This window comes from Methanolinea sp. (assembly GCA_030055515.1).
In the GTDB taxonomy this organism is placed as follows: Archaea; Halobacteriota; Methanomicrobia; order Methanomicrobiales; family Methanospirillaceae; genus Methanolinea_A.
Genome location: JASFYI010000001.1, coordinates 56,562 through 502,855, shown reverse-complemented (window position 1 = coordinate 502,855; position 446,294 = coordinate 56,562). Strand labels below are relative to the sequence as shown.

The following is a 446,294-nucleotide window of genomic DNA, read 5'->3' as shown; positions in this document are numbered from 1 at the left end:
CGTCGACCGTCACGAACGCACCCGAGGGCTCGGAGGTGACCTGCAGGACACTCGTATTCCCCGCGCCGTCCCGGGGCGCGAGCACTGCGTGTACCCTTGTCGTCTCACCGGGCCTCACCTGTACATCCACGGTGTAATCCGCGTACCTGTCGAGCGTGAGTTTCAGCGAGTGATTCCCCGGCGATATTCCCGTCAGATCGAGGAGATCACCGGGCTGCGTCGTGCCCCGGTACAGGCCGTCGAGGTACACGGATGCCCCGGGGGGAACCGAGTCGACGGTGACAAAACCGCTCTCCGCACCCGGGGAAGGCTCGAGTGCGAGGTCGAGGGAGGTAACCTCCCCTTTTTTCACCTCGACGAGGCCTGTCCAGTCGCGGTAGCCTGCCGCCCTCAGGAGGACGAAGTGCGTCCCTGCCGCGAGGTTCCCGACCGTGGCGGCCGTCGACCCGCGGTAGATACCGTCCACGTAGATGTCCGCGCCTCCGGGAGAGCTCTTCACCTGTATGGTGCCCACCTCAGAGAGGGGCGCGAGCGTCGCCTCGACGACGACGGTCCCCCCGTCGGGAACGTCGACGACCCCTATGTAGGGGCGGTAGCCGGAGAGGTACGCCTGCACGAGGTGGCCCCCTGCCCTCACGTCGCTGTACGTCCACGGTGCCTGCTGTCCCTTCCCGCCGTCGACCATGGTGAGGGCACCGGGCGGGCGGGACTTCACCACGATGGTCCCAAGAGATTCCGTCGGGGCGAGTTCCGCGAAGATGTAATCTCCCCTGCCCTGCGACGATCCCGGCGTGTACGTCGTCGAGAAGGAATGGTGCCCGGTCGCGGAGACCGTGACTGCGAGGGGGCCGGAGACCCCGGCGGGGAGAGGGTACACCACGGGGGTCATCCCGATGAACATGCCGTCGACGGTGACGAGCGCCCCCGCGGGTCTCGACTCGATGCGGAGGAATTCCGGTCGTGGACCTGCAGGGTCGGGTGCCCCACCCGCGGGGACGAAAAGGGCCACCGCGAGGAGGACGCTAGCGAGGAGGAGGGATGCAGCACGCATACACGGAAAGACCATGTCCTTTCCCCCACAAATAGCTGCTGCTACCCGGCGGGGAGACGAAAGGGCCAGGGCGACGTGTCGATTGGTTGCCGGAAGGTTTTTTGCCAGTAAAAAGAGCATACTAATCAGGATTTGCCCTTGGAGGCACCTATCCCCGGAGAAAAAGTGCGGGGGTCACGCGCCGCATGATAAGGAGACTGAACGAATTCGAGAAGTGGGTGTACTACGCCCTCCTCGTCCTCCTCTCGTTCGTCGTCCTCTTCTCCATCATCGAGCTCTTCTGGGAGATCGTGAAGGGCATCCTCCTCGAGACCGTGTACAGGCTCGACAACCACGAGATACTCACGATATTTGGGTTCTTCCTCCTCGTTCTGATAGGCATCGAACTCCTCGACACGATCAAGGCATACATCATCAGGAGGGAGATCCACGTCGAGATAATCGTCCTGCTTGCCATCATCGCGGTCGCGCGGAAGATAATCCTCGTCGACCCATACGGGGACGTCCACATCTCCGACCTCACGCTCTGGGGCCTCGGGGTGGTCGTCATATGCCTCGCGGGAGCATACTACCTCATCAAGAGGGCAGGGATCACCGCGAATTGAGGGGATGAGTACCGCGCCCCCGCGCCCGCACGCATGGAAGGTTATTTGCGTGCCGCCACACACACCCCTTCTCGAATGGAAGCTCGCGTGGAGATGGAGAGAATGCCCTTGAATTACGTGCACCGCCTCGTCCTCGTGCTCGCGGCGGTATCCCTCCTGTGTGTCGCACCCGTGCCCGCGCTCGTGCAGGAGACGACTTACATGGGGAAGGTGACCGCGCTCGATCCCCTCTCGCTCACCCTCACGATACGTGCCGAGTCGCAGTACGGGTGCACGTACCAGGGGAACGCGCCGGCGTGCGGGTTTGCCCCCGTCACGCCCATGCAGGTCGTCGGCGCCGTTCCCGACGAGGGTGTCTACAATACCTTCAGGCTGGACGACACGGTCGTCGCGACAATACTCGGCGGGAGCGGCGGGAGGTGGGCGGGCATCGCGCTCGTGGTCACCCCGCCGGGGAGCAGTACGCCCGTCGCGAAGGACATATTCGGCGACCCTAGGACGGTTCCCGTCCCGCTCGGCGGTGATTACAGGTTCGAGTACGCGGTGAGACCCGACTGCGGGCAGTGCACGGGCACTGTCTGCAGGGCACTCGGGGCCCAGGTGAAGCTGTGGAGCGGGGACCTCCCCGTCCTCGAGAGGTACCTCAACAGCGGGCAGTCCGCGGTCTACTCGGGGAGGAACGACGGGTCCAGGGTGAGCATCCTCTACCTCTCGGGGGAGGCAGCGGCAGACCAGTGCCCGGGAGTGTCTCCCGCGGCGGGAGTCCAACCCGTGTCCAACTTCGTCATCCACGTCACGCCCCCGCTGGGGGGATTCTCTGCGCCGAAGCAGACCGTTGCACCGGGGGTGACGGGAGAGGGCCCGGCAGGCACGGCCACTCCCGCGACCCCTGCGCAGGAGAGCACGCGGGCTGCGGGGTTCACCGTGGCGGCGGCAACGCTGGCGGCAGGGCTCGCCGCGGCCTTCCTCTTTTGGAAGGGCAGGTGAGGAGCGGTTCCGGCAGGCATGGGCAGGGGAGATTGCGGGACGATCGAGGATATCCGGCGCTCGTGTCGCAGGATATCGGCGGCAGTGACCCGCGGGGAAGCGGGAATCCTCATGGCACGCGAGATATCCTCTTTCTCGCTCTTCGACCTGCAGGTGATCATGGGGAGGGTCAGGTACGAAATCCACCGACTCCCCCGTCACTACAGGACAGTCGCCGCCCCCTACCTCCTCGGCCAGGTCGTGGATGCGCACCACCGGCTCCTCTCGATGTGCACGGCCGGCGCGTTCTCCCGGATGGGGGAACCCATCAGGGACAAGGCGGCGTTCGATGCCTACTTCGCGATGGTCCCGGAAGGCTGCCTCGCGGGCACCCCCTCGCGTGAATACCTCCCCCAGTTTCACTCCCCCCGCCACCGCCTCTTTTACTATATCCTCGCGGGGTTCACGATGTTCGTCCTCGGAGAGCCGGGCCACCCCGTGGGAACACCGTTCCCGGGCGGTCTCTCGGTCACGGAACGGGACGGGAAGTTCTACTGTCCCGTCCGGGAAAAGCACAGGGACGTCCCGTTCGCCATCTGTAACTTCTGCCCGGCGATACAGGACGGGTGACCACCCTCCACCGGTATCCCCCCGGGGGCAGCACCATTTTAAGCGCGGCATTGCCATAACGAGGTACAGTGACTGTCATGCTCAACATCGAAGGCCTGTCGTCGGAGGCCAAGGTGGGCAAGATCCTCATCCTCGTCTCCCTCGTCGTGGGTATCCTCGTTTTCCTCGTCCTCGCGGTGATCGGGGCTGCCATGTACACGGCGGGTGTCTTCTCCGCGCTAGGTGTATCGCTCCACGTGCCGCTCGCCGTCGTCGGTGTCCTCGCGGCGGTGCGGATCATCGGTCTCTTCGTGGGATTCCTCGCCCTCCTCGCCACGGAGAGGAAGGACTTCTCGCGCGCGGGGATATTCGCGATCATCGCGTGCGTCCTTCCCCCCCTCGACATCGTGATGCTCATTGGCGGCATCTTCTGCCTCGTCTCGCGCGAGGCAAACAGGGGGCGGGGCGAGGGACCGGCGGGGAGCCAGGGCATCACGGAGATCTGATTCGCGGACCGCCGGGTCGACGGCCCGGCAGCCGAGAACCCTTTTCCCTGCGCCTATTCCCGCGAGGAGGACCCCTGCCACGCATAGGGCCGCGCTCCCGAAGAGTACCTTTTGGACCGAGGAGGTGACCTGCGGGGAGAGGAGTGCAGAGTGGATAAGGGAAACGCCGTCCTTTCCCGCGGCGTCGAGGGAGAGGAGGAGCGCGGAGGACGAGACCCCCGCGATCGTGCCGAGGTTCTTCATGGTGGCGCTCACGCTCGAGGCGAGCGACGCCCTCCGCGGAGGCAGGGACCGCATGATCTCGGATGAGTTCGGGGCGAGGAAGAGGGAGATCCCGAGCGCGAGCAGGGCGAGGAGGGCAACGATCACGCGGACGTCCCTCCCCGCGACCGCGAGCCCGAGGAGGAAAAACGAAATCCCGGCGACAGCAATCCCCCACGCGGGCAGGCACCTCGCGTTCCACCTGTCGTAGACGAGTCCCGCGGCAGGCGCACCAAAAGTGATGACGGTCGGGACGACGAGGAACACGAGGCCGACCCCGAGGGGGTCCAGCCCTACTGCCCCTTCAAGGTAGAACGGCCCGACGAGGTAGAGCATGGAGAACGCCATGGAGACGCAGAACAGCTGGAGATTCGGGACGAGGAATCCCGTCTCCCTGAAAAGGGAGAGGGTGACGAGGGGGGCGGGGCTCCTCCTCTGCGCGATGCAAAGGCTGACGAGGGAGGCGAGGGAGAGGCACAGGAGGATGATTGCGGCGGGCGAAAGGGAACGCTGCACTGAGATATCGGCGAGGGCGAGACTGAAGAACGCGATCGACGCGATAATCCCGGCCGCACCCCCCCAGTCCATCGCGACAGTCCCCCGGGGTACCTTTTCCCGCCGGACGAGGAAGAGGGCGAGAACGGTGCCCGCCGTTCCTATCGGGACATTGATCAGGAAGATGTACTGCCAGCCAAGGCAGCTCGTCACGAGTCCCGCGAGCACGGGTGCCACGATCGCTGCCGCGGCGGTCGTCGTCCCGACGAGTCCCATCACCCTGCCCTCCTTCCCCGGCTCGGAGGTCCCGTAGAGGATCGCGGCGGAGACCGAGAAGATCATCGCCGAGCCGGATGCCTGGAGGACGCGGGAGAAGACGAGTTCCCAGAGGTTCGCGGAGAGCCCGCACGCGAGCGAGGAGACCGTGAAGAGGAGGAGGCCCGAGAAAAAGAGCCTCCCCTTCCCCGTGAATTCCGATACCCTCCCGAAGACGAGGAGGAGGCTCGTCTCGGTGACGAGGTACGCGGAGAAGACCCACTGCGAGAGGGCGACGTCCACGGAGAATGCCCTCGTCATGGTCGGCAGGGCTATCCCGACCGCGATACCGTCGATCGCGGCCATCGCCACTGCAGCCATGACGACGGCGCGGATCAGTGCACGGCGGGCCAGCTGGATACTCCCCCCGGATCCTGTCCCCCCTTTCGTGACCGGTTGCGGGGGGTAATCCCCGGGGTTGTCGCAGAGTCCTATTTCCCCCACGTTCCCACACGACCCGGCGCCGAGAAACCCCCGGGGTCCCGGGGGCCCGCAGCGAGGGATTGTATCAGTCCGGGTGTCGCTTCTGCCCGGGCTTGACGACCATTGTCGTCACGGGGCAGTGCGTGACCACGAAGGACGAGACACTCCCGGATATCATCCGCTTTATCTGGCTCTTTCCCACGGACCCGAGGATGACGAGCTCGGCGCCGATGTCGATCGCGCAATCCACGATCTTGTCACCCGGGTGGCCGACGAGCAGGTGGGCGACGGCCTCGACGCCACGGGCTTCCACCTCTGCCTTCACCGAGGAGAGGAGCGTGGCCGCCTCCTCCTCCTCGTCGCTCACCGAGATGTCAGCAGCAGGATCGGTGTCTCCCCACTCCCTCTGGACCACGTGCACGATGTGCAGTTCTGCCTTCCTGCAGAGGGCCTCCTCGATCGCGGCGTGGATGACGCTGTAGGTGAGGATCGACCCGTCGACGGCAGCAAGGATCCTGCGTGTCACAGCCCCTCCCTCCCCCGGAAAGCGGGCAAACGATCCGGGCGTTTCCGGCCGGTCCATGCACGTCTGAGTAAGAACCAAGGGGAGATAGTTCTTTGGGAGAACCCCCGCGGCGGGGGGATTGCGGGTGATGGGCCTTCACCCGATCCCGAGTGCCCTGAGCGCCTCTCGCGCGGCGTTCTGGGTCGCTTCCATCTTCGAGCGTCCCGTCCCCTGGCCAAGGGGAGTACCATCGAGGAGGACCCTGTAGGTGAAGACCGGCGCGTGGTCCGGCCCCTCTTTTTTCACGAGCTCGTACACGGGAAGCTTGCGGTACGTTTTCTGGAGGTGCTCCTGCAGCCTCTTCTTGTAGTTTGCGAAGGGAGTGAAGGTATCGAGCGTGTCGCCGAGCAGGCCGAGGAGGAGAGCCCGCGTCTCCTCGAATCCCGCCGCGAGGAAGTACGCGCCGAGGAACGCCTCGAACGCGGATGCAACGATACTCCCCGTCAGCTCCTGGTTCGGGCCGAGCCTCACGAGATGCGGGAACTCGTCGCCGAGTGCCGCGACGACGGCAGAGAGGTGGGCATTCTTCACGAACTCCATCCTCTCCGCCATCTCGCCCACGGACCCGGCGGAATTACGGAATATCCGCTCGGCCACGACGAGGTTGAGGACCCTGTCCCCGAGGAACTCGAGTGCCTCGTAGTCATCGGTCCCCCGATCGCCGGGCGGCCGGCCCTTCGCAAACGACCGGTGCGTGAACGCGGCGACGAACCGGGCCATCTCGCCCGGTGACCGGCCGGCGGGATCGATCCCGTGGCGCAGGAGGAATTGTTTCAGCCTCTCCTCGTAGTCAGCCGTGGTCTCTCCCAATGCCATCCCCCCCGGGATCCCCCCGGGGGCTGCCCCCGGTGGGATTGTCCACGACCATGTCCCGCGGGATCCTGCCCCCGATCCCCGCCTTTCCCAGACTGAAATCTCTCCCCCGCATGATCTTTCCTCCATCCTCTCCGCGCAACGCATGGATGTTCCATCTCTCTTCGCTCGCACGTGCGAAAAGGATACGTTCCCAGAGATTATTTTTCAGGGAACCGGTAGGAACCCTGCGGGATGACGAGCTCGAAGACCGCCCCTTTCCCCGGCGTCCCGGTCTCCCTTATCCGTATGCCCGTGATCGCGAGAATCTCGCGGGACAAAAACAGGCCGAAGCCCGAGTGCTGGTAGTACTCCCTGTTGAATATCGCGGTCTTCTTGTCCTCCGGGACACCCCTGCCATCGTCGCAGCACCGGACGACGAGGTCATTTCCTACCCTCTCGGCGGAAAACCAGATCCTCGTCACGTTCCCCCCGTGCCGCAGGGAGTTTTCCACGAGGTTGTAGAAGACCTTCTCGATGAGGGGATCGGCGTAGACCTGGATGTCCGGGAGGTTGGCCTCGACCCTCACGCCCTTCTGCTCGGCGTGCGCCCTCTGCTTCCCGATGAGGTCGTGGAGCGAGAACCAGCCGGGAGACCGGACGCCCACGTCCTGGTAATCGCGCGTGAATTCCACCTGCCGCCTTATCATCAACGCGGCCCTCGTCGCGGAATCGATGTAACCCTCCGTTTCCCTGCCTGTCGCCGTCTCCCTCGCGAGTTCGAGGTACCCGAGCAGCGCGGTCAGGGTGTTGAGGATGTCGTGCCGGGTGATGCTGTTGAGGAGGTTGAGCTTCCTGTTCGCGAGGGAGATAGCCTCTTCTGCGCGCTTCTTCTCGGTAATGTCCTGGAATGTGACCATCCCCGAGCGCGCGTCGATGGATCCCGCGGAGAGCGAGACGATCCGTGTCGTCCCGTCCGCGTGCCGGACTTCCGTCTCCCGGTGGTGGATCAACTCTCCCTTCCCGGAGAGGATGGCATCCGTGATACCAGGGTCCGGGAACACGTCCGGGATACCCATGCGGGAGAGTTCACCGAGGGGATACCCGAGGATCCTCGATGCCTCGGGGTTTGCCTCCACGATCGACCCGCCCGGCTTTTCCCAGACGAGGATTCCCGACTCCGAGTTGTAAAAGATCCCCTGGTACCTCGCCTTCTCCCTCGTGATCTTCTCGGAGAGGAAAGTGACGATTGCCGCGATCAGGAGGAAGAAGAGGACCCTGACAATTCCCGGGTACAGGGCCTCCAGCGTGGGAAAGAACGAGACGAGGGCCGCGAGGTACACCGCGGAGAGGCCGAGCGAGAAGACGAGCCCCCTCCTCTGGTAGTAGTAGCAAGAGAGGATGATGGGGATGTAGTAGGCGTTCTGGAATATCGCCGTGAACCCGAGGGAGAGGGAGAGGAGGGTGAACGCGAACACGAGTACCGAGGAGAGGGCGACGAGGAGGAGGGGAAACACCGGGATCTTGCCGGGGAGATGCTGAAATGGCCGCGGAAGATGCATGGGACTGAATCGTCTCCTCCATTACGTCTCACGGATGCTGTATATATCTTTTGCGTGCGAATCTCTCACGATAAGAGTCATTTTGCGGAAAGAATGGATAATAATCCGCGGGAGGGAGTGCAATCACAAGACGCCGTTTCCGGGAGGTCCGGTTGCATCCTGCGACCACCCGATGGGATAGCACGCGGGAAAACCCGATGGAGAAGCATTTTGGACACGCGAAATTGCGCGTGCGAATCCCGATGCTGCTATGGGGATTTGAACCCCAGTCGCCGGCGTGAAAGGCCGGCATGATTGGCCGGACTACACCATAGCAGCAATCGACCCTAGATTATTCGCACCACAGATAAAAAAGGGTTATGGAGAGGGAATCGGCCGCGCGTGGCAGGATTTCAATAGACGGGTGTCCCTTCCCTCTCCGTGGCAGCGCGGAAAGCCGCCATCAGCTGGCGGGTCACGGGCCCGGGACGGCCCGACCCGATGTCACGGCCGTCCACGTGGACGATGGGCGCGACCTCCGCGGCGGTGCCCGTCACGAAGACTTCGTCGGCGGTGTAGAGGTCGTAGTGGCCGAGGGGCGTCTCGACGACGGGAATCCCGAGGCCCCTCGCGAGCTCGAGCACGACGAGGCGCGTTATCCCGCGGAGGTTGTTCAGCGTCGGGGGGGTGTAAATCGTCCCGTTCTTCACGACGAATATGTTGTCCCCGGATCCCTCGGAGATGTGTCCCTCCATGTCGAACATGATCGCCTCGTCGCCGCCCTTGCAGTTCGCTTCAATTTTCGCGAGGATGTTGTTGAGGTAGTTGAGGGACTTGATATTTGGCGGGAGGCTGCAGACCGGGTTCCTCCGGACGGACACGGTGACTGCACGCAGGCCCTTCTCGTAGAGGTCGCCGTACATCGCGCCCCACTCCGTCGCGATGATGATAACGGTCGGCCGCGGGCACTTCGTCGGGCAGAGCCCGAGATCGCCAACCCCCCGCGTGACGATCGGTCGGATGTACGCGTCCTTCAGGTTGTTCTTCCTCACGGTCTCGATGATGGCTGCGGTCATCTCCTCCTTCGTCATCGGGATCCGGAGGTCGATCGCCTTCGCCGAGTCGTACAGCCTGTCGATGTGCTCGGGGAGCCGGAAAATGCGCCCGTTGTACATGCGGATCCCCTCGAAGACACCATCGCCGTAGAGGAGACCGTGGTCGAAGACGGAGATCTTCGCCTCCTCCTTGGGGTACATCCTGCCGTCAATGTACACGAACATGCAAGCATAGAATGTTCCCTCATAGTATTTTTTAGCTGCTGATTGGATCAGGCGTCCCCGCCGTTCCTGCAGGCCGCGACGAACCTGCGGAACATGGACCGGCTCGCGACGGGGTGGAGGTGCGTGTAGCTCCCGATGGTCCGCCCGCAGACTGCCCCGTCGAGACCGTCGCGGATCCCCCGGCCACGCGAGAGCCTGTAGGCGTAACGTGTGCCTTCCGGGAGAACCACCTCGGAGTAGTGGAACTCGTGCCCCCTGAACCGGGCGGTTCCCATGGGGTTTTCCCCGTTGCTCTCCCCCTCGACGTACGAGACGACACGCCGGGATGGCATGAGGGTCTTTCCGGGAAAGACACCGCAGAGCGGATACCTCGTCTCTTCCCCATGGCCCTCCCACCCCTTCGCGATCACGAGCTCGCGGGTCAGGTACATGAGCCCGCCGCACTCGGCGTAGATGGGAACCCCCTCCCGAGCAGCGTGCCGGAGGGATTCGCGCACCGCATCGTTGCCGGAGAGTGCGGCCGCGTGCAACTCGGGGTATCCACCCCCGATGATGTAGCCGTCCGCGTCGGGGAGGATACCCCCGGCGGGGGAGAAGAACCTCACTTCTGCACCCATCGCCGCGAGGACGTCAAAGAGGTCCGCGTAGTAGAAGTTGAAGACGTGGTCGTACGCGACGCCGATTCTCACGTCGCGGTCCGCCGCGGGGGAGAAGCACGACGTGTCCGCGGGAGGTGGCGTAATATCGCGCGCCGCGGAGACGACCGCCGCGAGGTCCACGGAACGCCCGATCTCTTCCGTGATCCTCCCGATCCTCTCCCGGAATTCCCGGGTGTCCCCGCACTCCCTGAAGGGGACGAGCCCGAGGTGGCGCATGCCGAGGGAGAGTTCCGGGAGACGCGGCACCGTCCCGAGCACCGGCACCCCGCAGTAGTGCTCGATCGCGCTGCAGGCCTTCTCCGCGTGCGACTCTCCCGAGACGTTGTTCAGGATGACCCCCGCGATCGCGATCTCCGGGTCGAAGGACTGGAACCCCTTCACGAGGGCTGCAGCGCTCCGCGTGATGCTCCGCGCGTTCACCACGAGGACGACGGGGAGACCGAGGATACGCGCGACAGACGCGCTGCTCCCCGCGTCGCCGAGGGACTCGGCACCCTCGAAGAGGCCCCGCACGCCCTCGACGATGGCGATGTCGGCACCGCGGCAGCCGTTCGCGTAGACGGAGAGGATCTGGCCGCGCGTCATCACGAACGAGTCGAGGTTACGGCACGGCCGTCCCGTCGCAGCGGAGAGGTACGAGGGATCGATGTAGTCCATCCCGACCTTGAATGCCTGGACGGCCATCGTGCGGGAGAGGATCGACGCGATGGCGAGCGTGATGCTGGTCTTCCCGCTCCCGGAGCGATCGCCCGCGATCATCAGCGCCTTCATGCGAGGCTCCTTACCACGGCGCCGAACTCGCTCTCCACAATCCTCCTCGCGCCGAGTGTCCGCGGGTGGAGGTCGATCTCGACCACGACGAACCGGTGACCCTGTTTCCGGAGGGGCTCGACCTGCCGGGGGCCGTTCGTGACCGAGATGCACTCGATGCCCTCGAGGGCCTCCGGCGGGATCGCGTGCGGGACCCCGACGATCAGCGCGAAGTCCGGGGAGACTGCCCGTATCTTCTCCCCGAGGAGATCCCCCAGCGCACCGTACTCGTCGAGCGCGCCGGTGGGGGTGAGTTCAAGTCCCCTCTCCTCGAGTTCGGTCCTGATCCGGCGGGCATCCTCCCGCACCTTGGGCAGCCCCCTCTCCTCGAGGTTCGCGATGTACGTGATGTCCGCGCCGGGCCGTGACTCGTGGAGGGCGAGCAGCATGTCCGCGAACATGTAGGCAGTCTCCTTCTTCGCGTTCATGACGGCAACCCCCCGCTTCCCGGATCCCGCGAGCGAGAGGAGCCTTTCCGCGGCGAGGTGCTTGAGGTCACCCCTCGAAGGCTCTATGTAGGGTTTCGATGCCGCACCCCTCAGCCGCTCGACCTCGTTTGCCTTCGCGAGCAGGGCCTTCTGCCGCTCGAGCTCCTCGCGGGTGATCCACCCTATCTCCGCGGCAGGCTCGAGCGTCGCGATCACCCCGGAGATGTTCTCCGGGAAGCCGGCGTGGATCTCGACGGGTATCGTCGGGGTCGAGATACCCGAGTTCCTTATTGCGGCCTCGAGGTCCTCGCCGATGATCATGGAGACGCACGTCCCGATCACTGCCATCCGGCGCGGGGCAAACGTCTCCTCGGCGTGCACGAGGACCGCCTCGAGGGACTGCTGGCCGCCGAATATGAATTCCTGATCGGAGAGCGAGGTCGTGAGGACCCTCATCCCGTCCTCCTCGAGCAGCCTCGCGTGCTTGAAAGAGCAGCCCGATGGGCCGTGGAGGATCGAGACATCGACACCGAGGTCCCGCGCCGTGTAGAGCGCGGCAACGATGGAGCTCGGTCTCGGCTGCACGTACCTTGGGAACTTCACCGCCATGTCTTCACCGCGAGGACGACGATGCTCCCGGCCGGTGACTGCATCGCGATCTCCCTCCCCTCCGCGAGCGTCCCTGCCACCCGTACGCCTCCCCTCGCGTGGAGAGCGACGGTGGACGGGTCGTAGTCACCGACGAGGACGATCCTGTCGGGCGATTCTTCCCGCGCGACCGAGGCGATCTCGCCGGGGGGGAACCCCTCGCAGATCGCGCCCCTCTCCTTTCCTATTACGAGGGTGAGGGGGGCATCCTTCCCGCCTATCGCCCGCGCGATCGAGATCGCGTCCCTCGCGGTCTTCCCGCACGTCCCGGAGTTGGAGTCGTCCACCACGAGGAGATCCCCTTCCCGGGAGACGACTTTCCTCCCCTCGAGGGGAGAAAAATCCGAGAGGGGCGAGGGATCGATCCCGAGGATGCAGGCCGCGGCGGTCGCGAGGAGGAGGGGTTCGCAGTAGGCCCCGGTCCCGAGGAGGGGGTTCTCGTACGACCCCTCTATTCCCTCCCACGAGTAGCGACACGTTCGTCCACTGGCGGTCGCGATCCTGTTCGCGGGGACACGGTTCCAGGCCTCCCCGGTTCCCGGTGGCGTCACGACGGCGGGGAGCGCGTCACCCGACCTCAGCTTCTCGGTGAGCGCGTCCCTCTTGCCGCCGGCAAACCGGTATGTCTCTCCAGACGTGAGGATGCCGAGCCTCCCTAGGCCGATGAACCCTAGCGAGATCTCGGCGACGAGCCACCTGTCCTGCGAGCGCGCGAGGAGGGCAGGCCCGATCAGGGCTGCCGGCGTGATTCCCCCCCGCCCAACCACCTGTCCTTCCGGGAGGAGGACTGTCCCGCGGGACGTGTGGAGGATCCCGGGACCTCGGAGGACGTGCGCGAGCGCGCACGCGGTCGTCGTCTTCCCCCGCGCACCCGTCACCTCGACGAGCAGGGGCGGGGCATCCTTCCCGAGGATCCACCTCACGGCCTGGTGGTGGGAGATGACGGGGGCGTGGAGATCCCGCAGGAGGGGGTGCGACGGGTCGAGGTGGACGGGTGCGACGACGAGGTCGTATTCCCCGCGCAGGGCAATGGAGGGACTTATGCCCTCCTGTCCCCTGTAGACGTCCACCATGTCGACGGCATGCCCCCTCTCCGCGAGGGCTTGCGCGATCTCCTTTCCGCCGTGGATGGTGTCGAGGACGAGGACGCGCATGGGACGACGTCAGAGGGTCGAGAGCGCCCTCTCGGCGTTCCTGATCATCAGGTCCGCGAGGAGGGGGTCGCTCCCGATGGGCTCGGCGTACACGAGGGGGATGGTCTTCCCGTTCAGGGCGAACTCCCCCCTTGATTGGCCTTTCTTTAGCCCGAGCTCGGCGGGGATATCCTCAAGGATGTGCACCCCCCTCGCGAGGAAGAGCGGGACCACCACGAGGGCATCGATCTCGTCGTGCCGGAACTCCTCGAGGGCGTCCTTTATCGTCGGGGTATCGATATTCATGAACCCGCACCTCGTGATGTAGTCCGGTCGCCTCTCCCTTATCAGGCGGGCCGTTGCCTCCACGAGCTCCTTGTTGTAGGGGAGCTTACTCCCGTGCCCGACCAGTAAAAGTCCTTTTTTACCCATGTACCGTAGTGTATTACAACCATCGGTAAAATTGTTGCCGATTTAAGACAACGGATCCCCGGGAGTAACACTTGGGCCCGGCCCGCCTCCGTGTCCGGGGGGTGGGAACGTGTCCCGCACGGAGTGGCGCACGCGTGCACGGGGGAGACTCCCGATAGTCCACCTTTATATGGGAGGAGATCGAATTTATAAGAACTTCGTGTACAGCACGGTTCCCGTGACGGACGGCCTCCCGATGGATTCCACGCGCAGTCACCAAAGGTACGACCTCCTCGTCAATGGACGGGCGATCAAGTCCCCCCTCGCGCTCTCCGCGATGGCCGGCACCGTGAACGCCGAGTATGCCCTCGCCCGGGCGTCCCACGTCGGGCTCGCGTTCCTCGGGGGATTCTCCATCGACGGTCCCACGATGGCGGCGAGCAGGGAGATGGAACGCACGGGCAGGAAGGAATTCCTGTACGATGACCCCGTCGAGGAACTCTCGCGCCAGGTACGGCAGATGGAGGGCTCGGACGTCGTGTGCGGCCTGAACCTCCGCGGGAGCACCCCCGGGGCCTTCGCGGAGGTGGCGTCGCAGATCGGTGACGGGGTCGTGTACGAGATCGATGCCCACTGCAGGCAGGGACCCATGGTGGAGGCACGCTCGGGGGAGTACCTCCTCCTGCACCCCGACCTCCTCGAAGAGGAGATACGCGCGCTGAAGCGGGAGGACGTCTGCGTCTCCGTGAAGATACGGGCGGGCGTGAGCGCGGACGACCGCCTCCTCGCGCGGAAGATATGGCGGGCCGGGGCCGACATCATCCACGTCGACCTGATGGACTTTGGCTACCAGAAGATCCGGCAGATCCGGAATTCGTGCCCCCTCGTCCTCATCGCGAACAATTCCATGCACACCTTCGACCGGGTGAGGGAGATGTTCTCCCACGGCGCCGATCTCGTCTCGCTCGCGAGGAAGGCGGACATCCGGACACTCGCGGGGCTCGATGCCGCGATCGCCCGCCACGCGGACGAGCACGGGTGGTACAACGCGCCCAAGCAGCTCTGCCGCGGCGGGGATGTCCGGGCCCTCACGTTCTGCTGCATGCCGGTCAAGAACTGTCCCCTCCTGCCCATGCTCGAGAAGATCGGCCTCTCGCGGGAGGAGTACATGTCATTCAAGATGGAAGCGGTCGCGGGGACTCCCCTCGAGCCCGGGGCGCAGACATGTTTTGGGAGTCTCGCGTGGTGCTGCAAGGACTCTTCACCGTGCATGTTCCGCGACATGACCCTCTCCCAGTGCGGGCTCTCGCGCCAGGAGTACATGAGGCTGAAGAAACAGCTCGCTGATAAGATCCTGCACTACCTATTCTTCCAACATGGGGAACCTCACACGCGCTGAACGGGCTCAGCTCGCGATGGTCCTCGAGGTCGCCGCGTTCCCTAAGCCGGGCAACGTGGACCGCTGCCACGACTTCCCCGGGACCCGGCTCGAACACTTCCTCGCCTCTGCCATCATGTCGGGACCGGTGTTCCGGGCCGCGGAGACAGGGGGGAGGGGAATCGGGAGCCTCATCCACGAGGCCGTGGAGCGGACCGGCGGGCACTCCGGGGGGAACACGCACTTTGGTGCATTCATCCTCCTCGTCCCTCTCGTGGCGGGGGACGGGATAGAGGGTGCGCGGAGACTCGTCCGGGAAACGACGGTCGAGGACGCCGTGGAATTCTACAGGGCATTCGGGAAGACGTCCGTCCGCGTCATCCCTGGGCACGAGCTCGACGTGAACGACCCCTCGTCCATCCTCGAGATCCAGAGGAGGCGCATGACCCTCTACGACCTGATGCTCTTCTCCGCGCCCCGGGACATGGTCGCCCGGGAGTGGGTCTCCGGTTTCCAGGTGACGAGGAGGGGGGCGGACCTCCTCCACTCCGCGGGGTGCGGGAGGCAGGGGATCGTCAGTGCCTACCTCTCCCTCCTCGCGCTCGAGCCCGACACTTTCGTCATCAAGAAGCACGGGAGGGAAGTCGCCGCGCGGGTCATGGAGATGGCGCGCCAGGTCCTCGAGGGCACGCGGGACCTCCAGTCATTCGACCAGGAGTGCATCGAGAAGGGGATCAATCCCGGCTCGACGGCGGACATCGTCATCGCGTCGATCTACACCGCGCTCGGGGAAGGGTGGGAATGGGACTGCTAGGGGAGGGCATCAACGAGGTCATCGCGACGACGAGGGACAATGCCGCGCCGATGGGGATCATCCTGCGCGGCGGCAGGTACTCGATGGTCGTGTACCGCGGGAGCCATACCCACGACAACCTGGGCCGGCACCGGTGGATCGTCGCGAACATCGTCCACGACCCTGTCCTTTACGTCCGGACGGCGTTCTCGGACCCGCAACCCGGGGAACTCTGCGAGGAGAAGGCGGGAGACACGGTCGTCCAGAGACTCCGCGCGGCGGAGGCTTGGGTCGCGTTCCGCGTTTCCGAGGCGAGGGAGACGGCCGACGCGCTCGTCGCCGTCCTCGAGCCCATGAGGGAGGAGGTCGTCACGCCCCGCGTCCACCCCGTGAACAGGGGTTTTTCGAGCGTCATCGAGGCGACGATCCATGCGACGCGCTACGTCCGGCAGAAAGACGAGGAGATCGCGCGGCTCATCGTGCACCACGCGGGAATCGTGCACAAGTGTGGCGGCCCGAGGGAGGAGGAAGCGCTCTCGCTCCTGCGACACTACCTCCTCGAGAAGACGGGGTTCCCGGTACCTTAGCAGACCTAGCAGACGCGGGGGACGGGATCCCCCATCGGGGGCTCGATGAAGCGTTCCCCGCCGACCCCCGTGCGGAGAATGACCCCCGATCCCTCGACGACCTCCCCGACGATAGCGGCGTCCCTGCCGTACGGGTGGGACTTTATCGCGTCGAGGACGGCCTCCGCGTCTCCCGCGGCGACCCCCATCACCACCTTCCCCTCGTTTGCGACCTCGAGCGGGTCTATCCCGAGCAGCTCCGAGAGGCTCCGCACGCTCCTCTTCACGGGGATGTCCTCCTCCCTGACAATGACCCCTACGCCGCTCTTGCGCGCCATCTCATTGATGGCGCTCGCAAACCCGCCCCTCGTGGGATCCTTCATCGCGTGGATGTCGCCTGCCGCAAGAGCCTTCTCCACGACCCCCCAGATCGGCGCGACGTCCGACGACAGCTGCGACCCGAGCGCGAGCCCGGCGCGCTCCGCCATTATCGTCATCCCGTGGTCGCCGAGGGTCCCGCTCACGATGATCGCGTCGCCCGGGCGCAGGGTGCAGTCCCTGACAACCCGCTCCGCGATCCCTATCCCCGCCGTGTTCACGACGATCCCGTCGAGGGCACCCTTCTCGAGGACCTTCGTGTCCCCGGTCACGATGCTCGCCCCGCATTCCCCGAGGGCCTCGTCCATCGACCTCACGATCCTCTCGAGGTCCGCGGAGTCGAACCCTTCCTCGATGACCATGCTGCAGGAGAGGGCGACTGGTCTAGCTCCCATCACCGCGAGGTCGTTTACCGTCCCGCAGACCGCGAGCCTCCCGATATCGCCGCCGGGGAAGAACACGGGGCGGACGACGTGCGAGTCCGTGGTGAAGACCACGTTCTGCCCCCCGAGGGGAATGACCGCACCGTCGTCGAGCGCCTCGAGCCCGATGCCCCCCGCGTTCCGGTGCTCGAACCGCGTCAGTACCGCGAGGAGTTCGCCCATGACCTCTCCCCCCGCGCCGTGCATGAGCGTGACCTTCATTCCTCGTCCACCTCTATCTCCATGTGGGTCACGACGACCTCCCGCCCCTTCACGAGCTCGGGGAACTTCCCGCAGCGGGGACAGACGAACCGCTCAGTCCCCTCGTACCCGCAGCCGCACCGGGTCACGGCAGGGACGACCGACCACGTGAGCCGGGAAGATTTCATGAGGGGGTCATCCTCGACGAGGGTGTTGTAGAGGAACGATACCTGCTCGGGGTTGACCATCGCGAGCTCCCCGAACTCCACGTGGACCGTCCGGACGTCCCTTGCATCCCGCTCGAGGGCTGCCCTCCGGGCCGTCGCGTAGATGTCGTAGGCAATGCCGAATTCGTGCATGGGGAACGCACCATTCCCGCGGGGGATTCCCTCCGGGATTCCAGTCATACCTGTATGACCCCGCGCGGGAAAAAACATTCCGAAGTTCCCCTTTTCCCCGCGGCAGGGAAGGGACGCCCGGTTTTCACTCCTCCTGCACCGTGATCTCGAGGCCCCTGTTGTCCACGGCCGTCCTCACGGCGATGGAGAGACCGAGGTCCCCGACGATCTCCTCCACTTCCCGCTCCGGTCTCCCCGTGACGATCGCGATCGAGGGGCCGACCGAGCTCATCCCCACGAACTCGAGGCCCGCTGCCCGGAGCCTGTGCATGTAGTGGTAGATCTCGAAGCTGTGGTGTTCCACTTCCGCCCTCTTGGACCCGCGGAAATCGAATTCCCATATGATCTCGCCCATCCTCCGGAGATCCCCCCTCTCGAGGGCGGGGATGAAATCCATCATGATGAGGTAGGCCTTGAGCTCCCTGTCCCGGTAGTCGAGGGTCCGCGCCCTGTTCATGAGGAGGTCGAACTCCTTCGTGCCCGCCGAGGACGTGTCGCTCGGGGGAATCACGACGTAGACTTTCATCCCTTCCGCGAACGGGTGGTGGTAGACCAGGGTGAGGTCGTCGCCCATGATCGCCATCCCGCCGTGGGTGGAGACTGCCGGCCCGACACCCGTCTCGAACCCGAACGCGACGTTCCCCTCGACGGTCTCCTCGACGTAGTTGTACCCGACCATCTTCCGGAGCTGGTCAGGCGAGAAGGGCGAGCCGACAGCGCGGTTGAGCGCGTGGGCAAGCGCAATCATCACGGTGCTCGTGGAGCCTAAGCCCACGTGCTGGTACTGGTGGTCCCTCGCCACGACGGTAAAACCCCCGCTGTACCCGGAGACCTTCCTGAACACCTCGATGAAATGGCGGATGAGCGCGGGCCGGCTGTAATCGATATTTACCTCTCCCCCCGTGCAGGAGACCGTGACGGTGCAGTACAGCTGTATCGCGAAACCGACGCCACCGCCGCCGGGGCGGGACGGGGAGAAGCGGTTCATGTCGAGGACGGTCAGGTGTATCCGGGCGGGAGCCTTCGCGGTGACGGTACCGGGAAACGGGACGGGTGGCTTTTCGCACGCGATCCCGGCGGTCTTCACGATCTCCCCGGGCCGGAAAGTGACAAACTCGTACTCGACGAGGTCGAGGTCGCCCCCCCGTATCTTCATTATCGTCATGCGTGGAATCGTCCTCCTCTCACGTCGGGGCGCGGACCAAAAAAGCGTTTTGATGAATTGCTCCCGGTTTTCGTTCCCGCAGGAAAACAATTAAGCCTGCCCGTCCTCCACGATCTAATGCCTGATTCCGAGAATAAAGGCAGGATTTGAGGAATGGATTCGTACATATGCACGATATGCGGGCACGAGTACAGCCCGGAGAGGGGGGAACCCGACATGGGGATCCCGCCGGGAGTCGAATTTTCACGGTTACCTGAGGGTTGGCGGTGCCCCGTCTGCAAGGCAGCGCCGTCCCTGTTCCGGCGGAAGTGAGGAGGGGTCCGTGTGGCAGTTCGCGAGATCGTTCCGGGTATCCTCGCGGTAGGCGTACAGGATTTCGACCGGAGACTCTTTGATGCACTCATCCCCCTCCCCCACGGGACGAGCTACAACTCGTACATCGTGAAGGGGTCAAAAAAGACCGCACTCATCGACACAGTGGATCCCACAAAGGAGCTCGAGCTCGTCACGAACCTCGTCAAGGCAAGGGTCGAGAACCTCGACTACATCGTCGTCAACCACGCCGAGCAGGACCACTCGGGGTCCCTCCCGATGATCGCGGAACTCTTCCCGCGCGCGCAGATCGTCGTGAACGAAAAATGCAGGGACCTCGTCGTTCACCTCCTCGAGGTGGACCCGGCGCGGTGCCTCGTCGTCGGCGACGGGGAGAAGCTCGACCTCGGGGGAAAGACGCTCCAGTTCTTCATGACCCCGTGGGTCCACTGGCCCGAGACGATGGTCACCTACGCCGTCGAGGACCGCGTCCTCTTCTCCTGCGACCTGTTCGGGACTCACCACGCGGAGAGCGACCTCTTCATGGGCGACGAGCGGCTGTTCCACACATCCGCGAAGAGGTACTACGCCGAGATCATGATGCCCTTCCGCAAGAACATCCAGGAGCACATGGAGAAACTGAAGGGTATCCCGATCTCCATCATCGCCCCCAGCCACGGGCCGGTCCATTCCCGCCCAGAGGTCATCCTCGCCGCGTACCGGGACTGGATATCCGACAGCGTCAGGGACGAGGTCGTCGTCTGCTACGTGAGCATGCACGGGAGCACCGAGAAGATGGTCCGCGTCCTCTGCGACGCGCTCGTGGAGAGGGGGATCCGCGTCCTCCCCTTCAACCTCGTCGCCACCGACACCGGCGAACTCGCGATGGCCCTCGTGGACGCTGCGACGGTCGTCATCGGCACACCGACGGTCCTCTTCGGCCCCCATCCCCTCGCAGTCCACGCGACTTTCCTCTTCAACATGCTCAGGCCAAAGACGAGGTTCGTCTCGATCATCGGGTCGTACGGGTGGGCCGGGAACACCGTCGAGGCGCTCAAGGGGATGCTCACCCGCACGAAGCCAGAGCTGATCGAGCCCGTGTACATCAAGGGGACTCCCCGCGCAGAGGACCACAGGAAACTCGAGGAGCTCGCCGCCAAGATCGAGGAGAAACACCGTGAAATCGGGATACACGGGTAAGCACCTGCCACGAAGACGCGGCCGGGAGGGACGGGGGGCGACGGTGACTTGCCACGCGTGAATGATGGGGACGCCCGCGGAACGGGCGGGGGTTCCCCCCTCCGCGCGGCCCTCGATGCACGGGGCACCACGTACATCGTCGGTATCGCGGGGGACAGCGGTTCGGGCAAGTCGATGTGCGCAGCGGCGATACGGCACATCCTCGGGGACGATCTCGTCTCGGTCATCTCCCTCGACGATTACCACATCTACGGGAGGGAGGAGAGGAAGGCACTCGGGATAACCCCCCTCTCCCCGCGCGCAAATGACCTCGCGCGCCTCGAGCGCGACGTCGCGCGGCTCAGGGAGGGCCTGCCGGTCGAGAAGATGGTGTACGACCACGCGACGGGTCGCATCGTGGGACCGTTCCCGTTCTCGCCCAGGAAAATCCTCATCCTCGAGGGACTGCACGCGTTCTCCACCGAGAAACTCCGCGAGTATTGCGATTTCACGCTCTTCATCGATCCCGATCCCGACGTGAAGAGGGAATGGAAGCTGAAGCGCGACACAAAGAGCCGGGGTTACACCGACAGGGAAGTGAGGGATGAACTTGCCCAGAGGGCGAGGGACTACGCCGCCTACGTCGCGCCCCAGCGGCCCCTCGCGACCGTGGTCGCGGGGATATCGTTCTCCCGCTTCGGGAGGAACCTCGGGTGGGAAGAAAACGTCTACCGCGTCTCCCTCGGGTTCTCCCGCTGGGATTCCTACCCCGCGGGGGTATCCCTCTCCCTTGACATCCGCGGTCTCTTCCTCTCCCACGGGAGACCTTTCCTCCTCTCCTTCAGCCCTCCCCGCGAGGTGGCCGGGTCGGCTACCCTCGAACTGGACGGGTTCCTCCCGCAGGGGAGCGGGGGTACCCTCCTCTCGTTCCTCGAGGAAATTACGGGGAGGAACCCTTCCGCGGACGCAGGGGACGGCATGTTTCTCACGCCGACCACGTTCATGTACATCTTCCTGTCCGCGTGCATCGCGTCGCACATCGTGGGATTTTCCCGCGGCGACATTCCTTCCCAAGCGTGATAGGGAAAAGGGAATTCCCGCCGGGAAAACTTACATTACCCGGGAAGGGCCAAAGGATCCATCATCGATGGGCAGTATCCGTTATTTTTCGATCGTCCTCGGCGAGCTCGGTGAAATGCTCGTCTTCATGAGCCCCCTCACGCTCTTTCCCCTCCTCGTCGCCCTCCTCTGGGGAGAGTGGGAGATGTTCTTCCCCCTTGGACTCGTTCCCCTCATTTTCTTCGCGACGGGGTCCATCCTGAACGCGATCCCGCGGCAGGCCGAGGAGGTGAGGTTCTCTGCAGCCCTCAGTTCTGTCGCCCTCGTGTGGTTCATGTTCGCCCTCTTCTCGTGCATCCCGTTCATGGTAGTCCTCGATATTTCGTTCACGGACGCCCTCTTCGAGGCGATGGCGGGCTGGACGGGTACCGGCTTTTCCCTCCTCCCCGACTTGGACTCCGTGCCGCACAGCCTCCTCTTCTGGAGGACGTACATGCAGTGGCTCGGCGGACTTGCCATCATCTCCCTCTCGCTGTCCGTCGCGTTCCGGTCCAGCCTCGAGAACCTGCCGCTCATTAGGCCCGAGAGCAGGATGGAGCGGGTCATCCCGGCAATCGTCGCGAACGGGAAGGAGATATGGGCGGTGTACATCCTTCTCACCGTGGTCTCCGTGGGAATCATCACGATCGCGAGGGTGCCGCTCTGGGACGCGGTGCACCTCGCCCTCTCCGGGATATCCACCGGCGGTTTCCTGCCTGTCGAGGGGGGCATCTCCCACTACCACAACGCAGCCCTCGAGTTCCTCCTCATCCCCGTGATGATCATGGGATCCATCCCGTTCTCCCTCTTCTACATGACCTACAGGAACAGGAAAGTCTCCTTCTTCTCGGACGAGCAGGTGAGGATCCTCTTCTCTTTCCTCGCCTTCGCGTACCTCATCGTCATATCCGACCTCTTCTTCATCGCGAAGTACGCGCCCGCGGACGCCGTGAGGCAGGGTCTCTTCATGGCCACCGCCGTCATCAGCACGACGGGGTTCCAGAATGCAAACCCCGCCCTCTACCCCAGCGTGACGCTCGTCTTCCTCACGATGTTCATGTTCGTGGGGGGGTCGAGCGGGAGCACGTCGGGCGGTGTCCACCTCTCGCGCATCGCGCTCGGTTACAGAGGCATCGTGTGGTGGTTCAGGAAAGCGTTCGTGCGCAGCACCGTCCTCGTCCCGTTCCGGTACCAGGGGAGGAACATCCCCATCGAGGTCGCCGAACCCGAGCTCTCCAAGGGGATGCTCGTGATCATCCTCTCCGTCATCACCGTATTCGTCGCGACGATGGTCATCCTGCAGGTCCACATCATCTCGGTCGACGTCACGGTCCTCATCTTCGACATCGTCTCGGCACTGAGCTCCTGCGGCGTTTCCGCGGGGTACGTGAACCACTCGATGCCGCTCGTCTCGAAGTGGGTCTTCATCTTCGTGATGTGGCTGGGCCGGCTCGACGTCATCCCCGTCATCGTCCTCTTCACCGGCATCCTGAAGGGCGGGGAGCGGTGATCGCAATTCAAGTTTCCTGTTATTAATTTCAGAATACATAATTACGCGCCGTGCCCAACTGGTACCGGATGAAACAGATCGCCCTGTACGGGAAGGGGGGTATCGGGAAGTCGACGACGGCGGCGAACATTTCCGCGGCACTCGCCCTCCGGGGCCTCGACGTCCTGCAGATCGGGTGCGATCCCAAGAGGGACAGCACGAGGATGCTCGTGCAGGGGCGGCTGATCCCCACCGTGATGGACCTTGTTCGGGAGAGGGGGGATGCCGGGATATCGCGGGAGGACGTCGTTTACACCGGCTTTGCGGGCGTGAAGTGCGTCGAGGCGGGGGGACCGGAGCCCGGCGTCGGGTGCGCGGGAAGGGGGATCATCGCCACGTTCCAGGTCCTCGAGAGGCTCGGCGCACTCTGCGCGGACGTCGTCGTCTACGACGTGCTCGGCGACGTCGTCTGCGGCGGATTCGCGATGCCGATGCGCGAAGGGTACGCGCAGGAGGTCTACCTCGTCACGTCCGGCGAACTCATGTCGCTCTACGCGGCAAACAACATCTGCAAGGCGATCGCGCGCCTCTCTTCCCGGACGAGGGGGACCTGCAGGCTCGCGGGGGTCATCTGCAATGCAAGGGACGTCCGCGGGGAGGAAGAACTCGTCGGGGAGTTCGCCCGGAGGATAGGGAGCACGCTCGTCGGTTTCATCCCCCGCGACCCGGTCGTCCAGCAGGCAGAACTGAACAGGAAGACCGTCGTGGAATTCGCGCCGGAGAGCAGGCAGGCAGCGATTTACCGGGACCTCGCGGCAAGGATCCTCGAGAACCGGCGGATGGACATCCCCGTCCCGCTCGGGATGGAAGAGCTCGAGACCCTCGCGTATGAATTCACCCCTTGAGGGAGGGTGCACGCTCACGGGTGCGCTCTCCGTGACGACGGAGATCGAAGGCGCGGTCACCGTCATCCACGGCCCCGCCGGCTGCGCGCACCACAATTTCTCCCTCTTCCACGCGCTCTGCGCCGGGAGGGACGACCCGGTGCTCCCGGCGATCGTCTCCACTGACCTTTCCGAGAGCGACATCATCTTCGGGGGGGAGGAGTCCCTCGAAAGAACCATTAGGGAGGTCGCCGCGGCAGGGAACTGTTCCCTCGTCTGCGTCCTCCAGACGTGCGTTTCCGGCGCGATCGGGGACGACGTCGATTCCGTCTGCGGGGAGGATTACGGCGTTCCCGTGGTCCCGATCCCCACGGCGGGTTTCCTCGGCGGCGGGTTCCACGATGGCCACGTCCGGGCCCTCCTCTCCCTTGTTCCGCCCGCGCGCGGGGGAAAAAAGACAATCTCCGCGAACATTGTCGGCGAAAAAACGCTCGAATTCGAGAGGGAGGCCCACTACGGCGAGGTCTCCCGCCTCCTCTCGGCGATCGGTGTCCCCGTCTGCACCCGGTTTGTCTGCAGGTCGAGCGTCGAGGGGATCTCGCGCCTCCCGCAGGGCGCGGTCAACATCCTCAGGGACCCCTCGATGGTCGCGGTGGGGGAGCACCTCGAGGCGGAGTTCGGAACACCTTACGTGAGCTCGTTTCCCCTCGGCCCGTCGGGGACGATATGCTTCCTCGAGGAGCTGGGCGAGATCCTCTCCCTCGACGTCTCGACCGCCGTCGCGGGAGAAGAAGCCCGGCAGGAACGGATCTTTTGGGAGTTCCGCCACCTACGGGGGGAGAGGATACGGTTCGGCGAAGCGTCCGGGCACGCCGACTCCCTTGGAGCGTGCAGGGAGATCGCGGAGGCTGCAGGGATGGCAATCCACCCTTCGGGGAGACAAGTCCCCGTGCCGGACCCTTTCCCCGTCGGCACGGGCGGGATACGGAAGGTCCTCTCGCTCTGGAGGCGTGCCTGCCGTGCACGTGTGTGACGGTTCCCTCTGGCCCTGCGCGCTCACGGGGGCCGCGGCCGCCCTCGCGGAGACGGGGGGAGTGGGGGTTGTCGTCCACGGCTCGCTCGGATGCTACTACTACCCCGCTTCGGTGCTCCACGCCTCCCTGCACTGCACCTCCCTCTCCGAAAAGGACATCGTCCTTGGGACCCGCGATGCCCTCGCGAGGACGATCGACGCGATCGCCCACAGGTACGAGATGATTGCCGTCCTGTGCACGTGCGTGCCCGCGGTCACGGGCGAGGAGATCAGGGAGATCCTCGAGGAGAGGTACGGCGAAAGGCCGAGGTTCAGCGTCATCGAGACCCCCGGTTTCTCGGGCGGGTACGAGGAAGGGTACCGGAGGGCCACCGCGGCGCTCTGCGCCGGTCTCCGGGCGGATGGCGAGGGCGTGAACATCGTCGGCCTCTCGCCGTACGACCTCTCCTCGGCGGGAGATCTCCGGGAGGCACGGAGGATCCTTTCCGCGTGCGGAATCCCGGCGGGCGCGATCCCCGCAACCCGGCACTACGCGTACGGCCGGCCGCTCTCGCGGCTCAGGGTCTCGACGAATCCCGACCTCGACGTCCCGCTGGGAGAGGGGGCTGGCACCATCCTCGGCCTCTCCAACCTCGCACGTGCCCTCGAGAGGCTCGACCCGGAGAGCGAGTCTACCGCGGAGATACTCGACGACGAGATCCCGGAGGCAGAAGAGAAGGTGATCGCGGCCTGCGACCGGTTCCTGAGGCGATTCGATCCCCCCCGCGTCGCACTCTTCGGGCAGTGTCTCTCCATGCGCGAGATTGGCACCATGCTCGAGCGGTACCTCGATGCAGACATCCTCGTGGTCGGCTCGCGGAATGAACCCGTCCCGGGGAGGTTCCGCGTCGAGCCGGCGAGGAATTACGCATCGGTGCGCGATATCCTCTCGAGTGAATCCCCTGACCTCGTCCTAGGGTCCTCGTTCGAGAGGCACGCGTGCCCAAACGCCGCGTTCGTGGGGGTAACGCCGCCCCTCCGCGGCGTATTCAGGCTCACTCCAAGGCCCCTCGCGGGAATAGAGGGGACGCTCTCCCTCTTTGAATCGGTGCTGAACGCCTGTGCCGACCGTGCCGCGAGGAGTACCCGAGGGGGAACGTGACGGGGACGGCCCCGCGGGCGCGCACACTTTCACACCGCGCCCATCGAGGGTTTATATACCCCCCTCGCCAGAAGGTGGATCAGGATGACAAATACCATGAGACGGGCGGGATACCTCTGCAGGAACGGGTACAGGGTCCTCGACGGCGAGGGTGTCCCGAGGGAGGTCGCCCTCCTCTACATCCACGGTGCACGGCTCTGCATTCCCGTCGACGACCTCTCGGCGATCCTCGAGCAGGGGGCGACCGTAACAGTGTGGAAGGTCAAGCAGAACTGGATGGAGTACCTCGGGGGAGAGGCGGGCAAGGCCGCGCCTTCGCGCTCGGGAAAGGCCCTCAACATTACCCTCGGAAACGGCGACCGTTTCACGGTCTCCCTCGAGTCCCTGCGGGACGTCCTCTCCTCGAGGGAGAGGGTTGCACCCGTGGTGGAGCTCCCCGAGGAGCGGGGGATCGGCCAGCCGAGGAACCACGTCCTCTGGGACTTCGCGAAGGTCCCCTCGCCGTGCCCCGCGTGAGGAACGCGGGCATCACCCCCTCGTTTTCCTACATCCTCCGCACGAGGGCAGCGACGTAGTCCCCGACGTCCGATGTCCGGGCCGACCCGCCCATGTCCCTCGTCACGATCCCGTCCCTTATCGACTGGGCGACCGCGGAGAGGACGGCCTCGGCCGCCTCCCGCTCGCCGAGGTGGTCGAGGAGCATCGAACCTGCCCAGATCGTCGCCATTGGATTGGCCTCGTTTCTCCCCTTGTACTTCGGTGCAGACCCGTGGATAGGCTCGAACATGGATGTCCCCTCGGGGTTGATGTTCCCGCCGGCGGCAAGGCCGAGGCCACCCTGGATCATTGCCCCGAGGTCCGTGATGATGTCCCCGAACATGTTCGGCGTCACCACGACGTCGAAAGACTCGGGATTCTTGACGAACCACATCGTCACCGCGTCGACGTATGTAAACTCGGTCTCGAGGCCGGGGTGCGCCGCGGTCACCTCGGAGAAAACCTCCCTCCAGAGACCGTACACCTCGGTGAGGACGTTTGCCTTGTCGACAGACGTCAGTTTCTTCCTCCGCCTCTCCGCGAGGTCCGCCGCGTACGATATCACCCTCCTTGCCCCCTCGCGGGTGATGACCCCGATCTGGTACGCGACCTCGTCCGCGTCGCTCTCGCAGTCGAGCCCGAACTTTATGTTGTAGAGCGCCCTATGGACCTCGTGGAGGGCCCGGTCCCTGCCGCGGAACCTCCCGCCGACTCCCACGTAGAAATCCTCCGTGTTCTCCCTGACGACCACGAAGTCGATGTCCTGTGGTCTCTTTCCCGCGAGCGGTGATCTTGCGCCCTCGAGGAGCCGGACGGGCCTCAAGTTGACGTACTGGTCGAAGTAAAACCGCAGGGAGAGGAGGATGCCCTTCTCGAGGATCCCCGGTCGCACCCGCTCGTCTCCCACCGCGCCGAAGTATATTGCTCTGAACCGGGAGAGCTCGGAGAGGTCGTCCTCGGTGAGGAGCTCGCCGGTTTTCAGGTACCGCTCCGCGCCGATATCGAACTCCTCCCACTGGATCTCGAAGGAGAACCGTTCCGCGGCCGCGTCGAGGACTTTCCTTCCCTCGGCGACGATCTCGGGGCCTATCCCGTCTCCCCCGATCACTGCGACCCTGTACATGTCTCCACCCTCTCGAGTCTCCGCGCGTACTCGACGAGCCCTCCCGCGTCGATGATCTCCTTGAGGAACCCCGGCACCGGTTCGACCGGGAACTTCCTGCCACCCGACTCGACGTACCCGGAATCGAGGTGGAGGACGATCTCCGCGCCGTCCTCTATCTCGTCGGCACCGGGGCAGACGACGGGGAGTATCCCGACGTTGATCGCGTTCCTGTAGAATATCCGCGCGAAAGACCGGGCGATGATCACCCTCACGCCCGCGCCGAGGAGGGCGAGGGGAGCGTGCTCGCGCGACGACCCGCACCCAAAGTTCCTCCCGGCGACGATGACGTCCCCTTCCCTCGCATCGCGCGCAAACTCGTCCCTCGTCCCCTCGAAGGCGTGGGTGGCGAGGACCGCCGGTTCGTACTCGACGAGGTACCTCCCGGGTATGATCGCGTCCGTGTCGACGTTATCGCCGAACTTCCAGACCCTCACGCCTCACACCTCCCTTGGGTCCGTGATCTCCCCGGTGATCGCACTCGCCGCTGCCGTTGCCGGTGAACAGAGGTACACGGAGGCTTCCGTGCTCCCCTGCCGTCCCCGGAAGTTCCTGTTCGAGGTGGAGAGGGAGACCTCGCCCCGGGCAAGGAGCCCAAACGCCCCTCCCATGCACGGCCCGCAGCAGGGTGCCTCGACGAGTGCCCCCGCAGAGACGAACTTCTCTATTAGCCCCGCCCTCAGCGCCTTCAGGTACTCGGTCCTCGAGGCGGGGACGACGATGACCCTCACGTCGGGGTGGAATGCCCTCTCCCCGAGGACGTCGGCTGCCTCCTTGAGATCCTCGAACCTCCCGTTCGTGCAGGACCCGATGAAGACCTGGTCGATGCGTGTCCCCGCGACCTTGGAGACGTCGACCACCTGGTCGACGTTGTGCGGGACGGCGACACGCGGCCCAAGCCGTGAGACGTCGACCGTGTACTCCGCGCTGAATGGTGCCCCCCCGTCGCTTTCGAGCGGGAACGGCGCGATGTCCCTCTTCCCCGCGAGGTACTCCCACGTGACGTCGTCCGGCGGGACTATCCCCGCCTTTGCGCCCATCTCCACTGCCATATTGCAGCAGGTCATCCGTCCTGCCATCCCCATCTTCCTGAAGGTCTCCCCCGAGAACTCGATGGCCTGGTACGTCGCGCCGTCGGCCCCGACCCTCCGCACGATCTCGAGGATGAGGTCCTTTGGCCCGACCCTCCACGGGAATTCTCCCTCGGCCGTGACCTTCACGGTCTGCGGAACGCGGAAGTAGAGGGCGCCGAACTTCAGGACGAATCCCATGTCCGTCGACCCGATACCTGTCGCGAACGCGCCCGCCGCGCCGTACATGCAGGTGTGCGAGTCCGCGCCGACGATCACCTCGCCGGGAGCGGCGCGCCCCCGCTCCATCACGACCTGGTGGCATATACCCTCCCTCCCGTCGAGGTTCTCGATACCCTGTTCTCTCGCGAACTGTCTCAGGAAAGCGTGGTTTTCTGCCGCCGGGATGGAATCCGCAGGCACCTGGTGGTCGAAGAGGAGGAATACCCGGCGGGGATCGAATACCTTTTCCCCACCCATTTCACGGAATTTCTGGACGGCGAGGGGCCCGGTGATGTCGTGGATCATCGCGAGGTCGACAGGCACCATGACGACGTCACCTGCCTTCACGTCCCGCGAACACTTCCTTGAGAATATCTTCTCGACCAGCGTTGAGGCCATAAGGGAACGATCGAATATGTACGCCCTCTCCCTTCATGTAGCTTGGGACGGCGGGACGGGGCCAGAGACACAGGGGGGTTTCCACGAGCACGTATAACTGCGAACATTTTCGAAGTTTAGGAAAGATATTTGAATTTTACGGTGGATAACGGAGACCATGGAACCGAAACCACGTGCAATGCGGGTTGCCCTCGCCGGGCTCCTCGTCCTCCTCGTCGGGGCGGTGCTCGCGGGAACGGCAGCGGCACAGGGGGGCGACGAGAAGACCCTCGCGACGTCGGGCAGGGCCGAGACCATGGTCACGCCCGATCGCGCCGTCGTCACGGTCTCCGTGGTCACGGAGAACGCCGACGTGAAGGCCGCCCAGGGCGAGAACGCGCGGACAATGGACGGCGTGAAGGCCGCGATCGAGGGGCTCGGAATTCCGAGGAGGGACCTGAAAACAGTCGGGTACTCGGTCGTCCCCGTCTACGACGATTCAAAGGGCCTGTTCCGGCCGAAGGTGAAGTACTACCAGGTCACGAACAGCCTCCAGGTGACACTGAGGGACGTCACGCGGACCGGCGAGGTCATCGACGCCGCGGTCACGGCGGGTGCGAACCAGGTGGGATCGATCGGGTTCTTCGTGAGCGACGAGCTCGAGCAGTCCGTCCGGAACGAGCTGCTCGCGCAGGCCGTCAACAGGGCGTACAGCGAGGCCTCCGCGGTCGCGAACGCGGCGGGTGTCAAAATCACCGGCGTGAAGCAGATCACGGTGTCGGGGTACTATCCCCCGCGGATCTACGCGAGCAACATCGCGATGATGAGGGCAGAAACGGGGCTCGACGGTGTGCCGACGCCCATAGAGGCCGGCGAGGTGAAGGTCACCGCAGAGGTCAGCGTGGTCTACCTCATCGGGTAGCCTGGCCGGCGAGTCGCGGTGCGGTCACCTGCCCCCGCCGGGGGAGTCCCGCCGGACGGATTCCAAAGCCCCCCCCTCTTTTGCCGCCCGACGGTGGAAAAATCCACTCGTTCCCCGGCAACGTTCCCCGGCAAATGGTTTTAATCCCTCGTGCCGGGAACATATATACGGAAAACTCGATGGAGCGAACGATCGGATTCAAGGAAAGGCGATATATCGAGGAACTGCGGATACTCACGAAGGCAACTGCAATAGACTGTGTCATCGACGAGAAATACGGGCGCGTCATCTACGTCATCAAGCCCGGGGACATGGGCCTCGCGATCGGCAAGAAGGGCGAGAATATCCGCCGACTCCAGAAGGTGCTCGGCAAGAAGGTCGAGATGGTCGAATACTCCGATGACCTATTCCAGTTCATCGCGCACATGTTCAAGCCCGCGACGGTGACCGCGACGAGGCAATCCGCGGTCCCGGGCACGATCGACATCGTCGTGAAGCAGAAGGCAGACCTCGGCCTCGCGATAGGCAAGGGGGGAATCACCATCGAGAAGGCGCGGATCCTCTCGAGGAGGTTCGGGGGACCGGAGATCGGCGAGGTCCTCGTCGAGGAGGGAACGGGTGGCGCCCAGTGAGGGAACCCTCACCGCCCTCTTCGAGGTGATACGGGACCGCGTCGATCACCCGCGGCAGGGTTCGTACGTCGCGTCGCTCGTCTCGGACCCCAAGGGAATCGACAGGGTGCTCGAGAAGGTGGGCGAAGAGGCCACGGAGTTCATCCTCGCCGTCAAGAACGGGAAGAAAGAGGCGATCGTGGGCGAGGCGGCAGACCTCGTCTTCCACCTCATGATCGGTCTCCGGGCGGCGGGAACGGAGTGGGACGACGTGGTCGGCGAGCTCGAGGCCCGGCGAAAAGGCACTAGCTCCCAAGGAACGCGTCGAGATCCTGCAGGCCGGTGAGTTCCGAGAACCGGACCGACGAATCCGCGACGACCTCGTCGTCCACGAAGAGATCCGCGTTGCACCGGAGGGAGAGCGCGATGCCGTCGCTCGGCCGGCAGTCCATGCTCGTGCGCTGGTTGTCGTGGATGAATATCACGCGCGCGTAGTAGACGCCGTCCTCGAGCGAATCGATGATCATCTCCCGGAGTTCGATCCCGAACGCCTTCATGAACTCGACGAAGAGGTCGTGCGTGAGCGGCCGCGGGGGGATCTCCCCCTTCAGCGCGTTGCGGATGGAGATTGCCTCCCACAACCCGATGTAGATCGGGATGCACATGTCTTCGCCCGGGAGGGAGATGACGACTGCAGGTGATGCCCCGAGCGGGCCGATTGCCATGTAGACACCTTTCACGCTGCAGCGGATCGCTTCCATACCTGTGAGAGGATTGCTCCTGTCGTTACATTAAGGTTTATCGGCGCCGCTGCCCCGTGCCTCCCGGCGGACGATGGCGAGGGACCCGAGGAGCCCGAGCAGGATGTTGGAATAGTAGAGGATGCTGCGCCACAGCACGACGACTATCCCGATGAGGGCGTGGGGGATGTAGAGGCCGTACATCGTCGAGAAGAGGATCTCCGCGATGCCCGAGCCCCCGGGAGTGAGCGGGATCATCATGATGATGGCGATGATGAGCTGGATGATCATGGACTCGACGAGGATCGGGGGCTGGGAGAGTCCCACGAGGATGACAGAGACGATGATCGCCTCGAGGAACCAGAAGACCGCGGTGAAGACGAGCCCGAGGAGGAGACCCCTCTTCCCCTGCCTGATGAAGAGGACGAGTGTCGAGTGGAAGTTGTCGACCTCCCTGTCGATGCGGCGGGCATAGTACTCGGCCTTCTCCTTCCCCCGGAACCGCGCGACGTGCCGGGTGATTCCCCCGAGGAACCGCTTGAGGATATACGGTTTCTTCACGGAGTAGAGGAACATGGCGACGAGTGCCGTGATGAATATCCACGAGAGGTAGAGGAAGTAGCTGTAGATCGACCCGACCGTCTGCCAGATACTCCCGAGGACGAACATGAAGAAGGCCCCGCCCACGCCGAGCACGATCCCGTCGAGGATCCGCTCCGTGATGACGATCGCGGTCGCGTCCCCGACCTTCACCCCCGCGCGGTAGAGCTCGTGGACCCGCACGGGCTCTCCCCCCGCCTGCGACGGCGTGATGGCCGCGACGAGGAGATTTGCGTAGACGAGGTTCACGCAGTGGAGGAGCGGGACGCTGTACCCGAGGCCACGGCTCATGCACCATATCCGGAGGGACCAGAAGAAGAGCGCGAGGAGGTGGATGCAGAGCGCGAGGACGATGAAGAGGGGGTTCATCCGCTCGAGGAGCGTGAAGGTCGACGAGTCGACCGTGAAGAAGAGGATGAGCGCGAGCACGACGAGCGAGAACCCAAGCGACACCCACAACCAGCGTCTCTCGCTCTTCTCCATGGTCCTCACGCCGCCGGTATCGCGGGTTCAAGAAGCGTGATAGTTGGAGCTTCCCGAGCGCATAAAAGTTTACGATTAATCCGCGGAAACATTACGAGACCCCTCACACCGCGAAGAGCACGCGGTTGCCGGTGATCCTGAAGAGCCCCGCCCGGACCCCCGCGTCGAGCCACCCGTGGCCGTAGCTGTACGCGCCGAGCGCATTTCCGGCCATGCCCCGTGATGCAAAGGTGTCCCCGAATTCCAGGAGGACCGTGCAGGCGCAAAAGATGCGGTCGCAGGATGCACGCACCCGCGTGCCTTCTTCCGGGGCGGGGACCGTGCACCCGAGCGCCGCGCGCAGCATCTTCCCGTAACGGCCCGCCTTCTCCACCAGCCTGTCGCGCTCCTCCCCGGGGACCGCGACGGGTGCAAAGAGCCACCCGCACGAGTGATCCCCCGGCGAGAGGAGGCCGAGGGAGACCGCGGTGTCGAGCCACCCGAGCGCGTACGAGAAGGCCGCGAGCGCATTGACATGGTCTCCCCGCGAGAGGAAGAAGTCGCCGTCAGCGAGGTAGGACCTCGCCATCGCCTCCATCTCCCCCGCGAGGGCATGGTAAACGGTTCCCCGGGGCGGGTGGACTGCCGCACCATCCAGTCTCCGGGCGACAGCCTCCCTCCACGCCGCGATCGTCATAATCCCCCGAACACCTCGAGGTACTCCCTCTCCACGACGTGGAGGGAGCCCGGGACGACCAGAACGTGGAGGGGTGGACCGAAGTCGTGGGCGAATATCTCCTCCGCGGTCCCGGCAAAGACGTCAGGGTGCGGGGATCCCGCCCTCGCGATCCCCACGTAGAGGGGGATGGAAAAACCGCATCTCCGGGACATCTCCTCGAGAAGCCTGACACCTTCGTGGACCGTCATGCACCTGTCCCCGGCGATATCGAGGTACACGAGGGTGTGGAGATCACGCGCGAGATTCGCCGAGATGACCTCCGCGGGCGTCAGGGGAAACCAGTTCTCCCGCGGGAACGGGACCGAACACGACTTGCCGAAGCGGTAGTTCTGGAGGCCTGACAGACCGCACACGGCACTCGCGATGGAGGCCCCGTGGATGATCGCGGTCTTTATCCCCCTCCTGTGTGCCCTGATGCGGAGGTCGGCGTGGGTCGTCGAGACCATGGGATCGCCGCCTGTCAGGAGGACGACGTCCTGGTTTTCCGCCGCTTCGAGGATCACATCGGGAACCTCCTCTATCTCTCTCCTCCCCACGCACCTGATCTCCCTCCCAAAGTACTCCTCCATCTCCAGGATGGTTGTCCCCGCCAGCCGGGAGGTGTACTCCTCGAAGAAGACTATTCCGGCACGGCGGATCGCTTCAAGGCCCTTCACCGAGACGTCGCGGTGGTCGTACAGGCCCAGGCCAACGAACGTGAGCATTCCCACGCCTTTCCCCGACTCACGCCGAGTGGCGCGTGATGCGGTCGAGCATCGACTCGAGCACGGAATGGACATCCGAGCGGCGGAGCGAGCTTATGAAGAACACGGGAACGTCGTCTTTCAGTTTAAGACTCTCCCTGACCATCCTCTCGTCCATCCTGTGGGGGAGGTCGACCTTGTTGACGGCGACCACGAAGGGGATCCTCGCCGAGAATACGAGAGTGAGGAGGTCCCTTGCCCGGGGGAGCGTTTCCGGCCGGGTCGCGTCTATCATCATGATGGCCCCCATCGCGTTTCGCACGATCCTCGGGATGATCGGGTCGAACCTCGGCTGGCCGGGGGTCCCGAACAGCGTGATGTCGAAACCCTTCAGGTGGAGCCACCCGAGGTCCATCGCGACCGTCGTCCTGAAGCCATCGAGGTCCCCCCGGTCCGCGCTGAGGCCGGTGTCGGACGCGTTCGCGACAAACGTGGTCTTCCCGCACGAGGGTGGCCCGGTCACGATGATCTTCGGGATGTAGAGCCTGACGACACCCTCGCTCACCTCGTAGGGAACGGAGCGCCGGGGCATCCTGCTCCACGAGACGTACTCGACCGTGAAGAAGTGGAAGAAGGGGACGGAGCTCAGCGCAGAGTGGACAGAGATGATGAGGTCGAAGTAACCACCGGACGCGAAGTGCGTAATAAGGCTGTCTCCCTCGAGGTTGAGGTGCTCGACGATCGTCGTGAGTTTCCGCGCCTCCTTGCCGCCGGGGAGGAGGGAGAGCGCGGGCTCAAGGCCGAAGTCCTCGTAGAGGAGGTCGAAGTAGACGAAGACGACGTGGATCCCCTCGCGCGCGATCGTCTCGTGGATTGCCCTCTGCCATTCCGCGAGGCGGGCACGCGTGCCCTTCACCCTCGCGTTTATCCCGTCGCGCACGGCGCTGTCGAGGATGGCAACCTTCCCCCGCTCTCCCTCAAGGCGCGTCCCCATCGCCTGGGAAAAGTCCGCGGCAAACGCGCCGCGGGTGGAGTGCGGGGCGATGACGAGCGCGTTCTTCCCCGACGAGAGGACAGACTGGAGGATCCTGTACATGAAGGGACGCCCGTCAACCCCCGGCTCAAGGGAGAATATCGCCCTCGTCCCGGCCGGGATACCCGAGCCGAGCATCTCGTCGATCCCGAGTATCCCCGTGCGGATCACACGATCACCTCCAGGCCCTCCTCCGATATCTGGAACGCGACCCACTCCGGGGATACGCCGGGTATCCCCCTCACCCGCAGGAAGTCTCCGTGCTGGTCGTTCTTCACTTCGATCACGAGGTTCATGAGCTGCTTGATGAGGGACTGTGTCTTCTCGTCGAACGATTCGGAGTTGAGAGCGTATATCCCAATGGCTTCCATCTTCTTCAGCTTGGCGGTGATGACATGGAGGAACTGGTAGATGACCTCCAGTCTCCGGTACATGAGGAGCGTGGTGAGCGAGTCGATATAAAACCGGATGGGCGGGGGGAAGAGCGCGTCGCCGGATTCGGGAAATTCCCCGTTGAATATGCTCTCCACCATCGCCGAGAACTTGATCCCTATCCCCGTGAGGTCGCTTGGACTCGAGACGTACCGCACCTTCGTCGAGTCCGCGATGTCGGGCGTGGAGAGCTTACTGACGGCGTCGATGATCCCGATCCGGGTGTGGTCGACCCGCGCCGCGGCGAAGAACTCGAGGAGGTCGACCGAGCGCATGACCGTCGAGAGGATGAGGGCATACTCGCCGGGGAGGGGCCTTGCGATCGAGTACCCCAGTTGTTCACCCCGGCTCAGCGAGGGAGCGAGAATGAGTATATTCGATCCCGGGGAAAGCCCATCTTTCTTCTCGTCGATGAGTCGTATCCCGGTCTTATAAGTATACATCCCCAGATATCATCTCGCAAGAAGGTTTATAAGCGCTCCGATGCACAGGCCGAGTCCGAGCGTGTACGCCGAGACGGCGAGGGTTACGCGTTTTCCCACGACCCTCGAGAGGACACCGATCGTCGAGACGCAGGGGATGAAGAGGACACTCACGATGGCAAAGACATAGATCTGGACGGCCGTGAGGACCGAGGGGAGGTCCGGTGTCCCCGCGAGGACGACGAGCGTCTCGAGTGCCATCTCCCTGCGCAGGATCCCAAAGACGAGGGCACTCGCCGCGTAGCCGGGCAGCCCGAGGACGGCCTCCGAGAACGGCGCGACGACCTCCGAGAAGAGTTCGAAGAATCCCGCGTACTGGAGGATGCCGAGCACCACGCTCGCGGCGACGAGGAGCGGCATCGCGACGAGGAGGAATTCGCGTATCCGGGTCCACGACTTGGCGATGACGTTGCCGGGCCTCGGTACCCGGAGCGGCGAGAGCTCGAGGATCATGCCGTACCGCTCGCCGGGCGTGACGCGGGAGAGCACGATGCCGGTGAGGCCGATCAGGACAAGCGAGACGAGGTAGATGCTCATCGCTGCCCAGAACCCGACGAAGACCGCGACCATCCCCGCGACGATCACGGTCCTCGCCGAGCAGGGGACCATGCTCACGAGGAACGATGCGATGATCCGCTCCCTCCGGGTCCGGAGGAGGCGCAGTCCCATGATGGCCGGGACGTTGCAGCCGAACCCGAGGATGAGGGGGATTATCCCCTGCCCGTGCATGCCGAGCCTGTGCATGAGGCTGTCCGCAATGAAAGCCGCCCGCGTGAGGTACCCGGAGTCCTCGAGGATGGAGATGAAGACGTAGAACGTGAAGATGAAGGGGAAGGCTATCCCGAGGCCAGCCTGGAAGGCGAGGAGCACCGCGTGCCCTACCTGCCTTGGGAAAGGCGGGATGCCGAGCGAGAGGAACGGCTGTACCAGGAACGAATCGAAGGACCCGACGAGGAGTTCCTCGAGGAAAGACCCGACGAAAAAGACGCAGGAGAGGATGGACACGAGGACAGCGGCGAGGATGACAGCCCCCCACGTCCGGGATGTGAGGGCGGCCTCGAGGGATCCCGCCATGACACCCTCCCGCGCCGCTTCCTGCACCTTCACGACCCGGCGCGCGATCGCGCGCGCGCAGTGGTGGCGGTTCCCCGCGATGATCTGCGAGACCGCCATCCTGTGCATCTCCTCGATCTCCGACGCGAGCGCCGCCGCGGATTCCGCGAGGTCACCCGGCGCGGCCATTCCCTGGAGGGCCAGGAGCGCCGTGATCCTGTCGACGCCGTGGACGGAGCAGAGGCTCTTTATTGCAGCCTCGACGTGGAGGTCGTAGGGGACCGTGATCCGGGGGACCCTCGACCGTTCGAGGGAGGCGGGGATTATCTCCTGTACATTCTTCCCCTGTATCGCGGCAGCCTCGATCACCTCGACGCCGAGGATGGAAGAGAGTTCCCGCGTGTCGATCGCGATCCCGTTCTTCTCTGCCTCGTCCATCATGTTCAGGACGACGACGAGGGGCTTTCGGTACTCCGCGACCTGCAGGAGGAGGTAGAGGTTCCTCTCGAGGTGCGTCGCGTCGAGGACTGCAACGAGCCTCTCGACCTCCCCGCTCGCGATGAATCTCCTCGCGATCTCCTCTTCCGGCGATTTCCCCTCGAGGGAATAGACACCCGGGAGGTCGACGAGCTCGAGACGCTCCCTGCCGTAGCAGAGGCTGCCCGAGAAGAGGTCCACTGTTGTACCGGGATAATTGCTGACCTCCACTCCGAGTCCCGTCAGCTGGTGGAAGATGAGGGACTTGCCGACGTTCGGGTTCCCGACGAGGCCTATCTTCATGGGACCTTCTCCACGAGGATGGAGGAGGCGATCTCAGGGCTCAGGGCGATATCGCACCCCTTCACCCTCACGACGACGGCCTTGTGGTTGAGGACGTGGACAACGCGCAGGGTCTCCCCGGGGAGGATCCCGAGGTCACCGAGCCGCTCGCACCCGCATATGGGACGGATTGCGATGACCCTCAGCTCTGAACCCTCGCGGAAATCTGCGAGGGACTGGAGTCTCCTCCTGCCCCTCCGGAAGCGGTACCCCCCCGGTCCCGGGCGGGAGATGAATCCCTCGAGCCGGTCGAGGGTCTCGTCCGAGATCCCGTGCTCGAGGATACAGGCCTCCTCGGACGCTGCGGACCGCTCCATCCCGAGGACCTCGGAGAGGAAGCACTCGAGGACCCTGTGTTTCTTCTCTACCCGTGCTCCCGTCTCCTTCCCCTTGTCGGAGAGCTCGAGGATCTCTCCCTCGCGGAGAGAGACGTAGCCCTCCGCCGCGAGGTCCCGGGCCTCTTCGCGGACGGTCCCCTCCTCCTTTGCGAGCCGCGCTGCAACCTCCCGTACAGTCGGCATTCTCCCGTTCGCCACCCAGAGGGTATACGCGGCCTCGAGGATGTCCTCCCCCGCGGAGCTCTTCATCGGAGGTTCGGTTGGACCAGAAATTATTTGACGATTTGGATGATGCGCAGTGAGAAAATTACGTGAAAGGTTGCCTCGCAGCGCCGCGCGGATCCGCCGCGGCAGAGGAACCGCATTGCAACAGTAATCATCGGTTTTAATTTTCACTTGTGATGATTAAATCCAATGAATTAATATACCCCTTCTTTTACACTATCTTGAAATGATGACAGGAATGGCGGGGAATACTCTCGCGGATATCCGGGAAGCCCTCCGGAAGGGGATTTCCCTCAATGGTTTCCGGATCGACCCCGGGAAGGTCGATCCTGCCTGCCGGGAGTTCGCGGAGACCATCAACGAGCTCCTCAGGGTTGCCGCGGACTTGCGTACCAGGAACCAGATCACGTTCAACGAGAATCCGTTCCCCATCCTGATATTCGACAGGGACTGGACCATCATCGCGGCGAACGAGTCGTACAGCAAGCTCTCGGGGATCGAGCAAAAGAAGCTCAGGGGCATGAGCGTGAAGAACTTCAAGGTCCTCGACCAGAAGGGCGAGGGACTCAAGGTCGCGATCACCGAGAGGAAGAGGTCTTACGGGGTGGTGACGGTGGAGATGCCGTCAGGGGTGAAGATCCTCGAGCAATACGGTATCCCCATCCTCGACGAGCGGGGCGAGGTAAAGACGGTATTTGCGTTGTACAACGATATCACGGAGAAGAGGAAACTCGAGGACCGCCTCGCGGGGAGCATGCGGGAGATAGGAGAGACCCTCTCCCGGCTCGCGAACGGCGATCTCACGATGAAGGTCGTCGTCCACGAGAACGATCCCCTCGCGTCTGTCAAGGACGACCTCAACGCGACCATCGACCGCCTCAATGCCCTCGTCTCCAACCTCGCCCGGACAATCGAGTACCTCGATGGCGCGGTGGGAGACATCCTCACGGGGACGGACGAGATTGCCCGCGCATCCCAGAACGTCGCGCTCACCGCCCAGAAGAACTCGGAGGATGCGAAGAACCAGCTCTCCCAGCTCGAGAAGGTGACGAGGCAGATCGTCGCGCTGAACGAGGACGTGGAGAGGATCGCAAGGACGACCCACCAGATGGCAGAAACATCAAGGAATGTTCTCCACGCGGGGGACAACGCGGGGAGGCTCGGGAAGGAGGCCTCGCTCAAGATGAACCTCGTCCAGGACCTCTCCCAGCGCGTCATGGACGAGATGGTGGCCCTGAACGCTAAGACACAGGAGATCAGCAAGATCGTCCGGATGATCACCGATATCGCGAACCAGACCAACCTCCTCGCGCTGAACGCCGCGATAGAAGCCGCGAGGGCCGGCGAACACGGGAGGGGATTCGCGGTCGTCGCGGAGGAGGTAAGGAACCTCGCCGGGGGGTCGAAGAATGCGACGAAGAGCATCGACACGGTGATAAGGGACATCTCCCACTCGAGCAGCCAGACCGTCGACTCGATGCGGAAGGCCTACGAGGAGATCATGACCGGGATAAAGAGCGTGGAAGTGACGATCCAGGCCCTGAACCAGATGTCCGAAGGGATACGGACAACGGCCGAAGCGATTAACCAGATCTCGAAGGCAACCGAGAACCAGGCTGCCGCGAGCGAAAACCTGATGCATGACATCGAGCTCATCCACAACATAGTCGTCGCGAACGAGAAGAACACCGAGAATCTCGCCGCACTCGCGGAGGAGAGCAGCGCGTCGATCGAGGAGATCGCGAGCGCGACGAGCGAGATCCGGCAGAAGATGGCCGAGGCACGGAGAATAGTGGAGTCATTCAAGGTGAGAACCTGAACACGAGAAGGGATAGTGTCGGATGCCCGAGATCCTGATATTCGGCCTTGATGGAAACCTGTACGCGATAGATATCAGGTACACGAGGGAGATAGTGGAGGCTCTCCCCGTCACACCCATCCCGAGGGCTCCCCCCTACATCGCGGGGATGACGAATATCCGTGGCGAGATCACGACCCTCATCTCGCTTTCCATGGTCGTCGGGCAGGACACGGGGTCTCTCTCGCGTGACCAGAAATTCATCATCATCGTGCCCGAGGCAGCGAGGGGGGACAAGGTAGGATTCATCGTGGACCACGTCTCCAGTGTCTGTTCCGTTCCCGAGGAAAATATCGACATGCGGAAGGCAGACCCGCAGGCACCCGGGAGATCGTTCATCAAGGGGATCATAAAGCTGGAGGAGGAGAAGGCTATCCTCGGCGAGCGGAAGGCCGAACAAAAGCTCGTTTTATATCTCGACACCGAGAAGATATTATCCCACCTCTTCGAGCTCGCGAGGCGGTAGGGACTCAACCGAGCATATGGACGATTTCCAGAGCCTCCTCCAGACGATCCAGCGCCTCTTCAACATCCAGTGCGGCAGTTACAAGGAGGACTACATCAAGCGCCGGATCGCCTCCCGGATGAACGCGCGGCGCATCGCGACTTATAAGGAGTACCGTGAGTTCCTCCTCTCGCACCCCGAGGAGCACGAACTCCTGAAGAATGCCCTCACCATCAACGTGACGAAATTCTTCCGAGACCCCCAGGTCTTCGAGTGTATCAGGGACGAGATCCTCACCCCGCTCCTCCGCCGGCAGAACCGGGTCAGGATATGGAGCGCAGGGTGCTCCTCGGGGGAGGAACCGTACTCGTATGCCATGCTCCTCTACGACCTGACCCTGATCCGCAAGGACGTGGACTGGCTTATCATCGCGACCGACATCGACGAGGCGATCCTCCGGAAGGCAAAGGAAGGAATCTACGAGAAATCCACGCTCGAATATGTCTCCGAGAGGCAGCTGCACCGCCACTTCACGGCGAGGCCTGACGGGAAATTCGAGATCAAGCCACACATCCGGCAGCACGTGATGTTCCAGCACCACGACCTGATGTCCGGGGTGCCGGTCCAGCGGAATCTCGACCTCGTCTCCTGCAGGAACGTCACTATCTACTTCTCCGATAAACAGAAGAACGACCTCGTCCGGATGATCCACCAGGGACTCCGGCCCGGCGGATACTACGTCATGGGGATGTCCGAGTTCCTCGGGAGGGAAGTCGAGCACCTCTTTTCCCCGTACAAGCCTCTCCTCAAGATTTTCGTGAGGAATGACTAGGAGAGATTAGAGCGCGGGTTCTCGGGAATGACGCGGTACTTCCCCGGCGGGATGAGGATTTCGAAGCGCGCTCCCCTCGTGAATTCGCCGGTCTCCCTGATGGATATTCCCGTCGCGTCGAGGACCTGCCGGCAGAGGAAGAGCGAGTGGGCCCTCCTCTCCCCATGCCCCCACTCAAAGAGCGTCGCTTTCTCCTCGGCCGGGATGCCCATGCCATCGTCCTCGTACACCACGAGGAGTCCCTCGGGCGTCTCCCGGGCCGCGACCCTGATCGACGTCACCTTCCTGCCGTGGACGGCCGAGTTCTCGAGGAGCGCCTGGAAGACGCGGGGGATGCTCTTCTCGGCGCAGACCTCTACGCCCCTGATGTCGGAAAAGAACTTGATATGCGAGAGCTGCACGAGCGAGAGTGCCTCGCCGACGACGTCCTCGAGGGAATGCCACTTCACTTCGGGGAGCGTATCCCCGAGGAACTCGTCGAAGTTCCCCACCTCGGCGAGGAGGGAGTCGAGGATCTCTTCCTGTTCCCTCGAGAGTTCCCTCATGCGGGAGAGGTCCCAGATCTCGGCGATCCTCCTCCCGATCTCGAGTGCCCGGACAAGCTGGTTCTTCGCGTACCGCCGGACGAGGGCATCGAGCTGGAAGAAACGGGCATAGAGTTCCCGCCGGGATTTTTCAGGGGCATCGGCCGTTGATAGCTTCTCGGCTGGCTCCTTCAAGAACCGGCAGACGATGCAGAACCCCGTCGTCCCCGACTCGAATCGGACCGGGAAGAGCCTTTTTTCGACCGCGACCTCCCCGCCACTGATGCCGATGGATCCTCGTAGGGTGATCCCCGTGGCAGGGATGGAATCGCCGATGGAACGGAGGGTGTCCCGGTCGAAGAGGGGAGCGAGGGGGGTGTGGGTCGCGTTCTCGCCGAGGTAAGCGTCCCTCTCGACTCCAAGCAGGGAGGCGAGTCTCCCGTTGAGGTAATGGATTGCGAGGGACTCGTTCACGATCACGATGCCCTCGTCGACGAGGTCCATGAGGTTGTGGACCGGTACCCTTTCCTGCAGGTAGAAGAGCTTCGCAGGTCCCAGCTTCCTGATCGTCGCCGAGCCGGACGAGACGAGGAGGTTCAGGTACTTCGATGCGGTGCTCCTGTTGATCCCAAGTTCCCGCGAGACCTCGTCGATGGTGAGACCCTTCCGGTGCCGGGCGAGGAGCTCCCTGATCTGGTCGATGTCCCCCCTCTCTGCCATGGTTCCCACTATTGTTCTTAAGGATGCACGATATCTACGGTTCAGATAATACCAGCATGAATGTATAACTATATTAACCATTGCATTTGATGTTCATTATGAGATAATTTTATATAATATCAGCTTGAAAGTTCGTGTAGTCCGTGGGGCATCCCTCCGAATTTTCCGGCTGGAACGTATCGAGCCGGAATTATCGGAGCTCCCGGGATGGACAATACCACACGATGCGGGGTAGTACACCTATGGGCAGAATGGCTGGATTCTCACAGATGAAGATCGGGACGAAGATCCTCGTCCTCTGTCTTGTCCTGGTGGCCGTTCCAACGCTGTTGCTCGGAATCGTCGCCTACACAAGTTCCACAGGAGCTATCCAGGAACAGATTGACGAACTCCTCTCCACCGAGATCAGCGACATCCATAAGATGACCTCGAACAATTACCAGCTCGCGCAGATGAAGCTGAACGGTGACTTAAGCGTCCTGCACAACACCTTCTACGGGTACGGGACGCCCGAGATCTCGGGGGGGAAACTCGTCCTCAAGGGCAAGGGCGGGCAGAGTTACGTCGTCAACGACAACTTCGAGATCGTCGACCAGATCGAGAAGATGACGGGATCGAAGGCGACGATCTTCCAGAAGACCGATGGCCAGGCGATCCGGATCTCGACGAACGTCGTCGGTGCTGATGGGCGGCGGGCACTCGGGACGCCGGTCTCGGACGCCGTGTACGATGCCGTCATCCGCAAGGGCGAGACGTACTATGGGGTTGCCGACGTCGTGGGCAAGACGTACATCACCGCGTACGAGCCCATCAGGAATGCGAACGGCGAGATCATCGGGATCCTCTTCGTCGGCGTCCCCGAGGAGACGGTCTACGGTGCCCTGAAGAAGGAGATCCTCTCGACGAAGCTCGGCCAGAGCGGATACGTATTCGTGATGGACAGCAAGGGGACGCTCCTCGTCCACCCCTCGCTCCAGGGCCAGAACATGGCGGGCGAGAAGTTCATCCAGGAGATGATCGCGACCAAGGACAAGGTCAGGGACAAGCCCGGGAAGATCTCGTACGTATGGGAGGGGAAAGAGGTCGATGCATACTACATGTACTTCCCTGCCCTCGACTGGATCATCGGGTCGAGGGTAAATCCCGCCGAGTACATGGGCCCCGTCGATAACATTCGCAACGCGATCATCATCATCCTCGTCGCGAGCATCGCCATCGGTGCACTCGTCTCCATCATGTTCGGGAGGTCCATCGCCCGCAGGATGGGTGACCTCGTCGCGCTCGGGAACCGCGTGATGGAGGGGGACCTCGGCGGTGCCTCGAAATCCCTCGAGAGCGGGCTTGAGTCTGCAGCAGGCGGGGACGAGATCGCGGAGGTCTCAAAGGCCTTTGCAAACGTCGTGAAGACCATCCAGAACTTCTCCGACGAGATCGCGAAGGTCAGCGTGGCAGCTTCTGAAGGGCAGCTCTCGGTCCGCGGCGAGCCGTCGAAATTCAAGGGGGACTACGCGAGTCTCATCAAGGGACTGAACGAGACACTCGATGCCATCGTCAACCCGCTCCGGATGACTGCACGCTACATCGAGCGCATCGGGAAGGGCGAGGTACCGGAGAAGATCACCGAGACGTACCGCGGCGAGTTCAACGACGTCAAGAACAGCATCAACAGCTGCGTCGACGGACTCCAGGGCCTCGTCGAGTGCGACCACATCCTCCACAGGCTCGCGGTCAATGACCACACGCGTGGTGTCGAGGGCAAGTACCAGGGGATCTTCGGCACGATGGCCGATTCCACCAACCAGGTGAGGGAGAGGCTCCTTGCCGTCACCAAGCAGATAAACGAGATCGCGGTCGGCGACACGCGCGAGCTAGCAGAACTGAAGAAGATCGGCAAGCGGAGCGAGCAGGACCACCTCCTCCCGGCTATCGTCAACTGCCTCGAGACCGTCGACAGGCTCCTTGCGGACACGAAGATGCTCGCGAGGGCCGCCGTCGAGGGACGGCTCGATGTCCGTGCCGATGCGAGCAGGCACGAGGGCGAGTACAGGACGCTCGTCGAGGGCATCAACGCGACCCTCGATGCCATGGTCAAGCCCCTCAACGAGGCGATGAAAGTCTGCGAGGCGTACGCGGCAGGGGACTTCACGCGGCGGTTCGATAAAAACCTCAGCGTGGCGGGCGACTTCCAGAAGTTCAGGGAGGCCCTCGACAACATCGGCATCCAGGTGAGCAAGGCGCTCGCCGTCGTGAACCAGCAGGTCACGGAGCTTGGCGCGAGCGCAGAGGAGGCGAACGCGAGCATCGAGGAGGTCTCGGCCGGCTCTGCCCAAGTCGCGAAGAACGCGGCGGCGGTGAGCTCGAACGCCGAGCAGAGCAGCCAGGGCATCGCCGAGGTCCTCAAGGCGATGGAAGACCTCTCCAAGACCATCCAGCAGGTCGCCGCGAAGGCCGAGTCAGTCTCCCAGCTCGTCCAGCAGACCAACGACTACTCGCGCAAGGGCATCGAGCTTGCCAAGAAGACCGAGAAGGGCATGGACGGCATCACCCGGTCCTCGAACGAGGTCAACACGATCATCCTCGAGATCAAGTCCCAGATGGACAAGATCGGCGAGATCGTGAACCTGATCACGGATCTCGCGAACCAGACGAACCTGCTCGCACTGAACGCGGCGATCGAGGCCGCGCGCGCGGGCGACGCGGGGAGAGGGTTCGCGGTCGTCGCGACCGAGGTCAAGTCGCTGGCCGAGGAGTCGAGGGTCTCTGCCGAGAAGATCGCCGAGATGATCGGAAACCTCCAGAAGCAGACGCAGATGGCCGCGGAGACCGTCGCGGTCTCGAACACCGAGGTCAGGGAAGGCAGTGTCGCCCTCAAGGAGACGCTCGAGAACTTCAACAAGATCGTGGAGGCAATCGACCAGATTAGCCGCGCGATGACCGAGGTCGCGGCCGCGTCAGAAGAGCAGGCAGCATCCGTAGAGGAGGTCACCGCGAGCATGAACGAGGTGAACAACCTCGTCCGGAACACCGCGAAGGAGGCGACCGACTCTGCCGCGGTGAGCGAGGAGACTGCAGCGGCAATCGACCAGATCTCGAAGGTCATCGCCAACGTCAACAACATCGTGGTGAAGGTCTCGACCGAGGTCTCGAAGTTCAAGATCTGACGCCCCCGGGAGGCCGAGAGAGACATGACAGCGAGAGAGAGCGGGGAAATGCAGGAGAGGGCGGCGGGAACCGCGGGGAAGAAAGCCCCCTCCGGCGGAGGGGGCTCCGGCACCCTCCAGGTCGTCGAGTTCCTCCTCGGGAAGGAACACTTCGCGATAGACCTCTTCGACGTGAAAGAGGTCGTCGAGTACACGACGATCACGAAGCTCCCCAACACCCCCTCCTACGTGAAGGGGATCATCGACCTCCGCGGGGAGATCACGACGATCATCGACCTCAAGCAGAGGCTGCACATCACGGAAGAGTCGGGCCAGCCGGAGGAGAACTGCCGGATCATCGTGCTCGACGAGAAGAACACGAAGTCGAAGATAGGGATCATGGTCGACGATGTCCTCTCGGTCTCCACGTTCGACATGAAGGACGTCGACACGAAGTCCGCGTCCGAGATCGGCGAGGACACGGCGATCCTCGGCATCATCAAGAAATCCGTGAAGGAGAAGGACAAGGACAGGGAGGTCAACGAGCTGATCATCTGGATCGACATCAAGCAGCTCCTGAAGGACATCGACCAGCACATCTGACCTCCCCCCCCCTCTTTTTTTTCGTGCCCGGATTGCTTGCGAGGGATTTTCCCCAAGTACCCCATGACGGGTGGGACCGATGAATTGCCGAACCCTCGCGGAAGGCCGCTCCCCCGGAGGGGAATGCATATGAGGCTCCCGGATCACCACTCATGAGGGGAGACGGGAGGGGATTTTCACGATGGAGGGTCCCAACAGGGTCGTCTACGAGAGGCTCAACCTCATGGCCGAGATCCTCGAGATCCTCGGGGACAACCCCTTCAAGGTGCGGGCCTACAGGCGGGCAGCCGAGAGCGTCGCCCGCCTCGCGGTGCCCGTGGACACGCTCTCCGCCGGCGAACTGGAAGCCGTGCCCGGTATCGGCGCAGCCATCGCAAAGAAGATCAGGGAGATCGTCGAGACCGGGACATTCCACGAGCTCGAGACCGTGAGGACGCAGATACCCCCCTCCGTCCTCGAGATGCTCTCCCTCGAGGGCGTCGGCCCGAAGACCGTGAGCACTCTCTGGAAAAAGATGAACATCCTCTCGATCGACGAGCTCGAGCGCGCGGCGAGGGGTCACCGCATAAGGGCACTCAAGGGTTTCGGGCCGAAGAAAGAGGAGGCAATCCTCCGGGCAATCGCGCACCGGAAGGCACCGCAGGGGCGGATGACACTCCTCGAGGCGGAACGTATCGTCGGGAACATCAGGGTGGCATTCCCGGAAGGAAGGTTCGTCGTCGCGGGGAGTTTCCGGAGGAGGAAGAGCACTATCGGCGACATCGACATCGTCACGACCGAGAACCCGTCTGCCGTGAACCCGCGGGTGAGGGAGATCGCGGGCGAGGTCCTCGACGAGGGAACGAAGAAGACCTCGTTCCGCTACGGGCAGACGCGCGTGGACGTGAGGTTCGTCTCCCCGGGACAGTGCGGGGCAATGCTCCTCTACCTCACCGGCTCGAAGAACTTCAACATTAAACTGCGGGAGTTTGCCCTCTCTAAGGGGCTCAAGCTGAACGAGTACGGCATCGAGGACGTGCAGAGGGGCGAACTCCACGCCTTCGCGAGGGAAGGAGACGTGTTCTCCTTCCTCGGGATGGATTTCATCGTCCCCGAGCTCCGCGAGGACTGGGGGGAAGTGGAAGCGGCCCTCTCGCATACCCTCCCGAATCTCGTCGAGGAACGGGAGGTAAGGGGCGATCTCCACGTCCACTCCTCTTGGAGCGACGGCCACATGGATATCAGGGATCTCGCGGAATTCGGGGCACGCAGGGGTTACGAGTTCATCGCGTGCACGGACCATTCCTCCACGCTCGGGATCGCCCACGGCCTCGACGAGCAGGCGATCGCAAAGCAGGCCCACGAGATCGAGGTCGTGAACCGGTCATCCCCGTGCAGGGTCCTCCACGGGATCGAGGTGGACATCCTCGCCGACGGGAAGCCTGGCCTGCCCGCGCGGGTCCTCTCCGACCTCGATATCGTGGTAGGGTCCGTCCACTCGGGCTTCTCGCAGGACCAAGACGTGCTGACCCGCAGGGTGGTCTCGGCCATAGAGAACGAGCACATCGACATCATCGGTCATCCCACGGGGCGGATCATCGGAGAGAGGGAGCCCTACGGGGTAGACATGCACAGGGTGATCGAGGCCGCCGCGGAGCACGGGAAAGCCCTCGAGTGCAATGCCTCGCCGTTCAGGATGGACATCGATGACATCTACATCAGGGAGGCAGTCAAATCGGGGGTGAAGGTCGCTGTCGGGACCGACGCCCACGCTCCCGGGGACCTCGACTGGATCCGCTATGGCGTGGGCCTGTGCAGGCGGGGATGGGCGACTCCCGCGGACGTGCTGAATACCATGGACGCGCGTTCCATACTGGAGTGGGCTTCGTGATACGCTGGCTCTACGAGAGGCACCTCCTCTCCGGCCTCCAGATCCTCCCTTCCCGTATCTGCTTCATGATAACCGGGCAGGAGCAGAGGGAGGCACCGGGAAAGATCCTCGAGGTCACGCGGTGGTGCATCGAGGTCTCGGATCTCCTCCGCGAGCGGCAGGGGAAGGGCGCGGTGACGGGGAGAGACGCGGGCATACAGGGCGTCACGTTCCACGTCAGCACGCGGAATCCGGGGGAGATCCTCCCCCTCCTCCCGGGCATCAGGGAACTCTCGCGGTTCGCCCGGCTCTCGCTCCACTGGGAGGGCGGGACCGAGGTCGCGGGCGAGGGCATGGACGTCCACGTCGCGATAGGGAAGAGCGGGAGGGAGGAGATCGCCGAGTGCATCCGCCGGATTGCAGCCGAGGGAATACCCTCGGAGGAGGTGACCGAACAGACGATCGAGGATCACCTCACCTACCCCTACGCGCCGGACCTCGTCATCAAGACGGGGGGAAGCCACCTCACGGATTTCCTCATATGGCAGTCCGTCTATTCAGAGCTCTTCTTCTCCGACGTGAACTGGCCCCTCTTCCGGAAGACAGACTTCCTCCGGGCTCTCCGGGACTACCAGTCGAGGGTCCGGAGGTTCGGGAGGTAACCCGCGGGATCGCGCGGCGTCCCGTGGAATTCAGGGGAATGGTTGCAGCCCGGCGAGGGGACTTTCCGTCCCCGGAGCGCTTCAACCGGCGCGGCCCCTCTCCATTGCGTCCACGCGCTGTGAATAGGTCCTTATCGCGCGGAGGAAATCTATCTTCCTGAAACGCGGCCAGTAGGGTGCGCAGAAGTAGACCGCGCACTCGTGGCCGTTCGCGAGCCACGGCAGGAAGTTGGAGGTCCGGTACTCGTTCCCCGTGCGGATCACGAGGTCGACGGGCGGGATCTCCTGGCCGTCGTGGAGGTGGGACTCGACGAGGGCGGGGGTGATGTCAGAGACCCTGTACCTCCCCTCGGCGACCCCCTTGAGGATCCTCCTCGCCGCCCGGACTATCTCGTTCCTCCCCCCGTACGCGAGCGCGACGTTGAGGAAGTAACCCTCGTAGTGCTTCGTCGCCTCTTCGGCCCTCTCTATCGCCTCCCTCAGGTCTTCCGGGAGGAGTTCCCTTGCCCCCACCACGCGGACGCGGATCTTCTCGCAGTGGACCCGGGGGTCCTCGACCACCCTGCAGAGCTTCTCCTTGAAGAGCCGGAAGAGGTCCTCGACCTCCTGCGAGTCGCGCCTGAAGTTCTCCGTCGAGAAGGAGTACAGCGTGAGGTGTTTCACGCCGAGTTCGCGCGCCCACGAGAGGACCTCCTCCGTCCTGTTCGCCCCCGCGCGGTGTCCCTCGGACCGCGGGATCTTCCTCGTCCTCGCGAACCTCCTGTTCCCGTCCTGGATGATGGCGATGTGCCGGGGGATGTGCCGGCACTGCATCCGGAGCACCCTCTCGTACACCGAGAGGACCGCGTCCTCGATCACGGGACCGGGGTCACCTCCACGACGATGCCCCTGTCAGGGTACCTCTCGACGATGCACTTCTCGCCGGGGATCTCGCGCGCGTGCTCCGCGACGATCCACCAGAGGGTCTCGATTCCCTCCTCCCCCACCTCGTACATCTCCCGGTCGAGGCGTGTGAGGACTTCGGGGAACGAGGGGGGATTCCTGATGAGACCGTAGATTATGGTCCCGTCCCGGGTGACGAGGTCGAAGGGGCGCGCGGTGTTCCTCGCGACGCGGAGGAGTCTCTTGCGCAGCTGGTGAGAGTCCTTGTACGCGGAGGAGCACCAGTGCACCTTCGGGTGGCCGAAGAGGGGGACAGCCCACGAGCGCGCACCCGCAACCGCATTGTGGAGGCTGTCCTCGGGTTCAAGCCCCCTCTCCCGCATCGCCTCGGCATTCGTCTCCCCCCACTCGAGCTCGTTGATATTGAGGAAGTCGAGGTACGGGAGGGCAGCGAGAAGGCACTCCACCTCGGGGAGGGCCGGCACCTCGAATCCCGCGGAGTACCCGAGATTCCTCGCCCGCGCGACCGCATCGATGTAGGGGCTTTCGATGATATTCTCCCACTCTTCCCGCGGGGGGTGCAACCGAATCTCGTCGACGAGCCCAGAGAGTGCGCGGAGGTCTTCCTCGCGGGGGACAAGCCCGGTGTAGAGGTGGACGTGGTGGGCCCTGCCGAACGATTCCTTCAGTGCCCTGCAGTACTCGGCGACCCTCCCGACGACGAGCAAGGGTTCCCCGCCCGTCACGCCGGTTCCGAGCGCGTCCATCGTGCGCGCGACCGCGATCGCCTCTGCCGGGGAGCGGACCAGTTTCTCGTTCGCGTAGACGTCATCCTTCCCCTTCCGCGAGGCAGAGAGGGGACAGTACCAGCAGGTGCGGTGACACTTTCCCGTGACGAAGAGGACCATCGTTGCCCCCTTCCGGCAGATCGCACAGCCCCTCGCAAGAAGCCGGTACCTCCCCACCTATTATCTCCCCTTTACCCTGTCCATCTTTTTCCCTCGTCTGTTATTAGGGTGATCATCGGGAACTTCCCCCGCGCGAGGGAGAGAACGAAGTGCACGCGCGTGCCGAGGGAATCGACGAAAAGTGCGTCCCGCCGGCCCGCGCGGTTCCCCTTCGTCAACGGACGCGCACCGCGGGGGCGCGCGGGGCAAGGCTAATTCCCGTGGGAATTCCGGCATTGCCCTTCTTGAGTGACGTTGCCGCGGTCCCCGCAGCATTCTTCGGGAGAGAGAGGTCCTTTAGTCCGGAGAGATCAACTGCAGTGTCGTCCCGCGTTCCTATCCGACCCGGCGCGATACCTGGGGCCGAGATGCCGGCGGCGGGACGCGGAAGAGTAATTGCTGTCGCATTTTTCCTCGGGAAATCGACCACCGCCTTTCCCCCGGCGTGCACGGGGAGAGCCACCGTGTTTCCCGCCCTGACCACGACCGTGCGCGAGGCCGAGGCAGAGTTCCCCGCCGTGTCCACCGCCGTGACGCGGAAGGTCACTCTCCCGTGGCAGTCGTCGGGAACCTTCCACGCGCACGTCCCCTGCGTCCCCGCCGGGGAACAGAGGGCCTTCCACGACGAACCACCGTCGAGGGAGTACTCGAGGGTGACGGAAGCGATCCCCCCGCTGTCCCTCGCGGTCCACGCGACGTGGACGGTCTCGCCCGGCGAGAACGACGCGGCCGGCCCGGGGGACGTGATGGCCACCGAGGGGGGAGTCCTGTCCCCGCGCGCGGGGACGAATGGCGTTGCGAACGGCTGCAGCGTCCACGCCGGGGTTGGCAAGGGGGTCACCGCCGGGGTCTTCCGCGCGACGGAAAAGGCCTTGATGCACGCGTTTGCGTTCGGGATGGCCTTCGTGAGGTCAATCCACGTCGTTCCATCCGAGCTTATGTAGCTTTCGCCCGCATGGGCCACCGCCCTGCCCGAGTACCCTTCCAGCGGGTACTCCACGGCGAGAGGGAACCCGTACCCCGGGGTCGAGAGCTTCAGGATCACGGAGAATTTCTCCCCCTTCGCGAGGGAAACGGGCGTGTCGAGCGGCACGGTGTGGTACCCCGCGCACGTGATGGTTCCCGCGGCGACGGTTCGCGAGGAGGCGCCGCGGGGCCCGTTCGAGGGGTCGAGGCTCACCTCGACCTGGTAGGACGTTCCCCGCACGGGGGTGTAGAAGCTGACGGCACGGAGCTCCTCGTTCCCCGCGGCGGTAAAGACGTTCGCGGCATAGAGCGTCTCCCCGCCGGTACCGAGAGCAGTCACCCAACCGAGCGGGTCGTAGCTGTAGATCCTGTCGTAGTTGGACGTGTCATCCCCGAAGAACTGGACCAGTTCCCTGCCTATCACGGTGTCGTAGTAGGAGACGTAGAAATACCCTCCGTCCCCCCACTCCGCGCCCCAGCTGTTCCGGACGATGAATGCACCGTCCCCAGGGGGCGTGACCGCGAAGTTCTCGCGGTGGTAATCGTCGTCCCAGCCGACGATGACGACCGCGTGGTTCTGGATGGAAGATCCGGGGTAGTAATAGGAGCACTTCTCGGGGGAGTAGTAGGACCTCTCCCAACGGATAGACGAGTACACCGCGCCATTCTGCAGGATGGCTGCCTTGAGGCGGCCGTTGTCAAGCGGCCCGGCGCGTGACGGCATGAACGTGATCTCCTGCACGTGCTGCCGGACGGGTGGATTCACGGCCTTCTTCCTGGCCGACTCGGAGTAGGGGTCATCAGCCTCGTTCACGGGTCCAGCCCACCGCGCGAGGTACGCGGCGGCCATGAGGTAATTCCCCCCCTGGCAGGGGGAGAGATCGAACCCGTGGTTATTCTTCATGTGGTTCTCCGAGAAATCCCATTCCTGCAGGGGGAGTTCCGTTGACTCGAGCGAACCGAGGGAGGAAAAGGCCCAGCACGCGCCGCACTGGCCCTGCGCGCGGACGGGAGTGAGCTTGCCCGTCGACCGGAGGTCGTACCTCGCGGGGAGCGTCGCCGCCCACGAAACCCCGTAGGCCGCGGGATCCCTTTCCCCGCCGGCACCAACCGTGGCAGAAACACCCGCCGTGCCCACGGAGGCGAGGAAGACGATGTCGATGGGTGACGGGATCAGCCCGAGCGGCTCCTCGCCCTCGGGATGGGAGGATTGTCCTCCATCCTGGAGCGACTTCAACCGATCTATCGCCTCCCTGAAGTCACGGCTCGGCGGGGCGATCCTGTACCGCGCGACGAGATCCCTGATGTCCTCCATCTTTTCGAGCTCGGTCTTGGGAGGAGAGAGAAAAGATGCCTTCTCCCGCGCGCCGGCGCTCGCATTCTCCGCGCCTGCGAATGGAAAGGATGGGATCGAGGAGAAATTGACGGTGGACCAGGATACCTTTGGTGATTTCAGGGATAATTCCACCGGCCCCCGGGTCACACCGCGGAGTGTGTCGGCGCTTGTGCCCGCGGTGAGGGGGGGCGACCAGTTTGCCTCGAGTCCGCCGCCAACTGTATCCCCCACGCAGCACGGGACGAGAATGGGAGCGAGAATGCAGAGCGCGACGATGCCCACGATTCCCGGCCACCCGCGTGGTTTCCTATCCTGTCTCCCCATGGTATCCACCGGAAGCGCTCGCGCGGGGAAAACCGGGTGTACCTCTCCACGGGAGGGTACCTCCCCGGTTTTCCGGACGTGAATACCAGAAGACCCCCTTCCCACATAAATGTGTGGGATGGTGCCGGTTCACCGCTCGGTCAGCCTTCCCCCGATCCCTCCTCCTCGTTCTCACCGCCCGGCTCTCCCCCACCTTTTGTCACCCTCTCCCTCTCGGCCCTCCTCCCGAGAACGAATGCAGCACCGCCAAGCACGGCGAGGATGACCGCGAGGACGACCAAGACAGTGGACGAGGGCTTGCCGGGCACTTGGCCGGGAGAGGTTCCATGCGAGGCAGAAACGGGAGATCCTCCCGCGCCCCTGAAGTCAGGGTCAGGGGTGACGGGGACGGAAACGCGGAGGTCGAGCGCTGTCACCTCGCCGGGAGAATAGGGGTACCCGGCCATCCACTCTCCCCCCTGCCCCGCGGGTCTCACTTCGGCCCTCACACCGCCCACGAGGAAAGCGAGTTCTGTGCCCGGCTCCATCGTGCCCTGTACCTCGAGCCGCTGCGCGAACGGGTCCGGAGACCCGTATTTTCCTTCGCACGTGTAGACGGGATTCCCGGGGACACCACCGCGCACGCCGGGGCCTGTGGCCTCGATCCGTACACCATCGGGAACGGGAGAGCCTGCCGCCGAGACACTCCCGTAGAAGGAATGGGGGAGGAGGGGGTAGGCCGTCCCCGGGCCTTCCGCGCTCGAACCATTGGGTCCGGGGGGTGCTTCCGCTGCCCACGCGTTGCCGGCGATCGCGCCGACGATGAGGAGGCAGGTGACGATGATTGACGACTTCATGGGATAACAGACACCTGTATTACCCGTGGTGGGCTTCGCATCCCATTAAAGGCTTCTTCCGGAATCCGGCTTTTATCCCCCGTTCCTTGCTGCCTTCGCCGCCGCGAGCCTCTCTATCGCAGCCGTCTCGACAGGCGGGCCCCTCTCGATTCTTTCGTGGGCAACCGCCTCGTCAACGAATACCTGTCCCGCGATCGTCCTCACGACGAGGGTCGTGTACCCCGGGGGGCTCCCCACCGCGCCCGCCGAGATGTCCGCGCAGACTGCCGTGAAATCCGTGCAGGAGTGACAGCCGGGGCGAATCGCGCTCTCGAGTTCCAAGAGGGGGAGCGTGAGCTTTTCTCCATTCCTCTTCGTCACCTCGAGCTTCCCGCGCACGTCCAGGCGCGCGATCTCCTCCCTCCTGATACCGTGCTCTTTCCCGAGGATCTCCTCGACGAGGACCCTGTAGTCGAAGATCTCCGTGCAGAACAGGCCGACGGAGAGCCGTATCCGTGACCCGTACGGAACGAGCAGGTCGTTTTCACTCTCCCGGATGAGAGATACCGCCCTCGCGACGCAGGGGACACCCACGATGGCGATGTTCCGGAGCTTCATCCCGATGACCGCCGTCTTGAGCGCGGAGACGAGGGGGACCCACCAGCTGTACCTGCTCCCCGCGGTCGCGAGCACGGCGTCCCCCGACGTGAGGACCACCGACCGAGGGGCGAGGGTCAGCCTGTCCGCCGTCACGGTCACGACACCGTCAATCAACCCCTGCTCGAGCGCCGTCGCGAGGATCGCGGTGACGGCTCCTCCCGCCTGCCTGCGCGGGATGTCGAAGGTCGCGCGGGCCGAGAGGATCTCCCTGTACGCCCCGAGACCCGTAGATCCCTGCCCTCCTGCCCTCGGGCACGCGTCGTAGCAGGCACCGCAGGGGACGCCGTCGTTCTCCATCTTGCAGTACCCTATGTTCTTCGGCCTGACGGCGCCACCAGGCTCGTCGAAACAGATCGCGTCGGCCGGGCAGACCGCGACGCACGCGCCGCACCCCGAGCACGTCCCCTTGTCCCACACCCTTTCCTTCAATCCCGTGTAACTCCGCCTCTCCATCCCTGCACTCACTCCCACGTGTACTTGTTCGCAAACGGCCTCGCGCTCGAGGGGACGACCTCGACGTACTCGTCGGAGAGGAACGGCGCGGGATCGAGCCCGAACCAGCAGGCGTACTCGCGGATGATAGGTGCTATCCTCTCGTATCCCTCGTCCGGGAGGGGTCTTGCGAGGGCACCGACGCCAAGGCACCTCCTGTCGAGCGAGTCACCCCTTAAGACGATCCTCCCCCCGTGGATCCCCGAGCCGATCCCCCTCTCCTTCCCTGTCCTCCGCGCGGGATCGCCGAGTGCGAGGATGAGGCCCCCCGCCATGTACTCCCCGAGGAAAGAACGGAACGATCCGCCGACGACGAGCACCGGGCACCTCTCCCTGTACTCCTTCATGTGGATTCCCCCGCGGTACCCGATGTTGTCTCTCACGAATATACTGCCGCCCCTCATCGAGTGTGCAACGGCATCCCCGGCACTCCCGTGGATCACGATCTTCCCCCCGTCCATCGTGTTCCCGGGCGCGTGGTCGCAGTTTCCATGGACGATACATGTCGGACCGCTCATGAACATGCCGAGATCCCCTCCGGGAACGCCGTGGATGATGATTGTCACGTCCCCGCGGAGGCCGTCCGCAATGAATCTCTGCCCCATGACGTTCACGATCTCGATCTCGTCGGCTCCCGACGCGACGGCCTCGCGGATTCGCCTGTTGAGCGGGGTGTAGTGCATCCCCGCCGCATCTATCGTGACTCTCGCCATTCTTCTGTCAGGCCCCCACGGGTTTGACGTCGAGGACGCGCATGGTCGACTCGTCGAGGAGGTACCCGCGCAGCCTGTCCCTGTTGCCCCGCAGGCTCTCGATGCTGTTGATGCCGGCGGCACCCATCAGCTCGGAGAGCTCGAGTGTCCACGCGTGGATGAGGTTTGCAACCTGCTTCGACGCGACCTCCGGGTCGAGCCTCGCGACGAGGTCGGGCCTCTGCGTGGCGATCCCCCACGGGCAGAGCCCGCGGTAGCACGTCCCGCAGACCCTGCACCCCATCGCGACGAGGGCTGCTGTCCCTATGTAGACGGCGTCCGCGCCGAGTGCGATGATCTTCGCGACGTCCGCGCTCTCCCTGATCCCGCCGCTCGCGATGATCGAGACCTCGTTGCGGATTCCCTGCGACCGGAGCTTCGCGTCCACGCTCGCGACCGCCGCCTCGACGGGGATGCCCACGTGGTCGCGGAAGACGCGGGGTGCGGCCCCCGTGCCGCCCCTGAACCCGTCGATGACAACGGCATCTGCCGACGACCGGGCGATACCGGCCGCGATTGCAGCCGAGTTGTGCACGGCGGCTATCTTCACGAAGACGGGTTTCTGCCAACTTGTTGCCTCTTTCAGGCTCCGGACGAGCTGCTTTAAATCCTCGATGCTATAGATGTCGTGGTGTGGCGCCGGGCTGATGGCATCGCTGCCCACCGGGATCATCCGCGTGCAGGAGACGTCCTCGCACACCTTCTCGCCCGGCAGGTGCCCGCCGATGCCCGGCTTTGCACCCTGGCCGATCTTTATCTCGATCGCTGCCCCCCTCTCGAGGTAGTCGATGTTCACGCCGAACCTCCCGGAAGCGACCTGGACGATCATCCTGTCCTGGTAGGGGTAGAGCGAGGGGTGGAGCCCCCCCTCCCCCGTCCCCATGAATGTCCCTGTCTCCTTGACCGCCATCGCGATACTCTTCTGGGCATTGAGGCTTATCGCGCCGTAGCTCATGTGGCCGACCATGATGGGGGTCGCGAGTTCGAGGTTTGGCGAGAGCGTCGTCTCGAGTGAAATGTCGCCATTGTCGTACCTGAACTCGAGTTTCTTGGGTTTCTTCCCGATGTACGTGCGCAGCTCCATGGGCTCGCGGAGGGGATCGATGCTCGGGTTCGTCACCTGGCAGGCGTCGAGCACGAGCCTATCGAAGATGACAGGGTATGGCTTTGCATTCCCCATCCCGGCGAGGATGATCTTGCCTGTCCGGGCCTGGTTGTAGATCGCCTCGCGCACTTCCTCCGTCCAGACGGGGTGGTCCCTGTAGTCGACCGGCCGCTGCCTGATGCTTATCGCATCACGCGGGCACATCGCGACGCACCTGTGGCAGGCCACGCACTTTCGCGAGTTCACGTGGATGGTATCCTCGTCCCTGCGGAAGACGTCGTAGGGACAGTTCTCCACGCAGCGCCCGCAGAGCATGCACCGCGCCCGGTCAATCGTGATCCCGAACCTGACCGGGACGCTCCCGATCGTCATACGCACAACCTCCCGATCACGGGCTCCCCGGCCGCGGGCATGGTGACACTCTCGAGCTCCGGCTCCATCACCCTGATCGCTGCCTCCTCGCTCGAGATGTAGAGGCGCATCCCCGCAGTACCGCAGACGAGCGGTCGGAGCTTGATGCGGTCAGTGAATCCCACGATCCCGTCGGGTTTCGCGACAACGATGGCGAACGGGCCGTTCATCATCGCGGACCCGTACGTGAGGCGGATCGCCTTGCACAGTGTCCTCTCCCGCTCTTCCATGCAGTCGATTTCATCCCAGAATGGGGGGGCGAGAGCCTTCACGGCAAGCTCGGGGGTCAGCCCGTGGCGGCGGACGAGGAGATCGAAGAGGTACGCGACAACCTCGGTGTCTGTAAACATCGTGCACCTGTACCCGAAGCTCTCGATGTACCTCCTGTTCGTCCCGTACGACGTGATCTCGCCGTTGTGCACGACACTCCACCCGAGGAGGTTGAACGGGTGCGCCCCGCCCCACCAGCCGGGAGTGTTCGTCGGGTACCGGTTATGCCCCAGCCAGATGTACCCCTCGTAGTCCTGTATCCTGTAAAAATCGGCAACATCTTCCGGCCACCCTGACGCCTTGAATATCGCGATGTTCTTCCCGGAGGAGTAAACGAGCGCTCCCGGGATGGTCGTGTTGATCTTCATCGCGAGGTGCATCACGATGTCGTCTTCGGGCGTCGTGCTCCGCGGCATCAGCGCGGGATCCGGCTTGAAAAAGTACCTCCAAGGGGTGTGCACTTTCCGGATCCTCCTGTTCTCGTACGTCGGGATCTCCTCGTCGTGCACGATAGTCCCCCACTTCTCAAGCTCCCTGTCGACTGCTGCCTTCGTTTCGTGGACCGCGTCGAAGAAGACGTGGATCGCGTAGGAATCGGAGAATTCGGGGAAAGCACCGTACACCGCGTATCCCGCCCCCTCTCCGCTCCCCCTCTCGTCCATCATGGAGAGCGCGGCGCGGATTCCCGTTCCATCCATCCGCCTGCCGGCCCGGTCGATCACGGCGATTATTCCACACATCGTAATCACAATTTCTTTCCTATAGAGAAGGATTCTCCTGCGTTGTTCATCTTTCCCTCAGAGTGGATTCTCGTAAGTTAAATATATATCCGATAAGGTAGAAGTTTGTTTCCATATGTCGAGAGACACCGTGTCACAGATGCTGGAGCGGATAGAGAGGGACAACGTCAAGTTCATTCGGCTCCAGTTCACCGACATCCAGGGAATGCCAAAGAACGTCGCGATACCCGTCCAGCAGGCCGAAAAGGCACTGACGGAGGGGATATGGTTCGACGGCTCCTCGATAGAAGGATTCGCGCGGATCGAGGAATCCGACATGCTCCTGAAGCCCGATCCCGCGACCTACTCGATACTCCCGTGGAGGCCGGCGGAGACGAGGGTTGCACGCTTCATCTGCGACGTGTACACCTACGGGAACAAGCCGTTCGAGGGGGACCCAAGGTACATCCTGAAGACCCAGATCGAGGAAGCAAAGAAGATGGGTTTCGTCTTCAACACGGGCCCAGAGCTCGAGTTCTTCCTCTTCAAGATGGTCGACGGGAGACCCTCGACGACGTACCAGGACTTCGGGGGGTACTTCGACCTCGCACCCACGGACGCCGCCGAGGACGTGAGGAGGGACATCGTCCTCGCACTCACCCAGATGGGCTTCGAGATCGAGGCGTCCCACCACGAGGTCGCGGAGAGCCAGCACGAGATCGACTTCAAGTACAGCAATGCACTGGACACGGCTGACAAGGTGATCACATTCAAGTTCGCCACGAAATCGATCGCCCTCCAGAGGAACCTCCACGCTACCTTCATGGCAAAGCCGATCGCGGGGATCAACGGGAGCGGGATGCACACGCACGGTTCTCTCTCACGGGACGGGAAGAACGCATTCTATGATCCGAATGCAAAGGACGGGCTCTCGGACATCGCGCTGTACTACATAGGGGGACTTCTCGCCCACGCAAAGGCGATCACGAGGGTCGCAAACCCGACCATCAACTCGTACAAGAGGCTCGTCCCCGGATACGAGGCGCCCGTGTACATCACGTGGAGCGCGACGAACAGGTCCGCACTCGTGAGGGTCCCCGCGGCGAGGGGCAACAGCACCCGTGCGGAGTTCCGGAGCCCCGACCCGATGTGCAACCCGTACCTCTGTTTCGCCGCAATGCTCGCGGCGGCCCTCGACGGGATTAAGAAGAAGATCATGCCACCGGAGAGCACCGACGTCAACATCTACCACCTCTCCGAGGCAGAGAGGAAGAAGAGGGGAATCGAGATGCTCCCCGGCAGCCTGATGGAGGCAAACATCGAGCTCAACAAGGACCCTGTCATCTCTGAAGCGATGGGGCCGCACATCATGGAGGGTCTGAACAACATCGCACAGCTCGAGACCGACCTCTACCGCCTCACCGTCCATCCCTGGGAGCACGAGAGGTACCTCGCCATCTACTAGGGAAAATCGCATGGGAAAAGCCAAGGCCCGGGACATGCCTGTCCCGCGCCTCCTTTCCTGCTTTTTTGGTGCGCGCGGAAATCCACGATAACCGCCTTCTCTCCGCCCTCCGTCGTCACGCGTTAGCTATTCATTGCCGGTGACACCTCAAGGCAAGTCCAGTGTCACCTTATCCACTCCCGTCCACGCGCGCAGGGGTTCGAAATGTCCCCCCTCCCCTCGCGGGGAGTATGGTTCACCGATCCCCGTCCCACCATGCCCGTGCGCGCGTCCCGCACCATTTGCCCTTTCCCGGAAAGAGCTCACTCCCTCTATTCGCCCTCCCTATAACAAAATTTATTAGGAGTGGAACAGAGCTTCTTATGTCAAGCGCGGGTCGCGGGATCGCGCACGCTCCTCGACTGCCGTTTGACTCCGATAGGGATTGGAGTAGAGAAAATGGCACTTGATTCAGGAACGACTGCATGGCTCCTTGTATCGACTGCCCTCGTCATGCTGATGACGCCGGCTGTCGGTTTCTTCTACGGCGGGCTCGTGAGGAAGAAGAACCTCATATCGATGATAGCCCTTTCCTTCGTTGTCTTTGCACTCGTGAGTATCCAGTGGATCATCATAGGGTATACGCTCGCGTTCGGGGACGACGTGGGGGGCATCATCGGGAGCCTGGACCACATCGGCCTCTCGGGCATTGGGGTCGAATCAGGCGATGCACCGTACCCGCCCCTCCTCTTTGTCGCGTTCCAGCTGGTCTTCGCAACGGTGACGATGGCAATCGTGACGTCAGGGTTCGCGGAGAGGGTCCGGTTATCCGCATTCGTCCTCTTCGCACTGCTCTGGACGACGCTCGTCTACGATCCCCTCGCCCACTGGGCATGGGGTGGGGGGTGGGCGATGGTATTCGGGTCGCTCGACTTTGCCGGGGGGACGGTCGTCCACATCAGTTCAGGTTTTGCAGCGCTCGCCATCGCACTCGTCATCGGCAAACGCATCGGATTCGGCGAGTACACGATGGAACCCTGTAACATCCCGATGACGCTCCTTGGCGCCGGGCTCCTCTGGTTCGGGTGGTTCGGCTTCAACGCGGGGTCCGCCCTCGCTGCGAACGGGCTTGCTGCCTCGGCCTTCATCGTGACGAACACCTCGGCTGCCGCCGGTGCACTCGCGTGGCTCTTCGCGAGCTGGGTCCACGGGAAACCGAGCTCGCTCGGGATGGTGAGCGGGGCGATCGCGGGGCTCGTCGCAATCACTCCCGCCGCGGGGTACGTCACTGTTCCCGCGTCGTTGGTGATCGGGCTGGTCGCAGGGGTCCTGTGCTACGCGTGCATGCTCTGGCGGATCAGGAAGGGCCTCGACGAGAGCCTCGACGCGTGGTCGATCCACGGCATGGGTGGCCTCTGGGGTGCAATCGCGACGGGCATATTTGCCGCGGCCGCGGTCAACGGGTACTCGGGTCTCATAGAGGGGAATGTCCAGCAGTTCGTCGCGAACGCCGTCGGTGCCCTCTCTGCCCTCGTGTACGCGTTCGTCGTCACGTACATCCTCGCGCTCGTCATCGACAGGACCGTAGGACTGCGCGTCTCGGAGGAGGAGGAGTACGTGGGGCTCGACATCTCCCAGCACGGGGAGAGGGTGTGAAGGGGTGATTCCAGATGATGATGGTGAGTGCAATTATCCGTCCTGAAAGGCTCGAATCTGTCAAGAAGGCGCTCGAGGAGGCAGGGATATTCGGGATGACGGTCACCGAGGTCCAAGGCCGCGGAGACCAGAAGGGGATCCAGCTCCAGTACCGGGGGAGGACGATGAACGTGGACCTCATCCCGAAGACAAAGGTCGACATCGTCGTTCCCGACGACAAGGTCAGGGAGACGGTCGCAATCGTATCGAACGCCGCCCGTACCGGGAAGGTCGGTGACGGGAGGATATTCGTTCTGCCGGTCGCGAGCTCTTTCAGGATCCGCACGGGAGAAGAGATCCCCTGACCTTTTTTTCCTCGCGCGGACGAACCATCGCACCCCGGGACGTGCAAGCCCGGAAAGGCCTTGACCCTGAAACGAGGGTTTACCACTGCCGTTTCTTCCCGTCGGGTTTCAACGCGGGAACCCGGCCCGGGCAGGGGAAACGCACCAACGGCTGAGATAAAATCGCTATTCTTATCTAAAATTTACAAGAAATTCCACATGCTTGACGCCGGGAAAGGATCCCGAGAGGGGTGGCTCCCACCCGCTTGCGACCATTCTCCTCGTCGCGATTACCATTCTCCTTGCCCTCCTCGTCCTCCTCCTCGTTCCAAGCCTCCAGTTCGAGTTCCCTGACCCGGTGAAGCCCCCCTCTTTCATCGAGATCCGCTCCGTGCTCCACGCGAACGAGAGGGGTATCCTCAATTATGATTCGAGGGTGGTCCTCTACCACAACGGGACGCAGTCCTATCCGAACGGGAACCTCAGCGCGACGTTCTACCGGAACGGTACAAGGCTCCCCTGCGTGATCTCGACCCTCAACGGCTACCAGTTCATAAAGACGCACCACTTCGGCGTCCAGAAGATCGAGGGACTCGGGTGCCGCGACGAGAAATGGAACCCGCACGAGAAGATCGTCGTGGATTTCACCGACGGGACGTTCCATCCCGGTGACACGGTCACCGTCGAGGTATACCTCGAGCCCAAGAAGATCCTCCTCTCGAGGTACACGAGCATCGCGTGAGGGGCAGGGGAGGGCCGGTTTCCCGTCAGGCATCGCCATCCCCGGGAACTCCACCGCGCGGGAGGGCAATATTCTTCACGCGCAGTGTCCATGGGCACTGTATGGACACGGAGACGATCCACGACCGGGAGGCAATCCTCCGCATCACGTCGAAGGCAATCGACATCCTCAACAGGAGGTTTCACAGTGCGCAGGGGACCGAGATCGTTGCACTTGCAGAACAGCTCAGGGAGATGGCGCGGCTCCACGTGGAACTTTGGGAGTCGGAGAGGGATGCAGGATAAAAAAAGGGGATTGCGCCGGAATTCGAACCGTATTCCCGAAATCTTAAAGGGGATGCGATAAGATTTCTATTCTTCCATTATTTTGATTTCCCCGCAAATCGAAGCCTGATTTGCGAACGGAAAAAGAGATTTTAAATTAATGAATGCATGCATAAACATGCCCAAGATTGCATCTCCTGACTGTCCACATCCCGAGTCCCACATGGCATCGTCTCACCGGAGGTCACGTTTATCGCGGTGAGGAAAGACACCAATCGCGCGGTTGAGGAATCGGTGATCGTCGCAAATTTTCTCCCGTCCGGGTGGTGGGGTATATTTCCTGCCAGAAATACTGTATCTTGAGTATAACATCCCTCGCGGGATCTCCACCTGGTGCGCACTATCGGCAATCTTGTCCAGCAGGTTACCGATATACCCACTCTCTGAACCTGAGGCACGGGGAGGAGAAATTCCAGTCTCCGCACAACGGATATATGGTGCGATAGTCCACGTACTCCTGTGGAATGCATCGGGAACACCAGATCCAATCGTGCCTGAAATGATTATGATTCTCGAAGGGGAAGCGCGATGATACCAGAGCAGTTGGACATCCACCTGCTTTTTTTGGAATTTTCCGGGCAGGAGCAACGAGGTCATACCTGGTAAAAGGGAACATGCGGGAAAAAGATGGGGCATATTGGAGGAGCATGTCAAAGGGAAATCATGTCCCTCCCTCCCTGTCGGCCGAAGGGAATACCACGTGTATTCCGGCTGAAACCGGCTGAAATGATCCTCTCTCTCCTTTCCTTTGGTGCACGATGGTCGTCGCTGAAATAAAGATTATCAAGCCGGGAACCCTCGCGCTCGACTGGTTCGAACCGGCGAGTTCGCCCATCTTTGCGATGAAGTATCTCTGCGGGATCGGGGGTGGATCGACTGTGACATTCCTCAGGTCCGATGCAACGATCCTGGTCGATACCGGGTTTGACAAGGAATCGGATATGAGCGCTGACAATATCAGGTCAAACCAGAAAAGGCTCATCCATGCCCTGAAAGAAGCGGGACTTGCTTCAAAGGATATCGATATCCTCTTCATCACACACTGGCATGCGGATCACTTCATGAACCAGCGTATCTTCGATGATTCCGAGGTTATCATGCTGAAGGATGCAGTTGAACGGCACCACCTTGATTGCAGGGGCATAGGCCCTGGGCAAAAGATTGCTGCAGGGGTGGTGGTCATTCCCACGCCGGGCCATACCGTTGACCATGCATCCCTCCTTGTGAAGACCGAAAACCTCCGATACACCTGTCGAACGATCGGGGGAGGAAGAATCATGGGCATTGGGAGCGTGAACGTGGTCGTTGCAGGTGATGCCGTGGTATCGCCATCCTGCTACACAAGCGGAACCATATGGCACTATAATCCGGATTTCTATTCAGAAGAGGAGGCTTTGGCCAGCGTGAAAAAAATTCGGGAGATTGCTGATTTCATCATCCCCGGGCACGGGGGAATGTTCTGGAATGATAAGGGTCAGGCGCGAGCAAGAACGTGATGAGGAGGTCTCATCGTCCGGTTAATTATGGGGGGGCGAGATTACCTGTCATTTCCTGAAGAATTGACCCAATGCTGACAATCTTCTGTGGTGCAAGGCAAGCCCCCAGGCACGGCCGGAAAAAATAGGATGGGGAGCGTGGAGGATCCACCCCTGACCTTTAGTGAGGGACGGGATGTGGATCGTACGGATCTCCGAAATATTGGTATGTTCGGGAGAATGGCCAGCTTATTCTTGGATACCGATTCTCCCTCGAGTACCTTTAGGAGAAATGGAGGAATACCGTTTGTCATCTCGTTCATCCTTTGAGTTCTCCTCCCCGCAGGGGGAGAGAGTACGGTGTAAGGGATGTGAAAAGGACTGCCGGTCAATTCATGGAAACAGGTTGGCCCGCTCCGGACATCGCCTTCACAGTGACTCTCTCTTTTAAAAAAAATTGTTCGAGCTTTCGACTTCGAACAGGATAAGTGGCACCCCTATGAGGTTTTTCCGGGTAGCACTCACACCCCACCAGAACAGAGAAGAGCATTGAACGGCGTCGCGATGAAAGTTGGGATGTGCCGTGAATCTCGTTGAAAAATCAACGAAAGATCGCGGTTTTCTCCTGTGATGCGTTTTTCCGCGATTGCTTTTTGAAGCGCACTTTCAGAATACTTGGCGTGTTATTTTGCGCTTCCATGAAAACACGATTCCATTGCTGGTTTAATGTGCCATTTATAAATAGAGTCCGTGTGAGAATTGAACTTTTACCAAGCCTTTGGGGGGAATCGAACCCCCGACCTACACCTTACCAAGGTGTCGCTCTACCGACTGAGCCACAAAGGCAGTTGTGGGAACAATAATCGACGTGAACCGTTTAAAAGATTGCGGAGGGTGCACCGCGCGGGTAACCGCGAGCCTTCGCGGGGAAATCATCCGCGCTTTTCTCACAGGTGCCCCTGCATCTTGGCGAGTGCACGGATGCTCTCGTCCGTCCCCTCGAGCGAGGCTACCTCGAGCACGGGCACGGCGGCATCCCTCCGGATTGCCCGCAGGACAGGGTGGAAATCGATGGTGCCCCTGCCCACGGCGAGGTGCGCGTCCTCCTTCCCGTCGTTGTCGTGGAGGTGGACGTGTGATATCCTTGCCTCGAGGAAGCCGGGGAGACAACGGTTGAGGTGGGCATGCCCCACGTCGAGGGCGAGGCCTATGCCATCGAGGAGCTCGAGTTCCGACGGTTCGCGCAGGAAGAAGTAGTCCCAATTCCCCATGTTCTCGACGAAAAACGCGATGCTCCTCTCCGACGCGCGGACAGAGAGCTCGCGGAGCGACCGTTTCATCTGCGAGAGTGCGCGTTCCCTCTCCTGTTTCCACGCGAAGTAACCGGGGTGGACGACCACGTTCGCCCCGACCTCCGACGCGATGTCGAACGCGTTCCCGATCACCTCGACGCTCGCCTTCCTGATGGGCTCGTGGATGCTCGCGATGTTGATGCTCCGGCACGGCGCGTGGAACATGTAGCGGAATGGGAAAGACTCGAGTAATTCCGCGGACTCGAGGCGGTGGAGCCCGTCGTCCATTATCTCCACGAGGCCGGTCCGCGACGAGAGCTCCTCGAGGGCAGACTCGAGCGGTCTATCGTGGAGGCAGAACGTCGAGATCCCTATCATACACACCTCCTCCGCGGGGGCGACGAAATAGGTTGTGTTCGCGGCCTTCCCCTTTCAGCCGCCCCGGTCCCTGACGCGGACGTCCAGCTGCGGGAACGGGATCTCGATCCCTTCCCTCGCGAACCGGTCCGCGATGAGCATGTTCAGGGCATCCTTCGTCTCGAACGCGAGGGAAAAATCGTTGATCCAGACGACGAGCTGGAAGTTCAGGCTCGACTCCCCGAACTCGAGGAAGTAGGCGACGGGTGCCGGTTCGGCGAGGATGAACGGGTAAGTCTCCGCGGCCTCCCTCGCGATCGCAGTGAGCGTCTCCTTGACCTTCCTCACGTCAGAACCGTACGCCACGCCGACAGGGATCCTGACCTTCATCCGGGGCTCGGGCATGGCGTAATTCACGATGTAATTGTTCACGAGCTTCGAGTTCGGTATCGTGACGATCTGGTTGTCGAGGGTCCTGATGCGCGTGCTCCTCGGGCCCACGTGGATCACGTCCCCAGAGAACTGGTCGATCTGGATGCGGTCGTTCAGGCGGAACGGCTTGTCGACCGCGATGACCGCGCCCCCGAAGAAGTTGGAGAATATGTCCTGCGCCGCGAGGGCGACCGCGAGTGTCACGATACCCGCGCCCGCGAGCAGCGGCGTGATATCGACTTCAAGGATGTGGAGGATGAGGAGGAGCGCCGCGAACCATATGATGTACTTCACCACGATGAGCCCGAGAGCGACCATCCTGTCGTCGATGTCCGTCGCGGTGACGGAGGCGATCCGGTGTCCGTACGTGCTGATGAAGTTGTATGCGAAGCTCGAGACCGCCCACGCGCCGAGGATGATGTACACCGCGTTGAAGTACTTGCTGTCTACCAGCCAGTCGAGCGAGGGGGGGAGGTCCGCGAACCTGAGTGCGAGGTAGATCGAGACGATGAACGTCGCGATGACCGCCGGGGTACCGATGGCCGCAAGGACGATATCGTCGATCTGGGAGGCCGTCCTGTCTGCCTTCTTCTGCAGCCAGCCAACGCAAAAGAAGAGCACTACCGCGATGACGGCACCGGACAGGAGGATAAAGACCGAGAGGACGTTCCCGTGGAGGGCGGGGATCCACGGCATGCCAGGCGAAAACGAGTTTTCCGGGCTCCATTGACCGACCATGGGAGTATCATTATCAGTCAGGATACAAAATATAACTGGAAATGGCTTCCGTGGGAAGGGAAATATCGGAAAAACTCGGGGAACTCGTCGACAGGGACATCACCATCATGCACATCTGCGGGACGCACGAGGCCTCGATCTCGCGTTCTGGGCTCCGGCGGATGCTCCCCCCGGGATTGAAGGTCGTGATGGGTCCCGGCTGCCCTGTCTGCATCACGCCGCAGGGGGAGATCGATGCCGCGCTCGAACTCGCGGGCAGGGGGTATACCATCGCGACGTACGGCGATCTCCTCAGGGTCCCGGGGAGCAGCGGATCGCTCGAGTCCTCCGGCGGGGACGTGAGGGTCGTGCAGGGGATCCACAGGGCGGTCGAGATCGCGCGGAATACGAGGAAGGAGGTTGTCTTCATCTCCGTCGGTTTCGAGACCACCGCACCCACGGTCGCCGCGACCATCCTCTCAAGGCCCCCCGAGAACTTCAGCATCCTCTCCTGCCACCGGCTCGTCCCCCCCGCGATGAAGTGGCTCCTCGAGCAAGGGGAGGCGCACCTCCACGGGTTCATCCTCCCGGGGCACGTGTGCACCGTCGCGGGGTACAGGGACTACGAGCAGTTCCCTGTCCCCCAGGTCGTCGCGGGATTCGAACCGGAGGACATCCTCCTCGGTCTCCTCATGCTCGTGAAGCAGATAAGGAACGGGGAAGCACGCGTGGAGAATGCGTACCCCCGGGCGGTCACGAGGGAGGGGAACAGGAGGGCAATGGAGATGATGTACGAGGTCTTTGCGCCCGTGGACGCCGAGTGGCGCGGCTTTCCCGTCATCCCCGCATCAGGCCTCAAGCTCCGGCCGGAATTCGAACAGTACGACGCCGAGAAGAAGTTCGACCTTTCCATCCGCCACGTGGAGAAACATACCGCGTGCATCTGTGACAGGGTACTCCGGGGGATCGCGTCGCCGACGGACTGCAGGCTCTACGGGACCGCATGCACGCCCCGAAAGCCTGTTGGACCCTGCATGGTGAGCCACGAGGGGGCGTGCAGGATATGGTATACATACAGGTCGCATGGAGCATGATGGGAGAGTCGATCCTGCAATCCTTTCCGGCAGGAGACTAATTCCATATCCTCTGGGAATTTCGGAAAATATTTTTACGGGAGGAGGGGCCAATTACTAAAGACCTTTTTGCCCCGGTAGGGTAGTGGACATCCTGGGAGCCTCCGGAGCTTCCGACCCGGGTTCAAATCCCGGCTGGGGCGTTCAGACTGTTTTTTCCGTGGAAAATGGCGGAGCTATCATGAGATTCTTCTCATATGCAGAACGTGTGAATAGCAACTGTCCCTCATCCGCAAAGTATCCCCTGCAGTGACCTGTCCTGCCGGGACGGAGATGACATTCTTGGGACGACTTAATGTTCATGTGAATTGAAAATAGAAGGGACCGTTTACACCGCAAGGGAGAGCATGCAGGAGACGGAGAGGGTCTTGAAAGTGTACGGGGATTTCGCCCGCGAAGTGTTCTGCACCATCGAGAGGATGGAGCCGGAGATCGATCGCCTCGCGGGGGAGATTGATTCTGCCCGCGCGATTCACTTGTACGGATTCGGGCGGAGCGGCAGTGCCGCGCTCGCGATGGCGATACGACTCCGGCACTTCCTCGCGCCGGAAAAACAGGTCTTCTGGCTCGGGGACCAGGTCCGGGACCCGGTGAGGAAGGATGACCTCGCGATCTTCTTCTCGAGGTCCGGCAAGAGGGACGAAGTCCTCTCGCACTTCCGCAATGCCACGCGGAAAGGAGCGTGCTGCATTGCCGTGACGGGTTCGTCCTCCTCGGTCCTCGCGAGGGAATCGCACCAGTCGATAATCCTGCCATCGCTCGAGGGGGGGATCCCGTACGGCGGGGGCGATTTCGAGCTCGCCGCCTGGATCTTCCAGGAGATCTTCCTGACCGCGTACGGGAGGTCGAGGGGTATCCCAGATTGGAAGGTCACCGCGAACCATGTCTGATGGCAGGAGACGCGGGTTACCCGAACCTCATGAAGTAACAGCCCCCCCATTCGAGCCTCCCCCCGGGTTCAAGGTCGCGGAGACGGGGGTCGGCATGGTCCTCGCAGACCCGGTAACCGCAGCACCCCATCACCTGGAGCCCGATCGCCGGCCTCCCGCAGAGATCGCATTTTTCCCTTTCATCCTGTCGTTTTTCTCTTTCCCCGTCCATATCCCGCGATTTCCCGCGGGGCGATGCCCCCGCTAACCCCCGCGTCACTTTGCAAGGGTCATAATCTTTATTAGTCACGCACGCCATAAGACCCATGCTAGACAGGTGACATGCACACTCTCGCGGTCACCTATTTATTGTCTGGCACCCTCCATGTGGACGGAATGCAGCCCTCCACACCTTGAATGGCCTGGTCACCCGGTATCAACTCCCCAGATGACCGCAAACGGGTACCTCGCGGTCGATACCGGGGTGACCGCTGGCTTTCCGCGGGGAAACTGTTCTTGGAAAATCGAATGGATCACCGTGCATGCCGCGCGGACCGGCAGCACGGGACGTCGTGCCATTTCCCTTGACTGCCGGATCCCGGACTTGTGCGCGGCGAATACTCCCGCAAGGACCGGAATCGGAAACTGCGACACGGTATTTCCGCAGCGAGGGTGGGAGGGATACCCCTCGCTATCACACCACGCCCCCGAGGGAACCTCCCGGACCCTCACCCGCGATGATCGCGTGCAGCCCAAGGGACTGGATGATGGACAGGACGAGGATGCTTACGCACTGCATGACGAGCGACTGGAGTGCGAGGGGAGCAATCCAGTCCCAGTAACCCTTCGCGATCGCAAGGAGCCCCGCGAGAGGGTAGCATGCACCGAGTCCGAGCGCGGATCCTCCCAGCCACTCTCCCCTCCCGGTGAGGATCCTCGCGAGGAACCCGGAGAGCGTTCCCCCGATCGTGTAGAAAAGGAGCATGACGGAGATATCCGGCCCTCCGAGTCCCGCGAGGAACCCGGAGAGGCCGCCCCCGGCCGGCCCCGCGAGAGCCGCGGCAGAGACAACGAGCAAGTCCCTCGGATCGAACACCGTGGCGTTCCCTATCGCGATTCCAATCGAGAAATACCCGCAGAGAAAGGCAGGGATCCCGAGGATCAGTGCAACCGTGCCCCTCCCAAGGAGAATCTTCACGCCCGCTTCGCGCATCTCTCCCATCCCACCGGTACTTGCCGCGTCTTAATATCTGCGGGCGAGGATATTGCCCCTCCGGTTCCCACCGGTCCCCGCCCGGTTGCCAAAAGTGGTGGTCCGCGCCGGATTCCCGGAAATGTGCGCCGTCCGGCTTGCAGTCCTGCAAACGGTCTCCCGGGGCAAAAAGTTCCCCGGATTTCACGGAATGCCAATACCCATAAGTGAAATGCGGGTTTACCACTCCTTACCGGATGACTTCCCGCGTGCCGGTCCCGGAACTGATGTACACGGAGAGACTGCTGCTGCGGCCATTTCACCGCGGCGATGCCGCGGCCCTCCGCGGGGCCCTCGACGACCCCGCGATCGCGGCAGGGGTACTCGGCGATTCCTGCCCCTCGACCCCGGAGGATGCACTCGACTGGATACTCCGTCAGGAGGAGGGGAGGAGAAAGGGGACTTCATTTGTCTACGCGGTGTGCGAGAGGGATACCGGCATCCTCGCCGGGGCTGCGGGTCTTAGGGTCAACGCGGAGCACGCGCACGCGGAACTCGGGTACTGGATCTGCAGGCCCTTTCGGGGGAGGGGATACGCGAGGGAGGCTGTATCAGCCCTCCTGGAACTCGGTTTCTTCGGCCTCGGCCTCCACCGCGTCTACGCGCGGCACCTCGCGTGGAACGCTCCATCCGCCCGCGTCCTCTCGGCTACCGGGTTCAGGCACGAGGGGACACTCGCGGGGCACGCCCTTTGGTGGGGGACCTTCCACGACGTCGAGGTATACGGTATCTGTGTCGCCGACTACCTCAGGGACTACGTCTCCCGGAGCGGGACGGGATGGAGAGACGGGAGGGATGACGGGTGAAAAAGAGGCTCCCGATCCTCGTCTCAATCCCGCACTGCGGGGTCCGCGTCCCGCGAGAGGTGCGGTCCCGGGTATCCCTTTCCGATCGCGCACTCTCCTACTACAGCGATCCCGCGTCAGACCTCCTCTACGACATGGGGGACAGCGTCATTTCCTGCCTCCGCTCCGAGATCTCGCGCGTGGTCGTCGACCTCAACAGGCCGCCGTACCACCTTCCCCCCCGCTACCCCGACGGTGTCGTCAAGACGAGGACATCCCTCGGGCAGCCCGTGTGGAAGGACGGGTGGCAGCCGGATCTCCCCTGCATCCACAGGCTCCTGCTCTCCCACTACTTCCCGTACCACGCCGAGATCGACCGCGTTCTCCTCGCCCACAAACCATCCCGGAGGATCCTCGCGGGCCTCGACTGCCACACGATGGTCCCCGTGGGACTCCCGGGGCAGCCCGACGAGGGGAAGAAGAGACCCCTCTTCTGCCTCTCCAACAACGGTGATGGCACCGGCAATGCGCGGCCCGGTGCCCTCCCGACATGCCCCGCGGGGTGGATACTGGCGCTGAGGGACTCGATCCGCGAGCATTTCGCGGGCAAGGGGGGAGTCGAGATCAACCACCCGTTCCACGGCGGCTTCATCGTGAATGCACACTACTGGCACACGGGTGTCCCCTGGATCCAGGTCGAGATGAACCGCGCCGTCTACGAGTCTGCCCGGTCTTCCCCCGATACAGGGAGCATCGTCGACGGGGAGAGGGTGGAAGAGACGAGGGAGACCCTCCGTGAAGTCCTCGCGGAATGGGTCAGGGTCCTGCGCGCATGCACCCCGTGAACCCGTGGTCATGCACCCGCGGGCAGGCCACCATCCGCGGGCGCGGGGACGTGGCGTGGAATTCGATTCAGAGGCCGAGGAACCGTTCCCACCATCTTATCGTCGCCCCGTGGAAGATCCGCGACTCCCCGCTCCCCGGCCTCACGTCATCCACCCTGTAGATGAGGTAATCGTATCCAGTGCCGAGGGGAGAGAGGAGTTCCCGGAGGTGCGCGCGGGGAACGACCATGTAGAGGACGGCAACGGGTGACGCGCGGTTACCCCCTTCCATCGAGGCGCGTGATGCCAAAACCCATTTCGCCGCACTTCTCCACGAAGGGGAGTAGGGTCTCCCGGGTGGAACACCCTGACGATGACACTCCCGAGACTTATCCTCTCCTCGATCCGCATCCCGATGACCGTCCCGATGGCATAACCGGCTACGTACGCGGTGATCCCGAGGACGTCCCGGAGATTCGAGAAGACGAGCCCCGTCGAGAAGAGCCATATCGCGACCTTGACCACCCCAATCCTCGTGGCGAGGTTCGAGTGGCCGCGGTTGATGTAGTTCGTCCTTATCGTCTCGAGGCTCGTCCCGATGACCCGGGCCACGAGGATGACGAGGGGATCGAGCAGGGCCGGCTCCCACATGCGATCCCGTGCAGGAGAATGCAGCAACCGACTGCATCAAGGTATCCGTTATATTCCGGCGGTTCCCGCGCGGAGAGGGAAATGAAAAGCGAAATAGGGGAAATCCGGAGAGCCGCCAGAGGGATTTGAACCCCCGACCTGCTGATTACGAATCAGCCGCTATACCACTAAGCCATGGCGGCACGATTGTCCATTAGATTCGACGTCCTGAAATATGAAGGTTGGGAAAGGTTTCGCCATTGGCCGCGCTTTTCCCGCAATCGTCCTTGCGCGACGCGTGACCTTTCATGAATAGCCGCGGATCGTCGTCACGCTCTCTCCTTCCTGCTTTCCCCCCGTCGATTCGACCTTCCCGAACTTCGCCTCGTAATCGGCCATGGTCTTTGAAAAGACGGCGAGGAGAGTCTTTGCGTGCTGCGGGGTAATGCTCACGATCGCCTTCGCACGCGCCTGGTTCACCCCCGGGATCTGGTGGAGGAAGATAAAGGTGAATTCATCTTCCTTGTACGCGATCTGGATCATGTTACTGTAGACAGGGTCCAGGGTGTTGGGGATATTGACGGCGATCTCGTGGGAAGTCATGGGTGTACTCTTCTCCGCGCGAGTGCAAAACCCTTTCCCGGCCGAAAATGGCAGGGACACCGCGCGGGATCTCGGTATTTGGGCTCGGAACGCGAGGAGAAGGGAAGGACCCCGCGGTGGCAGGGTGGCGACCCGTGGACTCTCGCGGTGAGGATGGGAGCACCGTGATGGTGCCGGTATCGGCCGTCGTGACGGCCGCCTTCTGCCCGATGCGCTTGTACCTCGAGAGGAGAACGGGGACGCCCAGGGGACCGGGACCGAGATACGTGCTCTGCAGGCAAGTTGCATCCCACCTCGGCAGGGAACTCGACCCGGAGAGGATCTGGGACGAGGCCCTCGCGATCGATCCCGGGATAGATCCCTCGCTCCGGGAGTTCCTCGGTGAATGCATCGAGAGGTGCGCACGGGGAGGTCCATGGCCCCTCCCGCGGGAATCGGACCTCCCCCTCGCGTCGCGCAGGTTCGGCCTCGTGGGAAACGTCGACAAGGTCTTTGACGCGGTCCCGCACTTTGCCGTCGTTCGCGCGGTCCACGCCCCGCCATCCGGCACTCACGCCTCCGACCGGCTGCGCGTCTTCGGCTACATGCTCCTCCTCTCCGATGCCGCGGGGAGGGACGTGCCGCACGGTTCTATCGAGTACATCCCTTCAGGCGTGTCGAGGAGTTGCACGCCGAACCCTGTCGACAAGCGGCGGTTTCTCCGTGCCCTCGAGAGCGCGCGCGAGGTCATCTCCGGGAAGGTTCCCGCGAGGGTGACAGGCCCGCGCTGCAGGTCGTGCCCGTTCCACGCGGAATGCCTCCCGATGGGCAGGAGGCTCTCCGACATCCTCGGGTGAGAGGACCACCGCGTGCCGGTTTCCCGGACCGCTGTCCGCGCGGGTCGATCTCCCTCCCCTTTCAGACCTCGCCGAGGAGTGAGAGCGAGCGGATGTACTCCCCCCTCGCCTCGCGCGTCGTCCCCACGACGAGGCAGAGACCGTCGGCGTGTTCCTCGAGGACACCCCGCGCCTCGATGACCTCTCCCTCCCGTGCCTGGCCGCTGTAGGTGTGGGTGAAGGAGAGGACCGTCCCGACCTCCTCGTGGTCCACCCGGTATATTGCCGGGCTGTCGTGGGCGAAACGCGCGTCGGTGACCCTCGCCTCGATGGTCTTCCTCCCGAGCGCCCGCCCCTTCACGTGGGGCGTTTCGAGGAGTTCGCCGTACTCCCGGGTGTAGAGGATGTCGAAGTACGTCCCGCCGATCATCCCGCGGTTCCATTTCCGCACCTCGTGCGCGAGGAACTCCTCGAAGCCTATCTCCGGCCTCCTCTTCTCGTATATCCTCCTCCACGTCTCCCCGTCCACGGGGTCGATGAGCCCCTTCTCGACGGCGAGCCTGAGCCGCCGGATGGCGTGGAAGTAGTAATCCCCGTAGACCACGAGGTCGATGTCAGAAGAGTCGTCCGCGAGCCCGCAGAGGTGCGAGCCGGTGCACCCCATCGCCCCCGGCGGGAGGGAGAAAACGGAGAGGAGCCTCTCCACCCGCGCGTCCCGGCGGGAAATCCGGCCTATCTCGACCTCGGGCTTGAATACGCGGCGGACGTCGCGGGAAGGGACCCTGTGGAAGATGTCGTGGTACCCGGGCCTCTCGCGGGAGACGAGCGCGTATGCCTCTTCGAACCCGACCTTCCGGTACCGGGTCCCGTCCGGCGCGACCCGGTCGCCTCTCTCGTCGGGGATGTACCGGAGGAGGCACCCTACCCTCTCCCTGTTATCGTACGCAGCGACCGCGTAGAGCCAGCCACCCGTGTCCTCGACGAAGTCGCGCAGCCTTATGGGCTTGTCCCCCGTCATTCCTCCTCCAGCCGGCGGAGGAAGGCAGCAACTTCCGCTTCCTGCGCCCCCTTCCGGACGATGCACCTGTTCTTGAGGTCGACGACGGTGCTCGGCGTCCCGGAGAGCCTGCCCCCGTCGAGGAGGAGGTCGTGTGGCACGTGGCACTCGTCGGGGGTCACGGGGTCGCGGGCACCGTGGATGTTCGCGCTGGTCGCGGTTATGGGCGAATCGACGAGTGATACCAGCCTGAGTGCGACGGGGTGGTTCGGGATGCGTATCCCGATCATCCCCGTCCCCCCCGTGAGGGACGACGGGATGGAGGAGCGTGCGGGGATGACCACCGTGACCGGTCCTGGGAGGAACTCCTCGATGAACCGGAGGGCATCCGCGTCGACGCGGGCGATCCCGAAGATCATCTCGATGTCCGCCACCGCGACGGATATGGGCTGGGAGAACGGCCTCCTCTTCGCCTCGAAGACCTTCCTTATCGCCTCGTCGGAGAATGCGTCCGCGCCGAGGCCGTATATCGTGTCCGTCGGGTAAACGACGAGGCCGTCCTGCCTGATGATCCGGGCGGCCTCTTTTAGCCTGTCCATCCCTAGAATTCCTTGCCCCTGACCCTGTTGATGTCGAACACTGCCTTGCTGCTGACGTGCATCACGGCGAATACGCCGGCCTGGATGGGGTCCGTGACGACCATGTCCGCGTGCTTTGGCACGCTCCCGGCCATCTTCAGGGCGATGACGGGGATCCCTGCCTCCCTCACCTTGTCCACCGCCCGCGAGATCTCGCCCCCCATGAGGGACCCGGCGAGCACGAGGATCGCGGCCCGGGGGAGCCTCGCGACTGCCTCGACGGCCTGCGCGACGGTCTTTTCCCCGACGAGGGGTATCGTGTCGACCGAGATGCGTTCTCCCCTTATGTTGTGGCGGTCCGCCTCGTTGACCGCGCCCATTGCCACCTGGGCAACCTGCGCCCCGCCCCCGATGATGATGACGCGGGTCCCGTATATATGGCTGAAAGGCTCGACGACCTTCACTTCCCTGACGTGGGGGAGCGAGACGAGGTGGCTTGCCAGTTCCTCGGCATTGGCACACCCGTCAAACTCCATGTAGATCTCGGCCATACCCTTCCACGGCCCGGAGTCGAAGATCTCCTGGTGGATCATGAGGATGTTGCCGTCGTGGCCGGCAACGACCGTCGCGATGTCCCTGAGAACTCCCTTCTGGTTCTCTGCGATGATGCGGAGGGCAGAGAGATCCTTTTCCACTACATCCATCGGAGAAATGCGATAGCCGGGGATCGAACCCGGGTTAGAGGCTTGGGAAGCCCCTGTCCTGCCGCTAGACTACTATCGCACGAGAAATCCTGTATGTATATCTCGCGTGCTCCGGAGATAAAGATTATTTTGCGGGTGCAAACCGCGGGCATTCCCCTCGCGTCTGCGCGCTCACTTCTCTCTCTGCCTCCCCCCGCGGATCTCCGCGAGGACCTCGCGGTGCATCGCGAGCATCATGTCGGAGAACACCCCGAACATGAATATCTGGAATCCCACGATGATGAGGAGGACGGTCAGGATCGTGAGGGGGAGGTGCTCGACCTGTCTCAACCACTCGATCACGATGTAGATACCGATGAGGAACCCCGCGGCCATGATGGCAAGGCCCATCAGCCCAAAGTAAAAGAGGGGGTTGCTCATCTTCGCGAGCCTGTAGATAGTGGCAGTGATCTTCAGCCCATCGTGGAAGGGAGAGAGCTTCGTGGGCGTCCCACTCCGTTTCCTGTACCCGACGGGGACCACGGCGATCTTCTGGCCCCTCCTCACCGCCTCCGCGGAGATCTCGGTCTCTATCCCGAAACCCACCTCTTTTAACCTCAACTGGAGGACCGACTCGCGGGTGAAGGCCCTGTACCCCGAGAGGATGTCGGAGAGGAAGACCGAGTGGGCTGTCTTGAAGAGGCGGTTGAGGACGTAATTCCCGAAGAGATTCAGTCGCGAGAAGGCATCCCTGTTCTCCTCGGTCAGCCGGTCTCCAATGACGTGGTCGTAACCCCGCTCGAGGGGCGCGAGGAGCTTCTCTGCGTCGGCGGGGTCGTAGGTCCCGTCGCCGTCGATCATCAGGATGTAGGGCTGCTCAACGAGGGAGAACGCCTCCACGAGCGCCTGGCCCTTCCCTTTCCCGGACTGGACCTCCACGCGGGCACCCTCGCGCGCGGCGATCTCGCGGGTCCGGTCGCTGCTGTGCCCGTCCATCACGAGGACGTGGGGAAAACCCATCTCCCTGAACTGGCGGACGATCCCGCCGATGGTGGGGGCCTCGTTGAGGGTGGGGATGAGCACGCAGACCTGGTCTCTCGCGATGGCCATCCGGGTAATACTTTTTTCCATCACCGTTCATAAGGACTTGCATGCACGTCGCGAAGAAGGGGCTGCGGGTCCTCGGCATCGCGGAGAGCTTCTCGTCCCGCACCACTTCCGTCCTTTGCGGCATCGTGATGAGGAAGGACCTGAGGGTCGACGGTGTCGCGTTCGCGGGGATAACCGTGGGGGGGATGGATGCGACGGAGGGCGTCATGAGGATATACCGTGCACTCGGGAGGCGCGACATCAACTGCATCTTCCTCGGCGGCTGCATCATCGCGTGGTACAATATCATTGACCCCGCGGAGGTGCACAGGGTGACCGGGCTCCCCGTCGTCGTCGTCACCTACCGGCACTCCGAGGGGATACGCGACAAGATCGAAGCCCTCTTCCCCGGGGACACCGCGCGCCTCTCCGCCTACGATGCACTCGGGAGGCCGTGCCCCGTCACGCTCCCCTCGGGCCACGTGGTGCACCTCCGGCCTTTCGGCCTCGATCTCCCCGACGCGACGAGGCTCTGCAGGGACTTCACCCTCGACGGGCGACTCCCAGAGCCTGTGAGAGTGGCACGTCTCGCCGCGAGGGCCACGATGCGCATGCGACACGCCGATGTGCGGGAACCTGCCGCGGCAGGCGGGTAAAAAACCCTTTCCAAAATACGCGACTCGCGGGGGTGTGGAGTGTTCGGGACGCAGGACGACTGCCCGTGCTGCACGCGCCGGTAAGCCCGGTCCCGGTTATTTTCCCGGTATCCTCCCCGGTGCAGGCGGCGCGTCCGTCCCTGCGGCACGAGTCAATGTTCCCATTTCAGGTGCGACCGTGGAGTACCGCCCAAGCTTTCGAAACCCCCGCGTCTTCCCGCGCACGCGCGATTCCGGTGCAGTTGCGAATCACGCGGTGCCCGTGGACGCATTCCCTACGGGTATCGCACCTTCCCGAAGTGGGAGAGCGAGATTCCCCCAGTGATGGCCTCGAACTTCTTCCTGAACGATTCGTCCTGCACTATCCCGGGGGACACGCCGGGAGACCGCGCAATGACATGGAGGACGAAATTGCCCGCAATCTCCCCGGGCTCCCACGGCCGGCGGTACACCGCGGAGATCTCTCCCTCCCCCGTCCTCTTCACGACGAAGTGCCACGTGCGGGTTCCCGGTGCCCCGAGGAGGCGCGAGTCCGGTGGCCTGTACGAACTCCTGACGAGCTCGACGACTCCCGAGACGTCGAGGTCCCACCGGTATCCCGTCGAGGGGTTCTCGGGAAGCGACAGGAATAGGCTGTCGCCGGGGAAAGCGTGCACGGTCCTGCCGCTGTCAGCAATACCGAGGTAGAAACATCCCGCTTCCGCGCACCCGCAGAGCGCTCCAAGCACGAGGACGGACAGGACGATGGGTCGCGCGAGGGTTTTCACAGCAAAATCACCATCCACCCCTTTTGAACCTGATCGCATGAATTCTTTTCCCCCGCCGAGATCCCCCGGGGCACACACGTATTCAAACTGCCGGAAATTGTACCGGAAAAGGTTTACTTGCCGCCTCTAAGCGAAGGGATGAGGATCTCGAAGATGAGTGTCGCGACGATGAAGAACACGGACGCGATCCCCATCGCGAGGATGAAGAGGATGACCGGGCCGAGAAAATCCGGGAGTTTGCCGATGTCGACGAGGAGGAGGATCGCGAGCGAGGCGAAAAAGACGGCGAGCGCGTAGCCCGTCGTCGCGAGAATGATGTTCTTCACGCGCGCTGTCCTGCTGATGAGGACGAGTACCGTCGAGAACGCGACGAGCCCGGCACAAAATCCGATGATCGAGAACATGTACGTGAGGATGCCCCTGTAGAAATTGCATATCCATATCGTGAGCGCGACAAGGAGCGTCACGAGGGGGACCACGAGGAGGAGCCTCTTGAATGCCTCGATCCCGATGAAGTAATAGAATATCGGGCGTCCCGCGGGTTTCTCGAATGCCGTCCAGAGGACTGCGAGTGCTCCCAGGTACGTGATGAGGAGGGATGCACCCATGCTGACTACCCGCAGGTCGAAGAGCGCCCCGGCGTACGAGAACGTGACCGGGATCTCCGTGCTGATGGAGTAAGATATCGCGAGGAACACGGTGAGTGCCGAGAAGAGCGAGACGAAGACGAAGAGGTACCAGTATGCCCTGAGGAAGGCGTGGAGACGGAACTCGCCCTCCTCGACCTCGATGACCGGCACGGGAACCATCAGATGGCAAGATGTACGTGGGACTCCCATATATACTTCTCCTGCAGGTTTCCCCCGCAGGTCACTTCCCGTGCCGTTCCCGCGGGATCCGTCTCATTTAAATAAGTGTACCGTCCACTTTCCTCCTTGCAGCGAGTGGCTGTACTCCAAGGGGTGACGATGATCTCCATTCTTCTCGTGGACGACGAGGTGCAATTTCTCGAGGTCACGAAGATGTTCCTCGAGAAGGGACGTGGAATACGTGTCACCACCGCGACGTCGGGGGACGAGGCCCTCGAGATCCTGAAAAACCAGAAGTTCGACGCGATCATCTCCGACTACGCGATGCCGGGCATGAACGGCATCGAGTTCATGAAGCGCGTCAAGGCCCTCGGCGACGATACCCCCTTCATCATATTCACGGGCAAGGGGCGCGAGGATGTCGTGATCGATGCCCTCAACTTCGGCGCCGACCTCTACCTCGAGAAGAGCCCGGATGTCCGCGGACAGGTCGCGGACGTCGTGAAGAAGGTCAGGAACCTGATCTCCGCGAGGTCGGAGGACCGCGAGGAGAAGGAACGCTGCCGGTACCTGCACATCCTCCTGGAGAAGCTCCCCTGCGCGCTGTTCTGGCAGAAGGAAGGGGATGCAGAAGCCTCCGTTCTCGCGGGGGATGCCGCCTCGACGTTCCTGCCCGCATCCCTCTGCCGTGGAAAGGTCCAGAAGCACGACATCCTCGGGTGGGTCCACCCGGAAGACAGGGAGAAGGTCAGACACGCACGGTCAGAGGCATTCCGGAAGGCAAAGGAATACGAGGTCAGGTACGTCCTGCAGCGCAGGCCGGCGGAAGAGAGGCGGGTCATGGAGAGGGGGTTCCCCACGCTCCGTCCCGATGGGTACTTCATCGAGGGCTACATCCTCGACCTCGACTTCCGCTAGGGAAACCAACCCTCTCCCTATCCCGCCTTCTGCCCCCGTTCCTCTCCGGGGACGTCCGCGGCACCGGTTTCCGCGCCCGTGCCAGAGATGCGGAAGTGCCCATCGGGTACCCTTATCTCGAAGCGTGCCCCTTTCCCGAAGATCCCCGTCTCCTTGATGGAAAGTCCTGTGCTCTCGAGGATCTCCCGCGCGAGGAAGAGGCCGTAGCCGGTGTTCTTCCCGTAACCCCTCCGGAAAATGTCTTCCTTCTCGCGGGGGGGGATGCCCTGCCCGTTGTCCTCGTACACGATCTTCAGTCCCGCGTCGTCCTGGAGGGCAGAGATCCATATCGACGTGACGCCGCCGCCGTGCCTGAGTGAATTGTCAAAGAGGTTGTGGATCACGTGCTCGAGGAGGGGGTCGGCGTAGACCTCGATGTTCCCCGTATCGATGGAGACGGCGACACCCGAGCCCGAGAGCGCATTTTTCTCCCGCTCGAGGATCGGTCCGATCGCCTGCCACTGGGGCTTTCCCACCCCGATGTCCTGGTAGATCTTCGTGAATTCCACCTGCCGCTTGATGGTCTGGGCGAGGATCTCGATCTTCGCGAGGGTCTCCTTCTGGGATGCATCCAGCACGCCCTCCTTGAGGAGCTCGATGTAGAGGAGGAGCGCGGTGACGGTGTTGAGGATGTCGTGGCGCGTGATGATGTTGAGGAGTGTGAGCTTCGCGTTCGCGCGGCGAAGCGACTCTTCCGCGATGTGCCTCCCCGTCACGTCGTGGGCAGATCCGAGGACGAGTGTCTGCCCCTTCACCTTCACGGGCTGGTTCCTCACCTCGGCCACGACGAGGCTCCCGTCCTTGCGCACGAGCGTGAACTCCTCCGGGCCCGTCGCCTCGCCCTTGACGTGTTTCGCGAGGAGGGCGATCGCCCGCGGGATGTCTTCCTGGCAGAGGAGGCCCGCCTCGAGGAAATTCTTCCCCGCGAGCTCCTTCCTAGGGTAACCGACGAAGATCTCGGCCGCGTGGTTCCCGTCGAGGAAAGTCCCCCGGAGGTCCATGATGTAATAGGGGAACGGGGCGTACTCGAAGAAAACCTTCAGCCTCTCCTCCGACTCGGCCTTCTCCTCCTCTATCCGCTCCCTCTCCGTGATGTCCTCTCCCAGGCACGAGAGCCCGACGGGATTCCCGCTTGTGTCCCGGAGCGGCGTGTTATTCAGGGCGATCCGCCTCTCCTCCCCCTCCGCCGTCAGGATGCTGCACGTGAAGTACGTGGTATCGGGATCGCCCCGCAGCGCTGCGTGGAAGAGCTGGGACACTTTCGGCCTGTCCCTCGGGGGAACGCACGCCTCTGGGAAAGGCCTTCCGAGGAGGTCGTCCCTGCCGTACTTTGTGACCCCGAGGAAGTAATCGTTGCAGAAGGTGATCTTCTGGTCCGCGTCGAGCTGGAAAGCGATCAGGTGGGCGTTCTCGAGCGACTCGCGGAACCTCCGCTCGCTCTCCCGCAGGGCGAGCCTCGCCTCGTGCCTCCTTGCGGCTTCGCGGACCATGTAGAAGAGCTCGAGGAAGTTGATCTTCGGGTCCCCCTTCTTCTGGAGGTAGTAGTCGGCACCGTAGTTGAGGGCCTTTATCGCGACTTCCTCCCTGCTCCTGCCCGTGAAGATGACAACCGGGATCTCGTCGCCCTGCCGCCTTATCATCTGGAGGAGGTCGATCCCGCTCATGCCGGGCAGCTCGTAATCTATCACGACCGCGTCGAACCGGGAACGGGAGAGCCGCTCGAGCGCCTCGGAACCCGTCCCCGCGGCCTCGACCTCCACGTCCTCGTCCTCGAGGAACCTCTGGACGAGATCCGGGAGCAAAGGATCATCGTCGACGAGCAATACCCGCATCGCGGTCCACTCCCCACCTCGGCATGATAGATAGAGGTGTAGTGTCGCACATATTCGTATCGCCGGGTGGAAACACCGCGCAGGGTTGCACCCCGCGGAACTCCCCGGCGCAAAAATGGGTGAAAAAGGGGTCCCGCGGGAAGGCCATTTCACGGCAGCGCTTCCCTTCGCACCGGGCACGAGACGCACGATTTTCCGGTGCGATTCCCGCCGCGGGGATGCACGTCACCCGCGTTCCCCCTGTATTCCCGGACCGGGACGGCATTCCTCTCCCTCTGCAGGAGGGCTGCCACGTGCCTCGTCCCGATGCAGAAGAGCCTGTCGTCGACGAGGACCATGAGCTCGCGTTTCCTTGCCGCGAGGACCGGGGAGAGCCACGCGTACCCTTCCCCCTCCCCCTGCCCGTTGACGACCGCCGCGTTCCCGCCCGACGCGAGGTGCGCGAGCTCTTCCTCTGTCACGTAAAAAGTGCCTGCCTCGAGGACGAGGGCGATTCCCCTGCCCGATCGCCGGGCCTTGCCGGCCCTGACGAGGGTCGGTCCCGCACCGCGTGCCATGATGCCACCGCATTACCTATGGTCCACCCGGGGATGTAAAGGTGGCGTCAGACGCAGCATCGGGCCCCGATACAAAAAAAGATTGCAATTTTTGCTCCTTCTGTCCCCGGTCTCCACGCGCGCGAATCCCGCGGGGAAACTCCGGCACCGCCCACTGCTTCCCCGTGCCTCGCGTTCCGGCCGGGTCGTGGACGGGAGGACGTGTGGGGAGAAGCAGCGGGCCTTCCTCCCCGTGCGGACCCTGCGCGGGGAGGGGGGCCCTCGCCCGGGAATGCCGCTCCCCGGGGGGAATCCATTAAAACGGGGAAAGGCGATGGTCATGTGGTGATGGCGATTGAACGCGAGTGCCAGGGTTTTCGTGGTCTTCTTCGTCGCGTGCCTCTCCCTCGCACCGTTCTTTGCAGGCGCGGAATCCCCTGCCGGGGAAGAACAGGCATGGTATGCCGTCCACTGCAACGTCGACGGCGCGAAGGTCTACTTCGACGGGGACTATAAGGGCGAGATACGGGGCGGCGTCCTCGTGGTTCCGGTCCACACGGCCGGTACACCCTCCAGGATGTACTCGGTGCAGGCCGAGGGATACACGGCTTTCACCGCGATTGTCCCCGGTGTCCCCGGGAAGGGCGAGACGTACGACCTCCAAGTGACGCTGGTTCCCGCGCCGCAGACGAGGCCGCCACTCGTGGGCGGGGACATGGGGTGGATCACGGTCCACTGCAACGTCGACGGCGCGGCAGTATCATTCGACGGGACCCACGTGGGGTACATCGCGAACGGTATCCTCACCGTGCCTGTATACACCACCGCGACGCCGTACAGGACGTACACGGTTACTATGAAAGGGTACCTCCCCTTCACCGGGACGATCGACCGGTATCCCGCGAAGGGAGAGACGATAGACCTGCAGGCAACCCTCGAGCCCGCGCCGCCAACGTCCCCGGCGAGGTCTCCCCTCGCGGTCCTGCCGGTGCTCCTCTCGTCTGCCGCGGCTGCCCTCCTCGCCGCACGGGGGAAGGGTTGAAGCGTGGGGCACGCGCGAGGCATGGGAGAGGGCACGGGACATCCCTCGGTCGCTTTTTTCCCGGGTGCACGCCGCCGCAACTCCTCCCCGCGTGCACCTCTCCCTTTTTCCCCTGACGCGTGGGACCGGCGTTCAGGGCGGTTTAGTGTACTCGGCGGGGGGCATCGACCATTTTTATACCATTCGCGCCCGAAGTACAGGATGATGGACGAAGAAAGGATTCGGGATGCATTCGAGAAAGAGGGGATTGGAAAGGAGATCAGGTGTCCCGAGGCATTCGCCCTCTCGGAGAAGTACGGGATCCCGAGGATGGACATCGGGAAGTACTGTAACGCCCACGGCATCAAGATCCGTGCCTGCCAGCTCGGCTGCTTCAAATGAGCCTCTTTCTCCGGACAGTTCCCGTCGCCGAGGCGGTACGCGTCGCGCGCGGGATCGCGGTCCCCCCTCCCCCCGAAGAGGTCCCGCTAGGGGAGGCACTCGGGAGGGTGCTCGCGCGGGATGTCTTCCCTGACATGGATATCCCGGCGTTTCACCGCTCCACCGTGGACGGGTACGCGGTGCTCGCCTCTGATACCGCCGGGGCGGGGGACGCGGTTCCCTCCCTCCTCGCACTCGTGGGGACGGTGAGGATGGGGGAAGAACCCCGGATTCACGTGCGGGAGGGGACGTGCGCGTACGTTCCCACGGGGGGAGCGATCCCGGCGGGCGCGGACGCGGTCGTGATGGTCGAGGACTGCGAGGCCATCGGGGACCAGGTCCTCGTGAAGAGACCCGTGGGGCGAGGGGAGAACATCGTGCGGAGGGGAGAGGATTTCTCCCGCGATAGACCGGCACTGCGGGCGGGACGGAGGATCCGGCCGGCGGACTGCGGTGTTCTCGCCGCCGTGGGCTGCACTTCGGTCCCCGTCTTCCGCGTCCCGCGCGTGGGGGTGATATCCACCGGGAACGAGCTCGTGGATGCCCGAGAAATTCCCGCGCCGGGCTGGGTGAGGGACAGCAACGGGCCGATGATCGCCGCGTACCTCGCGCAGGCAGGGTGCGCGGCGAGGACGTACGGGATCGTCCCGGATGAGAGGGAGAGACTCCGGTACGCCCTTGACAAGGCACTCGGCGAGAACGACGCGGTCATCCTCTCAGGCGGGAGCAGCAAGGACGAGAGGGACCACACCGCAGCCCTCATCGGGGAAATGGGCGAGGTTCTCGTCCACGGGATCGCGATCTCACCGGGGAAACCCACGATCATCGGGAGGTGCCGGGGGAAACCCGTCGTGGGGCTCCCCGGTCACCCGGCATCGGCACTCGTCGTGCTCGACCGCGTCGCAAGGCCGCTCCTCTGCGCGCTCGCGGGAGAGACCGCCCGCATCGAACGGACCGCGACGGCAGTCCTCGGGGAACACGTCCCCTCCGCGCGGGGCCGCGAGGACTACGTGAGGGTCCGGCTCGAAGGGGGCAGGGCATACCCCGTTTTCGGAAAATCGGGTCTCCTGAATACACTCGCGGAGTCGGACGGCATCGTGCGCATCCCCGCGGAGCGGGAGGGATTGGAGTCGGGGGAGGTCGTCGAGGTGATCCTGTGGTAAAGAGATTCCTCTCGGTGGTCTCGCTCGGCGACGCGAGGAGGGCACTGTCGGGAGTGCCTGTCAGGTGGAGGGAGACGCTCGTTCCCCTCGGGGAGGCAGTCGGCCTCGTGACGGCCCGGCCCCTCTTTGCCGCCTACTCGGTACCGGGCGAACACCTCGCGGCTATGGACGGGATCTGCGTCAGGAGTGCCGACACTGCCGGGGCGTCCGAGCAGTCACCCGTGGTTCTCATGGATGCCGTGCCGGTCAACACGGGGAATGTCATTCCGCCGGGGTACGACGCGGTCATCATGGTCGAGGAAGTCTGGAGGGAAGGGGACGCTTACCTCGTCAGGAGACCGGCGAGCCCGTGGCAGAACATCCGTCCCCCGGGGGAGGACATCGCGGAGTCCGAGATGATCCTCCCCTCCGGGCACAGGGTCCGGCCACAGGACGTCGGCGCCCTCGCCACCTACGGCATCACCCACGTCCCGGTGAGGTCGTTCCGGGCGGGTCTCATCCCGACGGGGAACGAACTCGTCCAGCCCGGGACGAGGCCGGGGCCGGGACAGGTCGTGGAGAGTAACACGCGCCTCGCGGAGGCGTTCCTCTCGGCGCACGGCGGGGTCTGCACGCGGTATCCCCCGGTGAGGGACGACCCGGCCCTCATCCGCGAAGCCCTCGCGCGAGCCGCGGGAGAAAACGACCTCGTCATCGTCTCCGCCGGTTCCTCGGCGGGAACGCGGGACTTCACGGCGGAAGTCATCTCCGAGCTCGGGGAGGTCATCGTCCACGGCGTCGCGATGAAACCGGGAAAGCCGGTCATCGTCGGGGCTGTCGGGCAGGTCCCCGTCATCGGTCTCCCGGGGTACCCCCTCTCTGCCCTCACGGTCCTAAGGGAGATCGTGGCCCACCTCCTCACGGTCTCTGGGATCCCGGTCTTTGGGCACTCGACAGTCGAGGCGAGGCTCGCTTCCACGCTGCCCTCCGAGGCGGGCGTGGACGAGTTCGTCCTCGTCGCGTGCGGGAACGTCCGGGGGGAATGGGTCGCGATTCCCCTCCCCCGGGGATCGGGGATCCAGATGAGTGCCGTCCGGTCGAATGGGCACGTCTGCATCCCCGCCTCTGTCGAGGGGTACCGGGCGGGAGAGAAGGTCGACGTGCACCTGGCCACGGGGACGGACGAGGCGCGCGCGGCGCTCGTCGTCACGGGGAGCCACGACCCCGCGCTCGACTGGCTCGCGGACATGCTCGCGTGCCGGGGGACGAGGGTATTCTCGGCGCATGCCGGGAGCATGGGGGGACTCCTCGCCCTCCGGGGAGGATACTGCCACGCCGCGCCGGTGCACCTCCTCTCCGAGTCGGGGGAGTACAATGTCCCCTTCATCGAGAAGTACCTCCCGGGAATGGAGGTCGAACTCGTCTGCGTCGCGGAGAGGGAGCAGGGCATCATCTCGCGGACAGGGCTCTCCCTCGACGAGATTCCCGGGAAAACCTTCGTGAACAGGCAGAAGGGCTCGGGCACGCGAATCCTGCTTGATTTCGAGCTCGCGAGGAGGGGGATATCTCCCCGGGACATTCCCGGCTACGGGAGGGAAGTGACGACGCACACGGCCGTTGCCCTCGCCGTGAAGAACGGCCAGGCGGACGCGGCGATGGGAATCCGGTCGGCTGCGCGGGCTTTTGGCCTCTCGTTCGTTCCTGTCGCCCACGAGAGGTACGAACTCGCCGTCCCGGCGGACATGCTCGGTGACCCGAGGGTCGAGGCCCTCCTCGGCGCCGTCGCCTCGGCGGAATTCCGCGCAGTGCTGGAAAGGATGGGGGGTTACAGGACGGACCTCACGGGGACGCGGCGGAGAGTGCGCGCAGGCACGCCTCCTCCGGACTCTCGCAGGCAGTGACGCCGGGGATTTCCCACGTCCGATACCCGTACACGGGCTTTCCCGTCTTGAGGGCAAAGGCAATCTCGGAGAGGGTCCCGTACCCCTTCCCTATCGCGACGACCGCGTCGGCACTCTCCACGACGATGAAGTTCCTCGCGTGCGACATCCCGGTCCTCACGCGCACCGAGAGATGGGCGTTCCCTTCCCCTCCCCACGGGAGGATTCCGATCGCGATTCCCCCCGCGTCCCTCGCACCGCGGCACGATGCCTCCATGACGCCTGACATCCCGCCGGAGACGAGGATTGCCCCCCTCTCCGCGAGGATCCTCCCCGCGATTTCCGCAGCGCGTGCCTCCCCTGGCGTGCAGTCCGAAGGCCCGATCACCGCGACCTGCCACGGCCGGGGCGCGCCGGCCCCCTGCCCGGTCACCCCGCACCACCTCCGTGGCAGGGGCTGAGGGCGAGGAGCCGGAGCGTGGTCATCTCCTCTATCGCGTACCTCGGCCCCTCGCGCCCGAGGCCCGATGCCTTCTCCCCGCCGTAGGGCATGTGGTCGGCCCGGAATGTCGGGACGTCATTGACGACGATCCCGCCGAATTCCCCTTTCGCGAACGCTTCCACGATCCTGCCGATATCGCGCGTGAAGATGCCCATCTGGAGGCCGTAGCGGGTCCGGTTCGCGAGGGAGAGTGCCTCTGCAAAGTCGCTGTAGCTGCACAGGCCAATGACCGGTGCGAAGACCTCCTCGTCGAAAAGGCGCATGCCGGGCCTGATGCCCGCAACGACCGTGGGGACCATCGTCGCGCCCTCCGCGTGCCCGCCCGCCGCGATCCTCGCTCCCCGCACGACGGCGTCCCGTACCATTGCAAGGGCCCTCTCTGCCGCGTCCGCCGAGATCATCGGGCCGACGTCGGTCCTCTCGTCCCGGGGATCCCCCACCGCGAGGTCCCCCGCGAGCCGGCAGACCGCGCGGCACGTCTCCGCGTAGACTGCCTCATGGACGAGGACCCGCTGCACCGAGATGCACACCTGCCCCGCGTCGCCGAATCCCCCCTGCACGACGCGGGCCGCTGCGTGCCCGACGTCCGCGTCATCGTGGACTATCACGGGGGCGCTCCCCCCGAGTTCCAGCAGGACCCGTTTCTGGCCCGCCTTCCCGCGGAGGGCCCACCCGACTTCCGGGCTCCCCGTGAAGGAGAGGACCGAGATGCGGGGGTCCTCGACGAGCCGCTGGGCACGCTCTCCGGGGCAGGGAACGACGTTCAGCGCGTCGGGGGGGAACCATGCGTCGACGAGCATCCTCCCGAGGACCACCCCGAGGGGCATCCGACGCGTGATCGCAAACCTCCCCTCGTTCCCCGGAGTCCAGTCGAGCGGGATGACCTCGCCTCCGATCCTCTTTGCCTCCTCGGCTGATGTCCGGAGGGTCTCGGCCGCCCGCCGGACCTCCGTGCGTGCAGACGCGATGGTCTTTCCGCCCTCCATCACGAGGACGCGGGCGAGTGCATCGGAATCCCGCAGGACCCTCGCGGAGACGTCCGAGAGGACACGGTACCTCTCCGACGCCGAGAGTTCCCGGGTCTCGGAGAACCCGCGTGATGCGAGAAAAACCGCGTCCCCGAGGTCAGCCCCCGTGGCCTCGTGGACACGCGCGAATGTTTCCCCCGTGTAGGGGAACCGGACCGCATGCACCTCCCCCGAAAACCGCTCCGTCCCGCCGACGATGCACCCGTGCTCGGGAACGTCAAAACCGCTTGCGTGACCCCTGTCCACCATGGGAGATCGGTTGCGAACGGTTTCCCATGAAGCTCCCCCGGGGAACTGGATCCCTTCCCGCATCACGGCCCGGAGGGGCAGGGAAACACCGGGGGGATTTTTATATGCACAAACCCCATGTACATCTTCGTGGTGGAATAACTCCATGACGGATTGTTTTATTCCCTGATGCGCGCCGAAAACGGCGTTGGCCAGGAGAATCGTGGCCTGGCACGGGGGACCACCGCGCGGGGGAGGACGGGAGGAATTTGCGTGCACGTCCGGTGCATCCCCGCACGCTGCCGAGGATTTTACGGGTGTCTTGAGCGATGAAGGAAGAGAAGAGTAGTTTCCACGCGGGCGAGATCGAGGAGGAAGTCCAGGCATTCTGGAAGGAGAACAACATCTTCCGGCGTGTCGAGGAGATGCGCAGGGGAGGCAAGGAATTTTTCTTCGTGGACGGACCTCCCTACACGACGGGGCACATTCACCTCGGGACCGCGTGGAACAAGATCATAAAGGATTGCATCCTGCGGTACCGCAGGATGTGCGGCTGGAACGTGATCGCGCGGGCCGGGTACGACATGCACGGGTTGCCCATCGAGGTGAGGGTCGAGCAGAAACTCGGTTTCTCCTCGAAAAAAGACATCGAGCGTTTCGGGATCGGCCCCTTCATCCAGCACTGCAGGGAATTTGCCGCGGCGAACAAGGACATCATGAGCAGGCAGTTCATGCGGCTGGGCGCGTGGCTCGACTTCGACGACCCGTACCAGACGATGCACCCCGGCTACATCGAGGCCGCGTGGTGGACGCTCAAGAGGGCAGACGAGGAAGGGATGCTCGAGCGCGGGTACAGGGTCGTGAACTGGTGCCCGCGGTGCGCGACGGCGATCGCGGATGCGGAGGTCGAGTACTGGGACGAGTCTGACCCTTCCATCTTCGTGAAATTCCCGGTCGAGGGGCGGGGCTGCGAGTACATCGTCATATGGACGACGACGCCGTGGACGCTCCCCGCGAACGTCGCGGTCGCGGTCAACCCGGGACTGTCGTACGCGAGGGTCGAAGCGGAAAAAGACGGGCAGAGGGAGGTCCTCTGGATCGGGGAGGGACTCGTCGAGAGCGTGCTCAAGAAGGGCAGGTACCAAAGGTACTCTGTCCTCGAGACGCGGCCGGGAACGGCAATGGGGGACCTCTCTTATTCCTCCCCCCTCGGGGATCAGGTCCCCGCCCAGAAGGGGATAGCCCACAGGGTGGTCACGGCCGATTTCGTCGCCCCCGAGAACACGGGTATCGTCCACATCGCGCCGGGGCACGGGTGGGACGACTACGTCCTCGGGTGCAGGGAAGGCCTCCCCATCCTCTGCCCCGTGGACGCCCACGGGAAGTTCACCGAGGAGGGGGGAAAGTACGCGGCGCTCTTCGTGAAGGAGGCGGATCCCGTCATCATGGCCGACCTCGGCCATAACCTCCTCGCGCGCGAGAAGGTCACCCACCGGTACGGGCACTGCTGGCGGTGCAAGACCCCCATCATCTTCAGGGCGACGGAACAGTGGTTCCTGAAGGCATCGGAGATCAGGGACAAGATGCTCGACGAGGTCGCGCGGGTGACCTGGTACCCCGAGTGGGCAGGGAGCGCGAGGTTCCACGACTGGATCAAGGAGGCGAGGGACTGGTGCATCTCGCGCCAGCGGTACTGGGGCATTCCCATCCCGATATGGACGTGCGGGTCGTGCGGGAAGTACCGCGTGGTCGGGACCTTCCGGGAGCTCGAGGAGGCGAGCGGGACCCCCATTTCCGACCCGCACCGCCCGTGGGTGGACGAGGTGGTGATCCCGTGCGCGTGCGGCGGCACGATGCGCCGCGTCGAGGACATCTTCGACGTGTGGTTCGACTCGGCCGTGGCCTCGTGGGCAACGCTCGGATTCCCCGCGAGGAGGGAAGATTTCGAGCGCCTCTGGCCAGCCGATTTCATCACCGAAGGGCAGGACCAGACGCGCGGCTGGTTCTACAGTCAGCTGGGCGCGAGCGTGATCGCGTTCGGCCGGGCCCCGTACCGGAGCGTCCTCATGCACGGCTTCGCGCTGGATGCCGAGGGGCGGAAGATGAGCAAGAGCCTCGGGAACGTCGTCACCCCCGAGGAGGTGATAAAGGCGTACGGGGCGGACGTCCTGCGCCTCTACGTCCTCTCGCAGAACGCGCCGTGGGAAGACCTCAGGTTCAACTGGGAGGGCGTGAAGAACACCGCGCGGGCCATCAACATCTTCTGGAACGTCTACCGGTTCCCCCTCCCCTACATGATCCTCGACGGGTTCTCGCCGGCCGCGCCGGCGGGTGCTTACGACGGGCACTACGTGAGGGAGAATTTCACGTCGATGGCTCCCCTCGACAGGTGGATCGTCTCGAGGGTCAATTCCCTCGCGTCGCAGGTCACGGCGGGAATCACCTCCTGCGAACTCCACCGGGCATCGCGCGCACTCGTCCAGTTCATCCTCGAGGATCTCTCGCGCTGGTACATCCAGCTCGTGAGGGAGAGGATGTGGGCGGAAGGAACGTCACGCGAGAAGACCGACGCGTACGAGACGGTGTACTACGTGATGCGCGCCCTCCTCTCCCTCTCCGCGCCCTTCATCCCCCACGTCGCGGAGGCGATGTACCGGAACCTGCGGCTCCCGGGGGATCCCGAGAGCGTCCACATGCTCGACTGGACCGGCGGGGACCCCGCGCTCGTCGACGGGGAACTCGAGGAGATGATGGAGGTCGCCCGGTCATTTGACGACGCGTGTGCGAACGCGCGGCAGGCGGGGAAGAGGAAGCTCCGCTGGCCCGTGCGCGAGTGCGTCGTCGCGACCGAGAACGAGCGGGTGGCCACCGCGATCGAGGCGCTCCTGCCAATCTGCCGGGAGAGGGCGAATGCACGCGCAGTCAGGGTCGTGAGGGGGAGGTGGGACAGGGTCGGGTGGAAGGCAGAACCCGTCATGAAGGCACTGGGACCGGCGTTCGGGAAGAATGCGCCGCGCGTGCGCGACGCGATCGCCGCGGCAGACGGGAACGTCCTGAAGGCAGAACTCGAGGCGAGGGGCACGGCGGTCGTCTCCGCCGGCGGGGAGACCTTCGAGGTGCATCCCGGGCAGGTCACGTTCACCGAGGTCCTGCCGCCGGGCGTCTACCCGGCCCCCATGGAGGGGGGGACCGTGTATGTCGACACGACGCTCTCCGAGGATCTCGAGGCCGAGGGGTACGCCCGCGAGATAATCAGGAGGTACCAGGAGATGCGCCGGCAGCTCAACCTCGCCGTGGAGGAATACGTCCACGCGCGTGCCCTCATCGCCGACGAGAGGATCTGCAGGCTGGTCGCGGCCACGTGGAAGAAGGGCATCATGGACGAGGTCAGGGCCGCGTCGCTCGAGATCTCGTGCGGGGTGCACGACGTCGCCTCAGGGATGGACCTGTGCACGGACTGGGACGTCGAGGGGGTAAAGATGACCCTCGCCCTCTCACGGGCCCGGCAGGATCGAGGCGAGGAGCGCGCGCCCCTCCGCGGATGAGAAGACCGGCAGGTCCCTCTCGGTGACCACCTCGCTCCGGTAGCTCTCCACGACCCTCCCCTCCCTCGGGTTGAACCCTTCCACCCTCCTTGCCCTCTTCATGACGAGAATCCCCCTCCGCTGCCACGCGGGTGTCGCGGCGAGGTTCAGTCCCCTCGAGAATGCGAGCTCGTGCATCTCGGGTGCGGCCTTGCCCTTGAGGAATGACGCGGCTTCCTTCCTCGTCATCCCCTCCTCCACGAGGATGTGCTGGCAGTAGGCGTTCATGTGGTTCCTCCACGCCTCGGCCTGCCTCTGGATGAGGTATTCCTGCGCAATCGCCGGCGTGACGTGGACGATGCGGGCATCGAACGAGACGGGCTGCCGGCTCCCCATCTCTATCGTGAGGGCACTCGCGGCAAAGGACGCGGTGACCGAGTCGATCTTCTCGACGCGCCCGCTGTAGGGGAGGTGGGAGAAGTAGAGGTTGATCTCGTCGGAGAAGATGTAGGCGAGCTCCGGGGATAGCCCGCTCTGCGAAACGAGGAGCTCCCCCACCCTCGCCATCGCGTTGCCGAACCGCTCGTCGAAGGGACGCTGGAGACCCCACGTCTCCGCGAGCCTGTGGAAGGCGCGGCCGTCGAGCCTGACGAAGACCGGGGGGACGGCGACGAGGTTCGAGTAGAGTTCCCTCTGCCGCATGAAAAACGAGGATGGCAGGGGCGCAGTTTCCCAGGAGACGGCCTGCCGCGGGGATTTCACCGCGGCGCTTCGGCCGGCGCCTCGCCCTTCTTGAATGCCCCGGGGAGGTGGCGGATGATGACGATGTCCCCTATGCTCCTGATCATCCGGAACGGTATCTTGATGCCCTTGTAGTTCTTGATGTCCAGGAGGTCCTGGTTGAGCTTGCCCACGAGGAGCGAATCCATCTTCTTCCCCTCTATGTCGATGAGGACATCCTCTACCTCCCCCACGAAGACGCTCTTTTCCGTGTAGATATTCAGGCCGAATAAATCGGTGATCTGGGTTCTCATCCTAATCATGGAAGATATATACTATGATGGTTAAAAAGATACTCTTTTCATGGACGGGTCGTTCAAAATCGGGTCCATTTTTGGTATTCCGATCCAGATCCACTGGACTTTCCTCGTCATCATCCCCGTTTTTGCATGGATAATCGGGAACCAGATAGTACCCACGGTCGGAATCCTCTCGTCTGTATTCGGCGTCTCGATTGACACGACCTACCTCGTGGCCGGATACAACCCGTACATCATCGGGCTCCTCCTCGCGCTCGGGCTCTTTGGAGGCGTCCTCCTCCACGAGATCGCGCACTGCATCGTCGCGATGAGGAGGGGCGTCCCCATCCACAGCATCACCCTCCTCGTCTTCGGGGGCGTCGCTTCCATGGAGGAGAGCTCGCCCGAGCCGGGCGTCGAGCTCCCCATGGCGCTCGTCGGCCCCCTCACGAGCCTCGGCATCGGCATCTCGTTCATCGCCGCGGTGTACCTCGTCGATGCAACCCTCGCGGGTGGCCCGGTCTTGGGCCTGCTCACCTTCACCTTCTCCTACCTCGGCCTGCTGAACGTCTTCCTCTGCCTCTTCAACCTCCTCCCCGCGTTCCCCATGGACGGCGGCCGGGTGCTCAGGGCGTACCTCGCGTCGCGCATGCCGCTCCCGGAGGCGACGCGGATCGCGGCGGACGTGGGGAAGGCGTTCGCGGTGATCTTCGGCATCGTGGGGGTCCTCCTCTTCTCCCCCCTCCTCATCCTGATCGCGCTCTTCATCTACATCGGGGCGACGCAGGAATTCCACGCGATAAAGTACACGTTCCTCTTAAGGGACGTCTCGGTGGGGGACATCATGTCGAGCCCCGTGATCTCGGTCACCCCCGAAACCCCCATTCGCGAGGTGATCGACCTCATGTACGTGACGAAGCACCTCGGGTTCCCCGTGACGGACAGGGGGTACCTCGTGGGGATGGTCACGCTCGCCGACATCCACCGCGTCTCGCCCATCGACCGCGAGGCGATGCAGGTCAGGGACGTGATGACGCGCGACGTGGTCACGCTCCCCCCGGAGGCCCCGGTCATCGACGCATTGAAGACGATGACCGCGAGGAACATCGGGCGCCTCCCCGTCATGGCAGGCGACCGCCTCGTCGGGATCGTGACGAAGACGGATATCCTGAAGGTCATCGAGCTTCGCGAGATATAGGAGAACTAGGAGAGGGCGACGAGGTGCTCGAGGGGGAGGGCGCCCGCGACCGCCCTCAGCGCCTCGAGGTCGCGGAACGGTCTCTTGGCGGCGATCCGGGCGGCCAGCTGTTTCCCTACGCCGGGGATCCACGTGAGCGCCCTCCGGGGTAGCGCGTTTACCTCTATGGGGACGGGGAGGGCCGAGACGGACCGCATGCCGTGGTCGACGACGACCGCGTCGACGACGGAATTGACCCCGAGGCGCAGGGGGAACCCGACGAGGATGGGGTAAGAACCCATCTGCCTGCCGAACGAGAGGGAATCCCCCTCCTCCTCGATGAAGACCTTCCGGAGGACGGTTCCCACGGGGAAGACGCGCCTGAGCATGGGGAGGTCGAAGCGCTCGCGCACGTGCGCCTTGAACGAGGAGAAGAGTTCCCTGTGGAGACCGAGGGTATTCTGCGCGTAGGCCCTCGTCCCCCCAAACGGCATCAGCTGCCTGATGTTGACCCTCCGGACGAGGAGGCCGGAACGGAGGACGCGGTCGAGGAACGCGATGTTCTCCCTGTAGGTCTGCGCCGTCTCGCCCGCGAGGCCGCAGACGAAGTTCAGGCCGGGGAGGAGGTGGGGGATCCCGTTTTCGCGGTGCCCCCCGACCTCGTTCACGATCCGGATGGCCTCGAGGACCTCCTCCGGCCGCGCCTTGAGATTGTTCTGCTCGATGACGGCCGGGTCGGCGGTCTCCATGCCGAACGCGGCGACGTCCCCGGGCGTGTGGTGGGAGACGATCACCTCGAGTGCCGCGCGGCTCGCGTCCGGGTGGCGCGCGATCGTCGCGGGGTTCACGTTGTCGATGTGGAGGGTCTCGAGGGCAGGGGCGGACTCGCGGACGAGCGTGAAGAGCTCCTCCAGTCTCTCCGGGACGGGGGACGGGTACTCCTCGGAGGGGGATGACCCGTACACGAGGATGTCGGGCTGCCGCCCGAGCCGGAAGTGCCGGGCACCCGTCCGGGAGAGGCTCTCGACCTCGCGTGCAATCCCCTCCACGGGACGGAAGACGGGCGGGCCGTAGAGGGGTTCCGTGCAGAACGAGCACCCGCCCGAGTGGGACCTCGGGCACCCCCGCGCCGTCTCGACCTCGCACATCACCCACGGGAACCTCGGGTGCTGGGCGACGACCCACGCGCCGCGCACGCTCCACGGGTCTTCCCTACGGTAGTCGAAGTCCCCCCGCGGTTCCCTGCCCGAGAGGTAATTGTCGAGGGCGGATGCCGGAGACCCGCGGAGGACGACGTCGAACCCGGGGAAAGTATTCTTCTCCGCCTTCTTTCCCCCGCCCGGCGAGTATCCAAAGACGATGGGTCCCGAGAGGATGGCGAGGGGATCCTTCAGGGCCGCCCCGATCTGGAGTATCTCGGCGAGGGTTGCCGGGGTCCCGCCCATGTACTTCCCCGGGACGGTCACTCCCGCGACCACGACGACGAGCGACGCGGCCTGCATCGCGCGGATCAACCCGGGATCCCTCCTCGCCTGGTCGATCGTCGCGTAGGAGACGGTGTACTCGTGTTCCCCGAGGACCCCCGCGAGTGTCCTCACGTAGGGCGAGATGTAGGGGGGAACACCGAGGCACGCGGGCTCGTCCACGTAGCCGTCGAGGATGAATGCCCTCTTCTCCCTCATGGGTAGACCATCGCGAGCAGGCGCTTTGCCCAGCGGAGTTTCGCCTTCTTCACCCTGTCCACCCGCGGGTCGTCGAGGTCGAACCCGGCGAGGGTGACGCGCGCAGCGCCGAGTGCCTTCGCGGCGAAGACGGCGCGGTCCCCGTCCGTGAATCCCCCGAAGTTGTGCACGCGGGGGAGCGGCCTTGCCTGTGTCGTCCCCACGACGGGCCCGCGGAACCTCGGGACCCAGAGCCTGATGAGGGGGATGTTGTCGCCGTGGGCATGGACCACGATGACCGTTCCCCTCCTGTTCATCTCCACGAATTCCTCGGTTGCACCGTCGAGGTCCGTGAAGATCGCGTCCGGGAGTATCCCGTGGGACTGCAGGACGAGGGCTGCCGCGTCGGCGGCGAACACGCACCCGCCCACACCCGGGATCTCCCTCGGGAGGGAGGGGCCGTTGCCGCACACGCACACCTCCCTCCCCCTCGTGATCCCATGGAGGAGGTCGAGGTCATCGCGTTCGAGGAGGGTCGAGAGGAGGGCTGCAGCCCTCTCGTCCTCCGCCCTGTCAAAGCCGAAGTACTCGAGTATCTCCTCGTATACCGGTTCCCACTCCTCAAATTCCATGGCCAGACTCCGGCTCGAGTCCCACGAGGCCCATGAACCGGGAGAGGAGGGGGTCCATCACGAGGGAGAGGAGACCCTCCTTGTCCTTCACGTGGCGGAAGTAAAACAGGGGGATCGTCGCGGCTGCCATGTTCGGGTGCCCCCCCGCGTCGCCGATGTCCCCGAAGGCCTCCTTGAGGACGTTTCCGATGTGGAGACGGATGTCCCTGTTGCGCGCAGAAACGACAATCGCGTCGTCCGTGATCCCGTACACGAGGGCAGTGTTCACCCCCTCGAGGGAGATGAGCAGGTCCGCGGCCTGGGGGAGTGAGTCGCGGTTGTGTACATACCCCACGTTGGAGAAGAGGTAGCCGCTCCTGATGTGCCGGTTCTTGATCGCGGCGCCGAGCACGTCGAGCGTCTCCTGGGAGAGGGAAGGGGACATGATCTGGTCGAGGATTTCGGCATCGGTCAGGGGGAGGAGGAACGCGGCGTTGGAGAGGTCCTGGGGGGTGACATTCCGGCGGAATTCCTTCGTGTCAGCCCTTATGCCGTACAGGAGCCCCGTCGCGACGTTCCTGTCGACCGGGATGTCGAGTTCCTGGAGGTACTGGGCCAGGATGCTCGCAGTCGCGCCGAGGCCCGGCCGCACGTCGGAGAACGTGGCACTCTCCTGCCCGTGCCCGTCCCTGTGGTGGTCGATGATGATGGAGACCCGGGTCCGCGGGGAGAGGGGGTTGTTCAGGCCCGGCCCCGAGCTGTCCACGAGGGCGAGGTGCGTGCAGTCCTGCACGGCCCGGGGATCGAACTTTTCCATCTTGATGTCGAGCAGGTTGACCATGGTCCTGTTCTCCTGGTGGCCGATGATCCCGTCGTAGAAGATCCGGCACTTCAGTTTCTGGGGGTTCGCGCTCTTCGCGATGGCAGAGAGCGCCATCGCGCTCCCGATGGCATCCGGGTCAGGGTTATTGTGGGTGATGATCCCGAGCGTCCCCTCGAGACCCGAGAGGAGGTTGTAGAGCCTGCGCGCGAGGCCCGCGGAGTGGATCTTGTCCGCCTGGCGGATGGCGGCCTTCGCGACGACCTGCTGGGGGTAGAGGACGAGGTCTGCACCGGCGGAAGAGAGGAGTCCCGCGCCGATCGGGTCTGTCGCGCGGGCGACGATGTGCAGGCCGGGGATTGCCTGCCGGAGGGTCCGGACGGCAGCGGTGTTCACCTTGTTGTCTCCCGAGAGGACGAACGCCACCTCGAAACCCGGCAGGTCAGAGAGGAAATTCGGGTCGGAGATGTCCTTTTGGACGGCGTCGAACCGCTGCTCGCGGAGTTCCCTCACCCGCGAGGCGTCGATGTCGCAGACGATGACCCTCTCTCCCCTCGCGGCGAGTTCGCACGCGACGTGGTATCCCGTGCTCCCGCAGCCGAGGACCGCGTAGCGCGCGGCCGTTCCCCTCTCCCCTTCGCCCGCCCTCTGCATGAGACAATGTCAGTCCGCGGGATAATTAAATTTACAAACACGACACGCCACGGGACTGCACCCGGCGGGAATTCCGTGGCACCGCGGGCCCCGTTGCGGAAACTTTATGTTTTACCCGTGCGCATAAATACAAGCAGGTTTGCACGGGCTTGTAGCTTAGTTCGGAAGAGCGACGGACTCTTAATCCGTAGGTCAAGGGTTCAAATCCCTTCAGGCCCGCTATTCTCCTTTTCAATCCATTTCGGGGGTACCACGGGGATCGTTGCCACTCGCCGTTGGCAAACCTCACGCCCCGATCTTCGCGAGCATCTCCTCGAGGCTCGGGTAGTGCGATTCCACCCGCTCGACCGTCCCCCCGGCCGAAGTGACCTCCTGCGCGATCCTATTCATCTCCCTCACGTCGGGGACATCGACGCGGAAGTACCCGCCCTCGTGGGTGTAGCGGGCGACACCCGAGAGGAGCGCCGGGTCGCGGATGGTGAAGTACAGCGAGTAGGAGACAGACCCGTATGTCTCCCGCAGGTCGGAGAGCGTCCCGAGGGCGACGCGGTGGCCGCGGCGGAGGATCATGATGAGGTCGCAGATCGCCTCGACCTGGTAGAGGTTGTGCGCCGAGAGGACGATGGTTTTCCCCTTCGCCCTCAAATCCCGGAGGAGATCGACGATCTGGCGCGACGTCATCGGGTCGAGCCCGGAGGTCGCCTCGTCGTAGATGAGGATGGAGGGGTCGTGGATGAGCGAGCGGGCTATCGCGACCTTCCTCTTCATACCCTTCGAAAACTCGCCCATCTTCTTTCCCCCGTCGTTGAGCGAGAGCCATTCGAGGAGTTCCCTGCTCCGCCTCCTTATCGATGCACGGTCCATCCCGTAGATCTCCCCGAAAAACGTGAGGTAATCGTCCACCTTCATCGTCTCGTAGAGGCGCGACTCTTCCGGGAGGTACCCGACCATCTCCTTGTACCCGTCGGGATTGTGCAGGATGCTCTCCCCGTTCACGAGGATGTCGCCGGAAGATGGCTCGACCAGACCCGCGAGGATCTTGAGGAGAGTCGTCTTTCCTGCGCCGTTGTGGCCTATGATCCCGAGTATCTTCCCCTCGGCAAGGTCGAAGCTGATATCCCGGAGAACCTGTGTCCTCCCGTAGGTTTTCGAGAGATTCCGTGCGGAAATCATGTCATTGGGCGGAGTGCCTGTCCAGATTCCTCGACCTGCAACGTATTATAGGTACTGAAGCTACCCTATTTCCGGAAGGCCGTGAACCCGAGTGCATTTCTCTCCCACGTGGCAACCATCGCCCGGTGGGAGGTCCGCCGCACGTTCGGCGTGATGGGGAGGCACACGCTCCCCGTTGCAATCGTCCTCGTCGTCTGCCTCGTCGTGGTGACCGGGTTTGCCGCGGAACGCGGTCTCCACATCCAGGACGGGATCTACAAGCTCGGGACCGACAATCCACGCCTGCTCGCGGATATCGTCGGGGGGGATGCACGCTTCGACCTCCTCGCGGGGGAGAGGGAATCCCTCTTCGCGAACCGCGGGATGTTCGACATCATCGTCCTCGGGTCTGATGTGTACGTCCACGACACCGAGAAGGGGAGGGCCGCGCTGAAAACGCTCGAGCGCGACTACCAGAGGTACCTCGACTCCGTATACGGCGCCCAGCAGGATCTCTTCGCGGCCTATCCCCTCTGGATAGAAGTGCAGGAGGTGAAGAGCGAGCTTGACTTTTCCGCGACGCAGTCGGGCAGGCAGATATCGGCGCTGCCCCAGCCCGACAGGCCCCCCGTCCCGGAAAACCCGCCGGGAGAGGTCGTGCCCCCGTCGCCCGACATTCCCGTCCCGGTCGAGGACCTCCGGCAGGGTCTCCGGCAGTCATGGGAACAGAGAGGCGAATTCGCCCGTTACACCGAGCTCGTGGGGCCGAAAAGCCCGTTCGGCTCCTACAGGACACCCTCGCAGCTCTCGCCCCCCCTCCCCTTCGACTCGATCATCCTCGTCTTCCTCTTCATCTTCCCGCTCTACTTCTCCGCGCAATTCTACATGATGAGCATCATGCAGGAGAGGGTCGAGCGGAGGGGCGAACCTCTCCTCTCGAGCCCCGCGGGGGCGGCGGCGATCGTCGTGGGGAAAGCACTCCCCTACTTCTGCGGGATGCTCCTCCTCTGCGCGGCGATCGCGACGTACATCCGGGCGCCGCTCTCGGTCCTCGTCCCCCTCGTCCCCGTCATCCTCTTCTTCCTCTCAAGTGCCCTCGTCATAGGGATGGTATCGCGGAGCTTCAAGGAACTCTCGTTCGTCTCCATCTTCTTCTCCACGGTCGTGACCTCGTACCTCTTCTTCCCGAGCATCTTTGCCCACGTCCACGTCATCAGCATCGTCTCGCCCCTCACCCTCATCGTGCTCGCGCTGCAGGGCGAGGGGTACACCGCGAGCCAGTACCTCTACTCGACCTCCCTGTTCTTCCTCACGAGCACGATACTCTTCTACGTGGGGATCGTGAACTTCCGCGAGGAGCGCCTCTTTTCCCTCTCCGGTATCGCGCGCCGCGCGAGGGATTTCGTCGCCACCTCCCTCTCCCCGGCCCACCCGTACCTCTCCGTCTTTTCGGTGAGCGCGTTCCTCGTGCCTTTCGTCTTCATGGTCCAGATGCTCCTCCTCGTCCTCGTCTTCAACCTCCCCATGCCACTCTCCCTCGCAATCCTCATCGTGTCTGCCGCGTGCGTCGAGGAGATCGCAAAGTCCGTCGGCGTCGCGACCCTCGTCCTCGACGGTGGCAGGCGCGCATCCCTCCGGTTCGCCGTGCTCTCCTCGCTCGCGACGGCCGCGGGTTTCTTTGCCGCGGAGAAACTCCTCCTCTTCGTCACGCTCGCCCAGATCACGGAGAGCCTCTTCGGGAGCATCCTCTTCCTCACTGCCGGTTTCCTCGTGTACCCATTGCTCCTCCACTTCGCCTGCACGCTCTGCCTCGCATCCGCTGTCAGCTTCCTCGGGGAGAGGGGGTACATCCCGGGAGTAGCGATTGCGACCCTCGTCCACAGCGCGTACAACTTCGTCGTCATCGGGGGGCTGATGTAGGTGAACGGGAGGAACGTTCTCCTCGTCGCGGCCAAGGACCTGCGGAGCCTCGGGAACGAGAGGACGATAGTACTCGCGATCCTCCTCCAGCTCTTCGTCGCTCTCTTCTCCTCGTTCCTCATGGTGGGCCTGACCTCCATGTACGATCCCTCCGCGCTCGCGCGGTTCCCGGGCACCCAGTACCCGGTCGGCTACGTCGGGCAGGAGGGGGATCTCGCGCGCCTCCTCCGGGAGAGCGGACAATTCTCGGTGTACACCATGGACCTCGCGAACGCGGTCGGGGCGCTCAAGGAGCGCAAGCTCTCGGCGGTCGTGTATGCGCCGTCCATACCCCCGGATTCGCCGGGGCCCGTCAAGGTCACCCTCTACGTCCTCCAGAACGACATCCAGTCCACAATCGTGAGCGTGAAGCTGAAGGAGGTATTCCTCGCCTACGAGGAGTTCCTGCGGACCGTGCGCGCCTCCCGCCTCGACGTCGTTCCCGAGACCCTCGAATTCCCTGCCGATAGGTCGGGACCGGGGTTCTACGAGTTCATCTACGGCCTCCTCGTCCCCCTCCTCCTCATGATGCCCGCGATCATCTCGGCCGCCCTCGTGATAGACCTCGTCTGCGAGGAGTACCAGCACCACACCCTCGAGACCCTCCTCTCGACGCCGATGACGATGCCCGAGGTCGTCTGGGGCAAGGTCGCGGCCTGCCTCCTCCTCGTCCCCCTCCAGGCGGGAACGTGGATCGCCCTCCTCTCGCTGAACCGCATCGCCATCGAGAACATCCCCCTGGTCATGGCCCACGTGGTAACCACGTCGCTCGTCCTCGTCCTGTTCGCAACGCTCGTGGCGCTGTTCTACCGCGAGAGGACATCGGCCCAGTTCGTCTTCTCCACGGCTGTCGTCGTGATCATGCTCGCCGCGCTCGCTTTCCCGGGGAACCCGCTGAATGCAATCGCGCAGCTTTCGACCGGCACGGTTGCCCCCCCGCAGTTCGCGGCCCTCCTCCTCGCACTCGCCGCGTGCATCGTCCTTGCCCTCGCGACACACGCGGCTGCACGGAAGCTGCAGGGCAGGGGAGGAGAGTGAGGACGTCTCCGGGAGACCCGGGACGCGTTTCCTCCCGGTTCGCGCGGAATTGACAGGGTAAGTGCCCCGGGAACGTGCCCGCCGGTCCCGGGCTCCCTTTATGGAGAAAATTCGATACATTGAAGTGATACCCGTCGATTACTACCTGATCTCTAGGAGCTGGACCCGATGTTCTGTCCGAAGTGCGGGAGGGAAACGGAATCAGGGGGGCGTTACTGCCAGTGGTGCGGTGCAGACCTGAAGATCGCTCCCCCGAGGGCCGTTCTCCGCAAGAGGGTGGGGGAGATCACCACGGAGAAGTACGCGAGCCTCCCGAGGAGGATTGGCGCGGGGATCCTCGACATATTCTTCCTCCTCATCTTCGACATCTTCGCCGCGGGGATCGTCACGGTTGTCTCGTGGATCTTCCAGAAACCGAGTCCCCTCTCCGAGGCGGTGGTCATGCTCTACCAGTACTACCTCCGCATCCCCCGCACGGACGCGTACGGGAACGTCGTCCACGCCCTCCTCCCCACCCAGGTCATCATCTTCGTCGGGCTCTTCTTCATCCTCATCCCGTGGTTTTACTTTGCGTACCTCGAGAGTTCCGCAAACCAGGCGACGCTCGGGAAGATGGTGATGCGGATCGCCGTGACGGACATGAGGGGCAACAGGATCTCCTTCGCGAGGGGGACCCTCCGGTTCTTCTGCATCTTCCTCTCGTTCCTGACGCTCTTCGTCGGGTTCCTCATCCCCGCGTTCACGCGGTACAAGCAGGGTCTCCACGACATCATCGCGGGGACGCTGATGTTCCTCCAGGAGTACTAGCAAGGGAGAAAATCTCCATCTCACTGCGTGCCGTCTTCCCCTGGGCGACCACCGGGCGCGCGGGGAAGGCCTGCCCCCGTCACTCGTCGTACTTGCCCTTCAGGCCTTCCCACCCCGCGAACCCGCAGTAGATGCACCCGTCCCCGCCGCAGTGCCTGCACTTCCGCGCGGGTGCGGTGACGAGGACGTAGCCGGTCTTCTCGCAGTATATGCACCCTGCCCCCTCGCAGTGTGTACAGAGGACCCTCTCGTACTTCCGGCTGGTATCTTCGGCCATCCCTACATCTCCCGCCCTCGCCCGGTGTACTGACCTCACTCCCCGAGGACTGCTCCCCTGTCTGCCTGCCCGACCGTCCTCGCGTACCGCGCGAGAACGCCCCTCAGGGTCCTGCGCGGGGGTTTCCATTCGTCCCTCCGGCGCGCGATCTCGGCATCGTCGACGAGGAGATCGATCTTCTTTGCGTGGAGGTCGACCGCGACCATGTCGCCGTCCCTCGCGAGCGCGATGGGGCCACCGGCCGCGGCCTCGGGCGCCACGTGCCCGATGCAGGGGCCTCTCGTCCCCCCCGAGAAACGCCCGTCGGTGACGAGGACGACTCTCCTGTACCCGAGCCCCACGATGGCCGACGTCGGGGAGAGCATCTCAGGCATTCCCGGTGCCCCCGCCGGCCCCTCGTACCGGATGATGACCACGTCGCCCTCCCTTATCCTCCGGGAGAGGATGGCCTCCATTGCCGCGGCCTCCCCGTCGAAAACGCGGGCAGGACCGGTGTGCGTCCACATCTCGCGCGGGACCGCGGCGGACTTCACGACCGCACCGAGGGGAGCGAGGCTCCCGCGGATGATGCGGAGGCCTCCCGCGGGGCTGATGGGGTCAGACACCGCGCGGACGATCCCGCCTTCCCGCTTCCTCGCCCCGGCGGCGATCTCGTGGACGCGCTTCCCCGAGACCGTCAGCCCGTCCTCAAGGTAGTCCGAGAGCTCGTGGAGGACCGCGGGTATCCCCCCCGACCTGTAGAGCTCGAGCATGGAGTGCGGCCCGGCGGGCTGCATGTGGCAGATGTGGGGGATTTCCGCCGAGATCCTGTCAAAGTCGTCGAGCGAGAGGTCCGCGCCCGCCTCGCTCGCGATCGCGAGGAGGTGGAGAACGGTGTTCGTCGAGCCACCGAGTGCCATGTCGACGCGTATCGCGTTCCTGAGGTTTTCCGCCGTGATGATCTCGCGCGGGAGAATTCCCCCGCGGACGAGCGCAACGATCCTCTCCCCCGACATGCGGGCGATGCGGAGCTTCTCCGCGTGCACGGCAGGCGTTGCAGCGCACCCGGGGAGGGACATCCCCATCGCCTCGGTCATGCATGCCATCGTGTTTGCCGTGTAGAGACCCTGGCAGCTCCCGCACCCCGGCATCGCGGCGCACTCGAGCTCGTGGAGGCCCGCCTCCGTCATCGTCCCCGCTGCCACCTTCCCCACTCCCTCGAAGACGTCGATGAGCGAGAGGTCCCTCCCGTCGAGGTACCCCGGGAGCATCGGGCCACCTGTCACGACGATCGCGGGGATGTTGCACCTTGCCGCGGCCATCAGCATCCCGGGGACGATCTTGTCGCACGTCCCGAGGAGGACGATCCCGTCGAATGCGTGCGCCTCGACCATCAGCTCGATGGAATCCGCGATGTTCTCGCGGGAGGGGAGGGAGTACCGCATCCCCGCGTGCCCCATCGCGATCCCGTCGCATATCCCAATCACGCCGAACTCGAACGGGACACCGCCCGCAGCGGCGATACCCTCCCGGATCCTCGTGGAAAGCGTGCGCAGGTGGACATGTCCCGGGACGATGTCGTTCCACGCATTCGCAATACCGATGAACGGGAGGTCTATCTCGCCGTCAGTCACCCCGAGGGACCGGAGGAGCGACCTGTTGGGCGCCCTCTGGTACCCCTCCTTCACGATCCTGCTCCGCATCATTGGTGAACGCCTGCCTCTGGAAAGAGCTCTTTCCGGGATACCAAATAAGTGATCCCGCCGGTGGGCCCGGTCCCGCGGCCGGCTTCCTTTCCGCCGGCTATGTCCTCTGGTACATCTCCGCGGCGCGGACGAGGGAATCGGCGAACGCGGGCGAGAAGTAGGTGTGGGTGTACGTGCCGACGGTGCCGTGCTCGAAGAGACCGTCCCTGCCGCCGAGGATGCCCTTTCCCCGGGAGAGGGAGAGCGCGAAACGCGCGTCCCGTTCAGGTTCCACGATGGAATAGTGGAATTCGTGCCCCCGCACGGCAGACCCGCGCGGCGAGAGGGGGGGTCCGTCCTCCCACGTCCCCTCCACGTAGTCGAGCGCCTGGAGTCTCCCGGTCATCCGGGAAGTCGCGGGGAGGACTCCGGCCATCCGGTGCGTGCCCCCGGACTCGAGCGATTCGGAGAGGTACAGGAGACCGCCGCACTCTCCGAGCACGGGCATCCCGTCGGATGCAGCCCCGCGCAGATCCCTCGTGCAGGGCGAACGGGAGAGTGCTGCCGCGAAGAGCTCGGGGTATCCCCCCCCGAGGTAGACCGCGTCGACCCGGGGGAGGGGATCGGCGAGGGGGGAGAAGAACGTGACCTCTGCTCCCCGACACCGGAGGAGATCGAGGTTCTCATGGTAGTAGAAACAGAACGCGGAGTCCATCGCGACGCCCACCTTCACGCGCGGGGGAGCGGGCGCGCGGTCGTAATCCTCCGCGAATGGCAGCGGGGGGGCCCCAGACGCGACCCGGAGTATCCCGTCGATGTCGCAGTTTTCCGCGACGACGCGGCCGTGCACGCCCCTCTTGTCGGTCTCGTGGGCCATGTGGAGCCCAAGATGCCTGCTCTCCACAGATAGGGAAGGTTCCCGCGGGATGAACCCGAGCGCGGGGAGCTCGAGCCCCGCGGCAATCATCCTCCTGTGGCGCTCGCTCCCGGTCCTGTTGCATATCACCCCCGCGATCCGCACCGAGGGGTCGAAACCCGCGTACCCGCGCAGGAGCGCGTGCGCGCTGCGGGACATCCCGTGGACATCCACGACGAGGATGCAGGGGGCAGAGAGGATCCGCGCGACGTGGGCCGTGCTCGAGGTGTCGGTCCCGTCCACGCCGTCGAACATCCCCATCACGCCCTCGACGACCGCGATGTCTGCACCCCGGCACGCCCTCGCGAATGTCTCGAGGACACCTGCCTCGCCCATCATGAAGGGGTCGAGGTTGCGCGAGATCCTCCCGCACACGGCGGTGTGGTGCGTGGGATCGATGAAGTCCGGCCCCACCTTGAACGGCTGGACGGAGAGTCCCCGCGCGACGAGGGCCTCCATTATCCCGCGGGTGATCGTGGTCTTCCCGCACCCGCTGTGGGTACCGCAGACCACTACCCTCGGGATCGACACCCCGGGCCCCCGCGTCATCCCTATGCGATCCCCGGAGAGATCCACTCCCTCACCCTATCCCCCACTGGGCGAGGGTCGTCCGGGAGGGGTCGATGTCCGACCACGACCACCCGAGCGCCTCGATGATCCGGGATATCGGCTGCTTGATGGTCTTTTCCATCATGACCTCCCAGTCGACCTGGAACTCGGGCGGGACCTGGTCGCCATACTCGAAGCAGAGGACATCGGTCTTCGGGTACTTCCCCGTGACGTTCTTGATGTACACCCTCTTCGGCTTGCTCCCCCGCGAAAAGTCCATGCCGAGGTACTCGTTCGCGTACTTCGCCCCCCTCACGTGGGCATCGTCGTTCTGGTAATCTCCGAGTTCCTTCCCGATCCCCCCGGGGATCCCGATCTCGTCGAGCGTGTACTTCCCGGCGCGGAAGTCCCTGATCACTTCCCCGAGGTACTTCCGGACGGCTTCGTAGCCTTCCCCCTTGAGGATCAGCTCGATGACCCGGGCCTGGACGACCTTCGTGATCTGGGGGTAGTCACTCCGCCGGATCTCGAAGCCCACGATGTCGATCCCGTCCACGGGCACACCTTCCTTCCAGACCAGGTGCCCGGCGTACCTCTTCTTCCTCCCGGCCTGGAAGAACCTGCGGTAGACCTTCTCGAACTTTATCGAGAAGTAGTGGACGTCTGCATTCAGTTCCCTGCGGGCGAATTCCGCGTAGCTCTCGTTGACCACCGCCTCTATCCGCCGGGACTCCGCGATCGTCTCCTCGAGGCCGAGCCCCGGGAGCTCGACCATGCAGGAGTCCGTGTCCCCGTAGATGACGCGGTACCCCAGTCCCTCGATCACCCTCCGGGTGTGCTCGATGATCGCCCTCCCTACGGACGTGACCGCCGCGCCGATCTCCCTGTCGTAGAGCCGGAACCGCGCGTACCCGCTCACCCCGTAGTAACTGTTCATGATGACCTTGATGACGTTCTGCTGCATGTCGTACAGGACGTATTCCGGCGACCCGAAGGGGAACCTGTTCCTCATCGCCTTCTTCTCGTCCCTCTCGGCGAGGAGGTCGCGGATGATGCTCCGGGTAAGGCCGTCCGGTTCCTTCCTGAACCTGACACCGTTTGGTGCCCGGAGTTCTCCCTTCGGGTCCTTCGTCTCCGGGGACGCGTTGATCGTCATCATGGCCATGGGGTAGAGCGACTTTAGGTCGAGGACAACGACGTTCTCGCGGATACCCCTCGTCGGGTCGAATACCGTCGCCCCCTCGAACTCTTCCGCGGGGGCGTATCCCTTCGAGGGGAGGACGAACTTCCCGTGTGCCTTCCGGAGGACGAGGATGTCGATGATGTTCGAGGAGTTGAGCGTCTTTTCGAGGGGACAGCCCACGTATCGCGCGATCTCCCGGTAGAACTCGATTATCCTGTTCTTCTCGTTGATCCCCACGCAGAGGTACACGTCTTTGTAATTGTACTCGACGAGTGCGGGCAGGTCGTCCCGCCACGTGGCCGAGAGCGTCCCCTTGTATTTTACCTTCGTGTCGCCCAGTTCCGCCTCCGCGACGGCGTCGAGCCGGTAGGATTCCTTCTGTGTCACGTGCATCTTCCGGTACGCGAGGAGGAGGTCGAATATCGCCCTCCCCCGGACCGCGAGGCGCTCGATCTCGCCCTCGATCCGCGAGAGGCCCGAGAATGCAAGGGAGAGGGCATCCATCCTCCGGGAGATGTAGGGCAGGTCGAACTCGGTGAAGTTCCAGCCCGAGAGGATGTCGGGGTCCGTCTGCTTCACGTAGGATACGAATGCCTGGAGCATCGTTCTCTCGTCGGGGTAGAGCGTCACCTCGTGCCGCGCGGGATCGAAACAGCCGGATTCCCGCGGCGCTTCGCGCAAGGGGACCGGCCCGCCGAGTGCCTTCCCCGGGGGAGCGCACGCGAACGTGGTGTACCTGCCCGTGTAGGAATCCCACGCCGTGATGCAGATGATCGCGTCGCGCGCGGGCTGGGGGAAACCGTGCGCATCGTCGCACTCGATGTCCACCATGCAGATCCGCGGCGGCACGTCCGTGTCCGAGGGGGAGACCTGCCCGTAGTCGGCACAGGGGGCCGGCGAGGACATCCCTCCCCGTATCCCGCAGTCGATCGCAAACCGCGTGGTGAAGGGGATGTCCGCCTCGTAGTGGACCTTGTACCGCTCCCTCTCTTCCCTGACGTCGGTCGGCCGTTGCGTGAAGATCCTCACGAGGGTCTCTCCGCGGATCGACCGGTACCTCTTCCCTTCCTCCACCTCGGCCCTCGGGGACGGGGGAATTTCCGCGGCGAGCTCGGCGGGGACGTAGAAGTACGGCCGGAATCCCGTCACCTGCAGGTGAACGGAGTTCCTCCCGGTGTCCCTGCCGAAGACGTGGACGACGGGCCCGGAGGGGCCCACCGTGTACTCGATCTGGTTCACGGAGATGGCGAGTCCTGCAGTTCCTTCGCCTCCGCCCTCTCCTCCCGTCCCGGGTTCCCCTCGCATCTCCCTCAAACACCCAGTCTCGCGCAGAGCCCCTTCACTTCCTCGAGGGCCCGCGAGAACTTCTCGCTCTCCCATGAATCGAGTGCCCATTCCTCGATCTTCTCTATCCCGCCCCGCCCGATTCGCGCGGGGAGTCCGATCGAACAATCCGCTGCACCATACTCCCCGCTCGGGATGCAGGAACACGGGAGGACAGTCCCCTCGTTCCGGAGGATCGTTTTCACGAGCGTTGCGATGTGGTACGCGGGGCCGAAGACCGTCCCCCCCTTCCCCTTGATGACCTCCATGCTCGCCCCCTTCAGGCAGGCGAGTATCTCTTCCCTCCTCGGGATGTCCACCGGGTCGTCCAGCCGGCTGAAGAGGGGCACCTGGTTCTCCCCGTGGTCTCCGATGACGAAGGGGCGCCCGCGGATATTCGCCTCCCGGAGGATGAGGCCGAACCTCGCGGAATCGAGCTGGCCGCCGAACCCGATGCACCTCTCCGGTTCAAGGCCGTTTTTCTTGCAGAGGTAATAATTGTTTACGTCGACGGGGTTTGTCACGGTGATGAGGATACCGTCGAATCCGCGGATGGCCTGGCTGCACTCGGTCGCGACGGGGAGATTCGCGTCGAGGAGATCCGCACGTGTCCTGATCCCGGGGTTACGCGGCACGCCGGCCGAAAAAATGCATACGTCGGTCTTTGGGACCTCCCTCCAGTCCGTGCCGATTTGGATATCGATGCCCGCGTGGAGAATGTCGAGGACCTGTGCGCGGAGGAATTCGGACGCGCTGTCGTACATCACGAGCTCGTCCGCGAGCCCGAGCACCGCACAGAGGTACGCGACCTCGCCGCCCACTCTCCCCGTCCCGAGGACGGATATCCGTGCCATGCCATTCTCATTCGCGCGGGAAAAGGATAAATAATTACAATCGGTTCGCCCACCTCATACACATGCTCAGGCTTCTCCCGGGCCCGGTCGTGGCCGGCGGGGTCACCCTGCGGAACCACATGCTCCTCGCGGCGGGCATCCTCGGCACCACGGGGGCATCCCTCGCCCGGATCCTCCGCGGTGGTGCGGGCGGCGTCGTGACGAAGTCGATCGGGCCCCTCCCCCTCGAGGGGCACCCCGGCCCCTGCGTCGTCCCCCTCGATTGCGGCCTCCTCAACGCCATGGGACTCCCCAATCCCTCCATGGAATTCCTCGACGAGCTCGCGCCGCTCCGCGGCGAACCGGTCATCGCGAGCATCTTCGGGGGGACGCCAGAAGAGTGCGCGACCGTGTGCAGCTGGTTCCGGGACAGGGTCGCGGGCGTGGAACTGAACCTCTCGTGTCCCCACGCGAGGGGGTACGGCGCGGCGCTCGGGACGGACCCGACGATGGTCGAGGAGTGCACGAGGGCCGTTGCATCTGTCGGCCTCCCGACGTGGGTGAAGCTGACGCCGAACGTCACCGACATCGCCGAGATCGGGATGGCCGCAGAGCGGGGCGGCGCGTCGGCGATCGTCGCGATCAACACCCTGAAGGCGATGAGAATCTCGGTGGGACTGCGGCGCCCCGTCCTTGGGAACAGGTACGGCGGGCTCTCCGGAAGGGCGATCTTCCCCGTCGCGGTGAGGTGCGTGTACGAGCTCTACGAGGCGTGCTCCATTCCCATCATCGGGTGCGGGGGCGTGTCGTCGGCATCCGATGTCCTCGAGATGATGATGGCGGGCGCCGTTGCCGTCGAGATAGGGACCGCGGTCATGGATGACACGGCCATATTCTCCCGGATCGCGGCCGACCTTTACTCCGCGGACGGCGTTCCCGCGCGCGAGATCGTGGGGTGCGCCCATGATTGAAGGTCTTCCCGTCCCCGTCCGCGTGACGCGGGTCTTCCGGGAGACCCCCACGGTCACCACGCTGGTTTTCAACCGGGAGTTCCACTTCGTCCCTGGCCAGTTCGTGATGGTCTGGGTCCCGGGCATCGACGAGGTCCCGATGGCGCTCTCCTCGCCCTCCTCGATCACGGTCCAGCGCGTCGGCGACGCGACAACTGTCCTCTCATCACTCTGCCCGGGTGACAGTATCGGGATCAGGGGGCCGTTCGGGAACGGATTCCCGGCTGGCAGGAGAATGCTCGCCGTCGCGGGGGGTGTCGGTGCGGCCCCGATCCTCCCTGCCGTGGTCGCGGGGGGCGTGGAGAAGATCCTCCTCGGTGCCCGCTCGAGGGAGGAACTCCTCTTCTTGGAGAATTTCGCGTCGCTTTCTGACCTCGCGGTTGCAACCGACGACGGGTCGCTTGGGCACCGTGGACTCGTCACCGACCTCCTGCGCGAAGAGAACCTCGACCGGTACGACGCGGTTATCTGCTGTGGTCCAGAGAGGATGATGGCAACCGTCCTCTCCGTGCTCCGCGAGAGGGGATGCCAGGAGAAGGGACACTTCAGCCTCCACAGGTACATGAAGTGCGGGATCGGTGTCTGCGGCTCCTGCTGCATCGACCCGGACGGCCTGCGGGTCTGCCGGGACGGCCCCGTGTTCCCCGCGGCAATCCTCGAGAGGGGCGAGTTCGGGAGGTACTCGCGGGACGCGGCGGGGCGACGTCGGCCGGCCTGATCCCCGGCAGGCAGAAAGTTTTTGTATATATTTGTGGCACGATCAGGACCGATAATGCAGGTTAAATCCGCAAAAAAAGCGAATGCGCAGCGAAAATCATTTAGAAAGGTTTTAATAAGACCAGAAAGGATTTTAGTTTTGAACCTATACGCAAAGTGAATTATTGGTATGGTATAGGTAATCGTCAGAGAGGTGTGTAACAAATGGTGTTTCATCCCCCTGTTGCAATCGTCGCGAAAGCAGGCGATGCCGGGAAGTACAAGGTAGGACTGCCAGCATGGAACATGGTGATGCGTGGGTTCATGTCGGGGGCCTACATCGCCATGGGAGGCGGTCTCGCGACTGTGTGCAGCACCGGTGTCCTTGCAACCGATGCTGCGCTCAGGTATGGCACGGCGAGCGCGGGGTTCGCACAGCTCATCACGGGAGCCGTGTTCCCTGTCGGGCTTATCATCACCGTCCTCACGGGCGCAGAGCTCTTCACCGGTGACGCGATGCTCGCACCCATGGCCGCGTTCATCCACAAGGTCTCCTGGGCGCAGGTCCTCAACCTCTGGGTGTGGGTGTACATCGGCAACCTGATCGGGTCAATCGTGTACGCCTACATCATGGCATACGGCCCGTTCGTCTCCTTCGATGCCGCGGGAGCAGCGACGGTGACCGCCTTCGGTACGAGGGCGATAGCGATCGCGTCGGCCAAGGTGAGCTACGTAGGGACGATGGGGATGTGGTCGGCGTTCCTCAAGGGCATTGGCTGCAACTGGCTCGTGAACCTGGCCATCCTCCTCGGTATCTGCGCGGACGACGCGATTGGCAAGTTCTTCGGCATCTGGTTCCCGATCATGTGCTTCGTCTCCACCGGGTTTGAACACTCGATTGCCAACCAGTACTTCATATCCGCGGGCATCCTCACCCAGGGATTCATCACCGACCCAACGAAGATAAACGCGGGGTTGAACTGGGTGACCTTCTGGACGAACAACATGATCATCGTCACGATCGGCAACATCGTGGGTGGCATGTTCTTCGTCGGCGTGCTCTACTGGGTTGCCTTCAGGAAGGAGATCGCAGCCCTGAAGTAGCTGAACTGGATGAAGATAGGGGAAGTTAATGCGAAGATCTCGATCCTCGCCACCGCGGTGGTCGGGATCTTCGCGATTCTTTTGATTTACGCGTTCCTCGCCACGGGGGACTGGACGCTCCTTGCCTGGGGAATCCCGACTGTGGTCATGCTCTTTGCCATCCCCCTTGCCCTCAACTACATGAGCCAGAAGGAATACGCCGCCCTCGAGCCGGTGTACAGGGAGAGGGCGCGTCCCGTGAGGATCAGGATGATAAAGCCCCACATGATCGGTGAGATCGTGAAGGTCGAGGGGGTCGTCGAGAGGGTCTACTTCCAGTTCCTCAACCGGCCGCAGTACCTCGTCGCCGACAGGAGCGGCGAGATCTCCGTGAAGATGTTCACGTCGCCCCGCCAGAAGGTCAGGAAGGGTGACGTGGTCGAGGTTCTCGGGCAGGTGATGAAGAGGTACGTGGTCACGGGCGACCCCGTGATAAACGCGGTCTCCATCGTCCCCGTGCAGAGGACCGCGGACTCCCGGGAGAGGGAAAAAGGGAAGGGTCCCGCCTGATAGCAGTTCCTAGAACCTCGTTGCGAGTCCCCGCGCGAGGGGCTCATCGCGCCTTGACGGCATCCTCTCGATGTAGTCCTCGAACTTGTGGATCCTCGTGCTCACCGGGAACGGGATCGAGAAAGAGCTGATGATGGCCTCGCCCCGATCGAGCGTCTGAATCTCCGTGTCCATCCGGGAGAGATCCTGCTTTGCCGAGCTCGCGATCGTCTCCCTGTCTCCCCTGTCGCCGAGACCCATGATCACGAACGTGTTGATCTGCGCGAGGACCTTCGGGTCGATGTTCTTGGGCTGCTGGGTGATGACGCAGAGGCCCACGCCGAACTTCCTCCCCTCCATGGCACACTCCCGGAAGACCTGCGTCGACTGGCCACCCGCACCGAGGACCCTCTGCGCCTCCTCGATTGCGACGATGATGGCCGGGGCCGATTCCCCGGCGTTCCCGCCCGCACCGTACCTCTCCGCCTGTTCCTTCTGTGCCTCGAGGATCACGCGCGTGAGGACCGAGAGGACGAAGATCTCGCTCCTCTCGCTCATCCCGGGGATGTCCACGAGGACAACCTTCCGGTCTCTCAAGGCCGCGAGGATGTCAGGGATGCAGGATCCTTTCTCCCTGAAGAAATTCCGGTTCCCCTTCACGAGGTTCTCGAGCCTCCTCTTGATGACGCGGAGAGGCCCGGGGTTGGACGTCCGCAGCCGGTACGCGATATCCCGGTCGGTTCCTTGGAGGGCCTGGTAGGTGGTCGGCGTGAACTCCTCGGGATCGAGCCGCGAGAAAAACCCTATCACCGTCCCCCCCTTGTAGTCGCCAAGGGCCTCGAGGATGTCCCTCTGCGGGTCAGAGAGGTCGTAGAGGATCGAGAGGTCGCTTGCCCTCATGTCGTCGTACTCGAGCGAGAGGCTGCTTGCCCTGTAGAGCCTGCGCTGTTCCTCGGGCCGGGTCGTGAAGACCGCGAGGCCGTCCTGCAGCCCCTTCACGTGCGTGAGCCCTCTCGTCGGCTCGCCCGTGGAGCTCTGCCCGCCCGTGAGGTACTCCCCGTGGGGATCCACGACGAGGAGGCCGAATTTCCTCGCCTGCATGCAGGACGCGCAGAAGACCTTCATGAAGTTGCTCTTCCCCATTCCGGTCGTCGCGAAGACTCCCATGTGCTGGGGGAGGACGCTGCTGTGGATCTTGACGGGGACCCCCGCGAGTACGTCCTGCCCCGTCCTCATCGCCCCCACCTCGATGTCCCCCATGACCGTGGAGAGGAACCCGAGGTCATCCCCGGACGGGTAATCCACGGGCGAGAACTTCGTGGGCACGGTGCGCGGCTTGTGGAACTTCCCGCGTGCATCCACGTACCCGAGGGGGAACGCCTCGACGCCGATGAAGACGTCCTCGCCGAGGTTGTAGAACCGGCCGGAATATGGTCTCGTGTCCCACTTTTCGTCCGCGAAGTTACTCTCGTGGACGAGGTCTGTCACCCGCGCGAAGAAGACGAGCCCCTTCTTCCGGTCCTGCACCTTCACGATGTCCCCCACGTAGACGGTCTCGTCGTGGGGCACGACGAACCGGTACGAGAGCACGCTCGTCCCAATCAGCCGCCACTTCGAGTTGTCCTGCGTTTCAATAGCGTCCAAATGTATCATGGTAATCACCGAAGAGCACGTCGACATCGGATGCCCGCAGGCCCACGTCCGCGAATCCGGCCATCAGGTCAGACCTGACCTTCTCGAGGACGTCTGCGTTTATCGCGACGTGCCTGTGCACGTCGAGGAGGGGGTAGGGATACCCCTCGACCCTCGCGTCGTCCGCGCACGCCGAGAGGAGCGAGAACGCGTCGTCTGCAGCCTGTTCCGGGGTTCCCCGCGGGAGCTCGACCTTGACGGGGACTGTTTTTCCCCTCGCGAGGGAACAGACGTACACATCGCCGTGCTCCCACTGGGCGTAGCGCGTGCGGTCGAGGATGTCCTCCCCGATCTTCACCCACCACGGGGAACGCAGGCCCTCAGCCTGCGCGAGTGCCCCGACGGCGGGGAGGAGGGGGTACTTTCCCCCCCACGTCGCGGCAGTCCGCTTTGCAACCGCGACGAGGTGGATGCCTCGATCGCGGGACTCCTTGATGATGGAGACGAGGACAGGGTCGTGGCATTCCTCGGAGACCCGGAGTGCGCCGTCAAGGAGGAGGAGATCGGCCCGCGCGCACCGCCGGGCACATGCCAGCGCAACCCAGTACTCGTAGGTGTCCCGGATCGCGGCCGCGGCCCGGGAGGGGTCGTCGAAATTCGGGAGGTTCCGCGGTGGGACGCCGAAACACTCCTCGTAGAGCGAGGAGAACTCTCTCCCCGCACCGGGGGAATCCGCCGCGTGGAGGAGCACCGGGGTGATGCCGGCAGGTTCCCTCTCGCCGCCGCGGAAACGGGAAAAACCCGCCCTCACCGCGACCACTGTCATGCCCGGTGCGTCGAGCACCGTCGCATTGCTCCCGTCTACCGCCCATGCCATGCAGGAACCCCGTGGACCGACGGGACGGAAGTCGCGGCGGGATAAACCCGTGTATTCCCTGAATACCTCGCCGATGTCCCGGGGGACGTACTCCACCACGGCGCGGGCGATTGCCCGGATTGACTCGAGGTACGGGTCGGGGGGCACCTACGTCACCTCGACGATCCTGCTCCTCTGCGAGTCGACCATCTCGACGAGGAGGGTGTGGGCAAATTCCCCCTGTATCTCCGGGATGTGGGAGATGAGGATGATCTGGGGGAAATGTGCCTCCTGCGAGCGGAGGGCCTGGAGGAGGTTTGCCCTCCTCTCCTCGTCCTGGCTCCCGAATATCTCGTCGAAGACGAGGAACGTGCTCTCCCTGACGCTGTGCAGGCCGGAGATGTACCGCGAGAGGGCCACCCGGAGTGCGACAGCGATGTCGTCCTGTTCTCCCCCGGAGTAGCGGGAGATGGGGTAGTCACCGTCGATGTCGCGCACGAGGATGTTGAAATCCTCGTCCACGAGCACGCGGTCGTACCGCCCGGAGGTGATCTCCGCGAGGATCCGGCTCACCTCTTCCTCGATGTCTGCCCTTATGACCCCCGCGAGGTAGAGGACGAACTCTGCGACTGTTCTGCGGGTGACGCGGAGCAGGGCGGCCCTCTTCTCGAGGGCGGCGATCTCCCCCTTTGCCCTCTCCTGCTCCTCCACGACCGCGCGGAGACTGGAGAGACGTTCCTGCAGGATCCCGGACCTCGTGTCGAGGGAAGAGATCTCCCCCGAGATCTCCCGGAGTCGGGAGGCGAGGCGGGACCTGTCGGCGGAAAGAAAGCCCAGCCTCCCGAGGTTCTCCCTGCATGAAGAGAGCCGTGCCCCGAGAGCCTCGAGTTCTGCCCTGATCGCGTCCCTCTCGGCCCGGATATCCGCTTCGCGAGCGAGCCGCTCCTGCAGGATGAGGGCCTCGTCGCGGGACGCCTGGAGCGACCGGAACTCTTCCTCCCTCTCCGCCTTCAGGACCGGGTCGTAGCCGAGCGACTCGAGCGCCTGCACGAGGGAGCGGCAGCGTGCCATCTCTCCTTCCATCTCGCGGAGGAGCCCGTCCCTCTCCGCGACGAGAGCCCCGAGCCTCTCCTGGTGGAACTGCAGTTCGCGCAGCCGCTCCGCCATCTTTTCGAGGGCGGCGACTTCCCCGCGCGTTTTCTCGTGGATGTCGGGGCTGTACTCTCCCACCCCGAGTGCTTCGAGCCTCCCCGCGCGGGATGCGCGTTCCTCCTCGACCTCGCGCAACCTCTCCTCGAGATTCTCCTTGCGCGCTACCGCCTCGTGGAGTCCGCGCTCGACGTGCGAGAATTCTACGAGGTCACGGTCTATCGCGGCGATCTCTCCCTCCGTGCGTTCCTCCTCCTCCCTGCATGCAGAGAGGGCGGAGAGGATCTCGTCGAGTTCCCCCTCGATCCGGGCTATCCGTTCCGCGTACTCCCTCTCGATGCGGGGGTAGTGATCCCCGAGGACCTGGTGACAGAGGGGGCAGGTCCCGCCCGGGCCGGCGGAGAGGATTCTCTCCCGGTCGGAGGAGAGCGATTCCTCCTCTTTTCGAAGCGTTTCCGCGCGCGTTTCGAGTTGCGCGGCCCTCGTCCCGAGCTGGCGCAGCCGCGACTCGAGCTCGGATCTCTTCTCCCTCGACCGGGATGCCCCTTCCAGCCTCTCCCGAAGCACCCTCGCTTTCCCTTCGCATTCCTCGATCTCCCCGCGGATCCTCCCCGCGAGGGCCGAGAGATCGGAGAGTGCCCTCCATTCGACCTGGGCCTTCTCGAGCCTGGAGAGGAGGTCGCGCGCCTGCGCGAGCCGGGAGGCGACGGGAGAGAGAGACGCGAGTTCGCCGGCTTCCGCGGTGTACGCCTCGATCTGGTCCGAGAGGTCGAGGAGCCTCGCCTTCCCGACACGTGCCGCGGCCTCTGCCTGCGCGATCCTGTCGCGGAGGTCGAGGTACTCCCGTTCCTTCTTTTTCATCGCCTCCAGTTCCGCGGTGATCTCTGCCAACCGCCCGAGTGCGGGTGCGAGTGACTCGAGCCTCTCGCGCGCGCCCGCGAGCTGGAGGAGTTCGGACTCTTTCTGGCGGAGTTTCTCCTCGAGGGCGGCACGCGCTTCCCCGAGGGTCGCCTCCTCCCCGAGCAGCCGGTCTGCTTCCTCGAGGAGCGCCTTCTCCTCGTATTTTCCGCGGAGCACCCGCGCGATGTCCTTTATCTCCTGCTCGAGGGCGGGAATCGCGGTGGCATCGCCCTTGGCCGCGAGCACCTCGAGCCTGTTCTTCTCGCGTTCGAGGGACGCCTCGGTCTCCTCGACCCACTGCCTGATGACCTCGTCGCTCGCGGTTTTCAGCTTCTCGATGCCGAGGACCTGCATGAACCACTCCTTCCTCGCGCCGGGGCGGACCTCGAGGAGGGCGAGGAGATCCTTCTGCGCGGCATACACGGTATTCCTGAAATCGGACGGTCCCATGCCGCAGAGCCTCTCGATCTCCGCGGCGACCTCGGAGACCCCTGTCGCGAGGAGCCTCTCGCCCATGTTCAGCTGTGCCTCGTGGGAAACCGCACCTCTCTTCCTGAAAGAGCGGACGACCGAGTACCGTTCACCCCCGACGACGAAGTCCAGCCGCACCTCGCACTTCGCCCGTTCGTCCGCGAAAGACGAGACGATGTACTCGGACTGGACACCGGTACCCTGGATGCCGAAGAGCGCAAAGAGGATTGCCTCCACGATGCTGCTCTTTCCCGTCCCGTTGTTCCCGACTATCCCCGTGATTCCGTCCCTGAAGTGGATCTCCGCGTCCTCGAACCGCTTGAAGTTCCGCAGTGCGAGCCTCTCAATCAGCACCCCTCTCGCCCTCCTCCTGGAGTGCGATTGCTATCGCCCTCGACCCGTAGTCCCTGACGAAATTCATGTCGTCGGTCCCCATGTTCTTCCCCGAGACGAACCTTGCATACTCGGCGAGGTAGTCGAGGGACTTTATGTCCCTGTTCTCGCTCGCCCTCCTGTACTCCCCGGGGACCCTCGCCTGTACCTTCAGGTCGAGCATCGTCCTCCGGATCTCCGAGAGATCCCTCTGTGCGAGCTGCCGCTGGTGCTCCCGGTCGGGGAAACATACCGTGACTGTCACCATCGAGAGCGGGGGGACGCAATTCTCCTCGATCCTCCTCCTGATGATGCCGGGGACTTCCGCGGGTGGCACTTCCCGCGCATCGATGGTATCCAGTTTTACCAGTGGCGTGTGCGGGAGGGGCAGGTGCGAGGTCGTTTTCTTCGCGAGGTCAACCACGATGCCGCCCTTCTGGTCCTCGGCCTCGCCATACGTCAGGTACTCGAGCGAACCGGAGTACCACGCCTTTTCCCCCACGCGTACCTGCCCGTGGTAATGCCCTAGCGCGATGTAGTCGAAAGTGCTGCCGCCGGTCACCATTGTCGAGTCTATCTCGTGTTCCGCGACCGTGTTGAGCCTCTTTTCCTTGAGTGTCGACGAGAGGCCGTGCGTGACGAGGACGTTGTAGCGATTCCTGTCCGGGACGATGCTGTCGTAGGCTTCCCTGTAGTGCTCGGGCCTGAGCATGTTGGGGATGAGGTGGAAGACGGCCTCCCCCAGCTCGACCCGCTCGTACCGGTAGGAGTACGCCGCGTGGAGCTCGCCGTGGTGGAACTCGAGGACCCTGAAAGGGGAGGGGGTGTAGCGCGTCTTGGGCATGCTGTGGTTCCCCGAGATCAGCACGAGGGGGATTCCCGCAGCCGATAGCCGGTCGATCGCCTCGAGCGCGGTCATGTACGCCATCGTCTTGGGCCTGACCTGGTCGAAGAGGTCGCCCGCGTGCACCACGACGTCGGGGCGCAGCGACACGATCCTGTCGATGGCATCGAGGAAGTGAGAGTAAATGAGTTTTTCCCGGAGATTCATCCCGGAATCCGGGTCCACCTTCTGGAACTGCGAGAGACCCAGGTGCGTGTCAGCGATGTGGACGAGCTTCATCTCTCACCACGATCCCGGGTATTCATTCCCCCAAAAAGACTGGCCGCACGGGGTGAACGTGAATGCCTGCCTCACGGTATCTTATAGTCGCGTTCTGCATATAGGTATGGTGATCTGGTGTCAAAAACAGCAATCGTTGCCCTCTTCGAGGCGATGTTCATCCTCACTGACCTCCGCGTCATCCTCCGCAGGACTGCCCCCCACCACGCGCTCGGCGCGGGGGAGCGGGAGGAGGTGAGGGCGCTCATCGAGGGGCTGGAGAAGCGGGTGGACGTCCTGAAGAGGGAGCTCCTCGCATGAAATGTGCCGGTGACATCGACCTCCGCGACGTCGAGGAATCGACGATCAACATCGATCCCATCCAGGCGGGGGGCCGCCTCACCGCCGAGGCGATGAAGGCGCTCATCGCGTACGGGGACGGGTACTCGGTGTGCGACCACTGCCGGTCTCCCAACCGCCTCGATTACATCAAAAAACCGCCCATCGACCGGTTCCACAGGGACCTCGCGGAATTCGTCAACATGGACGTGGTAAGGGTCGTTCCCGGCGCCCGCAGGGGCTTCCAGGCCGTCGCGGACACCTACGTGGAAAAGGGGGACCCTGTCCTCGTCACGGCACTCTCCCACTACACCGAGATCCTCGCGATCGAGGCGCGGGGCGGTATCCCGAGGGAGATCCCCGCATCGGAGGGAAACATCATCACGCCCGACGCGACGGCAGAAAAGATCGAGGCCGTCGCCAGGGAGACCGGGAAGACTCCTCCCCTCCTCTTCCTCGACCACGTGGATTACAGCTACGGGAACCTCCACCCCGTGAAGGAGATCACGCGGGTCGCGCACCAGTACGATATCCCCGTCCTCCTCAATGGCGCGTACACCGTCGGGATCATGCCCGTCGACGGAAAAGACATCGGCGTGGATTTCCTCGTAGGCTCGGGACACAAGAGCATGGCTGCACCGGCCCCTTCGGGCATCCTCGCCGCGAGGGAGGAGAGGGCACGGGAAGTATTCAGGACGACTGCAGCGAGGACGGACGTGACGGGCCGCACATTCGGGATCAAGGAGGTCGAGATGATGGGGTGCACCCTGATGGGGGCGACCCTCGTCGGCATGATGGCGTCGTTCCCCGCCGTGAGGGAACGCGTCAAGCACTGGGAGGACGAGCTCGAAAACACGATGCTCGTCGTCGACTCGCTGGTGCGGATAAGCGGGACGAGGATACTCAGCCAGTACCCAAGGCAGCACACGCTCACGAGGGTGGACACCACGGAGTCGTTCGACAGGGTCGCCGCGAAGCACAAGAAGAGGGGGTTCTTCCTTTCCAGTGCCCTCGCGGCGAGGGGGATCTCGGGGATCATCCCCGGCGCAACGAAGGTCTGGAAGTTCAACTGCTACGGGATCACGCGCGCCCAGGCAGAACACGTTGCCCACGCGTTCCTCGAGATCGCGCGCGAGAACGGGATACCCGTCTCATGAGGCCGGGTCGTGGGATTCCCGCGACCTCCACTCCCCTGCTGCCCTCCGCGCGAGGGAGACGAATGCCCTGACAACCCCCCCGTTCCTCACCTCCGGGTGGAAGAGGACGCCGTAGATCGGCAGATCGGGGTGGGCGATTGCCTGCACGCATTTCCCGGACTCGGCGAGGACCGTCCAACCCGGCGGCGGGACACTGGCGCACCTGTGGAGTTCCCACGCCTGGAAAGAGGGTCCCCGCGGGAGGAGAGGGTGGGGGGAGAGGGTCCTGACCTCCACCATCCCTACCTCGGCGGCCTCCACGATCCCTCCCCCGAAGACGAGGGAGATCACCTGCATGCCCGCGCATATCCCGAGGACCGGGACGGGGATGCCGGAAAGCCAGTCGAACCGGTCGACCTCCCCGAGGTACCCCCTATCCTTGAGCGCCGTTCCGCACAGGATGACGGCGTCGTGGTCCCACGCGTAATCACCCCTGATCCCCGAGTAATGGCGGTATTCCCACCCGGCACCGGCGGATTGCACGAGGTCCCCCACGGGGCGGACGAACTCGTCGAAGAGGAGGCCGGAATCCCTGTACCCGAGTCCGACGAGGAGGACCATCATTTCCCCTCCAGCCGGGCCCTCGTGACGCGGTAGATCCCCCTGTAATTCTTCCACTCCGCTTCCGCCTCCTCGACGACTATCTTCCTGTGGAAGAAGGGTGCATCGAGGACGAGCGTCTCGTATTCGCCACCCTCCCCCGTCAGGGAGATCCCGTACTTCTCCCCGTACGCCGCGAGGTCCCGGACCGCGGCGGCGTCGAGCTCCCTCCCGAGCCATTCCGCGCCGAAGGGCTCGGATCCCACAGCGGAGACGATGACGTGGAAACCGGAGGAGACCAGGCGTTCCATGTAGAGGGCAGGATCCACGTGCCAGAGGGGGTTGAAACACCATAGGTCAAGGTCCATGCAGACGCGCTGGACCCGCGAGGCCTGGTAGACCGACCGCAGGGCGCCCGTCACCACTCCCTCGATCCCGTACCTGTCCCTCGCAGTGGCAATCGCGCGGGAGAGGTCCCCGAGTTCCTCCTCCTCCCTGCCGTGGCTCCTGCAGGCCACGAGGGGGATCCCCGCTGCCTCCGCCTGGAGCCTGACGAGCGCGACGTTCGGCGTGTGGAACATGAAACTCTCGGGGTTATCGGGCAATACCGTGATGAGGCAGGAGACCTCTTCCTCCTGCATTGCACGCATGCACGCGTAGAGCGAGTCCTTCCCCCCCGAACAGAGGACGCCGAGTCTCATCCCTCACCCCCTAAAACAGCCCCGCACGGGGACGACCGCGGGAGCGACGTGCCCGGCCGTCCCGGCTGCCCGGTCACGACCGGGAGGCCGGCAGCTCCCTCGAGTCCTCCCTCTCCGCGTCTTCCCGCGTCATGATCTTGAGCTCGCACGTCCTGTCACCCATGCACATGCTCCGCACGAACCGGAGGGTGTAGCCGGGGTTGAGTGCCTCGACCGTCGCGATGGAGAAGGCGAGGCACCGCGAGAGGAGGTTTGCGCGCGCGTCCCGCACTTCTGCCTCGCGGTACATGAATGGGCAACGCTTGATCATGAGGACGGCCCGCCCGTGGTCGATGGGGATCTCTTCCGCGCGGAATTCCGGCCCGAAGAGCACGGAGAGGAGGGATCCAAGCGTGGCCATGATCTCCTCTGCGTCTCCTGCCAGCAGTCCTGCCGCGGTGGCGATGTTCCGCGCGACGCCCGCGAGGTGGACCCACAGATGCTGCTCGAGTGCGTCGTAGTCATCTCCTACCCTCTCTCTGAAGGTGACATCGTAGAGGACGGGGAATGCATTCGCAAAACGGGTGGCAGCCTGCCATTTCTGCTCCGGTGTGAGGGGGTCGCGTCGTGGCATACTCTGCTGTCACCGCTCTGGCTTAAATTCCTTCCCCGAGTCCCCCGATGGCCTCGGGAACAAAGCCCGCTTCCCGCAACTTCGCGTGCCTCTCCCAGTTTTTCCGGACCTCTTCAGGCGATGCATTGGCATAGCAGTACGCACACAGGTGCATGCATGTCGAGTACCGCCCGATGTCCTTGCTCGCGACGCAGCCGCACTCCCTCCTCTGCCCCGGATCCTTGAGAGGCCCGGCACCCGCGGAATCGCCCCCGCGGAGCGCTGGCGAGAGGAACGAGAGGAGTTGCCTGTCACCCGGGAATGCGGAGGCCAGGTGCGACGCGCTGATGCACTCGCCGCGGTGAATGCCGAACGAGGAGAGGTCCCTTTCCTCCCCGCACGCGTAAATATCGAGGTTCCAGCCGGACGCGATGTCTGCGAGCCCCGCGCAGAACTGGTCGACCTCCCCGGGGGAAAACTCCCGTACACCGGTGTGCCCCGACACGGAGAGGAGCCTTTGGACTCTCGGGTACTTCGCGATATCGACGAAGCTCACGACGAGGCGCCGCGTGTACCTGTGGACAGAGGCACCGATGGACTCCACGCGCGAGAGGAGATCGTCTACGGAGAGTGAGTCCGAGAGGAGGAGGGGATCGTACCGCCACGTGACCCTTGCCGGGCCGAGGATGGAGGAGAGGCGGGCAAAAGTCCTCACCCTCTCGGGGAGCGGGGGGACGCGTGGCTCGAGTGACTCCTGCCGGTAATCATTGAGGGTGTAGAGGAAGGAGACCGAGTACCCCATCTCCCGCACGACGTCGATTTCCTCGAGGAATGGCGCGGGATTCTTCGACCAGAATACGATTGCCCTCGTTTTCGCGAACGAGACGTACTGCACGTTCCCGTTCCACGGGTTGACCCACGCCGCGTGCCCCCTCCGGAGCCTCTCCACGAACCAGTCGCCGTAGAACGCGGGGATGTCCGTCGAACGGGACGCAGAGACGATGACCGGGGCGATCGCCTCCCTCTCGGTCCCGCGGTCGTCGCGGATGGTGACGCGCTCCCATCCGGTGAATCCCGCACGTTTCTTCCGGGGCACCCTCACTCCCGTGGATCTCGTCTTCCGTTTCCCCACAAAAAACCCATGGATTGGGGGAACTTCTCGACAAGGTTATCAAAATACAGCGCATACCTTGTACGAGGTCCCGAAGCCCGCGCGGCAGTCGGGTGTGCGGCATGGGAATCCGGTTTTTCAGGGGAGAGAAGATCAAGCTCGAGCACGAGTACCGGCAGCTCCGCGAGATCGTGAGGATCCTGCGGGAGGCGTACGCAGAGGAGCCCGTGTACGTCCTCACGGGGGTGCTCGTCGCAAACGCGCAGATCGACTGCATCATCCTCACGAAGAACGGCCCCGTCCTCCTCGACCTGAAGGCATTCCGCGGGGAGATAAGGGGGCTTGAGAACGGGAACTGGGAGGTCGAGACGAAGGACGGCCCCATCGTCCTCCCGAACCTCTTCATCCAGGCAAAAATGCACAGGCAGGACTTCATCGACAGGATGATCCCGATCTGCCGTGATAACTTCCCCCACATAGGGGAACAGAACCTCCGCAAGACTGCGTCGTGGCTGTACTTCTGCAGGGGGAGCACGTACCCGGAAGGCCAGATCGACTTCCGAAAGGTCAAGTGGTTCAGGGTGGTGACCGCAGACGACCTCGTCGAGAGGCTAGGGTTCGTCGATTCCGGGTACACCCTCAGGATACAGGACATGGACGCGATCGTCCGCGGATTTCACCTCGAGGAATACTCCTTTGAGAAGGACGCCCCGCTCATCCCGCTCGCGAGGCCGGCGCGGCGCCCTCTCCTCTCCCGCAAGGCCCTCGTCGTCCTCGTCCTCATCCTCGCCCTCGGCCTCTTTGCTATCCTCGTCGTTCTCACCGTGCCGGGGGCGAGGATCGCCGCGGGTGACGCGCTCCGCGGGCTGTCCGCGATGACCCTTGGGTGGTTCCAGGTCATCGCGCGTGACACGTTCAGGGCGAACACGACGCCTGACGAGAGCAGGCATGCGATCCTCTACCTCAACCGCCTCCGCGTGGCGGAGGGGGCAAGCCCCGTGCTCTTCGACGAGAGGGCGTACGGGCTCGCCCTCGCGAGGGCGAGGGACATGGCCGAGTACAGGTACCTCGATTACACGAACCCGGTCACGGGGTCCTCTGCCCTCGCGCTCAAGCGGGGCCACGGGTTCTCGCTCAACGAGACGCTCATCGAGACCCTGTACGGCCAGTGGACAACCTACATCCCCGGGATCGAGACCCAGGCGATAGACTCGTGGATGATGGATGCCGGGAACCGGCAAAGGCTGTTCTTCAACCAGACTGCGGGCGCGATCGCGTGCTACAAGGGGTATTGCTCCTACATCGGTGTGAGGCCCGCCGTCCGGGAGGTCACGTTGCCCCCCGCGGAGAACGCGCCGGCCGCGGGCGAGGCCCCCTGACTGCCGTCACCCTTCCCGCGAGCCGGCCCGGGAGACACTCCCGTTCAACGCGACGTACTCCTCCGCGCCGGAGAGGAGGGCCTCCCCGAGCGCGTCTCCCCAAAAGCCTTCCTCGAGCGCGGCAATCGTGCCCTCGTCGGAGACCGTCGCGGGCGTCGGGGGCACGTACGGGCAGGAAAGCGTGCTCTTCGCCCTCTCGAACGACCCGATCTTCCTCCCGAGCGCGACGATCTCCTGCTTGTCGTACGCGACGAGTGGCCGGAACAGGGGGACCGTTGCCGCGCGGGAGATCACGGCGAGGTTCTGGAGTGTCTGGGACGCGACCTGCCCGAGGTTCTCGCCCGTGCAGATCGCGGGGATCCCCTCGCGCATGGCGAGGAGACTGCCGAGCCGTACCATGAACCTCTTGCAGAGGATGCACCGGAACCTCGGGTTGCCCCTCGCAACGAGCCTCTGGTAGAAAGGCCCCGCGTCGACGACGAGGACGCGGATAGGGAAACCCCTGCACCACTCCGAGAGCACGGAGGCGAGGCCGAGGACCCCCGCGACCGTCTCCTCCCCTGCCGGTCCCCCCGGGCTCACGTGGAGCGCAGTGACCTCGCACCCCCGTTTCATCATCAGCCACGCGGCGACGGGCGAGTCTATTCCGGCCGAGAGGAGGACGAGGACCCTCCCCTGTGTCCCGAGGGGGAGCCCGCCGGGTGCGGGGATGCGCCTGTCGTACACGACCCCGCCCGATGCCCGCAGCTCGACGTGTACCTCGTAATCGGGGTTGTCGAGGTCGACGACCGCACCGGGGATGGCGGAGAGCACGGCGGACCCCACCCGCGCGGCGAGGTCCTGGCTCGTGATCCCGGGGACGCCCTCCCTCCGTGCCCGGACCGCAAACCGCATCCCACTGCCGAGGGAGCGCGCCGCGAGCGCGACGGCAGCGCGGGTGACGGCATCGGGATCCGGCGCGGTCACCGTGCAGACCGCGACGTCGACGATCCCAAAGACGCGGGAGAGAACGTCCGCGACCTTTCCGGGAGAATTGCCGTAGAAGAATATCCTGCCCCTCATGACCCTCGCGTCCGTGGCGAGGCCTTCCGAGAGGAGTGCCTGCCTGCAGTTCCGGAGGAGGACGCCGGTGAACTCCCTGTGGACAGGGCTGCTCTTGAGGAATATCTCCCCGTAGCGGACCATCACGGCAGGTCCTTCCCGCAGTGCTGACATGCGCAAGCTTCCGGGGTAACTTTCGCCATCCAGACGGATAAAGGGAACCGCGGCGAGCGGGAATGGCCGGGCAACAGGTTTCCCCCGTGCGGGAACGGTGGGCGTGATGGCTGCGAAGCGAGGGAAACACCGTGCCGCGCGCCGCCTTCCTGCACATTTTAAATATGCGCCGCGGGACACATTACCTTACCACTGACAGGGTCTCCCGGAGGAATCTCCCATGTACGAAAAAGTCCTCGTTCCGTTCGATTTCTCTCCTGACTCGCAGCACGCGTTCTCCTGCCTCCGGTACATCCCGGGCATACGGCAGGTCGACCTCCTCCACGTGGTCTACACGAAGCACCCCTCCATCCCGGGAGAGTACGTGAGCCCGGAGGCTGACTATGCCCGTCTCCGCCTCGAGGAACTCGTGAGGAAAGCGGGTGAAACACGCTTCTCCGTGAAGGTGCGCGTGGAAGAGATCACGGGCGGGAGTATCTCGGACGTGGTCAACCGGGTTGCAGACGCCGAGGGGAGCTCCCTTACCCTCATGGGGAGGAAAGGACAGGGCGTCATCGAGTCCATCTTCGTGGGGAGTGTCGCGACCGATGTCCTCCGCGACGGGCAGACCGATATCCTCCTCGTCGGGAGACCGCAAGAGGAGAGGGCCGAGGGCAAGGTGCATCCCTGCGCGGACCTTTTTTCCCACGTGCTCATCTGCACAGACTTTTCTCCGCCGGACATTTCCGCGCTCGCCGCGGAGAGGCTCCCCCGCCCCGCACGCGTCACCATCCTCCACGTGATGGACCGCGGCGCCCCGGAACGCGAGACCCGGCAACTGGCGGATTCCGCGCGGGCCCAGCTCGAGAAGTGCGCGGAGGTGTTCTCGCGGAGGAATGTCCCGGTCGGAACGGCGCTCAGGGCCGGGAATACCGCCGAGGAGATCGCCGCGCACGCGAGGGAGGAGGGCGCCTCGCTCATCGTGGTGAAGTCGGCCGGCAGGAGGGGGTTCATCCCGAGATTCCTCGGGACGACGACCGGAAACGTCGTGCGAACGACACGTGTCCCGATCCTCGTCCTGAAGAGGCCGGGGGAGGCCGTGCCGCAGCGCGGGTGATCCGCACGGGGCACCGCGTGCGCGTCGGAGCGGGTGCGCGCGGGGCGGGGACATGATATTCATTGAACTCGTCTTTGCCGTCATTCCCGTAATAATCCTCTTCCTCTACGGGATCGAGCAGTTTTCCCGCGAGATCCAGCAGGCTGCGGGGGAGCACTTCCGCTCCTTCATCCAGAAAGTGACCTGCACCCCGGCCCGGGGAGTCCTCGCGGGAACCCTCGTCACCGCGGTCATCCAGTCCAGCACCGCGACGACCGTCATCACGGTCGGGCTCGTGAACGCCGGGATCATCTCGTTCTCGTCTTCACTCGGGATCATCATCGGGTCCAACATCGGGACGACGGTGACGTCGCAGCTCGTTGCACTGAAGCTCACGTCCTTTGCGCCGTTCCTCATCGTGGCCGGTTTTGCGATCGGGATAGCGGGCGGGAAGTACAGGGTGCTCGGCCGTCCCCTGTTCTACTTCGGCCTCGTCTTCTTCAGCCTCTCGCTGATATCGACAATCCTCGAACCTTACCGGTACGATCCCTCCCTCGTCTCGATCCTCGCTGCCCTCGACAATCCCTTCCTCCAGATCGGTTTCGGCTTCCTCGTCACGACGCTGTTCCAGTCGAGTTCTGTCACCACGGGGCTCGTCGTCGTGATGGCCCAGAACGGCCTCCTTTCTCCCGGAACCGCGATCCCCATCCTCCTCGGCGCAAACCTCGGGACTCCCACGACGGCTCTCCTCGTCGCATGGAGGATGAACATGCCGGCAAAGAGGGTTGCGAGTGCCCACTTCCTCTTCAATTTCCTCGGCGTCCTCCTTTTCCTGCCGTTCCTCGGGCCGTTTGCGGACCTCGTGCGCATGCTCGGCGGAGATCCCGCCCAGCAGGTCGCCAACGCGCACCTGATATTCAACCTCGTGTGCGGCATCGTCTTCCTCGCCGCCCTTCAGCCGTTCGCGTCGCTCGTCAAGATGACGGTCCCGGGGCAGGAGGAGGAGATCGTCTTTTCACCCAGATACCTGGGAAAACCCCTCCCGGGGGACACGGGGGAGGCGATTGCCCTCGTGAGCCGCGAGGTGACCCACCTCATGACCACGGCAGGGGAAGCCCTCTCGTGCATCTGCGGCCTCATCGACGCGCCGAAATTCGACACGGGGAGGATTACACTCCTGCAGGACTACGTCCGTTTCCTCTACGACGAGATCTCGGCGGCCATCCTCGACGTGTCCACGCGGGAACTAGGGAAGGGCGATGCAGAGAAACTCGCGTGCCTCGCGAGGATATCGAGCCTCGGGCGGGTTCTCGCCGACGAGTCAAGGGACCTCGTCTCCGTGCTCTCCCTCGCGCGGGAGAGGGAAATAGATCTCCCCCAGGAGATGGTGACGGTGATGAGGGACTTCCTCGTCGCGTCCGCGGAGAATCTCTCGAGGCTCTCGAAGGTATTCCCGGACGTCCCCGACGACGTGGATGCAGCCATGCGATCGGTGGACGAGTCGCTCCGCGTGGAGATCACGAGGTTCTACCACCATTACCTCATCAACCACGCCACGAGGAGGAGCCCGTTCTGGAGCATCGGGTCAAGGATGCTGTTCTACATCGAGGGGATCGGCGCCACGGTGCGGGAGATGAGGAAGACTGCACGGCTCTGCCGGAAAACCTGAAGGCCACCAACCGTTGCCGGGGTTGCCGGGACCGCCCCCGCGGGAAAAACTCTCCATTTTGCGAACTCCTTGCGCGCGACAATCCGATACACCTTTATCATGGGGGCGATTACCTGTATGGCAATGGCAAAAAAGAGAGAAAAGGCGGAGAAGAAGGGAGTGGCAAAGGAAGAACCGCTCAAACTCTTCTACATATTCTACAACAAGGACCGGTGGGACAACTGGATAAAGACCCTCCGGGAGTCGAGGTTCGAGCCGGAACCCGGGAGCGAGGAGATGCCCGAGGGGTATACCGTCCTCTATAACTTTGCAATGGACATCACGCTCTCCGTCTTGAAGATCATCAAGCTGTACCAGAACGGGCGATACACGAAGGAGGAGGCCCTCGAGAAGCTCGGCGAGGTGGAGGCAATCGTGATGGGGGACGCGCCGAGTGACGACCTCGAGGACTACATCGAGTCCCTGCAGCTCTCCCTCCTCGTGCTCTTCGCGGGGTGCAGGAAATTCCTCGCGGGCGAATACCAGAAAGACATCAAGGGACTCGTGAACGAGGGGAGGAAGGTAATCGACACGGACATGGAAAAAGCGCTCGATATCGCGGCCGACATCGCCGCGAACGTCATCGCCGGGGCATCCTGCTGCGGCAAGTACATCAAGGAAGACCTCGAGCAACCCACCCTTTTTGACGAGTGGCTGATAGAGATCGAGAGCATGGCAGAAGCCGTCGCTTCGCTCAAGGACTTCGACGAAGAGGCAGGAGAGGTGTGATAGCCGAGAAGGCCCGTTTTCGCCACGCGCGGCGGCTCGAGAGGGTCGCGGGATTCCGCATTCCCGACCAGGCATTCCACGCGGCAACACTCGAGGCGGTCTCGTCCCGCATCAACTTCGACAGGCTCGGCCATACCCTCCGCGAGAACCTCGTCTCGTTCGTCCACTCCTTCCTCGACTGCAGGTGCAGGGACGCTCCCCTCTGCGGGTGCCCGGAGAGGAAATTCACCCGCGAGATACTCGAACTTCGGGAAAACGGCCTCGACCACCGCCAGATCAGCCAGTATCTCCTCGAGGAATACGGGATCGACATCTACCCGGCCGACATCCTCTCCTTCCTCGAGGACTCGGTCCACGTCCTCGAGGCGGTGGAGGACATCGCGCGGATCGAGAACCGCCCCGCCCTCGCCCTCGCCGCGTCGGAGCACATCAGGAAGATAGAGCGGTGAGGCAGGGGGAGCGACGTCCCGCGGGCCGCGGGATCACCTTTTCTCGAATTCCAGGCAGTACCGGGAGACTCCCGGGGCAACGTTCCCGCATGCCCTGGCGGCGCGCAAAACGAGGCCACGGTCCTCAAACCGCCGCGTAAATTCCCCTATTTCGTGCCCCTTCTTGAAGGTGTAGAAGTGTATTTTTCCCCCGCTCCCCACGAGGGCCGCGGTGAGGGGGAGAGCATCGTCCCTGCCGTAGGGTGCGGGGACTATCGCGCGGTCAAAGTCGCGCGGGAGGGCGGGGAGGAGTGAGAAGAAGTCCCCCTCGCGGATGGTGACGTGGCTCGAGACACCGTTTTTCTCGCAGTTCCCGCGCAGGAATCCCACCGCGTGCGGGTTATTCTCTACCGCGGTGACGAACGCTCCCCGGGCCGCGACCGGCACGACGAAGGGCCCGATACCCGCGAACGGGACAAGTACCCTCTCGCCGGGCTCGACCGTGGCCGCGACCCGCGCACGCTCGGACGCGAGCCGCGAATCGAAGAAGACCTTCGAGAGATCGAGGTGGTACGTGAATCCAAACTCCCTGTGCACCGTCTCCGTGCCCCTGCCGGAGATGACTGCATACCCCGGGACGCGGCAATCGCCCCTCGGGATGGGCTCCCGGGAGAGGACTGTCCTGACATTCCTGTGCCGCGCCACAATCGCGCCCGCAAGTTCTCTTGCCCCCTCCGCCGTGCCGGGGTGGGTCGAGACGACCGCAATGTCCCCGACGATGCGGTACCCTGCGGGAACAAGGCGGGCGTTTTCGGGGGGAGTTCTCCCGCCGGATCGGGTTCCCCGTCGCGATCCCCTTGCCATGGCGCACCCTCCTCTCGCTCCCCTGCCCGAAAACGACGCGGGCATAACGCCCTGCCGGCCACCGCGGAGCGCTTCCCCGGGTGGGCCGGTTTTATTCCGATTGAATAATCTCCCCGCCACCTGAAAAGTATTGGGCATCTTCCATGGACAGGGATGCGGATTCCACGGTGTCGCCCGGCGTCCTGATGGATATCCTCGCGGGAGAGATCGCCGGGTGCACGCGCTGCGCCCTCTCGCTCTCGAGGACCCGGACAGTCCCGGGGGAAGGGCCGGTCCCCTGCACCTACCTCTTCGTCGGGGAGGCACCGGGGAGGACGGAAGACGAGACGGGGAGGCCGTTTGCGGGGAGGGCGGGAAAGGTACTCTCGGGAATGCTCGCGATCTCCGGTCTCTCGAGGGAGGAAGTATTCGTCACGAGCGTCGTGAAGTGCCGCCCGCCACGCAACAGGGTGCCGAAGAAGGGAGAGATTGCGTCGTGCCTCCCGTACTTAAGAGAGGAGGTGCATATCCTCTCCCCCGCGGTCGTGGTCCCGATGGGAAGGATCGCAACGCAGGCCGTCTTTTCGCTTTTCGGCATCCCGTTCTCCTCCTTCCGCGAGGCAAGGAGGAGGAGGCACGCCGTGCACCCGCGGGACGCGGGGGGTGCGATCGCCGTGTTCCCGGTTTTCCACCCCGCGGTGGTCACCCACAACCCGGCGATGGCGCGGGAACTCGAGTGCGATTTCCGGGCGCTGGCCCGCCTCGTCCAGGAGTGCGGCGGCCGCTGAAATGCGCAGAGGGGCTGGGGGAATCAGGAGGGGTTGCCCTGCCCGGATATTTCGCGCACGAGGAGGGCCCGGATGATATCCTCGTCCCTGTTGAAGTAGAGGTTGTCGTGACCCTGCCACGGCGCGCACCCGCGGAATACCACCGCGGGAACACCGTTGTTGCTCTCCCCCATCACGTAGTTTGCAAACCCCGCGATCTCGTCCACGACTGCCTCCTCGGTGATCTTCAGGACGTGGCCGAAGAGGTCCGTGTCCCCGCGGAAGTCGCGGATTGCCACCATCCCGCTCCACCCGATGGCGTGGCCCGTCTGGCCCCGGCGGAAGGATCTCCCGCAGGTGTCCGTGATGATAACCCCGACGTCCCTGCCGGTGAGTTCCCTTATCCTCTCCCTCACTTCCCTTGCCGCTCCCATCGGGTCGGGGGGGAGGAGGATGACCATGTCGTCCTCGATGTTGCTCTGGTCGACGCCGGCGCGCACGCCGACGTGGCCGCAGGAGACCTCGGAGAGGACGAAGGGGTACTCGAGGAGGACCTCGCTCGACGCGTCGAGGACTGCCTGGATGAACCGGGGGTCTTCGCGCGTTCTCTCCGCAATTCGCCTCGCCCGCGCGGAGGGCACGATGTCCTTGAGAGACCGGGTGTAACCCTTCGCCTTGGAATAGACCGACGACGCGATGCAGAGGATGTCACCGTCCGAGAACGAGTACTTCTCGCAGATGAGGGCCGCGAGGTCGTCTCCCTTCTTTATCAGGGGAAGCCCCCGTATCCCCTCCACTTCGATCCGCATGCATAGAGTATCCACCTCCCCTTCAGAAAAAAGATGGGGTGCCCGGAATCAGGTGATTCTGTTCTTCCCGAGGCTCTTCCTCAGCTCGGCGATGAATCCCTCGCTCGGTATCCTCTCTTTCTCCTCCTTCCTCACGGCGCCGTACCTGAGGAGGAGCATCAGCGAAAAGAGGAAGAAGGAGATCGCGAGGAGTGAGAGGGGATTTACCTCGAGGACCCCGTGCAGGATCACCTCGCGGAGTATGGAGACTATCCCGACCTCGATCATGATGTCGACGGCGATGCGGTGCTCGCGGATGTAGATGATGAGGAGGCGGTAGATCTCGACGAGGACGAGGATGTAGATCAGCTCCGAGGCGATGAACTTGAAATCAATCGGCCCCGCGAGTGCCTCGTAGAGACCGGCCAGTATCCTGATCATCAGCGCGAAGAGGAGCGCGCAGATGACGATCACGATGATATCCTGGATGTTCTCGAGCAGGCGCCTGAATATATCGTGAATGTGGTGGTAGGACCTCTCCGTCATGGACCGCGCACCTCCGGCTTCCGCGCCTCGCGGTGGAGGATCCCGTATTCCCTGTCAATCTCGCCTGCCGCGACCTCGAGGTCGTCGAGAATCCTGAGCGCATCCTTCCGTATCTCGCGCACGAGTGCGACGAGGCTCCTGCCCCGGATGAAAATCCGCTTCCTCTCCCTGTAGACGATGCCCGCGCTCGAGAGTCTCCTTATGTGGTGGTTGACGCGTGCAGGGGAGACTGCAAGCTCGTGCGCGATCTCTTCGACGGTGATGCCCTCTCCCTGCGAACCCGCGGAGAGGAGGGCGATGATGATCCGCGATGCCACCCTCTCGATGTCGCGGCCCTGCGCGATCCCGAGGCACCGGCAGAACCATATCACTTCCCCTTCCACGCCGCCCTCGACGGGGCGGTCCTCCTGCCGGAGGATGATCTCTCGTCCCACTGCCACCACCTCGTGCCGAAAATAAATTCAAGTTATATAAAATATAAACTTATTGTATTTTATCGAAATCATATATACAATTTTGATAATTATTAAATATTTTTTCGGCGATAAGTGTAGGTACATTCCAGGAGGTGCGGATGCACGATGGAGATTGTGCCCATTGGTGAAAGGGTCCTTGTCAAGCCGATACGCACAGAGGAGAGGACCAAGAGCGGGATCTACATCCCCGAGTCCGCGCGCGAGCAGAGGAAGCAGGGATCGGTGATCGCCGTCGGGACGCGCGACGACGGGACTCCGCTGCCCCTGAAACCGGGCGACCGTATCCTCTACGGCGGGTACAGCGCCGAGACGTTCGAGATCGACAGGGAGACGTACGTGATCGTCCCGTTCAAGGACATCGTGGCGCGTATCGTGGAGGGGTGAGGATCGAATGGCCCAGGCAAAGCAGCTGATCTTCCACGAGGAAGCCCGCCGGCTCCTCCTCTCGGGCGTGAACAAGGTGGCCGACACCGTGAAGATCACCCTCGGGCCGAAGGGCCGGTACGTCGTCCTCGACAAGCCGACCAACCCGGTGGTCACGAACGACGGCGTGACGATCGCGAAGGAGATCACGCTCCACGACAAGTTCGAGAACATCGGCGCGAAACTCATCAAGGAGGTGGCCCAGAGGACGCAGGACAAGACGGGGGACGGTACCACGACGGCCACGCTCCTTGCCCAGGCGATCCTCACCGAGGGCTTGAAGAACGTCTCCTCGGGCGGGAACCCTATCGAGATCAAGCGCGGGATCGACGCGGCGGTCGCCGCTGTGGTTGATTACATAAAATCGGTGAGCGTTCCCGTCAAGGACCGCGAGCGCATCATACAGGTCGCCACGATATCGGCAAACAACGACGAGGAGATAGGGCGGCTCATCTCCGATGCGATGGAGAAGGTCGGGTACGGCGGGCTGATCACCGTCGAGGATGCAAAGAGCCTCGAGACGAGCCTCGAGGTCGTCAAGGGGATGCAGTTCGACCGCGGGTTCATCTCGCCCTACATGGTGACCGACCACGAGAAGATGATCGTCGAGTTCGAGGACCCATCCATCCTCGTCACGGACCGGCGGATCTCGACCCTCAAGCAGATGATCCCCATCCTCGAGACCGCCGCGCAGGAAGGAAAGCCCCTCCTCGTCATCGCCGAGGACGTAGAGGGCGAGGCCCTCGCCGCACTCATCCTGAACCTGATCCGGGGCGCCGTGAAGGTCTGCGCCGTCAAGGCACCGGGCTTCGGCGACGAGAGGAAGGCGATCCTCGAGGACATCGCGATCCTCACCGGTGCGACCGTCATCTCGGAGGACAGGGGGATGAAGCTCGAGAACGTCTCCCGGGCCGCGTTCGGTTCGGCCCACACGGTCAGGGTCGACGGCGAAAAGACCCTCATCGTCGGGGGGAAGGGCGACAGGAAGGCAATCGACGAGAGGGTCCGGCTCATCGAGTCACAGATCAACATCTCGGACTCCGAGTTCAGGAAGGAAGAACTGAAGAAGAGGCTCGGGAACCTCACGGGCGGTGTCGCGGTCATCAAGGTCGGCGCGGCGACCGAGACGGAGCTCAAGGAGAAGAAGATGCGCATCGACGACGCGCTGAACGCGACGAAGGCGGCAGTCGAGGAGGGGGTCGTTCCCGGCGGCGGTCTCACGCTCTTCTGGGCAAGTTCCGCCCTCGACGCGCTGCGGTTCGACGACGACAGGAAGATCGGCGTTGCGATCGTGCGAAGGGCCCTCGAGGAGCCCCTCCGCCAGATCGCCCGGAATGCCGGCGTCGAGGGCGCGGAGGTCATCGCGCGCATCCGGAGCAGCGGCGACAGGATGTTTGGGTACAACGCGAAGACCGGGGCGTATGAGAACCTCATGGAGAGGGGCGTGATCGACCCGGCAAAAGTCGTGAGGGTCGGCCTCCAGAACGCGGCCTCCATCGCGGGGATGATCCTCACCACCGAGGTCGCGGTCACCGACTTCGACGAGGAGAAAGACAAGAAGTCCGCGGCGATCATCATATGATCCCCGGGCACGGGGCAAGAACGGGAGAGACCGGGGTGCAGGTGGCGGCCGGCTACCGGGTGCATCCCCGCACGGCCCATGCGAAAACCGGGACGGTGTCCCGGTCCAGCGTGCGACGGGACGCCGTTCTTCCGGGTTCCCGGCACCCCGCCACCCCGGGTCTCAGCACGTGTTAAAAATGTAAAGGTCCCACCTCTTGTGAGATGCCCGGCAAGAGAGGGGGAAGGGTGCGCGGCGACGGATCTCCCGCGATCCCCGCGGAGATCGAAAAGGCACTCGAAGTGTGGGGAGGAATCGGCGGGATCGTCGCGGCCCTCCCCCCCGAGCCGGAGATCGCCGCCCTCGAGGAGGTGCACAGGGCCTGCGCAGACCGGGTCCGCCTGAAGATCCTCTTCCTCCTCGAGGAGCACCCCCTCTGCGTCTGCGTGATCAAGCACGTGCTCGGTATCGCCGATTCCCGCCTCTCGTACCACCTCCACGTCCTCCGGAGGGCAGGGCTCATCGAGGGAGAGGCACAGGGCACGTACATCATCTACCGCATCAGCCCACTCGGGCGGTCCGTTCTCGGGGCACGGGGGACGATGCCCGCGGGTCGCGGGGCAGACGCGCAGTGATCTCGCGGTGCGCGACCATTCGGTGCGCGACCATTATATGGCCGGACGCGCGATCCCCTCGTGAGGGGGTGATCGCCACGATGTCGGTGTGCCATTTCCTGCTCGTGCACCCCGAGAAGGCAGGGGCCGTGAGGAGGGCGGTAGGGTCGCTGTGCGAGGTGTGCGGCAGCACCCTCACCGACGACGCATTCGTGATCCACTCGTTCTGCGACCCGGGGGAAGAAGCCCTCGCTTCCCCCGAAGATCTCGAGAGGTACCTGCTCGTGCTCTGCCCGCGCTGTCACGAGGAGATCCACTCGAGGCAAGTGCCGGTCCACGGGCAGGCGGCGATCGTGAGGGGGAGGAGCGAAGCCATCTCGCTAAAGATTCGGAAGATCCTCGGGTACGTCCCGCGCCGCTACACGCCCCCCGATTCCGACGTCGAGAGTGCGTACCGCGACGCGTGCGCCTCGCGCTATGGCAACCTCATCTGATACCGCCCCGCGCGCGGTGGACGCGGCAATGGAACCGTTGCCAGGCCCCCGGGGCGCCTCCCCGCCCCGCCGGGAACTCACTCCCCCCTCTTTCCCGGCCCGAGTATCCTCCCCTTCTGTTCCTCGAACTCTTCCCCCGTGATGACTCCCCTCTCCCGCAGCCCCTCGAGTCGTTCGAGGAGGGCGATGGTCTCCCCGGGGGAGAGATCCCTCCTCCCCCTCCGGTCCAGCCTCGCCTCCATCTCCTCGATGAACGCGGTGGCGAGGATGCTCGTCATGACCGCGAACATCGCGATCCCGAGGACGGCGATGAATGACGCGACGATCTTTCCCGCAGGGGTGACAGGATAGATGTCGCCGTACCCGACCGTCGTCAGGGTCACGATCGCCCACCACATCGTGGCAGGGATGCTCTCGAATGCCCCGGGCTGGACCTCGTGCTCGAGGGCGTACATCAGGCACGAGGAGAAGACGACGAGGATGACGACCACGAGTGCCGCGATCGCGAGGGCGTCCTTCCCCCTCCTGACGGCTTTCTCCATGAACCGCAGGGCCTCGAGGTGCCGTCCCAGCTTGAAGAGCCGCAGGATCCTCATCACGCGGATGACCCGCAGGAACCGCAGGTCGAGGGGGACGAGGAACGGGACGTAGAAGGGGAGGAAGGCGAGGAGGTCGACGACCGCGAGGGGTGTCGCCATGTACCGGATCCTGCCGGACACCACGCGGGAGAACGCCGCGTTCTCGGTGCATGTCCAGAGCCGGAGGACGTACTCGACCGTGAAGACGCCGATGGAGAATGCCTCGAAAGTGGCAAAGAACACGGGGAATGCCGCCGAGATACTCTCCACGGATTCGAGCACGGTCGCCGCGACGTTCGCGACGATGAGGAGGACGAGGAAGAGTCCGGTCACCCGGGCAGCGGTCCCGCCCCTCTCCGGGTCACCCTCGAGGAGGGAGTAGACCTTCGCCTTCAGCGAGGGGGAACTGCGATCGTCCTTCCGACTCTCGTCTCCGGGCATTCGCAACGAGTACTATGTCGATGCCGACGTTAAATTACCTGACCGGGCACGACAGAATAGGTGAGGATCGTCATTACCATGGCAAGACTGTTCACGATAGGGTACGAGGGGTGCACCGCCGAGGAGTTCTTCTCGCCCCTCCTCACGCACAAGGTAAAGGAGGTCATTGACGTGAGGCTGAAACCGAGCGGCGGTGGTTTCGCGAGCAAGAAGAATCTCCCCTACCTCCTCTCCGGTCTCGGCAAGATTGGGTACCGCCACGTCCCGGAGTGTGCCCCGACGCCGGAATTGTTCGGGAAGATGAAGAGGGGGGAGATCACCTGGACAAAGTTCAAGGCAGGGTACAGGAAACTCCTCGCCGGGCGGGATGTCGCCTCCCTCCTGACGCGGGGCGACCTCGTGGGTTCCTGCCTCCTCTGCTACGAGGCGGACGCGAAGCACTGCCACAGGAAGGTACTCGCGGAGTTTCTCGACAAGCACCTCGGGCCGTTCGAGGTAATCCACCTCTGACGGGGGAGAAAGGCAGGAGGGGTGGATGCGAGGGGTGGGATTCGAACCCACGGACTCCTTCGAGAACGGATCTTAAGTCCGCCGGTTTTGGCCTGGCTTGCCTACCCTCGCGTGACATGAGAGTATTGTGACGTCACCGGGCAAAAAGGTCGCCGGTAGATGGCATAAACCCCCCGTTCTCACCGGGTTGCGAGGTCCGTCGTCCCCGGCCCCGCGTGCCTCTCCCTCCACCACGCGGATATGGCGCCCGCGACGAGGAGGAGACCGATGCCGGCGGTGACAACCCCGGCGATCCTCGCCGCGACGAAAGAGACCGACCGCGGGTCCAGGATCGCGAGGATCCCGGCGGCGAGGAATGAGATCCCGAGGAGGATGGAGAGTGCCCGCCTCCCCGGGGAAGCAGCCGAGAACGCCGCGGTGGCCGCGAGCCCGAGGCCGACGAGGACGAGGATGGCCCCGGCGAGGGTCGCGATCACCCCGCCGAGGATTCCCGGCGAGACGAATGCCACGATCGACACGGCCAGGAGGAGGAGGCCGAGCGAGAGGGGGAAAAAGAAGGGCAATCCTCCGCCCCGGGAGAGGAGGGCAGCGACCGCGAGGCACAGGAGAGCCACGAGCAGGGAGACGATACCGAGTGAATAGAGGGCGAGCGTGAGGGAGAGGGCGGGCTCGAGGACGAGGAGGAGGCCGACGAGGAGGAGGAGCATGCCCGCAGTGAGGGAGCGGAGCCACGAACCGGACACGCGGGTGCAGAACGGGAACTCCATGCCAGATCGTGTGTCCCGGGCGAACAAAAGGGCCTTCGTTTCCGAAAGCCCGTGTCGCGCATTCCGGGATCCCCCCGTCCTCCGGGAAGGCTTAATCGTCTCGCGGCATGCACACACTAGGGGAGAGAAGGGGAGGATCGCGGCACATGTATTCCATACGTTTCTACCGGATATTCGATATCGGCGAGGAGATCGACCTCGGGGAGCTCGAGGAGGGCCTCGCGGCGAACATGACGACCTCCCGTTTCCGGTTCCAGAGGGTCAACCCCACTTCCATCATGATCGACCAGCCGCCCCTCCTCATCAGGCTCCCGGGGATGACCGTGGACACCGTGCGTGGCACCCTGCCCCTCAAGGCGATGGCCCGCATCTACGAATTCGGGGCGTTCTCCCTCTGCCTCTCCCTCGAGGAGATGGATGCCCCCCCTTTGGTCCTCCAGGATATGGCACTCTCTTTCTCCGGCCACGACCGGCTCGGGCACCTCTTCGACGCGGCACTCGCCGAGCTGCGCAGCATACTCTCGGTTCACATCGGCTCAAGGCCCGTCGACCCCGAGTTCTACGACGACTACACTATCTACCTCACCGACCGGGACGACCCGTCCCTCGACCCCGTCGCCGTCCTGCTCGGGGAGAGAGGGGAGTTCTCCCCCGAGATCCGGAGGGAGACCCTCCAGCACTCGTTCTCGTACTACCCGAACGAGAAGGCCATCATCTCGTGGGGTGGCGCCCTCATCATATCGCCCGAGCCCCCCGTCGACCTGATCGAGCTCATCGAGTTTGCAGCCGTCCAGGTCCTCGAGCTGCGGTTCTACGACAGGGAGCTCTCGCGCCAGATGGACAGGATGTACGAGGACATCGAGAACGCGGACCGCCAGTGGTGGATCATCCGTTCCCTCCACTACCGGACGCTCATGAAGGTTCTCATGAGCGAGCAGGCCGAGGTCTCGGAGATCCTCGAGGACATCAACAACCTCATCAAGGTCACGGACGACATCTACTACGCCCGGGTCTACGCTGCAGCCCTGCAGGCGCTCCGGAGCGACTCGTGGAGCCAGAGCGTCAACAGGAAACTCTCGATCATCAGGGAGACGTACCGCATGCTCTCCGACGAGGTGAACGTCCAGCACGCCCACTTCCTCGAGTGGATCATCATCCTCCTCATCGCGCTCGAGATCATCATCTTCACGTGGCCATTTACCGGTCACTGACGGCAGGGCTGCCGCGACCGGCGATACTCCTCTCCCGGCGTGCAGAAAGCGCCGGGATTCTCGCTACACGTCCTGCGATCGCCAGGCTGTTTGACCCCCCGGGTATCCCCCGCGAAATGAGGGATGGTGTGAGATGCCGGTCGGGGGGACCTCCCCTCTCCCCGCGAAGCGGGATCACGAGTGGATCTTCCTGAGGATCCACGCCATGTTCTGCCCGAGGACCTCCATCGTCTTCATCCCTTCGAGGTCCCTCTCGACGTCCCCCGGGTCCAACCCGACCCCGATGTTCCAGTACGTGGACCCGACGATGAACATGTTGCTGATGCCAAAGAAGTGGTTGATGGTATCGAAGGCATGGATTCCTCCTGCCCGCCGAACCGCGACGACGGCTGCACCCACCTTCCGGGAAAAAAGCCTCCCGTTTGCCATTGCGACGAACCCCGCCCTGTCGATGAGGGCCTTTGTCTCCGGCGAGACGTCGGCGAAGTACGTGGGGGAACCGATCAGGATGCCGTCGGAATCGGCCATCTCGCGGATGCAGTCGTTGACGATGTCGTCGTCAAAGATGCATTTCCGGTCCTGGTTCGCGAAGCACTTCCCGCAGGCAGTGCACCCGTGGATCTTCTCGCCACCGACCTGGACGAGCAGGGTCTCCATGCCCTCGTCCTCGAGGACAGAGAGGACGCGCTTCAAGAGTCTCTCCGTGTTCCCGCCCTTCCGCGGGCTCCCGTTGAATGCAACCACGCGCATGATCCAGAGTGGGATCCCCTGGGAAAATAAGGTATTCCCGGGCCCCGCGGAAGGTGAAAAATCGTAATCCCGCCGTTGGAGGTGGCCCGGTGGCTAGTGCTTCGTCATGAAGTAGAGGGATATGGCCCCGATGACCGCGGCGTTCGCGATCCCGTAGGCGAGGAGATCGCCCGGGCTCGCCGGCCACACGAGCGATTCCCCGAGGAACAGGACCGCGAGCGCGATGACGACGAGGCCGAGGAGCTTCTCCTTCAGCTCGTCGACGTTGCTGATCTTGAGCCAGCCGGGGAGAGGTGCCTTCGCGACGAAGAGCTCAAAGAGCCCGAGCGAGATGATGTAGAAGACCGTTGCGACGAGGAAGAGGTCCACGATCTCCACCGCGATGGCCATCGCTTCCTTCATGGCCGCAATATCGATCGAGAAGTGGGACACCGCGTACGAGATGCTCGAGAGCGTGATGACGAATCCATAGACGAAGAGGGCGATGGAGAGGAGGCCGGATCCTACCACCGCGAGGAGGAAGATGATCCTGCTCGCGCGGCCTACAAAGTGGGTTCCTCTCCCCCCACCCCCGGGATGGGTCCCCTCGTCTCCCGCGGGCGAAGCAGATACTTTCCCCCCCTCTCCTGCCACGTGCACCGGTCCTCCTGCAATCCATAACCTTTCCCTCCCCGGATATAAATACCGAGTGCCCCGTCCACGCGGGGAGATCGAGCCAGGTACCGTCACCCGTGTGAGCGGTGGATGGGAGGCCGCAAGGGATTCCGATGGAGAGGGGCCATGGTCCCTCACGTGAAAACAGAGTAGTTCTTCCCGCGGAAGAACCGGGCGACGGCCCTTTCCCATTCCCCGTCCGGCAGGCCGTCGAGGCAGTCCCTGAATGATTCCCAATCGCGGGCGAGCCTTTCGTCCTCGAGGTGGAGGAATCTCGGCTCCATGACCCGCCCGACGCGCCTCCCCGCCCCGTCGAGGATGAGCACCCTCCAGCACTGGTAATCCCGGCAGGTGGAAGGCCTCGTGCCGTGCACGGTGCACACGGACTTCCCCGACGCGGCATCGAAACGGAGGAATGCGCAGGGGTCTTCCCAGCCGGGGAGGGTCGCCCCCGACGAGAAGAGGTCCCGCAGGGAGGAATGGACCTCGACCTCCGTTCTCTCGCCGGTATAGACATTCTCGAGGACGAACAGGAACGGGCCCACCCTTTCGCGGACCGCAAATACCCCTCCCATCACGCTGCAGCATTCCCCGCACTGCTGGCAAAAGAACGTCATGGTCCCGCGGGGCGACCACCGTGCACTTCCCGCGGGCTCGCCGTGGACCGGCCCGGAAACCCGCGCGACCCGCCTCCGCCTTCTCCCGGCGCGTCGATCTCCGCCGAGTATGGTTTTATGTCGACCACGGGCGTGCCGTCGAGGGCATCGAGTCCCCGCACGGTGAGCGTGCATCCCTCAACGCCGAGTAAATCGACGAGGGAGAGCGAGATCGGGTTCGGCCTGTCGGGGGACCGGGTTGCAAAGACACCCTTCTCCACGGGGTCGTGGGGCGGGACGACTCTCAGGGTATCCCGGTCGGCCCGGTCAAGCCAGCAGAGGACAAAGAGGTGTCTCGATTCTCCTATCCTGTAGAGGCCGTCCCTGAATTCCGGTCTCACCTCGATTGTGGAGACGGCGGGGGAGAGCCTCCCCTGGCGCGGGGCATCGCCCCTCGACCGGAACGGCGAGTGCACGTACCCGATAGGGACGATTACGTAGTGTTCCCTTCCCGTCATGCCCCGCACTCGAGTCTCTCCCTCCAGAGCCCCTCGGGGACCCTAATCTCGAAGAGGGCGCCGTTCCCGGGAACGCCGCACTCGCGGATCGAGAGGCCCGTGATCGAGAGGATCTCGCGCGAGAGGAAGAGTCCTAGACCCGTCCCCGTCCCGTACCCGCGCTCGAACACCTTCTCCTTCCGGTCTGCCGGGATGCCGATCCCGTTGTCACCGAATCGGATGAGGAGGTCGCCGCCTGATTTCTCGCAGGTGACCCGTATCCTCGACACGCCGCCGCCGTGCCGGAGTGCATTGTCAAAGAGGGTGAAGAAGACCTTCTCGAGCATCGGGTCCGCGAAGACCTCGAGGGAACAATCCGGGATATCGAGAGCGACTCCATCCAGCTCGAACTGGCCCGCGGTGCGCCCGATGACGTCCGTGAGAGGCTGCCACTCCGGCGTGCGGATGCCGAGATCCTGGTAATTCCTCGTGAACTCGATGATGTGCCGGATGGTCTGGAGGGCGTTCTCGACCGACTCGAAGCACCTCGCAATGTCGGTCTTCCCGAGGTTCTCTTTCAGGAGCTGGATGTAGCCCGAGAGGACGGTGACCTTGTTCTGGATGTCGTGCCGCGTGATCGTGTTGAGGATATTCAGCTTCCGGTTCGCGTTCACGAGTGCTTCCTGCATCCTCCTGCGCTCCGTGATATCCCTGAAGACGACGAGGATTGCAGTGTTCCCCCTCTCGCGCAGCGGTGTTGCAACGACTTCCACGTCGACGGGTGATCCGTCGAGCCGGACGAACTTCTCTTCGACCGGCGGCATCACTGCGTTGGGGTCCCCCGCCATGCGGGAGACCCTCTCCGTCACCACGCGCCGGGAGTCCGGGTGGACGAAGTCGAGGACGTCCCGGCCGAGAATCTCCGTGATATCCGCGGCCCCGAGGATCTCGAGTGCCCTCCTGTTGGCCCACGCGATCTTTCCTTCCCTGTGGATGACCATCGTGTCGAACGTGCTCGAGACGATCCGCCTGTACCTCTCCTCGCTCTCCTCGAGGGACTCCTGGAAAGCCCGGAGCTCGTCGAGCATCTTGCGCAGTTCCTCTTCCGTCGCGGTGATCTGCTCGTACGCGGCGAGGAGCTCGAGGTGTTCCCTCTGGAACTCCTCCTCGATCCGCTTCTTCTCGGTGATGTCCGAGAGCATCGTGAAGGATCCCCGGAAAGCGCCGTTCGCGTCGATAACCGGGGTTGCAGAGACGTGCATGGTGCGAACCGACCCGTCCCTGTGGAGGAACTTCCGCTCGTACTCCCCGGACTTTCCCGCGAGCCTGTCCTCCACCTTCCTCGCGTTGTCCTCGAGTTCGCTCTCCGGCATGAAGGAGGTGATCGGGCGGCCGACCATCTCTTCCGGCCTGTACCCGAGGAGCGATGCCATCCGCGGGTTGACGTAGGTCGTCACGAAGTTCTCGTCCAGTTCCCAGATGCCCTCGTGTGCCGTCTCCACGATCCGCCGGAACCTCGCCTCGCTCTCCTCGAGGGACTCCTGGTACCCGACGATCTCGTCGAGCATCTTGCGCAGTTCCTCCTCCGTCGCGGTGATCTGCTCGTACGCGGCGAGGAGCTCGAGGTGTTCCCTCTGGAACTCATCCTCGATCCGCTTCTTCTCGGTGATGTCCGAGAGCATCGTGAAGGATCCCCGGAAGGTGCCGTTTAGGTCGATGATGGGCGTCGCGGAGACGTGCATGGTGCGAACCGACCCGTCCCTGTGGAGGAACTTCCGCTCGTACTCCCCGGGTTTCCCTGCCATTCTCTCTTCCAGTTTCCGGGCGTTGTCCTCGAGTTCGCTCTCCGGCATGAAGGATGTGATCGGGCGGCCGAGCATCTCCTCCGGCCTGTACCCGAGGAGCGATGCCATCCGCGGGTTGACGTAGGTCGTCACGAAGTTCTCGTCCATCTCCCATATGCCCTCGTGTGCCGTCTCCACGATCCGCCGGAACTTCTCCTCGCTCTTCCGCACCATCTCTTCCGCCGCGATCCGTTCGGAGAGGTCGGTTGCAATGGAGAGGACGACGGGTTTCCCCTGCCAGCTGGTCACCTTCGCCGTCACGTGGAGCGGAACGGTGCCGTCATTTTTCTTCCTGTGGGTCACCGTGAAGGAGGCCTCGCCTTTCCTGAATAACTCCTGCATCCGGGGCTCGATGAGTGCCGCGCTCTCGGGGGTATCGATCTCGCGGAGGTTCAGGGCCATGAATTCCTCGCGGGTATACCCATGGAGATCGAAGTTCTCCTGGTTCGCATAGATCAGGTTGCCATCCCGGTCGTGGATCGTGATTGCCGCGGGGGCGATGTCGATGATCTGCGCGAGGATCTGCGACTGCTCTTCAATGGCCACGCGGTCCGTGATGTCGCGGATCGACTCGATCGCGCCTGCAATTTCCCCGTTCTCGTCGTACAGGCGGCTCGCTTTCCCCCAGAAGTGGCGGACCTTTCCGTTCCTGTCGACGAGGCGCGTCTCCGCGGTGAGCGTCGTCCCCTCGCGGCGCGTGAAGAGGTACTTCTCCCTCTCGAACTCCTCGTGCGGGGCGAGCACCAGGTCGACCAGCATGGGCCTGGGCTCCCCGTAGAACGCGACGCCGTACTGGTAATTTCCCTCGCCGAGGATCTCCTGTGCCTTCACGCCTGTCATCTCTTCCATCGCCCTGTTCCACGCAATCACGCGCCCGTCCCTGTCGATTGCGAATGTCGCGTCGGGGAGGAAATCGATGATGTCCGCGAGCCGCTTCTGCGACTCGACAAGCATCGTCTCGGCTCTCTTCTTGGCTACCGCCTGCCGGACCTTGTGGACGAGCTCGACGAACTGGGTCCTCGGGTCACCCCCTTTCTGGAGGTAAAAGTCCGCGCCCGCGTTGAGCGCCTCTATGACGACCTCCTCCCGCCCCTTGCCCGTGAATATGATGAAGGGGATGTTGTTCCCCGCGGATCGGATCGCCTTGAGGAGCTCGATGCCGTTCATGGACGGCATCTGGTAGTCCGAGATCACCGCGTCGTAGTGCTTCTCCCCGAGGAGGGCGAGGGCTGCATGGGCCGATTCGACCGTCTCGATCGAGAAGTCGCCCAGTCGCTCGAGGTAGATTTTCCCGAGGGAGAGGAGATCCCGGTCATCATCCACGTAGAGGATAGTGTACTTCTCGGGAGGGATCATTCCTGCTGAGAATCGTTCTTAAAGTTTTATAAATGGATCTCCCACGGCAAACGCGCCATCCCCGATAATCACCTTTATCCGCGTGGAAGCAGACGCCTTCCCCATGCCTGACGCATCGCACATCATCAGGGCGGCGGGACTGGAGGGCTGGGTAATCCCCGGGAGGGACTATCCCGGCGTGCTCCCGGAGGGTGTCCGCAAATTTCACTGCTACACCCGCGACGGGGGCCACTCTCTCCTCGTCGTGCTCGAGAACGAGTACCGCCACGGGGAACCGCCCGAGAGGTTCGTCGTCGCCGCCCCGGTGAAGATGGTCCTCAGGGAAGGGTACAGGTCGGAGAACGGGTACCTCTGGGCGAGACTCCCCTACATCGAGGGAACGGGGCTCGTCGTCAGGGAGGGAGACGTCGAATTCTAAAAAACCCAAAAAGGCCATAAAGCTCTCCATTCCAATGTGTTTCCTCTGAAAAACGACACGAAGAAATCTTTTTTAGCGGCCCGGCCACAGGTGATGCCATAGGACCGTGTGTGAAACGACATTTTCCCCAGCGAAGGTTCCTGCCATTCTCGCGCGGGATGGTTCCGTCGTGCTCGACTCGCTGCCGGGCACGGTCTTCTCGCTCGCGGACGACCCGGCGACGCGCAACACCCTCCTCTCGGCAGGTGAGGGCGAGTTTTCCTCCAGGTACGCGGGCACGGACTTCCGGGCCGTCTTCACGATAGAGCGCACCACGGGATGGAAAGTCGCGGTGGCCTGGAGGGATTGAAGGAAGGAAAATATCCCTGGAAAGGCGGCAGAAAGGGGGGGGCTGGAAACGCGGGTAGCCTGGGACGGCGGACTCTGTATTTTTCAGGAGCCGAAATCCCCCAGTGCCTCCCTGCTCCTCATCTGGTAGAGGACCATCGGGTCCATCTCCTGGAACGACTCTGGGGCCGTCCTCATGATGACGGTTTTTATCCCGCTGTTCACGATCATCTTCGAGCAGAGGAAACAGGGCCATATCTTGGTCAGTTCCCCGGTCTCGACCTCGAATCCCGCGAGGTAGAGCGTGCAGTTCCGCGCGAGTTTCCCGGCCTGCAGGAGGGCGTTCATCTCTGCGTGGACGCTCCGGCACCGCTCGTAGTGCGAGCCGGAGGGGATGTTGTGCTCCCTCCTCCAGCACCGGCCGAGCTCCGTGCAGTCCATCTGCTTGCGCGGCGCGCCGGTGTACCCCGTCGAGACGATGGTGTGGAACTCGTCCACGATGATCGCCCCGAAGTTCCTCCGGAGGCACGTTCCCTGGTGGGCGCACCGCAGGGCGAGGTCGAGGAAGTATTGGTGGCGGTTGGTCCGCATGCCGGATCACCACTATATCTGAATGCACGTGTATTAAACTCCACACGGCAGTCGTGACGGGCGGAAACCTGCTAAAAAAAAGGATCCTGCCGTCAAAATTCAGACGCCGTACGACTGGTAATTCTCGAGGATCTCCTGCTCGGTGAGCCCGCGGTTGTAGAGGGCGAAAGAGCCGATCTCCCCCTTGTAGTAGAAGGGATACACGCTCGATGCCTGCTTGCCCATCGTCATGGGATGGTTGTTGTCTTTCAGCCTCACCTCGGGGTACAGGGCGGGATTCGTGATCTTGTTATTCCCGGGAACGTTCGACTGGTAGTAGCTGAACGGCCTCGATACCCCGTTCACGTAGATCTTCGGTTTTCCACCCTCCACGACGAGGTTCACGTACTGCCACGTGTTCCCATAGACCGCGGTCGAGTCGGTCATGATGTGGTAGTGCGTCCCCGTCACCCTGTCGTCCCACTCGAAGTAGATCCGGTCGCCGATGAGGTAGAGGTCGTAATTCTTGTCTTCCTTGTTCGAGCTGATCTGGAGCCCCTTGCCGATCACCTGCTTCCAGTACTGGGAATTCGTGTACTGGGAGGGTGTCCCCACGTCCTGCGGCTTGAGCCACATCGAGATCGTGAGCGCACCCGTGAACGTGAGCGTGGGGTCGTCGGCGAACTCCAACCAGTCGTTGCCGTCGAAGGAGAGGTAACTCATGTTCATCGGCGGCCCGGTGTTCCCCCTAACGGGGTTCCCGTGCACGGAGAAGGAGAGGGGAGTGCAGTCTGTCCTGTAGACGCCGCTCCCCGGAGTGCCTCCCGCCACCGCGTAGGACGATGCACCCTTCGTGATCCGCGCGCGGTCATCGCTCGAGACGAGGAGGTTTGCTTCCGGGTCGATCAGCTGGATGAGCCACGTCCCGGTCGTGAAGGGCTTGAGACGCCCCGTCGGGGGCATGTCGGAGACTACGTAGTCGCAGTACGAGGAAAAACCCGTCGAGTTGGGGTAGATGTAGAGGGTCTTCCCCTCGAGGCTGCCACCCTTGATGAACGGCACGGGGTAGAGGGTCCTCCCGTCCGGCGTGACGACCTTTATCACGACCTCCTTCCCCGCGACAGGCGGCTCCTGGCCCGAGAAGTGGAATGGCTCTGCTTCCTTGATGCGGAGGGTCACGATCTCCATCGGTATTCCCCCGGGCTGCATGAACTCCTCTGCCTTTGCCTCGCTCGCGATGTACACGGTGTGGTGGAGGATCGAGGGATACCCCATGAAGACAGACCAGAGGACAATCGCGATCCCGATGACGAGGATGACCAGCAAGAAGATGCTGACAGTGGCGCTGATTCCCGATTCGCTGCGAGAGATTTTTCCCATGGAAACCCCCGGCATTCACATTTATACGCGGGAGCATGAAAAGAGTTATGAAAAGCGATGGTGAGTCCCTTGAATTCCTCCCCGATGAGACCGGCCGCCGGGACAGAGAGGGCATTGTTCCGTGCTGTCCTCGCGGCGAGCCTTGCCATTCCGTGGATACTCGCAACCACAGCGGTCGCACTCGTCCCGCCGGGTGCACCGGACTTCGTGGAACCACTGCCGACAATGGGCACCGCGGCCGTTCAGGAACAACCCGGTAGTACCACCACTCAAGGGGGCACGCCCACCGTCCCGCTCTACGCGTGGACCATCGTAGGGTTCTCCATGATTGTCGTGGCAATCGCCGCCCTTTACTTCATCAGGCGCCGGGAGACCTACGTCCCCCGCGCAAAGCGCCTCCAGAAATGACAGGGCCTGTGACGTTCTCCCTCGCCGGATGGGTGGAGGTCGAGGGGCGGATCCTCCGGGAAGAGGAGATCGCCCTGCGTCTCGCAAGGGATCCTCTCGCCGCCGCGGAATTCGGCGGGGAATTCTCCATCGAGTGGGACGGGTACACCGCGAGGGATCCCTTCGGCATCGCGATCGGGAGGGGACCACCGGGAAAGATACTCAAGGACGGGCGCGTGATAGGCGAGGTGAACCCTCGATTTCCCGAAACGACACTCGCGGACGCGATCGTCGCGTCGGTTGCACTCCGGAGGGACGAAAGCGCGGTTGCCCTCTCGGGCGGGGTCGACTCCTCGCTCGTCGCCGCGATCGCCCGCTGCCCCTGCATCACCGCGGGGATACGGGGGAGTCCCGACCTCGAGGCGGGACGGGAGGTCGCGTCCCTCCTCGACCTCGAGTGGATACCGGCCGAAATCGCCCCGGCTGAAATCGGGGAGGCACTTCCGGAGGTAGCGTCGATCGTCTGCGGGGCAAGCCCGCTCGACACCTCGATCGCGCTCTGCTGGTACTTCGTCGCGCGGGCGGCGCGCGACGCGGGGTTCCGCAGGGTCCTCACCGGCCAGGGCGCAGACGAGCTCTTCGGCGGGTACAGGCGGTACCTCGATAACCCGGACACGGAGGCACTCCTCGCGGCCGACCTCTCCGGTCTCCCCCGGCAGGTGGCGCGGGACCAGGCAGTCGCAGCGTCACACGGCGTCTTCCTCTCCTACCCCTACCTCGACGGGAGGGTCGTTCGCGTCGCAAGCGCGATCCCCGCGCACGAGAAGGTCGCGGGCGGGACCCGGAAGCGCGCCCTCCGCGCCGTCGCCGAGAAGTTCCTCCCCCCTGCCGTCGCGCGGCGCGAGAAGAAGGCGATGCAGTACGGGAGCGGGATATGGAAGGAACTCCGGCGCCTCGCGAGGAGGGAGGGGGTTGGCTCCGTGGGAGAGTACCTCGCGCGGATCCCCTGATACCGATCCTCGACGCGCGCGCGGGGGAAATCGCCGGGGAAGTCTCCCGGTCACGGGGGATCGATTGCAAGGACTTTTCCTCCCCGCATTCCATCTCGCGGGGTGCGGGAGGGAGAGGGCGCCGCGGCGAGCAACGCGCGGCAATGATTTTAAAAGGCAATGCAGAGGGTACTTATTCTCATACGCGAACAGAGACCTCCGGGAGGGAGGAGGCACGCAGGGATGGTGACAGAAAGGGACGTGGAATACATCGGCATGCTTGCGGACATCGCGATTGACCGCGGGGAGCTGGCGGAATTCACCGCGAGTTTCAACAGGATCCTCGAGTACTTCGACATTCTCGACAAGGTCACCGTGGAGGAGGACGGGGGGGACAGCGCGATCGTCAATGTCTTCAGGGAAGATGACGTTGTCCCATCGCTCTCGCCGGAAGAGGCCCTCTCGAACGCGGGGGAGACGGAGGATGGATTCTTCCGGGCGCCGAGGGTGATGTGATGGGTGCGGAAACCCTCGACTTCCGCCCGGACGACAAGTACCACGCGTTCCTGAAGATCGTCCCGGAAGCACAGTACGGGCCCGGGAGACTCTCCGGCGTGCCCGTCGCGGTGAAGGACAACATCTCGACGGCGGGAATCGAGACGACGTGCGCGTCGCGCATCCTCTCCGGCTACGTCCCCCCGTACGACGCGACGGTCGTATCCCTCCTCAAGGCGGAGGGGGCCGCGATCGTCGGGAAGACGAACATGGACGAGTTCGGGATGGGGAGCACCACCGAGAACTCGGCGTTCGGCCCGACGTTGAACCCCCGTGACCCCGGGCGCGTCCCGGGCGGGTCCTCGGGGGGGAGTGCTGCCGCGGTCGCGGCCGGCCTCGTCCCCCTCGCGCTCGGCACGGACACGGGCGGGTCGATCCGGTGCCCGGCGGCATTCTGCGGGATCGTGGGGCTCAAGCCCACGTACGGACGCGTCTCCCGGTACGGGTTGATCGCCTACGGGAACTCGCTGGAACAGGTCGGGCCCATGGCCGCGACGGTGAGCGGTGTGAACCTCCTGATGAGCGTGATCTGCAGGCACGATCCCCGCGACTCTACGTCGCTCGACGCCCCGTACTCGCACACGCCCACCATGGACATACGGGGGACACGGGTGGGAGTCCCCGAGGAATTCTTCGGGGAGGGGGTAGAACCGAGGGTCGCCTCCGTCGTGTGGGACGCGATATCCCTCCTCGAGCGGAAGGGGGCCGAGGTCGTCACGTGCCGGATGCCCTCGATGGAGTACGCGCTCGCGGCGTACTACGTCACGTGCATGAGCGAGGCGAGCTCCAACCTCGCGCGGTTCGACGGGGTCAGGTACGGTCCCCCGCCCGACCACCGGAAACCGTGGCACGAGGCGTTCCAGGAGAGGCGGAGGGAAGGGTTCGGCGTGGAGGTGAGGAGGAGGATCCTGATCGGGACGTTTGCCCTCTCGTCGGGGTACTACGGGAAGTACTACGCGAAGGCGCAGGCCGCGCGGAGGAACGTGCGGAGGGATTTCCTCCGGCTCTTCTCCGAGGTCGACGTTATCGCCGGGCCGACGATGCCGACCGTCGCGTTCCGCTTCGGGGAGAAGAGCGACCCCCTCTCCATGTACCTGTCGGACATCCTCACGGTCCCCGCGAACCTCGCGGGGATCCCCGCGATATCGGTCCCCTGCGGGAAGGTGGAGGGCCTCCCGGTGGGACTCCAAATCATGGGGCGCTGGCTAGAGGACGAGAGGGTCGTGGACGTTGCCTACGCGTACGAGCAGGGGGCAGGCCAGTGAACGTCATCGTGGGACTCGAGATCCACTGCCAGCTCGACACGGCAACGAAGCTCTTCTGCGGGTGCTCGACGGATTACAGGGACGACGCGCCCAACACCCACGTCTGCCCGGTATGCCTCGGCCTGCCGGGTGCACTGCCCGTCCTGAACAGGAGGGCCGTCGAGTACGCGCTGCGCGTCGCAAAGGCACTCCACTGCAGCGTGCCCGAGGAATCGGTATTCGCGAGGAAGAACTACTTCTACCCCGACCTGAACAAGGGGTTCCAGATCACGCAGTACGATAAGCCGCTCGCGGTCTCCGGCTACCTCGACATCGAGGGAGACGACGGGGAAAAGAGGGTCAGGATCGCCCGGGTCCACATCGAGGAAGATCCCGGGCGCCTCGTCCACAAGGGCGGGTCGGACAGGCCGAGGTACTCGCTCGTGGACTACAACAGGGCAGGGATTCCCCTCATCGAGATCGTGACCGAGCCGGATCTCCGGTCCCCGCAGGAAGCGCGGCGGTTCCTCAACAAGCTCCGGGCAACCCTCGAGTACCTCGGCGTCTTCGACAGCGAGAAGGAAGGGTCGCTGCGTGTCGACGCGAACGTCTCCCTCGAGGGGAGCGAGAGGGTGGAGATCAAGAACATCACGTCCTACAAGGGGGTCGAGAAAGCCCTCACCTTCGAGATCACGCGCCAGAAGAACGCTATCCGCCGGGGCCAGAAAGTCGTGCGCGAGACGCGGCACTTCGTGGAGGCGAGGGGCGTGACCACGTCCGCCCGGAGCAAGGAGATGGAACAGGACTACCGGTACTTCCCCGAGCCGGACCTCCCGCCGCTCCGGGTCTCGGACTGGGTCGACGGGATCGTCCTCCCCGAACTCCCGGACGCGAGGCGCCAGAGGTTCATGGACCAGTACGGGTGCTCGCCGATCCATGCCCGCACCCTCACAGGGGACATCCGCATCGCGGAATTCTACGAGAAGGTCGCGGGAATCGATCCTGCCCTCGCGGCAACGTGGGTCGCCGACACGCTCCTTGGGGAGCTCAACTACAGGGACATGTCCATCTCCGCGGTCCCCCCCGAGATCTTCGCGGGGCTCCTCTCCCTCCTCAAGGATCGCGCGATCACCGACAGGAGTGGCGTCGAGGTCCTCCGCGTCATCCTCGACGAGCTGAAAGAGACGGGGACCTGCGAGACACCGGAGGCGTGCGTCGGGCGGCTCGGGTTGCGGGTGATCTCCGCTTCGGGGGAGGAGGGCGGTGACGACCCGGTCACGAGGGCCGCCCGTGAAGCGATCGAGGAGAACCCTCAGGCCGCGGAGGATTACAGGAACGGCCGGAAAGAGGCGCTCAACTACCTCGTGGGACAGGTCATGAAGAAGACGAGGGGGTGCGCGAAACCTGCCGACGTGCACAGGGTGCTCCTCCGCCTCCTCGACAAGGGCAAGTGATTCCGCGCATGCACCTCATCGTGGCCGAGAAGAACATATCCGCGAGGCGGATCGCGTCCATCCTCGCGGGGAAGAGGAAGGTCCACGAGTCGAAAGTGGGAGGCATCTCGCAGTACTGCTTCGACGGCACGTGCGTCATAGGGCTGAAGGGTCACGTGGTCGAAGTCGATTTCGCGGAAGGGTACTCGGATTGGCGCAGCGAGTCCCGCAAACCCCGGAGCCTCATCGATGCCCCGACCGTCAAGGTCCCGACCGAGAAGAAGATCGTCGCGCTCCTCCAGCAGCTCGCGAGGAAGGCGACCCGGGTCACCATCGCGACGGACTTCGACACGGAGGGCGAGCTCATCGGGAAGGAGGCGTACGAGCTCGTGAGGGCCGTCAACCCGACGGTCCCCGTCGACAGGGTGAGGTTCTCCGCGATCACCCCGGGCGAGATCACGCAGGCCTTCGCCTCGCCGACCGGGATCGACTTTGCCCTCGCGTCCGCCGGGGAGACGCGGCAGATCGTCGACCTCATGTGGGGGGCTTCCCTGACGCGGTTCCTCTCCCTCGCCGCGAGGAGGGGGGGATCCAACATCCTCTCGGTCGGGAGGGTCCAGAGCCCCACCCTCGCGATGATCGTCGACAGGGAGAGGGAGATAGAGGCGTTCCGTCCCGAGAAGTACTGGCAGTTACGCCTGATCACCGAGAAGAACGGCGAGGAGATAGAGGCCCGCCACGCCACGTCGAGGTTCCACGACAGGAGAGAAGCCCTCGCGGCGAAGGAGAGGAGTATTCCGCCCCTCGTCGTCACGGGCGTGAAGGAGGGCGAGAAGGTGGACCGCGCCCCCTCGCCGTTCGACACGACGACCTTCATCGTCGCGGCAGCCCGCCTCGGCTTCTCCGCGGCGAACGCGATGCGTATCGCAGAGGACCTCTACATGAACGGGTACATCTCCTACCCTCGCACCGACAACACCGTCTACCCCCCGACCCTCGACCTCTCGTCCATCCTCAAAACACTCCTCCCGACGGCATTCCGCGGGGACGTGGAATGGGTGATGACACACAGGCGGCCGATCCCGACGCGGGGGCAGAAGACGAGCACCGACCACCCCCCCATCCACCCGACAGGGGCAGCCACGCGCGAGGAGCTCGGCGAGGAGCGGTGGAAGGTCTACGAGCTCGTCGTGCGGAGGTTCCTTGCGACCCTCTCCCCCGATGCCCGGTGGAAGACGATGAAAGTGATGCTCTCCGCGGGCGGGGAACCCTACACCGTGACCGGCGGCCAGATCGTCGAGCCCGGGTGGAGGAAGGTATACCCGTTCAGCGCGGCGACGGAGACCATCCTGCCCCCGCTCGCCGAGGGAGAGGTTCTCCCCATCAGGGAGGTGAAGGTCGACGAGAAGGAGACGCAGCCACCCCCGCGGTTCACGCAGGCACGGCTCATCCAGAGGATGGAGGAGCTCGGCCTCGGGACGAAGAGCACGCGGCACGAGGTCATCCAGAAGCTCATCTCGCGGAAGTACGTCGAGGGGAATCCCCTCAGGCCCACCCTCGTCGGGAGGGCAGTGATCGAGAGCCTCGAGAACCATGCCGGCACGATCACCCGCCCCGAGATGACGCGGACCCTCGAGGAGCACATGCAACAGATAAAGGAGAGGGTGAGGGAGAGCGAGGACGTCGTGCAGGAATCGAGGGGGATGCTCCACCGGGTCTTCGACGAGCTCGAGGCGCACGAGGAAGAGATAGGGGAAGAAATTAGGGAACAGACCGCGGAGGAACTGAAACTCGGGCCATGCCCCGTCTGCGGGCACGACATCAGGATCCGCCACGCGAGGAACCAGACCCAGTTCGTGGGCTGCACGCACTACCCCGAGTGCACGTTCAACATCGGGCTTCCCGGGTCGGCGTGGGGATACGCCGTCAGGACGGACGAGGTGTGCCCCGCGCACGGCCTCCACCACGTGAGACTCGTCAGGAAGGGCGCCCGCCCGTGGGAGATCGGGTGCCCGCTCTGCCACCAACTTACATCCCTGCGGGAAACGCTCGCCCTCGTGCCCTCCGCGGGAGAGGACCTCGCGGAGAGGATGGGAAACTGCCGCCTCTATTCCGTCCAGAGCCTGCTCGAACTGCCCCCCGGGAGACTCTCGGAAATCCTCGGCATTCCCCCCGAGCGGGCAAGCCAGATCCAAGCCGAGGCGGCGAGGGCAATGGACCTCCTCCGGCGGAGATCGGACTGCAGGAAGTTCATCAGGGCGCGGATCGTCCCCCGGAGGGGGCGCAACGTGGGAGGGATCTTAAGGAAGCTCTCGGAGGCCGGTATCAACGGGATCGACGACCTCGCGAGGGCCGACCCGGAAGTCCTCCGCGGGACCGGGCTTGGGCAGAAAGAGGTGGAATCCCTCCTGTCGGAGGCGCGCCGCGAACTCGGCGAGCGGGCGCTGAAGGACATCGGCATCCCGCCCGCGAGCCTCAAGAAGTACCTCGACGCAGGGTATTTCTCGCCCGAATCCCTCCTGTCAGAACACCCGCTCGCCGTCGCCGAGAAGACCGGGATATCCCCCGATACCGTCTACAGGCACGTGGAGGCTATCGCACAGAGGCTCGGCAAGCCGGTGCCGGCAAGGGTGACCGCGGCGAGATTCAGGAAGGGCAGGGAGGATCTCCTCTCCCTCCCCGGGATGACGCCAGAGATCTACGCGCGGCTGCTCTCCGCGGGGGTCTACGACAGGGAGACGCTCCACGGCGTTGACGAAACGCTCGCCTCGGCGAGGACGGGTCTCCCGGTCGGGGTCATCCGCGCGTTCAGGGAGGCTGCGCCCCTCACAAAGAAGAAAAGGTCTGGCGGAGACATTATACAGATATAGCGAGGAGGGAGGAGGCCGTCCATGCACGTCAATTGGAAGAGCTGGACCCACGTGACGAAGCTTGACCCCGACCGGCATCTCACGCCCGAGCAGGTGCAGGGGGTCGTCACGAGCGGGACCGATGCCCTGATGCTCTCGGGGACGCTGAACGTGACGAGGGAGAACATGCGCGAACTCCTGCGGCAGGTCGCGGAATATGACCTCCCCCTCGTCGTCGAGCCGTCGGGGCCCGAGGCAGTCGTCTCGGAGGGTGTCGACCTCCTCTTCGTCCCGAGCGTCCTGAATACCCGGAACGTCGAGTGGATCGTCGGGAAACACACGCAGTGGGTCGCCCAGCAGGAGATCGACTGGGAGAGGGTCATCCCCGAGGCATACATCGTCCTCAACCCGAACTCTTCGGTTGGAAGGGTGACTGCTGCTGACTGCACCCTCTCGCCCAAGGCCGCCGCCGCGTACGCGACGGTCGCGGACCGGTACTTCCACTTTCCCATCGTGTACATCGAATATTCCGGGATGTACGGCGACCCCGAACTCGTCAGGGCAGTGAGCGAGGCCATCGAATCCGCCGTCCTCTACTACGGCGGGGGAATCGACTCGCCCGAGAGGGCGGCCGAGATGGCCCGGTACGCGGACACAATCGTTGTCGGGAACGCGGTGTACGAGAAGGGGATAGATATTCTTAGGGCAACGGTACAGGCAATCTCGTGAGAAACGACAGGGCGGGAATGCCTGATATCTCCTTTGTCCTGGTACAGCCGCTCTACGAGGGGAACGTGGGGTTTTCTGCACGGGCAATCAAGAACTTCGGTTTTTCTCGGCTCGTGCTCGTGGACCCTTGTCCCCTCGGCGACGATGCCCTCGCGAGGGCTGCCCACGCATCCGACGTCCTCAGAGCGGCACGGGTCTGCACGCTGGAGGAAGTCTTCTCGGAGAGCGACCTCACCGTCGCGACCACGGGGGAGGTGGGAAAGACCGTCTGCCATCCTATGAGGATGCCGTACTACTCGCCCCGCGAGCTCAAGGAGAGGATTTCCGGGTTTGAAGGGAGGATCTCGATCCTCTTTGGCCGCGAGAACTGGGGGCTGAACAACGAGGAGATACGACGCTCCGACATGGTGTGCACGATCCCGACGTCTCCGGATTACCCCATCATGAACCTCTCCCACGCTGTCGCGGTCATCGCGTACGAGCTGTCAAACCTCCCGAGGGGGGAATACCTGCTCGCCGGCAGGACCCAGATGGAATACCTCTACAGGCACATCGACGATTACCTCACGCTCATCGGCCACCCGCCCTTCAAGAGAAAGGCAACGATGCTCATGATCCGGAGGATACTGGGGAGGGCAATGCTCACCGCGAGGGAGGCTTCGACCCTCCACGGGCTTCTGCGGAGGTCCGAGTGGCACATCAGGCAGGCCGCGGGCGGCCGGGACTCCCGCGGGAACGAGGACGACGGGGGATGCGGGGAGGGCCGGAAAGCCTGAACAGCAGGACACTGCGAAAGGATCCCTTGCTCCCCGCGCGGGGAACACCGGGGAGGAGCTGTGAGAAGCCCTAATACGGATTTCGCGTACACATTCACCTATGATCCTCGTGGACTGGCAGATCCTCGACAGGATCCAGAGGGGATTCATCTCGGTGGACCCGTTCGACCCGTCCCTCGTCCAGCCTAACTCCCTCGATATCCGCCTCGGGAACCACTTCGTCTGGTACGAACCGGGGGAGAGCGTCATCGACCCGTTCCGTTCCGAGACCATCACCGAGGGTACGGCGGAGATGACCGCGGATTCTATCGTCATCCGGCCGGGACAGTTCGTGCTCGCCGAGACGCTCGAGGTCATCGGCCTGCCCGACAACATCGTCGCGAGCATCGAGGGGAAGAGCAGCATCGCGAGGCTCGGGATCGAACTCCACCAGACGGGGGGATGGATAGACGCGGGTTTCCGGGGCTCCATCACCCTCGAGATGTGCAACGTGAACGCCCGGCCGGTCAGGATGTACGCGGGAATGCCGGTCGGCCAGCTCGTCTTCTACCCGACGGAAAAAGCCCTCGTCCCCTACAACCAGAAAAAAGATGCAAAGTACATGGACCAGCGCCAGGCGACCCTCTCGCGGTACTACAGGAATGTTGCGGGCGCCTGAGTGGGTATATACGCGATGAAACCAGAATTATCTGGGACGATGCTGAGGGCAACGGAGCGATAACATGCGGCTTCTCCTGATTCACTCCGATTTTATCGAGTTCGAGGCAAAACAGAAGACGGGCATGGCAGAAGAAGACCATCCCCTCAAGGGATTCGCCGAGGAAGCCCTCGTGGTCTTCTGCGCGGTCGAATCCGGCGACGAGGACGACATCGAGGACGTCGTGGAGCAGGCGGGGGAGGAGATATCAAGGGCAGCAGACCAGCTCTCGGTGGAAAATATCGTCCTCTACCCGTACGCCCACCTCTCAAGCGACCTCGCGCGGCCCGACACGGCGGTCGGTGCCCTCAAGATGCTCGAGCACCTCCTCGTCGACATCGGGTTCGAGGTGACGAGGGCACCGTTCGGGTGGTACAAGTCGTTCCGCCTCTCCTGCAAGGGGCACCCTCTCTCCGAGCTCTCGAGGACGATAGTTCCCCGAGAAGGGGAGAAGAAGAAAGAGAAGAGGGAGGTCACGCACGAGTTCTTCGTCCTCACGCCCGACGGGACCCGCAGGGACCCAAAGGAGTTCATGGATGACTCGCCGTTCGGGTGCCTCGTCCGGAAGGAGCTGGGGGAGCCGTCCGCGGGCGGCGGGGAGCCTGCCCACGTGGAACTGATGCGGGGCAAGGAACTCGTCGACTACGAGCCTGTCTCGGACGTCGGGCACCTCCGGTGGATGCCGAAGGGAAAGATAATACGCGACCTCCTCGCGGACTACGTCCTCTCGCTCGTCCTGCCCTACGGGGCGACCCCCGTGGAGACGCCCGTCATGTACGACCTTTCGGACACCGCGATCTTCGAGCATGCCGACAAGTTCGGGGAGAGGCAGTACAGGTTCAAGAGCGGGAACAGGAACATGATGCTCCGGTTCGCCGCGTGCTTCGGGATGTTCTCGATCATGCGGGACATGCACATCTCGCCAAACACCCTCCCCCTCAAGATGTATGAGCTCTCCACGTACTCCTTCCGCCACGAGCAGAAGGGAGAAGTCATCGGGCTGAAGAGGCTCCGGGCATTCACGATGCCGGACATGCACACCCTCTGCACCGACATGCCCGAGGCCCTCCGGTGCTTCGAGGAGCAGCTGAAGATGGGGTGGGAGACGGGGAGGGACTTCGGGACCGAGCTCGTCGGCGTGATCCGCTGCACGAAGGACTTCTACAACGCGCACGCCGAGTGGGTCGCCCGGATGGTCGCCCTCTCGGGCCGGCCGATGCTCATCGAGATACTCTCCGAGCGGGTCCACTACTGGGTTGCGAAGGTGGACCTCGCGGCAATCGACGGGCAGGGCAGGCCCATCGAGAACCCGACGGTCCAGATCGACGTCGAGAGCTCCACGCGCTTCAACATCAAGTACCACATGGACGGGAAAGAGGTGTTCCCGCCGATCCTCCACTGCTCCCCCACGGGGTCCCTCGAGAGGGTGATCTGCGCCATCCTCGAGAGCTGTGCGAAGCAGGAAGTCCCCCGCCTCCCCACGTGGCTCTCCCCGGTCCAGGCGAGGGTGATCCCCGTCGCCGAGCGGCACCTCGAGCACGCGACGAGGGTCGCGCTCGCGCTGAACGCGGCGCGCATCCGCGCGGACCTCGACGACCGGGACGAGAGCGTCTCAAAGAAGGTGCGGGAGGCCGCCGTGGACTGGATCCCGTTCGTCGTCGTTGTCGGCGACAAGGAGGTCGAGAGCGGCCGGCTCACCGTGACGGTCCGGTCACGGTCGGCCGCGGGAAAGCCGTGGAAGGAGGTCCTCACCCTCGAGGAGCTCATCGACACGATTCGCGCCGAGATCGGGGAAAAACCGTTCCGCCCCCTCTACACGCCGATGAACCTCTCGAAAAAGGCGCGATACATCTGAAAATCAGAATAATATCCCATTTTCACTCTCTTTCCCCCGCTGTACCTGCGTCCCCCTGCAAGATCCATTCTCCATTGTAACCGGCAGCATCCGTGCTTGAAGAGAGACCATACCACTCCGGCGCACAATGGAGCGGCGACAGAAACCCTCATCACGGGGCGCTCCAAACAGGGAACGGGAGATGGCTCAGGACTGCAGGCAGTGCGGGCGCTGCTGCGAGCGCTGGGGCTGGGAACAGGAGGGACGCGCAGGGGACCTCGTCCCGTGGGTGGCCGAAGAGAGAAAGGACATCCTCGTGCACGTCGCGGTGCAGCTGGCCGGCGGGGAGTGGAGGCGCGGCGACGGGTTGCGGATGGAGGATATCCCGGCGGTCAACCGCGTCCTGTACTGGCGGGACCCGGGCGGCCATCCCCTCCGCAGTTGCCCGTTCCTCCGCAGGGAACGTGACGGGCGCGCTTCCTGCGCGATCCACCCGGTCCGCCCGGCCGTGTGCAGGGAGTACTCGCCGTGGAGATGCTCCGGGAGCGAGTACCTCCTCGTGAAGTGCCCGGCGTGCAGGGAGATGATGCCCTAAAGGGAGTGTGACCCCTAGAGACCCCGGCGGGCCTGCCTCCCCGCCCGTCCTCAGGATCACAGCGTCCCCTTCGTGCTCGGGATCGCCCCGGGCCGCGGCCCCGGCCGCGTCGCCTGTCCGAGCGCTATCCCGAATGCCTTGAAGAGGGCCTCGCACTTGTGGTGGTCGTTTTTCCCCTCGACCGAGAGGTGGGCGGTGATCCCGCCGCGGATGCAGACGCTGTAGAAGAAATGCTCGAAGAGCTCCCGCTCGATGCCGCCGACGCGCGGGTGCGCGAACTCGCCGCGGAAGACGAGGTAGCCCCTGCCCCCGCAGTCGAGCGCGGCACAGGCGAGTGCCTCGTCCATGGGAACGAGGGCGTGGGCGAATCGGACGATCCCCCTCCCGTCCCCGATTGCCTCCCGGAGCGCCTGGCCAAGGACGATGCCGACATCCTCGGTGGTGTGGTGGACGTCGACGCCGAGGTCGCCCTCCGCGCTGCAGGTGAGGGAGAAGTACCCGTGGCGGGCCATCGAGGCGAGCATGTGGTCGAGGAATGGTATCCCGGTCGCGATCTCGCCGGGACCCGCGTCGTCGAGGTCGAGGTCGACCGTCACCCGCGTCTCCCGGGTCTCCCTCTTCACGCTCGCCTTCCTCACCGTGCCGCCTCCATCGCTGCCACTAAGTCGAGCTTCCCGCTATATAGCGCTGACCCAAGGACGACGGCCGAGACGCCGAGTGCTTTCAGGGTCCTCACGTCCCCCGTCGTCGAGATGCCCCCCGCCACGGTGACCGGGAGGCGGGTGACGCGCAGGAGCGCTTCCACCGGCCGGGGGTCCACGCCCCCCTGCAGGCCCTCCACATCGACGTTCGTGAAGAGGAGCGATCCCGCGCCGCACTCCTCGAAGCGACGTGCCCAGTCGAGGTAGTTCCCGGCGCCCTTTCGCCAGCCCTCGATAGCGACCTCGCCCCCGCGCGTGTCGAGTCCCGCCATCACCCTCTCCCTCCCGAATTCCGCGGCGAGCCTCCCGAGGACGCCCGGGTCCCTCGTGGCCAGCGTGCCGATGATGACGCGCGCGACTCCTGCGTCGAGCCAGGCCGCGGCATCAAAAAACGACCGTATCCCCCCGCCGAGCTGGATCTCTGCTCCCGTCTCCCTCACGATCTCCCCGATGAGCTGCACGTTCTCCCCGGACTGGCCGAACGCGCCGTCGAGGTTCACCACGTGGAGGCAGTCGGCACCGAGGGAGAGCCACCTGCGCGCGCAGTCGATGGGCCTCCCGTAGATTGTCGCGGTCTCCCGCCTCCCCTGGACGAGCTGGACGCACTTTCCCCCGAGGATATCGACTGCGGGAATGACGCGCATACTACGGGATCATCCTCTGGATGGACATCACGAGGATGTCGCGCGCCCCCGCCCTCTTCAGGAGGTGGATGAGCTGGTAGACGCGGTCTTCCGACACCACAGCGTGGACCGCGACCATGTCTCCCCGGGAGGCGATCTCCATGACTGTTGGCCCGGAGAGGCCGGGGATGATCGACGATATCTCGGGGACGCGGTCCCTCGGCGCGTTCATCATCAGGTAACACTGGCCCCGAGCCCGGATCACGCTCTCGAGCGCGACCTGGATCTCCTCGATCCTCGTCTTCTTGGAGGCGAGCGAGGCACGGTTCGCTATCAGCACCGTGCCCGTCTCGAGCACGCGGTCGATCACGCGGAGCCGGTTTGAGCGGAGCGTGTTCCCCGAGCTCGAGAGGTCGACGATCGCGTCCGCGATCCCGAGGTACGGCGTTGCCTCGCAGGCACCTCCCACCGGGACGAGTGTCACGGGAATTCCCTTTTCCCTGAAGTACCTCTCCGCGATGACGGGGAACTCGGTCGCGACCCGCGCCCCCGCGAGGTCAGCCGGCGACTCGTAGGGGGAATCCTCCTGCACGGCGAGCACGAGGGTCGCCCTCCCGAACCCGAGATCGAGGAGCTCGGCGACATCCGCGCGGCGCTCGAGCACCATGTCGTGCCCCGTGATTCCAAGGTCCGCCGCGCCGAGGCCCACGTACTCGGGGATGTCCACCGGCCGCGCGAAGAGTATCTCGAGGTTAGGATCCAGTGTCCGCGCGAAGAGGCGCCTCTCGGGACCCTCGTCGAGGTGCAGGCCGCTCCTCTCGAGGAGTTCCCTCACAGGGGCCGCGATCCGGCCCTTGTTGGGAATGGCGAGACGGACGACGCGGGGGTCCGCTCCGGGCGAACCTGCTCCCCCTTCGCTAGAACGTCCTGACCTCGCCACGGATGATCTTCTCGGTGATGCACGTGATTTCCGAAAGGCCATGGTCCACGATGGCCTCGATGTCCGGCCTCATGGTCTTCAGCTCGAACCCCGGTTTCGGGAGGACCTGGACACTCGCGACGAGCGGCTGGTCGATCGGTTTGCCGATCTGCGAGAGGAGCCTGATGTAGATCTCCTCGATTCCCTCGACCGACCGGACGCACTCCTTCGCGAGCTCCGTGGAAAGGATATTGTATATCTTGCCGATGTGGTTGATCGGGTTCTTCCCGCTCGTCGCCTCCATGCTCATCGGCCTATTCGGCGTGATGAGGCCGTTGCAGCGGTTCCCTCGGCCGACCGACCCGTCGTCGCCCATCTCGGCGGAGGTTCCCGTGACCGTGAGGTACACGCTCCCGCTGTCGATGTCGTCTGCCGTGTTGACGTACACGTGGACCTTCCTCGGGGTGAACCTCTTCGCGAGCGCGAGCGCTTCCTCCTGGAGCTTGTCGCGGTACTCGATGTAGTCCGCGAGGCCCGCGCAGTACTTGTCGACCATCGCGCACGCGAGCGTGAGGGTGATCGTGTTGCCCTCCCGGAGCCCCATGATCTTTATGTCCTGGCCGATGACCGGGTACTTCGGCCGGAGGGTCTGGTCGATGTAGTCACTCAGGGCAAGGACGATGGTCTCCGTCTCGGAGAAGGGTGCGTGGCCCACGCCGAAGGACGTGTCGTTCGCCCTCGGGGGCATGTTCTGGCAGGGCTTGAAGACTTCCCGGAGGTCTGTAGAACCCGTCCCGAGGCGGCAATCCACGATGACGTCTCTCTCGAGGTTGAGGTTCGTCAGGGTCTTGCGGAGGTAATTCCTCGCGGCCTCGATGGCTATCGCGTCCGTGGGGATGCTTATCCCGTTGAATTGCTTCGTTGCCCTCCCGTCGATCAGGATGTAGATCGGCCGGATGACCTTCCCGCCGCCGTACTTCGGTCGCGATTCTCCTGCCACGATCTCTCCCTGGTCCGTGTTGTGGTGCAGGATCGCACCGCACTCTTCAAGATAGGCGAGGGAGAGAGCCCTGCTTATGGACTCGGCGATACCGTCGGCGAGACTGTCGGGATGTCCAATGCACTTCCTCTCCACGAGCTCGATCTCCTGCCGCTCGAGCGGGATCTGGTGGAGTTCCTCGACCCTGATGTTCCTCTTCAATCGTTATCCCCCGGTGGAGTGCTGGGTAACCAGTATATAAATGTCGGGATTGCTCATAATCATTCCTTTCACCGCGTTCGCCGCTGTGGTGGTCCGCCGTGGAACCGGACGGGTCGCCCCGCGGAGGGAATCGTCCCCTCGCCCGTGCCATCGCCGTCTCACGACCCGCGCCTCAGCCTGCGGAATATGTCCCAGATACCCCGTTTCTTCGTCTTGGAGTCCTGCGGTGCCATGTCCCCCTGCACGTGCTCGGCGCGGGGCGGTGCGGCTGCCGGTTGGCCGTGGACGTGCACCATGCGGGTCCCGCAGTACGGGCAATAGTTCGCGACGGGGGGAATCCGGTGGCCGCAGTGGTAGCAGAACTGTATCTGGGTCGGCGAACTATCCACCCTCGGAGGTGGGGGTGGCGGGGTGGGGCGGGCGGCGGGAACGTCCTTCTCCTTCATCCTCGTGTCCCGTGGAGCAACGTTGCTTGCGGCCGGCCTAGGGACCTCCTGTGGCCTTTGCGGCGGGAACACCACCGTCTCGGAGAGGGCGCGTGCCTCGGCAGAGAGGGGTTGCGCGCGTTCCCTCGTGTCCAAGCCCCCGGGAAGGTGCGGCCTGCTGTGCTTGACGAGGTGCATCCATTCCTCTGCCTCCGTGACCCGGTCCTTCCCTGTGTGGACGAATGTCATCTTCATTGTCCGGACTTCGTCCTCCGAGGTTCTCACCGAGAGGACGAGGATGGGTTCCTGTAAGGGTGAATGCTCGATGTAGCAGTCGACGATAGACTCCCTTGGGATCTCCTTTGCCGTCACGCCGCCGGCAATCTCGCCGGGATCGGTGAGGAAAAGCCTCGTGTCGGTCAGGTACGCGTCGAACCTGAACTTCTTTATCTGGACTCCCGGGGAGTACGCGAGGAGTTCCTCGCCAGGCCTCAGGTATCTCGCGGGCCCCGCAGGGGCCTCGTCCCCCTCGAAGGCATCTGTCAGTTCGGTCTTCCTGTCGGTCATTATTCCTCCGGGCGATCAGCTACAGAAATGGTGGTAACCAAGATGTTAAATGGTTTCTTTGAAAAAAAAGGGAGACGAGGTTTCTCCTCGGCATGTCAGAGGAGTTTTTTTATAAGCCCGGGGATCTCGGAGGGGCGTTCTGCCACCGGGACGCCCATCTTTTTCAATCTTTCGATCTTCGTGCGTGCATCGCCCTCGCCCCCCTCGATGATGGCCCCCGCGTGGCCCATCCTCTTCTCTGGGGGGGCGGTCACCCCGGCGATGTACGCGGCGACGGGGAGGTCGGTGGACCTCGCCCCCTCCTCCTCGAGGGACCCCCCCACCTCCCCGATGATGACGACCGCGCGCGTCTGGTCGTCCTCCTCGAACCGCCGGAGGACGTCCGTGAAGGTCTGCCCGATGACCGGGTCTCCCCCGATTCCCACGATCGTGCTCTGCCCGAGGCCTGCCCTCGTCAGCTGGTCCACGACCTCGTAGGTGAGTGTCCCGCTCCGGGAGACGACTCCCACGTGGCCGCGCGCTGCGAGGTGGACTGGCATGATCCCGAGCTTGATCTCGCCGGGCGAGAGGAGGCCGGGGCAGTTGGGCCCGATGACGGTGCAGTCGTGGAGGCGGGCGAACTCGATCGCCTTCATGGTGTCGTGGACCGGGATGTGCTCCGTGATGGCAACCGCGAGCGAGAGGCCCGCGCTCGCCGACTCCATGATCGAGTCTGCCGCGGCGGCCGCCGGGACGAAAATGACGCTCGCGGTCGCGTCGTGCTCTTTCAGGGCCTCCCTCACGCTGTTGTAGACCGGGACCCCCGCGACCTCCTGTCCCCCCTTGCCGGGCGTCACGCCCGCGACGACACCCTTGCCGCCGACTTCTCGCGCGTACTGGTTCATGAGCGCGATGTGGAAGACACCCTGCTTGCCCGTGGCCCCCGTCACGATCACGCCGCAGTCCTTGTCCGCGTAGATCATCGTGCCGCCTCCACCGCGGCCTTCACGGCCTCTTCCATGCTGTCGAGCATCCGGTAACCGGACGCGCCGAGGATCTCCCTGCCTTCCCTCTCGTTGGTCCCCGCGAGCCGGACGATGACGGGTTGCGCGACTCCTGCTGCGATGATCCCCCTCGCGACGTCGTCGCACCGCGTGATCCCGCCGAGGAGGTTCACGACGATCACCTTCACCGAGGGGTCACCTGCGACCAGCCTGACGGCATGCATCACCCTCTCCTGGTCGGCACCACCCCCGACGTCGAGGAAGTTCGCGGCGCTCCCGCCGTAGTAGCGGATGAGGTCGAGGGTTGCCATCGTGAGGCCCGCACCGTTCCCTATGACCCCGATGTTCCCCTCGAGCTCGACGTACGAGAACCCGTGCTTCTCTGCCTCCCTCTCCCTCTCCGTGAGGTCCCTGTTCTGGGTGATCCCCTGCCTCCGGAGGGCGTTGTCGTCGACCACGATCTTCGCGTCGGCAGCGTATATCCCGTCCGGGGTGGAGACGAGCGGGTTGATCTCCGCGAGGACCGCGTCCTTCTTGCGGAACACGGTGTAGAGCCGGTTCATGACCTCCCCGATCTCCGGCGGTGCCCCGGAGAGGAGATCGCGGACCATGAACGGGGGGACGCGGTCCATGAGGGCCGGGAGGGCCGCCCTCCGGAGCGCCTCGGGCTTCTCCCTCGCGAGGGTCTCGATGTCGACACCGCCCTCGCCAGAGAAGAGGATGACCGGGCACTTCCTCGACCTGTCGATCGAGATCGAGAGGTAGTATTCCCTCTCGATGTCGAGATAGCGGACCGCGAGGATCTCCCTGACGGGAATCCCCCCTATTTCCTTCCCGAAGAGCCGGGCCGCGAGTTCGACCGCGTTCGACCTGTCGGCGACGAGGATCCCCCCCTTCTTCCCTCGGCCGCCGACCTCCACGAGTGCCTTCAGGACGACCCGGTCCCCGAGCCTCTCCATCGCGGCGGGGACCTCGTCGGGCGACCTGATGACTTCCCCGTCGGGGACCCGTATGCCCTCTTCTGCGAGTAACTTCCTTGCCTCGTGCTCGAGGAGTTTCATTTTGTTCCCCCTGCTCCTACAAGTTCCATGCCTCTCTTCATCGCCTTCATGTTGAGCGTTTCCGTTCCTTTCGGGACGCTGTCGAGGATTGCCTTCTCGAGGGATTCCTCCCTCACGATTCCCGTCGCCCTGACGAGCGCGCCGAGCATGATGATGTTCGCGACGATCTCCCTCCCGAGGGTATTCTTGGCCTCGGCAGTGGCGGGGACCTCGATGTAACGGCACCTCGGGCGCGACCGCACGAGGGTCGAATCGAGGATCATCAGGGCACTCTCCTTCACCTGCACCCCGTACTTCTCGAAACCTTCCTGCGACATGATCACGAGGATGTCCGGGTCCCTCACCTTGGGGTAGAGGATAGGGGATTCGTCGATGATCACCGAGCTCATCGAGGCGCCCCCGCGCGCCTCGGGCCCGTAGACCTGTGTCTGGACCGCGTAGTTCCCGTCGTACATCACCGCGGCCCTCCCGAGGATCACCGCGGACAGGATGATCCCCTGGCCTCCGAACCCAGAGAACCGCACCTCGTGCCTCACGCCTTCACCCCCATCGCGGGTCTGTTCCTCCTCGCGAGCTCGCCCAGGATGATGGTGTCCGGCGGGATCTCCTTCCCCTCCTCGCGCAGCCTCCTCGCCTTCTCGACGAGCATCCCGTGCTCCTTGAAATACTCTATCTGGTCGATGGCCTGCCTGTAGCGGTTCCGCCGGCCGTAGTTCGTCGGGCACTGGACCAGTGCCTCGATGAACGAGAGGCCGGGGGTCCGGAGTCCCGCGAGGATGGCCCGCGTCAGCTCCTTGACGTGGTACGAGGTCCACCGGGAGACGTAATTTGCGCCAGCCGCGATCGCGAGCTCGCAGAGGTCGAACGCGGGTTCGACGGAGCCGTACGGCGTGGTCGTCGAGAGAGCCATCCGCGGCGTCGTCGGGCTCCCCTGCCCGCCGGTCATCCCGTAGATCATGTTGTTCATGCAGACGACCGTGATGTCGATGTTCCTCCGGCAGGCGTGGATGAAGTGGTTTCCCCCGATCGCCGCGAGATCCCCGTCCCCGGTGAAAACAACGACGTTGAGGGAGGGATTCGCGAGTTTTATGCCGGTCGCGAAGGCGAGTGCCCGGCCGTGCGTGGTGTGGAGGGAGTCCGTGACGATGTAGCCGGGTGCACGGGATGAGCACCCAATCCCCGAGACAAAGACCGTCTCCTCCTTCTTCCACCCCATCTGGTCGACCGCGGAGAGGGTGCAATTGATCACCGTCCCGTTGCCGCATCCCGCGCAGTAGATGTGGGGGAGGCGATCGACCCTGAGCCAGTCCGAGAACGTCACCTGACCCCCTCCACCGCGGCGACGAGTTCCTCGGGGGTGTGGAGAGCCCCCCCGAAGCGGGGCAGCCTGATGACCGGGACGCGCGTGTGCCTCTCGATCTCGCGCGCCATCTGGCCGAGGTTCTGCTCGGGCACGATGAAAGCCCTCGCGTTGCGGAATTCGCCGAGGGCTTTTTCAGGGAATGGCCAGACGACGCGGAACCGTAAGTGCCCGATGTCCAGTCCCGGGTTGTCGTGGATGGCCTGCTCCACGCTCCGTGCCGGCGAACCGTAGGTGACGAAGACGATCTCCGCGTCGGGGTTTGTGACCCTGTAGTCCGCGATCTCGTGCCTCTTCGACTCGACCTTCTCGACCAGCCTCTTCACGAGGTCCTCGTGGACCTTCGGGCTCGTCGCGCACGGGTACCCCCTCTCGTCGTGGGTGAGTCCCGTCACGTGGACGCCAAACCCGCTTCCGAAACGCGGGAACCCTGGGACGAGGTCTTCGCCGGGGCGAAAGGGGAGCATCCCCGGCTCGAGCGGCCTCCTCCCCACCACGGGGACCGATTCCGGGATCTCGATTCTCTCGCGCATGTGCCCGACGATCTCGTCTGCCATGACGAAAACGGGTACCCTGAACCTGTCGGCGAGGTTGAAGGCCTCGGCTGTGAGCTCGTACATCTCCTGGACACTCGCGGGAGCGAGCGCGATGATGCTGTAATCCCCGTGCGAGCCGAAGCGGCACTGGAGCATGTCCGCCTGGGCCGACATCGTGGGCTGGCCCGTCGAGGGCCCGCCCCTCTGGATATTCACGATGACGCAGGGGGTCTCGGTCATGACGGCATACCCGATGTTCTCCATCATGAGGGAGAACCCGGGGCCGCTCGTCGCGGTCATCGCGCGTGCGCCGGTCCACGATGCCCCGATGACGGCGGCAATGCTCGCGATCTCGTCCTCCATCTGGATGAAGACGCCACCCCTCTTCGGGAGCTTCGCGGCCATGTGCTCCGCGACTTCCGTCGACGGCGTGATCGGGTATCCCGCGAAGAACGTGCAGCCCGCGGCGAGTGCCCCCTCCGCGCTCGCCACGTTGCCCTGCATGAACTCTATCCGGGTCAAAACTCTATCGCCACCTTCCTCTTCTCCCCCTTCTTCTCCTCTTCCCACGAGATTGCCTGGTCAGGGCAGATCATCTGGCACATCCCGCACAGCGTCCTGCCGTACAGGGCTTGCAGCCTCGTGTTCGGGCACCGCTCGGGGCGGTCGAGCTCGGGGACGAATACCCCCTTCTGGTTGGGTCTCTTCCCGGGCCTGAATATCCTGTAGGGGCACACCAGCGTGCAGAGATTGCACCCCTTGCACCGCTTCTCGTCGACGTGGAGCTTCACGGGGCAACCTCCCGCGGCGTGGAGAACCTCTTCTTGAACCTCGCCAGCGCGTTCCTGTTCACGCCCTCGAAGAGGTCGTTTCCCGCCGCGTCTATCCCGACGACGAGCGGGAGGTGGTCGAGGTCGATCTCGTACACCGCCTCTGCCATCCCGAGATCCTCGAAGTAGACCCGCCGCAGCGTCATCCTCGACGCGGCGAGCGCAGCGCACCCTCCCGTGAACGCGAGGTACACGGCCCGCCCCCGCATCTGCTCTGCGACCTGCCTGCCCATCCCACCCTTGCCGACCAGTGCGCGGACACCGCGATCGAGGAGGAAACCGGAGAGGGAGTTCATCCGTGCCGAGGTCGTGGGACCCGCCGCGATGATCTTCCCCCCGTGGACCACGGGGCCGCAGTGGTAGATCGCGGCACCGTGCGGGTCGAAGGGGATACCCTCGTCCCGCATCCTGACGTGGGCCTCGTCGCGGGCGGTGTAGACCGTCCCGGAGAGTGTCACGTGGTCGCCCGCGCGCAGCATCAGGATCTCGTGGGAGAGGGGGGTGCAGAGGTGGATGACGCTCACCACTCCACCTCCACGGTCGCGCGCCGGCACGCCCAGCACTGGACATTCACGGCGACGGGCAGGGAGGCCGTGTGGCAGCCCGCCGTCTTCACCTTGACCGCGAGCGCGGTCGTCTTCCCCCCGAGCCCCATGGGCCCGATGCAGAGGTCGTTGACGGCGTCGAGGAGTTCCCGCTCGTACGGGCTCATCGCGTCGATGGGCTCGAGGAGTGCCTCCTTTGCCGCGGCTGCCGCCCAGTCGAACGTCCCCCCGATGCCGACCCCCAGGATGACCGGCGGGCAGGGTTTCCCCCCCGCGATGAGGACCGTCTCTGCAACGAACCGGGGGATGTTCTCCACCTCCGTGGGGAGCATCATCGCGACGCGGGACATGTTCTCCGATCCCGCCCCTTTCGGGAGGACCGTCACGGAGAGCTTCTCCCCCGGCCTCGCGTGGACGACGGGCATCCCCGGGCCGGTATTGTCACCCGTATTTTCACGCGTGAGCGGGTCGACGACGTTCGGACGGAGGGGGACCTCGCGCGTCGCACGCCGCACGCCCTCGGCAACGGCATCGAGGATATGTTGGGAGAGCGGAACGGACGGGGGGAGGGTGAGGTAGACTACCGGGATGCCGGTATCCTGGCAGATCGGGACGCGGAGGGACTCTGCCAGCCTGATGTTGGCGAGGATGTTCTCGATCTCCCCCCGGGCGATACCGCTCGTCTCGCGGTCCCTCGCGGCCTCGAGTGCCCGGACGACGTCGGGGGGGAGGGTGATTTCCGCCTGTTCGAGAGCCCTCGCGGTCGCACGGGTGATGGCCTCGCAGAGGGCAGGATCCGGGGGTGAAATCATATTCGCTTAAAATGTACCGACAAAAGGGAATATACATTGTGATTGTGGTTTTCCGGGCGCGCGGTCCCCTCCGCGACGTCCCCCGGCATCCTCGGGGAAAATGCGAATCCGCACCGGTTCATGGGCCGGGAAAAAGGGGAGTCCGGGACAGAGGTATGGGGGGATTGGGGGATAAAGGGATATGGGGATAAAGGGATTATTCCTGGCCTCCCGGGGCTACTTGGCCTGCCGGGGAGACCTCGCCTGCCTGGGGAACGCCCGGGACCGGGTGCTCCCTGATGACGATGCGCGTGGGTGTCGGGAGCTTGTGGCTCCCGGACCGGAGCGCGAGCTTTGCCTTCTCCACGAACTGCGGCGTCGTGTAGGCCGTGAATACCTCCTGCCCTTCCTTCACCCTCGCTGCCGTGCCCACCGGCTTTCCGAAAGAGAGGCGCATTCCCTCGGAGACGCGGTCGGCACCCGCCCCCGTCGCCTGCTTGTTCTCGCGCAGGACGTGGTGGGGATAGACGCGGAGCTTGAGCCTGTAGTTCGTCCTCCCGATGTCCTTCATCAGCCTCCTGTTGATGCTCGTGCGAGCCGCCTCGAGCGCGATGTGCCGGATCTGGCACGCTTCCTCGGCCACGAGCGAGATCTCCACCGGGAACGGCTCCGTCAGGTTCCCCATGTCGAACTGGACGACCTTGCTCCCCGGGATACCCCCCATGTACTCCTTCCTCGTGTACGCCATCTTCGCGAGGTTCCTGTACATCTTGCCTGGCTTTCTGACCATTGCGACCTGTCTCCTCGGTCCTGTCTGTGCTTTATAAAATGGGGACGGTCACTATTAAACCTTGCTTACGCCTTCTCCGGGACCGCCATGTTCTCCATGTGGTCGAGGACGTAGCGCCTGATGCGTGCGAATTCGATCCCCGTCCTGTCGCGCGGGCGCGGGAGGCCGACCCGCACGATCTCCCTCACGCGTCCCGGACGCGGCGAGAGGATGACGATCCTGTCGGAGAGGAAGACCGCCTCGTCGACGCTGTGCGTCACGAAGAGGACCGTCTTCTTGGTCTTCTCCCAGAGCTCGAGGAGCTCGCGCTGGAGCTTGTTCCGGGTCTGGGCATCGAGGGCCCCGAAAGGCTCGTCCATGAGCAGGATGTGGGGCTCGATGGCGAGGGCCCGCGCGACGGCGACGCGCTGGCGCATCCCTCCCGAGAGCTCGTAGGGGTAACGGTCGGCAAAATCCCGGAGGCCCACGAGCTCGAGGTACTCCGCCGCTTTCTTCCTCCTCTCCTCCTTCGAAATACCCTTTACCTCGAGCCCGAACTCGATGTTGCGGATGACAGTCCTCCACGGGTAGAGCGAGTACTCCTGGAATATCATCGCCATGCGGGGACTCGGGCCCTCTATCTTCTCGCCGTCAAGCCGTATCGTCCCCTTCGTCGGGGTCTCGAGCCCCGCGACGATCCGCAGGAGCGTCGTCTTCCCGCAGCCGGATGGACCGAGGACCGAGACGAACTCGCTGTCTCCCACCTCGAGGGTGATTCCCGAGAGGGCTTCCACCGCGGAACCGTCCCCCGTGGGAAAAGTCTTGGAGACATCCTCGAGGAGGAGGGTCACTCCCTTCCACCCCCCTTCCGGGGCCTAGATCCATTCATCGCTCGAGCCCCCGCCACGAGAACCACCGCTTCTCTGCCTTCTTGAAGATTATGTCGATCGAGAGGCCGATGAACCCGATGACCACCATCCCCGCGATGATGAGGTTCGTCTGGCCGAAGTTGTACGCGTAGAGGATGAGGTACCCGAGCCCCCGCGTGATCCCCGGGAGCCACTCTGCGGCGACGACGCACATCCACGCGATCCCGAATCCCACGCGGAGCCCTGTCCAGATGATCGGCGCGGCGCCGGGGAATACGACCTTGAGGAGGATCTGCCTCTCGTTTGCCCCGAGGGTCGTTGCGACCTCAAGCCACGTCTTCTTCACCGACTTCACCCCGTCGATCGTGTTGAGCAGGATGGGGAAGAACGCGCCGATGAAGATGATGAAGACGATCGAGGTGAGCCCTATCTTGAACCACGCGAGGGCGAGGGGCACCCACGCGAGGGGGGGGATGGGGCGGAGGATTTCTATCAGGGAATCGAACAGCTCGTTGAGGACCTGCGACCGTCCCATCATCACGCCGAGCGGAATCGCCACCAGCATCGCGATGGTGAACCCGAGGCTGACGCGCTGGATGCTGACCGCGGCATTCTCCGCGAGGCTCCCCGTCCCGAGGGTGTAGCTCGCCGAGAATGGATTCGCGAGGATGGGGACGACGGTCGCGAGGGAGGGGAGGATGAAGGGATTGTTGATGAGAAAGGCCGCAGCCTCCCACGCCGCGACGAGAAAGAGGGGGAGGAGGGCCCGCTGGTACCTCATGATCCCTTCTAGTTTATCCTTCCCTCACAGATAAACCGCTTGCATCGAGCGAGTACCGCAACAGGACATCCTGTATGGATCCCTTCCCCGGCGCGGCGATCTTCACCGGCTTTCCTGCAGCCGACCTCTCCTTTGCCCACGTGACGAACCCAGCCCAGTCGCGTGCAGGCGAGTCGTCGTTCACGACGATTCCCGAGCCCTCGCCGTTGAGCGCCATGATGATCTTCACGGGCGTCCCCTTGTCCGCCGCCGCGATCGCGGGCGGGTTCCCGACGAGCGCGTACCTGATGTTGCCCGTGGACATGAGTTGCATGAGCTGCGGCCCCGCGTCGCCAGGGATGAGGCGGAGCTCCGCGACCTTCTGGCCATTCACGACGAGGTCCGCAACGTCAGGCCGGGACGCCGTGGTGTCGCGCGGCCGGATGCTGATCCCGTAGGTCTCGTTGAAGTACTCCCACTTCTTGATGGCGACGAAGAGTGCCGCGTGGTGGTCCGACATGAGGTACCCGATGCCGACGGGGTCCTTTTCGGGTGCAGGCGTCGCGATCCGGCCCTCGCGGATCATCGCCGCGGCAGCATCGTAGGGGGACGAATCGAACAGGATCCTGAGTGTCTCCTCGTCGGTCGAGTTCGCGAGTGCCCCCGTGAGGACGCCGAGTTCCCTTTGGGCGTACACGAATTCGAGGTTCGACTTCTTCCACGACGGGGTGGGCTCGTTGACGAACTTCACGGTGGGAAACGCCCTCTTCAGGACTTCCACGGAAGAGACGGAGATGTTCCCGTACGTGAAGTTCCCCTTCCCCGCGAGCCAGTCTGCCACGATCTCGGCACCCTCGTCGGGGTGCTCGCCGATGTACTGCGTCGAGAGCACGAGGGCCGCCGTCAGGGCGTTCGTGAGTCCGGGGCTCCCCGCGATGGCATCCGAGGTCGCGGTGAAGACGCAGCAGGGATGGTTCTTCCACCTCCCCTCGGGGGGCATGTCGCCGGAGTAGACGAGCACCCTGCCGATGTTCGCGAGGGGGGCAACCTCGACGAACGGTTGCCACGCGATGTACCCGTCGATCTGCTCCGTCCCGAGCAGCGTGGGCATCGGGCCCGTTCCCTTCGTGTACGTGACGATTACGGTATCCCGCGTCGCGGGAGGTGCCTGCGTGGTCTGCGTGGTGCAGCCTGCGACCAGGAGCGCGCAAATGATGGCCCCTGCGAGGATGGAAATCGGTTTCAATTCCATGCTACATCCTGTGTCGCGGGAACTTTTTAAATTATCTAAAAATCGCAATATATTTTTACAATTAGGATAATATAATTATTTAAATAACATTATTGTCTAAAATTAATTGACAATAAGAGTAAACCGGGTGTGACTTTGGCAGGGGGACAGGATAGGGGAGGAGTCGCGGGGAGGGATTGCCCGTGATCGCGGATCCCGTCGACAAGGTCGTGCGGGCAGCGCTCCTCTCGGACGAGGAGTTCTCGCTCGTGCTCCGCGACGTGATGCGGAAGGACCTGCGCGTGAGCGTCGCGGAACTCGCGGAGGCGAGCGGTATCGCGCCAAGTACGCTCTACAAGATCGTGCAGGGGCAGAGGTCGCCGAACCTCTCGACGCTCCGCGCGATAGTCGGGGCCATCAGGAGATTCTCGCGCACCCCGGAGGGCGAATTCATCGGCCTGATAGCGGCGCGGCCCGTCCTCGACGTCGTGCAGGAGAGGACTGCTGTCGTCGACGGGCGGCGCATCCGCGTGAGGGAGTACCCTGTCCACACGATGGAGGAGGCGATTATCAGTGCCCTCCGTGCCGAGAGGGAGGGGGCGATCGCCATCGTCTGCGCACCGATCGTGAGCAGCGTGATAGAACAGATCGTGAATATCCCCGTCGCGACGATCATCCCGCGGGACTCGGTCCAGAGGGCGATCGAGCTCGCCGCGCGGAAGGCGTGGATTTAATCTCCCGGTTCCCCCAATGTACGGGTCGGCATGGAGATGATACCAGAGGACGTGGTCCGGAGGGGAAGGCTCCGGGGGGACAGGACCGGCGAGATGATGCATTTCCTCTCGTCCATGAAGGCGGACCGCTACATCGCGGATGCAGACATCCTCGTGGACATCGCCCACGTCCTGATGCTCTACAGGAGGCACATCATCCCGAGGGAGACGGCCCGCGACCTGCTGCGGGCACTCCTCAGGCTGTACGACGATGGCATCCCGGACTCGATCTTCGACGATCGCTTCGAAGACGTCCACGCGGGCATCGAGTCCCACCTCGTCTCCGTCCTCGGCGAGGAGACGGGAGGGAGGCTCCACATCGGGCGATCGCGCAACGACGAGGTCGCGACGTGCCTGCGGATGAAGGTCAGGGAAGACATCACCCGGCAGCTTGCCATCCTCGTCAGCCTGCGGACCGTCCTCCTCGACCACGCGGAAGGGCACGTGGGGACCGTGATGCCCGGGTTCACGCACCTCCAGCATGCCCAGCCGACGACGCTCGCGCACCACCTCCTCGCCCACGAGGCCGCGTTTGCCCGCGACTTCGCGAGGCTCTCGGACGCGTACGCCCGCACGAACCTCTGCCCGCTCGGTGCCGCGGCGTTCGCATCGACGAGTTACCCGATCGACCGCGCCCTCGTCGCGTCCCTCCTCGGGTTCGACGGTATCCTCGAGAACACGATGGACGCGGTGGCATCCCGGGACTTCGCGCTCGAGGTGATGGCGGACCTCTCCATCCTGATGTCCCACGCAAGCAGGCTCTGCGAGGAGCTCGTGGTGTGGAGCTCGCAGTTCGTGCAGTTCGTGGACCTCGACGACGCGTTCTGTTCCACGAGTTCCATCATGCCGCAGAAGAAGAACCCCGACAGCGCCGAGATAATGAGGGCGAAGGCCGGGTCCGTCTTCGGGGCGCTCGCATCTGCCTTCTCAATCTGTAAAGCCCTCCCGATGAGCTACAACAGGGACCTCCAGGAACTGACACCCGCTCTCCTCGCGGCGATCCACGACACGAAGCATAGCACGCGCATCCTCGTCGACATGCTCGCGACGGCAAGGTTCAACGTGGAGAGGATGGCGGCGGAGGCGGGGAAGGGGTACACGACCGCGACCGACCTCGCGGACATCCTCGTCCAGAAGTACGGGATGCCGTTCCGGAGGGCGCATACCCTCGTCGGGAAGGCGATCTCGAGGGGAGCCCTCGATCTCCCCGCGCTCGACCGCGCCGCCGAGGAGGAGGGCCTCGCGAAACCATCCGCGCTCGGTCTCACGCAGGAGGAGGTCGCGGCTGCCCTCGACGTCACGTCCGCCGTCGACCGGAGGAGGGCACCGGGTGCGCCCTCGCCCTTCGCGGTGAAGGTGTCCCTCGCGGAGAGGAGGGTAGCACTCGAGGAGGACTCCGCGTTCCTCGAGGGGCGCCGCGCGGCACTCTCCGAGGCGCAGAGGAGGCTCCTAGAGGACGCGAGGAAGGAGGCAGGGACGTGACAGGGTTCTCGCCCGGCGACCGGGTTGCTTTCGCGATCGGGGGGCGCGAGAGGACGGCAACGTACATCACCGAGCGGGACGGGATGGCGGTCGTAAAGCTCGACAGCGGGTACAACGTGGGTATTCCTCCCGGCGATTGCAGGCTCGTCGAGAAGGGAGTCTCCCCGCAAGTACCCGCAAAGGAGGTCGTCCAGAACCCGTCCCTCCCGCGCCTCTCGATAGTCTCCACGGGAGGTACCATCGCGAGCAGGATCGACTACCGGACAGGCGCGGTGACGAGCCAGTTCGACGCGTCGGACATCCTCCGGGCCATCCCCGGCCTCGCGGAGATCGCACAGTTCAGGACGAGGAAGATCTCCACCATCCTCTCGGAGAACATGACGCCATCGCTCTGGCAGGACCTCGCGAGGGCAGTCTTCTCGGAGATAAAGGACGGCGTGGAAGGTGTCATCGTGACGCACGGGACCGACACGATGGCCTACTCCGCTGCCGCGCTCAGCTTCATGATAGAGACGCCGGTCCCCATCGTCTTCGTGGGTTCCCAGCGGTCGGCAGACCGCCCGAGTTCCGACAACCAGATGAATGCGCTCTGCAGCGCGAAGACTGCTGTGAGCGACCTTGGGGAAGTGGTCGTCGTGATGCACGAGACGACGAGCGACGACCGGTGCGCGATCCACAGGGGGACCCGGGTGAGGAAGATGCACACCTCCCGGAGGGACGCGTTCAAGAGCATCGGCACCCCCCCTCTCGGCCACGTGAGTTACCCTGACCTCCGCGTGACGCTCGGTCCCGGCGTGAAAAAGCGCGGGGAGGCGGAACCATCGCTCCGCGACAGGCTCGAAGACCGGTGCGCGCTCGTGCAGTTTTACCCGGGAATGCCGCCGGAGGCGCTCGGGCAGCTTGATTCCCTCGAGGGACTCGTGATCGCGGGAACGGGGCTTGGCCACGTGAGTTCTGCCCTTGTCCCCGTGATCGGGGACCTCGTCAGGGACGGGGTAATGGTCGTGATGACCTCCCAGTGCCTGCACGGGCGCGTCTGCGACAGGGTCTACGACACGGGGCGTGACCTCCTCAAGGCCGGTGTCATCGAGGGGGAGGACATGTTGCCGGAGACTGCCCTTGTCAAGCTGATGTGGGTTCTCGGGAACGCGCGGGACGCGGAGGAGGCACGCGCACTGATGCGGGAGAATCTCAAGGGGGAATACTCACCGAGGTCGGTACCATGGTCGGCGATGAACCACCCCTGACGGCAGGGATAGAGATCCACCAGCAGCTGAACACGCGGGAGAAGCTCTTCTGTCACTGCCCGACGGTCCTGCGCCCCTTCGACCAGCGCAGCGGGGAATTCCACAGGTACCTCCGGGCGACCGAGAGCGAACTGGGCGAGGTAGACCGGGCCGCAGAAGAGGAGATGAAGAACCTCCGCCGCTTCTGCTACTACGCGTACGACACCACGTGCCTCGTCGAGGAGGACGAGGAGCCCCCTGCCCCGATGAACATGGAGGCGCTCTCTGTCTGCCTCCAGATCGCGAAGATGTGCGGCATGACGCCCGTGCCCCAGGTGCATACGATGCGAAAGCTCGTCATCGACGGGTCGAACACGACCGGTTTCCAGAGGACGGCCCTCGTCGCCGTTGACGGAACTATCCCGGGAGGAGTGAGGATCGAGACCATATGCCTCGAGGAAGAGGCTGCCCAGCGGGTCAGCGACGACACGTTCTCGCTCGACCGGCTGGGAATTCCCCTCGTGGAGATCACGACTGCGCCCTGCATGCACACCCCCCGGGAGGTCTACGAGGTCGCCCGGTACCTCGGGATGCTGCTGCGCTCCACGGGGAAGGTCAAGAGGGGCCTTGGGACGATCAGGCAGGACATCAATATCTCCATCCCGGGCGGTGCACGCGTGGAGATAAAGGGTGTGCAGGAGCTCGAGATGATACCCGAGGTCGTGGAGAGGGAGGTCGCGCGGCAGAAAAGACTCCTCTCCATCAGGGACCGCCTCCGGGAGAGGGGGGCAGAGGTCGACCCTGACCCAAGGGACGTCACGGCGGTCTTCAAGGGGACGAAGTCTTCCATCCTGAAGAAGGCACCGTGCATCCTCGCCGTTCTCCTGAGGGGGTTTTCCGGACTCGTCGGGGAGGAGATCCAGCCGGGGAGGAGGCTCGGCAGCGAACTCTCAGATTACGCGAAGAAGTGCGGTGTCGGCGGGATCTTCCACACCGACGAGCTCCCCGCCTATGGCATCGCGGCAGAGGAGGTCGCGGCACTCAGGGAGGCGGTGGGCGCAGGCGCGCAGGACTGCGTGGTCATCGTCGCCGCGGATGCCGCGAGGGCCGAGTGCGCCTGCCGGCAGGTCGTCCGGAGGGCGAGGATCGCGCTCGAGGGCGTGCCCGAGGAGACCCGGAAGATGGAGCCGGACGGGAACACCTCGTACATGCGCCCACTCCCCGGCGCGGCACGCATGTACCCCGAGACAGACGTCCTCCCCGTCCGGGTCACGGAGGAACTCTGGGACTCGATAGAGGTCCCCGAGCTCCTCGAGCAGCGCGCCGCGAGGTTCGCAAACGAGCTCGAGCTGGACCGGGCCCTCGCGAAGCAGATCGCGTATTCCGAGCACCTCCCCCTCTTCGAGGAGGCAGTGAGGAGCGGGATCGCCCCCAACCTCGCGGCAAGGACGCTCCTTGCGACAGTGAAGGAACTCTCGCGCGAGGGGCTGGATACGTCCCGAGTCCTCGATGTACAGGGTGGGGGAGGTTCCCGCGCGGTTCCCCCTGTCCTCCGGGTACTCTCTGCCGTCGCGGAGGGGAAGATCTCGAAGGAGGCAATCCCCGAGGCCCTCCGGTCGATCTGCAGGGGAGCGGATACCGAGTCCGTCCTCTCGTCACTGGGAGGGACCGTCTCGGACGAGGATCTCAGGGCGATCGCGGAACGCGTGGTCAGGGAGAGGATCGCGTTCGTCCGCGAGAGGGGGGAATCTGCTCTCGGTCCGCTCATGGGACCCATGATGAAGGAGGTCGGCGGGAAAGCCGACGGGAAGAAGGTCTCCGAGATCCTGCGGGGGGAGATCCGGAGGGCACTCGGGAATTGACTTGCCGCGGAGGCATGATTGCGGGAAGTATTAAAATGTACGGGGATACAAAAGATAGGGAGCTAGGATATGGGAAAGACGGGATCTGTGCAATGGGCCCAGGTGAAGGGTGTTAAGGGCCAGATAAGGCTCGTGCCCCGGTCAGAGGCCGAGTACAAGAAACCAGGACCGAACCAGAGATTCAAGGCGGGGGCATCCCTGCAGAAGCTCAACGAGGCATCGGGCGAGGGGCACGGTGGATTCAAGGGTCGCTCCGGTGGCCGGGGATCGAGGGGCGGCCGCGGACGGTCGGCAGAATCAGGGCCCGTTGGAAACCCGATGGTCCGCAAGTACATGCGCAGGTCAAAGTCATCGGTGCTCGGCACGAAGCAGAAATCCTCCCGCTGAATATTTTTTCCACGCGTTCCCCGGGACCGCGGCAGCTCTCCTTTTCTGCGTGATTTCCAACCCGGAAGGACACGTTCCTCGTCCAGGGAGGGTTGCCCTGTGTTCCTGCAGAAGTATCATGTATCCAGGCACGGAATTGAGAGTATGGATCTGAAGGCCGCGATCAGGAATTTCCAGTTCGCAGAGAGGGCAAAGAGCGAGCTCATCATATGTTCCCAGCTCGCGATCTCCCTCGCCGGATTTCCCGCGAATGAGAGGGCGGGGGGCAAGAGGATGCTCATTCTCCTCCTCGAGGCGGTGCGCTCGGAACTCGAGTTCGCGTGGAGGGGAACAGAAAACCAGGAGTTCAGGAAGGCCATCAATCTCCTCTCCGAGTCGATCAGCACGGTCGAGAGCGAGAATTTCGGCGCAGCCTCCCTCAAGCTGAGCGAGGCAATCACGGCCGTCACGACGGCCGCGCAGGCGGCAATGCAGGTCCTCGGGGAGCATGGACTCGTCTAGGTTCTACGAATTCCTCGCCACGCGGTCATCGGTGAGGGACTTTGGGAACGTTTCCGTTCCCGAGGGGGACATCGCTTACCTGCTCGACTGCGCGAGCACTGCCCCGAGTGCGGGAAACCTCGAGGCGTGGGACGTCGTCGTGGTGAGGGAGCCGGGCACAAGGGAAGACCTCTCGGACGCTGCCCTCGGCCAGGAACACGTGAGGGATGCCCCCGTTCTGCTCGTCGTCTGCGCAAATTACGTGCGGTCGATGTCGCGGTACGGGGAGAGGGGGATCCTCTACGCGATCCAGGATGCCACCATCGCGTGCACGTACATGATGCTCGCGGCCCACGCGCGGATGCTCCACACCTGCTGGGTCGGGGCATTCGACGAGGAAGAGGTGAAGGCAATCCTCGGGCTGCCTCCCCACGTCCGGCCGATCGCCATCCTCTGCGTGGGCAAGGGATATCCCCCGAAGGAACCCACTCCGCGGCTCCCGGTGGAGGAGCACGTCCACCACGACGCATGGTGAGGTGGTCGCATGCCTGACTACACGGTCATCCTCGAGGGTGCCTTCATCGTGAAGGACGTGGATTCGCTCGACGACGCGGTGAGCATCGCGATCTCCGAGGCGGGGAAGCGCCTCAACCCGGTCGCGTCCTTCGTCGACGTCGAGGTCGGGATGCTCGCGTGCCCGTTCTGCGACGGGGAACTCAATAGCGCGCTCGTCGTCGCGAAGACCGCGCTCGTGGGTCTCCTCCTCGAGATGAAGGTTTTCCGCGCGGAGTCGCCGGAACACGCGAGCCGGATTGCCCGCTCCGTCATCGGGAAGGCGCTGAGAGACGTCCCCCTCCAGGTAAAGGAGGTCTGCCCCCTGTGATCTACGTCGTCGGGCACACGGCGTTTGACCACATCTGCACGGTACGGGATTTTCCCCCTCCCAACAGCTCTGTCACGATCATCAGGCGGTGGGTCTCCTACGGCGGGGGGGCAGCGAACATCGCGGCGGGGATCGCGAGGCTGGGGGTCCCGTGCACCCTCGTGAGTGCCGTGGGCGACGACTTCCCCGGGAGTGACTACGACCGGTGGCAGAAGTCCCTCGGCGTCCGCCAGCAGCTCTTCCACGTGAAGGATGCGCACACCCCGACCGCGTTCATGTTCACGAACGAGAGGGGAGACCAGATCACCTTCTTCGAGTGGGGTGCATCGGAGATCTTTGCCACCGCACCTGCGCCCGCGCTCCCGTTCGTGCACATGGCGACGGCAGACCCCGATTTCAACGTGAGGGTTGCCGCGAACGCCGGGTTCTGCACGTTCGACCCGGGACAAGACCTCCACAGGTACACGCCTGGCCAGCTGGAAGCGATCCTCTCGAGGGTCGGGATCCTCTTTGCCAACCAGCACGAGGTCGATGCCATGTGCAGGATGCTCGGGATATCGAGGGAATCGCTCGCCGCGAGGGTTCCCGTCGCGGTCTTCACGGCGGGTGCAGGGGGGAGCGACCTCTACACGAAAACGGGCCGGATTCACATCCCCGCGGTGCACAGGGAGGTGAGGGACCCGACCGGTGCTGGCGACGCGTACCGCGCGGGGTTCCTCGCGGCGTATTACAGGGGGTACTCCCTCCCCGACTGCTGCAGGGTGGGGAGCGTGACTGCCTCTTTCGCGATCGAGGTCCCCGGCTGCCAGACGAACCTTCCCACGTGGGAGATGGTGGAGTCGCGGTACACGGAGTCCTTCGGGGAATTCCCCGAGCGCTCCCACCCGGAGAGGGGATCGGGCAGCCCGGAAGGGGGATAGGGATGTCTGTCGCGGGCGGGGAGGCGAGGCTCGAGAGGCTCGCGCGGTTCCTCTTCAACGCGCCCTCCTGGCCCGACTCCATCGCCATCATCGCGATCACCGGGCTCCTCATCGACGGCATCCCGCTCCTGCACGGAACCGTACCTTTCTTCGGAACGCTCCTCTTCTCGGTCCCCGCCCTCGCCGCGTTCGTCGCGACGAAGCCGCTGGTGAGCCTCCTCGGGAGGCCGATGACGTGGAACAGGTCGGCCCTCCTCGCCCTCTCGTGCGTTATCTTCGGGGTCCTGATAGTCCTCTGCGGGATTCTCATCTCGCCCGCCCACGCCGGGATCTCGTACGCGATCGCGCTCGGGTTCATGTTCGGTCTCCGCCTCCTCGTCCTCGTCGCGATCGCCGACTACCGGATCGCGCGGATGATCGTTCCCGCGGGAATCCAGAGCGCGGCCGGGATCGCCATCGCGACTTTTCTCCTCCCGCCACAGTTCCTCCCGCTCGCCCTCCTCCTCCAGGTACTCTTCCTCGGGGGCTTCTCCCTCCTCATCTGGCTCATCGACAGGCCCATGTACAGGGCGTTCCGCGTCCGCGGGCTCGACTTCGTAAACTCTTTCCTCGCGCACCTGACGGACGGGTCACGGGCGCTCGAGGAGTTCTTCGAGAGGATCGGGGAGGAGGTCACTATCCCCCAGGTGAGCATCTTCTTCCGGAGGGGGGAGCGCCGGGGACTCGTCATCACGATCCCGAACATCCATCCCGGGCCGGTCGGGGAGATCGGAGGGGGAAACCTCCCGAGGGGCATGCAGGCGGGGTTCGAGGAGATGGTGATGGTCCCCCACGGCGCGGCAACCCACGACTTCAACCCGGTCTCGGAGCGGGAGATCGCAAAGCTCGTGGAGGCGGTGAGGGGGACGCGCGGGTCCCTCCGCTTCTCCCCGCACGCGACGCGCTCGGCGCGGTTCTCTGAGGGGCACGTCTCCCTCCTCTGCCAGGCCTTCGACGGGACACTCCTCATCGTGGGCACGCGGTCGCCGGAAAGGACAGAGGACATCGACTTCAACATCGGCATGACCATCATGGGGGAAGGGCACAGGTTCTTCGAGAACGTGGGGTTCGTCGATGCCCACAACTGCTCCGCCGGAAACGCCTCGTACGTCCTCCCTGCAACGCGTCCCGCGATGGAATACTACAGGGCCGCGCTGCGGGCGATAGGAGAGATGCACGGGAGCGCGACGGGGCCGTTCGAGCTCGGGATATCGCAGGTGAAGGTCCCCTTCACCCGCGAGCAGGGTTTTGGCGACAACGGTATCCAGGTCGCGGTTGTCAGGGTCCACGGGCAGACAACCGCGTACATCCTCTTCGACGGGAACAACATGGAGGCGGGCGTGAGGGAGAGGATACGGGACCACGTCCTCTCGCGGGTGGACGAGGCAGAACTGATGACAACCGACTCCCACGTCGTGAACACGGTGAAGGGCAGGAACCCGATCGGCCTCCACGTCCCGGTGGATGAGATCATCCCGTGGGTCGACAGGGGCCTCTCGGAGGCCCTCCGCGACCTCTCTCCCGCCGAGGCGGCGGGGAGCACCGCGTGGTGCGAGGGGGTTCGGATCTTCGGCTCGCACAGGATAGCGCAGATGGCAAGCACCGTCAACACGATGCTCGTCTTCATCCCGTTCCTGAGCGCGGGGATGCTCCTCCTCGTCGTCCTCCTCTCCCTCATCGCCTACCTCGTCCTCGGGTGAGAGCGCGAGAGGAACGGGGAGGCCCGGGAAACCATTGCGGGAATGACGGTGCGGGAGTACTACCCGCGGACGAAAGACAGGTGGATGTCCCTTCCCGGGGAAATGGTATCCGAGGACAAGTACCACCATGATCCGGGCGGAACAAGATCATCGATGCATGAGAGTATCAGCCAATGATCAAATGGAGTATCAGCATTTCCCGCCCTGGACCATGCTGGTTTCACTTTACTTGTTGCACAGTCCATTATATAAATTTTTCCTGTTTTACCGGCGGAAAACCCGTCTCCGGCCGGGAAAACGGGTGTTTGGAACCGGTACCCGGCAGGGGGGAGACCGGCGACATCCCGGGCGGCAAAATCCACACCGGACTCCCGTTGACACCGCGTCCCGGGGTCCTCGGTGAATCACAATGGAATCAGGGGAAATCGCCGCGCTTACCCTGTGTGTACTGCAGTGGCCTCGTCCCGTCCCCTGCCGGGGCCTCCCCTTTATAGGACCCTAGAACCCCATGTTAGTGGGAGAAATGGACATCGCCCTTGTGAGTTCCCTCTCCGATCCCGGTGGGAGCACCATCCACGACGCCCTCCTCTCGCTCCTCTCTAGACCCCACACTCCCTATCCCCTCGAGGAGCACCGCCTCGTGCACCACAGGATCGAGGACAGGTTGATATTCCATGACCGCATCGACAGGGAGGTCGACGCAGACCTCATCGTATTCCTCTCCCGCCACTCCTCGCAGAAACCCGTGCCGGTCCTCACCGTCCACGTGACGGGGAACTTCGGGCCCGCGGAATTCGGGGGTCTCGAGAGGTCACTTGCCCGTGCTGCCCCCGCGTGGATGCGTGCCGTCCTCCTCGGCCTCTCCCGCAACGCCCCGCCGGGATACAGGGTCGCGTACGAGGTTACCCACCACGGGCCCACCGAGGTGGGTACCCCGTCGTTCTTCGTCGAGGTGGGGAGCACGGAGAGGGAGTGGAGGGACGTCGGGGCGGCCGCCGCAGTCGCGCGGAGCATCCTCTGTGCGGAACCCGGCGACACCATCCCGGTCGTGGGCTTCGGGGGCACCCACTACGCGGCGAGGCAGACCCACATCGCACTCCACAGCAGGGCTGCATTCGGCCACATCGTCCACAGCCGTGACGTCCCCCTCCTCGACAGGGACCTCGTCTCGGACATGGTCGAGAGGACCGGGGCAGTCGCCGCCTACATCGACCGGAAATCGCTCCCGCCGGCGGAGACGAGGAGGCTCGAGCAGCTCCTCTCCCGGGAGGGTATCCCCACCGTTCCCGAAAACGACTTCATCCGCATGGGGAACCTCTCTTTCGACGCGTACAGGAAGGTCCAAGCCCTCGCGGGAGACTACGCGGGCGACAGCAACGTCACGTTCCACGGGACATGGCCGGATGGGGCGCCCGTGCCCGTCGATGTCCCCCCCGACCTGCTCGAGGAAGTCCTCAGGTCCGATTCCCGGGCGTTCATCGAAGGCATCGAAAACATCCCTGTCGCAAGGATAGTGACGCCGCGGAGCAAGGCAATGCCCCGGTTCATCACGGTAGAATCATGCAGGGAGAGGGTATTGCATCATTTAATAAGCTTATGTGTAAACATCTTACGTAGAGGGGAGAGTACGTCGATCGCGGGTGATTCCATAGTGATCCGGAAGAGGGGGTTCGATGCGGCGAGGGCCGAGGCGCTCGGTGTTCCAAGGGGACCCCTCTTCAGCCGGCTGATGAACGGGGAGTCTGTCCTCGCGGGGGACAGGGAGGTCACGCCGGAAATGGTCATTGTCACGAGAGAGAAGAAGATCCACATCCCGGGACTGGAGAAATACCTATGGCGATGACATCCATCGTGGAAGAGGCACTGTCCAGAGCAAGCAAGGAACTTCAGGACACGAGGAAGAACAACGACGACCTCGACCAGGTACTTCGGGAGCTCAAGACCGAGATCGCGGTGATCGGGTGCGGGGGGAGCGGCTCGAACACCATCACCCGGATGAAGGAGGAAGGTATCCACGGCGCACGGCTCATCGCGATCAACACGGATGCCCAGCACCTCTCGCGCACGGTTGCTGACCAGCGCATCCTCATCGGGAGGCAGAGGACGCGGGGCCTCGGGGCCGGGTCGATTCCCCAGATTGGCGAGGAGGCCGCGCTCGAGAACGAGGAGGACATAAGGCGGGCGGTCGCGGGGTGCGACATGGTCTTCATCACCGTCGGGCTCGGCGGCGGGACCGGGACGGGCGCCGCGCCGATCGTCGCGAAGGCCGCGAGGGACGAGGGGGCCCTCACGATAGGCGTCGTGACGCTCCCGTTCACGGCGGAGGGTGTCATCCGCATGGAGAACGCGGAGGCCGGCCTCGAGCGGCTCCGCGACGTCGCGGACACCGTCATCGTGGTGCCCAACGACAGGCTGCTCGAGGTGGTCCCGAAACTCCCGCTCTACGCGGCGTTCAAGGTCGCGGACGAGGTCCTCATGCGGGCCGTCAAGGGCATCACCGAGCTCATCACCCTCCCGGGACTCGTGAACCTCGACTTTGCCGACGTGCGCACGGTCATGGAGAAGGGAGGTGTCGCCATGATCGGGGTCGGCGAGAGCGATAGCGAGGAGAAGGCCGCGGACTCTGTCAAGAAGGCGATCCGCTCCCCGCTGCTCGACGTCGACATCTCGGGCGCCCACGCGGCGCTCGTCAACGTGGTCGGCGGCCCGGACATGACGATGGAGGAGGCGGAGGGTGTCCTCGAGGAGGTCTACAACCGCATCTCGCCGGACGCGCGGATCATCTGGGGTGCACAGATCGACCCGAACATGCAGAACAAGATGCGGACGATGCTCGTCGTCACCGGTGTCCGGTCGCCACAAATATATGGGAGAAACGAAAAAATTACCCCGAAAGTCCAGAGGCAGTTCGAGATCGACTTTTTGAAGTGAGAGACCATGGAGATAACGAGGCCTGAACTGAAGTTCGATGTCAACGAGGAACTCTTCCGCAAGTACTGGCGCGTGATCAAGCTCGCGAGGACACCAACCCGCGAGGAGTTCCAGAAGATCGCGGTCGTTGCGGCTGTCGGCGTGCTCATCGTGGGACTGATCGGTTTTACAATCTATGAGTTGATGCTCCTCCTCCTCTGATCGACATGGAAGAGACACAAAACAAGATTTTTGCGATCAAGACGACCTCGAAGCAGGAGAGGACAGTCGCGGACAACATCAAGAAGGCCATCGAGTCAGGGGCAACCGACATCAAGGTGTACGCAATCATCGTCCCGGACGAGCTGAAGGGGTACGTGCTCGTCGAGACGTCCGAGAGCCTCGCGCGGATCGAACAGCTCGCGGAGAAGATCGCCCACGCGCGCTCGGTCGTCCGCGGTGAGACGACCCTCCCCGAGGTCGCCCACTTCCTCGTCCCGAAACCCGTGGTGAGCGGGATATCGGAGGGGACGATCGTGGAGCTGATCGCCGGGCCTTTCAAGGGTGAGAAGGCCGTCGTGAAGAGGATAGACACGGGAAAGGAGGAGATCACCGTCGAGCTCTACGAGAGCGTTCTCCCGATTCCCATCACTGTCAGGGGCGACAACGTGAGGGTCGTGGACAGGGGCGAAGAGAAGTGAGGTCTCTTTCCCGGTTCTGGTCCCTGGTATAGATTTAAGTCTGCCGAGGTAAACCTTTTTTACCCACGCTCGATCCCTCTTGGGACGGCTTGGTGATACACGCATGGCAGAAGTGGTCGAGGTATTAGTTGCGGGAGGAAAGGCAACCGCAGGTCCACCGCTGGGACCGGCCCTTGGACCCCTCGGCATAAACGTGAAGGCCGTCGTCGACGAGATCAACCGGCAGACCGCGAGCTTCAACGGCATGCAGGTCCCGGTCCGGATCGAGGTCGATGACAAGAAGAACTTCACGGTGAGCGTGGGAATTCCCCCCACCACCGCCCTCATCAAGAAGGAGGTCAATGTCGAGAAGGGATCCCCGGAGCCCAACGTGAAGATCGTCGGGGACCTTCCCATCGAGGCCGCTGTCAGGATTGCCCGTATGAAGCAGGCAGACATGCTCTCCTACAACCTCAAGTCCGCGGTCAAGGAGGTCATCGGGACCTGCGTGAGCATGGGCATCACCGTCAATGGCATGAGGGCAAAAGACGCCCTGAAGGCCGTCGACGCGGGTACCTTCGACAAGCTCCTCGTGGAATAGACGGGAGAGAACCATAGAAGATCAGGAATGGTCGCGCACTATGGAGGAAACAGATGGTTGATAGGGCGAAAATCGTAGAGGCTGTGAAGGCAGCCATCGAGAAGGCGCCTCCACGCAAGTTTGCCGAGAGCGTGGATATCACTGTCAATCTCAAGAACATTGACATGGCGCAGCCCAAAAACCGTATCGATGAGACGATTCTCCTCCCCCACGGTACTGGCAAGAAAGTCAGCATCGCTGTCCTCGGGAAGGGTGACATCACCACCCAGGCAAGGGAAGCAGGCGCGGACCTGATCATCGGACCCGAAGAGATCGAACGGCTCGGCGGGGCACCGCGGGAAGCCAGGAAGATCGCGAACGCGTACCGTTTCTTCCTGGCCGAGACGAGTGTCATGCCGCAGGTCGGCCGGTACCTCGGCCCGAGGCTCGGGCCGCGGGGAAGGATGCCCATGCCGGTGCCGGCAGGGACCGATATCAGGCCCATCATCGAACGTCTCCGCAATTCGGTGAAGATCAGGACGAAGGACAAGAAGACCTTCCACGTCAAGGTCGGGTCGACGGGGATGACCCCTGAGCAGATCGCGGATAACATCGAGACAATCCTGCGGAGGGTCGAATCGGTCCTCGAGCAGGGTTCCCACAACATCCGGTCGGTCTACGTCAAGACGACGATGGGGCCCCCCCAGAGGGTGGTGTAGATGCCGTTGTACACCCACCACCTCCCCGAGTGGAAGAGGAGAGAAGTCGAGGAGATCAAGTCCGACGCGAAGAAGTACTCGCTCGTCGGCCTCGTCGACATGTACGGTATCCCCGCGAGCCAGCTCCAGCAGATCAGGCGCAACCTCCGGTCGGAGGCGAAGATCCGGATGACCCGCAACACGCTCATCCGCTGCGCCTTCGACGAGCTGGGAGGACCGATCGCGCAGCTGAAACCGCACATCTCCGGCCAGTCGGCCCTCATCTTCACCAACATGAACCCCTTCAGGCTTTTCAAGGCGCTGGAGAAGACGAAGACGAAGATGGCCGCAAAACCGGGGGAGATTGCGCCGGCAGACATCGTGGTGGAGAAGGGACCCACGAGTTTCAAGCCCGGCCCGATCGTCGGTGAACTGCAGCAGGTGGGTATCCCTGCCGCGATAGAGGCGGGGAAGGTCAAGATCCGGGAGACCCGTACCGTCGCGAAGAAGGGCGACGTCATCAGTGCGAAACTCGCCGACGTCCTCGCGAAGCTCGGGATAAAACCCATGGACGTGGGACTCTCGCTCCAGGCAGCACTCTACGAGGGGTCTGTCTACGAGCCGTCGATCCTCGCGATCGACGAGGACGCGATCTACAGCCAGCTGCAACGCGCGGCAATCGAGGCGTTCAACCTCTCGGTGAACGCGGTCATCCCGACGAGGGACACTGCCGCGCACATCCTCGCGAAGGCCGCGAGCGATGCCCGCGCACTCGCGATCGAAGCCGGCGTCTACTCTAAAGACGTCATTGATGCGATCATTGGGAAAGCCTACAGAGAATCCCTCGCTCTCATGGCAGTGACCGGAGAGCACTGAAGAAAACGAGAAAGAGAGGTAATTGAGATGGAGTATATCTACGCAGCCCTCCTCCTGCACAAGGCGGGAAAGGAGATCAAGGAAGAGAACGTGAAGGCAGTCCTGAGCGCTGCCGGTATCGCAGTCGACGACGCCCGGGTGAAGGCGATGGTTGCCGCCCTCGAGGGGATAAACATCGAGGAGGCCATCGCGAAGGCCGCCGCCGCACCCGTCGTTGCCGCAGCACCCGCACCCGCCGCGGCAACCCCGGCCGCTGCCTCCGCTGCTGCCGCCGAGCCGAGCAAGGAAGAGAAGAAGGAAGAAGAAGAGAGCGGGATGGCGGGCCTCGGTGCCCTCTTCGGGTAATCCCGCGCCTCTCCCCTTTTTTCTCCCCGCAGTAATTCCCCATAGGTCACCCGCCGTTCTGCAAATCCGGGGATAGTCACGCGTTTCGCGGGTCCACCGCCCACTCCCCGGTGCCGGCCACTCCCGGCACGTGACCACTCCCCTTAATATTGCCTCCCTGCAACCACCTCTCGATGGATCCCCTCATCTCGGTGCTCCTCGTCCTCGCGGTCGCAAAGGTCCTCGGCGAACTCGTCGAACGGGCAGGGTATCCCTCGCTCGTGGGGGAGATCGGCGGGGGGATACTCCTCGGGCCCGCGGTTCTCGGCCTCGTCTCGGTGGATGCCGTCACGGGGACGTTCGCCGACATCGGCCTCATACTGCTCCTCTTCGCGAGCGGGCTCCAGCTCAACCAGCGCGCCCTCCAGAGATCCCTGAAGACGGGAATATACGCTGCCGTCGCGGGTATCGCCATCCCCCTCCTCTCCGGGATCGCCGTGGGGGTCGCGTGGGGTTTTGACCTTGCCGCGTCGCTCGTCACCGGCATCACCCTCTCGATCACCTCCATCGGCGTCTCCTTGAGGACCCTCGTCGATCTCCGCAAGCTGAAGACAGACATCGGCCTCGTCATCGTGAATGCAGCGGTGATCGACGATGTCCTCGGCATCGTGCTCCTCGGGAGCCTCCCTGCCCTCGTCTCGGGCGGGGGCAAAACCGGCGACGCGTTGCTCGGCGCGCTCTCCGCGGCGCTATTCCTCGCCATCCTCCTGTTCCCCGGCAAGAGGCTGATACTCTGGGTCTTTTCCGTCTCCCACAGGGCCCACACGAACGAGATGCCCTACTCCGTCGCCCTCATCGCCGGCCTCGCGTGCGCGGTCCTCGCGGACCGCGTGGGACTCCACTACGCGATCGGGGCTTTCCTCTCGGGCCTCATCCTCGGAGACAGCGTGAGGAACGACAGGACGCTCTACGACAGCCTCTCCGACATCGCGTTCGGCCTCTTCGTGACGTTCTTCTTCGCCTCCATCGGGCTCCTCTTCCCCGTCGACCTCCCGGGATTCTCCGTCACGCTCCTCCTCTGCCTCGTTGCCGTTGCACTGGCCTCAAAGACACTCGGGGGATTCGCGGGTTCGGTTCTCACGCTCCGGGACCACGGCAGGGCGCTCGTCGTGGGGTTGGGCCTCTGCCCGCGGGGGGAACTGGCACTCGTCGTGGTAAAGACAGCCCTTGCCGCGGGGCTCATCTCGGCGACCCTCTTCTCGACGCTCGCGCTCGTCGTGATCGTGACGGTCCTCCTCTCGCCGTTCCTCATGACGTACGGTTATTCCCTTGCTGCCCACAGCGGGGCCCGCCCGGGGAAAAGAGGTGCGTGAGTACCGCGCAGGGATCGACGACGCCCACTGCGACACCCCCATCCCCGGTGACGACGAGCCCGGGGCAGGGGTGTTTCTCGAGCAGGCGGACCGCCTCCGAGAGGGGAGCGTCCCGCGGAACGCTCGCGTGCCTGTGCGACATCACGTCCGCCGCGACGAGGGGTGCCCCCGAGAGGAGCGTCCCGAGGTGGTGCGCCTTCCTCCTTGCACCCATCCCCACCTCGGGGAGAACGTGCGCGAGGATATCGCCCGGCGTGACCACGCCGAGAAACCGGCCGTCTTCTCCCGTCACGTACAGGCCCCTGCATCCCGTGCGCGACATCAGGGAGATGCACGCCGCGATCGGAGTGGATGGGCCAACGCGGGGAAACTCCCCCTCCATGATCTCGCCCACGGGCACGTCGAGACTGCGCGCCGGGTCCGCGTCCCCGTCGCCCACTGCCATTCCGCGGTTCCCCCTCCGCGTGCTCAACCGTCTCCTCCCTCCCATGAGTGTTCCCGCGGGATGCGATTAAAAGGATTCGATTGCGGGGGGAGGGTTCACGCGGTACCCTCGAGGCGGGACCTGCACTCGGGGCAGAACCACCTCTTCTGCCGGGCGATGTCATCGAGGGTGAGCGGGTTGTGCATGATGCACTCTCCCCGGGAGCAGTGGGGGAGAAAGAGGAGGTGGCCCACCTCGTGGGCCGATTCCTTAACGAGCCTCTCGACGAGTTCGCCGTCGTCGGGCGGGAGGCCGTAGTGGTCGTTGGCAAGCCGGCACGTGGATACCACGGCAGTCCCCGTCTCGGGCCTCGCGAGCCCAAAGAGGTACTCGTCCCCCTCCCTGCAGAGGTCCCCGCCCACGACGAGCAGGATGAGGTCCCTGCAGCCCGTCCGCCTCTTGTAGAGGTCGAGCGAGTCGAGGAGGGCTGTCGCGTCGGTCTGCCTCCTCGCGGGGAGGAAGCCCGTCACGAGGATGGGATTTTCGCGCAGCCGTGGCACGACCGGGAGGACCGATGCGATCTGCCTGCAGAAGGATGCCTGGATGCCGGAAGGTGCTCCCGTATCCCAAAAAATAAGGAGTTCCATTCTTCACTATTCATGGTGACTGGCACGTATAAACGTATTGAGAGCCTGATTGCCTCCCACATCGCGAAGAACTACAGGAGGGTGGCGGAGGTGGGGGTCGGGGAGAACGTTGCCTGCGCCCGGCTGCTCGCGCGCGCGGGACTCGATGTCTTCTGCACCGACATCCGCCCCGGGCCCACGGACGGCGGCATCCCGTTCTTCCGGGACGACGTGTTCTCCCCTTCAGTCAGCCTCTACAGGGACCGCGACCTCATCTACTCGATCCGGCCCCACGAGGAGATGGTTCCCCCCCTCATCGCCCTTGCCCGCGAAGTCGACTGCGACCTCCTCGTCTACCACCTCGGATTCGAGGGGTACGGGAGGGGGGGCGAACTCGTCGATTGCGGGGTTATCCTGCACAGGTACCACAGGTGTCAGAACCCGTCAAAGAGGGTCCTCTGATTCTTCGCCCGCGACCTCTCCACGTGTTCTGCGTCCTGCGGGATGCTCTCTGCCGGCGTTCCCGGGGCCTGCTTCGCCGATTCCTCCCTCCTGCGCGATTCGCCTTTCCCGGCAGAACGCTTCTCTCTCTCCCTCTTTGTCTCCTTCTCCGCGGCTGCAATCTCCTTGATGATGGCCGCGGCCCTCTCCCGGTCGTGGATCGCGAGGGCGAGCTCGTCTGCATCGAGGGCAAACTCCCTCGCGTACGGGAGCGGGTCGTGCTCGATGATGAGGCAGAGGGGATCCATGTACTCCTCAAGGAGGGTGTGCTCGGGCATGTGGAGTGCGGAGGCGAGTTTCCTGAGGAACGAGGCCCTCACCGCCTTCTGCCTCTGGTACGAGGAGATCTTCTTCCACCTCGCGGGGGGATTGATGCGCGAGCGGATCCCTTTCCCCGCGGTCACGCGCGCGACACCGAGGAGCATGAGGGCGTGGGCATACCGCCAGAGGGTGTAGTACTGGAGGCGGTAGGTATCGCCGATGTACATGTCGGCCTTCGCGAGGGCAAAGTACGCGGCCTCGAGGTCGCGGGGACTCTCGATGCCCGCGAGGTTTGCCTCGATCCACTGGATGAGCGTCTCGGGTGACTCGTCCGCGTCGTAGGCGAGCCGCAGCAGGGTTTCGGGGTCGGTCCTCCCGTACAGGGCACCCACGACGTCGAATACCGTCGCACGCGTGTCCTTCGCCGAGAAGACGATCTCCTCGTCGAGCCTGTCCTTTCCCGCCGCGGACGCGTGGAGCATGTGGATCGCGGCCCGCATGTCTCCCCCCGCGGCTTCCGCGATCTTCATAATCGCCGTCTCGCTGCAGGATATCTTCTCCGCGCTGCAGATGTACCGGAGTCTCGGCGCGATTGCACGGGCCTGGATCGCCCTGAACTGGACCGGCTCGCAGCGGCTCCTTATCTCCGGGGCCACCCCGTAGAGATCGTTTGCGATGAGGATGACGGGCTGCCGGGCGACCTGTAGGAGCTCGAGGATCGCGCGGGCTCCCCCGCGGTCAGCCGTCCCATGGAGGTTGTCCGCCTCGTCGATGATGATGAGCCGGTGCTTCCCCGTGAAGCTCGCGGTCGTGCCCCCACTCCCCGCGACCCTCTCTATCACGGACCGCGTCCTCTGGTCACTCGCGTTCAGCTCTATCGCGTCCCATCCCATGTCGCGGGCGAGCGCGTGGGCACTCGACGTCTTCCCGGTACCCGGTTTCCCGTAGAGGATCAGCGGTTTCTTCCGCGGGTTCCAGTCCCTTGCCCACTCGAGCATCTGGTGGAGGGCGGCCGTGTTCCCCACGACGTCGCGCAGGTGAACAGGCCGGTATTTCTCCGCCCAGTCCATGCCCAGACATTCGACACGTTATCAAATAAATTATCACTGATGATGCTCCAATGAGATATCACAACCGCCACCGTGGGTCATATGGAATTGAACGGTGTGTCCACTGCAGAGATTGCACGCGCAGTCAGGGAGTACGAGGGCGTCAGGCGGAAGCATGCCATCGGCGAGATGGTCAGGGCTTTCTGGACAGATTCACCGGGGGTCCTCGCCTCCTTCGGTGAGGACGCTGCCGTGATCGAGCACGGTGACGAGGTCCTCCTCCTCGCCGCGGACGGGATATGGAGCCGGCTCATGGAGGCAGATCCCTACTGGGCCGGCTACTGTGCCGTCCTCGTCAATATCCACGACATCGCCGCGATGGGCGGAAGGCCGGTCGCGATGGTGGACGTCCTCTCCATCTCCGACCCGCAGATACAGGAGAAGGTCATCGCGGGGATGCGCGACGCCTCCCTCCAGTTCGGAGTGCCCATCGTGGGGGGACACCTCCACCCCGATACCCCTTACAGCGTCATAGACGTGGCAATCCTCGGCATCGCGGCGAAGGACGCCGTCATCTACTCCCACACCGCCCGCACGGGAGACTCGGTTGTCGTGGCCGTCGACCTCGACGGCCGCGTCCACCCTTCCTGCTGCCTCAACTGGGACTCTGTCACCATGAAATCGCCATCCAGGGTGAGGGAACAGGTCAGGGTCATGGAATCCCTCGGCCGGGATCACCTCGTCACCGCCGGGAAAGACATCAGCAACCCAGGCGTCATCGGGACCCTCGGGATGCTGCTCGAGGTGAGCGGGAAGGGGGCAACGATTGCGCTCGACAGGCTGCCGGTCCCCGACCTCGGTCTCCACGGGATGACATTCGAGCAGTGGGTGAGGGTGTACCCGGGGATGGGATTTGTCCTGACCGTACCTGCCGCGTCGGTCGGCGAGGTCTGCCGCAGGTTCTCGGCGGCAGGGCTCACGGCAGCCGAGGTCGGTGTCGTCACCGACGAGAGGGTCCTCTGCATCACCCTCGACGACGACCGGGCCCCCGTCTTCTCGCTCGACCGCGCGGGGATCATGCGACTTTTTTTCCCACGGTGACCTATGCCACAGGGCCGGATAGGAATCGGCGTCCTTTCCGACGCGCAGAAAGTCTGGGAGAGCATCGGGCGGGCACGCGTCCGGTCGCGCATCGTCGCTTACGCGAAGACCGGGACGGGGGACGCGCCCCGCGGCATCCCCGTCGAGGAGAGCGCAAACCCGTGGGATGCCCTCGCGCAGGATCTCTACGCGGGGAAGATCGACGCCGCGGTGCGGGGGACTCTCCCCTCCGGTGCGGCCCTCCGGTCGTTGAAGAGGGTCGCCGCGGTGGACCACCTCGAGCGTGCCGCCCTCCTCGAAGACAACAAGGGCCACAGGTTCCTCCTTGCCCCGGTGGGAATCGACGAGGGGTGGACCGTCGTCGAGAAAGTCGGAATCGCGAAGAGGGCAAGGGACCTCGCGTGCCGGCTCGGCCTTGCCGGGGAAGTCGCGATCCTCTCAGGCGGGAGGCTCTCGGACGCGGGGAGGCACCCGAGGGTTGACGAGAGCCTCTCCCACGCAGAGCTCGTCTCGCGCCTGACTGGGTTCCCCCACCTCGAGATCCTGATCGAGGACGCGGTGGAGAGATGTTCCGTCGTCATCGCCCCCGACGGGATTTGCGGCAACCTCATCTTCCGCACGCTCGTGCTCGTCGGGGGAGGGAGGGGGTGCGGCGCTCCAGTCCTGAATATCGACCGCGTTTTCATCGATACCTCGCGCGCCTCGCCCGATTATGCAAATGCCCTCCGCCTCGCCGAGTTTCTCGCGGGGACGATAACGAGTGGTAATTAATCGCTTATTTCCGAAAATATCAATTTTAAAATGTAATTTGGGAGACGGTTTTCAGCCCGGTGGAGTTTTCCCGCGATCACTCCCGTGAGAACCGCAAAGCGGCATTCGGGCTTCCAAAGAGCAAGAATCGCGAAATATTTAAATATATCCTCAAACACTTTTTGAATTGAGGTAAAATAAATGGCAGATTTACCCATTGCTGCAGTTGTGAGAATTGCAAAGAAGAACGGTGCTGAGAGGGTAGGCAGCGATGCTGCAGCGGCTCTCGTCGCAAAGGCTGAGGAATACATCGCGAACCTGACAAGGGAGGCAAACCGCCTCGCCCTCCACGCGGGAAGGAAAACCATAAAAGAAGAGGACGTGGAACTTGCGGCAAAGTCCGCATAAACCTATCCTTTTCCCGGGTCTCACGCGGGTTCTCACAGCGGCGTAGGGGAGCAGCAATCGCTCAATCAAGGTGGCATCTCACTTTTCTCGCACATTTCGCTGCCCCGTTCGCGCCGGCAAGGGATTCATGTATATAAGAGTATGCCATGCATTGCTGGATGGCACAATGATTTTAGGACGTCTGACCGACATCCGTTCTGCCCTTGAGAGAGGGAAATGGGGGTTGTCCGGAATGGCCAGCCACGTGGATGCGGTGGCAGAGAAGACCAGGTACGACATCATCCAGTCAATCGAGGAACTGGGACGGAAGGGAGAGCCGGCAGTTGATTTCCTCCTCCTCGCCCTAAAGGACGAGGATAAGAGGGTGAGGATCGCCGCTGCAAATGCCCTTGGGGAGATTGGGGATTCCCGGAGCATCGACGCGCTGATAAACCTCCTCGCGGACGGCGACAAGGATCTCAGGTTCATCTCCGCGTCCCTCCTCGGGAAGATAGGGGACCCTCGCGCACGGGAGGCACTCTCGAGAGCATGCTCCGACGAGAATTGCTTCGTCCGGATCATGGCGAGGGAAGCCCTCTCCCGAATACGCTGAGAGACCGATCTCCCGCGACCGAGCGCTCTCCTATCCCCCGGCGAGGACAAACTTTTTTACCTCCCGATGACTTCCCCACATCTGGGGGGAAGTCCATGGGCACGTCAGGAAAGACACACGTATCCTTTCCCACCGTCGTGGACCGCGCGTATGAGGAGTACAAGAGGCACCGGAAAGTGGCCGATATCATGAGCACGGGGGTCGCGATCACGACGCCCCAGACGTCGATGTCCGATGCAGCACGGATAATGGGGGAGCGGCGCATAGGGAGCCTCGTCGTCGTCCGTTACGGCACCCCGGTTGCGATCGTGACAGAGAGGGACCTCCTCTCGAACGTCTTTGCCGCCGGCAGGGATCCTTCCGACGTCCTCGTCGAGGATGTCATGTCGTACCCGCTCATCAGGATCTGCCCCGACCTCGAGATCCGGGAGGCTGCACGGACGATGATACGGAAGAAGGGGAGACTGACGGTCTTCTCGTGCGGCGAACTGTGCGGGATAATCACCGCGTCCGACCTCATCCGCGAGATGCCCGAGGCAAAGGAGACGTCGATGAACGTGAATGACTTCATGACGAAGGACGTGGTTTACGTCCCGGAAGACGAGAAGATTTCAGAGGTCGTCCGGATCATGGGCACGGAGAGGATAGGGAGCGTTCTCGTCACGAGCGACGGGAACCCGAAGGGGATATTCACGGAGAGGGACCTCCTCACCACGCTCCTCGCGAGGGGCGCGGCGCTCGATATCCCCGTCGGCGATGTCGCGAGGTCTCCCCTCATCACGGCCCCCGCGGGGATCAGCATCCACAAGGCCGCGCAGATCATGGCCCAGAACCACATAAAAAGGCTCCCGCTCGTCCGGCGCAAGAGAATCGCGGGCATCGTCACGGCAAGGGACCTCGTCGAGGCATATGCCCGCTAGGAGGCGGGCCGGCCGCCTGCTCTCCAGTCGCGTTCAGAGACGGGATACCATGCGGACAGAGGGAGATCTCGAACAGGCAACGTTCGCCGCGGGGTGTTTCTGGGGCGTCGAGGCCGCATTCCGCCGCGTGAAGGGCGTTGTCGAGACGTGGGTCGGGTACACGGGAGGGAATGTCCCTGACCCGACGTACGAACAGGTGTGCTCGGGCACGACGGGCCACGCGGAGGCGGTGAGGGTCGTCTTCGATCCCCGCGTCGTCACGTACGACCAGCTCCTCGAGGTTTTCTGGGAGATCCACGATCCCACCCAGAAGGACGGGCAGGGCCCTGACGTGGGGACGAACTACCGGTCCGCGATATTCTACCATTCCGATGAGCAGAGGGTAAAAGCTCTCGCGTCCCGGGAAAGGCTCCAGAATTCCCCGCGGATGAAGGGGAAGGAGATCGTGACGGAGATCCTCCCCGCCGGGACGTTCTGGAAGGCCGAGGACCACCACCAGCAGTTCTACGAGAAGTGCGGCTGGGGCTACGCCGCGGCACCGAAGTACTGGGAATGACCGGTTCGCCGTGAGTTCCCGGGGACCGGTGCCCTCTCCGGGTCCCTTCCGCGCTGCTGCATATCCCGGGTTCAGGGCGGCGGCGTGCGCATCATGGGGCAGACGTTTGCCATCTCGAGCTCCCCGCCCGCGAACGCGAACCGCTCCCTTATTGTGGGGGGGAGCTCGTCCTCGCGGATCCTCCGGAAACCGAACTTCCCGTAAAACTCCGTGAGATTCAGAACGGAATGCATGTAGAGTGTCTCGTGCCCGCATGCCTCCACGAGTGCACCCACCGTCCTCCTCGCGTATCCCTTCCCCCTGTGCGCGGGGGGCGTGAAGACGGCGTCCACCTCGAACCCGTCGGGGTGCCGGCGGCACCGCGCGAGCGAGACGATCCTTCCCCCGGAAAACGTCGCGAAGATCCTGTCCGTCACCGGGTCTCCCTTCGCCTGGTGGTAATCCATCCACACCTCGTCCGCGAGCGGGAATTCAACGGAGAGGAGCTCCCGCGTCTCGGGTTCCCCGTCATCCCCGGATTCCTCCATCCGCGGGGCGGGGACGGGGGGCGATTCCTCGCTCGTCCCCTCGATCCTGTAGTTCCCCCTGGGGACATGGATCACGAACCGCGCGCCGCTTCCCTCGCGTCCGGTCTCCTCGATCGTCATCCCCGTGACGGACGCGATCTGGCGGCAGACGAAGAGGCCGAGGCCGGGGTGTTTCCCCGAGTCGTACGCGAAGATCTCCTCCTTTTGCCCGGGCGGTATTCCCACCCCGTCGTCCTCGACGTAGATCTCTGCGCTCTCGGGCGTCTCGCGGTAGGACACGACCACGTTTTTCGCGGTCCTCCCGTGGCGGACGGCGTTGTCCACGAGGTGGAGGATGACTTCGCCAAAGAGGGGGTCCGCGTAGACACAGAGCCTCTCGGCCCAGTACCTGACGGAGACCCCGTCGGCCTTCCCCTCGGGGTACCTCTCCCGCAAGACTTCCTGTATCCTGATCCACCGCGGCGGGCTCGTGCCGAGGTTCCTGTACGTCTCCGAGAGCCGTATCTGGCGCGCGAGCGTCTCCACCTTTTCGAGGATCTCGGAGGCGAGGGCCCTGTCTCCTTCGGCCGGGAGCACGCCGAGGAGGCGCTGCACGAGACCCCCGATCTCGGTCACGGTCCCCTGCAGGTGCTCCGAGGATATCCGGGAGAGGTGGTGGAGTTTCCTGTTCGCGTTCCGGAGTGCTTCCTCCGCTGTCACCCTCGCCGTGATGTCCACGAGGGAGAGTGCAGCCCTGTTTCCGGGGAGCGTCACCGCCGAGAGGATCGCGTTGCGCTTCTTTCCCCCGGGGCACTGGAGTTCGAGTTCGCGGCCGTACACCTTCCCCTCGCGGTCGAGCCTCCCCGCGAGGTCCCTTGTCACCTCGCTCCCGAGGAACCGCGAGAGCGGTGTGCCCGGGAGCTTAACGAATTCTGTTCCGCACAGCCGGGCCGCATTCCAGTTTGCCTCGAGGATCGTCGCGTCTTCCCCTGCCCTCGCGACGACGAGCATTCCCGCCTCCGAGTTGTCGAAGATTCCCCTGTAGAGTTCCTCGCTCTCGCGCAGCCGGGACGAGAGGTACGCGATGAGCCACCCGACCGAGAAGACGACGACAGCGCGGGCGAGGGCTTCCCCCAGTGTCTCGCCGGGACCGTAGAGGAAAAAGACCATCGCGCAGTAGGTGCCCCCTATCCCGAGGGCAATGTACGGCCCGTGCCGTGGATACCGGTAGGCGCCCATGACCACGGGGATGTAGAGGAGGTGGGGGATCACGTTGGTGATGCCCACGAGGAGTCCTGCACCGTTGAGAGCGAGCACCGTCACCGTTGCGAGTCCCAGCGTGACCTTCCACCTCGTCTCCCTTGCCATCGTGATGCCGCGCAAATGCATCCCCGTACCTCTCTCCTCTCCGCACCGCGTAATCGCGCTGAGGCTCCCGCCCGGGTCCCACCGGCGGGATCCCCGCGTGACCCCGCGCGTACCTCGTGCGTACCCTGTAATACTCACCGGAGCAGGATATTAGGAGATCGTCCGCGCGATTCCACGCCACGCCACCGCCGGGGAGCGGGAGCCCAATCTCCCCGCAGTCATGCGCGCGACGGGAACCACCATGTTTTTCCTCCTTCCGCCCCACACCCTATGGTGATGGACACGCAGGTTCCGGCCGGTCCGCACGGGCCAAAGGGTGAACAAGGCATCATCGAGAGTTTCTTTGAGTCCGGACTGTGGACGTCCCGGCTCGTCGTCATTCTCGCCGTCGCGTTCGGCACGTTCTCGGCGATCGTCCTCTTCGTCTCGGGATCGCTCGAGATCCTCAACACGCTCAACCACGCGATCGACCTGTCTACCCTCGAGGTCGAGCACACGAACATCCTGATAGGGATCATCGGGGCAGTGGACTTTTACCTCATCGGCATGGTCCTCCTCATCTTCTCCTTCGGCATCTACGAGCTCTTCATCTCCGAGATCGATGTCGCGAGGAGGGGGCAGGTCTTCCACAACATCCTCGAGATATCGAACCTCGATGACCTGAAGAACAAGATCATCAAGGTCATCATCATGGTCCTCATCGTGAGCTTCTTCCAGCGCGTCCTCGCACTCCAGATGCTGAACGGGACGGACATGCTCTTCATGGCACTCTCCATCGCGGCACTCTGCATCGGGGTGTTCTTCCTCCAGAAGCTCAAGTTCTGACGTGGGGGGGTCCTGCGCGCCGCTGCGGCGGTCAGGGGGCTGCGGCCGGCACGGTCCGCGAAGGCCTGCCCGCAACCCTCCGCCTCGTGGGTGAATCGAGGATAGTCTCCATCCTCTCCACCGAGAGGAGGTCGAGCGAGAGGAGATAGTCGAGCGAAACGGGGGAAAACCCCGTGCACTCGCACGAGACGTTGATCGTGCGTGTCACCCCGTTGATGAACGGGTAGGTGTCCATCCTGTTGTTGTGGGTGTGCCCGTGGATCACCCACCCGTTCCACGAAGCGGGCACCGTCGCGGGATCGTGGACGAGGTAAAAGTCGATCCCGCCGTACGACAGGACGGAGTGGTGGCGCGCCTTCAGGAGGGGGGTATCGTGGTTGCCCCGGATAAACACCTTCCTCCCGTTGAGCGCGCGGATGAAGCGGAGGGGATCCCCCCTCATGCAGAAATCCCCTAGGCAATACACGGTATCGCCCGGCCCCACCACCGCGTTCCACCTGCGCACGAGGTCCCGGTTCATCTCGGAGACCGAACGGTAGGGTCTCCTGCAGTACCCGATGATCCGGGCGTGGTTGAAGTGGAGGTCGGCGACGAGGAATATCCGCCGCTTCTCCCCCCCGAGGGGGGAAAAGAGCGCATGCAGCGCGGGGATGCCGAGGCGCGAGATGGTATCTTTCAGCGTGCCGAACGCCGCACGCATCCCTGCCGCGAGGAGTCCCCCCGCGCCGGACCACCGGGTGGAGGCCCGCGGTTCCATAAGCCCCTGTCCACCCGCGCGAGAATCGCACCCGCCACGCCTCAAGGATCCATCCCCGGGAAAAAGGTCTTTAAGGATTTCAGAGGTCCCTTGCGCACCCGGAATCTATCGCGGCCTGCCGCACTGCCCTCGCGATCGCGCGGGTCACGTCCCTGTCAAGGACCGTAGGCAGGATGTGGTCCTTCTGGGGTTTCTCCACGTAGGCCGCGAGCGCGTGGGCCGCGGCCACCTTCATCTCGTCGGATATCCGCGTCGCGTAGGCATCCAGCGCCCCGCGGAAGACGCCGGGGAACGCGAGGGCATTGTTGATCTGGTTGGGGAAATCGCTCCTGCCGGTCCCCACGACCGCTGCACCCGCCCTCCTCGCCTCCGCGGGCATTATCTCGGGGACGGGGTTTGCCATTGCAAAGACTATCGGGTCGTCGTTCATCCTCCGGACCATCTCTTCCGTCACGATGCCCGGCGCGGAGACACCGATGAAGACATCTGCGCCTTCCATCGCGTCGGCGAGCGTCCCGGTCCTGCCCGCGCGGTTGGTCTCGTCCGCGATGATGAACTTGTACTTGTTCCTGTAGAGCCCCTCGCGGCCCCTGTGGATGATGCCCTGCCTGTCGCAGACCACGATGTCCTTCACGGACCGGCAGACGTCGGGGCTGTACCCTATGCAGCGCAGGAGCCTCGTGATCGCGTACCCCGCGGCACCCGCCCCGCAGACCACGATCCGGAGGTCCTCGAAGGTCTTTCCCGTCACCTTGCAGGCGTTCAGGAGGGCGGCGAGGACGACGATCGCGGTGCCGTGCTGGTCGTCGTGCATGACGGGGATGCCGATGTCCTGGAGTGCGTCCTCCACCTCGAAACAGCGGGGAGCCGCGATGTCCTCGAGATTGATGCCGCCAAAGCAGGGGGCGATGTTCCTCACCTGGTCGACGAAGTCGGTCTCGTACCTCTCGAAGCAGATCGGGAACGCGTCGATCCCCGCGAACTTCTTGAAGAGGATCGCCTTCCCCTCCATCACGGGTATCGCCGCGAGCCCCCCGATGTCCCCAAGGCCGAGTACCGCGGACCCATCGGTCACGATGGCAACCGAGTTCCCCTTGAGGGTGTACTTGTAGGCGAGGTCTCGGTTCCTCGCGATCGCCCTGCACACCTCGGCGACGCCCGGCGTGTACGCGCGGGCGAGGTCGCGGCGGGTCTCGAGCGGGACCTTCGACCGTATCTCGAGCTTCCCCCGGTGCGCAGCGTGGAGTTCCAGCGCCTCCCTGTATATCTCTTCCCGGTCGGGCTCCATGATCGCTCGTGGACGCGTCGCCTCATAAAACCGCCATCCGGGTGAGCGGCGTCCCGCCGGGCCGCGCCTACGCCCGGGTCTCCGGGGCAGAGGTCGCCGGCGCGCTCCCCGCGGGTGCACCCGCACCCCGCGCTTCCCCGCGCGCGTGCTTCCCTGCCTCGTCCACTGCGAAGACGACCTCCTCCCACGCCTTCGCGAGGAGTCCCCGGTAGTACCCCACGTCGAACCGCGCGGCCTTCCAGTCGAGGTCCACTTCCCACGTGCGGGCATCCCTCACCACGAAGCGCACCTCCATCCCGGGGGAGAGATCGATGCCCTCTGCCCGGCAGGCCTCGACGGCCGAGGCCTCCGCGCACGCGCGGCGGTACCTGAGGGTACTTATCCGCCGGGTGACGGCCATCTCGGACGGGTGGGCAGAGGGGAGGGCGTCCGCGGCCTCCCTGTAGAGTGCGCGGAGGGTCTCCCGCAGCGCCGCGACACCGGGAATGGTCGCGGCTCCCCCGAGTACCTCCAGCATCCGGTGCTGCACCCTCCTCACGTAGGGCGGCATGTCTCCCCGCCGGGCCGCGATCCCCCGTGCCTTCATCCTCCCGTCCCCGAGCCTCCCGTAGTACCTGTTGTACGCGCCGGACCCGTCCGCCATGGGGAGGAAGACGATCCAGTCGTACGTGTCCGTGACGGCGTGGAGCCGGGTCTCGCGCTCGATGCGCTCCCGGAGCGCGCCGATGTCACCCCCCCTCACCCAGAGGCAGTCCACGATCCCGTGGAGGACCGAGAATCCCATCCCTTCCGCGATGTCCCGCGCTTGCAAAAGGACCTCCCTCGCCGCCGCCGTGATCGCCTCGTGGACCTCGATCTGCCCGAACTTCGCGTTCCGGTAACCGGTGTACCCGAAGCACGTGACGAGCATCCACTTGAGCACGGCATCGTGGCCCGCGTACCCCGGGTCGGCCGCCTTCAGCTCCTTCGTCCTGCGGCGGAGGGAGAGGAGGGGTTCCAGCACCTCGGGGAGGAAACCCTTCTTCCCCGGGGTATCAATGGTCTCGGGGGAGAGGTTGTCCCTCACGATGAGGGAGGGGTACAGCGAGGTGAAATCAATCCCGTGGACGAGGGGGTAGATCCCGGGGACAGGCTGGAAGATCATCCCTCCTCGGTCTGCCGCGCGGAGCGCCGGGAGACGCCGCGCGCACTCTGCGTCCGCCTTCCTCCACGGGACCGCGATCCCCCTCCTCTTCGCCTCGTACACCTCGTAGGAGGAGATGAGCGTCCCCGGCGAGAAGCGCGCGACGAGGTTGGGGGGGAGACATGAGAGCCGCGACCCGAGGAGGATGCCGGCAAGGCCCCCCTCCCTGTAGTGGAAGCTCCCCGCGGTGTCCACGAGCAGCCGGCCGTCGGGGATCAGGGCCCCCGCGCGGAACTCCGTCCTCCCGTAGCTCCAGTACGACTTGCCCGGCAGCCTGCGGAACTTCCCGGAGCGGGAGAGGGCGGTATCGATCCCGAGGGAACGGGCCCGCGCGACCATCCTCGGCACCCAGAGGTCGGCGTGGGGGAAGAGGACGACGTCCGGGTCGGCGGACGAGAGGATCCCCGAGAGGTCCGAGAGAATCGTCCCCTCGTCCCCGCCGAGCCTCTCCCGCCTCCCGTCGACGGTGACCTCGAGGGGCGGGAGCGTGTCGCGGCGGAACGGGTTTCCATCAGCCGATATCTCCACGGTCGAGAGATCGGGGGAGATATCGGGAGAGAACCGCGACTCCCCCTCGCCGCCGCAGGGGGAGATGCCTGCCTCTGCCATGAGGAGGAGGTCGGGGCGGACGTCGGCATCGTAGATCTCTGCAGCGTAGTGCGTCTGTTCCTCGATCCGGGCCGCCACGTCCTTCCCCGCCATGACGCGGTACCCCGGGAAAACCCCGCGTATCGTCCGGATCTCGCACTCCTCCACGCGGTACCGGCTCTCGAGGTCGGCGAGGAGGTCGCAGAACCAGTGGGAATCGGGGAGGCGGAGGAGGAAGGAGGGGGGCGCGGGCTGGACGAGGTGCCTGCCTCCACGCCCCTTCTCCCAGAACTCGACCATCCCGCCGCGGGTGCACGAGTCAAGGATCCACACGGCACCTCCCCCCCTCCCCGCTCCTCCCGAGCTCGACGAGGAAGGAGAAGATCGCGGCCTCGAGGGGGTCGTCGAACGCGTAGAAACACTCGCTCGCGTGTACCCTCGCCATCCGGACAGCGCGCAGGGCGCACTCCCTGTCGCGGCCGGGAAGGGTGCGCGCGGTCCTCTCCCACCGGTCCGTGAGCACCGTCACTCCCTGCCGGACGCTCGCAAAGCTCCTCCCCATCTCACACCCCCTCCAGCGTCTGCTGCCCGCGCGGGAGTCCGCCCGGGAACCTGACCTTCCCCCGTCCCCTCGCGCGCGGAGCGGGCGATCCTGCCGTGGGACTCGCGAGGTAGAAGACGCGGTCGGCGAGCCCTGCCATCGTCTCGAATGCGGGATCGGGGAACGGGGTGTACAGGACGACGAGCGCCCCCTGTCCGAGCTGCCGGAGATCCTCTCCCACCTGGTACGCGAGGTCCCCGCCGGCATCCTCGTACAGGGTGGGATCGTGCTCCACGAAGACGACCGTGTGGTACGACTCCCGCAGGATCTGGAGGAGCTGGAACGCGGTGAACGCGCGCCTCACCTCGATGCTGACCGCCCTCCTGTCCATCCCCGAGAGGAGGCGCGAGTAGTTCCCGCTCACGAAGAGGAAGAGGAAGCGCGAGAGGACCGGGTTGCCGTTCAGGCCGGCGAGGATCACCTCCTCGGGCGCGACGACCGCCGAGAAGGTCCCGCTCCGCAGGGTCACCGAGGGGTGCAGCGCAAGCTCCATGCCACCTCCCCTCGCACGCACACCCCCATAAGGGTGGGGAGCACGCGGTGTGAAAGTGGGATCGGTGCCCACCCGCCGGGTGCACGGGGAGAGAATTGCGCGGACTTTTTTTCGATCGGGGCTCTCCAGGTGGCGATCGTGCCCTGCGCGGTGCCGCGGGAAATGGAACGGCGGCAAGGGAAACCGCGGCAGCCGCGCGCTGCCACGAACACCCCCCCACCGTGACTAACTTTTTATACAATAATGCATATTAATATGCATTATTACACGTAATAATTCATTCTTACTGGTGAGAGAACAATGGAGTGCGAATCGACCGTTGACAGGATCGCGGGAAGATCCGGGATGAATTCCCGGCCACCCTCCCCGTGCTGCTGCCCCTGCACGAAACTGCAGACCCACCGCCCGGGACGGGGACATCTCCCGGGTTCCCCGGAACAAGCGCGCGGATTCCTCCCTCGTCCTCTGGGGAGCTGATGCAGCGATGAAGTCGAGAGACATCGCAATCGTCGGCATACTCCTCGCGGTGGGCGCCATCCTGCGCTACTTCCTCGCGATGCTCCACACGCCCCTGACGCCCAACATGATCATCGCCTTCTACTGCCTCGGGATCATCCTCGTGCGCCCGCGCGTGGGGGAAGCCCTCGGGATCGGGATCGTCGCCGGCCTGCTCTCGATGCTCATCTCGAGCTCGATATTCCCCCCGGCCAACCTCGTCAGCGAGCCGGTGGGGGCGCTGGTCTGCTTCGGCCTGTACCGCCTCCTCGGGGAGAGGACGGGATCGCCCGCGGCAACGACATTCGTCTCGACCCTCGCGAGCGGTTTCACCTTCGCCGCGGTCGCGCTGGTCGCGGTGGCCCCGAAGATCCTCGCCAAGTACTCGACGGTCTTCGGGTTCGTCCTCGTCTTCGTGCCCATCGTGGTTGTCACCGCGGTATTCAACGCTCTCGTCGTCCAGATCCTCTTCTATCCTGCACGGAGGGTCCTCTCGAGGGTGTAGGGGATGATCGCGCTCGAGAACGTGAGGTACAGGTACCCGGCGGGCACGAGGGACGCTCTCTCCGGCATCACGCTCTTTGTCCGGCCCGGCGAGTGCACCATGGTCACGGGTCCCTCCGGAGCAGGGAAGACGACGCTCTGCATGGCAGCATCCGGCATCCTCGAGCACGAGTACGGGGGAGAGAAGGGGGGACGCGTGGTCATCTGCGGGAGGGACGCGGGGGAGTACGGCGGACTCCCCGACATCGCGTCCCGCGTCAGCCTCGTCTTCGACGACCCCGAGGCACAGCTGATATTCTCCACCGTGGAGGAGGAGGTCCTCTCCGCGCTCGAGCGCCGTGGGCTCTCGCCGTCTGAGGTCGAGGAGAGGCTCGCCTCGATCCTCGAGGTCACGGGGCTTTCCGCCCTGAAGGACAGGGCCCCGCACGCACTCTCCGGGGGACAGCGACAGAGGGTCGCCCTCGCCGCGGCACTCGCGCCGGGTACAGACGTCATCATCCTCGACGAGCCGACGGCGGAACTCGACGTCGGGGGGACCGCGGGGATCGCCTCCCTCCTCCGGGACCTGAAGGCAGGGGGGAAGACAATCCTGCTCGCCGAGCACAAATTCCTGCCCTTCGACGGTATAGTCGACCGCCTCGTGGTGTTGGGGGACGGTGCGATCCTCGCGGACGGGTCGCCCTCCGAGCTGTTCAGGGACGGCTCCGTCTCCCGCATCGTCGCCCCCGATTTCTCCGACCTGCGCGGGAAGTTCCCGTCCCGTGCACGGGGAGAGGGGGGGCCGGTCGTCTCGGTGCGCGACCTCGAGTACGCGTACGGTGATATCCCGGCCCTCTGTGGCATCACCCTCGACATCTACCCGGGAGAGCTCGTCGCCATCGTGGGGGAGAACGGTTCGGGGAAGACGACGCTGGTCAAGCACTTCGTCGGGCTCCTGCGCCCCGCGCGGGGCACCGTGGTCGTCGACGGGAAGGACGCGAGCAGAGCCCCGGTCCACGAGCTCGCGCGGTCAGTGGGACTGGTATTCCAGAATCCCGACCACATGTTCTTCGCCGACACCGTGGCCGGGGAGATCATGTTCGGGATCAAGAACCTCGGTATCCCGGAGCCGGAGAGGGTCCTAGGGGAGGTTCTCTCGAGGTGCAGGCTCTCGGGCGCAAGGGACCTCTACCCGCGGTGGCTCTCCCGCGGCGAGAGGCAGCGGCTCGCGATCGCCTGCGTGCTTGCCATGCAACCCCGCGTCCTCGTGCTCGACGAGCCGACGACGGGGCTCGACGGGAACGAGGCACGGGAGATCATGGAGATACTCCTCTCCCTCCGCGCGGAGGGGCGGGCGGTCGTGGTGGTGACCCACGACCACCGGATGGCCGGGCAGTGCGCCGACAGGATCGTGAGGATGGAGGGGGGCAAGATCGTCTCGGATACCCGCACGGCAGGGTGATCGCGCGTGGGCGAGATCCTGAGCTACATCCACGGGAACGGCATTTTCCACCGGATGCACCCCGCCGCGAAGGGCCTGATCGTCCTTGCCCTCGGCGTCATGGCCATCCTCTCCGTCTCCGTCCCGTTCCTCCTCCTGTTGCTGGGGGCGGTCGTCTCCCTCGCGTTCGTGGGAGGGATACTCCGGGAGATCCTGGACCAGCTGAAGCTGATCCTCGCGATGGGCGCGGTCTTCATCCTCGTCACCCTCGTCACCATGCCGGGGGGAGATACCCTCTTTTCCCTCCCGGGAGGGCTCCTCCCTGTCACGACGGGGGCACTCGACGCGGGGGTCGTCCTCACGCTCCGGTTTGCCATCCTCATCATGTCCTTCCAGATATTCGTGGCCACGACGCAGCCGAGGGACCTCGTCAACGCGCTGGAGAGGGCGGGGGTCCCCGTGGATTACACCCTGATGTTCCTGATCGCCCTCCGGTTCATCCCCACCCTGCAGGCCGAGGCGAGGAGGATCCACGAGGCACAGCTCGCGAGGGGCTACTCTCCCGGGAAGGGGCCCGTGGGGAAGGTGAGGAGCATCGCTCCCGTGCTCGTCCCCCTCGTCTCGAATGCCCTCGGCCGGGCACACACGCTCGGGCTCACGATCGACATGCGCGGGTACCGCACGCGGGCGAGGACACCGGTCAGGGAGGTGAGATTCGCGCGCCCCGACTGGATAACCAGCGGGATAGCGGGGGTCACCCTCGCAGTCTACATCCTCTCCCTCGCGTGCCCGCACGGGGGAGGGTGACCGGGCGAAGCGGGCCGGCAGGTGACCTCCCCCACTACTTTTTTGGGCCATGCCGGTCACCATTCGTCCATGCCGACGTGCAGCGACTGCATGCTCTACGTCCCCGGGAAGGGCGGTCGCGGGGGGGAATGCCGGATCAACGGCCCCGCGCCTCCCGACAGGGACGCGGAGAGGTGCCCCTCCCGCACATTCCGCCCGAAATAGCCGCGGGAGATTGGCAGTCGGGGCGTGGTCAGGGGAGTCCCTCGCCGGGACCCCCTCCCCGGGAGAGGACGAGGACGGAGAGCGTCTCCCCCTCCATCCGGTACCTCGAGAAGACGGTGCACGAGAACCCGTGCTCCCTGATGGTCTCCTTCAGTTTCGGGACGTCCACGAGGGACGAGACGAGGAGGAGGATTCGCCCGCCGGGTGCGAGGACCCGTCCGGCCTGCGCGATGAACCTCGAGATCACGCGAAGGCCGTCCTCCCCGCCGTCGAGGGCATAATCGAGCCAGTCCCCCGTCCGCTCCCCTCCACGCGTGGGGAGGTACGGGGGGTTGAAGATGACGGTATCGAAGGGCCCCCTGATCCCGGAGAGGAGGTCGGCCCGCACCACCTCGATTCCCGCCTCCCGCGACTGCCGCAGCGCGTGGGGATTGATGTCGGTCCCCACGACGTTCGCCCGGGAGAGCAACCCGGTCGAGATGAATCCGCTCCCGCACCCTACCTCGAGGACGCGTTCCCCGGGGGAGACGAGGGCGAGGGCAGCCCCGAGGAGGAGGAACGTGTCGTCGTCCGGGGGGTAAACCTTCCAGTCCCTCACGCCTTCCCCATGTTCGCGATCGTCGCGAAATCCTCTAGGTAGAGCTCCTCGGGCCTCGCGGAGAGGATCTCCTCGGGGAGGTTCGCGAGGAGGTGGTCGACGAAGTCCTTCTCGAGCATGGATCCCGCGCTGCGAAGAGAGTTCCGAACGGTCTTGCGCCTGTGGGAGAAGAGGGCCTTTACCACCCGCGCGTAGAGGGCCTCGTCCCTGATGGGGAAGAGCGGTCCCCGGGGGACGACGTGGACGACCGTCGACCTGACCTTCGGCCGCGGGGAGAATGCCTGGGGAGGGAGGTCAAAGACCCTCCGCGCCGCGCAGTACGTCTGGACCATCACCGAGAGCCTCCCGCACCCCGGCGTCCCTGCAGGGGCGAGCATCCTTTCTGCAAACTCGCTCTGGTACATCAGGACCGCTTCCTCGAACCCGAGCTCGAGGAGGCGGAACGTGATCCTCGAGGAGGCCGAGTAGGGGAGGTTCGAGACGACGACGTCGAATGCGGGCAGGGGGCACGTGACTGCATTCCCGCGCACGACGACGAGCCTCCCCTCCGCGACCTCGCTCGCAAACCTCTCCGCGAGTCCCTCCGCGAGGTGCGGGTCGATCTCCACGGCGACGACCGTCGCCCCCCGCCCTAGGAGGGCCGCGGTGAGTTCCCCGTGCCCGGGCCCTATCTCGAGGACACGCCTGCCTCCGACCCTGATGATCCCCGCGATGCGCTCGATTGCCTTCTTGTCCACGAGGAAGTGCTGGTCAAACGGGGCGCTCATCGGGACGTGAAAAGGTGGTACTTCACGGACGGATCCTGCAATTCTTCCAGCACGCGCGCGATGATCATCTTCTCGGGGTGGGGAATGGACTTTATCCGCTGGCTGATCTCGGCGAAGCTCTCGAAGGGTTTCTTCTCCCTCTCCTCGAGGATCTCCCACATGAGCTTCTTCCCTATCCCGGGGAGGAGATGGAGCATGTGGAGCTTTGGGCTGAGGGAGATGGACTTGTTGAAGAACTGGACGAACTCGCTCTCCTTCTCCTTGACAATCCGTTCCACCGCGTAGGGGAGCTCGAGCTTTGCCGTCTGGGTGAGATCCTCGTAGCTGATGCGGCGCTTCACACGCTCGATCTTGTCCCGCTCGCCGTCCCCGATGTACACGTTCTCGTGGATCTGGATGTCGGTCGTCTTCGGGACGAGCTCCAGCAGCTTGAACTGGGCGACGCCCACGGCCTGCACGAGGGGTTCCCGCTTGAAAACCGGTCTTGGGTCATCAGGGTGGCCCTTCAGAAGGACATCCAGCACTATCGCGTTGACCTCTTTCTTCTCCGTCTTCATCGGGCCACCTTCAGAGATGGGCTTTCACCAACTCGATGATGGTGTCCAGTTCCTCGGGCTGGAGGGTGAATTTCTCTTTCGCGTAGATTGCCCTCAGTTCGTCCCGCGTCCGCGGCATGATATTTGCGATCCGGAACGCGATGTCTGGTTTCATCTTCTCGAGTTTCTGCAGTTCGGCCACCAGAAGACGGGATTTCTCGCTCGTTGTCTTGGAGAGGAGGTTGGCATGTTCAATGCTCCTGCGCAGCTCGTATGACATCTCCCTGCCCGCCTCAATCCGCTCCGCCTCCACCTTGTGGAGGATCTCGCGGAGTTCGGGGAGGGTGATCCTCTCCTCCCGGATAATCGCCTTGACCTTCATGCCACGCCTCCTCCCCTCTCGGGGCCTCGCTCTTCTGGATTGTTCACCTTTGAGCTTTTAGATGTTGTGGTCTCGCGATGAGGATCTTCTCCTTGCCGCCGTCGCGAATGGAGAGGAGCCATGCCCTGCCCCTCTGGCCAATGACGGTCCCCGTCATCCCGTGGAACCTCCGGTGGGGCATCCCCTTCTGGACGCTCGGCTCGATGACCACGTGAACCTTCTGCCCGATCTCGAACTGCTGGATGAGGGACGTCACCGGGACGATTCCCCGCCTGCGGATCTCTTTCTTGAACTTGTACCGAGTCTTCTTGCGCGGTCCGTTGTGATGTGCCATGTCCTCACTCACCTTCCTCGTGACCCTGGACCTCTATCACGTCGAGCTGGCATACCCTGGCTGGTCTCCCCAGGACGGCGGAGAAGCTCGGGGATGTACGTCCCTGGTCACCGGAGATGAGCTCTTTCACGTAGAGTCCCGCCTCCCCGGTGACCTCCAGGATCACCCTGCCATCCTCTTTCCCCAGTTCACGGATATCGATGACCCGTCTCTCCCGCACGCGGTCTGCACGGCGGTGTGCGACCCGCAGCGGGGTGCGCTGGTTCACTTTCGCCCCTTTCAGGGCTCTGATCGCGGATTCAAGCTCGTCCTGAGTGTACGGGCCCTCTATCTCGACGAGGATCCTGTATTTTTTATACCCCTTGGCCAATTTAATGATTTCCACGTCTTCCCTCGTCCCGTACCGCTCGAGGGTCACGGTCACCCTGCCCCCCGCCTCCCTGTTGATCTCCTCCTCGAGGAGCCCGAGGTCCACGGTGCGGACCCTCGGGGACACAATCTCCATCACGAACGGCCTGCCCGTCCCTACCATGAGGGCATCGATGTCCTCGCGTCCCGCCCCGTGGAGGATCGCGTTCTCTGCGGAAAAAAGGCGGATCGCCGGCCTCCCGATGATCTCCTCGACCGAGTCCGGGTACTGCTTCCCGGTCTGCCCGCACCTCTCGCACCCCGCACCCCGGCACGCCCTGCAGTACCAGTGCGTCTGGGGAATCCCCCTCTCGAGCTTGCGGTACCGCCCGCAGAAGAAGACGGGGTTTATCTGGACCTCGACCCTGTCTGCCGGGATGTCGAGGATCGCGACGACCTCGGGGTGCGCAGGGTCTGCCGTCTTTCCCGTGAGCCTCGCGACGTGCTTGCCCACCTCCCTGTTCATCTCCGACTTGAAGGGCTCGGCGTGGGTGAGGCCAAGGTCGCTCCACACTATCTCCTCGCTCTCCGCGACGAGGGGCGGGACCCTCGTCCCGATCGCGAATCTCGTGAACTCCACGCCTGAGAGGGCGTCGCACACCCTCCCTGCCCACTCGGGGACGCGGTCGAGGAGTCCGCCGCACACGAAGCACCCTCCCCGCGGGACGACGGGCCTGTTCTCCTGCAGGGCAACCGCGACCCGGAGGGCGCGCCCCCTCTCCTCGTTCGTGAGGCCGTGGGAGAGCTTCCCAAAGAACCGCCCGAGGCACCTGTCGCAGATCTCCCCGTACGAGAGGATGCGCAGGGCGAGCCCCGTCACGTCCATCCTGCCCGCCTCCTGTCGAGCTCGTTATGGAGGACGACGATGGCGTGGTCGGCGTGGAGCGTGGCCGGCCCCACCGAGTACCGCTCCCTCCCCGCGATGAGTTCCACCTCGTCGGGCGTGAAATCGAGGTGGTCGCTTAGGAGGAAATTTTCGGGGAGCGCGCGGCACGCCCTGATGTCCGCGCCCGATTCGTCGAGCACCGCGAAGGGGAACATGGCGAGGAGGTCCGGAAGACCACCCTTCCTCACCTCCACCCCCGGCGTCGACTTGCGGAACTCCGACCCTGCGGGGATGGCGAGCGCCTTTTTTATCAGGGACCCGGCACTCCTCTCGTCCGGGTTGAGCGAGCGCAGGTGCGCGCCCGAGAACCGGACGATCTTCTCGGGCCCCGGAGGGCCGCGGAGGACGAGGTAGCACTCGACGTCCCTCCTCATCCCGTGGGAGAGGAAGAGGGAGGCGTTGACGCACCTGCAGAGGACGTCCATCCGCCCTGCACCTCCTGGCATGTCCGAGAGCGAGAAGTCACCGGCGGTCCGGGCGGTGTGCCCGATGACAGCGATGCGGATCATGGGGAACTATGGTCCACCGCCAAACTTCTTCAGCATCCGCTGCATGGCGAACCTGCCCTGCCCGCCCCTGAACCCCTTGAGCGCCCTCTTCATCGACTTGTAGTAGCGGAGGAGGTCGCGTACCTCGTCGGGGGACACCCCCGCACCCCTCGCGATGCGCTGGATGCGCGAGCTCCCTATCAGGGAGGGATCGTCGAGTTCCGCGGCCGTCATGGAATCCATGATGACGCGGTACCTCTGCATCTTCGCGCTCGTGATGTCGTATGCCTCCTCGGGAATCTGGAGGTTCCCGAGGGGGAGCATGCTCATGATCTGCTTGAGGGGGCCCATCCGGTTCACGGCCTCGAGCTGGGCGTACATGTCGCGGAGCGAGAACTTGCCCCGCAGCATGGCATTGACGTCGACCTCGGTCGTCGCGAGCGTCTCCTCCGCCTTCTCCACGAGGGCCCTCAGGTCTCCCATCCCGAGGAGGCGGGAGATGAAGCCGTCCGGGTCGAACCGCTCGAGGTCGTCGACCGTCTCCCCGCTCCCGATGAAGACGATTCCCGCCTTGGTCTCCGCGACCGCCGAGAGGGCGCCCCCTCCCTTCGCCGTCCCGTCCATCTTGGTGACGATGACGCCGTCGATGTTGATCGCCTCGTGGAACTTCCTCGCCTGTTCCGCGGCCTGCTGCCCGAGGGCCGCGTCGATGACGAGCCAGCGGTGCTTGGCGGACGCGATCGCCTGTATCTCGATGATCTCCCGGATGAGGTCGCTCTCGAGGGCGTGGCGTCCCTGTGTGTCGATGATGATGACCTCTGCCGGTGCCATCTCCCGCAGGCCGTCCCTCACGATCTTGAGCGCGTCCTTCTCGTTTTGGTCGCCGAAGCAGGGGACGTGGATTTTCGCGCAAAGCGTGTTGAGCTGGTCGAAGGCCCCGGGCCGGAACGTGTCCGCGCAGATGACCCCTACCCGCAGTCCCTTCCGCTGGAAGTACCGGGCGAGTTTCGCGGTCGTCGTCGTCTTCCCGCTCCCCTGGAGGCCGGCCATCAGGATGGTCTGGGGTTCGAGCCTGACTTCTCCTGCCGATCCCACCAGCCTCACGAGTTCCTGGTAGACGATCCGGAGCACGTGTTCCCGGACCGTCATTCCCTTCGGCGGCTGCTCCTCGAGGGCACGCCTCTTGATAGTCTCGGAGAGCTGCATCACGAGCCGGACGTTCACGTCCGCCTGGATGAGGGCCCGCTGGAGGTCGCGTACCAGCTCCTCGACGGCCGCCCTGTCCACGACGGTCTTCCCCGCGAGCTTCTTCATCGCGTCCCGGAGCGACGTCCCGAGGCGGTCGAGCATCAGGCACCCACCCCGATGAGTTCGTCCACGATTGCCCCCGGAGAGAAGGGGACGAGGTCCTCGTAGCCCTGTCCCACGCCGAGGAACATGACCGGTTTTCCTATGGTGTGCGCGATGGAGATCGCGGCGCCGCCCTTCGCGTCCATGTCTGCCTTCGTGAGGATCACCGCGTCCGCACCCACGGTCTTCTCGAATTCTTCGGCCCTCACGACCGCGTCGTTGCCCGCGACCGCCTCGTCCACGTATACCACGATGTCCGGGTTCATCACCCTCTTTATCTTCGCGAGCTGGTTCATGAGGTTCGCGCGGTTGTGGAATCTCCCGGCCGTGTCGGCGAGGACCGCGTCTATCCTGTGCGCCTTCGCGTACTGGACCGCGTCGAAGAGCACGGCGGAGGGATCGGCCCCCGGCTGGTGCTGGATGACCTTTATCCCGAGCCTCTCCGCGTGGACGTCTATTTGTTCGAGTGCACCGGCACGGAAGGTATCCCCTGCCCCGATGACGACCGAAAAACCGTTCTTCTTGAGGAACGCTGCGACCTTGGCGATGGTCGTCGTCTTGCCCGTGCCGTTCACGCCCGTGAAGAGGATCTTCACCGGTCTCTCGTGCCCCTTCACGTAGGAGACGAGGTCAAACCCGTCCCCGAGGACCCCGAGCAACGCGTTCCGGAGCGCGCCGGCCACTATCCCGTGGATGGATTCCCCGATCTTCCTCCGTTTCCCCGTGAGGTCTTCCCTTACCTTCCGGATAATCTCCTCTGCGACCGGGAGGGCGACGTCGTTCTCGAGGAGGGTGATCTGGAGCTCGGCGAGCGGTTCCTCGATGTCTTTCTCGGAGATGTAGAACTCCCCGTCCGCGATGAGGACCTTGACCCGCGAGAGGAGCGAGGGGTCCTTTCCCCCCGTTTCTCTCCCGGTCTCCGGGGAAGGGGCCGGACTCCCCGCGACTTTCTGTTCCCCGGTGACACTCCTGCCAATCCGCTCTTCCAGCGACCCCGTGATCTTCTGGAGCCTGGACCGGAGCCCCTCGAACATCCTCCCCTCCCGCGGAACCGTCAGTCGCTCTTCTCCGCGCCGCGCGAGACCTGCGCCTGCTGCATCTGGTACTGGTGGTACCCTGCCTCGAGCCTCCGGGCAATGTCCGTCATCTGCTGGCGGATCTGCTCGAGGGTCTCCACCACCTTCTTTGCCGACGCTTCCATCTCGGTGATCCGGTCCTTCAGGTACTCGATCGCCTCCTCGCCCGAGCGTTCCACGACGACCTCGGACCCTATGTTGACGAGGAACCGGCCCGGATCCTGGACGCGGGCCCGGACACTGATGCCGCCGCCGAGCTGGAGGAGGACCGTGCTCTCGGGAGACTCGGCGATTCCCTTGATGGCCTCGATCGCGGACATCGCCTCGACCCTCCCCTCCTCGAGGATCGCGAGTTGCTGCGAGAATATCTCTGCCTGTTGCCTGTACTCGTTCAGGTAGATCTGCAGGGACTGCAGTTCCCTCGGGTCGATCGCATCCACGCTACTCACCCTTGAGCGGGTTGACCGAGTCGATGGAAATGTCCCTCCTCTTCGTCCGGTGCTTGCTCCCGAACAGCGCGTACGTCCGTTCCTTCGCCTGTTTCTCGTTCGGTGCCTCGATGACCTTCACGAATGGGTGGACCTCGCGGCCCATCTTGAATGAACCCTTCACCTCGAACTTCTGTCCTTCCATTGCCCCTCACTCCAGAAATCCAAAAACGTCCTCTATCCTTCCCAGTTCAAAACCCGTCGTCGCGAGCCCGGCAGCGTACCCCCGCGACGTGGCGAGGAGCCCGGTCCCCACGAGGCCGGTGCCGCCGTTCACCGACCCTGTCCCGACAGGCAGGCCGAAGAGCTCCTCTGCCTTCTGTATCTCGACCCTCGTGCTCCGGGGGTGGACGAGCACGCCCCTGTTCGTGGCCACTCCGGCCATTCCGACTGTCTTGACGCCCCCGAGTGTGAGCGGCGCGACGCGCACGCCGAGGAATTCCCCTATCTCCCTCGCCATGTCCTCGGGCATGTCGGGGTGGACGGCAGCGCACGAGTCGTTCGCGAGGATGACATTCCCCGCGGCGTTCATCATGTGGCCGAGCGTGAGGATCTCGTCGCGGTACTCGCGCAGGACCGCTATCTCCTCCTCCGTCGCCAACCCGCTCACGACAAAACCCCTCGAGTTCCCCGACAGCAGCGACCCGACGATCTCGCTCCCCTGGATGGTGGTCTGGATTACCTCCACGTCGAGCAGCTCGGTGAGTGCCTCCCGGAAATCCGCGGGAGCCGACGGGGCGACGACCGCGACATCCTCCAGGACGCGGGAAAACACCCCTATGTGGGGTATTCCCCCGTACGAGATCGTCCTTTCCATCTCATTCCTCGGCGAGTTCTGCCTGGACCTGGCCGTCGTCGAACTTCATGGCGCGGACCCTTATCCGTGTCGGTGGTTTCTCCGCGCCCCTCTCCCAGACCCGTTCGTTGATGGTCCGGTCGAGCCTGACGTCACTGCTCTTCAAGTGCTTCGAGAGGAACTTCCTGATGTCCTTGATCGCCGTGTTGCTCCTCTTCCACCGCGGCGCCCTCTTCGCGTCGCGGAGCGGGATCACGTAGATCTGCTCCTGGACTTTCTCCGCCATGGCTTCTCACACCTTCAACGTGCTCCGTCTCCAGTTCCGCCTGCGTGGATGGCTCACGACGCGCCTCTTGGTCCGGGCCATCACCCACGCAGGTACCCTCCTGTTCTGTTCGCACGCCTTCGCGAGGCGTATCTTGTACCCTTTCGTCGATTTACTCATGGTATACTCTCCTCATGGTCCTGCCAGCCCGACGACGAGGGACTGCTCGTGGAACCGGGGGAAAAACCGGGAGACGTCCATGCCCCTCGAGCGGATCGCTTCCCTCAGTTCCACCTCGTAGTCACCGTTCTCCAGTGTGCCGGTTTCCCCGAGGATTACCCTGAGGTGGAGGGCCGCGAGGCGGTCGACCTCCCTGCGGGGATACCCGAGGAGGGGCCGGACGTACGAGCAGTGCCGGGTGTCCTGCAGCGACTGGGCCTCGTCCCTCGAGAGCATGGGGACGCGGTCGTCGAACCGCGTCCCATCCGCGACGACCCCGTAGTGGATTGCGAGGTCGTGCAGAGCGGACTTGTGCACCATCGAGATCGCCTCCGACGGGTTCCCGCGGGCGAGTATGGAATCGATCGCCGCGGAGAGGAGTTCACGCGAAAACACCCTCACCCTCCAGGGAAACCCAAGGGACGTTGCCGCCCTCTCCACGCCGGACAGGTGCGCCGGTTCCTCGCTGAACACGTAGGTGTTCAGTTCCACCTCGTAGTCGCGCGAGAGGAGGATCGCCGCGAGGGAACTGTCTTTCCCGCCGCTGTAGAGGACTCCCACCTTCGTCATTTCCTTGTAATCCTGAAATCCCTCTTCGCGGGTTGGATCTGCTGCAGCAGGGCCTTCAGCTGTTCATCCGTGATCTTCTTCGTGATGCGACCACTCTTTGCGAGGAGGACGAGCTGCTGTTCGACGGCCCTCGCAAACTCCGGGCGCGTCAACTTGATGGTATTGAGGCGTTCCCGTGCCTCGGGCTCGAGTATCTGGAGCAGGATGAGGTGGATCTGGGATTCGAGCTGCCTCTGCCTCTCGGCCTCCTCCTGGAGCAGCTGCTGCTCGTACGCCTGCTGCTGGAGCTGAGCCAGTCTCCTGCGCCTCAATTCTGCGAGCTCGTCGTCACCCATCCCTCATGCCCCGCTTGGTTCTCCCGCCTTTTCCCCTTTCGAGATCCTCTCCGCGAGGTTGTCCAGGTAGGATATTCCCCCCGGCGTCAGTCTCCTCCCTGTCTTTTCCTTCTGGACGAGTCCTGCTGTCTCGAGCTGCTGGAGGGCCTTCCTCAGGATCGAGCCGCTCCCCTTCCTGAACTGCTTCGGGCGCGATCCGCGGTCCTTCTTACCGCCGTAGATGGTGCGCAGCCTCTGGACACCGATCGGCCCGTCGATGTAGACCCTCCTCAAGAGGGATGCCGCCCTCACGAACCACCAGTCGGGGTCGTGGGGGGGATTCTCCTTGTGCACGCCGGTCTTGACGAACAGTGCCCACTCCGGCGGTTTTATCTCCGGTCTCTTCTTCAGTTCCTCGGCAAGCGTGCGGATGAACTTGTCCGGAGGAACGTCGTAGACGGTCGTCATACCTCGTAAAACCTCTCTCACCGATTGGAATGAACGGTCTTTACTTATTTGTGTGCTACACTTTTATATATTTCGAGTAGTGCGCCCTATTCCCTGTATCTCCCCGGATTATCCCCGATTCTCCCCCAGATCCCGTTTCTCGAGCACCGCTGTCCGGCCCCTCACCATGGCGAGCCTCGCCCCCGCCCTCTGCGCGAGCGCAACGGGATCGAACTCGGTGTTCCGCAGCCACTTCACCTTCACCCTCTGCCTCTTCTCGAGCTGGAGGACCACCTCGCCGACCACGGAATCCGTGAGCCCCTGTTTCCCTATCCAGACAGTCGCCCGGAGCTCCGCCGCCGTCCCGCGCCTGTCTCCCACCACTAGCACCTCCTGCGGGTCGGGAACCTCGCGCGGTGCCCGCACGCAAGGCAGGTGACCGTCACTTTCCCGCGTGCGATCCGCACCCTCGCGTTGACGCCGGGGACGAGGTACCGGTAGCAGCGGTGGCAGAACTGTCTCCGGTACTCCCTGTCGAGCCGTACGCGGAGTTTCATCGCGATCCTCCGCGCGAGGGAGACGTAGCGGTCCGAGAGGTGCGGCTCCGCGTGGAACACCTCCCTTGCCCGCGCAAAGAGGATCGCAATCCTCTCCCGGGCAATGCGCCGTGCATCGGATCTTGGCGATCTCTTCGTCATGCGCGTGGAACGGGATCTCCCGGGTATCCTCCGCCGGGGGGCGATGGACCCCCGGATCTCAGGGGGGGACGGGGGGCCCCCCGGTGACGATGACCTTCCTCCCGTCGATCCTGATGCGGTCCTCGCAGAACGCGCGTATCGCCCACGGGAGGCACTTGTGTTCCCTCTCGAGGATCCTCTCCGAGAGCGACTCCTCGTCGTCCTCCGGGTACACGGGGACGCACGACTGGACGATGATGGGGCCCGTGTCCATCCCCTCGTCCACGAAGTGGACCGTGCACCCGGAGACCCGGACGCCGTACTCGATGGCCTGGCGCTGGGCATGCAGGCCGGGGAAACTCGGGAGGAGCGCGGGGTGGATGTTGATGATCTTCCCCTGGAATTCCCTCACGATCCGCGGACCGAGGATGCGCATGTACCCGGCAAGGACGAAGAGATCCGCGCCGAGCGCGCGCATGGCCTGCAGGAGGTCATCCTCGTACGCGTCCTTCGAGGGATACCTCGCGTAGTCCACGACGTGGACAGGGATTCCCGCATTCCTCGCCCTCTCGATCGCGTACGCGGCGGGATTGTCGGAGACGAGGCCGACGCACGTTGCGGGTATGTATCCTTCCCTGATCGCGTCGATGACTGCCTGGAAATTGGATCCCCTCCCCGATGCGAGGACCGCGATCCGCTTCATCGTCCCTGTTCCCCTTTCTCCTCGCCCGGGGGGTGCTGGATCACCTTGACCTTGACGATGCGCCTCCCGAGCATCTGGGTCACGACGAGCGTCGTGTGGCACTCCTTTATGTAGACGCTCTCGCCGGGGTGCGGGATCCTGCCGAGGCGATCGATGACCAATCCTCCGATGCTCTCGTAGGACTCGGAGACGGGGAGGGAGAGGTCGAGCTCGTCGTTGATCTCTTCCACCCACACCTTCGCGTCGACGAGGTAGATTCCCTCCCCCACTTTCTGGATAGAGGGCTCTTCCCTGTCGAATTCGTCGAGGATGTCGCCGACGATCTCCTCGAGGATGTCCTCCACGGTCACGATGCCAGCGAAGCTCCCGTACTCGTCGAGAACTATTGCCATCTGGACCTTGCGCAGCTGGAGCTCGCGCAGGAGATCGTCGATCTTCTTGCTCTCGGGGACGAAGAACGGGTCGTACATGAGGTCCTTGATGCCCACGTTCTTCTTTCCCGTGACCATGCTCGCAAAGACGTCCTTTATGTTGAGGATCCCCACGATGTTGTCCATGTTCTCGTGGTAGACCGGGAGGCGCGAGAATCCCGTCTCGTTGAAGAGCTGGAGTGCCTCCTCTATGCTCCTCTCGTCGTCGATCATGGCCACGTCCACGCGGGGCGTCATGATCTCGCGGGCAGTCGTGTCCCCAAACTCGAGCACGGAGTAGAGCATCTCGCGTTCTTCCTGCTCGATCGCTCCTTCCTCCTTGCCGACCTCTATCCACTCCTTGATCTCCTCCTCGGTCACCGCGGGCTCCGCGATCCCCGCGGCGGACGTGCCCCGCAGGTTCACCTTCGAGACGAGCCAGATGAGGGGCGAGAGGACGATGGAAAGGACGTAGATGGGCCGTGCCACCGCGAGGGAGAGCTTCTCGGCGTTGTGCGTCGCGTACATCTTGGGCCCTATCTCTCCGAAGACGAGGAGGAGGATGACCACGACGCCGGTCGCGATCCCCACACCGATGTTCCCGAACAGGGATATCGTCAGCGCGGTCGCGATGGATGCCGCGGCGACGTTCACGATGTTGTTGCCGATGAGGATCGTCACGAGGAACTTGTGCGGGTCCTCTTTCAAGCGCGAGAGCATCTCTGCACCCGGCCTTCGCTCGTTCACGAGCGTGCGTACCTTCGCCCGCGAGATGGAGATGAGTGCGACTTCAGAGGCAGAGAAGAACGCGGACAGCACGAGGCATATGATGAAGAGCAAAAGGAACAAAAAGTCCTGGATCATCGAGTCCACGCCGACCAAGCGGCAATTCTCATCTTTTCCATGTGGTCGTTGACACTCTAACTATCGCGCTGACATTTTATAAATTCGTCGATTCCCCGAAAATTTTCTTCACGTGGTTCAATTCCCGCGAGACGAGGGATATCTTCTCCTCGCACGAGAGTGCCCGCGGGAGGCAGAGGTCCTCTATTTCGAGTGTCAGGTGCCCGTCGTACCCCTCGGCGGAGAGCTGCTCGAGGATGGCCGTCACACCCGGGTCTCCGGACGGCGGGAGGTGCTTCTTCCCGTCCTTCCCCGCGCTCACGTGGACATTCACGAGGCGGTCACCGCAGAGTTCCACGTACCGGCGCGCAACGTCGCGCCCGCCTGCCATCGCGTGGCAGAGATCCAGCGTGAAGGAGAGCCACCCCTCGCGGTCGAGGAGGGAACTCATGCTCTCCGGGGTAGAGACGAGGCTGTTTACCCTGTTCTCCATGTTCTCCATGGCGATCTTCACGCCCGTCTCCTCGGAGACTTCGTGGAGGTCGCGGACGTAGAGGTCGAACCGCGCGAGGTCGTCGGGCCCCGGGGGTCTCTTCGCTGTCCGCCTCCCCGGGTGCACCGTGACGAGCGAAAAACCCGTCCTCCCCGCGAGCCGGACGGAGTCGCAGACGTGCCTCCGGGACACATCGGCGATCTCGGGATTGATGGAGACGGGGTTCAGGTCGAGGACGGGCGCGTGGAGGGTCGCCCTCTCCATCAGGGGAAAAACCTGCCTCGCACGCCAAATCTCGCCCTCCGGTCGCCCCGCGAGCCAGAAAGAGGGTGTCTCGACCCAGAATTCGACGGCGTCGAGCCCGGCCCTGGTTGCAGCGGACAGGATCTCCTCGATGGTGTACTCGTGGAAAAACATCGTGGAGACCGCGAAAACGACCATGATCCTATTTCATAAAGACCTGTCCATAATTATGTGTGATGGCCTCCGCCCCGTGGTATCCCCGCACCACCACCCAGGCCGAGCCAAGGGGCATCCACTCGGTCTCGGAGATCTCCTCCCTCATCGAATCCCTCCTCGACGACCCGCGCCTGCAGGACATCTGGATACGGGGGGAGATCACGAACTACAAGAACCACACCTCGGGCCACCGGTACTTCTCCCTCGGGGAGAGGAACGGGGAGAGAAATGCCCTCATCTCCTGCGTCATCTGGAGATCGGACGCCGCGAGGCTTTCCTTCGAGCTCGCGGACGGGATGGACGTTCTCGCGTTCGGCTCCGTGGGCCACTACGCGCCCCAGGGGAGGTACCAGTTCTACATCAAGGAGATTCTGCCCGCGGGCAGGGGCGAGAAGTACCTCGTCGTCGAGCAATGGAAGGCGCAGCTCCAGCAGGAAGGGTGCTTTGACATCGCCCGGAAACGTCCGCTCCCGCAGTTTCCCGCGAGGGTGGGGATCGTCACGTCCGAGACGGGGGCAGTCATCCACGACATCCGCAACATCATCGCGCGGAGGTACCCCACCGAGCTCATCGTCTCGCCCACTGCCGTGCAGGGCGACACGGCCCACATCGAGATCGCGCGCGCGATCAGGAGGCTTGCGGGGCTCGTGGAGGTCATCATCATCGCGCGCGGTGGCGGGAGCTTCGAGGACCTCTTCCCCTTCAACCACCCGGATGTCGTGCGGGCAATCGCGTCCTCCCCCGTGCCGGTCGTCAGTGCAATCGGGCACGAGGTGGACGTCACCCTCGCGGACCATGCCGCGGACGTCAGGGCACCGACACCATCGGCTGCCGCGGAGCTCGTGGTCCCCGACAGGGTGAAGATACTCGAGGACCTCGGCGCGATGAGGAAGATCCTCGCGGGGCGTCTCCTCGCGAAGCTCGACCGGGCTGCATCCGACCTCGCGGACCTCCGGGAGAGGCTCTCCCCGCGGCGCATGGGGCAACGCCTGACCCTCCGGCGGGAAGACCTCTCTGTCCTCGAGGCGAGGATGAGGAGGGCGCAGGATGTCCGCATCGCGCGGGAGAAGGAACGCCTCGCCGCGTTCCGCAGCATCCTCGAGGCGAGGAACCCTCTCCACCTGCTCGGGAGGGGGTACTGCATCGTCGAGAGGGGGGACAGGGTTATCCGGTCCATAGGAGAGCTCTTGCCGGGAGACAGGATCGCGATACGGATGGCGGGGGGACGCGCGGGCGCACGCGTGGAGGACGTGGTCCATGACGGAGAGATTCGAAGACCTAATGAAGGAGATTAAAGAGATAATCGAGAAGATCGAGGACAGCCAGACCGGGCTCGACGAGTCGATCGCGCTCTACGAGAGGGGATCGGTCCTCATCCGGAAGGCAGAGGAGATCCTCGCGAACGCGGAATTGAAGATCACGATGCTCGGGAGGGAGTGAGACCCCGGGCGATTATTCACCCACAATTCCCCCCCCCGCGGGTCAGGGCACGCTCACCTCGAGTACCACGAGGATATCCATCCCTCCCGCCGCCCTCTCCACGAAACCCCGGGGAACGTCCCGGGCAGCGGTATCGGCGCAGATCGCGACCGTCCTGTCGCACACGTACGTGCTCTTCCGGAAGACCATGTCGGTGGGGTGCGAGAGCGTCATCCTCGCGCTCCCCCTCCCCCGGACCGCAAACGACTGGTCGCCGCAGGAGAACGTGGCGGTGACGGTCGCGTCGTCCCGGCAGAGGATTTCCCGCATGTCCCGCGGGATGTCGCGTGCCGCCGTGTCCGCGCAGATCCCGATGATGCAGTCCCCGGCCGGCGTGAGGAACTCCTCCCTCGTGATCTCGAGGGTCGTCGGGTGGCGCGCGGACACGTTCCGGTGGCCCCTGCAGTGGATCGCGATCCTCCTCGTCAGTATTTGTACCATCTCCCCTTCTCGTCGTACACTCCCCCGCGCGGGAATTGCTCTCCTCCCGGCAACCCCCCGACCACCTCGCGGTAGAAAAAGGCCTTGAATGCGAGGACGACGTTGGCGGCGAGTGCGAACCAGAAAAATGCGACGAGGGCGGTGATGATAATTCCCGCTTCCCCGAGCATCGCGTTCACGGTCTCCATGGAGATCGACTGGAGTTCCGCATGCTGCATCGTCGCGAGGGGGAGGAGGCGGTCGTAGAGGATTCCCGTCCACAGGACCATGAGGGGAATGGAGACGAGCAGGGCAACACCTGCAGCCGCGATGGAGAACCCGACGACCGCTCCCGGGCGGTTCAGGACGACCTCGATGCTCCTCCTGATGCTCTCAAAGACCCCCTTCTCCTCGAACACTGCGGCGCAGTCGGAGAAGAACGTGAAGAACACGATGGGAACCGCGGTGCCGAGGGTGACGAGGGGGAGAAATGCCGCGGGGTTCCCAAGGAACGAGAGCGGGATCGCGAGGAGGACGATCGTCGCGAGGACCGCGAACGCGACGACAAGGAGGGGAAGCAGGACCCTGAAGAAAGTGCGGGCTCCCCCGGCCACGAAGGAACCCGGCGTCCCCCCGCCCTCCTTCACCGCAGAATACGCTCCCCCGACGAGGAAGGGGACGCAGAGTGCCTGGACGAGCCACAGCCTCGTCACGAGGAACGGGTCGAGGTAGTACTGGAGGAGGAGGTCGGCCGCGGCGAGCCCCCCCATGACCGTCCCGGGAATCCAGAGGACGGGGTTCCTCGCGAGCGCGGAGATCGCCTCCGCGAGGGCAGAGAGGACCATGCTTCACCGGTTCCTCGGCATCGCGACGATCTCCCTGACCTGGAGGTCGAAGAACGAAGCCGTGTGCGCGGGGCGGATGACGCAGACCGTGTCTGCACCGCTCGCCGTGCCTCCCACGGCGATTACCTCCTCGTCAGGGGAGATTACGCCCTGGTCGGCGGCGATGAGCGTGCACTCCACCGCGACCTTGAGCCCCACCGCGATGACCCGGCGGAATGCCTCGGCGACCGCCTCCGTCCGGGAACCCCCGCCCACCTTTGCCGACCGCGAGAATGCCCGCTCGAGCCCGGAGAGGGCGTGCGTTCCCGTGACGATCGTGACCCCTTCCCGCCGGAGCCTCTCGGCCGTCTCCCTCGAGAATTCCCACACGCCAGGCTGCGAGAAACCCACGACGTGGGTGACGACGACGAGGGAGATCCCCGTCCCCCGGAAGACCCTGTGGAACACTTCTGCCGTCTCTCCGGTCGTGCTCGCGACAACCACTTTCTTTATTGCAAGTTCCCTTGCCCTCTCGAGTGCGATCTCCGCGCAGTCCTTCGTATTCCCGGGACCCGGAGCATCGAAGTAATAGATGGCCTTCTTCTGGTAAGACATAGGGCACTATGTTTTAGGTGGTGAAAGGTAAAGGGAATTGCTATGATAACGCTTGCCCTCGCGGGAAAGCCGAACTGCGGGAAGTCCACTTTCTTCCGGGCGGCGACGATGGCCCCCGCGGAGATCGCCGGCTACCCCTTCACCACCATCGACGCGAACTTCGGCGTGGCGTACTACAGGACGGAGTGCCCCTGCCGCTCGCTCGGGCTGTCCTGCGGCCACTGCACGGACGGCATCCGGTACGTCCCCGTGAACCTCATCGATGTCGCCGGTCTCGTCCCCGAGGCCCACAAGGGGAGGGGCCTTGGGAACCAGTTCCTCGACAACCTCCGGCAGGCAGATGCCATCATCCACGTCGTGGACGCGAGCGGGTCGACCGACGCGGAGGGAAACCCCGTCGAGCCGGGCAGCCACGATCCCCTCGAGGACATCGAGTTCGTGAAGACCGAGATGACGATGTGGATACACGGAATCATCGAGAAACACTGGCAGAAACTCCAGAGGCAGGCGCAGTCAAAGACCTACCCGATCCACAGGGGGCTCGCCGAGATCTTGACCGGCCTCAAGGTCACCCCCGAGGACGTCATGGATGCGGAGAGGTCCGCGGGAATCGACCTCGCGCACGCCGACGGGCCCGCGCTCGTCCGGTTCTGCGGGGAGCTCGTGCGACTGAGCAAGCCCATGCTGCACGTCGGGAACCGCGTCGACCTCGCGCCGGAACACGTGGTGGCGCGCCTCCGGGCTGCTGGCCTCACCTTCGCGACGGCCGCGGGAGAGCTTGCGCTCCGGAACGCGGTCTCCGCCGGGCTCGTGAAGTACCACCCCGGCGACCCGTCCTTTTCTGTCGTCCGCGAGGACGGGCTCACCCCCGCCCAGAAGGCAGGGTTGAAGACGATCGCGCAGGTCATGGAGAAGTTCGGCGGGACCGGCGTCCAGCAGGCAATCAACCGCGCGGTGAAAGACCTCCTGAAGATGGTGGTCGTGTACCCGGTCGAGGACGAGCACAAGTACTCGGACTCGCGGGGGAACGTCCTCCCCGACGCGTTCCTCATGAAGGAGGGATCGACCCCCCGGGACCTCGCGTTCCAGGTCCACACCGAGATTGGGAAGGGATTCCTCTACGCGGTGGACGCGAGGACCCACATGCGCGTGAAGGACACCCACCCGCTGAAAGACGGGGACATCATCCGGATCGTGAGTACCGCGAGATAACCCACTTTTTTCGGAAAAACCTGTGATTTGCCAGGTTTGCGGGAGGTAAATTTATATACTAGGAATTGTAACCGCTCTGTACCGATGGGTGGCGAGATTTACCAGGCGCAGATACTGAAGAATTTCTTCGATACCATCACGGGGACGGACAGGAACCTCACGCGGATCTTCATGTGCGTGATCAGCCTCGCGAAGATACGGATGGAACCCCCCGAGAAACTCGCGTTCCTGATAGACCAGCTCCGCAAGAGCAAGCAGCACAAGGAGCTCTCGGTCGACATCCTCGACTACATGTGCGACGTCGCGGCGCAGCTCGATATCACTGCTGTCCAGACCGCGTTCGGTGTCAAGGAGATCGGCGAGATCGCCGAGGATTTCCGCGGGGTCAGCCTGGACAGCCTTTGAGCCCGAAGAGAACCCGGGACCCGTGCCGGTGCATTCCCACCGGCATGCACTGCCATGGTCCCGCCCTGATCCCTTTTCCCCTCCCCCTTCTCATCCCGGGGAGATGAGCTTCTTGTACCCTTCCAGTATCTGGATGACGAAGTTCTGGTGCTCGTCGAGCGACTGTCCGTCATCGGGCGACCGGAGGTACGCGACTGCGTAGAGGAGGAGGAGGGCGTTGTCGAGGTCGTATATCTGGGGGGCTTCTATATTCTCGGGGGAGACGTGGAGGGCGAGGAACGGGTGGTCGTCGGCCTCGAACGTGACGGGAGAGAATTCGCCCGGCTTCGACTGGCCGAGTGCTTCTGCCCTGTCCCTCACGATACTCAGGGCGCGGCTGAGCACGCCACTGTTGTCTGCCTTCCCGAGTTTCGCGATCGCGCGGGCCGCGTCGGACGCGGCCTTCGTGTAGAGCCCGAACTTGAAGGAGAGGACGGTGGACGCGATGTCATGGGCGCAGTCCTTCTGAACCCACGAAAAGAACGGTCCTATCCTGTCGATGTAATCGTAGAGGTACTTTTCCATCGTGATTTCCTCCCTGTCGGCGGGACCGGGGGTACTGAACCGGAGGTGGAGTCTCGCGGAAAGGGCAGTGAGGCTCGCGGCATACAGGGCCTGCAGGAGGAGGGACGGTTTCGTCTCGAGGGGCACGACGAAGACGAAGATGGCAAATATCGGGGCGCAGAGAGAGACGATGTCCTTCCGCGGCTTTTGGAGGGCGACGATCGCGAGCACGAACGATCCAAGGACGCTCCCCCAGAAGAAGTCGGCCGCGTCGCCGATGAGTCCCGCGCCCTGCAGCACCACCGCGAGCAGCAACCCTCCGAGTGAGAGCACCGGGACGAGGACGAGGAGCCCTGCCCCGAGCCAGTTCCCATGGATATCTCGTATTCCCCGGGGTATCACAGCCAACCACATGAATGTGGGGAGAAGACGAGAAAAAGATTTCAATGGGTATTTCGACGGCGGGAGAATGGGAGGGGTGTTCTCGCTTGTTTTATGCGCCCCTGCGTATCACATTCTTCCCATGAAGGTGTGCATCATGTGCGGCGGGGAGGGCACCCGGCTCCGGCCGCTCACCTTCGAGAGACCAAAGCCGTGCATCCCGATCGTCGGCCGTCCCTCGATCCAGCACCTCGTCTCCCACCTCTCCAACCTCGGTTTCTGCGACATCGTCATCACGCTGGGGTACATGGGTTCGGCCATCGAGGACGCACTCGGTGACGGCTCGCTCTTCGGCGTGAGCATCACGTACGTGCGGGAGGAGACGAAGCTCGGAACGGCTGGGAGCGTCAAGAACGCGCAGCGGTACCTCGAGGACGGGTGCTTCCTCGTCGTCGGGGGAGACCACGTCACCGACCTCAACCTCCTCGAGTTTTCCCGCAGCCACGATCCGCGCAAGTCGATGGTATCGATCGGGCTCATCAGCATCGACGACCCGGGAGACTACGGGATCGCCGAGATCGACGCGGACTTCCGCGTCCTCCGCTTCAAGGAGAAACCGTCCCCCGGGGAGATATTCTCGAACCTCGCGAGCACGGGGATCTACGTGTGCTCGCCGGAGATCTTCGACGAGATACCGCCGCACACCAAGTTCGACTTTGCCCGCGATCTCTTCCCCCGCCTGATGGAGGGAGGCCACACGCTCAAGGCGTGGCTCGCGAGGGGGAACTGGACTGACGTCGGGAACCCCGCGTCCCTCCGGCAGGCGGAGAGGTGGAAACTCCAGGAGTTACCCTACACGAGCATCAGTGGCGACATCACGGTGAAGTCCGGCCAGATCCTCGGGCCGGTCCAGATAGGGAGCTCGTTCTCGATGGGGACGAATTCGCGCATCATCGGGCCCGTCGCGATCGGTGCGGGAACGAGGATCGAGGACAACGTCATCATCGGGCCGTACACGTCCATCGGCGAAGGGTGCCTCATAGAGAGCCACGCGAAGGTATTCTCGTCGTCCCTCTACGACAGGGTGACGGTCGGGAAGAACACGACTGTCTCGGGGAGCATCATCGACAACGACACGGTGATCGGGGACGACTGCAGCCTCGAGAACGACACGGTGATCGGTCCCCGGGTCGTCATGGAGGAAGGGGTGGTCGTCCACTCGCGCACGCGCGTCTGGCCCGAGGTCCACATCCCGGCGGGATCGGCCATCCGCGAGCACCTCCTCAACGACGCGTACGAGGTCCGGTACGATGGCTCCTAGCCCCTCCGGACGAGGCGGTGAGTGATCGCGACGAGCGGGTGGCGCGCGTAGTCGAGTATCTGGATGTCATCGAGGGACCGGAGGTTCATCGCCCTCGCCGTCCTCTCCATCCCGAGCTCTATGTCCTCGTTTATCTCGATAACGTACGCGTCGAGGGCCTTTATTCCCAGCTTCCGCGCGGCGATCGCGCGGTGGTGTCCGTCCACGAGGATGAGGCGACCGGGTTTCCTCACGACGATGAGGGGTTCCGCGAGGCCCTTCTTTATCTCGTATATTCTCCCCTCGAGCTCGTCCTCGTAGATCCGGGACTGCGTGGGGAGGAGTTTCTCTATCTGGACGACCTCCCTCTTCAGCTCGGGCACAACGCCGTGGAGTGTCCGCAAGGTGGAGATGAAATTGAAGACTTTCTCCGGGGAGACGTGCTCGATCTGGGACCGGATCACGTCCGTGTTCGAGATGATCCCGAGGAGGTGGTTGTGTTCGTCGACGACGGGGAGTTTCTGGATCCCCGACCTGAAGATGACCCGGGCTGCATCGTTGATGCTCATGTCGGGGTCCGCGACGATGAGCCTCTTTGACATGACTTCCCGGACGGGGGTGTCAGGGGAACTGAAGAGGATGTCGCGGGCCGCCACGTATCCGACCACTTCCTTCCCTTCCACCACGGGAAAACCGTCGTGACCGGTATCGCGGATCTTCTCCATGACCTCGCTCACGGTACCCCCCGCGTCGACGGTCACGACGTCGTAGGTCATGTAGTCCCGGACCTTCTTCTTGTCCATCCCATCTCATTTAAAGGTCCATTCACTAAAAACCATCGGGAAAAAAAGTGGGCTGATATGGAGTCGAACGGCCGTCCTCACTCGATCTTGATCCGGCTCCCCCTCTCCTCCTTGGATTTCTTCAGCCGGACCTCGAGGACACCGTTCTTGAAGCTCGCGGTCGCCCCCTTGTCCGTCACGTCGTGGGGCAGGGCAACGGTACGGGACATGGAACCGTACAGCCTCTCCCGGACATAGTACCCCTCGTCCTTCTCCTCCTTGTCAGACCGCCTCTCGCAGGCGATCTCGAGGAGGTTCGGGCTCAGGAGCGTAATTGAAATGTCCTCCTTGTCCACGCCCGGGAGGTCGGCGACGACCATGATCTCGTCATCGTGCTCCCGCACGTCGACCCTGAATTCTCCCCTGATGGCGGGGAGGAACCTGTCAGCAACCCCTGCCGACGGGAGGAAACGTCCACCGGTCCCCCAGAACCGGTTCTCCATCTCCGCGAGCATCTCTTCAAAGTCCCGGAGCATCCAGCTGAACGGATACCTCCTTCTGAATACCATGCGAACACCTCCTTCATCGTGCACCAGCGTTGTGCGACGCTGACTAACTTCATGTGAGTAGTAGTTCTATATAAAATTTTCTATAAGGGCACGCGGGTGTCGTGCGGTGACCTCTCCCCCCCCGCGCCCGGCCTCTTCCCGCGTCCCATGAAACGTTTATTTTTCGCCGGGTTAACCATGGATGAATGACAAAGGCACAAGGAACAAGGAAAAAGGACGGTAATTCCGGCTGGGATCTCCGCAAGGTCGGTCTCGTCGTGATAGGAGTGAGCTTTGCGGTCATCATGGTGGTAAGCTCGCTCGGCATGGGGTGGCTCGTCTCCCTGCACTCTGCGGCCGCCGGCGACCGTGCCGTGGTTTTCCTCACGCTGTACGACCAGACGGGGCGCCCCGTCCTGACAGGAGACCTGAGGAAATTCAACCAGACCCACGATGCCGGGAACATCGTCTGGTTGTGCGGGCCTATCCCGTTCACGGTGGGAGAAACGGAGACAAGGGAGATCGTCCCCGTGGCCGCCTACAATTACGTCCTCGGTGAATCCCGGTACGGTATTCTCCCCGCGGAGTACAATGCGATTGCCCAGGGGATCGCGGGGATGCGCCAGGGAGAGATCAGGAAGATCCCGCTCCCGGGGTCGGCGGGCCTGGAGAGGGAGATGAGCGCAGAGGAGTACGAAGAGTACGGCGGGAACTTCACGAGGGTCGTCCCGGGCGACCAGGTGATACTCGGGATTCCCTACGGACAGGACGCGAAGGGAGACGCGAACGAGACGCAATCCTTCGTGGTCAGGACGGGGTACGTGACGGCGAAGACGGGCGACGCCGTGAGGGTGAACTATGCCCACAGCCACGCAGAGGTGACACTCCGCGAGCTTTCGAAGGCTTAGTGGACAACTTTTTACCGGTCGCTCTCACATTTCTCCTCCATGACAACTCGGATCCTCTACTTTTTTCAGGAAGGGTGCATGGCCTGCCACGAGCAGGAGCCCATCCTCGCGGAGGTCGAATCGGCCACGAATCTCCGTGCTGACCGGATAAACCCCTTAAGAGACAGGGCGTACATCTCCAAGTACCGGCTCTCGGTGACCCCCACGATCGTGATCGAGCGGGACGGACAGGAGGTCGCCCGGTTCGAGGGGCTCGTGCACAGGGAACAGCTCGAGGAGGCGATCCGGAAAGTCACGCCGGGTACCCAAAGATCCTCCTGATCCTCTTTGCTTCCGCCTTCTCGCCGGATTTCTTGAGCATCCCGCCGTTCCGGATTTTTATCCGGGATATCCGGATCCTCTTCTTGCCGAACGAATACGTCTCTCCCACGGCAAACTCGTCCTCTCCCGGCACGGTGACGCGGAGGGGTACCGTGGTCTTCCCCGCGTGGACCGCGATGCGCAGCGGGACCTCCTCGACCTTTCGCGTCCATAGCGTTGATATCTCCTCTGCCCTCGCCTTCCGCGTGCGGGTCCCGCCCGCCTCTATGGACGTGACCTCGACGCCGGTGTACTCGTCCCCGCATTCCGCGACGAAGGTGTCCCCGACCCTGCAGACCTCCCCCTCCTCCATCCCGACCGTGCCCGGGCGGGAGGTCGCGCCGTCGCTCACGATCGCCTTCACGAGGAGCTTCTTCTTCTCCCTGCCCGGGCTCACCGGGTGGACGTCGCCGCACTCGGTGCACCTCCCCACGGGGTTCCTGCCCCCCGCGAGGATCTCGTGCACCGTTTCGCAGGAACATTCCGGGCAGTATGTCTCGATCTCCCCTCCCATGTTCAGGGCACCTCCATGGCCAACCTACGCGAGGCTCCAGAGGACGACCGCGATCGCGACCGAGGCGACCCCGCCGCCGAGCGTCGCGATGAAGTTCGTCCCCGCGTTCCCGACGTACCCTGGGTTCTCGAGGAGCGCTCCGACGAGGCTGTCGATGTTCGTCCCTATGAAACCCCCGAGTGTTCCCGCAAGCGCGACAGGGACGTCGACGATGCCGAGGGCGAGCGCGGTCAGCGAGATTGTAAGCGCACTCGCGAGGGAGACGAGCTCCCCCTTGAGCGAGACGCCCCCGTTGGTCCCGGGACTCACCTTTTCAAACGTCGTGATGAGGTACGGCTCGCCACCCGTCACGCCTATCTCGCTTGCGACCGTGTCTGCCGCGGCCGTCGCTACGCTCCCGAGGAAGAGCGCGAGGAAGACCGGCGACCCGCTCACCCCCCAGAGGACCGCGGACGCGGCCGAGACGCTCCCATTGGCAAAGACGTTGAGGTATCCCCTCGCACCCCCGCGCGGCTGCTCGATCCCGAGCTGGAGCTTGTAATCCCACATGTACTTCGTGCTCGCGGAGCCGAGGATGAAGAAGGCGAGCATCACGATGAACCACCGGATGTCCCCAAAGACGATGAGGATGATCCCGATGAGTGCGCCGGAGAAGAGGCCGCTCACGTCCGCCGTCCCTGTCCTGTAGGAGAAGTACCCGAAACTGAACGCGATGACCACCGCGAACGCGATGAGCGCGAGGTCCGCGCTGTAGTTGAGCTCGTCGATGAGGAACATCGTCATCGCGACACCGAGCGCCTCTATCATGAGGGTGTCTTCCCTCCTGCGCAGGATCGCCTTGAGGAGGACCGCGACCACTATCCCGAAGATGACGACGAGTGGTGCCCACGTGCCGAGGTACGCCGAGACGAGGAGGCACGCCGCGAGGCCGGAGACTACCTGGGCGATGTAGGGGCGGATCCTGTTGCTGCTCCCGTGGAATACCACCTCGCCCGTCACGAGGATGGCGAGCGTGCATGAGAACACGAAGAGGGAGAGGATGGAGAGGCCGAAGAGGATGGCGATGGGGACGAGGGCGACCGAAAGGAGCCTCGTTCGCGGTATGAGGTACATCACGAAGGCGCACAGCACCACCATGACGGCGAGGAGCCACGGGGGCTGGATGAAGGGTGCGAGGAGAATGAAGGAGAGGACGAGCACGGTCGCGAGCCGCTCTCCCATCCGGTTGAGCATCCCATTTCCCTTTGTCTCCCGAGGATAAGAGTTTTCCCCGGCGTCGCGTGGCGGGTGCGTCGCCGGGAAACCCACGGGAGGGGCAAATTTTCGCGTTGGGGCTTGAAAAGGGGAGAATCGCGCAAGATTAGGTATATCTCCTGAAAGTTCCAATACTGTGAGAATGTCGTCGTCTCTGGATCTCCCGAAGAACTACGATCATTCCGAGGTGGAAAGGCGCTGGATGGGCGCATGGCGGGACGAGGCAAACTACTTCGTCCATGACCCCAGCCGCCCGAAATTTGTCATCGACACGCCGCCCCCCTACCCGACGGGCACGTTCCACATCGGCAATGCATTCAACTGGTGCTACATCGATTTCATCGCCCGGTACAGGAGGATGAGGGGCGACAACGTCATGTTCCCGCAGGGCTGGGACTGCCACGGTCTCCCCACCGAGGTGAAGGTCGAAGAGATCCACGGGATCACGAAGAACGACGTTCCCCGCGAGGAGTTCAGGAGGATGTGCCGCGAGCTCACCCTCGAAAACATCGAGAAGATGAGGCGGACACTCCGGCGGATGGGTTTCTCCGTGGACTGGAGCCACGAGTACATCACGATGTTCCCCGAGTACTACGGGAAGACCCAGCTCTCGTTCCTGCGCATGCTCGCCGCGGGGTACATCTACCAGAGCGAGCACCCCGTCAATTTCTGCACCCGCTGCGAGACGGCGATCGCTTTCGCCGAGGTCCACTACGAGCCGAGGGAGACCACCCTCAACTACTTTGACTTCGACGGGCTGGAGATCGCGACGACCCGACCCGAGCTGCTCGCGGCATGCGTGGCAGTGGCGGTGCACCCGGACGACGAGCGGTACAGGGGCATGGCAGGCAGGCGCCTGACAGTCCCGATATTCGGCCACAGCGTCCCCCTCATCACGGATCCCGCCGTGGATCCCACGTTCGGGTCGGGGGCGGTGATGATATGCACGTTCGGCGACAAGCAGGACGTGCACTGGTGGAAGCAGCACGGGCTCGACCTGCGGAAGGCAATCGACAGGCAGGGGCGGATGACGCACATCGCGGGGAGATACGCGGGGATGAAGACGACGGAGTGCCGGAAGGCCATCCTCGAGGACATGAAGAGGATGGAGATCCTCACCCGGCAGGAACCCCTCGAGCAGCGGGTCGGCACGTGCTGGAGGTGCAAGACGCCGATCGAGATAATGAGCGAGCGGCAGTGGTTCGTGAAGATCGACCCGGATGCAATCATGAAGGCCGCGCGGGAGATAAGGTGGATCCCCGAGCACATGTTCCTGCGGATGGAGAACTGGGTCTCGCAGATGGAGTGGGACTGGTGCATCTCCCGCCAGCGCATCTTTGCGACCCCTATCCCCGTATGGTTCTGCAACTCGTGCGGGGAGATCGTCGTCCCGCGGGAGGACGAACTCCCGGTGGATCCCACCGTCGACCGGCCCTCGCGGCCGTGCCCAAGGTGCGGCTCGACGGACTTCACCGGGGAAGAAGACGTCCTCGACACGTGGATGGACTCCTCCATCTCCGTCCTGAACGTCACGGGGTGGGACGGGAAGAACGATCCCCCCCTCTTCCCCGCCGAACTCCGCCCCCAGGGGCACGATATCATCAGGACGTGGGCATTCTACACGATCCTCCGGTCAGTCGCCCTCACGGGCCGGCGCCCGTGGGACACGATACTCATCAACGGGATGGTCCTCGGGGAAGACGGGTTCAAGATGAGCAAGAGCCGCGGGAACGTGATCACCCCAGAGGAGATCATCGAGAAGTACGGAGCAGATGCACTCCGCCAGTGGGCCGCGGCAGGTGCGGCAACCGGGTCCGACATCATGTTCAGCTGGAACGACGTCATCGCGGCGTCGCGGTTCCAGACGAAGCTCTGGAACATCGCCCGGTTCGTCATCCTCCAGCTCCGGCGCAAGCCCTACGACCGCGACGCGACGCCATCCGTCCTTGCAGACCGGTGGCTCCTCGACTGCCTCGCGGAGACCGTGGAAGAGGTCACGGCGGCGATGGACGCGTACCAGTTCGACCGTGCCCTCAAGGTCATCCGCGAGTTCGCGTGGGACGTCCTCGCCGACCACTACATCGAGCTCGTCAAGGGGAGGCTCTACTCCGATGACCCCGCGAGGGACAGCGCGTGCAGGGTCCTCGAAACCGCAATCGACACCCTCTGCAGGCTCATGGCCCCCTTCACCCCGTTCTTTGCGGAGGAGTGCTACGCGCACCTCGGCAGGGGGAGTGTCCACGCGCAGCCTTGGCCCGCACCCCTCCCCCGGGACCCCGAGGCACGACGGAACGGCGACGTCCTCGCGAAGGTCGTTGCCGAGGTCCGGCGCTACAAGCACGAGAAGGGGTTGGCCCTCAATGCACCGATGGGCCGCGTGTCGGTCTTCCTCGCGCCGTTCTCAGACGACGCGGGAGACGCGTCGCGGACGCTGAATGCACCCGTGGAATGGCACACGGGCCAGCCCCACCTCGAGAAGACCGCCGGCGAGATCCAGTTCAACATGGCGGTGATCGGTCCTGCGCTCCGCAAGGACGCGGCGGCGTTCATGAGGGCGATACGGGAACTGCCGCGGGAACGCCTCTTCGACCCTCCAAGGACTGTCACGGTCGATGGCCGGGAGATCCCCGTCCCTGAAAATTCATTCTCGGTCCAGTGCACGTACCGGCTCGAGGGAGAACAGGTCGACGTCAGGGTCGTCGACGGCGTGATCGTGACGATCCATGCCACTCCCTGACCGCGGCAGAGACGAGGGAGTGGATCTTTTCCGCCGGTTGCGCGGCGTCGACGACGAGGAACCGGGAAGGTTCCCGTTGCGCGAGCTCTAGGTAATTCTCCTGCACGCGCTCGAGGAGGGCGGAATCCTCGAAGTGTTCCCGCCTGCCCGCGCCCGCCTTCCGGGCGAGCGCTTCCCTGACCGGAAGGACGAGGAGGACCGTCCTGTCGGGCGGTACAGTCCAGCCGTCGTGGACGGACTTGAGCCACCCCAGCGGGTCCGGGACGATTCCCTCGAGCGTCGCGGACTGGTACGCGTACCTGCTGTCCGTGTACCTGTCGGAGATGACGAGGCGCCCTTCCGCGAGGGCGGGGCGGATGACCGACGCGAGGTGGGCGGCGTGGTCCGCGGCAAAGAGGAGGGCCTCGGCGACGGGGTCGATCCTCTCGGCGATTGCCCTCCTCACCTGGTCCCCGATCCAGGTCGCCCCCGGCTCCCGGGTGATCACGGGGGAGAGGTCCGAGAGGGACTTTTCGAGCGCGGAGAGGAGGGTGGTCTTGCCGCTCCCGTCGATCCCCTCGAGCGTGACTAGGACCATCTGCCCCTCCTCACCGCACCGACCGGGACCTGCCCCCTGTGGACCGCGGTGGAGACGATCGCCCCGTCGAAACCGATTGAGGCGAGTGTGTCGAGGTCTGCCGCTCCGGCGATGCCCCCGCCGTAAAGGAGTGTCCTCCCATACGCTCCGCGGAGCCTCCCGAGCAGCGGGAGGTCAAGGCCCCTCCCCGTCCCGACAGCGCCGACGTCAAGGACGATCGCGCCCGAGAAGTTCCACGAATCGGCCTCCGAGAGTATGGTCCGCGGATCTGCCCCGGAGGGGATCACCCTCCCCTCCCGGATGTCGACCGAGAGGAATCCCGAAGGGTACAGGGAGAGGTCGACCCGCGACGACTCCGTCGACGCGACGTCGGTCACGAAGGGATCGTGCAGGAAGTCCCCGGGGCCGTGAGCCCCGCGGTCGAGGAGGCACCCGCGGACCATCCTCGCGAGCGCGAGCGCCGTCCCCGTGTTGTCGCCGGTCCCCGCGATCCTGTCGAGGTCCGCGACGTAGATTTTCCGCGGGGAGAGGTTCCTCACGTAGCCTTCGGGTTCCGCCGTCGGGGAGAGCCCCCACGTGAGGGGACGGTACTTCTCCCTTTGGCCGGATGACCCGTGGACCACGAGTCCACCCTTCAGGTCAATCGCGAGGAACAGGTCCATGGGGGAAACGTAATCACTATTAGATAGCAGAATCATTAAATCCTATGCAATTGCTGGTCAGCCCGAGGGACATCGACGAAGCGAAACGTTCTCTTGCCGCTGATATCATCGACGTGAAAAATCCCGCAGAAGGATCACTCGGAGCGAACTTCCCCTGGGTTATCAGGACCATCAAGGCACTCGCGGCAAAGCCAGTCAGTGCAGCGATAGGAGACTTCGATTTCAAACCCGGCTGTGCCGCGCTTGCCGCGTACGGGGCCGCGTGCGCCGGCGCCGACTACGTGAAAGTGGGGCTGATGTTCGACGGCGCGTCGCGGGCCGCAGAGCTCATCAGGGCCGTTGTCAGGGCCGTCAAGGACGAATTCCCCGAAAAGAAGGTCGTCGTCGCGAGCTACTCCGATTACTCCCGCCTCGGGACCATCTCCCCCCTCGAGGTCGCACCCCTCGCCGCGAGGGAGGGGGCCGACGTGGCCATGGTCGACACGGGGATAAAGGACGGGAAGAGCACCCTCTCCTTCATGGGCGAGGGGGAACTCGCGGAGTTCTGCGCGGTGAACAGGAGATCCGGTCTCCAGACGGCAATCGCGGGATCGCTTTCCTTCGACGACCTCCCGGCCATCAGGCGAATCGGCCCGGACATCATCGGTGTCAGGGGGATGGTCTGTGGCGGGGATCGGTCGTCTGGGATAAGGGAAGAACTCGTGGAGAGACTTGCGCGGATGGTGCACTGACCCATGTTCACGGAGAAGCTCGATGCGCCCCTCGCCCTCACGTTCGACGACGTCCTGCTCGTCCCGGCATCGTCCCGCGTCGAGCCAAACGAGGCAGACACGCGGACGTTTTTCTCCCGCAATATCCCGATGAACATCCCCCTCGTGAGCGCGGCGATGGATACCGTGACGGAGTCCGCGATGGCGATCGCACTCGCGAGGGAGGGGGGGATAGGCGTCATCCACAGGAACATGTCCCCCGAGCAGGAGGTCGCCGAGGTCCTCCGCGTCAAGGAGTCAGAGCAGCTCATCGAGAGGAAGGTCCTCTCCGTCGGCCCTGAGATGAGCGTCGCAGAGGTCGAGCGCCTCATGGTCGAGCACGGGATCGGTGGTGTCCCCGTCGTCGAGGACGGGAAGATCGTGGGGATCGTGAGCAGGAGGGACGTGCGGGGGATCGCGGCGCGCCGCGGGAGCGAGAGCGTGCGGGCCATCATGACGAGGGAACCCATCACGGCGAGCGAGGACATCTCCATGGAGCAGGCCCTCGAGATCATGTACACGAACAAGGTCGAACGCCTCCCGGTGGTCGATTCTTCGGGGCGGCTCATCGGGATCATCACGATGCAGGACATCCTCGAGAAGAAGCAGTACCCCAACGCGACCCGCGACAGGGAAAAGAGGCTCCGGGTGGCCGCGGCCGTCGGCCCGTTCGACTTCGAGAGGGCAATCAGGCTCGACGAGTGCGGTGCGGATGCCCTCGTCGTCGACTGCGCCCACGGGCACAACCAGAACGTGGTCAGGTCCGTTAGGGACATCAAGGGGAGCGTGAAGGCAGACGTGATCGCGGGGAACATCGCGACCGCCCGCGCCGCGGAGGACCTGATGGACACCGTGGACGGCCTCAAGGTCGGGATTGGCCCCGGGTCGATCTGCACGACCCGCATCGTCGCGGGCGTGGGGATCCCGCAGGTGACCGCGATCGCGACGGTCGCGGACGCGATCAGGGGAACGGGCATCCCCCTCATCGCGGACGGCGGGATCCGGTACAGCGGTGACGTCGCGAAGGCCATCGCTGCCGGCGCGGACTCGGTGATGATAGGGAGCCTCTTTGCGGGAACCGACGAGTCCCCCGGGCGGATCATCACGATGAAGGGACGGCGGTACAAGCAGTACAGGGGGATGGGGTCACTCGGCGCGATGAGCGGCGGTGTCTCGAGTGACAGGTACTTCCAGAAGAGGGAGATCGGGAAGACGAAGTTCGTCCCCGAGGGTGTCGAGGGCGTGACCCCGTACGTGGGGAGCGTCTCGGAGGTCGTGTACCAGCTCGTCGGGGGGCTGAAGGCAGCGATGGGCTACACCGGCTCCCAGACGATACGGGAGATGCACGAGAAGACGACCTTCGTCAGAATCACGGCCGCGGGTCACACCGAGAGCCACCCCCACAACATCCTCATCACCGACGAGGCCCCGAACTACCGGATAACGGACTGAAAGAGGACTCCCTGCACTCCCCTTTTCCTCCCTTCCTCCCGCTATTCCACGGGCTTCCCGAATGGCCGATGGTCGCCGCCGCGTGGGGATAATTTAAATATAGGGATGACTAACATAAAGTTAATAATGCTCGACCGGGTAGAGGTCGCAAGGCTCCTCGACATCCTTGGAAACCGGAACCGGAGGCGGATCATCGATCTCCTGAGGCAGAAACCCTGTTTTGTGACGGAGATTTCCGACAGGTTGATGCTCTCGCCGAAAGCGGTCATCGAGCACCTCCAGATAATGGAGAGGGAGGAGATACTCTCCTTCCGGATGGACGAGAGGCGGCGGAAGTACTACTACCTCGCAAACGACATCGACGTGATGATCCGCCTCCTCAAGCGTGACCACGCGCCGGTCACCGCGAAGGACGAGTTCCAGAAACTCCGGTCGGCCCTCCTGCAGCTGCGCAAGATGATCGAGACGCGCGAGGAGCTCGTGGAAAACCTAAAGAACCTCGAGGAAGACATCGACAGGCAGATCAGGGAGATCAGCCTCCTCGGCAAGGCAACGCTCGGGAACGACCTCCAGACAGACATCCTCATAAGCCTCGCCCACTGCGACCTCTCCCGCGAGGAGCTCTCTGACCTCACGGACGCCCCGCCCGATGCCGTGTCCGATAACCTTGAGATACTGAAGGGGAAACATATCATCGAGCAGGCCGGAGAGACGTACCGCCTGTGTGGTTCCAATGCCCAGTACTGAGAATCCGTACGACGAGATGATCAAGAAGATCGCGAAGATGGTCGAGGACCTCCTCCACAACCTCCCCCAGGAGGAGAATGCCCGCATCATAGGCTGCACCATCATCACGCACGGGGGGACGCCGTTCTTCGCGAAGAATCCAAAGATCACGGTGGAAGATTCCCACGTCCCGATCGAGGTCATCGATTCCCCCGATGTCCTCTTCGTCACCGCGAGGCTCCCCCCCACGCTCCACACCGCCCCGTACGCAGACATATCGACCGATTCCCTCCACATCGTCGTGAACGAGAGGCGCATCCACGTCCCCCTCCCGTGCAGCATCGACGTCGTCCACAGCTTCTACCAGGTACGGCACGGTGTCCTCGACGTCATCCTGAAGAAGAAAGCGCCGAGGAAGAGCGCGGCGCCGGGCGCAAGCTAGGACCGGGAAATCCTCAAAGGATACCACGCACCTTCTTTTTTTGCTCGAGCATGTTCCCGTTAGAGGGAGCCGGCCGGGCCGGGTCCGCGCACCATGCATTTTTGCTCTTCCAACGCCCGGAGCCGCGGGAATCGCAGTGGGAAGTCAGCTGCACAGCATCGACAGGCCGATCGCGACCAACACGATTGCAAAGATTCCCCGGAGAAGGCCGGGGCGGCACGCGTGCGCGACGCGGACGCCGAGCCGCGAGAGCGGGACCGTCACCGCGGCGAGCACCGCCCACGCGGGGAGGTAGACGTACCCAAGAGACCCCGCGGGCAGGCCCTGCACGCCGAGCCCGTGGAAGATGTATGCTATCACCGCCGCGGAGGACGAGAAGACGAGGCAGGCGGACGAAGTCCCGACCGCGACGTGAATCGGGAACCCAAAGGCGGTGACGAGGACGGGGACGAGGAGGACCCCGCCCCCTATCCCCGCGAGGCCCGACACGGTCCCGATGCACACGCCCACAACGGCGTACGTCACCCCCGAGCCCGCGCGCGCCTGGCGCGTTTCCCCTCCCCCGTGCCACGCCATCCTGACCGCCATCGCGATGACGAGGATCCCGAAGATCCCGCGCAGGATGCTGCCCGGCAGGTGCGCAGCGAGGGTCCCACCCGCAAGGCCCCCAAGGACCGCGCCGGCAGCGAGGGGGACCGCGGCACCCCAGTCGACCGCGCCCTTCCCGTGGTGGCCAAGAGTCCCGCTCACCATCGTGGGGACCATCACCGCAAGGGAGGTCCCGAACGCGACGCGGGTCGCGAGTGTCTCTCCTGTCCCGCCGGCGGAAAAGAGCCAGTAGAGGACGGGGGTCATGAGGAACCCCCCACCCACACCGAGGAGGCCGGAGCAGAGCCCCGCGAAGAGACCGGTCAGTGCGAGGATCGCCAGTTCTACGGCAGGCTCCATCCCGGGTCCCCCGCGCGGTCCATGAGCTCACATTATTTTCACCGGCGGGGTATATCACAGGTACGTGAGATCCATGGTTCTCCCCGCGCTCCTCGTGATAGACATGCAGAACGACTTCGTGCGGGAGGGGTCGCCGCTCCGCATCGCGGGCGCGCAAGCTATCGTCCCCCGAGTGCGTGAGGTACTCGGTGCCTTCAGGGAGAGGCAATTCCCGGTCATCCACGTCCTGCGGGTGCACAGGGGCGATGGCTCGGACGTCGAGATCTTCAGGCGTGAACTCTTCTCCAAGCACCCGTTCGCGGTCAGGGGCTCGTGGGGTGCCGCCGTCATCGACGAGCTACAGCCCGCGCCCGGCGAATACACCATCGAGAAGACGAGGATGAGTGCATTCCTCGGGACAGACCTCGACCTCCTCCTCCGGTCGCTCGGGGTCACCTGTATCTTCGTCACCGGGATACAGACGCCAAACTGCGTGAGGACGACCGTCTTTGACGCGGCAGCGTACAACTACGAGGTGTACCTCGTCGACGACGCCGTGGCTGCCCAGACAGAGGAGATCCACAGGTATAACGTGAGGGACATGGAGGGGATCGGGACGAGGATCGTTTCGGCAGCGGATGTCGGCAGGATCCTCGACGCGCTCGTCCCCCGCGGCGGCCGCGGGTAAGACAGCACCGGGGGGGGGAAGCACCGCGGGTGCGGGAACTCAATCCCCGTTCCCCCGCGCGTGTCCTCACGCGCTGATGCGTGACCCCGCGGGGACCCAGCCTTGAACCCTTTCCTTCTCCCCGCGGTACTCCTTGAACTGGTGGAGGGAGACCGTGAGGTCGCGGGTGAACGCGAAGTACCCGATCTGCGTCGTCCTGCAGAGATTGAAGGCCATCTCCATGAGCCCCCGCGGGTCAGGGCGCGATTCCCCGAGCCATATGTGGAAGATGTTCCCCCCGTCGACGATGGGGAAGAAGACGTGCTCTATCGCGATCCTCTCGGCGAGCGAGATCGGCGCGTTCGGTGCGACGTGCGTCCCGTTCGTGTAGTAGATGGGGAGGTCCCTCGTCTTCCCGAGCTCCGACAGCGCCTTTTCAAGGTTCCCCTTGATGACCCGCTTTGCGTGTTCCCTGAACTCGGGGTTGAGGAGGTCGGCCACCGCGAACCTCTGGCCCGTCGTCTCCGCGGGTGTGCGCGCGAGCGCGATCGTCATCCCGTGCCGCTCGGAGAGCTCCTTTGCGTAGAGTTCCATCTTCGTCATCGCGAGGACCGCGAGGGAGAACGCCTCGCGCGACTCGTGCATCTGGGCACCGGTGTGGTGCTGGACCATCTCGTTCACGCCGACGACCCCAATCGTGTAGACGAGGTTGTCGAGGTCGACCGCGACGGCCCCCCGCTCGCCGGTGACCGGGTCCCGGGGACGCTGCATCGCGAACGGCATCCTGCCCTGGGCGCGTATCGTCTCGAGCCAGCGTCGCTTTATCTTGAAGACCTCCACGCAGGTGTCCATCAGGGCACGGAGCTCTGCAAAAAGCCTCTCGTTGTCGCCCCCTGCCCGGTACGCCGCCCGGGGACAGTTGAGGGAGACGACCTGCCACGAGCCCATCGAGAAGTGCTTCCCGTCCCGGAAGTAGAGCTTGTCCTCGAATTCGCTGTCCTTGTCCGCGACCGCCGAGAACTGGTAGGCGCAGCACTGGTAGCACGAGATCCCCTTCCCCGCCCCCCTGTAGAGGGGGATCTGGTTGTCGTAGTAGGGGGTGCCGAACTTGGACGCGAGCTCGAACGAGAGGAGGTAGAGGTCGCGGTACGTCGGGAGGTCCGGGTGCGCCTCGTTGAACGCCTCGTCCTCCACCATGAAGTCAGGCTCGATGCTGATCTCGGGCTTCGGGAAGGAGAATGGTTTTCCCCACGCGTCGCCCTCGAGCATCACCTCCATGAGGGCCTTGAAGAGGAGGCGGACCTCCCTCTCGAATTCCCCGTAGGTGCGGCGGGGCCCGCGCGTCCCGTCCCAGACCATCCCGCGGTACACGCACGGCTTGTCCTTCCAGAGCGTGGGCACGCCCGGGCTGAGCTGGACGGAGGAGAAGACGAGCTGGCCACCCCTCGCGACCATCATCTGGGTCATCTCGTACACGAACATCTGCATGAGCTGCTTGATCTGCCCGTAGTCCATCCCCTCGAAGTACGGCGCGAGGAAAGTGAGGAAGTTGTAGTATCCCTGCCCTCCCGCGAAGTTCGTCTGGGCACTCCCGAGGGCCTTCACGGCGTGGAGGACGGCGACCTCGGCCCTCTTCGCGGGACCGGCGACCGATGCCTTCGTCCCGTTCCCGTCGGGCATCAGGCCGTAGTAGAAGAAGTAGCGGAGGTCCCAGTCCTGGCAGAACGGCCTCGTCCCGAAGTACTCGAGGTCGTGGATGTGGATGTCGCCCGAGAGGTGGTGGTCCGCGAGGTGGGGCGGGAGCTGGAGGAGGTACTGTTCCTTGCTGATCTTGTCTGCCTTCTTCTTGTGGGAGGTCTCGGCGTTCTCCTGGAGGTTCGCGTTGTCCTTTGCCTCGAATCCACGACCGACGTCGATCAGGTGCGCGTCGTACACCGGCGTCCCGACGCGCGTGCAGACGTTCCGGTACTGGACCATCCCCTTCTCGAGCAGGGTGATGTTGACGATCTCCCTGATGAGGGGCCCGCTCAGTGCGCGGAGTTTCAGGGCCCGTATCCTCTCCTCGACGAGCCTCGCGACCTCTGACGCGAGCTCTTCGCTCGCGCTCTCGTATCCGTAGAACTTGGTGACGAGCTTCGTCTCCTCGACGATCTGCCGGACGATCCGCTGGCGGTCCCACTCGAGGATGTGCCCGTCCGACGTCCGTACGGGCGGCATCGGGGGGACGAAGATGCCGTCGAGGGTCGCCTGCCTCGTCTCGCGCCTCGCCATCAGGAACCCTCGAGGAATGCGAGCACGATGTCTTTCCGCAGGCCGGCGGGCGAGAACATCTCGCCGGAGGTGAGGAACCGATCACCCCGGCGCAGGACGGGCGCCTCGCGGACGAAGATGCCGTTGACGCGGAGTTCTGCGAGTGCCTCTGCCGTCGAGAGGTCCTGCTCGCTGTAGGAGAGCCCCCTCTCCTTCAAAAAATCCTTCAGTATCTCGCAATTAGGGCACGTTTCGAGTGAATAGACGGTGATATCGTGAGAAATGGCCATGAATCTCCCCCCTCTTTCCTTGACCTTGGTTTCTTGTCTCTCCTGATCGGGATTTTCCGTTATTAAAATTATGATTTGACAATTTGAAGAACTAATGGGTCACGGTGGGATAAAAACAACATCTTTTCCCCCCCCGGAGCAGGGTCTGCGCCGCCAATCTATCCCCCGCCGCGAGCCCGCATCCCCGGAAATCGGGGTATTCCGCGGGGACAAAAAGGTATTTGCGTCTCCCCTTTCAAATAATCGGAGAGGAATTCAGGGAAGAACGCGGATTTTCGGAGGCGAGGGGTTCACCCGGGGCTCCCGCAGTGGATCCCCGCCGCCGTGCCAAGGGGAAAAACCAGAGGTTAAGGATGGACATGGACCGTCTCTTCATCGCGGTGGATCTCCCGCCGGGGATCAGGGAATCGCTCGGGTCAGTACAGGCGATCCTGAAGGGGAGCAGCGCGAGGCTCACCCACGTCGATCCCGGCATCCTCCACGTGACGCTCAAGTTCATCGGCGACACCCCGCCGGAGAAGACCGCGGCGATCGCGGGTGTCCTGAAGGATCTCAGGGCGGCGCCTTTCACCGTGAGGGTCCGCGGGGTGGCGGGGAACGACCCGAGGCGGCCGAGGGTGATATGGGCCCGCGTCGAGGACGGCGGGAACTGCGGGCTCCTCCACGCCGCGATCGAGGATCTCCTCGCCCCCCTCGGTATCCCCCGGGACGACCGCCCGTTCGTCCCCCACGCCACCCTCGCGCGCGTGCGGGAATTCCACCCCGACCTCCCGAGGATCCTGCGGCCGCTCTCCGACCGCGACTTCGGCGAGGGGAGGATCGACAGGGTCGCCCTCAAGAAGAGCACCCTCACGCCGAGGGGGCCGATCTACCGGGACATCGCGGAGGTCCTGCTTGAAGAGAACGCCCCTTGAGGAGGAAGTCCTCTCCCTCATCAGGCCAAGGCCCGAGGAAGTCCGGCACGTCTGGGAGGTCGCGGAGAGGATCCTCGCGCGGGTCAGGGCGGACGGCCGCGCGGAGGGGATGGTCGTCGGGTCCGTCGCGCGGGGGACGTGGATCCACGGCGACAGGGACCTCGACGTCTTCCTCCTCTTCGACCCCTCCCTCCCGCGCGAGGAACTCGAGGAGAGGGGCCTTGCGCTCGCCCGGGAGATCGCCGCGGCCGAGGCGGAGAGTTTCCGCGAGAAGTACGCCGAGCACCCCTATATCAACGCGCACATCGACGGCCTCGACGTCGACCTCGTCCCCTGCTACCGCGTCGATTCGGCCTGCGCGATCAAGAGCGCGGTCGACCGCACGCCGTTCCACACACGGTACATCAGGGAGAGGATCCAGCCGTACATCGACGACGTCCTCCTCCTCAAGCAGTTCGCGAAGGCGGGGGGGATATACGGCTCGGACCAGATGACGGAAGGGTTCGCGGGGTACCTCTGCGAGCTCCTCGTCCTCTCGCACGGCGGGTTCCGCGCGCTCCTCGAGGCCGCGTCACGGTGGAGGCCCGGGACGGTCATCGACCCCGAGGGGCACGCGGCCCGCGAGTTTCCCGAGCCGCTCGTCGTGGTCGACCCGGTCGACCCGAACCGGAACGTCTCGGCATCCGTCTCCCTCGGAAAGATGTGCGAGTTCATCGAACTCGCGCGGGGGTACCTCCGGAAACCCAGTCGGGCGTTCTTCTTCCCTCCCCCGCGGCCCGTCCTCTCGGTCGAGGAGGCCGCCTCCATCCTGTCGCGGCGCGGCACGTCGCTGTACGCGATCGTGCTCCCCACCCCGCCCTACATAGAGGACATCGTCGTGCCCCAGCTGCGGAAGAGCATGGACGCGATAAGGAACCTCCTCGAGCGCCACGGCTTTTCCGTGAACCGCGCGGACTGCGAGATGCACGAGGAGGTCTCGATGATCCTCTTTGAGCTGCTCGTCGACGAGCTCCCCGCCGTCGTCCGGCACGCGGGCCCCCCCGTCTGGAATTACGTCAACGCGACGAGGTTCTCCGCGAAGTACCTCGCCTGCGGTCCAGACGATCTCTTCTCCGGGCCGTTCATCGAGGACGGGATCTCCATCGTCGAGAAGAGGCGCGCCTACACGCGGGCCGGGGACCTCCTGCGGTCCCCCGAGGTTCTCAAGGTCGCGCTCGGGAAGCACGTGAAACTGGCGATGGAGAGGTCCTACACCGTGCACAGGGGGATCGAGTGCTACCGCGACGAGTTCGCGCCGTTCATATCCGGTTTCCTCCTGAAGTACTCCCCGATGGCGTGGATCGCGAGGCACGGGCGGGAAGGTGCCTGACGACGGGGTCCCCACGCTCCCTGACCCGCCCCAACTCCCCGCCGGGACGGGCAGGTACCGTACGAACACGCGGGGATCCCCTTTTCCCCGGGATGCCCTCGTGCACGGTATCGCGCGGAACGCTTGCTCCCCGCGAACCCCGCAAGCTGCCTCGCGGCGGGGCTCCCGCGGCCTATCCTCGAGAGAAAAACCGGATAACCACGTGGAAACCGGAGGATGACCGTTTGATATATTTAATAAATAACCGGTGCACATACTCCAATGGTCCCATGCCGCCCCGACGCTCCGATGAGGCACTCTCCGAGGTCATCGGGTTCATCCTGATCCTCGCCCTCATCGCGGCCCTCGCATCCCTCTACGTCACCTACGTCGTCCCCGCGCAGGGGAGGGAACTCGAGATAAAGCACATGGAGAAGGTGTACGACCAGTTCCTCCAGTACAAGGCAACGGTCGACTCGCTCTGGCTGAACGACCAGAGGAACGTGCCGGTATCGAGCACCTTCACCCTCGGGACGGTGACCGGGCTCACGCAGGGTGGGTTCGTCATCCCCGTCTTCCAGCCCTACCCCTCGAGCGGGACGGTCGTCGTGAATGGGAGGGGGGAATACATTACGATTAACGCACAGATTCTCGCACTGGGATTTCCGGGGAATAGTTTACCCAATGTAAACCCGCTATATCAAAAGCCAGATCATCTCTATATTCAACTGAAAACAACCGATAGAAACCAAGGGGGTGGAATTAAAATCTCTCCAGCCGATCCCAGCGACAATTGGACTATTTATCTCAACATAACACCTATCGTGGTCTCCACAGGGACAAGCTCCCAAGCCCCCGAAACATTACCTTTTTGCGATCAGGGTGCTAATGCAATTCAAGACTGGATAAATAATATTTTAAGACCTAATTGGACTCGCCTCGTCCAGGGTTCTGGAACCTCAAGACCGGCTTTGACAATGACACTCCTCAAAAATGACAATGCGACATTTTCGAATTTGACCATCGTTCCCGAAATAATAGACAATAAACTCTACACCATCGATTTGCTCGACGATGCATACGGGCTCGCATCGGCCCTCGACTATCCATTCAGCATTTCAACACCAATACCTACCACACCGAATATCGAGGTTTTTTATCCTGTTCAGTTTGGTTACATCTCTTCAACAGTAAGTGAGAACCACCCGATGGGATCCCTCGAATTCCGGTCCGGGAATAACTATTGGATCCAGCAGAATTACTATTTCCAGCAGGGCGGCATCTTCCTCGAGCAGCCGGACGGAAAGGTCGCAAAAGTCATCCCCCTCGTCAGTGTTACGAATAAAACAGGTATTCCCTCCGTCCGGGTGGTGGACGTAACTATCGACGGCTCTGCCTCCGTGGGAGGTACCTCCCCCGTGCAGGTCATCACCACTGTGCAGTCGATAGAAGACAACGTGATTGGCGGCCAGAGACTCGCCAAGGGTATCCCCAACGCGAGGAGCGTGACGCTCGTCGTCGAAGCACAGGACCAGTCCACGGCCCAGATGTGGAACCAGACCTTCGCCCGGGTCAGGAGCGCGGCTCTCGGGGAGGGATTCCCCGCCGCGTGGCTTCCCGCGCCCGTCCAGTCCGGGAACACCGTCCAGTTCACGGTCTCCGCCCCCGATTACTCGGTATTCTTCGACTACACCCGCGTGAACATGACCGTCAGCCTCCAGGCGGTCCCGGTATGAGGACCCTGCCGTCACGCGACCCTGCTGTCTCGGAACTGGTCGGCGCACTGGTCCTCGTCGCCATCGTGAGCCTCGCGATCGCGACCGTGGGGGTCACGATCCTCTCGGGCATGCAGGTCTCGCAGGTCCCTGCCGTCTCCTTCTCGGTCGAGAACCGCAGTACTAATGTTACCATAATCCATGCCGGCGGCGATTCCCTGCCCGCAGGATCCTACAGGATCCTTGTCGACGGAGTCGACAGGACAGAAGGGTTCTCCCCGCCGCCGGCGACGACACCTTTCAGGGCAGGGACGACCCTCGAGTACACGGGAGACTCACCCCCGCGGGTAGTCAGCGTAGTCGCCCGGGGTTCCGACGGGAGGGAGACGGTCCTCGTCCAGAGATACTTCCCCTGATGGTCCCGCGCATCCTCCCGTCCAAGGGAGAGGTGGCACTCGTGATTTATTTATATGATGGAGATTGCAGAGTAACAAGAAAATGAAAACGCCGGGGTGTGCAGTTTCAATGGGTGACAATTCCGGTTCAGGTGTCTCGGAGCTGGTCGGGGCTATCCTCCTCGTCGCCCTCGTCATCACCGCGATGGCCATCGTCGCGGTCCTCGTCCTCTCGGGTCCCCCGCCCGTGGAAAGACCCCACGTGAGTGCCCTCGCGATGAATACCACGGACAGGGTCATGGTCTCCCACAACGGGGGAGACGAGCTCAGGGAGGAGATGACGACTGTCCTCCTCAACGGCAACCCCGTGGACCACGGGACTATCTTCCTGCGGCGGGAAGACGGCACGCTCGAGGAGCACCCCTGGTCGGAGACGAGGACACCGTGGTCCGTCGGCAGGACCCTCGTCATCGATTCCCCGGCGGTACCCGAGAGCGTCACGGTGATTTACCGGGGGCCGTCGGTGCAGTCCATCGTCCTGCAGGCATCCTTTGTCCCCGGGACGACACCGGCCATACTCCCCTCTTTAACGACTACGCAGACGACGATTCCCACCACGACACCGACTCCCACGGTGACCACATCGCCAACCACATCCCCAACGCCCACAACCACGCTGACGACTCTGCCAACGACTACGCAGACGACGATTCCCACCACGACACCGACTCCCACGGTGACCACACCACCAACCGCATCCCCAACGCCCACAACCACGCTGACGACTCCGCCAACGACTACAATACCAACAACTGTCCCGACTACTTCTCCCACTCCCACCCCCACACCCTCGTGCGGGACCATCTCCGGGACAAAGTATAACGACCTCAACGGGAACGGGAAGCGGGACGCGGGGGAGCCCGGCCTGGAAGGGTGGACGATCGAGGTTTACAGGAAGGATGGGAACGACTTGGTACGGGTGGCGACCGCCGTCACGGGGCCCGGAGGGGAATACACCGCGTCAGGACTCCAGTACGACCCGGCACAGCAGTACGCCGTGAAGGAGGTTTCCAAGGCCGGCTGGCACCAGACAGAACCCCGGAGCATCTACTACGACGATATCCATCTGGAACCGCCACATTGCTATGAGAAAGGCGTTGACTTCGGGAACTGGAAGATGGATGGAAGTGTAGTTGACGCGCTGCTCAACACGAAGAGAGGCGGATACGTGACGAACGGCGGCAAGCTGCAGTTCACCGTGACCGGTCAGTACTCCTATATCAAGATCGGAACAACAAAACACGAACTCAAGGAGAAGGATGTCGTCTCCCTCACAGTCCATGAGGACAGTACCGATGTCGAGATCGACATGAACGGAAACAGGATCTCCAGATTCGCTTTCCCCGACGTGTTGGTCTACAGGAATGGCAACCTGCTCGGCCGCGGGGCGATAACCGATATCTGGATAAGCGGATATACCGAAATGAAATCCTCGCTTGCCCTCACCGTCCCCGCGTCTTCCAAGGCAGTCTGGACCCGCTTCGTGTTCGGCGGGACTACAATCATCGACGGAAATGACGGCAGGCAGATAGAACTGTACGAGCTCTACCCGCGGGCCAGTGACGGGTTCATGCGCCTCGACGCGGAGAAGGGCAAAGTCTACTACGACGGTGCAGCCGTATTCTACCGGCTCACCTGACCGGGTACCTGGAGCGGACCGATGGAAAGGATCCAGAGAAAAACGAGACTGATGATCTACGCCATCGTCGCGCTCTGGATCCTCATCATCGGGACCGTCGTTTACACGACGTTCCTTGCCCCCCGCCCCGCGGTGTCGGCCCAGTTCAACCTCACGGTAACGGGAAACGTCGCCTCCATCACGCACGAGGGCGGCGACGCCCTCCCGTGCGACGGCATTGTCCTCTCGGTCGGCGGGAGCGAGGTTCCGTTCCCCGGCGGGATCGCCTGCCCGTGGTCGATAGGCGAGACGATCTCCCTCGTCCTGCCCCGGACGGGATCTCCCCTATCCCTCGCGATAGGCTACCGCTCGGCAGGGGGGACGCGCGAACTCTTCTCCGCCGAGATCCGCCCCGCGGTGACCGCGGCAGAAGAGGTGCCCGTTACCCCCACACCCGCGCCCGCAACGCCCGAATCACCCCCCGTCCGGACGACGGTCCCGCGCACGCCCCCGACCTTCATCCCCGTCGACACGCTCGGGCCCCCCGTGGCATCGTTCGACGCGGTGCCCCGTTCCGGCCCGGTTCCCCTGACCGTCAGGTTCATCGACCTCTCCCGGGGGTTGCCCGACGAGTGGCTGTGGACGTTCGGCGACGGGGAGACCTCGACGGAGCAGAACCCCGTGCACACCTACACGCGGGTGGGGACGTACCAGGTGGGGCTCACCGTCAGGAATTCCTTCGGGGGGCACACGAGGATCAGCCAGGGATTCATCACGGTGACACCCGCGGAGTACCGGGACGTGTACCTCGAGGCGGCGCGGGACGGGCACGTCGTCCATGGGGGATTCGTGGAGTTCGTCGTCACGGAAGCGGGATCGAGGGTGAAGATAGGGGGATCCACCGTCGCACTCCCCGCCGGTTCGCGGGTCCGCCTCGCCCTCCCGTCCGGCGGGAAGGGGAAGGTGTCGGCGAGTGGCGGGAAGATAACCGCGTTCTCGTTCGGGGATACGGTCCTCTCCATCGACGGGGAACGGCGAGGGCAGGGTGAGATCACGGATATATCCGTGCAGGGCTACGGCGACCTGCTCTCGGGCATCGTCCTCTCCGTGGACGGCGGCGAGGACGAGCCCCGGTTCATCGTCTCGGGAGAGGCAAAGGGCGTTGGTGGATCGCCGGTCACACTCGCCTCCGTACGGCCCGACTCCCGTGGCAACCTCGCGCTCGACTGTTCCCGCCCCGGAAAGATCCTCTTTTGGGGAGCGGTCTCCGGCTACACCCTCGGGGAGGCCTGAAAGGGGAGGTGCACCGCGGGAGGACGTGAACGCGCATTCTCCCCTCCATATCCCCGCACCGCGCCGGGTGCAAGTACCCCGGTAGAGGGGCGCGGCCCTGTGCAATCGGTTCGCAAGTCCCCTCCCGCCCTGCCCTTCCCGGAGCAGTCCGCGGGAAGTGGGGATCGTGCCCTTTTCATGGATAGATTGATATAGGGTCAGGAAAGACTACATTTAAATACCGGGAGAAAAATCCCGCGCCGCGTCAGATCCACGGGAGAAAGACGTCTCGCGGGAGATTTCAGGGTGGAAGAGAATGGACAGGGAATCGGCAATATCGAAGAACATACTCCTCGCGCTCGTCGCAGCAGTCGCGATCATCTTCGTCGTCATCGTCGTGGTCTTCATCTTTTTCCCGTTGCAGCCCGACGTCGTGCCCAGCTTCTCGGCAACAGTCGAGAGATCCGGAAATGTCGTCTACATCTACCACGACGGGGGCGATCCCCTCCCGCGCGGAAAGACACTTGTCCGCGTCAACGGCCAGGTGATGCCCGATTCTTCCCTCTCGTTCCTCTACTCCCAGGACTGGCCGTGGACGCCGGGAAAGACCCTCCGCGTCCAGTACGACGGGCCCGGCACGCCCGACCTCGTCGAGGTCGTGTACTCGGGCCAGAAAGGCGAGGCAGTCATCTTCGAGTCCCGGGCCCCGGCCGGGCCTACTCCCCCCGTCCCCGTGTCGACGGTGGAGACAACGCCGCCCGCAGCTTCCCCCGCGCCCTCTCCCGCGGGAACCCCTGTCCCGGCGACCCTCATCCCGGTCGTGACTTTCACCCCCACGGGGACCCCGCAAGCCGAGCCGCCGAGGGCTGAATTCACCGCCGAGCCCACCGCCGGCCGCGTGCCGCTCGTCGTCCGGTTCACGGACCATAGCAGCGGAATCCCCACGTCGTGGCTGTGGAACTTCGGCGACGGCGAATCCTCGACGGAGCAGAATCCCGTGCACGAGTACAGGAGCCCCGGCGTCTACACCGTCGCTCTCACGGTCCGCAACGCGTACGGGACCGGCCAGAAGGTCGAGAGGGACCTCGTGAAGGCGGGGACCGTTCCCACCGCCCAGTTCGCGGCCATCCCCTCCGAGGGAGAGGCCCCGCTCACCGTCCAGTTCAACGACCTCTCGAGGGGTCTGCCCACCGATTACTCGTGGGACTTCGGCGACGGGTCCGGATCCCGTGCGAAGAACCCGGTCCACACCTACACGCGCGAGGGCGAGTACACGGTGAGCCTCACGGTGAGCAACCAGTTCGGGTCCGACACGCGGATCCAGAGCGGCGCGGTGAAGGTCGCTGCCGCAAAGAAGGTGGACATCTCGCTTCGCGGGAGCAGGAAGGGATCCCTCTCGACGGGGTACATCCAGTTCTCTGTCGGCGGGAATGGAGGGTGGATGAAGATCGGGGGCTACACCCACGCGTTCTCCCCCGGTGACCTCGTCCAGGTATTCGTGGACAGGACCGATTCCGGCCACGTCGACGTGAATGCCCACGGCTTCACGGGACTGAAGTTCGATTCCGCGAGGCTGTACGTGAACGGGAACCACGCCCAGAGTGGAATCGTCTCGGACGTCAACGTCCCCTCCTTCTCCGGCTTCTTCACGACGTTCACGATCGAGATCCCGCCCGATGACCAGACGATGGTCCTCTTCGTGAACGAGGGGAAGGTAATTCCGGCACCCGACAGGAAGATAGTCATCGGGAACCTCTGCGAGAACTCCGCGGGGCAGATGAACCTCGAGTTCGTCCGGGGGTCCCTCAACTACCGCGGCGGGGCAAGGTCGTTCAGCGTGACGCCGGTGAAGTGACGGGAAAAATTTTTAGCCCCGCGTGAATCATTGGCCGGGCCATCCCGCGGGAACGGATCGGAGGCCCGCGCCGTTGGATTCCCGGCGGCCCTTCCACGGGATGGGAAAAACGGTGAAACCTGCGTGCTCCCCGCGGTTCCGTTGTACGCTCCCTCACACCTGCTGGGAGAGGTCGCGCAGCCTCTGCGAGACGAACTCGACGAGTTCCCTCGACTCGTTCCGCGCGTTCTTCAGGAATCCCTCGTACGCCGCGATCGCGTCTGCCGTCTTGGAGAGCTTCTCGCACGCGAGGGCCTTGTTCAGGAATGCCCGGGCGTACCCCGGTTTCACCCGCAGCGCCCTGTCGAACTCCTCGATCGCCTCCCTGCACATGTTGCGGTTGTAGTAGATGCTCCCCATGTTGAAGTATGCCTCTGCGAGGTCCGGGCGGAGTGACACTGCCTTCGAGAAATCGGCGATGGCCTCCTCGTAGAGTCCCCTCTTGCCGTACTCGATGCCCCTGTTGTAGTATGCCGTCGGGTTTTCGGGATTCAGCTCGATTGCCCGTGAAAAGTCCGCGAGGGCCTCGCCCGACATGCCGAGCGCGGCCCGGGCATTCCCGCGGTTGTTGTAGGCCTTGTCGTTTGCCGGGGAGAGCTCGATCGCCCTCGTGTAATCGGCGATGGCCTCCTCGAACTTCTCGATGCGCTGGTAGGCGACACCCCTGTTGTAGTATGCCTCGGCGAGGTCCGGCTTCATCTCGATCGCCCGGGAGAAATCCGCCATCGCCTGTTCTATCAGGCCCTTCCTCCCGTACTCTATCCCTCGGTTGTAGTACGCCGTCGGGTTCCCGGGATTGATCTCTATCGCGCGCGAGAAGTCGGCGATCGCCTCGTCGTACATCCCGAGCGCCGAGTGGGCGTTCCCGCGGTTGTTGTAGGCCTTCTCGTTGTCGGGGGAGAGTTCGAGCGTGCGCGTGTAATCGGCAATCGCCTCCTCGAGCATCCCCTTCTTGTGGTAGGCGACACCCCTGTTGTAGTATGCCTCGGCGAGGTCGGGCCTGAGGGCCACCGCCTTCCCGAAGTCCCTTATCGCGTCGTCGAGCATCCCCGCCTCCCCGTACTCGATCCCCCGGTTGTAGTACGCGACCGGGTTACCGGGGTCTAGCTCGATCGCCCTCGAGAAGTCCGCGATGGCCTCCCGCGACCGCCCCTTGGAGGCGTGGACGTTCCCCCGGTTCACCCACGCCCTCGCGTTCTTCGGGTCGACCTCGGTCGCCTTCGTGTAGTCGGCCATGGCCTCCTCCCCCATTCCGAGGCTCTCGAAGATGAGCCCCCGCGCGATGAGGAGGTCCGCGTCGGTGGGGGAGTTCTCGAGGGCGCGGGTGAGGTCCGCGATGGCCTCCTCGTAGCGCCTTTCCTTGGTGTATTCCCTCGCCCTCGCGGAATAAGCCTCCACGGAGCGGGAGTTGAGTCGGATCGCGTTCGAGAAGTCCTCGATTGCCTTCGCCGTATCCCCGCACTTGCTCCTCTCCTGTCCCCTGCACATGTATGCCTCGTACATCCGGGGATCGACCTCGAGGGCGCGCGTGAAATCCGCTATTGCCTCCCGGGATTCTCCCCTCTCGGAGTGCAGGCGGCCACGGAGGAGATACGCCTGGGCATCCGCGGGCCGGATCTCGAGTGCCCGAGAGATTTCCGCGATCGCCTCGTCGATCCGTCCGAGCTTGGAGAGTGCGCGTGCCCTCTGGGAGTGCGCGTCGGGGTTCGCGGGTTCAAGTTCGACCGCCCTCGAGAAGTCCGCGAGTGCATCCTCGTCCCTCCCGATGCGGGACTCTTCGAGGCCCCTCTGGATGTAGAGGACCGCGTTGTTGGGATCGAGTACCATTGCCGCGGAGAGATCGTCGATGGCTCGCTCGGAAAATCCCTTCCGCGAGTACTGGGCGGCACGGGCCGCGAACGCCTCGGCGTAGTGGGGGCGCATCTCTATCGCGCGCGAAAAGTCCCGGATCGCCATGTCGCACAGTCCGATGCGCGCGAACTCGCATGCCCTGTGGTAGAGTGCCTCGGGGTACGCGGGGCGGATCTCGAGCGCCTTCGTGAACTCGGAGATGGCCCTGTCCGAGAGGTTCGCCTTCTGGTACTCGATGCCCCGGGCAAAGCACGCCTCCGCGAACTTCGGGTTAATCTTGAGTGCGCGCGTGTAGTCGCATATCGCGTCCTCGAGTCTCCCGAGCCTGTCGAACTCGTTTCCCCTGTTGAAGTACGCCTCGATGTAGCCGGGGTCGATCTCGATGGCGCGCGTGAAGTCCTCTATCGCCTTCTCCGGCTGGCCGAGCCGCGAGTACTCCATCCCCCTCCTGTTGTAGAGCTCGGGGTTGTCGGGCGCACGGTCGATCTCCTCCGATATCTCGCGTATCACGGGGTCCTCGACGGGCCCGGGCTCCGGCGGGACTGCCTGTGCCTCTCCCTCCCCGGGAGCAGGGGTCTCCCCCGCGGGGGCGGGCACTTCTCCCTCGGCCGCCTCCGCCTCCCCCGTCGCCGCCTCGCCGGTTGTGATCCGGGAGAAGACCTCGAGGGCCTTAGAAAATTCTGCGATCGCCTCGTCGTACTTCCCGAGCCTGTTGAAGAGTACCCCCCTGTTGTTGTAGGCCTCGACGAAGCACGGGTTTATCTCTATCGCCTTCGCGTAGTGGTCGAGCGCGGTCTCCACGAGCCCCAGACGGCTGTACTCGACGCCGAGGTTGTTGTGGGCCTCCGCGTAGGCGGGATTCTTCTCGAGGCACTGGAGGTAATCCGCGATCGCTGCCTCGGGCTGGCCCTTCTTCCCGTACGCGAGGCCCCTATTGTAGAGGATGTCGGCGTTGTCTGGGGAGAGTTCGAGAGCCCTCGTGTAGTCCGCGATCGCATCGTCGAGGTGCCCGAGGCGGGAGAATTCGATGCCCCTGTTGAAGAGCGCCTCGGAAAAGGTCGGGTCCAGTTCGAATGCCCTCGTGTAGTCCTCGATGGCCTTCTCGTGCATCCCCCTCCTCGCGTAGATGACACCCCGGTTGTTGTACGCCGCGGCGTGTTTCGGGTCCCTCGACACCACCTCGGTGAAGTCCGCGATGGCGAGGTCGTCCTCGCCCAGCCGGGCATACTCGAGGCCCCTGTTGTAGTATGCCTCGGTGAAGTCCGGGTCGAGGGAGATCGCGCTTGAAAAGTCTGCGATCGCGTTCTCCGGCCTGTTCTGGAGCGAGTGGGCAATTCCCCGGTTGTAGTAAGCCTCCGGGAAATTCGGGTTCAGCCTGATCGCGTGGGTGTAATCCTCGATCGCACCCGCATAATCGTGTTTCCCTGCCTTTGCGACACCCCTGTTGTGGTACGCCTCGGCGTCCTCCGGATTGATCTCGATGGCCCGGGTGTAATCTGCGATCGCCTCGTCAAATAGCCCCTTCTTGTGGAACGCGATGCCACGGTTGTAGTATATCTCGCCGTCCATCAGCAGAGACCACCCGGGTGGAGAACGCGCGTCGGTAGGTGAATCGCCAACCCCTCGTACTGGATGTATCCGTCACAATATTAATGGTATTCCCGCTTCCCGCGCGGAAAAACCCCCTCGTGGGATACCGTTCTCTCCCCGGGAGATTCGCAAAAAATATCAAGGTCCATCGCTTACAAATCTCACCGAAATCCGGCAGGACACTTCCCCCGCCCCGGAACGAGGACCTGCAGGGTGCCTTTTTCCCGGCAAGGGAGGTGTCTTGGGAACCGCGGACCGGCGTTCGGAAGGGAGGAGCGAGAAAAATGGGCGCGTCCACGATATCAAGGGTAGTCTTTCCCGCGATGTGCCTCGTGCTGGTAATCTCTTTTGCCTCGGCAGACCTGCAGAACGTGGTCATCTACGAGACAGACTTCTCCGAGAATCCGGGGTGGATCACGAACAGTCCCTCGCGGTACTACTGGGACGGGTCTCGGGGGATGTACCACTTCAAGACCGAGGGGGGGACGAACGCGTATGCATACGTTCCCGTCCAGTACGACGGGCAGTCGTTCACCCTCGACTACGACGTTGTCATCCTCGTCTCCCAGCCCAACAGCGCGTTCCGCTTCGGGCTCACGAGCATGGAGATGGACTTCACGCGTGGAACGACGGTCCTCTCCGCATTCGAGAACGGGAAATTCGGCAGGCTCTTTTCCCTCCGCGTCATCGACCAGAACAACCAGATGCGCGAGGTATCCAGTTACTATGCCTCGTACTGCGGGGACATGGCCGGGTGCAACACGGTCGAATTCAAGGAGAACACCACGTACCACGTCACCGTGAGGTACAACAGGGACCTGCGGAACGCGGACATCAAGATCGTCAGGAAAGACACGGGGGAGGTGGTATTCGGCTACTTTGTCCCCGTCGCCCGCGAGCTCCTCTACATGAACAGGATCGCGATCACGACAAAGGGGGATTATTTCTCCGGGCCATTCACCGAGGGCTACATCGACAACGTGAGGCTCGAAATCCTCGCGGCGGTCACGCCGACGCAAAGCCCGACGCCAAGTCTGACGTCTACCCCCACGACAGGGGTGACCAGCCCCACGACCGTTCCCCCAACGACCCTGCCGACCACGACAGCGACCGCCACGGCGACGGCAACGGCACTCCCCGCGATGCTCCCCCTCGTCGCACTCGCCGCGGCGGGCCTCGCAGCACGCGCGGTGGCGGGGCGGAGGGCGTGAGACCGGAAACTCCCCGTGCACCGCCCGGGGACGCTTGAGAGGGACGCGAGGGCAAGGGTATGGCAGGCGACGGCGAGGACGAACACGTCGTGGAGGCAATAGGGCGGGCACGGGTCGTCATCCGCGGCGGGAAGGTCGTCTCGGTGGGAGAACCCTTGATTTGGGAATGCCCGCTCGCGCGGAGGTTCGGCAAGCCCGTGCACCCCATCACCCCCGAGGCGATCAGGGAGAACATGGAGTACCGGATCCGGGCATTCGGGATGTGCACGCCGGATAGGATCGTCGAGGCGAGGGGCGATTACGTGGATTTCGGTGCATCCGAGCTCCTCGCCTGCGGCCTTGAGTCCGGGCTCCTCTCGTGTGCGGTCATCGCGTGCGACGGCGCGGGCAGCGTCATCGTGTCGTCCCCATCCCTCGTCCAGGGAATTGGGGGGAGGATGTCGGGTCTCGTGAAGACCTCGCCGATCGCGGAAGTCATCCAAAGGATAAGGGAGAAGGGAGGTATCGTGTACGACCCCGCGCGCGCATCGGTAGACCAGCCGGGAGCGGTCCGGGTGGCCCGGGCGGCAGGCCACGAGAGGATTGGGGTGACCGTCACTTCCGCAACCGATGCCCTGTCGATCCGCCGCGATTTCCCCGGCGCCCTCGTGATCGCTGTCCACACGACGGGCGTGTCCGAGGAGGACGCGCGCGTCCTCGTCCGGAACGCCGACATCGTGACGGCCTGCGCGTCCCGCCACGTGAGAGAGCTCGCCGGCCCGGTCGCGCTCCTCCAGGCAGGCGTCTCGATCCCGGTATTTGCGGTGACCCCGGCGGGAAAGGATCTCGTGCTCGAGAAGGTGCGCCGGTCACCCTCGCAGGTTCTCGTGAAGAGCGCGCGTCTCCCCTTCACGCTCGGCGACGAGCCACGCCCCCTCGTGTAGGGGGATACCGCTCCGATTCTCCCGGATGGTGCGCATTCACCGCGTGGTGAAAAAAGGATGAGAGATGCGAGGGATGGGATTTGAACCCAAGAACCCCTGCGGGACCAGCCCCTCAAGCTGGCGCCTTTGACCTGGCTCGGCAACCCTCGCGCGTGCCTATATAGATGGATGCGTCCCTGAAATAAGATTATCCCTTCTTCGTTCTCCTGCGTAACTCCCCTGGGAAACAGGCCCGTGTCCCGGGAGGGGGCGACCGCCCACCGTGCTCCACGCCTGCTCCCCCGGGGCAACCTTGCAGGCACCGATGCCCCTTCCCGCTCGCTGGTGCATATTTATATGCAGGCGCGAAATTCATCACTATGTGGTCGGAGATCATCAGGGAATTTTCCGATTCCCCTTCCCAGGCAAAAGTCGTGAAATTCCTCCTCGAGAACGGCTTTTCCGTGAACGAGAGGGGGCGGATTGCGTGCAACGGCCTCGAGGTGCCGTCCACGCAGGTCGCGAGGGCGACCGGGACGGACCGGAGGGTCGTCGACGCGACGGCCCGGAGGATCCTCTCCCTCCCCCTCCACCGCACCGTCTTCTCCCACATGAGGGTGACTCCTGACCTCTCCCAGGTCGCAGGTCACCTGGGCCTCTCCGTGATGACAATCTATCCCGTCGACGCGACCGAGAAAGGGATAGTGAGCGGTGCCGTCCGGGTCATATCAGAGGCGGGGCTCTCCATCCGCCAGATATACGTGACCGATCCCCTCCTCTCCGAGGACCCCCGGCTCGTTGTCATCATCGACGGGGACTTCCCCCCGGCCGTGATAGAGGGTGTCCGCCGCCTCCCCCAGGTGCGAAAGATCGTGCTCTGACGCGGGAAAGGGGAGAAGAGTCCCGTCGTCCCCGGGGTTCCTCACCCCCTCGCGGACTCCGCGAGTCCCCTGAAGGTCTCCATCTCGAGCCACAGGCGGAAGATCCGCCTGCGCACTTTCCGGGGGAGGTACATGGCCCGCATCATCCGCTCTTCTATCCCGACGACGCGCGATCCCGAGACGAGGTTATCGGCATTCGCGACAGCCCTCTCCTCGGCGGTCCCCGGGATGCAGTCCACGGGCCGGAGGCGGAGGAGTGTGCACTCGTCGGCGGTCAGGCCAGCGCCGAGGTGACACTCGACGATCCTCGCAATCTCCTCCCCAAGCCCGATCTCCCTGCAGTACTCGGCCCCGGCCTGCGCGTGGGAGAGGTCGTGCGTCCTGCTCCTCCCGATGTCGTGGAGCATCGCACCGGCGAGGAGGATCTCGCGGTCCATGATCCCGGGGATGTAGAACTCCAAGGCGAGGTCGCGGACCGCCTCGCAGTGCCGGATCACCCCCGCGCTGCAGCCGGCCTCCTCGAGGATCTGCCTCCACGCGCCGCGCCCGTCCTCACGCATGCCCGAGAGATTCCCTGATTGCCCTGATCCTCCGCTGCAGAGCCCGCAGGAGTATCTCGTTGTCGAAGTGCTCGAGGGGGTTGTCGCACGAGGGGCACTGGAATTCCGTGTCCATCGCCCTGTCGAACGTGCAGATCTCGCCGCAGGACTTGCATATGTAAAAATCGTTCTCCTCCTCGAATCTCTCCCGTGCCTCGAGCTTCTCGAGTACCTGGGCCATGTCCTCGGCGATGACCTCGTATATCCTGTCCATCCGGAGCTGCCAGAGGTAGGTGAGCCACCCCGTCTCAGTATTCTTGATCCGGCGGTACTCCGCGAGTCTCTTCTCGTAGAGGGTATAGAGGGTGTGCCGAACGGAATTGAGATTGATGCCTGTCTTCTCGGCGAGTTCCTCATCGGAGAACTCCCCTTCCTCCGGGAAACTCTCGATGAGCGCGATCCCCTCCTCCCCGACCAGCCGGTTCAGGTAAGTGCGGATCGCTGGATTCGCGAGTATCTCCTCCATACGACCTTCACCGTACGTATTGTCGGACTCTCCTGATATGTGTATCCAGGAGACCCCACGCTTCCTCCGCCGTCTCACCCCAGCCGTACACGCTCACGATCGCCTGGCCCTCCTCGAAGGACGCGCCGGGCCACGGGATGTCCGAGACGGCCGGGAAGAGGGGGGAGAGATCTCCTTCAACGGTGCAGTCCCTCTCCGCGAAGAGTATCCTGCGGACCGCGACGCGGGCGGGGTGGAGAGTGTCTGGCGACGGGAGCGTCCCGTGGCACGCCTGCACGTGCGCGGAGAAGAGGTTTATCCCAAGGGACATCTCGACGGTATCGAGGGTCGCCTGGAACCGCGGGTTCACCTCGATCGCGAAGAAGTCGCGTTCGCCGAGGACGAAATCGATGCCGATGCACCCCCTGCACCCGGAGGAGGCAGCGATCCTCTCCGCGCACGCGGCCATCCTTTGGGCGAGGGGGTGGTCAAGGGGGGTCAGCGACCCGCAAAACCCGTACGCGGAATCCCCTGCCCCGCGGAGGATCTGCATGTTCGCCGCGACGGCCCTCGCGTGTCCCCTCCCGTCCGCAAGGCACGAGACGGATGCCGGGATCCCCTCCACGACCTCCTGCACGATCGCTTCAATAGCCCCGAACTCCTCCCGCCACGACGCGAGTTCCCGGGCAGAGGAGACGACCCTGTTGCGCCACCCCCCGGATCCCCACCGCGGCTTGACCATCGCGGGGTACTGATTGTCCCCGCGCAACCGCGGGACCGGGACACCCAGCGACTCGAAGAACTCCTGCGTCGCGAGCTTGTCGAGGAACCTTGCAGCCACGCCGGGGGGCGTCCCGAGGACGGGCAGGTCCCGGAGGAGCGCCTCCGCGCCTGACGTGGGGATCGCCCAGTCGATCCGGTGCCTCCCGCACATCTCCGAGACGGCCGCCGGGAGGTCGTCGAGGTCCTCGAACCGGATCATGTCATGGGTGTACCACGAGAGGTCCTGGTCGCAGAAGTGGTCGACGGCGTAGACGGTGTAGCCTGCCGCGTGCGCCGACTTCGCGACGTGCCTCGTCGAGAAACCCGCGACGAGGACTGACCCGGTCATACCTCCTCGCAGCGCTTCCCCCTCGGGGAGGGGATTATCCTCACGCGGCCACCCGGGAACTCCCTGCCGAGTTCCTCGCCCATAAACAGCCTGTCGAGGAAGACGGCGAGCCCCGCAACCTCCGAGTGGGGCTGGTTCGTGATGGCCACGTTGTAGTCGGCGAGCGAGAATACCTCCGCGGGCACCTTCTCTGCCCCGACGACGACGAGGATACGCTCGAGTTCCCTCAGCATCGGCTCGAGTTGCTGGACGGGCTCGCCGTACATGGTCAGGTGTACGACCGTGCCGCCCGATTCCTTCCACTCCCTGACGATCTTCTTCCAAGAGACCCCGTCCTCGACGGAGAAGTCCCCGCCGAATCGCCTCACAACGTCCCTTATCCCCTCGACGATCCCGGGGTCGCGCGAGGCGAGGTACATGCCCCTCGCACCGAGGGCGCGGGCCGCGAGCCCCACGTGCGTCGTCACCCGCTGGTCCCTCCCGGGACGGTGACCAAGGCGGAGGACCCAGACGTCGGTCATTGTTCAGGCCCCGGGTCACCCTTCACCTTGATGACCCCTCCCTCGACGACGAAGGGAAAATCCTTCCTGTACTTGGCCTGGCAGCGGATGAGCATCTCGTGGACGGAGAGGACGCGGATCTTCCCCTCTTTTTCCCTCTCGATGAGGAACGCTCTCTCGAGCCTCTCGAGCGACGACTGGATATCGTCCACGGGGCACCGGAGGCATTCCGCGAGTGACTCCGGGTCGCGCGTGGGATCCGCCGCGATGTAGTGGTAGACGGCCCAGTCCAGGTCTTCCTCCTTCATGTCCTCCCGGTGATTCATGTAGTGCACGGGAAACGATAATCCTCGTGGTACACCCCTCGTCCCCCCGTGGTGGAAAACCGCGTTCCACTATGTATAAGCACGCGGAGAACCAAGAACGGGAGTACCATGCAGGAGGGTGAAGGTCGGCTCTCCGATGATGACCTCGCGGGGATCGCAGATTCCATCCTCGAGCGCGCGGGGGACGACGAGGATGCACTCGCGCGGGAACTCGATCGGCTCGCCCCGCCGGTGAGGGAACGACTCCTCTCGTCCGATTTCCTGAACGCTTACCAGGTCTACTACTACTTCTACAGGAGAGAGCCGGGAGAGCTCGAACGGGACCGGCTCCTCCTCCAGCCCGCGTCCGCGCTCGGGAACGGCGTTCTCATCGACGAGCGCGACCTCTTCGAGGTCATATTCCGGGTCGAGGGGGGAGAGCCCGTCATGAGCGTGAGCGACGGGGAGCGCGTGCTCGCGAACTTCAGGGGAAAGGACGCCCACGAGAGAGCGTTGCGGTTCGTCGACGAGTCCGTGTAGCGATTGCCCGGTGCGGGGAGGGCAGGAGAGATGCGGGCAGGTCTCCCTCCTTCCAGCCCTCCTGCCCGGTTCCCCCCTTCATCCCCCCGCGTCGCTCACCTCCGATGCCCGCCGGATTATCTCCTTCAGTCTCTCGAGGCGGACTGCTTCCGGGGTAGGTGGCCGATCCTCCCCCTTCCCCTTTCTCTCGAGGAGGGCCGAGAACGCTTCCTGGGCCCTGACAATGCGCGAGAGCCTGCAGTACTCCTCGAGGAACTGCCGCCACCCGGCCTTTCCGGCAACCCTTTCCCTCACGGTCCTCATCTTCTCCTTCTCCGCGAGGAGGTCGGCCACGGTCTTCTTGAGGGCCCGCAGGTCGAACGGTTTCATCACGTACCCGTCGATGAGCGGGGCGTACCTCTCGGCCTCCTCCCGCGTGGGGGGCTTTGCCGTCACCATCAGGACACGGACGGGGTCGTTTTCCCGGTCGCTCCGGATGCGTTCGAGGACCGTCCAGCCGTCCATGCGGGGCATCACGATGTCGAGCAGGACGAGGTCGGGCTTCTCCCTCGAGACGAGGGCGAGGCACTCTTCGCCACTCCCCGCGGCGTGGACGATGTACCCCTCCATCTCGAGGATCGCCCGGAGGATGCTGATTATCCCGGGGTTGTCGTCCACGACGAGGATGATCGGCGCCATCCGGATCCTGCCACCTACCACGGCCCTCCCGTCACGAGATCCCTGTCGACGCGTGCACTGACGAGGGGGGGGAGATTTCCCGCACGGAAGATCCACTCGCCCTCGATCGCGAGCACGCCCGTGACGCGGTCCCACGGGACGCGGGCCATCACCTCCTGCCTGCGCGGCGAGAGGGTGTTGCAAAGAGCAGTCGCCCACGCGTCTGCGAGGCAGGGATCGCGCGCGATGACGCAGACAGCGTCCGCCGTCCCGAAGGAGAGGGACGGTCCGACGGTCGCCGACGAGGTGCAGATGCCGAGGATCTCCTCCTGCGGGGGTATCCTGAACGCGAGGCGGTCGCTGTGGACCGACTCTCCCGCGTGGATGCCGACGGATATCGGCCTGTCCGTGACCATGGCGATGTCCCCGCCGTTGTCGACAACCGCGAGGCCCGCCCCCTCCCTGACCATCTCCTCGACGCCGGCAAGGGCAATCGCGCCGGCGACTGCCGCCATCGGCCCCACCCCCGCCGAGACCCCCGCGGCCGACATCCTGTCGACGACCGGGATCCCGGTGTGCACGGGGTACGGTTCCAGCGTCGCGGAGAAGTAGGGGTCGCCGGCGATGTAGCGCTCGAGCTCCTGGCGTGCGCGGATAATCCCCCTCCGCGCGGCCTCGACGTGCTCCTCCCTCTCCGCGAGGATCGTCGCGATCGTCTCCCTGAAGTGGAACCGCCGGCGTATCACACTCTGGTATTGTCCCCGCAGGCGAAAAACGCGTCTGTCGGCGACGGTTTCCCGGGCAGTTTTTTCTCTCCCTGCACCGAGAACTCTCATGGGTGACCGCACGGGGGATAGCAGGGGAGGGGCACCGCAGGTTCCGCGCCACGCGTCCACGGGCGCCCGCCTACATCGTCGTCCTCTGCGTCAACTGGCCGGAATTGGAGACTCTCCAGGGCCTCGTCGAGAGAATTGTGGGGCTCTCGCGCGACGAGCGTTTCTTCCCCCACGTGACGCTCTGCGGCCCCCTCACCCTCCGGCGCGGGGCAGACATCCTCCCGCTCCTCGACCGTGCCCTCCGCGACCTCTCCCCTCCCGGGAGACTCCACCCCCTCCACCTCGAAATGTTCCGGGGGAGGAAGGGTATCGCCGTCTCTCTCGTCCTCCGCGAGGACCCCCCGCTCGCCGCGTGCGCCCGCGCGGTCGCATCCGCGCTCGTCCCCTCCTGCACGAGGTGCAACACCGTCGACACCACCGGGGGCCGCATCCTCCACGTCTCGGTCGCCGTCAACCTCCGCCGCGGGAAGGGGGAACGCGTCTATTCTCTCCTCCGCGGTCCCCGCGGGGCACTGGCCAGCGAGGCGCAGCGGCTCCTCCGGGGGAGACCGCCCCTCGCCCACGCGGTCGCCGTGATCAGGAGGGGCACCCTCTGGAGGGCGTACGACTTCTCCCTGCGGGAGTGGGTGGACAGGAGCGGGATATTCCGCGCGCGGGCCACCCGCAGGAAGGGCCGTCTGGCCGGGAAAAACGGGAACGGGGAGTCGCGGGGACGGTGAAATTCCTCCCCGCGGCCGGTTCAGATCGCTCCCCTCCGCGAGAGGGCACGGTGGGGGCATACCTCGATGCACCTCCCGCAGAGGATGCACTTGCGCGCGTCCATCCTGATCCGGAAATCCTCGTCGAACGAGAAAACCTCCTGCGGGCATATCCCGATGCACGCCCCGCAGTCGATGCACTCGGACTCGTCGCGGACGATCTCGTCCTCGAGGATCCGGACCGCGGCCCCGAGATCCGTGAGCCTCTCCTTCACGACGCGGCACGACTCGTCCGGGATGTCGATGAGGGCCTCGCCCTCGTGCGAGTCGATGATGGCGCGCTCCACGTTCACGAGGACGCCGGTGTCGCGGACCACCTGCGCGATGATGGGCTTTTTGCCCTCCTTGCGGGAGAACGTGACGAGGAGCTTCACTTGAGCCACCTCCCCCCGAAGAGCTTGCCGAGGTCCATCGCGGTGAGTATCCCGATGACGTGCATCTCCCTGTCCACCACGGGGAGCGCGCTGATATTGTACTTCTCGAGCTTCCGGACGGCGACGTCGACGGGCTCGTCGGGGGTCGTGGTGATCACCCTCCGCTTCATGATGTCCCTCACGTAGTTCCCCTTCCCCGGGTTGACGACGGCCTTGGAGATGTCGTACGTGGTCACGATGCCCACGAGGACCCCCTCCTCGTTCACGACCGGGAGGTGGTTGGTCTCACCCTTCAGGAGCCGCGCGGCAGCCTCCCTGATGTGCTCGTCCTCCCCGATCGTCGGCACGCGGTGCTGCATGATCTGGACGACGCGCGGGCCCTGGACCGTCTCCCTCATCGGCTCTGCCCTCCGGGTGGGGTCGAGCCGCCGCGTGGGGAGCGTGAGGACGAGCCTCCCCCCCTCGACCCACTTCTTCAGCTCGGCCGCGACCATGCGCGCGCGCGAAAAGCTCGAGAGCGAGGACGTGCGGACTTCCTCGCCCCCTATCTCCACCTTCCCCGACCGGAGCATCGCGTAGTTCACGCGCGCGAGCGAGGGGCGCGAACGCGAGGGGACGCTGTAGTCGATGACGTCGACCCATATGTCCTCGTCGCGCACCGCGGTGCACCGGACCGTCTCGATGTCGAGGACGGGTATCGGCACGCCGAGTCCCACGTAGAGCGTCACGCCGTACCCTGTCATCGTCGCCGCGCGGAGGAACTCGGTATTCATCTCCTTGAGGTTCCCGGTCACCATGAGCGTCCCGAACCCGGTCGCCGGGGACGCCTGCGTTCCCTCGCCGATGACCATCCCCTCCGCCCCGCCGAGGAAACAGGGGACACCCGGCCCGATGAGCCTCAGCTTCGGGTCGTTTGCGAGCGGGTTGAGGACCCCCGCGCCCGAGTACGTGACGTTCCCGATGGACGGGAGGAGCATCCCCATGTAGGTGTAGAGGACCCTGTCCCCGGAGTTTGCCGCGGCGTTGTACTTCTGGTACCCGTTCCGCGGGTTGACCATGATGGCCTGGTTGCAGCTCTCGAGGAGGATCTCGGTCGTGAGCGTCCTGCGCGGGTAACAGTCGGTCCCCCTCGAGATCGCCCGCAGCTCGACCGATCTCCCCGAGACGAGGTCTTCCATGACGTGGGCACCCCCGTAGTTCTCCTCCCGCGTCGTGGACTTCTCGGTCGCGCCGAGGTACGCGTCGACGGCCGCGATCCCGGCGTACGCTTCCACGTCGTTGAGCCAGACCTTCTCCATCCGGATCGGGGGATCGGCGTGGCCAAAGTTGAAAAAACACCCTGAGGAGCACATCGCCCCGAACGTGCCGGTCGTGACGACGTCCACCTCTGCGAGGGCCCCCTCCTCGCCGAGTTCCTCGACGATCCGCGGCATCTCCTCGGCGGTGACCACCCGTGCATTGCCCTCTCTTATCCTCTCGTTAATCTCCTGGATGGTCTTGCGCATGGGATAATGTGTAAAAATGAATATTTAAAGAAGTTTCGTATTACTCGAGGTAATAAACCTTTGATTACCTCCCGCGCGCAGGTACAATTGATGGACCTCGCGGAATTCCTCTCCCTCATGGAGGGGATCGCGCCGGCAGGCCTCGCGGAGGAGTGGGACCGGGACAAGATCGGCCTCGTCGTCGAGGGGAACCGGGATATCGGGCACGTCTGCTGTGCCGTCGACGCGACTCCCGCGGTCGTCGGCAGGGCGATCGCGTCGGGTGCAGACGCGCTCGTCGTGCACCACACGCCCCTCTGGACACCCGTCACTGCGGTGAGGGGACCGCTCGCGACCCTCATGAGGGGCGTCCTCTCGTCGGGCATGCACGTCTACGTCCTCCACACCAACTTCGACCGCGCCCCCGGCGGCATCAACGACGCGCTCGCCGGGCTCCTCGGCCTTGCGAACTGCCGGGGACTCTCCCTCGGAGTGGTCGGTGACTGCCCGCTCTCCGTTCCCGGGATCGCCCGGCGGCTCGGCTGCCCGGTCACCGCGTGGGGCGACCCCTGCCTGCCCGGTCCGCTCGGCCTCGCGGGGGGCTCGGCGTTCACCCCCGAGCTCATCGCCGAGGCGGCTGCCGCGGGTGCGCGGGCATTCCTCTCGGCCGACCTGAAGCACGCCGTTGCCCGCGCCTCCCCGCTCCCGCTCCTCGAGGCGACGCACTACGCCCTCGAGTCCCCCGGCATGAGGGCACTCGCCCGCCGGATGGGATGGACGTACATCGACGACCCCCCCGCAGTCAGGACATGGAGCCCAGCGCGCTCTTCGAGAGGCTGAAGAGGGAAGGAGCACTCACCCCCCCGCTCCGGGACGAGATCGTCAGGCTCTTTGGAGAGAAGGGCAGGAAGGCGCTCGAGGCACTCGACTCGGGGAGGGTGATGCGGTACAGGGACTTCGACGTGGTCCGCGGCAGTTCCGGGACTTACGTCGTCGAGGAGGATTTCTGCACCTGCCACGACTACCTCTACAGGAAAGTGACGTGCTGGCACATCCTCGCGGTGCGGATCGCCGCCGCGACGGGCACCTTCCGCGAGGTCGACGAGTGGTACCACGAGGCCTGGACCGGGAAACCGTGAGGAAATCCAACAATTTTTATCGTTCCAAGCCGAATTCTATCAGAACACGTGATTTTTATGCTCGAAGAGGAATACCAGCTCGAGTACTTCAGGGAACACGGGCTCACCCGCAGGATTTGCCAGAAGTGCGGCGCGGCGTTCTGGACGAGGAACCCAGATACTCAGACGTGCGGCGATGCACCCTGCGAGACCTACAAGTTCATCGGAGCCCCGGTATTCAGGAGCCACACCGTCGACGAGATGCGCGAGGCTTTCCTCTCCTTCTTCGAGCAGAACGGGCACACGCGGATCTCGCGGTACCCCGTCGTCGCGAGGTGGAGGGACGATATCTACCTCACGATCGCCTCCATCGCCGATTTCCAGCCGTGGGTCACCGGGGGGATAGTACCGCCGCCCGCAAACCCCCTCGCCATCTCGCAGCCGTGCATCCGGCTCAACGACCTTGACTCGGTCGGCCGGTCGGGCCGGCACCTCACCCTCTTCGAGATGATGGCCCACCACGCGTTCAACCGCGAGGGGGAAGAGGTATACTGGAAGGAGAGGACGGTCGAACTCTGCGAGAAGTTCCTCGCGTCGATCGGAGCGGACCTCTCCCTCGTGACCTACAAGGAGCACCCGTGGGTGGGCGGGGGGAACGCGGGGCCGAGCCTCGAGGTCCTCATCGGCGGGCTCGAGGTCGCGACGCTCGTCTTCATGAACCTCGGCCGGGCGAAGACGGGGAAGCCCGGGATCGAGCTCAAGGGAGAGATGTACTACCCGATGGAGAACTACATCGTGGACACGGGCTACGGACTCGAGAGGTTCGTCTGGGCGTCGCGGGGATCCCCCACGATCTACGATGCCGTCTTCCCCGAGATGGTGAGCAGGGTGATGGAGGCAGCGGGGCTCACCCATGCCCTCGAGGACAAGGAGTACACGAAGATCCTCTCCCTGAACGCGAGGTTCGCGGGGGTGATGGACATCTCGGGCACGAACCTCTGGCAGCTCCGCAAGAAGGTCGCGAGCGCGATCAATGTCCCCATGGAGCGGCTGGACAGGATGATCGCGCCCGTGGAGAAGGTGTACGCCATCGTGGACCACACGAGGTGCCTCGCCTACATGCTCGGGGACTGCATCGTCCCCTCCAACGTGCGGGAGGGCTACCTCGCCCGCCTCGTCCTCCGGCGCACGCTCCGGATGATGAAGGAGCTCGGGATAAAGGAGTCGCTCGCGGACTTCGTCGAGCAGCAGATGAAGATCGTCGGGACGGGCAACTTCGAGCAGGACATCTGCATTGTCCGCGAGATCATCGAGCGCGAGGTGGAGAAGGGGAACGCGACGCTGGAACGGGGCACGAAGATCGTCCAGAGGGTGGCCCGGGCCTACAAGAACAAGAGGGAGCGCGTCCCGCTCAAGGAGGTGATAACCCTCTACGACTCCCACGGGATACCCCCCGAGATCATAAGGGAGGTCGCGACCGCGGAGGGGGCGGTCGTCGAGCTCCCGGACAACTTCTACTCCCTCATCGCCGAGATGCACTCCGAGTCGGAACGCGCGGAGGAGGAGGAAGATCCCTTCGCGAGGTACCGCGACAGGATCTCGGGGCTGCCGGCGACGAGGAAGCTCTTCTACGAGCAGCCGTCGGACATGGAGTTCGACGCCATGGTGATCGACTTCTTCGACGGGTACGCCGTCATGGACCAGACCCTCTTCTACCCGGAGGGTGGCGGCCAACCGTCGGATACCGGGATGCTGATCTCCGCGGAGAACATCGTCCGTGTCGACGACGTGGCGAGGGTGGGCGACGTGATCCTCCACCACGTCACCGGCGGCACCCTGCGCCGCGGCGACCGCGTGAAGGGCATCGTCGATGAGGAACGCCGGTGGTCCCTGATGCGCCACCACACCGCAACGCACATCCTCCTCCACGCCGCAAAGGAAGTCCTCGGCGCCCACGTCCACCAGGCCGGCGCCCAGAAGGGCCCCGAGAGCTCGAGGCTGGACATCCGTCACTACAAGCACATCACGCCCGACGAGCTCCGCCGGATAGAGATCGCGGCGAACAGGATGGTCATGGCCGATCTCCCCGTCGAGGTGAAGTACATCGACAGGACGAAGGCCGAGCAGATGTACGGGTTCTCCCTCTACCAGGGGGGTGTCCCGCCGGGCAGGGAGATCCGGGTCGTCCGCGTGGGAGCGGACGTCGAGGCGTGCGCGGGGACCCACTGCAGGAGCACGGGTGACGTCGGTTTCATCAAGGTCATCCGCGTCGAGCACATCCAGGACGGCATCGAGCGCCTCGAGTTCTCGGCGGGCCTCGCTGCGGTCGAGTACGTCCACAGGATCGAGAAGATCCTCTCCGAGTCCGCGCAGGTTTTCTCGGTCCAGCCGGAATTCCTGCCCGCCACGGCAAAGAGGTTCTTCTCCGAGTGGAAGGCCCAGAAGAAGGAGATAGAGCGACTCCGCCAGCACGTCGCGGAGCTCGAGAAGAAGTCGCTGTCCGCCGAGATCGTCGGCACGACGCCGGTCCTCGTGAGGAGGATAGACCTCTCGGGGAAGGAACTCGCCGGGATAGGCGAGGAGATCGCTTCCCGCGGGGGGGTCGCGCTCCTCGCGAGCGGCACCGACCAGGCAACGGTCCTCCTCGTCTCCGGTTCCGAGAAGGTGAACGCGGGCGAGATCATCGGCCACGTCTGCGCGATCCTCGGGGGGAAGGGGGGCGGGTCCCCGACGCTCGCGCGGGGAGGGGGACCCGCGGTGGAGAAGATCGAGGAGGCGCTCGCTGCCGGCAGGGAGAGGATCCTCGCTGCCCTCGGGGCGTAGGGTGCGGGAGAGGCGATGGACGGGGAGCGAGAGGATACCGTTCCACCACCCGCGGCTGCCGGGGGGGAGGCCGGTCCGCACGGCGGGGAGGTGGTCATCCTCACGCCGGGCGACGAGCGGTCAAAGAAGATCGGGAAGGCACTCGCGAGCCCGGCCGCGGGCGATATCCTCCATGCCCTCGAAAAGGGTCCCGCCACCGCGGGGGACCTCTCCTCCTCCCTCGGGATGCCGCTTGGAACCGTCAAGTACCACATCGAGAACCTCCTCGACGCGGGGCTGATCGAGGTCCGGCACACGAAGTACAGCGTGAAAGGGCGGCAGGTCAAGGTCTACGGGCTGCGCAACCAGCTCCTGATCATGGCCCCGCGGGCACACGACATCCGCTCGGTCCTCCTGCGGTACGCGGCCCTCTTTGGGATCGTCGTCCTCTCGACGCTCGCCGCGTACGCCGTGCTCTCGCTCCCGCGCCCTGCCGGTGAAAATGTCCTCCGGGCCGACACCCTGTCCCCGCACCTAGAGCCGGCGAGGGGGATCCTTTCGGTCCCGCCGGGACCGGCAGGCGGGGTTCCCGGCGCGCTCCCCTCCGAGCTTGCCCTCGCGTTCTTCTGCGGGGGCGTCCTCGTCATCCTCGTTCTCCTCGTCTACGAGGCATGGGCATCGCGGACGCGCGCGTGACCACCACGCGGGGCAGGGCCGGCGTGGAACCTCCCCGCGATCACCCCCGCCGGTTCCGCGACGAGAACAGCCACGCGAGGACGGGGAGGATGGCCGCGCATGCCGCGGCGGGGAAGGGGGATGCGGCCGGCGGCACGGTGTCACTGGCCGTCCCCAGGGACTGCGTCTCCGCGGGAGTCACTGCACCGGGCGGTTCCCCGACGGTGAACTTCACCGTCGTGATGAGTCCCCTCGCGTCCGAGAAATCCACGTAGTAGTTCCCCTTCTCCCCGACGGGGACCGTCCTCGCGAAGAACCCGTCGTCCTTGCCGAGGACTGTCGTCGTCCTGATGTCCACCGGCGGACCGACGGCCCCGTCCGGGCCCGTCACCCTCATCGTCAGCGTGACGACCCCTGCCTTGGGGACGTACCCCTCGATCCTGAGTGCCTCGCCGAGCACCTGGTCCAGCGGGGAGGTAATCACGATCTCCCCCGACCGGTCCGTGACCTTCACGAGGCGGGTCGTGACCGAGCCGGAGCTGAGCTTCGAGCCCGGGTCGGTGCGGAACCTGACCTCGACCTTGTAGTCCCCCGGCGAAAGCCCGATCGTCCCGAAAGTCACTTCGAACGACCTCGAACCCGAGACGACGATCGTTTTCTCCGCGACGGGCTCGGGCAAAGTCGTCTGGATCCTGTAGAGCACGATGTCGAACTCGGTGCCCTCGGGGAAATTCGTGGTTCCCGTCACCTCGATCGGCAGGCCGAGGCGGACCTCGGCGGGCGCGCTGATCACGAGCTCGTACGCGAGTGCACCCTCCGCGAGGAGGAGGGCGAGGAGGAGGGCGACGATCACCGGCCGCATGTGATCGTCTCTGGAGCCTGACGATAATTAGTTTCTGCCATGGTTTCTGGATATCACGCGGAAACGCGGCGCGGGAGGTCACGCGGGGGCGGGGGTGACATTATATACCATTGCTGCCCTTCCTTCACGTATGGGTAGCCTGAAACTAAAGGTCATGGAGAGGGTCTTTCCGAGTCGCGGGCGGGCCAGGATCAACGAAGTGCACCTCAAGGCCCTCGGAATCAATGAGGGTGATGAAGTGGAGATCTCCGCAGGGACTGGCACGAAACCCGTCGTTGTCACTGTCTACGCGGACACGCTGGTGGAGGAAGGGCTCATCCGGTTGAGCCCCGAGGACATCGCCGAGGCGGGGGCGGTCCCCGGCGGCGAGGTGGTGGTGACGAGGGTGCCCCCCATGAAGGAGCGTGCTGCGCAGGCAGTGGGCAAGGTGGAGGAGTCCATCGGTAAGGGCATCGAATCAGTGAAGAAAAAGCTCGGGGAGAAGGACCTCTGATGCACCACGGGTGAGGCGAGAGATGGCTGACGTGTGGATCACATTCGAGGCCTACATCCCGGTCCTCCTGTTCTTTCTCGGCCTCGTCATCCTCTACTTCATCGTGAGGGAGTTCCGCCTGATGTATTCCGGGCCTCGGCTCGCCCAGCTCGAGCTCGAGAGGGCGAAGATCGAGCTCCTGAAGGCCGACATGGAACAGAGGGGGAGGCCGTTTTACCGGATCTCCCGGCAGGACATGGAGGAACTGAGGAGACTCGACGAGGAGACGAGGGGTCTTGAGAGCGACATCCTCGCGCGGCACAGCATCGTGGAGAAGAGGTTGAAACGCCTCGAGGACAGGGTAGTGCTCGCGAGACTCGAGAAGATGCTCGCGAAGATCGCCCGCGAAGAGGAGAGGCTCGGGTGATACCGGTGACCGACTACGTGACGCGGAAACATACGGGAGAATCGTACTTCCCGCTCGAATCCCTCCGGGAGATCCCCACGGCAATCGGGGGGATCCTCCCGACGATGGAAAAGGACCTCGACGAGTACTTCGATCGCAATTTCCCCGCGATCGTGGGCGAGTGGGGGCTCGTCTCCACGATGCACTTGAGGGAGATAGAGCGGCGAATAGAGCGGGTCCACAGGCAGATCGACTTCCTTGAGAAAAACAGGGAGAGACTTGAAGAGAGGGCTTCTGCCCTCGAGAGGGAGATAAGGAGGCTCGAGGGACAATGAGAGTGCCGGACTACCTGGGATCGTACCTCGACCGCCGCATGGAAGACCTCATCAGGGAGTGGGGCCTCGCGACGCGCCGCGACCTCGGCGACCTCCCCGCCCGCCTCTCTGCCCTTGAGGAGGAGGCGCGGAAGTGCGCGGGATTCGAGGCCGCCGCATCCGCGAAACTCACGGAACTCGAGGAAAGGCTCGACCGCGTGAGGAGGCAGCGGACATGACACTCGCAGAAGTCCTCCTCCTGCTCATCCTCATCGCCCTCATCGCGTTCGCGCTCTACTACTTCCTCCGGGGGAGTTCGGGGAGAATTGACATTGCCCGCCCGATCGAGAGCCGTATCGACGAGTACCTCGACAGGAAGTTCGACCGCCTCGTCGAGGAATGGGGCCTCGTCGGGCGTCCCGTCGCCGAGCGTTTTAGGGACGAGAATCTCCCCCTCATCGCGAGAGAAGAGGAGAGGATGGCAGCACTCCGGAAATTCGAGAGAGAATTCGGTGAGGAACTCGCAAGTCTGGAGGAGAGGATTGAGGCTCTGGAAAAGCAGGTCCCAAGGTAATCGCCTGGAAAAAGAGAGAGGGGAAGACCTCATCACCCGCATCAGGAAGGACATCGAGAGGGTGAGGAGGCAGGGGGATCCCCCCGAAAAGGATCCTGCCAGTTTCTCCCGCTATTCGTGCGACCTCTGCAACACGACGTTCCCGAGGAAAGACTTGAGGCAATGTGCCCTCTGCGGGAGGTGGGCCTGTGCTTCCTGCTGGACGGAAAAATTCTACGCGTGCAAGGCCTGCAACGGGATTATCACCCTCCACCTCACCGCGGAAAATCCGGGTGAGTGAAAAATCCTTTTTAATTTCTGGTTGCGACTTTCCGCAAAAAAAAAGTGAATTGTGCAACGTCACCTCCCCATCATTCGCACATCTACCGATTGGGTGCCCAAGGTTCTTTAGGAGAGGGCGCGGTGGATATTCTCGGCGAACACTGTTACCGTGAGCACCAGTCCGGATGCGATCACGAAACCTGCCGTCGTGAAGATGATGGTGGGGGCCTTCGGCCAGCCGAGGATCCAGGCAATCACGGGAGTGCCGTAGAGCCCGATGCCGGGTATCCATGCGATGAAGATGCACGAGATGGCGCCGTAGGAGCGAATCGATGGATGTTTCTCCATGATCTCCCCGACTTTCCTGATCCATCGCGCGAGCCGTTCCGATGTCACGGAGAGTGCATCGCAGATCTCGAGGATGCAGGTCACCACGCCGACTGCAAATGATGCCATCAGGAATATGATGACGGGGTCAGAAAGCCCGAGGGGGTGTCCGAGGGGCGGGGCTGCGCCCTGCAGGACGAATGCGGACGCAATCAGGGGAAGGATCCTGCTCTCCGGGATTCCAAGGATTGCACCGGTGAGGAGGGGGACTGCCAGTGCGAAGGTGAAAAGGAACAGGATCGCACGCGAAAGGTCCGCCAGAGCGCTCACGTGGGAACGCAGCCGGGGGAACATGGTGACAGGTGAGCTGCTCTCCCTGATATGGTTTGCCTTTGGAACGGGCAGTAGTACGGCGAAACAAAAAATCCTTCATCCCGTGGGGGAGATCGGTTGGAGGACTCGCACCGGGAGTGTTCCGCGAAGTCACCCGAAGGGTTGCCATTTCCCCGAATTTTATCACAGGAGATCAAGGAAATTCCTCAGGAGGAGAAGACCGCGTGTGCCACTCTTCTCGGGGTGGAACTGGACCCCAAAGACATTCCTCCCGTCCCACACCGCCGACGCGAACGGGATGATGTACTCCGTCCTCGCGAGGGTGTGGGCGAAATCGGTATCCGCGTAGTAGGAGTGGACGAAATACATGTGGTCCCCCGGGTGGATCCCGTGGAAAAGTGGGTTTTCCGCCTTTACTTCCGAGAGCGAGTTCCACCCCATGTGCGGTACCTTGAACCCTGCGACCCTCGGGAACCGGCGCACGGTTCCGGGAACGAGGCCAAGCCCCCTGTGCAGCCCGTGCTCCTCGCTCCACTCGAGCATCATCTGCATCCCGAGGCAGATCCCGAGGACCGGGACTGACCGGGATGCACCGAGGATCGTCCCCTGGAGTTCCCCTAGCTGGTCCATGCCATCGCGGAATGCCCCGACCCCGGGGAGGACTATCCCGTCCGCGGAAACTACCATGTCGGGATTCGTCGTGATGACGGCGCGTGCACCCGCCTTCTCGAGCCCCCGGAATACCGATCTCAGGTTCCCTAGGCCGTAGTCAACAATTGCAATCGTCTTCACCGGACACTTCCCTCACGCGCCACGCGGCGTCCTCCACCCACGAGTCCGGGAGTCCCCGCGCGTGCTGCCACTCGCGAAGCCTCCCTGCCCACCCCTCCCAGAGGTCAGGGTAACGGGAGATGACGTTCCTGATCACTGCAACATCGCTCGAAGGGCACATGAAACACCCGATCCTGTCGATTCCCTCCTCGTAGAGGGGATTGTAGGGAGCCTTCTCCCGGAAGAGGTAGAGCCAGACGTGGAGCGCCGTCCAGTGGTGGATGGGGGCTGCGGAGACCTGCGCGGGGACGTGGGGGTTCCTCCACACGCGGTGGCTCGCCATCCTCCGCGCCGACTCGTACTTCCGCTGCCCGATGAAGGAGAGGCACTCCCCCCATTTCTCCCTGATCAGCCGCTCCACGGGACCGAGCTTCGCCGCGCGGCAGCACCACCGGAAGTCGCGCGACGGGGGGCCGTGCACCGAAAAGGCATCCCAGAATGCGTCTCTCCCCGACGTCCTCTCGACGGGAAGGCCGTACGTCTCCGCGACGTCGTCGACGTTCCCGTACGTCTCGGGGAACTCGAGGCCCGTGTCCGCGAAGAGGATCGGGACGTCCCCGAGCGCCTTCCTGACGAGGATGAGCGTCGCGAGGCTGTCCTTTCCCCCCGAGTACGAGACGTTTACCGGGAGCGCGTGGCTCCTCGCGACGTTCCTCACGAATTCCACCGCTTCCCCTTCCCTCTCCCCGAGCACCGCCGCGTTCGCGGCGACCGCGTCATCCCACGTCGCCCTCCCCGGGACGCAGAGCGACGAAAACGTCCTGCGGGTCCTCACCACGAGTCCCCTCTCCATCGACGCGGCGACCGGTGCATCCACCCGTGCCCTGCCGACCGCGATGCACTCGCCTCCTTCGTCGAGGACAAAGACCTCGTCGCCCGCCCTGACCGACGGCTCGATCTCCACGAGGCCGGGGGCAAGCACGCTCGCCGACTTCACGCGGATCGCGGCGGCGGCCCCGCCGTCGACGACGACCCATTTCCTTGGGGATTTCAGGAGCCCGTAGGCCTCGACGCGCGGGATCGCCTCCCACCGGTGCTCCGCGGGAAGGTAGCGGATCGCGCCTGCGACGCCGCCCCCCACGATCACCTCCTCCATGCGGTCCGTGTCGGGGACCTTGTTGAGCAGGGCGAGGTTCCCCTCGGGGACGAGGGGGGAACCGAAATGATCCGCGTAGATCCTGTTGACGAGCGCGATGTCGGCCGGGAACGCGGGGCGGGCATCCCCCGGCGGCGTGAGAGTGACCTTCCGCGTCGGTCTGCCGCAGCGCGAGCACGCGCGCGAGAGGACGGGGGTGTGGCAGGCATCGCACCACGAGAGCTGCCCGCGTGAGGAGAGGGGCGACCGCATTGTACCGTACTTATTGGAAATACCCCTCCATAAATATCCACGCGCCTGCCCCATCCCACGGAATGCGCGCGGGGAACGGCCCTGCCGGGTATCACGGTGTCCGGCCAGAGAGGGGGGCCCGGCCGTGGGACTGCCGCCCGTCCAGCCCCCGACGGGGAATCCCCGCACCCGGATCTCCGCGATTCCGGTATCTTCATTATCAATCGTGATGTATTGTTCCCGCGATGTGCGAAATGCCCCGCCCGCCGAGCACGGGCACGCGGGCTTCCAAGTTTCCAACCGTGATTCCCATGACTGCGAACGGAATTGCTGGGCATATGTACCATCGGCGCGGGGGGCCGGAATGAAGGCGTACCTCGCGACTTTCGGAATGGCCCTCCTCGTCTACCTCCTCTTTTCCGCCGGGAGCGGGACACTCCTTTTGTGGTCCGCGCCGGAGATCGTCGCCGCGATCCTCGTAGGAGTCCTCGCTGCCGTCGTGACCGCGCGTGTCCTCTGCCGGCGGGACGATTTCAGGATGGCAAATCCCGTCCGCCTGCTCCTCCTCCCCGTCTACCTCCTCGGCCCCTTCTTCCTCGAGGTGACACGCGCGAACCTCGACGTCGCGTACCGCGTCATCACGGGGAAGGTCAGGCCCGGCATCATCAGGGTCCCGTCGGGGATGAAGACTGACTTCGGCGTTTTCCTCCTCGCGAACTCGATCACCCTGACGCCCGGGACGATCACGGTGGACGTCGACGAGGAGACGAACGAGCTCTTCGTCCACAACATCAACGTGCCTGCAGGCTGGGAATCCCTCCCCTCGGTGGACGCGCGTGAACTGTTCTCCCTCGCGAATATCCCCTCGTGGATACGGAGGATCGCGGAATGAACGCGCCTTTCGATCTCGCGGCCCTCGTCCTCGTCGTGCTCATCTGCATCGCGCTTCTTAGGCTCGTCCTCGGGCCGACGATCGCGGACCGCGCCGTCGCCGTCGACACCGTCAACACGCTCATGGTGGCAGTGCTCATCCTGCTCGGCGTGGTGTACGGCCAGGTGATCTTCATTGACGTCGCGATCGTCTACGCCCTCCTCTCCTTCGTGAGCACGCTCTACGTCGCGAAGTACATCGGGGGTGACCTGTGACGGCGGAGGTAATCGTGCTCGCCTGCCTCGCCGTGGGGACGGTGTTCAACGCCCTCGGGATCCTCGGGCTGCTCCGGTTCCCCGACGTGTACACGAGGATGCACGCGACGACGAAGATGACGACCTTTGGCTCGGTATTCACCGCGCTCTCGGTCATCGTGTACGGTGCTGCCCTTTTCATCGGGACGGGGGACCCCCAGTACATCGCCCTCTTCCTCCACACACTCGTCGCGGCGATCGCGCTCGCGGTGACGAATGCCATCGGGTCCCACGCCATCGCGCGGGGAGCGCACCGGGCAGGGATAAAACCCGCGCTCGCGGTCGTCGACCGCCTCGCGGAGGTGAACCCGTGATAGAACCGGTCCTCCACGTGGCGGTCCTCGCGGGGCTCGTCGTCTCGGCCCTCCTCGTCTTCTCGTTCAGGGACCTCCTCGCTGCCGCGCTCACCGCGGGGTTCTTCTCGTTCCTCGTCTCCCTCGAGTTCTACATCCTCCAGGCCCCCGACGTCGCCATCTCCCAGGCAGCGATCGGCGCGGGGCTGACGACCGCGATCTTCGTCGTCGCCATCCGGTGCACGACGCGCTACGAGGGGGGAGCGTCGTGAGGAGGTGGCTCGTTTTCTCCATATTCCTCGTCTGGGCGGCCGGCCTTGCCACGATACCCGCGTTCCTCTCCTTCGGCCACCCTGCGGCATCGGACATGGACACGTACTTCATCGAGAACGGCCAGGCCCAGGCGGCTGCAAACAACATCGTGACCTCTATCGTGTTCGATTTCCGGGGCTTCGACACGCTCGGGGAATCCGTCGTCCTCTTCTGCGCGGTCACCGGCGTGGGGCTCGTACTCAGGGAGATGAGGGAGGGCGAGGAACGTGGCGATGAGTAAGGTCGTCCGGACCGGGGCGTCGATCCTTTCGCCCTTCATCGTCGTCTTCGGGTTCTACGTGATCGTCCACGGGCACCTGACGCCGGGCGGCGGGTTCCAGGGTGGGGCGGTCGTCGCGACGGCCGCGGCCCTCGTCCTCGTCGCGTTCGGCCGCGAAGAGTTCGGGGGGATGCTCAAGAAATCCACCTTCTCCGCGCAGGAATCCATCGGCCTCCTCCTCTTCGCCGGGGCAGGCATCCTCGGGCTCCTCGCCGGGATGCCCTTTTTTGCGAACGTGCTCGCGAACAGCGGGCTCCTCTTCGGGACGCCCGTTCCCTCGGGCCCAAACCCGGGGGACATGAACACCGCGGGGGTCATCCCGGTCATGAACATCGCGGTCGGGGTGGAGGTGTGGGGAGGACTCGCGCTCGTCCTCCTCTACATGCTCTCGAGGGTTCCCGCCGCGGGAGGGGAAAGATGATAGGGAGCCTCCCGTACGTGGCGATCGTGGCCCTCCTGCTCATCGGCCTCGCGACGATCGTGCTCAAGCAGAACCTCATCAAGGTATTCCTCGGGCTCGTCATCGTGGAGTCCGCCGTCAACCTGTTCCTCGTCTCGCTCGGGTACCGCGAGGGGGGGATCGCGCCCATCTACACGAACGCGCCGGAGGGGACGATGGTACTGCCCACGCCGCAGGCACTGACGCTCACCTCCATCGTGATAGGGGTGGCGACGACCGCGCTCCTGCTCTCCTTTGCCGTCATCGTGTGGAGGAAGTACGGGAGCATCGAGACCGGCTTCATGAGGAGGCTCCGGGGATGATCCCGCAGTTCGTCGTCGAGCATTCGCCCGCCCTCATGGTCGTGGTCCCGCTCCTCGCCGCATTCGTCGCGCCCTTCTCGGGGAAGGTGAGCCACGCGGCGAGGGCCGTCCTCGTGGGCGGCGCAATGGGAATCACGTCCCTCCTCGCCCTCGTCCTCGCATCCGACGTGTACGCGCACGGCACGCGCATCTACGTCTTCGGTGCAGGGTCCGCCGCGCTCGCGGTCCCGCCGGACTCGGGGGGGATCCCGGTGCGGATCGTCTTTGCCGTCGACCAGATGGGCGCGCTCATGCTGGTGATCGCTGCCGTCTCCTCGCTCTCGGTCATCGTCTACTCGCTCGCGAGCGAGAGGGGACACTCTGGCCTGGGGAATTTCTACACCCTTTTCCTCCTGATGGTCACCGGCATCCTCGGGATGGTCTCCACGGGTGACGTCTTCAACTTCTTCGTCTTCCTCGAGATCCTCTCGATCGCGTCCGCGGGCCTCGTCGCGTTCCGCATCGACGGGGGACCCGCCGTGGAGGCCGCGATCAAGTACTTCGTCCTGAGCACCCTCGGCGCGTTTGCGATCCTCATCGCGATCGGGATCTACTACGGGGAGTACAACGCCCTGAACATGGCCCTGATCGCCCAGAGGATGCAGTTCACCCTCCTCGACAAGGTCGCGCTCGCCCTCTTCGTCGCCGCCCTCGCGATGAAGTGCGGGGCCGTTCCCATGCACTTCTGGACGCCCGACGCGTACTCGATGGCCCCCTCCTCCGTGACCGCCCTCCTCGTCGTCGCGAGCCAGGCGAGCCTCTACGGGCTCTTCAGGGTGGTCTTCTCCCTCTACGGGGTTGTCCTGAACGCGGCGTGCGTCGGCTGGTTCGTCATCGTCCTCGGCGTGCTCTCGATGGTCGTCGGCGTGACGATGGCGATTCCCCAGAAGAACGTGAAGCGCCTGATGGCGTACCACGCGATCTCGCAGACGGGGTACATGCTCCTCGGCGTGGGCGTCGGGCTCGCCGTCCTCGGGAACAGGCCGTTCCTCGAGGCATTCGGGTACATGGCGATGGAGGGGGGGCTATTCCACATCATCAACCACGCGATGTACAAGGGACTCCTCTTCCTCACCGCGGGGGCGATCTTCTACCGGGTGGGGACGTACGACCTGAACAGGATGGGGGGGCTGGGCCACTCGATGAAGTGGACGATGGTCTTCTTCATCATCGGCGCGCTCGCGATCGCGGGGATCCCGCCCTTCAACGGGTTCGCATCGAAGCTCATGATCTACGAGTCCGTCTTCGCCTTCAACCCTGCCCTCTCTGTCATCGCCATGGTGGTGAGTATCCTGACGCTCGCCTCGTTCGTGAAGGTATTCCACTCGATCTTCATGGGCCCCGTCCTGCCCGAGTACCGCGACGTCGAGGAAGTGCCTCTCCCGATGCTCGCCGGGATGGGGATACTCGCGCTCGTCGTCGTGTTCTTTGGCCTCTTCCCCTCGCTCGTGGTGGATACGCTGGTTGCCCCCGCGGCGCACGCGCTCGCGGACAGGGGGATGTACATCGCGGCAGTCCTCTCGGGGGGAGCGTGACGTGGCAGACATCCTCCTCGTGCTCGACACGGGCACCGGATTCTGGAACCCCGTCGCGTGGATCCTCGGCGCCGCCGTCGCAGGGGCAATCGCCCTGCTCCTCTACGCCCTCGGCGAGAGGGGGTACAAGGAGGGGACTCCCCAGGAAGAGCCGTTCCTCTCGGGGAACCCGGAGCCCGGGGGAGGTCTCCTCCACGTCCGCGCCGGCAATCTCTACTGGGGTTTCCTCGACGCGATGGGCGGCTACTACGAGAGGCTCGTCTCCCTCCACACGGGCGACCTCCACGACTACGTCCTGTGGTACATGGGGATCTCGGCCCTCTTCCTCGTCGCGGTGGTGGTCTTCCGATGAAACTCAATCCCTCCTTCAACAGGTCGCTGTGGGTCTACCATTTCAACACGGGCTCGTGCAACGGGTGTGAGATCGAGATCGTGGCCACGCTCACCCCGCGGTACGACCCGGAACGGTTCGGGATAAAACTCGTGGGGAGCCCGCGCCACGCCGACGTGATGCTCGTGACGGGCCCCGTCGTCCACAGGATGAGGGACCGGCTCCTCCGCGTCTACGCGCAGATCCCCGACCCGAAGCTCGTGATGTGCATCGGGACGTGCGGGATCTCGGGCGGCGTCTTCTACGACTCGTACAACCTCGACGGCCCCGTGGACGAGGTCATCCCGGTCGACGTGTACGTCCCCGGCTGCCCGCCGAGGCCCGAGGCGATCGTCCACGGCGTGGTGAAGGCCCTCGAGAAACTCGAGAGGCTGGAGGGGGTGGGGACGTGAGCGAGAGGACCCTCGCGCCGGAGGAGCTGGTCGAACACCTCCGCTCGCGGCTCGGCGCGGCCATCAGGTCCGTGTCGATCCGGAGGAGGGTGCAGGGGAAGAAGAAGGTCCCCCACGCCACGATCTGGATCGACATCGGCAGGGAGAGCCTGAAGCCCGCGGTGGAGGCCCTCAGGGAGATCCAGTTCCCCCACCTCTCGGTGATCGCGGGTGCGGACACCGGGGACGCGGTGAGGCTCTGCTACATCTTCTCTGTCCAGTACGGCCACCCGAAGGGCGAGTGCATGGTCACGTTCGCGGTGGACCTCCCGAAAACGGACCTCACCGTCCCGACGATCTCCGACCTCGTCCCGGGAGCGGTCTTCTCGGAGAGGGAGAAACAGGAGTTCCTCGGCGTGAGGGTGGTCGGCATCCCGGACGGGAGGCGCCTCTTCCTCCCCGAGGACTTCCCCGAGGGCATTTACCCGTGGAGGAAGGACGAGACCGGGGTTCCTGCGGGGATGGTGAGGGAACTATGGAGGTTGCGGAGGCCCGAGGGCAGGCCGGCACCCCCCGCGGGCCGCGGGCCGGGAGAAAACGGCGATTCCCGCGCGGAGGGGTCGGGATGAAGGAGGAGACGAAGAAGGCCCCCTACAGGGTCCCCATAGGTCCTAACCACCCTGCCCTCAAGGAGCCCGTGATGTTCACGTTCGAGGTGGAGGGCGAGGTCGTCAGGGACGTGGACTTCGCGCCCGGGCAGACGCACCGCGGAATCGAGTGGATGGGGATGCGGAGGAACCCGGTCCAGATCGTCCACCTCACGGACAGGATATGCGGGATCTGCGGCGTGGTCCACTCCCTCTCCTTCTCCATGGCCGTCGAGGACGTGGCGGGGATCGAGGTCCCGGAGCGCGCGGACTACATCAGGACCATCGTGCACGAGCTCGAGAGGATCCAGTCACACCTCCTCTGGGCCGGCGTCGCGGCGCACGAACTCGGCTTCGACTCCCTCCTCCACCTCACGTGGAGGGTGAGGGAGGACGCAATGGACGTCATCGAGAACCTGACGGGAAACCGCGTCAATTACGGGATCGTGCAGGTCGGCGGGGTGCGCAGGGACATCCTGCCGGAACAGCACCCGGTGATAGAGAGGTGCCTCGACCGGTACGAGAGTCTCCTTGGGACCCTCCTCTCGTTCTTCCTCGACGACGCGACGATACGCGCGCGGTGCAGGGACGTCGGGGTCCTCTCCCGGGAGAACGCGATCGGCCTCTGCACCGTCGGACCCACGGCGAGGGCCTCGGGGGTGAACGTCGACCTCCGGCAGGACTACCCGTACGCCGCGTACGGGGACCTCGATGTCCGGGCGGTCCTCCCCGGGCAGTACCTCGGGAAAACCCACGGCGATGTCTACGACAGGATCGTCGTGAGGCTCCTCGAGATAGGCCAGTCGTGCCAAATCATCAGGCAGTGCCTCTCCGAGATGCCCGCCGGCCCCGTCACGGCCGAGGAGAAACTCCCCAAGCTTCTCGCCACGTGCAAGAAGGCCGTCGGCGAGGGGATAGGGAGGGTCGAGGCCCCCCGCGGGGAATGCCTCCACTACGTGAGGATGGAAGGGAAGGACTCCCCCGCGGCGTGGAAGGTCAAGGCGTCCTCGTATTCCAACCTGATGTCGTGGATACCCATGCTCCGGGGGGCTCAGGTTGCCGACATCCCCATCATCGTCGCGTCCATCGACCCCTGCCTCTCCTGCACTGACAGGGTGGCCATCGTGCGCGACGGGAGGAGGGAGATCCTCACGAAGGATGATCTCCACCGCCTCTCCGTGGAGAAGACGAGGAGGCTGCAGGGATGACACCGACCGACGTCGCGGTGCTCGCCGCGTCGTGCACCGCCCTCTCCCTCTTTGCCCTCGCCGCGGGGCTCCTCCTCTCCGGCATCGACAGGAAACTTGCCGCCCGCATGCAGGCGCGCGTGGGCCCGCCCGTGTGGCAGCCGTTCCTCGACACCCTCAAACTCCTCCAGAAGGAGAGCGTTGTTCCCGCGCACGCGGTCCCGTGGCTCTTCAACGCGGCACCGGTCATCGCGCTCGCGTCCAGCATCCTCGTCCTCTTCTACGTCCCGGTCGGGAGCTTCCCGCCGGTTCTCGGCGCGGACGGCGACCTCGTCCTCGTGATGTACCTCCTCACCCTCCCCGCGCTCGCGCTCGTCGCCGGTGGATTCGCGTCGGGATCGCCGTACGCGACGGTCGGAGCCCAGCGCGAGATGGTGACGATGATCGCGTACGAGTTCCCGCTCGCGGTCGTCGTCATAGGGGTCGCGTGGAGACTCGGCGCGGCGGGGATCTCCCACCCGTTCGCGCTCCAGTCCATCGCGCAGACCCCCGTGTGGTCGGTCACCGGGCCCCTCGGCGCACTCGGGGCACTCGTCCTCCTCCTCGTGCTCGCCGCGGTCACCCCCGCCGAGCTCTCCCGCATCCCGTGCGACACGCCGGAAGCAGAGACGGAACTCGCGGGGGGCCTGCTCGTCGAGTACTCGGGGAGGAATCTCGCGATGTTTTCGCTCTCGCAGGCCGTAAAGACACTCGTCTTCTCCGCCGTCGCGGTGGCAATCTTCCTCCCGTGGAACATCTCCTCCCTCCTTGCCGTGCCGCCGGCACTCGCCGCGGCCGCGGACCTCCTCTTCTTCCTCGGCAAGACCTTCGCGGTCTCTTTCCTCGCGGTCACGCTCGTCCGCGTCGCGATGGCGCGGTTCCGCATCAACGACCTCGTCAGGTTCTACTGGGTGTACCTCCCGGTCGCGGCATTCCTCGGCCTCGTCCTCCTGATGGCCGACGTCGCGGCGGCACACCTGCTGGGGGTGATCCCGTGAGGGGGCTGCCCCTCGTCCCGGAGCTCCTGCGCCAGCTCTTCAGGAGGCCCGCGACGAACCTCTTCCCCGCGAAGTACCTCCCGCGGTCCGTGAGGCGGTTCCTGCGCGACGCGGGGGAGGGCAGGGCCCGGATTCACCCCCCGGTTCCCACGCCGCCGCAGTACAGGGGGAAGATCGCGTACGACCGGGAGAGCTGCATCGGGTGCACGCTCTGCGTGAAGGTGTGCCCGGCACACGCGATCGACTTCATCCCGGTGACGAAGAAGGTCCGCATCTGGGTCGGGCAGTGCATCTTCTGCTCCCAGTGCACGAGCATCTGCCCGAAGAACTGCCTCTCGATGACCGAAGAGTTCCTCCTCGCGGGGGAGGACCGGTACGCGGAGAACCTGATCGTGGAGTGAGTGGGGAAGGGGGCAACCGCGTCACGCGAGAACCGGGATCTCCCGGAGCCTCCCCCCCGCGAGGAGGGCAACGAGCCCGTCTGCCGCCCGCCGCACCGGCCCGGTGAGTCCCTCCCCGAAATCCACGGCGAGCGGCTGGATCCCGACGATGACCGTCTCCCCCGGGAGGCCCCCGAGGTAGCTTGCGACCACGTGGAGCGGGAGCTGGTGGGTCCCGAACGAGACGTCGCGTATCTTTTCCCGGGGGATGATCCTGCACGCGCCGGCGGGGAGGCCCATCTCCGCGGCGTCCACTATCACGAGGAGGGGCGGGCGGACCTTCCTCACGATCCCCGTGAAGTTCTCCGGGACGGTCCCGCAGTCAAGGACGAGCCACCCGGGGTGCCGGAACGTCCGCGCGACGTAGTTCCCGGCGCCGTCGTCGCGGCGGAGGGGGTTGCCGACCCCCATGAGGACATTCTTTTCCCCGCCGGGTGGCAGGTCCCCCGCGGTCCACGTGGCCCGTCCCGCACTCATATCCCGGATGCCGCGAGCACTGCGAGGAATGCCGCGATCAGGACGGAGAAGACCGCCGCGACGCGACCGGGCGGGACCCCGAGGAGTTCCGGGATCGTGGCCGCGGGGAACCTCCCGAACCCGAGGACTTTCCCCTCGAGGAATGGGTAGATCCTCGCGAATATCCCCGCGCCGACGACGATTCCCGCCATCCCGACCGCGGCATCGAGTGCTCCCGACCCGGAGGCCGCGGCGGCAGTGCCGGGGCAGTAGCCGAGGAGGGCAAACCCGGCGCCGAAGATCAGCCCCCCCGCGACCGTCGCGCCGAGGGAACCCTCCCTCACGTGGAGCCGCACGAGGCCCGCGGCCCTCATGGCATGCACACCGACCATCCCGACGAGGACCGCCGAGAACATCACCTTCAGCACGGTGAAGTCAGAGAGGAGGAGCTGGCCGAGGATGACGTCGTACCGGGTCACACCCCCCTTCTGGAGCAGGAACCCAAACGCGGTGCCGATGGCAAGCCCGAGGATCGACTGGAGTGTTTTCTCCTGCCACAGCCTCTCGAGTCGCACCATGGTTCTCCCCTCACCCGAAGCGGAAGCCATAGAGGATCCCTGCCGTCAGGATGCCGCCGGCGAAGAAGCAGGCGACCGCGACCCAGCTCGAGAGCGAGAGCTGCAGGGTGCCCGAGATCCCGTGGCCCGAGGTGCACCCGCCGGCCCAGCGGGCACCAAGGCCCATGAGGATCCCGCCCGCGACCGCGACCGCGAGCCGAAAGACCGTTCCCCCGCCGAAAGCACTGGCAAAGAGCGGCGGGACCGCGGAGAGGGAGAGCGTCCCCGCACTGTACGCCGCGAGGAAACCCCCCGCGACCACGCCGACGAGGATCGTCCACTGCCAGTCGACGGCGGGGACCACCTGCCTGTAGTAGGGCATCGATGTCACGTCCCCGCGGAAGAGGTACTTCTCCACCATCCCCGCCGTCTTCGCGTACGCCGTCGAGACCCCGAGGGGCCGGTCGGAGAGGAGAAACGACAGGCATACGAGGATTCCAATCCCCGCGCCCGCGATGTACGGCGACCACGTCGCACCAGAGAACCACTCGATCATCCGGATACCACGATCTCAATGACGGGCACTCCAGCCTGATAATCCCTTCCCCGCGGGATGCGAATTCAGGGGGCAAATCCCCCCTTCCTGTACGCGGCGTACCCTCCCGCGAGGTTGCACACGGATGCAAACCCCTTCATCTTCAGGATGCTCGCCGCGATGCTCGCACGCTGCCCGCCCCTGCACATGACGATCGTCGGCGCCCGCGGATCGAGCTCCGTGGAGCGGGTCCGGAGGTCGTGCCACGGGATGTGCACGGCGCCGGGCACGGGGGCGGACTCGTGTTCCTCCCTCGACCGGACGTCCACGAGGACCGCGCGCCTGCCGGAGACGAGCGCGTGTGCTCTTGCCGCGGAAACGAGGGGCACCCTGTCGACGGGGAGACCTAAAGCCGCCCAGTCGAGCATCCCGCCGTCGAGGTACCACCCGACGCGGTCGAGGCCGACGCGCCGGAGCTGGAGGGCGGCCTCCCGTGCCTGTCTCCAGTCGTCCACGACGAGGGCGATCTCCCTGTCCGGCGGGAGGACCCATCCTGCCTGTGTCGCGAAGTTCCCCGAGAGGTCGATGTGCCACGAACCCGGGACGTGGAGACCCGAGAAGGCGGGGTAGCTCCGGACGTCGAGGATGACCGCGCCCTCTTCGCGCGACCGCGCGTGGAACTCCCCGGGCCGGAGCGGCGAGGGGCCCCGGAGCGTGCGCATCAGGGCCGGACCCGCGCGGTTGATCTCGGAACACCGCGCGAAGTGGTCGGGGGCCGCGGGCATGCGGGACGTGAGGGCCTCCACAAACTCGTCCCGGTCCCTTATCCGCAGCGCGTAGTTGTACTTCTTCTCGTACCCTATGGTAGTCGTCCTCTTCGCCGAGATCGCCCTCCCGCAGAGCGATCCCATGCCGTGGGCCGGATAGACCTCGCACTCGTCGGGGAGCGAAAGGACCTTTGCGTGCAGGTTCTCGAAGAGTGCCGAGGCGAGCTCCTCCGCCCTTCCGGGGAAGAGGTCCGGCCGGCCCACGTCGCCTGCGAAGAGGGTATCGCCCGAGAAGAGCGCGACCGGCGTGGACCCGCGGGACGTGTCGGTCGCCACGTAGCAGACGTGCTCGGGGGTGTGGCCGGGCGTCTCGATCACCCGGAACGTGACGTTCCCGAGGTGCACCTCGTCGCCCTCGGCCACGGGTTCGTGGGGGAACGCGCACCTTCCCGCCCGCGGCGCGTAGATTGGCGCGCCCGTCTCCTCCGCGAGGTCGAGGTGCCCGGAGACGAAGTCCGCGTGGAGGTGCGTCTGGAGGATGCACGAGACGGTGCAGCCCATCTCTCGCGCTGCCAACACGTACCTCCCGACGTCGCGGGCCGGGTCGATGACCGCGCACTCCCTGTCCACTGCGACGAGGTAGGAGCTGTGCGCGATCCCGGGGACGAAGAACTGCCGGATTATCATACCGGTCTATGCAGCGAGGAGATACATGAGGGTAACGGCGACGGCAATGAAAATGGCGGTCATGATGCTCCCCGCCCGCAGGTAGTCCCTCGTCCGGTATCCCCCGGGTCCCATGAGGAGGGCATTGACCTGGTGCGTGGGGAGAACGAAGCTGTTCTGGGTGCAGACCGCGGCGAGGAGGGCAAGGGACTTCGGGTCTATCCCGAGACTCTCCCCCGCGAGCATCGCGATCGGGACGAGCAGGACGGTTGCCGCGACGTTCGAGATGACGAGCGAGAGCGCCGTTGCGATGACTGCGATGGCAAGCATCACCACGAGGGGGTGTGCACCCTCGAGGTACCCCGCGAGGAATCCCGCGAGCTGCGCGGCTGCCCCCGTCTTCTCGATGGCCGTCCCGAGGGGGAGCATGCCCCCGATCAGGACGATGACCTTCCAGTCGATTGCCCTGTACGCGCCGGGGAGATCGATCACCCCGGAGAGGACCATCGCTGCTGCACCGGAGAGGAGCGAGAGGGAGAGGGGGACACCGGCCTGGGAAAGGGCGAGGGCTCCCGCGAAGATCGCGACGGCAAGGGCACCCTTCCCGCGGCGGACAGGCTCTCCCTCGGGCCTGGAGATCAGCTGGAGGTCGGGGTTGTCCGAGAGGCGGAGGAGGTTCTCCCACGACCCGAACACGACGAGGATATCCCCCGCGGAGAGGGGAACGTCCGAGAAGTCGGCGCGCATCTCTTCCCCGCACCTCGCGAGGAGGACGGGTTCGATGGAAAATCGCCTCCGGAACATGATCTCGCGCGGTGTCCTGCCCCTGATCGATGCGCGTGGCCGGACGACGACCTCCGCGAACGAAAAACCACCCTCGGAGAGGATCTCCCCGAACCAGTCCGCCTCCCCGCCGGGGACGCATCCCCAGTCCGCGCAGAAACGGTCGAAATCTTCCCTCCTGCCGAGGAGCGCGAGTTGCTGGCCTCCCCCGATCCTCGTGGAGCGCGGCGGCGCCACCGAGATATCGTCCCCTTCCCGGGTCGCGAGGAGGACGAGGCCGTACCTGTCCTCGAACCGGATATCCTCGCGCGTCTTGCCCGCGAGGGGGGAGTCCTCCCTCACCGTGCACGTGAGCACCGGGCCGTCGATCCCCCACGTCTCCGCGACGGACCGGTTCCCCGTCTCGTCCCTCCCGGGGGGAAATATCCACTCGCCGGCGAGGGCAAAGAGTGCCACCCCTGCGAGGAGGAGGAATATCCCGACGGGGGTGACGGCAAAGAGGGGGAGGGGATCAGCTCCTGCCTCCCGGAACAGGTCGTTGAGGATGATCAGGGGGCCGGATCCTATCATCGTGACCGTCCCGCCGAGGATCGCCGCAAAACCGATCGGCATCGCGAGGCGGGAGACGGGGATAGCCGACCTCGCCGAGATCCTCCTCGCGACGGGGAGGAAGAGGGCGGCCGCGCCGACGTTGTGGATGACGGAAGAGATGAGGCCGGCCGAGAGGGAGGTCGCGGCGACGACGCGGCGCCTCGTGTCCCCGGCGTGCCGGACGATCCACGTGGCAATCCGCGAGGTGACACCTGATCTCTCGAGCCCCGCGCCGAGGACCATGACTGCCGCCATCGCGATCACGGCGTTCGACGCAAAGCCCGAGATCGCCTCGAGCGGCGAGACGAGACCGAGCCACGCGAGGGAGAGGCAGACGACGACCGCGACGAGGTCGACTCTCAGGGTCTCGCTCGCGAGGAGGAAGACCGCCCCCGCGACGATCCCCGAGACGAGGATCACTTGTGTGTCCATCCGGTTCCCGCATGGCATCTATGGAGACGCGCGGGGAAATAAGATTCTCCGCCGTCATCCTGGACCGGCGCCCGCGGACCGCGGGACGGGGACGGCGCGGGGTGCGGGCGGGGTGTGACCGTCACTTTCGGCTGGCCGCCCACTCCCTCGCCCTGCAGGGATCGTCCGTCGCGAAACCGTCCACTCCGAGCCTGCAGGCCTCCTCCCACTCTGCCTCGGCGTCGAGTGTCCACGGGATCACGCGCATCCCCCGGGCGCGGGCCTCGCGGACGATCTCTTTCGAGAGGACGTCGAACCGCGGCAGGAACGCGTGGAGCGGGACATCCTCGTCCCGCCGGGGCCTTGGGATTCCCGGCCGGGAACTTACGAGGCCGAGGGGGACTTCGGGCATGATCTCGTGGACCGCAGCGAGAGATGCTCCGTGGAAGGACACGACGAGGAGCGGTCGCGGCGAATGGCGCTCGAGGACGTCGCAGACGTGGTACTCGGAGCCCGGTTCCTTCAGCTCCACGCAGAGGCCCGTCCTCCCCGCGACGAGACCGCAGACTTCCTCGAGGGTCGGGACGTGCTCCCCCTGCCCGGCGTCGAGGGCCCGCAGCTCGGCAGCGGTGAAGTCCCCGACCCTGCCCTTCCCGTTCGTCGTCCTATCGACCGTGGGATCGTGCATGACCACGGGGACGCGGTCGCGCGAGAGGCGCACGTCCACCTCCACGTAATCGGCACACCCTATGGCGAGGCGTACCGCCGCGAGGGTGTTCTCGGGGGCCCTCGCGGATGCCCCCCTGTGCGCGATGATCTCCATAGGTGACTCTCCTTTCTCTCCCCGCCCGATAAAATGGTCCCCCGCGGCGCCCGTCAGACGGGGCGGGAATGGACAGGATTAAACGGCGCGAGCGAGAATTGTGATGCGACGTTTCGCAGGTGGCGCCATCCCCATGGACATCCCGTTGAGATCCACCATCCCCGAGGTCTGTCCCGTGTGGGGAGTGCCCCTGCCCGGGCGGCTCGTCCGCGTCGCCATCCCGTTTGCCATCGGCGGTTCCTACATCTCCCTCTGTTTCCTCCTCATGCCCCGCGAGAGCGCGCTCCTCCTCGGCGGCCTGATGCTCGCGTACCTCGTTCCCCCCGCGGGGAAGGAGTCCATCGTCCCGCTCGGGATTGCCCTCGGGCTCCCGTGGTGGCTCGTCGCGTTCTCCATCGGGCTGATGGACGTGCTCGCCGGGATATTCATGGCCCTCAACTGCGACGTCTCCGGCAGGATTCCCCTCCTCGGCCGCTGGATCGCGCGGTTCCTCGCGAAGGGGAACGACTTCGTCCGTCGCCGGCCGTGGCTCGAGAGGTTCTCCTTCGCAGGCGTCGTCCTCTTCGTGATGTTCCCCCTGCAGGGCAGCGGTGGCATCGGGGGATCGCTCCTCGGCTGGATGGTGGGCCTCTCGCCGGTGCGCACGCTCCTTGCCATCGCGGCAGGCGCGTTCCTCGGGTGCGGCCTGATCGCGGTCGGATCCCAGGTGGTAAAGGACGCCGCGGCCGCCGATCCCGCGGGGGGATTTATCCTCGCCGCGTGCGTGGTCATCGTCATCGCGGGCGCGTACGCCGCGTACCGGCGGATGGTCGCGCGGTGACTGCCACGCCGTTCCCGCGCCCCTCACCGGCCCTTCTTCCGAAGGCAGCCTGAGGGGACGAGGATCTCGAACCGCGCGCCCTCCCCATAGGTCCCCGTCTCCCGTATCGACATCCCGGTGATCCCGAGGATCTCGCGCGAGAGGAAGAGTCCAAACCCCGTGCCTTTCCCGTACCCCCTCTCGAATATCCTCTCCTTCTCCTCCGGGGGTATCCCCACGCCGTCGTCCTCGACCGCGATGACGGCATTCTCCCCGCTTTCCGCGAGCGAGAACCTGATCGTCGTCACCTTCCTCCCGTGGGTCACCGCGTTCTCGACGAGGTTGTAGCAGACCTTCTCGACGAGGGGATCGGCGTATATCTCGAGGTCATCCGGGATCTCGTTTCGAATCCGGACGTGTGCGGGGAGGACCCCCTTCGTTGCCCTCTCGATGATCTCCCGGCAATTATGCCAGCCGGGAGCGTGCACGCCGATCTCCTCGTATTCACGCGTGAATCTAATTATCCCGTTTATGCGCTCCCAGACGGACTCGAGTTTGGTGATGTACTCCCTCGCGGCCGTTCCTTGCGTCTCGTTCTTGAGGAGGTCAAGGTACCCCCCTGCCACCGTGAGCAGGTTGTTGATATCGTGGCGCGTGACAGAGTGGAGGAGCGAGAGCTTCCTGTTCACAAGCCGGAGTTTCTCCTCGCTCTCCCGCAGCATCTCCTCGGTCTGTTTCCGGCCGGTGATGTCGATTGCGACCTCGAGGCGCACGAGCCTCCCGTCTGTCCAGGGTATCGCGGTATCGTGGCACTCGTACCAGCGGTTGGTCACCGAGTTCCGGAACTCCCAGACGTGAGTCCCCGTGGGCTTCCCTTCGCTATCCACGAGGAGAGGGTTCGTGCAGAACGGGCAGGGGCCGGGCTGGTCCTTCTGGATGGCCTGCCAGCACTTCTTCCCCGTGATCTCGCCGAGATCCTCCCTCACCTGCTTGTTGATGAAGAGGATCTCGTGCGTCTGCATGTCCGCGACGTAAATCACCGCGTCGACGCTGTCCATCACTGCCCTGAGTGTCTCGAGTGACTCGCGCAGCGATTGCTCCATCTGCCTTCGGTCAGTGACGTCCCTTATCGACTCGATCGCGCCGATTTTCTCCCCTCGGCTGTTGTACAGCGGGGAGGCCTTGCCCCATAAGACCACCTCCCTCCCCCGCAGCCTCGCGTTCACGGTCTCGGCAGTGAGCGTCTCCCCCTCGGCGTGCACGTACGAGTACATCTTCTCCACCTCGCTTCCCGGGCAAAAGACGAGGTCGACGAGAATCGGGCGGCGGTACCCGTAGAACGGGATTGCGTACTCGTAGTTCCCCTTCCCTACCATCTCGCTCGCCGGGATTCCCGTCATCTCCTCTATTGCCCTGTTCCACGCGACGACGGTCCCGTTCCTGTCGATGACGAACGTCGCGTCGGGGAGGAACTGGATGATGGAGGAGAGCTTCTGCTCGGCCTCTGCGAGTGCCTCGACGAGCTGCTTCCTCTGGGAGATGTCGCGGAAGATCCCCTCGACGCCGGTGATCCTGCCCGAGGCATCGCGGACGAGGTGGCTGCTCGTTGCGACCGTGACGGGCGTCCCGTCCTTCCTCTTCAGGGTGACCTCGTAATCTGTCACGCGTCCGGTCCTCGAGATCTCCTCGAGCAATTTCTGCCGCTCCTCCGGGTTGTAGTAGAACTCCCGCGCGATGTCCTTCCCGAGGCACTCCGAGACGCTGTCGTATCCGAGGAGGGTTGCCCACGACCTGCTCGCCTTCACGAGCCTCCCCTCCGCGTCGGCCCGGTAGTAGACGTCGGCCATGCTGTCGAGGAGGTGCTGGTACTCTTCCGTGAGCAAACGCAGCTCCTCTTCCAGTCTCTTCTCCTCGGTGACGTCACGCAGGGACGCAACGCTCGTCGTGGTTCCGGGGATCATGTCCACCGCGAGGTCGATCGTCCTCACCTCTCCTGACCGGGTCACGAACCGGAAAGTGTACCGGGTAGGCGCGGACCGGGGATCGACCCTCCTCTTCCTGTGCTGCTCGAGCATCCACCCGAGGTCTTCCGGGACCACGAATTCCATCCACTTCATCTTTCCCTCGATCTCGTCCCTCCGGTACCCCGAGAGCCTCTCGAAAGTGGCATTTGCGAGGAGGATGGTGCCGTCCTCGCCGAGGATGACGGTCGCGGTCCCCGTGTTCTCGAAGATCGTCCGATACCTCTCCTCGCTCTCGCGCAGGAGCTGCTCGTTCCGCGCGATCTCCTCCATCTGCTGCCGCAGCTCCTCTTCTATCGCCGTGATCTCCTCGAGTGATGCCGCGAGCTCCTCGTTCTTCTGGAGGAGGGACTTCTCGGTCTCCTTGATGCGGGTGATGTCCCTGACCGTCTCGATGGCGCCGACCCGCTCCCCATTCCTGTTGTAGAGCGGGGCTGCCCTTACCCAGAGGAACACCACCCCGCCGTTTCCCGGCGATGGACGGGTCACCTCGGCCTCCACCGTCTCTCCCACCCTCCTTGCGCCGGGATAGAGCCGGGCTGCACCGGGATCTCCGCCGGCGACGAGGTCGACGAGCATCGGGCGCTTCTCCCCGTAGAATGCCCTCGCGTACTCGTGGTCGCCTCTCCCGAGGATGGCGCTCTTCCCTACCCCGGTCATCTCCTCCATCGCCCGGTTCCACGCGATCACCCTCCCGGCATTATCGATGGCGAACGTGGGGTCGGGGAGGAACTCGATGAGGTCCTGCATCTGCCGGAGGGAGTCCGCGAGGGCTTCCTCGGCGCGCCTCCTCACCTCGTCGGCATCCATCCGCTCGATCGCGGTCGACACGGAAAAGCCCAGCGTACCGATGAACGCCATCTCCTCCGCGGAGAACGCGTCCGCGCGCGCTGCCGAAAGGCAGAGGACCCCCCTCACCTTCCCCATGACAAAGAGGGGGACGAGTGCAACCGGTGTCCCGGCGGCAGGCCCCTGTACATCACCGTGGGACCGGAAAAGTCCGGGGAGCGAGTCGAGGGTAGTGTAAGCTGTCTCCCCCGAGAAGACCTTCTCCAAGGGGGGACTTTCAAGTGCACCGATATCGACCGGATTGCGCGCACCAATTGAAGAAGGGTCCCCGCGGGAATCGCACGATGCAACGGGAACGAGCCGTTTCCCGGACACGTCGCACAGTCCTGCCCACGCCGACGCGTAGTCCCCATTTCTCGTGAGGACGCGGCATACCTCGGCGAGGAAGGGTTCCTTCTCCCTGCACCGGAAGGCCACCGTGTTTACCTCTATGACAATCTCGTTGTACCGGTTGATTCGCCGGAGTTTCTCCTCCGCCCTGAAGCGCCCGACCGCCTGCTTCACCTTGTGCTCAAGCTCAGCGAATTGCGAGAGCGGGTCGCCACCCTTCTGCAGGTAGAAGTCCGCGCCGTTGTTCAGTGCCTGGATGACGACCTCCTCGCGCCCCTTCCCCGTGAAGATGATGAAGGGGATGTCCCCGCACCTCTTCCTGACGAACTTCAGGAATTCTATCCCGTCGACGTCGGGCATCTGGTAATCGGAGATGATTGCGTCGTAATGCTCGATTTTGAGCCTGCCGATTGCCTCCCTCGGGGACAGGGCAGTGTCGCACGAGATGCTCCCGGACCTCTCGAGGAATGCCTTCCCCACCTCGAGGAGCGCGGGTTCGTCGTCGACGTAGAGGACGCGGAACTTCTCCCCCGGCATTTCCCCCGTCGAGGGAGTTACACCGCGTGCGAAATAAACATTTTTTTATGAATCAATGATATGGAACGACAATTCTTGGCGAACGACCTGTAATCACCTTGGCGTGGAGGACCCGGTTTTCGCGCAGCCGGGCAAGGAATTCCGCGGGGCGCGGTGACGGCCCGCGGACAGGGCCACGGTCGTGTCCCTGATGCGATTCCTTAAGATGCCAAAAATATACCACTCATTCCGGGAAGGATCCAAGGGGACGGAAATCACGCACCATGACTGGGGCAAAAGCGGAAAAGACCGTGGGGAAATCCCTATCAGCGGGAGGAACCTGCCCGTGAGCCTCGTGATCGCCTTCTGCGGGAGGGACCGGTCCTTCATGGCAGGCGACAGGAGGGAGATCTGGTTCCGCGGGGACGAGAGGTCCGTGCAACTCCTCGAGGACGAGATCTACTCCGGGCGTATCCAAAACGAGGAGGAGCTCCGCGCGAGGGCAAGGGAGCGCGGCGTCGGGATCTCCATCCGCGACGACAGGTGCAAGGTCTGGGAAGAAGGGGGTGTCCTCGTCGGCAGGGTGAGCGAGAGGGACGGGACCATGCTCCGGTACCGGACCCTGTTCGTCTCCTGCGGGCACTACGCCATGCTTGAATCACGAGGCGGGGGAGAGAGGGAGATCGCGCGGGGAGGCGCGAGCAGGTTCATCGTCCTCGGGAACAGGACGACGCAGGATATCGCCCGGCGGTGCATTCAGTCTCGCTTCGGGGAGAGGGCGGGCACGCCCGCGGATGCCCTCCGCGCGATCTTCGCCGCGATGGAGGAGGCGGCGGCACGCACCCCGTCAGTCTCGAAATCGTTCTCCCTCGTCCAGACCGACGAGAGCGTGCCGCTGCCACGCAGGTGACACCCTCGCATCCCCTGCGGCTACCGCGGGGGCGGGAGACTGCACGCTTTTTTTTGGGAATACTGGCGGGGAGTAAAATGGTCGACCCGGGCCGCCCCCTTGATTTCCATCCCTGCGCCCGCGGGGGAACGAGAACTGAAACAAAAATCCTATAACCTTGACCGTCGCAGTTCTTCTCCATTGTCATGCTATATCATAGCATGGTGAGTTCAATGAGATCCAACCGTGTTGCATTCCTGGTTCTCGGAGCGCTCCTCGCCGCCCTTGTACTCGGGGCCGGGTGCACCCAGTCACCGCAGTCCACTGCTCCGGGAGAGATTCGGATCGGGGTCGTCGCTTCCCTCACGGGACCCGCGAGCACGACCGGGAAGGACATCTGGCAGTCCGCGGAGCTCGCCGCGGAAGAGATCAACGCGCGGGGAGGCGTCCCCGTCCGGGAACTCGGGCGATCGCTCCCCATCCGCCTCGTCCCGGGGGACGACGAGTCGACCCGGGAAGGGGGGATGAAGGCCGTGACGAAGCTCATCACGCAGGACCAGGTCCACGTCCTCGTGGGGGGTTACTCGAGTGCCGTTGTCTCCGCGCACCAGGCGATCGTCGCGGACAGCAAGGTCCCCTACATCATCTCGGGCGCGTCGAGCACCGCGGTCTCGAGGAGGACGGACCTCGACACGAGTTACATGTTCTTCCACAGGCCGAATACGGACGACTCGGCCGAGGCGAGCATACAGTTCCTCACCGAGGTGTTCCGGCCTGCGATCAACGCGAAGTTCGGGTTCCCGGACGAGAGGAAGCTCCGCCTCGCCGTGATCTACCAGGACAGCCCGTTCGGCAAGGGCCAGCTCGAGGCCGTGAAGGGACTCGTCGCGGAGAAGGGCCTCCCGGTGGAGATCGTCGCCGAGGAGCCCTTCAAGATGGGCGAATCCGATTTCAGGACGGTCCTCACGTCGGTGAAGGCGAAGAACCCTGACGTCATCTACGCGGTCACCTTCCTCAACGAGCTCGTCCCGCTCACGCAACAGGCGCGCAGGGATGTAGGGCTCGCGACGGTCATCATGGCGATAGAGAACAACGACGACCCCGATTACTACAGCGGTGTCGGCGTGTACGGCGACGGAATGGTCATGGAGAGCAGGTTCTCCCCCTACGCCGTCCCGGCGGGATCGACCGAGGCTGCGACCCGGAAATTCCTCGCGGATTTCGACAAAAAGTACGGCGGGTTTGCCGGGATGATGGGGGCAGCCACGTACGAGGCAGTGTACATCGCCGCGGCTGCCATCGAGCAGGCCGGCAGCCTCGACAGGGCGAAGATTCGCGACGCCCTCGCATCCGCGAAGATTCCCCAGATGATGGAGATCATGAAGGACGGGGTCATCTCGTTCTCCCCCGAGTACCGCGAGAGCAAGTTTGAGCTCTACGTGGTCCAGCTCTCCATGGACAAGGAGAGCGGGGAACCCCGCCCGACGATTGTCTGGCCCGACGCACTCAAGGCCGGCGAGTTCAAGGTTCCTGACTGGTATTCCCCCGGATCTCCCTGAATCTTTATTTTTCCGCAGGGAGAGGGATTAGTGCATGGACGGTGGCGCGGCGATTCTCGGACAGGTTGCCTTCTGGGGGCTCTACGCGGGGTGCATCTACATCCTGCTCGCGACGGGCCTCAACCTCATCTTCGGGGTGATGAAGGTCGTCAACTTCGCCCACGGCGAGTTCCTGATGCTCGGGACGTACCTCACGTTCTTCTTCTTCGTGCTGAGCGGGTTCAACCCCTACCTCCTCCTCTTCCTCTCCGTCCCCCTCCTCGTCGTGGTCGGGGTCGTCGTGGAGCGCCTCTGTTTCCGGCCGATACTCGGGACAGGGAAGCTGAACGAGATATTCATCAGCCTCGGGCTCATCTACGTCTTCCAGAACGCGGTCGCGGTTGTCTGGACGGACGAGTGGCGTTCCATGAAGAGCCCGTTCGCAGACCAGGCGGTAGGGCTCGGCCCGGTCGCGCTCCCCCTCGATTACGCAATCATCATCGCGGTGACCGCGCTCATCCTCGCCTGCCTCCACGTCTTCCTCCACAGGACTGCCACGGGGAAGGCCATCCGCGCGTCCAGCCAGAACCGGAGGGGAGCGATGCTGATGGGGATCAACGTGGAGAGGCTCGACATGCTCACCTTCGGGATAGGTGCGGGCCTCGCGGGGGCCGCGGGGACCCTCTGGGCCGTGAGCGGGCAGGTCTTCAACCCCTACATGGGGTCCGTGCCGGCCATCAAGGCGTTCGCGATCATCATACTGGGGGGCCTCGGGAGCATCCCGGGAGCTATCGTGGGGGGACTCGCGATCGGGATGGTCGAGAACTTCACGGCCTACTTCCTCGGCGGGTCGTGGAAGGACGCGATTTCTTTCGTCCTCCTCATCGTCGTCCTCGTCGTCCGGCCCACGGGACTCTTCGGGGAGGGCAGTGAATGATACCACGGCAGGTACTTGACCGGCGGAACCTCCTCCTGGCAGGGCTCCTCGCCCTCTCCCTCGCGCTCCCCCTCCTCTCCGGGCAGAATCACTACCTCCTCACACTCCTCGTCCTGCTCCTCGTCTTCATCATTTACTCCTCGGCCTGGAACTTCCTCACTTTCTCTGGCCAGGGATCGCTCGGGCACGCGGCGTTCCTCGGGATAGGGGGGTACACCGCTTCCCTTTCGGTCGTGCGGCTCGGGGTCCCCCCGCTCCCCGCGCTCTTCCTCGGGGGGTTGTTCTCCGCGGTCGTGGGGACGCTGATCGGGCTCACGTGCGTGCGCCTCCGCGAGTGGTTCCTCGCGATGGTGACGTTTGGGTTCGCGGTGATCATCCAGACACTCGTCGTGAGCCAGCTTGCACCCCTCACGGGCGGCTGGGACGGGTACGCGGTCCCGAAGATCGTGCCGTCCACGGTCCCCGGCAGTCTCCTCGTCGAGTACTATTTCGTCCTCTCGGTCACTGTCGCCGTGCTCGTCCTCTTCGCACTCATCCTGCGGTCCCGCGTCGGCCTCGCGCTCGCAGCGATCAGGGAGAACGAGGTCGAGGCCCGCGCGGCAGGGATCGACCCTGTCCCCTTCAAGCTCTTCGCGTTCGCCCTCAGTGCATTCGTGAGCGGGATCGCCGGGGGGCTCGAGATCTTCCACTTCGGGTACATCACGCCGGAGATCTTCGGGATAGAGCTCTCCTTCTGGCCGGTCATCTACTCCATCACCGGGGGACTCGGGACGCTCTCCGGGCCGGTCGTCGGGACGATCGTGGTCACCATCCTCTGGGACGGGCTCGGCATGTTCGGCCTCTCGTACGCGCGGTTCGTCATCATCGGTATCCTCCTCGTCCTCACCATCATATTCCTCCCCAGGGGGCTCGTCTCGCTCCCCAGCGCGCTCGGGAAAAGGGCGAGGACGGGGAAGTGACCGGCTCCGGGGATCGGGCCGCCGCGTGCCGGAAAGGAGGGAAAAACGGTAAAATGGATCGCGGGGCGAGCGCCGGGACCCCACCCGGGGACTTGCGCGCGGGAATATCCCGGGGAGGGGGAGACCGGTTCAGATGCCGAGGTATGCCTCTCGGATCCGGTCGTCGTGGAGGAGTTCCGCGGAATTCCCCGCGCGCGTGATCCTCCCCGCCTCCATCACGTACGCCCTGTGGGTTATCTCGAGCGCCCTCCTCACGTTCTGCTCGACGAGGAGGATGGTGATCCCTTCCTCGTTGAGGTGGCGGATCGCCTCGAGGACGGCATGGACGAGCTTAGGGGAGAGGCCGAGCGACGGTTCGTCGAGGACGATCGCCCGGGGATCCGACATCAGGCACCGCGCGATCGCGAGCATCTGCTGCTCCCCGCCGGAGAGTGTCCCGGCCTCCTGGTTCTCCCGCTCGGCGAGGCGGGGGAATAGTCCAAGGACGTGCTCCTCCTTGTCCCTCATCCCCTCCCTTCCCTTCCTCCCCGTGGCGAATGCACCGAGCTCGAGGTTCTCCCTCACGGTCATGCGGGGGAAGAGCTCCCTCCTCTCGGGGACGAGGGAGAGTCCCCTGCGCACGATCTCGTAGGTCGGCAGACCCGTGATGTCCTCCCCGTCAAAGACGATCCTCCCCTTCAACGGGGGAACGAGCCCGAAGATGGCAGAGACGAGGGTGGATTTCCCCGCGCCGTTCGAGCCTATGAGGGTGACCATCTCGCCCTCGTCGACGTGGAAGGAGACGTCCCAGAGGACCTGGAGGCTGGAGTAGGAGACGGAGAGGTCTTCTACCTTGAGTATCGGGGGCATTTTCCTCTTCCACTCCCGGGGAGCAGTCGTGTCAGAAATGGTAGCGCTCCCCGAGATAAGAATCTATGACCTTCTCGTCCGCGACGACTTCCTCGGGTGCCCCCTCCGCGATCTTCTCCCCGTGGTCGAGCACGACGATGCGGTCAGAGACCCCCATGATGATCCGCATCACGTGTTCTATCATCAGGATGGTGAGGCCACCGGCCCGCAGCTTCCGGATGAGGGCGATGGCTTCCTTCCCCTCCTGCGGCGTGAGCCCTGTCGTCAGCTCGTCGAGGAGGAGGAGGCGGGGGTGGGATGCGAGAGCACGGGCGAGCTGGGTGCGGCGGAGCTCGAAGGTATTGAGGCTGTTGATGGGGCTGTCGACCTTCTCCATGGGGAACCCGACGGTCCTTAAGCACTCCTCTGCCTCTTCTGACGCCTGCCGGACCGATATCCTCCGGCCGTTCCCGTAGAGGGCCGCGATCATCACTCCCTCGCGCGCGGTGAGCCCCGGGAAGGAACGCGGGTGCTGGAAAGTCTTCGCGATACCCCTCTTGCAGACCGCGTCGAGGGACAGTCGGGTGATGTCCTCCCCCCGGAAGGAGATCCCCCCGGCGTCCGGCCGGTAGATGCCCGAGATCACCTTCAGGAGAGTCGTCTTGCCCGCGCCGTTCGGGCCGACGAGTCCGAGGATCTCGCCCTCATCGATGGAGAGGCTCACGTTTTTGACCGCGATGAGGCCCCCGAAAGACTTGGTCACTCCATTGACGACCAGCATCCCATGCACCCTGCTATCAAATAGCATGATATATGTTAACATACAGCATATTAAACATAACCTTTGGAGATGGTGGAATTGAGATGGAAACTCTCTCTCGCGGTCCTCCTCCTCGTCGTCCTCTCGCTCGCAGCGGGCTGCGCACAGCAGGGAACGCGCACGAACGAGACCCTCAAGATCGGTGTCGTCGCGTCGATGACGGGCCCGGCGAGCACGACGGGAAAGGACATCTGGCAGTCGGCGGTCATCGCGGCCGAGGAGATCAACGCGAAGGGTGGCGTCTACGTGAAGGATCTCGGGACCCGCGTCCCCATCGAGCTCGTCCTCGGCGACGACGAGTCGACGCGGGAAGGGGGCCAGAAGGCCGTGTCCCGCCTGATCACGCAGGACGGTGTCCACGTCCTCGTGGGCGGTTTCTCGAGTGCGGTCGTCTCCGCGCACCAGGCAATCGTCGCCGAGCACGGCATCCCGTACATCATCACGGGTGCATCGACCCCCGCGGTCACACGCCGCACGGACATCGACACGCGCACGATGTTCCACTACTGCCCGACCACCGACGACTACGGGGAACAGACGACGCTCTTCGCGTACGATGTCATCCGCCCGGCGATCAACGAGCGGTTCGGTTTCCCTGACTCCCGGCCGCTCCGCATGGCGCTCGTCATCCAGGACAGCCCCTACGGGAAGGGCGTCCAGAAGGCGGTGAAGGACACGATCGAGAAGCGGGGACTCCGCATCGAGATCGTGGCCGAGGAGACCTACAAGATGGGCGAGACCGACTTCAGGACGCCGCTCTCGTCCGTGAAGGCAGCCGGTCCCGACGTCGTGTACCCTGCCGCGTTCCTCAACGAGCAGATCCCGATGGTGACGCAGGCGAGGAGGGATGTCGGGCTCGACACCATCTTCCTCGCGGTGGAATGCAACGACGACCCGGACTACTACGCGGGGCTCGGGAAGTACGGGGAGTATTCCGTCATTGAGACGCGGTTCAGCCCCTACGCGATCCCGAGGGGACCCGTGGCAGACGACATGGTTGCCTTCCGCGAGAACTTCCACAAGCGCTGGGGGTCGTATCCCGGCATGATGGGAGCATCGACGTACGAGGGGATCTACATCGCTGCGCGGGCAGTGGAAGAGGCGGGGACGCGGGACAAGGCCGCGGTGACGCGGGCGCTCTCGAGCCTCGAGATGCCCCAGCTCGTCGAGGCGATGCAGGGCGGCGTGATACGGTTCACACCGGACGCGCGGGAGGCGAAATTCGAGCTATTCTTCGAGCAGCTCGTCTGGGACGAGAAGGCGGGCGCGCTCAGGCCGAGGATCGTCTGGCCGGCCCACATGAAGGAGACCGACTTCGTCCTCCCCGACTGGTACGTGCCGGGCCAGGCAGCCTCGCCGTGACCCCGCGGCCCTTCCCGGGAAAACGCGGTTGCTACGGGCGGGGGACCCCGTCCCCCTCCCCCTTCCTCCGGTAGAGGTGGCGGGGGATGAGGATCTCGAACCGGGCGCCCTTCCCGTACTCTCCTGTCTCCCGTATACGGATACCATAGACCGCGAGGATACCGCGGGCAAGGTAGAGTCCGAGTCCGAGGTTCTTCCCTACCCCCTGCTCGAAGATGATCTCCTTCTGGTCGGTGGGGATGCCTATCCCGTCGTCCTCGTACACGAGGACTCCCCCCTCGCCGGTCTCGTGGAACGAGAGGGTGATGCGGCTCACCCTCTCCCCGTGGCTGAGGGAATTGTCTATCAGCGTCGAGAATATCTTTCCGAGGAGCCGGTCAGAGTAGAGGAGGAGGTCGTCGAAGAGGACCTCTGCCTTCACGCCGGGGAGGCCCATCCCCCGCGCGACGTCGAGGAACATCTCCCTCACGTCGATCCACGCCATGGACGCGGGCGATGCCTCGAGCTCGTACTCCCTCATGAACCCTAGCTGGTTCTCGATCGTCTTCGCGGCGACCCTTATCCTGTCCAGGAACTCCTGGCCGGGGGAACCCGGCGGGATGTACTCCCCGGCGAGGTCTGCAAACCCCCGTACAACGGTGACCTGGTTGAGGACGTCGTGCCGCGTGATGCCTGCGAGGAGCGTGAGCTTCGCATTCGCGAGCCTCTCGTTCTCCCTCGCGGCGTGCTCCGCTGCCGCGCGCTCTTCGAGGGCTTCCAGCATCCCGTCGATACTCCGGGAGAGCGACGCGATCTCGTCGTCGCCCGAAAGACCGGTCCTCTCCCGGAAATCCCTGTTCTCCGCGATATCCCTCACCCTCCCCTCGAGCTTTACGATCCTCGCGAGGACGTTGCGGTCGAGGAAGAGGATGGCGGAAAGCCCCGTGACACCCGCCGTGAGGATGACGAGGGTCATGAACAGGACGATGCCGTTTCTCGCGACTTGGTACGCACTCCTCTGGAGGGTGATCTCCCCGACGTACACGACGTCCCCCTTGACATCCCTGAGGGGTACCTCGACGACCATGACCTCGCCGGGGTCCGGGAAGTGGACAGAGAAGGGGACCGCCCCCCCTGGTGCTCCCTCGCGCGCGGATACATCTTCGTCCTGACCGTATCTCCTGATCGCGACCTGCGCGGTCATGAGGGACGCGTAGTGGGAGATGGCATTCGCGTCGAGGTACCTCCCGGCGAGGATGTAGCCTGCCGCGTACCCTGCGCGGTCATTCGGGAGGACCGGGCCTACCGCGACGAGAAGGGGGTCGCCGCCCGTCGCGAGTACCCCGGAGACGGGGGGGACGTCGCCGGCAGGGCTCCCCGGGCTGCCACCGGGATACACGGGAAGCTCCTCGAGTTCCCGCGGGATGGGGAGCAGGTATCCTTCAGACGTGGAGTACCCCTTCCCGTAAACGAGCGTGCCGTTTGCGTCGTAGAAGAGCATGAGGTCGATACGGAGGGCGGTGAACGTCTCGTTCGCAAGGTTATCCTCGATGTAGGCCTCGTTCTCCCCCCTCACGAAAGAGTAGGTGTCGTCCCATTTCCCCCAGTCCTCGCAAGTCCCGCGGAGAGCTGCAAGGTCGTTCTCCAGTATCCTCGTGAACTGGAGTGCCGCATTCTTCGCGTCTCTCCCCTCGATCTCCCTCACCGCCGGGGAGAGTGCTGCCTGAGTGGCAATGGCAGCGATGAGCACGAATGCGACCGTGACCACCGCGAGGGCGAGGAGGACTCCCGTGCGGACTCTCATGTCGAGGGGTCATCTCCCTGTGCGTTGCGGAGTTGTGTCATCGATTCAGGTATGGGTTGGCACTCCGCCCACATCAAATGCGGCGGTCCGTGCCGCAGTTCCCATCCGGCCCCCACAGGGCGATTCACGCGAGGAGCGAGTGGGCGAGGAGGACCCCGAGCCCGACGAGGACGAGTCCCATGACGACGCGGACCGCCCGCCTGTGTTCGACCCTCCACCGGTCGAGTGTCTCTGTCTGGACGCCGAGGGTAACTCCAGCGAGGATCAGGACGAGCGGGAGGACGAATGACGCGTTGTAGACGAGGAGGAGGGGGATTCCCTCCGCGATTGTCATCCTGTCGGCGATGAGGGAGAGGATCGCGAGGTAAATTCCGCCCGTGCAGGGGAGCTCGAACATCCCCACGAGGATACCGAGGACGAGGGAGGCAGGGACAGATGCCTTCCCGATGTATTCCCCGATGACGCCCTTCCGGGACTCGGGGATCGCGAGGCCCGGCACCCTCCCGCCCGTGAGCCCTTCATAGAGGGATGCGGCACCGATGAAGAAGGCGATCCCTGCCGCGAGGATCCCTATCGCCCTCGATATCCCGGCACTCTGCACGACGTAGAAGAGGCCGAGGCCCGAGAGGAAGTAGAAGACAAAGACGCTCCCGATGAAGCAGATCCCCGCGAGGACCATCCTCTTCCTCGATCCCGCGCACGAGAGGCCGACGAGGAGGAGGATGAGGACAGAGAACGCGCAAGGGTTGATCCCGTCGGCGAGGCCCGCGACGATGACAACGGGGATCGTCAGCTCACCTGCCGAGAGGTTCACCGGCCAGGACACCACGGGGTGCGCGAGAGGGGATGTGAAGGATCCCTCCTGTTCCCGGACTGCGTCTTCGAGCCCCGTGGTGATCTCCTCGTAGCCGACGAGGAAACGGTCACCGACGAAGACCGCCGGGACAGGGATCGACCCCGTCGCGTAGGCCTCCTTGTAGACCGCGAAGAGCTTCCAGTACTCGAAATTCTCCTTTATGTCGAGGAGGTGGATCTCGAGCTCAGGGTGCCTGCCCGCCCATTCCTGGACGAAGGGCAGTGTCCTCATGCAGTCGCCGCAGTGCGGGTTGTAGAACATCACGACGACCGGGCCGTTCTCCGAGAACCTGTGGTCCGGGCCGAGGGGGATTGCACCGCCCCCCTCCATGGCGGGATCCTCGGTGGCGTATGTCGCTTGTACGAGGACGGACGCGAGGAGGATGAAGAGGAGGATGGCCTTTCCGTCGCTTCTGTCTGGCTTCACGCCGCGTATCTCCTGTTTGCCCGGACGCGGGGGATATACCGGGTAATCCTTGGAACTCTTTCCTCCGTGGAGTTATAGCACTTTCCCAAGGGCGACCGCGAGAATCACGCGCTCCCGGCCAGCGGGCGGGTCCCCCGGGCTTACCCTCCCCCCGCGGGCGGGAACAGGGCGACGAGGTCCCCTTCCCCGAGGGGGGTCGTAAGGCCACCGATGAAGTGGATGTTCCTCCCGTTCCGCAGGATGTTCACGTACTCCTTGAGGTCCCCGTTGCTGTCGAAGAGTTCGGCCGCGAGTCCCGGGGCACGTTTCACGAGCAGGTCGAGGAGGTCGCGGACGGTCGATCCCTCGCGGAGTTCGACCTCCGTCTCCGCGGGGACGTACTGCCGCAGGACGGCAAAGGATTTCACGCGGACCCTCACGCGCACGATCCCCCCCTCGCGCACCTCGGGCAGAGCGGGTCCCCCGAGACGGGAATCACCTCTGCCTCTCCCGCGAGGCCGTCCCAGACCAGCATCCGCCCGGCCAGCGGTCTCCCCATTCCGGTCACGATCTTTATCGCCTCGGTCACCTGGATGCTCCCGATCGCCCCGACGGTGACACCGATGACCGGGACCTCCTCGCGGGGGGGCGGGTGGGGCACGATGCAGTGGAGGCAGGGGGAGGTTCCCGGGAGGATGGACGAGACCTGCCCGTAGAAACCGTTCACCGCTCCGTGGACGAGGGGGATCCCGTTTTCGAACGCGGCATCGTCGAGGATGTAACGGGCATCGTAGTTGTCCATCGCGTCGACGACGATGTCGATCCCCCGCACGAGGGAGCCTACTGTCCCCTCCTCGACCCTCGTCCTGACCGGCTCGACAGAGACGAACGGGCTGATCTCCCGCAGCCTGCGTGCGGCAGCCTCCACCTTCGGCAGGCCCCGGTCAGCCGCGGTGTAGAGGACCTGCCTGTTGAGGTTGTGGCGTTCCACGACGTCGCTGTCCACGAGGCGGATCTTCCCGAAACCCGCGTAGGCACACATGAGGGCACACACCGTCCCGAGTCCCCCCGCGCCCGCGATCAGCACGGCGGTGCCCCTGATCTTCTCCTGGCCCTCCTCCCCGATGAGCGGGATCTGCCGCAGGTACCTCTCCCTCTCGACGAGGGAGAGGGGTGCCGCGTGCGTCATTCTCCCGCTTTTCCCCCCGTCCATCCGGAAGTTCCCTCCCGTGCCTGTTTTCGTCATCCCCGCGTCACGCGAGCCCGAGCTCCTCCAGTTTCTGCCGGGTCGGAACCCCGTCCTTGTCCCAGCCGCGGAGGGCGTAGTACTCGTCCAGCAGCGGCTGGCGCTGCCACACCCTCCCCTTCGGTGCCCCCTCCCGGAGGGGTTCGTTCAGCAGCCGCGCGGGGAGCGTGTCGTCTTCCTTCGTGTAGCCGGCCTTCAGGTTGAAGAGCCGCTGGAGGTTCCAGATCCTCTCCCCGATCTGGACGAACGCCTCCGCCGAGAGCGGCATCCCCGTCGCCGCGGCGACGAGGTCGGCGTAATCGCCTGCGTCGAGTGCAAAGGAGGAGAAGAGGCACATGCCGGACGCGTCGATCGCCGCGGTGAGGTCCTGGAAGGTCTTTGTCCACTGGGCCTTCCCCTCGTTCGTGAAGGGGTCGAGCTTCACGGGCGCACCGAGGACCTCGGGGGAGACCATGTAGCCGTAGACGTGGTCTGCGCCCCGGACAGACGTCGCGTACTCGAGGCCGTGTCCTTGGAGGCCGCGGGGATCGTACGCGGGGAGATCCTGCTTCTTCACGCTCATCGAGAGTTCCGGGTGCCCGTGCCTCGCGGCGAAGCGGTAGGACCCGTCGGAGAGTCCCGCGCCAAATCCCTTGCGGTACGCCATCTCGCATATCAGGTCGAGCAGGCCCTCCGTGGACCCAAACCGCGGTCCCTCGTTCAGGTACCCCTTCTCCCTCATCTCCATGGCGCACGCGATTGCAGTCGGCGTCCCGATCGCGTCGAGGCCGAGCTTGTTGCAGAGCCACGTCGCTTTCGTCGCGAACTCGAGGTCGTCGATGCCGAGGTCGGCCGTGAATGCCCAGAGCGGTTCGTATTCCGGTCCCTCGTGGACCTCGCCCCCGACCTCCGTGACCCGGCTGCACCGCACGATGCAGGCGTAGCACCCCTTGTTCTTCTTGAGGTACTTCTCGGCGAGGGCTTCCCCTGAGACCCTCTCGGCGTGCGGGAAGTGCCCCGACTGGAAATTCCTCGTCGGTAGGATCCCCGCCTCGTTGATGATGTTCACGAGGACCGCGGTCCCGTACTTCGTCAGGGCCTGGCATATGCCGTTCTTCTCGAGCTTCTCCCTCGCCCTCTCCTTGACGACGTTGAGGCGTTCCTCGTCGGCGACCCCGATCGGGAGGTCCCCGGTCGCGACGATCGCCTTCACGTTCTTCGCACCCATCACGGCGCCACCGCCCCCCCTCCCGGCGGCCCTGTCCATGTCGTTGACCACGCAGGCGAGCAGGCTGTGGTTTTCGCCCGCCGGGCCGATGCAGGCGACCTTCGCCTTCGTGTCACCGAGGTCCGAGAGGAGCATTTCCGTCGTCTCGTGCGTCGTCTTCCCCCAGTAGGGGGTCGCATCCCGGATCTCCGCCGAGCCCTCGTCGAGGTAGATGTAGCACGGCTTGTCCGCCTTCCCGTTCAGGATAACGGCATCGAACCCTGCCTTCTTGAGCTTCCACCCAAAGACACCCCCCGAGTTCGAGGACATGAGCGTGTCCGTCAGGGGGGACTTCGCGCTGATCTCGTACCGCGAGCCGAGCGGGATACCCGTCCCGGTCGTGGGACCCGCGGCAAGGACAAAGACATTCCCCGCCCCGAGGGGGTCATCGCGGGGGTTCACGCGGTCGGTCACCACCCGGGCGCCAAATCCCCTCCCGCCGAGGTACTTCTTCTTCCACTCTTCCGGTGTCGGCGTGACCTGTACCTTTTTCCTGTCCAGGTCGACGTCCGCGATCCGTCCGGCGTATGCGTCCATGGATTCACCATGCTACCTGTAGACGCACCGGTTCCATAAATGTATTCGAGAAATACGGCGAACGGGGGGTGGAGGGGGCGTAGCCCGGCAACACGGAGAATCACGGCTTTTCGGGGACGGTTGCACCACTGCGGGTGTTGTCGCGCGCGCAACTTATTTATGAGGACCGGGCGAACCGGTACCCCTATCGATCCCGGATGCACCTTGATCTCCCCCACGGCGCCATTTTATCCCCGATCCACCGGAATCACGATATCGCGCGGAACCGGCACTTTTCCCCAAGGAGGATTGGCGCCCTGCAATTCCCATTCCTAATGTTCTTCTCGCGGGAGGAGGGTGCGGTGCAGGTTGCCCTCGCGCGGTTCTTCCCCGCCGACAGGGCAATGGTGGGCCGGGGAATGCGGAGGTTGGAGCAAGATGGTTTCAAATCCATGGGGAACGCCCCGAGAAAATGCCGCGCAATGAATCTCTTCCCCGCGGACAGGGGGAGGGAGATGGGCGCCGGGATCCCCGGTATCGAGGCAGAATGGGAGGGGACCGCCTTTTCCGTCCCTTCCGCGGGCGAGCGAGGTTTCCCCGTAAATCGCCGCGGTTACCCCGCGCGGCAGGGCATGCACCCATGGGGAGAAGGGCGCGGGGGTGGGCACGACGGCGGGTGAGACCGCGGACGGGACCCGTCGCGCCTTCGACGAGGAGGTGACGAGGGGGGTGACCATCCTCCTCGGCGACCCGGAGGTCGCCGTCAGGAAGCTCGCCGGGCCGATGATCGTGGCCATGCTCCTCGTCGCGGTCTACAACCTCGCCGACGCCGTCTGGGTCTCGGGCCTCGGTTCCGATGCACTCGCCGGCGTCGGTTTCGTCACCCCCCTCTTCATGATCCTGATGGGCCTCTCCAACGGGCTCGGTGCAGGGGCGACCTCGGTCGTCGCGCGGTGCATCGGGGCGCGCGACAGGGAAGGGGCGGACAACGCGGCCAGCCACGCAATCCTCACGGCGTTCCTCGTCTCCGCCGTACTGACGGTCGTATTCGTCCTCTTCCTCCGCCCCATCGTGGTGTTCCTCGGGGCAGGGCCCGTGACCGATATCTCGGTGGAATACGGGCAGATCGTCTTTTTAGGCACGGTTTTCTTCCTCGTCGTCCAGATGGCCTACGCCGTCCTCAGGGCTGAAGGGGACACGAAGAGGACGATGCACGCGATCGCCATCTCGTCCGTCCTCAACATCGTCCTCGACCCGGTCCTCATCTACTGGGCCGGGCTCGGCGTCGCCGGTGCCGCGATCGCGACGGTCATCTCCATCGCATCTGTCCTCGTCGTGCTCGCCTACTGGTTCCTCGTGAAGCGGGACACGTTCGTCAACCTGAAGGTCAGGGGTTTCTCCCCGGACGTGCGGATATTCCGGTCCATCCTCGGCGTCGGAATCCCGGCGAGCATCGAGTACCTCCTCCTCTCGCTCATGTCCCTCTCGATCAACAGGATCCTCGTCGCGATCGCGGGCACCGACGCGGTCGCCGTCTACACCTCGGGGTGGAGGATCGTGATGTTCGCGATCGTCCCCCTGATAGGGATCGCGGTCTCGGTCATCGCCGTTGCCGGGGCGGCATACGGGGCAAGGGAGTTTGAGAAGATCCGGACCGTGCACAGGTACTCGATCCGCATCGGGATTGCAATCGGCCTCGTGACCGCCCTCCTCACCTACATGCTCGCCCCCCAGATCACCGCGCTCTTCACGTACTCGCCCGGGAGCGCACACCTCTCCCCGGATTTCATCCTCTTCTTCCACACGATGTGCCTCTTTTACCCCTTCATCCCGCTGGGGATGTTCTCTGCCGCCGTATTCCAGGGGACCGGGCACGGCGTCACTTCCCTCGTCATCAGCCTCCTGCGGACGATTGCCTTCATCGTCCTCTTCGCGTACACGCTCGGGCTCGTCCTCAGCCTCGGTGAACTCGGGGTCTACCTCGGGATCGTCGCCGGGAACATCACCGGCGGGCTCGTCGGGTACCTCTGGGCAGGGGTATTCATCGGGCGGCTGGTGCGGACGGGATGATGCAGACCGCGGTCCCCGGGCTGCTGCAAGGACGAGTCCCCAGAATGTGGTCACGCTGCTGACGGGCAATACCCGGGACGGTCACGCGGTTCCCACCGGTCCCACGGGTGCCCGGCCCCGCGTCACGCCCCCTCCGTGCTTCCGTCACCCGGATTTGCCCCCCTCCCGGACATTCCCACGGGAGAGGGAGAAGTAGATCCCGGCCGCGCAGAGGACCGCAAACAGCGTGAATGCGACCTTGATGCTCGCGAGGAGCTGCGCGTGCACGTCGGGAGTCACCTGTACCCGGCCGATAACCACCGCGAAGATGACCATGGTGATGCCGAGGGAGAGCATCATCCCGACCTGCCGGGCGGTTGCAACGGTCGCCGACGCGATCCCGAGGAATTCCCGTCCCACGGAGCTCATGACAGCGTTGGTGTTGGGCGAAGAGAAGAGTGCAAACCCTACACCGAGGACGACGAGGGCAGACACGAGGAAGGGGATGGGGGTCTCTTCTGAAAGGAGGGAGAGCAGGGCGAGGCCAACCACGGTCACGCCCATCCCCGCGGACGCGATCACGCCGGGTTCCACGCGGTCTGAGAGCCGGCCGGCCGCGGGGGAGAATGCCGCCTGCACGACCGGCTGCGCCGCGAGGATGATCCCCGCGGTCTGCGGGTCCAGACCCCTCACGTACTGCAGGTAGAGGGCGAGGAGGAAGCTGGTCGCGAAGGTGGCTGAGTAATTGATCATGGTCGCGATGCTCGAGAACGAGAAGACACGGTTGCTCAGGAAAAGGTCGATCCTGATGATCGGGCTCTCCGTTCGCCTCTCCCAGAGGACGAACGCCGCACCGAGGGGGATGCACAACGCGGTGATGGCAAAGCCCGGTGTCTCGGGGAGGAGAGAGAGCCCGTAGATGAGGCAGAGGAGCGAGAACCCGTACAGGATAGACCCGGCGAGGTCGAACCTCTCCGGGAAGGGTTCGGTCCACTCGTGGCCGTTCTTCAGGAGGAGGAGGATGATCGCCACCGATACCGGGATTACCGCGAGGAAAGTGCTCCGCCACCCGAAATTCCACGTGAGGATCCCCCCGAGGACCGGCCCGAGCGAGAGCCCGGTGTACGTGGCCGCGACGCTCAGCCCGAGCACCATCCCCCTCTTCCCCGGGGGATAGACCGCCGTGAGCGCGGCGACCGCGGTCGAATAGACCATGGCATTCCCTATCCCCTGCAGCACCCGGAGGCCGATGAGCATGGGGGTGGATGAGGACAGCGCGCAGAGGAGGGACGAGAGGGTGAAGATGACGATGCCGGGGAAGAAGACCCGCCGCATGCCGTGGATGTCGGCGAGCCTGCCCACGGGGATGAGGATGATGGCCGATGCGAGGATGTAGGAGGTGGGGATCCACCCGAGGAGCACCGCGTCCGCGCCGAATTCAGAGCCGATGTCAGGGATGGCGATGTTGACGGACGATATCATGAAGGGCGTGAGGAACGACGTGAGTACCGCGATGAGGAGGATGGCCCGCCTCTCCGCAGTATCCTTTCCGTGATCCTCTCTCCTACTCATGAATAGCCTTCCCTGCCTGTCGATGTCTCCACGGTCACCGGTAATTACAGCATCGTCGTCGTCCAACCAAAAATATTCCCAAGGGAAAATCAGGGGGAGGAAGGGACGGTTCAGAATGCCGGACGGTTCGTCCCGCGAAAAGTCCCGTTATTCCGGCTCGTCCCTGAAAAGACCCCTCGTCCGGAGGCATATCTCCACGAGCAGGAGCATCACGGGCACCTCGATGAGAACCCCCACGACTGTCGCGAGCGCTGCCCCGGAGGAGAGGCCGAAGAGAACCGTCGCCGTGGCGATGGCGACCTCGAAGTGGTTCGATGCCCCGATCATCGCGGCCGGTGCAGCATCGCGGTAGGGAAGCGTCAGCCAGCGGGCGAGGGCAAAGTACCCGAGCGAGAAGATGCACATGGTCTGGATGAAGAGGGGGATTGCAATCCAGAGTATGGTGAGCGGGTTCTCGACGATGACGTTCCCCTTGAAGGTAAAGAGGAGGACAAGTGTCCCGAGGAGTGCAACTATCGCGACCGGCGTGAGCAGGTGGAGGAACTTCGTCTCGAACCACGCCATTCCCTTCCGCCGGATGATCCACTTCCTCGTAAAGTACCCGGCGAGGAGGGGGAGACCGACGTACATGGCAACGGAGAGGAGTATTGTCTCCCACGGGATCGGCATCGCGTTCACGCCGAGGAGGAATCCGCCGAGCGGGGCGTAGAGAACGAGCATTGTGATCGAGTTGATTGCAACCATCACGAGGGTGAGGCCGTCATTTCCCCGCGCGAGGTAGCTCCACACGAGGACCATCGCGGTGCACGGCGCGATGCCAAGCAGGATACACCCCGCGACGTAACTCCTCCAGAGATCGACCGTACTCCCGTCTGCGAGCACCTCAGTCCCGGGTATGAGGGAGACGAATATGGAACCAAGGAACAACGTCGCGATGAAGTACATCGTGAATGGCTTTATCGCCCAATTGATGAAGAGGGTCATTGCCACGGGCTTGGGGGTACGGGCGGCCTTGACTACCTCGGCAAAGTCGATCTTCACCATGATGGGGTACATCATGAAGAAGAGGGCTATTGCGATAGGGATGGAGACGTGGTAGACAGAAAATGAATCGAGTGCCACTGCAACACCGGGAGCAACCGCACCAAGACCGATCCCTGCGAGGATGCAGAGCGCGACCCACACCGTGAGATACTTCTCAAAGGTACCCAACCTTCGTTCCCTTGCTTTTTCTAAGTCCATAATTACCACAACACACTCTTCACTCTCATGGCGGGAACTCTCTCTACCATGTGGATTCCTGCCGGCGGTATGCCGGGAGATTGTTCTTGCCCTCGTCCCATGCGCATTCCACGTCGTTAACGGGATTGACACGCGGCAATGGCTACGGAGACGGCCGGGACTCTCTCTCCCTCCTTATAATTCTCCTTGCCCCCTCCACGCCGCATCAACGACCTTCTCGATCTCCTCCTCGGCCGGAATGAGCTCTTTCGTCTTCTTGATCCCTAGGTCCGTCACGACGATGTGCTGGTCGGCGCGGATACCCTGCATCTCGAGCACCTTGCGGGCACATGCCACCGGGCAGCCGTCGAGGACGACGATCGCCTCCCCCTGCGCGAGCTTCTCCATGACGGGTGGCGCGCGGAAGGGAACTCCCGCGATGCACACCATGATGCCAAAACCTTCCTGTGCCAGCCGGACCGCCGCGTGGTTCGCGATCTGCCCGGTACTCGAACCCCCGGAGCACGTGAAGAGGACCCTCTTCTTCCCGCCCTCTGCAATGCCCGGTCCACCGCAGACGCATTTCGTTTCTCCTTCCATCGTCTCACTCATCCCTTCAATATCTCCTTCAGTTCTTTCACATCGGCAACGCGGCCGGAGACCTTCAGTTCGCCGTCGACGATCAGTGCCGGGGTGAGCATGACCCCCCTCTCCATGATCGCGGCGATGTCCTCCACCTTCTGGATCTCTGCGTCGATCCCAAGTTCTGCGACTGCCTGTTCGACGTTCTTTGCGAGCCTCCTGCACTTCATGCACCCTGTACCAAGGACTTCGATCTTCATGGTCTCCCCCTCCTTTCATACTCGCGGCAGAGTGCCTCCCTGTACTTCTCCTCCGCTGAGGCGGGAACGTAATTGTAAATTTTCACCCTCTTTACGAGTGCGTCGGCGATTGCGTCTCGCGATGAGAGCTGTAGCCCCCTCACCTCGTCGATGATCTCGTCGAGCATCGCAAGCCCCACTGTGATCCCCCCGACATCGACCTGCCGGATCCGCCGCAGGGCTTCCGCCGCGCAACACGGTTTTTCCGTCTCTCTCATTTCAGCTCTCACCTCACCACATGAACAGCCCGTAGACAAAACCTGCAAGTGCCGAAATAAAAATCACAAGGACAGCGTAGGTGGCCGTTTTTCTCACCCCCATGACCCGCGAGAGGACGAGGAGCGAGGGGAGGCTGACACTCGGTCCCGAGAGGAGGAGGGAGAGCGCCGGTCCCCCCGCCATCACCCCACCCGTGTATCCAAACGTCGTCCCGATGATGGGGACCTCAAGGAGCGTCGGCATGTAGAGGATCGTCCCCACGATGGCGGCAAGGAGCGTGGAAGAGACCGAGTTGTCCCCGAAGAACGGCCGGAATGTCTCTGGAGGGAGGAAGTAGGCGAGCATCCCGAGGGAGAACGTCCCTGCGATCAGGATGGGGAAGATCTTCCTCGCCAGATCCCACGTCTCGTATCCCCACTCGGTGACCTCGTCCCGCCCGAAGAAGTAGATGAGGAGGCACGCGACCGCGAGGGTCATGGCGTAGATAACCGGGAACTTGACCGTCCAGTCCGCCTTCGCCGTCGCGGTGACGAGGATTCCCACGAGCAGGACGAAGAAGAGGGGGACCGCCCACGCGGGCCGTCCTGCCTTCTCGCCGGCCGGAACGGAAGGCATGGCCTTCAGCCTCTCCCTCGTCTCGTCGTCGTGGGAGCGGAAAGACGCGGCCATGACGAGCCCGATGACGATGGACATCGCGACGGCGAAGACCGCGCGCGCGATGCCGAGGTCAAGGCCGAGCACCTTTGCCGTGTAGACGATGGCGAGGACGTTGATGGCCGGACCGGCGTAGAGGAACGTGGTCGCCGGCCCGATACCGCTCCCCCGCTTGTAGAGGCCCGCGAACATGGGGAGGATCGTGCACGAGCAGACCGCGAGGATCGTCCCCGAGACCGATGCGAGCCCGTAGGCGACCGTTTTCGGCGCGTCGGGGCTGAAGTACTTCAGGATGGCCTCCTTCCTGACGAAGGTGGCAATCGCCCCCGCGATGAAGAACGCGGGCACGAGGCACGTGACGACGTGCTCCTGCAGGTACTCGGCGAGCGTCTCCCAGCCGAGGGAGACCGGACCGGCGATGGCGTCAATCATTCCAATCCCCCACCCGGTATTCCACCTCTCCCGCAGCCCCCGTGGAACGCGTGCACGGTGACCGTCGCGGGCAGAAATGCCCCGTGGGACACGTTGCCGGCCTCACCAATCCACCTTCAATTTCAAATATATTTGAAATAATGGAGGTGAACCCACATCAATCTGACGGATCCGGGCCCTTGGCCCGAAAAAGCTCTTTCGTCCCGCGGGTCATCGCGCCCGGTATCCGGATCTCGCGCCCCTCCCGCATGCGGACTCCTCCCACATTCCGCAGGCCCTGCAGGGGCTCCTCCCGCGACGTGGGACAGGACTCTCCGCGGGGGCAGAAAAGCTCAGAACCCGGCGATTCCAGGCGCCATCCCAACGGGGATCAGTCCGGCCGGTAGAACAGCCTGCAGTGGCAGTTCCCCTCGTCCCTTATCTCGTCCGCGTGGTAGATGCAGGGGCACTCGATATCCCTGTCTTTCTCGGGGTCGCCACTGCGCAACCGGCACGGGCAGTAGGGCCTGCCGAATTTCTTGCAATTGCGGGAAAGTCCCCTGATGACGATGTCGAGGGCCTTCTTGTCCGGGTTGAGGATCCAGCCCTTCTGCCTCGCGTACGAAGATGCCCACGAGCGGATCTTCTCCTCGATCGCATCGGTTCCTTCCGATGGATCGCAGGGGACGCATCCTTCATTCTTCTCCGTCTCGAAACACCTCGGTCGCCGTTGGGAACGTGGGCTGGCAGGACACCTGCCAGTCAACCAATAGTAGGAGATACCTCACCCATTATAGTATCTCCGGTTTTCCCGCCGGTATCGCGTGCCGAAAGGGACCAAAAGAGAGGCCCTTTTTCCCGGGCGAAGGGATTCAGATGGTAATCGAGGCCTCTTGCCACCATCGGTTCGGAATACCCGCACGCGCGCAACAATGATTATGCACCCGTCAGCCCTTGCCTTGCTCCCGCGAGAGCGGCATATTCCATGTCCCCGGGGGGCGAAAGGTACTCCCAAGCGCAAACTCTCGCGGGTTTTCGGATCGGGGAATCGACCGGGGGAAAAAGTCCGCGAATGGGAAAATGCAATGGTATTTTGTGACCCGGGTCACCCGCAAAAGACGCTTGGGGGAATACCGCGGAGAGAATACAGGGCTTCTCCCTCTCTCCCGGTGGTGACGCGGTCATGACGAGAGTCCCACCGGGACAAAATGGTGTACCGGACAGTTCCCAATGGCATAGCGTATCAACGAGGCTGACAAAACCTTCCCCGACCCGACCCGGGCCCTGCCTTGAAAGACCGCGAGCTATTTTAACCTCCCCTCGTGGCCTGGGATAAACGGGTTGATTTGCGGGTTCTTTGTGCTGTGCTATCCCGTGGGACCTGCTATCCCACCCGGATGACACGACCCCACACGTTTATCCGGCTCCCGTGCTTTACAGTAACCAATGAAAAGAATTTATGCCTGCACCTCCCTCCTGCTCATTCTCTGCACACTGGGATTTTTGTCGGGGTGCACAACGATGACCGCGGGAAACCATGCAACAACGGACGAAGAGGAAATCTGGGCACTCGAGAACGAGTACTTCTCCAGCCTCTACAGGGCAGACTACGATGGGGTTCTCTCGCTCCTCGACAGCAGGTTCCTCGGGTGGCCTGATGGACGTGACACGCCCGTCGATTACAACATGAGCGCCCGTTTCATGAGGAATCTCGTGACAAGCCCTGTCCCCTGTACCCTCGTCATAGACCGGAAGGGGATCCGGATTTCGGGGGATACAGCACTCACCCAGTATACCCTCAATGTCACGTGGAGTAGCATTGATGGGACACCCGTCGGGAAATCCTCGGCGATTACCCACACGTGGATAAGGGAGGGGGGCAGGTGGAGGCTCCTTGGGGGGATGAGCAGGGACGTCCCGGCCCCGGAGTAACCCGGGAACGGGAACACGGTTTTGACACGCGCCCTTTTTCCAGGCGTATGGGGGGGGGTTCCTGCGAGGAAAGGTGCGTCCTGCCACGGTGAAAGCCCGTTCGATCACCAATTTCACCCCCCGGCTGCGCAAATCCCCGCGCCCGTCCCCGGCGGTCGGTTCACGAACCCGGCACGGTCCGCGTTTCCATGGTCCAAGGCAGGTCGCCTTGGAATCCCCCGGAAATTGCCCCCCGGTGAATCCCTGCCCTGGCGGAGAAATGAATATTGCATGATCCTCGGGGAGATAACTGCGCACCAAGTGAATATCACGGGTGCAATTTCCAAGGAAAAGAAGTTCCGGGATGCGCCGACCGGGACTCGAACCCGGGTTTAGGCGTTGGCAACGCCTAGTGATAACCACTACACTATCGGCGCAAGTGCTCACATCAATATGGTGTGGATGCTATTAAGGCTATCGCGTTCGGCCCCCGCAGAAAAGTGCGCCGATTGGTTCCATTCGCGCCCGGAAATGCCCGCCGGAGGACCGGGCGGATTTGCCCCCCGAACCCAACATCTTAATGAAAAGATCGCGCCACACCTATACTGATGGTACCGCTCCTCGTGGATTTTACGGGGAAAAAAGTCGCGATATTCGGGGGAGGTGAGGTCGGCGCCCGGAAAGCAGCTTTTTTTTCTCCCGAGGCGAGGGTCGTCGTGTACTCGCGTTCGTTCTCTCCCGCGCTCTTGGAACTCCCGGTGGAGAGGGTCGAAACCGATCTCGGCACGCTCACCGATGAATCCCTGTACTCCCTCCTCGAGGGCGCGTTCTGTGCCGTCGCCGCGACTCCCGATCCCGTCCTCAACAACAGGATCGGGGATGCCTGCAGGAGGAAAAACGTCCTCTTCAACAACGCGGAGGGGGAGACGGGGGATATCCTCGTCCCGTCCGTCGTGAGGGGCAAAAATTTCGTCCTCGCGGTGAGTACTGCCGGTTCGAGCCCCGCGATATCCCGGTTCATCAGGGAACACCTCGAGGAGACGTTCCCCCACCTCGACCGGATGGTAGAGCTCCAGGAACGCCTAAGGAAGTACCTGCGGGAATTCGTGCCCGATCCTTCTGCCCGCAGGGAGATCCTCTGGAAAGTCCTGAAGGATCCGGACGTCTGGAATGCCATCCCCCGCGGGGAGGCGTACACATGGTCGCTGATTGCAGTGAGGTACCTGGATTGACTGGTCGCGGGGACAGCGCGCTGCACGTCCCCGTCGCTGTCGCCGGGATAAGCCACCACACGGCGACGGCCGACATCCTCGAGAAGATGCGCTTTCCCGACGAGAGGGTATTCTTCGAGAGGGCAAGGGGACTGTTCGCCGGCGTCGTCCTCCTCCAGACCTGCAACAGGGTCGAGGTCATCGTCCACGGCGACGCGGGGGCACTCTCCTCGTTCCTCGACGAGGCCGGCTGGAAGGGCTATTACCTCTACTCCGGCACGCAAGCCCTCCGCCACCTCCTCGAGCTTGCGTGCGGGATGGACTCGATGATCGTCGGGGAAGACCAGATCCTCGGCCAGTTGAAAACGGCGCTCCACAAGGCGATGGAGGCGGGGTGCGCGGGACCTGTCCTTGAGCTCTGCATCCACAAGGCCGTGCACGTGGGGACGGAGGCACGCCGCAGGACGCAGATCAACCGCGGCGCGGTCTCGGTCGGTTCGGCCGCAGTCCAGCTCGCGGAGGAGAGGCTCGGTACCCTCGAGGGGAAACACATCCTCGTGATCGGGTCCGGCGAGATGGGACAGCTCGTGGCGAGAGCTCTCGCCGCCAAGAACCTGACCGCCATCTACGTCGCGAACCGCACGTACGCCCGCGCGGAGCGGCTGGCGGAGAAGGTGGGGGGGAGGGCGATACGGTTCGACGAGCTCTCCCACTACATGACCCTCTCTGACGTCGTGATCTCGTGCACGTCCGCGCCGCACCCTGTCATCCACTGCGACCAGCTCGAGCGGGTCATGGCAGCACGCTGCTGGCCGAACGAGGATGGGCCCAGACCCCTCGTCATCATCGACATCGCGCAGCCGCGGGACGTGGAGGAAGACGCGGGGAAGATCCGCGGCGTCTCGCTCTTCACGATCGACGACCTCCGCGAGATCAACGAGAGGACGATGGACTCGAGGCGGTCCGAGGCACGGAAAGTGAGAGAGCTCATCGAGGAAGAGCTCGTACGCTTCGTGAAATTGCTGAACAGCAGGTCCGCTGACGAGGTCATCGCCGCGCTCCACACGTGGGCCGAGGAGATCCGCCTCCGCGAGAGGGACAGGGCCCTCTCCCGGATCGGCCGTGCCGACGAGAGGACGCGCGAGATCATCGACGACCTCTCGAGGGTCCTCGCGAGGAAACTCCTCTCGGACATGACGGCTTCAATAAGGCTCTCCGCCGAAGGCGGGGACCTCGGGCTTGCGAGATCACTCGTCGCAGCAATCACAAGGGGTGAGAGACTTTGTTTCCCAAGAGAAGAATGAGGAGGCTCCGGTCCGGGATCATCCGGCCGCTCCTCTCCGAGACAGCGCTCCGGAAGCTCGACCTCGTCGCACCTGTCTTCTTCGACGAGACCACCCGGGAGAGGAAGGGCATCCCGTCGATGCCGGGGCAGTTCCGCTATCCCCTCGCCGAGGCGGCGGAGGTCGCGGGGGACCTTTGGGATGCCGGCATCCGGGCAGTCCTCCTCTTCGGCATCCCGGCCGTGAAGGACAGGAACGCGTCTTCCGCGTTCGCGCAGGACGGGGTCGTCCAGAGGGCCGTCAGGGCTATCAAGGACGCGGTCCCTGGGATCCTCGTCGCCACCGACGTGTGCGCGTGCGAGTACACCGACCACGGCCACTGCGGCATCGTGGGCGAAGGTCGGCACGGTCCTGACCTCCTCAACGACGCCTCCCTCGAGCTGATGAACAGGATCGCCCTCTCGCACGCGGAGAGCGGCGCGGACGTCGTCGCACCCTCGTGCATGCTGGACGGCGTCGTCCAGTCCGTGAGGTCGGCGCTCGACGGTGCGGGTTTCGCGGACGTCGCGATCATGTCCTACTCCACGAAATTCGCGAGTGCCCTCTACGGACCGTTCCGCGACGCGGCCGAGAGCGGCTGCCGGTTCGGTGATAGGTCAACGTACCAGGTCCCGCCCGGGAACTTCCGCGAGGCGATCCTCGAGTCAGTCCTCGACTTCGACGAGGGTGCAGACATCCTCATGGTGAAGCCCGCCGGGTATTACCTCGACGTCCTTGCTGCGGTACGGACACTCGGCATCCCGGTCGCCGCGTACCACGTCAGCGGGGAGTACGCGATGGTCAAGGCGGCCGCTGCTCGGGGGTGGATCAGAGAGAGGGACGTCGTCATCGAGACCCTCACGTGCTTGAAGAGGGCAGGGGCAGACCTCATCATCACCTACTATGCGAGGGACGTCGCGGGGTGGCTCGATGAGGAGCAGTGAGTACTTCGAGATGGCGCGGTCCCTCATCCCGGGCGGCGTGAGCAGCCCCGTCAGGGCGATCTCCCCCTACCCCTTCTACACCGCGAAGGCCTCGGGGTCGCGGCTCCGCACAGTGGACGGCAGGGACCTCATCGACTGCTGCATGGGGTACGGTCCCCTCCTCCTCGGCCACGCGCACCCCGAGGTCCGCGCCGCCATCGAGGCACAGCTCGCGGACGGGTGGCTGTACGGGACGCCCACGCCACTGGAAGTCGAATTCGCGAAGGTTCTCTGCCGCGACCACCCGGGCATGGACATGGTCAGGTTCGTCTCGAGCGGCTCGGAGGCGACGATGGCCGCGATACGCCTCGCGAGGGGATACACCGGGAAGAAGGACATCGTGAAGGTCGAGGGGGGATTCCACGGCGCCCACGACGCGGTCCTCGTGAAGGCGGGGTCCGGTGCGATGACGCTCGGGATCCCCGACTCCGCGGGTGTCCTCCCTGAGGTCGCGGCCCACACCCTCCAGGTCCCCTACAACGACGCGGAGGCACTCGAGACCCTCCTCTCCCGAAACGGCGACGTCGCCGCCTTCATCGTCGAGCCCGTGATGGGGAACGTGGGGCCGATCCTCCCGCAGGAAGGATACCTCCAAGAAGTGCGCAGGATCACGAGGGACCACGGTGTCCTCCTCGTCTTCGACGAGGTGATCACGGGGTACCGCGTGGGGATCGGGGGTGCGCAGAGACGGTGGGGCGTCGTCCCTGACATCACGACGCTCGGGAAGATCGTGGGGGGTGGCGTTCCCATCGGCGTGTTCGGGGGGAGGAGAGAGATCATGGAGATGGTCGCGCCGCAGGGCCCCGTGTACAATGCCGGGACGTTCTCAGGGAATCCCCTCTCCCTCGCCGCGGGGCTCGCGACGGTCCGGTGGATCCACAACCACCCCGGGATATACAGGGATCTCCGGGAGAAAATGGAGGCGATTCGCGATACCGTGGTCGACCTCGGCAAGGGGTCGTTCGTGTGCCTCGGTTCCATGTTCGCGCTCTTCTTCAGGGACAGGCCCCCGCGCGATTACCGGCAGGCAAAGGAGTGCGACACGAGGGCGTTTTGGCTCTTCTGGGAGAAGATGCTCGAGTCCGGGATCTTCCTCCCGCCCTCGCAGTTCGAGACGAACTTCCTCTCCGTGGCGCACAGCTGGGCGGACGTAGAGGCAATCTGCACGGCGTACAGGAGATGTCTCTCCGGATAGGGACCCGCGGGAGCGCGCTCGCTCTCGCCCAGGCGGAGAGGGTGATCGCGCGCCTCGCGGAACAGGGAGTCGAGGCCACGAGGGTCATCGTCCAGACGCTCGGCGACTCCGTCACGGGGGTTCCCCTCCACGAGATCGGGGGACAGGGCGTCTTTGTCCGCGCCCTCGACGATGCCATCCTCCGGGGCGATATCGACGCCGCGGTCCACAGCGCAAAGGACATCCCCGCGAAAAGGCCGGAAGGGCTTGTCACCTGCGCCGTCCTCGAACGCGACTCCCCCGCGGACTTCCTCGTCCACGAGGTCCCGCTCGAGGAGGTGAGGGTCGTGGGGACGTCGAGCACGCGGAGGAGGGCACAGCTCTTGAGGCACTACCCCCACCTCGAGATCCACCCGCTCCGCGGGAACGTGGATACCCGCCTGCGCAGGCTCCGCGAGGGGCGGTTCGACGCGGTCGTCCTCGCCGAGGCGGGTCTCCAGCGGCTGGGACTCACGCTCCCGGGGACGCGCCTCCCCCCCGAGGTCTTCGTCCCGTCGCCGAACCAGGGGACCGTCGCCGTCGTCTGCAGGGAGGGGGAGACCGCGGACGAGCTCGCGGCTATCCTCGACCACGCGCCCACCCGGAGGGACACCGCGGCCGAGCGGGTCGCAATGGAGGAGATCGGCGGGGGATGCTACACCCCGCTCGGGATATACTGCAGGGACGGCTACATGTACGCAGAGGTCCTCTCGCTCTCGGGGGACAGGGCAGCGCGGAGGGAGGGACCCTGCCCGGACGCGTCATCCGCCCACCTCCTCGCGCGGGACCTCCGGGCAGAGGCCGCGCAGCTCATCAGGGAAGCACACGAGAGGCTTGGGGTGAGAGAATGAAGGAAGGGAAGGTGTACCTCGTCGGCTCGGGGCCGGGGGGACTTGGACTGCTCACGGTCCGCGCAAAGCAGGTCATCGACGAGGCGGACGTGATCCTCCACGACCAACTCCCCGGGAGCGAGATCCTTGCCGCGCTCCCGGAGGGGGCAGAAAAGATAGACTGCGGGAAGTTCGGCGGGATGCACACGCTCGAGCAGCGCGAGATCGAGAGGATAATGGTCGAGCGGGCGCTCGAGGGGAAGAAGGTCGTCCGCCTCAAGGGTGGCGATCCCTTCCTCTTCGGGAGGGGGGGTGAGGAACTCGAGGTCCTGCGGGCGCACAACATCCCCGTCGAGGTCGTCCCGGGCGTGACGAGCGCGATCGCCGTCCCCGCTGCCGCGGGGATTCCCGTGACGCACAGGAAGTACGCGTCCTCGGTGACGATCCTCACGGGGCACGAGGACCCACGCAAGGAGGGTTCCGCGATAGACTGGGAGAGCCTCGCGCGGAACAGGGGAACTCTCGTCATCCTCATGGGCGTCCGCAACCTGCCGTGGATCGCGTCGACCCTCGTTGCACACGGCCGGGACCCGGAGACACCCGTCGCCGTCATCGAGAGGGGGATGCGGCCGGACATGAGGGTCACCACGGGGACGCTCGCGACGATCGGGGCGATCGCGGAGGAGCGCGGGGTGAGACCGCCGGCGGTCATCATCGCGGGGGAAGTCGTCAGGCTCTACCGGGAGGGCGATCCCCCCCTCGTCCTGCCGGAGACCCAGGCGGGGGATCCCGCGGGTGAATTCCTCCCCTGACCGCGCGATACAAGAGTTAATGCTCCTCCGTGGCGAAAAAAGGAGTGAGTTTGGCATGGGACTTCCCGGCGGGCCGACGAAGGACGAGGTGATGGCGATCTCGCTCTCGAAGCTCGACCTCCGGCCCTCGGACCTCTTCATGGACATCGGGTGCGGCACCGGGAAGGTCGCGGTCCACGCGGCGCCGAGGGTGAGAAAGGTCATCGCGATCGATGTCCGGGGCGAGGCCATCGCGCACGCGCGGGAGGCGGCGGCGAGGGCAGGGGTCTCGAACATCGAGTTCCACGCGGGGAACGCGGCAGACCTCATCCCCTCGCTCCCTCCCCCCAACGCCGCGTTCCTCGGCGGTTCGCGGGAGATCGAGCGGATCCTCCCCCTGCTCGCCGGGCTGAAGGTCCGGGCGATCGTCGTCAACGCGGTGAAGATAGAGACCGTCGCGAGGGCGATCTCCCTTATGGAGGAACTCGGGATATACAGGGAGGCCGTCCTCGTCCAAGTGGCGCACGCGGCTCCGCTCGACGGCGGCCATATCTGGAGACCGGCCAATCCCGTGGCCGTCATCTCCGGGGGGGTGTCCCCGTGCTGATCGGCCTGGGGCTCGGTCCCGGCGACCCCGAACTCCTCACCCTCCGGGCCGTGCGCCTCCTGCGGGAGGCAGACGCCGTCTACGTCCCCGGGAGACTCGCCCACTCCCTCGTGTCGCCCTACAGGGACGCCGAGGTCCTCGAGTTCCCCATGACAGAAGACCCTGCCGCGGTGAGGGCATGCATGGAGAGGAACGCGGAGAGGATCGCGCCCGTCGCCTCGAGCGGGACCGCGGTGCTCGCGCTCCTCGGCGACCCGAACTTCTTCTCGACGTTCTCCCGGCTCTGCGAGGTCGTGCGGGAGAAGTACCCGGGGATAGAGTGCCGGACGGAACCGGGGATCAGCGCGATCACGGCGTTTGCGGCGGCGGCGGGGATCGCGCTCTCCGAGGGCTTCTGCGTCTCCGACGGCGGCACGCCGCGGCACAGGGTGCTCCTCAAGGTCAGGAGGCCGAGGGAAACTGCAGAAGCCCTCGCGCGCGAGGGCTTCTCCCGGTTCGTCCTCGTGGAGAGGATGTTCCTCCCCGACATGCGCGTGTTCAGGGAGGGGGATCTCCCGGAGCAGAGCGATTACATGAGCGTCCTCTACGCGGAGCGGTGATATGGCGAGGGTCTTCTTCGTCGGGGCGGGCCCGGGCGACCCTGACCTGATCACGGTGAAGGGGCTCACCCTCCTCCGGGAGGCTGACGTCCTCGTCTACACCGGGTCGCTCGTCAACCCGCGGCTCGTGGAGGCTTCCCGCGCCCCCGTGAAGATCGACAGCCACGGGATGACGCTCGAGGAGATCTGCGGGATCCTCGTCTCCCACGCGAGGGAGGGGGAGAAGGTCGTGCGCCTCCACTCGGGGGACCCCTCGCTCTATGGCGCGATCGTGGAACAGATCGAGATCCTCTCCGCGGCGGGCGTGGACTGCGAGATCGTGCCCGGGGTGTCCTCGCTCTTCGCCGCCGCGGCTGCCCTGAAGATCCAGCTCACGCTCGGCGGCGTCGCAGAGACCCTCATCGTGACGCGCCCGGCAGGCGCGACCCTCGAGAGAGACGAGATCCCCGGGCTCTCCGAACACAGGGCGACCCTCGTCTTCTTCCTCGGGACCGGGCACCTCGAGGAGATCACATCGAGGGTCCGGTGTCCCCCGGATACCCCTGCCGCAGTCGTGTACCACGCGAGCTGGGACGACGAGGTCGTCGTCCGGGGGACCGTCGCGGACATCGCGAAGAAGGCGAGGGACGCCGGGATAACGAAGACCGCCCTCCTCGTCGTCGGCGGCGTCCTCGACCCGGCGTCGTCCGGGCACAGGAGGTCGCACCTGTACTCATGAGCGGGAAGGTCATCTCTCTCTCGAGGTTCCTCGACGCAGCGGCGAGGATCGCGGGGTTTCTCGGCGGCGAGGTGGTCCCCTACTCGCCCGATGCTTTCGCGCGCGCATTCCGGGAGTCGGAGTGGATCGTCGCGGTGATGTCGACGGGCATCGCGACGCGGTCTGTTGCGCCCCTCCTCCGCGACAAGTGGGAGGACCCGGCAGTCGTGGTCGTGGACCCCGACCTCACCTTCGCGATCCCCCTCGTCGGCGGCCACCACGGCGCAAACGAGATCGCGCGGAAGCTCTCGGGGCTCGGCGCACTCCCGGTCATCACCACCGCGACGGAGAGGGCCGGGAGGGAATCCGTCGAGGCGATTGCCGCCCGCCTGGACTGCCGCATCATCAACCGGGAATCGACGACACCCGTCAACGCCGCGATCCTCGACGGCCCCGTCCCGCTCCACGCGGTAAGCGGGCCGGCGGTGGTGATCGCGGGACCGCGCGTCACCGTCCTCTTCCGGAAGGGCGAGTACTCCGTGGGGATAGGGTGCAGGAGGGGGACGGCCGCACGTGACGTGCAGTCGGCCCTCGAGAGCGCGTTCGAGGCGGCCGGGATCGGGAAGGACGAGGTCGGGGTATACGCCTCGACCGCGCGGAAGTCCCATGAGCAGGGGATCATCGGCGGGGTGAGGGCCCTCGGCGGGACGCTCGTCTTCCTCGACGATCAGGTTCTCGCCGCGTTCCCGCCGCGGTCGCCCTCGCGGGCAGGAAGGGTGGGTCTCGCCGGGGTCGCGGAGCCTGCTGCGCTCGCGGTCTCCGAGAGAAAGGAGCTCGTCATGGAGAAGAGGGTGTTCGGGGGGGTGACCGTTGCCATCGCGCGGTGAGGGGCGGGGTGTCCTCTACGTGGTCGGGCTCGGCCCCGGCTCGCCCGACCACATGACCGGGAGGGCCATCGCCGCGCTGGAGGAGGCGGAGTACGTGATCGGGAACGACTCGTACCTCGCGCTCGTCGAGCCGCTCATCAGGGGGAAGACCGTCATCAGGAGCTCGATGGGCAGGGAGGTCGAGCGGGCACGGCAGGCCGTCGCGCTCGCGAGGGAGAGCGTGGTCGCGGTGGTGAGCGGGGGCGACCCCGGTGTGTACGGGATGGCGGGGATCGTCCTCGAGGTTGCCGAGCGGTCGGAGTATCCCGTGAGGGTGGAGGTTATCCCGGGGGTCACGGCAGCGACCGCGGCCGCGTCGCTCCTAGGATCCCCTCTCTCGGGGGACTTTGCGGTCGTCAGCCTCTCCGACCTCCTCACCCCGCCCGAGGTGATCGAGGAGAGGCTCAAGTGCGCGTTCTCGATGGGCGTCCCCGTCGTCCTCTACAACCCCCGCAGCAGGGGAAGGCCGCACAACTTCGCCCGGGCAATCGAGATCGCGTCGCGCTACCGCGACCCCTCGACACCGGTCGGGATCGTGAGGAACGCGTACCGCGAGGGGGAGACCGTCACCGTCACGACGCTCGGGGACGCAATGAAGTACGAGGGCGATATCGACATGCACACCACGGTCATCATCGGCGGGACCGAGACGAGGATGGGGGAGGTGGGGAGGGATGGGAGAGCCATCATCACCCCGCGGGGATACCAGAGAAAGTACCTATACTGACATCGGCGCGATACCGGGGGAAGCCCTCCGTATCTCGAGGGAGAGCCGGATGCTCGCCCGGAAGGTCATCGGGGACCGGAGCGACGAGGACCGGGTGCGCCAGAGGTGCGCGATCGCGGTCGGGGACATGGAGATGGCCGGGCTCCTCCGGTTCATGCACGACCCCGTCCGCGCGGGACTCGAAGCGCTCGCCCGCCGTGCACCCATCGTGACAGACATCCGCATGGTCATGGTCGGGATCCAGAAGAAGGGCCACGGGAGCAGGATTGCCTGCGCCCTCGACCACGCGGAGAGGGCTGAAGCGGAGGGAATCACGAGGGCACGGGCAGGGATCCTCGCGCTCCGCGGGGAACTTCAAGGGGCGATCGTCGTCATCGGGAACGCCCCTTCCGCCCTCCTCTCCCTCTGCGACCTCGTCGAGGAGGGCATCGCACCCGCGCTCGTCATCGGGACACCGGTCGGATTCGTGAACGCCGCCGAGTCGAAGGAGAGGCTCCGGTCCCTCCCCGTCCCCTCCATCTCGAACGTCGGGACGAGGGGGGGAACGCCCGTCGCAGTCGCCGCGATGAACGAGATCATCACGATCTTCGCGGAGAGGGGGGTGGAGAGGGGAGATGGGGGGTAGGGGAGCCCTCGTCGACCCGGTGACGGGATTCGCCTACCCCGAGGAGTGGGTCGCCGCCTGCGGGGACCCGGGAGCACTCGAGCTCGCGCGCGCGGGGCTCGGTGTCCTCACCGCGTCCGGAAAGGTACTCCGGAGGGGGTACACGACGGGCACCACGGCCGCCGCCGCCTGCAAGGCGGCAATCCTCTCCCTTCGGGGACCGGTCCAGCGCGTCCCTGTCCGCACCCCCTGCGGGATCGAGGTGGTCGTGCCCGCCGAGGGACACTCGGGGGTGGGGAGGGTAACCAAGTTCGTGGGGGACTATCCCGCGGACGCGACCGCGGGCCTCGTGTTCGTCGCGACCGCCGAGGAACGCGGCGACGGCGTCTCCCTCGTGCCCGGGGAGGGTATCGGCCGGCACTCCCGCGATACCCATCGGGCGAGATCCGGCGAGCCCGCGATCAGCCCGCCGGCCCTCTCCGCGATCATGGAGGCGATCGGGGAGGCGATGGTGACCGCCGGGATACCGGGTGTCGCCCTCACGCTCGAAGTCCCCGGGGGGAGGGAGGCGGCAGCCCGGACCCTCAACCCGCGCCTCGGGATCGTCGGCGGGATCTCCATCCTCGGGTCGACCGGCCTCGTCGAGCCGTGGGACGACCACCTCGCCGAGTCCGCGCGGGAGAGGGTCGCGTCGGCGGGCCGCGTCGTCGTGACGACCGGCCGCATCGGCCTCCGGTACGCCCGCCTCCACTTCCCCGACCGCGAGGTCGTCCTCGCCGGATCCCGGCTGGCCGACGTCCTCGCCGGGGCGGGGGAGGACGTCGTCCTCGCGGGGCTCCCGGGACTCGTCCTGAAGTTCCTCTACCCCGGGATCCTCGAGGGGACGGGGTGCCAGACCGTGGAGGAACTCTCGGGAAGGCCCGAATTCCGCGGGAGGATGGAGAGGGCTTTTGCGATCGCGCGGGAGAAGTACCCCACCCTCCGCGTCGTCGTCTTCTCGCGGGAGGGGGAAGTGCTGGGGGACAGCGGATGAAGATCGTGGGGGTCGGGTGCGGCCCGGGGCTCTTGACCCTGCAGGCGGTGCGCGAAATCTCCTCTGCACGCCTCGTCTACGGGTCACGCAGGGCGATAGAGCTCGCGCGCGAGTATTTCAGGCCTGACGCCGAGGTCCGCGAGATCGAGGACTACGGGTCCCTGAAAAACCTCCCCGCGGATGCGGTCGTCCTCTCGACCGGCGACCCGATGCTCGCGGGGCTCGGGTACCTGCCGGGAGAGGTCGTCCCCGGCATCTCCTCGCTCCAGCTCGCCCTCGCGCGCCTCCGCATCCCGATGCAGGACACCACGGTCGTCGTCGCCCACGGGAGGGACCACGCGGCCGCCTTGGGAGAGATCCGCGACGGGCTATCGCGCGGGAAGACCGTCTTCGTCGTCGCGGACCCCGGGTTTGACGTCCGCGCCTGCGCTGAAAGCCTCGTCGACTTCCCCGGCGAGGTGGTGCTCACCGTCTGCGAGAACCTCGGCTACCCAGGGGAGCGGATCGAGGCTGGGACGCCGCGGGAGCCCCCCCTGCCGAGGACCGGCCTCTTCTCGCTCGTCCTCCGGGTCGCAAACCGCGGGAAATGAAGGCTTTGGGGTGCAAGACCCGCTCCCCGCGGCACTCCCCGCGGGGAAAAAGGGAATAAATAGAATCGCGAGCCACCACTGTACCGGAGAGGCAAGGATGGAGAAGAGTGCAAAGAAACAGGTGAGCCTCATCTTTTTCGTCGCGGGTTTCATCCTCCTGCTGATTCAGGATCTCAAGGGATTCTCGACGATAAACCTCGGCTTCTCGTGGCCGTGGGCGATCATGTTCTACTGCGGCCTCGTCCTCATCCTCGCGGGGTATTACCTGCGGGGGTAGGATCGTCCCTTTTTCGCCCCCTGGGGGTGCGCTGTCCCCGGAACGAGGATCATCCCCCCTTCCCTCGCGACCATGCCTTCCCCCGCGAGCCGGTCGCATATCGCCTGCACCCTGCCGCGTTCCGCCCCGACCACGGCGTGCAGGCGTGATTCCTCCACGGGTCCCTTTGAGAGCAGGAGGGAGAGTATCTTCCCCCTCAGCTCACGGTCGGAGCCGCGGAACGGCGGCTGCTTCCGGTAGTGTGCGCTTCTCCGGACGGGGTCGGGTCTTGCGCACCGGAGGCTCGCCCCGAGGTCCATCATCGCGTAGTACCACTCGCGCGGGTTCTCCCGGTCAAGCGTCGCGGCGACAAGCGGGACGATCTCGCTGTCCCTGACACCTTCCCGCGAGGGGAAGAACCTGTAGAGGAAGAGCCTGCGGATGTTCGTCTCGACGAAGACGGACGGTTTATCGAACGCGAACGCGGCGATCGCGGCCGCGGTTGCCCTGCCTATCCCGGGCAAGGCGGCGAGCGCCGCCTCGTCCCGCGGCAGGTTGCCGTCGTATTCCCCGGTGACGACTTGCGCGATCCGGTGGAGGTCCCGTGCCCTCCTGTTGTACCCTAGCCCCTTCCATTCCCGCAGGACGTCCGCGAGCGTTGCGCGCGAAAGGGACGGAAAGCCGGGGAATGCCCCGATGAACCGGGGGAAGTACACCGAGACGCGCCCGACCCCCGTCTGCTGGAGCATCAGCTCCGAGACGAGGACCGCGTACGGGTCCCTCGTCTCCCGCCACGGGAACCGGCGCCCGAACCTCCTGTAGTACCCGTACACGGCCTCCCTGAACTCCTCGACGACCTGCCTCCCGGGCAGGGCGTCTCCGTCACGGCCGGGGAACGCCATACCTCTCCGCGAGGCCTTCGACCGTCCTCACGTACTCGCTGACGGGGAACTTCCTCTCGAGACCGCGCGCACCCATGTACCTCACCTTCCCGAACACGGGCCGTTCAGGCCAGGGACGGTCGTGCTTCCCGAAACACCACGCGACTCCCGCGTAGGAGTTCGGGTCCCTCCCGTCGAGCTCGTACTTGTTGTTGAGGGACAGCGCGATCCCGAAGGCTTCCCTTGGCGAGTCGGTCCACTCGAGGATCTTCTTCGCCCAGTACATCCGCATGTACCCGTGCATCTTGCCCGTGACCACCATCTCTGTCTGGCAGGCGTTCCAGTAGGGATCGTGCGTCTCGGCCCGCTCGAACTCCCGCGCGGAGTACACGTACTCCCTCGCGTCGCGGGCATGGGCAGAGAGTGTCTCGATTGCCCACGCGGGGAGCGCCCCGAACGTGTCGTACCCCGCGTTGTACGTGACGAAATTGAACGCGAGTTCGCGGCGGACGACGAGCTGGTCGAGGAATTCGCCCGCGCCCGGCAATCCCGACGCGGACACCCGCAGGGCGATCTCCACGGGGGAGAGGTGGCCGAAGTGGAGGTAGGGGGAGAGGTGGGAGAGGACGTCGCGCGTCGGGTCGTTCCTGTGGGCCGGGTAGGATGACAGTTTCCCGTCGACGAAGAGGCGGAGCCGCCGTTCTGCCTCGTCCTCCCCGCCGCGGAAGACCGGTGATGGCGGGACGGCCCCGTCGGCACCCCGCGAGGCGAGGGCGGGTGCTTCCGCGTAGGGAATCCCGTCCACGTCGGGCGCCTTCCGCGGGGGGGTGCCTCTCTCCGGGAGCCAGAGGAATGCCGGGAGGAGCCTTTCCACCTTCGGGCGGAAGGTCGCGGCCGACCATTCCTCCTTGGGCGAAGCCTCCCCCACGGGGACGATGACGTTGTCCTCGACCACCGCGAGGGGGCACTCGACCTGCCCGGCGAGCTCCCCCCTCCACGCCGCGTGGTGCGCGAGGTACCCCCTGTCGGTCACCACCACGGACGCGTCGCGCGCGAGGTCGGCTATCTCCCGCGGGGGGTACCCGTGCCTGAGCACGAGCGGGATCCCGCGGCGGGCGAGCGCGTCGCCGGCGGAGACGAGTCCCTCGGCGAGGAAAGTGAAGTGGCGGAGGTTTGCCTCAGGGTACCCGGGATACACGCAGAAACAGGCGACGAGGGGCAGGTCGAGCGAGCGGGCGACCTCGAGGGAGTACTCGAGGGCGATGTTGCCCCGCGACCGGGCGGAAGACTGCATCCAGTAGAGGAGGTACCTCCCGCGTGCCGGCGGACCCGCGCGGAGGTACCGGACGCGGGGATCCCACCTCACCGTGGCTCGCCTCCCGCGGGCAGGCCACCGGCCCGGTGCGCCTCCTCTCCGCGGTCCCTCAGAGGGAGAGGGAGAACGGGGGGAAGAGCCCTCCCCTCCCCGTGAAGGTGAACCTCACGCCTGCCGGGCCCGGCGCGAAGAACGCTTCCGTTGACCAGGTTTTCCCTTGCGGGTTTGCGATCGAGCTGTGGAACCTCCACTCCTGCATGGTCGGAAATCCGCCCGTGTAGGTGATCTTCTTCACCGACACGGTCTCGTTGACGACCGCGTTTCCCGAGACGCTCGTCGTGCTCGAGATGAGGGATCCGGGAACGGGTGCTGCGTGCACCGCCGGGAAAATCCCGAAGAGAACGAGGCACACGGCGGCGATCAGGGGCTTGCAATTCAATTCTCGCATGGTATCCTCCGCGCGGGGCAGGGCCCCACGGCAGATCTCTCTTTTCCAAGAGCTCTCTCCCCTCCTCCCCTAAATGCCTTCTCCCCGCGCTCACGCCCGGAGGAACAGCCCGTCGATCTCCTTCTTCCTCAGGACCACCATCGTCGGCCTCCCGTGGGGACAGCTGTAGGGGTGACTCGTCCTGCGGAGGTCATCGAGGAGTGCCCTGCACTCCCCCGCGGAGAGGGGGGTCCCGGCCTTCACCGCACCCCTGCACGCGACGATCTTCCGGATCTCGTCCGCCGCCGCGGGACCCTTCCTCGGGCTCCCCGAGAGGATCGCGGAGACGAGCTCCCGCGCCCCCGCGGCGTCGAGCTGCCTGCCGAGCACGACCGGCACGGCGCGGACGGCGTACGTTCCCCTCCCGAACTCCTCGAGGCAGAACCCCGCCTCGTGGAGGACGGGGAGGAGCTCCGAGACGATCGAGGCCTCGCGCGGGGAGAGATCGAGGACGGCGGGGAAGAGGAGTTCCTGGCTCTGGGATGGGGTCGCACCCCCCTCGACGAGCCTGTCGTAGAGGATCCTCTCGTGGGAGGCGTGCTGGTCGACGAGGATCAGGTCTTCGCCGCCGCGGAACGCCGCGAGGATGTACGTGTTGTCCAGCTGGCCGATGACCTCCATCTCGGGGAGGAGAGGGAGCGAGGCTCCCTCCTGCGGCTCCTCCGGGATCCCGAGCCCGGCCTGCCGTCCCCCGCCCTTCCTCCCGGTGACTGTCCCAAAACAGGGCTCCGAGACGAACCCCGGGGGATGGGAGGGTACCCCGTAGGGTGTTTCGGCGGGACTCAGGGGGAGCGGTCTCTGCTGCGCGAACCGGGTTGTATTGCCCCCGCCGGTTATGACTGCCACGGACCCTAGCGCGGATCCCACCGCGCGGGCGATCTCCTCCCTGACTTCCTCCTCCCCCGCGATCCGTACTTCCCTCTTCGTCGGGTGGACGTTTGGGTCCACGGTCGCGGGATCGACCGATATGTCGAGGATGGCCACGGGGAAGCGGTCCGCGGGGAGGAGGGTCCCGTACCCCTCCCGTACCGCGAGGGCGATGGACCTTGACACCACCGGCCGCCCGTTCACGGAGATGAATATCTGGTAGGGGTTCTGCCGCGAGAACGAGGGGCGCGAAACCAATCCCGCGATGCGGGCACGGTTGCCGGTGTAGTCCACGGGGAGGAGGGCCCTTTCCCACTCGACCCCGAAGAGGTGGAGCGCGGCATCGCGGAGTGTCCCCGCGGGCGCCGAGATGAGTGTCCTGCCATTGTGGAGGACGTGGAACGAGATGCCGGGGTGGGAGAGGACGGTCCGCTCGAGGGTCCCCGTGATGTAGGCCATCTCCGCCCCGAGCGAGCGCATGAATTTCCTCCGTGCAGGCGTGTTGTAGAAGAGGTCCCGGACTTCGACCGTCGTTCCCGGGGGGCAGCCGCACTCTTCCTGCCTGACGAACCTCCCGCCCTCCCACTCTACCCGCGTCCCCGAGATCTGCCCCGCTCCCACCCGCGTGGTGAGCGTGAGCCGCGAGATCGCCGCGATACTCGCGAGGGCCTCGCCCCGGAAACCGAGCGACCTGATCCCGTGGAGATCCTCTATCCGCGCGATCTTGCTCGTGGCGTGGCGGGTGCACGCGAGTGCGGCGTCCTCCGGTGACATGCCGCACCCGTCGTCAGTCACCCTGATCCCGGCGATGGTGCCCCCCCTCGAGCGGATCTCGACCACGATGGTCCGTGCCCCCGCGTCGATCGCGTTTTCCACCAGTTCCTTGACGACCGACGCGGGTCTCTCGATGACCTCGCCGGCGGCGATCCGGGCCACCGTCTCCCCGTCGAGGATGCGGATTTTCCCACCCGGAGCGGATTCTGGCATCTCCCCCTACCCTCCACTCGTGTCCCTTGCCCTCTTCTGGAGGTCGTAGAGGATCGAGAGGGCAGAAAGCGGCGTCATGTCGTCGAGGTTGAGATTCTTGATGGTCTCGACGACGGGGTGGACGGGTGGTGCTGCAATGCCCGCGTCGGGGAGGAGCATCTGGGTGTACCTCTTCGGCTTCTGCCCCGTTCCCCTCCCGCGCCCCCTGACCTCTTCATCGAGGAGGTTTCGTGCCCTCTCGATGACCGGGCGGGGAACACCGGCGAGTGCGGCCACGTGGATGCCATAGCTCCTGTCGGTTGCACCCGGGATGAGCTTCCTCAAGAAAACCACTTCCCTTCCCGTCTCCTTGACCGCGAAGTGGTAATTCCTCACGCGGGGGAGCTCCCCCTCCATCGAGACGAGCTCGTGGAAGTGGGTGGCAAAGAGGGTGCGGGGACCGCGGGATCTCCCCCCGTGGAGGTACTCGAGGACTGCGCGGGCGATGCAGAGGCCGTCGAGCGTTCCCGTTCCCCTCCCTATCTCGTCGAGGATGACGAGGCTCCTCTCCGTGACGTTGTGGAGGATGTTTGCGAGTTCGAGCATCTCCACCATGAAGGTACTCTGCCCGCTCGCGAGGTCGTCGAACGCGCCCACGCGGGAAAAGACACGGTCGACGATGCCCACGAGGGCGTAATCCGCGGGGACGAAGCTCCCCGCCTGTGCCATGATCACGGTGAGCGCGGCCGCCCTCATGTACGTGGACTTCCCCGCCATGTTCGCGCCCGTGAGGATGATGACCTGGTCCTTCTCCCCGGACATCTCGAGGTCGTTTGGCACGAACTTCCCGGGCATCGCCGCCTCGACGACGGGGTGCCTCCCTCCACGGACGAGGAGGCGGGTCGAGCGGTCGTCGATGACCGGCCTGCAGTAGTTGCGGGTGGCCGCGACGGTTGCAAAGGAACAGATGACGTCGAGGACGGAGAGGGAACGCGAAAGTACCTGGAGGGCCGGGACGGCTTGCCGGAGCTGCTCCACGACCTTCCTGTAGACCTCCTGCTCGAGGGCGAGCCTGCGCTCATCGGCAGACGAGATGAGCGCTTCCTTCTCTGCGAGCTCCGGGATCGTGAACCTCTCCCCCGTCGACGTGGTCTGCTTCCTCACGTAGTGGGGCGGGACGAGGTGGAGGTTTGGCTTCGTCACCTCTATGTAGTACCCGAAGACGGAGTTGTACCCGATCTTCAGCGACCGGATGCCGGTCCGCTCCCTCTCCCTCTGCTGGAGTTCCGCGATCCAGTCCCTGCCCGAGGCGGAGAGGTCCCGGAGTGCATCCAGTTCCGGGCTGAACCCAGGCCGGATGACTCCCCCCTGCCTCGCGTGCGCGGGGGGATCCTCGACGATTGCCCTCTCTATGAGGTCCCTTGCCCACCCGAGGTCCGGGATCGCCGCCGATGCTTCCGCGAGGAGGGTCGGGACTTCCCCATCGATCCCGCCTGAGAGGATCGCCGGTATCCGGGGGACGACCGCGAGTGTCTCGGCTGCGGCGCGCAGGTCGCGGGGGGTGACGTTCCCGTAGGCAATCCTGCCCGATATCCTCCCGATGTCGCCGCACTGGCGGAGGACGGCCACGAGTTCCATGCGGACCGCCGTGTTCCTCACCATGAACTCCACCGCGTCGAGGCGCGCGTCTATCGCCTCCTTCGAGAGGAGCGGTGCGCACAGCCAGTCGGAGAGGAGGCGGCTCCCCATCGGCGTTGCAGTCTTGTCGAGGACCCACAACAGCGTCCCTTCCTTCCCCTGCCCCCTTATGGGCCTGAGTATCTCGAGGTTCCTCACGGTCACCGCGTCGAGGAAGCAGAAATCGCGGGACCGCCTGACCGAGAGCGCGGTCACCTGCCGCAGGTCCTGCCTCTGGGTCTCCCTCGCGTACGCGAGCGCGGCCCCGGCCGCCCCGACCGCGCCGTCCATCCCCGAAAGACCAAACCCCTCGAGGGATTGGACGCCGAAGTGCGTGCAGAGGAGCTCGCGCGCGGCATCGGTGTCGAAGTAGTGGTCGGGAACCTTCGATACCGCCACTGTCAACCCGGAGATGTACTCGCAGAGCGCCGGGGAGATTCCCTCGCCGACGAGGACCTCCCTTGGCGCGTAACGGGAGAACTCGTCCGAGATCGCGGCGGCAACGTTCTCCCGGGGGAGGGGAACGCAGAAGAACTCGCCCGTCGTGATGTCGAGGAACGCGATACCCCCTTCCTTCTTTCCCGCCGGCGGGGAGACGGCTGCGAGGTAGTTGGCCGCGGGGGAATCGAGGAGGGATTCGTCCATCACCATCCCGGGGGTGATCACGCGGACGACCTCCCTCCGCACGATGCCCTTTGCCTCCCGGGGATCCTCCACCTGGTCTGCCACCGCGACGCGGTACCCCTTCGCGATGAGCCGTGCGATGTAACTCTCGGCAGCGTGGCAGGGGACGCCCGCGAGGGGGATGGGGTTTTTGTCCCTGTCCCTCGACCGCGAGGTGAGGGCGATGTCGAGCTCGCGCGAGATGATCCGTGCGTCCTCCCCGAATGTCTCGTAGAAGTCCCCGATGTGGAAGAGGAGGATGGCGTCCGGGTACCTGGATTTCAGTTCCTGGTACTGTGCCATCGCCGGCGTGAGGCGGGTGCCCGCCGGGTGGCCGGCTGCCGGTTCATCCCTGCTCGTCACACGTAAAATTTCCACGTGCGCCATTGTTATGTGTAACGATCGTGCCTTCCCTGACCCGCCGCTTTAACAATTGTGCCCGCGCACATCTCTTCCAGTGAGCGGAAAAGACGTGCAGGCGAGACGAGGGGGAGTGCGGATGGTGGCGCGGGGGGCCGGGCGGTGAACCGCCTCGGCGGGGAGGCCTCCCCCTACCTCCGCGGGCATGCCCGCGACCCCGTCGACTGGTACCCGTGGGGAGAGGAGGCATTCGACCGGGCGCGCAGGGAGGGCAGGCCCGTCTTCGTCTCCGTGGGATTCGCGACGTGCCACTGGTGCCACGTGATGCACGAGGAATCCTTCTCCGACCCCGAGGTCGCACGGGTCCTGAACGGTTCCTTCGTCTGCGTGAAGGTCGACCGCGAGGAGCGGCCGGACCTCGACCAGTACTTCATGGACGTGTGCGTCGCCCTCACGGGCAGCGGCGGGTGGCCGCTCTCCCTTTTCCTCACGCCCGAGGGCCACCCCTTCTTCGCGGCGACGTACATCCCGCGGTGGGGGCGACCCGGCAGGCCCGGGATCCTCGAGGTCTTCGGCGCTGTCGCGAGGTACTGGGAGGAGCACCGGGACGAGGTGGTGGAGAATTCCCGCGAGATTCACGGGTACATCTCGCGCGCGAGGGACTACGCTCCGGGAGGGAGCCTCCCGGTTGACGCGGCAGAGAGGCTCTACGCGCACCTCGCCTCGATCCACGACCCTGAGGGGGGTGGGTTTGGTCCCCCTCCCCTCTTCCCCATGCCGCAGGTCCACCTCTTCCTCCTCAGGTACGCGAGCGTCTCGGGCAGGGCAGAACCCCTCGATCTCTCCTGCCGCGTCCTCGCGGCGATGGCCCGCGGCGGGGTCTACGACCAGCTGGGCGGGGGATTCCACCGTTACTCCACGGACGGGCGCTGGCTCGTCCCCCACTTCGAGAAGGTGCTCTGCGACCAGGCACTCGCGGCCCTCGCCTATGCCGAGGCATTCTCCCTCACGGGGGACAGGACGTTTAGCCGCGTCGCGCGGGAGTGCATGGACTACATGTGCAGGGACCTCCAGTCACCGGGGGGTGGGTTCTACGCGGGGGAGGATGCCGACAGCGCGGGGGGAGAGGGCGCGTTCTACACGTGGACGTGGGAGGAGATCGACTCGATCCTCGACCCCGGTGAGAGGGAGGTGTTCTCCCACATTTTCCTCGTCGGGGGAAAGGAGCGCGGGGGGACAAAGGCAGGAAGCGCGGTCGCCGGGCCGGAGATCCCGGGGGTTCTCTCTGCCTTCAGGGAGCCGCGCGAGGCCGCGGGGATCCTCGGCATGGACGAAGAGTCCGTCGGGGCGGTGCTCTCGGGCGCGAGGGCAAAGCTCCTCTCCGCGCGGAATTCGAGGCCCCGGCCCCCCACCGACACGCTCGTCCTCGCGGACTGGAACGGTCTTGCGATATCGGCCCTCGCCGTGGGCTCGCGGGTATTCGGGGAACCTGCATTCCTGCAGGCCGCGGCGAGGGCAGCAGGATTCGTCCTCCGCTCGATGCGCTCGCCGGACGGCGGCCTCTTCCACCGGTGGAGCGCGGGGGACGCCGCGGTGGAGGGGATGTCGGCTGACTACGCGGGGATGGTCATGGGCCTCGTCGACCTCTTCCTCGCGACCGGCAAACCCTCGTTCCTCTCGGCCGCAATCGAGCTCGAAGAATTCCACGAGGAGGAATTCTGGGACCCCGCGAGGGGAGGGTACTACGTGACGAGGTCGTCCGTCCGCGATGTCCCGGCGAGGCGCAAGGAATTCCTCGACGGCACGGTTCCCTCGTCGAATGCCCTCTCTGTCTCCAACCTCGCCCGGCTCTCCCTCCTCACGGGGAACGACGCGTACCTCGGGAGGGTCGAGGCGATCACGCGGTACTATTCTTCCCTCGCGGCGTCGTATCCGGCCTCCTGCGCGATGTTCTTCGCGGGGAGGCTCCTCGTTGACGGCAGGTCGGGAACGGTCGTCCTCGCGGGGGGAGGCGGGGGTCCTGCCTCCTCGCGGCTCGAGGCGGTCGTCGACAGGAACTACTCCCCGTTCCTCCTCCCCGTCAGGATGGGTAACGAGGCCAACGCGGCGGGGATCGCGGGGCTGCTGCCATGGTGCAGGCCATTCCTCGGCGAGCCGGGCACGGCGAGGGCGCACGTGTGCACCGGGAACGTTTGCTTAAAACCGGTGGAGGACGCGGGTGAGCTCGAAGCGCTCCTCGGGGGCTTCCGGTCCTCCCTTGTCATTCCCCCGGGCCTGGGGAGACGCGAGGATTGACTCTGGTTCCTCTCCTACAGGTTCTTCAGCGCGACGAGGTCCCGCACACCGGTCAGTTTCCACACGAGGGACCTCTCTTCCTCGGCGATTGCCTCCGGGGGGTCCTGCGGCGAGTGCCCGAGGGCCGCGAGGATGTTATTCGAGAGCCGCCGTTCCTTGATGAGGTCGACGAACTGCTTGCGTATCATCTTCTTGTCGATGGAATCGGTGACTTCCTCGAGGTACCCCTGCATGCTCACGAACGTGTAGCTCGAGAGGTCCTTCGTGTACTTCTCGATCTCCACAGCGACGTACGGGCTCTTCCTGAAGTATTCTATCTTCTTGCCGTACTTCGTGGAGAGGAAGTAGAGGAACCTGCCGTCGAAGACGTAGAGGAACGGGGCAATGTAGGGGTACTTCTCGCCCTGGAACGCGATACGGCAGATGTACCCTTTCTCGATGAGGGCATCGTATTCCTTCTTCTCCATCCGGGGTATCTTCACAATTTCCATACCATACCTGCATTCAGGGTTGATAGTCCCCTTAATAAATATTGTGAATTCTCCGGGAAACACCCCGTTTCCCTTGCCGCACCCTCACGACGACCTCCTCTCGACGGGGTATCCGGCTGCCCTCCACGCCGCGAACCCTCCGAGGACATTGGCGACGCGCTCGAAGCCCGCGGCCCGCAGGATACTCGCGGCGAGGCTCCCCTTGAAACCCGCATCGCAGTAGACCGCGACCTTCTGGTTCCTGGGGAGTTCCCCGAGGCGCGAGGGGAGCTCGCCGACGTATATGTGCCGCGAACCCATGATGAACCCGTGCGCATCCCTGTTCTTCCTGTCCCTCACGTCGAGGAGAACGAGCCTCTCCTTCTCGAGCGAGTCGTGGAGCGTTGCCGCGGACCACGTCTCTACCTTGTCCACGGTCTTCCCCGCGCGGCTCCACGCGGGGAAACCTCCCGCGAGGTACCCCGCGACCGCGTCGTAACCGAGCCGCACGAGGCGCTGCACGACCGTACCGGGGGGCTCTCCGGGTTCGTCGACGACGAGGATGGGGCGGTCGTAGGAGAGGACCCACCCCGCGAAGGAGGGGATCCCGTCCTTCCAGAGGGAGATGCTGCCGGGAACGTGCCCCCCGCCGAATGCCTCGGGGGACCTGACGTCGATCACCTGTGCACCCGCTCCCACCTTCTCCGCGAATTCCTTCGGGTCGAGGGGGACGGGCCGGGGGAGGTGCGAGAGGACCGGCGGGCCTTCCCTGTTGACCTTCTCCATCGTGGTGAAGTATGGCGGCCTGTAGTGGTGCTCGGCCTTCTTCCTCGCGACGAACTCCTCCCTCCCGAGGAGGAAACAGGGGTTGTGGGCCCTCTCGTACCCTACCGTCGTGAATTCGAGGTCCGATATATCTCCCCCGCAGACCGATCCCGCCCCGTGGGCCGGGCACACGATGACCCCGTCCCCGAGAGGGAGGATTTTCCTGTGCAGGGAATCGTAGAGCGTCCCCGCCGCCCACTCTGCCTTCTCCGGCCCGAGCAGGTCGGTCCTGCCCACGTCGCCCGAAAAGAGGGCGTCCCCGGAGAAGAGGAAGATCGGGTCGCGGGAGACGGAGAGGTCCCGCAGGACGAGCGAGATGCTCTCGGGCGTGTGGCCCGGCGTCTCGAGTACCTCGAGTTCGAGCCGGCCGACGTGGAACGTGTCCCCCTCCCGGACGGGTCTCCCGAACGAGAAATCGAGAGCCGCACCGTGGTAGATGGAGGCCCCCGTCCGCGCCGAGAGCTCGAGCGAGCCCGTGGCGTAATCCTCGTTCCGGTGTGTCTCGAAGATGTGAATGATGCGCGAGCCGGTTGCGGCAGCAATGTCGAGGTAGACCTCGCAGTCCCGCCGCGGGTCAATCACGGCGGCTTGCCCGCCGTCCGAGACGAAGTAAGAGTTGTGGGAGAGGCCCTCTGACCGCACCTTCTGGAGGAACATTTTACCGTGCAACCCCCTGCGTGAGGGAGGTATGTGCGCGTGGTATCTTCACTATTTGCACGGGGCCGGGGGTACCGCCCAATTTATCGAACACTTTTCCGAACAATAATTCCATATGGAACCGGGGGGAACTCTGTAGGGGGGACTTGGTTCGATGAACGGCGGCAGGCGTGTCGGGGCCGTTATCCTCGACATGGACAATACCCTCTTTGACCTCGTGGGAGCAAAATATGCTGCCTGCAGGGCAATCACGCGCGAGGCAGGGTGCGGGGACCCTGAGAGTCTCTTCTCCTACTTCCTCCGCGAGGGGAAGGGATTCGAGGACCCCGAGAACATCCGGGAGTACTTCCTCGACAGGGGCCTGGACGACGCCGACCTCCTCTCGCGGTGCACCGCGATATACCGGGAGGCCAAGCTCGCGGCGATCCAGCCATACCCGGGGGTTCGGGAGACGCTCCACGTTCTGCGGGAGAAGGGACTGCGCCTCGCCCTCGTCACGGACGCCCACTCCCGCGATGCCGCGCCGAGGCTCGAAAAGACGGGTCTCTCTGGCCTCTTTGACCGCGTTGTCACCTTCGATGCGACGTGGCAGAAGAAACCGAGCCCGGTCCCGTTCGGGTACGCTCTGAAACTGCTCGGGTGCCGGCCCCGCGAGGCAATCGCGATCGGCGACAGCCCCCGGAGGGACATCGCACCCTGCAGGCGGCTGGGAATGATCACCGTCTACGCCCGGTACGGCGACCGGTTCGCCCGGCCGGACACCACGGGCGGGGCACACTTCGCGATAGACTCTCCCCTCGAGCTCCTCGCAATCCTCGAGACCGTCGCGGGGGGTGACGACGCCACGGGGTTCCCATGTGCGGCAGGTTCACTCTCGCCCTGACTGTCGGGCTCGGCGAACGGTTCGGCGTCGACACCGCCGGGCTCGCCCTCGCGCCGAGGTATAACATCGCTCCATCCCAGCAGGTCCCCGTCATCTACACGACGCACGAGGGCAGGCGCGTCATCCAGCAGATGACGTGGGGGCTTGTGCCGTCGTGGACGCGGGACATGACGGGTGCGAGGCCCCTGATAAACGCCCGGGCAGATACCCTCCACGAGAGACCCTCGTTCCGCGGCCCCCTCGCGAGGCACCGGTGCCTCGTCCCCGCGACGGGCTTCTACGAGTGGGAGAAGTCGGGGACGCAGAAGGTCCCCGTCTACATAAGGAGAAAGGACGGCGAACTCTTCGCGTTCGCGGGACTCTACGACGTCCTCAAGGGGAGGGTTCCCCCTCTCTGGACCTTCACGATCATCACGACCGATCCAAACCCCCTCGTCGCGAGGTTCCACGACAGGATGCCGGCCATCCTCCGCCGTGAGGACGAGGCGCGGTGGATCGCGCCGGGACCCATCCGGAGGGAGGAGCTCGCGGAAATCCTCTCCCCGTATCCCGAGGACGTGCTCGAGGCGTACCACGTGTCGAGGCTCGTGAACGATCCCCTCCAGGAGGGACCGCACCTCGTCCGGCGGACCGGTGACCGCACGCTCGACGCCTGATCCCCGGGGACCGTGAAACCGCCCTAGCCCTCGCCGAGTGCGGCCCTGACAGCCGCCCGGACATCCTCCTCGAGGCCGCCGATGGACCGGACGTCCCTTTTTTCGTCCATGCCGTCGATGAGCAGCGGCTTTCCGGCCCTGATGCCCGCGATCGAGAAGAAAGCGGACACGACCCGCGACACGCAGGTGAAATTCTCCTTCCCCCTCCTCCCCGCGACCGCGACGAGGAGGCCTGCCGCCCCCTTGCCGGGGGGTTGCGGGCTGAGCGTCCGCTGCGCGTGGTACGCCTGGAACCTGTCGAAGAGCGCCTTTGTCCCCGCCGGGACCGTGTTCGTGTAGACGGGGGTACAGACGACGAGGAGGCGGCAGCGGCTCACCGCATCGATTATCCCCGCCATGTCGTCGTCAAAGACGCACTCGCCCGTGTTGTAGCACTGGTAGCACCCCGTGCAGGGGTGGATGTCCATGTCGTGGGGGTACACGACGCTCGCGAAAAGGCCCATGGCCCCCGCCTCTCCCGCTACCCACGAGGCGAGGATGGAACAGTTCCCCCCCGGACGTGGGCTCCCCTGGATGACGACGACCGCCGGCGGCGGGGAGGGGGTTTGCACCCCACGCGCGAACCGCGTTGCAACGGGCGGCTCGAATCCCGCGGCGTCCTCCCCGAGTTCCCTCACCCACCTCGCAAAGGTCCTCTCCGCGACCTCGCGGGCATCGTAGGGCATCGTCGGGGCGTACTCGTAGGTGTTCGTCCGGAAGACCGATACTATCCTCCCCCCTTCCACGAGCTCGACGGTATACCTCACCATCCCGGGGTACACCGCGCCGAGGTCTTCCTCCCGCATCCTGACGAGATACGACCTCCCCGCGGCCTCGATGACCTTCTCCCGCGGGAGATCTCCGGCCTCCTTCACACGTCACCTGTGGTCACGCGCCTGTTATCTGCGTTTCGGACCCCGCGATACCTTTTTTGCCGGGATCCCAGAAAGAGTCAACACGGGACGAGAGGATGAACGAGAGGGTGAAAGCCGAGATCGCGGAACTCTCCCGCCTCGCGGAGGAGAGGGGGGCGAGTGCCCGCCCGATACGGTCAAGGGACGTGGTCGTTTCCGAGTGGGTGCGGTTCAAGTGCAGGTACGGGTGCAAGGGGTACGGGAAGCACATGAGCTGCCCGCCTTATGCCCCGTCGCCGGAAGAGACGAGGCGGATGATCGCCGAGTACTCGACGGGGCTCCTCCTCCGGTTCGACGGTATCCCGGGGCACCCGCAGATTTCACCGGACGAGATCCCAAAGGACTTCCACCCGTTCTTCCGCGACCTCATCCTCTGGGTGAACGGGACGGTCCATTTCCTCGAGAAGACCGCGTTCTACCACGATTTTTACAAGGCTTTCGGGTTCGGCGCGTACCCCTGCATCTACTGCGCGCACCAGCACTGCGTGGCAGAGGAGCAGCCCGGGATCGTCGACGAGAGCATACGGCGGATGTGCAGGCACATGGACCTTGTGAGGCCGAGCATGGAGGCCGCGGGCATAGACGTCTTCTCCACGGCGAGGAACGTGGGGTGGGACCTCCACGTCGTCCCGTGCCGGGACATGGAGTACGGGATGATCGAGCACGGGAACATCGTCTCGATAGGCCTCGTGATGCTCGAGTGAGAGGTGGGCAGTCTTCACGGCGGGTGGCCCACCGGCATGAGGTAGAGCGGGACCTCACCCTCGCCGAGGTCCAGGAGCGCCGCGACACGCTCGTCGGAGAATGCCCCGATCGCGACCGTTCCGAGCCCGAGCGCTTCTGCCTGGAGGTACACGTTCTGCCCCGCGTGCCCTGCCTCCATGTGGACGTAGCGGGTGCCGCGTTCCCCGTATTTGGCCGTGGTCCGGGAGGGGACCGCCGCGATCGCGATGGTCGCGGGCGCCTGCCCGACGGCGGGCTGGTTCACGGCCGCCGACTGGAGGTTCTGCCGGATGTCCCCTTCCCTCTCCACCCGCAGGGAATGCGTGGCGGGGACGTAGCGGTAGACGCCGGGTCGCAGACCCTCCACGCTGCCTGCGACGAGGAGCACCTCGAGCGGGTAGAGAGCGCCGGCCGAAGGCACACTCCGGAATCCTCTCTCCCCGGTGATTCCCTGCGCTGCCCAGAGGAGTTGCGAGACGTCGGAGAGGGCGAGTGGTCTTGCGCTAAAGCTCCTCTGCGACCTCCTCTTCGCGATGGCCTCCTCGAGGGAGAGAGAACCCCCCTTCGCGGGGGGCGGGAGAGGGATTCCGTCTGATACCCCCGGTGGTCCGGGCGCGGTCTCCGCGGCGGGTGCGCGGTCCCCGTGGAACCCCCCGGGCAATGCCACGCCGAGGATCGCGAGCGCGGTTATTCCCGCCGCGACTGCGACGATCACCCACGCGATGACCGGAGAATGCTCCATACGCTTCCCCCTGTGTCGCTGCACGATGATAACCGTTTCCGGCCCTCCCCGTCAAATCGGGAACCGGACGAGGTTCCACGTGACCGTCCACCACGAGAAGACAGTTGCCGCCGCGGTGACGGCGAGGAACCCTATCCGGTCGCCCCGCGCGTGATCTCGCCGGGTCCACGCCCTCGCGGCGAGGGGGACCGAGATCCCCGTCATGGCGAGGGTGAGGAGGGGGAGGGAGAGGACGATCGAGAGGGTGGCGCCGGGGAAGTAAAATATCCTGTCCCCCCGCAGCAGGGAGAACAGGGCGAGGACGAAGGCGACGCAAAGGCCGGAGAGGATGGAGAAGTGGAGGTGGTACAGGGAGATCCTCCGTTTCGTCACGTGCCGCGCGGGCAGGACGATGGATGCCGCGCAGGTGACCAGGTACGCGAGGAGGACGGTGAGGCTCGCGACGAGGAGGGGTACCACGAAGGACGGGTCCCCGTACCATTCCACCTTCTCGTACATCGCGCCCGGGCTGTTCGCGAGGAGGAGGTACTTTCTGCCACCGGACGGTGGCGACACGAAGACTGCCCTGACCCTGCCCCCGGGGTCCGCGAACGATCCCGGGGAGACCGGCGAGAGCCTCGTTCCCCCTACCTCGATCCCGCCGTCCGGCACCTTTCTCACGTCGATGGAGTATTCTGCGGCAGGGGAGAGGAGGAGGACCCTCTCGTAATTTGTCACGGGTCTCCTCGTCGAGACGTACCGCCCCTCCTCCGCGGGAACCTCGGTCAGCGGCGGGTCCCGTCCCTTCCCGGGAGTGCCGCAGGCAACAGCGAGGGGTGGTTCGGGACAGGGGGTGACCTGCCGCGTGAACGCCGAGAGGATCTCCCTCGCGGGAACAGCCCCGTTCCCAGAGTTGTACGTGACAAAGAGACCGGTTCTCTCCGCCGGGTAGAGGGCGAGGAGGGAACTAGAGTGGAGGGTGTCACCCCCGTGCCAGAGCACGTACCGGCCGTCCTCCCGCATCTCCATGAATCCCCCGCGCCACCCTTCCACCCTCGGGTCGGGGGAGTAGCAGATTTCAAAGAGGGACCGCACGACCCTCCCGTCGATGGCCTGCCTCCCCGAGACGTTCCCCCCGTTCAGGAGGCACGCCACCAGCAGGCCCATGTCGAGGGGGGTTGCGCTGAGGCCGCCGGAGGCGGGGAACGTGACGTGCTCGAAGTCCTGCCGCTCGTATTTCCCGCCCGAAAAGACGAACCCGCCCGCGAGACGTTCCCGGAGCCCAGCCGGAGGGGGCTGGAGAAAGGTGCTGTTTCCCATCCCGACCGGGCGGAGGATCTCGTACTCGGCGTACTCCTCGAACCGCGTGCCCGTGGCGTTCTCGATCGCGCACGCAGCGAGGGCCGCACCGTGGTTCGAGTAGGAGGGGACCTCACCCGGCGGCCGGACCCGCGCCGGCATCCCGCGGGCGAGGGCCGCGCAGGGCGGGAGGGGCGTGCTCCCCTCCGGGGTGAAGATCCCTGCGAGCCTGTCCTCGAACCCCGCGGAGTGGGTCATCAGGTGCCGGAGCGTGACGGGCCACCCCGGGTACGTGTCGGCAACGCGGACACCGGAGAGGTACACGTTGATGTCCGTGTCGAGGTCGAGGTTCCCCCGGTCCACCTGCTGCATGACGCCGATCCACGTGACGACTTTCGAGATCGATCCCACCCTGACGAGGGTGCGGGCAGGATCCATGGGTTCGCCCGCGAGGGGATCCGCGTGCCCGTACCCGCGGGCGAAGACGACCCCGTCTCCCCGGACGACGACGATGGCTGCACCCGGGATGTGGTACTTCGCCAGCTGAGAGGGGATAACCCCGTTGAAGAACGCCTCGATATTGCCATCCCCCGGAGGGGGGCCGGCGAGGACGGCGTCCGCGTGGGCGAATCCCGCGAGGGACGCGATGCAGAGCACCGCGAGGAGTGCGCGGCCCCCTGCGCCGGCCCGCATCATCTCCGGGTCCCCCGCGGCCGCAGCGGGACGCGTCCGGCGAGGGAATCCATTGTTCCGGCGCGCGGACAGGGCCGCCGGTCTCCCTCCCCTCCCCCTTGAAACTGCACCGCGCTGCCCCATCCTCGCCCTTTCACGCCGCTTTTTCCCGCGCGCGTGGCACGACCGCGCGGGCGAATCCTCCCGCGCTTTAGTTCCCCTTCCGGAAGTACCCGAGCGCGTCCTTCCATTCCAACCTGAATCCTCCCCGGCCTTTCGGGAATATCCCCTCCTTCACGGTTTTTACCTCCTCGACCGTGAAGAACGCGCCGGGCTGGTGGCGGTCGATGGAGGCGAGGACGCGGGGGAGGTCCTGGCGCCTGCACACCGAGAGGAGGACCTTGACAGGGCCCCTCGCCCCCTCGGCATCCATCACAGTGACCCCCACGTCCATCCCGCGCAGTTCCTGGATGAGCGGCTGCGCATCCTTCTGCGTGATCACGCGTATTATGACGTTGCCGAGGGAGAGCCTCTCTTCCACAGCCATCCCGACCCACGTCCCCGTCGCGAACCCCCCGCCGTACGCGATGTAAGAGGCGATATTCTCCACGTTCTGCATCACCTGCCCGATGGCGAGGAGCCAGATGATCACCTCGAAGAATCCCACGAGCGGCGCGATCCTGCGAAATCCCCTCGAGATGAAGATGACGCGCAGCGTCCCGAGGCTCACGTCGCAGATCCTCGCGGAGAAGATGAGGAGAGGGAGGATCACCCACGCGAAGACATCGCCGGAGACCGAGAATTCCCACATGGACCAGACCACCTCCCGTTATCTCGTGGGCGGGAATTAATACCCGCCGCTCCGTCCCCGCTTCCGGAAGGGTTTGTCGCGCTCCTGTACCCTCGCCGGGGCAATCGACGGCGAGCCCGCCTTCCCGGGATCGGGGGGAACCCGGGGCCGGTTGGCAGGCCGTCCCCGTTCACGCCCACCCGCGGAGCCGCATCGCGTTCGCGACGCGTCCCACGGCGATGGTGTACGCTGCCTTCCGGAGGGAGACACCGTTTTCCTCCGCGAGTGCCCTGACCCTGCGGGATGACCGCACCATCCTCTCCTCGAGCCTCTTGTTCACCTCCCGGACGTCCCAGTGGTCCATGGTGAAATTCTGGATCATCTCGAAGTAGGAGACGATCACGCCCCCCGCGTTCGCGAGGAGGTCGGGGAGGACCTTTATCCCCGACGCGAAGAGGATCCCGTCTGCCTCGTGGCTCACTGGGCCGTTTGCGAACTCGGCGACCATTGCCGCCCTCACCTTCCCCGCGTTCGCGAGGGTGATCGCGTTCTCGAGGGCGGCGGGGACGAGGACGTCGACGGAAAGGGCGAGGAGTTCCTCGTTCGATATCCGGGTCGCGCCGGGAAATCCAAGGACGCTCCCTGTCTTCCTCTTGTGGGAGAGGACCTCCCTCGTGGGCAGGCCGTCAGGGTTGTAGATGCCCCCGGTGCTGTCGCTCACCGCGACCACCCTCGCGCCGAACTCCTCCTCCCCGAGGATCGCCGCGTGGGCGCCGACGTTCCCGAATCCCTGCACCGCGACCGTGGCCCCGCGCGTATCTGCCCCGGCTGCCTGCATCGCATCCCTCACCGTGAACCAGCCGCCGCGCGCCGTGGCTTCCGCGCGCCCCTCGGAACCCCCGAGGGCGAGGGGTTTCCCGGTGAAGGCCGCGAATGTCGTCTTCCCGGCGATGCGCGAGTACTCGTCCACCATCCACGCCATGACGCGCTCGTCGGTGTAGACGTCCGGGGCAGGGATGTCCCTGTCGGGCCCTAGGTAGGGGAACATCGCCTGCACGTATGCCCTGCTCAATCTTTCGAGCTCGCCGGGCGAGAGAGCCTTGGGATTGCAGACGACCCCTCCCTTCGCCCCGCCGAGGGGGAGCTCGTGGAGGGCACACTTCCATGTCATGATGGCGGCAAGGCCCCTTATCGTCTCGATGGTCTCGTCCGGGTGGTACCGGATACCCCCCTTCGTCGGGCCGAGGGCATCGTTGTACTGGACGCGGAACGCCTGGAAGACGCGAATCTTCCCGTCGTCCATCCTCACCGGGATTGCAACCGAGATCTCACGCTGGGGCATCTTGAGGAGTGCCTCGACGTTCTCGTCGAGCGCGAGGTCTGCGGAGCAGGAGCAGAGGTTCTTCTTTACCGACTCAAAGAGGTTCGCATCGTTCACGGGCAAGATCACCTCGGAATACGGAAATTTCGCGTGGAGTCACGACGGGCGACACGGAGATTTCCACACCCATTCCCCTGCAACGGTTCCCTCTCCCCCGTGGAGCTACTTCCTTGCCTCCAGTATCTTCGCGATGGTCTCCGCGGGGACTTTCCCCGCGCGGCTGACCGGTTTCATCGTCTCCTCGAGCGTCGGGCGGCTCGCCCTGTAGAAAATGCCCGTCGCGATGGGACCTTCACTCGTGTAGTCCCACTCCCGGGCCTTCCTGAATGCCGCCGCGAAGTCTCCCGTGTCGTGCCCCTCGAGGGGGTACACGAACCTGTCGTACACGTCCGCCGCATTGAAGTACGTGGCGCAGACCTGGAGCACGTCGACGAAGGCAAATCCCCTGTGCTCCATCGCCTCCGAAAAGATCCCCTCGAGGTCTTTCTTGCGCCGGGTGCACCCGCGGGCAACGAAAGTGGCGCCGCTCGAGAGCATGAGGGCGAGCGGGTTGAGGGGCGGCTCCACGGTTCCGGCGGGCGTCGACCTCCCCCTGAAACCGTAGGGCGACGTGGGGGTGTACTGGCCGGTCGTGAGGCCGTAAACCCTGTTGTTGTGGACGATTACGGTGATGTCGCTGTTCCTCTTCGCGGAGAAGACGAGGTGGTCGAGCCCCTCTGCGTAGGCATCGCCGTCGCCCGCGCAGCAGATGACAGACAGGTCCGGGTTTGCCATCTTTATCCCTGTCGCGACCGGGACCGTCCTCCCGTGTATCGCGTAGAAGCTGTTGACGGCGAGGTAGTCGGCCATCTTCGCGTGGCAGCCGATCCCGGTCACGAGGACTATCGAGTCCGGGTCCGTGCCTCTCTCGATGGCCGCGCGGAGGGCGTCGCGGAGGGCGAACTGGATGACGAAGTTCCCGCAGCCCGGGCACCACGTGTTCTGCGCGGGGGTGACGAGCTTTTGTTCCGTCACGGTGCCACCTCCCCGAGACGGCGCGAGAGCTCGTCGACGGAGAACGGCCGGCCGTCGTACTTCCGCACGGACGCGGTGGCGCGCACGCCGTGGCGGGCGAGGAGCATCTCGAGCTGGCCGCAAGAGTTCTCCTCCACGACGACGAGGTCCCCCGTTCCCCCGAGGGCGGCGAGGAACTGCTCCCGCGGGAACGGGGAGAGGACGACCGGTTGGACCACGCGGAAATTACGCTCGCGGCCCACCTCGCAGCACGCGCTGACGGTCGATCCCCAGCAGACGAGTGCCCTTTCCGCGTCCTTCGTGCCACCCGTGAACACGGCGGGCAATTCCGCGACGGCAGCCTCGAGCGCCTTTCCCTTCCTCGCCCTCTTCTCTGCCATCAGGGCAGCCACCGTCGGGTCTTCCGTGGTGATCCCCGCCTCGTCGTGGGTGTAGCTGTTCACCTTCACGAGGGTTCCCGGCGCCCCGGGGAAGAGGAGCGGGCTCACCCCGTCCTCCGTCAGGAGGTACCGCTTGTAGCCGGGGCCGGGTTCACCCGCCTTGACACCCCCCGCGCGGGGGACGTCCCCCGCCGGGATATCGGCGCTGTAGTACCCCTCGCAGAGGGTCTTGTCGCAGAGGACGATAGCGGGTACCTGGTATTTCCACGCGAGGTCGAGCGAAAGGGAACTCCACGTGAATGCCTGCATGGGGTCGCCCGGCGCGACGACGAGACGGGGGAACTCCCCCTGCCCGGCGTGGAGGGCGAAGTGGAGGTCGGACTGGGCGGTGTAGGTCGGCATGCCGGTGCTCGGGCCCGGCCTCTGGCCGAGGACGACGACGACCGGGATCTCGGCGCCGCCCGAGAGGGAGAGTCCTTCCGTCATGAGGCAGAAGCCACCCCCCGACGTCCCGACGGCCGTCCTCTTGCCCGCGTACGCGAACCCGAGTGCCATGAGCATCACCGCGATCTCGTTCTCCGGGTGGAAGACGGTAATCCCGGCATCCCCCGCGTTCTCGGCGAGGAAGTGGAGGAGGTTTGACGTCGGGGTCATCGGGTACGCGACGTACGCGTCGAGCCCGCCGTGGATGAGGCCGAGGCCGATCGCCTCGTTCCCCGAGATGATGGGCGCGGGCCGGGCGTCAAGCTCCCTTATCGCGCGGTACTCCCTCGAGAGCTCGTACCCCCGCCTCGCGACCTTCAGGTTCATTTCCAGTCCTTTCCGGACGTGGCGCGCGAAGACCTCCGCGAGGATCTCCCAGCGTATCCCCGCGGCCCGGGCGAACGCGCCGATGAGGCACGAGTTGCCCATGACGGGCGGTGCACCCTCCTCCCTGAGGATATCGGGGACGGGGACGCGGACGTCACCCCCCTTCACCTGCCAGCCGTCGCAGATCGTCACCGTCCCCTCCCGGATCCGCCACCGGTGGAGATCGAGGGTGTCCTGGTTGAGCGCGAGGACAAAGTCGACGGCTTCACGGACTGCCCCCTTCCTCTCGGGGGATGCCCTCACTATCGCGAAGTTGTGCCCCCCCTTGATGAGGGAGGGGTAGTCGAAGTACATGTACACCCTGTACCCCGCGTGGGAGAGGATCTGGGCGACGAGGTACCCCGCGCTGTTGATCCCGTCGCCTGCCTTCCCTCCCACGAGTACCGAAATCTCCCCTTGGGCAGGTTGCTCCACGCTTTGACCTTCCCGCACGGTCATATATCCCTCCTTTTTTTCACCCTCGCAAGTGCGACGGGGCGTTTGTCAGGTTCGCTTCCCCGCGAGCGCCCGCAGGCGTGCCGCCTCCTCCCGGCTCTCGGCGCGCAGGAGGAACGACCCGTAGCAGGGTTTCGTGTAGGGGAACGTGATCGTGTCCCCGTCGAGCCCGATGAGCACGGGGGGGACACCCACGACGGGCTTTTCGAAGAGGACGAACCCGGGGTTCACGGTGACGACCTCCCTGCAGTTCTTTCTCACGTATTCCCTGCACTCGGAGAACGACGCGCCCCGGAGGACGATCTCGTACTTCAGGGATTCGATACAAGCCACGGGAGCACCTCGTCGATCTTTTTCTTCATGGGCATCGGGTTGTGGACTGCCTTCGCCGCGATCTTCTCCGCCGGGAAATCCACGGTGTCTGCGATTTCGAGGAATTTCTCGCCGAATATCACCATGATCACCTTCGTCCCCGCGAGGGACTGGACCGTCGCGGCGTACGTGACACCTGCATCGTTGTGCACGAGCGGGATATAATAGTCGTACTTCCTCTTCCCCGCCGCGAGGTCCGCGATGAACGAGTCGAGGTCGACCATCCCCCCCACGTAGTGGTGGAGGGGGTCGGAGACCTCTAGCTGCATCCTCGCTGCCTGGTTCCCCGCGACGACCGGTCTCACGCCGCGTTTCCGCAGGCTGTACGCGAGGTAGAGGGCGATGGGGGCCTGCACGGGGACCTGTGGGCAGCCGAGGACCAGTGCGGCCTCCCTCTCCCCGCGTCCCTGCTCTCCCGTCATGCTCCCTCCCTGCCGGCCCCTTCCCGCCCGGGGAACGGGTGCGGGAAGTGGATTGCCGAGAGTTCCCTTATCCGGGCGGGGTGGGTGTACACCGTGAACCTCCCCTTCCGCGAGAAGCAGACGAGGGTGATCCCGGTATCCCACGCCGTCCTTATCCCCTGCTCCGTGGATGCAGCCCTCGAGATGATGACGGGGATGCCCGCGTGCGCGGCCTTCGCGACCATGTCCCTCGGCTGCCTCCCCGTGCACCCTATCGCGCACCGCGACCTGTCGATGCCGTGCAGGACCGCGTGCCCGATCACCTTGTCGACGGTGTTGTGCCGCCCGACGTCGCTCGCGCGGGCGACGATCTCGCCCCCCGCGTAGAGGACGGAGCAGTGGACCGCTCCCGTCTGCCGCCACGTTTCCGTCTCTATCTCCCGCGTGATCGCGTAGACCTCGTCGACGGACAGCACGAGCGACGAGGATACCCCCGGGGGATCCCGGGCAAAACCGCGTGCACCCGTGGACACGATCTCTCCCCGGGCTTCGTGCGCGCAATCCGCTTCGACCGCGATCTCGTCGCCCTCGACGGTCACGCCGCGCACCGTGCCCGCGAGCCCCTGGGAGACGACGAACCCGGCGCCTAGCTCCCGCAGCTGTTCCCCGCTCGCCACGATCCTCGCGAGGACGCTCCCATTGAGGCGGAGGGTGAAGGTCTCCTCGCGGATGACGGGGTCTTCGATCTCGAAGGGCCTGCCCTCCCTCACCTGTATCCCCCTCGCGGTGCAGACCGTCATGGGGACGTCTCCTCCCTCACCCACGCGAGGTACGGGGGATATCCCCCTTCCACCGGGAGGACGAGCATCTCGGGGAGCTCGTAGGGATGCACCGCCCTGATCTCCTCGAGGACCCGCGGTACCCGCGAGAGGGTCGTCTTGATGACGAGGAGAGCCTCCTGGTCGCAGCAGAACTCCCCCTTCCACCGGTAGTACGACGTGACCGGGGCGAGGTTCACGCACGCGGCGAGCCGCCTCTCCACGAGGTGGCGCGCGATGCCCTCGCCCTCCCGGGACCCCGCGGTCGTGAGTACCACCCTGACCGGATCGGTTTCGTCTTCCTTCATGAGAGACACTTCCGCCTGCGTGGGCAGTGGTAGCCCGTGTTATGCCGTGGGGGTGCGGCGCACATATAGGTTATTTCCCGTGCACGGCACCGCGCGCGTGCGGGACCCGATTCGCCATTTCCTGCCGGCCTTTCCGAGCGGCGGGATTTTACGGCCCCACGTGATCATTAATGAGCGGAAAGGGTCAACATTCTTCCACATGTACGCGGAACGCATGGGGAAACTCCCTCCCTACCTCTTCGCCCGCATCGACGAGCTCAAGTCGCGGAAGGTGCGGGAAGGCTGCGACGTGATAGACCTGGGAGTGGGTGATCCTGACCTCGCCACGCCGCCCCACGTGGTCGAGGAGCTCTGCCGCGCGGCGAGGGACCCGGCGAACCACCACTACCCGTCCTACGCGGGGATGAGGGAGTTCCGGGAGGCGGTCGCGCGGTGGTACAGGAACAGGTTCGGCGTGACGCTCGACCCCGAGACCGAGGTCCTCGCGCTGATGGGATCGAAGGACGGGATCGCCCACGTCCCGGAGGCGTTCGTGGACCCCGGAAGCTACGTCCTCGTCCCGAGCCCGGGCTACCCTGTATACAGGACGTCCACGCTCTTTGCGGAGGGGAGGGTGCACGAGATGCCCCTCCGCGCGGAGAACGGGTTCCTCCCTGTGCTCGAGGACATCCCGGAGAGGGTCGCGGACAATGCGCGCCTCATGTTCCTGAACTACCCCAACAACCCGACGGCGGCGGTCGCGCTCCCCGGGTTCTTCGAGGACGTCGTCGAGTTCGCGAGGGAACACGACATCGTCGTCGTGCACGACAACGCGTACTCCGAGATCTCCTACGACGGGTACCGCGCGCCATCCTTCCTCGAGACCGAGGGCGCGATGGACGTCGCGATCGAGATGCACTCCCTCTCCAAGACGTACAACATGACCGGGTGGAGGATCGGGATGGCGGTCGGGAACCGCGCCATCCTCGCCGGCCTCGCGAGGGTCAAGACGAACGTCGATTCCGGTGTCTTCGATGCCGTCCAGAGGGCCGCGATCGCGGCGCTCTCCGGCCCCGCCGACTGCGTGGAGGAGGCCTGCAGGATCTACAAGGAGCGCAGGGACACCCTCGTCTCCGGCCTCCGCGCCCTCGGGTTCCCGGTCGAACCGCCGAAGGCAACGTTCTACGTCTGGGTGCCGGTCGACGACTGCATGGCATTCGCGACGCGCCTCCTCGACGAGGCAGGGATCGTGGTTACTCCCGGCGTGGGGTTCGGGTCGGGGGGCGAGGGGTACGTCAGGTTCGCCCTCACGAGGTCGACGGAGCGGATCCGCGAGGCACTGGAGAGGATGGAGGGGCTTGGGCTATGAAACTCCCACCCCACCTCGCTGTCCGGGACGGGAGGCTCGCGATAGGCGGGATCGACTGCGAGGCGCTCGCCGGGCGGTTCGGGACCCCCCTCTACGTGACGGACCAGGACCGCATCGTCTCGCTCTACCGGTCGTTCCGCGAGGCGCTCGCCTCCAGGTACCCAAACGTCAAGGTCCTGTACGCGGCGAAGGCGAACGGGAACCTCGCCGTGCTCCGGGCCCTCGCCCGCGAGGGGGCGGGTGCGGACGTCTTCTCTTCCGGTGAACTCACCCTCGCCCTCATGGCCGGCATGCGGCCGGAAGACCTCCTTTTTAACGGGAGCTCGAAGAGTGCCGCCGACCTCGCCCTCGCCGTGGAGAAGGGTGTCGCCGTCTCCCTCGACTCCATCGACGAGCTGCACCAGCTCGACCGGATCTCGCGCGAGGCAGGGGAGGTCACCCGGGTCGCGTTCCGCGTCAACCCCGCGCTCGACGTCCCCACGCACAGGAAGATCGCGACGGGTCTCGCGACGAGCAAGTTCGGGATCCCCCACGCCATGGTGAAGGATGCCTACGGGGAGGCCACGGCGTGCGAGGGCGTGGAACCGGTCGGCATCCACTGCCACATCGGGTCCCAGATCCTCGATGTCGAGCCTTTCGCGCAGGCAGCCCGCGTGATGGCCGGGATAGTCCGGGACCTTGCCGGGATGGGAATCCGCCTCGAGTTCGTGGACCTCGGGGGAGGGCTCGGGATCCCCTACCGTCGCAGCCAGGGCGAGGAGGCGCCGACCCCCGGGGAATACGCGGACGCGGTGGTCCCGCCGGTCCGCGAACTCTCCCGGGAACTCGGCACAACGCTCTCCCTCTGGGTCGAGCCCGGGCGCTTCCTCGTCGCGGACTCGACAGTCCTCCTCACGAGGGTCAATTCCGTCAAGAGGGCGCACAAGAACTTCGTCAACGTGGACGCGGGCTTCAACCTCCTCGTGAGGCCCGCGATGTACGATGCCTACCACGAGGTCGTCGTCGCCGGGAAGGCAGGCGCGCCGGGGACCGAGGTGTACACGGTGACCGGCCCCATCTGCGAGAGCGGCGACATCCTCGCGGAGGACCGGCTGCTCCCGCGGGTCGCTGCCGGGGACCTGATCGCAGTCCTCGACGCGGGGGCATACGGGTTTGCCATGTCGTCCCAGTACAACGGTCGCCCCCGGTGCGCGGAGGTCCTCGTACACCGCGGGGAGGCAGCCCTGATGAGGAGGGCAGAGACCATCGCGGACCTCACGGCGACGATGGTCGTGCCGCCGTGGCAGAAGGGCTGAGGTGAAGGGGACCCCGTGCACTTCCACTACGCCCTCGTGGACGACCTCATCTCCCGCGAGGAGTTCGAGCGGCGCGTGGAGGAGAAGATGGCAGCGTGCGGCGACCTCATCGACGAGGTGACCGCCGCGATGATGGTCGTCCGGGACCTCGGGCGCCACCACGTGAAGATCGCGCAGCTGAACGGCAGGCAGAGCCTGTTTTCCTTCTTCGGGAAGGTCATCGCGAAGGACCCGGTGCGCGAGTTCGAGAGGCCGGGCGGAGAGAAAGGGCTCGTTTCAAGCCTCGTCCTCGGGGACGAGACCGGGCAGGTGAGGGCGATCCTCTGGGACGAGAAGGCTGCCGCGACAGAGGAGATCGATGTGGGCGACGTGCTCGAGGTCATCGGGAGGCACACCGGGAGGAGCCCCCGCGAGATCACCGTGATGGCGATGAGGCCCGCGCCCGTCGAGATATCCGGGCCGTCCGAGGTTGCCCCCTACCTCTCCCCGCCGAGGCGGAAGGACATCGTCGTCTGGATCATCGCGATGGGGGAGGCAAGGGAGGTCGCCCGGCGGGACGGGACCGCGGCGGGAATGGTCGAGATGGTGGTCAGCGACGGGAAGGCCGTCACCCGGATGGCCTGCTGGGTCCCCGAGCACCTCGATATCCTCGCGGAGGGTGCCTGTTTCAGGATACGGGGGGCCCTCGAGAAGCACCGCAGGACGGGGCCCGAGTACAGCATCGACGAGAAGAGCAGCGTCGAGCCCGCGGAGGGGGAGATCGCGTGGGCCCTCGATCCCCTCGACGGCATCGGGGGGAAGGAGACGTGCTCGGTCCGCGGGCTCGTGCGATCGTGCTCCCTCCCTAGACCGTTCGTCACCCGCGAGGGGAAACCCTCGTCCGTTCGGAATATCGCGATCTCCGACGGGACCGCCGAGGTGAGGGCAGTGCTCTGGGGCGACCACGCGCACGTCCCCCTCGTCGCGGGGGACGAGGTTGGACTCTACCTCTGTTCCGTCCGCCCGGCAAAGGACGGGGGCCACGAAATCCACGCGGGGAGGGGGAGTTTCGTGAGGGTCGCCTCCCCGCCCATTGCCGGGGAGGTGGACGTGCGGGGCGACGTGATTGTCGCGGGGAGCGCGACGTACCTCGACACGGGGGACGACTGTTTCCTCGTCGTGGACGGGCGCATCCCGCACGGCCACCCCGTGAGGGCGAGGGTCATCCGGGCGGGCAACAGGGTCAGCGTCGTCGAGTGGGAAGAGGACGTCCCCGACAGGGACGCGCTCCTCGCGAGGTGCGAGGGGCTCCTCGCCGCGCTACAGGGCGGGGAATCTCCGGGCGGGGATACTTTCACCCCGCACGGCCGCGAAGATATATGCAGGTGAATGATATCCTCACACCACAAGAGGTGAACGACCGATGAGTTCCGGATCCCTCGATATCGAAGATCTCCCCGGTGTCGGACCGAGCACCGCAGAGAAGCTGCGCGAGGCAGGTTTCCTCACGGTGGAGAGCATCGCCACGGCATCCCCGCAGGAACTTGCCGAGACCGCCGAGATAGGTGAATCCACCGCGAAGAAGATGATCAAGGCCGCCCGCGAGATGGTCGACATCGGCGGGTTCAGGACGGGCAAGGATGTCTTCGAGCAGAGGAAAGAGGTGAGGAAACTGCGCCTGCGCGTGCCCGAAGTCGATGCCCTCCTCGGCGGAGGGCTCGAAACACAGGCCATCACCGAGCTGTACGGCGAGTTCGGGTCGGGGAAGAGCCAGGTGGCCCACCAGGCTGCCGTCAACGTCCAGCTCCCCGAGGAGGAGGGAGGTCTCTCGGGATCCGCGATCTTCATCGACACCGAGAACACGTTCCGCCCGGAGCGCATCGAGCAGATGGTCCTCGGCCTCGGCCTCGACGCCGATCCCGAGGAGTTCCTCGAGAACATCCACGTCGCCCGGGCCCACACCTCGGACCACCAGATGCTCATCCTCGACAGCGCGAGGGAGAAGGCGCAGGAACTCCGCAACTCCGAGAAGCCCGTGAGGCTGATCGTCATCGACTCTCTCACCGCCCACTTCCGCGCGGAGTACGCGGGGCGGGGAACGCTCGCTGCCCGGCAGCAGAAGCTGAACCGGCACCTCCACGACCTCTTCAGGGTCGTCGACGAGTACAATGCCGTGGGGCTCGTGACGAACCAGGTCCTCTCGAACCCCGGCGTCTTCTTCGGTGACCCCACGAAACCGATCGGCGGGAACATCGTGGGCCACACCGCCACGTTCAGGATCTACCTGCGCAAGAGCAAGGGGGGCAAGCGGATCGCCCGCCTCGTCGACAGTCCCAACCTCCCGGAGGGCGAGGCGGCGTTCGTGGTCGAGGAGTCCGGGCTCAAGCCGGCCTGAAAAAAGCACCCATTTTTTCATTTCGCCGGGCCTCCCCCTTCCCCGGGCAAGGCGATCCGGGCGGGGAGCAGGGGTTATTCGGAAAGGAATAACGATCCCGGAGGGGTACCTCTCTAGGGGAAGAGGGGACCATGCCCGGTTCGCGCCGATTCAGGGGGCTCGTCACCGACATCGACGGGACGATCACGGACTTCCGCCGGCGGATCCATACGGGGGCGATCGAGTCGATCAGGGCCCTCGTCGACGAGGGCATCCGCGTCGTCCTCGCGAGCGGCAACACCGCGTGCTTCATGGACGCGGTCTCAAAGATGGTCGGGACAGGGGGTGTCTACATCGGCGAGAACGGGGGGATCATCCGGACAGGCTGGGACAGCGAGATCTCGGTCCTCTCCGACGGGACCGCACCGAGGCTCGCGCTCTGGGACCTCGTCTTGGCCTGCAGGGAGAGGAACATAAAGATAGAGCACTACAGCCTCCCCTACAGGTTCGTGGACGTCGCGATCGCCCGGACGCTCCCGGTCGAGCTCGTCCGGGAGCTGGTGGGGGGGCACCCGGTGGAGGTCATCGACACGGGTTTTGCGATCCACATCCACCCGCCGGGAGTGACCAAGGGGGCGGCCTTCGAGAAGCTCGCGTCGCTCATGGGGATGGAGACGACCGAGTTCCTCGCGGTGGGCGACGGGGAAAACGACGTCGAGATGCTCGCGCTCGCGGGGAAGGGGGTCGCGGTGGGCAATGCCCACCCCAAGTTAAAAATGCACGCCGACGAGGTGACGGAAAAGGAGTACGGCGAGGGGTTCCTCGAGGCCCTGGACCGGAATTTCCCTCACTTCCTCGAGAGGTAGCGGTCGACGACGATGTAGTCCTTTATGTCCTTGACCGCCTCGAAGGGGATGAAGAGCCGTTCGCCCTCGGTCCTGTACCCCGTCGTGTCGAACGAGGGGTCCGGCGAGATGACGAGGTCGACCACCTGGCCGGTCTCGAAGTCCACCACGAGGTTCCTGAGCGTTCCGATGACCTTGCCTTCGTTCGTGACGATCTTCTTCCTGGAGAGGCTCCGGGCCAGAACTCTCGACATGAAAGAGGGTGTGGCCCTATTCGTATATAAAATTGTTCAAAAATCTCCCGTTTAAACAGGGGAGTCCACCTCTCCGGGTGCAGAAAAACCTCTCCTGCCGGAGGATGGCGGGACGCACGTCAGAGGGAGGGGAAGACCTTGATGATGTCTGACTGGGTGAGTATCCCGACGGGTTTTTCCCCTTCCATCACGATGAGGCGGCCGATGTCCCTCTCCTTGAAGCTGCGGATCACCTCGAAGAGCTGGACCGAGGAGGGGGCCTTCACCACGTCGGTTGTCATGACACGAGAGACGGGGGTCGACATGGGGAGTCCCTCCTCGAGTGCACGTGCGACATCGCTCATCGTGATGATGCCGTAGAGGACGTCGTCCTCTATCACGGGGGCGCCCCTTATGCGGTGGGTATTGAAGAGGTGGAGGGCGTCGCCGATGGTGTCCGTCCGCTTCAGGGAGATGAGCGGGCTGCTCATGTAGTGCCTGATGGGTTTCTTGGGCAGGGATATCATCTCGTATATCGAGATGAGGAGGGTCTGGGAGACCTCGTCCCTCCCGTACACCTCGCCCCTTATCAGGAGCTTGTTCACGGGGGTAGGGCCAATCGTGACCTGGTCGCCTATCTCGAAGGCCTTCACCGACCCCCGCACGAGGACGTTTGCACGGCATATGTCCGGGTGGCAGAGCGTGGTGAACGCGATCTCCACGACCTTCACGCCGGGCACGACCTCTCCGTTGCGGGCGATCTTGACGTCGTACTCCTTCTCCGATATCTCGAGGTTCAGTGCCCTGTATGCCTGGACGGTGGGATTGTACCCCCCCTTCGGACCGGGTATCCCGTCGACGAGGCCGATGGCCTTGAGGGCCTGCATCTGGTTCCGGACAGTCCCCGGGTTCCTCCGTATCACTTCCGCTATCTCCTCTCCTTTCACGGGCTGAGAATGCTTGTGATACAGCGAGATGAGAGTAATTAAAATGTCTCTCTGGATCAGGGACAAATCCATAATGGTTTATCATCAACATGGGAATATATAGGTTACAGGTAGGACGGGAGTGGAATTCGAGAGCATTCCTACGGTGCCGACCGCGGAGGAGATACTCGATCGGAGTTTCCGCAGGGCGGCATCCAAGATGAGGCTCAAGAAGAACAAGGACAGGGCAAACGAGGAGTTCGTGAGGGCAGTCTCCCAGTCCATCCACGACCGCCTCGTCAGGATAATGCAGTCTTTCCCCGACTTCGACTCGCTCCCCGCCTTCTACAGGGACATCGTGGAGATCCTTTGGGGAATCGGTAGGGTGAGGAAGTCCCTCGGCTCCGTGGGGTGGGCGGCCCGGTGGGCGCGGACCCACGGCCCGGGCCTCGCGTACCAGACGAGGAAGGCCGAGGTCCCCTCGCAGGTACGCAAGAGGGCTGTCGCGAGGCTCTCGTCCGTCGTACACCAGATCGGGGACGACCTCGTCTTCCTCAACGAGGTGCGCAACGTCCTGCGGACCCTCCCCCACGTGAGCGACGAATTCACCGTCGTCGTCGCGGGGTACCCGAACGTCGGGAAATCGTCTTTCATCCGCCTCGTCTCCTCTGCGACCCCCGAGGTCGCGGCCTATCCCTTCACGACGAAGGGGATAATCGTCGGGCACCGGATGGTCGGCAGGGAACGCGTCCAGTTCATCGACACGCCTGGCCTCCTCGACCGCCCCGCGGGGGAGAGGAACGTGGTCGAGCGGCAGGCCCTGACGGCCATCACGAACCTCGCGTCTGTCATCCTCGTCATCCTCGACGCGAGCGAGCAGTGCGGGTACCCCCTCGAAGAACAGTTCAGGCTCCTCCACGAGATAGAGGAGATGGTCACCGTCCCCGTCGTCCCGGTCGTCAACAAGGCTGACCTCGCCTACTTCGACGGGTACATCAACATGTCCACCGAGACGGGGGAAGGGGTTGCCGAGGTCCTCGAGTACATCCTCGCCTTCCGGGAGCGGTCACGGGAGAAGGGTGGCGAGAAAACCGAGTAGGAACCCCGCGAGAGCACCGCCGTTGATGGACGGGAGGCCAGCCTGCGGCCTCCCCCGCCTCACGAGGGAGAGGAGCACGCAGAGCCCGGCGACGGACCCTGCCATCGCGCCGAGCGCGGGCACCGAGAAGAGGCCCACCCGGGGGGCCGGCAGGAACACGTCTGCGGAGACGACGAGGATGGCCGGCATGATCATGTCCCCCATCCCGATGACGAATGCCCCCCTCTCCCCCCCTTCCAGAGGCCCGATGCCTTCCCTCCGGAAACTGTATCCCTTCCTCCGCGGGATCACGAAGAGGATCGGGCTCCGGCTCTCGAGGACGCCCTCGGCGAGGGATATCATGTGCTTCGTCCTGTACACCGAGATCGCGTCGTAAACCGCGAGGATGACGAGCAGGATGACCACGGGGACGATGTCGAGCGATATCCCGAATATCGATGCCGCTCCCGCCGCGATCAGGATCCCGAGGGTGTCGATGACGTACCACTCGGGGTGGAGGTAGAGGGCCGCGGTCGCGGCAACCGAGGCGAGGAGGCTCCCGCCGACGACGACGTCGATGTCAGGCGAAAGGAGCGCGAGGATTGCCCCGAAGATGTACACGAACGTGAGGAATATGGAGACGTAGATGACGGCGGCAATCACCCTCCTGAACCCGAACTTCATCAGGAAGAGGAGGAACGCCGTGAACGAGAGGAGGATGAAGAGGAAGATGAAGGGGTTTGCAACCGAGGATGGGTCCTCAAACGCGGTGAGCCCTGCCTCCCTCATGGGGAGGGAGAGGAGGACGGCGCCCGTCTCCACGAGGACGAGCATCGCGGGCATCGCCGCGAGGGGCAGCCACTCTCCCAATCTCTCGGCGTGGGTGCTGGCGGCCGGGTTAGTTTTATGCATGGTCGTCTTCCATCTCACTCTATGGACACGCGGGAATACCTCGTCGACGTCATCCTCCTCGCCGTCCTCGTGATCTCCACCCTCGTCCTCGTGATAAGTCTGAATTTTGACATTATCAAATCGATCGCATCGGCCCTGATGATGATCTCCCTCGGGGGCCTCGTCTTCCTCGTCCACCGCAAGGTGAGGCAGATCGAGAGGGCCCTTTCCCAGCGGGAGAGGATGATCCGGATGAACATGGAGGAGATCGCGGCGAAACTCTCCCAGAAATACGAGAGCCACATGGCGCACGTCGATGCAATCGTGGAAGAGATTGCAAAGAGGGTCTACCGGTGAAGGCGGTTTTCCGCGGGGGATGACCGATGGGTGTCGCGCTCAGGGACATCGTCGCCGATTTCAAGGAGACTGTCACGTGGCAGGACCTCGCCGGTGTCGCGGCGGTGGACGCGCACAACGCGCTCTACCAGTTCCTGAGCATCATCCGCCAGCCCGACGGGACACCCCTCATGGACAGGAACGGGCGCGTCACCTCGCACCTCTCCGGGATCCTCTTCCGGGCGTCGAACCTGCTCGCGAAGGGGATCCGGACGGTGTGGATATACGATGGCGCCCCCCCGCCATTCAAGCGCGAGACGATAGAGGAGAGGAGGGTCGCCCGCGAGCTCGCGGGGGAGAGATGGAAGGAGGCACTCCTCCGCGGCGACACCGAGGAGGCATACCGGCAGGCGCGGTCGTCCTCGCGGATAGACGAGGAGATAATCGCCACGTCCCGCGAACTCCTCTCCCTCCTCGGCCTGCCGTGGATCCAGGCACCGAGCGAGGGTGAGGCCCAGGCAGCCCACATGGTGGCGCGGGGTGCCGCACGGTACGTCGTCTCGCAGGACTACGACACCCTCCTCTTCGGTGCGCCGGTCCTCGTCCGGAACCTCACGGTGAGCGGGAAGAGGAAGGTCCGCGGGAGGACGCTCTCGGTCGTCCCGGAGAGGCTCCTCCTCACCGAGGTCCTCTCGGGCCTCGGGATCTCCTGGGGCGACCTGATACGGATAGGGATACTGGTCGGGACGGACTTCAACGAGGGGATAAAAGGCGTGGGGGCGAAGACTGCCCTCCGCATGGTCAGGAACGGCGAGTTCGAGCAGGTCATGAGGGAGAGGCAGCCGGGCCTTGACTGGGAAGAGATCTACCGGTTCTTCGAGAACCCCCCTGTCACGGACGACTACACCCTCCAGTGGCGGCCGCCGGACAGGGAGGGGGTGCTCCGGATGCTCTGCGACAGGTTCGACTTCTCGCCCGAGAGGGTCGAGAGTGCGCTCGGCGAGGTCAAGGCTGCCACCGGCCAGAAGACCCTCGACTCGTGGTTCTAGGGGAGAACCGGGGGCCCGGTCAGGGCATGTTCTTCCAGACGTGGAGGAACCTCTGCACCGCGGTTACGTGCCCCATCACCCCGAGGACGAGGAGGAGCCACCCGAGGATCGAGAGGGAGAAGACCTTCCCCGGGAACGCGACGGTGAGCAGGCCCGCGCAGATGATCATCACGAGCCGGTCTGCCCTCCCGAGCGCCCCCCCGTAGTACCTCCCCATCCCGACCGCCTGGGACTGGGTCCCGAGGTAGGAGGACATGAGGACGCCGGTGAGGGCGAGGACACCCACCTCCCACCCCGCCGCGCCGCCCGCGAAGATCCCGGTAATGATGAAGATGTCCGAGTACCTGTCGATGACGTGGTCGAGGAAGTCGCCGCGGATGCTCTCCTTCTTCTCTGCCCTCGCGAGAGCGCCGTCGAGGCCGTCGAAGAGGGCATTGAACGCGACAAAGACCGTCCCGGCGAGGACGTTGCCGAGCCAGTACGATGCGCCGGCGAGGGCGGCGGTGAAGAGCGAGAGAACGGTGAGGGTGTTAGGGGATACACCCGCCCGCCTCGACGCGGAGATGAACGGTTCCATGAGGGTAGCCATGTGGGGACGCAGGACCTCGAGCGTCATTCCTCTCCTCCGAGGTAGTACGACCAGTCGACCTTCCCCACCGAGGGGGGTATTTCTCCCCTCACGAATCCCTCGACCACGTCCGCGCACTCCGCGGGGGCCATGCGCGTGGTATCGACCTCGAGGACCCTCTCCGCGGGGTGGATCTCGAGTGTCTCGACGAGGATCACGTCGAGGGCCTCTGCCTCGCAGTTCTCGCGCACCTTCCTCTCGTCGTAGCCCCTCTCCTTCAGGCGCTCCCGCAGGACCTCCGGTGCGCACCGCAGGACGACGACGAGGTCGCAGGGGAGCAGGTGCGAGAGGTGCCCGATGACGAACCCCTCCCTCCTCCCGAATTCCGCCGCCCAGCGGTCCTCGTCCACCACGAGCGTGTCCCTCTCGTCGTCGCGCCGGACGACGTACTTCCCCACGGTCTCCGTGACCTCCGTCACGGGGTAGCCCCGGGCACGCAGGATCCTCCCCACGGAAGACTTCCCCGTACCCGGAGTCCCGGTGATTCCCGTCATCATAGGCTGTTGATCTCTCGGAGGAACCGTTCCATCTCCCAGTCCTCGCCGATGCTCACCCTGACGTAGTGGTCGGCAAGCCCGGGGAAGCTCTCGCACGACCGGACGAGCACGCCCCTCGACGCGAGGATGCCGGCAACGTCGCAGCCCTTCCGGGGGGAGACGTCGACGAGGACGAAGTTTGCGCCCGACGGGACGACGGGGAAACGGCATTCCCGGGAGACGCGTTCGCGGAGCCTGCAGACGCGCCTCCTCGCCCTCTCGACGTGCTCCCCGTCCTCGAGGGCCCCGGCCGCCGCGGCGGCAGAGACGGACGGGATGGAAAACGGCGTCGCAGCCCTGTTGTAGTAGGGGACCAGCCACTCCGGGACGAAGGCATACCCCACCCGCAGGCCCGCGAGGGAGAACGCCTTCGACATCGTCCTCCCGATCACGAGGTTGTCATGCTCCCGCACGAGGTGGCGGTACTCCTCGTCGCAGAACTCCACGTACGCGTTGTCGAGGAAGAGGATTCCCGGGATCTCCCCCAGGATCTCCCCGACGTCCCCCGCGGGGGTCACCGTCCCCGTGGGGTTGTTGGGCGTGCAGAGGAACGAGACCTTCGCATCCCTCGCCTCGCGGATGAACTTCCCCGTGTCCACGGAAAAGTCGTCCTCCCTCTGCACGTGGACGACTTCCGCGCCCAGGGCGGATGCCGCGAGCCCGTAGAAGGAGAAGGTCGGGGTGGATATCACCACCCTGTCGCCGCAGGTCACGAAGAGCCGGAGGATCGTCTCGATGACGCCGTCCATCCCCGCACCAGCGACGAAGTGGTAGGGCCCGTGGTACTGCTCCAGCGCGGCGATGAACGCGCCGACCTCGTCCCCGGGGTAGCGGTTTGCGCCCGTGAGCGCCTCCCTCGCCCTCGCGAGCGCACGCGCCGGGGGCGGGTCAGGGTTCTCGTTGCTCGCGAGCCTCGCAACGCGTGCAACCCCCGCGGTCCCCGTGGTACTGCCGGGCGGGCGGGCATAGACGTACCCCCCGCTCCTGTAGCATTCACGGACAAGCCCCTCGGGGCCGGTTCCCCGCTCTCCTCTCACGCTGCGCTCACCAGCCTCCCTTCACTATTGAGCTCTTCCAACTTAAAAAGGCACGAGTGAAGGGTGTTGCGGGAAAAACGAGGGGTTTGCCGCGGGTCTTTCGGCCGTGCCCCCCTTGCCCCGCCGGAAATTCGCGGGAGGGCAGGATGGGAATGACTTTATAGTCTCCTTTCAGAAGAACTGAACAGTAGGGAGGTACAGGAAGAATGGAAAGCAGTCGTCTCTACACGCTCCCCGCACTGCCTTACGATTACAAGGACCTCGCCCCTTCCATCTCGGAAGAGCAGCTCAAAATCCACCACACGAAGCACCACCAGGCCTACGTGAACGGGGCGAACGCCCTGTTCGAGAAGCTAGACAAGTCCCGGAAGGAAGGGACCGACCTCGACCAGAAGGCGGTCGCAAAGGAACTCTCTTTCCACATCGGCGGGTTCCTCCTCCACTCCCTCTTCTGGGAGAACCTCGCGCCCGCGGGGAAGGGAGGCGGGGGCTCGCCCTCCGGGGAACTCGCCCGGCACATAGACCGCGAGTTCGGGTCCTTCGAGAGGTTCAAGAAGGAGTTTTCCGCGGCCACGAACAGCGTCGAGGGCTCGGGGTGGGGTGCCCTCTCCTACTGCAGGAAGACGGGGAGGCTCCTCGTGATGCAGATCGAGAAGCACAACGTGAACGTGTTCCCCGCGTTCTCCATCCTGATGGTCGTCGACGCGTGGGAACACGCGTACTACATAGATTACAAGAATGACAGGGCGAAGTACATCGAGAATATCTGGAACATCGTCAACTGGGACGCCGTCGCCTCGCGGTTCGAGAACGCGAGGAAATCCTGAACGGGGACGGTGCAGGTCCCCGGGATTCCTTTTTCCCCATTTCAGGCACCGCCCGCGAGGGCATCGGAGAGGACCCTGCAGACCGTCCCGATCTCGTCGTGCGAGATGACGAGGGGCGGGACGAGCCGGATGTTCCCGTCTGCGGCGCAGTTCACGAGGACCCCCCTCTCCGCGCATGCCTTCTGAACTTCCCCGCACCGCTCACCCGCGGTGATCCCGACCATGAGTCCCCTGACCCGCGGGTTGAAACGGGCAAGCCCCCGCCGGAATGCCTCGCCCTTCGAGGGTATCTCGGGGAGGATCTCCTCGATGACCCTAATCGTCGCGAGTGCCGCGGCGCACGCGAGGGGCCCGCCCGCGAAAGTGCTCCCGTGCTCGCCCTTCTTGAATTCTAGCCCCTCGCGGGCGAGGAGGGCGCCCATGGGAAAACCGCTCGCGATCCCCTTCGCGAGGGTCACGATGTCGGGGCAGACACCCGTGTGCTGGATCGCGAGCCACTTTCCCGTCCGGCCCATCCCGGTCTGGACCTCGTCTGCGATCATCAGGGCCCCGTGCTTGTCGCAGAGCTCCCTCACGCCCTCGAGAAACCCCTCCGGCGGGATGATGACCCCTGCCTCGCCCTGTATCGGCTCCACGAAGACCCCCGCGACGTCGTTGTCCATCGCCGCACGGAGCGCGTCGAGGTTGCCGTACTCGACGAAAGTGCACCGGGGCTCGAGCGGGAGGAACGGTTCGCGTATCGCGGGCTTGTGCGTCACGGCGAGCGATCCCATCGTTCGGCCGTGGAACCCGTGGGTGAACGCGACGAACTTCTTCCTCCCCGTCGCGATCCGGGCGAGCTTGATCGCGCCCTCGTTCGCTTCCGCACCCGAGTTCGAGAAGAATGCCTTTGCCATTCCCGTGAGGAGGACGAGCTTCTCCGCGAGCTCTGCCTGGCCGGGCACGTAGAAGAGGTTAGAACAGTGGATCAGTCTCTTTGCCTGCTCGCATATGGCCGCCGTCACCTCGGGGTGGCAGTGCCCCGTGCTGCAGACCGCGATTCCCCCGACGCAGTCGATGTACTCCTTCCCGGTGGAATCCCAGACCCGGGACCCCTGACCCCTGACGATCATGATCTCCCGCGAGAACGCGGGCATGTAGTACCGGGCGTCGAGCTCCCGGAAATCCTCCCGGAACCCGGTTTCTCCCACTTTGACCATCTTTCCCATCTCTAACCTCCCCGCTCTCCACCTTCCCGGTCTTCTCCTCCCGCTACTCGTACTCGATCGTCGCGGGAGGCTTGGGCGTGACGTCGTAGACGACCCTCGCCACCGAGGGTATCTCCGAGGTTATCCGGAGGGCAATCCTCTCGAGGACGTCCCACGGGAGCCTCAGGGGGTCGGCGGTCATCCCGTCGCGCGAGTTGACTGCCCTCACGGCGACGATCCACCCGTGGACCCTGTTGTCCCCCTTCACGCCCGTCCCGAGACCCACGAGCGCCGCGAAGCATTGCCACGGGCCGAACCTGTCCACGATCTCGCTCTCGACGATGTGGTTTGCCTCCCTTACCACCTCGATGCGCTCTGGCGTGACCTCGCCGACGACCCTGACCGCGAGACCCGGACCGGGGAACGGCATCCGGTGCTGGATCTCAGGGGGGAGCCCGAGGGCAGCCGCGAGCACCCTGACCTCGTCCTTGTAGAGGTCCCGCAAGGGCTCGATCACCTTCTCGAACTCGATCTCGAGGGGCATGCCCCCCACGTTGTGGTGGCTCTTGATCCCCCCCTCGCTCTCGATCCGGTCCGGGTAGATGGTCCCCTGGAGGAGGGCCGTGGCCCCCGTCGCCCTCGCCTCCCTCTCGAAGATGCGGATGAAGAGCTCGCCGATGACCTTCCGTTTCTCCTCGGGGTCGGTTATTCCACGAAGTGCCGCAAAGAACATCTCCGCCGCCGGGACGACGCGGAGGTTGAGATCCCCAAAGACCTGCGAGATCCGCTCGGTCTCGCCCTTCCGCATCAGGCCCGTGTCCACGTAGATCGGGACGAGCCGGTCGCCTATCGCCCTCGCGGCGAGTGCCGCGCAGACAGAGCTGTCGACTCCCCCCGAGAGGGCCATCACCACTCTCCGGTCGCCCGCTTCCCTCCGTATCTCCTCCACGGCATTCTCGATGAACTCCGCCGCGTCGATCACGCGTTCGCCTCCTGTGCCGCGTTCGCCTTCTCCTTCGTCGCGCAGGCCTTCACGAAGCCGATGAACGGGGGGGAAGGCCTCGTCGGCCTCGACCTGAACTCCGGGTGGAACTGCGTCGCGAGGAAGAAGGGGTGGCCGGGGATCTCGAGGACCTCCACCCTCTCCCCGCAGGAGCCGGAGAACACGAGTCCCGCCCCCTCGAGCTCGGGGATGAACCGGGGGTTCACCTCGTACCGATGCCTGTGCCTCTCGACGATCTCCCGCTTCCCGTAGAGCCTCTCGACCAGTGTCCCGCTCTTCAGCGTGATCTTCGCGTCCCCTAGGCGCATGGTCCCGCCGAGGTCCCGCACCCCCTGCTGTTCGGGCAGGATCGCCACCACGTGCTTCCCCTCGCCGACCTCCGCGCTCGTCGCGTCCTCCCACGAGAGCACGTTCCGGGCGTACTCGACGACGGCCAATTGGAACCCTAGGCAGAGCCCAAGGAACGGTATCCCGTGGGTCCTCGCCCACGAAATCGCCTCGATCTTCCCCTCGATCCCGCGCTTCCCGAAACCGCCCGGGACGAGGATCCCGTCATAATCATTCAGCTGCGCCGGCTCGTACCTCTCCGCGTCGAGCCACGTGATCATGACCTCAGTGGAGAGGGCACGCCCCGCGTGCTTCAGCGCCTCCTTGATGCTCAGGTACACGTCCTCGATCCCGTACTTGCTCACTATCCCGACGCTCACCCTCCGCGTGTACTCCCTCGTGACGACGCGGTACCACTCGGTGTCCGCGGGCCTCTTCTGGAGGCCGAGGTGCTCGATGAGTGCGTCCGCGAGCCCCTCCTTCTCGAGCTCCATCGGGACCTGGTAGATGTCGGGGACGGTTGCCGCGCTGATCACGCACCGCATGGGAACATCGCAGAACGCGGATATCTTCCTCTTCGTGTGGGCGCCGATGGGCCGGTGGCTCCTCCCGACGATGATGTCTGCGTGGAGCCCGAGCTCGCGCAGCGCCTTCACCGAGTGCTGGGTGGGTTTCGTCTTGAGGTCGCCCATCGTGTCCTCCGGGATGAGGGTCACGTGGACGATCACCGTGTCCTGCGGCGGGAGTTCCCCCCTCATCTGCCTCACCGCCTCGAGGAACGGCATGCTCTCGATGTCACCCACCGTCCCGCCGATCTCGACGAGGCAGATCTCCGCGGGGGGCTGGCCCGGGATCTCCATCTCCGCCGCCTTTTTTATGCACGACTTGATCTCGTCCGTGATGTGCGGGATGATCTGGACGGTCTCGCCGAGGAAATCGCCGCGCCGCTCCTTCTCGATCACGGTGCGGTAGACCTTCCCGGTGGTGATGTTGTGTGCCGCGGAGAGGTCGATATCGAGGAACCTCTCGTAGTTCCCGAGGTCGAGGTCGACCTCGCTCCCGTCCGAGAGGACGAAGACCTCCCCGTGCTGGCCGGGATTCATCGTCCCCGCGTCGATGTTCAGGTACGGGTCTATCTTGACGGCCGTGACAGAGTAACCCCGGTTCTTGAGGATGCGGCCGATGGACGCGGCGGTGATCCCTTTCCCAAGTCCACTCATGACACCCCCCGTGACAAAAATGAATTTCAATCGATCCCCCTCTCCCTGCCTTCAGCTCCGCGGGCCATGCACGGTTGCCACGTACAGTATTTCCCTGCCCGGAGAAAAAAGTAGCATGCCCAAAGGCCGAGGCCACCCGGCTCCCGAAACGACCCCGCATGATTATCCCGTCCCGGGGCAAACATACACCACATGGACAGCGAAGAGAGGGAAATGCTCGCGGATCTCCTCTGGCTGCAGGCCGTGATCGCGACGGAGCTCATCCAGATCACCGAGAACACGTCCGCGATCCTCCGCAAGTCGCCCCCTCCGGAGACCTGCATCGAGCAGCACAGGCGCCTCCGGCAGCACGCGCTCGCCATCGCGGAACGCTACCGCCCGGGACGGGGCCTCTCGGAACACCTCGCCGGGCACGCGTGAGATCCCCGCGGGAGAACCGGGAACAGGACCACTCCATGGAGCAGGTGCCGCCGTACACCCTCGTCGTCCCGGCGTACAACGAGGCCGGGAGGATCCAGAGGCTTCTTGCGCAGATCGAGGGAGCAGAGGGAGAGTTCATCTTCGTGTGCGAGGGAGAGGACGGGACCCCGGAGATCGTCAACCGCTTCGCCCGCGCCCACCCCGGGATGAACATCACGTGCGTCCACCGTCAAGGGAGGCTCGGGAAGGGGGGCGCCATAACCGAGGGGATGCGCAGGGCGAGCGGCCGCCTCGTCGGCTACGTGGACGCGGACGCGTCGACCTCCTTCTCCCAGATGGTGGAGCTCTTCTCCCTCCTCGGCGACGCGGACGCGGTCATCGGGTCCCGCTGGGTACCCGGTGCCGTCATCGAGCGGCGGCAGGGGTTACTCAGGCGCCTCGAGAGTCGGATCTTCAACGGTATCGTGCGACTCCTCTTCGGACTTCCCTTCAGGGACACGCAGTGCGGGGCGAAGGTATTCAAGAAGCAGGCGATCGACGCCGTCATCGGGGAGATGGTCTCCACGGGGTTCGAGTTCGACGTGGAACTCCTCTGGCGGCTCAAGGAGAAGGGTTTTTCCGTGAGGGAACACCCGATCGCGTGGTGCGACACGCGCAGCTCGCATGTCAGGGGAACGGATGGCCTGAAGATGCTCTCTCGGCTCCTCCGGCTCAGGGTCAGGCAGGTGGTGCGCCGTTGACCGCGGAGGACCGGGAAACCCGCAGGGAGGAGGCGTTCACCCTCTTTGAGCGCGGCGAGTACGAGCGGTCTCTCGCGGTCTGCAGGGAGCTAGGGGAGGGCCGGGGCGACCCCTCGGTCGCGGTCCTCCTCGCCGCCAACCTCTTTCATCTCGGGAGGCTCGAGGAGGCAGAGGCGCACTTCCGCGACCTCGCCCACATCCTCCCCGGTGCATCGCACGTGCACGGCTACCTCGGGCGCATCCTCGAGGCGAGGGGGGAAGAGGGCGCACTCGCCGAGTACGCGCGGGCAGTCGCGCTCGACCCTGGGAACACCGATGCCCTGCGGAACTTCGCGGCGTACGTCCTCCGGTCAGGCGATCCATGGAAGGCAATCCCGGCCTACTCGCACCTCCTCTCGCAGTCCCATAGGCCGGACGACGCGCGCCAGCTCTCGGTGGCCCTCTTCCTCGCCGGGAGGCCGGCCGAGGCACTCGTGGCGTGGGAGGGTGCCCCGGGGGGCAGGCTCCCTCCCGACGACGTGTACGTCTCCATCCTCTCCGCGTGCGGGAAGTTCAGGGAGGCCGCGGAGTGCGCGCGCGACCTGTTCGAGAAGACCCGCGATCCCCTCTACGCGAGGCTCTCCATGGGAGCGCTCGCGCGCGTCGACAGGGAGAGGGCGGGCGAGGAGTACCCCCGGCTCGTGGAGCTGACGGGAGACAGGGATCTACGGCACGATTACGTTCTCTTCCTGAAAGAGGGCGGGGATTACGGGAGGGCTCTCTCCGCGCTCGGCCCCCTGCTCTCGGAAAGAATGCCTGAAGGGAGGTTCCGCCTCACCGGGTGCGGGCTCCTCGCTCTCGCGCAGCGGCGGGAAGAGGCCCGGGATTGCTACAGGAGCCTCCTCGAGCAGGAACTCGACTCGATGGAAGATCCCGCCCTCGCGAGGGAGATCCTCCGCGCATTCAGGGTATTCCTGCAGACGTACTTCCCGCACGGGGATGCCGAGCGCATCCTGCGCGAGGCGCTCGCGATGAGGACTGACCCGTTCTCGCTCCTTTCGGTCGCGCAGTTCTACGAGGAGGCGGGGGACCTGAAGGAGGCGCGGGCATGGTACTACAGGGCGTACAGGAGCGATTCCCTCGAGGGGGGCCCGCACTACGCCCGGTTCTGCGCGGCGGGCGGCGACGTGAGGGAGGCCGAGAAGGTCATGATGCACGTCGTTTCTTCCGCGAGGAAGGTTCAGGATCTCGTGCGAATCGCGGAGTTCTCGCTCGGGCAGAGGGAGGCCCTCCTCCGGATGCCGAGGCTGCTAGAGGCTCTCAGGACAAAGCTTGATGGATTCTCCGAGGTTCTCCCCTCGAGGGGGCTGGAACTCCTCGCGGCGCTCCACCTGCTCTCCGGGACGCTCGCGCTCGCGCAGCGGGACTGGCTGTCGTGCAAGAGGGCATGCCTGTCAGGGTTGGACGTCGTCCCCGCGTGGGCAAGGGATGTGAGGCCGGGAGATTTCCTCGCCCTCCTTTCGGAATGCAAGGAGAAGGCCCTCTCCGAGGTCCCTGTCCTGAAGGGCACGCTGCAGGGCGGGCACGTTCCCGCCGAGTCCCCCGATGCCCTCCTCGCGGGGCTTGACCTCGACGAGAACGAGAGGAAAATAATCGAGTTCCTCAGGGACCGCGGGCAGGCGAGCGAGATGGAGCTGCGGGCACTGCTCGGCTCGCGGAGGGTCGCGGGGATGGTCAACCGGCTCGTGCAGAAAATGTCAAGTAAAGGGGTCGTACTGATAGAGAAGAGAGGATTTGGAAAGAACGGGGAGATATATGCCTACAAGGGTGCCTGAAGTGGCGGGGAGCCGGAAGCTCGAGAGCCAGAACATCATCAATGCCCTGCGGAGGGGGACTGTCCCCGGGAGCGGCCTCGAGCGGATCGCCGTCGGGCTCGAGATGGAGGAGAACACGATCAGGGCGCAGCTGGACTACGTCTCGCAGGGCGGGGGCGACCTCAAGTTCGTCAGGGGCGAGTACGGGAGCGGCAAGACGTTCCTCGTCGCCCGGTCGCTCGAGATCGCGCGGGAGATGGGCTTCGTGACGGCGCACGTCGTGGTCTCACCCACCTGCCCCCTCCACAAGTTCCGGGAGGTTTACCGCCAGATATGCGGAACCCTCCGGACCCGCGAGGAAGAGCACGCGCTCAAGTCCATCGTCGACACGTGGCTCTTTGGAATAGAGGAGAGGATCCTCAGGGTGAGCGATAGGACCATCCCCGAGGATGTCCTCGAGAAGGCCACGCTCGCCGAGATAGAGACCGCCCTTGCCGGGATATCCGAGCTGAACAGCTCGCTTGCCGCCGCGCTCCGCACGTACTACCGCGCGGGCAACGAGGGGGATTTCCAGACCGCCCAGTCCGCGATCGGGTGGATCTGCGCGGAGACGAACGTGGGCCGGGACTTCAAGCAGAAGGCCGGGATCCGGGGGGAGATCGACGAGGCGTCTGCATTCACGTTCCTCCGCGGACTCGTGAGGATCATCGTGAGCGCGGGATACAAGGGCCTTGCCGTCGCCCTCGACGAGCTCGAGACGACGCAGTCCCTCCCCCGCAACCAGCGGGAGAAGAGTTACCACGTGCTCCAGGCCATCGTCGAGTCGCTCGACAGGGGAGACCTCTCGCACGCGTACTTCCTCTTCACGGGCACGCCCGCGTTCTTCGACGGCCCGAGGGGAATAAGGACGCTTCCTCCCCTCTACGACAGGATATGCATCGTCAAGCCCGAGGAAGGATTCAGGAACCCGCGCCAGCCCCAGATCGCGCTCGCGAAGTTCGACGCGAGGAAACTCGAGCAGGTCGCCCTGAAGGTGATGGAGATCTACGGGGAGGCGTACTCGGACGTGGACCGGAGCAGGGTGTCGCACCGCTTCATCCGCGCGATGATCTCGCGGGTGACCGAGAAGTTCGGCGGGAGGGTCGACGTGATCCCCCGGATATTCCTCAAGGAGTTCATCGACGTCCTCGACAAGTGCGAGCTCTACGAGGACTACAATCCCTCGGAACAGTACCGGTTCGACGCGGGACACCTCAAGGGGGAACTCCGGGAGGAGGAAGAGGCGGTCATGGTCGTCGAATTCTGAAGCGGCGACGCCGTGGAGAGGCGCGCGCTTCCGGCCGCGGGGAGAGAGGGTGCCCGCTTCCACACCTCCCCGGGAACGGGCGCGTGGCGGCACCAGAACCATGATGACTCCATCCCTCCCATATTTACGAAAACGCATGGCCCGCTGGGTGATCCTCTCGCTCCTCGTCCTCGCTCTCCTCACGGGTGCGGGAACCGCCGGTATATCCATCGATGCCACTCCCCGCGACGCGCACATCGGCGATCGCATCCACATCAACGGGACGACCGACGGGAAGAACCTGCTCGCCGTCTTCCTCTTCGTGACGGGACCCGGCCTCGACAGGGCCGGCGTCACGCTCGAGAACGTGAATCTCAAGGCGGGCCAAGGATACTTCACTTCTGCGTTCGTCAACCCGGACGGATCGTTCATCTACGACTGGGACACGTCTTTCATCGCCGGCAACCTCGTCCCCGGGACGTACCGGATTTACGTCGTGAACGTTCCCCTGAATCTCGAGCGGCTCACGGACACCGACAGCATCGCGGTCTGTTCCACGGAGCTCACTTTCCGGAAACCCCCCGCGAGAAACATCCCTGGCTTTGGTCCCTCCGTGTTCCTCGGCCTGACCGCGGGGATCTCCATCGTGCTGTGGAGGAGGCAACGGGTCTCCTGACCCGCGGAAATTCCGGCAGCGCACCGGCCGGCACCCGCCCGGTGTTAAGAATAACCGGTTAAAAATTTCCCATTGTAAATGGGAAATGATTATCTCCCCGGTCGCCGCAGTACGTGCCATGGACATTTCGCCTCCCGGGGACGGGTGCCACGCCCTCCACGCGCTCGCGTTCGCGTCCCTCTTCGCCTTCCTGCTCCTCGGCGGGTGCGTTGCCGTGGACCGGGGGCCTGCGCAACCGTCCCACGGCTCCCCTCGGCTCGTCCTCGCCACGACCACGAGCATGTACGACTCCGGCCTCCTTGACGTCCTCGAACCCCTCTTCGAGGAGCGGCACGGGATCGACCTCCTCGTCACCTCGCAGGGGACGGGAAAGGCATTCGAGCTCGCGAGGAGGGGTGACTGCGACGTGATCATCGTGCACTCCCCGGAGGAGGAGAGGGCATTCATCGCGGCGGGCCACGGGACCTCCCGCCGCTGCTTCGCGTATAACCGGTTTGTCATTGCCGGACCCGTGGGAGACCCGGCAGGCATCCGCGGCGCGGGTGCGACCGAGGCCTTCAGGAGGATCGCGGCGGCGGGCATGGCAGGCCGTCCGGGCGTCACATTCGTCTCGCGGGGGGACGGGTCCGGGACCCACACCGTGGAAAAATCCATCTGGGAATCTGCAGGATATAACTACACGAACGAAATACGAAGATCGGGGCCGTGGTACGTGGAGACCGGGAGGGGGATGGGAGAGACCCTCCAGCTCGCGGCGGAGAAGGGGGCGTACACCCTCTCGGACACGGCCACGTTCCTCGTGTTCCGCGGGAGGGGAAACCTCGTCCCGCTCGTGGAGGGGGCGGACATCCCGGCCAACGTGTACAGCGTCATCACGGTCACCCCGAGGAACGGGTCGCCGGAGAGGCAGAGGATGGCAGAGGAATTTGCACATTTCCTCCTCTCCCCGGAGATCCAGGAAAAGATCGGGGAATACGGGCTGGAAGAGTACGGGACGAACCTTTTTTCCCTCGTGGGAGACAGGTGCGGGGAACTTGGGTGCGATTGCGCGGGGCCTGCATCCCCGCCGGGCACGCCGCCGCGCCCCGCGTGAGGGCCGCCTGAATGGGAGACACCCATGAACGAGATACTCGAGGGGTGCACCGAGGCATTCCGCCTGATCGTCACCCTCGACCCGGAGATCGTCGAGATCACGGGGCGGTCGCTCGGGATATCCCTCGCGGCGACCGCCATCGCGGCCCTCGTCGCGGTCCCCGCCGGCGGGCTCCTGCACTTCTCGGAGTTCCGGGGGAAGCGCGGCATCGTGACGGTGATCCAGGCGCTCTACGCCCTCCCGACGGTCGTGGTCGGCCTGTTCGTCTTCCTGCTCCTCTCCCGGTCGGGGCCTTTCGGGTTCCTCGGCCTCCTGTTCACACCCGCGGGCATGGTGGTGGGCCAGGCGATCCTCATCGTCCCCGTCCTCCTCGGGATGACGGTCCTCGCGCTCTCCGGGGTGAAAAGGTCCCTTTCGGACGAGATCCGCGCGATGGGGGCAACGAGACTCCAGGCGACCATGACGCTCCTCGGGGAGGCCCGGTACGCGATCGTCGGCGGAGTCATCCTCGGATTCGGGCGCGCGATCTCGGAGGTGGGGGTTGCCATGATCATCGGCGGGAACATCCGCGGGTACACCCGCGTCCTCACGACGGCAATCGCGCTCGAGACCTCGGCCGGGAACATCGCGCTCTCCATCGCGCTCGGCATCATCCTCCTTTGGATCTCCCTGGCCGTGACGCTCGCCCTCTCCTTCTTCCAGGAGCGGAAAGGATGATCGCGTTCGAGAACGTCTCGAAGAGGTACGGCGAGAGGGAGGTGCTGGACGGCATCTCGTTCGGCGTGGACGAGGGGGAGATCTTCGCGCTCATCGGCCCGAGCGGGACGGGGAAGACGACCATCCTGCGGTTGATCGCGATGCTCGAGGATCCCACCGCGGGGAGGATCACGTTCATGGGCAGGGACACGCGGGTCCCCGAGCAGGAACGCGTCTTCCTCCGCCGCCAGATGGGGATGGTCTTCCAGAAACCCTCCGTCCTGCGGGGGAGCGTGCACGAGAACGTCGCGCTCGGCCTGAAATTCAGGGGTTACCCCCCGGCCGAGATCTCCCGGAGGGTCTCGGAAGTCCTCGCGCTCGTGGGGCTCCGTGGCCTGGAGAGGGCGAGTGCGGCCTCGCTCTCGGGGGGAGAACTCCAGCGCGTGGCCATCGCGCGGGCAATCGCGCCGCGGCCGCGGCTCCTCCTCCTCGACGAGCCGACCGCCAACCTCGACCCCGTCGCGACCGAGGAGATCGAGGACCTGATCTCTACCCTCAACCGCGAGGAGAACACGACTGTCATCTTCTCCACCCACGACATGGCACAGGGACAGAGGCTCGCGACGCGCGTGGGCGTCGTCCTCGGGAGGAAGATGCGCGAGCTAGGGGATCCCTTCCAGGTCTTCTCGCGGCCGGGATCCCGGGAGGTGGCCCGCATGGTCGGGATAGAGAATATCTTCGCGGGGGTGGTGGTGGGGAACGAGGGGGGACTCGCGAGGATCGACGTCTCGGGCGTCCACGTCCACGCACCCTGCGAATTTCCGCCGGGGACACGCGTGCACCTCTTCCTGCGCGCGGCAGATGTCACTGTCTCGACGGGGGCGGACGGAGGGCGGAGCAGCGCGCGGAACGTCCTCCCGGCCACGATCACCCGCGTCGTCGCGTGCGGTCCCAACGCGAGACTGGCACTGGACGCCGGGATCCCTATCGCTGCCCTCGTCACGCGCCAGTCCTGCAGCGAGCTCGGACTCTCCGCGGGAAAGGTCGTTTCCGTCTCTTTCAAGGCAAACGCCGTCCACGTCGTGCCCGCCCCCGGGAGTGACGAGGATTCGGAAAGGAACGGATGAACCCGTGGCCCTCCCGCCCCGCGTAAGGGGCACACCCGCGGATTTTAATGCCGGGAAGCTCCCATACACCTGCGATGCGCTGCACCTCCCTTGCGAGCGGGAGTAAGGGGAACTGCCTCCTCGTCGAGGGGGATACCACCGCCCTCCTCGTCGACGCGGGCCTCACGCGCCGGGAGATCCTCGCGCGGCTCCACGCCGCGGGAAAGAGCGCGGAGGGTATCTCCGCGATACTCGTCACCCACGAGCACGTGGATCACGTCGCCGCGGTCATGCCCCTCGCCCGCGAGCTCCGCATCCCCGTCTACGCGACGGGTGGCACGCTCATCGACCTCCTCGACGCGGGCGGGCGGCGTCGCGACCCCGTGCGCGCCGTCAAGGTCGATTACGGGGAGGTCTTTTCCGTGGGGGACTTCTCGATATCGGCCTTTCCCGTCTCCCACGACGCGCGCGAGCCCTGCGGGTTCCTCATCCGGGAAGGGGATGTTGTCCTCGCCTGCTGCACCGACACGGGCACCGTGACGGACAGGATGAGGGAGATCCTCTCGGCCGCCGACGGGCTCGTCCTCGAGAGCAACCACTGCCCCCGGATGCTCAAGGACGGGCCCTACCCCGAGTCGCTCAAGCGGCGGATAAGGTCCAAGCGCGGCCACCTCTCGAACAACGACGCGGCGGCATGCATCAATGGCCTCTGCGCGCACCTCCACTCCGTCATGCTCGCGCACTTAAGCGAGGTGAACAACACGCCGGAGAAGGCGCTCGCGTGCGCGAGGGAGGGGGCGGGGCTGTTCTCCCACGGGCTCGAGATCACGGTCGCGACGAACGTGGGATCGCCCGCGGGCTGGCCGCGGGGAATCCGCCTCTGAAGGGTCCGCGGGTCTTCCCCTCTAGTCTTCCTTCATCCCGATGAGCTTCAGGCAATACTGGTCGATCGAATCCAAGAATGCCTTCTTCGCCGCCTTCGACCTCTTCTCGTCCTCGGAGAAGATATCCTTGATGATGTACTCGAGGGCCGCGAGGTAGTACCCGAGCGCGGGGAGTTTCTTCTCCATCTCCTCGAACATCGCCTCCGCGTCCGACCTCCGCCCGCTGATGAGGAGGAACGCGAGGTCGAGGAGGAGGATGACGTGGGCGGGCATCTTCTTCGATATCGCGGTGCTCCTGAACTTCTGGTACGCCGTTTCCTGCGAGGACATGATCGAGAGCTGCAGCCCGTAGTAGAGGGGTTCGAGCTCGTCGGGGTGCTGCTGCATCATCTGGCGCACGACCGCCGTCGCCCCCGCGGCGTCCCTCGCCTCGCGCTTGAAGTGGTACAGGTCGCGGAGGAAGAACATGTCGCTGTAGTAACGCTCTGCCGCTATCTTGAGGAGTTCCCCCCTCATCTCCTTATTCTGGTCCTTTTTTGCCTTTTCAAGGCCGATCTTCAGGTAGTCTGGCTGGTCCGGGAACCAGTCTATCGCGAGCTTTATCATGAACCAGAATATCTTGTTGACCCTCAGCTCCTGTATCACCTGGGGGAACCGCAACCTGTTGACCGGCGGCTTGAGGCGGGCGAGCTCGATCATCTGCTCGCGGGCCGAGAGTGCCATGCTGCTCGTCGTGCTCTTGTCGGGCCTCTGGTCGGGGGGGAGTTCGAGGGCCGAGAGCTCGTAGTAGCAGAACGCGATCGCGGTGCAGACGATCGCGTCGACCGTCCTGTACTTCATGAGGATGTCGATCGCGTCCCTGTACTTCCCGATGTCGATGAGCTTGAGACCGAGGACGATATCGAAGAGTGCCCTGCCGGTGTATTTCCTCTTGACCCTCGTCGCGTTGCGGAACAGCTTCTCGATGTACTCGACGTCCGTCGACCGCTTGCTCTCCTCGAGGACCTTGACGGTCACGTCGTCGATGAACCTGTCGTAGACCTGGTCCGGGATGTCCGGGAAGTTGTTCTCGAGCATGGAGACGACGTGGCCGAAGAACACGGGGAGATTCGAGTCGATCTTCTCGGAGTTCTTCTCGATGTACTCCATCATCTCCCGCTTCGCCTGCGCCAGTTTCTGCTCGACGAGTGCATCGGGCACCCACTCCGCCGGCATGGTACACAGGAATTTCCTGCGTGAATATAAGAACCTTGAGACGTGGCAAAAACGGGAGTATTACGACGATCGGAACGGGTAACAACAACTTTCCCCCTCCCGTGCCGCAAATCCCGTGGGAGAGACCCGGTCGCCCCGCCGTGTGACCGGGGTGGGGGAACCCTTATTTTCACGGGCGCAGAGGTTCTACTCTGCAGGATCACGATGAAATTCCTCGAATTTGCGCGGATATGCGAAGACCTCGCGCGAATCAGCGGGAGACTCGAGGTGACGCAGAAGATCGCCGAGATCCTCCGGCGCCTCGACGAGACGGACCTCCCCCTCTTTACCCAGTTCCTCACGGGCAAGATATTCCCGGACTGGAGCCCGGAGAAGATCGGGATCGGCCCCAACCTCCTCTTCGACGCGCTCACCCACGTGGTCGACCTCAGCAGGGAGGAGATCATCTCGGAGATCAACAGGAAGGGGGACGTGGGAATCGCCGTCCAGTCCATACTCGAGAGGAAGGTGACGTCGGGGAGGCGGAAGAGGGCCGCGACGTTCCAGACCGCGCTTTTTTCGCAGGAACTCGACCTCGCATCGGTGTATTCCGATCTCGAGAGGATCTCTCGCCTCGAAGGACGCGCCTCACAGGCAGAAAAGCTCTCGCTCGTCCAGAATCTCTTCCAGAACGCCTCCCCGCTCGAGGCAAAGTACCTCGCGAGGCTCATCCTCGAGGACCTGCGCATCGGCGTGGGGGAGGGGACGATGAGGGACGCGATCGCGCTCGCCTTCTCTGTCGAGCCCTCTCTCGTCGAGCACGCGTACCAGGCCTTAAACGACCTCGGGGAGGTCGCGAGGAAGGCACGGATGGGGAGGGAAGCGCTCGCGGACGTGCACATCATGCCGTTCCACCCCGTCAAGATGATGCTCGCCCAGCAGGGCTCGATCGCCGAGGCGATCGCGGAGAACGGCGCGGTCGCGGCCGAATTCAAGTACGACGGGAGCAGGTTCCAGTTCCACAAGCAGGGGAACACCGTGAGGATGTACTCCCGGAAGCTCGAGGACGTGACGGGCGCCCTCCCCGAGGTGGTGGAGACGCTCCGGAATGCGACGGCGCACGACGTCATCCTCGACGGCGAGGTGATCGCGACGAGGGACGGGAGGCCGCTTCCCTTCCAGACCGTCCTGCGGAGGTTCAGGAGGAAGTACGACATCGAGGCGATGCAAAAAGAGATCGCGATGCAGCCCTACGTCTTTGACATCCTGTACCTCGACGGGAAGACGCTCATCGACCTCCCCCTGAGCGAGAGGCGGAAGTACCTCGAGTCCGCGCTCTCTGGCTGCATCGCGCCGCAGACGGTGAGCGACGACATCGAGGCGATCGAGAGGGTGTACAGGGAGAGCCTCGAGGCCGGGCACGAGGGGCTGATGCTGAAGGTCCTCTCCTCCGCGTACACTCCGGGAATCAGGGGGAAGAACTGGCTCAAGGTCAAGCCCGGCGTGGACACCATGGATCTCGCGGTCATCGGGGCCGAGTGGGGCGAGGGGAAGAGGGCACACCTCTTTGGGTCATTCCTCCTCGCCTGCCGTGACGGCGACGACCTCCTCCCCGTCGGGAAGGTCGCCACGGGGTTCTCCGAGGAGCAGCTGCAGGAGGTCTTCGAGATGCTGCGCGACCACGTGATCACCGAGACCGGCAAGGAGGTCCAGCTCGAGCCATTCCTCGTCTTCGAGGTGGGATACGCCGAGATCCAGAAGAGCCCGAACTACGAGAGCGGCTACGCCCTCCGGTTCCCGCGCTTCGTGAGGGTGAGGGACGACAAGGCCATCTCGGACATCGAGACGCTCGAGAGCGTGAGGGAACGGTTCGAGCGGCAGTCCTCGAAGGAGACGCCCTCCGGCGGCTGAGCGGTCCTGCTCACGGCGAGCCGGGCCTGAGGATCCTCGCCCTGTCCCCGATGCGCTCCACGAGGGCCCGGACGAACTCCTCCCACTCCACGTCGCCGCGCGGGATCAACCCTACCACTTCCTTGCCCAGCGCGTCGTCGGAGATGCCGTCCGCGACCGCGATCACGGAGCCCCCTGCGTAACGGGTGGGAACGATGCCATCGGTGTCGCCGTCCACGATCCCAAAGACGGGGATCCCCAGGTGTGCCCCGATGTGCCCGCAGACCGCGGTCGTGTCGTCGCCGACGCTCACGATCCCGCACACGCCGTCCCTCGCGATCGTCCGGTAGACGAGGTGGCCGCAGTGGTCGATGAAGACGACCCGGCCCCTCCCCGCGGCGCGCCGCTCGGTCACCGGTCCCCGCGACCTGATCCGCCCGCTCTTGCACCACGCCGTCGCGGGGTCGACCGGTCCGGCCCTCGCGAGCTTCTCGAGGCCGTGGCCCTTGACCTCGATCCCGGCCAGTGGTTCGAGCATCCCCTGCCCGTCCGTCCCGAGGACCACTTCCGGCGCGGTCGCGATGCCGATCACCGTCCCGTTCACGAAGACAGGCTCGCCGGGGATGCACCCCCGGATCACCCTGACCCCGGGGGGTGTCGCGGCGCGGCGGGAAATTGCGGGAACAATGGTGTAGCCGGTCGCGCGGGCTATCTCCCTCGCGAGGTCGTCAGGGTCCCTGTCCCAGCAGATCACTTCCCCCGACGCGCACTCGACGTGGACGATCCCGTCCCCCCCGACCCTCCCGGCCACGATCTCCCCGAATATCCGGCCGGACTCGGGCGTCTTCCCCCTGTTGGCGAGGAAGAAGGGGTATTCGAGGCCGCGGAGCACCGTGCTCGGCGGCACGTCCGCGAACTCGCAGGGGAGGCCGGACTCCTCGGCAGCCACCCGCGCCATGATCCCCGCGACGACGAGCCGGCGCGGGCGCAGGAGGGAGTGGAGGCGGGCAGCATCCCCAGCGTCGAATATCTCCGCGCCGTGGACGACCATCACCGCGTCTTCGAGTGGTGGTGACATCCCGACCCCCGCGGTGGAGTCACGCGCGGTTGTACTCGTCGGCGAAGCGCGTGATATCGTCCTCCTCGAGGTACTCGCCGATCTGCACCTCGATCACCTCGAGGGGGATCTTCCCCGTGTTCGCGAGCCGGTGCTTGATTCCCGCCGGGACGAACGTGCTCTCGCCCTGCCGCAGGTGGATGGTCTTGTCCCCGAGGATCACGTCGGCCATGCCGCTGACGACGATCCAGTGCTCGCTGCGGTGGTGGTGCATCTGGAGGGAGAGCTTCTTCCCGGGCTTGACGGTGACCCTCTTGATGCGGAAGAACCGGGACTTCTCGAGCTCCGTGTAGGATCCCCACGGGCGGTGGACCTGGAGGTGGTAGTCCACGATGGGGTCGCCCCTCTCCCTGAGAACCTTCACGAGATCGCCGACGCTCTCCGCCATGTCCAGCCGGCACGCGAGGAGGGCGTCGCCCGTGTCCACGAGGGCGAGGTCATTGACCCCGATCAGCGCCACGCGCTTCCCGGGTGCATGGACGAAATTCCGCTCCGCGTCGACGAAATCCGCGTCGCCCACGTTCCCGCGGGGATCGTGGGGCTTGAAATCGTACCACGCGCGGAACGTCCCGAGGTCCGTCCAGCCGGACGTGAGGGGGACGACCGCGACCCTCCCGGAGAGCTCGAGCAGGCCGTAGTCGACCGACAGGGGGGAGATCTCCGGGTACGAGGATACCCCCTTCTCCCTCATGGCCGCAAGGAGCCCCGGCTGGTACCTCTCCATCTCCTCGAAGAACACCTTCGTCGAGAAGAGGAACATCCCGCTGTTCCACAGGTACCCCGCGTCCACGAATATCTTCGCCGTCTCCCAGTCGGGTTTCTCCCGGAACTTCTGCACCCTGAACCCCACGGGGAGCGGGTCCCCCGGCGAGATGTACCCGTACCCGGTGTGTGGGTGCGTCGGCGGCACACCGAACGTCACGAGGTAGTCGTCCGCGATGCCGCGGGCAGATGCGACCTCGTCCATCGCGCCCTGCCCGAGGTAATGGTCGCTCGGGAAGATCGCGACGAGGGAATCGCCGAATTCCCTCTCGACCTCGAGCATCGCCCACGTGATCGCGGGGAGGGTGTTCCTCCCCTCGGGCTCGGAGAGTATCCTCCCCTCGGGGACGGCCACCTTCAGCTCCTCGAGCTGGTTTGCGGCGAGGTAGTGGTGGTGCATGTGCGTGACGACGTAGATCTGCTCGGGGCGCGAGATCTGGCATGCCCTCCGGTAGGTCTCCTGGAAGAGGGACGTCCCGTCCAGCTTGAGGAACTGCTTTGGATTGTACGTCCGGGAGAGGGGCCAGAGCCTCGTCCCCACGCCCCCCGCGAGGATGACGGAAACGATGGATTCCATGTTGGTTACCTGATTTTTTCCCCCTTTTCCCACATATCGCTTCCCCTGTCGCCCGGGTGAGGAGGGGACAAGAGCGCAATGCCTACCGGCCACCCCCCTTCAGGTACGATACCCATTCCCTGATCCTGTCCATGATGTCGGCCCTGTTTCCCTGCCCGAGGGTGTACACCTTCACGCCCTCCCTCCCCTTGAGGGACTCGATGAAGGGAGTCCCCTTCTGCGCGATCGTGGCGATCGCGTGCCTCCCGGAGGAGAAGATCCCGTCCACCAACTCGCAGAAACGCGCCGAGAGGCACTCCATCTTCCCGATCTCGTCGATCACCGCGATTTTCGCCTCGCCGAACGGGACGGTCGCGAGGTACGCGTCGAACGACGCGATGTCGACCCCGTACTTCCCCACGCGGAACGCCGGGGGAAATCTCTCGTGGGCGAGGAGGAACGTCCTCCCGTCGAGCGAGACGACGCGGAACCCGACCCTCGATCCCCCCTCGCGGATCTCCTCCGTGTAGAAACCCGCGGGATGGAGGCCCGCGAGGTCGGGGAGGATCTCCCGGACGAGCGTCGTCTTCCCGCAGCCCGGGCGCCCGGTGACGAGGATGACCCGCGGAATCCCGCCCACACGGCTCACCCCGCGCGCGGAATGCCCGGGTGGGGATCCCCGGCACAGCGGGCGATACTGTTCACGGAAGCCCGCGCCCCGGCCCGGCCAACGGTAATGGGGTTTCCCATGACCCTGCCTCCCCGCGTCCTTTGGAGGGGGTCACGTTCCCTTCGGCTGGCGGAGGGCGATCTCGATCGTCACCTTGAGCTCCTCGTCCTTGAAGGGTTTCAGGAGGTACCCGGCTGGCCTTGTGTCGAGGACCCGCGAGATGGTCTCGTCGTCCGAGAACGCGGTGAGGTACACGAAAGGAACGTGGAACTCCTCCCGGACCCTCCGCGCGAGGTCGGTCCCGTCCATGCTCCCCGGGAGGTTGATGTCAATGAGGACGAGGTCGGGCAGGTCTTTCCTCATCTTCTCGAGGGCTTCTTCCGCGGTCGGTGCCCTCCCGCTCACGTGGTAGCCGAGCTTTTCCAGCCTCCACTGGATCAGCTGGCTGATAATGGGATCATCCTCGACGATGAGGATGGAACTTTTCCCTGTCATTCCAGCCGGAAACCCCCTATTCTATCCAGATAGACATCGATATCTCCCTATAAATAAATACTGGATGCGGTGATACCCCCCGCGGCAACTAGCCCACCATGATCTGGAACGCGGTCGGGTAGGTGCGCATGATGGAAAAGACAATCGCCCTCCCCACGAACACCTTCCCGCCAACCATCACGCGTTCTCGCGAGAGCTCCCCGAGCTCCTGGAGTGCTTCGAGCGCGGTGCTGTCCGAGAGGGAGCAGCTCGACGGCACGTCCATGTCGTAGTGGAATACCACCGGCAGCCGGAGCTTCCTCCAGAGATCCCGGGGGAGCCGGGACGCGATCTCCCCGAGCACCGCCTTGTCGAACGCGTATTCCTGCCCGCCCCTCGTGAACCCTACCGGCCTTTCCATCTCGAGGAGATCGCGCAGGGGGATGCGGGGATCGACTATCCCCTCGTTGATCCTCCGCGCCTCGCGCGAGAACCACTTCCTCAGGGCCGATTCCTCGTACATGTGAAATGGAACAAGGACAATACTCTCGCGATTCTTCTTTAATTTTCCCTTCGCGCCACGGTGTGCCCGTGTGACCGTTGACCCCCGCGGTCTCGCACCCGCACGTGCTCCGAAGTGACGGTACAGCGCGCCGCACGCGACGGGGACAGTTTTTCCCCGCCCGCGCAGAAATCCCATCTGCGCGGGGAAAAGACGGGAAAACGTGGGAGGAAAAACATGGGCTCGAGGAGATTCGAACTCCTGACCTCCGCCATGTCAAGGCGACGTCATAACCAACTAGACCACGAGCCCGGGATTGCCGGTCTGTTGTGCGGAGAAATGTGGGTGAACACAGTATAAAATTGTTCTCTTTCTCGCGGGGGTGCTCTTCCCGCGCGAAATGGGGGGACGGGCGACCGGGGGGTGAGGCCCTTTGCCCACCCTCCCCCTCCCCGGGAAAAGCACGGGAGACGGTCTTTCAGATCAGGGTGTCGGAGATCTTCGCGAACACCGCCGTGAATATCCCCGGCTGGGACCGGATCTCTGCCATCATCTCCGGCGGGACCTCGGAGTCGACGTTCAGGACCATGATCGCCTCCTCCCCGGGCCTAATCCTCCCGACCTGCATCCCCGCGATGTTCACGTTGCCCCTCCCGAGGATCGTCGCCACGCGGCCTATCACGCCGGGCTTGTCGAGGTGGCGCGAGACGATGACGTACCCCTCGGGGACCATGTCCATCGTGTAGCCACCTATCGAGACGATGCGCGACCTGCCCTTCATGAAGACCGTCCCGCTCACCGTCTCCTCCATCTGGTCGGTCTTTACCCTGACCGAGACGATGCTCTTGAATCCCCCCGAATCCTGCGTCACCGTCTCCGAGATGGTGATGCCCCTCTCCTTCGCGATGAACTCCGCGTTCACGATGTTGACCGGGACCTGGAGGATGGGGTCGAGGAGCCCCTTGAGGGCCATGAGGGTGATGAACCGCGTGTTGTTCCCGAGGGACGCGAGCTCACCGCCGTAGATCATCTCGACCTTCTCCATCCTCCCGCTCACTATCTGCGTGAGGAGCCTGCCCATCTTCTCCGCGAGGATTGCGAATGGCTCGATGGTGTCCGCGTGCTCGGGGGGGACCATGGGGGCGTTCACCACGTACTTCGCGGAACCGCCCTTCAGGACGGAGATGCACTGCTTGGCGATCGAGACGGCGACGTTCTTCTGGGCCTCCACGGTGCTCGCGCCGAGGTGCGGTGTCACGATGACCTGATCCAACCCGAGCAGGGGCGAGTTCACGGGGGGTTCCTCCTCGAAGACGTCGAGGGCGGCGCCCGCGACCTTCCCTGACTTGAGCCCCTCGTAGAGGGCCTTTTCGTCCACGATCCCACCCCTCGCGCAGTTGATGATGCGCACGCCGTCCTTCATCATGGCAATCGCCCTCGCGTTGATCATGTGGCGGGTCTCCTTGATGAGAGGGGTGTGGACGGTGATGATGTCAGAAACGGCGAAGAGCTCCTCGAGGGAGACCGACTCGACGCCCATCTGGGCTGCCCTCTCCTTCGTGATGAAGGGATCGTACCCGACGGTGTGCATCCCCAGTGCCTGAGCCCTCTTTGCGACCTCCCTGCCTATCCTCCCGAGGCCGATGATGCCGAGGGTCTTCTCGTTCAGCTCGACCCCCATGAACTTCGATCTCTTCCACTCCCCCTTCTTGAGGGAGGCGTTCGCCTGGGGGATGTTCCGTGCGAGGGAGAGCATCATCGCGACGGTGTGTTCCGTGGCCGCGAGCGTGTTGCCCTCGGGCGCGTTCGCGACGATGATCCCCTTCTTCGTCGCGGCCTCCATGTCGATATTGTCGACCCCCGCCCCCGCACGGCCGATGAACCGGAGCTTCTTCCCCGCCTCGATGACGCGTGCGGTCACCTCTGTCCCGCTCCTCACGAGCAGGGCATCGTAGTCGCCGATGATGTCCACGAGTTGGTCCTCCGTGAGGTCCGTCCGGACGTCGACGGTGCATTCCCGGCGCAGGATCTCGAGGCCCTCCTCGGCGAGGGGATCGCTGACCAGTATTTTGAAACCTGCCATAAATTCCCCCTCTAGTATCGGCTTAATACCTATTGATGATTGTCCCGCGGGCTGGGCTCGGATCCAACCCGCGGGCAATGAGAACCTATTAAAAAGGAGGGACCAAGAATAATAGTGGTGCGCGAATGAGAGAGATGCCTGATATTCTCTGGCTCGAGGAGATACGCAAGGAAGATATTTCCGCGGTGGGGGGGAAAGGTGCGTCCCTTGGGGAGATGTCGGCGATCGGCCTCCCGGTTCCAAGGGCCTTTGTCGTCACGAGCCACGCGTTCCGACAGTTCCTGATAGAAACGGGACTCGAGAAGACTTTATTCCAGGACCTCGAGGGCATCGACGTCGAGGACAGCAGGCAGCTTGAGAGTGCGGCGGAGAAGGCAAAACGGGCCGTCCTCGCGGCGAAGATGCCCGCACCGATCAGGGAAAAGATAAAGGACGCGTACAGGAGGATGGACAACGGCGAGATGGTCGTTGCCGTGCGGTCGAGCGCGACCGCCGAGGACCTGCCGGACGCGAGTTTCGCCGGGCAGCAGGAGACGTACCTCAACATCCGCGGGGAGAAGAACCTCCTCGACGCGGTCCAGAGGTGCTGGGCGTCCCTCTACGGCGCGAGGGCGATATACTACCGCGTGAAGCACGGGTTTGACCACAGGAGCGTCAACATCGCCGTCGTCGTCCAGCAGCTCGTCAATGCCGAGAAGGCGGGGGTCATGTTCACCTCCCACCCCGTGACAGGGGAGGACATCTCGATCATCGAGGGTTCGTGGGGACTGGGCGAGGCGGTTGTCTCAGGATCCGTCTCCCCCGACAAGTACGTCTACGACATGCGGACCGGCAGGGTGGTCGACCGCCTCATCGCTCACAAGAGGTTCCAGATCGTCCCGGACGGGAGCAACGGGACGAGGACCGTGGAGGTCCCGAAAGAGCTCCAGGACGCCCCGCTCCTCTCCGACGAGGAGGTGGAGAGGCTCGCTCGGTTCGGGAAGATCGCGGAGAACCACTACGGTGTCCCCCAGGACGTGGAGTGGGCGATCGTCGGCAAGGACATCTTCATCCTCCAGTCGCGGCCCATCACGACGATCCGTGCCTCCAGGGGGCCGGCGGAGAAGCCCGCGGGGGCCGCGGGGACGATCATCCTGAAGGGGCAGGGTGCCTCGCCGGGTGTCGCGAGCGGGAGGGTCGTCATCATCCACGACGCGAAGGAGGCGGGCAAGGTCAGGGAGGGCGACATCCTCGTGACGCGGATGACGAATCCCGACATGGTGCCCGCGATGCGGAGGGTCGCCGCGATCGTCACGGACGAGGGGGGCATGACGTGCCACGCGGCAATAGTGAGCAGGGAGCTGGGGACACCGGCGGTCGTCGGGACGAAGACCGCGACGCAGGTCCTCCGTCAGGGTCAGGTCGTCACGGTGGACGGCGAGAAGGGCTTCATCTACGAGGGGGAGATCGAGGTCCCGAGGGAGAAGGTACAGGTTCCGGCCGGCGGTGTCTCCGCACCCCTGATCACCGCGACGAGCGTCAAGGTGAACGTCTCCATGCCCGAGGCCGCCGAACGCGCCGCGGCGACGGGTGCAGACGGCGTGGGCCTGCTCCGGATCGAGCACCTCATCCTCGGGCTGAACAGGACTCCCGGGTGGTTCATCGCGAACGGCCGCGAGGAGGAATTCATCGAGGAACTCGAGAAGGGCATCAAGGTCGTCCTCGACGCGTTCTACGGGAAACCCGTGTGGGTGAGGACCCTCGATGCACCCACCGACGAGTTCAGGAACATGGCCGGCGGGGAGAACGAGCCGCACGAGCACAACCCGATGCTCGGCTGGCGCGGGATACGCCGCGACCTCCAGTCCCCTGACCAGTTCCGCCTCCAGGTCGAGGCCTTCAAGAGGCTGTGGGCACAGGGGTACGACAACCTCGGGATCATGTTCCCGATGGTCTCGCACCCCTCCGAGTTCGTCCGGGCCCGCGAGATGATGCGGGCGTGGGGGGTGGACGTGGAGAAGGCCACCCTCGGCATCATGATCGAGATCCCGAGCAGCGCGATCCTGATAGAGGATTTCATCCGGGCGGGGATCAGGTTCGCCTCGTTCGGGACGAATGACCTCGTCCAGTACACCCTCGCGATCGACCGGAACAACCAGAACGTCGCGTGGATGTACGACCCGATGCACCCCGCGGTGCTCGCCCTCATCGATTCTGCGATAAAGTGCTGCAGGAAGCACGGCGTGGAGGTTTCCATCTGCGGCCAAGCAGGGTCCGAGCCCCGCGTGGTCAGGTGGCTCGTCGAGCACGGGATCACGAGCGTCTCGGCAAACATCGACGCGATCGCGAAGATCCGGGAGACCGTCGCGCGAACGGAGCAGAAGATAATCCTCGAGAGCGCGAGATCACTCAATGCGTGAGAAAGGGCAGTCCATCGACGAACTCTTCTCTTTCCTCGAGGCAGAGAGGGAAAGGGATGTCAGGCACGACCACATCTTGAGCTCCATGTGCACCGTCCCCCACCCCGTGGCCGTGCGGGCCCACCACCTCTTCCTCGAGACGAACCTCGGCGACCCCGGTCTCTTCCCGGGGACTGCAACCCTCGAGTCCCTCCTCGTGGAGAGGCTCGGCTCCCTCTTCTCGCTCCCGGGGGCCTTTGGGTACGCGACATCGGGCGGGACAGAGTCGAATATCCAGGCACTGCGCATCGCGAGGAAGCTCTCGAGATCCCCCCGGCCCAACGTCGTCCTCCCCGAATCGGCCCACTTTTCCTTCAAGAAGGCGTGCGACATGCTCGGGCTCGAGATGAGGGCCGTCCCCCTCGACGGGAGTTTCCGCGTCGACGCAGACAGGGTCCCCGAGTTCATCGACAGGGATACCTGTGCCCTCGTGGGGATCGCGGGGACGACGGAGTACGGGGTCGTGGACCCAATCAGCGATCTCTCCGCGATCGCCGAGGATTTCGGCCTCTTCCTCCACGTCGACGCCGCGTTCGGGGGGCTCGTCCTCCCGTTCCTCGACGGGGCCCCGCCGTTTGACTTCTCCCTCCCGGGGGTGAGCAGCATCGCGGTCGACCCCCACAAGATGGGGATGAGCACGATCCCCGCGGGGGTCCTCCTCCTCAGGGACAGGGAGGCGCTCCAGTCCCTCGCGGTCGACACCCCCTACCTCTCCGTCAAGCAGGAGTTTACGCTCTCCGGGACGCGCCCCGGCGGACCGGTCGCGGCCGCTTTCGCGGTCCTCGAGTACCTCGGCCGCGAGGGCATGCGCGACATCGTCACCGGGTGCATGAAGAACACGCGGCGCCTCATCGACGGGATGGAAGCCTTCGGGATCGCGCGGGCCGTCACCCCGGACGTGAACGTCGCGACGTTCGAGAACACCCCCGTGCCCCCGCCGTGGCGGGTCTCGTGGACGCGGCGGGGCCACCTCCGGATCGTGTGCATGCCGCACGTGCACGCCGACACGGTGGAGGCGTTCCTGAGGGACATAGGTGAATGCAATGCTTGAGCGCCTTGTCTCTTCTCTCGAGAAGGCTCCCATCGTGAAGAGGGGAGAGTACAACTACTTCATCCACCCGATCACGGACGGCGTGCCGGAAGTCGAGCCCGCCCTCCTCCGCGAGGTGTGCACCGCCCTCGTGAAAGTCCTCGACCTCGATGGGGTCGACCGGATCATCGCGACCGAGGCGATGGCAATCCCCATCGGGACGGCCCTCTCGCTCGCGACAGACATCCCCATGAACATCGTCCGGAAGCGCGAGTACCGGCTCCCGGGGGAGATCGCGGTGCACCAGGCAACGGGCTACTCGAAGGGCCAGATCTACCTCAACGGCGTGAGGAAGGGCGACCGAGTCGTGATCGTCGACGACGTGATCAGCACGGGGGGTACTGCCCGCGCCCTCCTCTGGGCCCTCGACCAGGCGGGGACGACCGTCGTGGACGTCTGCTTCGTGATAAAGAGGGGCAACCCGGACATAGGGAGAGATTACAAGTCTCTGGTGACCGTGGAGGTCACCGACAGGGTGCGTGTGGTTGAGAGGATATTCTGATCTCGCCGAGGAACTCCGCAGGCGCAACGCGCGGTCCGTCGCGCTCCAGTTCCCCGAAGGGCTGAAGAGGAGGGCAGGGGAGATCGCCCTCTTCCTGAAAGGGGAGGGGTTCTCCGTCGTCGTCTGCGGGGACCCTTGCTACGGGGCCTGCGACCTTGCCTCCGACGTCATCCCCCACGTCGATGCACTCGTCCACTTCGGCCACACGCCCGTGGGCGGGGAAGACGAGAAGGTCATCTTCGAGACGTATCCCATCGACTTCGACCCCGACGTCCTAAAGGAGGCTGTCCCCCTCCTTAAACAGCGCAGGGTCGGCCTCGTGACCACCGCGCAGCACGTGCACCTCGTCCCGGGAATGGTTCAAAAGCTTCGGGAACTCGGGGTAGTTGCGGTGACGCGCAGGGGTTCGCGGGGCTGTGGCGAGGGGCAGGTCCTCGGGTGCGCGTTCGGTGCCGCCCACATCCCGGATGTCGAGGAGATCCTCTTCGTCGGCACCGGCCTCTTCCATCCGACCGGGGTCAGGCTCGCGACGAAAAAGAGGGTGGTCGCGCTCGATCCCCTCGCGGGGACCGCCCGCGAGGTGGACGAGGAGAGGTTCCTGCGGCAGAGGTTCGGCCTCGTCGAGAGGGCCCGGTCCGCGCGTCTCTTCGGCCTCATCGTGAGCACGAAGACGGGGCAGTGCAGGCTCGCCCTCGCGCAGAAGCTCGCATCGCGCTGCAGGAACGCGGTCGTCGTCGCGATGCGCGAAGTGGACCCCGACGAGCTCCTCAACCTCGGTTTTCCCGCCTACGTGAACTTCGCCTGCCCCCGCCTCGCGTACGATGACCAGTCGAGGTTCCCCGCCCCCGTCCTCTCCCCGTGCGAATTCGAGATCCTCCTCGGGGAGAGGGACTTCTCCTCGTACGAGATCGACGAGATGCCCTGACAATTTCATGAAGCTCCGGCACCTTGCAAGGGAACTCTCGAGGCTCGAAGGGTTCGCGAGTCCTTCCCCCCGGCTGGAACAGTACGTCACCTCCCCCGACCTCGCGGCCCGCCTCCTCTACCACGCGTGGGTGAGGGGCGACATCGGGGGCAGGCGCGTCTGCGATCTCGGGTGCGGGACGGGGATCCTCGCGGTCGGTGCCGCGCTCCTCGGCGCGTCCCGCGTCACGGGCATCGACGTCGACGCCGACGCGATCGCTGTCGCGCGGAGAAACGCGGAGAAGATGGGCGTATCCCCCACTTTCATCCGCGCAGACATCAGTGACGCGGGGATCGTGGCCCGGGTCGGGGAGGCGGACACGGTCGTCATGAACCCGCCCTTCGGCGCCCAGAATCCCCACGCGGACCGGGCCTTCGTGGACGTGGCGGTCAAAATCGCGCCGGTCGTCTACGGGATATTCAACCGCGGGAGTCTCCCGTTCTACAGGAGGTACCTCGCGGGGAGGGCGAGGATCACCGGGGCTATCCACGGGACGCTCGTCGTGGAGAGGTCGTTTTCCTTCCACAGGAAGGACGCCGTCGACATCCCCGTCGAGATCCTCGTCATCGAGCGGGCGGGCGCGCCGGCGGGCCGGGACACGGGGGATTCCGCCGCATCAGGGGCGCCCGCGGACCGGGCGGAGGGCACGCGCAACCCGGACGTGGTTCATCGCCACCCCCCAGAGGAGCGGGACGAGGACGAGGACGAGGACAGGCATCCCGTACCCGGCGAGGACGAGGAAATTGAAGAGCCCGTGGGCGGACACGGCGAGGAAGAGTCCCCCCGCGACGAGCAATCCACGTCCCGAAGGGAATACTTGCGAGATCCCCAGTGAGAATCCCCACATGGTGGAGAAGAGGACGTGGGCCGGGACCGAGAGGACTGCCCTGACCGCGGCGACCTCGAGCGCGTGGAACACCGAGAGGTCGAGGGCATCGAGAACGTAGAGGATGTTCTCGAGCGTCGCGAACCCGAGTCCTGCCGCCGCCGCGTAGACGATCCCGTCGATCGGCTCGTCAAAGACGCGGGTCCTGTACACGGTCTTCTCGACCACCCAGAACTTCGCGACCTCCTCGGCGACGGGAGCGAGGACCACCGCGACGAGGAATGTCCCCGCGTAATCGAGGAAGACTGCCTCGATGAATCCGACGGGGACGCTGACAGCGGCGCCGAGGAGGAAGACGAGGACGATCCACACGGGCGGCTCGGGGTCGCGCGTGTCCCGGGAGTAGAAGAACAGGAGCCAGAATATCCCCGGCGCGATGCCGAGGAGGATGGCGATGATCGTGTCCATCGGCTGGGATTCCCCCCGTGTTACCCGCGATCTGCCACCCTACACCCACTGCCTCTTCCGGAAGTACGCGAGCATGGTGACCGCGATGAGGATCATCACCCCCCAGACCGCGAAGTACCCGTATTCCCACGTGAGTTCCGGCATGTACTCGAAGTTCATCCCGTAGACCCCCGCGACGAAGGTGAGCGGGATGAATATGGTCGCGATCAGCGTGAGGACCTTCATGATCTCGTTCATCCGGTACGAGAGGCTCGAGAGGTAGATGTCTATCATCCCGGTCACCATCTCCCGGAGCGTCTCAAGAGTGTCCATCACCTGGATGACGTGGTCGTACACGTCGCGCAGGTATATCCGCGTGTTCTCGTTGATGAGGGGGGATTCTGACCTCTCCAGCGCGCCCGCGACCTCCCGGAGCGGCCAGACGGATTTCCGGAGCGTGATTATCTTCTTCTTGAGGGCCGTTATCTCGTGGATGAGCCCCGGGCCCGGATTTCCCACGAGTTTCTCCTCGAGGTTCTCCACGACCTCCTCGAGGTGCTCGATGACGAGGAAGTAGTTGTCCACGATGACGTCGATGAGCGCGTAAGCGAGGTAATCCGGCCCGAACCTCCTTATGCGCCCTTCTTTCCGGATCCGGGCCCTCACGGGGTCAAAGACGTCTCCCCCCGTGGCCTCCTGGAAGGATATGAGGAAATTCTTCCCGAAAATGATACTGACGTGCTCGATCTGGATGTCGCTTCGGGAGGGGTCATACATTATCATCTTGAGCGTGACGTAGATGTAATCCTCGAGGTCCTCCAGTTTCGGCCTCTGCCCTGTGTTCAGGACGTCCTCGAGGATGAGCGGGTGGATATTGTAGTGGGTCCCGAGCTTCTCGATCACCTCGGTGTTCTCGAGGCCGTCGACATTGATCCACGTCACCGTCGCCGTGTCCCTGTACGGGAAGCACTCCTCGACGGCCGAGACCGTCTTCTCGGAGAACTGCACCGCGTCGTAGTCCATCACGGTGATGCGTACCGGGCCGCGGGTATGCATGCCGTCGATCGCGAGCGTACCGGGGGAGAGCCCCGGGCGGAAGGGTCTCCTGAAACGTCGTGGCATACAGCGCAGGGCAGGGGGAAATACCGCCCTCCCTCCCATAGCTGTAGTGTGGTCCCCCCTATTTGACCGTGCGGGTGCACCCGCCGCGTCACTCCCGCAACGTTCAATAGTGCGGTGTGCCTTCACACTCCATTGTTCGCGATGGTCATTCCCCTCCTCTCCTTTGCCGCCGGTCTCTTCCTGCTCGTGAAAGGCGCAGACATCGCCACGTCGAAGGCATCCGCCCTCGCCCGGCGGGCAGGCGTCTCTCCCATCTTCGTCGGGTCAACGGTCATCGCGTTCGGGACCTCGCTCCCCGAGCTCGCGGTGACGACGGAAGCATTCACCCGCAGCGAGACCGCCGTCGGGATGGGGAACATCGTCGGGAGCAACATCGCGAACATCGCCCTCATACTCGGCCTTTGCGCGATCCTCCGTCCTGCGGGGCTTGTAAGGGGGAATCGCCGCGGCGACCTCGTGAAGTACTCCGTATTCATGGTGGCCTCGACGGTCCTCTTTTCAGTCCTCTCGATGAGGCCGGCCCTCGATGCAATCTCCGGGGCAGTCTCCCTCGCCTGTTTCCTCGCGGTGTTCACCCTCGTCCCGCGACTGGTAGACGACGATCCTGCCGGAGGGCCACCTCTCCCCGGCCCCCTGTACCTGTTCCTCGTGACGGTCGCCGCGCTCCTCGCGGTGATCGCGGGTTCCCACCTCTTCCTCTCGGGCTCCCTCGGCATCGCGCGCCTCTTCTCCATCCCGGAGTGGTTCACCGGTTTCACACTCGTTGCCGTGGGGACGTCCCTCCCGGAACTCGCGACCAGTATCTCGGCGATCCTGAAGGGGGAGGGCGGGATCGCGACCGGGAACATCCTCGGGTCGAACATCTTCAACCTCCTCTTCGTGCTCGGGGCAAACTCCCTCTTCTTCTCCCTCCCGCCGCCAGATCCCGCCGTACTCGCCCTCCTCCTCGGGTTTTCGTGCGCGGCGGTCGTCCCGGCCGCGGGGAAAGTGGGGATAAACAGGTTGTGGGGTACCTGCGTGCTATCTGCCTACCTGGTGTACATACTCGCGGCCCTTTTCGTGGCGTGAACGACGGGGAAAACAGGGGTCCTGGGAATGGTCACCGCGCGGGGAAAACTGCCGTTTAGTCCGTTCCGGGCGGAAATGGGGAAATGGGGTGGAGGGATCCGCGTCACTTCTTCATGGCGATCCGGTGGGTGTCCGGGTCCACCATGTACCCGCGGGGGTTGTTCAGGAGGTCGAGCGCGTTTATCTTCATGTCGATGAGCTCGCCGAAGTTGAAGCTCTCGAACTTCTCCTGCCCCTTCTCGCCGTAGTAACATGCAATCCCGTTCTCCATCCTCCTCGTCGCAACGATCTCGCGCATCATGATCCTCTCTTTGCGCGGAGTATTCCATGAATCTTTCACTCAGTGCACGGCACCGAACAGTGCGGATCTCCCCCGCCTACCCGAACCCCACGTCGAGCGCCATCATGGAGAGGAACCCCGCGAGGAATCCCCAGAGGGAAATCATCTCGTACCCGTGGCGGAGTGACTCCGGCATGACCTCCTCGATGACGACGAAGATCATGGCACCCGCAGCGAACGCGAGGGCGAGGGGGAGGAGAAAACGGGCAAAGAAGACGACGGCCGCACCGGCGAGCGCGGAAACGGGCTCTACCGCCGCAGACAGGGCTCCTATGAGGAAGCTCCCCCTCCGGGATACCCCGCCCCGGTACAGTGGGAAAGCTACCGCGATACCCTCCGGGAAGTTCTGGACTGCGATTCCCGCAGTGAGCGCGACCGCCCCCGCGAAAGTCGCCTCGGGGATTCCCGCCGCCGCTCCCCCGAACGCGACGCCGACCGCGAGACCCTCGGGGATGTTGTGGATGGTGACCGCGAGGGCAAGCAGCGTCGGCCTCCCGAGGTGCGACGGGATACCCTCGGCCCTGCCGGTGGGGAGACCGACGTGGACGTGGGGGATGACGAGGTCGAGCACCGTGAGGAAAACCCAGCCCGCGGCAAATCCGGCGGCCGCGGGGACCCACGAGAAATACCCCAGCCCACCCGTCATCTCGAGCGACGGGAGAAGGAGCGACCAGAAACTCGCAGCGATCATCACGCCACCGGCAAAACCCAGCATCCCGTCCATGACGGGCTGGGAATACCCCCGCGCGAGGAATACCGTCGCCGCGCCGAGCAAGGTCACCGCCCAGGTGACGCACCCGGCGATGAATGCCTGCGAGAGCGGGTCAAGCGACGTGAAACTCTCGAACACGCCTGTGTGGTACTGTTGCCGGCGGGAAAAAAATGCTACCGGTAGGATCCCGGTCCCCGCGGGGAACCGCACCCGGAATCGGGCTGTCGCATCCCCTCCCGTCGAAACCGGCGGCGTTGCAAACGATTATCCGTCCCCGGCGAGTATCCCTGACCATGGAAATCCACGTGGGGACGAGCGGCTGGGCCTACGACTGGAACGAGGGGGGAAACCTCGACTGGTACGTCTCGCACTCCGGTCTCGATGCCGTCGAGCTGAACGCGAGTTTCTACAGGTTTCCCTACAAGAACCAGATCCTCGGCTGGTCGCGGAAGGGTCGCACGCTCGCGTGGGCAGTAAAGGTCCACCGCGGCGTAACCCACACGCACCGGTTCTCCGGGGAGGCCCTCGAGGTCTGGGAGAGGTTCCGCGACGCATTCCTCCCGCTCGACCCGGTGGTGGAGTTTTACCTCTTCCAGGCCCACCCCCGTTTCACCGACGTGGAACGCGCGATTGAATTTGCGACGTGCTGCGGCCTTGGACGCCGTTTCGCACTCGAGATCAGGAACCCATCCCTCCTTTCGGACGACTCCGCGTGCCGGAGGCTTTCAGAGCACGTGACGCTCGTCTCCGTGGATTCACCTGCCGCGCGGAACAGGATATTCGGCGGGGAAGCAATCTACCTCCGGATGCACGGGAGGACCGGCTGGTACAGCCACGATTACTCCCGCGCGGAGCTCGAGGAGACCGCGAGGGCAATCCTCGCGCATTCCCCCAAGCGGGTCTTCGTGTTCTTCAACAACGACCACTCGATGCTCGAGAACGCGAGGACGATGAGGGAGATCCTCGGGGGCACGTGACACGATCCCCCGGCCAAGGGCATCCCCGGCGTCCGCGACGGGGATAAGCCCTCCGGGGAGAGGCCCGCGCCGCGGGGACGGGGATTCACCCCGTGAGGGTCTCGGCGTAATCGATGACGGTGCGGAGCGTCTTTATCCGCGCGTAGTACTTGTCGTTCGATTCGACGACCGTCCACGGGGCGACCCGCGTGCTCGTCCTCCCGAGCATCTCGTCCACCGCCTCCTCGTAGAGGTCCCATTTCTCCCTGTTCCTCCAGTCCTCGTCGGTGATCTTCCACTGCTTCCTCGGGTCGTTCTGCCGGGCGATGAACCTCTCGTACTGCTCGTCCTTGTCTATCTCGAGCCAGAACTTGACGAGCCCCCCGCCGTTCTCCACCCACGCCTCCTCCATCTCGTTGATCTCCCGGTACGCACGTTTCCACTCCTCCGCCGTGCACAACCCTTCCACCCTCTCGACGAGGACGCGCCCGTACCAGCTCCGGTCAAATACCGCGACGTGTCCCGCGGCCGGAAACCTCCTGTAGAACCGCCAGAGGTAGTGGTGGGAGAGCTCGGTCTCGTCCGGTCGCCCGACGGGGACGACGCTGAACCCGCGCGGGTTCATGGTGTGCACGAGCCTCATGATGTTCCCCCCCTTGCCCGCCGCGTCCCACCCCTCGTACACGATGATGAGCGGGATCTTCCGCTTGTAGAGGAGGTACTGCGCTTCGCGGATCCTCTCCTGGTACTCCTCGAGGAGGGTTTCATATTCCTCGCGGGAGTACTTCAGGGGAGGCCTTGGGTCCCTCCGGACACTGCGGCGGGGCGGCTTTTCGATTGGCCCGGCAGTTTTCTTCCCTCCATTCGCCCGCCTCTGCTCGAGGTCCTTCTCCAGCCTGCTGATCAACTTCGAGTATACCTTGAGCCGCGTGTAATTCGGGTCCGTTGCGCCGACGATGGTCCACGGCGCGTGGGGCGTGTCTGTCTGCCTGATGTATTCCTCTATGACGGGCAGGTACTCGTCGTAGTGCCGGTGGAAGTCCCAGTCGCCCTGCGTGATCATCCACGAGGTGAGCGTGCTCCGCTCCCTCTCGTTGAGGCGCCTCTTCTGCTCTTCCTTGCTGATGTGGAGGAAGAACTTGATGATGACAGTGCCGTCGTCGGAAAGCTGCCTCTCGAAATTCTTTATCTCCCTGATGGATCGTTCCACCCGCGTTTTCCACGTGATCCCGGACGCCTGCTCCGCGAGGGACCGCGAATACCAGCTCCGGGCAAAGATCGCGATGCGCCCCTTTTGGGGAATCCTCGTCCAGAAACGCCAGAGGAGGGGGCGTGTCCTCTCCTCGTCCGCCGGGGACCCGATGGAGTGGAGGACATAACCCCTCGGGTCGAGGTACCTTATGAGCTCACTGATGACCATCGTGATCCCGGACGCATTCCACCCTTCCACGACGATGATAACGGGAATACGGTCGTCCCAGAATGCCCTCTGGATGGCGCCGAGCCGCTCGTAGAGGGGTGCGATCTTCTTCCTGTATTCCTTCTCCTCGACCCTCTGGGACAGGTCGATCTTCTCGAGCAACCCCATTGTACACCCGGAGAACGTGTTGCCGGGCGCCCAACCAAAAAGATTGTGTTTCTCTCCCCGTCTTTCCGGCGGGCGACGTGGTGCTTTGGGATCCGAGAGACGGGCTTTTTCTTTCGCAAACGGCCTGAAAATCAGGCCGTCCGCGGGTTTGAGAGCTCCTCTGCGACCTCCCAGAGGCGTTCCTGCGTCACCCTGTCGTATGTGAGGGGAGAGGACGGGCAGGGGCGCGTGCTCTCCTCGAAGTACTTCCCCGTGACACCCTCGACCTCTGGGGAGAGGGCGAGGTAGACGGGGATCCTTGCGCCCTCCGCCGGCGGTTTCCCCCTTATCCCCGGGAATCCCGCGCGGAGCAACTTCGTCCCGATGACGCCGGGGTGGAGGCAGTTTGCCGTCACACCCTTTTCCGCGATCATCCCCGCGAGGACGTAGGTGAACGTGATGTCGGCGAACTTGGAGAGGGCATACGCAAAGAACGGGTCGTAGTGTTTCTCGCCGTGGAGGTTATCCCAGTCGACGTGCCGCACGTCCCGGTGGGCGATGGACGCGACATTCACGATCCGGGACGGCGCTCCCTTGGAGAGGAGGGAGAGGAGTTCGCGGGTGAGGATGAACGGCGCGACGTAGTTCACCGCGAGCGTGCGCTCGATCCCGTCCACGGTCACGAGCCGGTTCCTCTCGTACGTCCCCGCATTGTTGACGAGGACGGAGAGCCGGTCGTACCGGGACTTTATCTCCTCGGCCATCCGCCTGACCTCTCCCATCACCGCGAAGTCCGCAATGACGAGGTCGAGGTTCCTGTTCCACACGTGCTGTTTTATCTCCTTCAAGACCTCCTTCCCCTTACCGCCATCCCTCCCGTGGAGGATGACCTCGGCGTCCTCCCCTGCGAGTGCCCGGGCGGTGGCCTTCCCTATCCCATCGGTCGAGCCGGTGACGAGAACGACGGGTCCCCGCATGACCGGTTGTTGGGCGCGGCAGGGGATGAACGTTGTGCCCTTACCGATCCAGAACTGCCACGAGGGAAAAGTCAACGAACCCGTTTTCCGGGTCTGTCCGGACCAGCCTCACCTTGACCTTGTCTCCCACGGAGAGCCCCCTCTCACCCTCGACGACCCTTCCCTCCGCGGGAGGGTCGAGGAGACGGACGTACGTGCCCTTGTCGGCAGCACCGGTCACGATGGCGTCGAATGTCCTGCCAACCCGGTCAGCGAGGAGGATAGCTGCAGCCACTTTCCGCATGAAACGGGCAGCCTTCTCCGCGGCCTTGTCCCTGTCGGTCAGGTGTTCGGCGAGCCTTTCCAGTTCGCGGGCCGGATACGGCACTGGCTTTCCATCCAGCACTGCCTTCAGGATCCGCTGGTTGACGATATCCACGTACCGCCGGTTCGGCGCAGTGGAGTGGGTATAATCGCGCACTGCGAGGGCAAAATGCCCGACGGGTATTTCTCCCGGGACGAAGGGGACGTACTCTCCCGGTCCCACGAGCTTCACGATCGCGAGGGAGAGGTCGGCAAACCGTTCCGGGTCGGCACGCCTCCTTTGGTCGAGGAATCTTGCGAGGGCCCTTGAGTCCGGGTCGCGGGGCAGCCGGAACCCGTACCGGGCGGCGGTCTCGACGATGCCATCCCAGTTCTTCGGGACCCTCACGACCCGCTGTACCATCGGGACACCCGCAGCCCCGAGGAACTGCACCATCGTCCTGTTCGCGGCCACCATGAACTCCTCGATGATACGCCTTGCCGCGTTCTGTTGCTGGACAACGAGTCCCCTGACGGTCCCCCCCTCCACCACGGGTTGCGCCTCGACCGTCTCAAGGTCAAGGGCTCCCCGCTGCATCCTGCGGGAACGCAGCCGCCGGGCGACCTCTCCCTGGAGCCTGACCTGTTCCTCGAGTCCTGGAATGCGGGAAACACCCGTGGGAACGGGTGCCTTCCCCTCCAGCCAGTCCCCGACCTCCTCGTACACGAGCCTTGCACGGTTCCTCACGACCGCGCGAAAGACTGCCCCGTCCTTCACGGTACCGTCAGGGAGGACGGTGTACCCGATGACGACTGCCCTCCGGTCCCTCCCGGGGAGGAGGGAAGAGATGCCTTTGGAGAGGCGATCGGGGAGCATGGGGAACGTCTCTACCCCCAGGTAGACCGAGGTCCCGTTGAAGGCCGCGTGGCGATCGGTGTGCGAACCCTGCCTCACGAAGTGATCCACGTCTGCGATGGCAACGAGGACGCGTATCTCCCCACCGGACAGTTTTTCGCAGAACTCGAGCTGGTCGAGGTCCAAGGAATCGCTGTTGTCGATCGACGACCAGGGGAGATCCCTCAAGTCCCGGGTAGATGCATTCGGATCGATCGGGACTTCCTCGTGGAGTGCATTGACTTCCCTCGTCACCGCTGGGGGAAAATCGGGTTCGAATCCATACTTCTCCATTGCACGGCGGGCGATGGCCTTGAGGTCGATGCGGCTGTCGTTCATGTCAACAGGGGAGGAATCGACCGCCGGGTAGAAATAAACGCGGGGTAGATCGGGGAGGACGCGGACCAATGGCCCCCGGGTAACCCTGGGTCCGAGTGAACCTCCCGTTCCGCAATGCAAGTGCGAGTATCCCTGCAGGAACCGACGATCCCTTCTCCCTTCCACTCACCGTGGAAATCACCGGACTGCATGGACAGGTCCCGGATGCGTGCCCGCTCCATCACCCTGCAAAAAAGGAAGCTATTTGGGAGAAGGATCGGCGACCCGGCCCATGAAGAGGATCGTCCCGCTCTCTCTCTCGTGGATGATCACGAGGAACGGGTGGTCAGCCCTGAAGACGGGGATCTCCGCGGGGGGCAGGATTGCTCCCTTCGAGATGACGACCGCGGTCGCGGCGGCAGCCTCGGTCCCTTCCTCGTTCACCTCGAGGAACGCCTGGTGGATGACGTTCGAGATGAATAACCCCCCGCGCCCGTCCATGCCCGAAAAATCCGCGCGGGGCGAGAATGCGCGTGGCATCCCCATCGCGGAGAGGACCTGAGGCAGGAAGTACTTCGTCTCGAGGGAGAACCGGGGCACGAAGACCTTCACCCTCCTCTCCACGAGGTTGCTGCAGATGTCCCTGTACATCCCGGCGTCGAGGCCGCGCCCGATCTCCGCGAGCGATTCGCCCTTGGGGAGGACGAGGAGCATCGCGAGATCCCTCCCGCCGCCCGACTCGTAGGGCAGCGAGAGAGCCTGGAACGTGTCCGTCTCGAGGTACCCGAACGTCGCGTTCTCGTCGGTCCTCTGCATCATCGGGACGAGGACGGTCCTCCCGTCGGCCATGCGGAATTCCGCGTCTGCCGTCATCTCTTTGTCGAACTGCTTCCTCCACGTCCCCTTGAAGAAAATGGCATTCGTGACCACGAGGATCGTGTTATGGTCGATTGCTCCCCTCGGGACGAGGTCGCGGATGCGGTTTTCGGTCTGTTCCTCGACCCACCCGTTTATCGTGGCCCGCGATTCCTCCGGCGAGTTGCCGAAGTCGAGGTTCGTCGTCCGGGCACCGTAATACCTCTCCGCTGTGTCAATATAATCCGGGAGAAATGCGTATGTCTTCTCCGCCCAGAGGGCGTTTGCTGTCCGGAGGGTGTACGCGGCCGGCCGCGCGTTGAGTGCCGCGTTGATCCTCGCGAAACCGGCCCTCATCGCACTCCTGTTCTCCGGGAAATGGAATACCGAGCGGATCTCGTCCGCGGTCTCCCCCCTCGCCCCCTCGTACGTGATCGCGAGTGCAGAGGAGAGCGAGAACGGGGAGAAGAAGATGTTCCGGTCCCTGTACTCGCCGTCGTTTGCCAGTCTCGCGAAGAGGTCGAACGCGAACCTGTTGTTCGCCTCGACGACGGTCTCCTCCGGTCCCACGACTTGCGGTGCCGGCGGGGAAGGGGATGCTTCGCCGGAAGGGATCTGGCCGGGTTGCCTGGCGGGTCCCGTGCAGCCCGCCGCGAGAACTGCGCCGATAACGGCCACGGCGAGCAGGATACCAAGGGGGTTTCTCCCACGCATGAATCCAACCTTCTCACCGATTTCGCATAAACGTGGCGATAAGTGCGAAATTTTTCCCAGTCTTTGGGGGAGGGGAGAACAGGATCGTGGGGATGGCGACACGGCTCCCGGGAAGTAACTCACACCGGGTCTCTCACGGAAGGTTAAGATAGAGGACGGGAGCGGGATCCCGATCAGCAAGTAACAGATGTCCCGCGGAAGAAGCCAATGCCCCGCGGGACGTGATCCCTTCAGCAGCTGATGTCCGGCCCGATGTCCATCGACCGGGCCAGTTTCGCGTAGCGCGCGGGATTTTCCTCGAATTTCCTCCTGCAGAAATCCGAGCAGAAGAAGAACTCCTGCCCGCCGTACGTGCTCCGGAACGATGCCTCGTTCTCGTCGATAACCGTGTAGCAGACCGGGTCGGTCGGCACTCTTCGCTCACCCCCACTTCGTGGACAGTGCGTGATCGGGACGCGGACATAAAAATATTTTCCGCCGGGGGGGCAGCACTCGGGCGGGACAGGACAGAGATACAAAGCGGGAAATATACCGGGGAATCCGGGGTCCGCTGGGGACCCGGGCCTTGAGAGGGAAACTCCACTCTCTCCCCCGCCCGTCCACTCCCGTTTCCGGATGGAACGGTATTTCTCTTTCCGCCCGTAATGGGAATGCATGGAGTTCTCTCGGGAAGTACTGGAGAGGTTTCCCGGCCTCTCCGTCGTCGAGGGCACGGTCAGGTCCATCGACAACAGGAGGGACATTCCCGGCCTCGTCGCGTTCAGGGAGGAGGCTGAAAAGAGGATACGCGCGCGCTTCACCCTCGAAGAGGTGAAGGACGACCCTGTCTTCAGGGCATACCGCGATTTTTTCTGGAGCGTCGGCGTCGACCCGACGAAGGTCCGCCCTGCCTCGGAAGCGCTGGTCCGGAGGATCCTCTCGGGGAAAGGCCTGCCCGAGATCAACCCCGTCGTTGACATCTACAACATCGTGTCAGCGGAGAGCGGGGTTCCGATTGCCGCGTTCGATGCCGACAGGCTGGAGGGAGAGCTCTCGATGAGGTTTGCCCGGGACGGGGAGCTGTTCCTCGGGATAGGGATGGAAAAGCCCCTCGTGCTCCGCCGGAACCAGCTCGTCGTTGTTGACGGGGAGAGCATCGTCGCCGTGTACCCGTACCGCGATTCGGACGGGACAAAGGTGACGAGGGAGACGGAGAATGTCCACATCGTCTCCTGCGGCGCGCCGGGTGTCCCGCGCGAATTGGTTGCCGGGGCATTCCGCCTCTGCGCGGAGTACCTCGAGATGTTCACGGGAGGGTCGCCCCCTGCCTCTCCCCTCGTCTCGCCGCGGGAGGTGTGACGCCGCGTGGGGTATTGTCTTCCGTGTTCCGGTAAACTGCCAACGACGATGGCATCCGCTCTTCGATCGATTCTCGTGAGAAACGGAGAGTTCATTTTCTTCCAAGAAGGGTGATGGCAGCGAGGGTGCTTCCCGAGGACTCGCGTACCTCAGTACAACAACCCACGTGAGTCGGCTTAACTGCTGGGTTCGGGATGGGTCCAGGTGTTTCCCGACTGCTGTGGCCGCTATCACCCAAAGCCAAGGTCCGGATTTGAACCGGAGTGTAGTTGATCTGCAGTCAACCGCGTAGCCGCTCCGCCACCTTGGCAGCCGTGTAGTGCCTTATGATATACGTCCGGATAGTACATAAGGCTTGTTGGTTTGCACGCAAGGATTTCGTCTGGGTCTGACGAGTACGAGCACCGGGATTTGGACGTTAGTACCTGCGGACTGAACACGTCGTTGCCTTCGTGCGTACATCCCAGGCCTATCAAGCGGGTCTTGTACCCGTGTCCTCAACGGAGTCTCTTTTCGGGTGGGGTTTCAAGCTTAGATGCTTTCAGCTTTTATCCCTTGGCGCGTGGCTGCTCGGCGATGCCCTGTCGGACAACCGATACACTAGAGGCGCCGAATGGAAGTTCCTCTCGTACTATTCCATTCTTACCCTCAGACTCCGCGCACTCCTATTAGATAGTAACCGACCTGTCTCACGACGGTCTAAACCCAGCTCACGATCCCCTTTAATAGGCGAACAACCTCACCCTTGGCTGCTGCTGCACAGCCAGGATGGAAAGAACCGACATCGAGGTAGCAAGCCGCCGGGTCGATATGTGCTCTTGCCGGCGACGACTCTGTTATCCCCGGGGTAGCTTTTCTGTCGTCAATAGCCCTCACCAACAGGGCATATTGGTTCGCTAGACCTGAGTTTCCTCTCGCGATTGCTTGCTTTGCGCAATCGCGTCAGGCCAACTTTTGCTCTTGACACTCTTCTGTGAGTTTCTGACTCACATGAGTTGACCTTTGGGCACCCTTGATACACTTTCGAGGGTGTGGCGCCCCACCCAAACTGCCCACCTATCGTTGTCCTCGTGAGAGTGAGAACTACAGTAAAACAAGGATGGTGTCTCATTGTCGGCTCCCCGTCCCCCGAAAGGAACGGATCAAACGCCTCCCATCTACACTGCGCATGTAATACCGTAGTTCAGCGACAGGCTGCAGTAAAGCTCCACGGGGTCTTCACTTCCCAATAGGAGTCCCTAGTCTCTGCACTAGGACAAAAGGTTCAACGGGCTTGTGTTAGGGACAGTAGAGCTCTCATTAGTCCATTCATGCAAGTCGCCAATTAAGCGACAAGGTACTACGCTACCTTAAGAGGGTCATAGTTACCCCCGCCGTTTACGAGTCCTTCGTCCGGTTGAACCCGGTATTCAGATACTCGCACTGGGCAGGAATCAGTGACTATACTAGTCGTTTCCGAGTTGCAGTCACCTATGTTGTTATTAGACAGTTAGAGCTCCCTGGTCACTGCGACCTGCCTGATCTCCAGGCAGGCACCCCTTCTCCCGAAGTTACGGGGCCAATTTGCCGAGTTCCCTTAACACAATTCGCTCCGACACGCCTTCGCCTCTTCAGCGAGGGGCACCTGTGTCGGTTCTCGGTACGGACGCCGTCTCCCTTTTCACGGGCTCCAGGAATTTGTCAGGTTACCCCATCACACATTCACCCGCTTCTCACCATTACGGTACTCCACAGGTTTCTGATGCTTGGACGGGACGACGGTCCCGCCTGACATATCCCGAAGCGTCAGGGCTTATCGCTTCAGACGGACGGTACAGGAATATTAACCTGTTTCCCTTTCGATGCACTCGAGTTACGGTGCACCTTAGGACCGACTAACCCTCGGCTGACGAACATTGCCGAGGAAACCTAGCCCCTGCGGCGGTTGGGATTTTCACCCAACTATGCTTCTACTACTGCCAGAATTCTCAATTCTGCACGGTCCACTGGACCTTACGCCCCAGCTTCTGCCCATGCAGAACGCCTCTCTACGAGATCACCTCGCGGTGCTCCGTGGTCTCTGTAGTAGGCTTGAGCCCCGTCCATTTTCAGCGCCCTAGATCTTGACTGGTAAGCTGTTACGCACTTTTTAAAGGATAGCTGCTTCTGAGCTCACCTCCCAGTTGTCTTTGACCTAGGACCACTTTCAGTGTTTACACTTAGCCTACATTGAGGGACATTAACCACGGTCTGGGTTGTCTCCCTTACGGACTACAAGCTTACCCCGTAGCCCGGACTGCCGGCCATCTAGGATGATGGGGAGTTTGGAGTTCGACAGGAGGGTGAGGGATTTCTCCCCCAGCTCCCCCAATCGGTGCTCTACCTCACCATCGATCTCCGGCCAGGTCATGCTGCGGCATGTTTCGAGAGGAACCAGCTGATGCCCAGTTCGATGAATCTTTCACTCCTATACGCAGGTCACGCGAGTGATTTGCATATCAACACCGCTTGCGGTCCTCCACGCGCCTTTCGACGCGCTTCAACCTGCCCACGCATAGATCACTAGGCTTCGGGTCTTATCCTATTGACTCCGCGCACTTTTAATACGCCGTCCCATGCTTTCGCTACGGACCTGTTGGTTTCCCTGCGGCTTCCCTCTTCGGTTAACCTTGCCAATAGGATAAACTCTCTGGCCCGTTCTTCAAAACGTACGTTGCGACACCGGCAACCACGCCCGTACTACCGCCTCGCGACGGGTTCCTTCGCGTGGAAGATCCTTTCGCGCCGCAACCCACCGTCACCTGTCAATTTCAGGCGCTTTTCACCACCTTTCCAGGGTTACTTTTCAGCTTTCGCTCACGCTACTACTTCGCTATCGGTTTCGAGGTGTATTTAGTTTTGGAGGTCGGTGACCCCCGGATTCCCGCGAGAATCCCAACCCACGGTACTCAAGACACCACCAGGCCCTCTCGGCATACGCGTACGGGACTGTCACCCCCTATGGTGCATCGTTCCAGATGACTTCCGCTTCGCGTCGAGGTGCCGGACGGTGGGCTTGCAACACCACATCTCCCTTGCGGGATTCGGTTTGAACTCTGTCGTTTTCGATCGCCTCTACTCACGACATCTCGGTTGATTTCTCCTCCTGCCCCTACTAAGATGTTTCAATTCGGGGCGTTCCCCGTCCTCAACGGACTCACACCGAAGTGTGGGGAGGTCCCATTAGGGTATCTCCGGATCAAAGACTCCCTGCGTCTCCCCGGAGCTTATCGCAGCTTGGCACGCCCTTCTTCGGCACTCGAACCGAGCCATCCACTGACAGGCTTACTTTCCGGTGCCCCGTCAAACCCATGTAACGTCCTTGGTGCAAACCTGTACACGGCCTCTTCAGGTCAGCATGACCTTCAGCCCTTCCCTGGTGACTCGCATCTCCAGGTGCATCTTCCCCGCGAAGGCGCCCTGCGAGGGCTTTCCTTCACGGCAGTGGACTCAATGGGATTCGAACCCATGGCCTCGGCGTTGCAAACGCCGCGCTCTTCCAGCTGAGCTATGAGCCCTCTGTCCTTGTCGGCACCGGCAATTGTGCAGTCTGTCTGGCAACCGCCTCCCCGAATAATCGTTAGGAGGTGATCCAGCCGCAGATTCCCCTACGGCTACCTTGTTACGACTTAACCCCCCTTGCGGAACCTAGATTCGACCGCGGCGACGACCGCAGCCTCATCAAGACCCCACTCGGGTGGTTTGACGGGCGGTGTGTGCAAGGAGCAGGGACATATTCACCGCGCTATTTTGAAACGCGATTACTACGGATTCCAGCTTCATGTGGGCGAGTTGCAGCCCACAATCCGAACTACGATCAGGTTTATGAGATTGCCTTCACCTCTCGGTGTCGATACCCATTGTCCTGACCATTGTAGCCCGCGTGTAGCCCGGATAATTCGGGGCATGCTGACCTACCGTTGCCCATTCCTTCCTCCTCTTTAGCAGAGGCGGTCCCAACAGTGTCCCCGTCATCCCGGAGGATACGCTGGCAACTGTTGGCGTGGGTCTCGCTCGTTGCCTGACTTAACAGGATGCTTCACAGTACGAACTGACGACGGCCATGCACCTCCTCTCAGCTAGTCAAGCAGAGTCTTCAGCCCGGCTATCATCCAGCTGTCTTATCCGGTGAGCTTCCCGGCGTTGAGTCCAATTAAACCGCAGGCTCCACCCGTTGTGGTGCTCCCCCGCCAATTCCTTTAAGTTTCAGCCTTGCGACCGTACTTCCCAGGCGGCACGTTTCACGGTTTCCCTTCGGCACCTCGATGACTCGTGGTCACCGATACACCTAACGCGCATCGTTTACAGCTGGGACTACCCGGGTATCTAATCCGGTTTGCTCCCCCAGCTTTCGTCCCTCACTGTCGGAGCCGTTCTAGTGAGACGCCTTCGCCACAGGTGGTCCCCCAAGGATTACAGGATTTCACTCCTACCCCTGGAGTACCTCTCACCTCTCCCGGTCCCTAGATTGCCAGTATCTCCTGAACGCCCGCCGGTTAAGCCGGCGGATTTCCCAAGAGACTTAACAATCCAGCTACGGACGCTTTAAGCCCAGTAATAGTGGCCACCACTCGAGCCGCCGGTATTACCGCGGCGGCTGGCACCGGTCTTGCCCGGCCCTTTCTCCACCAGTTTTTTACGCTGGTGAACAGCCCGACTTTACGGGCACTCGGGGTTCCCTTATCACGATTTCTCGCATTGTAAAGTTTTCGCGCCTGCTGCGCCCCGTAGGGCCTGGATTTGTGTCTCAGAATCCATCTCCGGGCTCTTGCTCTCACAACCCGTACCGATCAAAGGCTTGTTGGGCCGTTACCCCAACAACTACCTAATCGGCCGCAGACCCATCCTCAGGCGGCGGACCTTTCGACCAGGGGGCATTCCAGCGTCCCTGGACTATGGGGTATTATCCCCAGTTTCCCGGGGTTATCCCCCTCCTGAGGGTAGGTTATCCACGTGTTACTGAGCAGTGCGCCGAGGTCTTGCACCTCTCGACTCGCATGGCTTAGTCGAACCCCGATAGCAGTGGCCTCTGGCAGGATCAACCAGAATTCTCGGTGATTGTGCACACTAATGTCGCTCGCATCGGGAATCTGGCGGTTACCACACAGATTTCCGCATTGCCGGTACCAACGTCAGAACCAATGGTCAGCACCGCAGCTGCCGTACTTGGTTCTCCATCGCAGAGGGTAACAATATGGGTGTTTTTTCTATTTAATTTTTTTCACCGGGATGCGATCCCGGCGCGCCAACCGGAACCCGGTTGGATCACGATGAACTCCCACCCATTCCCGGGGCGTCCACGCCCGTGTTTCGTGTCTGCCCTCACCCGCAGACGCGTGGTTCCCGGGTCACACCGCTCGGAACGGGAACGTCCCCGCCTTCCCGTTCGTCACTGACACGTGAGGGATAACATGTGATACTCGATCCATCATAAATTTTTTCCATCATCCATTACCGCGGGACAGGGGAGGCACCCCGGGCCGGAGTGCACGGGGAGCAGTCCCGTCCCGTATGTCAGGCGAAGGGACCGCCAGGGCCCTCCGGCGCCCCCACGAAGACCTCCCCGAAGAATTCCTCCTGCCAGATGAGGATCTTCTCCTCGAACATGAGGTAGAGGAGGGGGATGTACACGTCCACCACGTCCTTTCCCATCATGGAGGCTATCTCCCGGAGTGTCACGATCCCCTCCGACGCGATCTTCTCCCCGCACTGGCAGAGGATGGCTTGCGCGGCATCGCGGTACCCCTCGTCGTGGGCGATGTCCACGATGTCCTCGACCACGATGAGGGCAGCGTCGAACCCCTGCATGTACCGCTGTCGTCGCCTCTGCTCCCTCTCGGCTGCCCGGAGCTCGAGGATGAGCTCAAAGAGCGTCGTTGGTGGTTTCCTGAGGTACTTCCTGTCCAGCCTCCGCTTTATCTCCCTCTCGAGGAGTTCTATGGGCCCTAGACCCTCCCCGCCGGTCTCACAGACGCCTCCGATATCGAAGATTACCCCTTCCCCAAATTCCTCGTCCCCGCACTCTTCCTCGCCGTCGTGTCCCGCCGCAGCGAGGTACTCGGACTTCATGCGCAGGAGGAGTGCCGCGTAGAAGAGCGTTCTGCCCGAGATGCGCAGGTCGAGCTCCTTGCGGCGCTCGAGTTCCTCGAGGAACCTGTCCGTCACCTGGACGATGTCGATGTTCCAGGGGTCGATCTCCCCCCTCTCCGCCATCTGGACGAGGATCTCGACCGGTTCCTCAGGCACGGGCCTTGATGCCTGTAACATAGCTGCTCTTGTCCGGGAGGAGCGTGACACCGATGATGCGGTCCGCACCCTCGATCATGGGTTTGCGCAGGGAGACGATGATGAACTGCGAGGTCCGCGAGAGTTCCCGTATCATCTCGGCGATCCTCTCGATGTTCGACCCGTCGAGGGACATGTCCACCTCGTCGAACGCGTAGAAAGGCGCGGGGATGTACTTCTGGATGGCGAAGATGAACGCAAGGGTGATGAGTGACTTCTCGCCGCCGGAGAGGGCGGAGAGGAGATGGACCGGCTTGTCCTTGGGCTGGACGGCAAAGGAGAGTCCGCCGCTGAACGGGTCTTCCTCGTTTTCGAGGACGAGGTGCCCGTTCCCGCTCGTGAGCCGCGCGAATATCTCGCGGAAGTTGGCATCGATCGCGCGGAATGCCGTCATGAAGGAGTCGTACTTCATCTTCTCGAACCGTTCTATCCGTTCGAGGAGCGTTGCCCTCTCCCTCGAGAGCACCTCCTTCTTCTCGGTCCTCTCCGATATCCTCGCCTGCACGCGGTCGTACTCCTCGATGGCGCGCATGTTGACCGCGCCGAGCTTCCGTATCTCGAGGCCCGCGCGGGCGATCCCGTCCTCGATCTCCTCGAGGGTCATGTCGCACTCCCGGTCCCCGGCCGACTTGCGCAGTTCCTCTACCTCCCTCGAGAGGGACGAGAACCGCTCGTTGAGTGCCTCGAGCTGGACCCTGTGGCGCTCGGCTGCCGCATCGAGCGCGAGGAGTTTCTCCCCCGATTCCTTGATGGCCGCGGAGACCCGGTCCCGCTGGTCGCGCAGCTCCTCTAGTTCGCTCGAGAACTGCTTCTGCCTCTCCTCGATTCCCGCGATCCGGGCCTTCCCCTCCTCGATCTGCCTCTCGGATGTCTCCACTTCCCTGTCGAGCTCTCCTATCCTCGCCTGTATCTTCTCGGCTTCTCCTTTCAATTCGCCCAGCCGCGAGGAGAAGTGCTGGCGTTCCCTCGCGAGCTCGTTGATGTCGGACTCCTTGTTCCGCAGGCGCCTCTCCGCGTCGTCCCTCTCCCTCTTCTTCTTCTCGAGCTGGTCGGAGAGAGCAGGGATCGTGGTATCCTCGAGCCTCTTCTTGACCTGCTCGATCTTCCTCTGGAGCTGGGCGATTGCCTCGGTGATCCCGTCGAGGGCGGCCTCCACTGCCGCGAGTTCCGCGGTCCCCGACCTCATCTCCCCCTCGAGGGCAGAGAGGGCCTCCTCTACCTGTGCCCTTTCCCTCCCGAGCGCCTCGTTCCTCCGCGCGGCATCGCCTGCGAGTGCGGCGAGCCTCGACACCTCCGCGTCGAGCTCTATCCTCCTCGTCCTCAGCTGCTCGATCTCCCGCGTGCCGGCAGCGACTTCCGCCGCGAATCCCTGTATCTCCCCGGAGAGGGCCTCCATGCGGGACCGCAGCCTCGCGACCTCGTCGTCGACTGCCGCGCCGAAACCCTTCAGGGGTTTCCTGAACGACCCGCCCGTGATCGCGCCGCTCTTCTCGAAGAGCTCGCCTTCCGGGGTCACCATGCGAAACTTCCCGATGAGCTTCCTTGCCCGCGCGAGCGATTCCACGATCACGGTGCCCCCGAAGACGACGCGGAACGCCGGTGCGAACTCCGGGGGGTACTCGAGCATGTCCACCGCGTACCCGATCACGCCTGGCTCCTTCACCGGCGCGAGGTGGGGGGGATTCAGCTTCGAGAGGGGGAGGAACGTCACCCTCCCGAGGTTCTGTGCCTTGAGGACCTCGATGGCCCTCGCGGCCACCGCGTCGTCCTGCACCACGACGTAGTGGAGTTTCTGGCCGGCTGCGACGTTGAGTGCGGTCGCGTACTCGGGCGGTGCCCGTCCAAGCTGCGCGATCGTCCCGTGCACCCCCTCCATTTTGAGCACCGTCTCGAGTGCCTTTCCCCACGCCTCGCCCTTCGCCTGCTGGAGGGCTTCCAGCCTGACGACCTCCCTCTCGAGCTCCCGGTATTCCTCGCGCAGGCGCTCGAGGGTCGACCGCTTCGCAAAGACCGTGCTCTCCCTGTCCGCGAGGTCCCTCTCGAGGGCTGCCTTCTCCCTCTCCCTCTCCTCCTTCTCCCGGAGGTACTTCCTCGCCTCCTCCTCCACTCGCGCCGATTCCGCGGCGAGGGCAGAACGACGCTCCTCGAGCCGTTCCCTCTCGCCCGTCCTCATCCTGCTCCGCTCAAGGAGCATGTCCTTCTGGTGGAGGAGGGTCGAACGCTCCCCCTTCTTTGCCTCGACGGACTGCATGAGGGAGAAGAGCTCGTCGCGCGCTCCCTCGGCATCGCGGCTCTGGGACCTTATCTCCTCCTCTATCTTCTCGATCTGGGCACCGAGCGTCGCGACCTCCATCGCGAGGTTGGTCCGGTCGACCGTCATCTCCCTGATTGCCTGGGTGCACTCCGCGATCCGCGCCTCGGCCCTTTTTTGGTCCATGAACGTCCGCGAGAGGGCCTCGAGGCTCGCCTCTTTCTCCCTCTTCGCCCTCGCGATCGCCTGTTCCGCGAGGCGGATGGTTGCCTTTGCCTCCTCGAGGTCCGCGATGAGCTTCAGGTACTCCGCGCCGCTCTTCTGGTTGATCTGGGAATCTATCTCCTCGAGGTCCCTTTTCAGGTACGCGATCTCGTTCTCCTCGAGGCTCCGGTCCGAAATGACTCTCTCGAGTGCGATCCTTTCGTCCTCGATCGCGCGCGAGAGGGCGGCAAGGTCACGCTCCCTCGCGTGGAGAGTGGCCGCGGCCCGCATCCCCTCGAGTCTCTCGAGGGTCTCCTGCCACTTCCGGTAGAGGAGGGCCTGCTCCCTCTCCCTCCCCAGTTCCTCGAGCCTCGTCGCGAGCTCGCGGAGGACGAGTTCTTCCCTTTCTATGCGTTCCCTCACGATCTCGAGCTCCGAGAGGGCCTGGGCCTTCTTCTGGTCGAACTCCGCGACACCTGCGATCTCGTCGATAATCTTCCGCCGCTCGAAGTCGCTCATCTCGATGATCCGCGTGATGTCGCCCTGCATCACCACGTTGTACCCGTGGGGCTTGATGCCGTGCTTCGCGAGGAGGTCGTTCACCTCGGACTGCTTGCACAGGCGGTTGTTCAGGTAGGTGTAGCTGTAGTACCCCGTCGGGCTCCGCTTGATGCGACGCCGGATCTTCGTGCCGTCGGAGAACGTGAGCGTCACTTCCGCACTGTTCTTCCCGGAATTGAGGTTGATGAGGTCGGTCAGCTTTTCCGCGCGGAGCGACCGGGAGCTCGAGAGGGCGAGGGCGAAGAGGATCGCGTCGATGATGTTGCTCTTGCCAGACCCGTTCGGCCCCGATATGACGGAGAAGCCCTCGTAAAAAGGAATTTTGGTCTTTTTTGTGAATGACTTGAAATTATCGATCTCGAGTTCGGTGATGTGCAAGGAACAGTGCCCCGTTATTTCTTCTCAGGTCGTTCACACTCTTCTTCCTCGGCGACGATGAGATCGTTCTTCTTCCCTGATCCCGGCATGTTCTGCTTCTTCTTCGAGAATCCTGCCGACGCGATGATGTAATCGCTGTTCTTCCTCTTCTCCGGCCGGAGCTGGCCGTCAAGCTGCATGATCATCTCTGTCTTCTCGGTCTCCGGCTGCGCGGCCTGCTGGGCCTGCACCTGCACCGGTTTCTGGATCGATACCTGCGGCCTGTTCTTCTGCGGGACGATGATGGGTGCCTGCGGCTGGCCCTGGCCCCCCTGCACGGGCCGGGTGAGCTTCATCTCGGCCCTTGCCCTCTCCTCGCTCGCCTTCGAGAGCTTCATGACGACCGACTTGAGGTCGAGGAGCTCCTCGGTGAGTCCCTTCACGAGGGCCTCTATCTCCCTCGCCTTCCTCTCGAGGGCAGCGACCCTCTCGTCGAGGGGTGACTGTCCCAGATCCCTGTCCTTGATTATTTCCATGTCCTTCTCCTCGGGCTCGTCCTCTCCTGTCAACCTCCTGCGAGACGGGAAACGGTCTTTCGGAGAGTAGTCCTCATTGTTAATCATGAATTGTTCACGTATAATAATTATGCTGCCCGTTGGGTGCATTTTCCCGGCGATTTTGGGGAATTCCCCCCGATACTCGTCTCGCCGGAGAGGCGACCCGTGCGGTCCTGCCGCGCAGGACCGCTGGATCCCCCCAAATGCCCGGCAATACTCCTTCCGGCGGATTTTTCCGGTCCGTCGGGAAGAGAAAACGTATTTCTGATCGGGGCCAACCATCCTGTACATGTCTTACCTGGCCAGAACCGATCCGGAGATCGCGGCTGTCATCGCAAACGAGATGGAGAGGCAGAAGAACGGCCTCGAGCTGATCGCGTCGGAGAACGTGGTGAGCAGGGCCGTCCTCGAGGCCATGGGCTCGATCATGACGAACAAGTACGCCGAGGGGTACCCCGGGAAGAGGTACTACGGCGGGTGCGAGTTCCACGACGTGGCCGAGAATCTCGCGAGGGAGAGACTGAAACAGCTCTTCGGAGCCGAGCACGCGAATGTCCAGCCCCACTCCGGAACGCAGGCGAACATGGCGGTATACTTCGCCACCATGAAGCCGGGAGACCTCATGCTCTCCATGAAGCTCTCGCAAGGAGGGCACCTCTCCCACGGGTCGCCTGTCAGCTTCACAGGCCAGTTCTACAGGGTTGCCCAGTACGGCGTCGACCCCGTGACCGAGACCATCGATTACGGCGTCGTCGAGGAGATCGCCCGGAGGGAGCGCCCCTCGGTCATCGTGTGCGGCGCGAGCGCCTATCCTAGGACGATCGATTTCCGCGCGTTCCAGGAGATCGCGGAGGGCGTGGACGCGTACTGCATGGCCGACATCGCCCACATCGCGGGGCTCGTGGCAACGGGGTTCCACCCCACGTCCGTAGGGGTGACCGACTTCACGACGACCACGACCCACAAGACGCTCCGCGGGCCCCGGGGTGGCGCGATCATGTGCGGCGCGGAGAACGCGGCGCTCATCGACAGGGCCGTGTTCCCGGGGATGCAGGGGGGGCCCCTCATGCACACCATCGCGGCGAAGGCCGTCTGTTTCAAGGAGGCGCTCCGTCCCTCCTTCAAGGAATACAACAGGCAGATTGTGAAGAACGCGAAGGTGCTCGCGGAATCGCTCATGGAACAGGGACTCCGCCTCGTCTCGGGGGGCACGGACAACCACCTGATGCTCATCGACCTGACGGACCTCGGCATCACGGGGCTCGAGGCAGAGCAGGCGCTGGGGCGTGCCCACATCACGGTGAACAAGAACACGATCCCCAACGAGCAGAGGAGCCCGTTCATCACGAGCGGCCTGCGGGTCGGGACTCCCGCGGTGACGAGCAGGGGAATGAAGGAGGAGGAGATGCGCCAGATCGGCGAGTGGATCGGGACAATCCTCAGGGACATCCGCGACGAGAACAAAATCAGGGAAATAGGGGAGGAGGTACGGGCGATGGCCTCCCGGTTCCCGCTGTACCCCGAGTGACATGATACTTGACGGAAAGAGACTCTCCGAGGAGCGCCTCGCGATCCTGAAGGAGGAGATAGAGCGCTCCGGCCTCTCCCCGTCGCTCGCGACGGTGATCGTGGGGACGGACCCCGCGTCCCAGATGTACGTCCGCATGAAGCACAGGGCGTGCGGGACCGTCGGTATCCGGTCGGTGGGGGTCGAACTCCCGGCCGAAGCATCCACGAGGGATGTAGTGGACGCGATCGACCGGCTCAACAAGGACCCGGGCGTCAACGGAATCCTCGTCCAGCTCCCCCTCCCCCCGCACGTCGACACGTCGCAGGTCGTCGAATCCGTCGACCCGCGCAAGGACGTCGACGGGTTCCACCCCTACAACATGGGCTGCCTGTTCCAGGGGTCGCCTGTCTTTGCCCCCTGCACGCCGGCGGGGATCATGTCACTTCTCGCGCACTACGGCGTCGAGACGGAGGGGACCCGCGCGGTCGTGCTCGGCCGGAGCATCGAGGTCGGCCGCCCCATGGCCGCGCTCCTCCTCAATGCCCACGCGACCGTCACCATCTGCCACAGCAGGACGCGCAACCTCCCCTCCGTGACCCGCGAGGCAGACATCCTCGTCGTCGCCGTCGGGAAACCGCGGTTCGTAGGCCCGAAGATGGTCAGGGAGGGTGCGACCGTCGTGGACGTCGGGACCCACAGGGTCGACGGGATTCTCTGCGGGGACGTCGACTTCGAGAGGGTAAAGGACGTGGCAGGCGCCATCACGCCGGTCCCGGGCGGCGTCGGCCCGATGACGATCGCGACCCTCATGGAGAACACGTTCCTCGCGGCGCGGATCCAGTCATGCAAAGGTGCACGGTGAGGGGGCTCCCTGTCGGCGGGGGCGCGCCGGTCAGGATCATGGGGGTCATCAACTGCAGTCCCGAGTCCTTCTTCCAGGGGTCCTACACCCCGCCGGCCGCGGTCCACTCGCGGGCATGCCATCTCGTCGAGGAGGGCGCAGACATCGTCGACATCGGGGCCCGGAGCACCGCTCCCCGCGCACCGCCCCTCGACCCGCGCGAGGAGATCTCGCGGATGAGGGAGGCGCTCTCGTCCCTCGACGGGTCGGGCATCCGCGTCTCTGTCGACACGACGGACAGGGAGGTCCTCGAGGTCTGCCTCGGTTTTGACATCGCGCTCGTGAACGACATCTCCGGCTTCCTCGACCCTGCCTACGCGTCGCGCGTCGCGGAAGCAGGCCTTCCCGCCGTCCTCATGGCATCGGTGCGGGCCCCTGGCGACCCGGTGACGCTGGAAGAGGTCCACCGCGCAGTCTCGGTGGTGGAGACGCGGGCCGATGCCGCCGGTGTTACGGAATTCATCCTCGACCCGGGGGTGGGCCTCTGGACGCCGGGGAGGACGCCCGACCTCGACTGGGAGATCTGCCGGCGGTTCGGTGAATTCACCGCGTACGAGCGCCCCCTCCTCGCCGCGGTCTCGCGAAAGACTTTCCTTGGGCAGGTGGGGGACCGCCCCCCGGAGGGGAGGCTCGCCTCTTCCCTCGCGATGGCTGCCCTCCTCGTCGAGCGGGGTGCCGACATCGTGAGGACACACGACGTCGCCGCGACCCGCGATGCCGTCCGCGTCGCCGAGAGGATCAGGCAGTCCGCATGACATCCTCGTACACCGTGTTTGGGCTCCGGACCCCTCTGATCACCCCGGGATCGGACCTCGCCAGCATCCTCGTCGAGGCGGCGTCACGGTCCGGTGCCGGGGGGTTCCGCGACGGGGACGTCCTCGTGGTGGCGGAGACCGCCGTCTCCACGGCAGAGGGGAATGTCATCGCGCTTCGGGAGATCGTCCCGGACGAGGAGTCCGTCCGCCTCGGGGAGGAATACTCCATCGATCCCCGGCTCGTCCAGTGCATACGGGAGGAGAGCGACGAGATAGTGGGCGGGATTCCCGGTTTCCTCCTCTGCATGAAGCACGGGACCCTCCTCCCGAACGCGGGGATCGACGAGTCGAATGCCCCGCCGGGGTGCGTGACGCCCCTCCCGAGGGATCCCCACGGGAGTGCCCTCCGGATCAAGGAGGAGATCGGGAGGCGCACGGGTGCGCGTGTCGGTGTCATCATCGCCGACAGCAGGACGCACCCCATGCGCGTGGGGTGCAGCGGTGTCGCGATAGGGTGCGCGGGGATCCCCGGCGTGATCGACGCGCGCGGGCGCAAGGACCTCTACGGCAGGAGACTCCACGTCACGAGGCAGGCCCTCGCGGACAACCTCGCCTCCGCGGCAGAGGTCGTGATGGGGGAGGCGGACGAGTCTATGCCCGCGGCGATCGTGAGGGGGCTCAGCCTGACCATCACCCAATCGTGCGGGATGGAGTCCATCCCCGCGTCCGATTGCCTCTTCATGGGCATCCTCGGGCGAAGGGAGACCGGCCCACCCGGTCCGCGGGAGACTGCCACGCGGAAAGAAAGTGGCGAATCCGGGTGATCCCCCTCCCCCGCGTCACGGGGACTCGGGGTGCTCTCGCCCTCCCGCCTGCACCCTCTTTATCCCGACCCGCCCCCTGTCGATCGCGAGCTCGAAGCCGCGTTCGACGAGGAACTGCCTGCTCGACCCTTCCCCGTGGATCAGGAGCTCGACGAGGTCCTCTTCCTCGTCGACGTCCGTGTGGAGCCGGAACGAGTCCACGACCTCGCAGGAGAGCCCCCTCTCCCGGGCGATGCGGACGTGCTTGAGGAAACTCGCGCCGTAGTAGTCGACGCGGAACGAACTGCCGCGGGACAGGTAGATTGCGTTCGTCCCGCCCCCTCTCCCGGGGACGATCGCCACGTCCATTCCGGTCTCAAGGAGCCTCCTCACCGCCGGGGCGTCCGCGAGCGGGAGGTCGGCCATGATGACGAGGACGGGGCCGTCCATCCCGGACAGGACGCCGTTGAGCGCCTCGTTCAGCCCCGAGGGGATGACCTCGACGGGGCACCCAGCGAACCCGAACGGTGCCGTGGAGATGACGCGGGGGCTGCACCCCGCGCCGAGGACCGCGCCGACCACGTCGGAGAGCATCGCACGCGCGAACTGTTCCCTCTCCGGCGGGGAGAGGACGCAGGAGAGGCGGGTCTTCGGGTTCTCCGGCTTGAAGGGGATGAGGGCCTGGACTCCCATGTCTGTCACTCTTTCGTTTTGGTCCCGCAACCCAAATACCCGGTGGTCCGGCGCGGCACCCCGGTTCCCACGGCGGCCGCGCGCCGGCCGTGCAGGAGATTGCGACGCTTAATGACCTCTCGGAACGCATGTACAGGCGGGTTACCATGCAGTCCCGCGTCATCACGTTCTCGCGGAACGTATTCCTCCCCCTCACGACCGTATGCCACAACAGGTGCGGGTACTGCTCGTTCCGGACCCCCGTCCGCGAGGGGTGCGTGATGCCCCCCGGCGAGGTCACCGCGACGCTGCGGGAGGGATCGCGCCTCGGCTGTACCGAGGCCCTCTTCACCTTCGGCGAGCGGCCCGGGCTCGAGCCGGGGTTCCGCGCGCACCTCTCGCGCCTCGGGTACAGCGACATCCTCGGGTACTGCTACGAGATGGCCGAGAGGGCGATCGACTTCGGGCTCCTCCCCCACACGAACGCGGGCATCCTGACCTTGGAGGAGATGGAGTGGCTCTCCGGGGTGAACGCGAGCATGGGGCTCATGCTCGAGACGACCGCGCGGGTCCCGGCCCACGAGAACTCCCCCGGGAAAGACCCCGCCGTCCGCATCGAGGTGATCGAGAACGCGGGGAAGCTCAGGATTCCCTTCACGACGGGGATCCTCCTCGGGATAGGGGAGAGCGTGCGCGACAGGGAGGAATCCCTCACCACCATCCGGGACATCCACAGGCGCTACGGCCACATACAGGAGGTCATCGTCCAGAACTTCTGCCCGAAGGAGGGGACCCCGATGGCGCGCCACCGGCCTGTCAGCACCCAGGAGATGTGCGAGACCATCAGGATGGCACGCGAGATCCTCCCCCGCGAGGTCGCAGTGCAGGTCCCGCCGAACCTCGCCGACGTGCGTGTTCTCGTGCCCTGCGGTGCCGACGACCTCGGCGGGATCTCCCCGCTCACCATCGACTACGTGAACCCCGAGCACAGCTGGCCGCGGCTCGACGAGCTCCGGCGCCAGCTCGAGGGGTACTGCCTCGTCGAGAGGCTCTGCATCTACCCCCGGTTCATCGAGAAGGGGTGGTACCCGGAGAGACTCAAACCCCTTATTACCCGGCTCCACAAAGTAATTCAGGACAGGAGCAAGGCCTGTGCAGAAGGGTGAATTTCTCTACAAGGGCAAGGCAAAGTCACTCTACAGGACGGACGAGGATGGCGTCCTCCTCGTCGAGTTCCGCGACGACATCACCGCGTTTGACGGCGGGAAGAAAGACGTCATCCCCTCGAAGGGCAGGCTGAATGCACAGGTCTCGGCGTACCTCTTCAGGCTGCTCGAGGAGAACGGGATCCCGACGCACTTCATCGACATGCCGGACGAGACCCACATGCGCGTGAAGGCCCTCGAGATGATCCCGATAGAGGTGATCGTGCGGAACATCGCGGCGGGGTCGATGGCCCGCCAGTACCCCATCAAGGAGGGGACCGTGCTCGATCCACCCGTCATCGTGATCGACTACAAGGACGATGCGCGCCACGACCCGATGCTCAACGATGACCTCGTCGTCGCCCTCGGCCTGCTCTCCCGCGAGGAACTCGCCGCGGTCAAGGAGACTGCCCTCCGCGTGAACTCCGTCCTCAAGGACTTCTTCGCCTCGCTCGGCATCGTCCTCGTGGACTTCAAGCTCGAGTTCGGGAGGTCGCGGGACGGGAGGATACTCCTCGGCGACGAGATAAGCATGGACTCGATGCGCCTCTGGGAACTCTCGACGGGCGAGTCGCTCGACAAGGACGTGTACCGGTTCTCGAAGGGCGACGTGGGAGCGGTATACTCCCGCGTCGCGGAGAAGATCTGCGCGGGGAAGGGGCGGGCAAGGGCATGACCGCGTACACCGTCAGGATCACGATATCCCTCAAGGAGGGCATCCTCGACCCCGAGGCTTCGACCATCAGGCGCGCCCTCGCAGACCTCGGGTTTCCCACCCTCGACCTGAAGACCTCGCGCCAGTTCACGGTCCGCCTCGACGCGGGGAGCGCGGAGGAGGCAAGGTCCCGGGCCACCGCGATGTGCGAGAGGCTCCTTGCGAACCCCGTCATCCACCAGTACGAGGTCGAGGTCCTGCGATGAGGTTCGCGGTGGTCCAGTTCGGGGGGAGCAACTGCGACCGCGACGTCGCGAGGGTCCTCTCCGAGGTGTGCGGGATCGATACCGACCTCGTGTGGTACAAGGAAGGTCTCTCCCGTGCCTACGACGCGGTCGTCCTGCCCGGCGGTTTCTCGTACGGGGACTACCTGCGCGCGGGGGCGATCGCGGCGAGGACCCGCGTGATGGACGACGTGCGGCGCATCGCGAGGGGTGACGGCCTCGTCCTCGGGATATGCAACGGTGCGCAGATCCTCGCCGAGAGCGGGCTCGTTCCCGGCGTCTTCACCGTGAACGCGTACCCGCGGTTCATCTGCAGGCCCGCGTTCCTCCGCGTGGAGAGGAACGACACCCCTTTCACCCGCCTCTACGGTCAGGGCGAGGTCGTGGAGATTCCCATCGCCCACAGGGAGGGGAGGTACATCCCCCCCGCGTCCATGGGCAGCGGGGATCTCGAGGAGAGGGTCGCGTTCCGCTTCTGCGACGCGCACGGCAACGTCACCGCGGGGAGCAATCCCAACGGGTCCCACGGGAACATCACGGGTGTCCTCTCGGAGAGGGGGAACGTCCTCGCGATGATGCCCCACCCCGAGAGGGCATCCGAGGAGATCCTCGGGTCGACGGGCGGCAAGCGCGTGTTCCTCTCGATGGCAGAGTACATCGTGGAGAACTGCTGAGCCCGCGGGAGATCCTCTAAAAAAAAGAGTCCCGATTTTTATTCCTCTTCGCCCCCGGGCAGGAGGACGCGGTATATCGCGTAGAAACCGATCGCGATCGCGACGACATACGAGAGTATCGCGATGTAGGAGACGGCCTCGGGGAGCCTGACACCCGATTCCCTGATGATGAAAGACGACCCGATGACCATCCCCGAGACGATCAGGCCGATCAGGATCTTGTTGCTCGTCCTGTCGAGCGAGAGCTGGAGCCTCCGGATGTCAGTATCCACGATGTCGATCCTGACCGTGCCGGTCGAGAGCTGCCGCAGCATCTGGTTCACGTTCCTCGGCATGTCGAGGAGCCCGTCCAGCGTCTCGAGGGTCGAACCCCTCGCCCTCTCCGCGATCTGGGCGATGAGGGACTCCCGCTTGCTGAACCGGCTCATGAACTTCTCTGCCTCCTCCCTGAAGCGGAAGTCCGGGTCGAGCGTGACCCCCACGTCGAGGACCATCACGATCACCTTGAGCATGAGCATGAGGTTCTGCGGGACGACGATACGGTAATCCCGGAGGATCGTCGTGAATGCGTTCGTCATGCTCGAGAAGTTGAACTGGCCTATCGACGTTCCCTCTGCCTCCACGATCGCGCTGTAGATCTCGTCGCGGAGGCCCTCCCTCGACTGTTCGGGGATCTTCACCGAGAGCCCCTCGAGTGCCTTCACCATCAGGCCGGCGTCCTTCTCGACCATGCCGTTGATGAGCTGGATGAACCAGAATCGCCTCTCCGGCCGGATGATCCCCACGATCCCGAAGTCGAGGAAGACGATCTCCCCGTCGCGCGTCACGAGCAGGTTGCCGGGGTGGGGATCGCCGTGGAAGAACCCGTCCTCGAATATCTGGGTCATGTAGGCGACGAACCCGTTCTGCGCGAGCCTCTTTGGATTGAGGCCAAACTCCCTTATCGCGCCGAGGTTGTCGATCCTCACGCCCTCGACGTACTCCATCACGAGGAGCCTCCGCCGCGTGTAGTCCCAGTAGATCTTCGGGACCTTCACCCCCCGAAGGCCGCGCATGTTGTGCCTGAGCGTGTCCGCGTTCGTCCCGTCCCTTATGAAATCGAGCTCCTTGCGTATCTGGTTCGCGAAGTCCTTGACGAGCCCGCGGGGATTGTAGACCTTCCACTCAGGGAAGGCGCGCTCCGCCCTCCGGGCGAACGACTCGAGGATGAGGATGTCGGTCTCGATGAGCGCCTCGATTCCCGGTCTCTGGACCTTCAGGACGACGGGCGTCCCGTCCCGGAGACGCGCGCGGTGGACCTGCGCGATCGAAGCGGACGCGAGAGGGGTCTCCTCGATCCACGCGAAGTGGTCCTCGTAGTCCGGCAGTTCCGCCCTGATGACCTCCTTTATCTCCGAGAACGGCAGGGGACTCGTCTGGTCCTGGAGCTTCTTCAGCTCCCGGACGAGGGGGAGGGGGAGGATGTCCTGCCGGGTGCTCATGATCTGCCCGAACTTGATGTAGGTCGGCCCGAGCTCCTCGAGTGCCATCCGCATGCGCTCGTACTCCGTCGCCGCCGACTCGACCGGGCAGGACCTGCAGAACCGGAACCTGTGCACGCCGGGGAACATCCGCTGGACGATGATGCCGAACCCGTACTTGAAGAGGATGTCCGCGATCTGCCAGTAGCGCCTGAATTTCGTGACCATCTTTCCGGATCCCCTTGGAAACCCGTCCCCCGGTAGCTACCTGTGCGCGAAGTACGCGACTATCCCCTCTTTCCCCGCCGCGTCGACCCGCGCGAAGCAGACGCGCTCGAACTGGACGACCCTGCCCACTTCAGCCGAAACACGCCTCTCACACGCGCCTTCAACCGGTCCCTGCGGCGTGACCAGCGTGCAGTGGATCGCATCGGCAGGGGGGAGCCACTGGATGATCGGTGCCTTTTTCCTGCGGGCGTCGGCGAGGGAGTCCCCCGCGTAGGAGAACCGCGGTCCACCCGGCTCCCCGATCACCTCCACGTTGAAGAGGTCCTTCAACCTCACCATCCCGCCCCCCTCGGGAAGCTCGCGGCGCGGGACCAGCGCCGTTCCCTCGAAACGGAGTTCCCTTGACCCCCTCTCGGGGTGGGTGGGGTGGAGGAGGGCACGTGCAGTCTGGCGCGGTGCACCCTCTACCGTAACCTCGAGCGGGTCGGGGACGAAGAAGTACCGGTTCGCGACCGGGTCGACCACGTCCCTGTTGTGCGCGTACAGGTTCTCCCACGAGAACGAGATGTCCGTCTCGCCGATCCCTATCTCGATGATCGCCTGCCGCACCGCCTCGGGGGTGATTCCCCGCCGCGCGATCGCGCGGAGCGTCCCGAGCCGGATGTCGTCCCACCCGCTGTACGCACCGGCCGCGATCCCCTCCCTCATCTGCGACGTGGAGAGCACCACGCCCTCGATCCCCATCCTCCCGTAGTGGCGGTACACGGGTTGTTCCCACCCGAAGTACTCGAAGATGTACCTCTGCCTCCGCGTGTTCGCGATGTGGTCCTTGCCCCGGATCACGTGCGTGATCCCGAGGAGGTGATCGTCCACCGCCACGGAGAAGTTCATGAGGGGGTACACGAACGCGTCCTTCCGCGGGTGCGGCGGGCTCTTGAGTATCCTTATCGCCGGAAAATCCCTCATCGCGGGGTCCGGGTGGGCAAGATCGGTCTTCACCCTGACGGTCGCCTCGCCCTCCCCGAACTCGCCGGAGAGCATCATTTCGAATGCCTCGAGGTGCTCCTCGGGGGAGAGGTCCCTGCACGGGCACGGTCTTCCCGCCATCTTCAGCTCCTTGAACCGGGCCGGCTCGCAGGTGCAGACGTACGCCCCCCCTATTTCTATCAGTCTCCGGGCATGCGCATAGTAGATCTCGAGGCGGTCGCTCTGGTAGACGATGTCACTTATCGCGAGTCCGAGCCACTCGGCGTCCTCCCGTACCATCGCGTAGGCGGCGGGATCGATTCTCTTTGGGTCCGTGTCCTCTATCCGGAGGATGTACTTCCCGCCGTACTGGCGGACGTACGCGTCGTTGAGGATGGCCGCGCGCGCGTGGCCGAGGTGGAGGGGGCCGCTCGGGTTCGGGGCAAACCTCATCACGACACCTTTCTCCGCCCCCTCGAGCGGGGGGAGACCACGGGAGTGCTCCCGCGGGCGCGACAGCCCTTCCGCGAGATCGGGGGCGAGCTCCCGGAGGGTCTCCTCCCGCTGCGCGGGGGAAAGCGAGGATACCTCGGCGATGACCTCCTCCACGAGGGCCGAGGCATCCTTTGCCCTCCCGCGGAATTCCGGGTACTTCCCCATGACCATCCCGATGACTGCCCCCGGCCGCGGGAGACTCTTGTACCTGACCGCGTTCTGGAGGGCAAAGAGGAAGAGTGCCTCCCTCAAAGGGTCGCTTCCGCCTCGTCCTTCCATCCTCTCAGTGGCTCCGGCTGACGAAGTACTCGCCCAGCTGCACGAGGAGTTCCTTTTCCGGGCTCTCGGGGAGGACCGCGATCCTCCTGATGCCCGTCCGCACGAGGTCTTCGGCGGTCTTCCGGACTTCCGAGATCACGCCGAGTTCCTCCAGCCTCGCGACGAGTTCCCCGATCTCTCCCGGCGTAAGGGACCCGCGGTACTGCGAGAGGTCGAGGCCCTTCTCGCGTGCCTTGAGGGTGATGAGCGTCTTTTTCCCCTCCCTGATGTCCGAGCCCTGGTCCTTGCCGCTCACGCCCGGCGGGGCGAGGAGATCGATGAGGTCGTCCTGGATCTGGAATGCGACCCCAAGTCCCCTCCCGAAGTAGTAGAGGGCCTCGGTGTAGGCGGGGTTGCCCTGCGCGAGGATGCTCCCTATCCCCGCGGCAGCCGCGTAGAGTGCCCCCGTCTTCTTCTCGACCATCCTGAAGTAGTCGCCCTCGGTGACGTCGTCCCGCTTCTCGAAGGACATGTCCATGTGCTGCCCCTCGCATATCTCGACGCATGTACGGGCAAGGAGCGACGTCGCGCGGACCTTCGCGTTGTCGGGGACGTCCGCGAGGCAGATGAACTCGAACGCCGTCGCGAAGAGGACGTCCCCCGCGAGGATCGCGGTCGGCTCGTCCCACATCGTGTGGACGGTCGGGACTCCGCGCCGCTGCGTGTCGCCGTCCATGATGTCATCGTGGATGAGGGTGAAGCTGTGCGTGAGCTCGAGCGCGAGGGCCGCGGGCATCACGTCCGATGAGCTCCCCTTGTTGACGGCATCTGCCGCGAGGAGGAGGAGAGCAGGCCGCAGCCTCTTTCCCCCCGCGAGCAGCAGGTGCGCGCTCGCCCTCCCGAGCTCGTCGCACGGCGACCCGAAGTACCGGTTGATGAGCGCGTCCACCTGTTTTGCCGTCTGTTCCAGATACTCTTTTAATTCCATCTCCTCCTCCCTTTTTCCATTCCCTCTTGTTTCCTAGTTCAGTTTCACGCGCTGCCCGTTCGAGAGGATGTGCACGTCGTTGTGCAGGGTATACCCCAGCGACTCGGAAAACTCTGCGTACCCGGATGACATGCGGATGTTCCCGTGGGCAGGGATCACGTGCTGGGGGTTCAGCATGTGGATGAACTCGTAGTGGTCTTCCCTGTACGCGTGGCCGCTCACGTGGAGGTCGGGGAAGATGCGCGCCCCCGAGAGGGTGAGCCGCGCCTCCACCATGTACCTCTGGCCGATGTTCATCGGGTTTGGGATGACCTTCGCGCTGAATATGACCTTGTCACCCTTCTCGATCTTGTACGGGGTGTCCCCGAGGGCTATCCTCGTGAGGATCGATCCCGGCTCGCCCTGGTGCCCCGTGATGATCGGGAGGAACTTGTCCTTCCCCGCCTTCATCATCCGCCGGAGCGTCCTGTCGACCGTGCGCCTGTTCCCGAACATGCTCATCGTCTGGGGGAACGCGACGAGCTTCATCTGCTCGGCGGTCGACGCGTACTTCTCCATGGACCGCCCGAGCAGGACGGGTTTCCTCCCGATCTCGTGGGCGCACTCGGCGATCGTCTTGACCCTCGCGATGTGAGAGGAGAACGTCGAGACGATGATCGCCGACTTGTCGTCCTCGTAGCTCGTGATGGTGTCGCGCACGATGTCCCTCGCGATCCTCTCGCTCGGGGCCCTCCCCCTGTTGTCGATGTACGTGCACTCCACAATCAGCCCGAGGACCCCCTCTTTCCCGATCTGCCGGAGCCTCGCGAAGTCGGGGGGTTCTCCTATGACGGGGGTCCTGTCGAGCTTGTAGTCGCACGCGTAGACGATCGCCCCCTTCGGCGTGTGGAGGATCGCGGTCGCCGTGTCGATGATGCTGTGCTGCATCCGCACGAACTCGAGCGCGAGGTTCTGGGAGAGGGTGTACTTCTGGCCGGTCTTGAGGGCGAAGAGCTTGTTATTGACCCCGAACTTCTGCTCCCCCGCGATCTGCTGCCTCACGAGCTCGATGGTATAGGGCGTGCCGATGATGGGGGCGTTGTACCTGTGCGCGAGCTTCGGGATGGCGCCGATGTGGTCGAGGTGCCCGTGGGAACAGACAATTGCCTTGACGGTCCCGTCCACCGAGTTCATGAGGGTATCGTCGGGGATGGCACCCATCTGGATGAGGTCGAGGGAGTGCATGTTCTCCACCTCGGCCTCCTCGTGGATCATCACCTGATCCAGCCGCAAACCCATGTCAAATATCACGATCTCCTTTCCGCAACGGACGGCGGTCATATTCCTCCCTACCTCGTCGTAGCCGCCGACCGCGATCACTTCGATATCCATTTCTCTATTCCTCCTTCCATCTGTCCAACCATCTCCCGGGTCAATCCCGTGATATACACCCGGGTCCGTCTCATCTCGCTCGTCCTCTGGGCCCCGCAGAGGAACATCGCTGTCCGCAGTTCCCTGTGGAGGCTCTCGATGCGGGAGAAGAGTGCCTCCTCGCTCTCCATGGCAGGGCGGAGCAGCGGGAGCGCGAGGCCGCAGAGGTCCGCGCCGAGGGCGAGGGCCTTTGCCATATCGAGCCCTGTCCTGATTCCTCCCGTCGCGATGACTGGGCTCCCGGTGCGCACCACCTCGATGAGGCTGACCGTCGTCGGGATTCCCCATTCCTGGAAGAGCGTGCCCAGGGCAGCAAGGCCCGATTCCCTATCGCCCCTTGACTTTCCTGCCCGGAGGGCCTCGATCGCTGCCCACGAGGTGCCCCCCCAGCCGCCTATGTCGATCGCGCTGACGCCCGCTCCCCAGCAGGCCCGGGCGGTCTCGGCAGATATACCGCTCCCCGTCTCCTTGACGATCACGGGGACGCGGCTCTCCCTGCAGAGGGTGGATAGCGCCTCGAGGCACCCCGTCGCATCGTGGTCGCCCTCCGGCTGGATCGCCTCCTGCAGGAAGTTGAGGTGGATCGCGATCGCGTCCGCGTCGATCATCTCTACTGCCCTCTCGGCCCACTCCGGGCCGTGTTCGCGGAGCTGTACTATCCCGAGGTTCGCCACTAGGAACGCCCCCGGCGCCTCGTCCCTCACGACCCTGAAACTCTCCTCGAGCGCGGGATCCTCGAGTGCCGCCCTCTGGGAGCCGACGCACATCCCGATGCCGAACTTCTCGGCTGCGCGGGCGAGCCTGACGTTCACCGCCGTCGTCTCGGGGTGACCGCCCGTCATCGCCGCGATGAAGAGGGGGGACGAGAATTTCCTCCCGAGGAACCGCGCGGAGAGGTCCACGCGCGAGAGGTCGCACTCGGGGAGGGCCGAGTGGACGAGCCTGACGTCGGAGAACCCCGGAAAACCCCTCTCGATATCCTCGTCGGCGCAGATGCGGAGGTGGTCGAGCTTCCTGCCCGACGTGAGGCGGATCTTATCCGTTCGCTTGTCCATCCGTCGTACTTCCCCTGATCCTCGTCCCCCCGTGGGGCCGGCCTTCCATGAAATCGCCGAGCCTCGAGACGTGGAATATCTCGGATCCTATCCCCTTTTCCGCGAGTGCGAGCATTTCCTTCAGCTTTCCCCTCATCCCGCCCGTCACGTCGGTGTGGAGCGACCCCCCGGCCGCGATTCCGGGGCTGTCTGACGGCCCGATCTCGGCGATGACGTTCCCGCTCGCATCGAGGACGCCGGGGACGTCGGTCGCAAGCCCGACGCGGGAGAACGGGATCTCCTCGGCGAGGACCCTCACGATCTGGTCCCCCGACACGATGGAGACTCCCGCCGCCTCGTCCACCACGACGTCGCCGTGCACCACCGGGACCACGCCCATCTCCATGAGGGCACGCACGGGCCGGACCTCGAGTGCCACGAGCCGGCCGTTCCGGGCGACGGCCGAGCCGAGGGGGTGGATGCCGACCGCATTGGTCCCCGCCTCGTTCAGTGCCCCGACGAGGATCGCGTTGAGGGCGCAGACCGCCCCGTGCGTCCGGGCGACGCCCTCGGCAACGTCGCGGCCCTTCTCCGGCTGGGCAAGGCCGTACCTGTGCGCCTCAGGGTGCCCAAACGACCCCGCGCCGTGCACGATGCAGATCCTCCGGCGCGTGTGCCTCGAGATCTCGCGGGCGATGCGCGCGATGCACTGCCTGTCCGCGACACCCTCCCTGTCCTTCTTCGTGAGGACGCTGCCTCCCAGCTTGAGGAGGACCCGATCAGGCATCCTTCTCCTTCCTCGCTCCTTCCGTGTCCAGGGTGGTCGCGAATGCCTTCGCGTCGCACGCCTCGATCGCACCGGCGATCCTGCTCTTGAGGTGCTTTGGGCAGACGGCGATCATGCACCCCCCGCCCCCCGCGCCCGTCAGCTTCGCGCCGTACGCGCCGGCAGCCCTCGCGGCGAGGATGAGCCTCGAGAGCGCGGGGTGGCCCGTCCCGAGTGCCTCGAGCAGGCCCTGGTTGATGTCCATCAGCCTGCCGAGCTCCTGCGTGTTCCCAAGGTTACGGATGGCGCACAGCGAGACCGCGCCTATCGCCTCGAGGACCGGGTCGCAGATGTCCGGGTGCTTCTTCTTGAATTCTGCGACCTTCTCGACCATCTTTGCCGTGCTGTGCGAGACGAGGGTGTTTCCCACGACGAGGGGGATCTGCTGGGGTGCGAGGCGCCGCCGCTGCGTCCCGATGACGAGGACGATGCCCCCGAATGTCGAGACGCTCGTGTCGGTCGGGCTCGCCCTCCCCTTCTGGACTTTCTTCTCTATCTGGTAGGCCATCTCCGCGATCTCTTCCATCGTGAGATTCTTCTTGAACTCGTCGTTGATTGCCGCGAGCGTGGCCACCGTGACCGCGGCCGACGACCCGAGGCCCGACGAGCTCGGGAGCTGGGAGTTCACGTACACGCTCCCCTTGACGCCCATCTCGTCGAAGCAGCTGTCGATGTAGGGTGACCGCGCGTGGTGGGCGGTCTTGCTCTTCCTGACCGTCACGAAGACCCGCGGGCGTATCGCCATCGCGACACCGGGTTTGCCGTAGACAACGGCGTGCTCACCGAAGAGGAAGACCTTGCCTGGCGCGCTCCAGGTTGCCACCCTACATCACCGCGATGGCCGCGTAACCCACCACTTCGGGGTCACCGGTCACATCACCGCTCGTCGCGTAGCGGAGCAGCCGCCCCTCCGTTGCACCAAGTTCCCTGCAGGCGAGGCACATGGCGGCTATCGGGCCATACCCGCAGGCGCTCACCCGCCTCTCCGCGAGCCTCCTGTAGAACTCCCCGACGTCGAGTCTGCGGAGTGGCTCGATGGCGTAGAGGTCGTTCTCCCTCGCGACGGGAGCAGGGACGTAGTGCGAGAAATCGCTCGAGGCGACTATCCGTATGTCGTCGCGGCCCGACCGCGCGATCGCGGACGCGATCCTCTCCCCGAGGTCTGCCGCGGCTTCCGGGCCCTGGTCACCCATCAGGACGGGGACGATCCTCGCACGGGGGAACCTGTACTTTATGAACGGTACCTGGACCTCGATGGAGTTCTCCTGGTACTGGTGCGAGACCTCGTCCACCTCTATCCCGAGGGCCGCGCCGAGCTTCTGGTCGTTGTCGACGATGCCGAGCGGCGTTTCCCACGGGAGGAGGGAGACGCACGTGCAGAAACCCCTGTGGCTCGGGCCTACCACGATGAAGGTCCCGGTGAACGAGGACGGTATCGCCCCGAACGCGACGGCGGATACCTCGCCGGAGTACGGGTACCCCGCGTGGGGCGAGACTATCCCCATCGCGTCGAGACCCAGATCCTTGTTCACGAAGAACTTCCCGAGGAGCTGCTCGAGGTGGGAGGGGTCCCTTGGGTAGAACATCCCCGCGACCCCGCACTTCCGGGTCTTCATAGGACCTGCCTCTCCTGCAATCCCGCGCGCGTCAGATCTCGGTCTCGAAGTCCTCGGGGGTGAGCGATGTCGCGATCCCCCTCAGCCGGAGCACTTCCCTCGTGAGGAGGTAGTAAACCATCGAGAGGGCCTTTCTCCCCTTGTTGTTCGTGGGGATGACGAGATCGACGAGGCTCGTCATGTTGTTGGTGTCGCAGAGGGCGACGACGGGGATCCCGCACTGGACGGCCTCCCTGACCGCCTGCGCATCCCCTATCGGGTCGGTGACGACGAGGACCTCGGGCTCCATGTAGCCCTCGAGGTTCTGGTTCGTGAGCATCCCCGGGATGAAACGGCCTGTCACCGCCATCCCGCCGATCGCCTCCGCGAACTTGCTCGCCGGGTACTGGCCGTACTGCCGGGACGTGACCACGAGGATACCCGCCGGGTCGTACTGGTTCAGGAATTTCGCCGCGATCTTTATCCGTTCGTCGGTCGCCCTGATGTCGAGGATGTACAATCCATCTCCCCTCACGCGGTAGATGAACCGCATCATGTCCTTGCTCTTCTGCTGGGTCCCGATGTGGATGCCCGCGGCGAGGTACTCCTCCACGGGCACGAGGGGTTCCTTCAGCTCGATTTCCATCTCTGTTTCTGGCATGCTCTCAGTTCCTTTCCCACTCCGTCTTTCGCTTCGCAGGTTCGCGCGGACGGAACACTGCACCGGCAGGCCGGTCCAGTATCGGTCGCAGGGAAAAACTGCGGATCTCCGACTTCATCTCTACTTCCTCTTCACCGTGATTGGGATGACATTGGCCTGGAATTCTTCGAGGGCTATCTCAAGGGGATCGATCTTGTCTGTCTTGATGAGCAGCGGTGCCCCCATGGATATCTGGAGTGCCCTCGCCCCGATGATCCTTGCCCTCTCATACCGAGTATAGGTTTCCTTCATATACCCTCGAGAACGCAATGCTGCGGAATGGATGGGGTCGCTGAGATTCGAACTCAGGTCACAGCGTCCCGAACGCCATAGGATGGTCCAGGCTACCCCACGACCCCTCACTGGTACGGATTTATATCATCGATTATCTCTTTGTGGGAGAGGAGCATCCTGCGGCAGCAGTACCTCTCCATCCCGAGGTCGTCGAGGATCCTCTTCGGATCCTCGCCGGCCTCCTTCCTGCGCTTGAACTCCTCGTACGCAGGGGAGATGACCTTCCCACACGTGAAACACCGCACGGGTATCATGCCGGTATGATCTCCCATTTAATTTCAGTAGCTCAACGATAAGACTTTTGGAACTTCTTCCTCGCACCCCTTCCGTGGGGCTTCTTCGGTTCCTTCTGCCGCGAGTCGTTCACGAGGAGTGCCCTGTCGTACGAGAGGAAGATGTCCTTCAACTTGGGATCGTTGTGCCACTTCAGGAGTCCCCTCGCGAGAGCCGTGCGGATGGCCTCGGCCTGGCCCATGATCCCGCCGCCCCTCACGTCGACCGTGACGTCCACCCCCTCGAGTGCCCCAGGCACGAGGAGGAGGGGTTCCATGATCTTCATCCGCGCCATCTCGTTCGGGTAGAGGTCGAGGGGGACGGAGTTGATCCGTATCCTCCCCTTCCCGGCCCTGATGGTCGCCCTCGCGATGGCCGTCTTCCTCTTCCCGCTGGTATTAATCACCTTTGCCACTCTCTCAGTCCTCCCTAGAACTTCGCACCGAGGAACCCGCTCACTGCACCCACGGTCACGTGCATCGGCGTGTTTAACCGGTCCATGTGGGCCTCCTCGATCGTCTCTGCCGGGGTCCCGGCGAGGTCCGGCGGCGTTCCCACGTAGACCATGACGCGCTTGAACGCCTCCTTCCCCGCGGCCCTCTTGTAGGGGAGCATCCCCCTTATCGTCCTCCGGACGATGTGGTCGGGCCGCCGCGGGAAGAACGGTCCCCCCTCGCGGGAGCCGCGGTTCCGCTTCCTGCTGTACATCGCAAAGACGCGCGCCTTGCTCCCCGAGATGACCACCTTCTCGGCGTTAATGATCGCGATGCTCTCGCCGTTGAGGGCTCTCTTCGCGACGATGCTCGCCATCCTCCCGAGGATGAGGCCTTCGCCGTTGATGACCGTCACCATCTCTCTCACCGAAGAATCCTGACCCGGCTGCCCTTCGGGTTGTCCCGCAGCAGGTCCTCGATTGTCATGCACTGGCCATTCGCTCCCCTGATCTTTTCCTCTGCCGACCGGGAGAAGTTCAGTGCCGCGACCTTCACCGACGTCTCGAGCACGCCGCTCCCGAGGACCTTGCCGGGGACGAGGATAATCTCGCCGTTCCCGGCGTAACGGTTGATCTTGCTCAGGTTGACCTCGGCGTAGTTGCGCGACGGCCCTTCAAGCCTGCTCGCGATGTCACGCCACAGGTTCACCTCGTTCTGGCGTGCTGCCTCCTTCAGGAGCGAAACGAGGTTCAGCAGGCGTGGATTCGTCTTCCTATTCGCTCTCCTCTTCATCTCCGGTCACTCCCGATAACTCGCTCACCTTTGCGCACAGCTCGTCCGACCTGTCCCTGAGGTACTCGAGGGCCCCCTTCACGATCTCGCGCACGGGCAGGGACCCGTCACCTTCCACGACGAATATGAACCGCGTCTCCTCGGACCTGACCTCTATCGCGGATTTCTCGCCTATCCCCGTGCTGATGCAGGCCTTCTCGCAGAGGCGGCAGAGGGAGCAGTCCTCGAGCCTGTTGTCGATCACCCTCACGCTGCCGTTCCTCACCTCGAGGATGGAGCGGGGACACTCGTCCACGCACCGGCCGCACCCGTCGCAGCGGTCGCTCACCGCGATGGATGGGTAGTTCTTGAAACCGCAGGCGGTCGTCGGTTGCCACTTCGCGTGCACGCGGCCGCGGTTGAGGACTGCACGTGCCTCGAGGACGACCTTCTGGTCTTTCCCGAGCTTCACGATGGGGATATTGTCGACCGCGGGGACCGCGCGGGGATCCTGGGGGATGAGGTCCCGGGAGTACACCATCGCGGGTCCCTCGATGGAGAGCGTGAACGAGACGCCGCACCTGTCACACCCGGCCCCGCCGCAGCTGCACTCGTCCTGGGGGACGTAACACCCCGGCTCTGTCCTGATGGGGATGAGGCCCAGCCTGTGGGCGAGGATCTCGTCATAGAGGGCGCTCGTGTTGTCGTAGATGCGGACGTCTTCTATCGCGAGCGTGGGGACCTCCCCGATCATCGCCCTGCGGAACGCGTTTGCGAATGCCTGGGTCGGGCCGCTCAGGCAGAACCTCGCCGTGGTGTCGTCCATGGACAGGATCTCGATCTGCATCAGACTCTCCTGCCCCTCCGCCCCCCCTTGGGCCTGATGGAGTCGTGGGGGATGGGAGTCACGTCCTCGATCCGCCCGATCTTCATCCCTGCCCGCGCGAGTGCCCTGATCGCCGCCTGGGCCCCCGGTCCCGGGCTCCGCTGTTTCCCCCGGCCGGGTGCCCTGACCTTCACGTGGACACCGACGATTCCCTTCTCCATCGCCGCCTGGGCGACGTTGGCTGCCATCTGCATGGCGGCGTACGGGGAGCTCTCGTTCCTGTCCTGCTTGACGACCATTCCACCGCTGCTCTTGCAGACCGTCTCTGCACCCGAGAGGTCCGTGATGGTGATGATGGTGTTGTTGAAGGACGCGAATATGTGGGCTATGCCCCATTTTTCCTTCTCTCCCGCCACGTCGTTCACCTCCCTGCGCGGGCAATCCGTGCCCTCTCCGCGTGGTCAGGGTTTGCGACCGGCGACCTCGCGTAGTACCCGATCTCGCTCTCTTCCGCCCTCGTCACGCGGTACCCCGGGATGCTCACGCGTTTCCCCGCGATGGCGATGTGCCCGTGGGTGATCATCTGCCGCGCCTGCTTGGGCGAGCGGGCGAGACCCTTGCGGTACACGAGGGTCTGGAGGCGCCTCTCAAGCTCGTTTTCCACCCGCAGGGAGAGGACGTCGTCTATCCCCGCGTCGGGGCCGAGCAACCCGAGGCGCTGCAGGTGGCCTATGAGCTCGTTCTTCTTCCTCTCGAAGAGGACCGGGTCCTTCCCGCTGGACATCAGCGCGAGGAGGTCACGTGCCGCCCTCCTGTATCGGCGCAGGTGGCTTGCGGCCTTCCACACCTCGCGCTTGTTCCGGAGGCCGTACTCGACCATGAGCCTCGTCTCCTCCTCGATCCGGGACTTCTCAAAGGGTCGCTTGGGCGTCTGGTACTGCTTGTGGTTCTTGCCTGGGTACCCCATTCACGTCATCCCCGCCTAGTCTTTCTTCCTCTTGACACCCACGGTCGCCCCCGTGCGGCCCGTGGACTTCGTCCTCTGGCCCCTCACCTTCTGGCCCATCTCGTGGCGGATACCCTTGTAGCACCGGATCTTCCGCATGAGGTTGATGTCCTCCTCGAGCGTGGTCACGACCTCCGTCCCGAAGAGGTGGCGCGGTTCACCCGTGTAGATGTCCTTTGGGCGGTTGACCATCCACGGAGGGACCCTCTGCTCGTAGGTCTCCACGACCTCCCTCACCCTCTCCACCTCCTCGTCCGAGAGCTTGCCCATGATCTCGCGGGGATCCACGCCCGCGAGCCGGGCGATCACGTGCGCGGTGTGCCGCCCCACGCCCTTGATTCCCGTGAGTGCCGTGGCGACCGGCTTCGTCCCGTCGAGATCCGTGTTGCTGATCCTGACGAAGTACTTTATCTCTCCTTCCTGGTCCATTCGATCCCTCTTTTCCGTGAGAATCCTGCAATATTCAGCGCTGAGGGAGGGATTTGAACCCTCGAGTCCCAAGGGGACACAGGTTTAGCAAACCTGCGCCATACCTGGCTTGGCTACCTCAACAGAGAATCTCGCATCCTACGGACACTCGCAGCACCGCGTGGTGCCACTCCATGAATTGCGCTTATAATTATCTCCGTGGGTTATAAAAATCCTTTCCCATCGGTCCCCCCGGTGCACCCTCTCGACTGCCATCCTGGCATCACTCGATGCCCTGGCGCAGGACCCTCTCCCTCACCGCGGGTGCGCGGGGAGGCCGGCAGACCCCCTCCCCCACGAGGGCAGACACGACGAGCGGGAGCGCGATCGTCGCGTCCACGTGGACCTGGACGTGTCGCGTCCTCGGCGACTCCTTCCCCCAGCTGATCGCCTCCTCGAAGGTGCACCCCGAGAGCCCGCCGAAGTGGGGCGAGTCCGTCGTGTACTGGATTGCGTAGTCGTGGCCGCCGAGGTCCTTTGCGTGGATGGACCCGATGACCTGCGTCTGCTGGATGAAGTTCTTGGGGACACCCCCTCCCACGTAGATCACCCCGGTCCTCTTCACCTCCTCGACGAGGGACGTGAGCTCGTCGGTGTCCGCGATCTGGTCGATATCCACGCGGACACCGCGCCGCCGGGCGATGAGGACCCCGATTCCGAGGGAGGAATCGCAGAACGCGGGGACGAACACTGGGATACCCTCCCGGACACAGGTCGAGAGGAACGACTCGCGGTCCGGGACAGCCCTCGCGAGCCACTCCCCGAACAACTCGAGGAACGCGCGGGATGACCCGTGGAACGGGGCAATCTTCTCTGCGAATCGCGCGATCCCCCTGTCTACCCACCGGAAGTCCTCCTCGTACGCGAACACGTCGTAGATGCGGTCGATCCCCTTCTCGTACAGCGCGGAATCGTTCACGTGGTGGTGCCCGATGTAATGGCAGACCCCGAGGTGTTCGCAGGCATCGTGGAAGATGTTCGCACCGGTCGAGACCACGACGTCGATGTAGTGCCTGCGTGCCAACTCGATGAGGACCTTCTGCATCCCCGCGGGGAGCATCGCGCCCGAGAGCCCGAGAAAGATCGTGCACTCGGGATCGGCAATCATCTCCTTCCATATCTGGACCGATTCGCCGAGCTTCCTCCCCTGGAAACCGCAGTGGGCCATCTGCCAAAGGAGTTCCGCGACGTCTTTCGTGGGCGCGACCGGCGAGGTCTTCCTCATCTCCTCCCTGCGGTCCCGTCCCGCGAACGGGCCGAAGATGTCGTCCCTCCCCCCGATTCTCCCGAAGATGTCACTGTTCCTGCCTGCCATTGCCCAATAGGTAGGCGAGCGGTCGTTAAGTAATGTGCGGCAAGGTCTTGCCCCCCCCGCGCGGCGTGCGCCGGGGGAAAAAAGGTGTTCTCCCCCTCCCCGCGCGGGGAGTCCGGAGGGGTCTCTCAGAGCGCCTTGACGAGGGATGACCGCGTGACCATCCCGATGACTTTCTCCCCGTCCACGACGGGGATACAACTGATTCCCTTCGAGAGCATGATGTCGACGGCCTCGTCGATCGACGCGGTCTTCGGGAGCGTGATGACCGGCGTCGACATGATGTCCTTGATGAGGAGGTTGCGGATGCGGTGGTCCTGGTACCGGTCCTCCACGATCTCGCGGAACTTCCGCATTGCGACCGCGACATCCGTCTCCGTCACGATCCCCACGACGCGGCCGTTCTCTGTCACGACGCACCTGTGGAGGCCCTCGTCGATCATCCTCCTGCGCCAGTGGACGACCCTCTCGTCCACGTCGATCGTGCACGCGGGCTCAAGGACGTCCTCGAGCTTCCCCTGCGGGCGCACGACGCGCAGGACGTCGCCGGCCGTGACCTGCCCGACGAGCCTGTGCTCCTCGTCGTATACCACGACGAGCTTGTACGTCTGGAGGAGGGGGATGACGACGTCGAGGTCCTGGTCCGGGTACACCGTCGTGAAGTCCTCCTCGACGGTGCTCGCCACGTGGATCGAGGTCGGCGAGATGGACGAGTTCCGCTTCGTCCCGAGTTTCTCGGCGACCTTCTGGCGCGAGACAGTCCCGACGACCGAGTCGTGGTTCAGGACGATGAGGGGATCGACGCCCTCGTCGAGCATCTTGTCGAGGGCCTCCGTGATGGGCGCGGACTTCGCGATCGTCACGGGTTTGGACATGATGTCCTTTACCAGTATCTCTTCAGTCATTTTGCCACTTCCCGTATGATGTCGTCTCTCTTCAATATACCCCTGATCTCGTTGCCGTCGACGACAACGAGGCTGTTGACGCGGTGCGACTGCATCGTCTCTATCGCGTCGGTCAGGAGGGCGTCGCCCGTGATCGTGATGACCGGCCGCGACATGAGGTCCTCGGCGACCGCGGCCGCCTCCACGACGTACCGGAACTGCTTCCTCCCCGCGGACTCGCCCCGCCGGAGCATGACCACGTCCTTGACCGGGATCTCCCTCTTCTCATCCTCGTAGAGGTAGAACGCGAGGTTGCTCTCGGTGATGATGCCGGCCAGCGTGCCGTCGTTGTTCACGACGATCACCTTGTCGTTCCTCTCCCTCATGAGGTCGATCACGTGGTCGAGCGAGTGGTAGCGGCTCACCGTGATCGCGTCCTCCATCACGTCCTCGACGCGCAGCGAGAGATTCTTCGCCGTCTCGGACTTGAGAATGTCGGACTTGGTCACGATGCCGACGAGCGCGCCCCCGTCCATGACGGGAAGACCGCTGATATCGTGCGCGATCATCATGCCCGCCGCGTCTCTCGTCGGCGTGTCGGGCGATATCGTGAGGGGGTTCCTCGTCATGAGGATGCTCACGGGGATGTGGTCGATGGGGCGCCTCCTCCATATCGGTTCGCTCTGCCGCAGGCGGTACCCGATGTCCTTCTTCGTCAGGATCCCCTCGAG

Annotated in this window: 464 protein-coding genes, 14 tRNA genes, 3 rRNA genes and 1 pseudogene (2 of these 482 cut by a window edge); 221 read left to right on the top strand and 261 right to left on the bottom strand. The window is 64.4% G+C overall.

Annotation, left to right across the window (positions count from 1 at the left end):
• Positions 1-1,066: the 5' portion of a PEGA domain-containing protein gene (locus QFX32_02700; protein MDI9632948.1), read on the bottom strand. It extends 257 nt beyond the left edge of the window; only the first 1,066 of its 1,323 coding nucleotides appear in the window; its start codon is at positions 1,064-1,066; the stop codon falls past the left edge of the window.
• Positions 1,067-1,236: 170 nt separating this feature from the next.
• Between QFX32_02700 and QFX32_02695 the strand changes: the two genes are divergently transcribed.
• From QFX32_02695 to QFX32_02685, 3 genes are all read left to right on the top strand, one after another.
• Complete coding sequence (locus QFX32_02695) at positions 1,237-1,656, top strand: phosphate-starvation-inducible PsiE family protein (protein MDI9632947.1); 420 nt, start codon at positions 1,237-1,239, stop codon at positions 1,654-1,656.
• Positions 1,657-1,758: 102 nt separating this feature from the next.
• Positions 1,759-2,643, top strand: coding sequence for a hypothetical protein (locus tag QFX32_02690; GenBank protein MDI9632946.1), 885 nt, complete (start codon positions 1,759-1,761; stop codon positions 2,641-2,643).
• Between the two features lie 18 nt (positions 2,644-2,661).
• Positions 2,662-3,252: a DUF2115 domain-containing protein gene (locus QFX32_02685; GenBank protein ID MDI9632945.1), complete on the top strand. Its 591-nt coding sequence runs from the start codon at positions 2,662-2,664 to the stop codon at positions 3,250-3,252.
• 218 nt (positions 3,253-3,470) lie between these two features.
• Here the strand turns inward: QFX32_02685 and QFX32_02680 are convergent, their stop codons facing one another.
• From QFX32_02680 to cfbA, 10 genes are all read right to left on the bottom strand, one after another.
• Entirely contained in the window at positions 3,471-5,252 is a 1,782-nt protein-coding gene (locus QFX32_02680; GenBank protein ID MDI9632944.1) for an MFS transporter, read from the bottom strand.
• Positions 5,253-5,316: 64 nt separating this feature from the next.
• Positions 5,317-5,757 carry a universal stress protein gene (locus QFX32_02675; GenBank protein MDI9632943.1) on the bottom strand — a complete coding sequence of 147 codons (441 nt, stop codon included), beginning with the start codon at positions 5,755-5,757 and terminating at the stop codon, positions 5,317-5,319.
• 135 nt (positions 5,758-5,892) lie between these two features.
• Complete coding sequence (locus tag QFX32_02670) at positions 5,893-6,612, bottom strand: putative dsRNA-binding protein (protein ID MDI9632942.1); 720 nt, start codon at positions 6,610-6,612, stop codon at positions 5,893-5,895.
• Positions 6,613-6,809: 197 nt separating this feature from the next.
• On the bottom strand, positions 6,810-8,150 hold the full coding sequence (locus QFX32_02665) for a PAS domain S-box protein (protein ID MDI9632941.1): 1,341 nt from the start codon (positions 8,148-8,150) through the stop codon (positions 6,810-6,812).
• Positions 8,151-8,393: 243 nt separating this feature from the next.
• Positions 8,394-8,468 (bottom strand) — tRNA-Glu (locus QFX32_02660).
• A gap of 74 nt (positions 8,469-8,542) precedes the next feature.
• Positions 8,543-9,409, bottom strand: a complete 867-nt coding sequence (gene ilvE / locus QFX32_02655; protein MDI9632940.1) for a branched-chain-amino-acid transaminase — start codon at positions 9,407-9,409, stop codon at positions 8,543-8,545.
• A gap of 47 nt (positions 9,410-9,456) precedes the next feature.
• Positions 9,457-10,839 carry a Ni-sirohydrochlorin a,c-diamide synthase gene (gene cfbB, locus QFX32_02650; GenBank protein MDI9632939.1) on the bottom strand — a complete coding sequence of 461 codons (1,383 nt, stop codon included), beginning with the start codon at positions 10,837-10,839 and terminating at the stop codon, positions 9,457-9,459.
• On the bottom strand, positions 10,836-11,915 hold the full coding sequence (gene cfbD, locus QFX32_02645) for a Ni-sirohydrochlorin a,c-diamide reductive cyclase catalytic subunit (GenBank protein ID MDI9632938.1): 1,080 nt from the start codon (positions 11,913-11,915) through the stop codon (positions 10,836-10,838). Before cfbD ends, cfbB begins: the two co-directional genes overlap by 4 nt.
• Positions 11,906-13,108 carry a coenzyme F430 synthase gene (gene cfbE / locus QFX32_02640; GenBank protein MDI9632937.1) on the bottom strand — a complete coding sequence of 401 codons (1,203 nt, stop codon included), beginning with the start codon at positions 13,106-13,108 and terminating at the stop codon, positions 11,906-11,908. Before cfbE ends, cfbD begins: the two co-directional genes overlap by 10 nt.
• Before the next feature lie 9 nt (positions 13,109-13,117).
• Positions 13,118-13,519: a sirohydrochlorin nickelochelatase gene (gene cfbA, locus QFX32_02635; GenBank protein ID MDI9632936.1), complete on the bottom strand. Its 402-nt coding sequence runs from the start codon at positions 13,517-13,519 to the stop codon at positions 13,118-13,120.
• A 235-nt stretch (positions 13,520-13,754) separates the two neighbouring features.
• On the opposite strand from cfbA, the gene QFX32_02630 reads away from it, so the two are divergent.
• From QFX32_02630 to QFX32_02620, 3 genes are read left to right on the top strand one after another with little or no spacing between them, the layout of a single operon-like run.
• On the top strand, positions 13,755-14,897 hold the full coding sequence (locus QFX32_02630) for a methanogenesis marker 9 domain-containing protein (protein ID MDI9632935.1): 1,143 nt from the start codon (positions 13,755-13,757) through the stop codon (positions 14,895-14,897).
• Positions 14,875-15,690 (top strand): triphosphoribosyl-dephospho-CoA synthase, encoded by an 816-nt coding sequence (locus tag QFX32_02625; protein MDI9632934.1) that lies wholly within the window; start codon positions 14,875-14,877, stop codon positions 15,688-15,690. The genes QFX32_02630 and QFX32_02625 overlap by 23 nt, the downstream gene beginning before the upstream one ends.
• Positions 15,678-16,256: a DUF447 family protein gene (locus QFX32_02620; GenBank protein MDI9632933.1), complete on the top strand. Its 579-nt coding sequence runs from the start codon at positions 15,678-15,680 to the stop codon at positions 16,254-16,256. The genes QFX32_02625 and QFX32_02620 overlap by 13 nt, the downstream gene beginning before the upstream one ends.
• Positions 16,257-16,261: 5 nt before the next feature.
• Here QFX32_02620 and hypE read toward each other — a convergent pair whose 3' ends face one another.
• The 3 genes from hypE to QFX32_02605 form a co-directional block, all read right to left on the bottom strand.
• Positions 16,262-17,257, bottom strand: coding sequence for a hydrogenase expression/formation protein HypE (gene hypE, locus QFX32_02615; protein MDI9632932.1), 996 nt, complete (start codon positions 17,255-17,257; stop codon positions 16,262-16,264).
• Entirely contained in the window at positions 17,254-17,595 is a 342-nt protein-coding gene (locus QFX32_02610) for a hydrogenase maturation nickel metallochaperone HypA (GenBank protein MDI9632931.1), read from the bottom strand. The genes hypE and QFX32_02610 overlap by 4 nt, the downstream gene beginning before the upstream one ends.
• 124 nt (positions 17,596-17,719) lie before the next feature.
• Complete coding sequence (locus QFX32_02605; GenBank protein MDI9632930.1) at positions 17,720-18,799, bottom strand: GHMP kinase; 1,080 nt, start codon at positions 18,797-18,799, stop codon at positions 17,720-17,722.
• A gap of 153 nt (positions 18,800-18,952) precedes the next feature.
• Here QFX32_02605 and QFX32_02600 point away from each other — a divergent pair, with 153 nt between their 5' ends.
• The 8 genes from QFX32_02600 to QFX32_02565 all read left to right on the top strand — a co-directional run bounded on the left by QFX32_02600 (position 18,953) and on the right by QFX32_02565 (position 26,451).
• Positions 18,953-19,111 (top strand): rubredoxin, encoded by a 159-nt coding sequence (locus QFX32_02600; GenBank protein MDI9632929.1) that lies wholly within the window; start codon positions 18,953-18,955, stop codon positions 19,109-19,111.
• 12 nt (positions 19,112-19,123) lie between these two features.
• Entirely contained in the window at positions 19,124-20,311 is a 1,188-nt protein-coding gene (locus QFX32_02595; GenBank protein MDI9632928.1) for an FprA family A-type flavoprotein, read from the top strand.
• Between the two features lie 57 nt (positions 20,312-20,368).
• Complete coding sequence (locus QFX32_02590; GenBank protein ID MDI9632927.1) at positions 20,369-21,370, top strand: uridine kinase; 1,002 nt, start codon at positions 20,369-20,371, stop codon at positions 21,368-21,370.
• 67 nt (positions 21,371-21,437) lie between these two features.
• Positions 21,438-22,898: a potassium transporter TrkG gene (locus QFX32_02585; protein MDI9632926.1), complete on the top strand. Its 1,461-nt coding sequence runs from the start codon at positions 21,438-21,440 to the stop codon at positions 22,896-22,898.
• Between the two features lie 68 nt (positions 22,899-22,966).
• Positions 22,967-23,782 (top strand): Ni-sirohydrochlorin a,c-diamide reductive cyclase ATP-dependent reductase subunit, encoded by an 816-nt coding sequence (gene cfbC / locus QFX32_02580; GenBank protein MDI9632925.1) that lies wholly within the window; start codon positions 22,967-22,969, stop codon positions 23,780-23,782.
• Positions 23,766-24,794 (top strand): nitrogenase component 1, encoded by a 1,029-nt coding sequence (locus tag QFX32_02575; GenBank protein MDI9632924.1) that lies wholly within the window; start codon positions 23,766-23,768, stop codon positions 24,792-24,794. Before cfbC ends, QFX32_02575 begins: the two co-directional genes overlap by 17 nt.
• Positions 24,781-25,935: a nitrogenase component 1 gene (locus QFX32_02570; protein MDI9632923.1), complete on the top strand. Its 1,155-nt coding sequence runs from the start codon at positions 24,781-24,783 to the stop codon at positions 25,933-25,935. Before QFX32_02575 ends, QFX32_02570 begins: the two co-directional genes overlap by 14 nt.
• A gap of 84 nt (positions 25,936-26,019) precedes the next feature.
• Positions 26,020-26,451 carry a hypothetical protein gene (locus tag QFX32_02565; GenBank protein ID MDI9632922.1) on the top strand — a complete coding sequence of 144 codons (432 nt, stop codon included), beginning with the start codon at positions 26,020-26,022 and terminating at the stop codon, positions 26,449-26,451.
• 28 nt (positions 26,452-26,479) lie between these two features.
• Here the strand turns inward: QFX32_02565 and QFX32_02560 are convergent, their stop codons facing one another.
• Genes QFX32_02560 through QFX32_02550 form a run of 3 tightly spaced genes read right to left on the bottom strand, consistent with a single transcriptional unit; the run spans position 26,480 to position 29,325 of the window.
• Positions 26,480-27,595, bottom strand: coding sequence for an isocitrate/isopropylmalate family dehydrogenase (locus QFX32_02560; protein MDI9632921.1), 1,116 nt, complete (start codon positions 27,593-27,595; stop codon positions 26,480-26,482).
• Entirely contained in the window at positions 27,577-28,071 is a 495-nt protein-coding gene (locus QFX32_02555) for a 3-isopropylmalate dehydratase small subunit (protein MDI9632920.1), read from the bottom strand. Before QFX32_02555 ends, QFX32_02560 begins: the two co-directional genes overlap by 19 nt.
• A gap of 3 nt (positions 28,072-28,074) precedes the next feature.
• Entirely contained in the window at positions 28,075-29,325 is a 1,251-nt protein-coding gene (locus QFX32_02550; GenBank protein ID MDI9632919.1) for a 3-isopropylmalate dehydratase large subunit, read from the bottom strand.
• Positions 29,326-29,482: 157 nt separating this feature from the next.
• On the opposite strand from QFX32_02550, the gene QFX32_02545 reads away from it, so the two are divergent.
• The 3 genes from QFX32_02545 (at position 29,483) to hisE (ending at position 31,183) form a co-directional block, all read left to right on the top strand.
• Entirely contained in the window at positions 29,483-30,226 is a 744-nt protein-coding gene (locus tag QFX32_02545; GenBank protein MDI9632918.1) for an SIMPL domain-containing protein, read from the top strand.
• 179 nt (positions 30,227-30,405) lie between these two features.
• Positions 30,406-30,858 (top strand): NusA-like transcription termination signal-binding factor, encoded by a 453-nt coding sequence (locus QFX32_02540; protein MDI9632917.1) that lies wholly within the window; start codon positions 30,406-30,408, stop codon positions 30,856-30,858.
• Positions 30,845-31,183, top strand: coding sequence for a phosphoribosyl-ATP diphosphatase (hisE, locus tag QFX32_02535; GenBank protein MDI9632916.1), 339 nt, complete (start codon positions 30,845-30,847; stop codon positions 31,181-31,183). The genes QFX32_02540 and hisE overlap by 14 nt, the downstream gene beginning before the upstream one ends.
• Here hisE and QFX32_02530 read toward each other — a convergent pair.
• The 8 genes from QFX32_02530 to QFX32_02495 all read right to left on the bottom strand — a co-directional run bounded on the left by QFX32_02530 (position 31,143) and on the right by QFX32_02495 (position 38,467).
• Entirely contained in the window at positions 31,143-31,598 is a 456-nt protein-coding gene (locus tag QFX32_02530) for a bifunctional nuclease family protein (protein ID MDI9632915.1), read from the bottom strand. The genes hisE and QFX32_02530 overlap by 41 nt on opposite strands.
• 30 nt (positions 31,599-31,628) lie before the next feature.
• Positions 31,629-32,660 carry a flippase-like domain-containing protein gene (locus QFX32_02525; GenBank protein MDI9632914.1) on the bottom strand — a complete coding sequence of 344 codons (1,032 nt, stop codon included), beginning with the start codon at positions 32,658-32,660 and terminating at the stop codon, positions 31,629-31,631.
• Positions 32,661-32,763: 103 nt separating this feature from the next.
• The gene (locus QFX32_02520; GenBank protein MDI9632913.1) at positions 32,764-33,336 is read right to left on the bottom strand and encodes a DUF357 domain-containing protein; all 573 of its coding nucleotides are present in this window, start codon (positions 33,334-33,336) and stop codon (positions 32,764-32,766) included.
• Positions 33,333-34,082, bottom strand: a complete 750-nt coding sequence (gene dph5 / locus QFX32_02515) for a diphthine synthase (protein MDI9632912.1) — start codon at positions 34,080-34,082, stop codon at positions 33,333-33,335. The genes QFX32_02520 and dph5 overlap by 4 nt, the downstream gene beginning before the upstream one ends.
• Positions 34,083-34,101: 19 nt before the next feature.
• A complete protein-coding gene (locus tag QFX32_02510; GenBank protein ID MDI9632911.1) occupies positions 34,102-35,265 on the bottom strand; it encodes an ATP/GTP-binding protein in 1,164 nt (387 codons plus the stop codon).
• Complete coding sequence (locus QFX32_02505) at positions 35,262-35,969, bottom strand: hypothetical protein (GenBank protein ID MDI9632910.1); 708 nt, start codon at positions 35,967-35,969, stop codon at positions 35,262-35,264. The genes QFX32_02510 and QFX32_02505 overlap by 4 nt, the downstream gene beginning before the upstream one ends.
• A gap of 9 nt (positions 35,970-35,978) precedes the next feature.
• A complete protein-coding gene (gene feoB, locus QFX32_02500; GenBank protein ID MDI9632909.1) occupies positions 35,979-37,841 on the bottom strand; it encodes a ferrous iron transport protein B in 1,863 nt (620 codons plus the stop codon).
• Entirely contained in the window at positions 37,838-38,467 is a 630-nt protein-coding gene (locus QFX32_02495) for a metal-dependent transcriptional regulator (protein ID MDI9632908.1), read from the bottom strand. The genes feoB and QFX32_02495 overlap by 4 nt, the downstream gene beginning before the upstream one ends.
• Positions 38,468-38,672: 205 nt before the next feature.
• Here QFX32_02495 and QFX32_02490 point away from each other — a divergent pair, with 205 nt between their 5' ends.
• From QFX32_02490 to QFX32_02480, 3 genes are read left to right on the top strand one after another with little or no spacing between them, the layout of a single operon-like run.
• Entirely contained in the window at positions 38,673-40,262 is a 1,590-nt protein-coding gene (locus QFX32_02490; GenBank protein MDI9632907.1) for a methyl-accepting chemotaxis protein, read from the top strand.
• A gap of 22 nt (positions 40,263-40,284) precedes the next feature.
• Positions 40,285-40,767, top strand: coding sequence for a chemotaxis protein CheW (locus QFX32_02485; protein ID MDI9632906.1), 483 nt, complete (start codon positions 40,285-40,287; stop codon positions 40,765-40,767).
• Positions 40,768-40,783: 16 nt separating this feature from the next.
• Entirely contained in the window at positions 40,784-41,578 is a 795-nt protein-coding gene (locus tag QFX32_02480; GenBank protein ID MDI9632905.1) for a protein-glutamate O-methyltransferase CheR, read from the top strand.
• Here QFX32_02480 and QFX32_02475 read toward each other — a convergent pair.
• Positions 41,575-42,822: a helix-turn-helix domain-containing protein gene (locus QFX32_02475; GenBank protein MDI9632904.1), complete on the bottom strand. Its 1,248-nt coding sequence runs from the start codon at positions 42,820-42,822 to the stop codon at positions 41,575-41,577. The two genes, QFX32_02480 and QFX32_02475, sit on opposite strands and share 4 nt — an antisense overlap.
• 251 nt (positions 42,823-43,073) lie before the next feature.
• Between QFX32_02475 and QFX32_02470 the strand changes: the two genes are divergently transcribed.
• The 4 genes from QFX32_02470 (at position 43,074) to QFX32_02455 (ending at position 49,076) form a co-directional block, all read left to right on the top strand.
• Positions 43,074-45,983 carry a Cache 3/Cache 2 fusion domain-containing protein gene (locus QFX32_02470; GenBank protein MDI9632903.1) on the top strand — a complete coding sequence of 970 codons (2,910 nt, stop codon included), beginning with the start codon at positions 43,074-43,076 and terminating at the stop codon, positions 45,981-45,983.
• A 24-nt stretch (positions 45,984-46,007) separates the two neighbouring features.
• Complete coding sequence (locus QFX32_02465) at positions 46,008-46,565, top strand: chemotaxis protein CheW (GenBank protein MDI9632902.1); 558 nt, start codon at positions 46,008-46,010, stop codon at positions 46,563-46,565.
• 181 nt (positions 46,566-46,746) lie between these two features.
• Positions 46,747-48,435 (top strand): DNA polymerase/3'-5' exonuclease PolX, encoded by a 1,689-nt coding sequence (polX, locus tag QFX32_02460; protein ID MDI9632901.1) that lies wholly within the window; start codon positions 46,747-46,749, stop codon positions 48,433-48,435.
• Positions 48,432-49,076: an undecaprenyl diphosphate synthase family protein gene (locus QFX32_02455; protein ID MDI9632900.1), complete on the top strand. Its 645-nt coding sequence runs from the start codon at positions 48,432-48,434 to the stop codon at positions 49,074-49,076. Before polX ends, QFX32_02455 begins: the two co-directional genes overlap by 4 nt.
• An 81-nt stretch (positions 49,077-49,157) precedes the next feature.
• Here the strand turns inward: QFX32_02455 and uppS are convergent, their stop codons facing one another.
• The 8 genes from uppS to QFX32_02415 all read right to left on the bottom strand — a co-directional run bounded on the left by uppS (position 49,158) and on the right by QFX32_02415 (position 58,776).
• Entirely contained in the window at positions 49,158-49,934 is a 777-nt protein-coding gene (gene uppS / locus QFX32_02450) for a polyprenyl diphosphate synthase (GenBank protein ID MDI9632899.1), read from the bottom strand.
• Complete coding sequence (locus QFX32_02445) at positions 49,931-50,923, bottom strand: radical SAM protein (protein ID MDI9632898.1); 993 nt, start codon at positions 50,921-50,923, stop codon at positions 49,931-49,933. The genes uppS and QFX32_02445 overlap by 4 nt, the downstream gene beginning before the upstream one ends.
• 157 nt (positions 50,924-51,080) lie before the next feature.
• Positions 51,081-53,531, bottom strand: a complete 2,451-nt coding sequence (locus tag QFX32_02440; protein ID MDI9632897.1) for a lectin like domain-containing protein — start codon at positions 53,529-53,531, stop codon at positions 51,081-51,083.
• 140 nt (positions 53,532-53,671) lie between these two features.
• On the bottom strand, positions 53,672-54,367 hold the full coding sequence (locus QFX32_02435; GenBank protein ID MDI9632896.1) for a hypothetical protein: 696 nt from the start codon (positions 54,365-54,367) through the stop codon (positions 53,672-53,674).
• Positions 54,368-54,439: 72 nt separating this feature from the next.
• Complete coding sequence (locus QFX32_02430) at positions 54,440-55,459, bottom strand: Coenzyme F420 hydrogenase/dehydrogenase, beta subunit C-terminal domain (protein MDI9632895.1); 1,020 nt, start codon at positions 55,457-55,459, stop codon at positions 54,440-54,442.
• Positions 55,460-55,467: 8 nt separating this feature from the next.
• The gene (locus tag QFX32_02425; protein MDI9632894.1) at positions 55,468-56,211 is read right to left on the bottom strand and encodes a hypothetical protein; all 744 of its coding nucleotides are present in this window, start codon (positions 56,209-56,211) and stop codon (positions 55,468-55,470) included.
• Positions 56,212-56,218: 7 nt separating this feature from the next.
• A complete protein-coding gene (locus QFX32_02420) occupies positions 56,219-57,727 on the bottom strand; it encodes a glutamate synthase-related protein (protein ID MDI9632893.1) in 1,509 nt (502 codons plus the stop codon).
• Entirely contained in the window at positions 57,724-58,776 is a 1,053-nt protein-coding gene (locus tag QFX32_02415; GenBank protein ID MDI9632892.1) for a glutamine amidotransferase family protein, read from the bottom strand. Before QFX32_02415 ends, QFX32_02420 begins: the two co-directional genes overlap by 4 nt.
• 115 nt (positions 58,777-58,891) lie before the next feature.
• Between QFX32_02415 and glnA the strand changes: the two genes are divergently transcribed.
• From glnA to QFX32_02385, 6 genes are all read left to right on the top strand, one after another.
• Positions 58,892-60,220 (top strand): type I glutamate--ammonia ligase, encoded by a 1,329-nt coding sequence (gene glnA / locus QFX32_02410; GenBank protein ID MDI9632891.1) that lies wholly within the window; start codon positions 58,892-58,894, stop codon positions 60,218-60,220.
• A 438-nt stretch (positions 60,221-60,658) separates the two neighbouring features.
• The gene (locus QFX32_02405; GenBank protein ID MDI9632890.1) at positions 60,659-61,855 is read left to right on the top strand and encodes an ammonium transporter; all 1,197 of its coding nucleotides are present in this window, start codon (positions 60,659-60,661) and stop codon (positions 61,853-61,855) included.
• Between the two features lie 14 nt (positions 61,856-61,869).
• Positions 61,870-62,199 (top strand): P-II family nitrogen regulator, encoded by a 330-nt coding sequence (locus tag QFX32_02400; GenBank protein ID MDI9632889.1) that lies wholly within the window; start codon positions 61,870-61,872, stop codon positions 62,197-62,199.
• Positions 62,200-62,401: 202 nt separating this feature from the next.
• Positions 62,402-62,920 carry a type IV pilin gene (locus QFX32_02395; GenBank protein MDI9632888.1) on the top strand — a complete coding sequence of 173 codons (519 nt, stop codon included), beginning with the start codon at positions 62,402-62,404 and terminating at the stop codon, positions 62,918-62,920.
• A gap of 101 nt (positions 62,921-63,021) precedes the next feature.
• Positions 63,022-63,204 (top strand): hypothetical protein, encoded by a 183-nt coding sequence (locus QFX32_02390; GenBank protein ID MDI9632887.1) that lies wholly within the window; start codon positions 63,022-63,024, stop codon positions 63,202-63,204.
• A gap of 797 nt (positions 63,205-64,001) precedes the next feature.
• A complete protein-coding gene (locus QFX32_02385) occupies positions 64,002-64,739 on the top strand; it encodes an MBL fold metallo-hydrolase (GenBank protein ID MDI9632886.1) in 738 nt (245 codons plus the stop codon).
• A gap of 752 nt (positions 64,740-65,491) precedes the next feature.
• Here QFX32_02385 and QFX32_02380 read toward each other — a convergent pair.
• The 3 genes from QFX32_02380 to QFX32_02370 form a co-directional block, all read right to left on the bottom strand.
• Positions 65,492-65,564 (bottom strand) — tRNA-Thr (locus QFX32_02380).
• 101 nt (positions 65,565-65,665) lie between these two features.
• A complete protein-coding gene (locus QFX32_02375) occupies positions 65,666-66,388 on the bottom strand; it encodes a sugar phosphate isomerase/epimerase (protein MDI9632885.1) in 723 nt (240 codons plus the stop codon).
• A gap of 54 nt (positions 66,389-66,442) precedes the next feature.
• Positions 66,443-67,495 carry a mechanosensitive ion channel gene (locus QFX32_02370; protein ID MDI9632884.1) on the bottom strand — a complete coding sequence of 351 codons (1,053 nt, stop codon included), beginning with the start codon at positions 67,493-67,495 and terminating at the stop codon, positions 66,443-66,445.
• Positions 67,496-67,578: 83 nt separating this feature from the next.
• Here QFX32_02370 and hypD point away from each other — a divergent pair, with 83 nt between their 5' ends.
• The 3 genes from hypD to QFX32_02355 all read left to right on the top strand — a co-directional run bounded on the left by hypD (position 67,579) and on the right by QFX32_02355 (position 69,539).
• Positions 67,579-68,610, top strand: a complete 1,032-nt coding sequence (gene hypD, locus QFX32_02365; GenBank protein ID MDI9632883.1) for a hydrogenase formation protein HypD — start codon at positions 67,579-67,581, stop codon at positions 68,608-68,610.
• 110 nt (positions 68,611-68,720) lie between these two features.
• Positions 68,721-68,792, top strand: a tRNA-Arg gene (locus QFX32_02360).
• Between the two features lie 204 nt (positions 68,793-68,996).
• Positions 68,997-69,539 carry an SIS domain-containing protein gene (locus QFX32_02355; protein ID MDI9632882.1) on the top strand — a complete coding sequence of 181 codons (543 nt, stop codon included), beginning with the start codon at positions 68,997-68,999 and terminating at the stop codon, positions 69,537-69,539.
• Between the two features lie 16 nt (positions 69,540-69,555).
• On the opposite strand, the gene QFX32_02350 is transcribed toward QFX32_02355, so the two are convergent.
• The gene (locus QFX32_02350) at positions 69,556-69,750 is read right to left on the bottom strand and encodes a hypothetical protein (GenBank protein MDI9632881.1); all 195 of its coding nucleotides are present in this window, start codon (positions 69,748-69,750) and stop codon (positions 69,556-69,558) included.
• 462 nt (positions 69,751-70,212) lie between these two features.
• Positions 70,213-70,740 (bottom strand): hypothetical protein, encoded by a 528-nt coding sequence (locus QFX32_02345; protein ID MDI9632880.1) that lies wholly within the window; start codon positions 70,738-70,740, stop codon positions 70,213-70,215.
• Positions 70,741-70,979: 239 nt separating this feature from the next.
• On the opposite strand from QFX32_02345, the gene QFX32_02340 reads away from it, so the two are divergent.
• Together QFX32_02340 and QFX32_02335 are read left to right on the top strand one after the other, a co-directional pair.
• On the top strand, positions 70,980-71,576 hold the full coding sequence (locus QFX32_02340) for a GNAT family N-acetyltransferase (GenBank protein ID MDI9632879.1): 597 nt from the start codon (positions 70,980-70,982) through the stop codon (positions 71,574-71,576).
• Positions 71,573-72,400, top strand: a complete 828-nt coding sequence (locus QFX32_02335; protein ID MDI9632878.1) for an N-formylglutamate amidohydrolase — start codon at positions 71,573-71,575, stop codon at positions 72,398-72,400. The genes QFX32_02340 and QFX32_02335 overlap by 4 nt, the downstream gene beginning before the upstream one ends.
• Before the next feature lie 141 nt (positions 72,401-72,541).
• Here QFX32_02335 and QFX32_02330 read toward each other — a convergent pair whose 3' ends face one another.
• From QFX32_02330 to QFX32_02320, 3 genes are all read right to left on the bottom strand, one after another.
• Positions 72,542-73,030, bottom strand: coding sequence for a DUF5698 domain-containing protein (locus QFX32_02330; GenBank protein ID MDI9632877.1), 489 nt, complete (start codon positions 73,028-73,030; stop codon positions 72,542-72,544).
• A 110-nt stretch (positions 73,031-73,140) separates the two neighbouring features.
• A tRNA-Thr gene (locus QFX32_02325) sits at positions 73,141-73,212 on the bottom strand.
• A 103-nt stretch (positions 73,213-73,315) separates the two neighbouring features.
• On the bottom strand, positions 73,316-73,612 hold the full coding sequence (locus tag QFX32_02320) for a DUF3467 domain-containing protein (protein ID MDI9632876.1): 297 nt from the start codon (positions 73,610-73,612) through the stop codon (positions 73,316-73,318).
• A gap of 134 nt (positions 73,613-73,746) precedes the next feature.
• On the opposite strand from QFX32_02320, the gene QFX32_02315 reads away from it, so the two are divergent.
• Positions 73,747-74,448: a Dna2/Cas4 domain-containing protein gene (locus QFX32_02315; GenBank protein MDI9632875.1), complete on the top strand. Its 702-nt coding sequence runs from the start codon at positions 73,747-73,749 to the stop codon at positions 74,446-74,448.
• Positions 74,449-74,509: 61 nt separating this feature from the next.
• Here the strand turns inward: QFX32_02315 and QFX32_02310 are convergent, their stop codons facing one another.
• From QFX32_02310 to aglJ, 5 genes are all read right to left on the bottom strand, one after another.
• The gene (locus QFX32_02310; protein ID MDI9632874.1) at positions 74,510-75,445 is read right to left on the bottom strand and encodes a DNA polymerase subunit beta; all 936 of its coding nucleotides are present in this window, start codon (positions 75,443-75,445) and stop codon (positions 74,510-74,512) included.
• The gene (locus QFX32_02305) at positions 75,442-76,023 is read right to left on the bottom strand and encodes an L-threonylcarbamoyladenylate synthase (protein ID MDI9632873.1); all 582 of its coding nucleotides are present in this window, start codon (positions 76,021-76,023) and stop codon (positions 75,442-75,444) included. The genes QFX32_02310 and QFX32_02305 overlap by 4 nt, the downstream gene beginning before the upstream one ends.
• Positions 76,024-76,025: 2 nt before the next feature.
• Positions 76,026-76,706: a DUF5612 domain-containing protein gene (locus tag QFX32_02300; GenBank protein MDI9632872.1), complete on the bottom strand. Its 681-nt coding sequence runs from the start codon at positions 76,704-76,706 to the stop codon at positions 76,026-76,028.
• A gap of 8 nt (positions 76,707-76,714) precedes the next feature.
• A tRNA-Gly gene (locus tag QFX32_02295) sits at positions 76,715-76,785 on the bottom strand.
• A 92-nt stretch (positions 76,786-76,877) separates the two neighbouring features.
• Positions 76,878-77,795: an S-layer glycoprotein N-glycosyltransferase AglJ gene (aglJ, locus tag QFX32_02290; GenBank protein MDI9632871.1), complete on the bottom strand. Its 918-nt coding sequence runs from the start codon at positions 77,793-77,795 to the stop codon at positions 76,878-76,880.
• A 41-nt stretch (positions 77,796-77,836) separates the two neighbouring features.
• Here aglJ and QFX32_02285 point away from each other — a divergent pair, with 41 nt between their 5' ends.
• Complete coding sequence (locus tag QFX32_02285) at positions 77,837-78,430, top strand: DUF99 family protein (protein MDI9632870.1); 594 nt, start codon at positions 77,837-77,839, stop codon at positions 78,428-78,430.
• Between the two features lie 275 nt (positions 78,431-78,705).
• Here the strand turns inward: QFX32_02285 and QFX32_02280 are convergent, their stop codons facing one another.
• Both QFX32_02280 and QFX32_02275 read right to left on the bottom strand, forming a co-directional pair.
• Positions 78,706-79,197 carry a protease inhibitor I42 family protein gene (locus QFX32_02280; GenBank protein MDI9632869.1) on the bottom strand — a complete coding sequence of 164 codons (492 nt, stop codon included), beginning with the start codon at positions 79,195-79,197 and terminating at the stop codon, positions 78,706-78,708.
• 113 nt (positions 79,198-79,310) lie between these two features.
• Positions 79,311-80,006 (bottom strand): hypothetical protein, encoded by a 696-nt coding sequence (locus tag QFX32_02275; protein ID MDI9632868.1) that lies wholly within the window; start codon positions 80,004-80,006, stop codon positions 79,311-79,313.
• Between the two features lie 159 nt (positions 80,007-80,165).
• Between QFX32_02275 and QFX32_02270 the strand changes: the two genes are divergently transcribed.
• Positions 80,166-80,924 carry a response regulator gene (locus tag QFX32_02270; protein MDI9632867.1) on the top strand — a complete coding sequence of 253 codons (759 nt, stop codon included), beginning with the start codon at positions 80,166-80,168 and terminating at the stop codon, positions 80,922-80,924.
• Positions 80,925-80,941: 17 nt separating this feature from the next.
• Here the strand turns inward: QFX32_02270 and QFX32_02265 are convergent, their stop codons facing one another.
• Positions 80,942-82,795 (bottom strand): PAS domain S-box protein, encoded by a 1,854-nt coding sequence (locus QFX32_02265; protein ID MDI9632866.1) that lies wholly within the window; start codon positions 82,793-82,795, stop codon positions 80,942-80,944.
• A 149-nt stretch (positions 82,796-82,944) separates the two neighbouring features.
• Entirely contained in the window at positions 82,945-83,352 is a 408-nt protein-coding gene (locus tag QFX32_02260) for a hypothetical protein (protein ID MDI9632865.1), read from the bottom strand.
• A gap of 334 nt (positions 83,353-83,686) precedes the next feature.
• On the opposite strand from QFX32_02260, the gene QFX32_02255 reads away from it, so the two are divergent.
• The 4 genes from QFX32_02255 (at position 83,687) to QFX32_02240 (ending at position 87,836) form a co-directional block, all read left to right on the top strand.
• A complete protein-coding gene (locus QFX32_02255; protein MDI9632864.1) occupies positions 83,687-84,373 on the top strand; it encodes a hypothetical protein in 687 nt (228 codons plus the stop codon).
• 204 nt (positions 84,374-84,577) lie between these two features.
• Positions 84,578-84,754, top strand: a complete 177-nt coding sequence (locus QFX32_02250) for a hypothetical protein (GenBank protein MDI9632863.1) — start codon at positions 84,578-84,580, stop codon at positions 84,752-84,754.
• Positions 84,751-85,956: a molybdopterin molybdotransferase MoeA gene (locus tag QFX32_02245; GenBank protein ID MDI9632862.1), complete on the top strand. Its 1,206-nt coding sequence runs from the start codon at positions 84,751-84,753 to the stop codon at positions 85,954-85,956. Before QFX32_02250 ends, QFX32_02245 begins: the two co-directional genes overlap by 4 nt.
• Entirely contained in the window at positions 85,950-87,836 is a 1,887-nt protein-coding gene (locus tag QFX32_02240; GenBank protein ID MDI9632861.1) for a molybdopterin biosynthesis protein, read from the top strand. The genes QFX32_02245 and QFX32_02240 overlap by 7 nt, the downstream gene beginning before the upstream one ends.
• On the opposite strand, the gene QFX32_02235 is transcribed toward QFX32_02240, so the two are convergent.
• Together QFX32_02235 and QFX32_02230 are read right to left on the bottom strand one after the other, a co-directional pair.
• Positions 87,775-88,248, bottom strand: a complete 474-nt coding sequence (locus tag QFX32_02235) for a TIGR00725 family protein (GenBank protein MDI9632860.1) — start codon at positions 88,246-88,248, stop codon at positions 87,775-87,777. The two genes, QFX32_02240 and QFX32_02235, sit on opposite strands and share 62 nt — an antisense overlap.
• A complete protein-coding gene (locus tag QFX32_02230) occupies positions 88,245-89,594 on the bottom strand; it encodes an aldehyde dehydrogenase family protein (protein ID MDI9632859.1) in 1,350 nt (449 codons plus the stop codon). Before QFX32_02230 ends, QFX32_02235 begins: the two co-directional genes overlap by 4 nt.
• Positions 89,595-89,902: 308 nt before the next feature.
• On the opposite strand from QFX32_02230, the gene ileS reads away from it, so the two are divergent.
• Positions 89,903-93,118 (top strand): isoleucine--tRNA ligase, encoded by a 3,216-nt coding sequence (ileS, locus tag QFX32_02225; GenBank protein ID MDI9632858.1) that lies wholly within the window; start codon positions 89,903-89,905, stop codon positions 93,116-93,118.
• Here ileS and QFX32_02220 read toward each other — a convergent pair.
• Positions 93,068-93,799 (bottom strand): tRNA(His) guanylyltransferase Thg1 family protein, encoded by a 732-nt coding sequence (locus QFX32_02220; GenBank protein MDI9632857.1) that lies wholly within the window; start codon positions 93,797-93,799, stop codon positions 93,068-93,070. The genes ileS and QFX32_02220 overlap by 51 nt on opposite strands.
• Positions 93,800-93,855: 56 nt before the next feature.
• The gene (locus QFX32_02215; GenBank protein ID MDI9632856.1) at positions 93,856-94,131 is read right to left on the bottom strand and encodes a PRC-barrel domain-containing protein; all 276 of its coding nucleotides are present in this window, start codon (positions 94,129-94,131) and stop codon (positions 93,856-93,858) included.
• Between the two features lie 49 nt (positions 94,132-94,180).
• Here QFX32_02215 and QFX32_02210 point away from each other — a divergent pair, with 49 nt between their 5' ends.
• Positions 94,181-95,314, top strand: coding sequence for a CBS domain-containing protein (locus QFX32_02210; GenBank protein MDI9632855.1), 1,134 nt, complete (start codon positions 94,181-94,183; stop codon positions 95,312-95,314).
• Between the two features lie 5 nt (positions 95,315-95,319).
• Here the strand turns inward: QFX32_02210 and QFX32_02205 are convergent, their stop codons facing one another.
• The 3 genes from QFX32_02205 to QFX32_02195 are packed head-to-tail and all read right to left on the bottom strand — an operon-like array spanning position 95,320 to position 99,039.
• The gene (locus QFX32_02205) at positions 95,320-96,975 is read right to left on the bottom strand and encodes a radical SAM protein (GenBank protein ID MDI9632854.1); all 1,656 of its coding nucleotides are present in this window, start codon (positions 96,973-96,975) and stop codon (positions 95,320-95,322) included.
• Positions 96,972-97,586, bottom strand: a complete 615-nt coding sequence (locus QFX32_02200) for a DUF115 domain-containing protein (GenBank protein MDI9632853.1) — start codon at positions 97,584-97,586, stop codon at positions 96,972-96,974. The genes QFX32_02205 and QFX32_02200 overlap by 4 nt, the downstream gene beginning before the upstream one ends.
• Positions 97,576-99,039: a DHH family phosphoesterase gene (locus tag QFX32_02195; protein MDI9632852.1), complete on the bottom strand. Its 1,464-nt coding sequence runs from the start codon at positions 99,037-99,039 to the stop codon at positions 97,576-97,578. The genes QFX32_02200 and QFX32_02195 overlap by 11 nt, the downstream gene beginning before the upstream one ends.
• A gap of 145 nt (positions 99,040-99,184) precedes the next feature.
• Between QFX32_02195 and QFX32_02190 the strand changes: the two genes are divergently transcribed.
• Positions 99,185-99,258, top strand: a tRNA-Lys gene (locus QFX32_02190).
• A 66-nt stretch (positions 99,259-99,324) separates the two neighbouring features.
• On the opposite strand, the gene QFX32_02185 is transcribed toward QFX32_02190, so the two are convergent.
• Complete coding sequence (locus QFX32_02185; protein ID MDI9632851.1) at positions 99,325-100,212, bottom strand: ABC transporter ATP-binding protein; 888 nt, start codon at positions 100,210-100,212, stop codon at positions 99,325-99,327.
• Positions 100,213-100,293: 81 nt separating this feature from the next.
• On the opposite strand from QFX32_02185, the gene QFX32_02180 reads away from it, so the two are divergent.
• From QFX32_02180 to QFX32_02170, 3 genes are all read left to right on the top strand, one after another.
• Positions 100,294-102,111: a PrsW family intramembrane metalloprotease gene (locus tag QFX32_02180; protein MDI9632850.1), complete on the top strand. Its 1,818-nt coding sequence runs from the start codon at positions 100,294-100,296 to the stop codon at positions 102,109-102,111.
• Positions 102,112-103,188 carry an ABC transporter permease gene (locus QFX32_02175; protein MDI9632849.1) on the top strand — a complete coding sequence of 359 codons (1,077 nt, stop codon included), beginning with the start codon at positions 102,112-102,114 and terminating at the stop codon, positions 103,186-103,188.
• A 168-nt stretch (positions 103,189-103,356) separates the two neighbouring features.
• Positions 103,357-103,995 carry an RDD family protein gene (locus tag QFX32_02170; GenBank protein ID MDI9632848.1) on the top strand — a complete coding sequence of 213 codons (639 nt, stop codon included), beginning with the start codon at positions 103,357-103,359 and terminating at the stop codon, positions 103,993-103,995.
• Positions 103,996-104,074: 79 nt separating this feature from the next.
• On the opposite strand, the gene QFX32_02165 is transcribed toward QFX32_02170, so the two are convergent.
• The 5 genes from QFX32_02165 to QFX32_02145 all read right to left on the bottom strand — a co-directional run bounded on the left by QFX32_02165 (position 104,075) and on the right by QFX32_02145 (position 110,761).
• Entirely contained in the window at positions 104,075-104,272 is a 198-nt protein-coding gene (locus QFX32_02165) for a hypothetical protein (protein ID MDI9632847.1), read from the bottom strand.
• A gap of 35 nt (positions 104,273-104,307) precedes the next feature.
• Positions 104,308-105,954 (bottom strand): dihydroxy-acid dehydratase, encoded by a 1,647-nt coding sequence (gene ilvD / locus QFX32_02160; protein ID MDI9632846.1) that lies wholly within the window; start codon positions 105,952-105,954, stop codon positions 104,308-104,310.
• A 100-nt stretch (positions 105,955-106,054) separates the two neighbouring features.
• Complete coding sequence (locus tag QFX32_02155) at positions 106,055-107,401, bottom strand: cobyrinate a,c-diamide synthase (protein ID MDI9632845.1); 1,347 nt, start codon at positions 107,399-107,401, stop codon at positions 106,055-106,057.
• A 31-nt stretch (positions 107,402-107,432) separates the two neighbouring features.
• The gene (locus tag QFX32_02150) at positions 107,433-109,889 is read right to left on the bottom strand and encodes a DNA-directed DNA polymerase (protein MDI9632844.1); all 2,457 of its coding nucleotides are present in this window, start codon (positions 109,887-109,889) and stop codon (positions 107,433-107,435) included.
• 5 nt (positions 109,890-109,894) lie between these two features.
• Positions 109,895-110,761: a lactate dehydrogenase gene (locus QFX32_02145; protein ID MDI9632843.1), complete on the bottom strand. Its 867-nt coding sequence runs from the start codon at positions 110,759-110,761 to the stop codon at positions 109,895-109,897.
• Positions 110,762-110,823: 62 nt separating this feature from the next.
• Between QFX32_02145 and QFX32_02140 the strand changes: the two genes are divergently transcribed.
• The 4 genes from QFX32_02140 to QFX32_02125 all read left to right on the top strand — a co-directional run bounded on the left by QFX32_02140 (position 110,824) and on the right by QFX32_02125 (position 114,099).
• Entirely contained in the window at positions 110,824-111,711 is an 888-nt protein-coding gene (locus QFX32_02140; GenBank protein ID MDI9632842.1) for a dihydroorotate dehydrogenase, read from the top strand.
• A complete protein-coding gene (locus QFX32_02135) occupies positions 111,704-112,468 on the top strand; it encodes a dihydroorotate dehydrogenase electron transfer subunit (protein ID MDI9632841.1) in 765 nt (254 codons plus the stop codon). The genes QFX32_02140 and QFX32_02135 overlap by 8 nt, the downstream gene beginning before the upstream one ends.
• Before the next feature lie 203 nt (positions 112,469-112,671).
• Complete coding sequence (locus QFX32_02130) at positions 112,672-113,550, top strand: formate/nitrite transporter family protein (GenBank protein MDI9632840.1); 879 nt, start codon at positions 112,672-112,674, stop codon at positions 113,548-113,550.
• A gap of 9 nt (positions 113,551-113,559) precedes the next feature.
• Positions 113,560-114,099 (top strand): nucleotide-binding protein, encoded by a 540-nt coding sequence (locus tag QFX32_02125; GenBank protein ID MDI9632839.1) that lies wholly within the window; start codon positions 113,560-113,562, stop codon positions 114,097-114,099.
• Between the two features lie 9 nt (positions 114,100-114,108).
• Here QFX32_02125 and QFX32_02120 read toward each other — a convergent pair whose 3' ends face one another.
• The 4 genes from QFX32_02120 to QFX32_02105 are packed head-to-tail and all read right to left on the bottom strand — an operon-like array spanning position 114,109 to position 120,581.
• The gene (locus QFX32_02120) at positions 114,109-115,731 is read right to left on the bottom strand and encodes an ATP-binding protein (GenBank protein ID MDI9632838.1); all 1,623 of its coding nucleotides are present in this window, start codon (positions 115,729-115,731) and stop codon (positions 114,109-114,111) included.
• Entirely contained in the window at positions 115,709-116,734 is a 1,026-nt protein-coding gene (locus tag QFX32_02115) for a DNA double-strand break repair nuclease NurA (protein MDI9632837.1), read from the bottom strand. The genes QFX32_02120 and QFX32_02115 overlap by 23 nt, the downstream gene beginning before the upstream one ends.
• Positions 116,735-119,440 carry an SMC family ATPase gene (locus QFX32_02110; protein ID MDI9632836.1) on the bottom strand — a complete coding sequence of 902 codons (2,706 nt, stop codon included), beginning with the start codon at positions 119,438-119,440 and terminating at the stop codon, positions 116,735-116,737.
• Positions 119,430-120,581 (bottom strand): metallophosphoesterase, encoded by a 1,152-nt coding sequence (locus QFX32_02105; GenBank protein ID MDI9632835.1) that lies wholly within the window; start codon positions 120,579-120,581, stop codon positions 119,430-119,432. Before QFX32_02105 ends, QFX32_02110 begins: the two co-directional genes overlap by 11 nt.
• Before the next feature lie 117 nt (positions 120,582-120,698).
• On the opposite strand from QFX32_02105, the gene QFX32_02100 reads away from it, so the two are divergent.
• Both QFX32_02100 and pscS read left to right on the top strand, forming a co-directional pair.
• Positions 120,699-120,881 (top strand): hypothetical protein, encoded by a 183-nt coding sequence (locus QFX32_02100; GenBank protein MDI9632834.1) that lies wholly within the window; start codon positions 120,699-120,701, stop codon positions 120,879-120,881.
• Positions 120,878-122,056, top strand: coding sequence for an O-phospho-L-seryl-tRNA:Cys-tRNA synthase (gene pscS, locus QFX32_02095; protein MDI9632833.1), 1,179 nt, complete (start codon positions 120,878-120,880; stop codon positions 122,054-122,056). Before QFX32_02100 ends, pscS begins: the two co-directional genes overlap by 4 nt.
• Here pscS and QFX32_02090 read toward each other — a convergent pair.
• The 4 genes from QFX32_02090 to QFX32_02075 all read right to left on the bottom strand — a co-directional run bounded on the left by QFX32_02090 (position 122,051) and on the right by QFX32_02075 (position 125,024).
• Positions 122,051-122,656, bottom strand: coding sequence for a glutamine amidotransferase (locus QFX32_02090; protein ID MDI9632832.1), 606 nt, complete (start codon positions 122,654-122,656; stop codon positions 122,051-122,053). The genes pscS and QFX32_02090 overlap by 6 nt on opposite strands.
• The gene (locus tag QFX32_02085) at positions 122,656-123,336 is read right to left on the bottom strand and encodes a diphthine--ammonia ligase (GenBank protein MDI9632831.1); all 681 of its coding nucleotides are present in this window, start codon (positions 123,334-123,336) and stop codon (positions 122,656-122,658) included. The genes QFX32_02090 and QFX32_02085 overlap by 1 nt, the downstream gene beginning before the upstream one ends.
• A gap of 73 nt (positions 123,337-123,409) precedes the next feature.
• Positions 123,410-123,949 (bottom strand): hypothetical protein, encoded by a 540-nt coding sequence (locus QFX32_02080; protein ID MDI9632830.1) that lies wholly within the window; start codon positions 123,947-123,949, stop codon positions 123,410-123,412.
• Between the two features lie 22 nt (positions 123,950-123,971).
• On the bottom strand, positions 123,972-125,024 hold the full coding sequence (locus QFX32_02075; GenBank protein MDI9632829.1) for a DUF1848 domain-containing protein: 1,053 nt from the start codon (positions 125,022-125,024) through the stop codon (positions 123,972-123,974).
• 137 nt (positions 125,025-125,161) lie between these two features.
• On the opposite strand from QFX32_02075, the gene QFX32_02070 reads away from it, so the two are divergent.
• Positions 125,162-126,418, top strand: a complete 1,257-nt coding sequence (locus tag QFX32_02070; protein ID MDI9632828.1) for an NERD domain-containing protein — start codon at positions 125,162-125,164, stop codon at positions 126,416-126,418.
• A gap of 6 nt (positions 126,419-126,424) precedes the next feature.
• Here QFX32_02070 and thiI read toward each other — a convergent pair whose 3' ends face one another.
• Positions 126,425-127,633, bottom strand: coding sequence for a tRNA uracil 4-sulfurtransferase ThiI (gene thiI, locus QFX32_02065; protein MDI9632827.1), 1,209 nt, complete (start codon positions 127,631-127,633; stop codon positions 126,425-126,427).
• Positions 127,634-127,853: 220 nt separating this feature from the next.
• On the opposite strand from thiI, the gene QFX32_02060 reads away from it, so the two are divergent.
• The 4 genes from QFX32_02060 to QFX32_02045 all read left to right on the top strand — a co-directional run bounded on the left by QFX32_02060 (position 127,854) and on the right by QFX32_02045 (position 131,594).
• Positions 127,854-128,729, top strand: a complete 876-nt coding sequence (locus QFX32_02060; protein ID MDI9632826.1) for a universal stress protein — start codon at positions 127,854-127,856, stop codon at positions 128,727-128,729.
• 52 nt (positions 128,730-128,781) lie between these two features.
• Positions 128,782-130,377, top strand: coding sequence for a Na/Pi cotransporter family protein (locus tag QFX32_02055; protein ID MDI9632825.1), 1,596 nt, complete (start codon positions 128,782-128,784; stop codon positions 130,375-130,377).
• A gap of 117 nt (positions 130,378-130,494) precedes the next feature.
• On the top strand, positions 130,495-131,145 hold the full coding sequence (locus QFX32_02050) for a DUF2150 family protein (protein ID MDI9632824.1): 651 nt from the start codon (positions 130,495-130,497) through the stop codon (positions 131,143-131,145).
• Positions 131,142-131,594, top strand: a complete 453-nt coding sequence (locus QFX32_02045; protein ID MDI9632823.1) for a DUF5814 domain-containing protein — start codon at positions 131,142-131,144, stop codon at positions 131,592-131,594. The genes QFX32_02050 and QFX32_02045 overlap by 4 nt, the downstream gene beginning before the upstream one ends.
• Positions 131,595-131,627: 33 nt before the next feature.
• Here QFX32_02045 and QFX32_02040 read toward each other — a convergent pair whose 3' ends face one another.
• Positions 131,628-132,437, bottom strand: coding sequence for a hypothetical protein (locus QFX32_02040; GenBank protein ID MDI9632822.1), 810 nt, complete (start codon positions 132,435-132,437; stop codon positions 131,628-131,630).
• A 143-nt stretch (positions 132,438-132,580) separates the two neighbouring features.
• Here QFX32_02040 and QFX32_02035 point away from each other — a divergent pair, with 143 nt between their 5' ends.
• Positions 132,581-133,204 (top strand): uracil-DNA glycosylase, encoded by a 624-nt coding sequence (locus tag QFX32_02035; GenBank protein ID MDI9632821.1) that lies wholly within the window; start codon positions 132,581-132,583, stop codon positions 133,202-133,204.
• Between the two features lie 23 nt (positions 133,205-133,227).
• On the opposite strand, the gene QFX32_02030 is transcribed toward QFX32_02035, so the two are convergent.
• From QFX32_02030 to QFX32_02020, 3 genes are read right to left on the bottom strand one after another with little or no spacing between them, the layout of a single operon-like run.
• On the bottom strand, positions 133,228-133,992 hold the full coding sequence (locus QFX32_02030) for a coenzyme F420-0:L-glutamate ligase (GenBank protein ID MDI9632820.1): 765 nt from the start codon (positions 133,990-133,992) through the stop codon (positions 133,228-133,230).
• A 48-nt stretch (positions 133,993-134,040) separates the two neighbouring features.
• The gene (locus tag QFX32_02025; protein MDI9632819.1) at positions 134,041-134,517 is read right to left on the bottom strand and encodes a phosphate-starvation-inducible PsiE family protein; all 477 of its coding nucleotides are present in this window, start codon (positions 134,515-134,517) and stop codon (positions 134,041-134,043) included.
• Positions 134,514-134,957 (bottom strand): winged helix-turn-helix domain-containing protein, encoded by a 444-nt coding sequence (locus QFX32_02020; protein ID MDI9632818.1) that lies wholly within the window; start codon positions 134,955-134,957, stop codon positions 134,514-134,516. Before QFX32_02020 ends, QFX32_02025 begins: the two co-directional genes overlap by 4 nt.
• A gap of 141 nt (positions 134,958-135,098) precedes the next feature.
• Between QFX32_02020 and groES the strand changes: the two genes are divergently transcribed.
• The 4 genes from groES (at position 135,099) to QFX32_02000 (ending at position 138,085) form a co-directional block, all read left to right on the top strand.
• The gene (gene groES, locus QFX32_02015) at positions 135,099-135,377 is read left to right on the top strand and encodes a co-chaperone GroES (protein MDI9632817.1); all 279 of its coding nucleotides are present in this window, start codon (positions 135,099-135,101) and stop codon (positions 135,375-135,377) included.
• 7 nt (positions 135,378-135,384) lie between these two features.
• A complete protein-coding gene (gene groL, locus QFX32_02010) occupies positions 135,385-136,998 on the top strand; it encodes a chaperonin GroEL (protein ID MDI9632816.1) in 1,614 nt (537 codons plus the stop codon).
• 203 nt (positions 136,999-137,201) lie between these two features.
• A complete protein-coding gene (locus QFX32_02005) occupies positions 137,202-137,612 on the top strand; it encodes a metalloregulator ArsR/SmtB family transcription factor (GenBank protein ID MDI9632815.1) in 411 nt (136 codons plus the stop codon).
• 80 nt (positions 137,613-137,692) lie between these two features.
• Entirely contained in the window at positions 137,693-138,085 is a 393-nt protein-coding gene (locus QFX32_02000) for a hypothetical protein (protein ID MDI9632814.1), read from the top strand.
• Between the two features lie 77 nt (positions 138,086-138,162).
• On the opposite strand, the gene ampE is transcribed toward QFX32_02000, so the two are convergent.
• A complete protein-coding gene (gene ampE / locus QFX32_01995) occupies positions 138,163-139,104 on the bottom strand; it encodes a regulatory signaling modulator protein AmpE (protein MDI9632813.1) in 942 nt (313 codons plus the stop codon).
• 60 nt (positions 139,105-139,164) lie between these two features.
• Between ampE and QFX32_01990 the strand changes: the two genes are divergently transcribed.
• Complete coding sequence (locus tag QFX32_01990) at positions 139,165-139,614, top strand: DUF488 domain-containing protein (protein ID MDI9632812.1); 450 nt, start codon at positions 139,165-139,167, stop codon at positions 139,612-139,614.
• A 26-nt stretch (positions 139,615-139,640) separates the two neighbouring features.
• On the opposite strand, the gene QFX32_01985 is transcribed toward QFX32_01990, so the two are convergent.
• Positions 139,641-139,725, bottom strand: a tRNA-Leu gene (locus QFX32_01985).
• 68 nt (positions 139,726-139,793) lie between these two features.
• Entirely contained in the window at positions 139,794-140,381 is a 588-nt protein-coding gene (locus QFX32_01980) for a hypothetical protein (GenBank protein MDI9632811.1), read from the bottom strand.
• A 146-nt stretch (positions 140,382-140,527) separates the two neighbouring features.
• On the opposite strand from QFX32_01980, the gene QFX32_01975 reads away from it, so the two are divergent.
• Complete coding sequence (locus QFX32_01975) at positions 140,528-141,592, top strand: hypothetical protein (GenBank protein ID MDI9632810.1); 1,065 nt, start codon at positions 140,528-140,530, stop codon at positions 141,590-141,592.
• 174 nt (positions 141,593-141,766) lie between these two features.
• On the opposite strand, the gene QFX32_01970 is transcribed toward QFX32_01975, so the two are convergent.
• From QFX32_01970 to QFX32_01950, 5 genes are all read right to left on the bottom strand, one after another.
• On the bottom strand, positions 141,767-142,342 hold the full coding sequence (locus tag QFX32_01970) for a flavodoxin family protein (GenBank protein MDI9632809.1): 576 nt from the start codon (positions 142,340-142,342) through the stop codon (positions 141,767-141,769).
• A 93-nt stretch (positions 142,343-142,435) separates the two neighbouring features.
• Entirely contained in the window at positions 142,436-142,975 is a 540-nt protein-coding gene (locus QFX32_01965) for a YqhA family protein (GenBank protein MDI9632808.1), read from the bottom strand.
• A 155-nt stretch (positions 142,976-143,130) separates the two neighbouring features.
• Positions 143,131-143,613, bottom strand: coding sequence for a YkgJ family cysteine cluster protein (locus QFX32_01960; GenBank protein ID MDI9632807.1), 483 nt, complete (start codon positions 143,611-143,613; stop codon positions 143,131-143,133).
• Complete coding sequence (gene tsaA / locus QFX32_01955) at positions 143,610-144,110, bottom strand: tRNA (N6-threonylcarbamoyladenosine(37)-N6)-methyltransferase TrmO (GenBank protein MDI9632806.1); 501 nt, start codon at positions 144,108-144,110, stop codon at positions 143,610-143,612. The genes QFX32_01960 and tsaA overlap by 4 nt, the downstream gene beginning before the upstream one ends.
• Entirely contained in the window at positions 144,107-147,289 is a 3,183-nt protein-coding gene (locus QFX32_01950; protein ID MDI9632805.1) for a PAS domain S-box protein, read from the bottom strand. The genes tsaA and QFX32_01950 overlap by 4 nt, the downstream gene beginning before the upstream one ends.
• Positions 147,290-147,392: 103 nt before the next feature.
• Here QFX32_01950 and QFX32_01945 point away from each other — a divergent pair, with 103 nt between their 5' ends.
• Both QFX32_01945 and QFX32_01940 read left to right on the top strand, forming a co-directional pair.
• Positions 147,393-147,707 carry a hypothetical protein gene (locus QFX32_01945; protein ID MDI9632804.1) on the top strand — a complete coding sequence of 105 codons (315 nt, stop codon included), beginning with the start codon at positions 147,393-147,395 and terminating at the stop codon, positions 147,705-147,707.
• A gap of 169 nt (positions 147,708-147,876) precedes the next feature.
• The gene (locus tag QFX32_01940) at positions 147,877-148,056 is read left to right on the top strand and encodes a hypothetical protein (GenBank protein MDI9632803.1); all 180 of its coding nucleotides are present in this window, start codon (positions 147,877-147,879) and stop codon (positions 148,054-148,056) included.
• Positions 148,057-148,139: 83 nt separating this feature from the next.
• Here the strand turns inward: QFX32_01940 and QFX32_01935 are convergent, their stop codons facing one another.
• On the bottom strand, positions 148,140-148,625 hold the full coding sequence (locus QFX32_01935) for a deaminase (GenBank protein ID MDI9632802.1): 486 nt from the start codon (positions 148,623-148,625) through the stop codon (positions 148,140-148,142).
• A 99-nt stretch (positions 148,626-148,724) separates the two neighbouring features.
• Complete coding sequence (locus tag QFX32_01930) at positions 148,725-149,984, bottom strand: LamG domain-containing protein (GenBank protein ID MDI9632801.1); 1,260 nt, start codon at positions 149,982-149,984, stop codon at positions 148,725-148,727.
• A gap of 84 nt (positions 149,985-150,068) precedes the next feature.
• On the opposite strand from QFX32_01930, the gene QFX32_01925 reads away from it, so the two are divergent.
• The 11 genes from QFX32_01925 (at position 150,069) to QFX32_01875 (ending at position 162,072) form a co-directional block, all read left to right on the top strand.
• Positions 150,069-150,392 carry a hypothetical protein gene (locus tag QFX32_01925; GenBank protein ID MDI9632800.1) on the top strand — a complete coding sequence of 108 codons (324 nt, stop codon included), beginning with the start codon at positions 150,069-150,071 and terminating at the stop codon, positions 150,390-150,392.
• Positions 150,389-151,381 carry an asparagine synthase C-terminal domain-containing protein gene (locus QFX32_01920; protein ID MDI9632799.1) on the top strand — a complete coding sequence of 331 codons (993 nt, stop codon included), beginning with the start codon at positions 150,389-150,391 and terminating at the stop codon, positions 151,379-151,381. The genes QFX32_01925 and QFX32_01920 overlap by 4 nt, the downstream gene beginning before the upstream one ends.
• A 222-nt stretch (positions 151,382-151,603) precedes the next feature.
• A complete protein-coding gene (gene gatC, locus QFX32_01915; GenBank protein MDI9632798.1) occupies positions 151,604-151,876 on the top strand; it encodes an Asp-tRNA(Asn)/Glu-tRNA(Gln) amidotransferase subunit GatC in 273 nt (90 codons plus the stop codon).
• Positions 151,876-153,180, top strand: coding sequence for an Asp-tRNA(Asn)/Glu-tRNA(Gln) amidotransferase subunit GatA (gatA, locus tag QFX32_01910; protein MDI9632797.1), 1,305 nt, complete (start codon positions 151,876-151,878; stop codon positions 153,178-153,180). The genes gatC and gatA overlap by 1 nt, the downstream gene beginning before the upstream one ends.
• Positions 153,177-154,613 (top strand): Asp-tRNA(Asn)/Glu-tRNA(Gln) amidotransferase subunit GatB, encoded by a 1,437-nt coding sequence (gatB, locus tag QFX32_01905; GenBank protein MDI9632796.1) that lies wholly within the window; start codon positions 153,177-153,179, stop codon positions 154,611-154,613. The genes gatA and gatB overlap by 4 nt, the downstream gene beginning before the upstream one ends.
• Positions 154,614-154,621: 8 nt before the next feature.
• Entirely contained in the window at positions 154,622-157,462 is a 2,841-nt protein-coding gene (locus QFX32_01900; GenBank protein ID MDI9632795.1) for a DNA topoisomerase I, read from the top strand.
• A gap of 21 nt (positions 157,463-157,483) precedes the next feature.
• Positions 157,484-158,170 (top strand): phosphoglycerol geranylgeranyltransferase, encoded by a 687-nt coding sequence (locus QFX32_01895; protein ID MDI9632794.1) that lies wholly within the window; start codon positions 157,484-157,486, stop codon positions 158,168-158,170.
• Between the two features lie 17 nt (positions 158,171-158,187).
• Positions 158,188-158,946: an RNA methyltransferase gene (locus QFX32_01890; GenBank protein MDI9632793.1), complete on the top strand. Its 759-nt coding sequence runs from the start codon at positions 158,188-158,190 to the stop codon at positions 158,944-158,946.
• Positions 158,947-159,046: 100 nt separating this feature from the next.
• On the top strand, positions 159,047-159,604 hold the full coding sequence (dcd, locus tag QFX32_01885) for a dCTP deaminase (GenBank protein MDI9632792.1): 558 nt from the start codon (positions 159,047-159,049) through the stop codon (positions 159,602-159,604).
• 64 nt (positions 159,605-159,668) lie between these two features.
• Positions 159,669-161,498, top strand: coding sequence for a threonine--tRNA ligase (locus QFX32_01880; protein MDI9632791.1), 1,830 nt, complete (start codon positions 159,669-159,671; stop codon positions 161,496-161,498).
• 181 nt (positions 161,499-161,679) lie between these two features.
• On the top strand, positions 161,680-162,072 hold the full coding sequence (locus QFX32_01875; protein MDI9632790.1) for a YkgJ family cysteine cluster protein: 393 nt from the start codon (positions 161,680-161,682) through the stop codon (positions 162,070-162,072).
• 56 nt (positions 162,073-162,128) lie between these two features.
• On the opposite strand, the gene hisB is transcribed toward QFX32_01875, so the two are convergent.
• The 17 genes from hisB to QFX32_01790 all read right to left on the bottom strand — a co-directional run bounded on the left by hisB (position 162,129) and on the right by QFX32_01790 (position 176,264).
• On the bottom strand, positions 162,129-162,710 hold the full coding sequence (hisB, locus tag QFX32_01870) for an imidazoleglycerol-phosphate dehydratase HisB (protein MDI9632789.1): 582 nt from the start codon (positions 162,708-162,710) through the stop codon (positions 162,129-162,131).
• Positions 162,707-163,417 carry a 1-(5-phosphoribosyl)-5-[(5-phosphoribosylamino)methylideneamino]imidazole-4-carboxamide isomerase gene (hisA, locus tag QFX32_01865; protein ID MDI9632788.1) on the bottom strand — a complete coding sequence of 237 codons (711 nt, stop codon included), beginning with the start codon at positions 163,415-163,417 and terminating at the stop codon, positions 162,707-162,709. Before hisA ends, hisB begins: the two co-directional genes overlap by 4 nt.
• Position 163,418: 1 nt before the next feature.
• A complete protein-coding gene (gene hisG, locus QFX32_01860) occupies positions 163,419-164,336 on the bottom strand; it encodes an ATP phosphoribosyltransferase (protein ID MDI9632787.1) in 918 nt (305 codons plus the stop codon).
• Complete coding sequence (locus tag QFX32_01855) at positions 164,314-165,516, bottom strand: methionine adenosyltransferase (protein MDI9632786.1); 1,203 nt, start codon at positions 165,514-165,516, stop codon at positions 164,314-164,316. Before QFX32_01855 ends, hisG begins: the two co-directional genes overlap by 23 nt.
• Positions 165,517-165,674: 158 nt before the next feature.
• The gene (locus tag QFX32_01850) at positions 165,675-166,508 is read right to left on the bottom strand and encodes a zinc-ribbon domain-containing protein (protein ID MDI9632785.1); all 834 of its coding nucleotides are present in this window, start codon (positions 166,506-166,508) and stop codon (positions 165,675-165,677) included.
• Positions 166,509-166,603: 95 nt separating this feature from the next.
• Entirely contained in the window at positions 166,604-167,470 is an 867-nt protein-coding gene (sucD, locus tag QFX32_01845; protein MDI9632784.1) for a succinate--CoA ligase subunit alpha, read from the bottom strand.
• Entirely contained in the window at positions 167,467-168,552 is a 1,086-nt protein-coding gene (gene sucC / locus QFX32_01840; protein ID MDI9632783.1) for a succinate-CoA ligase subunit beta, read from the bottom strand. The genes sucD and sucC overlap by 4 nt, the downstream gene beginning before the upstream one ends.
• Positions 168,549-169,088, bottom strand: a complete 540-nt coding sequence (locus QFX32_01835) for a 2-oxoacid:ferredoxin oxidoreductase subunit gamma (GenBank protein ID MDI9632782.1) — start codon at positions 169,086-169,088, stop codon at positions 168,549-168,551. The genes sucC and QFX32_01835 overlap by 4 nt, the downstream gene beginning before the upstream one ends.
• Positions 169,085-169,873: a thiamine pyrophosphate-dependent enzyme gene (locus tag QFX32_01830; GenBank protein ID MDI9632781.1), complete on the bottom strand. Its 789-nt coding sequence runs from the start codon at positions 169,871-169,873 to the stop codon at positions 169,085-169,087. Before QFX32_01830 ends, QFX32_01835 begins: the two co-directional genes overlap by 4 nt.
• Positions 169,870-170,970, bottom strand: coding sequence for a 2-oxoacid:acceptor oxidoreductase subunit alpha (locus QFX32_01825; protein MDI9632780.1), 1,101 nt, complete (start codon positions 170,968-170,970; stop codon positions 169,870-169,872). The genes QFX32_01830 and QFX32_01825 overlap by 4 nt, the downstream gene beginning before the upstream one ends.
• Positions 170,967-171,239, bottom strand: a complete 273-nt coding sequence (locus tag QFX32_01820) for a 4Fe-4S dicluster domain-containing protein (protein MDI9632779.1) — start codon at positions 171,237-171,239, stop codon at positions 170,967-170,969. Before QFX32_01820 ends, QFX32_01825 begins: the two co-directional genes overlap by 4 nt.
• A complete protein-coding gene (locus tag QFX32_01815) occupies positions 171,236-171,802 on the bottom strand; it encodes a FumA C-terminus/TtdB family hydratase beta subunit (GenBank protein MDI9632778.1) in 567 nt (188 codons plus the stop codon). The genes QFX32_01820 and QFX32_01815 overlap by 4 nt, the downstream gene beginning before the upstream one ends.
• Complete coding sequence (locus QFX32_01810; protein ID MDI9632777.1) at positions 171,799-172,635, bottom strand: fumarate hydratase; 837 nt, start codon at positions 172,633-172,635, stop codon at positions 171,799-171,801. Before QFX32_01810 ends, QFX32_01815 begins: the two co-directional genes overlap by 4 nt.
• A gap of 196 nt (positions 172,636-172,831) precedes the next feature.
• On the bottom strand, positions 172,832-173,404 hold the full coding sequence (locus tag QFX32_01805) for a 50S ribosomal protein L16 (protein ID MDI9632776.1): 573 nt from the start codon (positions 173,402-173,404) through the stop codon (positions 172,832-172,834).
• A gap of 65 nt (positions 173,405-173,469) precedes the next feature.
• The gene (locus tag QFX32_01800) at positions 173,470-174,234 is read right to left on the bottom strand and encodes an ABC transporter ATP-binding protein (protein ID MDI9632775.1); all 765 of its coding nucleotides are present in this window, start codon (positions 174,232-174,234) and stop codon (positions 173,470-173,472) included.
• A gap of 34 nt (positions 174,235-174,268) precedes the next feature.
• A complete protein-coding gene (locus QFX32_01795; protein MDI9632774.1) occupies positions 174,269-175,033 on the bottom strand; it encodes an ABC transporter permease in 765 nt (254 codons plus the stop codon).
• A gap of 13 nt (positions 175,034-175,046) precedes the next feature.
• Positions 175,047-176,264 (bottom strand): ABC transporter substrate-binding protein, encoded by a 1,218-nt coding sequence (locus tag QFX32_01790; GenBank protein MDI9632773.1) that lies wholly within the window; start codon positions 176,262-176,264, stop codon positions 175,047-175,049.
• Between the two features lie 182 nt (positions 176,265-176,446).
• Here QFX32_01790 and QFX32_01785 point away from each other — a divergent pair, with 182 nt between their 5' ends.
• The 19 genes from QFX32_01785 to QFX32_01695 all read left to right on the top strand — a co-directional run bounded on the left by QFX32_01785 (position 176,447) and on the right by QFX32_01695 (position 193,436).
• Positions 176,447-176,977 (top strand): helix-turn-helix domain-containing protein, encoded by a 531-nt coding sequence (locus tag QFX32_01785; GenBank protein ID MDI9632772.1) that lies wholly within the window; start codon positions 176,447-176,449, stop codon positions 176,975-176,977.
• Positions 176,978-177,007: 30 nt separating this feature from the next.
• Positions 177,008-178,498, top strand: a complete 1,491-nt coding sequence (gene argH / locus QFX32_01780) for an argininosuccinate lyase (GenBank protein ID MDI9632771.1) — start codon at positions 177,008-177,010, stop codon at positions 178,496-178,498.
• Positions 178,495-179,745 (top strand): Glu-tRNA(Gln) amidotransferase subunit GatD, encoded by a 1,251-nt coding sequence (gene gatD, locus QFX32_01775; GenBank protein MDI9632770.1) that lies wholly within the window; start codon positions 178,495-178,497, stop codon positions 179,743-179,745. Before argH ends, gatD begins: the two co-directional genes overlap by 4 nt.
• A complete protein-coding gene (gene gatE / locus QFX32_01770) occupies positions 179,721-181,586 on the top strand; it encodes a Glu-tRNA(Gln) amidotransferase subunit GatE (GenBank protein MDI9632769.1) in 1,866 nt (621 codons plus the stop codon). Before gatD ends, gatE begins: the two co-directional genes overlap by 25 nt.
• Before the next feature lie 69 nt (positions 181,587-181,655).
• A complete protein-coding gene (locus QFX32_01765) occupies positions 181,656-181,973 on the top strand; it encodes a DUF5350 domain-containing protein (protein ID MDI9632768.1) in 318 nt (105 codons plus the stop codon).
• Positions 181,974-182,117: 144 nt separating this feature from the next.
• Positions 182,118-182,474, top strand: a complete 357-nt coding sequence (locus tag QFX32_01760; GenBank protein ID MDI9632767.1) for a hypothetical protein — start codon at positions 182,118-182,120, stop codon at positions 182,472-182,474.
• Positions 182,461-182,988, top strand: a complete 528-nt coding sequence (locus tag QFX32_01755) for a nitroreductase family protein (protein MDI9632766.1) — start codon at positions 182,461-182,463, stop codon at positions 182,986-182,988. Before QFX32_01760 ends, QFX32_01755 begins: the two co-directional genes overlap by 14 nt.
• A gap of 9 nt (positions 182,989-182,997) precedes the next feature.
• Positions 182,998-183,336 carry a DUF555 domain-containing protein gene (locus tag QFX32_01750; GenBank protein MDI9632765.1) on the top strand — a complete coding sequence of 113 codons (339 nt, stop codon included), beginning with the start codon at positions 182,998-183,000 and terminating at the stop codon, positions 183,334-183,336.
• Positions 183,333-184,256, top strand: a complete 924-nt coding sequence (locus tag QFX32_01745; protein ID MDI9632764.1) for a carbohydrate kinase family protein — start codon at positions 183,333-183,335, stop codon at positions 184,254-184,256. The genes QFX32_01750 and QFX32_01745 overlap by 4 nt, the downstream gene beginning before the upstream one ends.
• A gap of 2 nt (positions 184,257-184,258) precedes the next feature.
• Positions 184,259-185,995 (top strand): DUF2070 family protein, encoded by a 1,737-nt coding sequence (locus tag QFX32_01740; protein ID MDI9632763.1) that lies wholly within the window; start codon positions 184,259-184,261, stop codon positions 185,993-185,995.
• Between the two features lie 523 nt (positions 185,996-186,518).
• Positions 186,519-187,838: a D-aminoacyl-tRNA deacylase gene (locus QFX32_01735; GenBank protein ID MDI9632762.1), complete on the top strand. Its 1,320-nt coding sequence runs from the start codon at positions 186,519-186,521 to the stop codon at positions 187,836-187,838.
• Positions 187,835-188,926: a cell division protein FtsZ gene (gene ftsZ, locus QFX32_01730; GenBank protein ID MDI9632761.1), complete on the top strand. Its 1,092-nt coding sequence runs from the start codon at positions 187,835-187,837 to the stop codon at positions 188,924-188,926. Before QFX32_01735 ends, ftsZ begins: the two co-directional genes overlap by 4 nt.
• A gap of 6 nt (positions 188,927-188,932) precedes the next feature.
• Positions 188,933-189,127 carry a protein translocase SEC61 complex subunit gamma gene (locus QFX32_01725; GenBank protein MDI9632760.1) on the top strand — a complete coding sequence of 65 codons (195 nt, stop codon included), beginning with the start codon at positions 188,933-188,935 and terminating at the stop codon, positions 189,125-189,127.
• A gap of 5 nt (positions 189,128-189,132) precedes the next feature.
• Positions 189,133-189,606, top strand: coding sequence for a transcription elongation factor Spt5 (locus tag QFX32_01720; protein MDI9632759.1), 474 nt, complete (start codon positions 189,133-189,135; stop codon positions 189,604-189,606).
• A 103-nt stretch (positions 189,607-189,709) separates the two neighbouring features.
• Positions 189,710-190,186 (top strand): 50S ribosomal protein L11, encoded by a 477-nt coding sequence (locus QFX32_01715; protein ID MDI9632758.1) that lies wholly within the window; start codon positions 189,710-189,712, stop codon positions 190,184-190,186.
• Between the two features lie 53 nt (positions 190,187-190,239).
• Positions 190,240-190,884, top strand: coding sequence for a 50S ribosomal protein L1 (locus QFX32_01710; GenBank protein ID MDI9632757.1), 645 nt, complete (start codon positions 190,240-190,242; stop codon positions 190,882-190,884).
• On the top strand, positions 190,885-191,739 hold the full coding sequence (locus QFX32_01705) for a 50S ribosomal protein L10 (GenBank protein ID MDI9632756.1): 855 nt from the start codon (positions 190,885-190,887) through the stop codon (positions 191,737-191,739).
• 27 nt (positions 191,740-191,766) lie between these two features.
• Complete coding sequence (gene rpl12p / locus QFX32_01700; protein ID MDI9632755.1) at positions 191,767-192,084, top strand: 50S ribosomal protein P1; 318 nt, start codon at positions 191,767-191,769, stop codon at positions 192,082-192,084.
• Positions 192,085-192,257: 173 nt separating this feature from the next.
• On the top strand, positions 192,258-193,436 hold the full coding sequence (locus QFX32_01695; GenBank protein ID MDI9632754.1) for a cation:proton antiporter: 1,179 nt from the start codon (positions 192,258-192,260) through the stop codon (positions 193,434-193,436).
• Here QFX32_01695 and QFX32_01690 read toward each other — a convergent pair.
• On the bottom strand, positions 193,372-193,881 hold the full coding sequence (locus tag QFX32_01690) for a CBS domain-containing protein (protein ID MDI9632753.1): 510 nt from the start codon (positions 193,879-193,881) through the stop codon (positions 193,372-193,374). The genes QFX32_01695 and QFX32_01690 overlap by 65 nt on opposite strands.
• 95 nt (positions 193,882-193,976) lie before the next feature.
• Complete coding sequence (locus QFX32_01685) at positions 193,977-194,507, bottom strand: peptidase M54 (GenBank protein ID MDI9632752.1); 531 nt, start codon at positions 194,505-194,507, stop codon at positions 193,977-193,979.
• 12 nt (positions 194,508-194,519) lie between these two features.
• On the opposite strand from QFX32_01685, the gene QFX32_01680 reads away from it, so the two are divergent.
• Entirely contained in the window at positions 194,520-194,948 is a 429-nt protein-coding gene (locus QFX32_01680) for a UPF0146 family protein (GenBank protein MDI9632751.1), read from the top strand.
• Here QFX32_01680 and QFX32_01675 read toward each other — a convergent pair.
• Entirely contained in the window at positions 194,921-196,318 is a 1,398-nt protein-coding gene (locus QFX32_01675) for a replication factor C large subunit (GenBank protein ID MDI9632750.1), read from the bottom strand. The genes QFX32_01680 and QFX32_01675 overlap by 28 nt on opposite strands.
• Positions 196,319-196,399: 81 nt before the next feature.
• On the opposite strand from QFX32_01675, the gene QFX32_01670 reads away from it, so the two are divergent.
• The 6 genes from QFX32_01670 (at position 196,400) to msrA (ending at position 200,624) form a co-directional block, all read left to right on the top strand.
• Positions 196,400-197,398, top strand: coding sequence for a methanogenesis marker 2 protein (locus tag QFX32_01670; protein ID MDI9632749.1), 999 nt, complete (start codon positions 196,400-196,402; stop codon positions 197,396-197,398).
• 3 nt (positions 197,399-197,401) lie between these two features.
• Complete coding sequence (mtxX, locus tag QFX32_01665) at positions 197,402-198,169, top strand: methanogenesis marker protein Mmp4/MtxX (protein MDI9632748.1); 768 nt, start codon at positions 197,402-197,404, stop codon at positions 198,167-198,169.
• 180 nt (positions 198,170-198,349) lie between these two features.
• Positions 198,350-198,556: an NFYB/HAP3 family transcription factor subunit gene (locus tag QFX32_01660; GenBank protein MDI9632747.1), complete on the top strand. Its 207-nt coding sequence runs from the start codon at positions 198,350-198,352 to the stop codon at positions 198,554-198,556.
• A gap of 253 nt (positions 198,557-198,809) precedes the next feature.
• Positions 198,810-199,148, top strand: a complete 339-nt coding sequence (locus tag QFX32_01655) for a HEAT repeat domain-containing protein (protein MDI9632746.1) — start codon at positions 198,810-198,812, stop codon at positions 199,146-199,148.
• Between the two features lie 95 nt (positions 199,149-199,243).
• Positions 199,244-200,068, top strand: coding sequence for a CBS domain-containing protein (locus QFX32_01650; protein ID MDI9632745.1), 825 nt, complete (start codon positions 199,244-199,246; stop codon positions 200,066-200,068).
• A 49-nt stretch (positions 200,069-200,117) separates the two neighbouring features.
• Positions 200,118-200,624, top strand: coding sequence for a peptide-methionine (S)-S-oxide reductase MsrA (gene msrA / locus QFX32_01645; protein MDI9632744.1), 507 nt, complete (start codon positions 200,118-200,120; stop codon positions 200,622-200,624).
• A gap of 71 nt (positions 200,625-200,695) precedes the next feature.
• Here the strand turns inward: msrA and QFX32_01640 are convergent, their stop codons facing one another.
• On the bottom strand, positions 200,696-202,519 hold the full coding sequence (locus QFX32_01640; GenBank protein ID MDI9632743.1) for a GNAT family N-acetyltransferase: 1,824 nt from the start codon (positions 202,517-202,519) through the stop codon (positions 200,696-200,698).
• A 255-nt stretch (positions 202,520-202,774) separates the two neighbouring features.
• On the opposite strand from QFX32_01640, the gene QFX32_01635 reads away from it, so the two are divergent.
• Positions 202,775-203,323, top strand: a complete 549-nt coding sequence (locus QFX32_01635) for a YqhA family protein (protein MDI9632742.1) — start codon at positions 202,775-202,777, stop codon at positions 203,321-203,323.
• Positions 203,324-203,354: 31 nt separating this feature from the next.
• Here QFX32_01635 and QFX32_01630 read toward each other — a convergent pair whose 3' ends face one another.
• From QFX32_01630 to QFX32_01610, 5 genes are all read right to left on the bottom strand, one after another.
• Positions 203,355-204,080: a metallophosphoesterase family protein gene (locus tag QFX32_01630; GenBank protein ID MDI9632741.1), complete on the bottom strand. Its 726-nt coding sequence runs from the start codon at positions 204,078-204,080 to the stop codon at positions 203,355-203,357.
• A 79-nt stretch (positions 204,081-204,159) separates the two neighbouring features.
• Entirely contained in the window at positions 204,160-205,368 is a 1,209-nt protein-coding gene (locus QFX32_01625) for an NADP-dependent malic enzyme (GenBank protein ID MDI9632740.1), read from the bottom strand.
• A gap of 67 nt (positions 205,369-205,435) precedes the next feature.
• Positions 205,436-207,472 carry a type B DNA-directed DNA polymerase gene (locus QFX32_01620; protein MDI9632739.1) on the bottom strand — a complete coding sequence of 679 codons (2,037 nt, stop codon included), beginning with the start codon at positions 207,470-207,472 and terminating at the stop codon, positions 205,436-205,438.
• Complete coding sequence (locus QFX32_01615; GenBank protein ID MDI9632738.1) at positions 207,459-207,701, bottom strand: hypothetical protein; 243 nt, start codon at positions 207,699-207,701, stop codon at positions 207,459-207,461. The genes QFX32_01620 and QFX32_01615 overlap by 14 nt, the downstream gene beginning before the upstream one ends.
• 1 nt (position 207,702) lies before the next feature.
• The gene (locus QFX32_01610; GenBank protein ID MDI9632737.1) at positions 207,703-208,233 is read right to left on the bottom strand and encodes a hypothetical protein; all 531 of its coding nucleotides are present in this window, start codon (positions 208,231-208,233) and stop codon (positions 207,703-207,705) included.
• A gap of 484 nt (positions 208,234-208,717) precedes the next feature.
• On the opposite strand from QFX32_01610, the gene QFX32_01605 reads away from it, so the two are divergent.
• From QFX32_01605 to QFX32_01590, 4 genes are all read left to right on the top strand, one after another.
• Positions 208,718-209,233 carry a hypothetical protein gene (locus QFX32_01605; GenBank protein ID MDI9632736.1) on the top strand — a complete coding sequence of 172 codons (516 nt, stop codon included), beginning with the start codon at positions 208,718-208,720 and terminating at the stop codon, positions 209,231-209,233.
• Between the two features lie 3 nt (positions 209,234-209,236).
• Entirely contained in the window at positions 209,237-210,673 is a 1,437-nt protein-coding gene (locus QFX32_01600; protein ID MDI9632735.1) for an ATP-binding cassette domain-containing protein, read from the top strand.
• 6 nt (positions 210,674-210,679) lie between these two features.
• Entirely contained in the window at positions 210,680-211,459 is a 780-nt protein-coding gene (locus QFX32_01595) for an energy-coupling factor transporter transmembrane component T (GenBank protein ID MDI9632734.1), read from the top strand.
• A gap of 69 nt (positions 211,460-211,528) precedes the next feature.
• Positions 211,529-211,663: a hypothetical protein gene (locus QFX32_01590; GenBank protein ID MDI9632733.1), complete on the top strand. Its 135-nt coding sequence runs from the start codon at positions 211,529-211,531 to the stop codon at positions 211,661-211,663.
• Positions 211,664-211,691: 28 nt separating this feature from the next.
• On the opposite strand, the gene QFX32_01585 is transcribed toward QFX32_01590, so the two are convergent.
• The 22 genes from QFX32_01585 to QFX32_01480 form a co-directional block, all read right to left on the bottom strand.
• Positions 211,692-212,261, bottom strand: a complete 570-nt coding sequence (locus tag QFX32_01585) for a methyltransferase (GenBank protein MDI9632732.1) — start codon at positions 212,259-212,261, stop codon at positions 211,692-211,694.
• A complete protein-coding gene (gene rsmA, locus QFX32_01580; protein ID MDI9632731.1) occupies positions 212,258-213,028 on the bottom strand; it encodes a 16S rRNA (adenine(1518)-N(6)/adenine(1519)-N(6))-dimethyltransferase RsmA in 771 nt (256 codons plus the stop codon). The genes QFX32_01585 and rsmA overlap by 4 nt, the downstream gene beginning before the upstream one ends.
• Positions 213,025-213,585 (bottom strand): DUF655 domain-containing protein, encoded by a 561-nt coding sequence (locus QFX32_01575; protein MDI9632730.1) that lies wholly within the window; start codon positions 213,583-213,585, stop codon positions 213,025-213,027. Before QFX32_01575 ends, rsmA begins: the two co-directional genes overlap by 4 nt.
• 10 nt (positions 213,586-213,595) lie before the next feature.
• Entirely contained in the window at positions 213,596-213,946 is a 351-nt protein-coding gene (locus QFX32_01570; GenBank protein ID MDI9632729.1) for an RNA polymerase Rpb4 family protein, read from the bottom strand.
• A 43-nt stretch (positions 213,947-213,989) separates the two neighbouring features.
• The gene (locus QFX32_01565) at positions 213,990-214,280 is read right to left on the bottom strand and encodes a 50S ribosomal protein L21e (protein MDI9632728.1); all 291 of its coding nucleotides are present in this window, start codon (positions 214,278-214,280) and stop codon (positions 213,990-213,992) included.
• Positions 214,281-214,284: 4 nt separating this feature from the next.
• Positions 214,285-215,514 (bottom strand): tRNA pseudouridine(54/55) synthase Pus10, encoded by a 1,230-nt coding sequence (locus QFX32_01560; GenBank protein MDI9632727.1) that lies wholly within the window; start codon positions 215,512-215,514, stop codon positions 214,285-214,287.
• Positions 215,505-216,083, bottom strand: a complete 579-nt coding sequence (trmY, locus tag QFX32_01555) for a tRNA (pseudouridine(54)-N(1))-methyltransferase TrmY (GenBank protein MDI9632726.1) — start codon at positions 216,081-216,083, stop codon at positions 215,505-215,507. The genes QFX32_01560 and trmY overlap by 10 nt, the downstream gene beginning before the upstream one ends.
• A gap of 6 nt (positions 216,084-216,089) precedes the next feature.
• Positions 216,090-217,412, bottom strand: a complete 1,323-nt coding sequence (locus tag QFX32_01550) for a signal recognition particle protein Srp54 (protein MDI9632725.1) — start codon at positions 217,410-217,412, stop codon at positions 216,090-216,092.
• Positions 217,412-218,446 carry a signal recognition particle-docking protein FtsY gene (gene ftsY / locus QFX32_01545; GenBank protein MDI9632724.1) on the bottom strand — a complete coding sequence of 345 codons (1,035 nt, stop codon included), beginning with the start codon at positions 218,444-218,446 and terminating at the stop codon, positions 217,412-217,414. The genes QFX32_01550 and ftsY overlap by 1 nt, the downstream gene beginning before the upstream one ends.
• A gap of 20 nt (positions 218,447-218,466) precedes the next feature.
• Positions 218,467-218,928 carry a prefoldin subunit alpha gene (pfdA, locus tag QFX32_01540; protein ID MDI9632723.1) on the bottom strand — a complete coding sequence of 154 codons (462 nt, stop codon included), beginning with the start codon at positions 218,926-218,928 and terminating at the stop codon, positions 218,467-218,469.
• Between the two features lies 1 nt (position 218,929).
• The gene (gene rpl18a / locus QFX32_01535) at positions 218,930-219,121 is read right to left on the bottom strand and encodes a 50S ribosomal protein L18Ae (protein ID MDI9632722.1); all 192 of its coding nucleotides are present in this window, start codon (positions 219,119-219,121) and stop codon (positions 218,930-218,932) included.
• A 6-nt stretch (positions 219,122-219,127) separates the two neighbouring features.
• Entirely contained in the window at positions 219,128-219,793 is a 666-nt protein-coding gene (locus QFX32_01530; protein MDI9632721.1) for a translation initiation factor IF-6, read from the bottom strand.
• 1 nt (position 219,794) lies between these two features.
• Positions 219,795-220,058: a 50S ribosomal protein L31e gene (locus QFX32_01525; protein ID MDI9632720.1), complete on the bottom strand. Its 264-nt coding sequence runs from the start codon at positions 220,056-220,058 to the stop codon at positions 219,795-219,797.
• A gap of 6 nt (positions 220,059-220,064) precedes the next feature.
• Positions 220,065-220,217, bottom strand: coding sequence for a 50S ribosomal protein L39e (locus tag QFX32_01520; GenBank protein ID MDI9632719.1), 153 nt, complete (start codon positions 220,215-220,217; stop codon positions 220,065-220,067).
• A gap of 12 nt (positions 220,218-220,229) precedes the next feature.
• Positions 220,230-220,826: an alpha hydrolase gene (locus QFX32_01515; GenBank protein ID MDI9632718.1), complete on the bottom strand. Its 597-nt coding sequence runs from the start codon at positions 220,824-220,826 to the stop codon at positions 220,230-220,232.
• Positions 220,823-221,161 carry a DNA-binding protein gene (locus tag QFX32_01510; GenBank protein MDI9632717.1) on the bottom strand — a complete coding sequence of 113 codons (339 nt, stop codon included), beginning with the start codon at positions 221,159-221,161 and terminating at the stop codon, positions 220,823-220,825. The genes QFX32_01515 and QFX32_01510 overlap by 4 nt, the downstream gene beginning before the upstream one ends.
• Before the next feature lie 3 nt (positions 221,162-221,164).
• Positions 221,165-221,608: a 30S ribosomal protein S19e gene (locus tag QFX32_01505; protein MDI9632716.1), complete on the bottom strand. Its 444-nt coding sequence runs from the start codon at positions 221,606-221,608 to the stop codon at positions 221,165-221,167.
• Between the two features lie 108 nt (positions 221,609-221,716).
• Positions 221,717-221,968: a YhbY family RNA-binding protein gene (locus QFX32_01500; protein MDI9632715.1), complete on the bottom strand. Its 252-nt coding sequence runs from the start codon at positions 221,966-221,968 to the stop codon at positions 221,717-221,719.
• Between the two features lie 2 nt (positions 221,969-221,970).
• A complete protein-coding gene (locus QFX32_01495) occupies positions 221,971-222,285 on the bottom strand; it encodes a ribonuclease P protein component 4 (protein MDI9632714.1) in 315 nt (104 codons plus the stop codon).
• Between the two features lie 58 nt (positions 222,286-222,343).
• Positions 222,344-222,967, bottom strand: coding sequence for a phosphoribosylglycinamide formyltransferase (purN, locus tag QFX32_01490; GenBank protein MDI9632713.1), 624 nt, complete (start codon positions 222,965-222,967; stop codon positions 222,344-222,346).
• Positions 222,964-224,241 carry a hemolysin family protein gene (locus QFX32_01485; GenBank protein MDI9632712.1) on the bottom strand — a complete coding sequence of 426 codons (1,278 nt, stop codon included), beginning with the start codon at positions 224,239-224,241 and terminating at the stop codon, positions 222,964-222,966. Before QFX32_01485 ends, purN begins: the two co-directional genes overlap by 4 nt.
• Positions 224,242-224,317: 76 nt before the next feature.
• A complete protein-coding gene (locus tag QFX32_01480; GenBank protein MDI9632711.1) occupies positions 224,318-225,154 on the bottom strand; it encodes a sugar phosphate isomerase/epimerase family protein in 837 nt (278 codons plus the stop codon).
• A gap of 38 nt (positions 225,155-225,192) precedes the next feature.
• On the opposite strand from QFX32_01480, the gene xseA reads away from it, so the two are divergent.
• Both xseA and xseB read left to right on the top strand, forming a co-directional pair.
• Complete coding sequence (xseA, locus tag QFX32_01475) at positions 225,193-226,467, top strand: exodeoxyribonuclease VII large subunit (GenBank protein MDI9632710.1); 1,275 nt, start codon at positions 225,193-225,195, stop codon at positions 226,465-226,467.
• A complete protein-coding gene (gene xseB, locus QFX32_01470; GenBank protein MDI9632709.1) occupies positions 226,454-226,612 on the top strand; it encodes an exodeoxyribonuclease VII small subunit in 159 nt (52 codons plus the stop codon). The genes xseA and xseB overlap by 14 nt, the downstream gene beginning before the upstream one ends.
• 42 nt (positions 226,613-226,654) lie before the next feature.
• Here the strand turns inward: xseB and QFX32_01465 are convergent, their stop codons facing one another.
• From QFX32_01465 to QFX32_01455, 3 genes are read right to left on the bottom strand one after another with little or no spacing between them, the layout of a single operon-like run.
• Positions 226,655-227,092, bottom strand: a complete 438-nt coding sequence (locus tag QFX32_01465; GenBank protein ID MDI9632708.1) for a DUF371 domain-containing protein — start codon at positions 227,090-227,092, stop codon at positions 226,655-226,657.
• Positions 227,077-227,916, bottom strand: a complete 840-nt coding sequence (locus QFX32_01460) for a hypothetical protein (protein MDI9632707.1) — start codon at positions 227,914-227,916, stop codon at positions 227,077-227,079. Before QFX32_01460 ends, QFX32_01465 begins: the two co-directional genes overlap by 16 nt.
• A gap of 3 nt (positions 227,917-227,919) precedes the next feature.
• Complete coding sequence (locus QFX32_01455; protein ID MDI9632706.1) at positions 227,920-228,510, bottom strand: pyruvate kinase alpha/beta domain-containing protein; 591 nt, start codon at positions 228,508-228,510, stop codon at positions 227,920-227,922.
• 42 nt (positions 228,511-228,552) lie between these two features.
• Here QFX32_01455 and QFX32_01450 point away from each other — a divergent pair, with 42 nt between their 5' ends.
• On the top strand, positions 228,553-229,722 hold the full coding sequence (locus QFX32_01450; protein MDI9632705.1) for a redox-regulated ATPase YchF: 1,170 nt from the start codon (positions 228,553-228,555) through the stop codon (positions 229,720-229,722).
• A gap of 84 nt (positions 229,723-229,806) precedes the next feature.
• On the top strand, positions 229,807-230,127 hold the full coding sequence (locus QFX32_01445; protein MDI9632704.1) for a hypothetical protein: 321 nt from the start codon (positions 229,807-229,809) through the stop codon (positions 230,125-230,127).
• 90 nt (positions 230,128-230,217) lie between these two features.
• Here the strand turns inward: QFX32_01445 and QFX32_01440 are convergent, their stop codons facing one another.
• The gene (locus tag QFX32_01440; protein MDI9632703.1) at positions 230,218-231,072 is read right to left on the bottom strand and encodes a hypothetical protein; all 855 of its coding nucleotides are present in this window, start codon (positions 231,070-231,072) and stop codon (positions 230,218-230,220) included.
• Positions 231,073-231,193: 121 nt separating this feature from the next.
• On the opposite strand from QFX32_01440, the gene QFX32_01435 reads away from it, so the two are divergent.
• Positions 231,194-232,372: an NDP-sugar synthase gene (locus tag QFX32_01435; GenBank protein MDI9632702.1), complete on the top strand. Its 1,179-nt coding sequence runs from the start codon at positions 231,194-231,196 to the stop codon at positions 232,370-232,372.
• On the opposite strand, the gene QFX32_01430 is transcribed toward QFX32_01435, so the two are convergent.
• Both QFX32_01430 and QFX32_01425 read right to left on the bottom strand, forming a co-directional pair.
• Complete coding sequence (locus QFX32_01430; GenBank protein MDI9632701.1) at positions 232,369-233,154, bottom strand: CBS domain-containing protein; 786 nt, start codon at positions 233,152-233,154, stop codon at positions 232,369-232,371. The genes QFX32_01435 and QFX32_01430 overlap by 4 nt on opposite strands.
• 77 nt (positions 233,155-233,231) lie before the next feature.
• Positions 233,232-233,702, bottom strand: coding sequence for an Hsp20/alpha crystallin family protein (locus QFX32_01425; protein ID MDI9632700.1), 471 nt, complete (start codon positions 233,700-233,702; stop codon positions 233,232-233,234).
• Between the two features lie 185 nt (positions 233,703-233,887).
• On the opposite strand from QFX32_01425, the gene QFX32_01420 reads away from it, so the two are divergent.
• Both QFX32_01420 and QFX32_01415 read left to right on the top strand, forming a co-directional pair.
• On the top strand, positions 233,888-234,589 hold the full coding sequence (locus QFX32_01420) for a hypothetical protein (protein ID MDI9632699.1): 702 nt from the start codon (positions 233,888-233,890) through the stop codon (positions 234,587-234,589).
• Between the two features lie 39 nt (positions 234,590-234,628).
• A complete protein-coding gene (locus QFX32_01415) occupies positions 234,629-234,910 on the top strand; it encodes a thioredoxin family protein (GenBank protein ID MDI9632698.1) in 282 nt (93 codons plus the stop codon).
• Here QFX32_01415 and QFX32_01410 read toward each other — a convergent pair.
• Together QFX32_01410 and QFX32_01405 are read right to left on the bottom strand one after the other, a co-directional pair.
• On the bottom strand, positions 234,882-235,463 hold the full coding sequence (locus QFX32_01410) for an HVO_0476 family zinc finger protein (GenBank protein MDI9632697.1): 582 nt from the start codon (positions 235,461-235,463) through the stop codon (positions 234,882-234,884). The two genes, QFX32_01415 and QFX32_01410, sit on opposite strands and share 29 nt — an antisense overlap.
• Before the next feature lie 24 nt (positions 235,464-235,487).
• Positions 235,488-236,696 (bottom strand): TIGR00297 family protein, encoded by a 1,209-nt coding sequence (locus tag QFX32_01405; GenBank protein MDI9632696.1) that lies wholly within the window; start codon positions 236,694-236,696, stop codon positions 235,488-235,490.
• A 163-nt stretch (positions 236,697-236,859) separates the two neighbouring features.
• Between QFX32_01405 and QFX32_01400 the strand changes: the two genes are divergently transcribed.
• Entirely contained in the window at positions 236,860-239,454 is a 2,595-nt protein-coding gene (locus QFX32_01400; GenBank protein MDI9632695.1) for a valine--tRNA ligase, read from the top strand.
• Here QFX32_01400 and tmk read toward each other — a convergent pair.
• Positions 239,408-240,031 carry a dTMP kinase gene (gene tmk, locus QFX32_01395; GenBank protein MDI9632694.1) on the bottom strand — a complete coding sequence of 208 codons (624 nt, stop codon included), beginning with the start codon at positions 240,029-240,031 and terminating at the stop codon, positions 239,408-239,410. The two genes, QFX32_01400 and tmk, sit on opposite strands and share 47 nt — an antisense overlap.
• Positions 240,022-240,693 carry a HisA/HisF-related TIM barrel protein gene (locus tag QFX32_01390; GenBank protein ID MDI9632693.1) on the bottom strand — a complete coding sequence of 224 codons (672 nt, stop codon included), beginning with the start codon at positions 240,691-240,693 and terminating at the stop codon, positions 240,022-240,024. Before QFX32_01390 ends, tmk begins: the two co-directional genes overlap by 10 nt.
• 44 nt (positions 240,694-240,737) lie before the next feature.
• Here QFX32_01390 and QFX32_01385 point away from each other — a divergent pair, with 44 nt between their 5' ends.
• The 4 genes from QFX32_01385 to QFX32_01370 all read left to right on the top strand — a co-directional run bounded on the left by QFX32_01385 (position 240,738) and on the right by QFX32_01370 (position 244,062).
• Positions 240,738-241,424, top strand: a complete 687-nt coding sequence (locus QFX32_01385; protein ID MDI9632692.1) for a (5-formylfuran-3-yl)methyl phosphate synthase — start codon at positions 240,738-240,740, stop codon at positions 241,422-241,424.
• A 3-nt stretch (positions 241,425-241,427) separates the two neighbouring features.
• Positions 241,428-242,894, top strand: coding sequence for an IMP dehydrogenase (gene guaB, locus QFX32_01380; GenBank protein MDI9632691.1), 1,467 nt, complete (start codon positions 241,428-241,430; stop codon positions 242,892-242,894).
• A gap of 126 nt (positions 242,895-243,020) precedes the next feature.
• Positions 243,021-243,641 carry an ArsR family transcriptional regulator gene (locus tag QFX32_01375; protein ID MDI9632690.1) on the top strand — a complete coding sequence of 207 codons (621 nt, stop codon included), beginning with the start codon at positions 243,021-243,023 and terminating at the stop codon, positions 243,639-243,641.
• Complete coding sequence (locus tag QFX32_01370) at positions 243,628-244,062, top strand: hypothetical protein (protein ID MDI9632689.1); 435 nt, start codon at positions 243,628-243,630, stop codon at positions 244,060-244,062. The genes QFX32_01375 and QFX32_01370 overlap by 14 nt, the downstream gene beginning before the upstream one ends.
• Before the next feature lie 144 nt (positions 244,063-244,206).
• Here the strand turns inward: QFX32_01370 and QFX32_01365 are convergent, their stop codons facing one another.
• Positions 244,207-245,010 (bottom strand): sulfite exporter TauE/SafE family protein, encoded by an 804-nt coding sequence (locus QFX32_01365; protein ID MDI9632688.1) that lies wholly within the window; start codon positions 245,008-245,010, stop codon positions 244,207-244,209.
• A gap of 73 nt (positions 245,011-245,083) precedes the next feature.
• Between QFX32_01365 and QFX32_01360 the strand changes: the two genes are divergently transcribed.
• Positions 245,084-245,677 (top strand): isochorismatase family cysteine hydrolase, encoded by a 594-nt coding sequence (locus QFX32_01360; GenBank protein MDI9632687.1) that lies wholly within the window; start codon positions 245,084-245,086, stop codon positions 245,675-245,677.
• Positions 245,678-245,743: 66 nt separating this feature from the next.
• Here the strand turns inward: QFX32_01360 and nrdD are convergent, their stop codons facing one another.
• Together nrdD and QFX32_01350 are read right to left on the bottom strand one after the other, a co-directional pair.
• Positions 245,744-247,927: an anaerobic ribonucleoside-triphosphate reductase gene (gene nrdD, locus QFX32_01355; GenBank protein ID MDI9632686.1), complete on the bottom strand. Its 2,184-nt coding sequence runs from the start codon at positions 247,925-247,927 to the stop codon at positions 245,744-245,746.
• Positions 247,927-248,196: a glutaredoxin family protein gene (locus tag QFX32_01350; protein MDI9632685.1), complete on the bottom strand. Its 270-nt coding sequence runs from the start codon at positions 248,194-248,196 to the stop codon at positions 247,927-247,929. The genes nrdD and QFX32_01350 overlap by 1 nt, the downstream gene beginning before the upstream one ends.
• 353 nt (positions 248,197-248,549) lie before the next feature.
• On the opposite strand from QFX32_01350, the gene thpR reads away from it, so the two are divergent.
• The 7 genes from thpR (at position 248,550) to QFX32_01315 (ending at position 257,373) form a co-directional block, all read left to right on the top strand.
• Positions 248,550-249,110 (top strand): RNA 2',3'-cyclic phosphodiesterase, encoded by a 561-nt coding sequence (thpR, locus tag QFX32_01345; protein MDI9632684.1) that lies wholly within the window; start codon positions 248,550-248,552, stop codon positions 249,108-249,110.
• Positions 249,091-250,479, top strand: a complete 1,389-nt coding sequence (gene cca / locus QFX32_01340) for a CCA tRNA nucleotidyltransferase (GenBank protein ID MDI9632683.1) — start codon at positions 249,091-249,093, stop codon at positions 250,477-250,479. Before thpR ends, cca begins: the two co-directional genes overlap by 20 nt.
• A gap of 269 nt (positions 250,480-250,748) precedes the next feature.
• Entirely contained in the window at positions 250,749-252,194 is a 1,446-nt protein-coding gene (locus tag QFX32_01335) for a hypothetical protein (GenBank protein ID MDI9632682.1), read from the top strand.
• On the top strand, positions 252,191-252,589 hold the full coding sequence (locus QFX32_01330; GenBank protein MDI9632681.1) for a type IV pilin N-terminal domain-containing protein: 399 nt from the start codon (positions 252,191-252,193) through the stop codon (positions 252,587-252,589). The genes QFX32_01335 and QFX32_01330 overlap by 4 nt, the downstream gene beginning before the upstream one ends.
• A 109-nt stretch (positions 252,590-252,698) precedes the next feature.
• Entirely contained in the window at positions 252,699-254,267 is a 1,569-nt protein-coding gene (locus tag QFX32_01325; GenBank protein MDI9632680.1) for a type IV pilin, read from the top strand.
• A 51-nt stretch (positions 254,268-254,318) separates the two neighbouring features.
• The gene (locus QFX32_01320; GenBank protein ID MDI9632679.1) at positions 254,319-255,539 is read left to right on the top strand and encodes a PKD domain-containing protein; all 1,221 of its coding nucleotides are present in this window, start codon (positions 254,319-254,321) and stop codon (positions 255,537-255,539) included.
• A gap of 295 nt (positions 255,540-255,834) precedes the next feature.
• The gene (locus tag QFX32_01315; GenBank protein MDI9632678.1) at positions 255,835-257,373 is read left to right on the top strand and encodes a PKD domain-containing protein; all 1,539 of its coding nucleotides are present in this window, start codon (positions 255,835-255,837) and stop codon (positions 257,371-257,373) included.
• Between the two features lie 153 nt (positions 257,374-257,526).
• On the opposite strand, the gene QFX32_01310 is transcribed toward QFX32_01315, so the two are convergent.
• Entirely contained in the window at positions 257,527-260,832 is a 3,306-nt protein-coding gene (locus tag QFX32_01310) for a tetratricopeptide repeat protein (GenBank protein ID MDI9632677.1), read from the bottom strand.
• A gap of 305 nt (positions 260,833-261,137) precedes the next feature.
• Here QFX32_01310 and QFX32_01305 point away from each other — a divergent pair, with 305 nt between their 5' ends.
• Positions 261,138-262,064 (top strand): hypothetical protein, encoded by a 927-nt coding sequence (locus QFX32_01305; protein MDI9632676.1) that lies wholly within the window; start codon positions 261,138-261,140, stop codon positions 262,062-262,064.
• Positions 262,065-262,123: 59 nt separating this feature from the next.
• Positions 262,124-262,987 (top strand): DUF2099 family protein, encoded by an 864-nt coding sequence (locus QFX32_01300; GenBank protein ID MDI9632675.1) that lies wholly within the window; start codon positions 262,124-262,126, stop codon positions 262,985-262,987.
• 65 nt (positions 262,988-263,052) lie between these two features.
• Here QFX32_01300 and QFX32_01295 read toward each other — a convergent pair.
• Positions 263,053-263,137: transfer RNA gene (locus QFX32_01295), tRNA-Leu, on the bottom strand.
• Positions 263,138-263,346: 209 nt separating this feature from the next.
• Between QFX32_01295 and QFX32_01290 the strand changes: the two genes are divergently transcribed.
• Entirely contained in the window at positions 263,347-263,847 is a 501-nt protein-coding gene (locus QFX32_01290) for a regulator of amino acid metabolism, contains ACT domain protein (protein MDI9632674.1), read from the top strand.
• Positions 263,848-263,888: 41 nt separating this feature from the next.
• Here the strand turns inward: QFX32_01290 and QFX32_01285 are convergent, their stop codons facing one another.
• Genes QFX32_01285 through QFX32_01265 form a run of 5 tightly spaced genes read right to left on the bottom strand, consistent with a single transcriptional unit; the run spans position 263,889 to position 266,810 of the window.
• Positions 263,889-264,407 carry an HDIG domain-containing protein gene (locus tag QFX32_01285; protein ID MDI9632673.1) on the bottom strand — a complete coding sequence of 173 codons (519 nt, stop codon included), beginning with the start codon at positions 264,405-264,407 and terminating at the stop codon, positions 263,889-263,891.
• Positions 264,400-264,912, bottom strand: a complete 513-nt coding sequence (locus tag QFX32_01280; GenBank protein ID MDI9632672.1) for a transcription factor — start codon at positions 264,910-264,912, stop codon at positions 264,400-264,402. The genes QFX32_01285 and QFX32_01280 overlap by 8 nt, the downstream gene beginning before the upstream one ends.
• A gap of 7 nt (positions 264,913-264,919) precedes the next feature.
• Positions 264,920-266,002 (bottom strand): ATP-grasp domain-containing protein, encoded by a 1,083-nt coding sequence (locus QFX32_01275; GenBank protein ID MDI9632671.1) that lies wholly within the window; start codon positions 266,000-266,002, stop codon positions 264,920-264,922.
• A complete protein-coding gene (locus QFX32_01270) occupies positions 265,999-266,523 on the bottom strand; it encodes a tRNA (cytidine(56)-2'-O)-methyltransferase (GenBank protein ID MDI9632670.1) in 525 nt (174 codons plus the stop codon). Before QFX32_01270 ends, QFX32_01275 begins: the two co-directional genes overlap by 4 nt.
• The gene (locus tag QFX32_01265; protein MDI9632669.1) at positions 266,520-266,810 is read right to left on the bottom strand and encodes a MarR family transcriptional regulator; all 291 of its coding nucleotides are present in this window, start codon (positions 266,808-266,810) and stop codon (positions 266,520-266,522) included. Before QFX32_01265 ends, QFX32_01270 begins: the two co-directional genes overlap by 4 nt.
• A gap of 126 nt (positions 266,811-266,936) precedes the next feature.
• Between QFX32_01265 and QFX32_01260 the strand changes: the two genes are divergently transcribed.
• The gene (locus QFX32_01260) at positions 266,937-267,347 is read left to right on the top strand and encodes a hypothetical protein (protein MDI9632668.1); all 411 of its coding nucleotides are present in this window, start codon (positions 266,937-266,939) and stop codon (positions 267,345-267,347) included.
• Positions 267,348-267,425: 78 nt separating this feature from the next.
• On the opposite strand, the gene QFX32_01255 is transcribed toward QFX32_01260, so the two are convergent.
• Both QFX32_01255 and QFX32_01250 read right to left on the bottom strand, forming a co-directional pair.
• Positions 267,426-268,046, bottom strand: a complete 621-nt coding sequence (locus QFX32_01255; GenBank protein ID MDI9632667.1) for a response regulator — start codon at positions 268,044-268,046, stop codon at positions 267,426-267,428.
• Complete coding sequence (locus QFX32_01250) at positions 268,040-268,750, bottom strand: UPF0280 family protein (GenBank protein ID MDI9632666.1); 711 nt, start codon at positions 268,748-268,750, stop codon at positions 268,040-268,042. Before QFX32_01250 ends, QFX32_01255 begins: the two co-directional genes overlap by 7 nt.
• Before the next feature lie 92 nt (positions 268,751-268,842).
• On the opposite strand from QFX32_01250, the gene QFX32_01245 reads away from it, so the two are divergent.
• Complete coding sequence (locus QFX32_01245; GenBank protein ID MDI9632665.1) at positions 268,843-269,559, top strand: hypothetical protein; 717 nt, start codon at positions 268,843-268,845, stop codon at positions 269,557-269,559.
• Positions 269,560-269,579: 20 nt separating this feature from the next.
• Here QFX32_01245 and QFX32_01240 read toward each other — a convergent pair whose 3' ends face one another.
• Together QFX32_01240 and QFX32_01235 are read right to left on the bottom strand one after the other, a co-directional pair.
• Positions 269,580-269,972, bottom strand: a complete 393-nt coding sequence (locus QFX32_01240; protein ID MDI9632664.1) for a 4Fe-4S binding protein — start codon at positions 269,970-269,972, stop codon at positions 269,580-269,582.
• The gene (locus QFX32_01235) at positions 269,969-271,477 is read right to left on the bottom strand and encodes a homocysteine biosynthesis protein (protein MDI9632663.1); all 1,509 of its coding nucleotides are present in this window, start codon (positions 271,475-271,477) and stop codon (positions 269,969-269,971) included. Before QFX32_01235 ends, QFX32_01240 begins: the two co-directional genes overlap by 4 nt.
• 90 nt (positions 271,478-271,567) lie before the next feature.
• Here QFX32_01235 and QFX32_01230 point away from each other — a divergent pair, with 90 nt between their 5' ends.
• Genes QFX32_01230 through QFX32_01215 form a run of 4 tightly spaced genes read left to right on the top strand, consistent with a single transcriptional unit; the run spans position 271,568 to position 276,072 of the window.
• Complete coding sequence (locus QFX32_01230) at positions 271,568-272,296, top strand: Nif3-like dinuclear metal center hexameric protein (GenBank protein ID MDI9632662.1); 729 nt, start codon at positions 271,568-271,570, stop codon at positions 272,294-272,296.
• On the top strand, positions 272,266-272,595 hold the full coding sequence (locus QFX32_01225) for an SWIM zinc finger family protein (GenBank protein MDI9632661.1): 330 nt from the start codon (positions 272,266-272,268) through the stop codon (positions 272,593-272,595). Before QFX32_01230 ends, QFX32_01225 begins: the two co-directional genes overlap by 31 nt.
• 57 nt (positions 272,596-272,652) lie before the next feature.
• On the top strand, positions 272,653-275,397 hold the full coding sequence (gene alaS, locus QFX32_01220) for an alanine--tRNA ligase (GenBank protein MDI9632660.1): 2,745 nt from the start codon (positions 272,653-272,655) through the stop codon (positions 275,395-275,397).
• A 15-nt stretch (positions 275,398-275,412) separates the two neighbouring features.
• Positions 275,413-276,072: a winged helix-turn-helix domain-containing protein gene (locus QFX32_01215; protein MDI9632659.1), complete on the top strand. Its 660-nt coding sequence runs from the start codon at positions 275,413-275,415 to the stop codon at positions 276,070-276,072.
• Between the two features lie 40 nt (positions 276,073-276,112).
• Here the strand turns inward: QFX32_01215 and QFX32_01210 are convergent, their stop codons facing one another.
• Positions 276,113-276,913 (bottom strand): hypothetical protein, encoded by an 801-nt coding sequence (locus QFX32_01210; GenBank protein MDI9632658.1) that lies wholly within the window; start codon positions 276,911-276,913, stop codon positions 276,113-276,115.
• Positions 276,914-277,043: 130 nt separating this feature from the next.
• On the opposite strand from QFX32_01210, the gene QFX32_01205 reads away from it, so the two are divergent.
• Genes QFX32_01205 through QFX32_01180 form a run of 6 tightly spaced genes read left to right on the top strand, consistent with a single transcriptional unit; the run spans position 277,044 to position 278,959 of the window.
• Complete coding sequence (locus QFX32_01205; GenBank protein ID MDI9632657.1) at positions 277,044-277,406, top strand: hypothetical protein; 363 nt, start codon at positions 277,044-277,046, stop codon at positions 277,404-277,406.
• 22 nt (positions 277,407-277,428) lie between these two features.
• Positions 277,429-277,812, top strand: coding sequence for a hypothetical protein (locus QFX32_01200; protein ID MDI9632656.1), 384 nt, complete (start codon positions 277,429-277,431; stop codon positions 277,810-277,812).
• The gene (locus QFX32_01195) at positions 277,809-278,126 is read left to right on the top strand and encodes a hypothetical protein (GenBank protein MDI9632655.1); all 318 of its coding nucleotides are present in this window, start codon (positions 277,809-277,811) and stop codon (positions 278,124-278,126) included. The genes QFX32_01200 and QFX32_01195 overlap by 4 nt, the downstream gene beginning before the upstream one ends.
• Positions 278,123-278,344 (top strand): hypothetical protein, encoded by a 222-nt coding sequence (locus tag QFX32_01190; GenBank protein ID MDI9632654.1) that lies wholly within the window; start codon positions 278,123-278,125, stop codon positions 278,342-278,344. Before QFX32_01195 ends, QFX32_01190 begins: the two co-directional genes overlap by 4 nt.
• A complete protein-coding gene (locus QFX32_01185; protein ID MDI9632653.1) occupies positions 278,341-278,679 on the top strand; it encodes a hypothetical protein in 339 nt (112 codons plus the stop codon). Before QFX32_01190 ends, QFX32_01185 begins: the two co-directional genes overlap by 4 nt.
• Positions 278,648-278,959: a hypothetical protein gene (locus QFX32_01180; protein MDI9632652.1), complete on the top strand. Its 312-nt coding sequence runs from the start codon at positions 278,648-278,650 to the stop codon at positions 278,957-278,959. Before QFX32_01185 ends, QFX32_01180 begins: the two co-directional genes overlap by 32 nt.
• Positions 278,960-279,066: 107 nt before the next feature.
• On the opposite strand, the gene QFX32_01175 is transcribed toward QFX32_01180, so the two are convergent.
• The 3 genes from QFX32_01175 to QFX32_01165 all read right to left on the bottom strand — a co-directional run bounded on the left by QFX32_01175 (position 279,067) and on the right by QFX32_01165 (position 281,779).
• Positions 279,067-279,597 carry a hypothetical protein gene (locus QFX32_01175; protein MDI9632651.1) on the bottom strand — a complete coding sequence of 177 codons (531 nt, stop codon included), beginning with the start codon at positions 279,595-279,597 and terminating at the stop codon, positions 279,067-279,069.
• 186 nt (positions 279,598-279,783) lie between these two features.
• On the bottom strand, positions 279,784-280,392 hold the full coding sequence (gene hisH / locus QFX32_01170; GenBank protein MDI9632650.1) for an imidazole glycerol phosphate synthase subunit HisH: 609 nt from the start codon (positions 280,390-280,392) through the stop codon (positions 279,784-279,786).
• Positions 280,370-281,779, bottom strand: a complete 1,410-nt coding sequence (locus tag QFX32_01165; protein ID MDI9632649.1) for a phosphoadenosine phosphosulfate reductase family protein — start codon at positions 281,777-281,779, stop codon at positions 280,370-280,372. Before QFX32_01165 ends, hisH begins: the two co-directional genes overlap by 23 nt.
• A gap of 343 nt (positions 281,780-282,122) precedes the next feature.
• Between QFX32_01165 and QFX32_01160 the strand changes: the two genes are divergently transcribed.
• Genes QFX32_01160 through QFX32_01095 form a run of 14 tightly spaced genes read left to right on the top strand, consistent with a single transcriptional unit; the run spans position 282,123 to position 290,198 of the window.
• The gene (locus QFX32_01160) at positions 282,123-282,650 is read left to right on the top strand and encodes a Na+/H+ antiporter subunit E (protein MDI9632648.1); all 528 of its coding nucleotides are present in this window, start codon (positions 282,123-282,125) and stop codon (positions 282,648-282,650) included.
• Entirely contained in the window at positions 282,647-282,904 is a 258-nt protein-coding gene (locus QFX32_01155; GenBank protein MDI9632647.1) for a monovalent cation/H+ antiporter complex subunit F, read from the top strand. Before QFX32_01160 ends, QFX32_01155 begins: the two co-directional genes overlap by 4 nt.
• Complete coding sequence (mnhG, locus tag QFX32_01150) at positions 282,901-283,257, top strand: monovalent cation/H(+) antiporter subunit G (protein ID MDI9632646.1); 357 nt, start codon at positions 282,901-282,903, stop codon at positions 283,255-283,257. Before QFX32_01155 ends, mnhG begins: the two co-directional genes overlap by 4 nt.
• Positions 283,254-283,508: a DUF4040 domain-containing protein gene (locus QFX32_01145; GenBank protein ID MDI9632645.1), complete on the top strand. Its 255-nt coding sequence runs from the start codon at positions 283,254-283,256 to the stop codon at positions 283,506-283,508. Before mnhG ends, QFX32_01145 begins: the two co-directional genes overlap by 4 nt.
• Positions 283,505-283,789, top strand: coding sequence for a hypothetical protein (locus QFX32_01140; protein ID MDI9632644.1), 285 nt, complete (start codon positions 283,505-283,507; stop codon positions 283,787-283,789). Before QFX32_01145 ends, QFX32_01140 begins: the two co-directional genes overlap by 4 nt.
• On the top strand, positions 283,782-284,249 hold the full coding sequence (locus tag QFX32_01135) for an MnhB domain-containing protein (GenBank protein MDI9632643.1): 468 nt from the start codon (positions 283,782-283,784) through the stop codon (positions 284,247-284,249). The genes QFX32_01140 and QFX32_01135 overlap by 8 nt, the downstream gene beginning before the upstream one ends.
• Entirely contained in the window at positions 284,246-284,590 is a 345-nt protein-coding gene (locus QFX32_01130) for a cation:proton antiporter subunit C (GenBank protein MDI9632642.1), read from the top strand. Before QFX32_01135 ends, QFX32_01130 begins: the two co-directional genes overlap by 4 nt.
• A complete protein-coding gene (locus tag QFX32_01125; GenBank protein MDI9632641.1) occupies positions 284,587-286,164 on the top strand; it encodes a proton-conducting transporter membrane subunit in 1,578 nt (525 codons plus the stop codon). The genes QFX32_01130 and QFX32_01125 overlap by 4 nt, the downstream gene beginning before the upstream one ends.
• Position 286,165: 1 nt before the next feature.
• Complete coding sequence (locus QFX32_01120; protein ID MDI9632640.1) at positions 286,166-286,516, top strand: hydrogenase; 351 nt, start codon at positions 286,166-286,168, stop codon at positions 286,514-286,516.
• Positions 286,513-286,947 (top strand): NADH-quinone oxidoreductase subunit B family protein, encoded by a 435-nt coding sequence (locus tag QFX32_01115; protein MDI9632639.1) that lies wholly within the window; start codon positions 286,513-286,515, stop codon positions 286,945-286,947. The genes QFX32_01120 and QFX32_01115 overlap by 4 nt, the downstream gene beginning before the upstream one ends.
• Positions 286,944-287,555 (top strand): NADH-quinone oxidoreductase subunit C, encoded by a 612-nt coding sequence (locus tag QFX32_01110; GenBank protein MDI9632638.1) that lies wholly within the window; start codon positions 286,944-286,946, stop codon positions 287,553-287,555. Before QFX32_01115 ends, QFX32_01110 begins: the two co-directional genes overlap by 4 nt.
• Positions 287,552-288,781: a nickel-dependent hydrogenase large subunit gene (locus tag QFX32_01105; GenBank protein ID MDI9632637.1), complete on the top strand. Its 1,230-nt coding sequence runs from the start codon at positions 287,552-287,554 to the stop codon at positions 288,779-288,781. Before QFX32_01110 ends, QFX32_01105 begins: the two co-directional genes overlap by 4 nt.
• Positions 288,778-289,797: an NADH-quinone oxidoreductase subunit H gene (locus QFX32_01100; protein MDI9632636.1), complete on the top strand. Its 1,020-nt coding sequence runs from the start codon at positions 288,778-288,780 to the stop codon at positions 289,795-289,797. The genes QFX32_01105 and QFX32_01100 overlap by 4 nt, the downstream gene beginning before the upstream one ends.
• Positions 289,794-290,198: a 4Fe-4S dicluster domain-containing protein gene (locus QFX32_01095; GenBank protein ID MDI9632635.1), complete on the top strand. Its 405-nt coding sequence runs from the start codon at positions 289,794-289,796 to the stop codon at positions 290,196-290,198. Before QFX32_01100 ends, QFX32_01095 begins: the two co-directional genes overlap by 4 nt.
• Positions 290,199-290,219: 21 nt before the next feature.
• Here QFX32_01095 and hycI read toward each other — a convergent pair whose 3' ends face one another.
• The 6 genes from hycI to QFX32_01065 form a co-directional block, all read right to left on the bottom strand.
• On the bottom strand, positions 290,220-290,714 hold the full coding sequence (gene hycI, locus QFX32_01090; GenBank protein ID MDI9632634.1) for a hydrogenase maturation peptidase HycI: 495 nt from the start codon (positions 290,712-290,714) through the stop codon (positions 290,220-290,222).
• Complete coding sequence (locus tag QFX32_01085; protein MDI9632633.1) at positions 290,711-291,271, bottom strand: YeeE/YedE thiosulfate transporter family protein; 561 nt, start codon at positions 291,269-291,271, stop codon at positions 290,711-290,713. Before QFX32_01085 ends, hycI begins: the two co-directional genes overlap by 4 nt.
• A 10-nt stretch (positions 291,272-291,281) precedes the next feature.
• Positions 291,282-291,806, bottom strand: a complete 525-nt coding sequence (locus QFX32_01080) for a YeeE/YedE thiosulfate transporter family protein (GenBank protein ID MDI9632632.1) — start codon at positions 291,804-291,806, stop codon at positions 291,282-291,284.
• Between the two features lie 65 nt (positions 291,807-291,871).
• Positions 291,872-293,239 carry an MBL fold metallo-hydrolase gene (locus QFX32_01075; GenBank protein MDI9632631.1) on the bottom strand — a complete coding sequence of 456 codons (1,368 nt, stop codon included), beginning with the start codon at positions 293,237-293,239 and terminating at the stop codon, positions 291,872-291,874.
• 6 nt (positions 293,240-293,245) lie between these two features.
• Complete coding sequence (locus QFX32_01070) at positions 293,246-295,024, bottom strand: SLC13 family permease (GenBank protein MDI9632630.1); 1,779 nt, start codon at positions 295,022-295,024, stop codon at positions 293,246-293,248.
• A 121-nt stretch (positions 295,025-295,145) separates the two neighbouring features.
• Positions 295,146-295,826 (bottom strand): glycerophosphodiester phosphodiesterase family protein, encoded by a 681-nt coding sequence (locus QFX32_01065; GenBank protein ID MDI9632629.1) that lies wholly within the window; start codon positions 295,824-295,826, stop codon positions 295,146-295,148.
• A 133-nt stretch (positions 295,827-295,959) separates the two neighbouring features.
• Here QFX32_01065 and QFX32_01060 point away from each other — a divergent pair, with 133 nt between their 5' ends.
• On the top strand, positions 295,960-296,646 hold the full coding sequence (locus tag QFX32_01060; GenBank protein MDI9632628.1) for a small multi-drug export protein: 687 nt from the start codon (positions 295,960-295,962) through the stop codon (positions 296,644-296,646).
• A 23-nt stretch (positions 296,647-296,669) separates the two neighbouring features.
• Here the strand turns inward: QFX32_01060 and QFX32_01055 are convergent, their stop codons facing one another.
• The gene (locus tag QFX32_01055; protein ID MDI9632627.1) at positions 296,670-300,362 is read right to left on the bottom strand and encodes a PAS domain S-box protein; all 3,693 of its coding nucleotides are present in this window, start codon (positions 300,360-300,362) and stop codon (positions 296,670-296,672) included.
• A gap of 325 nt (positions 300,363-300,687) precedes the next feature.
• Here QFX32_01055 and QFX32_01050 point away from each other — a divergent pair, with 325 nt between their 5' ends.
• The 4 genes from QFX32_01050 (at position 300,688) to QFX32_01035 (ending at position 304,664) form a co-directional block, all read left to right on the top strand.
• Entirely contained in the window at positions 300,688-301,251 is a 564-nt protein-coding gene (locus QFX32_01050) for a DUF2121 domain-containing protein (GenBank protein ID MDI9632626.1), read from the top strand.
• A 212-nt stretch (positions 301,252-301,463) separates the two neighbouring features.
• Complete coding sequence (locus QFX32_01045) at positions 301,464-302,789, top strand: ABC transporter substrate-binding protein (protein ID MDI9632625.1); 1,326 nt, start codon at positions 301,464-301,466, stop codon at positions 302,787-302,789.
• A 34-nt stretch (positions 302,790-302,823) separates the two neighbouring features.
• The gene (locus tag QFX32_01040) at positions 302,824-303,705 is read left to right on the top strand and encodes a branched-chain amino acid ABC transporter permease (GenBank protein ID MDI9632624.1); all 882 of its coding nucleotides are present in this window, start codon (positions 302,824-302,826) and stop codon (positions 303,703-303,705) included.
• Entirely contained in the window at positions 303,702-304,664 is a 963-nt protein-coding gene (locus QFX32_01035) for a branched-chain amino acid ABC transporter permease (protein ID MDI9632623.1), read from the top strand. The genes QFX32_01040 and QFX32_01035 overlap by 4 nt, the downstream gene beginning before the upstream one ends.
• 129 nt (positions 304,665-304,793) lie before the next feature.
• Here the strand turns inward: QFX32_01035 and QFX32_01030 are convergent, their stop codons facing one another.
• Positions 304,794-305,513 (bottom strand): ABC transporter ATP-binding protein, encoded by a 720-nt coding sequence (locus tag QFX32_01030; protein ID MDI9632622.1) that lies wholly within the window; start codon positions 305,511-305,513, stop codon positions 304,794-304,796.
• 31 nt (positions 305,514-305,544) lie between these two features.
• The gene (locus QFX32_01025) at positions 305,545-306,273 is read right to left on the bottom strand and encodes an ABC transporter ATP-binding protein (protein ID MDI9632621.1); all 729 of its coding nucleotides are present in this window, start codon (positions 306,271-306,273) and stop codon (positions 305,545-305,547) included.
• Between the two features lie 69 nt (positions 306,274-306,342).
• Here QFX32_01025 and QFX32_01020 point away from each other — a divergent pair, with 69 nt between their 5' ends.
• A complete protein-coding gene (locus QFX32_01020) occupies positions 306,343-307,674 on the top strand; it encodes an ABC transporter substrate-binding protein (GenBank protein MDI9632620.1) in 1,332 nt (443 codons plus the stop codon).
• Positions 307,675-307,705: 31 nt separating this feature from the next.
• Here the strand turns inward: QFX32_01020 and QFX32_01015 are convergent, their stop codons facing one another.
• The 5 genes from QFX32_01015 to QFX32_00995 all read right to left on the bottom strand — a co-directional run bounded on the left by QFX32_01015 (position 307,706) and on the right by QFX32_00995 (position 313,747).
• Positions 307,706-309,457 carry a CHASE4 domain-containing protein gene (locus tag QFX32_01015; GenBank protein MDI9632619.1) on the bottom strand — a complete coding sequence of 584 codons (1,752 nt, stop codon included), beginning with the start codon at positions 309,455-309,457 and terminating at the stop codon, positions 307,706-307,708.
• Between the two features lie 124 nt (positions 309,458-309,581).
• Positions 309,582-310,739: a cytochrome c biogenesis protein CcdA gene (locus QFX32_01010; GenBank protein MDI9632618.1), complete on the bottom strand. Its 1,158-nt coding sequence runs from the start codon at positions 310,737-310,739 to the stop codon at positions 309,582-309,584.
• A gap of 140 nt (positions 310,740-310,879) precedes the next feature.
• Positions 310,880-311,182, bottom strand: coding sequence for a MoaD family protein (locus QFX32_01005; protein ID MDI9632617.1), 303 nt, complete (start codon positions 311,180-311,182; stop codon positions 310,880-310,882).
• Entirely contained in the window at positions 311,155-311,931 is a 777-nt protein-coding gene (locus QFX32_01000; protein MDI9632616.1) for a HesA/MoeB/ThiF family protein, read from the bottom strand. The genes QFX32_01005 and QFX32_01000 overlap by 28 nt, the downstream gene beginning before the upstream one ends.
• Before the next feature lie 40 nt (positions 311,932-311,971).
• Complete coding sequence (locus QFX32_00995; protein MDI9632615.1) at positions 311,972-313,747, bottom strand: aldehyde ferredoxin oxidoreductase family protein; 1,776 nt, start codon at positions 313,745-313,747, stop codon at positions 311,972-311,974.
• A gap of 639 nt (positions 313,748-314,386) precedes the next feature.
• On the opposite strand from QFX32_00995, the gene QFX32_00990 reads away from it, so the two are divergent.
• Positions 314,387-315,796, top strand: a complete 1,410-nt coding sequence (locus QFX32_00990) for an MATE family efflux transporter (GenBank protein ID MDI9632614.1) — start codon at positions 314,387-314,389, stop codon at positions 315,794-315,796.
• A 144-nt stretch (positions 315,797-315,940) separates the two neighbouring features.
• Here the strand turns inward: QFX32_00990 and QFX32_00985 are convergent, their stop codons facing one another.
• The 7 genes from QFX32_00985 to QFX32_00955 form a co-directional block, all read right to left on the bottom strand.
• Positions 315,941-317,347, bottom strand: coding sequence for an MFS transporter (locus tag QFX32_00985; protein MDI9632613.1), 1,407 nt, complete (start codon positions 317,345-317,347; stop codon positions 315,941-315,943).
• 147 nt (positions 317,348-317,494) lie between these two features.
• Entirely contained in the window at positions 317,495-318,559 is a 1,065-nt protein-coding gene (gene arsB / locus QFX32_00980; protein ID MDI9632612.1) for an ACR3 family arsenite efflux transporter, read from the bottom strand.
• A 204-nt stretch (positions 318,560-318,763) separates the two neighbouring features.
• Positions 318,764-319,180 carry a putative zinc-binding protein gene (locus QFX32_00975; GenBank protein MDI9632611.1) on the bottom strand — a complete coding sequence of 139 codons (417 nt, stop codon included), beginning with the start codon at positions 319,178-319,180 and terminating at the stop codon, positions 318,764-318,766.
• Positions 319,177-319,410: a thioredoxin family protein gene (locus tag QFX32_00970; GenBank protein MDI9632610.1), complete on the bottom strand. Its 234-nt coding sequence runs from the start codon at positions 319,408-319,410 to the stop codon at positions 319,177-319,179. Before QFX32_00970 ends, QFX32_00975 begins: the two co-directional genes overlap by 4 nt.
• Positions 319,407-319,667 (bottom strand): hypothetical protein, encoded by a 261-nt coding sequence (locus QFX32_00965; GenBank protein ID MDI9632609.1) that lies wholly within the window; start codon positions 319,665-319,667, stop codon positions 319,407-319,409. Before QFX32_00965 ends, QFX32_00970 begins: the two co-directional genes overlap by 4 nt.
• A gap of 13 nt (positions 319,668-319,680) precedes the next feature.
• A complete protein-coding gene (locus QFX32_00960; protein ID MDI9632608.1) occupies positions 319,681-320,754 on the bottom strand; it encodes a permease in 1,074 nt (357 codons plus the stop codon).
• A gap of 370 nt (positions 320,755-321,124) precedes the next feature.
• The gene (locus QFX32_00955) at positions 321,125-321,388 is read right to left on the bottom strand and encodes a ferredoxin-thioredoxin reductase catalytic domain-containing protein (protein MDI9632607.1); all 264 of its coding nucleotides are present in this window, start codon (positions 321,386-321,388) and stop codon (positions 321,125-321,127) included.
• Positions 321,389-322,254: 866 nt separating this feature from the next.
• Between QFX32_00955 and QFX32_00950 the strand changes: the two genes are divergently transcribed.
• Complete coding sequence (locus QFX32_00950) at positions 322,255-322,665, top strand: nuclear transport factor 2 family protein (protein MDI9632606.1); 411 nt, start codon at positions 322,255-322,257, stop codon at positions 322,663-322,665.
• Positions 322,666-323,009: 344 nt separating this feature from the next.
• Here QFX32_00950 and QFX32_00945 read toward each other — a convergent pair.
• Positions 323,010-323,081, bottom strand: a tRNA-Gly gene (locus QFX32_00945).
• A 171-nt stretch (positions 323,082-323,252) separates the two neighbouring features.
• On the opposite strand from QFX32_00945, the gene QFX32_00940 reads away from it, so the two are divergent.
• The 15 genes from QFX32_00940 (at position 323,253) to QFX32_00870 (ending at position 335,054) form a co-directional block, all read left to right on the top strand.
• A complete protein-coding gene (locus tag QFX32_00940) occupies positions 323,253-323,876 on the top strand; it encodes a bifunctional precorrin-2 dehydrogenase/sirohydrochlorin ferrochelatase (protein ID MDI9632605.1) in 624 nt (207 codons plus the stop codon).
• Positions 323,843-325,159 carry a glutamyl-tRNA reductase gene (hemA, locus tag QFX32_00935; GenBank protein MDI9632604.1) on the top strand — a complete coding sequence of 439 codons (1,317 nt, stop codon included), beginning with the start codon at positions 323,843-323,845 and terminating at the stop codon, positions 325,157-325,159. The genes QFX32_00940 and hemA overlap by 34 nt, the downstream gene beginning before the upstream one ends.
• Positions 325,138-326,121: a porphobilinogen synthase gene (hemB, locus tag QFX32_00930; GenBank protein ID MDI9632603.1), complete on the top strand. Its 984-nt coding sequence runs from the start codon at positions 325,138-325,140 to the stop codon at positions 326,119-326,121. The genes hemA and hemB overlap by 22 nt, the downstream gene beginning before the upstream one ends.
• Positions 326,108-327,355: a glutamate-1-semialdehyde 2,1-aminomutase gene (hemL, locus tag QFX32_00925; protein ID MDI9632602.1), complete on the top strand. Its 1,248-nt coding sequence runs from the start codon at positions 326,108-326,110 to the stop codon at positions 327,353-327,355. The genes hemB and hemL overlap by 14 nt, the downstream gene beginning before the upstream one ends.
• Positions 327,340-328,224 carry a hydroxymethylbilane synthase gene (gene hemC / locus QFX32_00920; protein ID MDI9632601.1) on the top strand — a complete coding sequence of 295 codons (885 nt, stop codon included), beginning with the start codon at positions 327,340-327,342 and terminating at the stop codon, positions 328,222-328,224. Before hemL ends, hemC begins: the two co-directional genes overlap by 16 nt.
• Positions 328,221-329,015, top strand: coding sequence for a uroporphyrinogen-III C-methyltransferase (cobA, locus tag QFX32_00915; protein MDI9632600.1), 795 nt, complete (start codon positions 328,221-328,223; stop codon positions 329,013-329,015). The genes hemC and cobA overlap by 4 nt, the downstream gene beginning before the upstream one ends.
• A gap of 55 nt (positions 329,016-329,070) precedes the next feature.
• Entirely contained in the window at positions 329,071-329,601 is a 531-nt protein-coding gene (locus QFX32_00910; GenBank protein MDI9632599.1) for a methyltransferase domain-containing protein, read from the top strand.
• Positions 329,595-330,200 carry a cobalt-factor II C(20)-methyltransferase gene (locus QFX32_00905; GenBank protein MDI9632598.1) on the top strand — a complete coding sequence of 202 codons (606 nt, stop codon included), beginning with the start codon at positions 329,595-329,597 and terminating at the stop codon, positions 330,198-330,200. The genes QFX32_00910 and QFX32_00905 overlap by 7 nt, the downstream gene beginning before the upstream one ends.
• 1 nt (position 330,201) lies before the next feature.
• A complete protein-coding gene (locus QFX32_00900; protein MDI9632597.1) occupies positions 330,202-330,918 on the top strand; it encodes a cobalt-precorrin-4/precorrin-4 C(11)-methyltransferase in 717 nt (238 codons plus the stop codon).
• Positions 330,915-331,784: a cobalt-precorrin 5A hydrolase gene (gene cbiG, locus QFX32_00895; protein MDI9632596.1), complete on the top strand. Its 870-nt coding sequence runs from the start codon at positions 330,915-330,917 to the stop codon at positions 331,782-331,784. The genes QFX32_00900 and cbiG overlap by 4 nt, the downstream gene beginning before the upstream one ends.
• Complete coding sequence (gene cobJ / locus QFX32_00890) at positions 331,768-332,550, top strand: precorrin-3B C(17)-methyltransferase (protein ID MDI9632595.1); 783 nt, start codon at positions 331,768-331,770, stop codon at positions 332,548-332,550. The genes cbiG and cobJ overlap by 17 nt, the downstream gene beginning before the upstream one ends.
• A complete protein-coding gene (locus tag QFX32_00885) occupies positions 332,498-333,175 on the top strand; it encodes a precorrin-8X methylmutase (GenBank protein MDI9632594.1) in 678 nt (225 codons plus the stop codon). The genes cobJ and QFX32_00885 overlap by 53 nt, the downstream gene beginning before the upstream one ends.
• On the top strand, positions 333,165-334,187 hold the full coding sequence (locus QFX32_00880; protein MDI9632593.1) for a cobalt-precorrin-5B (C(1))-methyltransferase: 1,023 nt from the start codon (positions 333,165-333,167) through the stop codon (positions 334,185-334,187). The genes QFX32_00885 and QFX32_00880 overlap by 11 nt, the downstream gene beginning before the upstream one ends.
• Positions 334,184-334,777, top strand: a complete 594-nt coding sequence (locus tag QFX32_00875) for a cobalt-precorrin-7 (C(5))-methyltransferase (GenBank protein ID MDI9632592.1) — start codon at positions 334,184-334,186, stop codon at positions 334,775-334,777. The genes QFX32_00880 and QFX32_00875 overlap by 4 nt, the downstream gene beginning before the upstream one ends.
• Positions 334,778-334,874: 97 nt before the next feature.
• Positions 334,875-335,054 carry a hypothetical protein gene (locus tag QFX32_00870; GenBank protein MDI9632591.1) on the top strand — a complete coding sequence of 60 codons (180 nt, stop codon included), beginning with the start codon at positions 334,875-334,877 and terminating at the stop codon, positions 335,052-335,054.
• Here the strand turns inward: QFX32_00870 and QFX32_00865 are convergent.
• From QFX32_00865 to mutS, 5 genes are all read right to left on the bottom strand, one after another.
• On the bottom strand, positions 335,039-335,935 hold the full coding sequence (locus QFX32_00865; GenBank protein ID MDI9632590.1) for an A/G-specific adenine glycosylase: 897 nt from the start codon (positions 335,933-335,935) through the stop codon (positions 335,039-335,041). The genes QFX32_00870 and QFX32_00865 overlap by 16 nt on opposite strands.
• Positions 335,916-337,280 carry a deoxyribodipyrimidine photo-lyase gene (locus tag QFX32_00860; GenBank protein MDI9632589.1) on the bottom strand — a complete coding sequence of 455 codons (1,365 nt, stop codon included), beginning with the start codon at positions 337,278-337,280 and terminating at the stop codon, positions 335,916-335,918. The genes QFX32_00865 and QFX32_00860 overlap by 20 nt, the downstream gene beginning before the upstream one ends.
• A gap of 58 nt (positions 337,281-337,338) precedes the next feature.
• Complete coding sequence (locus tag QFX32_00855) at positions 337,339-337,677, bottom strand: hypothetical protein (protein ID MDI9632588.1); 339 nt, start codon at positions 337,675-337,677, stop codon at positions 337,339-337,341.
• A gap of 90 nt (positions 337,678-337,767) precedes the next feature.
• Positions 337,768-339,570: a DNA mismatch repair endonuclease MutL gene (gene mutL, locus QFX32_00850; protein ID MDI9632587.1), complete on the bottom strand. Its 1,803-nt coding sequence runs from the start codon at positions 339,568-339,570 to the stop codon at positions 337,768-337,770.
• A 6-nt stretch (positions 339,571-339,576) separates the two neighbouring features.
• On the bottom strand, positions 339,577-342,192 hold the full coding sequence (gene mutS, locus QFX32_00845) for a DNA mismatch repair protein MutS (protein ID MDI9632586.1): 2,616 nt from the start codon (positions 342,190-342,192) through the stop codon (positions 339,577-339,579).
• Between the two features lie 219 nt (positions 342,193-342,411).
• Here mutS and QFX32_00840 point away from each other — a divergent pair, with 219 nt between their 5' ends.
• The gene (locus QFX32_00840) at positions 342,412-344,544 is read left to right on the top strand and encodes a thioredoxin domain-containing protein (GenBank protein MDI9632585.1); all 2,133 of its coding nucleotides are present in this window, start codon (positions 342,412-342,414) and stop codon (positions 344,542-344,544) included.
• Positions 344,545-344,558: 14 nt separating this feature from the next.
• Here QFX32_00840 and QFX32_00835 read toward each other — a convergent pair whose 3' ends face one another.
• A complete protein-coding gene (locus QFX32_00835; GenBank protein MDI9632584.1) occupies positions 344,559-345,035 on the bottom strand; it encodes a pyridoxamine 5'-phosphate oxidase family protein in 477 nt (158 codons plus the stop codon).
• A gap of 84 nt (positions 345,036-345,119) precedes the next feature.
• Entirely contained in the window at positions 345,120-346,496 is a 1,377-nt protein-coding gene (locus QFX32_00830) for an MBL fold metallo-hydrolase (protein MDI9632583.1), read from the bottom strand.
• A 154-nt stretch (positions 346,497-346,650) separates the two neighbouring features.
• On the opposite strand from QFX32_00830, the gene QFX32_00825 reads away from it, so the two are divergent.
• Entirely contained in the window at positions 346,651-347,379 is a 729-nt protein-coding gene (locus QFX32_00825) for an HAD family hydrolase (GenBank protein MDI9632582.1), read from the top strand.
• Positions 347,352-348,035: an SOS response-associated peptidase gene (locus QFX32_00820; protein MDI9632581.1), complete on the top strand. Its 684-nt coding sequence runs from the start codon at positions 347,352-347,354 to the stop codon at positions 348,033-348,035. The genes QFX32_00825 and QFX32_00820 overlap by 28 nt, the downstream gene beginning before the upstream one ends.
• A gap of 23 nt (positions 348,036-348,058) precedes the next feature.
• Here the strand turns inward: QFX32_00820 and QFX32_00815 are convergent, their stop codons facing one another.
• Entirely contained in the window at positions 348,059-348,949 is an 891-nt protein-coding gene (locus tag QFX32_00815) for a flavodoxin family protein (protein ID MDI9632580.1), read from the bottom strand.
• A gap of 95 nt (positions 348,950-349,044) precedes the next feature.
• On the opposite strand from QFX32_00815, the gene QFX32_00810 reads away from it, so the two are divergent.
• Complete coding sequence (locus QFX32_00810; protein ID MDI9632579.1) at positions 349,045-349,692, top strand: DUF2284 domain-containing protein; 648 nt, start codon at positions 349,045-349,047, stop codon at positions 349,690-349,692.
• 14 nt (positions 349,693-349,706) lie between these two features.
• Here the strand turns inward: QFX32_00810 and QFX32_00805 are convergent, their stop codons facing one another.
• From QFX32_00805 to cutA, 10 genes are all read right to left on the bottom strand, one after another.
• A complete protein-coding gene (locus QFX32_00805) occupies positions 349,707-350,453 on the bottom strand; it encodes a SagB/ThcOx family dehydrogenase (GenBank protein MDI9632578.1) in 747 nt (248 codons plus the stop codon).
• 51 nt (positions 350,454-350,504) lie between these two features.
• Entirely contained in the window at positions 350,505-352,427 is a 1,923-nt protein-coding gene (locus QFX32_00800) for a serine hydrolase domain-containing protein (protein ID MDI9632577.1), read from the bottom strand.
• Between the two features lie 187 nt (positions 352,428-352,614).
• Complete coding sequence (locus QFX32_00795) at positions 352,615-353,214, bottom strand: DUF2179 domain-containing protein (GenBank protein MDI9632576.1); 600 nt, start codon at positions 353,212-353,214, stop codon at positions 352,615-352,617.
• Between the two features lie 169 nt (positions 353,215-353,383).
• Positions 353,384-354,631: a Glu/Leu/Phe/Val dehydrogenase gene (locus tag QFX32_00790; GenBank protein ID MDI9632575.1), complete on the bottom strand. Its 1,248-nt coding sequence runs from the start codon at positions 354,629-354,631 to the stop codon at positions 353,384-353,386.
• 105 nt (positions 354,632-354,736) lie between these two features.
• On the bottom strand, positions 354,737-355,588 hold the full coding sequence (locus QFX32_00785; protein MDI9632574.1) for a thiamine pyrophosphate-dependent enzyme: 852 nt from the start codon (positions 355,586-355,588) through the stop codon (positions 354,737-354,739).
• The gene (locus tag QFX32_00780; protein ID MDI9632573.1) at positions 355,585-357,216 is read right to left on the bottom strand and encodes a 2-oxoacid:acceptor oxidoreductase subunit alpha; all 1,632 of its coding nucleotides are present in this window, start codon (positions 357,214-357,216) and stop codon (positions 355,585-355,587) included. The genes QFX32_00785 and QFX32_00780 overlap by 4 nt, the downstream gene beginning before the upstream one ends.
• A gap of 105 nt (positions 357,217-357,321) precedes the next feature.
• Positions 357,322-357,606: a DUF1894 domain-containing protein gene (locus QFX32_00775; GenBank protein ID MDI9632572.1), complete on the bottom strand. Its 285-nt coding sequence runs from the start codon at positions 357,604-357,606 to the stop codon at positions 357,322-357,324.
• Entirely contained in the window at positions 357,585-358,067 is a 483-nt protein-coding gene (locus QFX32_00770) for a DUF1890 domain-containing protein (protein ID MDI9632571.1), read from the bottom strand. The genes QFX32_00775 and QFX32_00770 overlap by 22 nt, the downstream gene beginning before the upstream one ends.
• The gene (gene fdhD / locus QFX32_00765; GenBank protein ID MDI9632570.1) at positions 358,064-358,846 is read right to left on the bottom strand and encodes a formate dehydrogenase accessory sulfurtransferase FdhD; all 783 of its coding nucleotides are present in this window, start codon (positions 358,844-358,846) and stop codon (positions 358,064-358,066) included. Before fdhD ends, QFX32_00770 begins: the two co-directional genes overlap by 4 nt.
• Positions 358,843-359,172 carry a divalent-cation tolerance protein CutA gene (gene cutA / locus QFX32_00760; protein MDI9632569.1) on the bottom strand — a complete coding sequence of 110 codons (330 nt, stop codon included), beginning with the start codon at positions 359,170-359,172 and terminating at the stop codon, positions 358,843-358,845. The genes fdhD and cutA overlap by 4 nt, the downstream gene beginning before the upstream one ends.
• 199 nt (positions 359,173-359,371) lie before the next feature.
• Between cutA and QFX32_00755 the strand changes: the two genes are divergently transcribed.
• From QFX32_00755 to QFX32_00735, 5 genes are all read left to right on the top strand, one after another.
• Entirely contained in the window at positions 359,372-360,520 is a 1,149-nt protein-coding gene (locus QFX32_00755; protein MDI9632568.1) for an LL-diaminopimelate aminotransferase, read from the top strand.
• Positions 360,517-361,815 (top strand): diaminopimelate decarboxylase, encoded by a 1,299-nt coding sequence (lysA, locus tag QFX32_00750; GenBank protein ID MDI9632567.1) that lies wholly within the window; start codon positions 360,517-360,519, stop codon positions 361,813-361,815. The genes QFX32_00755 and lysA overlap by 4 nt, the downstream gene beginning before the upstream one ends.
• 15 nt (positions 361,816-361,830) lie before the next feature.
• Positions 361,831-363,183 (top strand): OB-fold nucleic acid binding domain-containing protein, encoded by a 1,353-nt coding sequence (locus QFX32_00745; GenBank protein MDI9632566.1) that lies wholly within the window; start codon positions 361,831-361,833, stop codon positions 363,181-363,183.
• A gap of 34 nt (positions 363,184-363,217) precedes the next feature.
• Positions 363,218-364,189 (top strand): DNA repair and recombination protein RadA, encoded by a 972-nt coding sequence (gene radA, locus QFX32_00740; GenBank protein ID MDI9632565.1) that lies wholly within the window; start codon positions 363,218-363,220, stop codon positions 364,187-364,189.
• 131 nt (positions 364,190-364,320) lie between these two features.
• A complete protein-coding gene (locus QFX32_00735) occupies positions 364,321-365,034 on the top strand; it encodes a phosphoglycolate phosphatase (GenBank protein ID MDI9632564.1) in 714 nt (237 codons plus the stop codon).
• Here QFX32_00735 and QFX32_00730 read toward each other — a convergent pair.
• Together QFX32_00730 and QFX32_00725 are read right to left on the bottom strand one after the other, a co-directional pair.
• Positions 365,016-365,267 (bottom strand): PRC-barrel domain-containing protein, encoded by a 252-nt coding sequence (locus tag QFX32_00730; GenBank protein MDI9632563.1) that lies wholly within the window; start codon positions 365,265-365,267, stop codon positions 365,016-365,018. The genes QFX32_00735 and QFX32_00730 overlap by 19 nt on opposite strands.
• A gap of 119 nt (positions 365,268-365,386) precedes the next feature.
• On the bottom strand, positions 365,387-366,265 hold the full coding sequence (locus QFX32_00725) for a CBS domain-containing protein (GenBank protein ID MDI9632562.1): 879 nt from the start codon (positions 366,263-366,265) through the stop codon (positions 365,387-365,389).
• Positions 366,266-366,314: 49 nt separating this feature from the next.
• Between QFX32_00725 and QFX32_00720 the strand changes: the two genes are divergently transcribed.
• On the top strand, positions 366,315-367,271 hold the full coding sequence (locus QFX32_00720) for a 50S ribosome-binding GTPase (GenBank protein MDI9632561.1): 957 nt from the start codon (positions 366,315-366,317) through the stop codon (positions 367,269-367,271).
• Here QFX32_00720 and QFX32_00715 read toward each other — a convergent pair.
• A complete protein-coding gene (locus QFX32_00715) occupies positions 367,239-368,162 on the bottom strand; it encodes a presenilin family intramembrane aspartyl protease PSH (protein ID MDI9632560.1) in 924 nt (307 codons plus the stop codon). The genes QFX32_00720 and QFX32_00715 overlap by 33 nt on opposite strands.
• A 21-nt stretch (positions 368,163-368,183) precedes the next feature.
• On the opposite strand from QFX32_00715, the gene QFX32_00710 reads away from it, so the two are divergent.
• Positions 368,184-368,498, top strand: coding sequence for a hypothetical protein (locus QFX32_00710; GenBank protein ID MDI9632559.1), 315 nt, complete (start codon positions 368,184-368,186; stop codon positions 368,496-368,498).
• A 26-nt stretch (positions 368,499-368,524) separates the two neighbouring features.
• Complete coding sequence (gene fen, locus QFX32_00705; protein ID MDI9632558.1) at positions 368,525-369,526, top strand: flap endonuclease-1; 1,002 nt, start codon at positions 368,525-368,527, stop codon at positions 369,524-369,526.
• A gap of 19 nt (positions 369,527-369,545) precedes the next feature.
• Here the strand turns inward: fen and QFX32_00700 are convergent, their stop codons facing one another.
• From QFX32_00700 to QFX32_00690, 3 genes are read right to left on the bottom strand one after another with little or no spacing between them, the layout of a single operon-like run.
• Complete coding sequence (locus QFX32_00700; GenBank protein MDI9632557.1) at positions 369,546-370,142, bottom strand: CDP-alcohol phosphatidyltransferase family protein; 597 nt, start codon at positions 370,140-370,142, stop codon at positions 369,546-369,548.
• The gene (locus tag QFX32_00695) at positions 370,139-370,651 is read right to left on the bottom strand and encodes an adenylate kinase family protein (GenBank protein ID MDI9632556.1); all 513 of its coding nucleotides are present in this window, start codon (positions 370,649-370,651) and stop codon (positions 370,139-370,141) included. The genes QFX32_00700 and QFX32_00695 overlap by 4 nt, the downstream gene beginning before the upstream one ends.
• Positions 370,648-371,727, bottom strand: coding sequence for a histidinol-phosphate transaminase (locus QFX32_00690; protein ID MDI9632555.1), 1,080 nt, complete (start codon positions 371,725-371,727; stop codon positions 370,648-370,650). Before QFX32_00690 ends, QFX32_00695 begins: the two co-directional genes overlap by 4 nt.
• Positions 371,728-371,933: 206 nt before the next feature.
• On the opposite strand from QFX32_00690, the gene QFX32_00685 reads away from it, so the two are divergent.
• On the top strand, positions 371,934-372,554 hold the full coding sequence (locus QFX32_00685) for a superoxide dismutase (GenBank protein ID MDI9632554.1): 621 nt from the start codon (positions 371,934-371,936) through the stop codon (positions 372,552-372,554).
• A 41-nt stretch (positions 372,555-372,595) separates the two neighbouring features.
• On the opposite strand, the gene QFX32_00680 is transcribed toward QFX32_00685, so the two are convergent.
• From QFX32_00680 to QFX32_00670, 3 genes are read right to left on the bottom strand one after another with little or no spacing between them, the layout of a single operon-like run.
• Entirely contained in the window at positions 372,596-373,762 is a 1,167-nt protein-coding gene (locus QFX32_00680; protein ID MDI9632553.1) for an aspartate aminotransferase family protein, read from the bottom strand.
• A 43-nt stretch (positions 373,763-373,805) separates the two neighbouring features.
• Positions 373,806-374,723 (bottom strand): glutamine-hydrolyzing GMP synthase, encoded by a 918-nt coding sequence (gene guaA / locus QFX32_00675; GenBank protein ID MDI9632552.1) that lies wholly within the window; start codon positions 374,721-374,723, stop codon positions 373,806-373,808.
• On the bottom strand, positions 374,720-376,321 hold the full coding sequence (locus QFX32_00670) for a CTP synthase (protein ID MDI9632551.1): 1,602 nt from the start codon (positions 376,319-376,321) through the stop codon (positions 374,720-374,722). The genes guaA and QFX32_00670 overlap by 4 nt, the downstream gene beginning before the upstream one ends.
• A 162-nt stretch (positions 376,322-376,483) precedes the next feature.
• Here QFX32_00670 and QFX32_00665 point away from each other — a divergent pair, with 162 nt between their 5' ends.
• From QFX32_00665 to QFX32_00625, 9 genes are all read left to right on the top strand, one after another.
• On the top strand, positions 376,484-376,711 hold the full coding sequence (locus QFX32_00665) for a hypothetical protein (GenBank protein MDI9632550.1): 228 nt from the start codon (positions 376,484-376,486) through the stop codon (positions 376,709-376,711).
• Between the two features lie 35 nt (positions 376,712-376,746).
• Entirely contained in the window at positions 376,747-377,451 is a 705-nt protein-coding gene (locus tag QFX32_00660) for a glycosyltransferase (protein ID MDI9632549.1), read from the top strand.
• Entirely contained in the window at positions 377,448-379,265 is a 1,818-nt protein-coding gene (locus QFX32_00655; GenBank protein ID MDI9632548.1) for a hypothetical protein, read from the top strand. The genes QFX32_00660 and QFX32_00655 overlap by 4 nt, the downstream gene beginning before the upstream one ends.
• Complete coding sequence (gene brxD / locus QFX32_00650) at positions 379,246-380,550, top strand: BREX system ATP-binding protein BrxD (protein ID MDI9632547.1); 1,305 nt, start codon at positions 379,246-379,248, stop codon at positions 380,548-380,550. Before QFX32_00655 ends, brxD begins: the two co-directional genes overlap by 20 nt.
• A 136-nt stretch (positions 380,551-380,686) precedes the next feature.
• Positions 380,687-381,205, top strand: a complete 519-nt coding sequence (locus QFX32_00645) for a hypothetical protein (protein MDI9632546.1) — start codon at positions 380,687-380,689, stop codon at positions 381,203-381,205.
• A 118-nt stretch (positions 381,206-381,323) separates the two neighbouring features.
• The gene (locus QFX32_00640; protein MDI9632545.1) at positions 381,324-382,298 is read left to right on the top strand and encodes a substrate-binding domain-containing protein; all 975 of its coding nucleotides are present in this window, start codon (positions 381,324-381,326) and stop codon (positions 382,296-382,298) included.
• Positions 382,299-382,322: 24 nt separating this feature from the next.
• The gene (locus QFX32_00635; GenBank protein ID MDI9632544.1) at positions 382,323-383,015 is read left to right on the top strand and encodes an ABC transporter permease; all 693 of its coding nucleotides are present in this window, start codon (positions 382,323-382,325) and stop codon (positions 383,013-383,015) included.
• On the top strand, positions 383,012-384,121 hold the full coding sequence (locus QFX32_00630; protein MDI9632543.1) for an ATP-binding cassette domain-containing protein: 1,110 nt from the start codon (positions 383,012-383,014) through the stop codon (positions 384,119-384,121). Before QFX32_00635 ends, QFX32_00630 begins: the two co-directional genes overlap by 4 nt.
• A 74-nt stretch (positions 384,122-384,195) precedes the next feature.
• Positions 384,196-384,984 carry an MBL fold metallo-hydrolase gene (locus QFX32_00625; GenBank protein MDI9632542.1) on the top strand — a complete coding sequence of 263 codons (789 nt, stop codon included), beginning with the start codon at positions 384,196-384,198 and terminating at the stop codon, positions 384,982-384,984.
• Positions 384,985-385,005: 21 nt separating this feature from the next.
• Here QFX32_00625 and QFX32_00620 read toward each other — a convergent pair whose 3' ends face one another.
• Positions 385,006-386,199 (bottom strand): hypothetical protein, encoded by a 1,194-nt coding sequence (locus tag QFX32_00620; protein MDI9632541.1) that lies wholly within the window; start codon positions 386,197-386,199, stop codon positions 385,006-385,008.
• 204 nt (positions 386,200-386,403) lie between these two features.
• Here QFX32_00620 and QFX32_00615 point away from each other — a divergent pair, with 204 nt between their 5' ends.
• A complete protein-coding gene (locus QFX32_00615) occupies positions 386,404-388,089 on the top strand; it encodes an ATP-dependent DNA ligase (protein MDI9632540.1) in 1,686 nt (561 codons plus the stop codon).
• A gap of 10 nt (positions 388,090-388,099) precedes the next feature.
• Here the strand turns inward: QFX32_00615 and QFX32_00610 are convergent, their stop codons facing one another.
• The 7 genes from QFX32_00610 to serA all read right to left on the bottom strand — a co-directional run bounded on the left by QFX32_00610 (position 388,100) and on the right by serA (position 394,232).
• Entirely contained in the window at positions 388,100-389,146 is a 1,047-nt protein-coding gene (locus QFX32_00610; GenBank protein ID MDI9632539.1) for a DUF2117 domain-containing protein, read from the bottom strand.
• A gap of 19 nt (positions 389,147-389,165) precedes the next feature.
• Positions 389,166-390,524 (bottom strand): mannose-1-phosphate guanylyltransferase/mannose-6-phosphate isomerase, encoded by a 1,359-nt coding sequence (locus tag QFX32_00605; protein ID MDI9632538.1) that lies wholly within the window; start codon positions 390,522-390,524, stop codon positions 389,166-389,168.
• An 82-nt stretch (positions 390,525-390,606) separates the two neighbouring features.
• The gene (locus tag QFX32_00600) at positions 390,607-391,143 is read right to left on the bottom strand and encodes a nucleoside-triphosphatase (GenBank protein MDI9632537.1); all 537 of its coding nucleotides are present in this window, start codon (positions 391,141-391,143) and stop codon (positions 390,607-390,609) included.
• A 141-nt stretch (positions 391,144-391,284) separates the two neighbouring features.
• Complete coding sequence (locus QFX32_00595; GenBank protein MDI9632536.1) at positions 391,285-391,668, bottom strand: response regulator; 384 nt, start codon at positions 391,666-391,668, stop codon at positions 391,285-391,287.
• Positions 391,669-391,756: 88 nt separating this feature from the next.
• The gene (locus tag QFX32_00590) at positions 391,757-392,170 is read right to left on the bottom strand and encodes a DUF61 family protein (protein MDI9632535.1); all 414 of its coding nucleotides are present in this window, start codon (positions 392,168-392,170) and stop codon (positions 391,757-391,759) included.
• A 217-nt stretch (positions 392,171-392,387) separates the two neighbouring features.
• Positions 392,388-392,461: transfer RNA gene (locus QFX32_00585), tRNA-Val, on the bottom strand.
• A 166-nt stretch (positions 392,462-392,627) separates the two neighbouring features.
• Entirely contained in the window at positions 392,628-394,232 is a 1,605-nt protein-coding gene (gene serA, locus QFX32_00580) for a phosphoglycerate dehydrogenase (GenBank protein MDI9632534.1), read from the bottom strand.
• 125 nt (positions 394,233-394,357) lie between these two features.
• Here serA and ppsA point away from each other — a divergent pair, with 125 nt between their 5' ends.
• From ppsA to QFX32_00555, 5 genes and pseudogenes are all read left to right on the top strand, one after another.
• The gene (gene ppsA / locus QFX32_00575; protein ID MDI9632533.1) at positions 394,358-396,631 is read left to right on the top strand and encodes a phosphoenolpyruvate synthase; all 2,274 of its coding nucleotides are present in this window, start codon (positions 394,358-394,360) and stop codon (positions 396,629-396,631) included.
• Complete coding sequence (mfnA, locus tag QFX32_00570; GenBank protein ID MDI9632532.1) at positions 396,624-397,721, top strand: tyrosine decarboxylase MfnA; 1,098 nt, start codon at positions 396,624-396,626, stop codon at positions 397,719-397,721. Before ppsA ends, mfnA begins: the two co-directional genes overlap by 8 nt.
• A complete protein-coding gene (gene hpt, locus QFX32_00565; GenBank protein MDI9632531.1) occupies positions 397,714-398,262 on the top strand; it encodes a hypoxanthine/guanine phosphoribosyltransferase in 549 nt (182 codons plus the stop codon). Before mfnA ends, hpt begins: the two co-directional genes overlap by 8 nt.
• Positions 398,246-399,187 (top strand): diphthamide biosynthesis enzyme Dph2, encoded by a 942-nt coding sequence (dph2, locus tag QFX32_00560; GenBank protein MDI9632530.1) that lies wholly within the window; start codon positions 398,246-398,248, stop codon positions 399,185-399,187. The genes hpt and dph2 overlap by 17 nt, the downstream gene beginning before the upstream one ends.
• Positions 399,188-399,194: 7 nt before the next feature.
• Positions 399,195-399,800, top strand: a pseudogene (locus QFX32_00555) (METTL5 family protein).
• Between the two features lie 42 nt (positions 399,801-399,842).
• Here the strand turns inward: QFX32_00555 and QFX32_00550 are convergent.
• Complete coding sequence (locus QFX32_00550; protein ID MDI9632529.1) at positions 399,843-400,520, bottom strand: PrsW family glutamic-type intramembrane protease; 678 nt, start codon at positions 400,518-400,520, stop codon at positions 399,843-399,845.
• A gap of 39 nt (positions 400,521-400,559) precedes the next feature.
• Positions 400,560-401,621 (bottom strand): magnesium/cobalt transporter CorA, encoded by a 1,062-nt coding sequence (gene corA / locus QFX32_00545; protein MDI9632528.1) that lies wholly within the window; start codon positions 401,619-401,621, stop codon positions 400,560-400,562.
• Between the two features lie 141 nt (positions 401,622-401,762).
• Here corA and QFX32_00540 point away from each other — a divergent pair, with 141 nt between their 5' ends.
• Positions 401,763-402,689, top strand: a complete 927-nt coding sequence (locus tag QFX32_00540) for a sodium:calcium antiporter (protein MDI9632527.1) — start codon at positions 401,763-401,765, stop codon at positions 402,687-402,689.
• A 103-nt stretch (positions 402,690-402,792) separates the two neighbouring features.
• On the opposite strand, the gene QFX32_00535 is transcribed toward QFX32_00540, so the two are convergent.
• The gene (locus QFX32_00535) at positions 402,793-402,987 is read right to left on the bottom strand and encodes a hypothetical protein (GenBank protein MDI9632526.1); all 195 of its coding nucleotides are present in this window, start codon (positions 402,985-402,987) and stop codon (positions 402,793-402,795) included.
• A gap of 79 nt (positions 402,988-403,066) precedes the next feature.
• Complete coding sequence (locus QFX32_00530; GenBank protein ID MDI9632525.1) at positions 403,067-403,879, bottom strand: ZIP family metal transporter; 813 nt, start codon at positions 403,877-403,879, stop codon at positions 403,067-403,069.
• Between the two features lie 155 nt (positions 403,880-404,034).
• Between QFX32_00530 and QFX32_00525 the strand changes: the two genes are divergently transcribed.
• Entirely contained in the window at positions 404,035-404,718 is a 684-nt protein-coding gene (locus QFX32_00525; protein ID MDI9632524.1) for a DUF72 domain-containing protein, read from the top strand.
• A gap of 85 nt (positions 404,719-404,803) precedes the next feature.
• Here the strand turns inward: QFX32_00525 and pap are convergent, their stop codons facing one another.
• From pap to QFX32_00500, 5 genes are all read right to left on the bottom strand, one after another.
• On the bottom strand, positions 404,804-406,285 hold the full coding sequence (gene pap, locus QFX32_00520; GenBank protein MDI9632523.1) for a polyphosphate:AMP phosphotransferase: 1,482 nt from the start codon (positions 406,283-406,285) through the stop codon (positions 404,804-404,806).
• Between the two features lie 131 nt (positions 406,286-406,416).
• Positions 406,417-407,241, bottom strand: a complete 825-nt coding sequence (locus QFX32_00515) for an SDR family oxidoreductase (protein ID MDI9632522.1) — start codon at positions 407,239-407,241, stop codon at positions 406,417-406,419.
• A gap of 40 nt (positions 407,242-407,281) precedes the next feature.
• Entirely contained in the window at positions 407,282-408,757 is a 1,476-nt protein-coding gene (locus QFX32_00510; GenBank protein ID MDI9632521.1) for an RNB domain-containing ribonuclease, read from the bottom strand.
• Between the two features lie 240 nt (positions 408,758-408,997).
• Positions 408,998-410,305: a serpin family protein gene (locus QFX32_00505; GenBank protein MDI9632520.1), complete on the bottom strand. Its 1,308-nt coding sequence runs from the start codon at positions 410,303-410,305 to the stop codon at positions 408,998-409,000.
• Positions 410,306-410,535: 230 nt separating this feature from the next.
• On the bottom strand, positions 410,536-410,718 hold the full coding sequence (locus tag QFX32_00500; GenBank protein MDI9632519.1) for a YHS domain-containing protein: 183 nt from the start codon (positions 410,716-410,718) through the stop codon (positions 410,536-410,538).
• A 241-nt stretch (positions 410,719-410,959) separates the two neighbouring features.
• On the opposite strand from QFX32_00500, the gene QFX32_00495 reads away from it, so the two are divergent.
• Positions 410,960-411,643 (top strand): phenylalanine--tRNA ligase beta subunit-related protein, encoded by a 684-nt coding sequence (locus QFX32_00495; protein MDI9632518.1) that lies wholly within the window; start codon positions 410,960-410,962, stop codon positions 411,641-411,643.
• A 111-nt stretch (positions 411,644-411,754) separates the two neighbouring features.
• On the opposite strand, the gene rrf is transcribed toward QFX32_00495, so the two are convergent.
• The 8 genes from rrf to QFX32_00455 form a co-directional block, all read right to left on the bottom strand.
• Positions 411,755-411,875: ribosomal RNA gene (gene rrf, locus QFX32_00490) — 5S ribosomal RNA — on the bottom strand.
• Between the two features lie 6 nt (positions 411,876-411,881).
• Positions 411,882-411,953, bottom strand: a tRNA-Cys gene (locus tag QFX32_00485).
• Between the two features lie 89 nt (positions 411,954-412,042).
• A 23S ribosomal RNA gene (locus QFX32_00480) occupies positions 412,043-414,962 on the bottom strand.
• Positions 414,963-415,106: 144 nt separating this feature from the next.
• Positions 415,107-415,179, bottom strand: a tRNA-Ala gene (locus QFX32_00475).
• Between the two features lie 64 nt (positions 415,180-415,243).
• Positions 415,244-416,710 (bottom strand): 16S ribosomal RNA (locus tag QFX32_00470).
• Together the 16S, 23S and 5S rRNA genes with 2 tRNA genes alongside form the textbook arrangement of a ribosomal RNA operon.
• A 465-nt stretch (positions 416,711-417,175) precedes the next feature.
• Positions 417,176-417,928 carry a segregation/condensation protein A gene (locus QFX32_00465; GenBank protein MDI9632517.1) on the bottom strand — a complete coding sequence of 251 codons (753 nt, stop codon included), beginning with the start codon at positions 417,926-417,928 and terminating at the stop codon, positions 417,176-417,178.
• On the bottom strand, positions 417,900-421,340 hold the full coding sequence (smc, locus tag QFX32_00460; protein MDI9632516.1) for a chromosome segregation protein SMC: 3,441 nt from the start codon (positions 421,338-421,340) through the stop codon (positions 417,900-417,902). The genes QFX32_00465 and smc overlap by 29 nt, the downstream gene beginning before the upstream one ends.
• 14 nt (positions 421,341-421,354) lie before the next feature.
• Entirely contained in the window at positions 421,355-421,888 is a 534-nt protein-coding gene (locus QFX32_00455) for a hypothetical protein (protein MDI9632515.1), read from the bottom strand.
• Between the two features lie 277 nt (positions 421,889-422,165).
• On the opposite strand from QFX32_00455, the gene glyA reads away from it, so the two are divergent.
• From glyA to cofE, 4 genes are read left to right on the top strand one after another with little or no spacing between them, the layout of a single operon-like run.
• Positions 422,166-423,404: a serine hydroxymethyltransferase gene (gene glyA, locus QFX32_00450; protein MDI9632514.1), complete on the top strand. Its 1,239-nt coding sequence runs from the start codon at positions 422,166-422,168 to the stop codon at positions 423,402-423,404.
• A 1-nt stretch (position 423,405) separates the two neighbouring features.
• Positions 423,406-424,248, top strand: a complete 843-nt coding sequence (gene folD, locus QFX32_00445) for a bifunctional methylenetetrahydrofolate dehydrogenase/methenyltetrahydrofolate cyclohydrolase FolD (GenBank protein MDI9632513.1) — start codon at positions 423,406-423,408, stop codon at positions 424,246-424,248.
• Positions 424,230-425,042 carry a dihydropteroate synthase gene (gene folP / locus QFX32_00440; GenBank protein MDI9632512.1) on the top strand — a complete coding sequence of 271 codons (813 nt, stop codon included), beginning with the start codon at positions 424,230-424,232 and terminating at the stop codon, positions 425,040-425,042. The genes folD and folP overlap by 19 nt, the downstream gene beginning before the upstream one ends.
• The gene (gene cofE, locus QFX32_00435) at positions 425,039-425,866 is read left to right on the top strand and encodes a coenzyme F420-0:L-glutamate ligase (protein ID MDI9632511.1); all 828 of its coding nucleotides are present in this window, start codon (positions 425,039-425,041) and stop codon (positions 425,864-425,866) included. Before folP ends, cofE begins: the two co-directional genes overlap by 4 nt.
• 15 nt (positions 425,867-425,881) lie before the next feature.
• Here cofE and cofC read toward each other — a convergent pair whose 3' ends face one another.
• Positions 425,882-426,538, bottom strand: coding sequence for a 2-phospho-L-lactate guanylyltransferase (gene cofC / locus QFX32_00430; protein ID MDI9632510.1), 657 nt, complete (start codon positions 426,536-426,538; stop codon positions 425,882-425,884).
• A gap of 146 nt (positions 426,539-426,684) precedes the next feature.
• On the opposite strand from cofC, the gene cofG reads away from it, so the two are divergent.
• Genes cofG through purQ form a run of 4 tightly spaced genes read left to right on the top strand, consistent with a single transcriptional unit; the run spans position 426,685 to position 429,335 of the window.
• Entirely contained in the window at positions 426,685-427,683 is a 999-nt protein-coding gene (gene cofG, locus QFX32_00425; GenBank protein ID MDI9632509.1) for a 7,8-didemethyl-8-hydroxy-5-deazariboflavin synthase subunit CofG, read from the top strand.
• On the top strand, positions 427,670-428,398 hold the full coding sequence (locus QFX32_00420) for a phosphoribosylaminoimidazolesuccinocarboxamide synthase (protein MDI9632508.1): 729 nt from the start codon (positions 427,670-427,672) through the stop codon (positions 428,396-428,398). Before cofG ends, QFX32_00420 begins: the two co-directional genes overlap by 14 nt.
• A complete protein-coding gene (gene purS, locus QFX32_00415; protein ID MDI9632507.1) occupies positions 428,395-428,643 on the top strand; it encodes a phosphoribosylformylglycinamidine synthase subunit PurS in 249 nt (82 codons plus the stop codon). The genes QFX32_00420 and purS overlap by 4 nt, the downstream gene beginning before the upstream one ends.
• On the top strand, positions 428,640-429,335 hold the full coding sequence (purQ, locus tag QFX32_00410) for a phosphoribosylformylglycinamidine synthase I (GenBank protein ID MDI9632506.1): 696 nt from the start codon (positions 428,640-428,642) through the stop codon (positions 429,333-429,335). The genes purS and purQ overlap by 4 nt, the downstream gene beginning before the upstream one ends.
• 38 nt (positions 429,336-429,373) lie before the next feature.
• Here the strand turns inward: purQ and QFX32_00405 are convergent, their stop codons facing one another.
• The 23 genes from QFX32_00405 to QFX32_00295 all read right to left on the bottom strand — a co-directional run.
• Positions 429,374-431,023 carry an AarF/UbiB family protein gene (locus tag QFX32_00405; protein MDI9632505.1) on the bottom strand — a complete coding sequence of 550 codons (1,650 nt, stop codon included), beginning with the start codon at positions 431,021-431,023 and terminating at the stop codon, positions 429,374-429,376.
• Positions 431,024-431,059: 36 nt separating this feature from the next.
• A complete protein-coding gene (locus tag QFX32_00400) occupies positions 431,060-432,763 on the bottom strand; it encodes a glutamate--tRNA ligase (protein MDI9632504.1) in 1,704 nt (567 codons plus the stop codon).
• 4 nt (positions 432,764-432,767) lie between these two features.
• Positions 432,768-433,730: a polyprenyl synthetase family protein gene (locus QFX32_00395; GenBank protein ID MDI9632503.1), complete on the bottom strand. Its 963-nt coding sequence runs from the start codon at positions 433,728-433,730 to the stop codon at positions 432,768-432,770.
• 33 nt (positions 433,731-433,763) lie between these two features.
• A complete protein-coding gene (locus QFX32_00390; GenBank protein ID MDI9632502.1) occupies positions 433,764-435,101 on the bottom strand; it encodes an RNase J family beta-CASP ribonuclease in 1,338 nt (445 codons plus the stop codon).
• The gene (gene fni, locus QFX32_00385) at positions 435,086-436,195 is read right to left on the bottom strand and encodes a type 2 isopentenyl-diphosphate Delta-isomerase (GenBank protein MDI9632501.1); all 1,110 of its coding nucleotides are present in this window, start codon (positions 436,193-436,195) and stop codon (positions 435,086-435,088) included. Before fni ends, QFX32_00390 begins: the two co-directional genes overlap by 16 nt.
• The gene (locus QFX32_00380) at positions 436,176-436,961 is read right to left on the bottom strand and encodes an isopentenyl phosphate kinase (protein MDI9632500.1); all 786 of its coding nucleotides are present in this window, start codon (positions 436,959-436,961) and stop codon (positions 436,176-436,178) included. Before QFX32_00380 ends, fni begins: the two co-directional genes overlap by 20 nt.
• Positions 436,954-437,823, bottom strand: coding sequence for a mevalonate kinase (gene mvk / locus QFX32_00375; protein ID MDI9632499.1), 870 nt, complete (start codon positions 437,821-437,823; stop codon positions 436,954-436,956). Before mvk ends, QFX32_00380 begins: the two co-directional genes overlap by 8 nt.
• Position 437,824: 1 nt before the next feature.
• Positions 437,825-438,616 carry an AmmeMemoRadiSam system protein B gene (amrB, locus tag QFX32_00370; protein MDI9632498.1) on the bottom strand — a complete coding sequence of 264 codons (792 nt, stop codon included), beginning with the start codon at positions 438,614-438,616 and terminating at the stop codon, positions 437,825-437,827.
• 31 nt (positions 438,617-438,647) lie between these two features.
• Complete coding sequence (gene rpsB, locus QFX32_00365) at positions 438,648-439,256, bottom strand: 30S ribosomal protein S2 (GenBank protein MDI9632497.1); 609 nt, start codon at positions 439,254-439,256, stop codon at positions 438,648-438,650.
• 120 nt (positions 439,257-439,376) lie between these two features.
• Positions 439,377-439,547, bottom strand: coding sequence for a DNA-directed RNA polymerase subunit K (locus tag QFX32_00360; GenBank protein MDI9632496.1), 171 nt, complete (start codon positions 439,545-439,547; stop codon positions 439,377-439,379).
• A 32-nt stretch (positions 439,548-439,579) separates the two neighbouring features.
• A tRNA-Pro gene (locus QFX32_00355) sits at positions 439,580-439,654 on the bottom strand.
• Positions 439,655-439,843, bottom strand: coding sequence for a DNA-directed RNA polymerase subunit N (locus QFX32_00350; GenBank protein MDI9632495.1), 189 nt, complete (start codon positions 439,841-439,843; stop codon positions 439,655-439,657).
• Positions 439,844-439,875: 32 nt separating this feature from the next.
• A complete protein-coding gene (locus QFX32_00345; protein ID MDI9632494.1) occupies positions 439,876-440,277 on the bottom strand; it encodes a 30S ribosomal protein S9 in 402 nt (133 codons plus the stop codon).
• Positions 440,278-440,291: 14 nt separating this feature from the next.
• A complete protein-coding gene (locus QFX32_00340; GenBank protein MDI9632493.1) occupies positions 440,292-440,714 on the bottom strand; it encodes a 50S ribosomal protein L13 in 423 nt (140 codons plus the stop codon).
• A gap of 5 nt (positions 440,715-440,719) precedes the next feature.
• Positions 440,720-441,088 carry a 50S ribosomal protein L18e gene (locus QFX32_00335; GenBank protein MDI9632492.1) on the bottom strand — a complete coding sequence of 123 codons (369 nt, stop codon included), beginning with the start codon at positions 441,086-441,088 and terminating at the stop codon, positions 440,720-440,722.
• Complete coding sequence (locus QFX32_00330) at positions 441,069-441,914, bottom strand: DNA-directed RNA polymerase subunit D (GenBank protein MDI9632491.1); 846 nt, start codon at positions 441,912-441,914, stop codon at positions 441,069-441,071. Before QFX32_00330 ends, QFX32_00335 begins: the two co-directional genes overlap by 20 nt.
• A complete protein-coding gene (locus QFX32_00325) occupies positions 441,914-442,309 on the bottom strand; it encodes a 30S ribosomal protein S11 (GenBank protein MDI9632490.1) in 396 nt (131 codons plus the stop codon). Before QFX32_00325 ends, QFX32_00330 begins: the two co-directional genes overlap by 1 nt.
• Before the next feature lie 5 nt (positions 442,310-442,314).
• Complete coding sequence (locus QFX32_00320) at positions 442,315-442,860, bottom strand: 30S ribosomal protein S4 (GenBank protein MDI9632489.1); 546 nt, start codon at positions 442,858-442,860, stop codon at positions 442,315-442,317.
• A gap of 15 nt (positions 442,861-442,875) precedes the next feature.
• Positions 442,876-443,328 (bottom strand): 30S ribosomal protein S13, encoded by a 453-nt coding sequence (locus tag QFX32_00315; GenBank protein ID MDI9632488.1) that lies wholly within the window; start codon positions 443,326-443,328, stop codon positions 442,876-442,878.
• A gap of 38 nt (positions 443,329-443,366) precedes the next feature.
• A tRNA-Ser gene (locus QFX32_00310) sits at positions 443,367-443,451 on the bottom strand.
• A 139-nt stretch (positions 443,452-443,590) separates the two neighbouring features.
• Positions 443,591-444,592: a deoxyhypusine synthase gene (locus QFX32_00305; protein MDI9632487.1), complete on the bottom strand. Its 1,002-nt coding sequence runs from the start codon at positions 444,590-444,592 to the stop codon at positions 443,591-443,593.
• A gap of 215 nt (positions 444,593-444,807) precedes the next feature.
• Positions 444,808-445,584, bottom strand: coding sequence for a CBS domain-containing protein (locus tag QFX32_00300; protein ID MDI9632486.1), 777 nt, complete (start codon positions 445,582-445,584; stop codon positions 444,808-444,810).
• Positions 445,581-446,294, bottom strand: partial view of a CBS domain-containing protein gene (locus QFX32_00295; GenBank protein ID MDI9632485.1) — the 3' portion only. The gene runs 126 nt beyond the window's last position; the window shows 714 of its 840 coding nt (coding positions 127-840); its start codon lies off the right edge, out of view; it ends in the stop codon at positions 445,581-445,583. The genes QFX32_00300 and QFX32_00295 overlap by 4 nt, the downstream gene beginning before the upstream one ends.

What these genes read in the sequence shown, in the direction of transcription:
- QFX32_02695 (MDI9632947.1), top strand. Translation starts at nt 1,237, where the DNA reads ATGATAAGGAGACTGAACGAATTCGAGAAGTGGGTGTACTACGCCCTC.
- QFX32_02690 (MDI9632946.1), top strand. Translation starts at nt 1,759, where the DNA reads ATGCCCTTGAATTACGTGCACCGCCTCGTCCTCGTGCTCGCGGCGGTA.
- QFX32_02685 (MDI9632945.1), top strand. Translation starts at nt 2,662, where the DNA reads ATGGGCAGGGGAGATTGCGGGACGATCGAGGATATCCGGCGCTCGTGT.
- QFX32_02670 (MDI9632942.1), bottom strand. Translation starts at nt 6,612, where the DNA reads ATGGCATTGGGAGAGACCACGGCTGACTACGAGGAGAGGCTGAAACAA.
- QFX32_02665 (MDI9632941.1), bottom strand. Translation starts at nt 8,150, where the DNA reads ATGCATCTTCCGCGGCCATTTCAGCATCTCCCCGGCAAGATCCCGGTG.
- ilvE (MDI9632940.1), bottom strand. Translation starts at nt 9,409, where the DNA reads ATGTTCGTGTACATTGACGGCAGGATGTACCCCAAGGAGGAGGCGAAG.
- cfbB (MDI9632939.1), bottom strand. Translation starts at nt 10,839, where the DNA reads ATGAAGGCGCTGATGATCGCGGGCGATCGCTCCGGGAGCGGGAAGACC.
- cfbD (MDI9632938.1), bottom strand. Translation starts at nt 11,915, where the DNA reads ATGGCGGTGAAGTTCCCAAGGTACGTGCAGCCGAGACCGAGCTCCATC.
- cfbE (MDI9632937.1), bottom strand. Translation starts at nt 13,108, where the DNA reads ATGCGCGTCCTCGTCCTCGACACCATCCACGGCGGAAAGGAGATCGCG.
- cfbA (MDI9632936.1), bottom strand. Translation starts at nt 13,519, where the DNA reads ATGGGTAAAAAAGGACTTTTACTGGTCGGGCACGGGAGTAAGCTCCCC.
- QFX32_02630 (MDI9632935.1), top strand. Translation starts at nt 13,755, where the DNA reads ATGGATTCCACGCGCAGTCACCAAAGGTACGACCTCCTCGTCAATGGA.
- QFX32_02625 (MDI9632934.1), top strand. Translation starts at nt 14,875, where the DNA reads ATGGGGAACCTCACACGCGCTGAACGGGCTCAGCTCGCGATGGTCCTC.
- QFX32_02620 (MDI9632933.1), top strand. Translation starts at nt 15,678, where the DNA reads ATGGGACTGCTAGGGGAGGGCATCAACGAGGTCATCGCGACGACGAGG.
- hypE (MDI9632932.1), bottom strand. Translation starts at nt 17,257, where the DNA reads ATGAAGGTCACGCTCATGCACGGCGCGGGGGGAGAGGTCATGGGCGAA.
- QFX32_02610 (MDI9632931.1), bottom strand. Translation starts at nt 17,595, where the DNA reads ATGCACGAATTCGGCATTGCCTACGACATCTACGCGACGGCCCGGAGG.
- QFX32_02605 (MDI9632930.1), bottom strand. Translation starts at nt 18,799, where the DNA reads ATGACGATAATGAAGATACGGGGGGGCGACCTCGACCTCGTCGAGTAC.
- QFX32_02600 (MDI9632929.1), top strand. Translation starts at nt 18,953, where the DNA reads ATGGATTCGTACATATGCACGATATGCGGGCACGAGTACAGCCCGGAG.
- QFX32_02585 (MDI9632926.1), top strand. Translation starts at nt 21,438, where the DNA reads ATGGGCAGTATCCGTTATTTTTCGATCGTCCTCGGCGAGCTCGGTGAA.
- cfbC (MDI9632925.1), top strand. Translation starts at nt 22,967, where the DNA reads ATGAAACAGATCGCCCTGTACGGGAAGGGGGGTATCGGGAAGTCGACG.
- QFX32_02575 (MDI9632924.1), top strand. Translation starts at nt 23,766, where the DNA reads ATGAATTCACCCCTTGAGGGAGGGTGCACGCTCACGGGTGCGCTCTCC.
- QFX32_02565 (MDI9632922.1), top strand. Translation starts at nt 26,020, where the DNA reads ATGACAAATACCATGAGACGGGCGGGATACCTCTGCAGGAACGGGTAC.
- QFX32_02560 (MDI9632921.1), bottom strand. Translation starts at nt 27,595, where the DNA reads ATGTACAGGGTCGCAGTGATCGGGGGAGACGGGATAGGCCCCGAGATC.
- QFX32_02550 (MDI9632919.1), bottom strand. Translation starts at nt 29,325, where the DNA reads ATGGCCTCAACGCTGGTCGAGAAGATATTCTCAAGGAAGTGTTCGCGG.
- QFX32_02545 (MDI9632918.1), top strand. Translation starts at nt 29,483, where the DNA reads ATGGAACCGAAACCACGTGCAATGCGGGTTGCCCTCGCCGGGCTCCTC.
- QFX32_02540 (MDI9632917.1), top strand. Translation starts at nt 30,406, where the DNA reads ATGGAGCGAACGATCGGATTCAAGGAAAGGCGATATATCGAGGAACTG.
- QFX32_02530 (MDI9632915.1), bottom strand. Translation starts at nt 31,598, where the DNA reads ATGGAAGCGATCCGCTGCAGCGTGAAAGGTGTCTACATGGCAATCGGC.
- QFX32_02525 (MDI9632914.1), bottom strand. Translation starts at nt 32,660, where the DNA reads ATGGAGAAGAGCGAGAGACGCTGGTTGTGGGTGTCGCTTGGGTTCTCG.
- QFX32_02520 (MDI9632913.1), bottom strand. Translation starts at nt 33,336, where the DNA reads ATGACGATCGCGGCGTGGAGGGAGGCTGTCGCCCGGAGACTGGATGGT.
- dph5 (MDI9632912.1), bottom strand. Translation starts at nt 34,082, where the DNA reads ATGCTCACGTTCGTTGGCCTGGGCCTGTACGACCACCGCGACGTCTCG.
- QFX32_02505 (MDI9632910.1), bottom strand. Translation starts at nt 35,969, where the DNA reads ATGTATACTTATAAGACCGGGATACGACTCATCGACGAGAAGAAAGAT.
- feoB (MDI9632909.1), bottom strand. Translation starts at nt 37,841, where the DNA reads ATGAAGATAGGCCTCGTCGGGAACCCGAACGTCGGCAAGTCCCTCATC.
- QFX32_02495 (MDI9632908.1), bottom strand. Translation starts at nt 38,467, where the DNA reads ATGAAGAGCTCCGCGGGGGAGGACATCCTCGAGGCCGCGTATACCCTC.
- QFX32_02490 (MDI9632907.1), top strand. Translation starts at nt 38,673, where the DNA reads ATGACAGGAATGGCGGGGAATACTCTCGCGGATATCCGGGAAGCCCTC.
- QFX32_02485 (MDI9632906.1), top strand. Translation starts at nt 40,285, where the DNA reads ATGCCCGAGATCCTGATATTCGGCCTTGATGGAAACCTGTACGCGATA.
- QFX32_02480 (MDI9632905.1), top strand. Translation starts at nt 40,784, where the DNA reads ATGGACGATTTCCAGAGCCTCCTCCAGACGATCCAGCGCCTCTTCAAC.
- QFX32_02475 (MDI9632904.1), bottom strand. Translation starts at nt 42,822, where the DNA reads ATGGCAGAGAGGGGGGACATCGACCAGATCAGGGAGCTCCTCGCCCGG.
- QFX32_02470 (MDI9632903.1), top strand. Translation starts at nt 43,074, where the DNA reads ATGGCTGGATTCTCACAGATGAAGATCGGGACGAAGATCCTCGTCCTC.
- QFX32_02465 (MDI9632902.1), top strand. Translation starts at nt 46,008, where the DNA reads ATGACAGCGAGAGAGAGCGGGGAAATGCAGGAGAGGGCGGCGGGAACC.
- polX (MDI9632901.1), top strand. Translation starts at nt 46,747, where the DNA reads ATGGAGGGTCCCAACAGGGTCGTCTACGAGAGGCTCAACCTCATGGCC.
- QFX32_02440 (MDI9632897.1), bottom strand. Translation starts at nt 53,531, where the DNA reads ATGGGGAGACAGGATAGGAAACCACGCGGGTGGCCGGGAATCGTGGGC.
- QFX32_02435 (MDI9632896.1), bottom strand. Translation starts at nt 54,367, where the DNA reads ATGAAGTCGTCAATCATCGTCACCTGCCTCCTCATCGTCGGCGCGATC.
- QFX32_02430 (MDI9632895.1), bottom strand. Translation starts at nt 55,459, where the DNA reads ATGGAGAGGCGGAGTTACACGGGATTGAAGGAAAGGGTGTGGGACAAG.
- QFX32_02425 (MDI9632894.1), bottom strand. Translation starts at nt 56,211, where the DNA reads ATGGCGAGAGTCACGATAGATGCGGCGGGGATGCACTACACCCCGCTC.
- QFX32_02420 (MDI9632893.1), bottom strand. Translation starts at nt 57,727, where the DNA reads ATGACGATCGGGAGCGTCCCGGTCAGGTTCGGGATCACGATTGACCGG.
- QFX32_02415 (MDI9632892.1), bottom strand. Translation starts at nt 58,776, where the DNA reads ATGTGTGGAATAATCGCCGTGATCGACCGGGCCGGCAGGCGGATGGAT.
- glnA (MDI9632891.1), top strand. Translation starts at nt 58,892, where the DNA reads ATGTCGAGAGACACCGTGTCACAGATGCTGGAGCGGATAGAGAGGGAC.
- QFX32_02405 (MDI9632890.1), top strand. Translation starts at nt 60,659, where the DNA reads ATGGCACTTGATTCAGGAACGACTGCATGGCTCCTTGTATCGACTGCC.
- QFX32_02400 (MDI9632889.1), top strand. Translation starts at nt 61,870, where the DNA reads ATGATGATGGTGAGTGCAATTATCCGTCCTGAAAGGCTCGAATCTGTC.
- QFX32_02390 (MDI9632887.1), top strand. Translation starts at nt 63,022, where the DNA reads ATGGACACGGAGACGATCCACGACCGGGAGGCAATCCTCCGCATCACG.
- QFX32_02385 (MDI9632886.1), top strand. Translation starts at nt 64,002, where the DNA reads ATGGTCGTCGCTGAAATAAAGATTATCAAGCCGGGAACCCTCGCGCTC.
- QFX32_02375 (MDI9632885.1), bottom strand. Translation starts at nt 66,388, where the DNA reads ATGATAGGGATCTCGACGTTCTGCCTCCACGATAGACCGCTCGAGTCT.
- QFX32_02370 (MDI9632884.1), bottom strand. Translation starts at nt 67,495, where the DNA reads ATGCCGTGGATCCCCGCCCTCCACGGGAACGTCCTCTCGGTCTTTATC.
- hypD (MDI9632883.1), top strand. Translation starts at nt 67,579, where the DNA reads ATGGCTTCCGTGGGAAGGGAAATATCGGAAAAACTCGGGGAACTCGTC.
- QFX32_02355 (MDI9632882.1), top strand. Translation starts at nt 68,997, where the DNA reads ATGCAGGAGACGGAGAGGGTCTTGAAAGTGTACGGGGATTTCGCCCGC.
- QFX32_02350 (MDI9632881.1), bottom strand. Translation starts at nt 69,750, where the DNA reads ATGGACGGGGAAAGAGAAAAACGACAGGATGAAAGGGAAAAATGCGAT.
- QFX32_02345 (MDI9632880.1), bottom strand. Translation starts at nt 70,740, where the DNA reads ATGGGAGAGATGCGCGAAGCGGGCGTGAAGATTCTCCTTGGGAGGGGC.
- QFX32_02330 (MDI9632877.1), bottom strand. Translation starts at nt 73,030, where the DNA reads ATGTGGGAGCCGGCCCTGCTCGATCCCCTCGTCATCCTCGTGGCCCGG.
- QFX32_02320 (MDI9632876.1), bottom strand. Translation starts at nt 73,612, where the DNA reads ATGACTTCCCACGAGATCGCCGTCAATATCCCCAACACCCTGGACCCT.
- QFX32_02310 (MDI9632874.1), bottom strand. Translation starts at nt 75,445, where the DNA reads ATGACGGGGGACAAGCCCATAAGGCTGCGCGACTTCGTCGAGGACACG.
- QFX32_02305 (MDI9632873.1), bottom strand. Translation starts at nt 76,023, where the DNA reads ATGGACAGGCTAAAAGAGGCCGCCCGGATCATCAGGCAGGACGGCCTC.
- QFX32_02300 (MDI9632872.1), bottom strand. Translation starts at nt 76,706, where the DNA reads ATGGATGTAGTGGAAAAGGATCTCTCTGCCCTCCGCATCATCGCAGAG.
- aglJ (MDI9632871.1), bottom strand. Translation starts at nt 77,795, where the DNA reads ATGGCCATCGCGAGAGACCAGGTCTGCGTGCTCATCCCCACCCTCAAC.
- QFX32_02285 (MDI9632870.1), top strand. Translation starts at nt 77,837, where the DNA reads ATGCACGTCGCGAAGAAGGGGCTGCGGGTCCTCGGCATCGCGGAGAGC.
- QFX32_02275 (MDI9632868.1), bottom strand. Translation starts at nt 80,006, where the DNA reads ATGGTTCCCGTGCCGGTCATCGAGGTCGAGGAGGGCGAGTTCCGTCTC.
- QFX32_02270 (MDI9632867.1), top strand. Translation starts at nt 80,166, where the DNA reads ATGATCTCCATTCTTCTCGTGGACGACGAGGTGCAATTTCTCGAGGTC.
- QFX32_02265 (MDI9632866.1), bottom strand. Translation starts at nt 82,795, where the DNA reads ATGCGGGTATTGCTCGTCGACGATGATCCTTTGCTCCCGGATCTCGTC.
- QFX32_02260 (MDI9632865.1), bottom strand. Translation starts at nt 83,352, where the DNA reads ATGGCACGCGGTGCGGGACCGACCCTCGTCAGGGCCGGCAAGGCCCGG.
- QFX32_02250 (MDI9632863.1), top strand. Translation starts at nt 84,578, where the DNA reads ATGGACGAAGAAAGGATTCGGGATGCATTCGAGAAAGAGGGGATTGGA.
- QFX32_02245 (MDI9632862.1), top strand. Translation starts at nt 84,751, where the DNA reads ATGAGCCTCTTTCTCCGGACAGTTCCCGTCGCCGAGGCGGTACGCGTC.
- QFX32_02230 (MDI9632859.1), bottom strand. Translation starts at nt 89,594, where the DNA reads ATGGTGGACAGGGGTCACGCAAGCGGTTTTGACGTTCCCGAGCACGGG.
- ileS (MDI9632858.1), top strand. Translation starts at nt 89,903, where the DNA reads ATGAAGGAAGAGAAGAGTAGTTTCCACGCGGGCGAGATCGAGGAGGAA.
- QFX32_02220 (MDI9632857.1), bottom strand. Translation starts at nt 93,799, where the DNA reads ATGCGGCAGAGGGAACTCTACTCGAACCTCGTCGCCGTCCCCCCGGTC.
- QFX32_02215 (MDI9632856.1), bottom strand. Translation starts at nt 94,131, where the DNA reads ATGAGAACCCAGATCACCGATTTATTCGGCCTGAATATCTACACGGAA.
- QFX32_02210 (MDI9632855.1), top strand. Translation starts at nt 94,181, where the DNA reads ATGGACGGGTCGTTCAAAATCGGGTCCATTTTTGGTATTCCGATCCAG.
- QFX32_02205 (MDI9632854.1), bottom strand. Translation starts at nt 96,975, where the DNA reads ATGAGGGAGAAGAGGGCATTCATCCTCGACGGCTACGTGGACGAGCCC.
- QFX32_02200 (MDI9632853.1), bottom strand. Translation starts at nt 97,586, where the DNA reads ATGGAATTTGAGGAGTGGGAACCGGTATACGAGGAGATACTCGAGTAC.
- QFX32_02195 (MDI9632852.1), bottom strand. Translation starts at nt 99,039, where the DNA reads ATGCAGAGGGCGGGCGAAGGGGAGAGGGGAACGGCCGCGCGCTACGCG.
- QFX32_02185 (MDI9632851.1), bottom strand. Translation starts at nt 100,212, where the DNA reads ATGATTTCCGCACGGAATCTCTCGAAAACCTACGGGAGGACACAGGTT.
- QFX32_02170 (MDI9632848.1), top strand. Translation starts at nt 103,357, where the DNA reads ATGTTCTGTCCGAAGTGCGGGAGGGAAACGGAATCAGGGGGGCGTTAC.
- QFX32_02165 (MDI9632847.1), bottom strand. Translation starts at nt 104,272, where the DNA reads ATGGCCGAAGATACCAGCCGGAAGTACGAGAGGGTCCTCTGTACACAC.
- ilvD (MDI9632846.1), bottom strand. Translation starts at nt 105,954, where the DNA reads ATGCGGAGCAGGATCGTGAAGGAGGGGTACCAGAGGGCGCCCAACAGG.
- QFX32_02155 (MDI9632845.1), bottom strand. Translation starts at nt 107,401, where the DNA reads ATGACGCGGGGGCCCGGGGTGTCGATCCCGAGGGTAGTGGTCTGCGGT.
- QFX32_02150 (MDI9632844.1), bottom strand. Translation starts at nt 109,889, where the DNA reads ATGCGAGGGGAACCCGGGACGGGAGGAGAGGGCGGAGGCGAAGGAACT.
- QFX32_02145 (MDI9632843.1), bottom strand. Translation starts at nt 110,761, where the DNA reads ATGGCACGGATATCCGTCCTCGGGACGGGGAGAGTGGGCGGCGAGGTC.
- QFX32_02140 (MDI9632842.1), top strand. Translation starts at nt 110,824, where the DNA reads ATGCTCAGGCTTCTCCCGGGCCCGGTCGTGGCCGGCGGGGTCACCCTG.
- QFX32_02135 (MDI9632841.1), top strand. Translation starts at nt 111,704, where the DNA reads ATGATTGAAGGTCTTCCCGTCCCCGTCCGCGTGACGCGGGTCTTCCGG.
- QFX32_02130 (MDI9632840.1), top strand. Translation starts at nt 112,672, where the DNA reads ATGGTGTTTCATCCCCCTGTTGCAATCGTCGCGAAAGCAGGCGATGCC.
- QFX32_02125 (MDI9632839.1), top strand. Translation starts at nt 113,560, where the DNA reads ATGAAGATAGGGGAAGTTAATGCGAAGATCTCGATCCTCGCCACCGCG.
- QFX32_02120 (MDI9632838.1), bottom strand. Translation starts at nt 115,731, where the DNA reads ATGATACATTTGGACGCTATTGAAACGCAGGACAACTCGAAGTGGCGG.
- QFX32_02105 (MDI9632835.1), bottom strand. Translation starts at nt 120,581, where the DNA reads ATGAAGCTCGTCCACATCGCTGACACGCACCTGGGTCTCTCGCAGTTC.
- pscS (MDI9632833.1), top strand. Translation starts at nt 120,878, where the DNA reads ATGAAATGTGCCGGTGACATCGACCTCCGCGACGTCGAGGAATCGACG.
- QFX32_02090 (MDI9632832.1), bottom strand. Translation starts at nt 122,656, where the DNA reads ATGGTCCTCCTCGTCGGACTCGGGTACAGGGATTCCGGCCTCCTCTTC.
- QFX32_02085 (MDI9632831.1), bottom strand. Translation starts at nt 123,336, where the DNA reads ATGAGACTCGGCGTCCTCTGTTCGGGGGGGAAGGACTCGCTCTACGCG.
- QFX32_02080 (MDI9632830.1), bottom strand. Translation starts at nt 123,949, where the DNA reads ATGCCACGACGCGACCCCCTCACACCGGAGCAGAAATGGCAGGCTGCC.
- QFX32_02070 (MDI9632828.1), top strand. Translation starts at nt 125,162, where the DNA reads ATGGGAATCCGGTTTTTCAGGGGAGAGAAGATCAAGCTCGAGCACGAG.
- thiI (MDI9632827.1), bottom strand. Translation starts at nt 127,633, where the DNA reads ATGTCAGCACTGCGGGAAGGACCTGCCGTGATGGTCCGCTACGGGGAG.
- QFX32_02060 (MDI9632826.1), top strand. Translation starts at nt 127,854, where the DNA reads ATGTACGAAAAAGTCCTCGTTCCGTTCGATTTCTCTCCTGACTCGCAG.
- QFX32_02055 (MDI9632825.1), top strand. Translation starts at nt 128,782, where the DNA reads ATGATATTCATTGAACTCGTCTTTGCCGTCATTCCCGTAATAATCCTC.
- QFX32_02050 (MDI9632824.1), top strand. Translation starts at nt 130,495, where the DNA reads ATGGCAATGGCAAAAAAGAGAGAAAAGGCGGAGAAGAAGGGAGTGGCA.
- QFX32_02040 (MDI9632822.1), bottom strand. Translation starts at nt 132,437, where the DNA reads ATGGCAAGGGGATCGCGACGGGGAACCCGATCCGGCGGGAGAACTCCC.
- QFX32_02035 (MDI9632821.1), top strand. Translation starts at nt 132,581, where the DNA reads ATGGACAGGGATGCGGATTCCACGGTGTCGCCCGGCGTCCTGATGGAT.
- QFX32_02030 (MDI9632820.1), bottom strand. Translation starts at nt 133,992, where the DNA reads ATGCGGATCGAAGTGGAGGGGATACGGGGGCTTCCCCTGATAAAGAAG.
- QFX32_02025 (MDI9632819.1), bottom strand. Translation starts at nt 134,517, where the DNA reads ATGACGGAGAGGTCCTACCACCACATTCACGATATATTCAGGCGCCTG.
- groES (MDI9632817.1), top strand. Translation starts at nt 135,099, where the DNA reads ATGGAGATTGTGCCCATTGGTGAAAGGGTCCTTGTCAAGCCGATACGC.
- groL (MDI9632816.1), top strand. Translation starts at nt 135,385, where the DNA reads ATGGCCCAGGCAAAGCAGCTGATCTTCCACGAGGAAGCCCGCCGGCTC.
- QFX32_02005 (MDI9632815.1), top strand. Translation starts at nt 137,202, where the DNA reads ATGCCCGGCAAGAGAGGGGGAAGGGTGCGCGGCGACGGATCTCCCGCG.
- QFX32_02000 (MDI9632814.1), top strand. Translation starts at nt 137,693, where the DNA reads ATGTCGGTGTGCCATTTCCTGCTCGTGCACCCCGAGAAGGCAGGGGCC.
- ampE (MDI9632813.1), bottom strand. Translation starts at nt 139,104, where the DNA reads ATGCCCGGAGACGAGAGTCGGAAGGACGATCGCAGTTCCCCCTCGCTG.
- QFX32_01980 (MDI9632811.1), bottom strand. Translation starts at nt 140,381, where the DNA reads ATGGAGTTCCCGTTCTGCACCCGCGTGTCCGGTTCGTGGCTCCGCTCC.
- QFX32_01975 (MDI9632810.1), top strand. Translation starts at nt 140,528, where the DNA reads ATGTATTCCATACGTTTCTACCGGATATTCGATATCGGCGAGGAGATC.
- QFX32_01970 (MDI9632809.1), bottom strand. Translation starts at nt 142,342, where the DNA reads ATGCGCGTGGTTGCATTCAACGGGAGCCCGCGGAAGGGCGGGAACACG.
- QFX32_01960 (MDI9632807.1), bottom strand. Translation starts at nt 143,613, where the DNA reads ATGACGTTCTTTTGCCAGCAGTGCGGGGAATGCTGCAGCGTGATGGGA.
- tsaA (MDI9632806.1), bottom strand. Translation starts at nt 144,110, where the DNA reads ATGACGGGAAGGGAACACTACGTAATCGTCCCTATCGGGTACGTGCAC.
- QFX32_01950 (MDI9632805.1), bottom strand. Translation starts at nt 147,289, where the DNA reads ATGATCCCTCCCGAGAAGTACACTATCCTCTACGTGGATGATGACCGG.
- QFX32_01945 (MDI9632804.1), top strand. Translation starts at nt 147,393, where the DNA reads ATGCCTGACGCATCGCACATCATCAGGGCGGCGGGACTGGAGGGCTGG.
- QFX32_01935 (MDI9632802.1), bottom strand. Translation starts at nt 148,625, where the DNA reads ATGCGGACCAACCGCCACCAATACTTCCTCGACCTCGCCCTGCGGTGC.
- QFX32_01930 (MDI9632801.1), bottom strand. Translation starts at nt 149,984, where the DNA reads ATGGGAAAAATCTCTCGCAGCGAATCGGGAATCAGCGCCACTGTCAGC.
- QFX32_01925 (MDI9632800.1), top strand. Translation starts at nt 150,069, where the DNA reads ATGAGACCGGCCGCCGGGACAGAGAGGGCATTGTTCCGTGCTGTCCTC.
- QFX32_01920 (MDI9632799.1), top strand. Translation starts at nt 150,389, where the DNA reads ATGACAGGGCCTGTGACGTTCTCCCTCGCCGGATGGGTGGAGGTCGAG.
- gatC (MDI9632798.1), top strand. Translation starts at nt 151,604, where the DNA reads ATGGTGACAGAAAGGGACGTGGAATACATCGGCATGCTTGCGGACATC.
- gatA (MDI9632797.1), top strand. Translation starts at nt 151,876, where the DNA reads ATGGGTGCGGAAACCCTCGACTTCCGCCCGGACGACAAGTACCACGCG.
- QFX32_01900 (MDI9632795.1), top strand. Translation starts at nt 154,622, where the DNA reads ATGCACCTCATCGTGGCCGAGAAGAACATATCCGCGAGGCGGATCGCG.
- QFX32_01895 (MDI9632794.1), top strand. Translation starts at nt 157,484, where the DNA reads ATGCACGTCAATTGGAAGAGCTGGACCCACGTGACGAAGCTTGACCCC.
- QFX32_01890 (MDI9632793.1), top strand. Translation starts at nt 158,188, where the DNA reads ATGCCTGATATCTCCTTTGTCCTGGTACAGCCGCTCTACGAGGGGAAC.
- dcd (MDI9632792.1), top strand. Translation starts at nt 159,047, where the DNA reads ATGATCCTCGTGGACTGGCAGATCCTCGACAGGATCCAGAGGGGATTC.
- QFX32_01880 (MDI9632791.1), top strand. Translation starts at nt 159,669, where the DNA reads ATGCGGCTTCTCCTGATTCACTCCGATTTTATCGAGTTCGAGGCAAAA.
- QFX32_01875 (MDI9632790.1), top strand. Translation starts at nt 161,680, where the DNA reads ATGGCTCAGGACTGCAGGCAGTGCGGGCGCTGCTGCGAGCGCTGGGGC.
- hisA (MDI9632788.1), bottom strand. Translation starts at nt 163,417, where the DNA reads ATGCGCGTCATTCCCGCAGTCGATATCCTCGGGGGAAAGTGCGTCCAG.
- QFX32_01850 (MDI9632785.1), bottom strand. Translation starts at nt 166,508, where the DNA reads ATGACCGACAGGAAGACCGAACTGACAGATGCCTTCGAGGGGGACGAG.
- sucD (MDI9632784.1), bottom strand. Translation starts at nt 167,470, where the DNA reads ATGATCTACGCGGACAAGGACTGCGGCGTGATCGTGACGGGGGCCACG.
- sucC (MDI9632783.1), bottom strand. Translation starts at nt 168,552, where the DNA reads ATGAAACTCCTCGAGCACGAGGCAAGGAAGTTACTCGCAGAAGAGGGC.
- QFX32_01810 (MDI9632777.1), bottom strand. Translation starts at nt 172,635, where the DNA reads ATGATTTCACCCCCGGATCCTGCCCTCTGCGAGGCCATCACCCGTGCG.
- QFX32_01805 (MDI9632776.1), bottom strand. Translation starts at nt 173,404, where the DNA reads ATGGTCAGAAAGCCAGGCAAGATGTACAGGAACCTCGCGAAGATGGCG.
- QFX32_01795 (MDI9632774.1), bottom strand. Translation starts at nt 175,033, where the DNA reads ATGAGGTACCAGCGGGCCCTCCTCCCCCTCTTTCTCGTCGCGGCGTGG.
- QFX32_01790 (MDI9632773.1), bottom strand. Translation starts at nt 176,264, where the DNA reads ATGGAATTGAAACCGATTTCCATCCTCGCAGGGGCCATCATTTGCGCG.
- argH (MDI9632771.1), top strand. Translation starts at nt 177,008, where the DNA reads ATGGAGATGATACCAGAGGACGTGGTCCGGAGGGGAAGGCTCCGGGGG.
- gatE (MDI9632769.1), top strand. Translation starts at nt 179,721, where the DNA reads ATGGTCGGCGATGAACCACCCCTGACGGCAGGGATAGAGATCCACCAG.
- QFX32_01765 (MDI9632768.1), top strand. Translation starts at nt 181,656, where the DNA reads ATGGGAAAGACGGGATCTGTGCAATGGGCCCAGGTGAAGGGTGTTAAG.
- QFX32_01760 (MDI9632767.1), top strand. Translation starts at nt 182,118, where the DNA reads ATGGATCTGAAGGCCGCGATCAGGAATTTCCAGTTCGCAGAGAGGGCA.
- QFX32_01755 (MDI9632766.1), top strand. Translation starts at nt 182,461, where the DNA reads ATGGACTCGTCTAGGTTCTACGAATTCCTCGCCACGCGGTCATCGGTG.
- QFX32_01750 (MDI9632765.1), top strand. Translation starts at nt 182,998, where the DNA reads ATGCCTGACTACACGGTCATCCTCGAGGGTGCCTTCATCGTGAAGGAC.
- QFX32_01740 (MDI9632763.1), top strand. Translation starts at nt 184,259, where the DNA reads ATGTCTGTCGCGGGCGGGGAGGCGAGGCTCGAGAGGCTCGCGCGGTTC.
- QFX32_01735 (MDI9632762.1), top strand. Translation starts at nt 186,519, where the DNA reads ATGGACATCGCCCTTGTGAGTTCCCTCTCCGATCCCGGTGGGAGCACC.
- ftsZ (MDI9632761.1), top strand. Translation starts at nt 187,835, where the DNA reads ATGACATCCATCGTGGAAGAGGCACTGTCCAGAGCAAGCAAGGAACTT.
- QFX32_01725 (MDI9632760.1), top strand. Translation starts at nt 188,933, where the DNA reads ATGGAGATAACGAGGCCTGAACTGAAGTTCGATGTCAACGAGGAACTC.
- QFX32_01720 (MDI9632759.1), top strand. Translation starts at nt 189,133, where the DNA reads ATGGAAGAGACACAAAACAAGATTTTTGCGATCAAGACGACCTCGAAG.
- QFX32_01715 (MDI9632758.1), top strand. Translation starts at nt 189,710, where the DNA reads ATGGCAGAAGTGGTCGAGGTATTAGTTGCGGGAGGAAAGGCAACCGCA.
- QFX32_01710 (MDI9632757.1), top strand. Translation starts at nt 190,240, where the DNA reads ATGGTTGATAGGGCGAAAATCGTAGAGGCTGTGAAGGCAGCCATCGAG.
- QFX32_01705 (MDI9632756.1), top strand. Translation starts at nt 190,885, where the DNA reads ATGCCGTTGTACACCCACCACCTCCCCGAGTGGAAGAGGAGAGAAGTC.
- rpl12p (MDI9632755.1), top strand. Translation starts at nt 191,767, where the DNA reads ATGGAGTATATCTACGCAGCCCTCCTCCTGCACAAGGCGGGAAAGGAG.
- QFX32_01695 (MDI9632754.1), top strand. Translation starts at nt 192,258, where the DNA reads ATGGATCCCCTCATCTCGGTGCTCCTCGTCCTCGCGGTCGCAAAGGTC.
- QFX32_01690 (MDI9632753.1), bottom strand. Translation starts at nt 193,881, where the DNA reads ATGGCAGTGGGCGACGGGGACGCGGACCCGGCGCGCAGTCTCGACGTG.
- QFX32_01685 (MDI9632752.1), bottom strand. Translation starts at nt 194,507, where the DNA reads ATGGAACTCCTTATTTTTTGGGATACGGGAGCACCTTCCGGCATCCAG.
- QFX32_01680 (MDI9632751.1), top strand. Translation starts at nt 194,520, where the DNA reads ATGGTGACTGGCACGTATAAACGTATTGAGAGCCTGATTGCCTCCCAC.
- QFX32_01675 (MDI9632750.1), bottom strand. Translation starts at nt 196,318, where the DNA reads ATGGACTGGGCGGAGAAATACCGGCCTGTTCACCTGCGCGACGTCGTG.
- QFX32_01670 (MDI9632749.1), top strand. Translation starts at nt 196,400, where the DNA reads ATGGAATTGAACGGTGTGTCCACTGCAGAGATTGCACGCGCAGTCAGG.
- mtxX (MDI9632748.1), top strand. Translation starts at nt 197,402, where the DNA reads ATGCCACAGGGCCGGATAGGAATCGGCGTCCTTTCCGACGCGCAGAAA.
- QFX32_01660 (MDI9632747.1), top strand. Translation starts at nt 198,350, where the DNA reads ATGGCAGATTTACCCATTGCTGCAGTTGTGAGAATTGCAAAGAAGAAC.
- QFX32_01650 (MDI9632745.1), top strand. Translation starts at nt 199,244, where the DNA reads ATGGGCACGTCAGGAAAGACACACGTATCCTTTCCCACCGTCGTGGAC.
- msrA (MDI9632744.1), top strand. Translation starts at nt 200,118, where the DNA reads ATGCGGACAGAGGGAGATCTCGAACAGGCAACGTTCGCCGCGGGGTGT.
- QFX32_01640 (MDI9632743.1), bottom strand. Translation starts at nt 202,519, where the DNA reads ATGCATTTGCGCGGCATCACGATGGCAAGGGAGACGAGGTGGAAGGTC.
- QFX32_01635 (MDI9632742.1), top strand. Translation starts at nt 202,775, where the DNA reads ATGGACACGCAGGTTCCGGCCGGTCCGCACGGGCCAAAGGGTGAACAA.
- QFX32_01630 (MDI9632741.1), bottom strand. Translation starts at nt 204,080, where the DNA reads ATGGAACCGCGGGCCTCCACCCGGTGGTCCGGCGCGGGGGGACTCCTC.
- QFX32_01625 (MDI9632740.1), bottom strand. Translation starts at nt 205,368, where the DNA reads ATGGAGCCCGACCGGGAAGAGATATACAGGGAGGCGCTGGAACTCCAC.
- QFX32_01615 (MDI9632738.1), bottom strand. Translation starts at nt 207,701, where the DNA reads ATGGGGAGGAGCTTTGCGAGCGTCCGGCAGGGAGTGACGGTGCTCACG.
- QFX32_01610 (MDI9632737.1), bottom strand. Translation starts at nt 208,233, where the DNA reads ATGGAGCTTGCGCTGCACCCCTCGGTGACCCTGCGGAGCGGGACCTTC.
- QFX32_01605 (MDI9632736.1), top strand. Translation starts at nt 208,718, where the DNA reads ATGAAGTCGAGAGACATCGCAATCGTCGGCATACTCCTCGCGGTGGGC.
- QFX32_01600 (MDI9632735.1), top strand. Translation starts at nt 209,237, where the DNA reads ATGATCGCGCTCGAGAACGTGAGGTACAGGTACCCGGCGGGCACGAGG.
- QFX32_01590 (MDI9632733.1), top strand. Translation starts at nt 211,529, where the DNA reads ATGCCGACGTGCAGCGACTGCATGCTCTACGTCCCCGGGAAGGGCGGT.
- rsmA (MDI9632731.1), bottom strand. Translation starts at nt 213,028, where the DNA reads ATGAGCGCCCCGTTTGACCAGCACTTCCTCGTGGACAAGAAGGCAATC.
- QFX32_01575 (MDI9632730.1), bottom strand. Translation starts at nt 213,585, where the DNA reads ATGAAGACGGAGAAGAAAGAGGTCAACGCGATAGTGCTGGATGTCCTT.
- QFX32_01570 (MDI9632729.1), bottom strand. Translation starts at nt 213,946, where the DNA reads ATGAAGGTCAAGGCGATTATCCGGGAGGAGAGGATCACCCTCCCCGAA.
- QFX32_01565 (MDI9632728.1), bottom strand. Translation starts at nt 214,280, where the DNA reads ATGGCACATCACAACGGACCGCGCAAGAAGACTCGGTACAAGTTCAAG.
- QFX32_01560 (MDI9632727.1), bottom strand. Translation starts at nt 215,514, where the DNA reads ATGGACGTGACGGGGCTCGCCCTGCGCATCCTCTCGTACGGGGAGATC.
- trmY (MDI9632726.1), bottom strand. Translation starts at nt 216,083, where the DNA reads ATGATCCGCATCGCTGTCATCGGGCACACCGCCCGGACCGCCGGTGAC.
- QFX32_01550 (MDI9632725.1), bottom strand. Translation starts at nt 217,412, where the DNA reads ATGCTCGACCGCCTCGGGACGTCGCTCCGGGACGCGATGAAGAAGCTC.
- ftsY (MDI9632724.1), bottom strand. Translation starts at nt 218,446, where the DNA reads ATGTTCGAGGGGCTCCGGTCCAGGCTCCAGAAGATCACGGGGTCGCTG.
- rpl18a (MDI9632722.1), bottom strand. Translation starts at nt 219,121, where the DNA reads ATGGAAGGACAGAAGTTCGAGGTGAAGGGTTCATTCAAGATGGGCCGC.
- QFX32_01530 (MDI9632721.1), bottom strand. Translation starts at nt 219,793, where the DNA reads ATGGAAAGGACGATCTCGTACGGGGGAATACCCCACATAGGGGTGTTT.
- QFX32_01525 (MDI9632720.1), bottom strand. Translation starts at nt 220,058, where the DNA reads ATGGCGGAGAAAGTCCAGGAGCAGATCTACGTGATCCCGCTCCGCGAC.
- QFX32_01520 (MDI9632719.1), bottom strand. Translation starts at nt 220,217, where the DNA reads ATGAGTAAATCGACGAAAGGGTACAAGATACGCCTCGCGAAGGCGTGC.
- QFX32_01515 (MDI9632718.1), bottom strand. Translation starts at nt 220,826, where the DNA reads ATGACGAAGGTGGGAGTCCTCTACAGCGGCGGGAAAGACAGTTCCCTC.
- QFX32_01510 (MDI9632717.1), bottom strand. Translation starts at nt 221,161, where the DNA reads ATGGGTGACGACGAGCTCGCAGAATTGAGGCGCAGGAGACTGGCTCAG.
- QFX32_01505 (MDI9632716.1), bottom strand. Translation starts at nt 221,608, where the DNA reads ATGACGACCGTCTACGACGTTCCTCCGGACAAGTTCATCCGCACGCTT.
- QFX32_01495 (MDI9632714.1), bottom strand. Translation starts at nt 222,285, where the DNA reads ATGACGAAGAGATCGCCAAGATCCGATGCACGGCGCATTGCCCGGGAG.
- purN (MDI9632713.1), bottom strand. Translation starts at nt 222,967, where the DNA reads ATGAAGCGGATCGCGGTCCTCGCATCGGGGAGGGGATCCAATTTCCAG.
- QFX32_01485 (MDI9632712.1), bottom strand. Translation starts at nt 224,241, where the DNA reads ATGATCCAGGACTTTTTGTTCCTTTTGCTCTTCATCATATGCCTCGTG.
- QFX32_01480 (MDI9632711.1), bottom strand. Translation starts at nt 225,154, where the DNA reads ATGGTCGTTTTCGCGGTCTCCACGATGTTTTTCCACGAGTACACCATC.
- xseA (MDI9632710.1), top strand. Translation starts at nt 225,193, where the DNA reads ATGGCCTCCGCCCCGTGGTATCCCCGCACCACCACCCAGGCCGAGCCA.
- xseB (MDI9632709.1), top strand. Translation starts at nt 226,454, where the DNA reads ATGAAGGAGATTAAAGAGATAATCGAGAAGATCGAGGACAGCCAGACC.
- QFX32_01465 (MDI9632708.1), bottom strand. Translation starts at nt 227,092, where the DNA reads ATGGTACAAATACTGACGAGGAGGATCGCGATCCACTGCAGGGGCCAC.
- QFX32_01460 (MDI9632707.1), bottom strand. Translation starts at nt 227,916, where the DNA reads ATGGTCCTCTCTGCCCTCGCGGAGGCGATCTCCGCGCTCGCGAGGAAC.
- QFX32_01455 (MDI9632706.1), bottom strand. Translation starts at nt 228,510, where the DNA reads ATGTCTTACCAGAAGAAGGCCATCTATTACTTCGATGCTCCGGGTCCC.
- QFX32_01450 (MDI9632705.1), top strand. Translation starts at nt 228,553, where the DNA reads ATGATAACGCTTGCCCTCGCGGGAAAGCCGAACTGCGGGAAGTCCACT.
- QFX32_01445 (MDI9632704.1), top strand. Translation starts at nt 229,807, where the DNA reads ATGGGTGGCGAGATTTACCAGGCGCAGATACTGAAGAATTTCTTCGAT.
- QFX32_01435 (MDI9632702.1), top strand. Translation starts at nt 231,194, where the DNA reads ATGAAGGTGTGCATCATGTGCGGCGGGGAGGGCACCCGGCTCCGGCCG.
- QFX32_01430 (MDI9632701.1), bottom strand. Translation starts at nt 233,154, where the DNA reads ATGGACAAGAAGAAGGTCCGGGACTACATGACCTACGACGTCGTGACC.
- QFX32_01425 (MDI9632700.1), bottom strand. Translation starts at nt 233,702, where the DNA reads ATGGTATTCAGAAGGAGGTATCCGTTCAGCTGGATGCTCCGGGACTTT.
- QFX32_01420 (MDI9632699.1), top strand. Translation starts at nt 233,888, where the DNA reads ATGACAAAGGCACAAGGAACAAGGAAAAAGGACGGTAATTCCGGCTGG.
- QFX32_01415 (MDI9632698.1), top strand. Translation starts at nt 234,629, where the DNA reads ATGACAACTCGGATCCTCTACTTTTTTCAGGAAGGGTGCATGGCCTGC.
- QFX32_01410 (MDI9632697.1), bottom strand. Translation starts at nt 235,463, where the DNA reads ATGGGAGGGGAGATCGAGACATACTGCCCGGAATGTTCCTGCGAAACG.
- QFX32_01405 (MDI9632696.1), bottom strand. Translation starts at nt 236,696, where the DNA reads ATGCTCAACCGGATGGGAGAGCGGCTCGCGACCGTGCTCGTCCTCTCC.
- QFX32_01400 (MDI9632695.1), top strand. Translation starts at nt 236,860, where the DNA reads ATGTCGTCGTCTCTGGATCTCCCGAAGAACTACGATCATTCCGAGGTG.
- tmk (MDI9632694.1), bottom strand. Translation starts at nt 240,031, where the DNA reads ATGGTCCTAGTCACGCTCGAGGGGATCGACGGGAGCGGCAAGACCACC.
- QFX32_01390 (MDI9632693.1), bottom strand. Translation starts at nt 240,693, where the DNA reads ATGGACCTGTTCCTCGCGATTGACCTGAAGGGTGGACTCGTGGTCCAC.
- QFX32_01385 (MDI9632692.1), top strand. Translation starts at nt 240,738, where the DNA reads ATGCAATTGCTGGTCAGCCCGAGGGACATCGACGAAGCGAAACGTTCT.
- guaB (MDI9632691.1), top strand. Translation starts at nt 241,428, where the DNA reads ATGTTCACGGAGAAGCTCGATGCGCCCCTCGCCCTCACGTTCGACGAC.
- QFX32_01375 (MDI9632690.1), top strand. Translation starts at nt 243,021, where the DNA reads ATGCTCGACCGGGTAGAGGTCGCAAGGCTCCTCGACATCCTTGGAAAC.
- QFX32_01370 (MDI9632689.1), top strand. Translation starts at nt 243,628, where the DNA reads ATGCCCAGTACTGAGAATCCGTACGACGAGATGATCAAGAAGATCGCG.
- QFX32_01365 (MDI9632688.1), bottom strand. Translation starts at nt 245,010, where the DNA reads ATGGAGCCTGCCGTAGAACTGGCGATCCTCGCACTGACCGGTCTCTTC.
- QFX32_01360 (MDI9632687.1), top strand. Translation starts at nt 245,084, where the DNA reads ATGGTTCTCCCCGCGCTCCTCGTGATAGACATGCAGAACGACTTCGTG.
- nrdD (MDI9632686.1), bottom strand. Translation starts at nt 247,927, where the DNA reads ATGGCGAGGCGCGAGACGAGGCAGGCGACCCTCGACGGCATCTTCGTC.
- QFX32_01350 (MDI9632685.1), bottom strand. Translation starts at nt 248,196, where the DNA reads ATGGCCATTTCTCACGATATCACCGTCTATTCACTCGAAACGTGCCCT.
- thpR (MDI9632684.1), top strand. Translation starts at nt 248,550, where the DNA reads ATGGACATGGACCGTCTCTTCATCGCGGTGGATCTCCCGCCGGGGATC.
- QFX32_01335 (MDI9632682.1), top strand. Translation starts at nt 250,749, where the DNA reads ATGCCGCCCCGACGCTCCGATGAGGCACTCTCCGAGGTCATCGGGTTC.
- QFX32_01330 (MDI9632681.1), top strand. Translation starts at nt 252,191, where the DNA reads ATGAGGACCCTGCCGTCACGCGACCCTGCTGTCTCGGAACTGGTCGGC.
- QFX32_01325 (MDI9632680.1), top strand. Translation starts at nt 252,699, where the DNA reads ATGGGTGACAATTCCGGTTCAGGTGTCTCGGAGCTGGTCGGGGCTATC.
- QFX32_01320 (MDI9632679.1), top strand. Translation starts at nt 254,319, where the DNA reads ATGATCTACGCCATCGTCGCGCTCTGGATCCTCATCATCGGGACCGTC.
- QFX32_01315 (MDI9632678.1), top strand. Translation starts at nt 255,835, where the DNA reads ATGGACAGGGAATCGGCAATATCGAAGAACATACTCCTCGCGCTCGTC.
- QFX32_01310 (MDI9632677.1), bottom strand. Translation starts at nt 260,832, where the DNA reads ATGGACGGCGAGATATACTACAACCGTGGCATCGCGTTCCACAAGAAG.
- QFX32_01305 (MDI9632676.1), top strand. Translation starts at nt 261,138, where the DNA reads ATGGGCGCGTCCACGATATCAAGGGTAGTCTTTCCCGCGATGTGCCTC.
- QFX32_01300 (MDI9632675.1), top strand. Translation starts at nt 262,124, where the DNA reads ATGGCAGGCGACGGCGAGGACGAACACGTCGTGGAGGCAATAGGGCGG.
- QFX32_01290 (MDI9632674.1), top strand. Translation starts at nt 263,347, where the DNA reads ATGTGGTCGGAGATCATCAGGGAATTTTCCGATTCCCCTTCCCAGGCA.
- QFX32_01285 (MDI9632673.1), bottom strand. Translation starts at nt 264,407, where the DNA reads ATGCGTGAGGACGGGCGCGGCGCGTGGAGGCAGATCCTCGAGGAGGCC.
- QFX32_01280 (MDI9632672.1), bottom strand. Translation starts at nt 264,912, where the DNA reads ATGGAGGAGATACTCGCGAATCCAGCGATCCGCACTTACCTGAACCGG.
- QFX32_01275 (MDI9632671.1), bottom strand. Translation starts at nt 266,002, where the DNA reads ATGACCGGGTCAGTCCTCGTCGCGGGTTTCTCGACGAGGCACGTCGCG.
- QFX32_01270 (MDI9632670.1), bottom strand. Translation starts at nt 266,523, where the DNA reads ATGACCGACGTCTGGGTCCTCCGCCTTGGTCACCGTCCCGGGAGGGAC.
- QFX32_01265 (MDI9632669.1), bottom strand. Translation starts at nt 266,810, where the DNA reads ATGAAGGAGGAAGACCTGGACTGGGCCGTCTACCACTACATCGCGGCG.
- QFX32_01260 (MDI9632668.1), top strand. Translation starts at nt 266,937, where the DNA reads ATGCAGGAGGGTGAAGGTCGGCTCTCCGATGATGACCTCGCGGGGATC.
- QFX32_01235 (MDI9632663.1), bottom strand. Translation starts at nt 271,477, where the DNA reads ATGCGCAAGACCATCCAGGAGATTAACGAGAGGATAAGAGAGGGCAAT.
- QFX32_01230 (MDI9632662.1), top strand. Translation starts at nt 271,568, where the DNA reads ATGGACCTCGCGGAATTCCTCTCCCTCATGGAGGGGATCGCGCCGGCA.
- QFX32_01225 (MDI9632661.1), top strand. Translation starts at nt 272,266, where the DNA reads ATGGAGCCCAGCGCGCTCTTCGAGAGGCTGAAGAGGGAAGGAGCACTC.
- alaS (MDI9632660.1), top strand. Translation starts at nt 272,653, where the DNA reads ATGCTCGAAGAGGAATACCAGCTCGAGTACTTCAGGGAACACGGGCTC.
- QFX32_01215 (MDI9632659.1), top strand. Translation starts at nt 275,413, where the DNA reads ATGGACGGGGAGCGAGAGGATACCGTTCCACCACCCGCGGCTGCCGGG.
- QFX32_01210 (MDI9632658.1), bottom strand. Translation starts at nt 276,913, where the DNA reads ATGCGGCCGGTGATCGTCGCCCTCCTCCTCGCCCTCCTCCTCGCGGAG.
- QFX32_01205 (MDI9632657.1), top strand. Translation starts at nt 277,044, where the DNA reads ATGGGTAGCCTGAAACTAAAGGTCATGGAGAGGGTCTTTCCGAGTCGC.
- QFX32_01200 (MDI9632656.1), top strand. Translation starts at nt 277,429, where the DNA reads ATGGCTGACGTGTGGATCACATTCGAGGCCTACATCCCGGTCCTCCTG.
- QFX32_01190 (MDI9632654.1), top strand. Translation starts at nt 278,123, where the DNA reads ATGAGAGTGCCGGACTACCTGGGATCGTACCTCGACCGCCGCATGGAA.
- QFX32_01185 (MDI9632653.1), top strand. Translation starts at nt 278,341, where the DNA reads ATGACACTCGCAGAAGTCCTCCTCCTGCTCATCCTCATCGCCCTCATC.
- QFX32_01165 (MDI9632649.1), bottom strand. Translation starts at nt 281,779, where the DNA reads ATGCGGTCGCCCCTCTCCTCACGCGGGCAGCTCTCGTGGTGCGATGCC.
- QFX32_01160 (MDI9632648.1), top strand. Translation starts at nt 282,123, where the DNA reads ATGAAGGCGTACCTCGCGACTTTCGGAATGGCCCTCCTCGTCTACCTC.
- QFX32_01155 (MDI9632647.1), top strand. Translation starts at nt 282,647, where the DNA reads ATGAACGCGCCTTTCGATCTCGCGGCCCTCGTCCTCGTCGTGCTCATC.
- QFX32_01135 (MDI9632643.1), top strand. Translation starts at nt 283,782, where the DNA reads ATGAGTAAGGTCGTCCGGACCGGGGCGTCGATCCTTTCGCCCTTCATC.
- QFX32_01130 (MDI9632642.1), top strand. Translation starts at nt 284,246, where the DNA reads ATGATAGGGAGCCTCCCGTACGTGGCGATCGTGGCCCTCCTGCTCATC.
- QFX32_01125 (MDI9632641.1), top strand. Translation starts at nt 284,587, where the DNA reads ATGATCCCGCAGTTCGTCGTCGAGCATTCGCCCGCCCTCATGGTCGTG.
- QFX32_01115 (MDI9632639.1), top strand. Translation starts at nt 286,513, where the DNA reads ATGAAACTCAATCCCTCCTTCAACAGGTCGCTGTGGGTCTACCATTTC.
- QFX32_01105 (MDI9632637.1), top strand. Translation starts at nt 287,552, where the DNA reads ATGAAGGAGGAGACGAAGAAGGCCCCCTACAGGGTCCCCATAGGTCCT.
- QFX32_01100 (MDI9632636.1), top strand. Translation starts at nt 288,778, where the DNA reads ATGACACCGACCGACGTCGCGGTGCTCGCCGCGTCGTGCACCGCCCTC.
- hycI (MDI9632634.1), bottom strand. Translation starts at nt 290,714, where the DNA reads ATGAGTGCGGGACGGGCCACGTGGACCGCGGGGGACCTGCCACCCGGC.
- QFX32_01085 (MDI9632633.1), bottom strand. Translation starts at nt 291,271, where the DNA reads ATGGTGCGACTCGAGAGGCTGTGGCAGGAGAAAACACTCCAGTCGATC.
- QFX32_01080 (MDI9632632.1), bottom strand. Translation starts at nt 291,806, where the DNA reads ATGATCGAGTGGTTCTCTGGTGCGACGTGGTCGCCGTACATCGCGGGC.
- QFX32_01075 (MDI9632631.1), bottom strand. Translation starts at nt 293,239, where the DNA reads ATGATAATCCGGCAGTTCTTCGTCCCCGGGATCGCGCACAGCTCCTAC.
- QFX32_01070 (MDI9632630.1), bottom strand. Translation starts at nt 295,024, where the DNA reads ATGGACACACAAGTGATCCTCGTCTCGGGGATCGTCGCGGGGGCGGTC.
- QFX32_01065 (MDI9632629.1), bottom strand. Translation starts at nt 295,826, where the DNA reads ATGGAGATCATCGCGCACAGGGGGGCATCCGCGAGGGCCCCCGAGAAC.
- QFX32_01060 (MDI9632628.1), top strand. Translation starts at nt 295,960, where the DNA reads ATGGACATCCCGTTGAGATCCACCATCCCCGAGGTCTGTCCCGTGTGG.
- QFX32_01055 (MDI9632627.1), bottom strand. Translation starts at nt 300,362, where the DNA reads ATGCCGGGGGAGAAGTTCCGCGTCCTCTACGTCGACGACGAACCCGCG.
- QFX32_01045 (MDI9632625.1), top strand. Translation starts at nt 301,464, where the DNA reads ATGAGATCCAACCGTGTTGCATTCCTGGTTCTCGGAGCGCTCCTCGCC.
- QFX32_01040 (MDI9632624.1), top strand. Translation starts at nt 302,824, where the DNA reads ATGGACGGTGGCGCGGCGATTCTCGGACAGGTTGCCTTCTGGGGGCTC.
- QFX32_01035 (MDI9632623.1), top strand. Translation starts at nt 303,702, where the DNA reads ATGATACCACGGCAGGTACTTGACCGGCGGAACCTCCTCCTGGCAGGG.
- QFX32_01030 (MDI9632622.1), bottom strand. Translation starts at nt 305,513, where the DNA reads ATGCCCCCGATACTCAAGGTAGAAGACCTCTCCGTCTCCTACTCCAGC.
- QFX32_01025 (MDI9632621.1), bottom strand. Translation starts at nt 306,273, where the DNA reads ATGCTGGTCGTCAATGGAGTGACCAAGTCTTTCGGGGGCCTCATCGCG.
- QFX32_01020 (MDI9632620.1), top strand. Translation starts at nt 306,343, where the DNA reads ATGGTGGAATTGAGATGGAAACTCTCTCTCGCGGTCCTCCTCCTCGTC.
- QFX32_01015 (MDI9632619.1), bottom strand. Translation starts at nt 309,457, where the DNA reads ATGAGAGTCCGCACGGGAGTCCTCCTCGCCCTCGCGGTGGTCACGGTC.
- QFX32_01000 (MDI9632616.1), bottom strand. Translation starts at nt 311,931, where the DNA reads ATGGACGGGGGGAAAAGCGGGAGAATGACGCACGCGGCACCCCTCTCC.
- QFX32_00995 (MDI9632615.1), bottom strand. Translation starts at nt 313,747, where the DNA reads ATGGACGCATACGCCGGACGGATCGCGGACGTCGACCTGGACAGGAAA.
- QFX32_00985 (MDI9632613.1), bottom strand. Translation starts at nt 317,347, where the DNA reads ATGAGTAGGAGAGAGGATCACGGAAAGGATACTGCGGAGAGGCGGGCC.
- QFX32_00975 (MDI9632611.1), bottom strand. Translation starts at nt 319,180, where the DNA reads ATGAGTGAGACGATGGAAGGAGAAACGAAATGCGTCTGCGGTGGACCG.
- QFX32_00970 (MDI9632610.1), bottom strand. Translation starts at nt 319,410, where the DNA reads ATGAAGATCGAAGTCCTTGGTACAGGGTGCATGAAGTGCAGGAGGCTC.
- QFX32_00965 (MDI9632609.1), bottom strand. Translation starts at nt 319,667, where the DNA reads ATGAGAGAGACGGAAAAACCGTGTTGCGCGGCGGAAGCCCTGCGGCGG.
- QFX32_00960 (MDI9632608.1), bottom strand. Translation starts at nt 320,754, where the DNA reads ATGATTGACGCCATCGCCGGTCCGGTCTCCCTCGGCTGGGAGACGCTC.
- QFX32_00950 (MDI9632606.1), top strand. Translation starts at nt 322,255, where the DNA reads ATGACCGCGGGAAACCATGCAACAACGGACGAAGAGGAAATCTGGGCA.
- QFX32_00940 (MDI9632605.1), top strand. Translation starts at nt 323,253, where the DNA reads ATGGTACCGCTCCTCGTGGATTTTACGGGGAAAAAAGTCGCGATATTC.
- hemA (MDI9632604.1), top strand. Translation starts at nt 323,843, where the DNA reads ATGGTCGCTGATTGCAGTGAGGTACCTGGATTGACTGGTCGCGGGGAC.
- hemL (MDI9632602.1), top strand. Translation starts at nt 326,108, where the DNA reads ATGAGGAGCAGTGAGTACTTCGAGATGGCGCGGTCCCTCATCCCGGGC.
- hemC (MDI9632601.1), top strand. Translation starts at nt 327,340, where the DNA reads ATGTCTCTCCGGATAGGGACCCGCGGGAGCGCGCTCGCTCTCGCCCAG.
- cobA (MDI9632600.1), top strand. Translation starts at nt 328,221, where the DNA reads ATGAAGGAAGGGAAGGTGTACCTCGTCGGCTCGGGGCCGGGGGGACTT.
- QFX32_00910 (MDI9632599.1), top strand. Translation starts at nt 329,071, where the DNA reads ATGGGACTTCCCGGCGGGCCGACGAAGGACGAGGTGATGGCGATCTCG.
- QFX32_00900 (MDI9632597.1), top strand. Translation starts at nt 330,202, where the DNA reads ATGGCGAGGGTCTTCTTCGTCGGGGCGGGCCCGGGCGACCCTGACCTG.
- cbiG (MDI9632596.1), top strand. Translation starts at nt 330,915, where the DNA reads ATGAGCGGGAAGGTCATCTCTCTCTCGAGGTTCCTCGACGCAGCGGCG.
- QFX32_00885 (MDI9632594.1), top strand. Translation starts at nt 332,498, where the DNA reads ATGGGAGAGCCATCATCACCCCGCGGGGATACCAGAGAAAGTACCTAT.
- QFX32_00880 (MDI9632593.1), top strand. Translation starts at nt 333,165, where the DNA reads ATGGGGGGTAGGGGAGCCCTCGTCGACCCGGTGACGGGATTCGCCTAC.
- QFX32_00875 (MDI9632592.1), top strand. Translation starts at nt 334,184, where the DNA reads ATGAAGATCGTGGGGGTCGGGTGCGGCCCGGGGCTCTTGACCCTGCAG.
- QFX32_00870 (MDI9632591.1), top strand. Translation starts at nt 334,875, where the DNA reads ATGGAGAAGAGTGCAAAGAAACAGGTGAGCCTCATCTTTTTCGTCGCG.
- QFX32_00865 (MDI9632590.1), bottom strand. Translation starts at nt 335,935, where the DNA reads ATGGCGTTCCCCGGCCGTGACGGAGACGCCCTGCCCGGGAGGCAGGTC.
- QFX32_00855 (MDI9632588.1), bottom strand. Translation starts at nt 337,677, where the DNA reads ATGCGAGAATTGAATTGCAAGCCCCTGATCGCCGCCGTGTGCCTCGTT.
- mutL (MDI9632587.1), bottom strand. Translation starts at nt 339,570, where the DNA reads ATGCCAGAATCCGCTCCGGGTGGGAAAATCCGCATCCTCGACGGGGAG.
- mutS (MDI9632586.1), bottom strand. Translation starts at nt 342,192, where the DNA reads ATGGCACAGTACCAGGAACTGAAATCCAGGTACCCGGACGCCATCCTC.
- QFX32_00835 (MDI9632584.1), bottom strand. Translation starts at nt 345,035, where the DNA reads ATGGAAATTGTGAAGATACCCCGGATGGAGAAGAAGGAATACGATGCC.
- QFX32_00830 (MDI9632583.1), bottom strand. Translation starts at nt 346,496, where the DNA reads ATGTTCCTCCAGAAGGTGCGGTCAGAGGGCCTCTCCCACAACTCTTAC.
- QFX32_00825 (MDI9632582.1), top strand. Translation starts at nt 346,651, where the DNA reads ATGAACGGCGGCAGGCGTGTCGGGGCCGTTATCCTCGACATGGACAAT.
- QFX32_00820 (MDI9632581.1), top strand. Translation starts at nt 347,352, where the DNA reads ATGTGCGGCAGGTTCACTCTCGCCCTGACTGTCGGGCTCGGCGAACGG.
- QFX32_00810 (MDI9632579.1), top strand. Translation starts at nt 349,045, where the DNA reads ATGAACGAGAGGGTGAAAGCCGAGATCGCGGAACTCTCCCGCCTCGCG.
- QFX32_00805 (MDI9632578.1), bottom strand. Translation starts at nt 350,453, where the DNA reads ATGGAGCATTCTCCGGTCATCGCGTGGGTGATCGTCGCAGTCGCGGCG.
- QFX32_00800 (MDI9632577.1), bottom strand. Translation starts at nt 352,427, where the DNA reads ATGATGCGGGCCGGCGCAGGGGGCCGCGCACTCCTCGCGGTGCTCTGC.
- QFX32_00795 (MDI9632576.1), bottom strand. Translation starts at nt 353,214, where the DNA reads ATGTGGGAATTCTCGGTCTCCGGCGATGTCTTCGCGTGGGTGATCCTC.
- QFX32_00770 (MDI9632571.1), bottom strand. Translation starts at nt 358,067, where the DNA reads ATGACGGGAGAGCAGGGACGCGGGGAGAGGGAGGCCGCACTGGTCCTC.
- fdhD (MDI9632570.1), bottom strand. Translation starts at nt 358,846, where the DNA reads ATGACGGTCTGCACCGCGAGGGGGATACAGGTGAGGGAGGGCAGGCCC.
- cutA (MDI9632569.1), bottom strand. Translation starts at nt 359,172, where the DNA reads ATGAAGGAAGACGAAACCGATCCGGTCAGGGTGGTACTCACGACCGCG.
- QFX32_00755 (MDI9632568.1), top strand. Translation starts at nt 359,372, where the DNA reads ATGTACGCGGAACGCATGGGGAAACTCCCTCCCTACCTCTTCGCCCGC.
- lysA (MDI9632567.1), top strand. Translation starts at nt 360,517, where the DNA reads ATGAAACTCCCACCCCACCTCGCTGTCCGGGACGGGAGGCTCGCGATA.
- radA (MDI9632565.1), top strand. Translation starts at nt 363,218, where the DNA reads ATGAGTTCCGGATCCCTCGATATCGAAGATCTCCCCGGTGTCGGACCG.
- QFX32_00735 (MDI9632564.1), top strand. Translation starts at nt 364,321, where the DNA reads ATGCCCGGTTCGCGCCGATTCAGGGGGCTCGTCACCGACATCGACGGG.
- QFX32_00730 (MDI9632563.1), bottom strand. Translation starts at nt 365,267, where the DNA reads ATGTCGAGAGTTCTGGCCCGGAGCCTCTCCAGGAAGAAGATCGTCACG.
- QFX32_00725 (MDI9632562.1), bottom strand. Translation starts at nt 366,265, where the DNA reads ATGGATTTGTCCCTGATCCAGAGAGACATTTTAATTACTCTCATCTCG.
- QFX32_00715 (MDI9632560.1), bottom strand. Translation starts at nt 368,162, where the DNA reads ATGCATAAAACTAACCCGGCCGCCAGCACCCACGCCGAGAGATTGGGA.
- QFX32_00710 (MDI9632559.1), top strand. Translation starts at nt 368,184, where the DNA reads ATGGACACGCGGGAATACCTCGTCGACGTCATCCTCCTCGCCGTCCTC.
- fen (MDI9632558.1), top strand. Translation starts at nt 368,525, where the DNA reads ATGGGTGTCGCGCTCAGGGACATCGTCGCCGATTTCAAGGAGACTGTC.
- QFX32_00700 (MDI9632557.1), bottom strand. Translation starts at nt 370,142, where the DNA reads ATGACGCTCGAGGTCCTGCGTCCCCACATGGCTACCCTCATGGAACCG.
- QFX32_00695 (MDI9632556.1), bottom strand. Translation starts at nt 370,651, where the DNA reads ATGATGACGGGAATCACCGGGACTCCGGGTACGGGGAAGTCTTCCGTG.
- QFX32_00685 (MDI9632554.1), top strand. Translation starts at nt 371,934, where the DNA reads ATGGAAAGCAGTCGTCTCTACACGCTCCCCGCACTGCCTTACGATTAC.
- QFX32_00680 (MDI9632553.1), bottom strand. Translation starts at nt 373,762, where the DNA reads ATGGGAAAGATGGTCAAAGTGGGAGAAACCGGGTTCCGGGAGGATTTC.
- QFX32_00665 (MDI9632550.1), top strand. Translation starts at nt 376,484, where the DNA reads ATGGACAGCGAAGAGAGGGAAATGCTCGCGGATCTCCTCTGGCTGCAG.
- QFX32_00660 (MDI9632549.1), top strand. Translation starts at nt 376,747, where the DNA reads ATGGAGCAGGTGCCGCCGTACACCCTCGTCGTCCCGGCGTACAACGAG.
- brxD (MDI9632547.1), top strand. Translation starts at nt 379,246, where the DNA reads ATGCCTACAAGGGTGCCTGAAGTGGCGGGGAGCCGGAAGCTCGAGAGC.
- QFX32_00645 (MDI9632546.1), top strand. Translation starts at nt 380,687, where the DNA reads ATGGCCCGCTGGGTGATCCTCTCGCTCCTCGTCCTCGCTCTCCTCACG.
- QFX32_00640 (MDI9632545.1), top strand. Translation starts at nt 381,324, where the DNA reads ATGGACATTTCGCCTCCCGGGGACGGGTGCCACGCCCTCCACGCGCTC.
- QFX32_00635 (MDI9632544.1), top strand. Translation starts at nt 382,323, where the DNA reads ATGAACGAGATACTCGAGGGGTGCACCGAGGCATTCCGCCTGATCGTC.
- QFX32_00630 (MDI9632543.1), top strand. Translation starts at nt 383,012, where the DNA reads ATGATCGCGTTCGAGAACGTCTCGAAGAGGTACGGCGAGAGGGAGGTG.
- QFX32_00625 (MDI9632542.1), top strand. Translation starts at nt 384,196, where the DNA reads ATGCGCTGCACCTCCCTTGCGAGCGGGAGTAAGGGGAACTGCCTCCTC.
- QFX32_00620 (MDI9632541.1), bottom strand. Translation starts at nt 386,199, where the DNA reads ATGCCGGCGGAGTGGGTGCCCGATGCACTCGTCGAGCAGAAACTGGCG.
- QFX32_00615 (MDI9632540.1), top strand. Translation starts at nt 386,404, where the DNA reads ATGAAATTCCTCGAATTTGCGCGGATATGCGAAGACCTCGCGCGAATC.
- QFX32_00610 (MDI9632539.1), bottom strand. Translation starts at nt 389,146, where the DNA reads ATGTCACCACCACTCGAAGACGCGGTGATGGTCGTCCACGGCGCGGAG.
- QFX32_00605 (MDI9632538.1), bottom strand. Translation starts at nt 390,524, where the DNA reads ATGGAATCCATCGTTTCCGTCATCCTCGCGGGGGGCGTGGGGACGAGG.
- QFX32_00595 (MDI9632536.1), bottom strand. Translation starts at nt 391,668, where the DNA reads ATGACAGGGAAAAGTTCCATCCTCATCGTCGAGGATGATCCCATTATC.
- QFX32_00590 (MDI9632535.1), bottom strand. Translation starts at nt 392,170, where the DNA reads ATGTACGAGGAATCGGCCCTGAGGAAGTGGTTCTCGCGCGAGGCGCGG.
- serA (MDI9632534.1), bottom strand. Translation starts at nt 394,232, where the DNA reads ATGGCAGGTTTCAAAATACTGGTCAGCGATCCCCTCGCCGAGGAGGGC.
- ppsA (MDI9632533.1), top strand. Translation starts at nt 394,358, where the DNA reads ATGAGAGAGATGCCTGATATTCTCTGGCTCGAGGAGATACGCAAGGAA.
- mfnA (MDI9632532.1), top strand. Translation starts at nt 396,624, where the DNA reads ATGCGTGAGAAAGGGCAGTCCATCGACGAACTCTTCTCTTTCCTCGAG.
- hpt (MDI9632531.1), top strand. Translation starts at nt 397,714, where the DNA reads ATGCTTGAGCGCCTTGTCTCTTCTCTCGAGAAGGCTCCCATCGTGAAG.
- QFX32_00550 (MDI9632529.1), bottom strand. Translation starts at nt 400,520, where the DNA reads ATGGACACGATCATCGCCATCCTCCTCGGCATCGCGCCGGGGATATTC.
- corA (MDI9632528.1), bottom strand. Translation starts at nt 401,621, where the DNA reads ATGCCACGACGTTTCAGGAGACCCTTCCGCCCGGGGCTCTCCCCCGGT.
- QFX32_00540 (MDI9632527.1), top strand. Translation starts at nt 401,763, where the DNA reads ATGGTCATTCCCCTCCTCTCCTTTGCCGCCGGTCTCTTCCTGCTCGTG.
- QFX32_00535 (MDI9632526.1), bottom strand. Translation starts at nt 402,987, where the DNA reads ATGCGCGAGATCGTTGCGACGAGGAGGATGGAGAACGGGATTGCATGT.
- QFX32_00525 (MDI9632524.1), top strand. Translation starts at nt 404,035, where the DNA reads ATGGAAATCCACGTGGGGACGAGCGGCTGGGCCTACGACTGGAACGAG.
- pap (MDI9632523.1), bottom strand. Translation starts at nt 406,285, where the DNA reads ATGGGGTTGCTCGAGAAGATCGACCTGTCCCAGAGGGTCGAGGAGAAG.
- QFX32_00515 (MDI9632522.1), bottom strand. Translation starts at nt 407,241, where the DNA reads ATGCGGGGACCCGTCGTTCTCGTCACCGGCTCGACCGATGGGATAGGG.
- QFX32_00510 (MDI9632521.1), bottom strand. Translation starts at nt 408,757, where the DNA reads ATGAACGACAGCCGCATCGACCTCAAGGCCATCGCCCGCCGTGCAATG.
- QFX32_00505 (MDI9632520.1), bottom strand. Translation starts at nt 410,305, where the DNA reads ATGCGTGGGAGAAACCCCCTTGGTATCCTGCTCGCCGTGGCCGTTATC.
- QFX32_00495 (MDI9632518.1), top strand. Translation starts at nt 410,960, where the DNA reads ATGGAGTTCTCTCGGGAAGTACTGGAGAGGTTTCCCGGCCTCTCCGTC.
- QFX32_00465 (MDI9632517.1), bottom strand. Translation starts at nt 417,928, where the DNA reads ATGTTACAGGCATCAAGGCCCGTGCCTGAGGAACCGGTCGAGATCCTC.
- glyA (MDI9632514.1), top strand. Translation starts at nt 422,166, where the DNA reads ATGTCTTACCTGGCCAGAACCGATCCGGAGATCGCGGCTGTCATCGCA.
- folD (MDI9632513.1), top strand. Translation starts at nt 423,406, where the DNA reads ATGATACTTGACGGAAAGAGACTCTCCGAGGAGCGCCTCGCGATCCTG.
- folP (MDI9632512.1), top strand. Translation starts at nt 424,230, where the DNA reads ATGCAAAGGTGCACGGTGAGGGGGCTCCCTGTCGGCGGGGGCGCGCCG.
- cofE (MDI9632511.1), top strand. Translation starts at nt 425,039, where the DNA reads ATGACATCCTCGTACACCGTGTTTGGGCTCCGGACCCCTCTGATCACC.
- cofC (MDI9632510.1), bottom strand. Translation starts at nt 426,538, where the DNA reads ATGGGAGTCCAGGCCCTCATCCCCTTCAAGCCGGAGAACCCGAAGACC.
- cofG (MDI9632509.1), top strand. Translation starts at nt 426,685, where the DNA reads ATGCAGTCCCGCGTCATCACGTTCTCGCGGAACGTATTCCTCCCCCTC.
- purS (MDI9632507.1), top strand. Translation starts at nt 428,395, where the DNA reads ATGACCGCGTACACCGTCAGGATCACGATATCCCTCAAGGAGGGCATC.
- purQ (MDI9632506.1), top strand. Translation starts at nt 428,640, where the DNA reads ATGAGGTTCGCGGTGGTCCAGTTCGGGGGGAGCAACTGCGACCGCGAC.
- QFX32_00405 (MDI9632505.1), bottom strand. Translation starts at nt 431,023, where the DNA reads ATGGTCACGAAATTCAGGCGCTACTGGCAGATCGCGGACATCCTCTTC.
- QFX32_00400 (MDI9632504.1), bottom strand. Translation starts at nt 432,763, where the DNA reads ATGGAAGGACGAGGCGGAAGCGACCCTTTGAGGGAGGCACTCTTCCTC.
- QFX32_00395 (MDI9632503.1), bottom strand. Translation starts at nt 433,730, where the DNA reads ATGGAATTAAAAGAGTATCTGGAACAGACGGCAAAACAGGTGGACGCG.
- QFX32_00390 (MDI9632502.1), bottom strand. Translation starts at nt 435,101, where the DNA reads ATGGATATCGAAGTGATCGCGGTCGGCGGCTACGACGAGGTAGGGAGG.
- fni (MDI9632501.1), bottom strand. Translation starts at nt 436,195, where the DNA reads ATGGACAAGCGAACGGATAAGATCCGCCTCACGTCGGGCAGGAAGCTC.
- QFX32_00380 (MDI9632500.1), bottom strand. Translation starts at nt 436,961, where the DNA reads ATGCCTGATCGGGTCCTCCTCAAGCTGGGAGGCAGCGTCCTCACGAAG.
- amrB (MDI9632498.1), bottom strand. Translation starts at nt 438,616, where the DNA reads ATGAAGACCCGGAAGTGCGGGGTCGCGGGGATGTTCTACCCAAGGGAC.
- rpsB (MDI9632497.1), bottom strand. Translation starts at nt 439,256, where the DNA reads ATGCCAGAAACAGAGATGGAAATCGAGCTGAAGGAACCCCTCGTGCCC.
- QFX32_00360 (MDI9632496.1), bottom strand. Translation starts at nt 439,547, where the DNA reads ATGAAGGAAACCTATACTCGGTATGAGAGGGCAAGGATCATCGGGGCG.
- QFX32_00350 (MDI9632495.1), bottom strand. Translation starts at nt 439,843, where the DNA reads ATGATACCCGTGCGGTGTTTCACGTGTGGGAAGGTCATCTCCCCTGCG.
- QFX32_00340 (MDI9632493.1), bottom strand. Translation starts at nt 440,714, where the DNA reads ATGGTGACGGTCATCAACGGCGAAGGCCTCATCCTCGGGAGGATGGCG.
- QFX32_00335 (MDI9632492.1), bottom strand. Translation starts at nt 441,088, where the DNA reads ATGAAGAGGAGAGCGAATAGGAAGACGAATCCACGCCTGCTGAACCTC.
- QFX32_00330 (MDI9632491.1), bottom strand. Translation starts at nt 441,914, where the DNA reads ATGCAGATCGAGATCCTGTCCATGGACGACACCACGGCGAGGTTCTGC.
- QFX32_00320 (MDI9632489.1), bottom strand. Translation starts at nt 442,860, where the DNA reads ATGGGGTACCCAGGCAAGAACCACAAGCAGTACCAGACGCCCAAGCGA.
- QFX32_00315 (MDI9632488.1), bottom strand. Translation starts at nt 443,328, where the DNA reads ATGGACCAGGAAGGAGAGATAAAGTACTTCGTCAGGATCAGCAACACG.
- QFX32_00305 (MDI9632487.1), bottom strand. Translation starts at nt 444,592, where the DNA reads ATGAGGAAGACCTCGCCGGTCGCGCCCACGAAAGACGTCGCGGAACTC.
- QFX32_00300 (MDI9632486.1), bottom strand. Translation starts at nt 445,584, where the DNA reads ATGACTGAAGAGATACTGGTAAAGGACATCATGTCCAAACCCGTGACG.